Source organism: Actinomadura scrupuli (assembly GCF_050971785.1).
In the GTDB taxonomy this organism is placed as follows: domain Bacteria; phylum Actinomycetota; class Actinomycetes; order Streptosporangiales; family Streptosporangiaceae; genus Actinomadura_E; species Actinomadura_E scrupuli.
This window is the reverse complement of the sequence record NZ_JBPCCU010000006.1, coordinates 1-457,308: the sequence shown is the minus strand read 5'-3', so window position 1 is coordinate 457,308 and position 457,308 is coordinate 1. Positions and strand designations below refer to the sequence as shown.

At 68.6% G+C, this 457,308-nt stretch carries 435 protein-coding genes, 6 tRNA genes, 8 pseudogenes and 2 riboswitches (1 of these 451 only partly in view); of the genes and pseudogenes, 189 read left to right on the top strand and 260 right to left on the bottom strand.

Going from position 1 to position 457,308, the window contains the following annotated elements; genetic code table 11:
• From ACRYCC_RS27695 to ACRYCC_RS27680, 4 genes are all read left to right on the top strand, one after another.
• On the top strand, positions 1-400 hold the final stretch of the coding sequence (locus ACRYCC_RS27695; RefSeq protein WP_433816624.1) for a DUF4407 domain-containing protein. Its footprint begins 2,258 nt before the window's first position; the window shows 400 of its 2,658 coding nt (coding positions 2,259-2,658); the start codon falls outside the window, past its left edge; its stop codon occupies positions 398-400.
• Between the two features lie 9 nt (positions 401-409).
• Positions 410-1,195, top strand: coding sequence for a PP2C family protein-serine/threonine phosphatase (locus ACRYCC_RS27690; protein WP_433816623.1), 786 nt, complete (start codon positions 410-412; stop codon positions 1,193-1,195).
• A gap of 38 nt (positions 1,196-1,233) precedes the next feature.
• Entirely contained in the window at positions 1,234-3,528 is a 2,295-nt protein-coding gene (locus ACRYCC_RS27685) for a hypothetical protein (RefSeq protein WP_433816622.1), read from the top strand.
• A 183-nt stretch (positions 3,529-3,711) separates the two neighbouring features.
• Positions 3,712-4,650: a hypothetical protein gene (locus ACRYCC_RS27680; RefSeq protein ID WP_433816621.1), complete on the top strand. Its 939-nt coding sequence runs from the start codon at positions 3,712-3,714 to the stop codon at positions 4,648-4,650.
• A 97-nt stretch (positions 4,651-4,747) separates the two neighbouring features.
• On the opposite strand, the gene ACRYCC_RS27675 is transcribed toward ACRYCC_RS27680, so the two are convergent.
• Positions 4,748-5,248, bottom strand: a complete 501-nt coding sequence (locus ACRYCC_RS27675; RefSeq protein WP_433816620.1) for a MarR family winged helix-turn-helix transcriptional regulator — start codon at positions 5,246-5,248, stop codon at positions 4,748-4,750.
• Positions 5,249-5,354: 106 nt separating this feature from the next.
• Between ACRYCC_RS27675 and ACRYCC_RS27670 the strand changes: the two genes are divergently transcribed.
• Complete coding sequence (locus ACRYCC_RS27670) at positions 5,355-6,317, top strand: EamA family transporter (protein ID WP_433816619.1); 963 nt, start codon at positions 5,355-5,357, stop codon at positions 6,315-6,317.
• Between the two features lie 73 nt (positions 6,318-6,390).
• On the opposite strand, the gene ACRYCC_RS27665 is transcribed toward ACRYCC_RS27670, so the two are convergent.
• The 4 genes from ACRYCC_RS27665 to ACRYCC_RS27650 all read right to left on the bottom strand — a co-directional run bounded on the left by ACRYCC_RS27665 (position 6,391) and on the right by ACRYCC_RS27650 (position 12,413).
• Positions 6,391-6,894, bottom strand: coding sequence for a hypothetical protein (locus ACRYCC_RS27665; protein WP_433816618.1), 504 nt, complete (start codon positions 6,892-6,894; stop codon positions 6,391-6,393).
• Positions 6,891-10,442, bottom strand: coding sequence for a hypothetical protein (locus ACRYCC_RS27660; RefSeq protein WP_433816617.1), 3,552 nt, complete (start codon positions 10,440-10,442; stop codon positions 6,891-6,893). Before ACRYCC_RS27660 ends, ACRYCC_RS27665 begins: the two co-directional genes overlap by 4 nt.
• Before the next feature lie 239 nt (positions 10,443-10,681).
• Positions 10,682-11,443, bottom strand: a complete 762-nt coding sequence (locus ACRYCC_RS27655; RefSeq protein WP_433816616.1) for an SDR family NAD(P)-dependent oxidoreductase — start codon at positions 11,441-11,443, stop codon at positions 10,682-10,684.
• Between the two features lie 319 nt (positions 11,444-11,762).
• Positions 11,763-12,413: a GNAT family N-acetyltransferase gene (locus tag ACRYCC_RS27650; RefSeq protein ID WP_433816615.1), complete on the bottom strand. Its 651-nt coding sequence runs from the start codon at positions 12,411-12,413 to the stop codon at positions 11,763-11,765.
• 396 nt (positions 12,414-12,809) lie between these two features.
• On the opposite strand from ACRYCC_RS27650, the gene ACRYCC_RS27645 reads away from it, so the two are divergent.
• Entirely contained in the window at positions 12,810-14,384 is a 1,575-nt protein-coding gene (locus ACRYCC_RS27645; protein ID WP_433816614.1) for a hypothetical protein, read from the top strand.
• 326 nt (positions 14,385-14,710) lie between these two features.
• Complete coding sequence (locus ACRYCC_RS27640; RefSeq protein ID WP_433816613.1) at positions 14,711-15,133, top strand: DoxX family protein; 423 nt, start codon at positions 14,711-14,713, stop codon at positions 15,131-15,133.
• 92 nt (positions 15,134-15,225) lie between these two features.
• Here the strand turns inward: ACRYCC_RS27640 and ACRYCC_RS27635 are convergent, their stop codons facing one another.
• Positions 15,226-15,855, bottom strand: coding sequence for a class I SAM-dependent methyltransferase (locus ACRYCC_RS27635; RefSeq protein ID WP_433816612.1), 630 nt, complete (start codon positions 15,853-15,855; stop codon positions 15,226-15,228).
• A gap of 54 nt (positions 15,856-15,909) precedes the next feature.
• The gene (locus ACRYCC_RS27630; protein WP_433816611.1) at positions 15,910-16,461 is read right to left on the bottom strand and encodes a helix-turn-helix domain-containing protein; all 552 of its coding nucleotides are present in this window, start codon (positions 16,459-16,461) and stop codon (positions 15,910-15,912) included.
• 69 nt (positions 16,462-16,530) lie between these two features.
• Here ACRYCC_RS27630 and ACRYCC_RS27625 point away from each other — a divergent pair, with 69 nt between their 5' ends.
• From ACRYCC_RS27625 to ACRYCC_RS27615, 3 genes are all read left to right on the top strand, one after another.
• Complete coding sequence (locus ACRYCC_RS27625) at positions 16,531-17,376, top strand: alpha/beta fold hydrolase (protein WP_433816610.1); 846 nt, start codon at positions 16,531-16,533, stop codon at positions 17,374-17,376.
• Positions 17,377-17,632: 256 nt separating this feature from the next.
• Positions 17,633-18,067: a VOC family protein gene (locus ACRYCC_RS27620; RefSeq protein WP_433816609.1), complete on the top strand. Its 435-nt coding sequence runs from the start codon at positions 17,633-17,635 to the stop codon at positions 18,065-18,067.
• A 208-nt stretch (positions 18,068-18,275) separates the two neighbouring features.
• Positions 18,276-18,686 carry a nitroreductase/quinone reductase family protein gene (locus ACRYCC_RS27615; RefSeq protein WP_433816608.1) on the top strand — a complete coding sequence of 137 codons (411 nt, stop codon included), beginning with the start codon at positions 18,276-18,278 and terminating at the stop codon, positions 18,684-18,686.
• A gap of 23 nt (positions 18,687-18,709) precedes the next feature.
• On the opposite strand, the gene ACRYCC_RS27610 is transcribed toward ACRYCC_RS27615, so the two are convergent.
• The 5 genes and pseudogenes from ACRYCC_RS27610 to ACRYCC_RS27595 form a co-directional block, all read right to left on the bottom strand.
• Positions 18,710-18,958 carry a hypothetical protein gene (locus ACRYCC_RS27610; protein WP_433816607.1) on the bottom strand — a complete coding sequence of 83 codons (249 nt, stop codon included), beginning with the start codon at positions 18,956-18,958 and terminating at the stop codon, positions 18,710-18,712.
• A gap of 131 nt (positions 18,959-19,089) precedes the next feature.
• Positions 19,090-19,641, bottom strand: coding sequence for an SMI1/KNR4 family protein (locus tag ACRYCC_RS27605; RefSeq protein ID WP_433816606.1), 552 nt, complete (start codon positions 19,639-19,641; stop codon positions 19,090-19,092).
• A 24-nt stretch (positions 19,642-19,665) separates the two neighbouring features.
• A complete protein-coding gene (locus ACRYCC_RS27600) occupies positions 19,666-20,625 on the bottom strand; it encodes a phosphorothioated DNA-binding restriction endonuclease family protein (RefSeq protein WP_433816605.1) in 960 nt (319 codons plus the stop codon).
• 19 nt (positions 20,626-20,644) lie between these two features.
• Positions 20,645-20,899 (bottom strand): annotated as a pseudogene (locus ACRYCC_RS44000) (ScoMcrA-related endonuclease); the annotation flags it as partial.
• A 737-nt stretch (positions 20,900-21,636) separates the two neighbouring features.
• The gene (locus ACRYCC_RS27595) at positions 21,637-22,161 is read right to left on the bottom strand and encodes a hypothetical protein (protein ID WP_433816604.1); all 525 of its coding nucleotides are present in this window, start codon (positions 22,159-22,161) and stop codon (positions 21,637-21,639) included.
• 321 nt (positions 22,162-22,482) lie between these two features.
• On the opposite strand from ACRYCC_RS27595, the gene ACRYCC_RS27590 reads away from it, so the two are divergent.
• Together ACRYCC_RS27590 and ACRYCC_RS27585 are read left to right on the top strand one after the other, a co-directional pair.
• A complete protein-coding gene (locus ACRYCC_RS27590; protein ID WP_433816603.1) occupies positions 22,483-23,661 on the top strand; it encodes a Clp protease N-terminal domain-containing protein in 1,179 nt (392 codons plus the stop codon).
• Positions 23,662-23,773: 112 nt separating this feature from the next.
• Entirely contained in the window at positions 23,774-25,153 is a 1,380-nt protein-coding gene (locus ACRYCC_RS27585; protein ID WP_433816602.1) for a hypothetical protein, read from the top strand.
• Between the two features lie 106 nt (positions 25,154-25,259).
• On the opposite strand, the gene ACRYCC_RS27580 is transcribed toward ACRYCC_RS27585, so the two are convergent.
• Positions 25,260-25,754, bottom strand: a complete 495-nt coding sequence (locus ACRYCC_RS27580) for a DUF1877 family protein (protein WP_433816760.1) — start codon at positions 25,752-25,754, stop codon at positions 25,260-25,262.
• A gap of 376 nt (positions 25,755-26,130) precedes the next feature.
• The gene (locus ACRYCC_RS27575; protein WP_433816601.1) at positions 26,131-26,940 is read right to left on the bottom strand and encodes a nuclear transport factor 2 family protein; all 810 of its coding nucleotides are present in this window, start codon (positions 26,938-26,940) and stop codon (positions 26,131-26,133) included.
• Between the two features lie 103 nt (positions 26,941-27,043).
• On the opposite strand from ACRYCC_RS27575, the gene ACRYCC_RS27570 reads away from it, so the two are divergent.
• On the top strand, positions 27,044-27,655 hold the full coding sequence (locus ACRYCC_RS27570; RefSeq protein WP_433816600.1) for a TetR/AcrR family transcriptional regulator: 612 nt from the start codon (positions 27,044-27,046) through the stop codon (positions 27,653-27,655).
• A gap of 186 nt (positions 27,656-27,841) precedes the next feature.
• On the opposite strand, the gene ACRYCC_RS27565 is transcribed toward ACRYCC_RS27570, so the two are convergent.
• A complete protein-coding gene (locus tag ACRYCC_RS27565) occupies positions 27,842-28,630 on the bottom strand; it encodes a hypothetical protein (protein ID WP_433816599.1) in 789 nt (262 codons plus the stop codon).
• 436 nt (positions 28,631-29,066) lie between these two features.
• Between ACRYCC_RS27565 and ACRYCC_RS27560 the strand changes: the two genes are divergently transcribed.
• On the top strand, positions 29,067-29,726 hold the full coding sequence (locus ACRYCC_RS27560) for a hypothetical protein (protein ID WP_433816598.1): 660 nt from the start codon (positions 29,067-29,069) through the stop codon (positions 29,724-29,726).
• A gap of 415 nt (positions 29,727-30,141) precedes the next feature.
• On the opposite strand, the gene ACRYCC_RS27555 is transcribed toward ACRYCC_RS27560, so the two are convergent.
• Complete coding sequence (locus ACRYCC_RS27555) at positions 30,142-30,519, bottom strand: hypothetical protein (protein WP_433816597.1); 378 nt, start codon at positions 30,517-30,519, stop codon at positions 30,142-30,144.
• Between the two features lie 251 nt (positions 30,520-30,770).
• Here ACRYCC_RS27555 and ACRYCC_RS27550 point away from each other — a divergent pair, with 251 nt between their 5' ends.
• On the top strand, positions 30,771-31,058 hold the full coding sequence (locus ACRYCC_RS27550) for a hypothetical protein (RefSeq protein WP_433816596.1): 288 nt from the start codon (positions 30,771-30,773) through the stop codon (positions 31,056-31,058).
• Positions 31,059-31,864: 806 nt separating this feature from the next.
• Here ACRYCC_RS27550 and ACRYCC_RS27545 read toward each other — a convergent pair.
• Together ACRYCC_RS27545 and ACRYCC_RS27540 are read right to left on the bottom strand one after the other, a co-directional pair.
• Positions 31,865-32,584, bottom strand: coding sequence for a class I SAM-dependent methyltransferase (locus ACRYCC_RS27545; protein WP_433816595.1), 720 nt, complete (start codon positions 32,582-32,584; stop codon positions 31,865-31,867).
• 414 nt (positions 32,585-32,998) lie between these two features.
• Complete coding sequence (locus ACRYCC_RS27540; RefSeq protein ID WP_433816594.1) at positions 32,999-33,502, bottom strand: GNAT family N-acetyltransferase; 504 nt, start codon at positions 33,500-33,502, stop codon at positions 32,999-33,001.
• A gap of 68 nt (positions 33,503-33,570) precedes the next feature.
• Between ACRYCC_RS27540 and ACRYCC_RS27535 the strand changes: the two genes are divergently transcribed.
• A complete protein-coding gene (locus ACRYCC_RS27535; protein ID WP_433816593.1) occupies positions 33,571-33,918 on the top strand; it encodes a GNAT family N-acetyltransferase in 348 nt (115 codons plus the stop codon).
• A 93-nt stretch (positions 33,919-34,011) separates the two neighbouring features.
• Here the strand turns inward: ACRYCC_RS27535 and ACRYCC_RS27530 are convergent, their stop codons facing one another.
• Complete coding sequence (locus tag ACRYCC_RS27530; RefSeq protein WP_433816592.1) at positions 34,012-34,914, bottom strand: LysR family transcriptional regulator; 903 nt, start codon at positions 34,912-34,914, stop codon at positions 34,012-34,014.
• Between the two features lie 115 nt (positions 34,915-35,029).
• Here ACRYCC_RS27530 and ACRYCC_RS27525 point away from each other — a divergent pair, with 115 nt between their 5' ends.
• Positions 35,030-35,857 carry an oxidoreductase gene (locus ACRYCC_RS27525; protein WP_433816591.1) on the top strand — a complete coding sequence of 276 codons (828 nt, stop codon included), beginning with the start codon at positions 35,030-35,032 and terminating at the stop codon, positions 35,855-35,857.
• Between the two features lie 212 nt (positions 35,858-36,069).
• Here ACRYCC_RS27525 and ACRYCC_RS27520 read toward each other — a convergent pair whose 3' ends face one another.
• Positions 36,070-36,597 carry a hypothetical protein gene (locus tag ACRYCC_RS27520; RefSeq protein ID WP_433816590.1) on the bottom strand — a complete coding sequence of 176 codons (528 nt, stop codon included), beginning with the start codon at positions 36,595-36,597 and terminating at the stop codon, positions 36,070-36,072.
• 276 nt (positions 36,598-36,873) lie between these two features.
• Here ACRYCC_RS27520 and ACRYCC_RS27515 point away from each other — a divergent pair, with 276 nt between their 5' ends.
• Complete coding sequence (locus ACRYCC_RS27515; protein WP_433816589.1) at positions 36,874-37,014, top strand: helix-turn-helix domain-containing protein; 141 nt, start codon at positions 36,874-36,876, stop codon at positions 37,012-37,014.
• Between the two features lie 57 nt (positions 37,015-37,071).
• On the opposite strand, the gene ACRYCC_RS27510 is transcribed toward ACRYCC_RS27515, so the two are convergent.
• Positions 37,072-37,512, bottom strand: coding sequence for a DUF4259 domain-containing protein (locus ACRYCC_RS27510; protein WP_433816588.1), 441 nt, complete (start codon positions 37,510-37,512; stop codon positions 37,072-37,074).
• Positions 37,513-37,629: 117 nt separating this feature from the next.
• Here ACRYCC_RS27510 and ACRYCC_RS27505 point away from each other — a divergent pair, with 117 nt between their 5' ends.
• The 6 genes from ACRYCC_RS27505 to ACRYCC_RS27480 all read left to right on the top strand — a co-directional run bounded on the left by ACRYCC_RS27505 (position 37,630) and on the right by ACRYCC_RS27480 (position 44,537).
• Positions 37,630-38,253, top strand: a complete 624-nt coding sequence (locus ACRYCC_RS27505; protein ID WP_433816587.1) for an aminoglycoside phosphotransferase family protein — start codon at positions 37,630-37,632, stop codon at positions 38,251-38,253.
• 131 nt (positions 38,254-38,384) lie between these two features.
• Positions 38,385-38,690, top strand: coding sequence for a trypco2 family protein (locus ACRYCC_RS27500; protein WP_433816586.1), 306 nt, complete (start codon positions 38,385-38,387; stop codon positions 38,688-38,690).
• Positions 38,691-38,703: 13 nt separating this feature from the next.
• Positions 38,704-40,311, top strand: a complete 1,608-nt coding sequence (locus tag ACRYCC_RS27495) for a trypsin-like peptidase domain-containing protein (RefSeq protein WP_433816585.1) — start codon at positions 38,704-38,706, stop codon at positions 40,309-40,311.
• Entirely contained in the window at positions 40,304-41,785 is a 1,482-nt protein-coding gene (locus tag ACRYCC_RS27490; protein ID WP_433816584.1) for a tetratricopeptide repeat protein, read from the top strand. The genes ACRYCC_RS27495 and ACRYCC_RS27490 overlap by 8 nt, the downstream gene beginning before the upstream one ends.
• Positions 41,782-42,762 carry a HesA/MoeB/ThiF family protein gene (locus tag ACRYCC_RS27485; RefSeq protein ID WP_433816583.1) on the top strand — a complete coding sequence of 327 codons (981 nt, stop codon included), beginning with the start codon at positions 41,782-41,784 and terminating at the stop codon, positions 42,760-42,762. The genes ACRYCC_RS27490 and ACRYCC_RS27485 overlap by 4 nt, the downstream gene beginning before the upstream one ends.
• A complete protein-coding gene (locus ACRYCC_RS27480) occupies positions 42,759-44,537 on the top strand; it encodes a Mov34/MPN/PAD-1 family protein (RefSeq protein WP_433816582.1) in 1,779 nt (592 codons plus the stop codon). The genes ACRYCC_RS27485 and ACRYCC_RS27480 overlap by 4 nt, the downstream gene beginning before the upstream one ends.
• 119 nt (positions 44,538-44,656) lie before the next feature.
• On the opposite strand, the pseudogene hemE reads toward ACRYCC_RS27480, so the two are convergent.
• The 5 genes and pseudogenes from hemE to ACRYCC_RS27455 all read right to left on the bottom strand — a co-directional run bounded on the left by hemE (position 44,657) and on the right by ACRYCC_RS27455 (position 52,078).
• A pseudogene (gene hemE / locus ACRYCC_RS27475) lies at positions 44,657-45,759 on the bottom strand (uroporphyrinogen decarboxylase).
• 168 nt (positions 45,760-45,927) lie between these two features.
• Complete coding sequence (locus ACRYCC_RS27470) at positions 45,928-47,100, bottom strand: HEAT repeat domain-containing protein (RefSeq protein WP_433816581.1); 1,173 nt, start codon at positions 47,098-47,100, stop codon at positions 45,928-45,930.
• 255 nt (positions 47,101-47,355) lie between these two features.
• Entirely contained in the window at positions 47,356-50,250 is a 2,895-nt protein-coding gene (locus ACRYCC_RS27465) for a DUF6493 family protein (protein ID WP_433816580.1), read from the bottom strand.
• On the bottom strand, positions 50,250-51,596 hold the full coding sequence (locus tag ACRYCC_RS27460) for an SWIM zinc finger family protein (protein WP_433816579.1): 1,347 nt from the start codon (positions 51,594-51,596) through the stop codon (positions 50,250-50,252). Before ACRYCC_RS27460 ends, ACRYCC_RS27465 begins: the two co-directional genes overlap by 1 nt.
• Positions 51,597-51,910: 314 nt before the next feature.
• Positions 51,911-52,078, bottom strand: coding sequence for a hypothetical protein (locus ACRYCC_RS27455; protein WP_433816578.1), 168 nt, complete (start codon positions 52,076-52,078; stop codon positions 51,911-51,913).
• A 9-nt stretch (positions 52,079-52,087) separates the two neighbouring features.
• On the opposite strand from ACRYCC_RS27455, the gene ACRYCC_RS27450 reads away from it, so the two are divergent.
• Positions 52,088-52,483, top strand: coding sequence for a pyridoxamine 5'-phosphate oxidase family protein (locus ACRYCC_RS27450; RefSeq protein WP_433816577.1), 396 nt, complete (start codon positions 52,088-52,090; stop codon positions 52,481-52,483).
• Positions 52,484-52,791: 308 nt separating this feature from the next.
• Here ACRYCC_RS27450 and ACRYCC_RS27445 read toward each other — a convergent pair.
• A pseudogene (locus ACRYCC_RS27445) lies at positions 52,792-52,971 on the bottom strand (GNAT family N-acetyltransferase); the annotation flags it as partial.
• Between the two features lie 421 nt (positions 52,972-53,392).
• Here ACRYCC_RS27445 and ACRYCC_RS27440 point away from each other — a divergent pair.
• The 5 genes from ACRYCC_RS27440 to ACRYCC_RS27420 all read left to right on the top strand — a co-directional run bounded on the left by ACRYCC_RS27440 (position 53,393) and on the right by ACRYCC_RS27420 (position 56,804).
• Positions 53,393-53,878, top strand: a complete 486-nt coding sequence (locus ACRYCC_RS27440) for a macro domain-containing protein (RefSeq protein WP_433816576.1) — start codon at positions 53,393-53,395, stop codon at positions 53,876-53,878.
• A 245-nt stretch (positions 53,879-54,123) separates the two neighbouring features.
• Positions 54,124-54,429 (top strand): hypothetical protein, encoded by a 306-nt coding sequence (locus ACRYCC_RS27435; protein ID WP_433816575.1) that lies wholly within the window; start codon positions 54,124-54,126, stop codon positions 54,427-54,429.
• A gap of 410 nt (positions 54,430-54,839) precedes the next feature.
• Positions 54,840-55,118, top strand: a complete 279-nt coding sequence (locus ACRYCC_RS27430; RefSeq protein WP_433816574.1) for a hypothetical protein — start codon at positions 54,840-54,842, stop codon at positions 55,116-55,118.
• A gap of 40 nt (positions 55,119-55,158) precedes the next feature.
• A complete protein-coding gene (locus ACRYCC_RS27425; protein ID WP_433816573.1) occupies positions 55,159-55,701 on the top strand; it encodes an RNA polymerase sigma factor in 543 nt (180 codons plus the stop codon).
• Positions 55,698-56,804: a Sco1979 family transcriptional regulator gene (locus ACRYCC_RS27420; RefSeq protein WP_433816572.1), complete on the top strand. Its 1,107-nt coding sequence runs from the start codon at positions 55,698-55,700 to the stop codon at positions 56,802-56,804. The genes ACRYCC_RS27425 and ACRYCC_RS27420 overlap by 4 nt, the downstream gene beginning before the upstream one ends.
• 85 nt (positions 56,805-56,889) lie before the next feature.
• On the opposite strand, the gene ACRYCC_RS27415 is transcribed toward ACRYCC_RS27420, so the two are convergent.
• The gene (locus ACRYCC_RS27415; protein ID WP_433816571.1) at positions 56,890-57,846 is read right to left on the bottom strand and encodes a phosphorothioated DNA-binding restriction endonuclease family protein; all 957 of its coding nucleotides are present in this window, start codon (positions 57,844-57,846) and stop codon (positions 56,890-56,892) included.
• Positions 57,847-57,865: 19 nt separating this feature from the next.
• Positions 57,866-58,120: pseudogene (locus ACRYCC_RS43995) on the bottom strand (ScoMcrA-related endonuclease); the annotation flags it as partial.
• A 255-nt stretch (positions 58,121-58,375) separates the two neighbouring features.
• Here ACRYCC_RS43995 and ACRYCC_RS27410 point away from each other — a divergent pair.
• From ACRYCC_RS27410 to ACRYCC_RS27395, 4 genes are all read left to right on the top strand, one after another.
• Positions 58,376-59,371 (top strand): hypothetical protein, encoded by a 996-nt coding sequence (locus ACRYCC_RS27410; RefSeq protein WP_433816570.1) that lies wholly within the window; start codon positions 58,376-58,378, stop codon positions 59,369-59,371.
• Between the two features lie 633 nt (positions 59,372-60,004).
• A complete protein-coding gene (locus ACRYCC_RS27405; protein ID WP_433816569.1) occupies positions 60,005-60,301 on the top strand; it encodes a hypothetical protein in 297 nt (98 codons plus the stop codon).
• Positions 60,302-60,403: 102 nt separating this feature from the next.
• Positions 60,404-62,905, top strand: coding sequence for an McrB family protein (locus tag ACRYCC_RS27400; RefSeq protein ID WP_433816568.1), 2,502 nt, complete (start codon positions 60,404-60,406; stop codon positions 62,903-62,905).
• A complete protein-coding gene (locus tag ACRYCC_RS27395) occupies positions 62,902-64,233 on the top strand; it encodes an McrC family protein (RefSeq protein WP_433816567.1) in 1,332 nt (443 codons plus the stop codon). The genes ACRYCC_RS27400 and ACRYCC_RS27395 overlap by 4 nt, the downstream gene beginning before the upstream one ends.
• A gap of 312 nt (positions 64,234-64,545) precedes the next feature.
• Here ACRYCC_RS27395 and ACRYCC_RS27390 read toward each other — a convergent pair whose 3' ends face one another.
• From ACRYCC_RS27390 to ACRYCC_RS27365, 6 genes and pseudogenes are all read right to left on the bottom strand, one after another.
• Positions 64,546-70,725, bottom strand: a complete 6,180-nt coding sequence (locus ACRYCC_RS27390) for a hypothetical protein (RefSeq protein WP_433816566.1) — start codon at positions 70,723-70,725, stop codon at positions 64,546-64,548.
• A gap of 63 nt (positions 70,726-70,788) precedes the next feature.
• Positions 70,789-73,185 carry a hypothetical protein gene (locus ACRYCC_RS27385; protein WP_433816565.1) on the bottom strand — a complete coding sequence of 799 codons (2,397 nt, stop codon included), beginning with the start codon at positions 73,183-73,185 and terminating at the stop codon, positions 70,789-70,791.
• Complete coding sequence (locus ACRYCC_RS27380; RefSeq protein WP_433816564.1) at positions 73,182-79,478, bottom strand: DEAD/DEAH box helicase; 6,297 nt, start codon at positions 79,476-79,478, stop codon at positions 73,182-73,184. Before ACRYCC_RS27380 ends, ACRYCC_RS27385 begins: the two co-directional genes overlap by 4 nt.
• Positions 79,479-79,812: 334 nt before the next feature.
• Positions 79,813-80,004 (bottom strand): hypothetical protein, encoded by a 192-nt coding sequence (locus tag ACRYCC_RS27375; RefSeq protein WP_433816563.1) that lies wholly within the window; start codon positions 80,002-80,004, stop codon positions 79,813-79,815.
• A gap of 139 nt (positions 80,005-80,143) precedes the next feature.
• A pseudogene (locus tag ACRYCC_RS27370) lies at positions 80,144-80,227 on the bottom strand (IS5/IS1182 family transposase); the annotation flags it as partial.
• Between the two features lie 190 nt (positions 80,228-80,417).
• A complete protein-coding gene (locus ACRYCC_RS27365) occupies positions 80,418-81,206 on the bottom strand; it encodes a hypothetical protein (RefSeq protein ID WP_433816562.1) in 789 nt (262 codons plus the stop codon).
• A gap of 173 nt (positions 81,207-81,379) precedes the next feature.
• Between ACRYCC_RS27365 and ACRYCC_RS27360 the strand changes: the two genes are divergently transcribed.
• The 3 genes from ACRYCC_RS27360 (at position 81,380) to ACRYCC_RS27350 (ending at position 84,108) form a co-directional block, all read left to right on the top strand.
• Positions 81,380-81,739 carry a hypothetical protein gene (locus ACRYCC_RS27360; RefSeq protein ID WP_433816561.1) on the top strand — a complete coding sequence of 120 codons (360 nt, stop codon included), beginning with the start codon at positions 81,380-81,382 and terminating at the stop codon, positions 81,737-81,739.
• 5 nt (positions 81,740-81,744) lie between these two features.
• Positions 81,745-82,170, top strand: a complete 426-nt coding sequence (locus ACRYCC_RS27355) for a hypothetical protein (protein WP_433816560.1) — start codon at positions 81,745-81,747, stop codon at positions 82,168-82,170.
• A gap of 165 nt (positions 82,171-82,335) precedes the next feature.
• The gene (locus tag ACRYCC_RS27350) at positions 82,336-84,108 is read left to right on the top strand and encodes a serine/threonine protein kinase (RefSeq protein ID WP_433816559.1); all 1,773 of its coding nucleotides are present in this window, start codon (positions 82,336-82,338) and stop codon (positions 84,106-84,108) included.
• A gap of 318 nt (positions 84,109-84,426) precedes the next feature.
• Here the strand turns inward: ACRYCC_RS27350 and ACRYCC_RS27345 are convergent, their stop codons facing one another.
• From ACRYCC_RS27345 to drmA, 11 genes are all read right to left on the bottom strand, one after another.
• A complete protein-coding gene (locus tag ACRYCC_RS27345; protein WP_433816558.1) occupies positions 84,427-85,431 on the bottom strand; it encodes a tetratricopeptide repeat protein in 1,005 nt (334 codons plus the stop codon).
• A gap of 70 nt (positions 85,432-85,501) precedes the next feature.
• Positions 85,502-86,848 (bottom strand): hypothetical protein, encoded by a 1,347-nt coding sequence (locus tag ACRYCC_RS27340; RefSeq protein WP_433816557.1) that lies wholly within the window; start codon positions 86,846-86,848, stop codon positions 85,502-85,504.
• Between the two features lie 19 nt (positions 86,849-86,867).
• Entirely contained in the window at positions 86,868-87,074 is a 207-nt protein-coding gene (locus ACRYCC_RS27335) for a hypothetical protein (RefSeq protein ID WP_433816556.1), read from the bottom strand.
• Positions 87,075-87,190: 116 nt separating this feature from the next.
• Complete coding sequence (locus ACRYCC_RS27330; RefSeq protein WP_433816555.1) at positions 87,191-89,929, bottom strand: AAA domain-containing protein; 2,739 nt, start codon at positions 89,927-89,929, stop codon at positions 87,191-87,193.
• A 563-nt stretch (positions 89,930-90,492) separates the two neighbouring features.
• Complete coding sequence (locus ACRYCC_RS27325) at positions 90,493-92,313, bottom strand: DUF262 domain-containing protein (RefSeq protein ID WP_433816554.1); 1,821 nt, start codon at positions 92,311-92,313, stop codon at positions 90,493-90,495.
• A gap of 156 nt (positions 92,314-92,469) precedes the next feature.
• A complete protein-coding gene (locus ACRYCC_RS27320) occupies positions 92,470-94,554 on the bottom strand; it encodes a UvrD-helicase domain-containing protein (protein ID WP_433816553.1) in 2,085 nt (694 codons plus the stop codon).
• Positions 94,555-94,556: 2 nt separating this feature from the next.
• Complete coding sequence (locus ACRYCC_RS27315) at positions 94,557-96,119, bottom strand: serine/threonine protein kinase (protein WP_433816552.1); 1,563 nt, start codon at positions 96,117-96,119, stop codon at positions 94,557-94,559.
• A gap of 38 nt (positions 96,120-96,157) precedes the next feature.
• A complete protein-coding gene (locus ACRYCC_RS27310; RefSeq protein WP_433816551.1) occupies positions 96,158-98,014 on the bottom strand; it encodes an N-6 DNA methylase in 1,857 nt (618 codons plus the stop codon).
• The gene (gene drmC, locus ACRYCC_RS27305) at positions 98,011-98,790 is read right to left on the bottom strand and encodes a DISARM system phospholipase D-like protein DrmC (protein WP_433816550.1); all 780 of its coding nucleotides are present in this window, start codon (positions 98,788-98,790) and stop codon (positions 98,011-98,013) included. Before drmC ends, ACRYCC_RS27310 begins: the two co-directional genes overlap by 4 nt.
• A gap of 36 nt (positions 98,791-98,826) precedes the next feature.
• Positions 98,827-100,725, bottom strand: a complete 1,899-nt coding sequence (drmB, locus tag ACRYCC_RS27300; RefSeq protein ID WP_433816549.1) for a DrmB family protein — start codon at positions 100,723-100,725, stop codon at positions 98,827-98,829.
• Positions 100,725-104,546 carry a DISARM system helicase DrmA gene (gene drmA, locus ACRYCC_RS27295; protein WP_433816759.1) on the bottom strand — a complete coding sequence of 1,274 codons (3,822 nt, stop codon included), beginning with the start codon at positions 104,544-104,546 and terminating at the stop codon, positions 100,725-100,727. Before drmA ends, drmB begins: the two co-directional genes overlap by 1 nt.
• Positions 104,547-104,696: 150 nt before the next feature.
• On the opposite strand from drmA, the gene ACRYCC_RS27290 reads away from it, so the two are divergent.
• The 3 genes from ACRYCC_RS27290 (at position 104,697) to ACRYCC_RS27280 (ending at position 106,219) form a co-directional block, all read left to right on the top strand.
• Positions 104,697-104,966, top strand: coding sequence for a hypothetical protein (locus ACRYCC_RS27290; protein WP_433816758.1), 270 nt, complete (start codon positions 104,697-104,699; stop codon positions 104,964-104,966).
• A complete protein-coding gene (locus ACRYCC_RS27285) occupies positions 104,959-105,564 on the top strand; it encodes a DUF6879 family protein (RefSeq protein ID WP_433816548.1) in 606 nt (201 codons plus the stop codon). The genes ACRYCC_RS27290 and ACRYCC_RS27285 overlap by 8 nt, the downstream gene beginning before the upstream one ends.
• A gap of 88 nt (positions 105,565-105,652) precedes the next feature.
• Positions 105,653-106,219 (top strand): DUF6082 family protein, encoded by a 567-nt coding sequence (locus ACRYCC_RS27280; protein ID WP_433816547.1) that lies wholly within the window; start codon positions 105,653-105,655, stop codon positions 106,217-106,219.
• A 179-nt stretch (positions 106,220-106,398) separates the two neighbouring features.
• Here ACRYCC_RS27280 and ACRYCC_RS27275 read toward each other — a convergent pair whose 3' ends face one another.
• The 3 genes from ACRYCC_RS27275 to ACRYCC_RS27265 all read right to left on the bottom strand — a co-directional run bounded on the left by ACRYCC_RS27275 (position 106,399) and on the right by ACRYCC_RS27265 (position 108,273).
• Positions 106,399-107,061, bottom strand: coding sequence for a DUF3800 domain-containing protein (locus ACRYCC_RS27275; protein ID WP_433816546.1), 663 nt, complete (start codon positions 107,059-107,061; stop codon positions 106,399-106,401).
• A 193-nt stretch (positions 107,062-107,254) separates the two neighbouring features.
• Positions 107,255-107,458, bottom strand: a complete 204-nt coding sequence (locus ACRYCC_RS27270; protein ID WP_433816545.1) for a DUF397 domain-containing protein — start codon at positions 107,456-107,458, stop codon at positions 107,255-107,257.
• The gene (locus ACRYCC_RS27265) at positions 107,455-108,273 is read right to left on the bottom strand and encodes a helix-turn-helix domain-containing protein (RefSeq protein ID WP_433816544.1); all 819 of its coding nucleotides are present in this window, start codon (positions 108,271-108,273) and stop codon (positions 107,455-107,457) included. The genes ACRYCC_RS27270 and ACRYCC_RS27265 overlap by 4 nt, the downstream gene beginning before the upstream one ends.
• Positions 108,274-108,351: 78 nt before the next feature.
• Between ACRYCC_RS27265 and ACRYCC_RS27260 the strand changes: the two genes are divergently transcribed.
• A complete protein-coding gene (locus tag ACRYCC_RS27260; RefSeq protein ID WP_433816543.1) occupies positions 108,352-108,822 on the top strand; it encodes an ATP-binding protein in 471 nt (156 codons plus the stop codon).
• Positions 108,823-108,902: 80 nt separating this feature from the next.
• Here ACRYCC_RS27260 and ACRYCC_RS27255 read toward each other — a convergent pair whose 3' ends face one another.
• The gene (locus tag ACRYCC_RS27255) at positions 108,903-113,036 is read right to left on the bottom strand and encodes an Eco57I restriction-modification methylase domain-containing protein (RefSeq protein WP_433816542.1); all 4,134 of its coding nucleotides are present in this window, start codon (positions 113,034-113,036) and stop codon (positions 108,903-108,905) included.
• Positions 113,036-116,158, bottom strand: coding sequence for a DISARM system SNF2-like helicase DrmD (drmD, locus tag ACRYCC_RS27250; RefSeq protein ID WP_433816541.1), 3,123 nt, complete (start codon positions 116,156-116,158; stop codon positions 113,036-113,038). The genes ACRYCC_RS27255 and drmD overlap by 1 nt, the downstream gene beginning before the upstream one ends.
• 271 nt (positions 116,159-116,429) lie before the next feature.
• Between drmD and ACRYCC_RS27245 the strand changes: the two genes are divergently transcribed.
• The 4 genes from ACRYCC_RS27245 (at position 116,430) to ACRYCC_RS27230 (ending at position 121,645) form a co-directional block, all read left to right on the top strand.
• Positions 116,430-117,089 carry a DUF4352 domain-containing protein gene (locus ACRYCC_RS27245; RefSeq protein ID WP_433816540.1) on the top strand — a complete coding sequence of 220 codons (660 nt, stop codon included), beginning with the start codon at positions 116,430-116,432 and terminating at the stop codon, positions 117,087-117,089.
• Positions 117,090-117,257: 168 nt separating this feature from the next.
• Positions 117,258-117,641, top strand: a complete 384-nt coding sequence (locus ACRYCC_RS27240; protein ID WP_433816539.1) for a hypothetical protein — start codon at positions 117,258-117,260, stop codon at positions 117,639-117,641.
• A gap of 161 nt (positions 117,642-117,802) precedes the next feature.
• Positions 117,803-119,857, top strand: a complete 2,055-nt coding sequence (locus tag ACRYCC_RS27235; RefSeq protein ID WP_433816538.1) for a hypothetical protein — start codon at positions 117,803-117,805, stop codon at positions 119,855-119,857.
• Between the two features lie 138 nt (positions 119,858-119,995).
• Entirely contained in the window at positions 119,996-121,645 is a 1,650-nt protein-coding gene (locus ACRYCC_RS27230; protein ID WP_433816537.1) for an Hsp70 family protein, read from the top strand.
• On the opposite strand, the gene ACRYCC_RS27225 is transcribed toward ACRYCC_RS27230, so the two are convergent.
• Entirely contained in the window at positions 121,599-124,925 is a 3,327-nt protein-coding gene (locus ACRYCC_RS27225) for a helicase-related protein (RefSeq protein WP_433816536.1), read from the bottom strand. The two genes, ACRYCC_RS27230 and ACRYCC_RS27225, sit on opposite strands and share 47 nt — an antisense overlap.
• A gap of 312 nt (positions 124,926-125,237) precedes the next feature.
• On the opposite strand from ACRYCC_RS27225, the gene ACRYCC_RS27220 reads away from it, so the two are divergent.
• On the top strand, positions 125,238-126,689 hold the full coding sequence (locus tag ACRYCC_RS27220) for a hypothetical protein (protein ID WP_433816535.1): 1,452 nt from the start codon (positions 125,238-125,240) through the stop codon (positions 126,687-126,689).
• Between the two features lie 181 nt (positions 126,690-126,870).
• Here the strand turns inward: ACRYCC_RS27220 and ACRYCC_RS27215 are convergent, their stop codons facing one another.
• From ACRYCC_RS27215 to ACRYCC_RS27205, 3 genes are all read right to left on the bottom strand, one after another.
• A complete protein-coding gene (locus tag ACRYCC_RS27215) occupies positions 126,871-127,107 on the bottom strand; it encodes a helix-turn-helix domain-containing protein (protein ID WP_433816534.1) in 237 nt (78 codons plus the stop codon).
• 24 nt (positions 127,108-127,131) lie between these two features.
• Positions 127,132-128,112: a C40 family peptidase gene (locus tag ACRYCC_RS27210; RefSeq protein ID WP_433816533.1), complete on the bottom strand. Its 981-nt coding sequence runs from the start codon at positions 128,110-128,112 to the stop codon at positions 127,132-127,134.
• Positions 128,113-128,214: 102 nt separating this feature from the next.
• Entirely contained in the window at positions 128,215-128,526 is a 312-nt protein-coding gene (locus tag ACRYCC_RS27205; protein WP_433816532.1) for a helix-turn-helix domain-containing protein, read from the bottom strand.
• A 249-nt stretch (positions 128,527-128,775) separates the two neighbouring features.
• Here ACRYCC_RS27205 and ACRYCC_RS27200 point away from each other — a divergent pair, with 249 nt between their 5' ends.
• From ACRYCC_RS27200 to ACRYCC_RS27175, 6 genes are all read left to right on the top strand, one after another.
• Entirely contained in the window at positions 128,776-129,264 is a 489-nt protein-coding gene (locus tag ACRYCC_RS27200) for a hypothetical protein (protein WP_433816531.1), read from the top strand.
• On the top strand, positions 129,252-129,611 hold the full coding sequence (locus ACRYCC_RS27195) for a hypothetical protein (protein ID WP_433816530.1): 360 nt from the start codon (positions 129,252-129,254) through the stop codon (positions 129,609-129,611). The genes ACRYCC_RS27200 and ACRYCC_RS27195 overlap by 13 nt, the downstream gene beginning before the upstream one ends.
• The gene (locus ACRYCC_RS27190; RefSeq protein WP_433816529.1) at positions 129,608-130,357 is read left to right on the top strand and encodes a DUF8175 domain-containg protein; all 750 of its coding nucleotides are present in this window, start codon (positions 129,608-129,610) and stop codon (positions 130,355-130,357) included. Before ACRYCC_RS27195 ends, ACRYCC_RS27190 begins: the two co-directional genes overlap by 4 nt.
• An 8-nt stretch (positions 130,358-130,365) precedes the next feature.
• On the top strand, positions 130,366-131,811 hold the full coding sequence (locus ACRYCC_RS27185) for an ICP22 family protein (RefSeq protein ID WP_433816528.1): 1,446 nt from the start codon (positions 130,366-130,368) through the stop codon (positions 131,809-131,811).
• Complete coding sequence (locus ACRYCC_RS27180) at positions 131,804-133,276, top strand: SCO6880 family protein (protein WP_433816527.1); 1,473 nt, start codon at positions 131,804-131,806, stop codon at positions 133,274-133,276. The genes ACRYCC_RS27185 and ACRYCC_RS27180 overlap by 8 nt, the downstream gene beginning before the upstream one ends.
• A gap of 143 nt (positions 133,277-133,419) precedes the next feature.
• Positions 133,420-134,955, top strand: coding sequence for a hypothetical protein (locus ACRYCC_RS27175; protein WP_433816526.1), 1,536 nt, complete (start codon positions 133,420-133,422; stop codon positions 134,953-134,955).
• Between the two features lie 98 nt (positions 134,956-135,053).
• Here ACRYCC_RS27175 and ACRYCC_RS27170 read toward each other — a convergent pair whose 3' ends face one another.
• Entirely contained in the window at positions 135,054-135,686 is a 633-nt protein-coding gene (locus ACRYCC_RS27170; RefSeq protein ID WP_433816525.1) for an AAA family ATPase, read from the bottom strand.
• 245 nt (positions 135,687-135,931) lie between these two features.
• Here ACRYCC_RS27170 and ACRYCC_RS27165 point away from each other — a divergent pair, with 245 nt between their 5' ends.
• From ACRYCC_RS27165 to ACRYCC_RS27135, 7 genes are all read left to right on the top strand, one after another.
• Positions 135,932-137,743, top strand: a complete 1,812-nt coding sequence (locus tag ACRYCC_RS27165; protein ID WP_433816524.1) for a type IV secretory system conjugative DNA transfer family protein — start codon at positions 135,932-135,934, stop codon at positions 137,741-137,743.
• Between the two features lie 231 nt (positions 137,744-137,974).
• A complete protein-coding gene (locus ACRYCC_RS27160) occupies positions 137,975-138,397 on the top strand; it encodes a DUF4913 domain-containing protein (RefSeq protein WP_433816523.1) in 423 nt (140 codons plus the stop codon).
• The gene (locus ACRYCC_RS27155; RefSeq protein WP_433816522.1) at positions 138,394-139,281 is read left to right on the top strand and encodes a hypothetical protein; all 888 of its coding nucleotides are present in this window, start codon (positions 138,394-138,396) and stop codon (positions 139,279-139,281) included. The genes ACRYCC_RS27160 and ACRYCC_RS27155 overlap by 4 nt, the downstream gene beginning before the upstream one ends.
• Positions 139,282-139,624: 343 nt before the next feature.
• Entirely contained in the window at positions 139,625-140,041 is a 417-nt protein-coding gene (locus ACRYCC_RS27150; protein WP_433816521.1) for a hypothetical protein, read from the top strand.
• Between the two features lie 145 nt (positions 140,042-140,186).
• Entirely contained in the window at positions 140,187-140,591 is a 405-nt protein-coding gene (locus ACRYCC_RS27145) for a hypothetical protein (RefSeq protein ID WP_433816520.1), read from the top strand.
• 6 nt (positions 140,592-140,597) lie between these two features.
• Entirely contained in the window at positions 140,598-142,160 is a 1,563-nt protein-coding gene (locus ACRYCC_RS27140) for a hypothetical protein (protein WP_433816519.1), read from the top strand.
• Between the two features lie 198 nt (positions 142,161-142,358).
• On the top strand, positions 142,359-142,697 hold the full coding sequence (locus tag ACRYCC_RS27135) for a hypothetical protein (protein WP_433816518.1): 339 nt from the start codon (positions 142,359-142,361) through the stop codon (positions 142,695-142,697).
• A 231-nt stretch (positions 142,698-142,928) separates the two neighbouring features.
• Here ACRYCC_RS27135 and ACRYCC_RS27130 read toward each other — a convergent pair whose 3' ends face one another.
• Positions 142,929-143,171: a DUF2283 domain-containing protein gene (locus ACRYCC_RS27130; protein WP_433816517.1), complete on the bottom strand. Its 243-nt coding sequence runs from the start codon at positions 143,169-143,171 to the stop codon at positions 142,929-142,931.
• Positions 143,162-152,038 carry a LamG-like jellyroll fold domain-containing protein gene (locus ACRYCC_RS27125; protein ID WP_433816516.1) on the bottom strand — a complete coding sequence of 2,959 codons (8,877 nt, stop codon included), beginning with the start codon at positions 152,036-152,038 and terminating at the stop codon, positions 143,162-143,164. Before ACRYCC_RS27125 ends, ACRYCC_RS27130 begins: the two co-directional genes overlap by 10 nt.
• A 677-nt stretch (positions 152,039-152,715) precedes the next feature.
• Here ACRYCC_RS27125 and ACRYCC_RS27120 point away from each other — a divergent pair.
• The 4 genes from ACRYCC_RS27120 to ACRYCC_RS27105 all read left to right on the top strand — a co-directional run bounded on the left by ACRYCC_RS27120 (position 152,716) and on the right by ACRYCC_RS27105 (position 156,502).
• Entirely contained in the window at positions 152,716-153,666 is a 951-nt protein-coding gene (locus tag ACRYCC_RS27120) for a hypothetical protein (protein WP_433816515.1), read from the top strand.
• Between the two features lie 252 nt (positions 153,667-153,918).
• Positions 153,919-154,734, top strand: coding sequence for a UvrB/UvrC motif-containing protein (locus ACRYCC_RS27115; RefSeq protein ID WP_433816514.1), 816 nt, complete (start codon positions 153,919-153,921; stop codon positions 154,732-154,734).
• A 155-nt stretch (positions 154,735-154,889) separates the two neighbouring features.
• The gene (locus ACRYCC_RS27110) at positions 154,890-156,089 is read left to right on the top strand and encodes a Clp protease N-terminal domain-containing protein (protein WP_433816513.1); all 1,200 of its coding nucleotides are present in this window, start codon (positions 154,890-154,892) and stop codon (positions 156,087-156,089) included.
• A gap of 77 nt (positions 156,090-156,166) precedes the next feature.
• Positions 156,167-156,502: a hypothetical protein gene (locus ACRYCC_RS27105; RefSeq protein WP_433816512.1), complete on the top strand. Its 336-nt coding sequence runs from the start codon at positions 156,167-156,169 to the stop codon at positions 156,500-156,502.
• Between the two features lie 76 nt (positions 156,503-156,578).
• On the opposite strand, the gene ACRYCC_RS27100 is transcribed toward ACRYCC_RS27105, so the two are convergent.
• Entirely contained in the window at positions 156,579-157,040 is a 462-nt protein-coding gene (locus ACRYCC_RS27100) for a hypothetical protein (RefSeq protein WP_433816511.1), read from the bottom strand.
• 141 nt (positions 157,041-157,181) lie between these two features.
• Here ACRYCC_RS27100 and ACRYCC_RS27095 point away from each other — a divergent pair, with 141 nt between their 5' ends.
• The 5 genes from ACRYCC_RS27095 to ACRYCC_RS27075 all read left to right on the top strand — a co-directional run bounded on the left by ACRYCC_RS27095 (position 157,182) and on the right by ACRYCC_RS27075 (position 161,476).
• On the top strand, positions 157,182-157,505 hold the full coding sequence (locus tag ACRYCC_RS27095; RefSeq protein ID WP_433816510.1) for a hypothetical protein: 324 nt from the start codon (positions 157,182-157,184) through the stop codon (positions 157,503-157,505).
• A gap of 59 nt (positions 157,506-157,564) precedes the next feature.
• The gene (locus ACRYCC_RS27090) at positions 157,565-158,446 is read left to right on the top strand and encodes a DUF2637 domain-containing protein (protein ID WP_433816509.1); all 882 of its coding nucleotides are present in this window, start codon (positions 157,565-157,567) and stop codon (positions 158,444-158,446) included.
• A gap of 65 nt (positions 158,447-158,511) precedes the next feature.
• Complete coding sequence (locus ACRYCC_RS27085; RefSeq protein ID WP_433816508.1) at positions 158,512-158,973, top strand: ArdC-like ssDNA-binding domain-containing protein; 462 nt, start codon at positions 158,512-158,514, stop codon at positions 158,971-158,973.
• A 192-nt stretch (positions 158,974-159,165) separates the two neighbouring features.
• Positions 159,166-160,569, top strand: a complete 1,404-nt coding sequence (locus ACRYCC_RS27080) for a toprim domain-containing protein (protein WP_433816507.1) — start codon at positions 159,166-159,168, stop codon at positions 160,567-160,569.
• 28 nt (positions 160,570-160,597) lie between these two features.
• Complete coding sequence (locus ACRYCC_RS27075; protein ID WP_433816506.1) at positions 160,598-161,476, top strand: hypothetical protein; 879 nt, start codon at positions 160,598-160,600, stop codon at positions 161,474-161,476.
• A gap of 391 nt (positions 161,477-161,867) precedes the next feature.
• Here the strand turns inward: ACRYCC_RS27075 and ACRYCC_RS27070 are convergent, their stop codons facing one another.
• Entirely contained in the window at positions 161,868-162,347 is a 480-nt protein-coding gene (locus tag ACRYCC_RS27070) for a MarR family winged helix-turn-helix transcriptional regulator (RefSeq protein WP_433816505.1), read from the bottom strand.
• A 98-nt stretch (positions 162,348-162,445) separates the two neighbouring features.
• On the opposite strand from ACRYCC_RS27070, the gene ACRYCC_RS27065 reads away from it, so the two are divergent.
• Positions 162,446-162,925 carry a nuclear transport factor 2 family protein gene (locus tag ACRYCC_RS27065; RefSeq protein ID WP_433816504.1) on the top strand — a complete coding sequence of 160 codons (480 nt, stop codon included), beginning with the start codon at positions 162,446-162,448 and terminating at the stop codon, positions 162,923-162,925.
• A 473-nt stretch (positions 162,926-163,398) separates the two neighbouring features.
• Here the strand turns inward: ACRYCC_RS27065 and ACRYCC_RS27060 are convergent, their stop codons facing one another.
• Positions 163,399-165,285 carry an alpha/beta hydrolase family protein gene (locus ACRYCC_RS27060; protein ID WP_433816503.1) on the bottom strand — a complete coding sequence of 629 codons (1,887 nt, stop codon included), beginning with the start codon at positions 165,283-165,285 and terminating at the stop codon, positions 163,399-163,401.
• Positions 165,286-165,406: 121 nt separating this feature from the next.
• On the bottom strand, positions 165,407-166,408 hold the full coding sequence (locus tag ACRYCC_RS27055; protein WP_433816502.1) for a helix-turn-helix transcriptional regulator: 1,002 nt from the start codon (positions 166,406-166,408) through the stop codon (positions 165,407-165,409).
• Positions 166,409-166,749: 341 nt separating this feature from the next.
• On the opposite strand from ACRYCC_RS27055, the gene ACRYCC_RS27050 reads away from it, so the two are divergent.
• The 4 genes from ACRYCC_RS27050 (at position 166,750) to ACRYCC_RS27035 (ending at position 173,215) form a co-directional block, all read left to right on the top strand.
• Positions 166,750-167,535, top strand: coding sequence for a hypothetical protein (locus tag ACRYCC_RS27050; RefSeq protein ID WP_433816501.1), 786 nt, complete (start codon positions 166,750-166,752; stop codon positions 167,533-167,535).
• A 917-nt stretch (positions 167,536-168,452) separates the two neighbouring features.
• The gene (locus ACRYCC_RS27045) at positions 168,453-168,932 is read left to right on the top strand and encodes a hypothetical protein (protein ID WP_433816500.1); all 480 of its coding nucleotides are present in this window, start codon (positions 168,453-168,455) and stop codon (positions 168,930-168,932) included.
• A gap of 407 nt (positions 168,933-169,339) precedes the next feature.
• Positions 169,340-172,066: a tetratricopeptide repeat protein gene (locus ACRYCC_RS27040; RefSeq protein WP_433816499.1), complete on the top strand. Its 2,727-nt coding sequence runs from the start codon at positions 169,340-169,342 to the stop codon at positions 172,064-172,066.
• Between the two features lie 45 nt (positions 172,067-172,111).
• Complete coding sequence (locus ACRYCC_RS27035; RefSeq protein WP_433816498.1) at positions 172,112-173,215, top strand: phosphotransferase enzyme family protein; 1,104 nt, start codon at positions 172,112-172,114, stop codon at positions 173,213-173,215.
• Positions 173,216-173,230: 15 nt separating this feature from the next.
• On the opposite strand, the gene ACRYCC_RS27030 is transcribed toward ACRYCC_RS27035, so the two are convergent.
• The gene (locus ACRYCC_RS27030) at positions 173,231-174,643 is read right to left on the bottom strand and encodes a cyclic nucleotide-binding domain-containing protein (RefSeq protein WP_433816497.1); all 1,413 of its coding nucleotides are present in this window, start codon (positions 174,641-174,643) and stop codon (positions 173,231-173,233) included.
• 247 nt (positions 174,644-174,890) lie between these two features.
• Between ACRYCC_RS27030 and ACRYCC_RS27025 the strand changes: the two genes are divergently transcribed.
• The gene (locus tag ACRYCC_RS27025; protein ID WP_433816496.1) at positions 174,891-175,436 is read left to right on the top strand and encodes an alpha/beta fold hydrolase; all 546 of its coding nucleotides are present in this window, start codon (positions 174,891-174,893) and stop codon (positions 175,434-175,436) included.
• Between the two features lie 371 nt (positions 175,437-175,807).
• Here the strand turns inward: ACRYCC_RS27025 and ACRYCC_RS27020 are convergent, their stop codons facing one another.
• Positions 175,808-176,029 carry a DUF397 domain-containing protein gene (locus ACRYCC_RS27020; RefSeq protein ID WP_433816495.1) on the bottom strand — a complete coding sequence of 74 codons (222 nt, stop codon included), beginning with the start codon at positions 176,027-176,029 and terminating at the stop codon, positions 175,808-175,810.
• 20 nt (positions 176,030-176,049) lie between these two features.
• On the bottom strand, positions 176,050-176,895 hold the full coding sequence (locus ACRYCC_RS27015) for a helix-turn-helix domain-containing protein (protein WP_433816494.1): 846 nt from the start codon (positions 176,893-176,895) through the stop codon (positions 176,050-176,052).
• A 325-nt stretch (positions 176,896-177,220) separates the two neighbouring features.
• Here ACRYCC_RS27015 and ACRYCC_RS27010 point away from each other — a divergent pair, with 325 nt between their 5' ends.
• Together ACRYCC_RS27010 and ACRYCC_RS27005 are read left to right on the top strand one after the other, a co-directional pair.
• Entirely contained in the window at positions 177,221-177,976 is a 756-nt protein-coding gene (locus ACRYCC_RS27010) for an ATP-binding protein (protein ID WP_433816493.1), read from the top strand.
• A gap of 221 nt (positions 177,977-178,197) precedes the next feature.
• Positions 178,198-178,416, top strand: a complete 219-nt coding sequence (locus ACRYCC_RS27005) for a helix-turn-helix domain-containing protein (RefSeq protein ID WP_433816492.1) — start codon at positions 178,198-178,200, stop codon at positions 178,414-178,416.
• 126 nt (positions 178,417-178,542) lie between these two features.
• Here the strand turns inward: ACRYCC_RS27005 and ACRYCC_RS27000 are convergent.
• From ACRYCC_RS27000 to ACRYCC_RS26990, 3 genes and pseudogenes are all read right to left on the bottom strand, one after another.
• Positions 178,543-178,728 (bottom strand): annotated as a pseudogene (locus ACRYCC_RS27000) (DUF4259 domain-containing protein); the annotation flags it as partial.
• Positions 178,729-178,911: 183 nt separating this feature from the next.
• Positions 178,912-180,981 (bottom strand): HEAT repeat domain-containing protein, encoded by a 2,070-nt coding sequence (locus ACRYCC_RS26995; protein ID WP_433816491.1) that lies wholly within the window; start codon positions 180,979-180,981, stop codon positions 178,912-178,914.
• A 282-nt stretch (positions 180,982-181,263) separates the two neighbouring features.
• Positions 181,264-181,581, bottom strand: a complete 318-nt coding sequence (locus tag ACRYCC_RS26990) for an ankyrin repeat domain-containing protein (RefSeq protein WP_433816490.1) — start codon at positions 181,579-181,581, stop codon at positions 181,264-181,266.
• A 260-nt stretch (positions 181,582-181,841) separates the two neighbouring features.
• Here ACRYCC_RS26990 and ACRYCC_RS26985 point away from each other — a divergent pair, with 260 nt between their 5' ends.
• Genes ACRYCC_RS26985 through ACRYCC_RS26975 form a run of 3 tightly spaced genes read left to right on the top strand, consistent with a single transcriptional unit; the run spans position 181,842 to position 186,372 of the window.
• Positions 181,842-184,325, top strand: coding sequence for an ATP-binding protein (locus ACRYCC_RS26985; protein WP_433816489.1), 2,484 nt, complete (start codon positions 181,842-181,844; stop codon positions 184,323-184,325).
• A complete protein-coding gene (locus ACRYCC_RS26980; protein ID WP_433816488.1) occupies positions 184,322-185,449 on the top strand; it encodes an aminotransferase class V-fold PLP-dependent enzyme in 1,128 nt (375 codons plus the stop codon). Before ACRYCC_RS26985 ends, ACRYCC_RS26980 begins: the two co-directional genes overlap by 4 nt.
• Positions 185,446-186,372 (top strand): aminoglycoside phosphotransferase family protein, encoded by a 927-nt coding sequence (locus ACRYCC_RS26975; protein WP_433816487.1) that lies wholly within the window; start codon positions 185,446-185,448, stop codon positions 186,370-186,372. The genes ACRYCC_RS26980 and ACRYCC_RS26975 overlap by 4 nt, the downstream gene beginning before the upstream one ends.
• Positions 186,373-186,602: 230 nt before the next feature.
• On the opposite strand, the gene ACRYCC_RS26970 is transcribed toward ACRYCC_RS26975, so the two are convergent.
• Together ACRYCC_RS26970 and ACRYCC_RS26965 are read right to left on the bottom strand one after the other, a co-directional pair.
• A complete protein-coding gene (locus ACRYCC_RS26970; RefSeq protein ID WP_433816486.1) occupies positions 186,603-186,812 on the bottom strand; it encodes a hypothetical protein in 210 nt (69 codons plus the stop codon).
• Positions 186,793-187,134 carry a hypothetical protein gene (locus ACRYCC_RS26965; protein ID WP_433816485.1) on the bottom strand — a complete coding sequence of 114 codons (342 nt, stop codon included), beginning with the start codon at positions 187,132-187,134 and terminating at the stop codon, positions 186,793-186,795. Before ACRYCC_RS26965 ends, ACRYCC_RS26970 begins: the two co-directional genes overlap by 20 nt.
• A 400-nt stretch (positions 187,135-187,534) precedes the next feature.
• Here ACRYCC_RS26965 and ACRYCC_RS26960 point away from each other — a divergent pair, with 400 nt between their 5' ends.
• Positions 187,535-187,687, top strand: coding sequence for a hypothetical protein (locus tag ACRYCC_RS26960; protein WP_433816484.1), 153 nt, complete (start codon positions 187,535-187,537; stop codon positions 187,685-187,687).
• Between the two features lie 67 nt (positions 187,688-187,754).
• On the opposite strand, the gene ACRYCC_RS26955 is transcribed toward ACRYCC_RS26960, so the two are convergent.
• The 8 genes and pseudogenes from ACRYCC_RS26955 to ACRYCC_RS26920 all read right to left on the bottom strand — a co-directional run bounded on the left by ACRYCC_RS26955 (position 187,755) and on the right by ACRYCC_RS26920 (position 196,860).
• Positions 187,755-189,563 (bottom strand): relaxase/mobilization nuclease domain-containing protein, encoded by a 1,809-nt coding sequence (locus ACRYCC_RS26955; RefSeq protein WP_433816483.1) that lies wholly within the window; start codon positions 189,561-189,563, stop codon positions 187,755-187,757.
• 157 nt (positions 189,564-189,720) lie between these two features.
• Positions 189,721-190,146 (bottom strand): plasmid mobilization protein, encoded by a 426-nt coding sequence (locus ACRYCC_RS26950; RefSeq protein WP_433816482.1) that lies wholly within the window; start codon positions 190,144-190,146, stop codon positions 189,721-189,723.
• Between the two features lie 280 nt (positions 190,147-190,426).
• Positions 190,427-191,190: pseudogene (gene istB / locus ACRYCC_RS26945) on the bottom strand (IS21-like element helper ATPase IstB).
• A 92-nt stretch (positions 191,191-191,282) separates the two neighbouring features.
• A pseudogene (locus ACRYCC_RS26940) lies at positions 191,283-191,567 on the bottom strand (IS21 family transposase); the annotation flags it as partial.
• Positions 191,568-191,603: 36 nt separating this feature from the next.
• Positions 191,604-192,065, bottom strand: coding sequence for a DUF8821 family protein (locus ACRYCC_RS26935; protein ID WP_490885255.1), 462 nt, complete (start codon positions 192,063-192,065; stop codon positions 191,604-191,606).
• A gap of 137 nt (positions 192,066-192,202) precedes the next feature.
• Positions 192,203-192,829: a glyoxalase gene (locus ACRYCC_RS26930; RefSeq protein ID WP_433816480.1), complete on the bottom strand. Its 627-nt coding sequence runs from the start codon at positions 192,827-192,829 to the stop codon at positions 192,203-192,205.
• A gap of 376 nt (positions 192,830-193,205) precedes the next feature.
• The gene (locus ACRYCC_RS26925) at positions 193,206-195,218 is read right to left on the bottom strand and encodes a dynamin family protein (RefSeq protein WP_433816479.1); all 2,013 of its coding nucleotides are present in this window, start codon (positions 195,216-195,218) and stop codon (positions 193,206-193,208) included.
• 43 nt (positions 195,219-195,261) lie between these two features.
• Positions 195,262-196,860, bottom strand: coding sequence for a GTPase domain-containing protein (locus ACRYCC_RS26920; RefSeq protein WP_433816478.1), 1,599 nt, complete (start codon positions 196,858-196,860; stop codon positions 195,262-195,264).
• Positions 196,861-197,497: 637 nt separating this feature from the next.
• Here ACRYCC_RS26920 and ACRYCC_RS26915 point away from each other — a divergent pair.
• Positions 197,498-198,982 (top strand): site-specific integrase, encoded by a 1,485-nt coding sequence (locus ACRYCC_RS26915; protein ID WP_433816477.1) that lies wholly within the window; start codon positions 197,498-197,500, stop codon positions 198,980-198,982.
• 56 nt (positions 198,983-199,038) lie between these two features.
• Here ACRYCC_RS26915 and ACRYCC_RS26910 read toward each other — a convergent pair.
• The 5 genes from ACRYCC_RS26910 to ACRYCC_RS26890 form a co-directional block, all read right to left on the bottom strand.
• Positions 199,039-199,127: transfer RNA gene (locus tag ACRYCC_RS26910), tRNA-Ser, on the bottom strand.
• Between the two features lie 74 nt (positions 199,128-199,201).
• Positions 199,202-199,396 (bottom strand): 4-oxalocrotonate tautomerase, encoded by a 195-nt coding sequence (locus tag ACRYCC_RS26905; protein ID WP_433816476.1) that lies wholly within the window; start codon positions 199,394-199,396, stop codon positions 199,202-199,204.
• 76 nt (positions 199,397-199,472) lie between these two features.
• On the bottom strand, positions 199,473-199,841 hold the full coding sequence (locus ACRYCC_RS26900; RefSeq protein WP_433816475.1) for a hypothetical protein: 369 nt from the start codon (positions 199,839-199,841) through the stop codon (positions 199,473-199,475).
• A gap of 91 nt (positions 199,842-199,932) precedes the next feature.
• The gene (locus ACRYCC_RS26895; RefSeq protein ID WP_433816474.1) at positions 199,933-201,558 is read right to left on the bottom strand and encodes a long-chain fatty acid--CoA ligase; all 1,626 of its coding nucleotides are present in this window, start codon (positions 201,556-201,558) and stop codon (positions 199,933-199,935) included.
• A 90-nt stretch (positions 201,559-201,648) separates the two neighbouring features.
• Entirely contained in the window at positions 201,649-202,212 is a 564-nt protein-coding gene (locus tag ACRYCC_RS26890) for a SigE family RNA polymerase sigma factor (protein WP_433816473.1), read from the bottom strand.
• A gap of 249 nt (positions 202,213-202,461) precedes the next feature.
• Between ACRYCC_RS26890 and ACRYCC_RS26885 the strand changes: the two genes are divergently transcribed.
• Positions 202,462-203,388, top strand: a complete 927-nt coding sequence (locus tag ACRYCC_RS26885; protein ID WP_433816472.1) for a hypothetical protein — start codon at positions 202,462-202,464, stop codon at positions 203,386-203,388.
• Positions 203,389-203,390: 2 nt separating this feature from the next.
• Positions 203,391-204,209 carry a MauE/DoxX family redox-associated membrane protein gene (locus tag ACRYCC_RS26880; protein ID WP_433816757.1) on the top strand — a complete coding sequence of 273 codons (819 nt, stop codon included), beginning with the start codon at positions 203,391-203,393 and terminating at the stop codon, positions 204,207-204,209.
• 262 nt (positions 204,210-204,471) lie between these two features.
• Here the strand turns inward: ACRYCC_RS26880 and ACRYCC_RS26875 are convergent, their stop codons facing one another.
• Positions 204,472-205,662: an ATP-binding protein gene (locus tag ACRYCC_RS26875; RefSeq protein WP_433816471.1), complete on the bottom strand. Its 1,191-nt coding sequence runs from the start codon at positions 205,660-205,662 to the stop codon at positions 204,472-204,474.
• Positions 205,663-206,077: 415 nt separating this feature from the next.
• Between ACRYCC_RS26875 and ACRYCC_RS26870 the strand changes: the two genes are divergently transcribed.
• Entirely contained in the window at positions 206,078-206,539 is a 462-nt protein-coding gene (locus ACRYCC_RS26870; RefSeq protein ID WP_433816470.1) for a MarR family winged helix-turn-helix transcriptional regulator, read from the top strand.
• Here the strand turns inward: ACRYCC_RS26870 and ACRYCC_RS26865 are convergent.
• Positions 206,536-206,904, bottom strand: coding sequence for a hypothetical protein (locus ACRYCC_RS26865; protein ID WP_433816469.1), 369 nt, complete (start codon positions 206,902-206,904; stop codon positions 206,536-206,538). The two genes, ACRYCC_RS26870 and ACRYCC_RS26865, sit on opposite strands and share 4 nt — an antisense overlap.
• A gap of 101 nt (positions 206,905-207,005) precedes the next feature.
• Between ACRYCC_RS26865 and ACRYCC_RS26860 the strand changes: the two genes are divergently transcribed.
• Positions 207,006-207,767, top strand: coding sequence for a M15 family metallopeptidase (locus ACRYCC_RS26860; RefSeq protein ID WP_433816468.1), 762 nt, complete (start codon positions 207,006-207,008; stop codon positions 207,765-207,767).
• 37 nt (positions 207,768-207,804) lie between these two features.
• Here ACRYCC_RS26860 and ACRYCC_RS26855 read toward each other — a convergent pair whose 3' ends face one another.
• From ACRYCC_RS26855 to ACRYCC_RS26845, 3 genes are all read right to left on the bottom strand, one after another.
• A complete protein-coding gene (locus tag ACRYCC_RS26855) occupies positions 207,805-208,257 on the bottom strand; it encodes a MarR family winged helix-turn-helix transcriptional regulator (protein ID WP_433816467.1) in 453 nt (150 codons plus the stop codon).
• A 252-nt stretch (positions 208,258-208,509) separates the two neighbouring features.
• Positions 208,510-208,683 (bottom strand): hypothetical protein, encoded by a 174-nt coding sequence (locus ACRYCC_RS26850; RefSeq protein WP_433816466.1) that lies wholly within the window; start codon positions 208,681-208,683, stop codon positions 208,510-208,512.
• A 219-nt stretch (positions 208,684-208,902) separates the two neighbouring features.
• The gene (locus tag ACRYCC_RS26845; RefSeq protein ID WP_433816465.1) at positions 208,903-209,544 is read right to left on the bottom strand and encodes a LysE family translocator; all 642 of its coding nucleotides are present in this window, start codon (positions 209,542-209,544) and stop codon (positions 208,903-208,905) included.
• Positions 209,545-209,866: 322 nt separating this feature from the next.
• Between ACRYCC_RS26845 and ACRYCC_RS26840 the strand changes: the two genes are divergently transcribed.
• From ACRYCC_RS26840 to ACRYCC_RS26810, 7 genes are all read left to right on the top strand, one after another.
• Complete coding sequence (locus ACRYCC_RS26840; RefSeq protein ID WP_433816464.1) at positions 209,867-210,715, top strand: DUF4397 domain-containing protein; 849 nt, start codon at positions 209,867-209,869, stop codon at positions 210,713-210,715.
• On the top strand, positions 210,708-211,325 hold the full coding sequence (locus tag ACRYCC_RS26835; RefSeq protein WP_433816463.1) for a class F sortase: 618 nt from the start codon (positions 210,708-210,710) through the stop codon (positions 211,323-211,325). Before ACRYCC_RS26840 ends, ACRYCC_RS26835 begins: the two co-directional genes overlap by 8 nt.
• A gap of 25 nt (positions 211,326-211,350) precedes the next feature.
• On the top strand, positions 211,351-213,300 hold the full coding sequence (locus ACRYCC_RS26830) for a WD40 repeat domain-containing serine/threonine protein kinase (protein WP_433816462.1): 1,950 nt from the start codon (positions 211,351-211,353) through the stop codon (positions 213,298-213,300).
• A gap of 88 nt (positions 213,301-213,388) precedes the next feature.
• Entirely contained in the window at positions 213,389-213,562 is a 174-nt protein-coding gene (locus ACRYCC_RS26825; RefSeq protein WP_433816461.1) for a hydrophobic protein, read from the top strand.
• A 195-nt stretch (positions 213,563-213,757) separates the two neighbouring features.
• A tRNA-Ser gene (locus ACRYCC_RS26820) sits at positions 213,758-213,846 on the top strand.
• Positions 213,847-213,913: 67 nt separating this feature from the next.
• Positions 213,914-214,879, top strand: coding sequence for an NAD(P)H-quinone oxidoreductase (locus tag ACRYCC_RS26815; protein ID WP_433816460.1), 966 nt, complete (start codon positions 213,914-213,916; stop codon positions 214,877-214,879).
• On the top strand, positions 214,876-215,406 hold the full coding sequence (locus ACRYCC_RS26810) for a bacterial proteasome activator family protein (protein WP_433816459.1): 531 nt from the start codon (positions 214,876-214,878) through the stop codon (positions 215,404-215,406). The genes ACRYCC_RS26815 and ACRYCC_RS26810 overlap by 4 nt, the downstream gene beginning before the upstream one ends.
• A 132-nt stretch (positions 215,407-215,538) precedes the next feature.
• On the opposite strand, the gene ACRYCC_RS26805 is transcribed toward ACRYCC_RS26810, so the two are convergent.
• From ACRYCC_RS26805 to ACRYCC_RS26780, 6 genes are all read right to left on the bottom strand, one after another.
• Complete coding sequence (locus ACRYCC_RS26805) at positions 215,539-216,354, bottom strand: Cof-type HAD-IIB family hydrolase (RefSeq protein ID WP_433816458.1); 816 nt, start codon at positions 216,352-216,354, stop codon at positions 215,539-215,541.
• Between the two features lie 56 nt (positions 216,355-216,410).
• The gene (serS, locus tag ACRYCC_RS26800) at positions 216,411-217,673 is read right to left on the bottom strand and encodes a serine--tRNA ligase (RefSeq protein WP_433816457.1); all 1,263 of its coding nucleotides are present in this window, start codon (positions 217,671-217,673) and stop codon (positions 216,411-216,413) included.
• A 95-nt stretch (positions 217,674-217,768) separates the two neighbouring features.
• Positions 217,769-219,457, bottom strand: a complete 1,689-nt coding sequence (locus ACRYCC_RS26795) for a hypothetical protein (protein ID WP_433816456.1) — start codon at positions 219,455-219,457, stop codon at positions 217,769-217,771.
• Positions 219,458-219,560: 103 nt separating this feature from the next.
• Positions 219,561-220,484, bottom strand: a complete 924-nt coding sequence (pheA, locus tag ACRYCC_RS26790) for a prephenate dehydratase (RefSeq protein WP_433816455.1) — start codon at positions 220,482-220,484, stop codon at positions 219,561-219,563.
• A 27-nt stretch (positions 220,485-220,511) separates the two neighbouring features.
• Entirely contained in the window at positions 220,512-220,994 is a 483-nt protein-coding gene (locus ACRYCC_RS26785; protein WP_433816454.1) for a DUF4446 family protein, read from the bottom strand.
• The gene (locus ACRYCC_RS26780) at positions 220,991-222,289 is read right to left on the bottom strand and encodes a glycosyltransferase 87 family protein (protein ID WP_433816453.1); all 1,299 of its coding nucleotides are present in this window, start codon (positions 222,287-222,289) and stop codon (positions 220,991-220,993) included. Before ACRYCC_RS26780 ends, ACRYCC_RS26785 begins: the two co-directional genes overlap by 4 nt.
• Positions 222,290-222,349: 60 nt before the next feature.
• Here ACRYCC_RS26780 and ACRYCC_RS26775 point away from each other — a divergent pair, with 60 nt between their 5' ends.
• A complete protein-coding gene (locus tag ACRYCC_RS26775; protein WP_433816452.1) occupies positions 222,350-224,557 on the top strand; it encodes a hypothetical protein in 2,208 nt (735 codons plus the stop codon).
• On the opposite strand, the gene mptB is transcribed toward ACRYCC_RS26775, so the two are convergent.
• From mptB to ACRYCC_RS26760, 3 genes are read right to left on the bottom strand one after another with little or no spacing between them, the layout of a single operon-like run.
• Complete coding sequence (gene mptB / locus ACRYCC_RS26770) at positions 224,439-226,022, bottom strand: polyprenol phosphomannose-dependent alpha 1,6 mannosyltransferase MptB (RefSeq protein WP_433816451.1); 1,584 nt, start codon at positions 226,020-226,022, stop codon at positions 224,439-224,441. The genes ACRYCC_RS26775 and mptB overlap by 119 nt on opposite strands.
• Positions 226,019-226,768 (bottom strand): glycosyltransferase family 2 protein, encoded by a 750-nt coding sequence (locus ACRYCC_RS26765; RefSeq protein WP_433816450.1) that lies wholly within the window; start codon positions 226,766-226,768, stop codon positions 226,019-226,021. The genes mptB and ACRYCC_RS26765 overlap by 4 nt, the downstream gene beginning before the upstream one ends.
• A gap of 40 nt (positions 226,769-226,808) precedes the next feature.
• Positions 226,809-227,144 (bottom strand): STAS domain-containing protein, encoded by a 336-nt coding sequence (locus tag ACRYCC_RS26760; RefSeq protein ID WP_433816449.1) that lies wholly within the window; start codon positions 227,142-227,144, stop codon positions 226,809-226,811.
• A gap of 264 nt (positions 227,145-227,408) precedes the next feature.
• Between ACRYCC_RS26760 and ACRYCC_RS26755 the strand changes: the two genes are divergently transcribed.
• Positions 227,409-227,789: a hypothetical protein gene (locus ACRYCC_RS26755; protein WP_433816448.1), complete on the top strand. Its 381-nt coding sequence runs from the start codon at positions 227,409-227,411 to the stop codon at positions 227,787-227,789.
• Between the two features lie 81 nt (positions 227,790-227,870).
• Here ACRYCC_RS26755 and ACRYCC_RS26750 read toward each other — a convergent pair whose 3' ends face one another.
• Positions 227,871-228,998: a sensor histidine kinase gene (locus tag ACRYCC_RS26750; protein WP_433816447.1), complete on the bottom strand. Its 1,128-nt coding sequence runs from the start codon at positions 228,996-228,998 to the stop codon at positions 227,871-227,873.
• Entirely contained in the window at positions 228,995-229,750 is a 756-nt protein-coding gene (locus tag ACRYCC_RS26745; protein ID WP_433816446.1) for a response regulator, read from the bottom strand. Before ACRYCC_RS26745 ends, ACRYCC_RS26750 begins: the two co-directional genes overlap by 4 nt.
• 179 nt (positions 229,751-229,929) lie before the next feature.
• Between ACRYCC_RS26745 and ACRYCC_RS26740 the strand changes: the two genes are divergently transcribed.
• Complete coding sequence (locus ACRYCC_RS26740) at positions 229,930-230,394, top strand: hypothetical protein (protein WP_433816445.1); 465 nt, start codon at positions 229,930-229,932, stop codon at positions 230,392-230,394.
• A gap of 3 nt (positions 230,395-230,397) precedes the next feature.
• On the opposite strand, the gene ACRYCC_RS26735 is transcribed toward ACRYCC_RS26740, so the two are convergent.
• Positions 230,398-231,678, bottom strand: a complete 1,281-nt coding sequence (locus ACRYCC_RS26735; RefSeq protein WP_433816444.1) for an MFS transporter — start codon at positions 231,676-231,678, stop codon at positions 230,398-230,400.
• A gap of 92 nt (positions 231,679-231,770) precedes the next feature.
• A complete protein-coding gene (locus tag ACRYCC_RS26730; RefSeq protein WP_433816443.1) occupies positions 231,771-232,787 on the bottom strand; it encodes a C40 family peptidase in 1,017 nt (338 codons plus the stop codon).
• Positions 232,788-232,801: 14 nt separating this feature from the next.
• Positions 232,802-232,949: riboswitch (cyclic di-AMP (ydaO/yuaA leader) on the bottom strand.
• Between the two features lie 147 nt (positions 232,950-233,096).
• Between ACRYCC_RS26730 and ACRYCC_RS26725 the strand changes: the two genes are divergently transcribed.
• Positions 233,097-234,293 (top strand): arginine deiminase, encoded by a 1,197-nt coding sequence (locus tag ACRYCC_RS26725; RefSeq protein ID WP_433816442.1) that lies wholly within the window; start codon positions 233,097-233,099, stop codon positions 234,291-234,293.
• A gap of 65 nt (positions 234,294-234,358) precedes the next feature.
• Here the strand turns inward: ACRYCC_RS26725 and ACRYCC_RS26720 are convergent, their stop codons facing one another.
• The 4 genes from ACRYCC_RS26720 to ACRYCC_RS26705 all read right to left on the bottom strand — a co-directional run bounded on the left by ACRYCC_RS26720 (position 234,359) and on the right by ACRYCC_RS26705 (position 239,126).
• Positions 234,359-234,856: an ATP-binding protein gene (locus ACRYCC_RS26720; protein WP_433816441.1), complete on the bottom strand. Its 498-nt coding sequence runs from the start codon at positions 234,854-234,856 to the stop codon at positions 234,359-234,361.
• A gap of 303 nt (positions 234,857-235,159) precedes the next feature.
• A complete protein-coding gene (locus ACRYCC_RS26715) occupies positions 235,160-237,034 on the bottom strand; it encodes a PAS domain-containing sensor histidine kinase (RefSeq protein ID WP_433816440.1) in 1,875 nt (624 codons plus the stop codon).
• Positions 237,035-237,225: 191 nt separating this feature from the next.
• A complete protein-coding gene (locus tag ACRYCC_RS26710) occupies positions 237,226-238,581 on the bottom strand; it encodes a purine-cytosine permease family protein (protein ID WP_433816439.1) in 1,356 nt (451 codons plus the stop codon).
• An 8-nt stretch (positions 238,582-238,589) separates the two neighbouring features.
• Positions 238,590-238,705: riboswitch (TPP riboswitch) on the bottom strand.
• A gap of 85 nt (positions 238,706-238,790) precedes the next feature.
• A complete protein-coding gene (locus tag ACRYCC_RS26705; RefSeq protein ID WP_433816756.1) occupies positions 238,791-239,126 on the bottom strand; it encodes a rhodanese-like domain-containing protein in 336 nt (111 codons plus the stop codon).
• 70 nt (positions 239,127-239,196) lie between these two features.
• On the opposite strand from ACRYCC_RS26705, the gene ACRYCC_RS26700 reads away from it, so the two are divergent.
• The gene (locus ACRYCC_RS26700) at positions 239,197-239,667 is read left to right on the top strand and encodes an SSI family serine proteinase inhibitor (RefSeq protein WP_433816438.1); all 471 of its coding nucleotides are present in this window, start codon (positions 239,197-239,199) and stop codon (positions 239,665-239,667) included.
• A 20-nt stretch (positions 239,668-239,687) separates the two neighbouring features.
• Here the strand turns inward: ACRYCC_RS26700 and ACRYCC_RS26695 are convergent, their stop codons facing one another.
• Both ACRYCC_RS26695 and ACRYCC_RS26690 read right to left on the bottom strand, forming a co-directional pair.
• On the bottom strand, positions 239,688-240,548 hold the full coding sequence (locus tag ACRYCC_RS26695; protein ID WP_433816437.1) for an Fpg/Nei family DNA glycosylase: 861 nt from the start codon (positions 240,546-240,548) through the stop codon (positions 239,688-239,690).
• Positions 240,549-240,795: 247 nt separating this feature from the next.
• Entirely contained in the window at positions 240,796-241,404 is a 609-nt protein-coding gene (locus ACRYCC_RS26690; RefSeq protein WP_433816436.1) for a TenA family protein, read from the bottom strand.
• A 425-nt stretch (positions 241,405-241,829) separates the two neighbouring features.
• Here ACRYCC_RS26690 and ACRYCC_RS26685 point away from each other — a divergent pair, with 425 nt between their 5' ends.
• Positions 241,830-242,324, top strand: a complete 495-nt coding sequence (locus tag ACRYCC_RS26685; RefSeq protein WP_433816435.1) for a hypothetical protein — start codon at positions 241,830-241,832, stop codon at positions 242,322-242,324.
• 277 nt (positions 242,325-242,601) lie between these two features.
• Here the strand turns inward: ACRYCC_RS26685 and ACRYCC_RS26680 are convergent.
• Positions 242,602-242,684: transfer RNA gene (locus tag ACRYCC_RS26680), tRNA-Leu, on the bottom strand.
• A 111-nt stretch (positions 242,685-242,795) separates the two neighbouring features.
• Here ACRYCC_RS26680 and ACRYCC_RS26675 point away from each other — a divergent pair.
• The 7 genes from ACRYCC_RS26675 to pknB all read left to right on the top strand — a co-directional run bounded on the left by ACRYCC_RS26675 (position 242,796) and on the right by pknB (position 251,965).
• A complete protein-coding gene (locus ACRYCC_RS26675; RefSeq protein WP_433816434.1) occupies positions 242,796-243,557 on the top strand; it encodes an FHA domain-containing protein in 762 nt (253 codons plus the stop codon).
• 9 nt (positions 243,558-243,566) lie between these two features.
• Positions 243,567-244,073 (top strand): FHA domain-containing protein FhaB/FipA, encoded by a 507-nt coding sequence (locus ACRYCC_RS26670; protein WP_433816433.1) that lies wholly within the window; start codon positions 243,567-243,569, stop codon positions 244,071-244,073.
• On the top strand, positions 244,070-245,716 hold the full coding sequence (locus ACRYCC_RS26665) for a Stp1/IreP family PP2C-type Ser/Thr phosphatase (RefSeq protein ID WP_433816432.1): 1,647 nt from the start codon (positions 244,070-244,072) through the stop codon (positions 245,714-245,716). The genes ACRYCC_RS26670 and ACRYCC_RS26665 overlap by 4 nt, the downstream gene beginning before the upstream one ends.
• Positions 245,713-247,245 carry an FtsW/RodA/SpoVE family cell cycle protein gene (locus tag ACRYCC_RS26660; protein WP_433816431.1) on the top strand — a complete coding sequence of 511 codons (1,533 nt, stop codon included), beginning with the start codon at positions 245,713-245,715 and terminating at the stop codon, positions 247,243-247,245. The genes ACRYCC_RS26665 and ACRYCC_RS26660 overlap by 4 nt, the downstream gene beginning before the upstream one ends.
• Positions 247,246-247,363: 118 nt before the next feature.
• Positions 247,364-248,833: a peptidoglycan D,D-transpeptidase FtsI family protein gene (locus tag ACRYCC_RS26655; RefSeq protein ID WP_433816430.1), complete on the top strand. Its 1,470-nt coding sequence runs from the start codon at positions 247,364-247,366 to the stop codon at positions 248,831-248,833.
• Positions 248,830-250,152, top strand: coding sequence for a serine/threonine-protein kinase (locus ACRYCC_RS26650; protein WP_433816429.1), 1,323 nt, complete (start codon positions 248,830-248,832; stop codon positions 250,150-250,152). Before ACRYCC_RS26655 ends, ACRYCC_RS26650 begins: the two co-directional genes overlap by 4 nt.
• A gap of 25 nt (positions 250,153-250,177) precedes the next feature.
• Complete coding sequence (gene pknB, locus ACRYCC_RS26645; protein WP_433816428.1) at positions 250,178-251,965, top strand: Stk1 family PASTA domain-containing Ser/Thr kinase; 1,788 nt, start codon at positions 250,178-250,180, stop codon at positions 251,963-251,965.
• Positions 251,966-252,184: 219 nt separating this feature from the next.
• On the opposite strand, the gene ACRYCC_RS26640 is transcribed toward pknB, so the two are convergent.
• From ACRYCC_RS26640 to ACRYCC_RS26625, 4 genes are read right to left on the bottom strand one after another with little or no spacing between them, the layout of a single operon-like run.
• Entirely contained in the window at positions 252,185-252,781 is a 597-nt protein-coding gene (locus ACRYCC_RS26640) for an anthranilate synthase component II (protein ID WP_433816427.1), read from the bottom strand.
• The gene (locus ACRYCC_RS26635) at positions 252,778-252,960 is read right to left on the bottom strand and encodes a hypothetical protein (RefSeq protein ID WP_433816426.1); all 183 of its coding nucleotides are present in this window, start codon (positions 252,958-252,960) and stop codon (positions 252,778-252,780) included. Before ACRYCC_RS26635 ends, ACRYCC_RS26640 begins: the two co-directional genes overlap by 4 nt.
• The gene (locus ACRYCC_RS26630; RefSeq protein WP_433816425.1) at positions 252,960-253,598 is read right to left on the bottom strand and encodes a class E sortase; all 639 of its coding nucleotides are present in this window, start codon (positions 253,596-253,598) and stop codon (positions 252,960-252,962) included. Before ACRYCC_RS26630 ends, ACRYCC_RS26635 begins: the two co-directional genes overlap by 1 nt.
• A complete protein-coding gene (locus tag ACRYCC_RS26625) occupies positions 253,579-254,316 on the bottom strand; it encodes a DUF881 domain-containing protein (RefSeq protein ID WP_433816424.1) in 738 nt (245 codons plus the stop codon). Before ACRYCC_RS26625 ends, ACRYCC_RS26630 begins: the two co-directional genes overlap by 20 nt.
• 154 nt (positions 254,317-254,470) lie before the next feature.
• On the opposite strand from ACRYCC_RS26625, the gene ACRYCC_RS26620 reads away from it, so the two are divergent.
• Positions 254,471-254,728 carry a cell division protein CrgA gene (locus ACRYCC_RS26620; protein WP_433816423.1) on the top strand — a complete coding sequence of 86 codons (258 nt, stop codon included), beginning with the start codon at positions 254,471-254,473 and terminating at the stop codon, positions 254,726-254,728.
• A gap of 127 nt (positions 254,729-254,855) precedes the next feature.
• On the opposite strand, the gene ACRYCC_RS26615 is transcribed toward ACRYCC_RS26620, so the two are convergent.
• Together ACRYCC_RS26615 and ACRYCC_RS26610 are read right to left on the bottom strand one after the other, a co-directional pair.
• The gene (locus ACRYCC_RS26615) at positions 254,856-255,752 is read right to left on the bottom strand and encodes a rhomboid family intramembrane serine protease (RefSeq protein WP_433816422.1); all 897 of its coding nucleotides are present in this window, start codon (positions 255,750-255,752) and stop codon (positions 254,856-254,858) included.
• A 7-nt stretch (positions 255,753-255,759) separates the two neighbouring features.
• On the bottom strand, positions 255,760-256,284 hold the full coding sequence (locus ACRYCC_RS26610) for a peptidylprolyl isomerase (RefSeq protein ID WP_433816421.1): 525 nt from the start codon (positions 256,282-256,284) through the stop codon (positions 255,760-255,762).
• 134 nt (positions 256,285-256,418) lie between these two features.
• Between ACRYCC_RS26610 and ACRYCC_RS26605 the strand changes: the two genes are divergently transcribed.
• Together ACRYCC_RS26605 and ACRYCC_RS26600 are read left to right on the top strand one after the other, a co-directional pair.
• Positions 256,419-256,874 (top strand): hypothetical protein, encoded by a 456-nt coding sequence (locus tag ACRYCC_RS26605; RefSeq protein ID WP_433816420.1) that lies wholly within the window; start codon positions 256,419-256,421, stop codon positions 256,872-256,874.
• Between the two features lie 98 nt (positions 256,875-256,972).
• Entirely contained in the window at positions 256,973-257,737 is a 765-nt protein-coding gene (locus tag ACRYCC_RS26600) for an acyltransferase (protein ID WP_433816419.1), read from the top strand.
• 65 nt (positions 257,738-257,802) lie between these two features.
• Here ACRYCC_RS26600 and ACRYCC_RS26595 read toward each other — a convergent pair whose 3' ends face one another.
• Positions 257,803-259,362, bottom strand: coding sequence for a DEAD/DEAH box helicase (locus ACRYCC_RS26595; RefSeq protein WP_433816418.1), 1,560 nt, complete (start codon positions 259,360-259,362; stop codon positions 257,803-257,805).
• Between the two features lie 373 nt (positions 259,363-259,735).
• Positions 259,736-260,221 (bottom strand): rhodanese-like domain-containing protein, encoded by a 486-nt coding sequence (locus ACRYCC_RS26590; RefSeq protein WP_433816417.1) that lies wholly within the window; start codon positions 260,219-260,221, stop codon positions 259,736-259,738.
• 187 nt (positions 260,222-260,408) lie between these two features.
• Between ACRYCC_RS26590 and ACRYCC_RS26585 the strand changes: the two genes are divergently transcribed.
• The 3 genes from ACRYCC_RS26585 to ACRYCC_RS26575 all read left to right on the top strand — a co-directional run bounded on the left by ACRYCC_RS26585 (position 260,409) and on the right by ACRYCC_RS26575 (position 263,352).
• Positions 260,409-261,425 carry a helix-turn-helix domain-containing protein gene (locus ACRYCC_RS26585; RefSeq protein WP_433816416.1) on the top strand — a complete coding sequence of 339 codons (1,017 nt, stop codon included), beginning with the start codon at positions 260,409-260,411 and terminating at the stop codon, positions 261,423-261,425.
• 167 nt (positions 261,426-261,592) lie between these two features.
• On the top strand, positions 261,593-262,561 hold the full coding sequence (locus ACRYCC_RS26580; RefSeq protein ID WP_433816415.1) for an ATP-binding cassette domain-containing protein: 969 nt from the start codon (positions 261,593-261,595) through the stop codon (positions 262,559-262,561).
• A complete protein-coding gene (locus ACRYCC_RS26575; protein ID WP_433816414.1) occupies positions 262,558-263,352 on the top strand; it encodes an ABC transporter permease in 795 nt (264 codons plus the stop codon). The genes ACRYCC_RS26580 and ACRYCC_RS26575 overlap by 4 nt, the downstream gene beginning before the upstream one ends.
• Before the next feature lie 51 nt (positions 263,353-263,403).
• Here ACRYCC_RS26575 and ACRYCC_RS26570 read toward each other — a convergent pair whose 3' ends face one another.
• Positions 263,404-264,312 (bottom strand): LysR family transcriptional regulator, encoded by a 909-nt coding sequence (locus ACRYCC_RS26570; protein ID WP_433816413.1) that lies wholly within the window; start codon positions 264,310-264,312, stop codon positions 263,404-263,406.
• A 107-nt stretch (positions 264,313-264,419) separates the two neighbouring features.
• On the opposite strand from ACRYCC_RS26570, the gene ACRYCC_RS26565 reads away from it, so the two are divergent.
• On the top strand, positions 264,420-264,929 hold the full coding sequence (locus tag ACRYCC_RS26565; RefSeq protein WP_433816412.1) for a nuclear transport factor 2 family protein: 510 nt from the start codon (positions 264,420-264,422) through the stop codon (positions 264,927-264,929).
• Between the two features lie 157 nt (positions 264,930-265,086).
• Here the strand turns inward: ACRYCC_RS26565 and ACRYCC_RS26560 are convergent, their stop codons facing one another.
• Both ACRYCC_RS26560 and ACRYCC_RS26555 read right to left on the bottom strand, forming a co-directional pair.
• Positions 265,087-268,401, bottom strand: coding sequence for an AfsR/SARP family transcriptional regulator (locus ACRYCC_RS26560; protein ID WP_433816411.1), 3,315 nt, complete (start codon positions 268,399-268,401; stop codon positions 265,087-265,089).
• 1,073 nt (positions 268,402-269,474) lie between these two features.
• Positions 269,475-269,912 carry an ATP-binding protein gene (locus ACRYCC_RS26555; RefSeq protein ID WP_433816410.1) on the bottom strand — a complete coding sequence of 146 codons (438 nt, stop codon included), beginning with the start codon at positions 269,910-269,912 and terminating at the stop codon, positions 269,475-269,477.
• A gap of 136 nt (positions 269,913-270,048) precedes the next feature.
• On the opposite strand from ACRYCC_RS26555, the gene ACRYCC_RS26550 reads away from it, so the two are divergent.
• Positions 270,049-270,900 (top strand): helix-turn-helix domain-containing protein, encoded by an 852-nt coding sequence (locus ACRYCC_RS26550; protein ID WP_433816409.1) that lies wholly within the window; start codon positions 270,049-270,051, stop codon positions 270,898-270,900.
• 15 nt (positions 270,901-270,915) lie between these two features.
• Positions 270,916-271,119 (top strand): DUF397 domain-containing protein, encoded by a 204-nt coding sequence (locus ACRYCC_RS26545; RefSeq protein ID WP_433816408.1) that lies wholly within the window; start codon positions 270,916-270,918, stop codon positions 271,117-271,119.
• A 278-nt stretch (positions 271,120-271,397) separates the two neighbouring features.
• Here ACRYCC_RS26545 and ACRYCC_RS26540 read toward each other — a convergent pair whose 3' ends face one another.
• The gene (locus ACRYCC_RS26540; RefSeq protein WP_433816407.1) at positions 271,398-271,622 is read right to left on the bottom strand and encodes a hypothetical protein; all 225 of its coding nucleotides are present in this window, start codon (positions 271,620-271,622) and stop codon (positions 271,398-271,400) included.
• 11 nt (positions 271,623-271,633) lie between these two features.
• Complete coding sequence (locus ACRYCC_RS26535) at positions 271,634-272,581, bottom strand: sulfotransferase domain-containing protein (protein WP_433816406.1); 948 nt, start codon at positions 272,579-272,581, stop codon at positions 271,634-271,636.
• Between the two features lie 1,137 nt (positions 272,582-273,718).
• Here ACRYCC_RS26535 and ACRYCC_RS26530 point away from each other — a divergent pair.
• From ACRYCC_RS26530 to ACRYCC_RS26520, 3 genes are all read left to right on the top strand, one after another.
• Positions 273,719-274,597, top strand: a complete 879-nt coding sequence (locus tag ACRYCC_RS26530; protein ID WP_433816405.1) for a hypothetical protein — start codon at positions 273,719-273,721, stop codon at positions 274,595-274,597.
• A 362-nt stretch (positions 274,598-274,959) separates the two neighbouring features.
• Positions 274,960-275,325, top strand: coding sequence for a hypothetical protein (locus ACRYCC_RS26525; RefSeq protein ID WP_433816404.1), 366 nt, complete (start codon positions 274,960-274,962; stop codon positions 275,323-275,325).
• On the top strand, positions 275,322-275,813 hold the full coding sequence (locus tag ACRYCC_RS26520; protein WP_433816403.1) for a hypothetical protein: 492 nt from the start codon (positions 275,322-275,324) through the stop codon (positions 275,811-275,813). Before ACRYCC_RS26525 ends, ACRYCC_RS26520 begins: the two co-directional genes overlap by 4 nt.
• A gap of 16 nt (positions 275,814-275,829) precedes the next feature.
• Here ACRYCC_RS26520 and ACRYCC_RS26515 read toward each other — a convergent pair whose 3' ends face one another.
• Together ACRYCC_RS26515 and ACRYCC_RS26510 are read right to left on the bottom strand one after the other, a co-directional pair.
• Entirely contained in the window at positions 275,830-276,729 is a 900-nt protein-coding gene (locus tag ACRYCC_RS26515; RefSeq protein ID WP_433816402.1) for a hypothetical protein, read from the bottom strand.
• A gap of 80 nt (positions 276,730-276,809) precedes the next feature.
• Positions 276,810-277,025, bottom strand: a complete 216-nt coding sequence (locus tag ACRYCC_RS26510) for a hypothetical protein (RefSeq protein WP_433816401.1) — start codon at positions 277,023-277,025, stop codon at positions 276,810-276,812.
• A 136-nt stretch (positions 277,026-277,161) separates the two neighbouring features.
• On the opposite strand from ACRYCC_RS26510, the gene ACRYCC_RS26505 reads away from it, so the two are divergent.
• The 6 genes from ACRYCC_RS26505 (at position 277,162) to ACRYCC_RS26480 (ending at position 282,893) form a co-directional block, all read left to right on the top strand.
• Positions 277,162-278,280: a DUF2637 domain-containing protein gene (locus ACRYCC_RS26505; RefSeq protein WP_433816400.1), complete on the top strand. Its 1,119-nt coding sequence runs from the start codon at positions 277,162-277,164 to the stop codon at positions 278,278-278,280.
• 82 nt (positions 278,281-278,362) lie between these two features.
• Complete coding sequence (locus ACRYCC_RS26500; protein WP_433816399.1) at positions 278,363-278,578, top strand: hypothetical protein; 216 nt, start codon at positions 278,363-278,365, stop codon at positions 278,576-278,578.
• Positions 278,575-278,814 carry a hypothetical protein gene (locus tag ACRYCC_RS26495; RefSeq protein ID WP_433816398.1) on the top strand — a complete coding sequence of 80 codons (240 nt, stop codon included), beginning with the start codon at positions 278,575-278,577 and terminating at the stop codon, positions 278,812-278,814. Before ACRYCC_RS26500 ends, ACRYCC_RS26495 begins: the two co-directional genes overlap by 4 nt.
• A complete protein-coding gene (locus ACRYCC_RS26490) occupies positions 278,811-279,173 on the top strand; it encodes a hypothetical protein (RefSeq protein WP_433816397.1) in 363 nt (120 codons plus the stop codon). The genes ACRYCC_RS26495 and ACRYCC_RS26490 overlap by 4 nt, the downstream gene beginning before the upstream one ends.
• Before the next feature lie 33 nt (positions 279,174-279,206).
• Entirely contained in the window at positions 279,207-281,390 is a 2,184-nt protein-coding gene (locus ACRYCC_RS26485) for a DNA translocase FtsK (protein WP_433816396.1), read from the top strand.
• Positions 281,391-281,894: 504 nt separating this feature from the next.
• Positions 281,895-282,893 carry a tyrosine-type recombinase/integrase gene (locus ACRYCC_RS26480; protein WP_433816395.1) on the top strand — a complete coding sequence of 333 codons (999 nt, stop codon included), beginning with the start codon at positions 281,895-281,897 and terminating at the stop codon, positions 282,891-282,893.
• Positions 282,894-282,919: 26 nt separating this feature from the next.
• Here ACRYCC_RS26480 and ACRYCC_RS26475 read toward each other — a convergent pair whose 3' ends face one another.
• The 3 genes from ACRYCC_RS26475 to dprA form a co-directional block, all read right to left on the bottom strand.
• Positions 282,920-283,414, bottom strand: a complete 495-nt coding sequence (locus tag ACRYCC_RS26475; protein ID WP_433816394.1) for a hypothetical protein — start codon at positions 283,412-283,414, stop codon at positions 282,920-282,922.
• A 136-nt stretch (positions 283,415-283,550) separates the two neighbouring features.
• A complete protein-coding gene (locus ACRYCC_RS26470; RefSeq protein WP_433816393.1) occupies positions 283,551-284,084 on the bottom strand; it encodes a ComF family protein in 534 nt (177 codons plus the stop codon).
• A 260-nt stretch (positions 284,085-284,344) separates the two neighbouring features.
• Positions 284,345-285,298 carry a DNA-processing protein DprA gene (gene dprA, locus ACRYCC_RS26465; protein ID WP_433816391.1) on the bottom strand — a complete coding sequence of 318 codons (954 nt, stop codon included), beginning with the start codon at positions 285,296-285,298 and terminating at the stop codon, positions 284,345-284,347.
• A gap of 419 nt (positions 285,299-285,717) precedes the next feature.
• Here dprA and ACRYCC_RS26460 point away from each other — a divergent pair, with 419 nt between their 5' ends.
• From ACRYCC_RS26460 to ACRYCC_RS26450, 3 genes are all read left to right on the top strand, one after another.
• Positions 285,718-286,086, top strand: a complete 369-nt coding sequence (locus ACRYCC_RS26460) for a hypothetical protein (RefSeq protein WP_433816389.1) — start codon at positions 285,718-285,720, stop codon at positions 286,084-286,086.
• Between the two features lie 106 nt (positions 286,087-286,192).
• Positions 286,193-286,588 carry a hypothetical protein gene (locus tag ACRYCC_RS26455; RefSeq protein WP_433816387.1) on the top strand — a complete coding sequence of 132 codons (396 nt, stop codon included), beginning with the start codon at positions 286,193-286,195 and terminating at the stop codon, positions 286,586-286,588.
• A gap of 51 nt (positions 286,589-286,639) precedes the next feature.
• The gene (locus ACRYCC_RS26450; RefSeq protein ID WP_433816385.1) at positions 286,640-286,879 is read left to right on the top strand and encodes a DUF8825 domain-containing protein; all 240 of its coding nucleotides are present in this window, start codon (positions 286,640-286,642) and stop codon (positions 286,877-286,879) included.
• Positions 286,880-286,893: 14 nt separating this feature from the next.
• Here the strand turns inward: ACRYCC_RS26450 and ACRYCC_RS26445 are convergent, their stop codons facing one another.
• Positions 286,894-287,148: a hypothetical protein gene (locus ACRYCC_RS26445; protein WP_433816383.1), complete on the bottom strand. Its 255-nt coding sequence runs from the start codon at positions 287,146-287,148 to the stop codon at positions 286,894-286,896.
• A gap of 158 nt (positions 287,149-287,306) precedes the next feature.
• Here ACRYCC_RS26445 and ACRYCC_RS26440 point away from each other — a divergent pair, with 158 nt between their 5' ends.
• Complete coding sequence (locus ACRYCC_RS26440) at positions 287,307-288,089, top strand: SAM-dependent methyltransferase (RefSeq protein WP_433816381.1); 783 nt, start codon at positions 287,307-287,309, stop codon at positions 288,087-288,089.
• Between the two features lie 10 nt (positions 288,090-288,099).
• On the opposite strand, the gene ACRYCC_RS26435 is transcribed toward ACRYCC_RS26440, so the two are convergent.
• The 5 genes from ACRYCC_RS26435 to ACRYCC_RS26415 form a co-directional block, all read right to left on the bottom strand.
• Positions 288,100-288,297, bottom strand: coding sequence for a DUF397 domain-containing protein (locus ACRYCC_RS26435; protein ID WP_433816379.1), 198 nt, complete (start codon positions 288,295-288,297; stop codon positions 288,100-288,102).
• Positions 288,294-289,181, bottom strand: a complete 888-nt coding sequence (locus ACRYCC_RS26430) for a helix-turn-helix domain-containing protein (RefSeq protein ID WP_433816378.1) — start codon at positions 289,179-289,181, stop codon at positions 288,294-288,296. Before ACRYCC_RS26430 ends, ACRYCC_RS26435 begins: the two co-directional genes overlap by 4 nt.
• A 297-nt stretch (positions 289,182-289,478) precedes the next feature.
• Positions 289,479-289,913, bottom strand: coding sequence for a GntR family transcriptional regulator (locus ACRYCC_RS26425; RefSeq protein WP_433816376.1), 435 nt, complete (start codon positions 289,911-289,913; stop codon positions 289,479-289,481).
• A gap of 194 nt (positions 289,914-290,107) precedes the next feature.
• Positions 290,108-290,299, bottom strand: a complete 192-nt coding sequence (locus ACRYCC_RS26420) for a DUF397 domain-containing protein (RefSeq protein ID WP_433816375.1) — start codon at positions 290,297-290,299, stop codon at positions 290,108-290,110.
• Positions 290,283-291,167 (bottom strand): helix-turn-helix domain-containing protein, encoded by an 885-nt coding sequence (locus ACRYCC_RS26415; protein WP_433816374.1) that lies wholly within the window; start codon positions 291,165-291,167, stop codon positions 290,283-290,285. The genes ACRYCC_RS26420 and ACRYCC_RS26415 overlap by 17 nt, the downstream gene beginning before the upstream one ends.
• 96 nt (positions 291,168-291,263) lie before the next feature.
• Here ACRYCC_RS26415 and ACRYCC_RS26410 point away from each other — a divergent pair, with 96 nt between their 5' ends.
• The 3 genes from ACRYCC_RS26410 to ACRYCC_RS26400 all read left to right on the top strand — a co-directional run bounded on the left by ACRYCC_RS26410 (position 291,264) and on the right by ACRYCC_RS26400 (position 293,132).
• Positions 291,264-291,713, top strand: a complete 450-nt coding sequence (locus tag ACRYCC_RS26410) for an ATP-binding protein (RefSeq protein ID WP_433816755.1) — start codon at positions 291,264-291,266, stop codon at positions 291,711-291,713.
• On the top strand, positions 291,710-292,366 hold the full coding sequence (locus tag ACRYCC_RS26405; protein ID WP_433816372.1) for a hypothetical protein: 657 nt from the start codon (positions 291,710-291,712) through the stop codon (positions 292,364-292,366). The genes ACRYCC_RS26410 and ACRYCC_RS26405 overlap by 4 nt, the downstream gene beginning before the upstream one ends.
• A 580-nt stretch (positions 292,367-292,946) precedes the next feature.
• Positions 292,947-293,132, top strand: a complete 186-nt coding sequence (locus tag ACRYCC_RS26400; RefSeq protein ID WP_433816371.1) for a hypothetical protein — start codon at positions 292,947-292,949, stop codon at positions 293,130-293,132.
• A gap of 73 nt (positions 293,133-293,205) precedes the next feature.
• On the opposite strand, the gene ACRYCC_RS26395 is transcribed toward ACRYCC_RS26400, so the two are convergent.
• Positions 293,206-293,478 (bottom strand): DUF6290 family protein, encoded by a 273-nt coding sequence (locus ACRYCC_RS26395; RefSeq protein ID WP_433816369.1) that lies wholly within the window; start codon positions 293,476-293,478, stop codon positions 293,206-293,208.
• Positions 293,479-293,618: 140 nt separating this feature from the next.
• Between ACRYCC_RS26395 and ACRYCC_RS26390 the strand changes: the two genes are divergently transcribed.
• Positions 293,619-294,122 carry a DUF6941 family protein gene (locus ACRYCC_RS26390; RefSeq protein WP_433816367.1) on the top strand — a complete coding sequence of 168 codons (504 nt, stop codon included), beginning with the start codon at positions 293,619-293,621 and terminating at the stop codon, positions 294,120-294,122.
• A 93-nt stretch (positions 294,123-294,215) separates the two neighbouring features.
• Here the strand turns inward: ACRYCC_RS26390 and ACRYCC_RS26385 are convergent, their stop codons facing one another.
• From ACRYCC_RS26385 to ACRYCC_RS26375, 3 genes are all read right to left on the bottom strand, one after another.
• Positions 294,216-294,524 carry a hypothetical protein gene (locus tag ACRYCC_RS26385; protein WP_433816366.1) on the bottom strand — a complete coding sequence of 103 codons (309 nt, stop codon included), beginning with the start codon at positions 294,522-294,524 and terminating at the stop codon, positions 294,216-294,218.
• A gap of 2 nt (positions 294,525-294,526) precedes the next feature.
• Positions 294,527-294,832 (bottom strand): hypothetical protein, encoded by a 306-nt coding sequence (locus ACRYCC_RS26380; RefSeq protein WP_433816364.1) that lies wholly within the window; start codon positions 294,830-294,832, stop codon positions 294,527-294,529.
• Positions 294,833-294,963: 131 nt separating this feature from the next.
• Positions 294,964-295,833: a hypothetical protein gene (locus tag ACRYCC_RS26375; protein ID WP_433816362.1), complete on the bottom strand. Its 870-nt coding sequence runs from the start codon at positions 295,831-295,833 to the stop codon at positions 294,964-294,966.
• Positions 295,834-295,962: 129 nt separating this feature from the next.
• Here ACRYCC_RS26375 and ACRYCC_RS26370 point away from each other — a divergent pair, with 129 nt between their 5' ends.
• From ACRYCC_RS26370 to ACRYCC_RS26335, 8 genes are read left to right on the top strand one after another with little or no spacing between them, the layout of a single operon-like run.
• Complete coding sequence (locus ACRYCC_RS26370) at positions 295,963-296,484, top strand: sigma factor (RefSeq protein WP_433816360.1); 522 nt, start codon at positions 295,963-295,965, stop codon at positions 296,482-296,484.
• 20 nt (positions 296,485-296,504) lie between these two features.
• The gene (locus ACRYCC_RS26365; RefSeq protein WP_433816358.1) at positions 296,505-297,491 is read left to right on the top strand and encodes an NAD-dependent epimerase/dehydratase family protein; all 987 of its coding nucleotides are present in this window, start codon (positions 296,505-296,507) and stop codon (positions 297,489-297,491) included.
• Positions 297,488-298,489, top strand: coding sequence for a glycosyltransferase (locus tag ACRYCC_RS26360; RefSeq protein ID WP_433816356.1), 1,002 nt, complete (start codon positions 297,488-297,490; stop codon positions 298,487-298,489). Before ACRYCC_RS26365 ends, ACRYCC_RS26360 begins: the two co-directional genes overlap by 4 nt.
• Positions 298,486-299,508: a hypothetical protein gene (locus tag ACRYCC_RS26355; protein WP_433816355.1), complete on the top strand. Its 1,023-nt coding sequence runs from the start codon at positions 298,486-298,488 to the stop codon at positions 299,506-299,508. The genes ACRYCC_RS26360 and ACRYCC_RS26355 overlap by 4 nt, the downstream gene beginning before the upstream one ends.
• On the top strand, positions 299,505-299,879 hold the full coding sequence (locus ACRYCC_RS26350) for a hypothetical protein (RefSeq protein WP_433816354.1): 375 nt from the start codon (positions 299,505-299,507) through the stop codon (positions 299,877-299,879). The genes ACRYCC_RS26355 and ACRYCC_RS26350 overlap by 4 nt, the downstream gene beginning before the upstream one ends.
• A complete protein-coding gene (locus ACRYCC_RS26345) occupies positions 299,876-300,739 on the top strand; it encodes a hypothetical protein (RefSeq protein WP_433816352.1) in 864 nt (287 codons plus the stop codon). The genes ACRYCC_RS26350 and ACRYCC_RS26345 overlap by 4 nt, the downstream gene beginning before the upstream one ends.
• A 4-nt stretch (positions 300,740-300,743) precedes the next feature.
• Positions 300,744-300,986 carry a hypothetical protein gene (locus ACRYCC_RS26340; RefSeq protein WP_433816351.1) on the top strand — a complete coding sequence of 81 codons (243 nt, stop codon included), beginning with the start codon at positions 300,744-300,746 and terminating at the stop codon, positions 300,984-300,986.
• Entirely contained in the window at positions 300,983-301,342 is a 360-nt protein-coding gene (locus ACRYCC_RS26335; protein WP_433816349.1) for a hypothetical protein, read from the top strand. The genes ACRYCC_RS26340 and ACRYCC_RS26335 overlap by 4 nt, the downstream gene beginning before the upstream one ends.
• Before the next feature lie 53 nt (positions 301,343-301,395).
• Here ACRYCC_RS26335 and ACRYCC_RS26330 read toward each other — a convergent pair whose 3' ends face one another.
• The 31 genes from ACRYCC_RS26330 to ACRYCC_RS26180 form a co-directional block, all read right to left on the bottom strand.
• On the bottom strand, positions 301,396-302,367 hold the full coding sequence (locus tag ACRYCC_RS26330) for a hypothetical protein (RefSeq protein WP_433816347.1): 972 nt from the start codon (positions 302,365-302,367) through the stop codon (positions 301,396-301,398).
• Positions 302,364-303,008: a hypothetical protein gene (locus tag ACRYCC_RS26325; protein ID WP_433816346.1), complete on the bottom strand. Its 645-nt coding sequence runs from the start codon at positions 303,006-303,008 to the stop codon at positions 302,364-302,366. Before ACRYCC_RS26325 ends, ACRYCC_RS26330 begins: the two co-directional genes overlap by 4 nt.
• A gap of 6 nt (positions 303,009-303,014) precedes the next feature.
• Positions 303,015-305,486 carry a phage tail protein gene (locus tag ACRYCC_RS26320; RefSeq protein ID WP_433816344.1) on the bottom strand — a complete coding sequence of 824 codons (2,472 nt, stop codon included), beginning with the start codon at positions 305,484-305,486 and terminating at the stop codon, positions 303,015-303,017.
• A 304-nt stretch (positions 305,487-305,790) separates the two neighbouring features.
• Positions 305,791-306,804 carry a hypothetical protein gene (locus ACRYCC_RS26315; RefSeq protein WP_433816342.1) on the bottom strand — a complete coding sequence of 338 codons (1,014 nt, stop codon included), beginning with the start codon at positions 306,802-306,804 and terminating at the stop codon, positions 305,791-305,793.
• Between the two features lie 173 nt (positions 306,805-306,977).
• Positions 306,978-310,493 carry a hypothetical protein gene (locus ACRYCC_RS26310; protein ID WP_433816340.1) on the bottom strand — a complete coding sequence of 1,172 codons (3,516 nt, stop codon included), beginning with the start codon at positions 310,491-310,493 and terminating at the stop codon, positions 306,978-306,980.
• Positions 310,494-310,512: 19 nt separating this feature from the next.
• On the bottom strand, positions 310,513-310,788 hold the full coding sequence (locus ACRYCC_RS26305) for a hypothetical protein (protein ID WP_433816338.1): 276 nt from the start codon (positions 310,786-310,788) through the stop codon (positions 310,513-310,515).
• A complete protein-coding gene (locus ACRYCC_RS26300) occupies positions 310,785-311,279 on the bottom strand; it encodes a hypothetical protein (protein ID WP_433816337.1) in 495 nt (164 codons plus the stop codon). The genes ACRYCC_RS26305 and ACRYCC_RS26300 overlap by 4 nt, the downstream gene beginning before the upstream one ends.
• Before the next feature lie 8 nt (positions 311,280-311,287).
• Complete coding sequence (locus ACRYCC_RS26295) at positions 311,288-311,860, bottom strand: hypothetical protein (RefSeq protein ID WP_433816335.1); 573 nt, start codon at positions 311,858-311,860, stop codon at positions 311,288-311,290.
• A gap of 3 nt (positions 311,861-311,863) precedes the next feature.
• Entirely contained in the window at positions 311,864-312,067 is a 204-nt protein-coding gene (locus ACRYCC_RS26290) for a hypothetical protein (RefSeq protein WP_433816333.1), read from the bottom strand.
• The gene (locus ACRYCC_RS26285) at positions 312,064-312,291 is read right to left on the bottom strand and encodes a hypothetical protein (protein WP_433816332.1); all 228 of its coding nucleotides are present in this window, start codon (positions 312,289-312,291) and stop codon (positions 312,064-312,066) included. Before ACRYCC_RS26285 ends, ACRYCC_RS26290 begins: the two co-directional genes overlap by 4 nt.
• Positions 312,288-312,749 carry a hypothetical protein gene (locus tag ACRYCC_RS26280; RefSeq protein WP_433816331.1) on the bottom strand — a complete coding sequence of 154 codons (462 nt, stop codon included), beginning with the start codon at positions 312,747-312,749 and terminating at the stop codon, positions 312,288-312,290. Before ACRYCC_RS26280 ends, ACRYCC_RS26285 begins: the two co-directional genes overlap by 4 nt.
• The gene (locus ACRYCC_RS26275; protein WP_433816329.1) at positions 312,746-313,117 is read right to left on the bottom strand and encodes a hypothetical protein; all 372 of its coding nucleotides are present in this window, start codon (positions 313,115-313,117) and stop codon (positions 312,746-312,748) included. Before ACRYCC_RS26275 ends, ACRYCC_RS26280 begins: the two co-directional genes overlap by 4 nt.
• Before the next feature lie 64 nt (positions 313,118-313,181).
• The gene (locus ACRYCC_RS26270; protein ID WP_433816327.1) at positions 313,182-313,511 is read right to left on the bottom strand and encodes a hypothetical protein; all 330 of its coding nucleotides are present in this window, start codon (positions 313,509-313,511) and stop codon (positions 313,182-313,184) included.
• Positions 313,508-313,978 carry a hypothetical protein gene (locus ACRYCC_RS26265; RefSeq protein WP_433816326.1) on the bottom strand — a complete coding sequence of 157 codons (471 nt, stop codon included), beginning with the start codon at positions 313,976-313,978 and terminating at the stop codon, positions 313,508-313,510. The genes ACRYCC_RS26270 and ACRYCC_RS26265 overlap by 4 nt, the downstream gene beginning before the upstream one ends.
• On the bottom strand, positions 313,975-315,609 hold the full coding sequence (locus ACRYCC_RS26260; RefSeq protein WP_433816324.1) for a hypothetical protein: 1,635 nt from the start codon (positions 315,607-315,609) through the stop codon (positions 313,975-313,977). Before ACRYCC_RS26260 ends, ACRYCC_RS26265 begins: the two co-directional genes overlap by 4 nt.
• Before the next feature lie 6 nt (positions 315,610-315,615).
• Positions 315,616-316,212, bottom strand: coding sequence for a hypothetical protein (locus ACRYCC_RS26255; RefSeq protein WP_433816322.1), 597 nt, complete (start codon positions 316,210-316,212; stop codon positions 315,616-315,618).
• Positions 316,212-316,529: a hypothetical protein gene (locus ACRYCC_RS26250; RefSeq protein WP_433816321.1), complete on the bottom strand. Its 318-nt coding sequence runs from the start codon at positions 316,527-316,529 to the stop codon at positions 316,212-316,214. The genes ACRYCC_RS26255 and ACRYCC_RS26250 overlap by 1 nt, the downstream gene beginning before the upstream one ends.
• Positions 316,530-316,548: 19 nt before the next feature.
• Positions 316,549-317,061, bottom strand: a complete 513-nt coding sequence (locus tag ACRYCC_RS26245) for a hypothetical protein (protein WP_433816319.1) — start codon at positions 317,059-317,061, stop codon at positions 316,549-316,551.
• Between the two features lie 76 nt (positions 317,062-317,137).
• Positions 317,138-318,187, bottom strand: coding sequence for a phage major capsid protein (locus ACRYCC_RS26240; protein ID WP_433816318.1), 1,050 nt, complete (start codon positions 318,185-318,187; stop codon positions 317,138-317,140).
• Positions 318,188-318,303: 116 nt separating this feature from the next.
• Positions 318,304-319,062 (bottom strand): phage scaffolding protein, encoded by a 759-nt coding sequence (locus ACRYCC_RS26235; RefSeq protein ID WP_433816317.1) that lies wholly within the window; start codon positions 319,060-319,062, stop codon positions 318,304-318,306.
• 13 nt (positions 319,063-319,075) lie between these two features.
• Entirely contained in the window at positions 319,076-319,990 is a 915-nt protein-coding gene (locus ACRYCC_RS26230; RefSeq protein ID WP_433816316.1) for a putative phage head morphogenesis protein, read from the bottom strand.
• Positions 319,990-321,444, bottom strand: coding sequence for a phage portal protein (locus ACRYCC_RS26225; protein WP_433816314.1), 1,455 nt, complete (start codon positions 321,442-321,444; stop codon positions 319,990-319,992). The genes ACRYCC_RS26230 and ACRYCC_RS26225 overlap by 1 nt, the downstream gene beginning before the upstream one ends.
• Complete coding sequence (locus tag ACRYCC_RS26220; RefSeq protein ID WP_433816313.1) at positions 321,441-322,070, bottom strand: hypothetical protein; 630 nt, start codon at positions 322,068-322,070, stop codon at positions 321,441-321,443. The genes ACRYCC_RS26225 and ACRYCC_RS26220 overlap by 4 nt, the downstream gene beginning before the upstream one ends.
• Entirely contained in the window at positions 322,063-322,620 is a 558-nt protein-coding gene (locus ACRYCC_RS26215) for a 3'-5' exoribonuclease domain-containing protein (protein WP_433816311.1), read from the bottom strand. Before ACRYCC_RS26215 ends, ACRYCC_RS26220 begins: the two co-directional genes overlap by 8 nt.
• A complete protein-coding gene (locus tag ACRYCC_RS26210) occupies positions 322,617-324,176 on the bottom strand; it encodes a hypothetical protein (protein WP_433816309.1) in 1,560 nt (519 codons plus the stop codon). The genes ACRYCC_RS26215 and ACRYCC_RS26210 overlap by 4 nt, the downstream gene beginning before the upstream one ends.
• The gene (locus tag ACRYCC_RS26205; RefSeq protein ID WP_433816307.1) at positions 324,173-324,352 is read right to left on the bottom strand and encodes a hypothetical protein; all 180 of its coding nucleotides are present in this window, start codon (positions 324,350-324,352) and stop codon (positions 324,173-324,175) included. Before ACRYCC_RS26205 ends, ACRYCC_RS26210 begins: the two co-directional genes overlap by 4 nt.
• Complete coding sequence (locus tag ACRYCC_RS26200; RefSeq protein ID WP_433816306.1) at positions 324,352-324,573, bottom strand: hypothetical protein; 222 nt, start codon at positions 324,571-324,573, stop codon at positions 324,352-324,354. Before ACRYCC_RS26200 ends, ACRYCC_RS26205 begins: the two co-directional genes overlap by 1 nt.
• The gene (locus ACRYCC_RS26195) at positions 324,566-325,048 is read right to left on the bottom strand and encodes a hypothetical protein (protein WP_433816304.1); all 483 of its coding nucleotides are present in this window, start codon (positions 325,046-325,048) and stop codon (positions 324,566-324,568) included. Before ACRYCC_RS26195 ends, ACRYCC_RS26200 begins: the two co-directional genes overlap by 8 nt.
• 16 nt (positions 325,049-325,064) lie before the next feature.
• Positions 325,065-325,442 (bottom strand): hypothetical protein, encoded by a 378-nt coding sequence (locus ACRYCC_RS26190; protein WP_433816302.1) that lies wholly within the window; start codon positions 325,440-325,442, stop codon positions 325,065-325,067.
• Positions 325,442-325,648, bottom strand: a complete 207-nt coding sequence (locus ACRYCC_RS26185) for a hypothetical protein (RefSeq protein ID WP_433816301.1) — start codon at positions 325,646-325,648, stop codon at positions 325,442-325,444. The genes ACRYCC_RS26190 and ACRYCC_RS26185 overlap by 1 nt, the downstream gene beginning before the upstream one ends.
• Positions 325,645-326,262, bottom strand: coding sequence for a hypothetical protein (locus tag ACRYCC_RS26180; RefSeq protein WP_433816300.1), 618 nt, complete (start codon positions 326,260-326,262; stop codon positions 325,645-325,647). The genes ACRYCC_RS26185 and ACRYCC_RS26180 overlap by 4 nt, the downstream gene beginning before the upstream one ends.
• Before the next feature lie 189 nt (positions 326,263-326,451).
• Between ACRYCC_RS26180 and ACRYCC_RS26175 the strand changes: the two genes are divergently transcribed.
• Positions 326,452-326,892, top strand: coding sequence for a hypothetical protein (locus ACRYCC_RS26175; protein WP_433816298.1), 441 nt, complete (start codon positions 326,452-326,454; stop codon positions 326,890-326,892).
• Between the two features lie 118 nt (positions 326,893-327,010).
• On the opposite strand, the gene ACRYCC_RS26170 is transcribed toward ACRYCC_RS26175, so the two are convergent.
• From ACRYCC_RS26170 to ACRYCC_RS25975, 40 genes are all read right to left on the bottom strand, one after another.
• The gene (locus tag ACRYCC_RS26170) at positions 327,011-327,556 is read right to left on the bottom strand and encodes a hypothetical protein (RefSeq protein WP_433816296.1); all 546 of its coding nucleotides are present in this window, start codon (positions 327,554-327,556) and stop codon (positions 327,011-327,013) included.
• Positions 327,553-327,951, bottom strand: coding sequence for a PadR family transcriptional regulator (locus ACRYCC_RS26165; protein WP_433816294.1), 399 nt, complete (start codon positions 327,949-327,951; stop codon positions 327,553-327,555). The genes ACRYCC_RS26170 and ACRYCC_RS26165 overlap by 4 nt, the downstream gene beginning before the upstream one ends.
• Positions 327,952-328,414: 463 nt before the next feature.
• Positions 328,415-328,852: a hypothetical protein gene (locus ACRYCC_RS26160; protein WP_433816293.1), complete on the bottom strand. Its 438-nt coding sequence runs from the start codon at positions 328,850-328,852 to the stop codon at positions 328,415-328,417.
• Positions 328,853-328,928: 76 nt separating this feature from the next.
• Positions 328,929-329,456 carry a hypothetical protein gene (locus tag ACRYCC_RS26155; protein ID WP_433816291.1) on the bottom strand — a complete coding sequence of 176 codons (528 nt, stop codon included), beginning with the start codon at positions 329,454-329,456 and terminating at the stop codon, positions 328,929-328,931.
• Positions 329,453-330,217: a PHD finger domain-containing protein gene (locus tag ACRYCC_RS26150; protein ID WP_433816290.1), complete on the bottom strand. Its 765-nt coding sequence runs from the start codon at positions 330,215-330,217 to the stop codon at positions 329,453-329,455. Before ACRYCC_RS26150 ends, ACRYCC_RS26155 begins: the two co-directional genes overlap by 4 nt.
• Positions 330,217-330,528, bottom strand: coding sequence for a hypothetical protein (locus ACRYCC_RS26145; protein ID WP_433816289.1), 312 nt, complete (start codon positions 330,526-330,528; stop codon positions 330,217-330,219). Before ACRYCC_RS26145 ends, ACRYCC_RS26150 begins: the two co-directional genes overlap by 1 nt.
• Before the next feature lie 1,003 nt (positions 330,529-331,531).
• Positions 331,532-332,914, bottom strand: coding sequence for an AAA family ATPase (locus ACRYCC_RS26140; RefSeq protein WP_433816288.1), 1,383 nt, complete (start codon positions 332,912-332,914; stop codon positions 331,532-331,534).
• Positions 332,915-333,131: 217 nt separating this feature from the next.
• Positions 333,132-333,761: a hypothetical protein gene (locus tag ACRYCC_RS26135; RefSeq protein ID WP_433816286.1), complete on the bottom strand. Its 630-nt coding sequence runs from the start codon at positions 333,759-333,761 to the stop codon at positions 333,132-333,134.
• Positions 333,758-334,258 (bottom strand): hypothetical protein, encoded by a 501-nt coding sequence (locus ACRYCC_RS26130; protein ID WP_433816284.1) that lies wholly within the window; start codon positions 334,256-334,258, stop codon positions 333,758-333,760. The genes ACRYCC_RS26135 and ACRYCC_RS26130 overlap by 4 nt, the downstream gene beginning before the upstream one ends.
• Entirely contained in the window at positions 334,255-334,503 is a 249-nt protein-coding gene (locus ACRYCC_RS26125) for a hypothetical protein (RefSeq protein ID WP_433816283.1), read from the bottom strand. Before ACRYCC_RS26125 ends, ACRYCC_RS26130 begins: the two co-directional genes overlap by 4 nt.
• A 131-nt stretch (positions 334,504-334,634) precedes the next feature.
• Positions 334,635-334,796 carry a hypothetical protein gene (locus tag ACRYCC_RS26120; protein ID WP_433816281.1) on the bottom strand — a complete coding sequence of 54 codons (162 nt, stop codon included), beginning with the start codon at positions 334,794-334,796 and terminating at the stop codon, positions 334,635-334,637.
• The gene (locus tag ACRYCC_RS26115; RefSeq protein ID WP_433816280.1) at positions 334,789-335,070 is read right to left on the bottom strand and encodes a helix-turn-helix domain-containing protein; all 282 of its coding nucleotides are present in this window, start codon (positions 335,068-335,070) and stop codon (positions 334,789-334,791) included. The genes ACRYCC_RS26120 and ACRYCC_RS26115 overlap by 8 nt, the downstream gene beginning before the upstream one ends.
• Positions 335,067-335,369 carry a hypothetical protein gene (locus ACRYCC_RS26110; protein ID WP_433816278.1) on the bottom strand — a complete coding sequence of 101 codons (303 nt, stop codon included), beginning with the start codon at positions 335,367-335,369 and terminating at the stop codon, positions 335,067-335,069. The genes ACRYCC_RS26115 and ACRYCC_RS26110 overlap by 4 nt, the downstream gene beginning before the upstream one ends.
• Complete coding sequence (locus tag ACRYCC_RS26105; protein ID WP_433816276.1) at positions 335,369-336,229, bottom strand: DUF2303 family protein; 861 nt, start codon at positions 336,227-336,229, stop codon at positions 335,369-335,371. Before ACRYCC_RS26105 ends, ACRYCC_RS26110 begins: the two co-directional genes overlap by 1 nt.
• On the bottom strand, positions 336,226-336,603 hold the full coding sequence (locus tag ACRYCC_RS26100) for a YfdP family phage-associated protein (RefSeq protein WP_433816274.1): 378 nt from the start codon (positions 336,601-336,603) through the stop codon (positions 336,226-336,228). Before ACRYCC_RS26100 ends, ACRYCC_RS26105 begins: the two co-directional genes overlap by 4 nt.
• Complete coding sequence (locus ACRYCC_RS26095; protein ID WP_433816272.1) at positions 336,600-336,833, bottom strand: helix-turn-helix domain-containing protein; 234 nt, start codon at positions 336,831-336,833, stop codon at positions 336,600-336,602. Before ACRYCC_RS26095 ends, ACRYCC_RS26100 begins: the two co-directional genes overlap by 4 nt.
• Positions 336,833-338,671 (bottom strand): DNA cytosine methyltransferase, encoded by a 1,839-nt coding sequence (locus ACRYCC_RS26090; protein ID WP_433816271.1) that lies wholly within the window; start codon positions 338,669-338,671, stop codon positions 336,833-336,835. The genes ACRYCC_RS26095 and ACRYCC_RS26090 overlap by 1 nt, the downstream gene beginning before the upstream one ends.
• Positions 338,665-339,462, bottom strand: a complete 798-nt coding sequence (locus ACRYCC_RS26085; protein ID WP_433816270.1) for a hypothetical protein — start codon at positions 339,460-339,462, stop codon at positions 338,665-338,667. The genes ACRYCC_RS26090 and ACRYCC_RS26085 overlap by 7 nt, the downstream gene beginning before the upstream one ends.
• A complete protein-coding gene (locus ACRYCC_RS26080) occupies positions 339,459-339,692 on the bottom strand; it encodes a hypothetical protein (RefSeq protein WP_433816268.1) in 234 nt (77 codons plus the stop codon). The genes ACRYCC_RS26085 and ACRYCC_RS26080 overlap by 4 nt, the downstream gene beginning before the upstream one ends.
• A complete protein-coding gene (locus tag ACRYCC_RS26075) occupies positions 339,689-340,156 on the bottom strand; it encodes an ASCH domain-containing protein (RefSeq protein ID WP_433816266.1) in 468 nt (155 codons plus the stop codon). The genes ACRYCC_RS26080 and ACRYCC_RS26075 overlap by 4 nt, the downstream gene beginning before the upstream one ends.
• Positions 340,153-340,788: a hypothetical protein gene (locus ACRYCC_RS26070; RefSeq protein ID WP_433816265.1), complete on the bottom strand. Its 636-nt coding sequence runs from the start codon at positions 340,786-340,788 to the stop codon at positions 340,153-340,155. The genes ACRYCC_RS26075 and ACRYCC_RS26070 overlap by 4 nt, the downstream gene beginning before the upstream one ends.
• Positions 340,781-341,065, bottom strand: coding sequence for a hypothetical protein (locus ACRYCC_RS26065; protein WP_433816263.1), 285 nt, complete (start codon positions 341,063-341,065; stop codon positions 340,781-340,783). The genes ACRYCC_RS26070 and ACRYCC_RS26065 overlap by 8 nt, the downstream gene beginning before the upstream one ends.
• Positions 341,062-341,268 (bottom strand): hypothetical protein, encoded by a 207-nt coding sequence (locus tag ACRYCC_RS26060; protein ID WP_433816261.1) that lies wholly within the window; start codon positions 341,266-341,268, stop codon positions 341,062-341,064. Before ACRYCC_RS26060 ends, ACRYCC_RS26065 begins: the two co-directional genes overlap by 4 nt.
• Before the next feature lie 88 nt (positions 341,269-341,356).
• Entirely contained in the window at positions 341,357-341,668 is a 312-nt protein-coding gene (locus ACRYCC_RS26055) for a hypothetical protein (protein ID WP_433816259.1), read from the bottom strand.
• Complete coding sequence (locus ACRYCC_RS26050; RefSeq protein WP_433816257.1) at positions 341,662-342,522, bottom strand: hypothetical protein; 861 nt, start codon at positions 342,520-342,522, stop codon at positions 341,662-341,664. The genes ACRYCC_RS26055 and ACRYCC_RS26050 overlap by 7 nt, the downstream gene beginning before the upstream one ends.
• Entirely contained in the window at positions 342,519-342,887 is a 369-nt protein-coding gene (locus ACRYCC_RS26045; protein WP_433816256.1) for a hypothetical protein, read from the bottom strand. Before ACRYCC_RS26045 ends, ACRYCC_RS26050 begins: the two co-directional genes overlap by 4 nt.
• A complete protein-coding gene (locus ACRYCC_RS26040; protein ID WP_433816254.1) occupies positions 342,884-343,471 on the bottom strand; it encodes a hypothetical protein in 588 nt (195 codons plus the stop codon). The genes ACRYCC_RS26045 and ACRYCC_RS26040 overlap by 4 nt, the downstream gene beginning before the upstream one ends.
• Entirely contained in the window at positions 343,468-343,722 is a 255-nt protein-coding gene (locus ACRYCC_RS26035) for a hypothetical protein (RefSeq protein ID WP_433816253.1), read from the bottom strand. The genes ACRYCC_RS26040 and ACRYCC_RS26035 overlap by 4 nt, the downstream gene beginning before the upstream one ends.
• Complete coding sequence (locus ACRYCC_RS26030; protein ID WP_433816251.1) at positions 343,719-343,991, bottom strand: hypothetical protein; 273 nt, start codon at positions 343,989-343,991, stop codon at positions 343,719-343,721. Before ACRYCC_RS26030 ends, ACRYCC_RS26035 begins: the two co-directional genes overlap by 4 nt.
• A complete protein-coding gene (locus ACRYCC_RS26025) occupies positions 343,991-344,452 on the bottom strand; it encodes an ATP synthase subunit B family protein (RefSeq protein WP_433816249.1) in 462 nt (153 codons plus the stop codon). Before ACRYCC_RS26025 ends, ACRYCC_RS26030 begins: the two co-directional genes overlap by 1 nt.
• Before the next feature lies 1 nt (position 344,453).
• The gene (locus ACRYCC_RS26020) at positions 344,454-344,849 is read right to left on the bottom strand and encodes a hypothetical protein (protein WP_433816247.1); all 396 of its coding nucleotides are present in this window, start codon (positions 344,847-344,849) and stop codon (positions 344,454-344,456) included.
• Positions 344,850-344,861: 12 nt separating this feature from the next.
• Positions 344,862-345,248, bottom strand: coding sequence for a hypothetical protein (locus tag ACRYCC_RS26015; protein ID WP_433816245.1), 387 nt, complete (start codon positions 345,246-345,248; stop codon positions 344,862-344,864).
• Between the two features lie 8 nt (positions 345,249-345,256).
• Positions 345,257-346,060: an exonuclease domain-containing protein gene (locus tag ACRYCC_RS26010; protein ID WP_433816244.1), complete on the bottom strand. Its 804-nt coding sequence runs from the start codon at positions 346,058-346,060 to the stop codon at positions 345,257-345,259.
• Positions 346,057-346,680, bottom strand: a complete 624-nt coding sequence (locus ACRYCC_RS26005; protein WP_433816243.1) for a hypothetical protein — start codon at positions 346,678-346,680, stop codon at positions 346,057-346,059. The genes ACRYCC_RS26010 and ACRYCC_RS26005 overlap by 4 nt, the downstream gene beginning before the upstream one ends.
• Positions 346,680-347,906: a recombination directionality factor gene (locus ACRYCC_RS26000; protein ID WP_433816242.1), complete on the bottom strand. Its 1,227-nt coding sequence runs from the start codon at positions 347,904-347,906 to the stop codon at positions 346,680-346,682. Before ACRYCC_RS26000 ends, ACRYCC_RS26005 begins: the two co-directional genes overlap by 1 nt.
• 1 nt (position 347,907) lies before the next feature.
• Positions 347,908-348,909, bottom strand: a complete 1,002-nt coding sequence (locus ACRYCC_RS25995) for a hypothetical protein (protein WP_433816240.1) — start codon at positions 348,907-348,909, stop codon at positions 347,908-347,910.
• Positions 348,906-349,124, bottom strand: coding sequence for a hypothetical protein (locus ACRYCC_RS25990; RefSeq protein WP_433816239.1), 219 nt, complete (start codon positions 349,122-349,124; stop codon positions 348,906-348,908). The genes ACRYCC_RS25995 and ACRYCC_RS25990 overlap by 4 nt, the downstream gene beginning before the upstream one ends.
• Positions 349,121-349,792, bottom strand: a complete 672-nt coding sequence (locus ACRYCC_RS25985) for a hypothetical protein (RefSeq protein ID WP_433816238.1) — start codon at positions 349,790-349,792, stop codon at positions 349,121-349,123. The genes ACRYCC_RS25990 and ACRYCC_RS25985 overlap by 4 nt, the downstream gene beginning before the upstream one ends.
• Entirely contained in the window at positions 349,789-350,268 is a 480-nt protein-coding gene (locus tag ACRYCC_RS25980; RefSeq protein WP_433816236.1) for a hypothetical protein, read from the bottom strand. Before ACRYCC_RS25980 ends, ACRYCC_RS25985 begins: the two co-directional genes overlap by 4 nt.
• Before the next feature lie 89 nt (positions 350,269-350,357).
• On the bottom strand, positions 350,358-350,612 hold the full coding sequence (locus tag ACRYCC_RS25975; protein WP_433816234.1) for a hypothetical protein: 255 nt from the start codon (positions 350,610-350,612) through the stop codon (positions 350,358-350,360).
• Between the two features lie 206 nt (positions 350,613-350,818).
• On the opposite strand from ACRYCC_RS25975, the gene ACRYCC_RS25970 reads away from it, so the two are divergent.
• The 3 genes from ACRYCC_RS25970 to ACRYCC_RS25960 all read left to right on the top strand — a co-directional run bounded on the left by ACRYCC_RS25970 (position 350,819) and on the right by ACRYCC_RS25960 (position 354,352).
• Positions 350,819-351,337 carry a hypothetical protein gene (locus ACRYCC_RS25970; protein WP_433816233.1) on the top strand — a complete coding sequence of 173 codons (519 nt, stop codon included), beginning with the start codon at positions 350,819-350,821 and terminating at the stop codon, positions 351,335-351,337.
• Between the two features lie 135 nt (positions 351,338-351,472).
• The gene (locus ACRYCC_RS25965; RefSeq protein ID WP_433816231.1) at positions 351,473-352,789 is read left to right on the top strand and encodes a hypothetical protein; all 1,317 of its coding nucleotides are present in this window, start codon (positions 351,473-351,475) and stop codon (positions 352,787-352,789) included.
• A gap of 60 nt (positions 352,790-352,849) precedes the next feature.
• Positions 352,850-354,352: a tyrosine-type recombinase/integrase gene (locus tag ACRYCC_RS25960; protein WP_433816229.1), complete on the top strand. Its 1,503-nt coding sequence runs from the start codon at positions 352,850-352,852 to the stop codon at positions 354,350-354,352.
• Positions 354,353-354,366: 14 nt separating this feature from the next.
• Here ACRYCC_RS25960 and ACRYCC_RS25955 read toward each other — a convergent pair.
• From ACRYCC_RS25955 to ACRYCC_RS25945, 3 genes are all read right to left on the bottom strand, one after another.
• Positions 354,367-354,439: transfer RNA gene (locus ACRYCC_RS25955), tRNA-Ala, on the bottom strand.
• A 13-nt stretch (positions 354,440-354,452) separates the two neighbouring features.
• A complete protein-coding gene (locus tag ACRYCC_RS25950) occupies positions 354,453-355,190 on the bottom strand; it encodes an HAD family hydrolase (RefSeq protein ID WP_433816228.1) in 738 nt (245 codons plus the stop codon).
• 73 nt (positions 355,191-355,263) lie between these two features.
• Positions 355,264-355,383: a DLW-39 family protein gene (locus tag ACRYCC_RS25945; protein ID WP_433816226.1), complete on the bottom strand. Its 120-nt coding sequence runs from the start codon at positions 355,381-355,383 to the stop codon at positions 355,264-355,266.
• Between the two features lie 241 nt (positions 355,384-355,624).
• On the opposite strand from ACRYCC_RS25945, the gene ACRYCC_RS25940 reads away from it, so the two are divergent.
• From ACRYCC_RS25940 to ACRYCC_RS25925, 4 genes are read left to right on the top strand one after another with little or no spacing between them, the layout of a single operon-like run.
• On the top strand, positions 355,625-355,831 hold the full coding sequence (locus tag ACRYCC_RS25940) for a hypothetical protein (RefSeq protein WP_433816224.1): 207 nt from the start codon (positions 355,625-355,627) through the stop codon (positions 355,829-355,831).
• Between the two features lie 11 nt (positions 355,832-355,842).
• Positions 355,843-356,634, top strand: coding sequence for an SDR family NAD(P)-dependent oxidoreductase (locus ACRYCC_RS25935; protein WP_433816222.1), 792 nt, complete (start codon positions 355,843-355,845; stop codon positions 356,632-356,634).
• Positions 356,635-356,649: 15 nt separating this feature from the next.
• Positions 356,650-357,147: a GNAT family N-acetyltransferase gene (locus tag ACRYCC_RS25930; protein ID WP_433816221.1), complete on the top strand. Its 498-nt coding sequence runs from the start codon at positions 356,650-356,652 to the stop codon at positions 357,145-357,147.
• 51 nt (positions 357,148-357,198) lie between these two features.
• The gene (locus ACRYCC_RS25925) at positions 357,199-357,441 is read left to right on the top strand and encodes a DUF6504 family protein (RefSeq protein ID WP_433816219.1); all 243 of its coding nucleotides are present in this window, start codon (positions 357,199-357,201) and stop codon (positions 357,439-357,441) included.
• Positions 357,442-357,589: 148 nt separating this feature from the next.
• On the opposite strand, the gene trxC is transcribed toward ACRYCC_RS25925, so the two are convergent.
• From trxC to dnaK, 6 genes are read right to left on the bottom strand one after another with little or no spacing between them, the layout of a single operon-like run.
• Complete coding sequence (gene trxC, locus ACRYCC_RS25920) at positions 357,590-358,027, bottom strand: thioredoxin TrxC (protein WP_433816217.1); 438 nt, start codon at positions 358,025-358,027, stop codon at positions 357,590-357,592.
• The gene (gene clpB, locus ACRYCC_RS25915; RefSeq protein WP_433816215.1) at positions 358,027-360,645 is read right to left on the bottom strand and encodes an ATP-dependent chaperone ClpB; all 2,619 of its coding nucleotides are present in this window, start codon (positions 360,643-360,645) and stop codon (positions 358,027-358,029) included. Before clpB ends, trxC begins: the two co-directional genes overlap by 1 nt.
• Entirely contained in the window at positions 360,642-360,956 is a 315-nt protein-coding gene (locus ACRYCC_RS25910; protein ID WP_433816214.1) for a chaperone modulator CbpM, read from the bottom strand. The genes clpB and ACRYCC_RS25910 overlap by 4 nt, the downstream gene beginning before the upstream one ends.
• Positions 360,953-361,978: a DnaJ C-terminal domain-containing protein gene (locus ACRYCC_RS25905; RefSeq protein WP_433816212.1), complete on the bottom strand. Its 1,026-nt coding sequence runs from the start codon at positions 361,976-361,978 to the stop codon at positions 360,953-360,955. Before ACRYCC_RS25905 ends, ACRYCC_RS25910 begins: the two co-directional genes overlap by 4 nt.
• Positions 361,978-362,514, bottom strand: a complete 537-nt coding sequence (locus ACRYCC_RS25900; RefSeq protein WP_433816210.1) for a nucleotide exchange factor GrpE — start codon at positions 362,512-362,514, stop codon at positions 361,978-361,980. Before ACRYCC_RS25900 ends, ACRYCC_RS25905 begins: the two co-directional genes overlap by 1 nt.
• Positions 362,515-362,536: 22 nt before the next feature.
• On the bottom strand, positions 362,537-364,471 hold the full coding sequence (gene dnaK, locus ACRYCC_RS25895; RefSeq protein WP_433816208.1) for a molecular chaperone DnaK: 1,935 nt from the start codon (positions 364,469-364,471) through the stop codon (positions 362,537-362,539).
• A gap of 377 nt (positions 364,472-364,848) precedes the next feature.
• Here dnaK and ACRYCC_RS25890 point away from each other — a divergent pair, with 377 nt between their 5' ends.
• Positions 364,849-367,593: a helix-turn-helix transcriptional regulator gene (locus ACRYCC_RS25890; RefSeq protein WP_433816207.1), complete on the top strand. Its 2,745-nt coding sequence runs from the start codon at positions 364,849-364,851 to the stop codon at positions 367,591-367,593.
• 12 nt (positions 367,594-367,605) lie between these two features.
• On the opposite strand, the gene ACRYCC_RS25885 is transcribed toward ACRYCC_RS25890, so the two are convergent.
• The 11 genes from ACRYCC_RS25885 to dnaA form a co-directional block, all read right to left on the bottom strand.
• Complete coding sequence (locus ACRYCC_RS25885; protein ID WP_433816206.1) at positions 367,606-368,538, bottom strand: PrsW family intramembrane metalloprotease; 933 nt, start codon at positions 368,536-368,538, stop codon at positions 367,606-367,608.
• A gap of 116 nt (positions 368,539-368,654) precedes the next feature.
• Positions 368,655-369,737 (bottom strand): ADP-ribosylglycohydrolase family protein, encoded by a 1,083-nt coding sequence (locus ACRYCC_RS25880; protein WP_433816205.1) that lies wholly within the window; start codon positions 369,735-369,737, stop codon positions 368,655-368,657.
• Positions 369,738-369,820: 83 nt separating this feature from the next.
• Positions 369,821-369,894: transfer RNA gene (locus ACRYCC_RS25875), tRNA-Ile, on the bottom strand.
• A gap of 111 nt (positions 369,895-370,005) precedes the next feature.
• Positions 370,006-370,674 carry a DUF3566 domain-containing protein gene (locus ACRYCC_RS25870; RefSeq protein ID WP_433816754.1) on the bottom strand — a complete coding sequence of 223 codons (669 nt, stop codon included), beginning with the start codon at positions 370,672-370,674 and terminating at the stop codon, positions 370,006-370,008.
• A 317-nt stretch (positions 370,675-370,991) separates the two neighbouring features.
• The gene (gyrA, locus tag ACRYCC_RS25865; protein ID WP_433816203.1) at positions 370,992-373,556 is read right to left on the bottom strand and encodes a DNA gyrase subunit A; all 2,565 of its coding nucleotides are present in this window, start codon (positions 373,554-373,556) and stop codon (positions 370,992-370,994) included.
• 91 nt (positions 373,557-373,647) lie between these two features.
• Complete coding sequence (gene gyrB, locus ACRYCC_RS25860; RefSeq protein WP_433816753.1) at positions 373,648-375,615, bottom strand: DNA topoisomerase (ATP-hydrolyzing) subunit B; 1,968 nt, start codon at positions 375,613-375,615, stop codon at positions 373,648-373,650.
• A 284-nt stretch (positions 375,616-375,899) separates the two neighbouring features.
• Entirely contained in the window at positions 375,900-376,517 is a 618-nt protein-coding gene (locus tag ACRYCC_RS25855) for a DciA family protein (RefSeq protein WP_433816201.1), read from the bottom strand.
• Positions 376,510-377,661: a DNA replication/repair protein RecF gene (gene recF / locus ACRYCC_RS25850; RefSeq protein WP_433816199.1), complete on the bottom strand. Its 1,152-nt coding sequence runs from the start codon at positions 377,659-377,661 to the stop codon at positions 376,510-376,512. Before recF ends, ACRYCC_RS25855 begins: the two co-directional genes overlap by 8 nt.
• A gap of 195 nt (positions 377,662-377,856) precedes the next feature.
• Complete coding sequence (gene gnd / locus ACRYCC_RS25845; protein WP_433816197.1) at positions 377,857-378,777, bottom strand: phosphogluconate dehydrogenase (NAD(+)-dependent, decarboxylating); 921 nt, start codon at positions 378,775-378,777, stop codon at positions 377,857-377,859.
• Between the two features lie 168 nt (positions 378,778-378,945).
• Positions 378,946-380,073 carry a DNA polymerase III subunit beta gene (dnaN, locus tag ACRYCC_RS25840; RefSeq protein WP_433816196.1) on the bottom strand — a complete coding sequence of 376 codons (1,128 nt, stop codon included), beginning with the start codon at positions 380,071-380,073 and terminating at the stop codon, positions 378,946-378,948.
• Positions 380,074-380,622: 549 nt separating this feature from the next.
• Positions 380,623-382,722, bottom strand: a complete 2,100-nt coding sequence (gene dnaA, locus ACRYCC_RS25835) for a chromosomal replication initiator protein DnaA (RefSeq protein WP_433816194.1) — start codon at positions 382,720-382,722, stop codon at positions 380,623-380,625.
• Between the two features lie 443 nt (positions 382,723-383,165).
• On the opposite strand from dnaA, the gene rpmH reads away from it, so the two are divergent.
• The 5 genes from rpmH to ACRYCC_RS25810 all read left to right on the top strand — a co-directional run bounded on the left by rpmH (position 383,166) and on the right by ACRYCC_RS25810 (position 385,557).
• Positions 383,166-383,303: a 50S ribosomal protein L34 gene (gene rpmH / locus ACRYCC_RS25830; RefSeq protein WP_433816192.1), complete on the top strand. Its 138-nt coding sequence runs from the start codon at positions 383,166-383,168 to the stop codon at positions 383,301-383,303.
• 43 nt (positions 383,304-383,346) lie between these two features.
• Complete coding sequence (gene rnpA, locus ACRYCC_RS25825) at positions 383,347-383,715, top strand: ribonuclease P protein component (protein ID WP_433816190.1); 369 nt, start codon at positions 383,347-383,349, stop codon at positions 383,713-383,715.
• Complete coding sequence (gene yidD / locus ACRYCC_RS25820) at positions 383,712-384,035, top strand: membrane protein insertion efficiency factor YidD (protein WP_433816188.1); 324 nt, start codon at positions 383,712-383,714, stop codon at positions 384,033-384,035. Before rnpA ends, yidD begins: the two co-directional genes overlap by 4 nt.
• Before the next feature lie 3 nt (positions 384,036-384,038).
• Positions 384,039-385,010, top strand: a complete 972-nt coding sequence (gene yidC, locus ACRYCC_RS25815) for a membrane protein insertase YidC (RefSeq protein WP_433816186.1) — start codon at positions 384,039-384,041, stop codon at positions 385,008-385,010.
• A 64-nt stretch (positions 385,011-385,074) separates the two neighbouring features.
• Entirely contained in the window at positions 385,075-385,557 is a 483-nt protein-coding gene (locus ACRYCC_RS25810; protein WP_433816752.1) for a Jag family protein, read from the top strand.
• A 57-nt stretch (positions 385,558-385,614) separates the two neighbouring features.
• Here the strand turns inward: ACRYCC_RS25810 and ACRYCC_RS25805 are convergent, their stop codons facing one another.
• The gene (locus ACRYCC_RS25805) at positions 385,615-386,028 is read right to left on the bottom strand and encodes a DUF6458 family protein (RefSeq protein WP_433816184.1); all 414 of its coding nucleotides are present in this window, start codon (positions 386,026-386,028) and stop codon (positions 385,615-385,617) included.
• A gap of 161 nt (positions 386,029-386,189) precedes the next feature.
• On the opposite strand from ACRYCC_RS25805, the gene rsmG reads away from it, so the two are divergent.
• From rsmG to ACRYCC_RS25790, 3 genes are all read left to right on the top strand, one after another.
• Positions 386,190-386,840 (top strand): 16S rRNA (guanine(527)-N(7))-methyltransferase RsmG, encoded by a 651-nt coding sequence (gene rsmG / locus ACRYCC_RS25800; RefSeq protein ID WP_433816182.1) that lies wholly within the window; start codon positions 386,190-386,192, stop codon positions 386,838-386,840.
• 419 nt (positions 386,841-387,259) lie between these two features.
• Positions 387,260-388,033, top strand: coding sequence for a ParA family protein (locus tag ACRYCC_RS25795; RefSeq protein ID WP_433816751.1), 774 nt, complete (start codon positions 387,260-387,262; stop codon positions 388,031-388,033).
• A complete protein-coding gene (locus tag ACRYCC_RS25790) occupies positions 388,030-388,992 on the top strand; it encodes a ParB/RepB/Spo0J family partition protein (protein ID WP_433816180.1) in 963 nt (320 codons plus the stop codon). The genes ACRYCC_RS25795 and ACRYCC_RS25790 overlap by 4 nt, the downstream gene beginning before the upstream one ends.
• Before the next feature lie 182 nt (positions 388,993-389,174).
• Here the strand turns inward: ACRYCC_RS25790 and ACRYCC_RS25785 are convergent, their stop codons facing one another.
• Together ACRYCC_RS25785 and ACRYCC_RS25780 are read right to left on the bottom strand one after the other, a co-directional pair.
• Positions 389,175-390,248: a D-alanine--D-alanine ligase family protein gene (locus ACRYCC_RS25785; RefSeq protein ID WP_433816178.1), complete on the bottom strand. Its 1,074-nt coding sequence runs from the start codon at positions 390,246-390,248 to the stop codon at positions 389,175-389,177.
• A complete protein-coding gene (locus ACRYCC_RS25780) occupies positions 390,223-391,410 on the bottom strand; it encodes an aminotransferase-like domain-containing protein (protein WP_433816750.1) in 1,188 nt (395 codons plus the stop codon). The genes ACRYCC_RS25785 and ACRYCC_RS25780 overlap by 26 nt, the downstream gene beginning before the upstream one ends.
• A gap of 248 nt (positions 391,411-391,658) precedes the next feature.
• Here ACRYCC_RS25780 and ACRYCC_RS25775 point away from each other — a divergent pair, with 248 nt between their 5' ends.
• Positions 391,659-392,276, top strand: coding sequence for a GNAT family N-acetyltransferase (locus tag ACRYCC_RS25775; protein ID WP_433816176.1), 618 nt, complete (start codon positions 391,659-391,661; stop codon positions 392,274-392,276).
• A 120-nt stretch (positions 392,277-392,396) separates the two neighbouring features.
• Here the strand turns inward: ACRYCC_RS25775 and trxA are convergent, their stop codons facing one another.
• From trxA to ACRYCC_RS25735, 8 genes are all read right to left on the bottom strand, one after another.
• Positions 392,397-392,720 (bottom strand): thioredoxin, encoded by a 324-nt coding sequence (gene trxA / locus ACRYCC_RS25770; protein ID WP_433816175.1) that lies wholly within the window; start codon positions 392,718-392,720, stop codon positions 392,397-392,399.
• Positions 392,721-392,746: 26 nt separating this feature from the next.
• Positions 392,747-393,706, bottom strand: coding sequence for a thioredoxin-disulfide reductase (gene trxB, locus ACRYCC_RS25765; RefSeq protein WP_433816173.1), 960 nt, complete (start codon positions 393,704-393,706; stop codon positions 392,747-392,749).
• 174 nt (positions 393,707-393,880) lie between these two features.
• Complete coding sequence (locus ACRYCC_RS25760) at positions 393,881-394,687, bottom strand: anti-sigma factor family protein (RefSeq protein WP_433816171.1); 807 nt, start codon at positions 394,685-394,687, stop codon at positions 393,881-393,883.
• A complete protein-coding gene (sigM, locus tag ACRYCC_RS25755) occupies positions 394,684-395,310 on the bottom strand; it encodes an RNA polymerase sigma factor SigM (protein ID WP_433816749.1) in 627 nt (208 codons plus the stop codon). Before sigM ends, ACRYCC_RS25760 begins: the two co-directional genes overlap by 4 nt.
• 96 nt (positions 395,311-395,406) lie before the next feature.
• Positions 395,407-396,978: a protein kinase family protein gene (locus tag ACRYCC_RS25750; protein WP_433816169.1), complete on the bottom strand. Its 1,572-nt coding sequence runs from the start codon at positions 396,976-396,978 to the stop codon at positions 395,407-395,409.
• 256 nt (positions 396,979-397,234) lie between these two features.
• Positions 397,235-398,914, bottom strand: coding sequence for a murein biosynthesis integral membrane protein MurJ (gene murJ, locus ACRYCC_RS25745; RefSeq protein WP_433816168.1), 1,680 nt, complete (start codon positions 398,912-398,914; stop codon positions 397,235-397,237).
• Positions 398,868-401,042 (bottom strand): DUF6049 family protein, encoded by a 2,175-nt coding sequence (locus ACRYCC_RS25740; RefSeq protein ID WP_433816167.1) that lies wholly within the window; start codon positions 401,040-401,042, stop codon positions 398,868-398,870. The genes murJ and ACRYCC_RS25740 overlap by 47 nt, the downstream gene beginning before the upstream one ends.
• A 46-nt stretch (positions 401,043-401,088) precedes the next feature.
• A complete protein-coding gene (locus tag ACRYCC_RS25735) occupies positions 401,089-401,634 on the bottom strand; it encodes an aminoacyl-tRNA deacylase (protein WP_433816165.1) in 546 nt (181 codons plus the stop codon).
• A 124-nt stretch (positions 401,635-401,758) separates the two neighbouring features.
• Between ACRYCC_RS25735 and ACRYCC_RS25730 the strand changes: the two genes are divergently transcribed.
• On the top strand, positions 401,759-403,204 hold the full coding sequence (locus ACRYCC_RS25730; protein WP_433816163.1) for a CCA tRNA nucleotidyltransferase: 1,446 nt from the start codon (positions 401,759-401,761) through the stop codon (positions 403,202-403,204).
• 82 nt (positions 403,205-403,286) lie between these two features.
• The gene (locus tag ACRYCC_RS25725; RefSeq protein ID WP_433816161.1) at positions 403,287-404,582 is read left to right on the top strand and encodes an adenosylmethionine--8-amino-7-oxononanoate transaminase; all 1,296 of its coding nucleotides are present in this window, start codon (positions 403,287-403,289) and stop codon (positions 404,580-404,582) included.
• A 39-nt stretch (positions 404,583-404,621) separates the two neighbouring features.
• Here the strand turns inward: ACRYCC_RS25725 and ACRYCC_RS25720 are convergent, their stop codons facing one another.
• The 4 genes from ACRYCC_RS25720 to ACRYCC_RS25705 all read right to left on the bottom strand — a co-directional run bounded on the left by ACRYCC_RS25720 (position 404,622) and on the right by ACRYCC_RS25705 (position 408,361).
• Positions 404,622-404,984 (bottom strand): hypothetical protein, encoded by a 363-nt coding sequence (locus tag ACRYCC_RS25720; RefSeq protein ID WP_433816159.1) that lies wholly within the window; start codon positions 404,982-404,984, stop codon positions 404,622-404,624.
• A gap of 122 nt (positions 404,985-405,106) precedes the next feature.
• The gene (locus ACRYCC_RS25715) at positions 405,107-406,447 is read right to left on the bottom strand and encodes an MFS transporter (protein ID WP_433816157.1); all 1,341 of its coding nucleotides are present in this window, start codon (positions 406,445-406,447) and stop codon (positions 405,107-405,109) included.
• 192 nt (positions 406,448-406,639) lie between these two features.
• Positions 406,640-407,719: an inositol-3-phosphate synthase gene (locus ACRYCC_RS25710; protein ID WP_433816155.1), complete on the bottom strand. Its 1,080-nt coding sequence runs from the start codon at positions 407,717-407,719 to the stop codon at positions 406,640-406,642.
• Positions 407,720-407,773: 54 nt separating this feature from the next.
• Complete coding sequence (locus ACRYCC_RS25705; RefSeq protein ID WP_433816153.1) at positions 407,774-408,361, bottom strand: PadR family transcriptional regulator; 588 nt, start codon at positions 408,359-408,361, stop codon at positions 407,774-407,776.
• A gap of 815 nt (positions 408,362-409,176) precedes the next feature.
• Between ACRYCC_RS25705 and ACRYCC_RS25700 the strand changes: the two genes are divergently transcribed.
• From ACRYCC_RS25700 to ACRYCC_RS25665, 8 genes are all read left to right on the top strand, one after another.
• Positions 409,177-411,423, top strand: coding sequence for a transglycosylase domain-containing protein (locus tag ACRYCC_RS25700; protein WP_433816151.1), 2,247 nt, complete (start codon positions 409,177-409,179; stop codon positions 411,421-411,423).
• A gap of 145 nt (positions 411,424-411,568) precedes the next feature.
• On the top strand, positions 411,569-413,044 hold the full coding sequence (locus ACRYCC_RS25695) for a glycosyltransferase family 87 protein (protein WP_433816150.1): 1,476 nt from the start codon (positions 411,569-411,571) through the stop codon (positions 413,042-413,044).
• A gap of 90 nt (positions 413,045-413,134) precedes the next feature.
• Positions 413,135-414,067: a D-alanyl-D-alanine carboxypeptidase family protein gene (locus ACRYCC_RS25690; RefSeq protein WP_433816148.1), complete on the top strand. Its 933-nt coding sequence runs from the start codon at positions 413,135-413,137 to the stop codon at positions 414,065-414,067.
• A gap of 118 nt (positions 414,068-414,185) precedes the next feature.
• Positions 414,186-415,166: a D-alanyl-D-alanine carboxypeptidase family protein gene (locus ACRYCC_RS25685; protein WP_433816146.1), complete on the top strand. Its 981-nt coding sequence runs from the start codon at positions 414,186-414,188 to the stop codon at positions 415,164-415,166.
• A 315-nt stretch (positions 415,167-415,481) separates the two neighbouring features.
• The gene (locus ACRYCC_RS25680) at positions 415,482-417,764 is read left to right on the top strand and encodes a transglycosylase domain-containing protein (protein WP_433816145.1); all 2,283 of its coding nucleotides are present in this window, start codon (positions 415,482-415,484) and stop codon (positions 417,762-417,764) included.
• 110 nt (positions 417,765-417,874) lie between these two features.
• Positions 417,875-418,978, top strand: a complete 1,104-nt coding sequence (locus tag ACRYCC_RS25675; protein ID WP_433816143.1) for a mannosyltransferase family protein — start codon at positions 417,875-417,877, stop codon at positions 418,976-418,978.
• Positions 418,979-419,052: 74 nt separating this feature from the next.
• Positions 419,053-419,505, top strand: a complete 453-nt coding sequence (locus tag ACRYCC_RS25670; RefSeq protein ID WP_433816748.1) for a guanyl-specific ribonuclease — start codon at positions 419,053-419,055, stop codon at positions 419,503-419,505.
• Positions 419,502-419,966, top strand: coding sequence for a barstar family protein (locus ACRYCC_RS25665; RefSeq protein WP_433816141.1), 465 nt, complete (start codon positions 419,502-419,504; stop codon positions 419,964-419,966). Before ACRYCC_RS25670 ends, ACRYCC_RS25665 begins: the two co-directional genes overlap by 4 nt.
• Positions 419,967-420,041: 75 nt before the next feature.
• Here the strand turns inward: ACRYCC_RS25665 and ACRYCC_RS25660 are convergent, their stop codons facing one another.
• Positions 420,042-420,809 carry a deoxyribonuclease IV gene (locus ACRYCC_RS25660; RefSeq protein ID WP_433816139.1) on the bottom strand — a complete coding sequence of 256 codons (768 nt, stop codon included), beginning with the start codon at positions 420,807-420,809 and terminating at the stop codon, positions 420,042-420,044.
• A gap of 69 nt (positions 420,810-420,878) precedes the next feature.
• A complete protein-coding gene (locus ACRYCC_RS25655; RefSeq protein ID WP_433816137.1) occupies positions 420,879-421,175 on the bottom strand; it encodes a hypothetical protein in 297 nt (98 codons plus the stop codon).
• 187 nt (positions 421,176-421,362) lie between these two features.
• On the opposite strand from ACRYCC_RS25655, the gene ACRYCC_RS25650 reads away from it, so the two are divergent.
• The 6 genes from ACRYCC_RS25650 to ACRYCC_RS25625 all read left to right on the top strand — a co-directional run bounded on the left by ACRYCC_RS25650 (position 421,363) and on the right by ACRYCC_RS25625 (position 424,356).
• The gene (locus ACRYCC_RS25650; protein WP_433816136.1) at positions 421,363-421,575 is read left to right on the top strand and encodes a hypothetical protein; all 213 of its coding nucleotides are present in this window, start codon (positions 421,363-421,365) and stop codon (positions 421,573-421,575) included.
• A gap of 155 nt (positions 421,576-421,730) precedes the next feature.
• Complete coding sequence (rpsF, locus tag ACRYCC_RS25645; protein WP_433816134.1) at positions 421,731-422,021, top strand: 30S ribosomal protein S6; 291 nt, start codon at positions 421,731-421,733, stop codon at positions 422,019-422,021.
• Between the two features lie 27 nt (positions 422,022-422,048).
• Positions 422,049-422,606 carry a single-stranded DNA-binding protein gene (locus tag ACRYCC_RS25640; protein WP_433816132.1) on the top strand — a complete coding sequence of 186 codons (558 nt, stop codon included), beginning with the start codon at positions 422,049-422,051 and terminating at the stop codon, positions 422,604-422,606.
• A 57-nt stretch (positions 422,607-422,663) separates the two neighbouring features.
• Positions 422,664-422,900, top strand: coding sequence for a 30S ribosomal protein S18 (gene rpsR, locus ACRYCC_RS25635; protein ID WP_433816130.1), 237 nt, complete (start codon positions 422,664-422,666; stop codon positions 422,898-422,900).
• A gap of 12 nt (positions 422,901-422,912) precedes the next feature.
• Positions 422,913-423,359, top strand: a complete 447-nt coding sequence (gene rplI / locus ACRYCC_RS25630) for a 50S ribosomal protein L9 (protein WP_433816128.1) — start codon at positions 422,913-422,915, stop codon at positions 423,357-423,359.
• A 253-nt stretch (positions 423,360-423,612) separates the two neighbouring features.
• A complete protein-coding gene (locus ACRYCC_RS25625) occupies positions 423,613-424,356 on the top strand; it encodes a peptidoglycan recognition protein family protein (RefSeq protein ID WP_433816126.1) in 744 nt (247 codons plus the stop codon).
• Positions 424,357-424,365: 9 nt separating this feature from the next.
• Here the strand turns inward: ACRYCC_RS25625 and ACRYCC_RS25620 are convergent, their stop codons facing one another.
• Both ACRYCC_RS25620 and ACRYCC_RS25615 read right to left on the bottom strand, forming a co-directional pair.
• Entirely contained in the window at positions 424,366-424,554 is a 189-nt protein-coding gene (locus tag ACRYCC_RS25620; protein ID WP_433816124.1) for a hypothetical protein, read from the bottom strand.
• Between the two features lie 70 nt (positions 424,555-424,624).
• Positions 424,625-425,944 (bottom strand): MATE family efflux transporter, encoded by a 1,320-nt coding sequence (locus ACRYCC_RS25615; RefSeq protein WP_433816122.1) that lies wholly within the window; start codon positions 425,942-425,944, stop codon positions 424,625-424,627.
• A 345-nt stretch (positions 425,945-426,289) separates the two neighbouring features.
• Between ACRYCC_RS25615 and dnaB the strand changes: the two genes are divergently transcribed.
• Positions 426,290-428,791: a replicative DNA helicase gene (gene dnaB / locus ACRYCC_RS25610; RefSeq protein ID WP_433816120.1), complete on the top strand. Its 2,502-nt coding sequence runs from the start codon at positions 426,290-426,292 to the stop codon at positions 428,789-428,791.
• A gap of 108 nt (positions 428,792-428,899) precedes the next feature.
• Here dnaB and rox read toward each other — a convergent pair whose 3' ends face one another.
• Complete coding sequence (gene rox, locus ACRYCC_RS25605) at positions 428,900-430,324, bottom strand: rifampin monooxygenase (RefSeq protein WP_433816118.1); 1,425 nt, start codon at positions 430,322-430,324, stop codon at positions 428,900-428,902.
• A 474-nt stretch (positions 430,325-430,798) separates the two neighbouring features.
• Between rox and ACRYCC_RS25600 the strand changes: the two genes are divergently transcribed.
• Positions 430,799-431,596 carry a hypothetical protein gene (locus ACRYCC_RS25600; protein ID WP_433816116.1) on the top strand — a complete coding sequence of 266 codons (798 nt, stop codon included), beginning with the start codon at positions 430,799-430,801 and terminating at the stop codon, positions 431,594-431,596.
• 133 nt (positions 431,597-431,729) lie between these two features.
• On the opposite strand, the gene ACRYCC_RS25595 is transcribed toward ACRYCC_RS25600, so the two are convergent.
• The 3 genes from ACRYCC_RS25595 to ACRYCC_RS25585 all read right to left on the bottom strand — a co-directional run bounded on the left by ACRYCC_RS25595 (position 431,730) and on the right by ACRYCC_RS25585 (position 436,492).
• Positions 431,730-432,554 (bottom strand): SWIM zinc finger family protein, encoded by an 825-nt coding sequence (locus ACRYCC_RS25595; RefSeq protein WP_433816114.1) that lies wholly within the window; start codon positions 432,552-432,554, stop codon positions 431,730-431,732.
• 7 nt (positions 432,555-432,561) lie between these two features.
• Positions 432,562-435,720, bottom strand: a complete 3,159-nt coding sequence (locus ACRYCC_RS25590; RefSeq protein WP_433816112.1) for a DEAD/DEAH box helicase — start codon at positions 435,718-435,720, stop codon at positions 432,562-432,564.
• Between the two features lie 136 nt (positions 435,721-435,856).
• The gene (locus ACRYCC_RS25585; RefSeq protein WP_433816111.1) at positions 435,857-436,492 is read right to left on the bottom strand and encodes a TetR/AcrR family transcriptional regulator; all 636 of its coding nucleotides are present in this window, start codon (positions 436,490-436,492) and stop codon (positions 435,857-435,859) included.
• Between the two features lie 198 nt (positions 436,493-436,690).
• On the opposite strand from ACRYCC_RS25585, the gene dnaN (ACRYCC_RS25580) reads away from it, so the two are divergent.
• Complete coding sequence (dnaN, locus tag ACRYCC_RS25580; RefSeq protein ID WP_433816109.1) at positions 436,691-437,797, top strand: DNA polymerase III subunit beta; 1,107 nt, start codon at positions 436,691-436,693, stop codon at positions 437,795-437,797.
• A 39-nt stretch (positions 437,798-437,836) separates the two neighbouring features.
• Here the strand turns inward: dnaN (ACRYCC_RS25580) and ACRYCC_RS25575 are convergent, their stop codons facing one another.
• Positions 437,837-438,814 carry a sialidase family protein gene (locus ACRYCC_RS25575; protein WP_433816108.1) on the bottom strand — a complete coding sequence of 326 codons (978 nt, stop codon included), beginning with the start codon at positions 438,812-438,814 and terminating at the stop codon, positions 437,837-437,839.
• A gap of 133 nt (positions 438,815-438,947) precedes the next feature.
• A complete protein-coding gene (locus ACRYCC_RS25570; protein WP_433816107.1) occupies positions 438,948-439,541 on the bottom strand; it encodes a helix-turn-helix domain-containing protein in 594 nt (197 codons plus the stop codon).
• A 78-nt stretch (positions 439,542-439,619) separates the two neighbouring features.
• Here ACRYCC_RS25570 and ACRYCC_RS25565 point away from each other — a divergent pair, with 78 nt between their 5' ends.
• Entirely contained in the window at positions 439,620-440,291 is a 672-nt protein-coding gene (locus ACRYCC_RS25565) for a B3/B4 domain-containing protein (RefSeq protein ID WP_433816105.1), read from the top strand.
• Entirely contained in the window at positions 440,291-441,169 is an 879-nt protein-coding gene (locus ACRYCC_RS25560; RefSeq protein ID WP_433816103.1) for an EamA family transporter, read from the top strand. The genes ACRYCC_RS25565 and ACRYCC_RS25560 overlap by 1 nt, the downstream gene beginning before the upstream one ends.
• A gap of 80 nt (positions 441,170-441,249) precedes the next feature.
• On the opposite strand, the gene ACRYCC_RS25555 is transcribed toward ACRYCC_RS25560, so the two are convergent.
• From ACRYCC_RS25555 to upp, 7 genes are all read right to left on the bottom strand, one after another.
• Positions 441,250-442,635, bottom strand: coding sequence for a CynX/NimT family MFS transporter (locus tag ACRYCC_RS25555; RefSeq protein WP_433816101.1), 1,386 nt, complete (start codon positions 442,633-442,635; stop codon positions 441,250-441,252).
• Between the two features lie 62 nt (positions 442,636-442,697).
• Positions 442,698-443,381 carry a FadR/GntR family transcriptional regulator gene (locus tag ACRYCC_RS25550; protein WP_433816099.1) on the bottom strand — a complete coding sequence of 228 codons (684 nt, stop codon included), beginning with the start codon at positions 443,379-443,381 and terminating at the stop codon, positions 442,698-442,700.
• A 125-nt stretch (positions 443,382-443,506) separates the two neighbouring features.
• Positions 443,507-444,856: a helix-turn-helix domain-containing protein gene (locus tag ACRYCC_RS25545; RefSeq protein ID WP_433816097.1), complete on the bottom strand. Its 1,350-nt coding sequence runs from the start codon at positions 444,854-444,856 to the stop codon at positions 443,507-443,509.
• 166 nt (positions 444,857-445,022) lie between these two features.
• Positions 445,023-445,553: a PH domain-containing protein gene (locus tag ACRYCC_RS25540; protein WP_433816095.1), complete on the bottom strand. Its 531-nt coding sequence runs from the start codon at positions 445,551-445,553 to the stop codon at positions 445,023-445,025.
• Positions 445,550-445,690: a hypothetical protein gene (locus ACRYCC_RS25535; protein WP_433816093.1), complete on the bottom strand. Its 141-nt coding sequence runs from the start codon at positions 445,688-445,690 to the stop codon at positions 445,550-445,552. Before ACRYCC_RS25535 ends, ACRYCC_RS25540 begins: the two co-directional genes overlap by 4 nt.
• A gap of 97 nt (positions 445,691-445,787) precedes the next feature.
• A complete protein-coding gene (locus ACRYCC_RS25530) occupies positions 445,788-446,045 on the bottom strand; it encodes a hypothetical protein (protein ID WP_433816092.1) in 258 nt (85 codons plus the stop codon).
• A 125-nt stretch (positions 446,046-446,170) separates the two neighbouring features.
• On the bottom strand, positions 446,171-446,809 hold the full coding sequence (gene upp, locus ACRYCC_RS25525) for a uracil phosphoribosyltransferase (RefSeq protein ID WP_433816090.1): 639 nt from the start codon (positions 446,807-446,809) through the stop codon (positions 446,171-446,173).
• 59 nt (positions 446,810-446,868) lie between these two features.
• On the opposite strand from upp, the gene ACRYCC_RS25520 reads away from it, so the two are divergent.
• The 10 genes from ACRYCC_RS25520 to ACRYCC_RS25475 all read left to right on the top strand — a co-directional run bounded on the left by ACRYCC_RS25520 (position 446,869) and on the right by ACRYCC_RS25475 (position 453,406).
• Positions 446,869-447,051 (top strand): hypothetical protein, encoded by a 183-nt coding sequence (locus ACRYCC_RS25520; protein WP_433816088.1) that lies wholly within the window; start codon positions 446,869-446,871, stop codon positions 447,049-447,051.
• A gap of 103 nt (positions 447,052-447,154) precedes the next feature.
• Positions 447,155-447,625, top strand: coding sequence for a tRNA adenosine deaminase-associated protein (locus ACRYCC_RS25515; RefSeq protein ID WP_433816086.1), 471 nt, complete (start codon positions 447,155-447,157; stop codon positions 447,623-447,625).
• A 41-nt stretch (positions 447,626-447,666) separates the two neighbouring features.
• Positions 447,667-448,134 (top strand): tRNA adenosine deaminase-associated protein, encoded by a 468-nt coding sequence (locus tag ACRYCC_RS25510; RefSeq protein ID WP_433816085.1) that lies wholly within the window; start codon positions 447,667-447,669, stop codon positions 448,132-448,134.
• A complete protein-coding gene (tadA, locus tag ACRYCC_RS25505; protein WP_433816083.1) occupies positions 448,127-448,603 on the top strand; it encodes a tRNA adenosine(34) deaminase TadA in 477 nt (158 codons plus the stop codon). The genes ACRYCC_RS25510 and tadA overlap by 8 nt, the downstream gene beginning before the upstream one ends.
• 10 nt (positions 448,604-448,613) lie before the next feature.
• Positions 448,614-448,700: transfer RNA gene (locus ACRYCC_RS25500), tRNA-Ser, on the top strand.
• Between the two features lie 114 nt (positions 448,701-448,814).
• A complete protein-coding gene (locus tag ACRYCC_RS25495; protein WP_433816081.1) occupies positions 448,815-449,846 on the top strand; it encodes an ABC transporter substrate-binding protein in 1,032 nt (343 codons plus the stop codon).
• A 78-nt stretch (positions 449,847-449,924) separates the two neighbouring features.
• Positions 449,925-450,779 (top strand): KPN_02809 family neutral zinc metallopeptidase, encoded by an 855-nt coding sequence (gene ypfJ, locus ACRYCC_RS25490; RefSeq protein WP_433816079.1) that lies wholly within the window; start codon positions 449,925-449,927, stop codon positions 450,777-450,779.
• A gap of 101 nt (positions 450,780-450,880) precedes the next feature.
• Positions 450,881-451,180 carry a type II toxin-antitoxin system VapB family antitoxin gene (locus tag ACRYCC_RS25485; RefSeq protein WP_433816078.1) on the top strand — a complete coding sequence of 100 codons (300 nt, stop codon included), beginning with the start codon at positions 450,881-450,883 and terminating at the stop codon, positions 451,178-451,180.
• Entirely contained in the window at positions 451,177-452,277 is a 1,101-nt protein-coding gene (locus ACRYCC_RS25480) for a winged helix DNA-binding domain-containing protein (RefSeq protein WP_433816076.1), read from the top strand. The genes ACRYCC_RS25485 and ACRYCC_RS25480 overlap by 4 nt, the downstream gene beginning before the upstream one ends.
• 349 nt (positions 452,278-452,626) lie before the next feature.
• Positions 452,627-453,406, top strand: a complete 780-nt coding sequence (locus ACRYCC_RS25475; RefSeq protein ID WP_433816074.1) for an MHYT domain-containing protein — start codon at positions 452,627-452,629, stop codon at positions 453,404-453,406.
• 88 nt (positions 453,407-453,494) lie between these two features.
• Here ACRYCC_RS25475 and ACRYCC_RS25470 read toward each other — a convergent pair whose 3' ends face one another.
• Positions 453,495-455,081 carry a polysaccharide deacetylase family protein gene (locus ACRYCC_RS25470; RefSeq protein ID WP_433816072.1) on the bottom strand — a complete coding sequence of 529 codons (1,587 nt, stop codon included), beginning with the start codon at positions 455,079-455,081 and terminating at the stop codon, positions 453,495-453,497.
• Positions 455,082-455,665: 584 nt separating this feature from the next.
• On the opposite strand from ACRYCC_RS25470, the gene ACRYCC_RS25465 reads away from it, so the two are divergent.
• The gene (locus ACRYCC_RS25465) at positions 455,666-457,222 is read left to right on the top strand and encodes a trypsin-like serine protease (protein ID WP_433816070.1); all 1,557 of its coding nucleotides are present in this window, start codon (positions 455,666-455,668) and stop codon (positions 457,220-457,222) included.
• Positions 457,223-457,308: the final 86 nt, after the last annotated feature.

Sequence of the window (457,308 nt, the reverse complement as noted above, 5' to 3'; positions counted from 1 at the left end):
GCGCGGCACCCTGTTCTACGCCAGCCCTGAGCAGATCGTACGGGCGCAACCGGGCTGGGACACCCCGTTGGCCGACCTGTACGGCGTGGGGGCCGTCTTCTACTGGCTCGTCACGGGTGAGGCTCCGATGGAGCGCAAGCTCGGCGAGCGCGCGGACTACTACGGCCTGCAGCAGCTCATGCATGCCAATGTACGACCGCCGCGGGTGGACGCTCTGGTCTCCAAGGTTCCCGCGGAGATCGGCGCCCTGGTCGACCGGTGGCTCAGCTACGTTCCCGATCACCGCATCCCCGTGGGCACGCCCGTCGTCCAGTCCCTGGTACAAGCGCGGGACGAGCTCTACACGTTGCTGCCGAGAATCCCCGCCATCGACGTCGGCACCGCCGACGACCGGCACTAGGAGGGGGCGATGAACCTGCACACCCGCGAAGAAGAGAACCCGGTCCCAGAGCCCGGCGTACCCGAGACTCCCAGGTCGGCGCGAACTCCCCTGCGGACGGAGACCCTGCGGCTGCGTGCCGTCGCACGGACCAATCCCGGCACCCGCCGGCCCAGCGGCGACGGGTACCTGATCACCGAGGGACTGGTCGCGGTCGCGGACGGGGTGGGTGCGTCCCCGCCGGCCGCGAGCGCGTCCGCCGTCGCGCTGGGCGCGGTAATGGCCGCACGCGGTCATCCCGCCGAGGACGCCCGCGAAACCCTCATCCGGTGTGTGGCGAGCGCGAACGGCATGGTCCGCAGGGCCTCCCAGCGGGACCCGAGGCTGGCGGGCATGGCCACGACACTGGACGTGGTACTGCTCGACACCGACGGCAGGGAACCCCTGCTGCGGTTCGCTCATGTCGGCAACGGCGCCCTCTGGCACTGGGCGGACGGCGTCGCGCCCCGGCTGCTCACCACCCCGCACAGCGCGGGCGACACCCTGCTGCGCGGCATCGGCCTGGTCGCGGACGTGCCTCCCGGCCTGGACCAGGCCCAGGTGAAGCCGGGCGATCGATTCCTGCTCTGCACCGACGGCGTCACCCGTGAACTCGGCGACACAGGCCTGGCGGCCCTCCTCACCGAACAGACCGGACGGACCGCCGAGGAGTGCGCCCAGCACGTTCTCGACGCCGCGTTCATGGCCGGCACCAGGGACGACGCGACGGTCGTCGTCCTCGAAATCGTCCAGAGCACCGTGTATCCGCCCGCCTGAGCCGAAGGGCCCGGCACAGCGACGGGAGAGGCCGTCAGATGAAGCGACTATCGAACCTTGCGTGGTCGGTGTGCGCACTGATCCTCGTCTGTCTCCTCGGCGCGGCCCCGGCCTCGGCCTCCGGTGCGCGGGAGACCTGTGACCAGGGCCTTGCCGCCCTGCAGAGAGGCGACGCGCTCGGCGCCCAGAAGATCTATGCGGCCGTACGTCCACCGAAGTCGAAGTGTGCGATCCGAGGACTCGACGCCTCCACCGCGCTGATACGGGCCGAGAAGATGGTCGCGCTCGGCATGCGGAGCGACGCCGAAGCCGAGATCGAGCAGGCGCTCAAGGCCGAACCGACACTCCGCGTCCCCGATGCCCTGCTCCCGCAGACGATCGGCCGGCCAGGCGTACGGCTGGCCAAGGCGCTGGAGCGCGCGGGCTACCACAAGGCGGCGGTCGAGGTCCTGCGCAAGGTCATAGAACATGACCCCGGGATCACCTTGGACGCCAAGGCCAAGGAGATCCTTCACCCGCCCTTCCACCGTAGCCTTCTGCACGCCGCCACCCGGCCCGTGGCACTCACGGTGGAGTCGGCCCTCGCGCTGTTGGTCATCAGCCTTCTCCTGCGCATGAAGAAGCGCCTTCACATCCAGCCGTTCCTCGCCGGTTTCCAGAGCGACCCGGATGACCCCGGTGCGATAGCGGGCGCGGCGACCGCCCTGCGGGCGCTCATCCGGGCAGAACTGCACCGGCTGGCCGACCAGTCCGCGAGGATGTCCGACGGAAGGCGGCTCCGGCTCGACCAGGCCGGGCCGTACGAGGACCGGTTCAAGCTCGGCACCATCACCGACTCGCTCCCCCACGGCAAGCTCGCCGGCGGCCTGATCAACCTCCTGACGGGGCTCATGGGTTCCCGGGCCCGGCTGGTCAACGGCACACTGCTGCCCGACACCGCCGTCGTGCTGACCCTCGACACGGTGAACGGCCGCCTGCGCGAGAGCTCCGGGATGATCAAGGCCGAGGACATCCAGTTTCCGCCGTCCGCCCCCGAGAGCTACCTGCCACTCGCCCTGCCCGCTGCGGCGTGGATCATCCTGACGTACTACCCGGCCGACGTCACCCTGGGCGGCACCCGCGACTGGAACAGCTACATCGCGTTCGCCGCCGGATACGCCTGGCAGGAGCGAGGCAACCTCGATCGCGCCAGGGCCCTGTACGCCAAGGCGGCCGGCGATCCGCGCAACCATGCGGCCACGGTGAACCTGGCCGCGCTCGAACAGCTCCAGGAACGCGAGTGGCGCCGGGACGACCCGAGGGTCCGTCCGTCCGCGCGCAGGCTTCAGCACATCGTCGACGGCCCGCCGGACGACCTCCACTGGTACAGGGCCCAGTACCTGCTGTCGCTGATGTTCCGGGACGCGGCCGAGGACGAGCCCCGGCGTCCGCCCCGCGACGGTGCCGCACCGGCGTCCGCCGCGGGCACGACGCGCCTTACGGACGCCCAAGTCCCCTGGTCGGCACCGCCCGAACCCCTCATGGATCCGATGCTCGATGAGGCCCTGCGCCGGGAGGCCAGGCTGCACGCCATGAACCTGGCCGTCGCGATGGAGGAACAGCGGGACGGCCGGGACAAGATGCGGGAGGAGTTCTTCGAACGGAGCAGGGCCGCCGCGCTCACCCTGCTCGCCCGCCAGATGTTCCCCGAGACCTCCGACCCGTTCAGCGCGTTGGATACGCGGCCCGCGGACGAGAAGAAGCTCGACGTCGAGGCACTCGCGGCCCGGCTCAAGGCGCTGCGCGATGGTGGTGGCCGGCTCACAGAGGACGGAATGGCCGAGGCGATCGTGGAGTACGTGCGCACCCACTGCACGCTGGACGACCAGGCGCGTTACAACCTGATGTTCTACCATCGCACCCGAGCACGCTCTCTCGAAGCCGCGATCACGGCATGGCAGACCCGGCTGGAGGAGACCCGTGGTCTCCCAGGCGTGACCCCCGGTGAGACCGCGAAATGGCGTCGGGAGGTGCGGGCCTGGCAGTCCGCCCTGGAGGTCGAACTCCAGGAGGAGCTGGACCAGTTCGAGGCCCACCGGAGCCAGATCATGGACTCGGGCAGCCCCGACATGCGCACACGCACCACCGGGGTCGTCCTCGACGGCCCGGATCGCGACCGTGAGACGCGAAGCTACGCGACCATCGTTCCGCGTGTCCGCCCGGGCGGGCCACCACCCGACCGCCCGAACCGCGAGGGCAACGGGCCCTCGGTGGTTCCGGCCGAGCGGTCGGGGGACGACTCCGACCGCCCCCGGCCCGACGAGGATGACTTCTTCCTGGAACTCGACGACTAGTGCGCCTCGCCGCGCGGCACTCGCCATGGGCACCCGCGACGAACGCGGGAGTCGTGCTTTCTGTCGGCGGGCACTGCGATACTCCGGCGGCATGGACGTGGATGGGTTCTGGGAGTGGATCGAGCGAGCGCACCTTCCGGGTGAGGACTTCTGCGCGAGGTTCGGCTTCGAGAGCGAGTGTCGATGACCGGCCAGGGGCACCGGGCAGCCGACGCCGATCCGCTCGCCGGGCTCGACCACGTCGACTGGGCGCGTCTCCACCACGCCTACGGCCCGGCAGACGACGTACCCGCCCAGCTCAGAGCACTGCTGTCCGACCATGCTGAGGACCGCGCCGGCGCTCTCAATGAACTGACCGGGAACATCTATCACCAGGGGACCCGCTGGCAGGCCAGCAGCCATGCCCTACCGTTCCTGGCCGCGCTCGTCGATCACCGCAGGACTCCGGACAGGCCCGCGGTGCTGTCGGTGTTGCGCGCCGTCGGACTCGGAGACCGTGACGACACGGCGCTGCCTTTCGATGCGCAGCGACAGTTCGCCGAAGCCGAGGCGGTCACCGGCCGGGACGTCACCGCGATGCTCGACTGGCTGTACGGGGGAGGTGCCGAAGACGGGGAGGAAGGGGAGGAGATCTTCGACGCGGTCGCGGTCGCCTGGGAACGGGACGCCTATCTCGCCACGGCGGCCCTCGCCGACCGGTTCGTGGATTGGACCGCCGATCCTGATCCGGTGGTCGCGGCGCAGGCAGCGGAATTGCTGGCCTGGTTCCCAGAGACCGATGCGGCGGTCGCGGCCCTGGTCGCGATCCCGGAGACCGGGGACCGGGCGGCGGCCCGTGCGAGCGCCAATCTGACCTTGGCCTACCTGGCCGCCGCGGCACCGGAGACCGACCGACGATTGGCCGGCCTGCTGACGGCCGACTCTGTCGTCGTCAGGCTGACGGCCGCCGTCGCCTTGGCACTGCGCCTCGGCGATCGAATGCCCGACCTCGCGCTGGGAGTGCTGCTCGAAGCACGCGACCACGCCGCCGACCTCACCTCGGAAGCGGTTCGGCTGCCCTGGGACCGGTCACTGATCGGTTTCGCCTCACTCGCCCTCTATCGGGTGGGACTCACCCCGTAACCGCCTGCCATCGGGATGGCACGGGTGCGGGGAAATCCGCCGTACGGTACCCAGTGAACGCATTGGTACCCGTGCACTGAGCCGACGGGGAACCGTCCTACTCCGGCGATGAGTCGCCCAGCGACTCCAGCAGCGCGCGCAGCGTACCCGCCAGTCGATCCCGCTCATCCGGGCCGAGCGTCGCCAGCAGGCGCACCTCGTTCGCGACGTGCAGCCCGACCAGTTCATCGACCGTCGCCAGTCCCCGCTCGGTCAGCCGGACCCGCACCGACCGCCGGTCCTCGTGGCCCGGTACCCGCTCGACCAGCCCCTTGGCCGCCATCCGGTCGATCCGGTTGGTGATCGCCCCGGACGTCACCATCGCCGCCTTGTTCAGAGCGCCGGCGGTGAGTTCGTACGGCGGCCCGGACCGGCGCAGCGTGGCCAGCACGTCGAACTCCCAGTTCTCCAAGCCGTGCCCGGCGAAGAACTCCTTCAGCTCCCGGTCCAGCAGCCGCGACAGCCTGGAGATCCGCCCGACGATTCCCATCGGCCACGCGTCCAGGTCCGGCCGCTCCCGCCGCCACTGGGCCAGCACCAGGTCCACCGCGTCACTCATCGACAATCCTCTCAGCACAAAGAAGATGAACGTTAAGATACTTGACGTTAAGGTTCACGCCGTGTTGTTATCTCAACGTTGAGATTATCAATGAGGAGAGATCGACATGGTCCTCATCACCGCACCCCGTACCGCGTCACTGGCGAACGCCCGCGACCTGGCCCTCACCGGGCTCACCCCGCTCGTCTGGGGCTCGACCTACGCGGTCACCACCCAGTTCCTGCCACCCGACCGTCCGCTGTTCACCGCGCTGATGAGAGCACTACCGGCCGGGCTGGCGCTGCTGGCGATCACCCGGGTACTGCCGCATGGTGCGTGGATCTGGCGGGCGGCGGTGCTCGGCGCGCTGAACATCGGCGCGTTCTTCCCCCTGCTGTTCCTGGCCGCCTACCGGCTGCCCGGCGGGATCGCCGCCGTACTCGGCGCGGTGGGACCACTGTTCGCGCTCACCTTCGCCGCCCTGCTTCTCGCCGAACGGCCCACGGCACGCAAACTGATCGCAGGCCTCACCGGACTGCTCGGCGTGAACCTGATCGTCCTGCGCGCCGACGCGCACCTCGACACCACCGGCATCCTCGCCGGACTCGGCGGGGCCGCCTCCATGGCCGCCGGCACCGTGCTCACCAAACGCTGGGGCCGCCCGGAAGGCATCGGCGCGCTGACCCTCACCGGCTGGCAGCTCACCGCCGGCGGCCTGCTGCTCGCCCCCCTCGCCCTGCTCATCGAGGGTGCGCCTCCAACCCTGGACGGCCGGGCCGTCGGCGGCTACCTCTACCTCGGCGTCATCGGCACCGCCGCCGCGTACTGGCTCTGGTTCCGCGGGATCTCCCGCCTCCCCGCGACCTCGGTCGCCTTCCTCGGCCTGCTCAGCCCGCTGTCCGCCGCAGTCCTCGGCTGGGCGGCCCTCGGCCAGGCCCTCATGCCGCTCCAACTGCTGGGCATCGCCACGGCCCTCGGCGGCACGCTACTCGGCCAGACCCACCCCCGACCCCACCCCGACCACCGCACCGACAAGACCTCCGGCATGCGGGTCCGGGAACGGCTGGAACCGGCAGACCTGGCCGCATAAGGGCGTACCTGGAGATCTCCGGTACGACCACCTCCAGGACCCCTGGTGCCGACCCGCTACGTGTCAGGGGTGCTCATGGCGCCTGGTCGTTGGTCCGCCGGAGTACCTCGAGGATGGCGCCGATGAGGTTGCCGGGCTCGCTGTATTCGACCGTGGTCCGTTCCTCGAACGAACCGTCGGGCTTCCTGACCACCGACTTCTCGCTCTTGCGGACTCCCCCGGTGGCCACGAGATACATGCCGTACAGGCAGACCAACGCGATCAGACCGGCCTCGACGACCGGAAGTTTTGTTTTGGCCTGGTCGATCGCCGCCGCCACGACTTCCCGCTCGCCCGGCTCGGCGTAGGAGGAGGTGAGGAACAGCAGCGACGCCTGGTCCAGCAGTGACTCGCTGTCGGTGAGCTGCCGGAGCAGGGCGTCGACGGCCTCGTCGCCCACCGCGCCGTCCAGCTCGGATCTCATCTCGTCCGGGGGCAGGTCGTCGAGCCGCTCGCCGAGGTAGTAGCGCACCGCCTGGTGGACGCTGTCCCGGTCGACGTCGGCGGTGTTGAGCAGGTCCGCCAGGGTCTGGCTCATCGCCAATCTCCGTTCAGTATCAAGGATCTAGCCGACCATTCGGGTGTGCCGGCGGCCATCGCCTCGTCGGCCGCGGTCGCCAGGCACACCGCCAGACCGGTGTCTCCGGCCATGAACAGGTTGGTCGCTCGCGAGGCGACGCGCAGCACATCGGCGGCGACGACGTCCCACTGGGGCGCGACGAACGCCCGCAGGCCGATCGATCGCATCGCGTTGTAGAAGCCGACGTGTTCACCGGCTCCGACGACGTGCGTGGTCGCGGAGCTGCACGCGACGCTGAAGAGCACTTTCGGCGTGCGGGCGAGCGCTCCGCTCTCCCGCCACCCGAAGCGGTGCCTGCGGCCGGCGGTACTGTTCGCGGCCACCGCGTGGGCCAGCGGCAGCGCACCGTCCGCTGCGATCATGAGTGCGATCGCCTCGTCGTCGGAACTCGTGAAGCCGTGGCACAGCACCGATGCCACCTCGACGGACTCCAGCATCCGGCTCAGCGCGGCGCGATCGCAGTCCACGCCGAGGCAGGTGACGGCGCTGTCGGCCCGCGGGCTCATGTCGTCGAGAAACCGTTGCATCGCCTCGGTCACCGCCGGTGGATCCGCCACCCGCGGTACGACCGCGACTCCCTCGCGCCAGTGGTGCGGACGCAGCGGCGGGTCGGCGATGCTGCTGAGCACGGCGGCCCAGCTCGGCTCGTAGGACGCCGTCGGACCGGCACGGGCGATGAGGACGTGCCACGGCAACTGCGGGAACAGCCGATGCGGTATGACGACGAGGTGGTCGCCCGAGCCGACATGCCGCTCGATGAGGTGGTGGGCCCAGTCGCCGAGGGTCTCCCAACCCGGTGCGCCGAACGGATCCCCTCGTCGTCCGGCGTGCCAGTTGGCCAGGCGGTAACGCAACCGATTCGCCAGCGCCCGCAGGTCGAGGTCCGGCATAGGTACGAGCTCGCCGCTGACCTTGCCCCGATGGTCCACGGTGGTGATGAGTGCCGAAACGTCATCAGTACCGGCGACCCATTCGAGGACGCCCAGCCGTCCGGTGCGCGGTGCCAGACGTGCCGCGACCGCGTCGTCGAGTCCCCGACGTGCCAAGAGGTCCTTGAGGTCACTCTGTCCGTGTGCGGTCAGCCGGCGAGCGGTGGCGCCGCGGCCCACCTCGGCGATCAGGCGCAGATCAGCCAGGCTCAGCCGGCTGCCGCGACGCCACCGGCGACGATCCGGACGGTGCCGCAGGGCCGCGTCGGTGAGTGCCTGCACCGCCGGGACCAGATCGCCGCCCGCGTACGCCCCGACATCGAATCTCTCGACGTCACCGACGAGCATCAGCATGTTCTTCAACGAAGCCTTCAACAGCGGCCGAATCCGGGACGGCCGCTGTTCGAGGATGGCGTACCGGGCGAGACGAAGGGCCACCTCGGGCGAGGTCTTCCCGTACCGGGCCAGATGTCCGGCGACTCGCCACCACGCCTCGGCGGCACGATCGGTGAAGTACACGTCGCAGAGCCGGGCGTCGAACAGCAGCGCCAGGAACACCACCGACATCTCCTCGGCGTTCTCGGCGACGACCAGATCGACGTACTCGCCGACCTCGAACAGGAACTCGTGTGCGGGCCAGTCCAGATCCGCGAGCCCGCCCGCCAGCGCCGCGAGTGCCGCCAGGAGCACGGTCTGCGGATCCGCCCGCAGATCGACCCGCTGCGCCACACGCAGCAGATCCAGCGACGGTGTGGCACCGGCCGCGGCCTCTACCACCATGACCTGCGCGGCGTACCGCGCGAAGTTCCATCGGGTGGGTTCGGTCATGGCGGTCCGGTACGACTCGCGGCCGTACCTGACCGCTTCGGCGTGCAGTCCCAGCCGGCTGCACGTCATCGACAGGGACTCGAGCAACGGAGGCGTCGGAGCACGGCTCTCCCGATAGGCCTCCTCCAGAACAAGCAGCGCGCGCATCGGAGAGCCGGTCTCCCGCACCAATCGAGCCCGCAACGCGATCAGGCTTTCCGCCGTGTTCCGGTCGGTGACCGGCTGGCCTTCGGCTCTGTCGAGCAGCCGCAGCGCCTCCGCTCGCCGGTCGAGCTGACGCAGCGCCCTGACCACCAGCATCAGGGGCTCCCCGTCACCGGCGTTGTCGCCCGGCAGGATCGCGTCACCGAACGCGTCGTGCAGGATCGCGAGGACCCGCTCCGAGTCGGCCATCTCCGACACCCGGACCGCATGCCAGAGTCTGATCTCGCGGACCGCGTCATCTGGCGCTCCGGCGAGCAGTCCCTCGACCACCCGGTCCAGGTCGTCACCACGGCGGGCATCGACGAGTGGCTGGACCATCGACGTCCATGGATGAGGGTCGTGGCCCGAGCCCTTCGCGATCACACGCAACAGGGCATCGGCGAGTTCGTCCAGCGGAACCTTCAACTGGAGAAAGGCCATTGGCGAGGCGAGTGAGTCGGGGTACCCGAACGCGGCAAGAACCTCTTGCACCACCGCAACGGCCTTCTTCGTCTCTTCGGTGAGTTTTCCCCCTTCGAAGGTCTCGTGGTAGACCACCGCGACGGCTCCCTGCAGCGCGGCCGGGTGGGTAAGCCGCCGGACGCGGTCCACGCCCAGCAATACCCGGGGCAGGAGTGAATCGGCGTCTGCCACCTCGTACGACCGCATCTGGACTTCGAGCAGAAGAAAGGCGCACGCCCAGTCCGATGCCACGGAATCGGTGGGGTTCGACCGGACGCACAGGCTGGCCCGGACCGCCTCCGCCTGGTACCGCAGGATCAGGTCGGTGAAGTCCTCCGGAAGTTCCTGTCCCTCAAGCTGTTCCTCCAGTAACGCCACAGACCGGCCGAGCAGCGGCACACTGTCGACGTAGGCGCGCAGGTCGTCCTCGAACGTACGGTTCGGTGGTGCGTCGTGCCTGGCCCACGCTTCCAGCATCGAAATCCAGACCATCGACTGCAGAAGCGCGAACCGGTTGAGCCGTTCCTCCGGCGTCCCTTGCTCCGCCCGGCCGGCGGCACCGCCCTCGCCACCATGCTCGACCGCTGCCGAAGGCACGACGTCCATCACCGCGAGCGCGGCCCAGACCGGAGCGGTGAACACGCGCCAATGCTTCAGCAGGTACTCCAGATCCGCGGCGCTGTACCCACCGAAAAAGCGTTCGGAGCCCGGCGATCGGTGTTCGGTACCGAAGTCGAGGGCGGGGGCGATCTCAGCGATGCGCGCGCGGATCGTGTCCGCCACCCGCGCCTTGAGCACGTCGACGCCATCGACCTGATCCACGGTCGCCGTCGGCGCGCCGAGCGCCGCCCGAACCGTCTCAGGAAGCCGTTCGGCACCAGCGAGATCACCGGCCGAGACGACCGCGAGGTCAGCGGCACCGTGCTGGAACACCACCGTCGGACGGATCCCGAGTTCGCAACCGGCGTCACAACGAGCGTGGTCGAACCGGCCGGTGAAAAGCGCCTCGAGCGCCTCCACGTCGTCGTCGCGGACCACCTCGACCGCACCGAAGCCGACCGCCGCGGAGATGGAGGCGCCACAGGAGCATGCGTCCACGTTCATCGACCTCCGTCGATCAACTTGTGCACGCCGCCCACCACGACGGCGCTTCCTCGCACAGCATCCCGGCCACACGGTCCACACCGCAACGCCGATCTCACCACCGGCGGTCGGGTGTGGGACTTCTCTATGCGCGCCGAGTCGGCTCTGGCAACACGGCGCGTAGCGGGACGTCGGCCAGACGCAGTGTCTCGGCGTCCGTGGTCGGTTCGAGGTCTGCATCGCCGGTGGTCGCCGGCGGGTCAGCGCAGGACGATGCCACCGTCGACGTTGACGACCTGTCCGTTGATCCAGGCCCCTTCATCGGACAGCAGGTGGGCGACCATGCTGGAGACGTCGCCGGCCTTGCCGAGACGGTTACTGCGAGTCCCGGCGAGCATGGCTTCGAGCATTTTCGGCGGTGCGGCCGCCTGCATCTCGTCGGTCAGGATCGGGCCGGGGGTGACCGCGTTGGCCCGGATGCCTTTCTTGCCCCATCGGGAGGCGACATGGCGGGCGATGGCGTTGATGCCCGCCTTGGTCGCGGCGTAGGCGGGGCGTTCGCGCTCTCCTGCGAAGGTGGCGATGGAGGAGGTGTAGACGATCGCGCCGCCGCCGCGGGCCAGCAGTTCGGGAACGGTGTGGCGGGTGACGAGCATGTGGCCGCGCAGGTTGACGGCGACGGTGCGGTCCCATACCGCCAGATCGATGTCCACCACGTTGGAGTCCTGGGAGACCGAGCGCATGTCGGCGGCGTTGATGTGGACGGCGTCCAGGCCACCGTAGGACTTCACGGTGGACGAGACCAGTTCCTGGACAGAGGCGTCGTCGGAGATGTCGAACTGCGCGGCGATGGCCTGGCCACCGAGGTCGGTGATGGCAGCGGCGGTCTGTTCGGCCCCGGCCAGATTCAGACTACCGACCACTACCTTGGCGCCTTCTTGAGCGAGCCGCTGCGCGGAGGCGGCGCCCAGCCCGGTGGAGGCGCCGGCGACCAGGACGACCTTGTCTTTCAACCCTCGCACGTCGTTGTCCTCTGTCCTTCGATCGCCTCGTGCACTCATGCCCGAGCGCACCGGACCGGCTCACCGTAGCCCGGTGCCGCACTGGCTTTGTAGGTGAGAAGCGGCGCCGTTCGCCGTCGGTTCTGACCGCGGGCGTTGGCTCGCCGTACCCGTACCGTGGATCTGGGCACGGACTCGTCCCATGCCGGAACGTGGTGAGCGTCATCGGCGCCATCTCCCGGACTACCTCTTCCGTCCATGCTGAGCACCGGCAGCATGTTGGTGAAGGGGAGCGGGTCTGTCACCGATAGAAGGCCTCGACATCGGTTACGGCTGCGCGTCACTCAGAGGAGATGCCCAGCAGGGGCAGGCATGGTGGGAGTCCCTCGATGGTGACGGGAGTGGTGCGGTGCCGGTCCCAGTCGGCACGGCTCAGGCGTAGCCGGCCATCGACGACCATGGCTCCGCGAATCACCCGACGCTCCAGGCCATCGAACCGGTAGCCGAGCTTGCGCGAGACGGCTTGGGAGGCATGGTTGTCCGCGAAGGCGGAAGAGGTGGCCTCTTCGGCGTCCAGGCCGGCGAAGGCCAGGTGCAGCACCGCGGCCCGCATCTCGGTCCCGATCCCCTGCCCCTGGTGACGCCGTCCGAGCCAGGAGCCGGTGCTCACCTCCCGGGTGATCGCCAGATCACGCGCGCTGATGCTCTGCACCCCGACAACGACACCGGCGTGAAAGACCGTGAGGTTAAGCGACCACTCCCGGGGCTCCCAGCCACCCAGGTTCAGCCAATGGTGCTGGATGACACCCCGCGCGACCTCCGCCGGCGGCCGATCGGTCCACGGGACCAGGAACGGCATCACCTCGGGGTCGTGGACACCTTCGGCCGCCAGCTCGGCCAGGGCGGCCAGTTCCTGCGGCGACGGCAACCGCAACTCCAGCCGCGGCGTGCTCAGCCGCAACCCCAGCAGCGGGAAATGATCGACAAGCATCTCCCCATCATGGTCACACCGCCACTCCCGGTCACCTCGTTTTCAGGGTCGGATCCCCGATCCGCGCAGGTCAAGTACGGCTCCCTAAGGGGGACTTCGCAATCGTCGCCGCTGACGACCTACCGGCGCTTCAGCCCGGCCACCGTACAGAAGCTGCCGGATGAGCACCCAGCCAAGGACGGGGCTTAAGGCGAGTAGCGATGTTTGGGCCGAGCGGTACATGGTGACCCCGCACAGCTGAAAGTCGGTGGGCTGAGCGCGAGGAAATGCGCTGTTCACCGAGCCGTTCGGCTCACCGGAGGCGGTATGATCATGTGATTTTTCGTGATCATGTGATTCTTCACCTCATTCCTACCTCGTCAGGGTGAACTGGTGCGCCGTATCGTTTTGGGCCTTTTGAGTGCGCTCGTCTTGGTATTCGGCCAGTTCGCGGGTGCGGTCCCCGCGGGCGCCGAGGTCGGCGCCATCGTCGACGACATGAATGTGGACGGCACGTGGCATCTGCACATCGCCATGCGCCCGAATGTTCAGGACCCGATCACCAAGATCACCGCGCAGGTCACCGCCGTCAAGGGCGGGGCGCCGGTGCCCGACGTCACCGGTTTCACCCAGAAGTCCACTCTGGAATGGGTCACGATCGACCCGCTCCCGCTCACCGCGTACGGTTCGTACCGGGTGACGATCCTGGTCACCAACAGCGCGGGGACCGTCCCGGCGGCCGGCGGCGTTGGCCAGGCCATCTACCAGATCAGACCTGCCATCACCTTCGCGAACGACCGCGACTCCTACGACTTCGACCACAAGGTCGCCACCGTGACCGCCACGGTGACCGGAACCTGGCCGGACACCGGAGAGACTCGCGTGGTGCCGAACTACCCGGTGGACGTGCACATCGGCAGCCCGGCCTCGGACCTGCACCTGACGACGGACTCGGCGGGCCACGTCAGCTTCAGCGTTCCCCTGTTCGAGGCGCCGAGGGTGTATCTGGACAGCCCCGGTACGGATGACGCCATGAGGCTCGGGGATGAGCAGTACACACGCCCTGCCATCGTCCCTGCCGACACCCGTATCAGCGCGACCATCACCCCCGACCACGCACTGTCGGGCGGCATCGTGACGTTGACCGGGAAGCTGGAGTATCTGTCCACCTCCGGCTGGCGGCCGCTGGCCGGTGGTGAGGTCATCGAGACCGGCAGCAAATTCAACGGACTGACCACCGACGCCGACGGCGCTTTCAGCACCCCGCTCACGCTGGACGGTGCCGCAGGACAACGTGACTGGACGCTGGATTTCAACCGCTGGCAGCCCGGTGACAAGCTCTTCTTCAACGCCGCGGCCCAGACCACGGTCCATGCCTGGGTGACGGCTCCCACGGCAACCGCAATCAACAACTTCAAGGCCTCACTCGACACCCACTCCCGGCTGGCGGTCTCCGGCGATCTCGCCGGGCCGACCTCTCCGGCCCCCAGGCCCATCGTCATCGAGCGGTCCAACGACGGCCGAACCGGCTGGACGACCGTCAAGACGCTGCAGACCGGGTCGGCCGGGCACTTCGCGGCCGTCTTCCCCGCGGCTTCGGCCGGCTACTGGAGAGCTCGCTTCGCCGGTGACCCGGCGCTGGCGCCCTCGGTCAGCGCCACCGTGTACGCCAAGCGGATCGCCACCAGGATCATCACGTTCAAGGCCTCGCCGACGACCCTCCGTAAGGGCCGTTACTTCACACTGACCGGGGTGCTGCAGCACAAGACCTCGTCCTGGACGGCGTACGGCAAGCAGAACGTCACCATCGGCTACCGGTTCAAGGGCAGCGGGACTTGGCATTGGATCAAAACGGCCAAGACCGACACACACGGCCGGTTCACCATCCGGATCAAAGCCTCCAAGAGCGCATACTGGGCACCCGCGTTCGGCGGAGCCACCGGCGCCCTGGCGGCACCCGCGGTGACCGCCAAGTACATATCGGTGCGCTGAACCTTTGGGCTCCGCCTTACCCGCAACGCTCCGTACGATCTGCACGCCCGCAGCCCCGCCGAACACCAGCACCTGCCGCGGAGCGTGCGCGGCGACCTGTCGGCGCCACGGCAGGTGACCGAGACATGTGCCGCACTCGTACGGGCGGTGGCGCTCAGCCGCAACGGGCCAGCAGCCTCACGCCTCCGCAGACATGCTGCTGAGCTGCGCGAACAGAGGCGCCGAAGATTCCTTGGAGAAAGTTCGTGGCGGATGTCGATCCGGGCGGTGGCCGGGCGACGCGTTGACAGAAGCAGGCCACAGACCGTCTCGGAAGGACCACCGGCATGACCACCCAGTCCCTGTCCACCGCCCCCGCCACCCCGACGACCCGTACCGCGCTGCGCCGGACGCTGTGGGTGCTGCAGATCCTCATCGCCGCCTTCCTCCTGGTGGCCTCGGCCATGCCGAAGTTCGTCGGGCAGAAGGACGCGGTCGAGAGCTTCGCCAAGATCGGCTGGGGTCAGTGGTTCCGGTACGTGACCGGCGCCGTCGAGGCAGCGGGCGCGATCGGCCTGGTCATACCCCGGCTGGCCGGCCTGGCCGCGACCGGACTCATCGGCCTGATGATCGGCGCGATCCTCACGCAGATCCTCGTACTGGTTCCCGCGTTCGCGCTACTGCCCGCCGGCTTCGCCGTCGTGTTCGCACTGATCGCCTACGACCGCCGTGCGGAGACCCGGCAACTACTGCACTCCCTACGGCGCTGACCGCACCGCTCCGGATCCAATCGACAAAGCCGGCTGGCTCCGAACGTGCCGATAAGGGCCTGTACGTCCGACGTACAGGCCCTTTTCACGTACTAGGGGAGGCGGGCCAGCAGGTGGGCGTCGAGGAAGCCCCGCTCGGAGGCCGGATCGTGCAGGAGCCGGGCGAAAGTGACGAGCCCGGCCCCGGCCAGCAGTTCGGCGAACCGGTCCACTGGCCAGCTGTAGGCGGGCGTCACCTTGTGGTCGAAGCGGACCGGCTCCGGTCCGTCGGTCGCGAAGAGCGAGACCAGGAGCAGGCCCCCTGGTGCCAGGACGCGCACCTGTTCGGCGAGCAGCGCGGGAAGTTCCCCGGGCGGGGTGTGGATCATCGAGTAGTGGGCCAGCACGCCGCCGAGCACGCCGTCCTCGACCGGCAGGGCCTCCATCCGCGCCTCGGCGAACCGCAGCGCCGGATGGGCCCGCCGGGCGTGGTCGACCATGCCCGGGGAAAGGTCGAGACCGAAGGCGTCCAGCCCCAGGTCGTGCAGCAGGGCCGTCAGATGTCCGGGCCCGCACCCGACGTCGGCCACCCGCCGATTCCCCATCTCACACACCAGCTCGGCGAAGCTGCCGACCATGGCCCGCGCGAAGGGCCGCGTCTCCAGCCGGTCGGCGAACATCGACGCGTACAGCTCGACAACCCCGTCATAGGCCGCCCTGGTCTCGTACTGATGCTCCACCACGGGCAAAGAAGCTAACACCTGTGCACGTAGTCGCGTAGCCGTGGGGAGAGGGGTTCAGTGGCTCGTTCCGCGTGGGGGCGGTTGTTGGGTGGGGAACAAGATTGCGCTGAGCAGGTAGGGGGAGCGATCTGGGGCGGGGGGGTTGGCGGCCCGGTCTCGTAGTACCGCGAGCAGGTCGGTGGTCAGTTCGGTGAGTTCGTCCGGGCTGAGCCACAGCGTGCCCTGCCGGTAGGACACCGAGTCGGCGACCGGGTCGGCGCCGTCGTGGTCCAGGTAGGCGTTGAACTCTGCGATCAAGGCGGCCATGGCCGCGGCGAATCCCCGGCGGTGGTCGTCGATCGACATCGCGGCGGCGGCGTCTGCGCCGATCGCGGGCCGGTCTGGGCGGAGCCGGTAGCGGCGCTCGACGGCACCGCGTACCCGCTGCTCGCCGTCCACTTCGAGGAATCCGCCCTCGGCCAGTAGAGCAATCTGCCGGTAGACGGTCACCTTTCCGACCTCGGGCATGCGTGCGCACAGCTGAGCGGTCGTCAGCACCTGTCCTGCCGACAGGGCGTGGACGATGCGCAGCCGCACCGGATGCAACAACAGCTCGACAGCGTCCATGGATTCAACGATTTCATATGCGATACCATTATCCAAAATGAAAACGTACGCGGTGGGGAGGGGATGGGCATGCGGGAAACGCCGGGGCGGAGGGTGCCGGTGAACGGCCGGCACGTCTATGTCGAGGAGTCAGGCCACGGACCGGACCGGGTGGTCTTCGAGGCGGGCGCGGGCTGCGGCCGCACCTGCTGGGATCCGGTGCTCCCACTGCTGGCCGACCGGGCGCAGCTGGTCGCCTACGACCGTGCCGGGTTCGGCCGCAGCGGCAGGACCACCGGGCCGTTGAGCATCGATGACATGGCCGCGGACTTCGTCGCGATGGTCGAGGCCGTGGTCCCTGGCCGGTTCGTGCTCGTCGCGCACAGCATGGGCGCACTGGTCGCACGGCGCGCGGCCGAGAGCCTGGCCCCCAGACTGCGGGGATTGCTGCTGGTCGACCCCACCCCCGAAACCGCCCCGGTCTATGACACATGGGACCAGACGGTCACGAAGGTCGACCGCGCGCTGGCCATGGCGCAACCGTTCATCGGCTTCCGCCCGCTGGCACGGCTGTTCACCCGCGACATCCGGCACCTGTTCCCCGACGACACCTACCGGACCATGCTCGCCGAGGACTTCACCCCTGCCGGCATCGCCCAGACCCGCAAGGAAATGAAGGCCGTGGCCGCCGCGATACCGGCCTTCCGCCACCGGCCGCCCCAGACCCCGAAATGCCCCACGATCGTGCTGTCGGCAACCCGGCCTCCCAAAAGACGCGAACGCCAGCACGCCGGTATCGTCGAGCACCAGAGCCGCCTCGCCGCCGGCCTGCCCGACGGGCGGTTCGAAGAAGCCGACTCGGCACACCTCATCCAGGCGGAGCGACCCCAGCTCATCGCGGACCGGACACGACAGCTTCTCGACCAGAACTCCTGATCACCAATCCCACCGCTTGTCATCCCGCCGAGCCGTTCCTCCGTAGCGGTATGCGCCTCCTGGCCTGCGGCGCCACGGAACGACGTCAAACCGGGGCCATCGGGCGCTGGGCTGCTTCGTCCAGGCGTTGCTGGTCGCGGACCTTCCCGTGGACGGCCGACGAGTGGTTGTATCGGTGCCGCAGGTCAGGAGTGATTGCCACGAGCGAATGCCCGGCTGATGCCCATTTCTGCGATCGCTCGCCTAGTGTGCTGCCATGGACATGGTGCGCCAGGTGATCGTGTTCGATGCGGCCGACATTGATGCCGAGAGTGCATTCTGGGCAGGCGTTCTCGGCGGGTACGTCGTCAAGGACGACGATTGGCACAGCGTCATCGATGCCGCTGGAGAGTGGCGGATCGGCGTGCAACTGGCGCCGAACCATGTTCCGCCCGACTGGCCGGACGGAGCTCCCCAACAAGTGCATCTCGACCTTCACACCGACGACCCGCGAGCCGCGCACGAAGAGGCAACGGCCCTCGGTGCCCGAGTGCTCCAACCGGCTCCTGATTTGGGTGCCGCCGAGGGCCACCAGGTGTATGCGGACCCGGCTGGGCATCCGTTCTGCATCGGCTGGGGGCACCCGTCCCGAGAGGCGCTTGCGACGCTTGCCGACCGCTTGGGGGGAGGCGTTTCGAGCCTAGGCACGTAGGCCCAGTCTCTGCTGGGTCGAACTGCTCACCGGTGGCAGCTTCAGCGTCGTGATCAGTCGTACTGAACTCGACCGGCTCTTGGCCCACAGTGTGGATCACGTATTTGACGGGCGGATCGAGATCGAAGGCCGGTGTGCCATCGCGTCACCCGGTTCTGGTTCGTCTCTCGTGCCCTGCGTCTCCTCCAGCTGCGGTAGAACCAGGGTTATGCGCTCACGGAAGTACAAGCTGGTCACCAAGATGGAGCGGCTCAACAACCGGCTGGTGCGCTCGGCGCTGCGCAGGGGCATAGCGCCCAGAGCCTTCGCACTGCTGGAGACCACCGGCCGGCGCTCGGGTCTGCCGCGCCACACCCCGGTCGGGAACGGCCTGGTCGACGACACGTTCTGGCTGATCGCCGCGCACGGCACCCAGTCCGACTATGTCCGCAACCTGCAAGCCGACAACCGCGTACGGGTGAAGATCGGCCGCCGCTGGCGTAGCGGGACCGCGGAACTGCTCCCTGAGGACGACCCGGCCGCACGCTCACGCACGCTCGCGTACCAGTGGGACGCGGCGATCGGGCGGGCGATGGCCTCCGCGCCACTGACCATCCGCATCGACCTCGATCCGACCTGACCTGCCCACCTTCAGCCTGCCTGCTACGAATGCACGACCACGGTGGGGCCGACCAAGCGCTGGGTGACCTGCGGGAGACCGAGGCGGCGGATGTCGGGGAGCAGCAGGACGGCCAGGCAGAAGATCGCGAGCACCGCGGCGGCGTCGTACAGGGCCGATGCCGATGGCGACGGCGAGGGGGCCGCCAGCGCCACGCCGAGCGGGTTGCGGCCCAGGGAGAGCAGCCAGTTGTAGGCGATGACCCGTGAAAGCGCCTCCGCGAGATGTCCCACTGCACTGTGGTCTCCCACAGTGGCGACATGAACGCCAGACAGCCCGTGCCCAGGCCCCAGGCGTCCGCGATCAGCAGCAGTAGCGCATACGCGGAGCAGCGGGAAGGGCAGTCGATATGAGGGCCTCGAAGTCAGAAGAAGGTGGGTGGCCGGTCTTCCCGGACCCAGAGATCCAGCTGAGTGCTGACCAGGCGCAGAAACCCGTGGAAGTCTTCCGCGATCACCCTGAATCCGTGGGAGTCATCCGGGCTGTGCAGCCGGTCGGTCTCGTACGCGCCGTCACGCACCTCGGCTGTCGGCATCGAGTAGACCGGTCGTCCCTCCGGGGCTTTCAGCCCGAACATGTTCCCGCCGCCATCGGTGGCGAAGACCAGGACCTCCGTGTCGAGCGCCCCGGTGATCCGGCGGACCCCGTCGGTCCCGTGAAAGCCGGCGACCCACTCCGGCGGCATGATCCACAAACCGTTCCAGAAGTCCGCCAGCTCGGCATCGCCGATGCGCTCATAGAAGCGCCGCAATTGGTCGGGCACTCTGGCGCCAAGCGTCGCCTCCAGCCGGGCAAGCTGGTGCAGGGACGCCGGACCGCTCAACTGGTTCTCCCCCGGCGGGTAGCCCATGCGCTCGGTGAAGCCCTCGCACAGCAGTGCTATCGAGGTCTCTACCGACTCACGCCACTGGTCCACGTGCGAATCTCCCACGTGCGCAGGCTATTCCGGGGATTGGTCGTCAGGGGCTTCGGAGATCCATGTCAGGTGGCGTTGGTGGGCTACGGCGAGGAGGCGGGGCCGTAGCTGATGGCGGCTGCGGCCCCTCGTCTTGACGGCGTGGCAGTCGGGGCACAGCGCGATCATCTGTTCCGGGAAGTCACGGCCACCGGCGGTGATCTCGGCGATGTGATCGACCTCGAGGATCGGGTCCCCTTGGTCGGTGAGGTCGGGTGCCTCCCGGTCGCAGGCGGGATTCTCGCAGCGGCCCTCGCTGCGCAGCAGTACCGCACGCCGGGCCGCCGCTAGCCTGACCGGATCCCGCCGCACGGTCCGGCGGCGTTTGCCGTACGTCTGGTCCTCGCGCTGTACGACCAGGTCACACCAGCGCCGGTAGGCAGCCTTGGGATCTCCGGCGGTGGTATCGGTACCGGGCTCGTCGTCGGCGAGATCCTCGTCATCGAGCCCGACAGCGGCCATCAGAGCGCTGTAGTCCCAATCCTCGAAGAACCGATCGACGATGGCATCGACCACCCGGATCCGAGCCTCCCCCGACCCGTGCACCAAATCGTGCAGCGGCACTGGCAGACCGCTGGACGGCCGGTGCTCATCGAACCATCCCTTCAGGGCCGTGTCACCGTGGGCAGCGGGAACCGCCCCTTGATGGCCCTGCAGATCCCACAGCCCCGCTCTGTACAGCGCCGCCACCGGGTAGTCCGGGCGTCCCTGGTCGCGCTCGCCTTCCCGGCGGTGCGCCTCCAGCAGCGGAACGAGCGCTTCGCAGGTGGCGGTCCATGGCATGAGCCGTTCCCCGTCACCGCGCGCCCGGCCGATTCCCCACAGCAGGACGACCGCCTGCTTGAGCATCGGCAGCCCCGAGGCCTGGGCCGGAGGCGGCTTGAGACCACCGATCGCGGTGAGGATCTCCGTGAGTGCCGCTTCCTCTGGGACCAGACAGACCATCGTCGATGACCTCGAACCCGAGCCGACGCAGGACCGCGACCGCGTGATCGAGGCCGCCGGAGAACTCGGACGCCTTCAGCGGCGAGCGCTCCGGCAACCGCCCATGGGCCACCCCGACGATCGCCTTGGAGTCGTACCGTCCGCCGTCGTGAAGCAGCAGATAGCGCCTTGACCTGCCGAACCCGTACGCGTCCAGAAACGCCTCACGACCGAGCCCGTCGAACTCCTCGATCGCAGCAAGCACCGCCGGGACCGTAATGTCATCAAACGCCACCTTAAGGACGATATGCCATAAGACGGCCTCTATAGGGCGAGAAGACAGGTAGTTCGGCGGGCACGACGGTCACCGCACCTGCGGCCGGATCGAGGCGGGCCGACCCCGACCGGTACTGGCTCTCTGCCGCTTCTCCGCACCGACGACGGGCGGCCGTGGACATCTTTTCTTGGCTGCGATCGGACACGCCGACCAGCCCTTCGAGCACGCCGCCCAGCCACGTTGACGAACACACGTAGATCCACCGACCCGGAGAACTAACGCGTAGCTCAAATCATGGAGGAGCCTGCAGAAGCTGCGCGGCAGGCCCAGCACGACGGGCCACTTCGTCAAGGCCGGCAACCCTTCCGGATGATCAACGAGAATCCGGGCGCCTGCACACCAACACAATATGGGCGAATCAGGAAGGTGAGAATGCTTCGCAGAGGGCGCCAACTAGTGCAGTCGAAGACTTCATCCTTTACATGAAGATCCTCGTAAAAGGGTCCGCCATCCGTAAATCTATAGCGCGAAGCAATATAGGTGTCTTCATTTGGCGCGTGAAGGGCAAACCTTCATATACACGAACCCGGCTTGGCTGCGATTGTCCAGTCGAGACGTGAACTTATCGCTGATAATCGCTCGCATTTCAACGGCCAGACGCCGTCGCCCAGCAAGATGGGCACGTTGTTAAGGATCGCCGCCACATCCCGGTTGCCGGGATTAAGCATCCAGCCGGAGGTGTGGCCGGCTGTGAGCTATTTAATTTCGTCGCTAATGGCAAGCCACCGGTCGACTTCTATTTTATCCTCGGCCGGAATAAGGTGGGCGATACCTGACAGAAGGGCCAGCAGGCCCCTGATTCCATACAAGGCGCCTACCGTCTCAGGTGGAGTCCGATCAGGGCCGGTAGGGATCAGCTTTTTCACCGCCTCGTAGTCCAACTTCAGGCTTCCCAAGAAAATCTTTGCCACATTTCGAGCTTCCGCCTCTATCCACTTCATATCCTTCTCGAACCTTAGGATGTAGGATACGCGAATATTTATATCCTCATAATCCAATTGGGATTTTGAAATTGCGGAACAAGAACGTGCTCCGTCAATCGCCTCAAGAGCGGCGGATCTATAAACTTCCCTATCGATCGGCGAATCTGCTCTCCGTGTGCGAGTCGAGGCCGCGAGAATAAGGGATGACCACCTGGGGTCGTGATAGCCGAGCTCGCTTCGGGCACGATGCATGGCGTAGTCAAGCATCGCATGTGGGCTCAGGGAATAGAATGACATATCCGTCACCCTGCTACCTTCTCTACCAGCCTGGAGGTGCTGGCCAAACTCAAATCTTACACCATACCTACGGAACTTGATCCCAGCCTTACCGAACTTCTCAAGGCTGTAGAGAAGCGATCGAGGGGTGGGATGATAGCGACCGCTATAGTTACTTATGCTAATTCCTCGGTGACCATTACCTATTCGGCAACTCCGGTGGCACCCTGACCACCGCCTATGCCTGCGGCTCCGGCGGCGATCTGTTGTCGGCCCGCGTCAGCGGCACCTCCATTCGAAGGACGATCACTATGGATCGAGTACCAGGGCCGGTGATGCGGCGTGAGTGAGGTGTCCGCTCACCCGCGGCCGTTGTTCGGTGCGAGTGTCTGTCTGAGGGCGGCGCTTCGGCTGGCGCGGCGTACGCGAAGCGATGCGGCGGGCACGCATCATCTGCTGCTCGCACTGCTGGTGCTGGGTGATCCGGTTTCGACTCGTACCCTGCTCGATCTGGGCATCGGCTACCGGGACCTGTGCGCTGCCGTGACCGGCAGGCGTGAGTGGAACAGCGCCGATGGGGGACGGCTGGAGCGTCTCGGCGACAACGCGGGCGACACCCTGCTGCGGGAGGCCTCCGAGCGCCGGCACCTGTTCTCCCGGCGCACGGTGAAACCACGATGGTGGACGCAGACCCTGCGCGATGTCGTGGATCAGGCCACCCGCACCGCCACCGAAGCCGGCCGGGCACGGCCCTATCGCGCCGAACTGCTGATGAGCCTGCTCTCCCACCCCGAATGCAGAGCCGCCGAGGCGCTGACCACCATCGGTACCGGCGCCGAACACGCGCTCACGCAGCTTCGCCTACGCCACGGTCATAAGACGGAGGCGGCCGGGACGTACGACTCGGTGTGGCGCCCCGCCGGCTGGGTCCTGCGATCCTTCCTCGAACGGGCCGACTGCTCCGGACACCCACCAGGCCACAGCAAGACGACCGACCGGGCCTGGCGGCTGGGCCTGTCCCTCGCCACCCAGGATCAAGCCAAGCACATCGCCCAGGAAGCGGGACTCGACACTCCACGACCCGAGCACATCCTGCTCGGCCTGCTCGGTGTCCATCGCGAACTGTCCCAGGACCAGCGGCACTTCGGCCCCGAATGGCAGGAGCACTTCCCGGCCGCCACCCTCCTCACCGACCACGGCATCGACTACGACCGTGCGATCACGCTGCTCGATCCCCCCGACGACCACCAGGCTGACTCGGCCCCGCTACCGACCACCCGCCTCGCCGGCTACCTCGCCGTACTCAGAGCCGCCTTCGCCCCGGACTGGATCCTCGACGTCGGCAAGCGGGGATCCCTCGAATCACAACGCCTGTTCGACCACACGCCGCGGCATTCTCTGGACATCGACGTGCTGCTGCTGGGAGTGCTGTGGGAGGGCAACGAGAACGTCCTCCGGATGCTCGACACGCTGGGCGCCGACCCGCAGCACCTCCGCCAAGCCCTCCACGACAGCCTTTGAAGGAGGACCTCAGCCTGCATCGTGGCGGTCGAGGGGCGCTCAGACACCGCCGCCGGAGGTTGGGGTAAATCCTGTGGCGCCCGCTCCCTCGGGAGCGGGATTCTGGCGGGTAATGGACGATTTCGCCTACGCCGACTTCGCCACGTTGCAAGGGCAGTTGCAGCGTGGGCGGGGCATCGGTGCGCGCCGGGCACCGACCATCGCTGGTGCGGCCGAGATGGTGTACGAGTGCGTGATCGCCGACAGCCGCTGGGACCGGCAGACCGAGCAACGTGACGCCTATCTGGCCCGGCTGATCCACCGCCTTGACCTGCCGTTGGCACCGATCGAGCACCACCTGTCCAGCGAGAACGACGCCGACGCGATCGAGACTGCCCTGCGGGTACTCGCCCTGCTGCCGCTGGTCGGTCGGGCCGATGCCGCGGGCGTCATACGACGGTACGCGGTCGAAGGCCGGCACTGGTCCGCGGCGGTGGAGGCGATCGACTTGACCGGGTCACCGGCGTTCCCGCAGGTCTGGGCGGGGCTCGACCAGGACGTCGTCGACGCTCACGACGATGCCGAACTGGCCGCCCACGCAGGCGTGTGGGAGCCGTGGACCACCTGGGGGCGCACCCAGCCGCGCCTTCGCCGTCTCCTCGACGAAATCCGTGTCCCTGGTCGATCGGCTCGGCCGCCCCTTCCCGACTACACCGGGGCCGGCACCGCACAACTGGCCGGGTACGTCACCACCACGACCGGACGAGAGCGGCGCCTGGTGCTGGAGGAGTTGGGCCGGCGAGGCGAGGTGATCCTCCTCGATCTCGCCGAGGATCCAAGCCTGCGCAACCCGGCTGGGTGGACGCCGGGTATGGCGCGGGCGTTGCACCAGTTCGGCGCCGCCGCCGTCACCCGGGCACGTACCTGGGTCGGTAGCGGCGATGACGCCTTGCAGGACCTGGCCGTCGGAGTGCTGTCGCGGTTCGGAGATCGCGGCGACGCACCGTACCTGCTGACCACGCTCACCACCCTGCTCGACGCGGGCGCATGGTGTGCGGCCGAGACACCCGCCAGAGGGTTGGGACGGCTCCACATCCCCAGCGCCACCGCCCCCCTCATCCACGCCTGGCAGACCACTCCTCATTCCATGGCCCGCGAAGCCTTCCTCGCCGGGATACAGGGCTGCGCACCCGACGCGGCACCGCAGTACGCCGAGGAAGGACTCGACGACTGCGAACCTTCGGTCCAGCAAACCGCCTGCACCACCGTCCCCGACACCACCTACGTCCACGCCCGCCTGGCCGAACTCAGCCAGGACCCGCTCACCCCGGACAGCCATGAGGCCGCGCACTATGGCCTGACCCGGCTCAGCCAGGGATCTCGGCCAGTTGTCGCCGCCCTCCGCGATTTCGGTGTGCGTGATCAGGTCGTGGACCTCAACATCTTCCAGTCCCTCGACGTTGTCGGCGGCCGGACTTGGCCGTCAAGGGCACTGACCTGCTCTTCGACGTGACCGTGAGTGCCTCTGATGCCTTCTGTTCACCCTGGCTGCTGATTGCGCACCCGAGTCCAGGTCTGCGGTTGCCCCGCCGACAGACCAAGCGCCGGAGGGGCCGGAGTTAGCCGAGGTAGAGGATCATCGCATCGCCTGCGGCCGTCGAGAACTTGAAGTGCTCAACGAGCGCGTCATAGCTCTCTCGCAGGCTGGCCACGGCATCGCGTGACCACGGTCCCAGGTATGCCTCTGCAAGGCACTGCTCATCGTAGGCATCCTCGAGCATGTCGAACGACACCGCGCTCAGCTGCCCGGCCAGCACGCCGACCTGTTCGGCCGTGAGCGCCCGTGGCCGGTCGTAGCTCCAGACCTCACCGAAGGCCTCACCGCCCAGGAACGGACACGGATCGATCGGAGCAATCCGATGGAGCAAGATCCGCAGCGCATCCCATGCCTTGCCGACGTCACAACCACGGCGCTCGGCGACCGGCAACTCTCCATCTTCTTCGGCCTCGGCTTCCGCGTCGAGGACGTCATCGGTGAACTCCTCAGCCCAGTCCGGATCGCGTAGCGCCCGGGCCAGTTCCTGTGGCGTCACCCTCACGTACTCAGCAACCATCCCCACGCCGCGGACGATACAGCCTCAAGCTGCATCTCGTTTCGGTGGCTTCGGGCATCACTGAGCTGTCATTTCTGGGTCTTCACGGTGAGAGCGGGCGACGGGGAATCGATCCCGCGCCGTCAGATCGGCAGGGTGACGTTCTTGATGCGGCGGTCGCTCGGTTGTCCGGGTTAGGGCGGTCGGGCGACGCTGAGCAGGGTGTGGCCGCGGCCGTAGAGGTGGGGCCGTGTAGATGGCAGAGCGCATCGTGTGCTGGAGTTCGGTGCCGACGGGGTCGAGTGCGGCCAGGTTGTCCGAGTCGACCGGTATGCCATCCCGGGTCAGCGGATTGCCCGGCCACGTTCGTGGCGTGCCCGGTGGTGCGGTGATGCGTTTACAGGTCGCGTCCCATGGCGGCTGCGGCTGCCAAAACGTTGACGTAGTCGCGCAGGCGTACGATCTGCCCGTTGCGCACGGTGAGCACCACGATGTTGGGAAGTGCGAACTCGCCGGTGGATGAGCTGGTCCCGAGGGCTTCCTGCTCGACGATGATCGTTTCTGGATCGTCGGTGTCGTGGACGGCGAGAGTACGGTAACGCTCGTACTTCAGCGGGCCGGCCTTCCAGCCTGCGGCTATCCAGTTCACGATCTCGTCCCGGCCCTCAAGACGAGACGGTACGCCTGGGGCGGTGAACGGGAATTCATGGACCGCGTCGCCTGCGTACAGACGGCTCATGTCATCGGCGGACTGGCTGATGGCGGCGCGGCGGAGACGCTCCAGGACCTCACGCGCACCGGCTTCTTGCTTGCCGAGTGCCGCTCGCCTGGCAGTCACCTTGCGGTAGCTGATCTTCCAGCCGTCGGGTCGGCGCATGAGGACATCGTCGTAGACGACACTGCCGGCCGTTCCGTCGACCTTGATGCCGATTCCTTTGGATCGGACTTGCGCGGAGTGGTCGTCGATCCCTGTGATCACGATGTTGGTGACGTGATGGCCGACCGGGTTGGCGTCGCCCAAGGCGAGCGCCGCCTCACGAATGCTCTCGATCCCGTGCAGCGAGCCGAGGCCGAAGTCGTCCAGGTCATAGGTGACATCTGGGGTGAACAACTCACCCGCTCGGTCCAGCTCTCCGGCGTCGGTGAGGTGGCCGTGGAGATTGATCAGGTCGTTGATGTCGATCCGGTCTTGTTCCGACAGCGCCATGGGGCGGCCTTCCATGCTGTGGGTGGGCCATGCCACTAAGGTGAGACACAGTCCGGTTCGGTGGGCACGGTAGCGGACTGTGTCCCCGGTTAGCAAGGGTGGGGTGATCGCACTGGCAGGCCACGATCCCCGGTCGCGTGCCGGGGCTCCGAGGCGTGCAGACGCCCGACGCAACCACGGGCGGTTGGTCGAGGAGGCGAAAATGGCGTTCGCCGAGTTCGGCGTGGACGCCTCCTTGGACGAGATCGCTCGACGGGCAGGTGTGGCCAGCGGGACGCTGTACCGGCATTTCCCCACCCGGCTGGATCTCATCGAGACGGTGCTCGCCGAGCAGATAGCCGAGTTGGTCGACCTTGGCCGCGGGCTGCTGACGGCCGAGGACGAATTCGACGCGTTGTCCACGTGGTTGCGTGCCGCGATCGTGCATGCCTTGACCTATCGAGGCCTGGCGGCCGCGGTGATGAACTCGGCGCTCGACCGCGACAACGGCCTGGTATCGACCTGGCATGCGGAGATGTTCGAGGTGGGGGCCGCGTTGCTGGCGCGGGCGAGGCGATCAGGAGCAGTGGTCGCCGATGCGGACGATGCGGACGTACTGAAGATGGTCGGCGCCATCGCCTGGGCTGCTCAGGACACCCCGGACAGCTCAGCTCAAGCCGACCGCCTACTCGCCCTCCTCATGAACGGACTACGTCACAGCGGCGTCCGACGATGACCAGGCTGTACGTCGATCATCCAGTCAGATGCGTCAAGAGTGAGACACCGCCCACATGGTCGTCGACCTTAGCGACGCCGTAGGGGCGCCAGGGCAGGGGCGCCGTGCGGACCTGCATTGGTCCTCGCTGGTCGAAGAAGCGGTGCAGCTGGGGCGTCTGCCGGTCGGTCAGCTCATGGTGGTCCATCAACCACTCGAGCAAGTGGGAGTGGAGTCGAGGGAACGGGCGATCTCGGAGAGCCGATCCGCGCGGTCCATAGCCTCGTTGACCGCAGACAGGACGGACGAGAAATCATGGCCGCGAGTAGTCGCCACGAGAGCTCGCAACGTAGCCTGATCGAGGCCAACGGGCCTCGTGGCCCACTCGCTTCGCAACTCGCGGATGGCGGCGAGGGCCGAACTGATTTCCTCTCGTAGTACGAGGTCCGCGGACTGCCACATCGCGGCCTCCGCAGCCAGAGGCAGCGCCGAATGAGCGGGTCCGTCGAGTGGGCTGGTGAGCTCCGAGAGCCGGTTGCTGATCAGGACTAGCTCTTCGTTGCGCCGCTCCATCACAAGCAGAGAGGCCGCGACCTGCGAGGGATCGGGCCAACGCGCCGTCCAGCCATGCAGAAAGCCTGTCAGCGCCTCGGATGCAGCGGACAACCGATCGTCGGCGTCCGGGGCGATTGCCGTCCTGAGCGCCGAGACCGTACGCCGTGTCGCCTCTGCCCGGCGGCGAAGATCGTCTGGCTCGGGCTGAACGAGTCGAGTCGCCTCACTCAGGATTGATTCCGTCGTCGCGGCGGCTCGCTCCAGCAGTGCACGCACGGCGCGTCGTTCTTCCTGGCTGGCATTCACCTCGCTCAGCACGAGCACTGCGAGCGGCACCGCAAAGAAGAATCCCGTCAAAGAAGACAGGACGTTCGTCAGGAACCCGCGTTCAGCAAGCCAGCCTGTCGCCTCGTCCACGACGATGCCCATCGCGAGCAGCACAACCCCGAGCGTCAGGCTCAACCGGATGCCTGACTGGACTTGGGGTGAAGCGCTACGCCAGGACTTGCCGACAGATCTCCGCAAAGTGCCTGCCGGAGAGGCGCGGCGCCATAGACGCATACCGAACGATCATACGGATCCCCGATAACCATCGGATCTCGGCGGCCAACCGGTGAGCACTCCAAGATCGGAGTGCCTACCGAAACGCGGAAGTGCCGAGCGAGTGCTCGTAATCGCGGCCCTGATCTCCACGTGGACCTATGACTGTGCTGCACCGGCTCAGCCGACCTGCTGGTTCGATCGGAATTGATCTTTACAGGATGTGTCGCGACCACTAGATTCGCCCTGCTTTGGTGATCTTTCGGGGGAGGGCGCAGTGCGCCGGTTCTTGACGTTCGTTGCCGCAGCCGTGCTCGCGGGCGTTTCCATGGCGCCAGTGGTGCCCGCTTCCGCCGCCTCGATCTCGATCGGCAATGCGCGTATCTCGCCGTCCTCGGTCGTGATCCACCCGACGGGTTTCTCGCCGGCGGAGTTCTCCGGTCGCGTGGACGGCGACGTACGAAAGCTGTCGGCCGTCCTGATCGAGCCGGGCGGTATCAAGGAGAGCCTCACCCTCAGCACGGAGTCATGGGGCGGGTGGGTCACCTGGAAGGCATGGAACGTAGAGCAATGGCCCGGGGGCCGCCTTGGGCGCTGGCAGATCCAGCTCACCGCGTACGGACCCGGCAGCACCAAGGTCACCAAGACGGTCGGCGCCTACTACGTGCGCCTGCAGACCCGCGTCCGCGGATTCAACGCCGCTCCCGAACCGGTGCGCAGGGGCGCGTACCTGACGGTGTCGGGCACACTGCAGAAGCTGCGCGCCTACGGTGCCCGAGCGGTGTACGAGGCGGCACCCGGCCGGCGAGTGGCGATCTACTTCAAGCCCAAAGGCGCCACGGCCTACAAGTACGTAACCGCAACGACCAGCGGCCGTAGCGGCGCGTTCAGCAAGCGGATCAAGGCCAGCAAGGACGGCACCTGGCAGGCCCGTTTCACCAACACCTCCACCCTCGCCTCCGTCGTGTCCGCCGCCGACTACCTGGACGTCCGATAGCCGCCTGCCATCGAGAGGGCACGAGGGCCGCGCACCAAGCGAACAGGACGGCAGGGCAGCACATGGCCGTCACATCAGGTGGGCCCCCGAGCCCTTCGCTTTGACCATGGACGGCACTGGCCGCGTGCCCACCTCAGCGACGTCGCCACCGAGCTCCGCGAACAACTTCAAGCAGCCATCCGAGACGAACTCCAGGGCCTCGCACCGCAGCATGACCTCAGCCGGAACCAACGCTAGCCCGATCCGTGGCTCCCGGGTCAGCGCAAATCCGGACTCCTCCTGGCCCAACCCGTCTGCCGCAGATCCTGGATCATGAACCCGCTGCTCCGGCCGGTCGAGATGGGTGGACGGCTCAACGACACCCGAGACCGAGCCGGCCAGATCACGCCGGGAGATGTGTGCAGCCGATCTCTGGTCAGGCGTAATAGGAGTCGAGCGTGCCTGAGCCGACGAGCTGGTCGTCCCATCCGCATGCGGGGGCGTTGACGTCCACGGTGCCGTAGTAGATGCCCTTGGCGTCACCTCGGTGGAAGGCGATCCGTACCTGCAGGGCACGCACCGAGTGGGCCGTCAGGGTGCCGATCGCTCCTCTGTTGGTCTCCCAGTACGGCTGCAAGTTGGAGTTCTTCGGTACGGAATGCCACGTGAGGTAGAACTTGTGCCAAGACCCGCTGCCCACACGCCAGCTCATGGTCGGAGCAGGCCCTCTGTGCTTCTTCCCCGGCACCACGCGCTGACTGATCGAGGCCCCGGTCAGCTTGGTTCCACTGGTGTTGCGGATCGTGGTCTTCATCACGACGACTTGACCAGGCCGGGTCGCAACCGGCGCAGAGTGGATGTTGCTCGGCACCTTGACCATGCCGTAGCCACATGAAACGGATGCCCTGCTACTGGCAGAGGCGGAGACGGGCGCCGCGAGAGTCAGCGAGCCGATGAACACGACGGCTGCGGTTGCGGCGGATCGTAGACGCACAGGTCTCCCCTGGTAGGCGTAGCTCGGTGATCTTAGCTGCTCAAAGATCCCGTATAGAGGGAACTGCGACGATGGCGGACATGGACCATGCGGCAACGTTCCGAGCAGTCCGGACACTGATCAATCAGCATGACCCCGAGGGGCTGCTGCAGGTGAGCGCTCCCGAGGACGAGTACGACCCTGAGGTCGAGGATCTTGTCGCTCTAGTTCAGGGCGACGTGGAGATCACAAGTACTTCAGTCTCGGAGATCTTCAATCGATGGTTCGGGAGTTCGCATTGGATCGCTAACGAACAGGACGACATCACCGAGGTGGCCGCACGGCTCGAGGAGATGCGCCGCCTGAGCACGCCGCGATGAAACGAGTCTGGCCCGGGCTCGCAGGTCACCACGCCGCAGAGGCCTGTGGATTCGGTGTTCAGGCGGATGGCAGCGCGACAAGATTCTTCGTGGCCATGGTCGGTCCAGCGAAGTCGCTTCGTTAGCGGCTTCGGTGAAGTCTGCCCACCAGTGCAGCAGCAGTCCGTAGCCGTCCTCGATGGCCTGTTCCGTCCAGTTGAGGATGTCGGTGAGGCTCTGGCCGTTCAGCGCTGTTTCGACGGAAAGGAATCCCGCAGGGCCGAACCACCTGGCGGAGGAGTCCGAGCTCAGCCGACCTGCCGGAACGACCGCCACAGCAACGCCAAGAGAGGCGTGTTCTTGATGACGAGTTCGACGAGATCACCAGAGGACGCGTCTCACGAAGCTCGCTCGACGCTGCCAACTGCAACCTAAAGATCAAACAGGGCCTCCCCGTAACGATCACGGCAGTAAACAGTCCGTATCAGCCAGCAAGGAGTGGTAGCCGTGCCCATGGCGCGCTGCCACCGGTATCGGAGGACGCGACCGGTCGCCCACGCCTTTGGTCATCAAGCGGAATCATCGGATTGGTCCCTCCTGGCGTGATGGTCGTTTAGACGCCCTAGCAGCCGGATCAGGTCGTCGCGCTCGGCGGCCGACAACGGCGCGAGCAGGTCGTCATGGCCTGCGGCGAGCAGTACGTCGAGCTGGTGCGGTGTCGTCGCCCTTGGGGGTGATGGTGATGACGTTGCGGCGGCGGTCTGCCGGATCCGCGGCGCGTTCGACGAACCTGCGGTCGGTGAGTTCGTTGATCGTGGCGGGCGTCGCTATCGGGTTGCGGTGACTGCGCTGGTGCGTCCCCACGGCCCGCCGTACCAAAAGCGCCAGCCCAGGTCGCGTATCGTCACGTCGACCAATCCGAGACTGATTAGCTGGTCGGCGTATGCCCGCGCGTGGCGGAAATCAGCGATTACCAATCGGCCACCCGGGCGCACGCGGGCGGCCTCGGCAACGGCCCTCATCCGGCCCGGTTCGCCCCGGATGTTGTGCATCGCGAGGCTGCTCACCACCAGGTCAACCGACCCGGTGGCCAGCGGCAACGCCCGCATGTCCGCAGTCAGCAGAGTGACCGTGACCGCCTCAGCCGTAGCATTACGCAGCGTATTCGCCGGGTCGTTGTTCGACTGGTCGACTGAGCGCCACAGGTCCACGCCGATTGCGCGGCCTGCGGGCACCAGCCGGGCCAGCATGCTCAGCACCGCCCCGCGACCGCAGCCGAGATCGACCACCCGCTCCCGGCCGGTCAGCCGCAGGTCCGATAGCAGTCCGGCCCACACGACGAACTTGCCTCGGCGGGTCGTGTACAGGAAGCTGGCGCAGCTGAGGCCGAAGAACAGGCCGTAGACCAGCGGGATCAGCCACCACCAGCCGGCGACAACCACGGCGACGACCACGGTCAGGCCGAGCGACACGACCGCCGCCGCCCCGAGCCCGACCGGGACCGTCGGCGCGTCAAAGCCGTAGTCCGCGCGCGACCGTTCGTCCACGCCGAGACCTTACCGGTCCGCGAGCCTGACAAGGCGGGGTGGCTGCACCAGCTGCGCCTCTCGGCACTGCAGCACTGGCTCTCTGCCCTGGACAGGCCAACCAGTACCACACCGCCGTACGGGCGAACCTGATCGTCACCTTCGGGCCCACCTACGTCATCGACGCCGCTGGGACACTCAACGACGTACACGGTGGCCGAAGGACCCACACCATGCCGGATGCCACAACCGTACGCGGCAGCGCCTCTGCGATGTACGGCGTCACCACGATACTCACCTCGGCCCAGGCCCTGGCCGGCTGCACGCGTACGCGCTTCACCACGTCACCTGCGGCACCTGACGTTATCGCCGGGTGCGCTGGGGCGCCCGTGTCACCAGTGCTCGAAGGAAGGTACGCAGTGGTTACGTACACGCTCAGCGCAGCTCGCCTTCCAGCAGGCCCATCACGATCAGGTCGTGCCATCGTCCGTCACGCCGGAACGCGTCCCGCATACGCCCCTCCTCGAGGAAGCCGACCTTCTCATACACCCGGCGGGCGGCTGCGTTCTCCGCGACGACAGTGAGCCAGATCCGGTGCAGCCGCATCTTCTCGAACCCGTACCGGCAGATCACCCGCATCGCGTCGGTGGCATACCCCTGACCCCAGGTGTCCTTCTCACCGAGGTAGATGTCGAGTTCGGCAGCACCGGTCTCGGGCTCGGTATCGCGCAACACGACGATCCCGATCGGCCTCCCCTCGGCCGTCTCGACGAACAGCATCACCCGCTCGAACGAGTCCGGCGTACGCTCCGCCAGCCGTTTGGTCAGGTGAGCCAGCGACGGCGGATAACCATCGTTCATCCATCGCATCACCTCCGGGTCGCTGTGCCAGCGCCACAACGTCTCGGCATCCGACGGTTCCACGGCGCGCAACCGCACAGGATCTCCGACAAGCACCCCTGATTCCTACCAGAGAGCACGACAAACGAAAGACCGGCGGACCCGGCTTGGTACGCCCGGTCGTCGCCATCGACGAGGCGGGCAGGGTCCTGGGAACGGCCAAGATGAACAACAACCAAGCGGGCAACGGGTCACATGTCGCGAGCGCCAGCTACATGGTCGACCCGGCCAACTCCGGGCGCGGCGTGGGCCGGGCGCTGTGCGAGTACACGCTGGAGTGGGCGCGCGCGGCGGGCTTCCGCGCGATGCAGTTCAACGCGGTCGTGGAGACCAACGTACGCGCCGTGTCGCTGTACGAGTCGCTGGGCTTCGAGGTGGTCGGAACGGTCCCGGTGGGCTTCCGGCATCCGACCAAGGGATATGTCGGCCTGCACGTCATGCGCCGGGCCGTGTGAAGAACGGGTGACGGCCGCGAAGTTCCGCCTGCTGACGCCGAAACACTCGCGCTCCCCCCGGTCCGCGATCCTTGTCGTCACCGTGCTGTGGGTTCAGCCGGCCTTGGTGAGGTCGGTGGTGGCGGCCAGGTGGGTTACCACGTCCAGCAGGTTCCGGACTGTTGGTTTGTCGTGCCGTGGATGCCATGCCATGACGGTCTCGGCCTTGTCGCCGACGAGGGGGACGAACACGACGCCGGTGCGGCGGATGCTGTGCGCTGACTGAGCGAGGCGGGTGATTCCGACGCCGGCGGCGACCAGGCCGAGGAGGTTGGCCACGCCGGAGGCGCGTTGGACGATCTTCGGCTCGAAGTCGGCGTCGCCATAGTCGTGGTCGTACTTGCGGTGCCACGGGATCCAGGAGCTGCGTGGAGTGAGCACCCACGGCTCGTCGGCGAGATCACTCAGGTGGAGTTCGGTTCGTCCGGCGAGGGGGTGGCCGATCGGCAGGACCGCGCAGACCGGTTCGGTGACCAGTGTGAGGGTGGCCAGGTCGTCGACGAGTGGTGGCCGGGTGAACGCCGCGTCGTAGCGTTCGTCGCGCAGGCCTGACACGAGGGTGGCGATGTCGACGTCGTCGGTGGTGAGCTCGACGTCGGGAAACCGCTGCCGGAACGCCCGTACGACCGGCGGCAGCATGTAGTTCGCGGTGGAAGTGAGAAAGGCCAGGCGAAGGTCGCCGATCTCCCCGAACTCGGCGCGGCGGGCGGTGGCGACGGCGACGTCCGCTCGGGCGAGGACGGCTCGCGCCTCGGGCAGGAACAGGCGACCGGTCTCGGTCAGCCGGGTGCCGCGGGTGTCCCGCTCCAGCAGCCGCGCGCCGACGGTGCGTTCGAGCACGGTGATCTGCTGGGACAGGGACTGCTGCGCGATGTGCAGATCGTGAGCGGCGCGAGTGAAGCTCAGCTGCTCGGCCACCGCTACGAAATAACGCAGGTGACGTAGTTCCAGGGTCACAGGTTCTGACTGTAACCGCTGAAAGCAACATGTGTTGGCCAGGCCGGGTCCCGGCGACCGACAGTGGTGGCCAGCCTCATGACCGTAAGAGCGAAAGCTGACCGAGGAGCTATTCATGGCAGAACGCGTATGGCTGATCACCGGATGTTCGGCGGGATTCGGCCGTCATCTCGCCCTGGCCGCGCTGGCCGCCGGGGACCGGGTCGTGGCGACGGCGCGACGGACCGAGCAACTCACCGACATCGTGGACGCGGGGGGAGAACGAGTGCGCACCGCGAGACTCGACGTCACCGAAGCCGCGACGATCGATGCCGCGGTAACCACCGCCCTTTCGGCATTCGGCCGGATCGACGTGATCGTCAACAACGCAGGGCACGGGTCGGTCGGCTCCGTCGAGGAACTGACGATGACCGACCTGCGGGCACTGATGGACGTCATGTTCTTCAGCGCGGTGGCCGTGACCAAGGCGGTCCTGCCTCATCTACGCCGGCAACGCGCCGGCACGATCGTGCAGATGAGTTCCATGGGCGGCCAACTGACCATGCCCGGCTTCGGTGCTTACTGCGCGGCGAAATTCGCCCTCGAAGGACTATCGGAGGCACTGGCCGCAGAGGTCGCACCCTTCGGTGTCCGGGTGCTCATCGTCGAACCCGGGGCGTTTCGTACCGAGTTCGGCGGGCACCGCATGCACCGCTCACAGACGATCGACGCCTACGAGGTGTCCACGGCTCAGACCAGAGCCGCTGTGGACCAGATGGACGGCACGCAACCCGGTGATCCGGCCAAGGCCGCCCAGGCGATCCTGCGGGTGATCGACGACGCCGATCCGCCGCTGCGACTCGCACTGGGCAACGACGCGGTCGACAACATCCGAACCCACCACGAGCAACTGCGTACCGACCTGGACAGGTGGGAGAAGCTCAGCAGGTCAACGGACCTGTGAGCGGGAGCCACGTCCCACTAGCGGCGACTCGTACCCCAGCCACATGGCGTTCGCGCCATAGCCCGGTATGGCCTTTACCTGGGCGGTCTGCGGGTAGCAGTGACGGTGCTTGATGGTGTCCGGCTGGGCTCCGGACTCGGGGTGGTGATAAGCCCGGACCTCGCCTGTCCTGCCGTGCTGTTCAACGACTCGATGATTCGGCCAACACCGGTTTACCAGTGCAGCAGCAGCCCGTAGCCGTCTTCGATGGCGTGCTCGATCCAGTTGAGGATGTCGGTGAGGCCCTGGTCGCTCAGCGCTGTCTCCAGGAACTGGCCAAAGGCGGGCGGCTGCCCTATTCGTACCTTCTGGCCGGTGGGGACGTGAGTGTTCCACGCCTTGGCCGGCCCCGTCCACACGTCGAGGTCGTCGGGTGGTGTCGCCGCTGGAAGGTCTGCACCCCAGTGCGGGGCGGGCGGTACGTTCGGGGCCGGCAGCGTCAGGATCTGTTCGCGGATCTCGACCAGTGCGGGGCGGACGGCCCAGTTGTTGGTACGGGAGCGGGCTGCGGCGGCGCGCTCACGCAGGGCTTGCCACTGGTGCGCGAGGTGCCAGGAGGTGCTGTAGCGGTACCAGGCGTACAGGTAGTCGCGGTGCTCGCCGTGGCGTACTCGGTCAAGGTGGCCCGCCGCCTCGCATAGCCGCTCCAGCTCAGAGGCGAGCCGACGTTGCCGGATGGTCGGGCTTGAACGTAGTGCCACTGCTCAGATGACTCCTCAGCAGAAACAGCCTGGTGCGGACGCCCAGCCAGCACGATCACCCATGACCGACCTTGCCGGCTGAACTCGGCTCCGGACGCGGCGCGAAGAGGGCGAGGGACGCGGCGTACAAACCCCTCGGGCCGCGCCCCCGCCTTCTTCCATGAACCAGAAGAACGACCACGCCGTGTCACCAATGTCCGCCAGTTCTTGATCCGTACCGCCAGGGCTGAGGTCATCGACGCCGCCACTGCCACACTCGCCGACGGGTGAAATCCCATGGACCACGCGAGCGAACACCTAGATCTCCCGGACTACCTCACCACGACGGAACTGGCAGCCCTGCTGCGAGTCAGCCGCGCCACCGTACAGAGACTCCTCGAAGAGCACCGGGCGAACAGCCAGGCCGGAAACCTGTAACGGTGCCTCGGCCAGGCGAGCACCTGAGTCTCGGGCAGGAGCGGTTTCTCGGGCTGCTTACCGGGAGTTCGCGGCCGCCCGGAACGGCGCCAATGCCGCTTCGTTCTCGGTGGGATGTCCGGTGGACTCGGCCCATAGCTCGTACCACTCATTGTTCTCGGGCTGGAAGGCCCGAGTGAATACTCCTGCAGCCAAGGTGCGGAGTTCGTCATCAGGCTGGAACGGCATCTGATCCAGGTAGTGCCTGCCGTTGGCATCGAGCTGCAGGCTCGGATCGATACGCGCGGCCACCAGGCACGCTGCGGCGATGGCCGCGTCCATTTCGGGGCATTCGACGTAGTCGCTGGTGTCGAGGACCTGGGTCATGGCGGCACGAATACCCGCCCGCAGCTGCTCGACCGGTTCGTCGGTCAAATCGCCGACGAAATCCAGAGCATCGTCATTCTCGAACGGGCCGGCACCCCAAGCACCCACGCGTACCTCCTTGATCGACTTCAACGATCAAGGACCCTAGCCAACGGGTCGGACTTCCCGACCGCTATGCCAGGTGGCGGATCCAAGCGCGCATGATCTCCGCAGCCAGCCAGTGACCGCCGATCTCGGCGGCCTCCAGCGGTGGGACGGCTCCGGGGCCACCCCGAGGATCTGGAGCAGGCGAACGGCTCCGGAGTGTTCCTGATGACAAGGATCCTGCCGGGCACCACCGCCTGGGCCACCGACGGTCCCGACAACAGCCGGAAGTTCGGCGACCTGCTGCGCCGCCTGCACCATCCCGGGCTCCCGGCCGGCCCGCGGCTGAAGGACATGGCCGAGATCGCGGAGATGAGGCTGGACTGGGCTCGGGAACGCTTCGCCGACCCCCGCTACGCCAACGACATCGCCTCCATCAAAGACGCTGAACGCGTCCTCGACGCACTGCTGCGCACCACGACCACCCGTCATGTGCTGCACGCCGATCTGCAGGCCAAGAACATCCTGCGCGGACCCGACGACTGGTTCGCTATCGACCCACTCGGCGCGACCGGCGACCTCAACGCCGAAGCGGCCCTGTGGATGGCAATTCAAGACGGCCCCGCCACCACCGAAGACCGCCTCAACGAACTCCGCGACCCACGAATCCCTGGACACCGACCGCCTCCGGGCCTGGACCTACGTCCTGTCCGTCGCCGAATACCGCCCCTACCTACCTCCTTCGGCACACCGCATCGAACAGTTTCTCGCCTCGACCGACCCAGATGACTTGATCAACCTCGTATCGGCCTGATGCCTGACGTGAACCTCGGCATGCTGGAAGAACGCCATACGCTATTTATCGCCCCTGCCGTACGATCGATGCCGATACCGAGATCGAGCGCGATGCGTGGTGATGAGTGGCGGAAATCGGGTTGGTCGAGGCGATCGCCCAAGTGCGCGAGGAATTGGCCCGAGCGGTGACAGCCGGCGCACAGGCGGATATCCAGTTCCCGGTCGGTCAGGTCACCTTGGAGTTCAAGGTCGGTATGACCAAGACCGGCGAAGGGGCCGGCAAGGTCAAGCTCTGGGTTCTCGAACTCGGAGCGACCGGCAAGTACGCACAGGAGTCGGTGCAGACGGTCTCCGTGGTGCTGGAGCCCCCGGTCGACTCCGAAGGCCGGCCGATCAAGGTTTCGGCGGGCTCCCAGGAAATGCCAGGCTAGGCCGCTCACGACCATGGCCATTCGCGACCGCTTTGTAGAGGTGCTCGCCGACCGTGGTCCCGAAGCGACACCTCGATGGACAGTGGGCTCGGGTTTTCTGGTCGGTGGCCGCTATGTGCTGACCTCCGGTCATGTCGCCGCCGAGGGCTCCCTGCTCGTACGGCGAATCGGCTCCGGGAATCGCTCGGCGAAGACCGAATGGCCCGCCAGGCTCCGGCTCATCGGGGACCTGGATTCCGCCGACCTGGCCTTGGTGGAGCTGGAGGACGGCCCGGGTCCCCTTCCCCATGTCGGCTTCACACGGATCGACCGGCATACGCGTGAAACCACGATGGTCGAACACTGCTCGGCGGTCGGGTTCCCGGAATTCAAGAAGCAGGGCACTGGTACGACCGCGCGACGCGAGACCGCCCAGGTGGACGGATCCATCCCGACCTCCGAGGACCTGGATTCCGGCCTGCTCACCTTGCGGGTCTCCAGCTCACCCCGGCCGCTTCCCCCCACGCAGGAGGCACTCGGCCTCTCCCCATGGTCGGGAATGTCGGGCGCGGCCGCTCTGGTGGGCGGCCGCGTCGTCGGAGTGGTGTCGGAGCACCAACCACGCGCGGGCCAGTCGGCACTGACCCTGGTGCCCATCACGTTCATCGACCTACTGCCGGACGCCGGCGACTGGTGGGAAGCACTGGGCGTCGACAGAGCGCGGATACCGATCCTGCCGAAACCCGATCCCCTCTGCGTGGGCGAACTCCCCAAGGGCGTCGACCACTATCAGCGCCGGCAGTACAACACGGACCTCGAGTCCGCGATGGCCTCTGATCGGCTCGTTGTCCTGAGCCCGGAACGGGCGGGGCTCGGAGGGGTCGGCAAGACCCAGCTCGCCGGAGCTTACGCGCGGAACCTGTGGGAGCGTGAGGAGGTCGACCTGCTCGTGTGGGTCAGGGCCGACGAGCGGGACAAGGTGGTGAAGAGCTACCAGGAAGCCGCCACCGCGGTTGAAACCGACTCCCTCCTGCCATGGCTTGCCACCACCGACCGGAGGTGGCTGATCGTCCTCGACGACCTCACCGACCTGCGCCACATGGAAGGACTCTGGCCCCCCGACCACCCCAGCGGTCGCGTCCTGGTCACCACCCGCGACTGGCACATCCTCTCCGACCGCAGGCACGCTCGCTGCATCGAGATGGGCCCCTTCACCCCCGCAGAGGCGACCTCCTACATCATGGCGTGCCTGGACTGCGGACCTGACGAGGCGGCCAAGCTCGCTCACGCCCTGCGGTTCCAGCCGGTGGCCCTCTCCGAAGCCGTGTCCTACATCCGCCGCCACGACCTGGACTGCCTCCAGTACTGCCGCAGATTCGGTGACCGCCACCGGCTGCTGCCCCGCCTCCTGCTCGGCAACCAGGCGACAGCCGATGTGCAGAGATCTGTCATCGCCGTGGCCTGGTCCCTCGGCGTCGAAGCGCGCGGCGCGCAGAAGCCGGAAACCGGGCTCTCGCCCGCGCGGTATGAGATGACCACGAACCAAGACGGAACGCAGACGGTGAAGGTCGAGCTCGACGGGAGCTTCGGAGACCGAATTCTCGACAGGCTCCTACCGCCCGGTTGGGATACAGATGGTTGAGAACCTCTCCGCCGCCCTCGACCGGGCGCGCCAGGCAGCCATCGCAGATCCCCAGAGCCACGGCGGCGAGTTCGCTCTGCTGCTGGCCGACCAGGGCTTCGAGCTGATGCGGTCGGGGCAGTGGGAGGCCTCACTGCCACTGCTCGACGAGGCCGGGCTCTTCATCGGTCTTGCCAGCGGCCAGAAAGCCCCCAAGCGTAAATTCAAACAGATCGAATCCTCGACAGGAGCCGGGACCGTACCTGCCTTCAGGTCCCCACTCGTGCTGCCGCGGCCGTCATTGTTCCCTGGCGCGTTGTACGAGAAGCGTTCGGCCTCGGAGGCCGCCGTCGTGGTCCTCAAGGACGCGGTACGAGTGCTCCCGTCCGATCACGCGCTGAGCCCCATCGCCAAGTCCAGGCTCGGGCACCGTCTGCTCCAGGTACACCGCCGTACTCCCAGGACCGGACCACTTCACAAGACGACACTCGACGAGGCCATCAGATTCTGCCGGGAGGCCGTCAGCGACGCGTCTGACCTCGACACCGAGCTTCTCGCGAATCTGGGCGACGCGCTGCGTGCCCGCTTCGACCTGACCAGCGATGTCCCCGACCTCGACGAGGCCGTCTCCTGCCTGAGACGTGCCGTCCAGCTCACCGCGACCGGGCACTCGGGTCTCCATGCGCTGCTGTCCGTCCTGGGCGACGCGCTGCGTGCCCGCTTCGACCTGACCAATGACCCCGCCGACCTCGACGAGGCCGTCTCCTGCCTGGCACGAGCCGTCGAACTCACGCCGGCCGAGAACCATGACCGGCCTGCGGTCCTGTCCAACTTCGGGGCTGCGTTGCGCCGCCGGTTCGACCACACCGCAGACCCCGCCGATCTGGACGAGGCCATCTCCCACCTCCGCGCCGCATGGCAGTTCGAGGGCCACCAGCAAGAATTGGTGCGCTCGAACCTCGGCGCCGCCCTGCTCCTGCGGTACGAGCGCACTGTGGATGCCGCCGACCAGGCCGAAGCCCTCGAACACCTGAACGCGGCCGCCGCGGCGACATCACCGGACACCCCCGAACGGCCCGCGATCCTGTCAACGCTGGCGGAAGCGCTGTGCGCCGGCGGCAAGCTGTCGGCGGCTCGCGATCTGCTCTCCGAGGCGTTGCGTGGCCGTGAAGCGACGCTCGGCCCCGAACACCCGAGCACGCTGGCGAGCCGCCACAACCTGGCCACCGTCATGGCCATGCTGGGGCACTGTTCGACCGCGGTAGAGGAGTTCCGCGAAGTGCTGCGCGCACGCCGGCGTGTACTGGGGGACGACCACCCGGACACCTTGGCCAGCCTGCACAACCTCGCCACCGCTCTGGCGGACCTCGGCAGGGTGGACGAGGCCGAGGCGGGATTCGCCGCGGTAGTACGGGCGCGGAACGCAGTGCTCGGGCCGGATCATCCCGACACCCGGGCGAGCGCTGCGGCCCTGGAACGGATCCAGCGCCGATGACGGACCGTTACGCCCGGCACGACCTGATTCCCGGCTGGCGGCAGGACCGGCTGTCGAAATCGACCGCTGTAATCGCAGGGGTGGGAGCGCTCGGTAACGAGGTCGCGCGGCTGCTCGCCATGGCGGGAATCGGGGGGCTCCTGCTCTGCGACCCGGACGTGGTGTCCGAATCCAACCTCAGCCGTACGGTCCTCTTCCGCGGCACCGACATGGGTCGTCCCAAGGTGGAAGCCGCCGCCGACGCGCTACGGGAGCTCTCGCCCGGGATCGAGGTGGAGCCCATCGCCGCCACGCACGTCAGCGGCGTCGGGCTCGCCCGGCTGCGGGACGCCGACCTGGTCGTCAGCTGTCTCGACAGCATGGCCGCCCGCATCTCGCTCGCCAGCCGATGCAACGCGGTAGACGCGGGTCTGCTCGACGCGGGCACCGATCCCTGGGGCGGGCAGGTCTGCTATTACCGGCCCGGTGGAGCCTGTCTCGGCTGTGGGCTGAGTGCACGGCAACGCGCCCTCCGCGACGACCCGTGGAGCTGCGCCGGGCCGGTGGCCGACCCGGTGGCTGGGGCATCCGCGCCGGTCTCCGCTTTGCTGGGCGCGTGGGAGGCGACGATGGCGCTGCGCGTCCTGTTCGATCTGCCGGTCTCGGAGTCAGCGCTGATCGTGGATTCGATCGGCGAGGTCGACCGGTCCGAACGGGCGCGGAACCCGACGTGCCCGCTGCACGAGCCACTGGACCCGTCCCTGGTCGAACCGGTGGGGACCGTCACGACGGTGGCCGAGCTCGTGGGTCTTCTGGCGCCCGGCGAAGAGGCGTTCTCCTGGGTGGCCTTGCCCGGCGGCACATCACTGCTGCGCAGCGCCCCGCCCGATAAGCCGTTGACCGAGGTGGGTGTGGCACGTGAGGAGATCCTTCCGGTCGCGCGGAGGAGCGACGGCGCAGTGATCAGGTATCTCGAACTGGGGAAGCGGAGACCATGAACGACGACCTGTGGCAGCACTTCGCGCTGCTCTTCCCGACGCGCACAGCAACCCAGGAACTCCTCGAAGATGTCCTGTCACCGGCGCCCGAGATTCCGGCAGATTTCACTGCCACCGACTTCTGGCGGCGGCTGGGTGAAGGAATGAGCGATGAGGAGACCGCACGCTTGGTTGCCGCGGCCCGGCAGCAGTACCCCGCCAGCGCAGTCCTCGAAGAGTTCCAGGAGTCCGGAGAGACCTGGGTCGTCCTCGTCTTCATCGGCGACGGCGATCACGAAGGACACCTGAGCCGCACCCGCCGCCTGCTCGATCCCGATGCGGAGGTCCTCTACACCTCGTCCTCGGATCGGGTGACGACGATCCGCGTCGCAGATCGGCCGGACTCGGAGCTCGCCGAGGCGGTCGAACAGCTGACCCAGCCTGGAGTGACGGTCACCTTCGGCCGCGCCGGCCACCGGCCGTACCTGGTGCAGGAACTGACCGTCCAGGGGCCTGATCAGCAGATCTTCCGGGTGGAAGACGTTCCCTCGACGACGACCGTCGGCGAGCTGGCCGCGGGGATCGTGAGCCAGTACACGGAGGGCCGGCCCGGCTCGCAACGCCCGACCGTGATCGACCGTGTTCTGCCAGACGGGAGCGGAAGACGCACCCTGAATCCGGACGCGTCCCTGCACGATGCAGGGGTCGGCGAGGACGATCAGTTGAGGGTCGGTTTCCAGGCCACCGCGGGCGCGGGCCTGTTCCAGGCACGGGTGAACGCCCGCTCGCGGGCCCGCGACCAGCTCATCGCGTTCGCCGAACGTACTCCCGGCTTTGCGCTCGACGCCGTGGACGACCCGGACTTCCCCGCCAGGTTCGTCGTCACCTTCCACGCCCGGAGCTTCGGCCCGCCCCGCGACATGCTCACCCGCCCGCTTCACCCCACCGTGCAAGACCGGCACATGGTCCAGATCACGCTGCCCCCGGACTTCCCGGTCGCCCTGCCCACCGTCACCTGGGTCTCGCCGATCTTCCACCCGAACGTGGTGGAGGGCGCGGTCTGCCTGCCCCTCGACGGACCCGACCTGGAGACGACCTGCCAGGCCGTACTCGACCTGGCCGCCTACCGGAACTACGAGGTACGCCCCGAGGACTTCGGAGGTGGCGGCTTCCTCGATCTGACCGCCGCAGCATGGACTCTCTCCAGAGAAGGCCAGGAGAGGATCATCGCCAGGGGCGGCACCCCCCGGGCTGCTCTGGCACGACCACGCGTACCGCTGCGCATCAAGCTGATCAGTGAGCCGCACCGTCCACCACCGGACCTGTTCCCGCCGGTGCGGGCCGTGCAGGACCCGGAACGATGCAGGATCACAGTCCGCTTCGACGAGGGGGTCGCCTTCGACCAGTACCGCTCCGAGGAGATCGAAGAAGGGGGCTTCCTGCTCGGCCGGGTGCACGAGTACGGAGAGCAATGCCAGGTCGAAGTCACCGAGGCGGTCAGTGCCACCGGGACCCGTGCGACCCGCACCAGCTGGACCATGACCGACGAATCTTTTACAGCCCTCCGGGATACGATCGGCGACCGGCTCCTGGTCGGCTGGTTCCACACCCATCCCCGAGACGCGCCCGCTCACCCGTCGGCCGAGGACGTCGCGCTGCACCGCGATCTGTTCCCGCACCCCTGGCAGATCGCCGTGCTCCTCAACCACGACACCGTCACCTGCTACCAGCGCGACGGCCAAAGGCTCCACCTCATCGAGCGCATCCTGAGGGACCGCCGTCCACACTCAGGATGAACCGAGAGCCTCGCTGCGAGCACAAGTGTTCCGCTCCCGCACCAACGAGGAACGCCAGGTTCACCTCCTGCCGATGCCTGGAGCAGATCGCAACAGCGACCCGCGCCCTTTCAGGCTCTCTACCGCGTCAAAGCTGCGGACCAGGACCGTACCTGCTGGGCGAGAGCGGCCACATGCTCGGGGGGTGTGGTCTTGACGATTCCGTGTCCGAGATTGAACACGAACGGGCCACCACTGAGCGCGTTCAGGATGCGGTCTGTTTCCGCGTGGAGTGCAGGCCCGCCCGCGACCAGGAGCTGGGGGTCGAGGTTGCCCTGCACGCACCGGCCGAGCTCGTGCTGCACCTTCTGCGCGGCCCACTCCACAGGTACTGTCGAGTCGAGCCCGACGCAGTCCACGCCGGTCGCCTCGGCGAAGCCGTTGTAGGCAAGCCCCGCGCCGCGCGGAAAGGCGATGATGGGAACACTCGGATGCTTCGCCTTCAGCGCCGCGACGATGGCGGCAACCGGCGTGACGCACCAACGCTGGAATAGCGGGTCGGGGAGTATTCCGGCCCAGCTCTCGAAGAGTTGGATCGCTTCGGCACCCGCCTCAATCTGACGGTCAAGAACTCGATGACGGCCGCCGTGAGCAGGTCGATAAGGGGTTGGAACCCCTCCGGATCGCTCAGCGCCCACTGCTTGACGATGGAGTGCTCTGAGCCGCCGCCGCGCCCTTCGACCATGTAGGTCGCGACCGTCCACGGCGCACCGGCATAGCCGATCAACGTGACCTCGTCAGGCAATGCGCGAGTGAGTCGTCTGACGGTCTCATAGATCGGGGCCAGTTCCTCGTGCAAGCGGGACGCGCTCAAGAACTCGGTGATGTCCGAAGCCGAACGGATCGGGGGCGTGAGGACGGGGCCGTCACCGACCCGGTACTCCAAGGTCTGCCCCAACGCCGCCGCGATCTGGGGAAGATCCGCGAACAGGATCGCGGCGTCGAGGGTGAAGCGGCGCAGCGGTTGCAAGGTGACCTCGACCGCATGCTCGGGCGAATTGCACAGCCCCACCATCCCGCCCGCAGCCTCGCGGACGTCGTGGTACTCCGGCAGATAGCGTCCGGCCTGCCGCATGAGCCAGATCGGTGGTCGCTCGGTGCGCTCGCCCGCAAGCGCACGCAACAGCAGCTTCTTCGGCCGCGCCTCACCCGCCACGTGATCGACGTCCGGCCCTGCCCCCATATCGACGCCCACGCTCTTCCGTCCTGCCCAGATACGCGAGCTCCACCCAGCCCGATCAGCACACGCACCCCTGCAAGTGAAGGTGCGCTACCAGACTACCTACGCCCACCACCTCGAGAACGGGCAGAGCACCGGTGCGCAAACCTCCCCACATGCGATGCGGGTAGCTCAGGCGAGCCGCGCGATGATGAGACGGCTGACCCGCTGCAGCTCTTCGTCGTTGTCGATACTCGCGAACCGGCCGCCCCGCCGGGGAAGGGCCAGCTGCGAACGGAGCTGCGGCAGGGCCGGCTCTGCGGCGAGGCCCATCCGGTCCAGGCATGCCACCACATGATTGGTCGTCGCAGGGTTCTGCGCCCATATCTGGAGAAGTGCGTCCAGAACGGTCGACGCCTCAGCCTCGCCGCCGATCTCCCAGAGGGCGGCAGCGCAGTGGACACGAACCCATTCATAGTCATGAGCCAGCAACTCCCGTAGGCGCGGCAGTGCGGCCACGGCGGGATGGCCGATCTCGCCGAGCACGTCGGCCGCCTCCCAGATCCGGAAGGTGATGCGGTCTTCGAGGAGGTCATGCAACAGCGGCATGACCTCCTCTCGGTCACCATCGATCGCCCACAGCGCGGCGACGGCGGCGGGCCGCACATGAGCGTCGGAGGCCGCGGTCAGTGGCCGGATCGCATCGAGGGCGGCCACTGCTGCGCCGCCGAACACCCCCAGCGCCTCCAGCGCCGAGCACGTGATACCCCACTGCTGGTGACGCACCGCGGCTGCGAGGGTGTCGATGATCAAGGGCAGCGCCGCCTGATCGCCGAGCGCGGCCAGGGCGGACAGCATCGAGCGCGCGCTCATCTCGCACCCCTGCTGGGCAAGGTCGACGCGACGCAGGTGGACGCACAGTCGCGGCACAATCTGGTCTGCGGCCTCTGGCAGAGTTCCGGCGACCTGTACCGCGCGCCAGTCGTCGATTCCGCTGTCCAGCGCCGTCAGCAGACTCGGTACGGCTCGCGCGTCACCGAGCCGGGCCAGCCCTCGGACCGCCTCCTGGTGGGCCCTGCGGAGGTGCGGCTGCGGTGCGGCCCAGACATCCGGTCCGTACGCTGCGCGCTGGGCGGCGACGTGCGCGGCCAGAGCCTCCCGGGCCGGCTCGGCGATCGGGTGGCAGGCCTCGAGGACGGCCGCCGCCTCGGCGGCGACTTCTTGGTCGGTCGCTTCGAGCTGTTCGGTGACGAGCATGATGAGCGACGTATGGTCACCACGCCAGGACTTCATGAGCTGCGCACTCATCCGTACCGCGTCCAGGCGGGAACCGGGATCGGGACTGCGCAACTGCTCTGCCAGCAATGCCGTGCGCTGGGGTATCCGTGCGGCCAGTGCCCGATGGAAGGTGTGCATCAGATCCGTGGTGGGTGCGTGAACACGCCCTTGCCTGTCGAGGTCCGCAAAAGCGGCGCAAGCGCAATCCGCGATGAGCGATATCGCTGTCGCACCTCATTTTTCGACGGAGCCGATATCCACGTTTAGCCGGCGTTGTAGCGCATCGTGGTGGTCGCCGACTACCGATAGTGCGATGTGCAGCTGGTGCGATTCGCCGGCTGGTCAGTGTTCGGCGCGTTCGATTCGTGCAGTGAGTGCGGCGGCGAGCGCGTCGGCGGGCCACGCGCTGGCGTCGGAGCGGATGTGATCGGCCGCCGGGCCGCGGTCGAGGAGGCGACGGGTGATGGTCGCGCTCTTTGACCTGCCGCTGGTGAGCGTTTCCAGCAGAGCGCGGGTCTTCGGGTGCGTGATGGGTGTGCCGTCGATGGCGCACACCTCGTCGAGCAGGGCGAGCGGCCCGTACCTCTGCTGGTCGGCAAGTCGGCCGAGCCATGTCGGGAGCATGTCGATGAGGGCGGCACGCACCGCGGCGCGGTGCAGCACCGAAGCGGCGGCGGTCTCCCGAAGGAGCGTGACGAGGCGCGCGCTGGTGACCGTGGTGGTGCTTTCAATGGTGGTGTGCAGCGCGTGGGCGAGTTCGGTGCTGGTCACCCTGGCGTCGCCGATCGTCTGGACGATGATGTCGGCCGCGAGCGTGCGTTCTTCCGGTTTCTCGCGGCCGACCCACCGAATCGCGGCGACGAGCGCCTCCGGGGGTACGGGCTCGTGCGGGTCGAGTAGCAGTCGCAGTGCCGCTGCGGTGGTGGCGTTGTTACGCCACAGCCATCGGTGGTCGCCGGGCCACAGTGTGGCAGCCCAGTCGGGGGCGTAGCGTTGCACGTGTTCGTACGCGTACGCCGCCCGCATTTCCTGATATGCGGGCAGGTCACTGAAGTCCATGGTGAGCACTCCGTCGGCGTCCGCGACGGGCGGCATACCCATCAATTGTTCGTTGACCTCGATGGCCAGCTCCTGCGACGTCTTGTAGGGTGCCTCGTCTCGTTCGGCCGCCCCGAGCAGGTACGGGAGACCCTCGTGCGCGTCACCGCGTAGCCATCCGATCACGCCGGCGACCACGTCGGGGAGCGCAGACCGGTCGTCGTCACCGCCGAGGGCGGCCCGTATCGCCCGGCCCAGCGCACCGGGCAGGTCGGCGGCCTGGTGGAGCGCGGTGGCCCGCCCGGATGGTGTCAGCCGTGCCAGCGCTACGGCGGTGTCGATGGGCCGTTTGATCGTGCCGCCGGCGGCGCTGGCCCGCTTCACGAGGACAGTTGCGTCGATCCAGCCGCGTTGGTCTGTCGGTAGGGCGAGCAGCGGTTGGGGATCCGGGTCGCCGAGGCCGAGCGCGACCTCCCGGATCCGTCCGGTCAGCCAGGTGCCCGGCTTCGTGAGCGGGTGGGCGGGTCCGGCGCCTCGCTCGGGTTGGATCCAACTCGCCACCAGTAGGCACATGTCGCCACTGGGCCACTCACCCCAGTCGGGGGCGTCACGCTCGAAATGCTGGTTGACGCGTGCCACCAGCGGCCCGACCCGCCGACCGAAGTCGTTCGGCCAACGGGGACCGATGCTCGCCAACCCGTCGAGGGCGCGCTCGAGGTCGACGATGCCCCCTCGACCGTCGACCACGCGCAGGAGTACGCCGATGAGCTCATCCACGCCGGACACCGGCCGTACCGCGGCAGCGCTAGCGGCAGCCCGTGGCCGTACCTGCACGGCCGGCGGCTCGCCACCCTGGCGGACCGCCTCAACCGCCGCGTCCAAGCCGCAGGCGTGGGCGACCTCGGGCGGGAACGTTTCAGCCTGGCGGATGAGGTCGTCGAGGTCGGCGGCTGGTGCTGGTGGTTCAGCGGTCGGCTGATGCGGCAACGCGGCGCGCAGACGTTGCCCAGCGGTGGTGGACAGCTCGGGAAGTAGCTCATTGAGGTGCGCCGCGATGTCGGGATGCGCCACCAATTGTGGCGTCACCGCTTCGATCGCGGCCAGTTGCACCTCGGAGTTCGGGTGGGCAACGGCAGTTGCGAACCGCTCCAGCGCGCGCCGCTGCACCCGGGGATCGTGGCGCAGCGCCGAGGCCACGATGGCGAGTGCGGTCGTGGCAGTCGATTTGGCCGACGCCAGAAGTGCAGGCTCCACGGCGTCGATCAGCTCGGCCGGCGGGATGAGGTTGGCGCGGCCGAGTCGAGCCAGGACCCGGATGGAGTAGCTGACCACCCCTGGTACCCGGTGGGCGACCAACGCGAACAGTGCCCGCCGCCGCGCCGACAGCTCGTCGGCCGTCGGAGCCAGCTTGTCGAGGAATTTGTGCAGCCTGGCGGCGTCCCGTCCGCTCAGGTCGCCGGTCAGCAGGTCCAGCAACTGGTCGAGGATCCGGTCGCGGATCGAATGCCCCGGCGGGAAGTGCGCATTGAGGACGGGCAACCACGTGTGACGCCCGGATGAGGTGCCGACGACCATGTCGCGCCGGACGATCCGTGGCACGCCGTCGGGCAGGTCCAGCAGCGCCGGCAGGTCGACCGTCAACAGCGCCGGGTCGCGCAGCACCATGTCGGGAAGACTGGGCCGAGGGCCCCACGCCGCGTGGTCGGCCATACCGAGCAGATAGGCCTCGCAGGTCGGCCGGGGCAGGGCACCGTCGAGGACCAGTTGCCAGGCCTCGTCCCAGTGGTAGTCGGTGACGAACAGCGCGGCAAGCTCCGTCAGCCAGGGCGGCTGGCGGTCGAGCAGGATGCGGTGCAGCTCTTCGGTGTTGAAGGCACGCTCGAAATCGAAGCGTTCGTACCACTTCGAATGGCCGTACTCGCGCGGCGGCGGGAACTCGGCGATGTCACCCGTGCCGAGCCAGGCCAGCGCCGCCGTGATCATCCGATCGAACCACGTACCGGCTTCGGCCAAATCGCTCGAGTCGGGCACGTGGCCGTACAACAGTTCGTCGTGCCGGCGTTTTGCGTCCACGAACGCGCTGCCGGCGATCGGCGCCAGGCCGGCGCGGGTCTCCTCGTCGAGCGGAGCGAGGAGCTCGACGAGGGCGTGTCGGTCTGCCTGTTCGATCACCTCGCGCAACCGGTCCGCGGCGGTCATCACGACGCCTCACTGATGTGGGCGCGGGCGGCAAGCACGTGCCGGCACGGTCCCCGCGAACCCGCGTGCCGCGTGTGCCACCGGCAGGTACAGCTCACCGAGTCGCCGTCGAGAACCACGCGCTGTTCGATGTCGCCGCTTCGCACGAACACCTCATGGCCACCGGTGGGCAATTCGCGGATCTCGACATCGGCCCGGGAGATGTTGGCCGCGCTGCCCACCCGCGGCGCCAGCTTGGGTATCAGCTCCTCGGCGAACGGTAGGTCCCGGCGAAACCAAGCATCGGCAGCCAGGTCGCGACCGACGAGCCCTTGGCTGCCCAACGTCGCAAGCAGCGCCTGGATACGCGCCGGCGACGTGTCGGCAAACCCGGCGAGCTCCTCTTCATCGAGCCGCGCCCGCCACCCGAGATGCGCGCGTAGCTCCACCGCGTCCGCCACGGTGGACGCATCGGCGAGCAGATCCAGCGTCGCGCCTTCACCGGAGAAGCCGCGCGTCACATCCGGACTGAGTACGAACCACACCCGGGCGCCCGGCACGGTCAGCTCGAAGGCGCAGCTGCGCGCACCATCGCCGGGCCGGGCCCAGATCTGCAGCCCCGTCGCGAAGCGAGCCAGTGGCCGCAACTCACGCAGCCGGTACGGCCCGGCGACGCACACGGCGCCGGATGTGGGCGCCTGCGAAAAGCGAAACCCCGACTGTGTGGGCACCACTGCATAGGGCGGAGCGGACGCCGAGCCCGCTGGCGGCAGAGCGTCCAGCAACCGGCGGGCCCCAATCGCCCCGAGCTGCGCCATCGGCCGCATACCGACCTGCGCCAGCGCTGCCTCACCGAGGCCCTTGACCCATCGCACCGGCAACTTGACCTTACGCTCCACGGCCGATCCGACCCTCGTCGCCACACGCAGCCCCGCGCTGCCCACCGACAGTCGCATCTCCGTCGTATCGTCCACCCGAGCCAGCGCATCGCGGATCTTCCGGCCCAGATCGACATTCGTCGTGCCAGCGCCGATCGAAGCCTCGCCCAGATGGTCACCCAGCAGATCGACCCGCGTGTACACACCGCAGCACGACGAGAACGCCTCGATCCGCAGCACCTCGTCACCGCTGGTCAGGACCGGATCGAGTAAACGAGCCGACGCCGGCATGAAGTATCGAGCACGCGCCACCGCACCAACACTGAGCAGCAACGCCGCGACCAGCCGCGGCCGGCCGACCCACCCGTCAAAGAACACCGGCAGGCCACCTATCGTCGGCGACAGAGTGGCCAGAGCGACGGTCAAGCGACCAGCATCATCAGAAACCACCTGTGACGGCTGGTCATAGACCATCGACAGATCAACCATCACGCACCATCCGAATGCCACAACCACGCCCAGCCTTGCAACCTGCCCGAGGCTAGCGGCACCCACCGACATGCACTCTTATCCGCAGAGACGCACGACCTGCGGCATGAGATGGCGTTTCCCGCAATCGGCGAAGTGCTTCTGCGCTCACTGCACGAGCATTCGGACGGGCGGCCGGGGTTCGGAACGGCGGTGGTGTAGTAGCGGGAGATAACGTCACGTCCGGCAGGTGAGGTGGTGAGGTCGCCGCGCGGTCGGCTGCTCGCTCAACTCCCGCCTGGGACGGTTTCTGACCTGCATATAGGCGCATGGAACTATTTCTTGATCGTCGAGAAGGAAAAGAGGGTGATCATGGCAGAACCTGATGGCTTCACCTGCGGATCAGCCATCGACCGGTCGAAGGTCGCCTGGTGGTGCCGTCCGGGGAGTGTGCCGCGGTGAGCACACTGGAGGATTTCGCCCGGCTCGTCCCGGGCGATCATGGCTTGTGTGTGGTGTCGACCCTGCGGCCGGACGGGACGATCCAGTCGTCGGTGGTGAACGCGGGGGTCCTGGCGCACCCGGTCACCGGCGTGCAGGTGGTCGGGCTGGTCGCCGCGGGCGGCACCCGCAAGTTGGCTCATCTTCGGGCGCGGCCGCGCGCGAACGTGCTGGTGCGAGCAGGCTGGGAATGGGCCGCGGTCGAAGGCCCGGTCGATCTCGCCGGGCCCGATGATCTGCTGCCCGGGGTGGACGGTGAGCGGCTGCGGTTGCTGCTGCGCGAGATCTTCACCGCTGCCGGCGGCACTCACGACGACTGGCCGACCTACGATCAGGTGATGGCCGACGAGCGCCGCACCGCGGTGCTGCTCAGGCCGGAGCGGGTCTCGGCGAATCCCCGCAGCTAGCAGGCAATGCGATGGGCGAGCAGCGCGGCGCGGAAATCGTTTCGCCCGCATCGGCACGCCGGCCGGCCCATCGCCGGCCGACCGATCACCGTTTGGCGGCCGCCGTACTCCGCCCGCTGGACCCGGCCCGCCCGGATGCGCCATGGGGCGATGATTGCTCGTGAGACGGGCTTACCGTTGCCGGCCGACGGAGCAGGGAAGGGAGCGTGTGAGGGTGGTCGGCTCAAGGCGTGAGGAGGCGATGGCGCTATGCAGCGCCAAGCCGGGATCGGTGGAGGACTACCCGTTCGGCGACGAGGTGGCGGTGTTCAAGGTCGCCGGTCGGATGTTCGCGCTGGTGTCCCTGGGCCCGGCGCCGGCCCGGAACGCACGAACACACCGAAGCGCTGTTCAGCGCGGTCGATCGGGGCACGGGCGATGCCCCGGCGGCGATGATGAGGGTGCACGGCCAGCCGGTGAAGGTGCGTTCGCCAGCCCATCCCAGCCCGCGATGAGCATCCCGACCATCCCCATCGAGTTCGTCATCGCCTGCGCGACGGGTAGGAGGTAGTGGTCTTCGAGGTCGGCTGGTCGGGGTGCAGGCCGAGGCGGCGCAGCGTCCGGGCTTGTATCAGGACACTGGCGGTGCACCCGATCGTGCCATCGGGCAAGAGCGTACGGGCCACGTTCAAGCACACCTCGTCCTCGCCGAACGCGGGACGGTAGTCGACACCTCGATCACACAGTCAAACAAGCAGGGCCCGCCCGGGGTCCGGGGCGCCTGCGGAGTTGCGGTAGCACAGGATCCGCACCCATCCCCCGTCAAGATCGTCCATGCATCACAGGATAGACGACACCTGCGCCTGACCCCAGGTAGGCGACCGATATCAGTAGCGGCCGATGTCAGTGGCGGTCGCTACGGTGCGGTTCATGGTCGGGATCGTGTACATCCGGGGTGATGCGACCTCGCCGCAGGCCAAGGGCGTGAAGGTCGTCGCGCATGTCTGCAACGACCGAGGCGGTTGGGGGAAGGGCTTCGTGCTCGCGGTCTCCCGGCGGTGGAGCGAGCCGGAGGCGGCCTACCGCTCCTGGTACCGAGGGCGTGCCCGCAACGACTTCGGCCTCGGGGCGATCCAGCTCGTCCAGGTCGAGCCGTACATCTGGGTGGCCAACATGATCGGCCAGCACGGCACCAAGACCAGCCGCAGCAACGGCGCACCGATCCGCTACGACGCCGTCGACCAATGCCTCCAGGCGCTGGCCGGCAGGGTCGTCGAACTCGGGGCGTCGGTGCACATGCCCCGCATCGGATGCGGCCTGTCCGGCGGCACATGGGACCGCATCGAACCGCTCATCTCCCACCGGCTCGGCGAACGCGACATCCCGGTCACCGTCTACGACCACGGTCCGGTCTGACGATCGGGGCACGGGAAGGGACCCCATGAGCCGGGCGAATCGCCGATTGCGTCAGCCGTCCAGTACCCCGGGCCAGGCCCGCAGTGACACCAGGTCAGTCCGCCATGGACAGCCGGTTGACGCCCTCACCTATGGGCGTGATATGCCCACACCGCTGATATCACGGTCAAGTTGATGATCCATGTGGCGATCGCGCCCGGCCGACCGGGCACCGCCGTCTGGCCGGGCTCGGCACAGTGGTGCTCGTGACCGGTGTCGGACTGCCGTGGACCGACGTCGAACTGGAGAGCGGTGTCGCCAGGATCCGGGAGACCAGGCCGGACGGCGACCTGGACCCCGACGATCCCAAGTCCGAGTACGGCGACCGCTCCGTCACCCTCGATGCGATCACCATCCTCGCCCTGCTCGCCTGGCGGGACAAGCAGGAGGAAGATCGCCCATCCCCGCACTGGCCAAGGCCGCCGCCGACGCGACCGCCGCGGTGGTCCCTCGCCGGTCTGGACCCACATTGGACCCCACAAAGCAGAACAGCGGCTCCTTCGATGATCTAGCCATCGAAGAAGCCGCTGGTAGCTGGCGGAGGATGGGAGATTTGAACTCCCGATGGGCGTAAACCCAAACCGCATTAGCAGTCTGCTTTTTGCGGTGTTTTGGGGTCCCGCTCGATGATCTACGATCTAGTTTTTGCAGGTCAGAGCACATTCCAGTGATGGAGGGTCCGGGCTGGTCAAGGTCAGTCCGGACCCCTTCCGGCCCCCTATCGGACCCGCTTTCGGCCGATGCGATTAGGGGACGAGCAGCTCCGCAAGGCTCTGTTCGGGACTCAGCGGTTCGGCATCTGATGCGGACGGTCGTAGCGGCCCTGTGCTCGAGGGGGTCAGGATGCTGGAGTTCCGGAAGACCCGCGAAGTTGCCCCTGATCCCCGTTCAACGTTCTGGTGGTCCCATCCGATGTCCCGGCATGATGCTTTTGCGGACACCGCAGGGGAGCGTGTGGGCGATGCTCACCGCTACGGCGAACACGATCTCCTGGCAGGCCGCCACGCTCACGTTGGCGGCTCTGGCCGTCCCCGGGGTCCTGCGGCTGTGCACCGAGTGGCAGCGACGCCGGACCTTCTTGGCGTTGGTCGCCGACGCGCCGGAGGGCACGGTTGTGGTGCAGCAAGAAGATCCAGGAGGACAGACGATGAAGGTGACGTTGGGCCGCGCATCGGCGCGGCGCACCGCCCCCGGAGCGTGAGGTGGATGGCCCATCCCCTGGCGTCAGCAGGGAGATCGACATGCTCTTCCGTGCTGAATCAGGCAGGCTCTTCCGCTACGCCTGCACCCTTCCCGGAGTGGACCGCGCGAAGGCCGAAGATCTCGTCCAATCGACTTTCGTCGCCGCTATCGACGGTTGGGCCCGTCTCCATCGGCTTGATCCCGGAGATCGACGGCGGTGGCTCCACGTCATCCTCAAGCGCCAGGCGATCGACCAGTGGCGGAAGGTGAGGTTCCTCCGGCTCACGGGTGAGTTCGAGGGCGTCGAAGAGCGACAATCACCCCCGGAGACATTGCACCAAGTGCTGTGCGCTGCCGCGTTGGACCGGGTCTGGGATGTGATCTCCACGATGCCCGGGCAGAGACAGAAGGTGGCGTTCCTTTATTGGAATGAGCAGTGGTCGACCAGTGAGATCGCCGAATTTCTCGGAATTGCTCAGAGCACCGTGAGAGTGCATCTGAAGCTGGCGCGGGACGAGCTGATTGAGGCTGCGGGACCGATCGTCCCGTTCATGGAAGATCATGGGCTGGGCGAGCCCGACGGAAGGAGGGCGGGGTCATGACGACCGCAGGGCGGGCCGAAGTAGCCGCGGTCGGCGCCTCTGCCCAACCGGGCAGTGGACCGACCGTCACTCGCATTCTGCTGGGCGCGCAGCTACGCAAGCTGCGTGAGACGGCTGGCCTCGCCCAAGAGCAGGCGGGCCACGCCATCCGTGCGTCCACCTCGAAGATCAGTCGCCTGGAGCTGGGCCAGGTCGCCTTCAAAGAGCACGACGTCTCCGACCTCCTCGCCCTCTACGGAGTGCGCGACGAGATGATCCGGCACAGGCTGCTCGAACTGGCCGAGCGGGCCAACAGGCCGAACTGGTGGCACAGCTACGCCGACGTCATGCCGACCTGGAGCGAGACCTACGTCAGTTTGGAGCGGGTGGCCTCGCAGATCCGCTCCTACGAGGTGCAGTTCGTGCCCGATCTGCTGCAGACCGAGGGCTACGCCCGGGCGGTCACCCAACTCCGCCACGCCGCCGCACCGGCCGACGAGCTCGACCGGCGGGTCGCACTACTCATGGAACGGCAGAGGCTGCTGACCCGGGGCGAAGCACCGCGTCTGTGGGCGGTAATCGACGAGGCAGCGCTCCGCCGACCCGTCGGCGGCCGCGCCGTGCTGCGCGAGCAGATCTCGGCTCTCATCGAAGCCTGTGACCTGCGCAACGTAACCGTTCAGGTGGTCCCGTTCGAGCAGGGCGGCCATGCCGCGGCCGGCGGGGCGTTCAGCATCCTGCGCTTCGCCGAGCCGGACCTGCCCGACGTGGTCTATCTGGAGCAGCTCCAGAGCGCGATCTACCTCAAAAAACGCGAGGACGTCGACTTCTATCTCGCGGTGATGAACCGACTCAGCGTTCAGGCCAAGCCTGCGGGCGAAACCCAGGATGTCCTTGCCCAGCTCCTCCGCGAGCTCCCCGGCAGGCTCGCCGGGAGACCCGGACCAGCAATGGACATCCGCGCTCCAACGGCCGATGACCCCCGGCATCACGACATCACCGTGGCGAATGTCTACCGCCAGGCCCGCGACCGGGCGGCTCAGAGCCCGGCACCGACCTACGATGTGGAACGGGGGCTGCGACGGCTTCACCAGCGCATTCAAGACATGGACCACCCCGAATGAGCCCCGTGATGCCCTTCCCAGCAGTGCCGTCGAGGTCTCCGCCGACGCGCGCCACTGGTCCACGCCCCAACCGCCCACGCGCAGGCTACGGGGATCCGTCGCCATCGGCCTCGGAGATCCATGTCAGGTGGCGTTGCCGGGCTACGGCGAGGAGGCTGGGGCGTAGCTGATGGCGGCTGCGGCCCCTCGTCTTGACGGCGTGGCAGTCGGGGCACAGCGCGATCATCTGTTCCGGGAAGTCACGGCCACCGGCGGTGATCTCGGCGATGTGATCGACCTCGAGGATCGGGTCCCCTTGGTCGGTGAGGTCGGGTGCTTCCCGGTCGCAGGCGGGATTCTCGCAGCGGCCCTCGCTGCGCAGCAGTACCGCACGCCGGGCCGCCGCTAGCCTGATCGGATCCCGCCGCACGGTCCGGCGGCGTTTGCCGTACGTCTGGTCCTCGCGCTGTACGACCAGGTCACACCAGCGCCGGTAGGCAGCCTTGGGATCTCCGGCGGTGGTATCGGTACCGGGCTCGTCGTCGGCGAGATCCTCGTCATCGAGCCCGACAGCGGCCATCAGAGCGCTGTAGTCCCAATCCTCGAAGAACCGATCGACGATGGCATCGACCACCCGGATCCGAGCCTCCCCCGACCCGTGCACCAAATCGTGCAGCGGCACTGGCAGACCGCTGGACGGCCGGTGCTCATCGAACCATCCCTTCAGGGCCGTGTCACCGTGGGCAGGGGGAACCGCCCCTTGATGGCCCTGCAGATCCCACAGCCCCGCTCTGTACAGCGCCGCCACCGGGTAGTCCGGGCGTCCCTGGTCGCGCTCGCCTTCCCGGCGGTGCGCCTCCAGCAGCGGAACGAGCGCTTCGCAGGTGGCGGTCCATGGCATGAGCCGTTCCCCGTCACCGCGCGCCCGGCCGATTCCCCACAGCAGGACGACCGCCTGCTTGAGCATCGGCAGCCCCGAGGCCTGGGCCGGAGGCGGCTTGAGACCACCGATCGCGGTGAGGATCTCCGTGAGTGCCGCTTCCTCTGGGACCAGACAGACCATCGTCGATGACCTCGAACCCGAGCCGACGCAGGACCGCGACCGCGTGATCGAGGCCGCCGGAGAACTCGGACGCCTTCAGCGGCGAGCGCTCCGGCAATCGCCCATGGGCCACCCCGACGATCGCCTTGGAGTCGTACCGTCCGCCGTCGTGAAGCAGCAGATAGCGCCTTGACCTGCCGAACCCGTACGCGTCCAGAAACGCCTCACGACCGAGCCCGTCGAACTCCTCGATCGCAGCAAGCACCGCCGGGACCGTAATGTCATCAAGCGCCACCTTGAGGACGATATGCCATAAGACCGGCCTCTATAGGGCGGAAGACAGGTAGTTCGGTGGACACGGTGGCCATAGCACCTGTGGCCTGATCGGGACGGGCCTGGTCGTGACCGGTAGTGGCTGCTCTGCTGCTTCTACACACCGACGGATGGGATGGGTCCATTCCACCTGAAGGCGGTACCTTCTGACCGGAAAACCGAAGCCACTTGATTCGAGTGGCAGGAGTCGGTTCAGGGTCTGACAGAGGGACGCTTGATGGACAGCGGCAAAGAGTGCGCCAACTGCCGGGCTCCAATGCCGTCAATTGCCGGGACGGGCGATCGTAGCCAGGACGTCGTGTGGATGGTGCACTGCAAAGCGTGCGCGGCCCTGGCCGAGGAGCAGATGGCACTCATCGCGTCGCGGCCCACCGGAGCGAAGATCGAGATCTTCCAGTGTCGCATGTGCGGGACACCACGATCCTGCCGCACCGGATGGCGCACCCGGTGCATGGTCTGTCTCGACGACCGGACCCGCCTGCCCGATAACGCCGCGGAGCTGGCGAGGAAAGCCCTCGATGCCCTGGCGCGACGACATCCGTCAGACGCGGGTCTTGCCCACGTCCAGGGGGACGACCCACGTGAGGTCTGGCAACAGTGCGCCCTCATGGTCATCGCAGACAAGGTCGCGGCACTGTCATGGCCCGGCTGGACGATCCTGGCGACCGACATCTGGGGCCTGCCCTGGGACGCGACCACCTTGCTCCTCGAGCCGGCACGCCCGGAGTCACATGGCACCTGGGCCCGGCATGACGCCTGCGGCACCGTCCAGAAAGTCACACCGGCCCGCCCCGAGTGCGGACAGTGCCCACCGGAGGAGACGTCCCGCACCCACCGGGCCAAGGCCGACCGCCCCCACCACCTCTACCTGGTCCACTACCGCAGAGTCTGCAAGTTCGGGCACGGCACCGCCGCCCGGGTCCGTGAGCATCTACGAGCCGGAGCCGATGCCATCTGCGTGTTGCGGGCGCCTCACAAGCAGGTCGTTGACGCAGAGACAGCGATCAAACGTGCCTACGCCCAGACGATTCTCGGTACGCGGCGCCGCCAGCCGGGGAGCTTCGGCGCCGGCACCGAAGTCCTGCCCGCCAACACCGCCCTCGACATCCGCAAGCACCTCAACGGCGCACACGTCGAGGACGTCACCCACCGCTTCGCACCGGCCACAGCCTCGACAGCACGAGCACGCCGATGGTGGCCCTTGCGCCCATGACGATGCGCGTTAATCCTGTCAGCCCGATCCCCACGAACGATGACGTGTGCCCCAGCCGCAGAGATGCGCCCCATAGCTCGCGGAGGTCATCGAAGCGGCCGTTGACCATCCCCGGGACAGATCACTTCATGTCGGCCCGCGGGCGGGTTGTTGGAATCCAACGATCGTGCGAACGTGACGGTGACAGCTCGACGAGATCAAACTGTTGGCCGAGGAAGGCTTCGACCTGCGGGTACTAAAGGTGTCCGAGATCCGGGAATTTGAAGCCATGACCAACATCTGAGATCGTCTTAGTCGGCGATCAGGTCCTTTACGAGGCCCGCTACAACGCCGAGTGGGCACCCCTCGGAGCGCGGCGGATCAGCGACACCAATGCCATCAAGCAAGCCGGTCTGGAGATCGCGAATCTACACGAGTGACCCACCCCGGGTTGGTCAGTGGTCATCGACGCCTCATGACCCTACGGATGCTCACCATGCGATCTCGCTTCCGCAGGAGCGGAGAGTGAATGCTCGGACGTTGCGGTCTGCCCGTAAATCAGAAGGTCCAACTTTGTTGGCGAAGCAGTCCCTAATGATCCTTGTCCCAAGCGATGCTTGGAGCGAATGATGGTGTGACGCCGGGAGGCCGACGTTGGATGAGCTCGAACGGCAGTTCAATCGAGCCATGACGGCGATCTACGAGACCGCCAAGCGAGAACTCGGCTACAACGCCACGCGCTTCCTGCAGATGCTCAGTGAACGTGGAGGCGTGGCGACGGCCAGGCAGCTCTTGTGGTCGGACACCCCGTCTGATGGTTTCACGACCCTCTGGACCCACGGGCGTCTTGACCTCACAGTCGAAGCTCATGTTCTGCTGGCTGAGTACGAGAGCCTTTTCAGCGAGGAAGACCGTCAGAAGGCAAGAGAACGGCTGGAGCGCTACCGCTGAGCCCAACACGGGTGCACCAATTCAACAGCAACGGTGGTGGTCAGGCCCGATGCACTCAGCCGCTGCCTCTAACCGCGCATCGCTCTCCGCAGGAGTCCGGCCATGAACCCAAAGGTCTCGATCTCAGAAGCCGCCGACGGCAGCCAGGTCGTTCACTACGACGGCCAGAGTTTCGAGCTCACCCCTTCCTCTGACCGCGTCATCTGCCCGGGGGGCACCGGTACTGCGATCCATCACCGCGCTGACTGCATGCATATCGTTGGGAAGCACGACACGTGGAAGACCTATCCCGATCCTGACGGCAATCTGTGGCGGCGCTTGATCGAGTCCGCTTACGCCAACGACCAGGAAGGACGTCAAGCCTTCGCCGAACGTGAAGGACTGCGCAACGGCAGAGGCGGCCTTGTCCGCGATATCTGCGAGACCTGCACGTTGACCCCCGTCGCAGTCGGCGCGATGCGCTCTCCGCAGAGACCGTTGTCCGCCGCTCTCGCTGACTTCGACCGGGGATCCTGCGCAAAGCGGATTCTCGAAGCAAGGCAAGAGCTCGCGCAAGTGCTGCAGGACTTCCCGCTGGATTCGTGGGCGGACATGCCGCTAGAGCGGTACGCCCTCGGTACACCCGAGTACACCAATAGCTTCTGTCATCGTATGGAGTTCGGCACCCCTGCGTTGTGCAGCATGAAGGGCGGCAGCGCCAACAAGCACCTCATCTACCGGCGAAAGAGCGACAACAGCTGGTACTTCGACCCCGCCTACACCAACGAGCAGGAAGCCTGGTCGGCTGTACGAGCCGGATTCATCGACGCGTACCACGCCGCTCGCGAGGGCCGCCTGACTGATATCGACACCATCGATGCCCTACGGTCCGGCCCGGCCTTGACCGCCAAGGCGATTTCCTGCTACTTCCCTGATCTGATCACCCCCATCACCAGTCGGGACCACGTCAGGCGCTTCATCTTCCATCTCTGCGGTGACGCCGGGGCCGGGCTCGACCCGTTCGCCGCGCACGAACGGCTCAAGAAGCTCATCGACGCCGACGAACGATTCACCGGCTGGCACCCCTACGAGATCGGTGAGTTTCTGTACTGGTGGGCGGACCCACGCCCGAACACCACCGTCGTCAAGATCGCGCCGGGCTCTCGGGGCATGTACTGGGACGAATGCCTAGCCGGCGGCTACATCTGCGTCGGCTGGGACGAGGTCGGCGACCTGACCGCGTTCACCTCCGAGGACGACTTCCGGGAGGCGTTCCGCACCGCGTACACCGCGGAGTACAACGGCAACCAGAGCAAGCTGACCGCCAAGAGCAACGAACTGTGGCGGCTGGTCCAGCTCCAGCCAGGTGACCTCGTCGTGGCCAACCGGGGCACCAAAGAAATCCTGGGCGTAGGCAAGGTGACCGAGGCCAGCTACGTCTGGCGACCCGATCGTACGGAGTACCGGCACACCGTCTCCGTCGACTGGGACACCTCCTACGCGCAGACCCTGGCGAAACCCCAAAATTCATGGGGCACTGTCACCGTCGCAAAGGTCTCGGCCAGTCTCTGGAGGACGGTGAAGACCGGTGCAGCCACGTCGGGCGGTGACGACTCCCCAACAGTGTCCATCCGGGAAGCCGCCACGGTCGATCCGCTGTTCACCGAGCTCGCCGCCCATCTGAGCCGCAAGGGCCAGGCTGTGCTCTATGGCCCGCCTGGGACCGGCAAGACCTACACCAGCCTGAGGTTCGCCCTGTGGTGGCTGACCACGCAACTGCCCGAGCTGAATCTCGACGCGACCGCCGACTACGGGAAGGCGCCGTTCTTGAAGTCTCTGACCGACCTGTCGGCGAGCGCCGATGGCGAGAGGGCGGGCCACCTGACCCTGGTCACGTTCCACCCCGCATACGGCTACGAGGACTTCATCGAGGGATTCCGGCCGGTCCAGAGCGAAGATGGCGGGCTCAGGCTCGATCTCGTTGATGGGACGTTCAAGAAGGTTTGCACGGCAGCGGCCAATGATCCTGACAAGCCGTACCTGATACTGGTCGACGAGATCAACCGCGGTGACATCCCCAAGATCCTAGGCGAGCTGATCACCCTCCTCGAGCGAGACAAACGCGGAATGCAGGTCGTGCTACCGCAGAGCCGCAAGAAGTTCTCCGTCCCACCTAACGTCTATCTCCTCGGCACGATGAACACCGCTGACCGCAGCATCCGACTCCTGGACTCCGCGCTACGCCGCCGCTTCGCGTTCCATGAGCTGCTGCCCGACGCCGAAGTCCTCGACGGATCCCTCGTCAGCAAACTCGACCTGGGGATACTGCTGCGCGAGGTCAACCGGCGGGTCGTCAAGGAACTCGGCCGCGAACGTCAGATCGGCCACTCGTTCTTCCTGTCTGGCGACAACCCCGTGGACAACGAAGCCGACTTGGCCGCAGTGATCCGTAACGAGGTCCTTCCGCTGCTCCAGGAGTACGCCTACGACGACTACTCAATGCTCGCCCGCTTTCTCGGTCCGACGATCGTGGATGTCACCGGACACTGCATGGCCGACCTCGACGACGAGAAGCTGGTCGCAGCCCTCTACGCCGAACTCATGGTGGACGCGGGCGAACAGTGACCACCGTCGACGCGGCCGACGGCCTGGTCATCTTGAACGAGTACGAGTCCGTCAAGGTCACCGGGCTTCATCCAAGCTCAGCCGACATAGACGCTGCCGAGTCCGAGGCGCTCGCCAAACGAATCACGCTCCGGTGGCTCAGAGGCGACACACTCGAGATCACCGCGAACTCCCACGTCGGGGTGGTCAATCTCAACTGCGTCGCCATCCACGTCCGACCGAAACTCGCCGGCCGCGAGCTCTCTGTGCTGCAGATGCTCGACTACGCCAGCGGTCTACCGGCCCTGCGCAACCTCGACCAGCTACAGCGACTCGGCCAAGGGCTCCACCTAAGGGACCTGGTGTGCCTCCTGCTCGCCCGAGAGACCGACAAACTGCTCCGCCACGGGCTGCGTCGCGACTACCTCCGCCGCGAGGAGAGTCTGCCCGCCGTTCGCGGACGACTGCTCATCGACCGGCAGATCCTGCGCCGCTATGGTCAGCTGGATCGCCTGGAATGCCGCTACGACGAGCTCAGCAGCGACATCCCCGACAACCAGCTATGTGGCGCGGCTCTGCAAGTTGCCGCTCGGAGTACTGGAGACCCGACCGTACGAGCAAGCGCCCGCCGGCTTGCGGCGGACTTCGCGGATGTATGCGTGCCTGACAGGCTCAATATCCGCGCGACCGAGGAACGTCTCACCTACCACCGCGGAAACGAGCACTACCGCAATGCCCACCGCTGGGCGCTCCTGCTCCTGCGAGGCGCCGCCTTCTCTGACCTCTACTCGGCTACCGGACCGTCGTCACAGGCCTTCATGATCGACATGAACGTGCTGTTCGAGAAGTTCGTCACCCAACTCCTACGGGACGCCACACGAGGCAGCGGAATTGCCGTACGGGACCAGGACTCCCTCGACAAAGCCATCTGCCATCAGGACGGTCACAGCTACACCACCATCACCCCCGACATCCAGCTCGTCCATGGCCACGGCCCCGGAGCATGGCGTTGTTCCATCGATGCCAAGTACAAGCTGTACACCGACAACAAGGTCAAACCTGGCGACCTCTACCAGAGCTTCACCTACGCCCAAGCCCTCAGCAACCAGAACAGCCCAAGGCCACCCACCGCCTACATCCTCTACGCGAGCGAACAAGACGTGTCACCCCGGACCGTCATCCTTCACCGCCGCAACCGCGAACCAGCCGCACGGATCACATTGATCGCGATCAACGTCCCACACGCCCTCGAAACACTAGCGAGTCAAAATCGCCAACCGATGCTCGACAACCTCAGCAGCCAGATCCTGAGTTCTCGGCTCACGACCTCCAAGAGCGCAGTCGGGTGAAGACCAAGGCAGAGGATCTTGCCATTGGCTGCCAGGCACTGCGGCCGATGACGCGGCATGAGCAGGGCCGCACAGCCGAGGCGGCTTGAAACGTCGATGGCTCGGCCAACAGCCGCAGACTAGTGTCCTGCGCCTGAAATTCGTTGAAGATATCCGCTGAGGGAACATCACCAACTCCGGAACCGACCACGCAGACCCCACCACCGTCAGCGAGTGGGGGCAGCGCTTCTATTGCCAGCTCGCCGACCAGTGCGGCGGGCCCCGGCAGGGCGCCGGCCGCTGCACTTCGTGTAGCGGCCGCCCGGATGACCGTCAGGCGCGGTACGGCCAGGACCGGACCAGCAGCGGCTCGGGCCGGTACATCCCGTCGGCGTCGACGTCGAACACGCCCAGCGCCTGCAGGCAGGCAACCGCGGTGTCGGGGTCATCGACTGCCAGCGCTGCGGCCGCGACCAGGTCCGCGATCGTGACGCCGCCGCTATCGACGAGGGTTAGCACGGCACTGAACGCCTTGACGAGCTCCTCGTCGGCGGTGACACTGACCGCATTGACGAACGCAGCCGCGCCGGCTGGCGACGCGAGTTCCTCTGCGACCGCGGCCAGCGCCTGACCCTCCTCCATACCGGACGCTACGAGCTGGCCGGCCTGCTCGACGAGCAGCGGCCAGCCGCCGGTGACCTCGATCAGCCGCTCGAGCCGCTCCGGCACGCTGAACTTCTCGCTCGCCAACGCCCACACGCGCAGCGTCTGACGGGCGTAGCGGCGCAGCGTGACCGTGCCGAGCGCCGGGGTGTGTCCCGCGTCGCCGAGCACCGCCCGCCACAGGCACATCTGCTGCGGCCCGGCGACGATGACGGCCGAGCGTGTCACGCCGGGCTGCTGCGGACGCTGCTCGACTGCCGCGGTCAGCGCAGCGGTGCACGCCTCGTCGCGCGGCGCGAGCGCGACGAGGTCGGTGAGCACTACGCGCCGCTCGCCAGGTCGGCCGGCAACCAGCTCCTCCTCGAACTGCCGCCGGCTGGCGATCGGCGGCACAGTGAACCGGTCACCGACGTCGGCTGCAAGCCGCACGGCCTGCGCGACATCGCCGATGCCGGTCGCAGGCGAGCCGAGCACCACGCGGACCTGGTTGGCGTGGTCGCCGAGCACGTCGTCGCTCTGCCCAGCGGTCAGCGGCGAGCGGCGCCCGTCGGGCAGCTCTGCTCGCGTCTCCAGTGCGATGAACTCGTCGGGCACCGACAGCGTCGCCGCGCCGACGAGCTGCGTGATGACATCGTCCGTCGACCCGATCATGTGCAGCACGTTCGGGCTGCGCAGGTGCCAGCCCCGGCCGTCGTTGTTCGGCGCGAGTACGCCTAGGCCGACCATCTCCTGCAGGTACGCGCGGAACCCTTCCACGTCCAGCGCCGAGAAGCCGGCGTGCCACCAGTCCAGGCATTCCTCCCGCAGTTCCACGTCGGACAGCCGCGCGTCGAGGCCGGACTCGTGCGCGTGGTGTGCGAGCACGTTGGCGATGACGTTGTATCTCGGGTCGAGGTGCAGCGTGTCGTGGAACGCTGCGCTGATGTCGGCTTTGAGGTCGACGTGGCTCTCGACCGCGACGACGTCGGCGCGTGTGATGACGTACGGCGGCGCGGTGTCGGCGACGCCGCGGCTGGCGTGCAGGGTGGCGAGGAGGCGAGAGCCGAACATCTGCAGCAGGAACGGCTGGTACGAGCAGTACCCGAGGACCCGGTTGACCAGGTCGTCGTAGGCGAAGCCGTACCCGAGCGCCTGCAGTGGGCGGGTAAGCAGGTTCGTCGCGAACTGCGGCCGCAGCGGTCCGATGACGGTTGGGCGCTGCGCGAGGTGGCTGAACGGGCCGTTGCGGGCGCTCTTGGCGTAGCGCTGCACCGAGTGCAGACCGGCGAACACGACCTTGATGCGGCCGTCGGTGGTCAGGCCGAGTTCCTTGAGCCGGTTCGTCTCGAAGAACTCCGGCGCGTCGGACTCGAAGAACCGGTCGGACTCGTCGAGCAGAATGAGCAGCCGTCGGCGCGGGTCGGCGTTGAGCCATGCGAGCACGCCCGCGCGGACCTGCTCATGAGGGCTCTTGTGGCTCGTCTGGCGGCGCGGCGGCGTGATGACGCCGTGGTCGGTGAGGTCGCGTAGCAGCGCGTTCCAGATCGCGTCCGGTCCGATCGCCGCGCCTGCCCGGATGCCTACGGTGTCGAGGCTGAGGTACAGGCTGACCCGCTCGCCGGGCGAACCCTGCAATTCGAACATCTGGCCGGCGCTGCGCAGCAGCGCGGACTTGCCCAGGCCGCGTCCGCCGTAGAGCAGCTGCGTGCCGTCGGGGTCGAGCACGTTCTTGCGCTCGGCGTCGCGGCCGTAGAACATCTCCTCGGCCACAAGGCCGCGCTTCTTACTGACGTACGGGTTGGTGTTGCTGAACGGCAGCAGCACGCTCATGGTGGCATCCATCTGCCGGTTGCCGTGCGCGACCAGGTACGCTAGCGCGGCGTCGTCGAGTACCACGACCGGCGCGGTGCGGTTGCCCGCGACGGCGTACTGGGCAAGCTCGCGGCGGGTCTGCGCGCTCATCGTGCCGAAGTACGTGACAAGCAGGCTGTCGCCGGAGTTGTCCTGGTCGGCATGGCTGAGCAGCAGCTGCGCGCTCGGCTGACCCCAGGTGAGCAAGACGCGCAGCCGCCCGCCAAGCTTGCTGCCGAACGCCGGCACGAGCGCCTTGCCGTTGATCGTCACGTCGACCACGTCGATAAAGCGCCGGTCGCGACCGCGCTGCAGGTCGTCGAGGCGGCGGATGCGCTTGCCTTCGATGCCGATGACGCGCAGCGCGGGCAGTAGCAGGTCGCGTTCGGTGATCTTCTGCCGACCTTCAGGCGGGGTCGTGGCGAGCTGCCGCCAGCTGTCGAGCGCGACTGCGGCGAGCTCAGCGAGTTCGGGGCTGAGTCGGCTGAAGTCGAGCACGTCGCAGTCGGGTACCCGGCCGCGGCTGCGCACGGTCGCGATGACGTCGGGTGTCAGGCCGGTCGGCAGCGCGTCGGGGACGGCCGGGAAGAACCGCTGCAGGTGCCGCCACTCGGAAACCTGCGGTACCGGCTCGCCGATCTCGAGGAAGTAAATGAGCTCCGCGGCGGTCGACAGCTCGCCGGTGCCAATGAGCCGCTCGACGCGCTCGATGGTGCCCTCATCGACCTCAGGCAGCGCCACTAGCCGGTCCGACAGCCGCCGGGCCGCCTCGGCACGGTAGCGCGGCAGCAGCTCGGCGACGCGGACAAGCCGGGCGCGGACCGCCGCGAGGTTGCGCGTGGCGGCCATGTCGGCGTCCCGCAGCAGGCCGGTCAGCTCGCCGGCCTGTTCCTCGGAGACCTCGTTGTTGGTCTGCGCCCGGCGGAGTTCGGCCAACAGCTGTTCGTGCAGCTCCTCCAGCTCGGCCTGCACCGCGCTCTGCGCGGCTGTGACCGCAGCGGCGGTGTCCGCGCCGATTCCGTGCTCGGATGCGCCGGGCAGCAGGTTGGACTCAGCGGCGGTGAGGAGGAAGTACACGGCGTCGAAGTTCTCGGCCTCGACCTGCATGGCGACCGCGTCGGTCCAGGTGCGCTGCGCGGCGGCCAGCAGCTGCTCGACGGTCGTGCCGACTGGCACGGTGACGCGGCCGAGAACGGCGTCGACGACCGCACCGGGCACCTTCAGCAGCTCAGCGGTGAGCGCGAACGCTGGCGCGGGCTCACCGGCCGGAAGCGCGGCCTCGCCGTCGAGCACGGCGAACGTAAGCGTCAGCGACGTGACTGCCACTCGCGACGCGGCCGCCAGCAGCGGATCGGTGTGCTCGGACTGCGCCGCCAGGGCGGCGAGCACCGACTGACGCCGATCCAGCACCGCGGTGCGCATGTCGGCGACCTCGCCGGTGCTCCAGTGCTGCGCGGTACCGGACCGCCGGAGTGACAGGACTGCCTCGGTCCACTTGGCGAGGGTCTGGATGGCTTCATGGATGATGTTGACGAGGTCCTGTCGGCCGGCGCCTTCGATCGGCTTGCCAGACATTCCCTTGAATTTGCGGTCGAGCATGTCGATCTCGCGGGCGACGTGCGCAGCGTCACCAAGCCCCAGGATGGCGCTGGCGGCCTCGTCCACTGCGGACCGGTCGTCGTTGGCGGCGATGGTCAGCGGCCGGCCGAGCAGTCCGCCAGCGGACATCCACGCCTTCGCGATGTCCGTCGCGCGCTTGAACCGCAGCGTGCGGGGGCGCAGCATATTGCGGGCATCGTCGCTGACGGCGCGCAGCGACCGCTCGACCTCGCTGACGTCGGCGAGCACGGTCAGCGGCGGGGCACCGACGAGGATGCTCTGCAGCGCGCGCCGGCCGACCTGCTCGGCGACGGCCGCCAGATTCGGCTCAACCCGCGAAGCCAGCTCGGTGAGCACTGCCCCGGTCGTCGGTTCTCCGGTGACGAGGGCGGCGCGCAGCAGCGAGGCGACAATGAGTAGCGCGCTGGGCGAATCTTCGGCAGCGGCGGTCGTGTCGAGTTCGGTGAGCTCGCCGCGCAGCGCGGCGTTGACCGCGCCGGTCTCGCTGCGCACGGCGTCGGACAGCGCGGCGATCCGCAACGTGGCCTGCTGGCTGGATGACCACTGCCCCGCCTGCGCGACAGCGGCGGCCAGCCCGAAGCGTTGGGAGCCGATGAGGTCGGCGACGCCTTCGACGAGGCGGGCGTGCGCGACGACCTCGTCGCTGACGGTCACGGCGGCCTGAGCAGCGGCACCGCTGGCGGTCGTACCAGGCACCGGGACCTGGGCTGGGATTGCGATCTCGGGCAGCGTCGTGGTGTTGGCCTCGCCGTCGACGTCTGCGGGAGGCTCGTCGGCCTGCAGGGCCGCAGTGCCTCCGCTCGCCACCTCCAGGGCGGTCTCATCGCTGGTCGTCGCACCCGCCTGGTCTCCGGCGTTAGTGTCGGTCGTCGTCGCCGGGGCGGTGCCAGCGATCGTGTCGGCGGCCGCGTCCGTTGCTCCGGCGGTGCTGCGCGCGGCCAAGGCTTCTGCGGGGGAAGCGGACGTGCGGGTCAGCTGGGCCGCGGTGACGGCGAGCAGCGCCAAGTTTGGGTGGGCTTGGACGAAATCCTGCTGCAGCGCCACCACGTGCGGCAACGCGGTGGCCGGGTTTGCGAGCTCATTGAGCGTGGCCAGTGTGACCGCGAGGACCCGCTCAGCGGCGGTCCACGCCGGAGATGCGGCGAGGGTGTCTGCGCGCTGCTGCGCCTCGGCCAGCGCGGCAGCGAGCATCGGATTGTCGGCGGGCGCGACGAGGGTCTGCAGCTGCGCGAGCTCGGCGCGCACCGGCGGGTCGTCGGCGGCCTTGATGAGATCGTCGAGCGCGGCGCACACCGCCGCACCGGTGTCGGTGTCGGTGTCAATGGTGGCGCCTGCTGCCCGCAGCCTCGCGACCGCGTCATCGAACGAGGTGCGCGCAGCGGTAATCATGTTTAGGTCGTCGGCAGCCGGGGGCCGGTCGGCGGTAACGCGGTCGAGGATCCGCTGGGCGGCCGGCACCGCGGCCAGCAGCGCCTGCCGCAGGTCCTCACTGGCCTGCCGCAGCTTGGCGACGGTCGGCTCACCGACGCTGCCAGTGCTGCTGTCCTCGGTCGTCACCGTCATGCGGCGGTCCTCCTCGTCGTTCGCAGCGGCTAGCTGCTTGGCAGTGGTGTGCGTCGCGGCCGCAGCGTCGTCGTCACTGATCGGTGCCGGGGCCGAGATGTCCGGGTCGGTGCTCGACTCGTTCACCGTCACGCTCTCGGTTGGGTCGTCGTCGAGGTCATTGTGGCCGGACGGGGTTTCGCCGCTGTCGTCGAGGAACCGGAACTCGGGCGAGGCTGCGATGACCTTCTTGGCGGCCGTGACGATCGTGACAATGTGCTCGTCGGTGACGGAATCTGGTCGGAACCATGGCTGCTCGCTCGCCCACAGCCACAGCCGCGCGTCGCGCACGGAGGCGAGCCCGTTGGCCCACACAGCGACCCGCGCGAGCGCGGGCGACCAGTGCGCGGCCGGGTCGCGCACGACCGACAGCGAGAAGCGCTCGGGGAACTCTTCGGCGAAGGCATTCATCCGCAGGTCGCTGAGCACCGCCTTGGTCAGGGCCGCTGCCGAGTGCCGCGCGTGATGATCACCGGTGCGCGTCATCCGCGTGACTACGTCGCGGCACAGGTGCTGGCCGATGGTGCGGGGTGTAATCATGAGTCCGAGGGGTCGCAGCACCGACGGCCGGCGCGACAGCGGTGTCGCCGACAGGCCTCTGCTGACGTCCTGCGGCGTCAGCTGCGCCAGCGCTGAGGCCAGCGGCGCAGGGCACGCCATGAGCGCCGCGGACAGCTCGGTCAGCGCGGCGTCGCGGTCCGCGTCTTCGCCGAGGGGCCAGCCCGGGTCAGGCCAGACCGGGTAGGACGTGGACCCGTCACCATGTGGGCAGTTGCTACGACTGTGACGGGCTGCCATGAAGCCTCCGGGAGGGCGCCGGCTGGGGGGCCGGAACGTAGGTGACTGTAAGTATCGTGGTGATCACGAGCTGCCGCGGGAGTGTGGCCGTATGTAGGTGTAGCCCTTAGGCAGCTCGGCGGGGCCGAGGAGACGGAACCGGGCGCGGTCCTCGCGATAGGCATGCCGGGCTTCCTCGCTGGCCGTCCGGCCGGCGTCACCTAGCCAACGCAGATGGCCGGCTACCGCATGCATCCGCACGAACCGCGCCTCGAGTGCGCCAACGGACCGGCGCGATGCGATGGCGTGTGGGGGGCCTTCGACCGGACAGGGCTCGTAGACGACCAGCGGCACGGTCGGCGCGCCGGGTTCGGGAGGGAAGCGCAGCCTCCAGCTCGCGTCGACGCTGCCGATATCGCTGCGCAACTCCCCGGTGGCGAGCAGCTCGTCGACTACGACGTCGAGTTCGGTGGCTGCAGTGGCGTCGGCGGTGCCGTACACGGCGGCCGACAGGTGCGCGCGGGCGAGCACTGCGCGTCCGTCCGGGTGGAGTAGACCGAGGCGGCGCACCGCGCGCAACACGCGCTGCGGCAACGACAGCGGTCCGGTGTCGGGGCGCCAACCGGGCCGCCCGCCGCGGCATGGCTGCCCGGGGGCGGCGTCGCGGGTGAGGATTCGCGGGTCGTAGCGGTGCTCGATCTCCATACCGTCGACGGTGACCGGGCAGTCGAGCAGTGTCGTCGTCGCGCGGACCACGCCGGCCCCGCGTCCCCAGGTGCAGGTGAGTACGATGCTGGCGAAGAACTCCAGCGGCCACTCGACACCGGACATCTGCGAGCGCCCGAACAGCTCCGCGTCGACGGTCTGGGTAGCCTCGGCCGGGTCTAGGTCGTACCCGTCGTGGGTCAGCATCAGCCGCAGCCGCACGCCGGTAAGCCCGGCGTCGCGCATTTGCGTGCAGATGACGTCGGGCAGCGGCAGTCGGCCTTCGAGCAGGTGGGTCAGCCGCAGCGCCTGCGTCCACGACACCTGGCTGTCGATGACGGTGATCTCGTCCAGACCGCCGTCGTCGTCCGGCTCGGGTTGCGGGGTCTCCGGTACTGGCTCGGGCTCGGAAGCGGGGATGGGATCGGTGTCGGCCGCGTAACCCTTGGGGACAGCGAGCGGCTCGTCCGGCAGCACGGTCGGCAGCGTCGACAGCCACCCCAGGCCCAGAGGCTCGGTCACTTCGACGTGGACGTATGTGCTATCGGGGTGCTCGGAGCGCCACACGCCGCCGCCCTGCCAGGGGTCGTCGAGGCGCAGGTGCACGTCCCCGGGCAGCAACCCGGTCGTCTCGTCCACCTCGCGGCGGGCATAGTCGCTAATGACGGCGTTGGCGTGGCAGACCGCGAGCGCGTACCCAACGTCGAGCAGCTGTGTGCCGCTGTCGCGTATGACGCGCAGCCGCGGCCCGACCGCGGTGTACGTTACCGTCCGGCTGGGCGCCCACCTTCTTCGGCGCAGCGGCACGGCGCTTCGCGCCAGCTGCGCGGCGAGGCTGCCGAGGTCGCCGCTGCCGAGCGGTCCGGGGTTGCCGAGCCGGGCGGCCAGCGACGCGCGCGTGAACGTGTACCCGCGCCACATCCGCAGCTCCGGCATGCTCGCCAGCGCGTCAGCGACGGTGGCGAGTATCCCGGTCAACGCGGCAGCAAGCTGTTCCTCGCTGGCGTCGTCGGACAGCACGGTCGTCAGCGGCAGCGGCGCGGTGGCGCTGAGCAGCTGGTCGCGTCCTCGGGTGAGCAGGTACTGCGCGTAGAACGCGGTCTCGTCGAGGTCGGCGTCGCGTCGCGTCGCGTACTGCGCATCGAGCAGCACGTGCCCGTCCGCGTCCAGCCACCGGCCGCGCTGGCGGAGCCGGTCGAGCTGGGTCCGCGTCGTCGAGAGGCCCTGCCCGAACGCGTCGATGTCGACGACGAGACGCTCACGCAGCACCGACCCGCCAGGCGGCGCGTCGGCGACGCCTGGCCCGGTCGCGCCGGCGGGCGCGCCACTGAGCCACCCCGGCAACGCACCGTCGGCCTCCAGCGCGGGATGCGCGCCCTCCTTGTACACGACCTCGGCGAACAGCGGCTGCTCTCCGGCGGCGATGTTGACCATCGCGCCGACGGGCAGCGCCTCGGTCATCTCCCCGAACCGCACCTGCGGGAACGTGAACAGGTCCAACGGCCCGCCGACGTATCCACCGGTGGTCAGGTCGTAGCCGAAGTACGCCGCGTTGAACGCCACGTTGACGTGGACCGGCGCGCGGCGGGCGGCGACGAGCGCGGACAGATACCGGGCCAGCCGCTCACGGTCTTGGGGCGCCGTGGCGTCCCAGCCGAGCGCCATCGCTGGCGTCAGGACCGGCCCCTCGGCGAACGGGCGCCACAGCGGCGCGACCGCGGCTGTTTGCGGGGCGGTCGCTGAGCCCTCGGCGGGGCGGTCGCTGAGGTCGGTCACGGCGCACCTCCGGTTCCCGCCGCCACAGGACCGGCCGCTGCCGCGGCGCCGGCAGAGGCGACGCGGGCGTGTTGTCGGGCCTCGCGGCGCATGTGGCCGACCTCGCGCCATCGGGGGCCAGCCGGCACGACCCGTCCTGCTGCCTGCAGCCGGGCCAGGGAGTCCTCCACGTCGGCCAGCCGCACGGCCGGGTTCGCGCCGAAGTACCGGCTGTTGACTAGTCCGGTCCGCAGCCGCACGCGGCGCCGGGTGCGTGGCGAGAAGTACGTGTCCTCACCCCGCAGCGCCCGCAGCACGTCGCGGGCGTGGACGCCGGGAAAGACGTCCCATACCAGGCGGAAGACCTGCTCGTCGAGCCGCTGCTGCCGGTGTGCGGCGTCGATGCGCGCACCGGCCGGCCGCGGCCGAGGCGTCTCGAGCGCGACCGCGACGGCCGGCTTGCTCTCCCCGGCCGGCCACGTCGGCGTGTCCCAGCACGCCGAGCAACGGTTCGCCGCCGTCGAGCAGCAGCCAGCGGGCAGGTCGGCGACGCCGAAGTAGTCGGCGAACTTGCGGTTGGCGCACGTCGTCGAGTCGGTGAAGAAGTCGCGCAGCAGCCGAATCTCCTCGGCCGCCCGGGCGACCTTGCTGGACACGGCCGGCAGGAACTGCTGCGGCAGCGTGGTCGTGTGCACGGCGATGCCGGTGACCAGACGCCGGCTCGGCGCGGCCGACACGTCGAGCAGCCCGCGGTCGTGCAGATCGGCCAGCAGTTGCCAGGTACCAGCCGCGTCGTCGGCGACGGTGCGGTATTGCGACAACGTCGCGGCCAGGTATTCATCCAGCCGCGCGACGTCGAGGTTGTTCCGGCACAGCACGCCCGCCACGCTCGAGCGGACCGGCAGCGCGAGCACCGCCGTGACAACACGGTCCTCCACGTCGCAGTCGGCGTCACCACCGCTTCGGCCGGCGGCGGCTCGGGATGGTGCCGCGCCGAGGAGTTCGCCGGGCTTGACGGCACAGTACGGCGGGAAGTCGCCGAGGTCGGCGACCATGCCGAGCCCGGCGAGCCCGGTGAAGGCGCGCACCACTCCTGCCGTGTAGCTGTCGGCCGTGCGCGGCTTGCGCGCCTCGTCCGGGGTGAGCCGCCCGGCGGCAAGGTCCTCGCCGATCAACGCGTCGGCGACGCTGGTCGGATCCAGCACCGTCCGGCACGCCAGGACGGCCCGGCCCATCCGCTCGAGCAGCGCGGGCGGCAGGTCGCTGCCAGTCATGAACGCGACGGTGCGCAGGCCGCGGCCGGTCAGCAGCGCCAGCCCGACGTTCGCCGGCTGCGGCGCAGCGCCGCCCGGTCCGCCGCCGACGGTGTCGCCGGTCTGCGTTCCGGTCACCGCGTCTCCGTCGGCCTCCGGCGTGCCGACCGGGAGCTTCACCGTTCCCGCCGCATAGGGCATCTCGGCGCCGGTGACGGTCTTACCGGCCATGTCCCGGCCCGCCCGGCCGATCTGCTGGTACAGCGCCGCGAGGTCGGTCGGCGCGCTGGCGCAGAACACTGTCCGCACGTCGGGACGATTGATGCCGAGTCCGAACGCCGACGTGGCGACGATGACCAGCGGAGCGAACCCCTCCTCGCCCTTGCGCGGCGCCTCCCGGAACTCCGTCATGACCGCCGACTTCTCCGCCTCGGTGAGCCGGCCGTGGAACCTTCGCACCCGCACGCCGCCCTCTCCGAGGTAGTCACGCAGGTGCGCGTGCAGCGCGACGACTTCCTTTACTGTCAGGCAATAGAAGATCGCGTGGTCGTGGACGGCGTCGAGGACCTCCTCCGCAAGGCCGGCGCTGATGGACAGGCCGGCCGCGTTGATCGTGCGTCGGAAGATCGCCAGCTCGGGCCGGATCGGGCTCTCCCGTACGGTCAGCAGCGTCCCGTCAGCGGCCTCGGCGGCTTCGCCAGCCGGACCGTCGGACGCCTCGGCCGGCAGGCCGAACACTCCTTCGCGCAGTCCGGCGTACACCGTGCGGTTCGCCGTCGCGGTCAGCGCGGTCACCGGCAGGTCGTGGTCGCGCCGGAGTTCGGCGAGGAACTGCTCCACCCGGCTCATGGACGGCCGGAAGTCGTCCCACTGCACGAACGTGTGTGCCTCATCGAGCGCGATGCGGGTGACGATTCCGGCCTCGACCGCAGCGCGGACGACCTCCCGGAACCGGCGCTGGCACAGTCGTTCGGGCGAGACGTACACAATGCGGATGCCGTAGTCAGCGCGGCCGAGGAGCTGATCGGCAACCTCGGTCTTACCGGCCCGGCTGCTCGACTCGCGCAGCGGCGCGACGAGCGCGCGAACCGCGCCACCGATGCTTCGGTTGAGCTCGAGTGCCTGGTCGTGCATGAGCGCGACCAGCGGCGAGACGACAAGCGTCACGCCGGGCAGCACGAGCGCCGGCAGCTGGAAGCAGAAGCTCTTGCCGAACCCGGTGGGCAGGAGCCCGAGGACGTTTACTCCGTCGGCGACCGCGCGGATGACGGCCTGCTGCGACGGCTTGAGCGTGGTCGGCTCGTCGGACAGGTGCAGCAGCCCGCCGATGGTGGCGGCCCGGGCGAGCACCTCAACGCCGAGGGTTCCGTCGACGCGATGCCGCGCGACCTGCTCGGCGGTGAGCGCGAGCTGCCGGATGCGCCGGGTCTGCGGCAGCAGCGTGTGCTTCTCAAGCGCCTCCGGCGTCGTCAGCTGCGCGGCACGTTCGGCGGTGAGCAAGCCGTGCGTGGCGGAGAAATTCCAGATTCGCGCCCACCCTTCGTTCATCGGCACGACGTTGCCGCCGCCGCGCTCGCCGGTGACCGAGTCATCACGCAGCAGCCCCTCGTCGAGCGAGCCGATGAACGTCTGCCGATACGCGCGGCGCAGCGCAGTGTGCCCGGCGAGCTTGCGGTCGCTGATAATGACGACGCCCCGGTGCCGCTCGGACCGGATAAGCCGCCCGACGGCCTGCCGCAGCTGCAGCGCCGCCAGCGGCAGGTAGTAGTGCTCGGTGGCGACCGCCTCCGGGTCGTCGGCGTGCGCGGCCTCGGCCCGCATGGTGATCGCGGCGCGGCGAGCCTCGATAACCGGCGCGGCAAACGGCGCGAACGGCAGCTTGTTGATCCATACCAGCCGAAGCCGCTGCTCGTCGGAGACGTCGACGCCCTGCCACAGGCCCTTCGTTCCGACGAGGATGCCACCGCCGTGCTCAGTGTCGGTGAACTGCCGTACGCTGCGGGGGTTGCCGAGCACGAGTGCGGACAGCACGGGGGTCTCGTCGCCGCGGGCGCGCAGCTCGGTGGCGAGGTAGTCGGCGATGCCGCCGGCGGTCGAGCGTGCGGTGGTGAGCACCAGCGCGCCCCCGTCGTGCCCGCCGCGAGCGCCGGGCGGCGCGTCGTCGGGCACGTCGACTGGCGTGACGATCTCCTGGGCGTAGCCAGCGAGCTGGTGCGCGACGGTCCGCATCGCACCCTCGGCTTGCTCAGCCCAGGACGGGAAGTCGGAGAAGCACACGAGCTCGGCCTGCCGCCCGTAGTCGAACGGCGTCGGCAGGTGCAGCGTCGCGATGCTGGTCGGTAGGCCGAGGCGGTCGCGGATGAACTGCCACCGCCCCGACACCCGCAGCGTCGCGGACACGTAGTAGGTGCGCGCGAACGTGGCAAGGAACTGCTGCCAGACCCCGTCGGCGGCCAGCTCCACCGGACTGGTCGCCACGCGGAACCGGTAGGAGCGCAGGCCAGCGCGCAGCGCGTCGAGCTCCTCGGCGTACACAACCCGGTTCGACGTGCCCGGCGGCAGCGGCCCGAGCGGCACCCCCGCAGAGCTCGCGCCGTTAGCCGTCCGGTCGCCTGTGCCGTCGGCGGCGGCCGAATCATCGCCACCCGTGTCCTCGCCTGCCTCATCCTCGGCCGCGTCGTCCGCAGCCTCGTCGTCGCTTCCGGCGGTGGGACCATTCCCGTCGCCGTCGGCACCACCGAGCCCGTTACCGGTGCCGGTGGTACTACCGCCGTCGGCACTGGCCGCCGGCGGCAGGCCGAGGATGCCATCGACATCGGCGACGATCCTCCGGCCGGCCTCCTTGACCTGCGCGCACCGGGTCAGCAGGGCCCGGATGCGCTCGACCTCGAAGAAGTCCAGGCCCGGACCGAGCACGTCCAGATACGCCGACAGCATCCCGACGAGAGCCTCGCACTGCCCGGTCAGGCGCAGCAGCAGTGCGATCAGCGTGCGAACCTGCCCCACGCCGGCGCCGCCGGCATACGCGCTGGCCAACGTGACAGTGCGCGACCCGACAACGACGCCGGCGCCTGTGCCGCGCGCATCGAACGCCTGCCCGGCCACTCGCGGCAGCTGCTCGTGGTCGAGCAGTAGCCCGAGGTTGTCGACGGCCTCCCGCACCGCGTTACGTTCGGCGCTTCGGCGGGCGGTGTCCGTCCAGGCAGTCAGCTCGCTGAACAGATCCTCGACGGTGCGGTAGTCCACCGTCGTCGTCAGCGCCGACGTCGCCGCGTCCTCGAGCTGGTGCGCCTCATCGACGATGAGCAGCGTGTCGGTGCCGAGCTTGCCGAGGTCGTCGAGGTGGGCGAGCAGCAGCGCGTGGTTGGCCAGCAGCAGCCGGTGCGCCGCGAGCGCTTCCCGAACCGCGTCAGTGTGCGCGGCGACCGGCGTACCCGCCTCCGCGGGGTACTCCCCGTTGCTGGCCTGGCTCAGCGACTCCAGCCACACCGGCAGCGCCGGACCGGCGTACCCGGCGAAGAACGCGGGCACGTCGACCGAGTCAACCGAGTGCGCCGCCCACGAGCTGAGCACGTCCGTCGACGCGAGCAGGCGCAACGTCAAGTAGACGACGAACTCCCGGAACGTCGGCCGCGCCAGGAACCGGTTGCGTGACCCCGGCCGCGCCGAGCGACTGGCATCGAGCGTCGTCGCGTCTGACAGCACCACGTTCAGCGCCCGCAGCGACAGCCGGTTACTCTGCCCCTTGACCATGTCACTGGCCTCAAGCAGGCCTGGAACGACCTTGTCGAGCCGTGCCACGTCCTCGGCCAGCTGCGCCTGCAGCTGCTTTGTGAACGTCGTGACGATCACCGTGCGCTGCGGCGCGCCAGCCAGCCAGTCCAGCGCCGCGGCCAGGATGGCAAAGCTCTTGCCGGTGCCGGTCGGCGCCTCCAACAGCCCCGGCACCCCTGCGTCGGCCCAGCCGTGCAGCGCCGTCGTCATCTGCTCCTGCGCAGGTCGGCGCTTGGCAGCCGCGCCGTGCGACACGGACGCCAGCAGCACCGGGTCGACGCGGCCGTCGGCGCCGCGCAGCGACGCACCGACGGTGAGCGAGCCACGACCCGCTGCGGCGGCCGGTGGCGTGCCCGCTAGCGCGCGACGTGGCCTGTGCCCGCCCAGCAGTGCACCGAGGATCGCGGCCACGTCACCGACACCGTGCGCACGGGCCTCGCCGAGCAGCTGTCCAGGCGCGGCACCTCGCGTCGCCGCGGCGAGGTGCCGCACCAGCACCCACGCTGACGAGTCGGCGCACACCGACGCGACCACGTCGGCGAGGTCAGCGGGCCACGCGGCGACCTGTTCGCCAGCCCGCGTCAGCAGCCGCGCCAGCAGCTCGGCGTCGTCGCCGGCGTCGTGCCAGCCCAGTTCGGAACGGTCGACACCGAGGGCGTCGGCAAGCTCGGCAAGGCGGTGACTGTCTGCCGTCGGCCACAGGGCGAGCGTCAGGTAGTACGCGTCGACCGAGGTCGGCGCCAGCGTCGGCAGGCCTTCCCTCTCGTACGCCGCCGCGAGCAGCGGGAAGTCGGCCTCGGTGCCGTTATAGGTGACGACCATATCGGCGTCGGCGGTGAACGCGTGCAGCTCTAGCAGCGCCCTCGCCGGTGCGATAGCCGAGGCCGTGTGGCGTTCACGCAGCGACGCCGAACGGATCTCCCACGTCTCGTCGGGCAGCTTGACGAACCAGTCGCGCCTCCGTTCCGCGGCGATCCACGCGGCGTCGGTGCCGAACCGCACTACTCCGATCTGGAAGATTCGCTTGTCGAGGAACGGCTCGCTGGCCGTCGTTCGGACGACCGCTTCCAGGTCGAGGGCGACCGCGCGCAGGGGCCGGCCGGATGCTGGCCCGGCCGCCCGGGTCGGTTCGGGCTCCTGCTCGCCGGTGCCGGGAACCCGCAGCCGGCCAGCGGCCTCGAACAGGACTCCGGCCACGACGGCACGCGAGATGAGGTCGGCGACGCGTCGCGGGTGCAGCCCGGTGAATCGTCCCTCCGCGGCCACTGTCAGCTCGGTCAGCGTCACTCCGTCGGGATACTCTGAGACGAGGTCGACGAGCCGCCGTGCCGCTGCGGGCAGTGCTATATCTGCTTCCCCGCTAGCGTTTGCCACCCGCGTTGCCCCGTTCGTTCGTATTTCGAACTACGATAATGAGGGGCGGGGACATTTCGCGGCAATCTACAGGAAGGTGATCGCACCAGTCACGCGCGGGGCAACCTTCCACACTACTCACACAATCCACCGACCGGTGTTTCTCCGCGGTCCGCAGCATCCTCGGCCCAAGTCCTGGCTCCACACCGGTCGGCCGCATCGGGCGGATCTACGATGATCACTCGGCCCGGGGCGGTCGAGATTGCCCTCACGGTTGGATCTTCCCGCCGCCTCCAACAGGAGTCAGCAGCGGCCAGACCCGGTAGACCACGGGGAAATCGACATCCACGCCGGCTTCGATGAGCTGCGTGGAGACCAGCAGCACCGGTTCTCCCGCCAGCCTGCCATGTACGATCGCGAGCACCCGCCGCTTGTGCGCCCCGCACATACGCGTGGACAAATGCCACGGCACTCCGTCCCCGACCTCGCACCGCCATGCGTCATAGGCGCTGGACACCGACCGTGTGGGCGCCCTTCTTCACATCGCCGGTCTCGTCGACCACCAGCACCGCTTGGTCGTCGTGCGGATGCTCGACCCCGTCACCCTCACGGGTGACAACGAGCATCGTGACCCACTCCACCAGCCCATGAGGGAGGCCGAGTGCGGCAGGATAGGTAATCAACAGGGCTCCTGCGCCGGTGGGTTGAGACTTCGAACACCTCCCTGAACGGCACGGGAGTCCTGTCTGTTGCGGACCCCGCCCTCATCGCGCCTCCGTCACCCGATCAGTGGCCCCGCTGAAAAGGTTCAGTAGTCACGGAATGCGCATCGGCCCGCCGACTCCGTCGGCAGCCCGTCGAGAAAGATCGGGTTTAGTAAGACGCATCGCCTCTTTGATCTATCCGCTTCTCAATGGAATGCAGCCCGCCATCGGCTTGAATTCTCGCGAAAATCTTCCCGAGTTCAGCCAAGGACTCTTCGGTGAGCAGCGAAGGATTCGTCTCGAGTATCAACCTAATATTGTCCCCGATTTGCTGAGGCGTGAGTTTTTCAAAGGTGCTCAACTCCAAAGAGTCATTCTCGTTCTCGATCCGAGCATTACGCAGAATTCTCAACTGCTCATCGCTGAATAGCCTAGCCATCAGGGCTGCGGCAAAGCGTGCTGATGCTTCTTCGCTGCTCATGCTTACTCGATCTTCTTCAAGTTCAGCAATCGCTTCTTGCGAGGGCTCTGAAGGTACAGATTCAATCAAGGTGGCCGACTCGCTAGGTGTGTCTGGGCTGTTATCCTGGCGAGTCCGGGCAAGTCTGTTGCGCGTCGACTTCACGAACGGGAGGGCCTGATCGTTCCACCATCTCTTGAGGTGTGGTGCAGCCCTCTCCGAAGCTTTGATGAGAATAACCAGGATCTCGATTATCTCCTCGGGTTCCAAGCGCTCCCGCGCTCGGGAATCCGACTCACACTCACACTCGTTCGTATCGGAAAAGAGCGACGGTGATTCCGTTGGTGAATCTTCCTCGTTCTCGTCGTCAGGAATGAACCTGCCATGGCTGACGAGGCGCCCTTGACTATCGTACAGATTATGGTGGAGGCCACCATCTTTTGACTGACCAGGAGTCAGTTTATCGGGATACTCAAAACGGCCACTAACGCTAGCCATTTGCCACTCTCCCTAAAGGCATGCACGGCAGATGCGCCCCCGACCACAGTTGGCCTTCCGACTCGTCCAGGGCATGCACACGCTGCCATCCGGCGAACGCGGCGAGCTCCCCCAGAGCCATGCTCCAACTGTACTTGCGACCGCTGACCCTTCCGCGTGGTTTGTGTGCGTACGTGAAGCTGATCGTGGTCGATGGGAAGGGCGGTAAGGACTGGCAGGCGTTCGCGCAGGTCGCGCACTGGTGCGGGTCCGGCGTCCGACTGGTCGTCGTCGAGGCCCTTGTCCAGGTGCTCACCGAGGCTGTGCAGGACATGAATCGGCGCTACGAGGTGTTGTCGAAGCTGTCCGACCGGGAATGCCCCGAGGGCAAGCTGACCCCGGGCCTGTCGCGTAGCAAGCGGCACAACATGCCGCTCGTCCTCATCGCGATCGGACCGGCCGCCGGCTACACGCTGGTTTTGGCCACGCAGAAGCCGGACGCGAGACGATCCCGCCGAAGCTGCGCGACAACACCGGCACGAGGTTCGCGCTGAAGGTCATGAACTACCAGTTCAGTGACGCCGTGCTCGGTGCCGGTGCGTACTCCGATGGGCTGGACGCCTCCAAGCTGCAGCGTCGTCACAAGGGGGTTGGGATTCTGCTCGGCGCTGATGACGGGGAACTGGCCGAAGAGGGCGGCCAGGTCGAACGGACCTACCTGATGGACGGTCCGGCGCTCACCGGCATCGTCGAGCGGGCCCGGGAACTGCGCATCGCCGCGGGCACCCTGACCGGGACGGCGGCCGGTGAGGAGGTCATCACCGAGAAGCCGGTCACCAACCTCCTCATTCGATCGCAGCCCGCTCCTCCTCCGCCCGGAACGCGGCCAAGTTCGCCGAAACACGGGCCGCCAAATTCGCGCCAAGCCCCAGAAGTCGCGACGAGTCTGGCGTCCTACACGTACACCGATCTGGGCACCACATGATTCTCGGCGTCGAGGATGCTCGTTTGACCACTCTGGGCGGGTGATATGCGATAAACTGCCCCGCCGTTCCGATCAGGAATTGTACATACGTTGAGGTTGATCACAGTTCATGGTGGTGAGCCCTGGGTCGGCCCGTTGTCCGTATAGCCGAAAGTTCTGCCCTCGATGTTCAAGCTCCGCTCCACCGATCCCCGTCAGATAGGCACGTGGGAGGTGATCGGCCGTCTGGGTGAGGGTGGCCAGGGCGTCGTCTATCTCGCTGCCAAAGGCGAGGAGAGGGCGGCGATCAAGGTCTTCAAGGAGACCGGTTCCAAGTTCTCGGTCAAGGAACTCGACGCGGCCCGGCGGGTCTCCGGCAGTCTGTCCACAGCCAAGATTCTTGAGACCGGCCGATTCGAGGATCTGACCTACGTCGCGACCGAGTACGTCGACGGCCCGGACCTGTACGGGCTGGTGGCCAAGAACGGCCCGGTCACGGACAAAGATCTGAGCCGGCTAGTGATCGGGACGATCACGGCACTGGCCGCGATCCACAAGGCTGGGGTGGTACATCGGGATTTCAAGCCCTCCAACGTGCTCATCGGACCCGATGGCCCGGTCGTGATCGACTTCGGTGTCGCGCACATCATGCAGTCCGGCGGAACGACCTCGAACGTCGTCGGCACCCCTTCCTACGCCGCGCCAGAGCAACTCGCCGGGGAGAAGGCGGCCGCCCCTGCCGACGTCTTCGCCTGGGCATCGACGATCTGCTACGCAGCCACCGGCCGCCCTGCATTCGGCGCGGACTCTATTCCCGCGGTCATGCACCGCATCCTGTCCGCCCCACCCAACCTCGACGGGATCCCAGCAAGCCTTCGTCCGACCCTGGAGGTCTGCCTGAACAAGAACCCGGCCCAGCGGCCTTCTGCGCATGATCTGGTCGGCTATCTGATGACCTTGGGCGAGGGCGCCACGACGGTACTGCCCGCCGCCGACAAAGCGCTGGCCGCCGCTCAGACCTTGATCCACACCAGAGTCCAGCCGTTCGAACAGCCCCGGCCCTGGTGGGAGCACAAGCGCTATCTCGCCATTGCCGCGGGCCTGGCCGCTATCAGTCTGGCCGCTGCGCTGGCCTGGCCCACCGCGGTCGGGTCACACGCCCAGCGGGATATGGCTTCCGCTGGCGCGCCTTCCCTGGTCTCAGCGCGCACCGGCGTTCCTTCGCCGACGGCAGCGGCCGGCCACGTAGCGCCTAAGCCGCAGACTGCAGCCGACTACTCTGCCGCGATCATGGCGGCCATCAGCCGGCAGAAGAGCGCAAACTTCACCCACGAGCTCGTCATTCCGCAAGGAGATGGCATCTCCCAATCCAGCGGCCGGCTGCTCTACTCACGCGCTAGATCCACCAACTACGACATGACCGTGACCTTCTACAACAGCGCTACAACCCAGAGCGACCAAGCGCACGCTCTGGTGATCGGCAACAAGGCCTACGTCGCCGGCCCCGCCAACATCCCCTACGAAGAGACCGACATCAGCCCCGGCGCCGGCCTCACCAATAGTGATGGCACGTGGGTGGCCCGAGATGCCCGATGGGTCACCTCGCCCTACAACTTCCAGGAGCTGCTGGACAACGCCACCGCCTTCACCGTCAATGAGGCATCCACAGGACTGACCATCCTGAAAGGACACGAGCCGACCCGCGGCCTGATTAACGGCCCGACCGGCGGCCTGTTCAAGGAGATGGAAGCCGCGCCGACCACCAACTTTACAATCTCCCTGAACAGCCAGTACCTCCCGACCCGCCTGGAGATGACGTTCTACGTTACGAGCCTCGGGGACAGCGCGAAGGCGATCGCGAACTACAGCACGTGGGGAGATGACCAATCTCCGATCAAGGGACCCGCCTGCGGAACCTACGGAAGCGCGGTGAACCCCATACGGATGTACTGCCACTGAATAGCAGCGAGGTGGATCACGCTACGGCTCGAGATCATCATGGGTCGGCAACATCGACCGGTAGCGCTTGGCGGGCGTCTGATGCGTTTCTGTTCTCGGGACGGATCGGGCGACGCAGTCGGTATGCCGTCCAGCGCTCCGAAGATGAGAGTGCGCATGGCGCCTACAAAGAAGACCAGGACCGCTCGCGAGGCAATGACGGCGCCTCTCGGCTCGCTGACGCGGCCCGCCCCAACGAGGGACGCGATCGACGTCGGCGCCGCCCAGACCGCGATGACGAGGTAAGGCACACCGACAACCCCGCAACAGGCACTGCGGTCATCGTGATCGACACGACAGCAAGAGCCACAGGTGCGCCGCCTTCCCTGAGTCGCCGTAGCGGTTCCCGCCATCGCTGCTGGGTGGCATCTGACGCGTCCAGCCAGCCAATGTCCCCGAAGTCAACCAGATCCCCAAGCCTGCCAGCAACGTGGTGACCGGTACCCATATCGGCAGGCACTCGGGGCGTCCCGCCGCCGCGGCCTGCGCCAACCGCTCGGCGATGCTCACCGCCTTGTCTCGGTCACCGGTCGCGGTGGCTTGCAGTACTTCGATGACCTCGATCGGGAGTAGTTCCCGGGTGGCGCCAAGCTCGGTGAAACGCCGGCGCGCGGCATCCAGCAGCTCGGCCGCCTGCGGGTGTTCGCCGCGTAGCGCGTGGGAGAGGGAGGCGGCCATGTCGCATTGCGCGACGCCGACGAGTTCCCCAACCGAGGCGTTCAGGTCACGGGCGTAGGGGATGAGCTGCAGGGTGCGGTCCGGGTCGTACCACATCAGTGCCAGCGCCAGGTGCCGGATCGCCCGCGCCTCCCACAGCGGCGCGTTCGCGGCGCGCGCCTGGTCCAGGGTGGACTCGAACAGTGCAGCGGCCTCGGCGAAGCGGGCGTTGTGCAGGTAGGAGTGGCCGAGCATGTCCGCGACCCGCACCTGGTCGAGGCTCGCAGTGGAGGCCTGCCCCATGAGTTCGGCGACGTGGCGGTAGTCGCTGCGGCGCAGCGCGTTGTCTGCCATCCCGAACAACGCCCCGGCCCCGATCAGCGTCGTGGGGTCGATGACCGACAAGTAGGAGATGGCCTCGTCCAGCCGGCCGATGATGTGAGCGCGAGTACCGAGCTCGTACCGGTAGTAGTCGGCGAACGGTCCGGCCGGGACGCTTCCGGTGATCTGCCGCATGGCGTGGTAGCGGTCGTGGGCGTTCAGGTCTCCCCGGGCGGTCAGCCGTCCGACCGCCGTTAAGGTGACCAGTTCCGCGGAGCCGGGCAGGTCGGGCAGTGAGGCCAGCACCTGGGAGTGGCCGAGCAGGCTGAGGGTGTAGGCGATATCGGCCAGTACTCGCGGGAGGACCTGGTGCTCCTCAGCGGCGTGCAGCGCGAGCAGGAACGCCGCTACGCTGCGCTGGCTGCGTACGGTCCAGTGGGATGGGATGGTCGGGGCGCTCGTCCCACACCGCCGCCGCTACCCGACCCAGGTGCTCGATCGCCTGCACCACGTGCTCGCGGCGCTCGGAGGTGGTCCAGCCGTCGCTGGTATGGGCGTCCCCGCTGGTGATGCTTTTGCGTAGGTTGGCGTGCAGCCGGTACGGCGGCCACACCGTCGGGTCGTGGCGGATGAATGCCCGGGTCAGGAAAGCCTCCACCGTGCGCCGCCTGATCTGCGGGAGGACTGCCAGCAGGAGGTCGGCATCGAACGCTTCCAGCAGGGCGGCCGCCCGCAGCAGCTCACGGTCCTGCTCTGACAGATCCCGCATCACCCGAAGCACCAGCTCGGGGAACACCAGTCCGAACGCCTGTACGGGCGGGGTTTCATGGCGGCCCAGGTACTGCTCGTAGAGGCCGGCCGACAAGTCCAGATACAACGGAGAACCAGCCGACCCCGCGATGATCCGCTCCCGTATCGGCGTCTCGATCGCGGGCCGCTCATCAATGGTCAACCGGGCCCTCAAATACGCTTCCGCCGCCGCGTGATTGAGTCCGCCCAGTCCCAGCTGATCGGGTCCGGCAAGGCCCGGCCACCGCCGTGCGCCGCCGTAGGTCAACCCTGTCCCGCGTACCGGGTCGTGCCACTGCAGCGGCCGTCTGCTGGCCGCGACGAACACCACGTTCGGCATCAGGTACACCAGCCGGGACACCAGATCCTCCAAGCCGCCCCGTTCAGAGGAAAGGGCCTGGATGTTCTCCACCGTGTCCAGCACGCACAGCGCCAGCGCCGGCCTCTTGGCCCGGGCCCGTTCCAGATCCGCGGCCAACAGCACCGGCATGTACCCCAGCATCCGATCCGGGTCCTGCTCCTCCAGGATCGGATCCAGGGCGGGAAGCTCTGAGCGCAACCGCTTCAACTTGACGTTCTGTGTCGCGGCCTGACCGAGCCCCTTCAGCACCCGGTAGGCCACCGAGATCGCCCCGAACCCGCCGAGTAGCTGGTCGACCGTCGAGCTGATCTGCTCCGACATCTGCTCCGACTCAGAAGGCGAGGTCTTGCTCAGAAACGCCGTCAGCGACTGGCCGGGGTGCTTGCGCTCCCAGTACACCGCCAACGCCACATCGAACGCCGGCCACGACTTGGCCAACCGGCCCAGCGACGCCCGTACCCGCAGCAGCACCGCCTCGAAGCTCGAACTCGACGGATCCGCGAAGTCCACCACCGCGTACGCCCGGTTGCCCGGCAGGCTGTGCAGCTTCCCTTCCACTGCCAGCTCGGCCACATGCCGGGCCAGGGTCGACTTACCGATCCCGCCGTCCCCCCGCCACCGCGATCACGTTGGAGGCGGCTCTCTGGAAGTCCAGCAGCTCAGGTACCGGCCAGGATCGTTGCCCGTGCTCCACGAACCGGTCATGCAACGCCTGGATCTGCACCTCACGGTTGGTGAACACCCGGTTCGCCCGGAACGGAACCTCAGGCCCGAACGAGAAGAACTGGTCGATCCCCATCCCCACAGCCGACCACACCACCCCGGCACCGACAACAAACTCCGGTAAGAAACTCACGCCTGTGATGGCGACAACGACGCTTCTTGTGGTTCCGAACCAGTGTTGGAGCGCCACCGTTAGGGGAGCCAGCGGCGTACCTTGTCGCGGGCAACGCTGTCGGGGACGTACCAGAGTCTGAGTTGCTTGTCCCAGCGTGCACCGGCCTCGCGCTTCGCCTGGTCTTTCTCGTCGTAGGGGACTGCGAGGTAGAGCCGCCCGTTCGAGACCGCCCCTGGTGAGACTCCCTGGGTAACTTGGTCGGAGATCGTGTCGGAGACCCTGCTGGGGACGGGCGGGGTGCGTACGGGTGGCCGAGTGCGGGCGCGGTCGACGATACGGCGAACCCGTGAGCAGGCGTCCGGATCGGTGAGCCGCATCATCAGGTCGGTCGGCCCACGGCCCGCGAGCAGGTTCAAGGATCCGTGCCACAGCACGGTGTCATCGATGATCAGCACCTTCTCGTGCATGCGATCTCGTACGTTCACCTGGCAACCCGCCTGCTGGAGGATCGCGACCAACCGGGCCCCCTTCGATCCGGCCTCGTGCGCGCGGGTGTGGACGACCACCTGCACTCCTGCCCTGATACGCGGAGTCAAGTGCCCGAGCCAGGTACGGACCGGAGAGTCGTCGAGGAACGCACAGTGAATGTCGATGATCTTTCGTGCCTGCCCGATGTCCCACGCGACGGCGCGGGCGACCTCGTCCGCCGGGAAGAACGCGGGCCTGGCGAGCTCCTCCGAGTCAAGACCGGCCAGGTCGGAGGCCGCACGGAACGGCACGAGATCGTCGATCGGCAGCCGTCGGGCGTGCCTCCGCAAGTGGTCGAGCATCCGCGCGGCTTCACTGCCCACCGGAAGATTGCGGTCAAGGAAATCGACGTCGGCGACGACGACCAGGTGGTCCTGGGCTCTGCTGAGGGCCACGTTCAGCAGCCGGCACGTCGTCGACGACAGCCCGATCCCCTCGTAGAAGCGGCCCGCTTTGGTCCCGGCGCCGGCCACGGTGTCGAGGACGATGAGCGGCCGCTGGCTGCCCTGGAAGCGGTGCACGGTGTCCACGAGCCCGTCGTAGGCCTCACCGAAACGGTAGTTCAGGCTCGCCTGGAGCGCCTTGACCTGGTCTCGATACGGCGTGATCACTCCCATCCGGTCGGTGGGGCGCCCGCCGCTCAGCCGCCCGGGCAGCACCGTGTCGTACTGCAGGCCGCGGATCAGTTCGTGGATGACCGCTTCGTGGACGGGGTTGGACCTGTGGCCGCCATATCTCGGGCTCGGGATCCGCCGGGGCGCCGAATCGATCAGGACCAGCGGGCTCTCGAGCAACGGCGAGGCCGGCAACCCGCTGTGGTCGTCACGGCCGGTGTTCAAAGGCGAATCGGGGTAGGCGACCTCGTTGACGACGGCGCAGATGGCCGGGCGCATCCGAAACTGAGTGGTCAGCGACACCAGCCGGGGATCTCTGCGGACACCTCCGTGCACCTCGACCAGGCCGGCGGCATGGAAGGCGTCCCGATCCATCCACAACCGGGAGTGCTCTCTGTCCGGCTCGGTCGCGAGTCTGCTGCCCGAGCCCTGCGTCACCGCTGGGAGTTGACGGAAGTCGCCTGCCGCCACGACCCGCTTGCCCGCCAGCCCCGCCGCGCACCAAGCCGACGGCAGGTCGACCATCCCGGCCTCGTCGATGACGACCACATCGACCGTGTCCAGCAGCTTCCTGGACTGCACGGCCTTCGAAACGGTCGTACCGAGCAGGCGGCACCGGGACCGGACCGCAGCCGCGATCTTCTGCCGTTCCTTCTCGCAGCGCTCCAGCTCCTCCTGCCGTTCCTTCTCGACCTGGCGAAGCCTCTCGACGGGTGGCACACCTTCCAGCCGCCGCACGGCGGTCGCCAAGGCGATCTCCGCGGCCTCGATGGCTTGGAGGCAACGGCTGCGCTGGGAAACAGCCTCTCGTAGCCGCTGCCCGGCGTGCGCCGCCTGCGCCTCCCATCCGGCAAGATCACGCCGATGCTGGTCGAGCTGCGCCTGCTTGCGCTGGGCGAACATCCCGGAAGGCACCCCGATCTGCTCGATCCTGCTCCGGGCGGCGACGATCTGGGGCTCCAACTCGGTGCTCTCCCGCTGCGCGGCGGCGGCCTGCGCTGCGGCCTCGTCCGCATGCGACCGGAGGGCGCCCAGTTCCGCCGATGCCTGCTGGGCTTGCTCGTGTACGGCGATCGCCGCGCGTACGGGCTTCAACTCCTCGATGAGCCCGGCTATCCGAGTGGTCAGCTCCGCGGTCAGCCGGGCCGCGACCTGGGCCGGGTCGATGGCGGCTCCGTAGTCGCGCGCGAGAGATGCCACCGTGATGTCACCGAGCCGCTGGACGAGACCCTCGTCGAAGCCGGGTTCGTCGCGGAACAGTTCACACATGCGTTCAAGTGCCTGGTCGACGGCGACGTTCGTGGGCGCGAGGAAGAGGACCCGTAGACCCTGGCGGTAGCAGCCTTCGACGATCCGGCGTACGACCTCGGTCTTACCGGTGCCCGGAGGACCCCAGATGAAGGTGACCTCGCTGCCCATGGCCTGCTCGACCGCATAGCGTTGCGACGGGTTGAGCTTCAGCTGCCGGTACCCCCGGACGTACCGCTCGGGGTCCGCGACGCGGTTCAGGCTCGGGCGGCCCTGCCCGACCATCCACCCGGCGGCCTTGAGATTGACGGGCCCGGCCTCCTCCCCGGCCCGTTCGAGCTTCTCCGCGAGAGCCTTCAACCCCGCAGTGTCGTCTTCGCAGAGCTCCGCGCTGACCGGCTGCCCGCCCAGATCGGCCGTGGTCACCACCCGCACCTTGCCATCGGGCAACCAGGACGCCTCTGCCGGCTCCCACGCCCTCTGCGAGGAAGCAGGGCGGATCAACAGCTTCGTCCCGGCGAACGGGGCCTTGGCGACCCTGCAGGAGAAGAGGTAATCGGTACCGACCCTGCGACCTGCCGAAAGCTGGACCTTCAGCGCCCCGCCATTACCGACGAGGACCGCTTTGATCTCGGCACGAACCGCGCGAAGGAGATCGTCGACAGGGAAAGGGCTCTTGTCGGCAGCCGTCACGAGCGATCCCCTCAGGTAGCCCTGGATGGCAATAACCTACCGATAAGACTCCATAACGTCATTAGTTCACCTCGCCGGGCGTCAAATGACCAGCAGACGCACCGGATCGATCCTCAGGCTTCGACTTTAGAAGGTCCGCCTTCCGCTTCTGGGCTTCAGTAGGTCGACCCTGGCGTCCTACACGCTGAGGATTGAGGCGTCGCTATAGCTGGTGCGGAGCCTGACGACTGCTCAGTGGGAACCGGCACCTCGCACCGCCGTGTAACCGACCGAGCCTGAGCGATTGGCCTCACGTGCTACTGAGGGCGTGACCAAATGCGCACGAGACGGGCCGCGAGAGCAAGCGAACGTGCCTTGACGTCCTCTTCGGTCCAAGCTTCGATATGGGATCCGACTATCTCGGCGTTCAACTTGAGCACGCTGTGCTGAGCAAGGAGGGTTCGCTTTCCGTAGCCGCTGAGCCCGCGGGCTTGGGCTTCGCCGTCGGTCCAGGGCCGGTTGGAGAGAGCAGGGTTGAGTTTCCCATTGGCGAGGGTCAGGTTGCCGATGGACTGTACGAGTCCGTCACGGCGCAGCGCTTCGGTGTCCGCAATGTCACCGCCCCAGTGCTCGCGCCAGCCCTGCGGCATGATGTGCTCGATCGTGAGCTTGCCTCGTGGACAGTGCTCATATTCACTCCAGGCACCTCGAAGGTCATCCTCCAATGCCTCAAGGATGATCCTCAGCCGTCCGCGAGTGAGCTCCTTGTAGATCTTGGCGGTCGTCACGGCTCGAACGACGTCCTCGTCCGAGGGCCAGTAGTTGGCATTGGCGGTATTGGTGGCCAGGAACGCTTCCGTCGCCGAGCCGGCCGCAGCGGGACCGACTCGGTCGAGCTCTTTGAGTAGTTCGACGACGATTCGGTTGTAGTTCTTGGTCGGTAGTCGGCATATCATCCGCCTGACCAGCCAGCTTTCCACGCTGGCCAGTGCGCGGCGACGCTCCTCGGCCGGCATCCGTTCCTCCGGCCAACGCAGGATCCACAGCAGGACGGGGCCTACGACCGCAGCCTCCAGCACGCTGATCACCCGGTAGTAGAAGGTGCCTTCAGGCGAGTCCCAGGGAAGCTTTTCCAGCCCGGCATAGACCTTGGCATCTTGGGCCAGATCTCGCATGACCTCCCACGCCGCAAGCTCCGACGTGCGCACCAGATCCCGGAAATCGGTGAAGATCCGGTCGGAGGCCACCTCGTGCAGGCGCCGCATCGTGAGCCAGTAGTTGAGGAAGACATCCACGTACGGGCGGTGGAGGCGTCCTTGGCGGATGTCACGCCGCCAGTGGTCGGAGTCGAAGGACTTCCAGTACTGCTCGTAGAGGTCCGTGAGGTTCTCGTTCTGGCCAGAGGCCAGCTGGAACAGCAAGTTCTTGATGAGATCCGCCGCCAGCAGGGGCGTACCACGGTGGTTGAGCGTCTCGAAGATGACCTGGGCGTTGTCGCCGGTCTCCAGATCGATGACGACCAACTTGAGGTACTTGCTCAACGCGTGCGTCAGGGTCGTCAGCCGCCGCTTGCACTTGTCCGGATCACCGGTGGGCTCCGCCCATTCGGTGATCTGAGTGGTGAAGTACTCGTGGGCTTTCGCGACATTGCTCGACGTCAGTTCCGGGGGGACGGTCGTCTCGTTGTCCATCGCGGCACGGAACGCATCCTGGTCTCGGTTCGTCGGCCAGACCTTGAAGACCTCGTCCGGATCTTGGGTCAGTTCCCTCGGGTTCACCACCAGCGCCTGCAGCGCGTGGGCATCCACGGCATTGCCGTGCTGCTCGGCGACGAGCTGAGCCGCGTCCAGAAGGATCTGCAGGGTCGTCAGCCGCTGCTGGCCGTCGATGACGTGGCGGATGGGCAGGTAGGCCGTTGCGGACCATTGCTGTTCCAGCACTATCGCGCCAAGGAAGTGGGGCGCGACCTCGGGGTTGTTCGTGGCTTCGAGGAGTTGCTCGGCAACTGTCCGGATGTCACCCCAGAGCGGTTCCCACTGCTCCTGCTTGTTCCAGACGTATGGGCGCTGGAAGAGCGGCACGAGATACCGAACAGGAGCACCGAAGATCTCGGCAGGGGTGTGCGTGTCCGCTTTCATGGCTCCCCGGAAAGGATGAAATGCCCGCTGCTGTCAATGTTGTGCTACGCATTATTGCAGCTTCTGGAAGAATTCCTACCCTTTCCCGATATTAGTCGCTCTCGTTCAACTCGTCGTCAAGTCCGCAGAGCAGCGTGACGCGATCATGCAAACACCTCAGAGCAGCGGGGTAAGAAACGGACTTGGGTGACCATGCCAGGAGACGTAGAGATCTTCTCTGGCTCGGGTACAGGCGACGAAGATCAGGCAGCGCTCCCGCTGCAGGTCGGCGTCATGCATCGCCTTGTCCTCCGCTGCGGGCGTGATCGCACTGGCCATGGGAACTTGGTGCTCGCTGGCACCGAGGACGGCCACGCACCGAAATTCCAGGCCCTTCATGCGGTGCATCGTGCCGACCCGCACGAAATCATCAGCCAGTGCCTTTGCCAGGGAGCCTGCGGCCACACCTGCTCTTTTGAGGGCTGCTACCGCCTCGTCGACGAGCGCGTTGGAGCGAGCGGCGACTCCGATTTCAGCGGGTGCGACACTCGAGTCGAGCCAGGTACGGACCCGCCCCACCAATTCGTCCATCTCACGGGGCTTCGTCGCGAACCCTGTCATCGTCGGCGGCGATCCGTGCACGTCGGAGCGGCAGCCGCTCAGTGTCTCCAGGCCTTCGTCCATGTCGTCGATCCGTTGGCCGGCGAGCAGTCCAAGGCTCCAACCGAGGATCTCCGCGGTCGTCCGGTAGTTGATCGTGAGCCGGGATGACCGGCCGGTGACCTGAATGCCCAGGCTGCGCAGCGACACCGTGGCGCCGTATATCCGCTGGTGGGTGTCACCAGCGATGAACAGATCGTTCGGTCCATCGGGGACGGCCGCGCGCAGTAGTCGCCATCGGACCGGGTGCAGGTCCTGCGCCTCGTCGACCACTACATGGTCGTACGGTTTGGACGCCGACGCCGCGAGGATTCTGGTCGCCTCCACACAGATCGAGTCATAGGTCCACAGCTGACTTGAAGCGAGTTCAGAGGTGAACTTGTCGATCGCCTGCCAGATCTGGGTCTTCTGGAGGGGGCCAAGACCCCGCCCTCTCCCGGATCGATCGACCGCCAGGTAGCCGTCAAGGTCGGTCACCAGTCTGCCGAGAACGACGTCCCGCCACTCAGAGGCCAGAAAGGTCTCGGTGAACGGCAGTTGCAGTTCGCTGATGATCTGCTTCCAGATCGGTTTCTCCTCCGTCGGCCGCAGAATCGCCAGCCGGCCGTGTTCCTGTGCAACCACCTGGTAGGCGATCTGGTCGACGTGCCGAACGTCGACGCGTTCCAGCACCCCCTCGTCGGAGGTGAGGAACTTGAGGTTCTCTTCGAGAGAGGAGGAAAGCGTCGAGGTGAACGTGGTCAGCAGCACCCGCCCGCCGGCCGAGGCGAGATGCGCGGCGCGGTGAATCGCCACGACCGTCTTGCCGGTGCCCGGAGCTCCAGCTACCCGGGCACTGCCGCGGAAGGATCCATATGCTACTCGCCGCTGCTCGGGATGAAGGTAGATGCGCCAAAGTGCGAACGGGTCGGCGAAGACCCGCATCAGTTCGTCGGGGCCCTCGACGAGGACAACCCGCTCGGGCGAGCGCGAGACCGCGGCCATGATGTCCTCGGTGTCGTAGGAAGCCTGGTCGGCACCGGCACCGACCTGGCTCCAGACGTCTTCGGGACTCATGCCGAGCGCCAGGCCGATCAGTACGTCGAACTGGTGCTGAGGAAGGAAGGTCTGGGAAACCTCGAGCTGAATCAGGTCCGTGAGTGCCCGTGCGAACGCCAGAGTCTCGGTGTCGACGCCCAGTCTGACGAGGTCGGCATCGCTCACATGCGAGAAGAGCCGCTGCCCGACGCGGTCGGCCATTTTGTTCAGTTCGGGCAGGGTTTCCTGGATGGCGGTGACGTCACGCAGTTCGATTCGTCCCGTGGCCGTATTGACCGACACCCGGCGGCGCTGGATCCAGGTGTAGGCGTCATCGTGGGGCAGTACCTTGAGCAGTGTGTAGCCGTCGCCGCTCTCCGGAGCGAGGACGACGCCGCGCCAGAACTGGTCGATCCGGATGGTCTGCAGCCTGGGATCACGGGCGTTGTTCACCTTTTCCAGGTGCACACCGGCATGGGTGGCCGCGGAGAACTTGCCGAACACCTCCTGCACCCGCTTCTGCACTGGGGGCTCCAGCGCCGCGAAGTCCCGGAGGAAGTCTTTGTCTATGCCGAGTGTCGCCACGATCAGTTCTCCCTCATACGGGCGATCTCGTTACGGAGGTCGTAGGACGCGGGGTGCTCGGGTCCATTGCCGGCGCCGAGATCCGCCGCTAGCTCTTCCAAGACCTGCAAGGCTTCGGTGGTGCGGCCGACTCCGGCCAGGAGCAGTCCGATCTGCCGACGCAACTCCAGCACCCGGCTGTCGTCCTCGCCATGGACGCGACGTTCGTCGCCGAGAAGTTTCTCCATGCGTTCCAGCGCAAGATCGCCATTGCCGAGGACCGCCTGGCAACTGGCCTCCTGGAAACGCAGCCGCAGCACCAGGTCGGCGTCGGGTCCGTCCCGGCGGGCCAAGTCCCGCGCCAGTGCCTCGAAGGCGACCGCGGCCTCTGCATAGTCACCGCCGGTGAACAGCACGTTCGCCAGGTCCATCCGCAGCCCGATCACATCCGAGTGATCGGCGCCCAGGACCGTACGGGCCTTGTCTGCGGTGCCGGTGAGCAACCGAGCCGCCTGGCCGTAGCGGGATTCTCGCACCAGCCGATCGGCCTGCCGCCTGGCGCGGGCGATGTCCCCGAGACTGATCGGCCCGGAATCCGGGGCCGGCAGGGGCTTCGCCGCGAGCGGCGGTGCCATGTCAGGTGGATCCACAGGCGGCAGGGACGACCCGCTGAACCGGCTGAGGACGCCAACGTACCGGCGGAGCGAACCCAGCCCGGGATCCACGAATCCGGGCAGCTCACCGATGGTGGCGGAGTACGGCATGAGCAGGTCATAGACCTCCTCGGCCGAGGCTGGCCGTTCCCCGGGCATCTTGGCCAGCAGTCTCAGGACGAGCGCCTCCAGTCCTAGGGGCACGTCCTGGCGCAGCGAACGCGCTGGAGCAGGGTCTTCGTAGATCTGAGCATGCATGATCGAGGCTTCGGTGGGACCGTCGAACGGGAGCTTCCTGGTGAGCATCAGGTGCAGTACGCAGCCCAGCGCATAAAGATCGCTGAGCGCGCTGGGCTCTCCCCGGAACTGCTCCGGCGACATGTACGCCAACGTGCCGAGCATCTGGTTCGTATGGGTGATCCTCGACTGGTCCGTGGCGTTGAGCGCGACCGCCAGGCCGAAGTCCAGCACCTTGACGGTGCCATCGCGAGACAGCATCAGATTGCTGGGCTTGAGGTCGCGGTGGATCACCTGGCGTTCATGGGCGTACTGCAGGACCGCGCAGGTCTGGGCGGCGATGGCGGCGGCCCAGTCGATCGGCAGCGGATCCTGCTCGGCGACCAGGTCGTCGAGGTTGACTCCGTCCACGAGCTGCATCACCAAGTAGAGGCGCCCTTCGAACGGGCCCTCGGTCACCTTCGCCGCGTCGTAGAGGACGGGCACGCCCGGATGCTCCAGCTGGGCGGTGAGCTTGGACTCCCGGACGAATCTGCGGGTCAGCTCGGGATCGGGTCGCCCATCGGGGAAGCTGATGAACTTCACCGCGACCCGGCGGCCTAACCGGGTGTCGGTGGCGCCCCAGACCTCCCCCATTCCACCCTTGCCGATGTGCACGGGGTCCAATCGGTACCGGTCGGCGATGGTCGTGACCAATGCCCGTCCTCCCGTCAGCGCGTCTCGAACCTACACACTCAGCCCTGTGGGCGCAGGCTCCCGTCACCGAGACCTGCGAGGCCCAGCTCGACCAGGACCTCTCCTGCCTCGTTGAGTGCACGCAGTGCGTCGTTCAGTGCCTGGAGCCGCTGGAACGCCACCCCGTAAGGTCGCTGGTCCTCAAGCGGTAGTCGCGGAATGGCCACGCGCCGTACATCCGTTCGCGAAGCCGTGGAGCCCGCCGGGGCCAGGCCTGCGGCGCGCAGGAAGCAAGCCAGGAAGTACGGGTCGCAGCGCTGCGGGTCGGGACGGAAGACCTGAAGTTGCGGGCCGGCTGCGACGCCTTGGGTGTCGACCACCCTGGCCTCGATCTGCCGGGCGATCTGTGGCACCACCACGTCCCCGGGCTGCAGCATGACGATGCCGGGAACATCCGAGGCACGGCCGGATGCCAGCCGGCCGAGCATCACGTCCTTGGCCGTCAGCAGCGGCAGGTCCCCGGCATCGGTCTCCATCTTGATCGGAGACTGATGCTGCGTGACCGCGCCGCTGTGCAGTAGTTCGCTGACGGTCGTCATGGGCAGGTCCGTGGTCTGCTCCCGGAGGGACACCAGAGAGGCTGCGTCCCCCAGGGCGGCCCAGAGTTGCTCGAATCCCGCATGTGCCACCGCGAAGTCAGGCCCGCCGGTGACCGATCGGGGCACATGCCGGGTGGCCGTCAGATCCACCACCTCGTCGAGCAGGTCCACGAGCGGAACGGCCCGGCTCAGCCCCGACTCACCGGCCTCGTCGGGCCGGCGATTGAAGGCCTTCCAGCGCGCTACCACGCTGGAACGTACGTCGGTCGCCTCTAGGACGGCGGCGTTCATCATCAGAACATGGCTGGGCAGCGGATCATCGGCGGAGGGCCGTCTCAACAGCCACAGGTGTGGTGGCGCGGCGGAAGCGGACGCGTATCCGCTAGGCAACTCGACCACTGCCCGCAGGGCTCCGGCCCGCACGAGCTGAGAGCGGATCCGGCGGCCGGACCGCCGGTCGGCGGCGGCGGCAGGCATCAGGACGACTGCCCGGCCGCCCGGCTTGAGATGCCACATTGCATGCTGCACCCACGCCAGCTCGGGCTCACCACGCGGTGGCAGACCGTAGGTCCAGCGGGGATCGCTGGTCAGTTCGTCATAACCCCAGGCGCGATCACCGAAGGGCGGCTCGCACAGGACGACGTCGACTCGCTCGCCGGGGAACCCGTCTTCCCGCAGCGAATCACCGCTCCTGATCTCGACGGCGGTCTCCAGCAATCGGGCCCGTGCTCCCGCGATGGTCGCCATGGCCGGCTCCAGGTCCTGGGCGAGCACCCGCTCTGGCCGGTGCGGCACCGCCGCGACCAGCAGCGACCCGATGCCGCAGGCTGGATCGAGGACGGACCCTCCGTCGATGCCGGCCAGCTCGGCCATGAGCACGGCGGTGTCCCGTGGTGTGGTGACGACACGCCGGGAGTGCGCCTCCGCATAGCGATCGACCAGGAACTCGAAGGTGTTCGCGGCGCCGCGCACCGCCGCCAGCGACGCGGCCAGCCGATACAGCGGATCCTGTAGGGCGCTGGGATTCTCGGTGAATAGATCGCCCAGCTTCGCTACGAGGTCCCCGAGCCGCCGGTCATCGGCGGAGGTACGGACCTGCTGCCAGAGGCGTTCTTCCTCGGAGACCTCGACCTGCTTGCCCTGGGCGGCCAGCCAGCCCTCTACGGCCGACAGCGCGAACAGCGGGCTGCTGGCCGTGCCGCCCACAGGGTGAGGAAAGTCGTCGTAGCGGCGCCGCCAGTTACTGACCGCCGCGCGCCCGTAGCCCGTCAGCCGGGCGATGTCGGCGGCCGTGACCAATGCCTCTTCTTTCGTCACAACCGCTCCAGCATCCCGGCGGACCGCAGCGCGGTGATGTGCTCGGCGGCCCGCTGCGGGGCGGTGCCGCCACGGACCAGCAGACCGGCCTCGATGTTCCTGCCGACCCCCGACTGGGTGAGGTTGGCGCTCGACACCAGCAGCTCCCGGCGGTCCGCGACCGCGATCTTGGCGTGCATCTTGGCGCCCTGCTCGGCCCGTCGTGCGGCGGGCCAGTGCCACAGCTCGACCCCCAGGCCGTGGAACGCCAGCGCGGGTTCCTGCCCCGAGATGGCGCTGCCCGCCCCTTGCAGGGTCTCCACGACCGCCATCACCGCGACGCCTCGGCGAACCGCTGCGCCGAGGGCTTCGCGCAGCGGCTCATGCGGCTTGGCCGAGTAGGTCATCAGCATCAGCTCCGACGTGGCCTGCCCGATCAGGCCGATCAATACCTGCGCGGTCGCCCGGACGGGCACCCCGTGCACGCTCGGCCCGCTCCACACCGAATCCACCCCCACCACGGTCTCCTGGTGGGCGAGTCCGGCAGCCACTCCGCGCAGGTAGGCGCCCGCCGTGTCGACCGAAAGATCCTCCTCGTCCCAGACGGCGTCATAGATCGCCGCCGCTTCCGAAGCCGCTCCGGGGACGGCCCCCAGGACAACGCTACGCGGCGCGTTCGACTCGATCCGCTCGGCCAGGGCCCGCAGCCGCGATGGCCCGAGGCCCGTCGCCAAGGCGGCCACCGCCGACTCGAAGCGCTCCACCGGCACGTCGAAGCCCTCCATCGGTTCTGTCATGACAGTTCCAGAGAGATCATGACAGTCCCGGACAGGTCATGGCAGCTCTGGATACAACGCCAGATCGGTGTCGTCGATGGGGACGAGGAACCGGCGGTCCAGGAACCTGTTTCCGCGCTCGCAGGTGGTCTCCGACACGAACAGGCACACGTGGCAGGCCGCGCCGTGCAGGAAGTCGGCGGGGTGGTGCGGCAGCCGTTCCGCGCAGAGCGGGTCGGAGGAGCAGTGCCGGGCGTCGGCCAGCGCCCGACGGGTGAGCCGCAGCAGCTGGTCAGGCTCGGCCAGCGACACCAGCCCGCCGAGGGTGCCCTCCGCGTCCGGAACGGCGGTGTAGATCAGGATGCCGCCGCGGTGCGGGTTGTCCTCGGTTCCCGAGTAGATGCGTTCGGACAGGCTGGCGGAGCTGTAGCCGCACTCCAGCGAGATCGTACGGATCAGCAGATGGGACAGGGTGTGCAGGGCGATGAACCGGGCTCCAGGCCAGTGCGCCATCGGGTCGAAGTCCGTCATGATCCGGTCGGAGTACCGGTTGCGCCGGTACCGGCCGTAGGCCTCACGGTGGGCGCGGATGGCTTCGGACTTCTCGGCGCGCAGTTCCCATGCCTGGAGGAGGTCTTCGGGCAGCCGTAGGAAGATGCCCTCACCGCGTACCTCGCTGGCCGGCACCCAGCCGGGTTTGGAGCGGGCCAGCCGGACCCGGGTCACCAGACCTGGATCTTCGGGGTCGGGGGCGTCCAGCCGGGTGAAGCCGATCAATGCCCGGACCTCGCGGAGCCGCTCGGCCTGGATCACGTCCGCGTAGATGCCGGTGAGCGCGGCGGGCACCCCGTCCAGATCCCGGCGCAGGGTGAAGTCGTTGTTCTCCTCGGGAAGGCTGGTGGCGGAGAACACCTCCCATTCGGGAGTGCGCAGGTCCGGATACGCGTCGGGGGCCGGCTCGTCCTGTCCGCCGTCGAGCCTGGCCCGGTGGCGGGCCACCGCCTCGGCGATCTCCTCATCGCTCCACTGGGCGAGGTCCCGGAAGGCCGGGACGTTGCCCCGGGCGTAGGCGTACATCATGGTCGGCAACGGCTCGATGGCGGTCCAGTGCCGCTCCACAGTGGCGTCCAGGGCGCTGGCGCCCGACTGCGGGACGGCCAGCGCCGACATCGTCTGTGCGAACCACTGGTTGGAGGCGCCCACCACCAGCACCTTCGGGTCTTTGTCGCAACCCTGGGGATCGAAGATCGACAGGTGCGGGTGGCGGCCCCGGCAGCGCGGCAGGTTCTCCTCGCCGCGTTTGCCCATGGCCTCCCGGATGTTGCGGCGCTCCCCGCAGTTGACGCACGCGATCTCGACGTTGGCGCCGAGGTTGCCGCCCCGGTCGTCCATCCGCAGCCGGGGGTGGGTGGCCTTGGCGCAGTCGCTGCCCCGGTGCACGAAGAGCCGGTAGGGGAACTCGTCGAGGTGCCCGGCCGTGCACGACAGTACGAACCGGGCCGCCACCGCGAGCGGCTTCTTGCGTTTGCACTTGTCGTGGAAGAAGCGCGCCTCGTGTGGTTTGCGGGGCTTGGTGTTCTCGAACTCGAAGATTCCGGAGTCGAGGGCGCCGAGTTCGTTGCAGGCGGTACAGCGCAGCCAGCTCGGGAACGGCGCCACCGGGACCCCGACCCGGGAGGCGGGCCCGTTCGGGTTCTTGTCCAGCCCTTCCATCCACGGAGCCGGCCTCAGCTCGGTCACGCTCTTGCCGACGACGGCCTGCACGGCCGCCAGCAGTCTCGGCTCCGCGATCGGCGACCAATCCGACATCTGGTAGTTCCAGTCGTCCAGCCCTTTGATCAGGACGGAGAAGTTCGGCAGGTCCACCAGGGAGCCGACCCCGCTGGTGAACATCAGATGGCTGGGCCGGACATTGCCGACCCGGCGCTTGAAGGGGGAAGTCTCGGTCTCGGTCATCAGACGTCACTCTCCCCGAGTTCGTCGCCGTCCGGGAGGTCGGAGTCCTCGCCTGGTGGCCCGAACGACCAGCCCGGATCACCGTAAAGGGGCGCGTAGATGGCCGCGCCGCCGGGGAAGAGCAGGTTGATCTCGTTCTCGGTCTCCCGCATGGACATCCCGGCCGTCAGAGTGCCCCACTTGCCGTTGCCCGCGGGCTGCAGCAGCCCACGGACCTGCTGCTTGTTCCAGGTCCCGTCGCGGTAGCCGAGCCGGACCGTGCCGCTGTCCCGCTCCCGCACCCAGGTGTCCTTGATCACGTCGAGTACCTCCTGGAGGTAGCCCCGGCCGCGCTCCCGCGCGACCGCCTCGGCCCGGTCGAGCAGCCTCTGCGTGATCTCCTCCACGAGCGGGCCGTCCAGGTCCACGTCGAAGGCGTCATGGTTGCGGGAGTTGTCCTCGGCGGCGTTGCGGACCGCGGCGACGAAGGTGGCGGCAGCTCCCCGATCGATGGACCGGCGGGTGTACGGGGTGACCGACAGGGCTTCGACCTGCCGGTAGAAGGTCGCGTGATAGTGCTCGAAGTCCTCGTAGTGCGCCAGGTCACGCGGCCGCGACCAGTTGTAGAGCGTCACCACCAGCCCCGGCCGGGCGGCGTCCCGGCCGACCCGAGACGACGCCTGAATGTACTCGGCGGTGTTCTTCGGCTGGCCGACCACCACCATCAGCCCGAACCGTGACACGTCCACGCCCACCTGGAGCATCGAGGTCGCCAGCACCGCGTCCACGGGCTGCAGCTCGGCGCGCTGCCGGTCGTTGAACCGCTGCGCGAACGGGTGCGGCGGGGTGACCTTCTCCCTGGATGTGGCCTCCTTCTTGGCCTTCATGAAGCGCGCCATCTCCGCCGGGCAGTCGTAACGGCGCCGGGAGGTGTCCAGGTCGGCGTCGAAGCCGTGCTCCAGCCGTTTGAGCACGTCGGTGATGTCGCCCGAGGAGATCCGGGAGGTGAGCTCCTGGATCGTCAGCATCCCGGCCCGGGTGACGATCCGGTCCGACAGGCCCTTGGCCTTGCCGTGCCGGCGGACCCGGGTGGTGACGTCGTCGTCGAGGTAGCGGCGCATCCCGGCCAGTTCCCGGGTGGCGTTGAAGTAGCCGACCATCGTCATGTACGGGTCGGCGGCCTCGCCGTACCTGTCGAACAGCGTCTGACCGGCCAGCAGCAGGATTTCCGCCAGCCGGATCTCTGCCGACTTGATCCGCACCCCGTGCGCGCAGAGCCCCAGGTAGCGGCGGCCGGGAGTCTGCGGGGTGATGGGCACCTGGCGGGAGAAGAACGTGTCCGCCACGTCGATGACCTGCGGCGGGAACACCGCCAGATCCCGCCCGAACACCCCGAGCACCTGCTCGCGGGCCCGTTTAGTCGTGGCGGTGGAGGCGATGATCTTCGGGCCGGTCAGCCTGCCGTCGTACGGCCGGCTGGTCAGCTCGGCGATGGCCGCCTCGAACAGTCCGACGGTGGTGCCCAGCGCCCCGGAGATCAGGTGCAGCTCGTCCTGAATGATCAGATCGGGCGGGCGGAGCCGTACGACCGGCTGAGAGGAGACGGCCGGCAGCGCGTCCTTCTTCTGGTGCCTGCTGGCACAGCCGGTCTTCTCGTCCAGATCGTCGTGCCGGTATCCGTGCCGGGGGCACCGCTGGCGGACCCGGCCGAACAGCATCCCGGCATAGCCCTTCCAGGGCAGCTGGGCGAGCTTGTCCACGGTCGCGATGACCAGGCTCGGCGCGTACCGGTAGATCTCCTCGTCCACGGTGAGGATCGGCAGGCCCTCCCCGTCGGCCATCCGCCGGGAGAACGGGCAGGCCTCCGCGCCCTCACCCCGGTGGCAGTAGAGCAGGATCCGGCGCTGGGCCTCGTCGATGTGCAGGTCGCGTTCGGCACGCAACCGCTCCCCGCACCACGGGCAGGCCAGGGTCTGGAACACGTTGGCGCGCTTGCCGTCACCGGAGGTCCGGGCGTCGAAGACCTGGTCCTTGGCGTCATCGAACCAGTTGGGCGACACCCCCGCCCCCACCCACAGGCCGATCCGGAACGGCTCGTCCCCCCAGGTGCCGGGGTCGGCGCGGCGCAGCACCTCAGCCGCGCAGATCAGCGCCGCTGCCCGCTGGAACTGCTGGGCGGTGAGCAGCCGAAGGGTGTAGCGCATGAACACGGCCACCCCCGCCTCGCCGCTGCGCGCGTCCTCGCCGGTGCCCTGCAGGCCCTGCAGCCTGCGGATCGCGAAGGTGTAGGCGGTCAGGCCGAGGTAGGCCTCGGTCTTGCCGCCGCCGGTGGGGAAGAACAGCAGGTCCACCAGCGCGGTGTGATCGGCGGCGCGTTCAGGATGAGCGGGGTCGGTGAGGGAGGGCAGGTTGAGCAGCACGAAAGCGAGCTGGAACGGCCGCCAGCTCGCGGCCTTCTCCCCCTGCTGCCCGATCACCTCTTCGGCCTGCTGGAAGGTCATGCCCTCCTCGCGGAGCGGAGCGAGCGCGGTGTGCCGCCGCTGGAGCGCCATCGTCTCGTTGGCGAAGTGGAAGGCCCGCAGGGCGTCGGAGTGGTACGGAGCGGACGGGTCGGTCAGCAGGCTTACCCCGGCGGCGATCCGCTTCGCCGCCTGGCGCGCGTCATAGGTGGCCTTGGTGGCCGCGGGCCGTAGCGGCTCCGGCAATCCGGGGATCTGCGCCTCACGGTGGTCCAGCCAGTCCTGATAGCCATCGATCAGCGGCTGGAGGCCGCGCTTCAGCTCCTCGGGGCCGGCTGTGGCGAGGACGTCCATGGACAGCTCGACGTGCTCCAGCGGGGTGCCCTCGCCGACCGGGGCGATGGTGGCGGGCACGTTGTAGGACGGCAGCCAGGTGGTCCGCAGCACGCAGGCTCTGCGCTCGCCCTCGTCGACCTCCGCGTGTACGGCCACGTTTCGGCCGGCGGCGTACCTGCGCTCGTTGCGGTAGAGCAGCCGCAGATGCAGTTCCTCACCGTCCGAACCCACCGCGGCCAGGTCGTCGAGCGGATCGTCCACCGGCAGGAAGATCGGCTTGGCGCCGTCCAGCGCGGTCACGGTGAGCTGTGCCTGGAACAGCCAGGTGGTGTCGGCGGTGCTCCCGGTCTGCTCCCGCTGCCCGTTGATCAGCGTGATCTCGACGACCCGCTTGCCGTCCCGGGGCCGTACGTTCACCGCAAGCAGGACACCGGGCTCGTCCTCGTGCGCCCCGGTCAGCGGGATCTTGTACGAGGGCTCCGCGTCGAGCCGTACCTCCGCGAGGCCGTCCCTGCCCAGTTCCCGGACGTACGGCTCGCGGGACCAGGCCCGGACCTTCTTGCCCTCGTCGGTCTCGTGCTCGGTCTCGTCGTAGCGGCCCCATTCAGCCGTGACGCTGACCACGTCCACATTGGCGGGCACGCAGAACGACAGGCCCATCGAGGACGCCCAGATCTTGCCCAGTGCCTGCGGGCTGAGGATCTCCGGTAGCTCCACCTCGGACGCGTCGCCGCCCACCCCGGACTCGGTGTCGGGCACCTCACCGGCGTCGTCCACCGTGGACTTCGCGGCCTGCTTGGGGCCGAGCATCCCCAGCAGATAGCGCTCTCGCGGCCCCATCCGCTTGGGCGGGAACTGCTCCAGCGGTCCGTCCCACGGCCCGAGCAGGTCCCGCCGGATGTAGTCCTCCAGCTCGTCCCGCACCTGGAAGGAGCTCGCCGACTCAAACGCCTGCGGCACGTCCAGCGGCTGGATCACGGCCTGCTGCTCCGCCTTGGTCTCGGCCTCGCCACCGCCGCTCAGCTCCAGGCCCTGCTGCTTGGGCATTCCGGAATCGAAGAGTTCGCCCTGTTCATCCGGGGTCACGCCACACCTCTTTCAACCATGTCAGGTATCTGCGTCCATGAGCTTGACAAAATGGCGACCACGCCGTGCGATGTTCGGGAGAGGCGCCGTAGACGATTCGAGGAGATCAGATTGAATCGACCTTGGGAGGCCGATCCGTCAGCCGACTTCAAGCGACGGCTGGGGAAGTCGGCGCTCGAACTCGGTGACACCAATGCCACACCTGCCTGCCCGGATATCTGGGAATTGGACAATGGCGACATCGCGGTGATCGGCCGCGACCTGACCGAGCAGTACGCGGGCCGGCTGCCGACCGGCGTCAGCATCGTCGCCGACGAACGTTTGGTCATCATTCCCCGGAATATGGTCATCGCGGCCAAGCCCGACATTCCCGATGCTTGAGCGGGTCGCAGGGCTTCCCGGCAAGGAGTTGAAGCTCGACGACTACTTCGAGGACTTCGAGGCCCGCTTCTGGCGGGTGGAGTCCTCGTGGAAGCTGGAGCGCCGACAGACCTTCCGGGAACCCGACGTGCCGAGCTGGGCGGCAATGGACGAAGGCGACTGGCCTCGCGCTCACCTGCTCGCGGACGAGATGCGCGCCGGCATCGCCGAGCATCAGCGAAGGCTCGACGCCAAGGGCATCGTCCAGCGTCGGGTGCGGGTCGTCGAGCTGCCGCTGTCGGACTACCTGCGGTGGGAGCTGTACGTCCTGCGCATCCGCGCAGACCTCGGGGAGCGCATCAGAGTGCTGGACCCGTCGATCGCCAGGCCTTGGGAGACTGCCGATCCGTTGCCTGAGATCATCGTGCTCGGTGCCGACACCGTCTACCAGGTGCGGTACGACGGCGACGGCATCGTCACAGGAGCGAAGCTGCAGTCCGACCCTGGGATCGCGGCAGGATGCCGCACGGAACTGGAGTCGTTGTGGCGGCAGGGCGAGGACCTGGACGGCTTTCTGGCCCGGACCGGAGTGCTGACGGGCTCGCCCGAGCCCTCCTAGACGACCGGTGAGGTAGTCGATGGCAGGCCGATCACGCCGAACCACATTCACGGGACCGCTGTCCGCGAGACTGCTCGTCATCTCCCTCGTGTCCATCTCAGTCATCCTGGTCGCCGTTTCGCCACTGGCACTCGATCTCTTCGACGGCAGTAGCGGGTCCTGGACCCGGCGCGGCGACATCGGGCAGACCTACGGTGCGGCCGCTGCCCTGCTGTCGGTGTTCGCGCTGGCCGGGGTGGCGGCCTCGCTGGTTCTGCAGGCCCGTGAGTCGAAGGCCAACCGAGAACAGTCGTCCCGGCTGATCCATACCGACCTGCTGAAGATGGCGATGGACGACCCGGCCTACCTGGAGTGCTGGGGTCCGTACTCCTCCGCCACCGACCCCGTGGGACAGAGGCAGGCCATGTACGTCAACCTGATCCTGTCGTACTGGGAGAGCAGGTACGAACTCGGCCAGCTCACCGAGCTCCATCTCCGTGAGGCGGCTGCACACATGTTCCAGGCGCCGCCGGGGCGGCAGTTCTGGACCGACACCCGCACCCTGCGCACCGACACCTCCGAGAGCCGCAAAGCCCGCCGGTTTCACCAGATCCTCGACGAGGAGTACCTGAAAGCCATCGCACCCGGCCCCTCGCCCGCGCCACGCACGCGGTAGCGGAAGTGCCGGGCACGCTCTCGCGTGGCTGTTCAGCAGCCGTCCTGCACTCTCAGCGCCACCCTGGCCTCTTACTTCAAGGGACTTGACGTGGGACGGCCCATGACATGTACTGAGGTTGGCCGGTGACAAGGGGTCCAGGGGACCTCTTCTCGGGAGACCGAGATAGCCGGCCCTTACTATGCCTGCTCCCAGCGCCCCCACGGAAGGAACGTGGTCGCCAGCGTGGGCAGCACACAGTCCTGGTACCACTTGCAGGGGCGGCCTTCGAGAGTCCGCTGCACCGCCCACAATCCGTAGTCGGCGACCTGGATGCCCCACGCGCTCGGCGCGTCCCATACGCAAAGCACGATCTCCCGGCCATAGGCGCTCTGCGCGCACACGTCGGCGAGCGCGGCTCGAGCGTTCATCGTCTTGCGGTTGGTCGAAAGCGAGGCCGCTATGACGTAGAGGGTGTCGCCTGGACGACTCACGCGCTGCGCAATCTCCTTGAAGTGGAGGTACCAGGCAAGTTTGTAGAGCCTCGGCTGGCCCGCTTCCCTGACTTGACGAAACGCGTTGGCCTTGTAGAGGAAGGTCGTATCGAGCCGAGGGCCTTGGCGTCGCAGCAGGTCGAACACCTCGTCGCGAGTGGTGTGGGAGTCCTCCTTCGCGTGCAGACCGCGCGGAACGTTCACCCCCTTCCGCTCCAGTTCGGCGCGGAGCCGCAGTCCCTCCCAGAGCTCCTTGCCATGATCCCCATTGAACACGGCCGTTCCGAAGCCGAAGTAGCGGCTCGTTCCAGGCGAGCCAGTCATGTCCATATCGCCCGTCTCGTCCGCATACATGTAGATCTCCGCCACGCCACACCTTTCCCAATAGGCCGTGTTCGGAAATCTTTACTACCACAGTCACCTTCTTGTAGTTCAGCGGAAATCTCCGTGAGCGATAGGCCCCCACTACCACTGACCTCTCCGAGGAACGCCCAGTGGGCGCTCGCCCTCCGTGATCATGCGGAGGTGCTCCAAGACCCACATGATCGCGGAGGGCTGAGAATCAGCGGTCGAAGGTGCCCTGCTTGGCTTGGGCGAGGAGGCCGGCGAACACGGTGGGGGTCAGGGCGAGGTGGCCGGCGGCAGGGTGCTTGGAGTCGCGGACTCCGATGCCGGAGCCCAGCCGCGCCACCTCGACACAGGCATCGTCCTCGACGCCGCCGCTGCGGGAGCTCTTACGCCAGTGGATGTCGTCGCGTGGGGTCATGTGTACCTCTCCAGATACTGCTCGATAAGGGCCCGGGAGACGTCCTCGGAAGCGGCTTTTGCTCCGATATGGTCGAATTTTACGGCGAGTTCTTTGACCTCGCCGGTCCCTTCGATCAGCCGTCCGCCGTTCTGGGCGCCGGAATAGGCCACATCCCGGTTCTCCATGCTGATGACTTGGAACGGGCCGTCGATACCGAGATGAGCACCGGACGACGTGGGAATGATCCGTACGCTCACGTGCGGAAGATCGGCCATGGCGCGGAGGTGCTGGAGCTGTGCCTTCATGACCTCCGGGCCACCCACTGGCCAGGCAAGCACGTGCTCGTCCATCAGCACCCACAGGAACGGTGGATCTTCGCGGTCCAGGATTGCTCGTTTGCGAGCGACGCGCTCGGTCAGCGCCGTCTCGACATCCCGGAACCGCCTCGCCTGGAGCAGCGCTCTGGTGTAGTCGTCAGTCTGGAGCGGGCCGGGGATGGCCTGACCGTGGTAGATCTTGATGGCGGTGGCCGTCGCCTCGTACTGGCTGTACTGGCGGAACCAGTCGGGGTTGTGCGCGATCTGGGCGTACCAGAGCAGCAGCTCGAAGAGCCGGCCGGTATCCGATTTCCTGTCGATGCTGATGGCCTGCTGTTCGTCGATCTTCAGCCGACCCGCCTCCACGTTGGAAACAGTCGAGCGGGCCGCGTTGATGATCTTTCCCCATTGCGTGAGCGAGAGGCCTTGCTTCTCTCGTTCGAACCTGAGTTGCACGGCCAGGAAGTGCCAGAGGGAGATCTTGGGGTCGAGAGGCTCTCGGACGTTGATCGGCATTTCTCCTCCGATGTTTCGGGTCTTTGGAGACACAGCAGATCCTAGACCGTAAGAGCCATTCTGAGAACAGAATTTCGAATGCTTCTCAAGGATGGTTCGGGAATGACTGCCATAACAGACGAAATGCGCATGCCCATGCTCGCGTCCCCGGCGTCGGCGGGCCTTGCGCGTACGCTCACCGGCCAGCGGTTGGGCAAATGGGGCTGTTCGCATATTTCCGAAGACACCCTTATCGTGGTGGCAGAACTCATCGGGAATGCCACCAAAGAGACGCCAAACCGGGAAATACGGTTCGCGCTGCGCCGGGAGCCGACCGGGGTGCTGGTCGCTGTCTGGGACTGCAGCCCGCGCCCGCCCCGGCCGGCTCCGGTAGTCGAACTGACCCTGGAGAGCCTCGACCTGTCCGAGCACAACTTCGACGCCAACGGCGGCCGGGGCCTGCACCTCGTCGCGGCGTTGTCCACCGAGTGGGGTCACCACCCCGACCCCATCGACCCCCGGACCGGCCGCTCCCCCGGCAAATGGGTCTGGGCCAGACTCCACACCTGACCCACACCCCCCAGCCCCTCTGTGATCACACAATCGTTCCTCGATTGATTGCATGATCACGCAGAGAGTGGGGGTGGGCATCAGAAGTCCAGGGCGCCCTGGTCGGGGTCGACATCAGGCTTGCGAGAAGTGGGCCTGGGGGTCGTCGCACCGCGGGCGGGCTTCCTGGTCTTCTTGTCGTGCAGGCCGGCGGCGACCTCGGCGGCATAGCGCTCGTGGTTGAGTTCGAGCAGCCGGTCCACCAGCTCCCGCTGCACGGCCGGGCCGACGGTGAACCGGGTGTCCCGGCCGACCGGGTGAATGCCATGGTCGAGCTGCGGGATCAGGTCATCCCAGCCATACGCCCGGCACACCGCCTCATCGATCGCCTGATGGATCACCCGCAACTCCACGATGTCCGCGTCGTTGCACTCTTTGCTGTTCACGAGGTTGTACGTCGTCGTCAGCCCCGACTGCCGAGCCAACATGAGCTCTCGGCGGAACGTGTCGAGCCGATGCCCCCGCTCCCGCATCGCTTGCGTTGGCTCAGGCAATGGCAGGGTTTCGAAGACATCTGATGGTGTGTAGCTCAGATCAGTCTTCAGAGTTGAACTTCGTGCCCTCGCCCACCAGTAATGATGAGCGCTACTCAATAGGGCAAGGAGTGCGTGGTCCTTTGATGCGAAAACAACGATCTTTTGATCGAGGATGCAGTGGTTCTCAATAAGTGCGGGCGCAACAGTGCTACTCGATTGAGCGAGGGCAATGACCTGCTCCAAATCTTTTATCGCCTCACGTAGGGCTGGGCGCCTTCGCGCATATTGCCAATAAGGGGCCGAACCGCTCCCGCTTCGAGTCGGCTTGACCCTCTCTTCGACAATCCGAAAGATAGTCGAATATACCCTGGCCTGATCTTCTGAAGAATCATTGAAGTCAATCACCCACCTACCGCCCGTGAGGTCTGGTCGAGAATTTAGATCCTTTCCATTCATGTATGGGCGAAGAACATCAGAATTCCGACTATCGCTCTCAATCATCTGCGCTGCATCGTCAGGACTCAGCGTGAACCCAAGTCCGCCAATATCGCAACCTTTGAAAGCTAGGCCGCCGCTGGCATCCAGAACGAAAGGGTTTCCTGAGATTCTCGACCTGCCCACAAGGGAAGAGGTAATTCCGGCGACGGTTATCCCATCAGCAACAGTCGCGGCGCGCGGTCCCAGAGGTACAAGAGTGCTCCAAATCGCACAGTACTCAAGTGCTGCGCTTCTTGAAGGCCAAGGCCTACTCTTAATCGACATACGTATGGTGGTGCCGTCTTCAATCAGCCGGTCAAGACCGACTTCGCGCGTATCACCTTGCGCCAGTGTATTTGTGGCAATCAATCCCGCCTGGCCATCGTTGCCTAGTAGTTCGTGCGAACGAAGAACAAAGTACGCTACTAGATCTGCTCGGCCTCGCGCGCCCCCACCAACAGCCTGAACAAGGTACTCCCGGTAGAGACCTCCCGAAAATGAACCAATCTTGTGTCCACCCAGGAAGGGTGGGTTTCCAATGATTGCATCGAAGCCGGTGCCGTTTGGGCGGGTAGGGCCGAACACCTCGGGGAACGCCAAGGGCCAATGCACGGGCTCACGTTCGAAGCCGCCGAATGGCAGGTCCGCCCTCAGCCACATCTGGGACTGATCCTGAACGGCAAGCTCCCGCTCCTCCGCCACTTCATCGCTATCTTCCTGCCGCAGATCCTTGGCAATGAGCTTCGTGGCGGCTCGAATCGCCTGGTGGGAGGAGGTGTCGAGACCGTTACCACCACTGCGAGCGTACGCCAGTGCCGCGCCCACGGCGAGGTCGGCGATGAGGCGGGCGCGGGCGGACTTGGCCTCGGTCTCGGCGAGTACCTGACGTTTCTCGGCCAGCGCCTCCAGCGTCGTACCGTCGATCTCGACCAGGCGTTGCCGGTCGGCGGCGATCTCTCCGACCATCTCTCGTAGGCCCGTGGTCAGGTTAAACAGGGCGCTGTCGTCCTCGTGTAGTTCCCGGCCGCGGCGGGCGTCCATGTGCAGGACTTCGAGCTGGTCGAGTGAGGTGATGCCGAGCAGGGAGTCGCCGGCGATGAGGCGGTCGTCGAGGAAGGTGAAGGGACGCTTCGGGTCCATGGAGATGAGCCAGAGGGACAGTTTGGCCATCTCGACGGCCATCGGGTTGATGTCGACGCCGTACAGGCAGTGCTCGATGATCTGCCGCCGGGCTTTGATGATCAGCGGGTCGGCGTCCGCGTCGGCCGCGACCTCGGAGCGGGGTGCGGCGAGGTAGGTGGCGGCCTCCGCCGAGCCCTCGCGGGACCAGGCCTCGACCAGGTGACCGGCCAGGTAGCGGCAGGCGGCGACCAGGAAGGCGGCCGAGCCCATGGCGATGTCGGCGACCTTCAGCGACAGGAGCTCCTGCGAGGAGCGCGGCTGCCACTCGTCGCGGTCGGCGGTCTGCAACGGCCCGGGGGAATAGACCAGGGGCTCCAGGGCACCCTCGACGACCTGCTCGGCGAGGAACTTCGGGGTGTAGTGGGTGCCGGTGTTCTTGCGCAACGACGACTCGGTGACGAACAGCGCGTCGGTGAGGATGACGACGGGCAGGTCGCGCAGGTCGGTGCGGATGATGCCGTAGAACGGCAGGAGCTGCTGGGCGAGCTGGTAGTCGCCCGCGGTGACCGCGAGGAGCTTGCGTTCGGCCTCTTGGCGGTCCGCTCCGGCGAGCGGAGCGAGCTTCTTGGTCAGCGCCGCCGCAGAGCCGATCTTGGAGTCCTTGTACTCGGCGGCGAGCCGGGCGGCCAGCTCCTCCACCGTGGCGCACGCGGCGGCGTGGTCGGCGAGCACCCGGAGCGGGACCTCCTCCTCGTACCCCTCCTTGCCGATCAGCCCGACCACGGGCTCCTCGGCGTAGAAGCCCTCGAAGGACAGCAGGCCCTCGTAGACGTACCCGATCTGTTCGACGTCCAGGGCACGGAACGACAGCCTGCGGCGCTCGCGGTTGCGACCCGTACCGATCTGCACGTACTGCACGGCGCGCAGCATGTGCAGCACGGTGCGGTCATCGATGGTCAGCGGCAGCCAGTCATAACGGTAGGGGTCGAAGATGGAGCCGTCGTGGGCGTGCATGGTCAGGTCGGGGTGCGAGACCCCGAAGTAGACGGCGTTGAAGACCGCGAGCAGCCGGTGCCAGGCGGCGTTGCTGTGCTCAAGGTCCTGCTCGGAGCCCGCGAGGACGTGGTCCTCCAGCTCGGCGCAGAGCAGGCCGACCGAGTACGCCTGCCGGTAGAGCTCCTTGTCGGCGGGCAACAGGCCGCGTTCCTCGGCGAACAGCAGGAACACGATGCGCATCATCACCGAGACCGAGCCCCGGTAGACCTCATGCGCGGACACGTCGCCGATCCCGGCTCCGTCGTTCTTGACGTCCAGGGTGTGCGCGCGGCCGATCGCGGCGACCAGCAGCTCGACGGCCTGGCGGACCTGGACACCGAGGGCCTCGGTGATGTCCTCCTGGTTGTCCAGGCTGGCCTTCAGCAGCATGGGCAGCGTCTCGGCGTCGGGCACGGCGAAGAACCGGGACCGGCTCAGGATCGAGACGAAGGCGCGTACGACGTCGCGTTCGGCGGCGGTCGCCCAGTCGACGGTGTCGAAGACGGCGGTGGTGGTGACCCCGCCGCGCGGTGCCCAGACCAGCGCGAACCACCGGCCGTCGGTGGCCAGGCCGAGCGGTACGTCGTGGTGCCGGCAGAGCTGGGCGAGCCGGTCCACCGGGGTCGCGGCCCAGTCCTCCCCCGCGACCCGCTGGGTGGGTGAACCGTCGCAGACCAGGCCGAGCAACCGCAGCGCCTCGGGCTTGGGGTCCTCGCCCGGCTCGGCCAGCGCGAACGACGGGGTGAGGGTGGAGTCGTGCTCGGCCACCTCCAGGGCGAGCTCGCCGAGACCGGAAGTGTGCAGGGCGTCGCCCCAGCCGAGCAGGTCGGCCAGCACGAAGTCGATCCACTCCCGCCGGTCGGCGGCCGTACCAGAACCGAGGCCGGTGCCCTGGGCGAGGCGGAGACGTTCGCGGGTCTGCTTGTCGACCGCGTCGAGCGTCGGCCACGCCCTGCGCAGCACTGGGATCGACAGGAACGGTCCGGAGACCTCGATCAGGTCGAGCCAGCCCGAGTGGTCGAAGGTATCGGAGTGCCGGGGGAAGCGGCTGCTGCCGGGGGCCATCACTGCATCTCCTGCTTCGGTACGACGAAGATCACGGCGACGGGGAAGGTGTGCGAGCGGGGGTCGGCGTACCGGGCGGCGATCTGCGCCAGCTCCAAGTCGCGCTCGCCCTCCAACCGCCGCAGGCGTTCCTCCCAGGATCTGCGGTCCCGGTGGTATTGGGCGATCTCGTCCCTGCTCTGCGTCTCCAGGGTGGAGAACAGCGCGTCCTGCTCGTCGCCCTTGGCGAGTTGGGCCTGGAGGCTGGCCTTGAACTGGGCCAGGTTGGCGGTGATCCGGTGCTGCTCGGCGTCCTGACGTTGCGCGAGCGTACGCTCCAGCGACTCGCGGCGCGTGGTCGTACGCCAGTCGATGGCGGACCGCAGGCCGTCCAGGACGCGGGCGCTCTCCCACCGCTCGGCCAGCCGGGCCTGCTGGCGCGGGGTCGCGGGCCGGCCGGTGCCGAGCGATCGGTCCAGCAGGTCGCCGAGCCGTTTCAGGCTCTCCCACCTTCGGAACCGGCCGGTCTCCGGGGCCCAGCCGCCGGTGTGCAGCACTTCCTCGTGCAGCCGTACGCCGTCGACGCCGACCAGCACGAACCGGGAGTACACGCCGACCAGCACGGTCTCCAGCTCGGGGTCGTCGCTCACCACGGCGGCCACCCGGTGCAGGCCGATCTCATCATTGGAGACGGCGGCCCGTAGCAGCCGGGTGGACATCGCGACCAGCGGGTGGCCGAGGTGGGCGAGCACCACGTCCTCGCGGTCCTTGGCGGCCCTCTGGTCGAAGGTGACCGGCCGCTGCCTGGGCTCCTCACCAGGGGCCGCGAGCTTCTCCAGCAGCCCGGCGGAGGCGCGTTCCCAGGAGCCGGTCAGGGTCGGCACGTCGTACAGCTCGTCGGGGTCGATGGCCCTGGCCAGTGGCTGCTGGCGGGCCAGGTCCAGCGCGACCTCCACCACGCGCTGCACTCCGGCGGGGCTGATGTGCAACTCCTCGATGGTCTTGTCCAGCTCGGCGCGCAGTTTGCGCACCTGCTCACCGACGTTGGTCTCGGCGGCCACGTTGCCGGTCCTGGCTCCCGCCTTCTTCCTGGTGCCGGCCCGCTCGATGTCGAAGTCGCTGATCTCACCGGTCAGCCTGCGCTGCACGGCGTCGGCGAGGACCGCGTTGACCGAGCCGAGGTCCTCCTCCATCTGGGCGACCTTCTTGGCCACCCGGGACAGGAACTCCAGGTCCGCCTCGTAGGAGTCGACGGCCTTGTCCCAGCCGGTGCCCACGAAATGCCGGATCTCCGGGACCTCCCGCTGACCGTACCGGTCGATGCGGCCGATGCGCTGCTCCAGCTTGTTGGGGTTGAACGGGATGTCGTAGTTGACCAGCCGATGGCAGTGGTTCTGCAGGTCGATGCCCTCGCTGGCGGCGTCGGTCGCGAGCAGGATGCGCACCGGGTTGTCGGCCGGGTCCTTCTGAAAGGCGAGCCGCAACTGCTCACGGGCCTGCGCGGTCATGCTGCCGTCCAGCTCCGCCACCCGGCCCGCACCCATGCCCTGGGCGCGGAGCAGGTCGCGGAGCCAGTTCTTGGTGTCGCGATATTCGGTGAAGACGATGACCCGCTCGTTGGTCCAGTTCTTCCCGTCGGGGACGCAGACCGCCTTCAGATAACCGATGAGTTCGGCGGCTTTGGCGTCCGGCTCGGCGTCGTGCGCATCGGCCCAGTCCTTCATCTGCTGGAGCAGCGCGAGCTCGTCGTGCTTCTCCTGGATGAGCGGCTTGGTGCGGGCCAGCGCGTCGTGCTCGGCCTCCTCCAGCGCCTCGTCATCCAGCGTCGAGGTCTCCTCGAAGAACTCCTCAAGCCACTCTTCCTCGTCCGGCACCACCACGGTCCTGGCCTTGGAGCGCAGCGTGTCGGCGTAGACGCCGATGGTCTGCCCGAAGGCGTACGGGCTGGAGAACAGGCGCTTCTTCAGCAGCAGGGTCACCAGGTCGGCGGCCTTGCGGCCCCGGCTCTGGTTGAGGCGCTTGCGCCGGGCCGCGGTGAACTGCTTGAGCAGCCCGTGGATCTTCCGCTCGTCCTCGGGGTAGGCGACCGGGATCTCCCGGGCGTCACGCTGCCGGAACTTGGGCTTGCCGTCGGCGTCGACGATGTCGCGTTTCAGGCGCCGTACGACCGTGTCCTTGACCGCGGCGGGGTCGGGATCGACACCGCGGGCGAACCGCTGGTCGTCGAGGATCTCCAGTAGTGCGGTGAAGGACGCCTGGTAGCCGTTGTGCGGGGTGGCCGACAGGAACAGCCGGTGGGTGAAGTGCGGGGCCAGCCGTCGGATCAGCTTGGTCTGCTGGGAGTCGACGGCGTACACCTGCTTGGGCGCGGCCGGTGCCACATGGTGCGCCTCGTCCAGGATCAGCAGGTCGAAGGTGCGCGGATAGGTGGGGCCGTCCGGTGGGAGCACCTCGTCCAGCAGACGCTGTGCCTTGGGAGTGCGCAGCCACGGCAGCGACACGATGGCGAGGGGGTAGACCTCGAACGGGTTGGCGGCGCTACCATGCGTGCGGCGTACGCTCGCGCAGCGCTCCGAGTCGATGACCGTGAAGTCCAGGCCGAACTTTTCGGCCATCTCGTCGGCCCACTTCACTGTCAGGCCTGCCGGACACACGACCAGGATCTTGCGGCCGCGATGGCGCAGCAGCAGCTCCTGGGCGACCAGGCCAGCCTCGATGGTCTTGCCGAGCCCGACGTCGTCGGCGAGCAGCAGGTTCACCCGGGGCGCGTCCAATGCCCGAGCGACCGGCTCCAACTGGTAGTCCTCGATGGCGACCCCCGACCGGAACGGCGCCTGGAGGGTCTTCACGTCGGCGGAGGTGACGGCAGACCAGCGGATGGCGTCCAGGAAGGCCGCCAGCCGCCGGGGTGAGTCGAAGCCGTCTTTGGTTATCTCCGGTAGGGAGCCGCTGGGCAGCGTCCGCCGGCCGGGTTCGATTTCCCAGATGACCGACAAGGTCTCGCCGTACCGGCCGTCCTCGACGCTCTGCAGCGTGACCAGGGTGCTGGCGGCCTGGGCGTCGAAATCGCTGACCACCCAGCGCTGGCCCCTGACCTGGACCAAGGCCCCGATAGCGGGCTGTTCGGCCGTCGTCGTCGACATGTCTCTCCTCAACCCGTCCTCAGCCCGTCTTCAACTCAAGGTCACAAGGCGCGGACACTTCGTAGCACAGGGATCATCCCACCCGGAAGGCCCCGGCCGCTGCCGGTCGCCGTGACGGGCTCCCCGCCACCGTAGAGAACAAATCATGCAATGTCTACGAATGTCTCGCATGTGAGTGAAGTACACATAAAAAATCCGTGTAGTAAGTTCACAAAGCCGCTAGGATCTGGCCTCGACCGATCGCCTGTCCCCCCACGTCGAGGAGCCCCCCATGACCCCCACCCCCGGCCCGTACGGGCCTGCCGCCCCTTACGGCCCGCCCCCGCAGCGCCGTGGATCGGGAGCGGGCAAGGGCTGCCTGATCGCGATCGGAGTCCTGGTCGGATTGTTCGTGGTGGCAGGCGGCTGTGCGGCGATCATCGGCACGGCGTCCAAGACCCCAGCCTCGCCGTCCACGCCCACGGAGGCCGGTGGCGACGGAGCTGGCACGCACTCGCCGGGCACGGCGGCCACTGCAGCCAAGAAGGTCATGAACGGCATCGGCAGGGAGTACCGCGACGGCAAGTTCGCCTTCACCGTCACCAAGGTGAAGAAGGGAGTCCGGCGCGTCGGTGACCAGTACTTCGGCCGGACCGCGCAAGGCCAGTACGTGCTGGTCTACGTCACCGTGCGCAACATCGGGAAGGAGGCCCGGACCTTCGACAACTCCAACCAGAAACTGGCGGACGTCCAAGGCCGTGACTTCGACTCCGACACCGAGGCCACCATCGCCATGGGCGACGAGTCCAACGCCTTCCTCAAGGACATCAACCCCGGCAACGGTGTCAAAGGCGTGCTCATCTTCGACGTCCCCAAGGGTGTGCAGCTCAAGTCACTCAAGCTGCACGACTCGATGTTCTCCGGAGGCGTTACCATCCCCCTGCCCGGCTGATCCGTAAGCCGTACGTGTTTCGGAGCGAAGATGACGCGTAGACGTGTAGTGCTCACGGGGAACGCCGGCTGGACGACACGGGCCGCGACGAACAGTTCGCGTTACGTTTGGGGTGGTGGTGCCCCAGATCCAAGTGATCCCAGCAGGCGCAATGATCCGAAGACGCCCGTGGTCAATGCCCTCAACCAGAAGCAACTGGAAAAGAAGCGGGTGCGGCTCCTCTTTCTGCTGGCCAGTATGAGAGCCGCCCGGGAGAGCAATGATCATGCGGCGATATCGCCGCTCTGGGGCCAGGCGAAGAAAGCCCTCAAGGAGCTCTACGGCACGAAGGCCAATCAGTTGGGCATCTACAAGGACATGGAGTCTCACTACACCTGGGCTCGAAGCCTACTGAACGCGAAGGAGAGAGCCCGCAAGGACAGCGTATCCTTCGGCACAGCCGGTCCGAGTACGGTGCGTGCGCTGCCGGGCCTCGCCACGGTGCGGACCCAACTTTGTATCCACCATGGAGCGATCGACCGGTGCGTTCGCTGTCTCCCGCCGGTCACCTGAGCTTCCTCGTCCATCAATATCCGGACTGAGCACACTGCCATCACAGCGGCCGTCTGACCATCGGTCAGCGACTGCCGAGTGATCCGTCCGAGCAGGGCGTTCGAGCGTACTGATGGTCGCTTCGGGTACCGGCTATTCGGTCTCCGTCTACAGTGGCAGCCGTGGATCAGGTCAAAGTCGTCGTGAGAAAGCTGCCGGACTCGGGTGGACGGGTGCGCACCGGAATACTCCTGGCGAAACAGGGGTCAGCGATGACGGTCCGCTGGGACGATGACGGGACCGAAGAAGAGGTCGTCTTCAGTGCTACGACGAGGTTCGCACCACAAGGGAGCCTGCTCCATCAGGCTCTGGTGGACATAGCCGCTTTCACCGCCCGGCTCGAGGCTGATCCGGTCACTGTCGTCGCATCGCTGCTGTCCGAACACAAGTCGGCTCTGACCACCACCGAGATCAAGCAGAAGTTCATGGACCTCGGGGTGGCACGAGAGGTCGTAGACAGGGTTTGGAAGCAGGCGCAGAAGAAGCTGGTCGAGCACGACGGCATTCGCTCTACCGGCAGGATGACCTACAAGTGGACCAGAGCCAAAGCCGAGACCCCTACCCAGGCCGAAGGCCCGGGCGACTCGGACACCGAGGTTGCGAGTGAACCCGCCCCGGTCAAGGACTTGAGTGCCAGGCCCGTGCCGGGCGCCGCTCCGGCTGAGGTCGTCGATGTCGCCGGGGAGGCGGTCGGCGTCGCCGGCGCACCCGACGGGACTGCTGAGCCCGTCGACGCGTCCGGCGAATCGGCTGAGGCGCAGACCACGCCCGGCGCGGTGTCGTTGGCCGAGGCGTTCGCTGCGGCGCTCACCGATGAGCCGGTGCCGACCGCCTTGCACTACGGGCAGCAACCATTGGCCACCGCGGCTCGGTTGGGCAGTCGATTGGATGATGCCGGGGTCGATCGTCTGCTGACCTCGGTCTGCGATGAGGAGCGAGCACAAGCTCACGCTCTGCTACTCGCATTGCCGCGACCCGCCGAGCCGATCGACGCCGCTCAACAGCAGTCCGCGGTCGACCTCACATCGATCCAAGCCGTCCTGGCGGCGGCCGCCGCGGAACTCCGTGGGCGTTCGCCATCCGGTCCTGGGCTGAAGTCCGCCGCCAGTGGGCTGCTCCGGCGAGTCGTCGACTGGCCCCTGGAAGCGCAGGCCCTACCGGCGCTCATCGAATTGACCGCCACCGCCACCGCCACCGCCACTGAGCCGGGCAAGGACGAGCTCGAGATTCTCGAAAGCGTCACACAGATCCTCCACCGGCGGTTGCCGGTGATGAAGCCGGACGAGCGCAAAGCAGTCGCCCCTGAGCTGGTCGCTCGTATCGCAGCAAAGCTCCCGTTGACCCGGCGGGGTGGCAGAGCAGCGTTGCTGTCGGCGGTCAGTGGTGTCTGGCCCGAGCGTATCGCCGATGAGATTTGGTGGCGTGAGGTGAGCCTGACGGAGCTGACCGACTGCGCGTCCGGGGTCCTTGGTCGCGTCACCGCACGGCAGGAGGTGGCCGAACGTGTCATCGCCCCGCTCATGGCCCGGGAGTTGTCCAAGGTGACCAGTCGTACACGGCTGTCCGGCCTGCTCGCCCTGCCGCAGGAGTTCGTGGAGTACCTACCGGCGCAGGGGATCGCCAACGCATTCCAGCGGGTGGCCGGCAACGACCCGGTCGTCGACTCATGGGTCCGGGCGCTGGCGAGAGAGGGCCGAATGGCCCGGTTGGAAGCCGACGTGGAGCAGGCTCAGGCCGAGAGGCGTCAGGCGGACGAGCGGGCCGAGCGTGCAGAAGCCAGAAGCCGCGAGCTTACCGCCCGGTCCGAGCGCCTCGAGAATCTCTTGCAACAGCAGCATGAGCGGTCCGTCGGAGTGCGCGCCTCCCAGGAACGCCAGCTCCAAATCGACGTCCTCCGCAGCATGGCCGATCTTGCAGCAGAGGTGGAGGAACTCACCGCCAGCAAAGTCACCCCGGAAGTTTTGATTGAGCGCGTTCATGCAATGTTGTCCGATCAGGGCCTCGAGGTGGTCGGCGAAGTCGGTGCGGAAGCGCCTTTTGATCCTGGGTCTCACGAGCCTCTGATCGGGGCGCCAACGGCGGGCGAGCCCATAACCGTCTTGCGCCCCGGATGCCTCTGGCGGTCAGGGAGCGAAGATGTCCTGCTCTCCCGGGCGCTGGTGAGCCCACCCCAATAATGATCAACGAGTCTCCAATGCACTTTCGATCGTAATTCCTTGATGCCAGAAATTGTCCGACCTCTGCTCTACCCTCGGCTCTACTGGTCCCCCCGGCTTCGGGCTGTGAGCCCGTTGGTCGGTGTTAGAGGAGGTCGGATGGCTGGCGTGGTCGAGCGAGCGGTCGGAATCGATTTCGGTACGTCCACTTCACTGCTCGCAGAACGCAGCGGCCTACTACCAGTGGATATCGCCCCACTGGGCAGCAGTACACGTTGGTTTCCGTCACTAGCCGGATACCAGGACGGCCAGTTGCTGGTCGGTGAGGAAGCAGAGCGGCTACCAGTGGCCCAGATCATCCGTTCGATCAAACGTGCGATAACTACCGATTCCGACTTCGTGGAAACCACCGACATCCATGGGGTGCACCGAGTCGATGCCGATCAGGTAATCGTGACGCTGCTCAAGGAAATCGTCCGACGGGCCGAGGCGCAAGGTCGGCCCTTGAACATGCAGGAGGAGGTGCGTCTTGGCTGTCCCGCGATGTGGGAAGGCAAGCAAAGGCGTCGGCTGCTCAGGCTCGCCGAACAGGCAGGTCTGCCGGTAGCCCACTCCATGCTGATCGACGAGCCCATCGCGGCCGGGGTCGCTTGGGTGACGCACCGGTTCCTTGCCCACCGTGAAGCGCCAGATGGACGTTTGCTGGTCTTCGACATGGGCGGCGGCACCCTGGACATCGCCGTTCTCGATGTCCTCGGAGGGCCACAGCCCGAAATCTCCGTGCTGTCGGCGCTCGGCAGGCGGCTGGCCGGTGACGAACTGGACGCCGCGATCGCCCGGGAAATCATCGATGAACTGGCCGGACAGGGCTTCGATCTTGCAGGACTTCCCGAAGCCAAGACCGCTGAGGCGGTGGTACTTCGAGAGGCCCGCGAGGCCAAGATCCGGCTGTCCACGCAGATGCAACATCGGATCGTCTTCCGTGGGCTAGGCAGAGCCCAACTGCCTACCCTCACCTACACCAGAGAGCGACTGGAGGAGTGTTTCCGGCCGCAGATGGATCTGGCCACCGAACTCGTCTGGGCAGCGGTACGGGCCGCCAAACTTACCGAAACAGGCAGTTATGCCCCCGATGTTCTTCGTGCCATGGATCCTGGCAGGCTCAGTAAGGACATCAAGTACGTCTTTCTGGCAGGTGGGATGAGCCGCATCCCCTATGTGGAACGGCGTATCGGGGAGCTGTTCCCCCGTGCGTTGATCTACGACAATGCCGGCGTGGCCTCGGATGAAGCCATCGTCGCCGGGCTGGCCGACACGGCCGGGTATGACAAGGTCAACCTGCACCGCCCCGGGTTCGACTTCGTCCTGGAGTACACCGACCACGGACAGCGGCACAGCCACACGATCTATCCCGCCTACACCCCGCTCTATACTCCGGCAGAGGCTTACACCAGGTCAGCGCTTGGTTTCGAATGGCGGGGCAGGGACTTCCCCGGCCCGCGTCAGGGGGAAGGCGTACTGCGGGTCCGTGCGGTATCCGGGGAGTATCTCCGTCTGAGGTACGACGGTGAGGTCAATGACGGGATCAAGCTACGGCTGGGTCACAACCTGCTGTTCAAGATCAGCTGCGATGGTCGCATCGTCATCAGTGATGCGACGCACCAGCCTAAGATCATGCGAGTAGAGCAGTGGCCGGTGATCCGCGGGCACGGCCATGCCGAGCTGGTGCTCAAGAGAGTCGCCAATACGGCGCGCCTACCGGCTACCTCCTGGTACCTGGAGAAGGAGTACGCCCCTCCGGGGATATGAGGATGATGGCGACAGCGGAGAGCGCGATTCCGAGTCGCCGACGCGAGGCCAGTTCTTCCCGGAGCTGTCTGCGGTCCTCGCGAAGATTGCGGATGCGCCCCTCATGCAGGCGGATGATGCTGCCATCCTTACCCTCCGACTGGAGTCGTTCGATCAACTCCTGGGTCTTGCGGAGCTGGATGTCGAGCGAGCTCTCGCGAGCACGGATACGTCCCTCGACCAGCGCCTCGTTCTCCTGAGCCCGGGATCGCTCGGTCAGTACCCGGCGGGCGGACACTTGCTCCTGTGCACTCCGCCAGGTCCGTTCGAGCTCCGCCGGGCTCTCCGAGGGGCCGTCACCCAGGGTGCCCTCGGCCAGTGCGGTCAGGAGAAGGTCGCCCACCTCCGCATCCTCCTCCTGCGTACTGAGGTCGATGGCGGTCGCCCACAGCTCGACCAGCGGACGCAGACCCGAGGTCTCCGCAAGGTCGATCCGCACCAGGTAGCAGTGCCCATCAGGTATGCCGGGAACGGTGACCGAACCGAAGCGCGGGAGTGCCAGGTCCTCCTCGGCCAGAACCTCCAGGGCCAGCTTGACCAGCGGATGCCGAGCGGAGAGCAGTTCCATGGGCTCCCTACTCGCCTGCTCTGGCCGGAAGGTGCACGGTATGGGAGCGCCGTCGTACAGCTGGCTGACCAGCTTGGAGATGGTGTATCGGCTGCCGTCTCCGCCGAGCTGGCTGTGGCGTAGCCGTGTCGCGAGGTCTTTCGCCCCTACGAGTTCGAAGACTCCGGCGCGTTTGGGCCGCAAACGTCCGCCGTGGCGTTGGAAGAGCTCATCCAACATGCGCCGTATCTCGGCCTGGCCGATGAAGCGACCGCCAGCCGGGCCCTCCTCGCTGAGCCCTTCGATCAGCAGGCTGTCGATGCCGGACAGATATGCCTGGGTGGCACGCAACTCTTCGGTGTCGTGAGCACGCTGCTCCAGCGCGACCGCGATCCGTTCGACCTCTCGATCCCGCCCAGCGGCATCGAGCCGGGGATCGAGAATCTGCTTGGGGATGTTCTCCAGTTCGCCGCGCAGGATCGGTTCGAGCTCACCGACCGAACCCTGGAACACGCCGATGCGGTCGTAGAGCCGCTGGAAGATGTCGGTCTCAATCGTGCCGGGGACGTGCATGTTGTAGATGAAGATCTTTTCGTGTTGCTGGCCGAACCGGTCAAGCCGGCCTATCCGCTGCTCCACCCGCATCGGGTTCCACGGCAGGTCATAGTTGACAAGGACATTGCAGAACTCGAAATCCAGACCCTCAGAACCGACTTCGCTCAGCAGCAGCAGTTCGAAGCTCCCGGCACGAAAGTCCTGCATGATCTCTTGGCGTTCGGGCGGTGGCACCGATCCGTCCATCACCCGTACGCTGAAGTGCTCACGCAGCCGACCCGCCAGGTAGGCGAGCGTGCCGCGGAAGAAAGAGAAGATCATCACCTGTCGCAGCCCCGCATCCCTAACGTCGCGCAGCTCGGCTAGCAGCCGGTCGTACTTCGTGTCGACCGTCACCGGACTGATCAGTGCCCGCAGCCTCTGAAGGTCGTCCGGGATCCCTTCTCCCCTGTCGTCGAAATCATCGACTTCTGCCCGGAAGAGACCCGGCTCCTTTGTTCGCAGCGCAGCTTGGGAAGCGGGTATACAACTTGCCGCGAGCCTCAACGGCATCTGCATCGCGAATCCCGGCGGAGTCCCCATCTCCCGGGCACGGCGCATGTACCAGTTGAAGAGACCGTCGTAGTAGGACCGCTCCTCGGGCGTCCAGGCGACATCGATGGCGTGCGGCTCACGGACCGCCTTCTGATCCGGCACCTCCGCCTTGCGGGTCCGGGTCAGTACTCCGCTCAACACGTTCAGATCCGTAAGCCACCGTCTGGCACGGGCTACCTCATCGTGCTGCAGCGGACGGTCCGCGTTCAGCAGTTCCCGCAACAGCCCGAAATCCGGACGATCTACGACCGTGGCACCGAACCGGCTGTCGGCCAGTCCGTCGAGTTTGGTCAGAAGTTTTCGTGGCTCAAGGCGCCCAGCCCCCGCGAGCGAGCGCGCGACCTCGTTGAGAACGCGATTGGGTTCGAGCTGCTGCTCGAAGACGACTCGGTCGCTGAAGCTCTCCTCGTCCAGCAAGCTCATGAGATTGAACAGATCGTCATTGCCCAGGTTGAGCGGGGTCGCCGAGAGCAGCAGAAGGTAGTCGGCCAGGTCCGCCAGCAGGCGGCCGAGGGCATGCGACTTACTCTCCCTGTTTCGCATGCTGTGCGCTTCGTCGACGATGACCAGGTCGAACCGGGGGCGGAGGTCCAACAGCCGTTCCAGGACACCATCGGCGATCCTCAACGACTCCAGGGAGATGATGCCGGTGAACTTCGTTTCGTCTCCCCGCTCTAGGCCTTCGGCGAGGTTGTCCAGATCGACCGGCCGCACCACCGTCGCGTCGCGGTCGAAGCGAATAGCCATCTCGGCCTTCCACTTCAGCGTCAGTGCTGCCGGTGCGACGATGAGAACCCGCTGAAGGCGGAGCCGCTGCTCGAGTTCGCTCCAAATGAGGCCAGCTTCGATCGTCTTTCCCAGACCGACCTCGTCGGCGATCAGCAACCGTCCGGATGAGCCGTTGAGCAGCTTGAGGACAGGCTTGAACTGATAGGCGCGGAAGAGCGTCTTGCTGGAGGCGAAGGAGTACAGCGTGTCGGTCAGCGGATGCTGCAACTTCGTCCAGGTGAGGGTGAGAGCAGTCCCCGGCGCGCCGGCCGGCGGTTGCATCATCCAGAACGCCGGGTCACCCGGGTTCCCGTCCACCCGGGTGAGATTCTGCTCGCTGATCTGCTTGACGACCCCACGCAGTTCGACTTCGTACTGATAACTCCCAAGTACGGTGGAGACGCTCTTCACCTGGCCGACGATGCCAGAGTCTTGGGCACGCACCATGTCACCAGGACTGAATCGAGAGCTGCCAAGAAAGGGGTCTGCCTTTTCCCGCTGCTCCAGGTAAATCGCTTCTGCATGCACCATGTGGTTGTCGTCATCGGTCGACCGCCTGCGCCCCGTCTCCGCAACGATCGGCTCGCGTCCGCCGATCAAGATCAGGACATGCCAGCTTTCATCGATCCAGAATGCATAGCCGCCACTTCGAAGGATTTTGGCCAGACCGCTGGGCGGCTTCTCACGCACATCGGTGGCGATCGCTCTGACACGGTCACGCTCGCTGTCGGGAAGCTTGCCGATGACCAGGCACGTGCTCGGATGCAGATCTGTCATCCATGCGTAGGACTGCCCGGGTGGTTCGTAGCGTAGATCGTAAGCGCGCATCAGAGCCCTCTCGATGGGCATCCCAGGGTCACATGGTCCGCCATATGTCGACATCCTGACACTCGGCAGCCAGGTGCGCGCGTCGATCACCCCGGCCAATGTGGGGGACCGAGTGGGCAAGATGGAGCCGACAACTGCGAGAGCTCATTCATGGCAATCCTCAGTGCCACGAGATACGAGTCTCAGAGTCTGGGTCCGGCGCTCGGTTCGAGTCGTGTGCCCTGCGTGCACGAGTCACGCCTCTCGGTCATCCTGGCGAGCGTGAGTCGCTACTCCCTCAAGCCCCACCAGGTCGATCTCCTGAAGCGGATCGTCGATGGCACTGATCCCGTGACCTCGAAAGAGCCGAGGCTCGCCAACTCGGTCTATGCGTTGCGTGGGCGTGGATACGTCACCACGCCGCGCAAGGACGGCGTCTGGACGGCCGTGATCACCGATGTCGGTCACTACTACCTGGAACATGGCCGTCATCCAAAGGACAGAGTCCCGCGGCAGCCCTCCCCGAAGGAGCGGCCCTCCCGAAAAGAGAAGCCAGCGAAGCTCGTGATCACCGTAGAGGAACTGGTGGTCCAGGTGGAGATGGCCGGAGGGACGTTGAAGCTGACCGATCCGGACAAGCCGACCCGGAGGGCTCTACGAAAAGCGGTCTCCGTGGCTCTGACGAACCCGGAAAAGCTTCCCGAAGGACATCGGCTCGATGCCTACATCCCGTACACCGGCGACGTGTGGGTCTCGCTGCGAGATTCGGCTGCTGTGGAAGGTGTTCCAACAACCGGACCGGAAAGGCCTGTGGAGCTGCCGCTGGTCCCGGTACCTACGCGTTTGACCAATCCCCACCCTCTCGTCGCGGCAACTCGAGACAGGTTCTCCAGAGCAATCCGACGCCATGACAAACGCGACTCCCGAATGGACAATCGCAACCAAACCGGTGTCGTGCATATGAAGGTGTCCAAGGAGGCTCTTCCCCGAGCATTGCGGCTGGCCCAGGCGCTGTTCACTGAGGCAGAACGACGGGGGTACCGGGTAGCCCAGGGTAGCGACTCGCGTCACCGCTACAGCGGGGGTGCATGCATCGTGATCCAAGGACATGCGTACGAGTTGTCGTTCTGGGAAGAGACCGATTCTGTACCGCACCGTGCGACCGCGGCTGAGCTGAAGAAGGCCGAACGAGGGGCCTGGTACCAGGTGCCCCGAAGCGACAGTGTTGCTTCGGGGCGCCTACAGATCCGCCACGGCGACCCGTGCGACACCAGGTACTTATTCGCCGACCGCAGGCGGTGGAAGCTGGAGGACGAGCTCGCGGATGTTCTCGCTCAATTCGAGCAGAAGGCCGAGGAGGCTGAGCAGCACCGCTTGGAGCGGGCGCGGAAGGGGGAGGAGCAGCGCCAGCGGTGGGAGGGGGCGATGAGGGGGGCCAAAGAGCAGTTCGGCCACGCCCATCTCGTGAAGGTACTGAGCGGGCAGATCAAGCGGATGGGGTTGGCCGACGACATCAGGCGCTACGTGGCCAGGATCAGGGACCATGCGTCGGAGACTCGGACGCAGCTCTCGGAGGAGAGCGAAAGGTGGCTCACTTGGGCGGAGACCTATGCGACCGCGGTAGATCCGACCCGTACCTTGCCTCGATTCCCGGAGGTCCCTGAACCCAAGGCCGATGACCTGAGACCGTACCTGGGTGGGTGGAGCCCTCACGGTCCTCCTGCCTATTGGTGAACCGCCGGGCCTGCGCGCACGAGGCGGTTAATCGCAATGTTTACGCTGCCAAAGTTGATCTTTATCCATAGAGCGCTGCGGAGTAGCCAGGAGTCAGGTTCTTCGTCGTCCAGGCGATCAACATTGATCTACGCAGACCGGTGTGGCGGGAGGCCAGGCCGCCCGGCCTCCCGCCGTTCGGTTAGCTTCCCGCCTCCAGTCGTTCCTGGGCCTCCGGCTGGCCGGCGCCCAGTAGCTGCAGCAGGTCTGCGGTCGGTACTCGGTAGAGGTGACCGATGCGGACGACGCGGCAGGGGAACACGTCACGTTTCGCCAGGTCGTAGGCGTGCGAGCGGGACAGCCCCAGAGCGCGGGCTGCCGTGACGATGTCGACGACGGAGGGCAGGTGGGTCAGGTCGCTGAACTTGAGGGTTTCCATGGGCTGCCTCCAGGCAGTGGTGGGTCAACGGTCTGGGTTGGCGCCGGGCCGGGTGGCACCGGCGTATTCGGCCTCTCTGGTGGGGTCTCCGGTGAATGGGGATATGCGGACGTGGTCGCCGGTGTGGGGGGCGTGGATCATCCGGCCGTCGCCGAAGTAGAGGGCGACGTGGTGGATGGTGGCGGGCTTGCTGGGGTTGGTGGCGAAGAACAGCAGGTCGCCGGGCCGCAGTTGGTCGCGCGGGACGTGGGGGCCGTTGTTGTACTGGGCGGCGGCGATGCGGTCGAGGTGGATGCCGGCTTGGGCCCAGGCGTATTGGGCGAGGCCGGAGCAGTCGAAGCCTTTGGTGCCAGCTCCCCTGCCGCTTCCGTAGGTGGGTCCGTTGGGTCCGCCGCCGCCCCAGGAGTAGGGGGTACCGAGCCAGCGGAGTGCCGCTTGTACGGCGACGCCGCCTTGCCCGGAGGCGACGCGGACGGCGTAGTGCGTGGCGTGCTTCAACACCAAGTCGACGTACCAGCCAGCGTGGTTGTAGGCGAACAGCGCCCGGCGGATACCGGCGTCGGTGCCGTCGTGGGCGCCTGAATGGCACAGGTAGTTCGCTGCCCCGTAGATGGCGTCGGCCGGGTCGTAGGCGTTCTTGCTGCCATCGCCGTCAGCATCGACGCCGTACTGGGCCCAGGTGGGGGCGAGGAACTGCATCGGCCCCTGGGCCCCAGCGGAGTTGGTGCCGGACTGAACGCCTGGCGCGTGGCTGCGGCCGTGGTCGGATTCGGTTTTGCCGATGCCGGCCAGGATCGCCCAGGGCAGGCCGGGGCAGGTGCGTGCGGCGGCGGTGTACCAGCGTAGGTAGTCGGTGGGGATGTCCTTGCCTGCGTAGGCGGTGGGTGCGCCGTCGAGACCGGTGCCGGTGGCTGAGGTGTCGCCGGGGTGGATGACGACGAGGACGGCGAGCAGCAGTGGTAACCCGAACACCAGGGCGCCGGCACCAACGGCGGCCTTCAGCACGTTGCCGCGCCCGTTCCGACACGCCCGTGCCGTTCATGACATCGACTCGTTTCAGAGCCGTGCCGAGGCGGTGCTGGCGGTGGGACTCGCCACCCGTGGGGCTCAGTCGGTGGAACCCGCCTGTTGGTGGGCTTGGCGTTGGGCACGGAAGCCCGCGCCCTTGCGGCCCTGATCGGTGTCGTGGTGGTCGTGGTCATTGGCTCGGCCCCCGGGTTCGTGGTGGGGCTGCCGCAGTACCTCCTTGACGGCGGTCCAGGAGTACCGGAAGTCCTTGCCGGTCTTGAGCGCCGGGAGCTGTCCCGCGTTGGCCATCCGGCGGATGGTCTGCGGGGACAGCCCGAGCTTGGTCGCGAGTTCGGCGGTGGTGAGTACGTCGGGATCGCGGCCGGGCGGCGGCTGGTTCGGCTCGTTCATGGGTCGGCTCCTTCGTGTTGGGGACGGCGGTCAGTCTTCCGGTTCATGTCTGCGGCAGCACGCTCTGTTGATACCTAGCGTTCCGAGAAACGCTTTGGTGATGCTTGCGCTCCATCACTATGCCACTTACGGTGATGACCTCGCCACTCGGGGCAGTGATTCGGGGGTTACAGGGTGCGTCTACGACAACTACGACCAGATCAGGCACCGGCCACAGCAGAAGGTCCGGCGGATAGAGAGTTACGCGAGGTGGTGGTCGCCGGCGCGCATGGTGGCGCGGGGACCACGACGCTCTCCGCGCTGCTGGGTGCGGCCTGGGACATGGGGTCGGTACTGGATCCGGATCCGGCGTATGCGCCGGTGCGGGCGCACGGTCGGCCGCTGATCGTGGTATGCCGCAACTCGGTGCCTGCGGCGCGGCACGCCACCCGTGCGGTCACCGCTCTGCATGCCTGCGGGGAGCGGATCAGCGCGCTGGCCATCGTCAGTGACGGCGCCGGAGGCGAGCCGGCTGATGCGAGTACTCGGTTCGCGCTGCTGGAGGGCCGGGTGGGCGGCACGGTACGGATCCCGTTCGTACCCGCACTGCGCCTGGTCGATGACCCGAACGGTGTGGCGCTGCCCGGCAGGGCCCGACGAGCCCTGGCCAACCTCACGGACCTCATCACCAACCAACCGCAGGCACCGAAAGGGCCGCTGTCCATCACTACTACGCAGGAGGCTCCGTGCCCATTCTGACCAGCATCACCGACCACGCCGTCCACCTGCTTCCCGCTTGGTTCGACGCCCATGGAGGACATCCGCAGGCAGCGCCCAGTGCCACTCCGGCGGTCAACATTTTGAATCCGCCGCCACAGGCGCCTCCGGAGTTGGAGGGGAAGATGAACACGCTGCTGGGGTGGGGCAAGTGGGGCGTGATGGTGTGCGGTATCGCCGGGCTGTTCATCTGCGCCGGGCAGATGGCCATCGGCCGTAAGAACCGCTCGACCTTCGCCGCCGACGGAGCCACCGGGGTGCCCTGGGTGCTCGGCGGGCTGAGCCTGGTCGCGACCGCTTCGGCGATCGTGGGGGTGTTCTTCAAATGAGCATCACCCGTACAACCGCACGGACAACCAACGGGCGCAGGCGCCGCAACGTCACCCACGTCGCCATCGCGACCATCGTCACCGGCACCCTGCTGTATGCCTCCCTGCATCACGACCTCACAGACAGACCCCCCAAAGAGCCGGTGCCGGCGGCGTTAGCCACGCCGGTGACCGCGACGGATCCGGCCCCGGACATAGACCTCGCCGCCGTGACGTGGGCCGACTACTCAGGCCTGGTACGTCTTCCGACGTCGGCGACCGATGGTCCCCGCGATCCGAGCAACGGGCTGGCGCGTGGTTTTGCCCGTACGCCGCTGGGTGCGTTGCTGGCAGCGATGAACATCGCCGAGCGCGCCAACGCGGTGTGGGGGCCGGCGGTGTTCGAGGCGACCATCAAGCACCAGGTGATCGGTGGTGACGCCGACGCCATGCTGGCCGGGACGCGGGAGCAGTACGAGGACCTGCGCCAGGAAGCGGCCGTCGATGAAGGGGCGCCGCTGGGGCGGCCGGTGGCGCAGATCGAGGCGTACCGGTGGCAGGGGTACACGCCCGCCGAGGCGACGGTGGACATGGTCACCGCCCGGCGCGGCGACGACGACCTGACCTACCGGATGGCCACCCGAATCCAGGTGCGCTGGGAGGACAACGACTGGCGAGTGCTCGCTCCGCCCGGCGGAGCCTGGGCATCATCGGCCACCCGGGTCGACCCGACCGACGGCTACACCATCTTTCCGGGCCGGAGGTGAAGGGGCGGATGCTCACGATGCTGATGCTGGCGCCGCTGGCCAGGCCCAAGTGCGATCCGGTCACCGACCCCGCAGGCTGCCCTGCGGACAGGGACACCGGTGGGGCGTTCGCCCCACCGGACGTGGTGGGAAGCCTCACCGGAGACGCTCTCAAGTCCGTAGCCGACTCGATCCAGCATGCGGTCAGCTGGGTGGTGTCCCGGACCGTCGCCTGGTGGGTGACCGGGTCCTCACCGGACCTGACCCGGGAGCCGGTCATCGGGTTCATCCAGACATGGACCATGCCGATCAGCGTCACCGTGGCCATCGCCGCGATCCTGGTCTCGGCAGGAAAGATAATGCTGACCCGCAAAGCCGACCCGCTGATCAACGTCGGTACCGGCTTGGTAGCCATCGCCGCCACCGTCGGCGGCAGCGCGGCGTTCGGGACCGTACTGGCGAACCTGCTGCTGCAGTGGGGCGACGCCTGGTGCAACTGGGTGCTGCCCCTGTCGACCGGCAACGACTTCGCCCACCGCATGATCCTGACCTTCGGGCTGCCCGGTGTCCCCTCGGGCGTCGGCCTGATCCTGGGGATCATCGCGTTGCTCATCGCGATGATCCAGGCGGTGCTGCTGCTGTTCCGCCAGGCCGCCCTGCTCATCCTCGCCGGGCTGCTGCCGCTGGCGGCGGCCGGGGCGTTGATGGCGGGGACGCGGTTGTGGTTCAAGAAGGTCAGTGGCTGGATGCTCGCGCTGATCTTCTACAAGCCGTGCGCGGCGATGGTGTACGCGACCGCGTTCACGCTGATCGGCACCGGCCGGGACCTACGGGCGATCCTGATGGGGTTCGCGATGATGGTCATCAGCCTCATCGCCTTCCCCGCACTGATGAAGTTCTTCACCTGGACCACCGGCGGCACCGACTCCAGCCCCGGCGGCGGGTTCCTCGGCGCGATCATCGGCGGCGCCACCGCGATCGGCGCCCTGCGCTCCTACGGCACCGGAAGCGGCAGTCCCGGCGGCTCCTTGGCGAGCGAACACGCCAGCTACCTCAACCAGCAACTCGGCCACCAAGACCCCAGCAGCGGAGAACCGCAAGGCCACAGCCAACAGCCGCCAACGGGAGGGAACGGCGATCCGGGAGGCCAGTCCGTATCCGGAGGCGCCCAGGCCGACCCGCCGGACGAGCCGGGTTCCGGGGTTACTGGGCAGCAGCAGGCAGGCGATCCAGGGGTCCCGTCCGGCGGACAACCCACCGGGCAGTTCCCGGGTGCCCGGTTCGGCGGCAACCCCCAGCCGCCCCAGGGGCCGGGCGACGAGCCTGTCGGTCCGTCGACCGTGCAGGCCGCCCACCACGAGAGCAAGCGCGGCCCCGAGACGGTGCGTTGGCTGAACAACCCCAGCGGCTCCGCAGACGGCGGCGGGGATGGCCTTCCCAGTGGAAGCGGCGGAGGGGGTGGTGGCGGTGCCTGAGGTACGCACCTACGGGGGCTGGCGCAGAAGGCGCGCGATCGGCCTACTCGGCATGGGCACCACCACAACATTCACCGCACTCGGCATCGTACTGACGGTGATCGTGCTCGCCGCCGTACGGCCAGGAGCGCTGATCTACCTGCTCCCTCCAGCGCTGGTCACCGCGGCGCTCGCGCTGATCCGGGTCGGCGGGAGGCCGCTGGCGCAGATCCTGGTCGGCCGGTGGCGCTGGTGGTGGGGATCGTGGCACGGCCACACCCGGTACCGGGCCGGAATCGTCATCGACCACCCGCGGGCGTTCCAGCTGCCCGGTGTACTGGCTCCGCTCACCCTGCTGTCGGCCGAGGACGGGTACGGGAGCCGGTACGGGATCGTCTGGGACCGGCGCACCGGCCTGCTCACCGCGACGCTACGAGTCGTACCCGCCTCGACATGGCTGGCCGACCTCGACGACGCCGACGGATGGGTCGCCTCGTGGGGCGGATGGCTGGCGGCGCTCGGGCACATGCCTGTCGTGCGGTGGGTAAGCGTCACGGTCGACACCGCACCGGAACCCGGCTCCACCCTCGCCGACGCGGTCGCCACTGCCATCGACCCCAACGCCCCGGAGACGGCCAGGCAGATCATCGGTGAAGTGGTGGCGACCGCACCGGCCGCAGCCGCAGACGTCGACACCCAGGTCAGCGTCACCTTCGACCCGAAAGCCTCAGCGACCGCACCGAAAGATCTGGCTGAAGCCGTCGGAGAACTCGGCCGGACCATGGACACCCTGGCATCGGCGCTGGGCGGATGCGGGGTCACCGTGGTCGGCCGCGCCACCGCTGCCGAGATCGCCGGTACGGTCCGGACCTGCTACGACCCGGCCTCGCGCGGAGAGGTCAACCGGCTGCTCAACCGGCCCGGATCCGCCGAGATCCTCGGTTGGTGCGACGCCGGACCGGTAGGCGCCACTGAACACCCCGACCGCTACGAGCATGATGGCGGGATCTCGGTGTCGTGGGGGTGGCACGAACCGCCGAGACAGAACGTCCGCTCCGACGTCCTGGCCTGCCTTGTCGCGCCGGGCCCGTACCCGAAGCGGGTCACCCTGCAGTACCGGGCGCTTCCCGCTGCGGCGGCGAGCAGGACGTTGCAGCAGGAGGTCAACGCCGCGGCCTTCCGCGCCCAGTTCCGGCGCCGTACCGGCCGAGACGAAACCGCCCGCGACGCCTACGACACCGCCCGCGCCCGCCAAGCCGCAGGCGAGGAAGCGATGGGCGCCGGGGTGTGCCTGGTCTCGATGTACGCCACCGTCACCGTCACCCACCCGAACCACCTCGCCCACGCCGTCGCCCATACGGAGGCAGCGGCCGGCACGGCGAAGATCCGGCTGCGTCGTCTGTGGGGCAGCCAGGCCGCCGGTTTCGCCACCACCCTGCCGTGTGGGATCTGCCCAGCCGAACTCGCCCGCCGACTCACCCACTGACTACCGCGAACCATCCGTCCGTCCGCATGCCAAGTGCCTGGCCGCCCCTGCTCATCCCATCCAGAAGACGACCAGCCCGCCGTCGTGAGTTTGCCGTCGCTTCTTCCGCCTACCCGCTCCACCTTGGAGGTCCGTTCACCTTGATGCTCACCCGCAACGCCCAGCACCCGATCCGTGCCGAACAGCCCGCCCAACCTGACGCCAACGCCGAGGCGGCAGCCATGGCCGAAGCACTGGCTCCCGCGTGGGGGTGGCGCCACCCGTACGGCGGCCGTGCCGTGCATGTGGAGGCGGCGCCGGAGTTGCAGGCGACCACGATGCAGGTGTGCGGGCTCTACCCGTTCACCGCAGGATCCGGGACCCCCACCGTGGGCACGCCGGTCGGCCGCCACCAGCTATGGGGTGAGGTCGTCTGCCTCGACCCGCTCGCCTGGATGCGCGCCGGGCTGGTCACCAACCCCGGCATGTTCGTCCTCGGCCAGCCCGGCACCGGCAAATCCACCCTGGTCAAACGCCTCATTACCGGAGCCGTCGCCACCGGGCAGACCGCGATCATCCTGGGCGACACCAAACCCGACTACACCATGCTGGTCGAGCACCTGGGGGGGCAGGTGATCCGCGTCGGCCGCGGCGCGGACCGCATCAACCCCCTCGATGCAGGGCCCCTCGGAGCCGTTCTGCGCACTCTGTCCGCCGCCCAGGCCGAGACGCTGCGGTGGGAGGTACGGGGCCGGCGGTTGTCCCTGCTGATGGGGCTGGCCACCCTGGTGCGGGAGGCGCGGATCTCCAACGCCGAAGAGGTCGTGCTCGGCCGCGCCATCGACCTCCTCGACGATCGGTCAGCCGGCGAGCCGACCGTGCCCGACGTCCTGGCCGTCCTCGAGCAAGGCCCCCAAGAGCTGCGGTCGGCCGCTCGTACCGACTCCGTCACCGGGTATCGGCAGCAGGTCAGCGACCTGGTCTTCACCCTCGACCTGCTGTGCAACGGATCCCTCGCAGGAGTCTTCGACGGCCCCACCACCCACCCCCTCGATTTGGACGCACCTGCCATCTCTGTCGACATCTCCCGGGTCCGGGCGGCCGGGGACAAGCTGCTGACCGCCGCGATGCTGTGCACCTGGGCGTACGCGTTCGGCACCGTCGACGCCTGCGCCGCACTCACCGACCTCGGTACGGGCCCGCGCCGCTCCTTCCTCGGCGTCATGGACGAACTCTGGCGGGCCCTGCGCGGCGCCCCCGGCCTGGTAGAACACGCCGACGCCCTCACCCGGCTCAACCGCGCCAAGGGCATGGCCTCCATCATGATCACCCACTCGCTCGCTGACCTCGACGCGCTTGCTACCGAAGAAGACCGAGCGAAGGCGCGTGGGTTCGCCGACCGGTCCGCCATCACCATCCTGGCCGGACTCCCACCCCGCGAGCTCGCCCGGGTCAACGAGATCACCCCGCTGACCGGCCCCGAACAACACCTGGTGACCTCGTGGTCGGCACCGGACTCCTGGCAGGCCGGAGCCCGCCACCCCGGCCGCGGCAAGTACCTGATCAAAACCGGCGAACGCCTCGGCATCCCCGTCGAGTTGTCGCTGGTGGGAGCCGAGAAGCAGCTGTACGACACAGATCAGAGGATCCGGCCAGAATCTGGATGGTCTCAGCGGCACTCCGGGACTGGTGCCCAGTGAGGAGCGGGCCAAGGGGTGGAGTAGCCGGTTGCCTGCGTCCAGCTGAAGGTCCGGAGAGGCAGTGGCCCAGGCCGGAGCCTGAGGGCCCGGCCTATCGCTCAGTCGAATCGGATGTGCTGGATCCCGGTCCAGGCCCGGCGCAGGCGCCCGCGCAGGACGCTGTCGGTATTGGGTCGCAGCACCAGGCCGGCCGAGTCGGCGATGTGCCCGGCGACCTGCGGCACGGTGAGCCGGTCGGTCCGCACGTGGACGGCGAACTCGGGCCGGTTCAAGCTCTCCAGGCAGACCTCGAGCTTCGAGACGGCGAAGGTCTCCCGGCGCAACGGCGCGTTCTTCCCGGCGACGAACTGCAGGGCGTGGCCGAAGCCGCGCTCGCGCAACCGTCTCAGCACCGTCTCACGGTCGGCGAGCAGCGCGAAGTGCCGCACGTGGTGGCCCTGATCGCGCAGCCTGCCGATGATCTCCTGGAAGTAGCTCGGCTCCACGATCGTCATCGGGGCGATCACCATGCCTTTGTGCCTGGTGAGGGTCAGGTCCAGCACTTCGTAGACACCCTGCCGCCAGGCGGGAAGATCCTGGAAGTCTCCGCGCAGGGGCGCAGGAGTCATCCGGTGCAGGCCGAACCCCACCTGCTCAGGGTCGCAGACGACGCTGCCGGGAAGGCGGCGATGGATCTCATGGGCGGTTTGGGTCTTCCCGACGCCGAAGGGACCGTTGATCCACACGAGCATGTGCAGACACTACGGGAGAGCCGTAGGCCGGCGGCTTCGCGCTTTCACGTGCCGCTGCACCTGCGCATTCCGGTTCAACTCAGCCGGATCGGGCGAGCCACGCGTACCTCACGGCCGCACGAAGTCGGGCGAGGTCGGAATCTGCTTTGGGGGTGCCGGGCCACGGCTGCGGAACGCGGCGTTGCCGAAGGCGATCGTCCGGGCCTCGATCGCGCCTTTCAGGCCGTCCGTACCCGGAGCCTCGTATGAGCGGGGCACTGGGGCCGCGGGCGTCGATCTGGCACACCGGCGCGGCCGGCGGGTGGATGATCCTTTTCGGGTGCTGGGCACCGATCATGGGTCTGGGCGTCGTCTGGGTGTCGGCGAAGCTCGCCGCCGCCCTGACCGGCGGGCAGGTCCGCGAGTTCGGGCTCGACTTCGCACTGGCTATCGCCCGCAACCGCACCGACCTCGCCTGGCGTGGGACGCCCACACCTCTGGTACTGGTCATCCTGATGGCGCTCATCAGCGCCGCCGGGGCAGCGGTATGGGTGATCTGGCACAGGGTCGCGGCGGGTTATCCACAGCCTGGGGATCCAGTGCCGGCGCTCGCCGACAACCCCGGACTGGAGCCGTTGAAGCCTGCGCGAGCTGCGGCGAAGGCGGTGGAGCTGCGCCGGTCCCTTACCGGGACCGACCCCACGCGGCTGGCGCCCGGGCAGGTCGGATTGTTGCTGGGTGAGATGCAGCGACGTGGTGGTCGGCCGGGGCCTGCGTTGTACGCGTCGTGGGAGGACACGCTCATCGCGTTCATGGCGCCGAGGTCCGGGAAGACGACCGCGCTGTCGATCCCGTACGTGCTGTCGGCGCCGGGCGCGGTCATCGCGACCTCCAACAAGGCGGACCTGTGGGCTGCCACCGCCGCGCTGCGCGAGAAGGCGGGTAGCCGGGTGTGGTTGTTCGACCCGCAGCTCATCACCTACCAGGAGCAGGGGTGGTGGTGGAACCCACTGCAGAACCTGTCGACGGTCGAGGACGCGCACCGGTTGGCCGGGCATTTCGTGCTCACGGTCGATGATCCGAACAAGAAGGATCTGTGGGGGCCTGCTGCCCAGGATCTGCTGTGCGCGCTGTTCCTGGCTGCCGCAGCCTCCGGCCGTTCGCTGCATCATGTGGCGGGCTGGCTGGACGAGCCCGCCGTGCCGACCCCGATCGAGTTGCTGCACGCAGCGGGGTTCACGTTGATGGCGTCGTCGTTGAAGGGAACGCAGAACGGAGCGACCGAGACCCGCGACGGCATCTACCAGACCGCCCGTACCGCCGCGAAATGCCTGCGCGATGAGCAGATCCTGCGCTGGGTCACCCCACAGGACTGTTTGCCCGCCTTCGACCCCGACACCTTCGCCTCCGGCAGCAAGGGGGCCGGTGACACCCTCTACCTGCTGTCGAAGTCCAGGTCGGCCGCAGCCCCGCTGATCGCTGCGCTGACCGACACGGTGATGCGCGCCGCCGAGCACCAGGCCGAGCGGTCCGGGGGACGGTTGGATCCGCCGCTGGTGGTGTGCCTGGACGAGGCCGCCAACATCTGCCGGATCGCCGACCTCCCCGAGCTCTACTCCCACCTCGGCTCCCGCGGCATCATCCCCGTCACCATCCTGCAGTCCTACGAACAAGGCGTCACCGTGTGGGGCGAACCCGGGATGGCAGCCCTGTGGGGAGCCGCCACCCGCAAACTCATCGGCGCCGGCGTCGACTCACCCCGCCTCGTACGCGACCTCGCCACCCTCGTCGGCCAGCACGACGTGCCCATACGGTCCCTGACCTACGGCGACGGCCGTACCTCCGAGCAGATCTCGCTACGCCGCCAGGACATCCTCGAACCCGCCGCCATCCGGGCACTGCCGCCCGGCAGCGCGTTGCTGCTGGCCACCGGGAGCAAGCCCGCGCTGCTGCACCTCAAGCCCTGGTATCGGGGAGCTGACGCCGCCCGGATCACCGACCGCATGGCCAAAGCCGACGCCGCCATCACCGAACGAGCCCGTAACCATCGCCCCGGAAGCCATTCGCCTGACCCGTGACCAGGGGGCACCCAACCGGGCTCCCGAGCCCGACCAGCCGGACGACGGGAACTCCTCCGGCCCGACCGGCCCCGATGAAGCTCGCGGTGATGCCCGCCGCCCCGTACCTCAACCGCAGAACTCGTACTCCAGCCCGGGACTCCACCCGAGCCTCACATCCGGAACCACAACACCCAACCCCAGAAAGGACTGGCCCCTTGACGACTTCACCGACATGCCCCTGGAGGGCCCATGACCAGCAACACCACCACCGACGCCACCGACGCCGCTGCTGAGCCGGCGAAACTGCCCGACCCGCTGTACCCGACCGTCACCGACTGGGTGAACGACCACTTCGTGCTGATGTACAAACGCACCCTCGGCGGAGAGTTCCGCTGGTGCGCACAGTGGTGGCAGCACGCCGAGGCCATCTCCCGATTCACCGCCCTGTGGTACGCCTGGGAAGCCCTGCGACTACAAGGATCCACCGGGGTCGGGATCTGGTACCGCGACCACCTCGACCACCAGCTGCCCATCCTGCTCGGCCCACGCGGCCCGTTCTACCAGTGCACCGAGACCGAACACCTCGACCCGCACCAGGCCACCGTCACCCCACCACCACCGGACTGGTGGGACGACACCGACCACACCACGGGCGGGGAGGTGCAGGCATGACCGAGGACCCCACCGCCGGCATCGCCGAACAGGTCGAGAACGCCGCCCACGCCCTGGACGCCTACGAGCAGCGCGCCTTCCCCGGCCAGCCGATCACCCACCGCCACGGGTACGAGGACTCCGATGTGATGCTGCGGTCGCTGCTCAACGACCTGCAGCACTACGCCGACTACCAGGGCGTCGACTTCGAGCGGGCGCTGATGGCCGCCCGCGAGCTCCACGCCGACGAGCTCACCGAACTACGAGCCACCCCGCTCACCAGGAGCCTGCACACTCACTTCCCCAACGGCGCCCTGGTGCAGCCGAGCGCCGACAGCGTCCTGGACGAAGGGCGCCTGGGCGTGCCAATGCGCGGCATCGTCGTCTCCTCCCGCCCGTCGGAGTGGGGCAGCGATCTGTGCACCGTCCGCTTCCCCGGCATGGCAGGTACTCAAGAGATCGCCGCAACCCAGCTGGAGCCCGCCGACACGTTCCATTCCGTCCGCCTCGTCGACACCACACTCGTCACCGGAGTACGGGAGGTCGAGGACCGACTGGTGGCCACCGCTGCCCGTATGCACACTGACCGCCAGTACGGCCTGCAACCGAACAGCGCTGACGTCATAGACCGGGCCCGACTCGCCGATGCCCTGGGCTCATGGGCCGGTACTGGAGTCGACCGGGTCATGGCCAGCCTGCGACCCGCCATCGCCGACGCCGTACGCCGACAGGTACTCGACCCCGAAGCAGCCTCACCGGAGGCCATCCACCCTGCCCGGCTGGCCGCCCAGGGCTTCCCCCGGCCGCTGTCCGCCGGGGTACCGGCAGCCGACCTCACCACCGGCAACAGTGACCGACCGCACGTGAGAAAGCCCGATTCACGGGGACATACAGCCAGTTCTTGATCTTGCCCCCGCCCATGTTCCGAACGCACGCCACCCTCGGCCGCACACCACTCTCCGGAGGACGACCATGTCCGAGCCCAGCACCACCGAGCCCACCGCGCATACGCCGATCCACCACCCACGTTCGCACGGCCGTGCCCGCAGCCGCCGTACCAACGACGTACCTGCCGAGCCGGCCGTCGGCTCACTCACCGGTCCGGGTCGCCACACCGACGCCCGCTATATCGGTACCGATGCCGCCAGTCCTTCACCTGGGCCCTACGGCCATGACCAGTCCCGACCTCGGGATCCAGAATGGTTCAGGCAGCCCCCAATCCCCGCGCTCCGGGAGGCCGCGGCGCACTTGCCTCACTGGAAGCCGTTCCCGGGCCAGTTGTCCATGGCCTACGAGGGCCTGGGGGTCGTGGACGGCGCCTTGCGAGGCCTGATCAGGTCGGCCGCACCCAACCGGCTACCGCACCTGACCCGCGCCCTGTCGCACGCCGGTACGGCTCGCGCCGCTCTTTCCCGGGCGCCGTCGGTGTTCTGGCTGTTCGGCTCACCGCGCCCAGCAGGGGCGGCGGAGGCCGAGGAGCACACGGTGCTGGCCGAGTTGCTCAACCTCACCGAGGTGCTGGTGCTGGTACTGGTCGAATCCGCCGACCAGGCCGACGACCCCCGCGACGAAGCCGCCTGCATCCGGGCATCCGTCCAGACCTGCCTGCTCACCAAGGCCCTGAACCTTGCCTTGGAGGTCCGCGCCATCCAGAACGCCGTCTGACACCAAGCGTCCCGTCCACGAAACTGCAGCCGCATCCGGCTCGCCGACTCCAACCCTCGACGCTCCCGCTGTGCCGCAGTGCAGCACCGAACTCACGACACCACGTCCGACCAGGACCAACTATCACGATCCACACGGAGGAACCATGAACGACCCGTTCACCCACGTCACCGAAAAGATCCGGACCGCCGACCAGCTACCCGTACTGCTCGACGCGGCGTTCGTCGGGCTGGAACTCGCCGGCCTGACCACCCAGGCACTCACCGAACAGGACCACGGCGACGCACTCCCCGCGTACGTGACCGCACAGTTCGAAGCCGTCGAAGCCCGCGACGCCCTGACCCGCGCCCCCTCCCTCACCCGGCCACCAGCACCCATACCACCGGGACAAGCCACTCACCAGGACATCGCCGGCTCCGTAGCGGCCCTCGCCCAGGTCCTCACGCGAGCCCTCATCGCCGCAGCCGAACAGACCACCATCACCGCCGACAAGATCGCCTGCCTCGACGCGGCGATCCACGTCGGCCGCCTGCACGAAGCGCTGAGGTGAGCGCCAATGACCACGTTCGGGCAGATCACTTCCGTCGCCGACGCCCACTTCACCGATGCCCTGACCCTGCTACGCCGCCCAGCGACCGCCGCGGAACTGAAGGACCCGGGCACCATCGCCGCGTTCACCCAGCTGACCGCCGTCCTGACCCGCTACGCCGACCGCACCGCCACCGGCTTCACCACGCAACCCGGCCACAGCCTGGCTCGCAGACCTACGGCGGAACGTACCGCTGAACTTCTCCGAGCCGCGCACACCGCCGCCCGCCCCGCAGCCGCTATCGAACCTGGCAACGGCCACCTCGCGTTGGCTGAGCCCGGAAATGGCGACCTAGCCTTACGGTTACGCGCCACCGCCGACGCCCTCGGCTGCGGCCTGGACCTGCTCACCACCCACTTCTCCACCACCCACGGCCGAGGGGACAGCCCCACCGCCACCGTGATCGCCAACGTCGACACCGGCCGGCACCTGCTCAGCCTCGTCGGCAAATACGCCGCAGGCCTCGCCCACATCACCGACCAGGCCGGTTCTGACCACAGCCCGGCCCTGAAACAGGCCGGGGCGCTGCTCGCCGAGGCTGCCCGCCACACCCCGAAGACAATTAGCCCCGCGTCAGTACCGGTGGCCGCGGTCGCGATACGAGCCCTACCCGTCCGCCTACCACCCGCCGCCGCTGAAGACCGCGCGCGCACGATCCGCGGCATCACCACCAGCGCGCAACGCCTCATCGAATCCCCACCGGAAGAATCGATCACCACCTGGCGGGCCACCGCCGCCCGCGCGGTCATCACCCACCACCTGGCCGCGCGGCTCCTGCAACAGCTCACCCGACGGCTGACCGATCTCGGTCACCACCAAGGAGCCGCCCTGACCTCCACCAGTGCCCACCAACTGCAAGACGCGGCCCGCAGATGGGGGCTGCTCAACACCCAGTTGACCAACTTGACCACCCAAACTCGGTCCCTGTTCAGCGAACCGGCCATCGACGCCAACGACCTGGTTCTCCGCCTCGGCCGCCTGCTGCACATCGACCCGAACTGGACCCCGGGCCGACGCACCGCAACCACCCTGACCCCGACCAGACAGCTGGCACCCGACATCACCATCGCGTCCGTGCTCGTCCTGACGCTCCTGCGTGCTATCGATGCCTTCCGGATCGTCGCCGACCACCACCACACCGGCATCGACACCGCCCACCAGGCTGGACGACTATGGGCGTTGCTACCGACACCTGGCCAGGGGCCGGAGGTGTACGGACCCGTGAAGCCAAAGGACGCCCAAGCTCTGCTGCGCAACTACCAGCGAGCCCAAGTCCACGGCAACCGGGCCACCATCACCCTCCGCTACGCGGTACTCAACCTGAGCCGAGGCCGACCCCAGGCCGCACTGAGCAACCAGGTCACCCTGCTGATACGCCGCGCCCAAGCCCGCACCAAGCCCACCCCGGCAGCCCTCGCCACGGCCGCCTTCCCAGTCCCCGTCGCCAAGGCGATCAACACACCGGTTCACACAGTGTCCTCATCACCGCCTGCACCAACCCCTGTGCCCGCGCGCGGCCGAAGCACCTGACACCTCTCGGAACAGGTGACGACCAGCGGCACACCCGACGCCGGCCCGGCAACCGCCAGACGGAGCGCCGTACGGACGCGATATCCACAATCAGCGGCGCCACCAAGCCCCGGCCGGTCACACGGACCGGCAACACCGGCCCACTGAACGACCATCCCGACCGACCCGAAACCAACCGAAGAAGTCACGGAGGAACCCATGACCAACCGCACCACCATCGCGATGCCCGACGGCCTGGACAGCGCCCTCGACCACCTCAACGAGATCCACAAACAGATGCGCTGGCTCGAACTCGCCCACACCCTCAACCCCAGCGACCAGGACCCTGCCGACTATCAAACGCTCATCGACGAACTCACCGGCATCATCAGCGAATTCACCAACGTGACCGACTCTGACCCGGGCAACCCAGCGGCGCTGGCCGCCACCGCCTTTCCACTGACCATCAGCGCGGCCATGAACACCCCGCCAGGGCAAGCGCCGCGACGAATCCGAGAAGCGCCGCCGGGCAGCCGGAACCTGCGGCCTGAACCGTAACCGGAGAGGCATGCGGGCCTGCGTAGTCATGATCAGCCAGCACAGGGCTGTGAACGCTGGTGGTCCGTCGTCCGACGGACCACCAGCAGGTGGGCAGCTCTGGCCTCCGGCATCGCCCCGCAATGGACTATCGAGGGACGTGCTGCATCCCGACGCTGCTATATATCTGAAGCCAAGTGCCGGGTTGCCGAATATCGATGGCAAGCTCGGAAGCAACAGGGACGAGATTTATCACTTCACAGATCCGGGCCTAAGCAAATCTTTTACGCCAAGGATCTCAATTCCAAGGAGTCGGCCTCCGGCGTCGAAATCGAAGACGACCTCAGATCGGCGAGTATTCAGGGCGAACGATTCGTTGGAAACCGCCTCGCCCTCGCCGACCCCCTCGGCGACCTCAATGTAAAGAGCATCCGCCTCCACATCGACCGTAATATTAGACTGAATATGCCAGACCGGACCGCTCATCAGTTCCATCCAACCGATACAACCTTGCCATCCTGATTCAATACAACCCACATCTTTCTGGATTTGTACTTCCTCGTTCCAGGAGAGTTTCCCTTCATCTTTTTTCCGTTTGCCACCGTCTGCTCAACCATGTCTTCAGAAATCCCTCGCTCCGCCATACGTTTCTTCGAATGACCCGCGTATCCTTTGACCTCACGACCATCGTTTGCATGCGTTATGGGATCCTTGACTGGATTTTCGCCCCAGATGTGCTTCCAGATACTTTCGATGCCGACGATGATTATCGTGATGATTACTGCAGCCAGGGCTCTACTCGGGAATGTTAGCCAATCGAGCAAGTTACCTATTGCGCGGCCAGCGTCCTCAAGGACTGAGCGTAGCGGGGAGAGGTCCGGGAAGGTCGGAAAGCCGGGAAAGCCACGATCGCCCGGTGCGCAGATGCCGACTGCACAGGTATCACCCAGATCGGGTTGACTGAGTCCGGGATGGGCTGGGGGGGTGTTCGTCGACCCCACGGACTGGACGCCGGCTTCTTTGGCGTCTCGTTGTTTGTTGATCTGTTTTTGGGTGATGGGGTTCTTCGTGGCTGGTCGAGGGCGCGGGTGGTTGAGCGCTTGTTCCACCTGCTGGTGTTGGATCTGTGCAGGTGAGGGCTTGGGCGGTGGGCTGTGGTGGCCTCCGCCACCGCCGTTGCTGCTGCCGCTCCCATGGCTCCCGCTCCCATGGCTGCCGCTGCTGCTGCCTCCGCCGTTGTGGGCGTCGCCGCCGCCTCCGCCGGGGACGCAGCCTCGGTCAGCACCTGTTTGGCTGCGGAGGTTGCACGGAATGTCGGGAGGTGTTTGCCCGCAGGGGACGATGGAGCCATTGACGTTGCACCAGTAGCCGCCCTCGCAGTCGCCGGCGCTGCGGCCTAGTGAACCACTTCCACCTCCACTTCCTCCAGGGTGCGTGGTGCAGGGGGCGTGGCCTGTCGGGTCGGTGTTGCCGAGCGGGTCGGCGTTTGCGTACGTGTAGTGGTTGGTTTGGACCGAGGGATCGGGGTGGAGGGTCCAGTCGTCTCGGCTGGTGAAGTTGCCGGTTCCGGGGGTGTACCAGCGGGCGTGCATGTCGACGCGACCGGTGGTGGGGTCGGTGTATTCGCCCTGGTAGCCCAGGCCTGGCGCGGTGCCGGTGGTACTGGTGGGTCCGCCGAAGGGATCGTATGCGGTGGAACCGGTGAGAGTGTCGCCTGTCTGGCTGACGGTTGCGGTGAGGTCTTGGTGCTGGTCGGAGAGCACCAGGCTGGGACTGCTGCCAACGCGAGTTGACAGCAGATCGCCATGAGGATCGCGGCCGTAGGCGGTGGTCACGGTGCCGCTTGCGGTGGCGAGTGCCGTCGGGTCGTTCTGGTCGGTGGCGTAGTTGAACTTGGTGGTGGTGCCGCCCTGGGTGCGGGTGGTGAGGCGGTCGAGGGCGTCGTAGGTGTTGGTGACACCGTTGTCGGTGATGAGCCGGTCGTAGGCGTCGAAGGTGAGGGTGTTGGTGGTGGTGCCGGCGCTTGTGGTCTTGAGGTCGCCGCGTCCGGTGTAGGTGTATGTGGTGCCTGTGCTGTCGGAGGTCAGGCGGTTGCGCTGGTCGTAGATGTAGGTGGTGGATCCGGCCTTGGTGCGGTTGCCGGCGGCGTCCCAGGTGTACTCGGTGGGGCTGCCTGAGGGATTGGTCCATTGGGTGAGGCGTCCGGCGTCGTCGTAGGTGTAGCTGTTGGTGCCCGCCCCGGTGGTGCCGGTGGTTGTCTTGCCGGTGACGTGGTCGTCCTTGTCGTAGGTGTAGGCGACCGAGGCAAGGGTCGTGCTGGTGGGCGAGGTGAAGGTGTCGGTCTTGACACGGTCGAGGCCGTCATAGGTATAGGTGCGTTGTGCTCCGCCGGTGCCGTACTGGACGCCGGTCAGCCGACCGGCGTCGTCGTAGGATCGGGTGGCCGTACCGCCGGTGATGCCGTCTGTCGTAGTGGCGAGCTCGTCGTTGCCGTTCCAGGTGAAGGCGGCGGTTCCGGCGGCGTCGGTGCGGCTGGCCAAGCGCCCGTTGGTGTCATAGCCGAAGGTGGCACCCGCACCGTTGGGGCTGGAGGTGGTCAGGGGCAGACCACGGTCGTTGTAGGTGGTGAGAATGTCGGAGCCGGGCGCGGAGACGCGAAGCCGATTACCAGCCAGGTCGTAGCCGAAGGTCTTCTGAGCGGTCGAGGCAGCCGCTCCGGTTCCGTTCTGCTGGGTGAGGCGGCCTAGCTCATCGAAGACCCGAGTGACGGTGACACCGCTGGGTTTGGCCTCGGAGATCGGGTTGCCCGAGGCATCGTAGGTGGTGGTCCAGGTGCGGCTGGCCAGGTCGAGGTGCGCAGGGGTGGAGGGTTCGATGACCGACTCGCGGAGCCCGAGTGCGTTGTAGGTGGTGATCGTGGCGTTGCCGCGGCCGTCGGTCAGGCGGGTGCGTTCCCCGTCGGCGTCGTAACCGAAGGTCGTGGTGATGAAGTTGCCCGCCGAGACGGGCTCAACGAGTTGGGTCAGGTTGCCGGCAGCATCGTAGGTGAGTTGGCTGGTCTTGCCTTCGGGTGTGGTCTTACTGGTGAGGTTCCCAGTGGGGTCGTAGCCGAAGGTATGGGTCCGCAAGGTCGACCCGTCGGTATCGAGATCTTTGGACGCCGTCATACGACCTGCGGTGTCGTACTCCTGAGCAACGCTCCTGCCGCGGGGGTCGGTGGTCTTGATGACCCTGCCCGCCAGGTCGTGGTCGACGGTGGAGACCTTGCCGAGTGGATCTGTCTGCTCGGTGATTTCTCCGGCGCCGTTGATGGTGAACGCCGTTGTGTCTCCAGCGGGTCGGGTGGCCTGGGTGAGGTTGCCGGCGTCGTCGTAGGTGAGGAGGGTGGTGTAGGCGGCCGCTGAGGGGTGGCGTTCGACGGCGGTCTGGGTGATCTGGCGGCCCAGGTCGTCGTAGGTCGCCTCGGTGCGGGCGCCCATCGGGTCGGTCTCCGACAGCTGCTCCCCGGCCACGTCGTGGTCGTAACTCCATCTTCCGGGGCTGTTCTCGGTGCTGAGCTGTGGTTCGTCGACGTGGGCGAGGTTGCCGAGCGCATCGTAGGCGTACGTGGTCGCTTTACCACGCGGGTCGGTCTTCTGCAGGATCTGCCCGCCGGCGTCGTAACTGACCGTGGTCGTCGGGACGATCGCTGATCCGCCTGGCGGAGTGTAGGACGGCAATGCCAGGGAGGTGACCCGGCCTGCCTTGTCGTAACCGATGGTCTTGAGGCGGCCTTCGGGATCGGCCATCTGGGTGCGTTCGCCGGCAGTGTTGTAACCGATCTTCAGCGTCGGATTCGACTGCGTCGCTGCTGCTCCGCCTCGTTCCACCTGGACCGGCGGTTCGGTCACCTGAACGAGCTGTCCTGCCAGGTCATAACGCAACGTCGTGGTGTAGTCCGCGGCGGTGGCGCCGACGGCGTTGCCACGCGGATCGACCGTGGAGGTGATGTCGCCGAGCTGGTTTCGCGTCAAGGTGGTGGTGAGGTCTTCGTCGCCGTTCTCCACCGTGCGGGAGAGCATCCGTTGTAGTTGGTCGAAGGTGTAGGAGGTGACTTCCTGCCGTTCCGTCGCGCTGTCCGTGAGGGTTGTCTTGACGATGTTGTTGTCGGCGTCGAGTTTGTAGTCGGTGCGACGGGCGAGCTCACCGGGATCGATGATCTGGGCGGTGCGGTTGCCGATCTCGTCGTAGACGTAGTCGATACGGTTCTTGCCGCCGCCGGTGACCTGGGAGGTGAGGTGCCCGGCGCCGTCGTAGCTGCGGGAGTCGACCACGACGTCGCGGGTGGTGGTCGAGCCGTTGAGTTTCACACCTGTGGCGGTGGTCTGGGCGAGGAGGTCGTCGCCGTAGTAGGTGTAGGTGAGGGTGCGGCCCATGGAGTCGGTGTGGGAGGCGAGGCGGCCACCGTCGTCGTAGGCGTAGGAGTCGACGACCAGGTCCTGGGCGGAGGTGGGGTGATCGGGGTGACCGGTCCAGTTCTTCAGGGTACGAGTGGCCAGTTGCCCGCGCGTGGTGTAAGCGAGGGCGTAGGTGTGGCCGAGCGGGTCGATCTCCTTGGTGCGGGCTCCCGTGACGTCATAGGTGTCCGATTGGATGCCGCCCTCAGGGTCGGTGATGGTGTCGGGGCGCCCATGGGAGTCGTAGGTGTAGGTGGTGACCCGGTCCGGATCGCTGCCGGTGGTGTCGTCGAGGGTCTGGGTGAGGACATTGCTGTCGACGTCGTAGGTGTAGCGGATCTGCGCGGTGTGAGTCACTCCCGTGATCTCGTTGGTCACCCCGGGCCCGGTCTGCGTGACGGTCCTGTCCAGCCCGTCGTAAGTGGCGGTCACGGTCACCCCGCTGGGGTGAGCGTCCGAGGTGTCGGTCTTGGTCAACACTCGGCCGAGCGCGTCGTAGGTATAGGTGATGAGCTTGCCGGCGGCGTCGGTGTCGGTGGCCAGGTCGCCGGCCGAGGTGTACGTGTAGCTGTGGGTGGTCTGCCCACCCCCGTTCCATTGCCGTTTCAGCAGGCCGGCGGGCGTGGTGCCACCGCCTGAGGCGGGTTCGGTGCCGGCGGTGTACTCGTAGCCGATCCCGTGAGTGCCGGGGAATTCGTCGGTCTGTGGCCACAGTTCGGTGGTCTGCTGTCCGTAGGTGTCGTACTGCCAGGTGGTGGTGTACGGGCTGGCGAAGGCGTTGAGGGTGCGGCCGTCCTCGTAGGAGGTCAGCTGGTCGTTGCGGGGATCCAGTGGGTCGCTGGTGTTGAGGTAGTAGCCCCAGAACTCGGCGTTGCAGGTGTCGGTGTCGCGGCAGCGTTGCTGGTACCGCTTGTTGCCGCGTTCGTCGTACCACAGCGCGGTCTGGTTACCGTTGGGGTCGGTGATCGTGCCGAGATGGCCGCCGGTGTCGTACCCGTAGCTGGTGGTCTTGCCGAGCTGGTCGGTCTCGGACATCAGCCGGTTCCCACGCAGTAGGTCGTACTTGTAGGTCATCGTGGGGCTGCCTGTGCTCGCCGGGGTGCCCAAGGTGACGGTCTTGATCGGGGTATCGGCGGTGCCCGAATAGGCGGGGGCGCTGAGCGTCCACAGGCCGCCGTTGCGGTCGGTATGGGTGGCCAGCCGGTCGGTGCCCGCATCGTAGGTGTTGACCGCGTGCACCCGGTTGCTCGGCAACGTCACCTGGGTGAGCTGCTGAGCGGCCAGGCGCGCGGCGTAGTGCTGCCGGACCGCGGCCAGCCCTAGGGGCTTGTCATAGATCGCCACGTCGTCGATGGACCCGGTGAAGTAGTAGTTGCCCGGGCTCGAAACGGTCTGGGGCCACGCCGATGAAGCCCACCCGTACCCGACGTACACATACGGTTGGTTCAGGTGGTCGATCGTGGCGGAGACCGAGCCGACCGACGACCCGTCCAGGTACAGGGTCTGGGTGCCGCCTTGCCCGGACAGCACGACGTGGTGCCATTGGTTGTTGTTGACCGTGCCGGAAGTGGTGATCGGTGCCGCGGTCCCGTTCCAGAACTGGGCGCGGAGTTTCCCGTCGTTACCGACGTACACTGCCGGGGTGTACTGGGTGGGCGTCGAGCCGGCGGCCGCGTTCTGGTAGGCCAGGATCGTGCCGTGGCCGGAGGTCTTGAACCACGCCTCCACCGCCAGCAAGCCGCTCTGCTTGCTGATGGTGCGGTCCGGCAGGCGCACCCGGCTCGAGGTCCCGTTGAAGACCCCGGCGGTGTCGGTGGTGCCGGCCAGCGCCCCGGTCCCATAGGTGAGGCTGGTCGGCGTAGCGGCGTCAGCGCCCAGGTTCTCGCTGACCGCACTGGTGCCGTTGCCGTTCAGCCGCCAGTACCCCACCGGGTTGTCGTCCAAAGCAGTGCTGCGGTAGTGCGACCCCGCCCCATAGGAATAGGTGGTGCACGCCGTGGCCGAGGTGGGCGGGCACACTTTCGTCAGGGTGTCGCCGGTGTACGTGTAGGTCCACGTCAACGGTGACCCGCCGACCGCGTCGGTGCTGACGGTGAGCACATGGGTGGGATTGAAGAAATCCCATGTGAAATTCAGCGACCGGCCGTTGGAGGAGGTGACCTTGTCGGGGTGACCGGTGAACCCGTAGGTCAAGGTCTCGGTTCTGCCCCGGTTGTCGGTGATGGAGGTGAGCCTGCCACCCGAGTCGAAGGTGTAAAGGGTGGCGGACTTGTCGCGCAGTTTGTATCCACCCGCGCCGAAGAGCACGTCACTGAAAGTCGCGAACGTGCCGGTCGGCGCGGCGAAGTTACCGGTGGAGGGGTCCTTGGCGAACCGGATCTCCTGCCCGGAAGGGTAAGTGACGACTACGTTCCCGCTGCCGTCGTTGTCGGGAACGACCTTCATGTCGTACCGGGTGGACCAGCCCGCACCGAACAACCCAGTGGTGCGCGGATCGAGACTGTTGTAGGTGCGCGTGATGTCCAACGCGGGTCCCACCGTCGCGACCTTGGCGTCAGTCGCCGTGGTGATGTAGTTACCGGCCTGGTGGCCGAACTCCTGGCCGGCGGAGGCGCTGTCGGCCAGATGAGAGGTGATCTCCGGCTGCTGCACCTCGGTGACGAACTTGTACCACGGGCCGTTCGTGGTCGCTCCGCCGCTGTCGTTGACCGATACGGTCCACCAGTACTCCTTGCCCCATGCCAGTTTCTTGATGGGGTCGGTGTTGGGGACCGTCCACTTCGGGGTCTGCTGCCACGGCGAGTTGACGCACCATTCCCAGGTGATCCACGGCGGCGCGCACACCGTGAACTGGTAGGTGACGTTCGCCGACGGCCACGCGTCCACGCTCTGTGCGTCCGCGAACAACTGCGGGGTCAGCGATCCGACCTGGAAGTTGTTGTGCGGGGACATCTCGTTCAGCTGGGTGGGCACGTCCGGGACCGTGACCTTCACCTGCGCGGTGCGCGCCACACCCCAGTCGGAGAAGTACTTGCCGTTGTCGACCATGTCGAACTTGATCGTCCAGGTCCCCGGCGGCAACGGGTTGACCTTCGCGTTCACCGTCTCCATGTCCCCGTAGGCCACATCGTGTGGCATCGCCGTCTGTGCCGGCACGTGGTAGACCTGGTTTCCGGAGGTGTCGAACACCCCGTAGGCCAGCTTGTACCCGTTGGTCGGCGTCCAGGTGGTGTGGCCTTTGTTAGTGACGTTCACTTTCACGTAACCGGCCTGGTTGTTCAGCACCGCAGGGCTGAAGGTAGGCGGGTTGGACGTGAAGGCGTACGAGGCGTTGTAGGGGCTGTAGACGATGCTCATGTACGGGCCGTTCGGGGTCTCCCGGCTGGCGAACTTCTTCCACCCTGAACTGCTCGTCGTCGACGCCCGGACCGTCAACCCGTAGTTCGCCTTCGTGCCGTCGACCCAGCCCTGCACCAGCGAGTTACCGCCCGAGCCCAGATCGATGCCCTCCCACTTCGCCGGGCACGGGCTGGAAGCACCGCTGCCGCTGGTCCATCCGTCGGCGAAACTCCGCGACGCCAGCGCCGCCCCGTACGACGGGCCTGGATATCCGGCGATCGATACGTGACTCCAGTTCTGGGTGATCGGATGCACGCTGACCGGCGCGTCCTTACACGAGAACGACCACGCGTTCATCAGGAACAGATCGACGTCGTAGATCTTGGAGTGGCTCAGGTTGTTGTCGACCTGTGAGAACCCCAGATACGTGGCCGCCTTGGTACTACCACCGTCGAAGGTGCCGACTCTCAACTCATCTTCGGTGGACGCGCTCGACCCACGCCCGGTCTGCACATAGGTGTCAGAGGTGTCATTGAAGTTCGTAACCGAGGTGGGGTCGACAATGACCGGGAAAACCCGTGCCGGGTCGGCCAGCCACTGCTTGTCCGCGGTCACTTTCAGCACCCACTGACCGCCACGTTGCTCCAACGCGTAGGTCACCGCCTCGGAGCGAGCACCGTCCCCAGACCGAGGGTCGATCTTGGAGTCGACCATGAACCCATGCGGGATGTGCACTACTACCTTGCCGGCGGCATCGACCACCTCAACGCTTCCGTCAGTAGTCATCCGCGGCGTCAGCCCGTCAGTGCGCAGGGGAAACTCCCACGACGACGCACCATCGGCTGAGCGCAGGACGAGCTTTTCCTTGATGCTGCCGCCGTTCAGCGACTGCAACACCAGATCGGTGTCCGGCCTGACAGCGGGGTAGGTGACCGTGTCCCCCTGTGCCCTTCCCTGCGCCGCGGTGGCACCAGCGAGCCCGAACCCGAACCGTTTGCCCCCACCCAGGTCCATCGTCGCCAGATCCTGGGCGGAAGCCCTCCCGGTGAACTGCAGCACGCTGCCATCGGCCTTGTTCCGCCAATGACCCTTGCCATCATCGACCAGCCCTGCGTCGATCGGCTGGAACGCGCCGTTCGCACCGCGGAAGTTCACCGGCCTGGTGTAGACCCGGGCCGTCCATGTCCCGTCCGGGTTGCGGTATCGGTAGGTGAACCGGTCACGCTGCCCCGGATCCTCTACGCTCTTCTGCGGGTCGAACCCGGTCACCTTCGCAGGCTCGCGCTCTGGCATCACCTTCACCCGGTTCGGCGGGGCAGGCCGCTTCGCACTGGTCTTGGCGACCACCTGCGGCTTGTACGGCTGCTCCAACGGCGGCGCGTTCTTGGGCCGCTTCGGCAGCCGCTTCTTCCCATCACCCTTGGCGGTCGTCTGCTTCGACGACACCAGATGCGGCCGTCCCTTGGCTGTGCCTGACCGCTGTTTCGGCGTCACGACCTTGGCTCGGCTCATCAACGACGGCGGGACCGGCACCCCACCGCCCAGCAACGCGCCCGCCACCAACGCCAACCCGACCAGCAACGCCACCGGCCGCAACCACGCAGAACCCGTGATCTGGACAACGAACCGCGAGCGACCCACAACGCCTCCGAGCAAACCCCGAACAGCACGCCGCCCACGCCCGCAAGCACACCACCCACTAGTCCCAGAACAGGGCAGGAGCGGCATACACCTCAAACGTTGCGATGATCAACCGCAGCCTAAGATCACGATCACCGGACGTAAAGGGGATATAAGTTACGAACGTCCGGCCGGGGGATGTCTCACCTAAAGGCCATCAAAGTAAGACATTGACGCCGCGTGGCACTCCAGCTATCGGCGGGGCCCCGGGGGAGCCAGTGACCTGCACGGTTTCTCTCCCGCAAAGCTCTCACCACGGTAGATGACCAAACATTACGCCCAACTCCCGGCACTGAGCGCCGACCGTGGGCTTCTCCGCGATAGCTCGCCATCCTGATACCAGCCAAAATCTCGTCACCGTACGCCACCGGCTCGTATTGGTACGGCCGCAGTCGGAGGGACGCAGAGGCTTAGGCGACTCCGCCCTGGTGACCGGTTGCGGACATGATCACGCGCCTACTCGAAGCTCTGAGGCCCGAAAGAAACTTCTCACCCGGTGGGCATGCCGTGGTGTCGAGTCGTCGTGAAGGCTCGGAGTCCACATCGAAGTCGAGCAGGAAGGGCGGAGCGGCGTGGCGCCGAGAGTGGGGATCACCGATACCGCGGCCGCACAAGCGGCGCGAGCCCTTGGCTTCACCCCGGCCCGGGCACGCGCCTTCCTGGAGCAGCAGGTGTCACGCGGAAGGGTGGTCACCTCGAGTGAGCTACCACATCCTTACGCTGGCAAGCGCAGTAAGACCGGCCAGTTCCTGCTGATCGACCACGTACTGGCGCTGCCACTCGCAACAGACAGCCGTGATCCCAGAGGCTTCACCGCCACCGGCTGCCTGCTCTTCGAGGAGTACCTGCGCACCAAGGGACGGACACGACCGACCGTCGACCCGTACACGCTTCGCGGCGCCGAGTTGATGGCACAGGTGAAGCTGTCCGAGCACGCGGTCCAGCGCTACCACGAACGGGCCGGCGGGCATCACGACCTCAAGGCGGCTCGAGATCAGATGCGCCAGGAGCTCTCCCGCGATGCCAGAGCGGTGCGGCAACGACCCCGGTGGACCAACTCCCGCAACACCGCAGACCTCTTCCTGCTGGCCGGGGGCGCCGACGGCCAGGAGGAGTTCTGCCTGCCGATGTCCCGACACGGTGGTGGCGGCAAGCCGTTGGAAGCGCTGACCTGCCTGCACCGCAGTATGCCGCTGTTCGAACTGACCTCATCCGACCTCGCGAAACAGGTCGCCTTCACCGAAGACGTCCTAACCGCTTTCGATCGCCTGTACTCCGGCGAACAGAGCCCAGCGGTCCGGTTCAAGAGTGCGATCGCAGCGTCCGGCACGTTGTCCTGGCATCCCCCAGCGGGACACCCGCATCATCCCAGAGCCCGCTTCTACCTGATCGTGGGCTCGGTGTTCGTGCCGGTGGCCTGGGACAAAACCGCCCGCGTCCCACTCATCGCCCTGGACGTCCACCAGGCCCAGCTGCCGATCCTCAAGCGCGCGACTGCCTGGCTACGCCGCCGCTTCTCCCCGCGCCTCACCTAAGCCGACTCCTGCGTGGTGACCGTGCGCAATTCCTCAGCGCCGCAAGTCGCGGGGGGTCCTCTGTCTGCAACGGTATGCGGATGCGCCGAGGTCGCCCTCCTCACCCTCGCTCCTCGGAGAGCAGACCTACTTGCGGGAAAATCCCGATGGATCACAATGGGTGATGACGGGCAGCGGACATCCTGCCAATGTCGAAAACCACTGCGACGCAGTGAGCCGAACGTATTTCGGGCCGCCGCGAGGGATGTGCGAATGACTCCGAACTCCTACGGCATTGATCTCGGCCCCTATACGGCTCGTGCCCGCGCCGCTGTCAAATCCGCGCAGGTCAAGGCACGTGCCATGGATCATGGTGAGGTCACAACCGGCCATGTGCTGCTCAGCCTGGTCACTGGCTTCGGAGTGGCCAGTTCGATCATCGCGGAACTTGACGTCTCACCGGATGCGCTTCAGCGTGCCGTCGAGGAGCAGATGGGTCTGGGTGAGCGACCCGCCCCAGAGCACATCCCGTTCTCCGAGGGAACACGTAGGGCCTTGACCCTGGCCTCACTGGAGAATCCGGGGACGGATCCGAACCGGATTGGAACCGATCATCTGTTGATCGGCCTACTGCGTGAGGGCGGGTCCGCGGCCCAGATACTGGCCGGGCTCGGCATCACCACGGCCAAGGTCGCCAGCGCACGCGGGCGAGTCCGCCAGACCATGTGTTACGGATGCGCCGAGCACGGCAGGGAGGCAGAACCACTCATCGGCCCTGAACCGATACTGCCCGCCGGGGTGCCCGCCCTCAACGAGCAACTCAAACAGGTACGCCACCGCAAGGAAGCGGCCATCGACGCCCGAGACTATGAACTCGCGGCCTCGATCCGCGACGAGGAGAAGGACATCCTGCGACGCAGGCTGATATTGCTCGACAGCAGGACCAGCGAGTTCGACCTGGCGAGCGCGATCGACGAGATCGCTCGGCTACGAGAGGCCGTCGACCATCTACGCGGAATGTTGCACCGTGGGCACCGCGGAGTCCACGACCAGGATGGTGGCGGGGCGCTCGCGTCCAAGGCGCCGTGACCGATCCTCACCATCTGAAGATCGGGGTGAATATCTCTTCTCCCTGCGTCCGCGGTCCAGATGAGGTGAAGTGATCGGGGCATGCCGATTCACCGAAATCCGCTCCGTCCGAAGGACGATGGCCATGGATCGAGCACGAGGGCCGGTGACGCGGCGTGAGTGAGGTGTCCGCTCATCCGCGGCCGTTGTTCGGTGCGAGCGTCTGTCTGACGGCGGCGCTTCGGCTGGCGCGGCGTACGCGAAGCGAGGCCGCGGGCACGCATCACCTGCTGCTCGCCCTGCTGGTGCTGGGTGATCCGATCTCGACCCGTACCCTGCTCGACCTGGGCATCGGTTATCGGGACCTGTGTGCCATCGTGACCGGCAGGCGTGAGTGGGACAGCGCCGATGGGGGACGGCTGGCGCGTCTCGACGACAACGCGGGCGACACTCTGCTGCGGGAGGCCTCTGAGCGCCGGCACCTGTTCTCCCGGCGCACGGTGAAACCACGATGGTGGACGCGGACCCTGCGTGATGTCGTGGATCAGGCCACCCGCACCGCCACTGCGGCCGGGCGGGCACGGCCCTACCGCGCCGAACTGCTGATGAGCCTGCTCTCCCACCCCGAGTGCAGGGCCGCCGAGGCGCTGACCACCATCGGTACCGGCGCCGAGCACGCGCTCGCGCAGCTTCGCCGACGCCACGGTCATAAGACGGAGGCGGCCGGGACGTACGACTCGGTGTGGCGCCCGGCCGGCTGGGTCCTGCGATCCTTCCTCGAACGGGCCGACTGCTCCGGGCACCCGCCAGGCCACAGCAAGACGACCGACCGGGCCTGGCGGCTGGGCCTGTCCCTCGCCACCCGGGATCAAGCCCAGCAGATCGCCCAGGAGACGGGACTCGACACTCCACGACCTGAGCACATCCTGCTCGGCCTGCTCCGTGTCCACCGCGAACTGTCCCAGGACCAGCGGCACTTCGGCCCCGAATGGCAGGAGCACTTCCCGGCCGCCACCCTCCTCACCGACCACGGCATCGACTACGACCATGCGATCACGCTGCTCGATCCCCCCGACGACCACCCCGTCGACCCGGCCCCGGTACCCACCACCTACCTCGGTGCATACATCGCCGTATTCAAAGCCGCCTTCGCCCCGGACTGGATCCTGGACGTCGGCAAGCGGGGATCCCTCGAATCACAACGCCTGTTCGGCGACACAGCGCGGCACTTCCTGGACACCGAAGTGCTGCTGCTGGGCGTGCTGTGGGAAGGCAACGAGAATGTCATCCGGATGCTCGACGCGCTGGGCACCGACCCGCAGCACCTACGCCAAGCCCTTAAAGACAGCCTTCGAAGAAGGCATCAGTCTGCGTGATCACCTGGGACTCCACCATAGATCCACCACCGATCCCCAGGATCAGCAGCTCACCGCAATCTCGGTAGTCTCCTCGCATGTCAGGCGATACCGGATTCACCTGCTCCTGCTGCGGCCGGCACCACAGCGAGCTGCCACTGTCCTTCGCAGCACCGGCCCCGGACTACTACTGGACACCCGCACTCGCCGACACCCCCGACAGCCACCTCACCGCGCAGGTCTGGGACAACGGCGCAGTCGTCCTCGGCCCGCTCCACCTGGGCGAGAACCAGCCGTTCCCCATCACAGGCACCCCCATCTCCCAAGCACTCCGCCGACTCGGAGTGACCAAGGGCAACCACCACGACGAGTTCGACGCAGTCGGACTCGGCCGATACCGCCGCACCGAAGCCTGGCTCAAACCCACAAAATGATCAAAGGATCGTCCAGCAGCAAGCAACCGCCCAGTTCATCCGTGCCAGAGCCCGGAGGCGCGGCCTCCCGGCCGCCTTACTGCTGGTGGCGTTGCCGATCGGCGGTGGCGACGGCAAGGATCATTTCGTCGACGGCCCAACGGCCCTCGGGTGAGAGGTCGACGAAGGCGCGGAGCACATCGCGGCTGATGCTCTGGTCGCTCAGCCGGCGCAGTAGGGCCTTGATGGTGAGGTCGTCGTCGATGGGAGCGGTTTCGGTGGCGAAGCCGAAGTAGCCCAGTGGTACCCCGAAGAACGTGGCCAGCGCGGTCAGCGTACGCAGCTGGGGGTTGTCCTGGCGGCCTGTGCGCAGCTTCCACACGGTGGTGGAGGAGATCTCCTCCCCCGTGGCAGCGGTGATGGCGGCTGCGGCCTCGACGTTGTTGCGGGGCGGCGGCGCCTCGGACGGCCACATGGTGCGGATCAGCCACTCGACCTTGTCGGCCAGCGACGCCGACGGTGACGGTGACTCTCGCTCGGCTAGCTCCGGTTCTGCCACTACCCCTCCGACTGTGAACTAAAGACCATGATTCCGCGACACGCGGTTCTTCATTGACAGTGATTGCGAGGTGATGCATCGTTCGGTCAACGACTTTAGTTGACAGGCGAGGGTCTGTCAGCTTTCACCACGGGGGTGGCGATGACAACGTTGGTCACGGCCGAGCAGCCGAACGAGCGATCAGCCGAAGCGGCCGAGCTGCGTGAACGTCAGGTACGCCTGTTGCGGCTGCATCACGACCTCATCCGTACGGGCGTGCTGGTGAGGGTCCGTAAGCCGCGCAACGGCCGGTGGAAACTCACGCTCCGTTCGCGTGAAGCACGGTGGACCGAGACGGTGCTGTGCGCCGGGGCCGAGGGCACCTACGCCTACGTCACCGGGCACGGCCGCCTGCTGGGCAGCGCTGACAATCCGCGCGGTGTGGTCCAGACGCTGACATGGATGATCGAGGGCCAGCACCGATGACCGCCTGCGACGTGACACGCCTGGGAGGGCACCGCGGTACCACCACGCACCGCCGAGCCGTGAAAGCCGTCGCGGTGATCGTCGCGCCGATGGCGGTGGGACTGGCGGCGCTCGGCGGGCTCGGTTCCTTCGCGACCGTACGGGAAGCGGTGCGCCCGTACTTCGGTGAGCTGGCGTGGATCGTGCCGATCGGTATGGACGTTGGGATCTTGATCCTGCTGGCCTGGGACCTGCTGATGGAACACCTCGACCTGGCGTGGCCGGTGTTGCGGTGGGTCGCCTGGGGCTACATCGCCGCGACCGTCGCGGTCAATGTCGCCGCGGCGCACGGCGACCTGGCGGGCAGCGTGATGCATGCTGCGATGCCGGTGTTGTTCGTCGTCGTGGTCGAGGGCGTACGACATCTCATCCGGCGGTCGGTGGGGTTGGCGTCCGGTACCCGCCGGGAACGCATCCCGATGGCCCGGTGGCTACTGGCACCAGTGTCCAGCGGGCTCCTGCTTCGGCGGATGGTGCTGTGGAACGTCCTGGTCTACGGCCGTGGCCTGGTCCTGGAGTACGAGCATCTGCTCGCCGTCTCCCGGCTTCAGCAGACGTATGGGTACTGGTTGTGGCGGTGGAAGGCCCCGCTGTCGGAACGCCTCGCCCTGCGACTTGAGCCTGCCGGGGCGGCGCTCGGTCACCCCGACTCGCGGATCCGCGGCGGTCACGACTCCGTACGCGAGAGGGACGAGGCGGGACCGGCGGAGGAGGCCTGGGCCGACGACGCCCTGCTTACGGCGGTCCGCAGCATTCTGGCCGACGCCGACCGCCGTGGAGAAGCGGTCAGCAACGCCGCTCTCGGCCGCCGAGTGCGCGAGCAGGGCTTCGCGATCGCGAACGGGCGGATCGCCGAGCTCGCCGCCTTTGCCCGCAATGACGCCGCCCGCGGGAGGGTATGAGATGGGTGCGACCTTCGGGCCGCTGGAGCTTCCCCGCTCGCGTCACCGCAACGAGGAGGCTCCCGATGGCCCCTGACTCTCCAGCCCGCGATCAGCAGGAACAGCGCAGGCAAGCCGGTGTCCTGACGGCCATCGCCGACCACGAGACCGCCACGCTGCACGACGGGAGACGCCCCTGGGCCTGGTGGCTGGAACGCGCCGCCGCCTACGGGCAGTACGGATTCACCAACACCCTGCTGATCGCCACCCAGGCTCGCTTCGCCACCCAGGTCCGTACCTACGACCAGTGGAAAGCCCAGGGACGGCACGTCCTCAAGGGCGAGCAAGGCATCCGGATCCTGTCGCGTACCGGCAATCCTCGCAGCGTCTTCGACCTTGCCCAGACCGAAGGAGCCGACCCACCCGAACAGCCCGCGAGTACGCCTGCGCAGGCGTGGGCCGAGCTGTGCCGGCTCGCGATGACCCGCACCTTTCACGTCCAGCGGGAGGACGACTACTGGCACACCGCAGGCCCGGTGATCGTCTGATCCGAGTCGATCCCGACCTCGCAGACGGCGACGCGGTCCGGGTCCTGGCGCACCAACTCGGCCACGCCGTCCTGCACGGCGACCGGATCGACGTCGCCGGCACCGCGGGCTGTCACGGGGTGCGGCGCGTCCAAGCCGACTCGATCGCCTACCTGATCCCTGGCCCAACTCGGCATCGACTCGTGCGGCTGGGTGTTCCCACCGCTAAAGAGCTGGGCGGGCACTGATCCGCGGGCCCGCCCGCTGGAAACCATCGCGATGGTCGGCGACCGCATCCTGCGCACGGCAACGCGCATCCGCACACAGCTGGCCGCCCTCCCACCACCACAGACCCCTACCAACACGCCGCCGCACCGGCTCCCCGGAGCCGTACGCCCGCCCGAGGTCCGTACTCCGGACGACGATTCATCCGTGGCGGTGGGCACCGGGGCCAGTCCGCCGGGACCGCAGAGTGGCGGTCGGTCGGCAGAGCCTTCCCGGGATGACCTGATCGCCATGCACGCCGCCGCCCACCGGTTCTTTCTGGGCCAGTTGGCCGGAAGCTGGGTCCCCGGATACCTGACCGGCCGGGGCTTCGACACCGAGGTGCAGCGGGAATGGCACATCGGCTACGCACCAAAAGCCTGGCGAATGCTCACCGAGCATCTGCGCACCCTCGGCTACAGCAACGATGCGATCGTCGCTTCCGGACTGGGCAGACGGGGCCGCAGTGGCCGACCGTACGACACCTTCCGCGACCGGCTCATGCTCCCGATCCGCGATGCCGAGGGGATGGCCGTCGGCTTCATCGGCCGGCGAGCTGACGGTGCGGCAGGCCCGAAGTACCTCAACAGCCCACAGACACCGATCTTCCACAAGAGCCGGCTGCTGTTCGGCCTCGCCGAGACCCACCACGCCCTGCACACCGGCGCACGACCGGTCATCGTCGAGGGCCCACTGGACGCCATCGCGATCAACACTGCCAGCCCGCACCACCATGCCGCCGTCGCCCCCTGCGGCACCGCTCTGACCACAGCACACCTCGACGCGATCACGGAGCACGCCGACCTCCACACTGTCGGCGTACTCCTCGCCCTGGACGGCGACCACGCCGGACGGGCCGCAGCCGTACGGGACTGGGACATCCTCGCCAAGGTCAACGGCCCACTCGGCGCCGTGCTCCTGCCCGAGGGCCTCGACCCCGCAGACCTGCTGCGCCACCACGGATGTGCGGCCGTAGCAGAGGCGCTGCGGTCCGAGGCGCCGCTCGCGGATCTGGTCATCGACAACAGCATGCGGCGAGCCGGTGGTCCGCTGGAGTTCACCGAACAGCGATGGGCCGCACTCCGAGCCGCCGCCAACCTCATCGCACACCTGCCACCACAGCAGATAGGACACCAGGTCACCCGCGTCGCCACAGCCCTCAACCTGCAGCCGGGCCTGGTCACCCATGCCGTCATAGCCGCTGTCAGCCCGGACCCACCCAACCCCGCCGAACTCGCTGCACGCGACTTCCCCGCACCGCCGCTGAACTCTTCAAAGGACGGTTATCCACAGGCTGGCCCAAGCCTTGCGACGCAGCCTCACAGCCGTTCACATAAGAGCAGGTCGGCATGACCAGCACGCATCTAACCAGGAGACACCAGTGACAGCCGACAACCATCCCGAACCGTTCGCCGAAGGCCTCGGACATGGGGCACAGCGCACCGCGCAGTTAATCGCCCTCGCCACCATGACCGCCAACGGCGTACGCCAGTTCGCCAAGCAACGCCACGACATGCGCGCGGCCCGCGACGGGCGTGCGCGGGAGACGGCCGAGCAGGAACTCAAGACCGCCCTTGACCAAGCACGCTCCCGTTGGGCTCCAGCCCACGACCGGAACTGGCTTCGACGGGCCACCCTGCTCGAAACCGCACGGGCCTGGGGCGCAGCGGTGCCGTACGCCGAGCACGACACGGCCGCCCGCTCTGCCATGCGCAAATGCGAGCAACGGCTACGGGATCTGCACCCCCACGGGATGGGGCATTACGACCGGTTACGGGCCTCCGGCCATGTGCCGCAAGAAGCCATGCGAGAAGCAGCACCTTTCTTTTCCCGGGACCCCAACGTACGGACCGGGGAGCCCTCCGCCCGGGACGCACTACGGAAGGGCACCGGCACCGAATGGGCGGCCACCGAGCACGGGCCCGGCCGTACGGAATGGGAAGAGCATCGACAGGAACGGCGCGCCCGGCAGATCCTCGGCGAGGTGACCGAGAAACTCCAGGCCGGGAGCCTGCACGACGTACGGCCCGACGAGCTGCGCACCGTACTGGCGATGACCACCAACCTGCCCGAACACATCATCGACAAGGCCACCCGACCACGAACAGGACCGAAGAGCCCGTGGGAAGTGGCGCAGGAGAGCTTCCCGCTCACCATCGGTGAGGCCATGCACCTGACCGCCCAACGACCGCGTGAACAAGCCTCACCGAGAACGCCGCTCAACCCGACAATGGAAAGGAGCCGGCGGCCGGGCCGCTGACCGTCCATGCACACACACATGATCAACGGGGGCAGTCCCCTGCTGTGGGTGGCGGTCTTCGGTTTCCTCATCTTCGTCGGAACGCTGCCGATCCTAGTCGCCCTGCTCAGGGGTGCGGAGCAGATCTGGCTCGTCATCGTGCTCACCGTCATCGGCGGCACCACCTGCGTCGGCTGGCCGGCGGCGATTCTGGCCGCCTGCATGCTCCCGAAAAGAGAACCCGCGATCAGGTACGTGCCGTACCCACCATCCGATCGAGAGCCGGACAGCTGTACGGCGACGATCACGGTGGTCAACAGGCCGTATCAGCCCGCAGGGAGTAGTAGCCGTGCCAGGGCGCGCACTGCCACCGGAATGGGAGGACGCGACCGGTCGCCCATGCCCTTGGCTATCAAGCGGAATCCTCGCCGGAGGGGTCTCTCCTGGCGTGATGGTCGTTGAGACGCCCTAGCAGCCGCATCAGGTCGTCGCGCTCGGCTGCCGACAACGGCGCGAGCAGGTCGTCTTGGACCGCGGCGAGCAGTACGTCGAGCTGATGCAGGTGGCGGCGCCCTTGGGGGGTGATGGTGATGACGTTGCGGCGGCGGTCTGCCGGATCCGCGGCGCGTTCGACGAACCTGCGGTCGGTGAGTTCGTTGATCGTGGCGACCAGATCGCTGCGGTAGATACCGGTGCGGCCGCTCAGCGCCGCCTGGCTGCCCGGGCCGAACTCCTCCAGCGCTGCGAGCAGGGCGTAGTGGTACTTACGGGCCTCCGCGCCGGTGAGCCCTTCGCTTACCAGTCGCTGGGCGTGCGCTGCAGCCATGGACAGCGTCCGGCTCGGCATGGCGCGCAGTCGGGTGGGTGTCTCCTCACCGGCTCGGGGTTCCATGCCGACGATCCTACCCGGTTGCGTTAGTCACACTAACGATATACATTCGTTAGTGTGACAAACGTTAGTCTGACTAACAGATTGGCCAGGGAATCGAAATGACCACGACCACAGCCGCAGACACCGCCCGGCTCCAGGAACTCAGCGACCGTGCCGACCTCAACGACCTGCTCGCCCGCCAGGGCCTCTGGCTGGACGAACGACGCTTCGACGAGACCGCCTCCATCTTCACCGAAGATGCCACGGTCGAGACCCCGGGCGGACGAGCCAAGGGGCTCCAAGCCCTCGCCGAACAGGCACACCGCAACCACAGCCGCTACGCGGCCACCCAGCACGTCACCACGAACGTCCTCATCGACCTGGACGGCGACCGGGCCACCGTACGGGCGAACCTGATCGTCACCTTCGTCCGCGACGCCGCCACACCCGAGCCGACGCTCACGATGGGCGAGCGCTACCGCTTCGAGGCGGCCCGCACTCGTCACGGCTGGCGGTTCTCCCGCGTCAAGGCAACCCCCGTGTGGAGGGCCGGCGAACTCCCCCAGAAGAACAAAGCCCACGCGCCCTCCACCAGCTGAGCAAAATGGCCGAGCGGGGCGACCGGTTTCGTGCCGGTACCGCCCCGCTACCCGGTTCGAGGGAACTATTGAGTTGCCCGACCCGCGCGACCTGCTCGACGGCGATGGAGCAGTGCGCATGGCACAGCGATGACCACGGCCGTGAGCAGCAGGCTTACGGACACCGAGAGCGTCGGGTGAGGCAACTGGGTTACCCGGGTCCATATGACGTTGGGGTTGTCTCCGCTGGGCGCCAGAGCGGCGGGGGCCAGCGGCAGCCCGCCCGCGAACAGACCGAGACGAGCCCCTTGCGGCGGCAATCCGGATGAGCCTGGCCGCCGGGGAAGGAACCGGCTGATGACGCGCGCCCTATGCCGCCTGATAACCGCGACCCTCATAAAACCCCCCGTATTGGCGTGGTCACTTCATGCCTATTGAAGGTCTGCGGCAATGGCTCCAGCAAGGACCGATCGCGACACGGCGTGTCGGTGGGTTCACTGTGTGGGTGAGGTAGGCGCTGGCACCGTTCGGCGGTTTTGCAAGTGGTGGGTGAGGAAGTCGCCGATCTGAGTGTAGGAGTCGATCTCGTTGTCGCGTTTGGTGAAGCCGTGGCCTTCGTCGTCGTAGAGGTCGTAGCGGACATCGACGCCGCGGGCGCGGAGCCGTTCGACGATCTGGTCGGCTTCCGCTTGGGGCACGCGCGGGTCCTGGGCACCCTGGATGACGAACAGCGGTGCGTTGATGTTCTCCACGTAGTTGACGGGTGAGCGGGAGCTGAGCAGGTCGGCGTCCTTATCGGGGTCACCGAGGGCGGCGTTGACGAAATGCCGCCAGGTGGGCGGGCATGCCCGGGACAGGGTGACGAGGTTGGAGGGCCCGCAGATGGAGACGCCCGCCGCCCAGGGATAGGCGATGCGCGACAGACAGGACAGGGTGGCGAATCCGCCGTAGGAGCCGCCCATCACCGCGACCCGTGCGGGGTCAATCCAGTCCAACGCGGCCAGGTGGGCAACGGAGTCCTCGAATTCGCGTAGGTCGGCACCTCCCCAGTCTCGGTAGATCGCGGTCTGGAAGGCGAGGCCGTACCCTCGGGAGCCGACCACGTTGGGGGCGAAGACGGCGATGCCGTGGGCGAGGAGGTACTGGTAGAGGCCGGCGCGCAGATACTCGGGGCGCTCTTGCATTTCGGGGCCGCCGTGGATGGACATCACCGCGGGGAACGGGCCATCGCCGTGCGGCCGGTACAGGAACGCTTGCACGGTCCGGCCGTCGCGGGCGACGAACTCGGTGGTGTCGGGCTCCACGGGCCGGATCGTGCGCAGTGCGGGTGGCCGGGTGTCGGTGAGGTACCGGAAGGTTCCGGCTTCCAGGTCCATCACGCCGATCTCCGCGGGGCGGGTCGCGGCGTCCACCTGGAGCACGGCCACAGACCCGTCCGCGGCCAGGTCCATGGCTGTGATCACCGAACGTGGCAGGTGCGGGAGCTGGAGCTCCCGTCCGCCGCGTGCTGCCTGGGGCAGAGAAGTTCCGGCCTCGTTCACCGACCACAGCACCGTGTCACCCGAAGTGCTGATCTGCTCGACGTCCCAGTCCGGTGTGGCGATGGCATGGATGGTCGCATCACTGAGGCGGAAGTAGGCGGCGGCGATGAACTCTCCCCAGTGGCTGGTGGTCAGGTAGAACCCAGCCGAGTCAGCCGCCCAGCAGGTCGGCCAGAAATATCCGCCCGCCAGGGCGTCGGTGACCGGGGTCGGGACCGCACCAGGAGTGGTGAGGTCCAGGAGGCGGCAGTCGACATCGGTGTTGGAGCGCACCCCGGCCACGAACAACCACCGGCCATCCGGGGAGATCCCGGCCCGCATGAACGCCACCCCATCGGGTGGGGTGTGCCGTTGCCGCTCCCCGGTGACCAGGTCATGGACGATCAGGTCCTGGACGGTCGGGTCACGGTCGTTGGCGGTGTAGGCCATGCGCCGCCCCTGCCCGTCGAAGGGGGAGCCCCGGAACTCGTGCTGACCGGGCGCATCGGTGATCGGCTCGGACGGTCCGCCTCCGGCCGGGACCCGGTAGATCTGATACTGCTCGTCGCCGGCGGTGTCAGCGGTGAACACCAGGCCGGCACCATCGGGCGTCCAGGCGATCTGCCGTACGGCCTGGCCGGTGTGCTGGGTCAGCCGACGCGGCGAACCACCGGTCAGGGGATGAACCCACAGGTCGAACTGCCCGCTTGCGTTGCTGGAGTATGCGACCTGAGTGCCGTCGGGGGACAGCGCCAGACTGGGCTGGAACCGCTGGCCGGGGACGAAGTCGCGGTAGTGCGGTGGCAGGTCCGCCCGAGGGGCGGGTGGTGTCGGCTGAGTCGCTTCACGGTTCACGGTCACTGCGGCTGCTCCCAGTGGACGGCCGCGCCCAGAGGGGCCCGGCGGGGTTCGGCGATGAAGTCATCATGGGGCGGCGGTGCACAGCCGTACCGTTCGCGCCGTTTTACGGATGGATGGTGGGTCATTGGACCCAGCCGCGGCGGACGGCGGCCGCCCCTGTGGCCATGCGGGATTCCGTGCCGAGGAGGTCTTTGATGGCGGTGTAGTGCCGCCGTACGGTGGTCGCGCTGATTCGGGTGCGGCCGGCGACGGCTTCGTCGTCGAGGCCCTGGCACAGCAAGCGAAGTACCTGATGCTGGATGTCGGTCAGCGGCGAACGGTTGGGTGCCTGATCAGAGCCGAGAGGTATCGCGTCTTTCCAGAGCATCTCGAAGTGCTTGCGGAGTTCTCCGACGATCGGCGGGGCGTGGAGGATCAGCGCGCCGCCCATGCCGGTCGGGGTCAGCGGGAGCATCACCGTCGTGTCGTCGACGAGTTTCATCTTCATCCCGACCTCCGGAAGCACCCGGGCCTCCTCACCGGCCTGCACGGACCTCTCGACCGCCCGCGCGACCACCGGGTTGTCCAAGCAGTTGGCCTGGTAGATCGACCGATAGCGCACGGTCCCCTTGAACCGCGGCAACGGCGGAATGACGCTGGTGTCCTGAATCGGGGTTTCCTGCAGGCAGTTGTCCAGCGTCATCATGTCCCGGCGAACGGAACCGATCAGCGAGGCGGACAGCTGACTGATCTCGCCCCGGTCGGTGATAACCCGGACCGCAGGATGCTCACCGCCGCCCGGCCGCGGGAGATCGTGGTGGAGATCCCGCAGCCGTTGGTGGCCGTTCATCATCCGCTGGTGGTGATCGCGCCATCCCCCGTACAGCTCACCCATGGCGGCCTGCAACGCCAGATGCGGGGGCGCGGGCATGAGCCGAGGTGGGTTCGTAGTATCGGCCGGGTTCAGGTGCGCCATCCCCCACCCGATGAGAGTACGAACCAGTGCCGTACCACCGAGGAAGTCCTCGGCCTCCTCACCTGGGCACCCACCGGCTTCCACCAGTTTGAGGTAGGCGGCCAGCACCTCCCCCTCGACCACCCCGTCGAGAAGCTTCACCGCCAGTCCCGTGTCCTGCTCGCCCACACCCGCCCCCATGGGTGACTCACCCTACGATTTGCGATCGCCCATCGTAGTCACAGCATCACTATGAGCATGGATACTTGGAGTGCTCTTCAGCCGTTGGCGGCGACACGGCTGGCCGGTTTTAGTCATTGAGCGGAACTGGTCACCCCCTTGAAGTCCCCACAATCTGGGATTTGGTCCCCACCTGGGTGGCCGGAAGCGCTCAATGAGCGGAACTGTTCGTTTCCCCACTGCCGATTACCCGCTGTGATGATCCCCGGCTTCACACACCGGGGGTAACGATGAAGGCAACGTCACACGGGTCGCGCCGCGACCAGAGATCCGAGCAGGTGCGACGGGAGGTGACCTCGACGCTCGTACCTGCCTGGGCGACGGCAGGCGTCGTGGTGCTGATCACCTGGCTCCTCCGCGAGATCGCCCTTCGGCTCACTCCACACCTGCCGCACATCGTCGCGCCCGCTCCGCGCATCAAAGGTACGAGCGCGGGCGCGAAACCGTACGGCATCGCCTCGTCCTTGAAGCCCTTGCACGCACCGGCGGGGATCGGGGTCGTCGGCCCGGGCGCGAACGCGTACGTGCGCTCTCTGCTGGTCGAGGTGCTCACCACCACCGGTACCAGCACGGTCGTGATCAGCCGCAACGAGCTCAACCGGCTCTTCGAAGGCGCCTTCGACCAGAGGCTGGAACGTGCTCTCGGCCCCCGGTTGCACGTCAGCGAGTTGCTCGAGGACGCCATCGAGCAACTCGAACTCCAACTGCTCGTGGGCGAGGCCGCCCAAGCCAACCCCGACGTCGGATCACCGGCTGGTGGCGAGCAACCGGTGACGTACTGGATCGCCACTCCCGGACATGACGACGATGTCGTCCTACCTCTGCTGCGCCGGGTGCCTGGGCTGGTGGGTGTGATGTTCGGCGAATGGCGGCAGGGGCCCACCTACGTCATCGACGCCACCGGAACGCTCAACGGCATACACGGTGACCGAAGAGCTCACACCATCTCGGATGCCACAGAAGATCGCGGACCCGGCAGCACCTCTGCGATGTACGGCGTCACCGCGGCGCTCACCTCGGCCCAAGCGCTGGCCCGGCTGCACGCGCACGCCTCCACGGCCAGGGCGAGCCGATGATCGATCGGCTCTCCGTCCGCACCGGTTCCGGGCTGGCAGCTGCGATCATCGCATTGGCCGCGATCCCTTCGCACGAGGTCGCCGCCCAGGTCAGAGACGGGCTCGTCGCTGGCAGACCCAGACCGAAACCCGGGCCGACAGGTGGGCAGTACTTCGACCCCGGGCAGATGCAGCGCGAGATCAGCAACGAAGTGGCCCGCAGTATCCAGACCGGTAAGCCCTTCGACTGGGCAAAGGTGTGGCACCAGGCCTTGCAGCAACCCGCGCGGTCAGCGTGGGTACGTAGACCCAGACAGCATCGGCCAAGATCGCGCCCGGCCCAGGTCAGACACCATACGGCGGGTCATCACCACCGGCCGGAACTCCACCATGGTCATCCACCCGGCAGCGGAGCCCGGCACACCGCTTCCGCATCGGCTGCAGTCTCACCGGCCACGAAGAACCCGCGGCCTTCGACGGCGCCCTCCATCACCGGCTCCGCGCAACCGTCCTTCACTCCGCGGCCCGTTGCTTCGCGATCCTTTCCTCTGCGGCCAGTCGACCAGACGTCCTCGGCTACTGCCGACCGGCATCGGCCGAGCGGTCTCGTCCGGTTCAGCCGGCCATCACGATGGGTACGCCGAAGTGCGCTCCCATTGATCCTCCTGGCCACGTCTGTCGTGGCCGCCGCCGCGGGCCGACGCCGCCTCGCGTCTCTGTTCGCAACGATCCGGTCGATCGCCCTCCTCCGCGCAGTACGAGTCGTACGCCCAGCCCCGGCCCCAACTGCGGTCCCGCGCGCTGCGACGGTGCCGCAGGGCCTGGACCCGTTCGCCGTGGGCGGCCTCGCTCTCAGTGGAGCGGGCGCCGCGTCGGCTGCCCGGGGCCTCGTCATAACCATGCTCACCCACCGGCGGCCGAACTCCGCTCAGGTGGTGATGTCTCGCCTCGATGCCTGGCACCTGCTCGGCATCGACACCGGCGACCTCGTAGAAGAACGGATCCCCGGCCTCGTACTCACCGAGGACCTCCTCCAGGCCAAGGCGTACCTGCAGACCACCGGACCACGCCGGTTGCTCATCAAATTCTCCGACGATCGCGACGTGCTCCATGACCTCCCCACCCGCCACCGCGGACGGATCGCGGTCGTCACTTTCTCCACCCGGCCGCAGGACACGATCGAGGTCAGCGCCGACGGCCGGATCCAGCTCACGCCGGACTCGGCGAACGCGGTGACGGGACTGCCGCCCACCCTCACCCGATCCGAGGCGTACAACCAGCTCATGAACCTGCCGACCGTACGGGAACCCCTACCGCTGGGCTGTTGGCGTCACTCCCGTCGAACGCGGGACGCCATTCCCTGTGAACATAGGCATCTGAAAGGAGCGCGCAGAGACCCGCCGCCGCGCTCACCATGACGCGGTGCTGTTAACCGTGACGGGGCTCGCCTGCCGGACGCTGACCTGTGACAGAACGTCACAGCGCCACGAGACCGCCGTGCCGTGCCTTCCCGTATCAGCGGGCGGTGGAACCGGGGACCCGTCGCAAGGCCGGGAGGCACACCCTCTTGCCGATGACCGGACATCGGTACTGAGGCAAACAATCACGGTGTCGTTACTGTTCGCGCCCTGCTGCCAGTACAGGTGCCTGCTCCTCCTGCAGACTCAGCTGTGTTACCTGACATCTATACAATCGAAGAAGATTGCGTTGGCATGCCAAGATTACATCCCTGTCCGAAATATGGCCTCTGTGTCGTATTGCACGTTCACCACGCGGGCGACCTATTAACCTTATGTGAGGGAGAATCTGAACAAGAGGGACTGATGTGACGGCCTTTCCGGGCGAGGCGAGAGTCGGGGGCGACGCCGTCGCCGGCGACAAGATCGTCCACAACCGTCTCGCCAACGAACAGCTCCCCGAGCCACCTCGTCAACTCCCTCTCGACATTCACGGCTTCACTGGGCGTGCTGATGTTCTGGCTAGGCTCGATGCACTGACCAAGGAAAACGAACGTGAGCTTTCTCCTCTGATCATCGCGATCACAGGCATGCCGGGGATCGGGAAAACAGCCTTGGCCGTTCACTGGGCTCATCTGGTCTCGACAGAGTTTCCGGATGGCCATATCTTCATCGATCTTCGAGGCTTCTCTGACAAGGCCGCACTATCGCCGCGTGAGGCATTGAGTCAGGCCCTTCGTTCACTGGGCGTGCCCGCCGGTCGGATTCCAGCAGACGAGGACGAACTAGCCGCTCTCTATCGGTCACAATTGGCCAGAAAGAGGCTGCTGATCGTGCTCGACAACGCCGTGGGTGCACAGCAGGTGCATCCCCTCTTACCTGGCAGTCCCACATGTGTGGTCATCGTCACGGCGCGCAACGATCTGGCCGGGCTCGTGGCTCGCGATCGTGCTCGCACCTTAGCGCTGGACCTGTTGCCCACATCGGAGGCGTTGGATCTCGTGCGGGCCGTGGCAGGCATCGAACGGACTGAGGCTGAGCCTGAGGCGGCGGCAGAACTAGTGAATATGTGCGCCCGGCTACCACTGGCTCTTAGCGTGGCGGCAGCAAACCTCGCAACCCGGCCTCAACAGACCGTGGCCGACGCGGTGCGCGTACTTGACGGGGGAGACCGCCTATCTAACCTGGCCCTTGGGCCGGAGCTAGACGAGGCGGTCGGAGCTGCCTTTAGCCTTTCCTACCGGGGGCTCAATAGTGAACTCCAGCTAGCGTTCAGATTGTTCGGGCTCATTGAGGGGCCTAGTTTTACTCCTCAGGCCACCGGGGCATTGCTCGCCGTCACTCCTGAGGCCGCGCGACGCATCCTAAGCCGGCTGGAAGCGGCAAATCTCGTCCAGGCTATCTCGCACGATCGTTACCAGCTTCACGAGCTGCTCCGAGAGTACGCGCGCGGCAGGGCGGAGGCCGAAGATGACCAACTGGTTCGGGAGTCTGCAGTGCAGCGCCTCGCAACCTGGTATCTCACGAGGGCCCAGCAAGCCGGACGGTTCCTGGATCGCTATCGACGTACAATCGGCCAGGAGCTGACGGTTCCTCCTGTGCACGTCGCACCGCCGGAACGGCATCGCCACATGGACTGGTTCGCGCAGGAGTACCTCAACTTGGTGGAGGTCATCGGCCAGATTTCGCATCTGCAGTGGGATCAACTGACGTGGGAGCTGGCGGACGCGGTATACGACTTCTTCGAATTGCGCCGATATTGTCATGAGAATGTTGCCGTACACCGGTTGGGTCTCGAAGCAGCCAAACGAAGATATCATCTGCCTGCGCAGTTCTTCATGCGACACCATATGGCGGTAGTATACCGGGAGCTCGGGGAGTTTAATAAAGCCTTCTCAGAGGATCAAAGAGCGTACGAACTGAGCCAGCAGGTCGGAGATCGCTACGGCACCGCAGCGACACTCGACAATATGGCCCGCATCCACTTGTCGCTCAGTAACTACAAGGAAGCACTGTCCTTCGCCGGCCAGGCGCTCGCGATCCTGCGGGGTATCGGGGAACAGCATGGCGAGGCAACCGCCTTGGACACGATGGCCCGCGGACATCAGGGACTGAGTCAATATCGGGAAGCGTTCGAACGCGCCGAGGGGGCCCTTGTCATCCGCCAAGACATCGGCGATCAGCGTGGTGAAGCAGAGACGCTCGACAACATCGCACGTATCTATCATGGATGGGGGCAAGCCCGAAAGGCACTCGACTACGCCAAGCGCGCGCTCAAGATCAGGGAGGACCTCGGAGACCGTCATGGAGAGGGCGAGACCCTTGCCTATCTTGGCTTTCTTCACATGAGGACTGGACAGCATCTAAAAGCTCGCGAATATGTTCAATATGCCCTTACTATAAGACGGTCCATTGCGGACCGTCACGGCGAGGGCCATGCACTTATCTATCTATCGATTATTCTGCGTCGACTCGGCCGATACGACGAGGCGGTACGGGTTGGGCTTGAGTCATTGGACGTCCTCCAGGAGCTCGGAGATCGGCACGGCGAGGCGGAGGCGCTGGAGAGCTTGTCGCGGAGTTATCGCCGAAAAGAGGCCTACCATCAGGCACAAAAAGATGCCGAACGTTCTCTGGAAATCAGCCGCTCCATCGGGAACCGGCATGGTGAGGCCACCGCGATCAACGCGCTTGGCCTGATTTCCCGTAAGCTCGGAAAATTGTCGATGGCGCGAGAGCAGGGCGTCCAATCGTTGCGAATTCGTTTGCAGATCGGCGATCGGCATGGCGAGGCCAGCTCGCTCGACCTGCTCTGTAAGGTCTACCACGACAAAGGGCAACTGGATAAGGCGTACCGGACGGCCCAGCGAGCCCTAGCCATCGCCCACGACGTGGGGGACAGCTACGGGTTGGCAGTGACACTGCGCGCGATGGGGGAGATTGCAGCGGACGTGGGGCTTCTGAAGGAGTCTTTGGAGCACCTCGAGCAAGCCTTGGCCTTGCAGCAGGAGAGCGGGAACCGAGAGGGTGAGGCCGAGACGCGCAGGCTGTTGTCGACTTTGCATGATCATCGACCTGCGCCCGGATCTTCTTGAGCTCGTGTTACCCAGAGTTGGCATGGCGGCGTACGAGCCTGTGGTGTGATTGACCCACGGGCCACTCTGCATACCACGCGTCACATCTTTCGCAGAGGGCTCATCGATACGCTCTCGACGTTCTCGGCTCTGCCCAGATCGGAAGGAGGTGTCGTCAGTTGCCGTCACCCACCTCGTCATCAAGGACGTCGATTGGCTCAGTCTCGTGCTCGCTCGGTAGCGTGGCGTTGGATTGCGACACGACACTATGGGCATCGTATCCCGCAACTACAGACAAAACCCCGACAGTGCTATAGCCTCCATATTACCTACAACTATGGTGGGCAAAAGTACGTTATGTCGCGGGTGCGAAAGGAAACTGGCCGGGTTCCCTTCCAGCATCAGTTCAATATCACCCAGCGTCTGCACAATGCAGGCCTGAAGGTCGTCCACCCTGCTGTCGCGCCAACTAGCCAGGCCCAAGATGCTCCATGGGTCGAATGGCGGACGCATTATTGGTTCGTCCGGAAGTTCATTGAACATGTTCCAATTCCCGACTGGTCGTCGCAGGATTTGATCGACGATGTGGCTGTCTGGCTCGCAAAGATACATCGTGCGACTACACTCTTCGAAGGTGGGCTGGAGTCGTCGCCCGAGGTTGTTACATCCTACGACTGGCCCCTTTTGACTGTCCTGGACCGATCAGCGGAACTTCTCAGGGGCATGGAAGAACGGCACCTCAGTGGCACCTATATCGCGATGGTTCGGCGCGGATTGCAGCGGCTTGAGCGAGAGCGTCTGGACCTTAATCTCGGCCCAGTAGGTCTAATCCATCAGGACGTGCGTCCCGAAAATGTTCTGGTGCAGAACGGAAAAGTCGCGGCGGTCATCGACTGGGACCGTGCGCGCTGGGATTACCACCTCTACGATGCCGTCGTGGGGGCTCTAAACCTCGCGCACCGTCAGGCACCTGGGCGCTGGATTGAAGTGGCCAGTCGCTTCCTCTGCGCCTACCGTGACGAATCTGATGCCGAGTTCGACGAAAATTCGGTCGCCTGGATGATCCGCTTCGCAGCAACGCGGAACTTGGCTGTGAGCAGGTCTCCAGATAAGTGGGCCGCTCTCCTCCAAAACGTCACCAACACGCCAAACTCCGTCACGGTGCGCTGATCTGGAGGCCGCCTACTAGTTTCGATATTCGATCTTGTTTCCCATGACCAGATCACCCTGGACGTTCACATCGCCGCCGAAGGATGTACGACTCTGCGCAGCATCTCCACGACGATTGGCCGTGAACTCTCTTGGAGAGATTGCTCCACGGATGGCGCCGAAAAGCGATAGCCAAGCCCTGAGCTTGGCCTCTTTCACCTGTACCATGACCCACTGAAAATCCTTGGGATCGACCTGGCCCGGGCTATGCTTGACCACCGTGTCATAGACGAACTGGGAGGCGATAAAGCCGAGATCGGCGTCGGAGCTGACGAGCCGATCCTTGAGAGCCGGCGCGTCCAGAAGCCTGGCCGTGTGAATGATTGCTTCACCGGAGACCCCCTCGGGATCGGACACGACCGGGCCAACGTGGAGCGCGATTCGCAGCTGAATGCGGACCGCGGCGCTTGCCTGCCGGTTGTGACGCCGGAGCTTCGCAGCTAGCCGGGTGAGTAACGGATCGACTAGACGGAAGGTTGGCACCTGGGGAGGAACAACAGCGAGCACACCGTCCCCGCGGTCCTCCCAGTATATTTGAGACCAGGACACTTCAGACTCTTCGAAAGCCTCCTTTACCAGGTCGTACATCACCCGACGCACGAGTCGCCTGTCCTCGTCGTCGCGTTGCCCCCCGCTGAAGGAGGCGATGTCGGTGTAGAATATCGAGCAATTCTGGCCGTTCCATGGGCCGGTTGAATTAGCCTTTGCTACCTGATCGCCCCGATGGGTCCGGTCACGAATCATCTCTAGTTCGGCGAAGTTAGTGACCGTTATGAGGTTCGACGGAGTTTCGTTAATGATTACGTTGTTTTCTCTCCAGGAGCCAAGTATCTCTGAGGTGGTGGAATAGGGAGCATCCACCCAGTCGGCGACCTCTCGGTTTGTAATGGGCAACGAAAGCGTCGCTTGCCTTTCAGGGATTCCCTGTGCCTCTGCGAGCTCAATTATCATCATGGCCAGCTGCCGTTCCACGGAACCCGTGCCGTCGTTGGGCCGTCGCCGCTGGCCTTCGGTCAGACGACCATAGATCTGCCGCTCCAGCACTACTGGGACACGACTATACGCGTTGAGAAATCTCTCGAAGGCTGCGGCCTCCAGTCGTAGGATCGATACGGTGTCGAGCGCGACGACGGTTGCTGATCGTGAACGGACGAGCAGGACCGCGCGTTCGCCGATGAGGTCACCGGGTCCGCGGATCGCCAAGATCCGCTCCCGTCCCGTCATTTCGACACAGACCTTCGCCCATCCAGACCGGATGATGATGACCTGACTTGCGGGCGTACCTTGCAAGCACAGAATTGCCCCCGCGCTAAGTGCGTCGAGTTCGGCCAAGTCGGCCAACTGCCACTGTTCCTCAATGGTCAAAGACTGCCAGAAGTTCACGGCCATTACAGATCCCGTCATCTTCCTCGTCTGTCCCCTAGCCTTCGTAGCATGGAGCTAGGCAAACGTCTGTGTCATACGCCCCAAATGATGTCCGTGAGTTGGGTTCCAAGCAGACAGATGGTTGCAAGGTTACGCGCGCCGCCCCAGAGGGGTTTGCTGAAGTGGCAAAGCGGTTAGCGGTTGTTCCGGTGCGCGCTGGATGATCGGCGCAAGAGTCGTTGTGTACAGCATCGAACACTTGGGGGGTTTGATGTCTCAGGCTGCTGCGGCCGGGAAGGTCACGCATCGTCTGGTCTCGTCGTCCGCTGGCCGGATCCACGTGGTGGAACAGGGCTCCGGCCCGCTGGTGCTGCTGGTGCACGGCTTCCCTGAGTGCTGGTACTCCTGGCGCCGTCAGCTGCCGGTACTGGCCATGGCGGGCTACCGGGCCGTCGCGGTCGACGTTCGCGGTTATGGTCACTCCTCCAAGCCGGAGCGCGTGGCCGCGTACCGAATGCTGGAGTTGGTCGAGGACAACGTCGCCGTGGTGCACGCCTTGGGCGAGCGGACGGCAGTGGTCGTCGGCCACGATTGGGGTGCGACCATCGCCGCGAACTCCGCCCTCGTCCGGCCTGAGATCTTCCGCGCGGTCGGATTGCTGAGCGTGCCGTACGCGCCCCACGTGGAGAGCCGCGGCCCAGCGAGGTCTTCGCGCGGATGGGCGGTGCGCAGGAGTTCTACGTCAGCTACTTCCAAGATCCCGGCCGGGCCGACACGGAGATCGAACCTGGACGTCCGCCGCTGGCTCGCCGGCTGATGTCGCTCCGGACGCCGATGCGGACCCCGAACGGCCACAGCAAACTGGAACTGACCAAATACCACACCCCCGCGCCGTCCGGTGCCGGGCCGGAGGACCCTCCGCCCAACACGCTGGGCCTGCATCGTGTCATGTTCACCGTCGACGACATCGACGCCCGCCTGCGTGCCACGGCGCCGAACTCCTCGGCGAGGTGGCGCAGTAAGTTCAGCTCAGCCGACCGTCTCTGTAACGACCGGGAGCACGCTGGTCGGGGTCGCGGCCGACCTGGCCACGCTGGCGGTGCTCACCGCCTACCGGGGCCTGCCTCCACCATGGCGACCACGACCTGGTGCGCACCCCAGTGCCACGGTGGCCGATGTCCCGGTGACTCAGTCGGTGGACAGGCCGAACGCGCCGCTCTTCACGCCCTGAAGGAACGCGTCCCACTCGGAGCCGGTAAAGGCCAGTACGGGGCCGTCTCGATGCTTGGAGTCACGGACCGCGTAGACGCCACCCACTCGGGCGAGTTCTACACAGTTGTTGCCCTGCGCCGAGCTGCGTTTGCTTCTCACCCAGAGGGCACCGGACAGGTTGACGTCATGGCCGGGCATGTCCGACCTCCTCTTACCTGTCACACGAACTGTTTCTTGATCTTGTGTAGATAGTTGACCGATTCATCGGGCCCGAGCGCTATGGCCCGTAGATGGTCGAATATCAGCGTATACCTTGCGACCTCCTCTGGCTCTTCCAGATACAGGCCGTCGGTCGCGGTCTCGAGGTGCACCACGGGCGCGAAGAAATCCGAGTCCGGGAAGTCCAGCATGACGAACGTCCCGTCCATTCCGGGGTGCGCGCCGAGAGAGATCGGGAGCACCTGAAGCGTGATGTTCTCCCGCTCCCGGATCTCGATGAGCCGGTCGAGCTGCTCACCCATGACCGCCGGGCCACCGACCGGGCGGATCAAGGCCGCCTCATCGATCACCGCCCAAAGGTGCGGAGCGTCGTCTCGATCAAGGACTTCCTGGCGGGCCATCCGAGCTTCGATCCGCCGCTCGATGTCCCGTACGACCAGGCTCGCGCGCAGTAGTGCCCGTGAGTACCCCGCGGTCTGCAGCAGGCCGGGGACGAAGATCGGTTCGAAGGTACGGATCGTGGAGGCTTCGGCTTCGAGTTCGACGTAGGAGCCTTGGAACACGTCCTGGTACTTCGTCCACCAGCCCTTCTGCTTGGCATGACGCGCGAGCTTGAGCAGCGCGTCCCGTTGCCGCCCGTCCGTCACGCCGTAGAGATCGAGCAGATGACGCATGTCAGCCGGAGTGATCCCCGATCGCGCGTTTTCGATGCGGTACAGCTTGGTCGGGTGCCAGTCGAGCCGTTCCGCTACACCCTCGCGGGTCGGGCCCGCCGCCTCGCGTAGCCGCTCCAGCTCAGAGGCGAGCCGACGTTGCCTGATGGTCGGGCTTGAACGTAGCGCCACTGCTCACTCTTTTCTCTCCAGCGGCCTCACCCCAGGTCTCCGACCGGGCGAACCACCATCCAAGATCACTTAACCATACCGAGAGTGCAGTCCATGCACTTTTCTTAGTGCACATCTTGCACTGTGCTCATTGGGCATGCATCCTTGAACACAGAGTGACATCAACTCGCGTCGGAGGGTCATCGAACAGCATCACGTCGGCGTAACAGGGGTGACCGACTCGACGACCATCCGGATCCGCGATCGAAGCCACGAAGATTGAGAGACTCAGATGACTCCTCAGCAGAGACAGCCTGGTGCGGACTCCCCATCAACACGACCACCCATGACCGACCTCGCCGGCGAGAGGGGCGCCCTCTCCGATCTCACCGCCGGGGGTGTCCACACCTGGCAGCTTCCCCGTGACGCGTCCGGTCCACCGCTCGCCAGATCCCTGCTCGCCAGGACCATGACCCTGCTCGGCCTGTCCCGGGGCCTGATCGACGACAGCGTGTTAGCCGTCTCCGAAAGCGCGACCAACGCCTTCCAGCATGCCGATTCCACCGGGCCATACGGTCCCCTCGCCCCACCTGAGCTGTGGGTATGGGCTCGTACCCGGCCGATGCCGGAGTTGGTGGTGAGCGTCTTCGATGCCGACCGCTCCCACCTCCCGCAGCGTGCCCACGCCCAGCCGCTCGACGAGCACGGCCGTGGCATCTGCATCCTCAACGCCGTGACCGCCGCTTGGGGCTGCCGTCCGAGTAGGTCCCGGCTCACCACACCCGCCGCAAGAGGAAAAGCCATCTGGTTCTGCGTACCGCTGCCGCACACGTGGGCGGCCCAGAACCACACCATCTCACCCGACTACGCCGCCGGAGAGTTGCTGCTCGCCGTCGCCGCCCGGGGTATCGAGGGCATCCGCCGCAACGACGGCAACGGCGTCACCCTCATCGAGTACACCGGCCTCAACGTCTGGGTCGAACCGAGATCGTTCAGCTGGCTCGACCACTCCGGTACCCGGGTCTGCCATCCACTGATCGATCTGCACGAGGCCACCGACTCACTCATCCACCACCTGGAGACCCGGCCACAGCTGATGTGACCGGCCCAACGGCCACGTCCTGCCGGCTGGCCCCGGCTTCGGACGTGGCCCAAGAGGGCGAGGGACGCGGCATACAACCCCTCGGGCCGCGCCCCTCGCCCCTCCTATAGAAGAGGGTCCACAACCGTGTCACCGATGCCCGCCAACGCTTGATCCGCGTCACCAGGGCTCGAGTTCACCGACAGCCCTGCCATCGCCACACTCGCCGACGGGTGAAATGCATGTACCACGCGAGCGAACTCCCAGATCTCCCGGACTACCTCACCACGACGGAACTGGCGGCCCTGCTGCGCGTCAGCCGCGGCACCGTGTCCGGCTGGGCCCGCCGCGGGCTCATTCCCTACGTCGTCACCCCCACCGGCTATCGGAGATTCAGCCGCGCCACTGTACAGAGACTGCTCGAAGAGCACCGGACGAAGAGCGAGGACGGAGACCTGTAGCGGCGCTTCGGCCAAGCGAGCATCTGAGTCTCGAGTGGATGCGGTTTTTCTGGCCGCTCCCCGGGAGTTCGCGGCCGTCCGGAACGGCATCTGATCCAGGTATCGCCTGTCGTCGGCATCGATCTCCAGGCTCCGACCGATACGCGCGGCCACCAGGCACGCCGGGGCGATCGCCGCGTCCATTTCGGGACACCCGACGTAGTCATTGCTGTCGAGAACCTGGGTCATGGCGGCACGCAGACCCTCCCGCAACCGCTCGACCGGCTCGCCCGTCAAACCACCGACGAAATCCAGAGCCGCATCATTCTCGAACGGGCTGGCACCTCAAGAACCATCACGTATCGCCACAGGCAACTCGTGTCTCCAACTCTCCGATATGAGTACCGGCCGGATGCCTTGAACCTCGCCCACGCGCGCGGAGAGAACGTCGGCCCGAAGAGGGTTCAGCGCGTCGCCGATCACAAAGTCCTCCCCACGCCGAGCGATGTGGGTAGCTCAGGTGAGCCGCGCGATGATGAGACGGCTGACACGCTGGAGCTCTTCGTCGTTGTCGATACTGGCGAACCGGCCGCCACGCTGGGGAAGGGCCAGCTGCGAGCGAAGCTGTGGCAGGGCCGACTCTGCGGCGAGGCCCATCCGGTCCAGGCATGCCACGACATGGTTGGCGGTCGCAGGGTTCTGTGCCCATACCTGGAGAAGTGTGTCCAGAACGGTCGACGCTTCGGCCTCGCCGCCCATCTCCCAGAGGGCGGCCGCGCAGGCGACGCGTACCCATTCGTAGTCATGAGCCAGCAACTCCCGTAGGCGCGGCAGTGCGGCCACGGCGGGACGGCCGATCGCGCCGAGCACATCTGCCGCCTCCGAGATCTGGAAGGGGATGCGGTCTTCGAGGAGGTCGTGCAACAGCGGCATGACCTCCTCTTGGTCCCCACCGATGGCCCACAACGCGGAGACGGCGGCAGGCCGCACGTGAGCGTCGGAGGATGCGGTCAGTGGTCGGATCGCCCCGAGGGCGGGCGCTGCTGCGCTGCCAAAAACCTTCAGCGCCTCCAGAGCCGAGCACGTGATATCCCACTGCTGGTGACGCACCGCGGCTGCGAGGGTGTCGGCGATCAAGGGCAGCGCCGCCTGATCGCCGAGCGCGGCCAGGGCGGACAGCATCGAGCGCGCGCTCATCTCGAATCGCTGCTGGGCAAGGTCGACGCGGCGCAGGTGGTCGCACAGTCGCGGCACAAGCCGGTCCGCGGCCTCCGGCAGCGTTCCGGCGACCTGTACCGCGCGCCAGTCGTCGACTCCGCTGTCCAGCGCCGTCAGCAGACTCGGTACGGCTCGCGCGTCACCGAGACGGGCCAGCCCGCGAACCGCCTTCTGGTGGGCCCTGCGCAGGTGCGGCTGCGGTGCGGCCCAGACGTCTGGTCCGTACGCTGCGCGCTGCGCGAGGACGTGCGCGGCCAGGGCCTCCCGGGCCGGCTCGGCTATCGGGTGGCAGGCCTCGAGGACGGCCGCCGCCTCGGCGGCGACTTCCTGGTCGGTCGCGTCGAGGTGTTCGGCGACGAGCATGATGAGCGAGGTGTGGTCACCGCGCCAGGACTTCATGAGCTCCGCGCTCATCCGTATCGCGTCCAGGCGGGAACCGGGATCGGGGCTGCGCAACTGCTCTGCCAGCAATGCCGTGCGCTGGGGTATCCGCGCCGCCAGTGCCCGATGGAAGGTGCGCATCAGATCGGTGGTGGATGCGTGAACCCGCCCTTGCCGGTCAAGGTCCTCGAAAGCGGCGACAATCTGCGGTGGCACTCCGCCCGCCGGAGCCGCCCGGCGAGGTGAGTCCCGCCATTCTCCGGGCGGCGCCGTGGCGTGCGCCACCTCCCGCAGCAGGCCGATCGCGGCCGGGACGATGTCCTGACTGATCTGCGCCGGGGCACAGCGGGCCCGCTGGACCACCGCCGCGAGCCTGGTCTCAGTGCCTGCCGCCGAATCGGCGGCCAGCCCGGCGAGCCATGCCATCGCCTCGTCCGACCATGTCGGCAGGCGAAGAGCCAGCGTCGCCATCGTTTCCACGACCAGCAGCCGTTCGACGATCCCGGGCTCGGCCGACAGCCGGCCGCGCAGCACCGCCCCGGCCCGGTTCGCGTCGTCGAGGAACAGCCCCAGGCCAGGAATCGCGGCCCGGCGCACGCGGGGGTCGGTATCCGAGGCGAACCCGACGAACGCCTCCGCGCGCTCACGCATCACCGCCGCGGCCCCGACGTGGTCCATCGGGCCGCCGTAGTCGTCCTCGCAGCGTTCAACGGCCTCGCTCCCGATGCTGACCAGCAGCGCAACGATCGCGGCACGGCCGGGCACGGCGGCATCACCCGCCAGCTCGAACAGGAACGGCAGACTCGCCGTCGTACACAGGTACACATCACCCTGATGGTGGACCGCACCGTAAAACCTGCTGAGGGCCTTGTTCCGTTCCTCCGCGTCCGTCGAGCACAACGCCGACAGCAGCGAGGGAATCTCCTCGGCCGAGCCGTACGCATGCTCCATCGACGACCAGTCGATGTCGTGCAATCCGTTGAACATACGAGGCACTATGCCCGACCGCACTGACGCCGAGGCCGCATGCGCAGCAGCCCGAGGCGCGGCTCACTTCACGAGAGTTTCCCGCGGACACACGTGTCGGCTCGTCGAAGCGGCAGGCGCGATCGGCCTGGTCACACCGCGGCTCGCCCGCCTGGCCGCTACCAGGCTCATCGACCTGATGATCGGCGCGCGTACTGCATCGCAGCCGAGTACAGGTCCGGAAAGTCGGCGACGACCCTCGACCGGATGTCACTCACCTCAGCGCTGAAGGCCTCAACGCTATTACGCCTGGTGGCGGATCCAAGCGCGCATGACCTCTGCAGCCAGCCAGTGACCGCCGATCTCGGCGACCTCGACAACGGGTATACCGTTACAGCGGCGTAGTGGGTCGGCGCCACGTACGAGGAGGAACGCGGTGAGGTCGACGCGCAACGGATCACCCGTCTGGGTGTGACCATCGAGTTCGACGTCGATGGCGTGGCGCAGCAGCGTCCGCCCATGGCCGTCGTCGTCTTCCACGTCGTGGCCGCCGTCGAGCAGATCGCGCAGCCTGGGTAGGTCTTCTTGCTCGACTGCGAGATGGGCCGGCGACCACGACAAGACAACCTCCACTCCACCAGGTCAGGGGTGCACCACCGTATCCGAAGGGGACATCGCAGAAGCTTCCGAAAAGCACGAATTATGTCGGCAATGAAGAGTTCGGGCGGACGGTTCCAGCCACACCAATTCAGGCAATACGGTCATCGCATCATCCGCGTGCGATCTGTTTGAATGACGCCGTAGTGTGCAGCGAAAGCATGATCTAGGGCGATCGGTTAATCTGCCGCTGAAACGTCATCGGCGTTCGGTGCGTCGAAGGGATGAGTTCTTCGACGGGTCCCCTGGCCGCCGAGGACGGTAGGCGTTTGGAGGTGAGCCGTCCGGTGTCGCGCCCGGCTGTGACGGCTCGGCTGGTGGGCCGTGATCGTGAACTCGCGACCCTCCTCGACCAGTTGGATCGGACTGTGCGACTCGGCACCAGTGGCGTTGCCGTTCTGCGCGGTGAGGCAGGTGTCGGTAAGAGCAGCTTGCTGACTGCGTTCGCCGAGGCCGCGACCATCCGGTATACCGAGGCCGGGCTGCTGACCGGGTACGGGCAGGCGATGTTGAACTCGCTGGCCTCGGACTCGTTCCAGGCCGTACGTGAATGTCTGCGTTCACTGGCGCTCTCCGCCGACCGTTCCGGATCGCGGGATTTGCTGAACCGGGTGGCCGACTCGTTCCGGCTGCACGCGCCGGACTGGATCGAGTCCGTACCTCTCGTCGGCGGCCTCCTGGCCGCCGGCGTCCGGACCGGCCGGACCGTGGTCGAGTCCGGGCGGGTATCGGCTGACATGGACAGCCGGCTGGACCAGCTGATCCGGTTCGTCGAAGAGCTGCTGGCCCAGGGACCACTGCTGCTCGTGCTGGACGACCTCCATTGGGCGGACACGGCCACGATCGACCTGCTGGTGACGGTGGCGTTGCGGGTCGAGGGGCCGCTCATGCTGGTCCTGGCCTACCGGCCGGACAACCTGCAGACCAGCGACGGCGCCGAGGCTCACCCGTTGAAGCGGGCGGTGTTCCGGCTTCGCCGCTACCGCGCCGACTGCCTCGAGGTCGACCTGGAGGGACTGTCCGGCAGCGACACCGAACTGCTCGTACGGCGCGCGGCAGGGGAGGCAGTGTCTGCGCGATCGGTGGCCCAGATCGTTGAACTGAGCGCGGGCAATCCGCTGTTCGCCGAGTCGCTGGTCCGGCTGGGAGAACACGCGGTCGCCGCGCACGCCGATACTCCCGCGCAGATCACGGCCATCCTGGACGAGCGACTGTCGTTCCTGAGCCCTCCAGACCAGCGGTTACTTGAGACCGCCGCGCTGATCGGCTACAGCTTCGAGGTGGACTACCTGGCTGTACTCGCCCGGCTGGACATCGACGATGTCTACGAGCGCCTGGACGTGCTGCTGAACGAGCACGGCCTCGTACGGCCCGACGAACCGCGCGGGGACCTCGACCGGTACACCGTCCATCACCCGCTGCTGGCAGAGGTGCTCCGCCGTCGCGGGGCGGCGAACGGGCCGCGGTGGCGGCGCCAGCATCACAAGCTGCTGGAGATCCTCCAAGCCGAGCAGCCCTGGGACGACGAACTGCAGGTACGGGCGGTCGCGATCGCTGTGGCAGCTGGAAACCGTGCCAAGACCTGCGAGTTCGCGATGACCGCCTGCCGGTGCCAGTTCGCTTTGGGCGCGGTGTCCAAGGCCACGGAACTCGCTCAGATCGCGGCCGAGACGGCCGAAACGTTGGAGACTTTCGAGCTGCTGGCCGAATGCCTGTCCGCCGAAGGCGACCATGTCGGCGCGGCGGCGGCGTGCGCCTCCGCTCTCGCCTGGGCGCGTACGAATCCGGTGGAGCCCGCTCAGAAGGCGGCGGTCCGGTTGCTGTGGGCGCGCAACCTGAGGATGACCAACAGCTGGGAAGAGTGCCAGGCGCTCCTCGATGAACTCACGGCCACGAACCCTGAGCCGAGCGAGATCCTTGCCGATGCGCTGATGCTGCACGCGGAGATCGCCTTGTGCGGGCCCGTCCAGGACATCGTGCGCTGCGTTGAGCTGTGCGAAGTCGTCGCCGGGATGAGTATGAATCCCGAGCTGCAGTCCCGGGCGTTCGGGCACTGCGGGCTCGCGCACCTGGCCGGCTACGACGCCGCCTCGGCCGAGCGGTGGCTGATGCGGGCGATCGAGGTGGCGAGGGAGAAGGAACACCCCTACGCCGAGTACGAGGCGGTGCACTGGCTGAGCAAGAAGGCGATGGCCTGCCTGGAACTCGACCGAGCCTGGCAACTGCTGGAGGAACTCGCCGACAACTCCCGCACCTCGGGGGTGGCGAGCGAGAGCCCATGGCATCTACGTGACTCCAGCCGGGTGCTGGGGTTGCGGGGCAAAGTGAGCGAGGCAGCTGTGGTGTTCGCCCGCTACTTCGACTCCGGCTACACCCACGCCTCCAGCCGCGCCGTCACCACACTGGCGTGCCAGGTCCGCGAGCTCGAAGACCTCTACGGACCCGGCGCCGGCGATGCACTGCTCGCCGAACTCTCCATCGCCTGCGCCCGCGACATGATCGACCCAGATCGGCGTACGCGGCTCGCCGGGCATCTGGAAGCGTTCGTCCGCCGTCACCCGGGTTGGGAACCGGTGTCGTTCGCGGTCGAACATCTGGGCGCCGACCGTGACGTCGCGGAAGCCGCAGACGCGATCTTCCGGTTCGACGTCGGTGACCTGGCGTTGTTGCGTTCCCGGCGCAATGACGCGGATGGCATCCGACCGTGAAGGACGCTGCGCAGGACGATTTTCTGCTGGCTCCTGGTCTCGTGCTGCTCAACCACGCCTCGTACGGCATCGCCTCCCGCCGCGTTCTCATCGCTGCCGAGCAGATCCGGCGGGAGATCGAGTCCGACCCCACCTGGTTCCTCGGCGCACAGCTCACCGAACGGCTCCGCGAACAGACAGCGGCACTCGCCGGCGTCCTGGACTTGAATCCGGCGGCGATGACCTTGTGCGCCAACGCCACCTCGGGCGCCGCCGCGATCATCGACTCGGTACCCCTGCCGGCGGGCTCGACGGTGGTCGTGTTCGAGACCGAGTACTCCTCGATCCTGCGGGCGTGGGACCGCGCCTGTGAGCGTGTCGGGGCGAACATCATCCGGGTTCCGGTGCAGTTGCCGTTCGACGGCCCGGATCAGCTGATCGCGCAGCTTGAGGCGATGGTGCCGGGTGAGGTGGCGTACATGCAGACGAGTCTGGTCTCGTCCTCGTCCTCCGTGCATTTCCCGCTCTCGGAACTGGCTGCGTGGACGCACGGGCGTGGGGGCCGGTTGGTCGTGGACGCCGCCCACGGGCCAGGGCATGTACCGGTTGATCCTGACGGGTGGGGTGCGGACGCTGTGTTCGGCACCGTCCACAAGTGGTTGCCCGTCCCCCGATCGGTCGGCTTTCTCTGGCTCGCGGCCGATCTCGTCGATCTCGTACGGCCTGCTGAGGTGTCGCTGACCTGGGACTCCATGGACCTGGTCGAACGATTCTCCTGGCCGGGAACCTTCGATCCCGTACCCCGGCTGTCCATGCCCGTCGCCATCGACCAGTGGGCGACCTGGGATCAGCAAGGGGCTTGGCAGGAATGCCGGCACCTGGCCGATGCGGCGACGGAGCTGATGACCGAAGCGGGGGCGCGGCCGACCGCCGCGCCGCGCTACGCGCCACCGAGGATGCGGGGGTTCATCCTGGCCGGTGCGACCGTCGCCCAGGTCAAAGAAACACTGGGCCTGGCCGGCATCCGCGCGTGGGTCGGGCCCGGGGCCGATGGGGAATGCATCCTGCGGATCGCGACCCACGTCTACAACGACATGACCGATATCGAGGCTATTGCTGCGCAGCTCAGGGGGGTTCTCAGGTGACGAACGTTCCCGAGATCCCCGAGAGCCTGGTCAAGGCCATCATCTTCCTGCGCGGTGAGGACGACGGACGCGCGTGGCTGGCCGCGCTACCGCAGCGGATCCGGTTGTACGCCGGCCGGTGGGGCCTGGAGGTGGAGAACATCGCTGAAGGCGGAGCCATGTCCTGCTGTGTCTTCTGCACCACCTCCGACGGCGTACCGGCCGTACTCAAGATCCCGGTGGATGAGCCTTCAGGGCTCTCCGAGCTGCGCCAGCTCCAGCGATGGGACGGCTCCGGAGCCACTCCGAGAATTCTGGAGCAAGCGAACGGCTCCGGGGTGTTCCTGATGACCAGGATCCTGCCGGGCACCACCGCTTGGGCCACCAACGGACCCGACGACAGCCGGAAATTCGGCGACCTCCTGCACCGGCTGCACCACCCCGGGCTCCCGGCCGGCCCCCGGTTGAAGGACATGGCCGAGATCGCGGAGATGAGGCTGGAATGGGCTCGGGAACGCTTCGCCGACCCCCGCTACGCCAATGACATCGCCTCCATCAAAGACGCCGAACGCGTCCTCGACGCCCTGCTGCGCACCACGACCACGCGACACGTCCTGCACGCCGACCTGCAAGCCAAGAACATCCTGCGCGGACCCGACGACTGGTTCGCCATCGACCCCCTCGGCGCGACCGGCGACCTCAACGCCGAAGCCGCCCTCTGGGTGGCCATTCAAGACGGCCCCGCCACCACCGAAGACCGCCTCGGTGAACTGCAAGGCCACGAATTCTTGAACGCCGATCGCCTTAAGGCCTGGACCTTCATGCTGTCCGTCGCCGAATACCGCCCCTACCTACCACCATCTGCCCACCGCATCGAACAGTTTCTCGTGTCGGCCGACTCAGACGAGCTGCTCAACGCCGTGCTGGGTAGCCCCAGACAGTGAAGTCTGAGCGGGAAGCCCCGTGACCGGCAGGAAGTGATCCTAAAGTCAGCATCCAGATCCCGACCTCTATCGGCGGTACGGGTTCAGGTGAAGCAATCCAAACTTGAGGGTTGGATCTACCTGGCGCCCGGTGCCAAGTAACCGTCCCGCCCACGGCCCGCGATACAAGCGCATCGGGGCTGGGGCCGAGTTGCGGATACGGCGCCTCCCTGACGGGCCCGGCAGATACTTCATTCAACATCGTGCCAGCGTGGGGCGTCGATCTCCGGTGAAACAGGGCTTGCGAAGTGGAACGGCAGCCCGAAATGCTGCGCCAGTGCGGTGCCGGTCGCCATGGCCTCTTGTGCTTCCGGCCAGAGCGGCACCTGGCCGTTGAACAGGCGCAGGTCGTCGCCGCGCCGGATGATGGCCAGGGTCGTTTCAGCCGGTGGGTCGGTCATGACGGCGAGAAGGACGACGCACCAGCCGCGGGAGTCGCCGTCCCACAGCGCCTCGATCGCGGCCGGGGCGCCGAGGAAGCGCGTTCACCTGGGAAATCAGCGTCGCTAGATCCCGAGCAGGTTCCGGTGCGCGCTCAACACGATCGCCCAGTTCGCGGTACCGGTAGGCGATCAGCCCCTTGCAGTCGTTTAGACCGGGCCGTGGCTCCACTCCGGACATCCACAGCACCTTGACGGCTTCGAACCAGCGATCGGCTATCACCAGTTCGTCGATGCGGGTCCGCAGCGGACCGGGCAGCGATGCCCAGAGTTCGCTGTCCATGCCATTCATCCTCCTTCCTTCCGTACGGGAGGGGATGATGCCCTCGCCAGTGATCGAATCCTCCGCGGAAGGTCTCGCGGTCTAAAAGGCTGTGGCGAACACGCAGCGACGGTAGCCGCCCGACATCAGGGAAGCGATCGATTTCCTCAGCGCCCGTAGCCCTCGGTGGCGGAGCTGCCGTCCGCCGGGCAAACGCACGATCTTCTAACATTCAGGTATGGGCCAGCCGTTCGGAAGTACATTTACGCAGGGCAGGGCAGAGGCAACGGATCGGTGAGCCACTCAGCCCGGATGACTTTGTACGTCAGTGGACTCGGCAAGCCAGCGGGCCGGACGGTCCCTGTGGGGGCGCCGATCCTTTGCGGATGTCGCGGCCTGCCTGCTGGCCTACCGGGATCACATGGACGGCTACGGTATCGAGCCGGCGCCAGCCGAGGCCGTACAGAGGCTGGCCGATCGTCTGCAGTCCCTCGATCCGCAGGTATGGGGCCGAAACGATCTGTGGGTCGCCGCGGTGGCCGGGCTCATGAAGCACGCCCTCCTTGCCGACTGATCAGCAACCGGTAACCGTGGGTCATCCAGCGCGTTCGCGAATATCGTTTCCTGCCCCCGGAGCGCCCTCAGCGAGCTGGCCGGGTCCGGGAAGGACCGGCTCCGGGGCGGGGTCGATACGGACTATCCCCCGGTACGGCTCCCGGCCCGCTCGGCATCGTTGGCGCCCAGGGGGTGGGGAAGTTTGCCATGGCCAGCTCGTAGGGGGTGGGTTCCCGGCGGGTCTCGGGAAGCCGGTGTGGTGCCTGCTCCCGTTGTGGCCGGGCGTTCCGGAGGTGGTCTGCGGCGGTCCGGGCTGCGGTGGCCTGGGCGGCGCGTTGCTGGGTTTGGCGGAGTTGGGCGATGGTGTCGATGAGGGTGATGAGGTTGGTGACCAGCATCAGGATCGCGACGGTGTTCTGGTCGCCGATGAGTCCGGCCATGGCCATGAGGCGGGCGGCGGTGCGTAGCCCGTTCCCGGCAGGGGTCGGTTTCGGGATCCGTCCGTAGGGTGCGCGGGCGGCCCGGTCGTAGGCGTCCGCTGCTTTGCGCAGGTGCGGGTTGCGGAGTGCTCTGGCGGCGACGTGCAGGGTGTCAGAGGCGGCCCAGCAGGCGTCCTGGGCGGCGTGCGGGTTGAACGCGAGGTAGCGGCGTAGCTGGGCGGTGGCGTAGGCGGCGGCGCCGGCCGCGTCGTTGTAGAACGCCTGGCGTTCCTCGTGGGTGAAGTCCGGCTGCGTGGGTTCGTACCGCCTACCCTCGCCGGTGGCAGTGTTCCAGCGGTGGTGCAGGTGAGGCCAGGACAGCTCCTCCGCCAGGCTCCCGCCCTTGTACCACCGCGGCTGGCCATCAGCCCCGGTATGGCCGGGCAGGGTGACGGCGTACCCGGTGACCTGGTCGGGGGTGTGCTCGCTGAACCGCCGGCGGACCAGGAGCCCGGCGCGGTCGAGGTGGTCGAAGAACTCCTCCGCGCTCCGGGACCGATCCGCGACCTGGCGGATGGTTCTCCGCAGGACAGCTCGTGCGGTCGATGCGGACAGATGCCGCCCGGATACCGGAGAGTAATCCGCCGAGCCCGGACCAGAACCCGGAGCGGGTGTCCACCGGCGCCGTAATTTGGGCAGGGTCAGGTCCGCGGCAAGTTGGTATCCGCCGAACCAGACCGGCTCCCCGGCCTTGTTGAGGTCACCGGGCACCGCGACCGCGTACCCAGTGACCTCACCCGCCTCTCCGATTCGTTTGCGGACCAGTACGTGATCGGTCGCCAGACGTTCGAAGAACTCCGCCTCGTTGCGGGCGCCCCCGGCAGCGGTGAGGACTTGGCGGCGCAACACGATCCGGGACTCCTGCGCCCGCCCCTGCCGCCTGGCCTTCTCGCTCTCCCCGCGGTGCGGACGGCGGGCGGCGGTCCGATCCGCCGGAGCCGTCCGCCGCAACCCCAACCGGTCCTCCATGGCGCGGCAGGCCTCCCGGATCGGATAAGCATCACGCCATACGTCCGGGAGGTCCCCGTCGGTGCGGGCGAGGGTGGCGACGATGTGGATGTGGTCCTGCGCGTGTCGTACTGCGATCCACCGGACGCCGCCGTCATCGCCGGGTGGGGCCAGCCCGGTCCTGGCCATGATCTCTTCAGCGACCTGCGCCCACTGTTCATCGGTCAGCACCGGGTCCTCCGGGGCGGTTCTGAGGGGCAGATGCCACACGGGCTTGCGGTAGTTCCGCTCACCGAGCAGCGCCAGCGGCTGGGTCAGCAGGGAATCGAGATACCGGAAGTCGCGGGTACCGTCACCGCGCAAGGGTGGCTCCAGTTCGGCGGGATCCCAGAACCCCGCCACGATGTGCGGATTCCTGTGCTCCTGGTATCTGCCCGGTCCGAACAGGTAACGGATCAGCCCCTGCACTCTGGTTCCCCGTTTGGCCTTCCCGATCACCAGGCGCCCCCGCAGTCCATTGCGGGCCGTGACGAGAACGGCACTGCGGAGCCATTATCGGATATCAGCCGGTCGTCGTGGATACCAGGTAATGACATGTGGTCCATGCGGAGTGAGGATCCGTGGCTCAGGGAAGTAGCCTTCGAATATCATCGGCGATATCGTCCATCCTGCGGATGGTGCGATGGGCGGCCTCGGCATAAAACCCCAGCACCGCCGACAGTTCACCGGTCGAATGCGTGGCCGCCACCGCCTGGTTGAGGTTGACGCCGATACGCCGGACCTGACCGGCCGCGGACATCAGTGCCGCCAGGACCTCGCGTAACACCGCGTGCTGCGGGGCGTTGATGTGACGGGCGGCAGCGAGCACCATCTGCGCAGCGTAGGCACCGTTCGCCAGCCCCTCACGCTGCGCGGCGGCCGACAGCAACCTGTACTCCTGCTCCGACAACCGCACCTTCAGCAGGCGGTCACGCGGCGACGGCAGATGCGACCGCCGCCGCCGCTTCCCTGCCCTCGCCGACGGGTTCTCGCTGCCCGGTGGTGTACCCATCTCGAAGACCTCCCCACGGACCGCGCCCGGTCCAAACTGTCCGTCGACACCGCCACCAACCCGAACCGGGTGGCGGTGTAGACGGACAGTTTGCATTCTGGACCGCGCCCGGTCCAGAACATCAAGGGTCCCCTTTTACATATCTTGCTCCGCGACAGCGGGGGCTCGTTCAACTCGCCGACCGGCGATGTGCGCGTCTGCGTCATAAGCGATTCCCGTGGACATCAGCTCATGCTTTCCGATGCCGCAGCGTACTTTGAGTTCCGGTTTCTAGAGCGAATCAACGGAGGTTCGCTAAGTGTCTGGAATAGCCTGCTCGGCACGAGGTTTCATTGGGATCGGCGTGTCGCGACTTCCATCGGCGGGGCTGTCTCCGTACCTGGCGAGTCGGCGCGCGAGCTTGGCGCATGCGGAAGGACTCGCCTTCGGTGACCACGACGAGGCTGTGGTGCAGGAGCCGGTCGAGGAGGCTGACGGCGGTGGTGTGTTCGGGTAGGAACCGGCCCCATTGGTCGAAGGGCCAGTGTGAGCCGATGCCGAGGGCCCGGTTCTCATAGGCGGCGGCGACGAGCCGGAACAGCAGTTGGGCGCCGGTGTCGTCCAGGGGCGCGAACCCTACTTCGTCGACGACGACGAGGTCGGCGCGCAGGATGGTCTCGGTGACGCGGCCGACGGAGTTGTCGGCCAGGCCCCGGTAGAGGGTCTCGATGAGGTCGGCGGCGGTGAAGTAGCGGACTCGGTAGCCCTGCTGGACGGCGGCGACGCCGAACGCGACCAGGCTGTGGGATTTCCCGGTCCCGGCTGGGCCGACCGCGCAGTAGTTCTCGCATCCCGGATCCACTCCAGCGAGGCGAGGTAGTCGAACGTTGCTTTGGGGATCGAGGACGCGCTCACGTCGAACTCCTCGATCGTTTTGATGACGGGCAACGCGGCGGCTTTCATCCGGGTGCGGGTGTTCGATTCGTCCCGTGAGGCGAGTTCGGCGTCGAGCAGGGTCCGCAGGAACTCCTCGGGCGACCACCGCTGGGTCTTCGCGGTGACCATCAGCTCGGGTGCCAGACGCCGCATGGTGCCGAGTTTGAGGCGGCGGAGCCCGCTGTCCAGGTCAGCGGCCAGCGCGGGCGCGGTCTTCGCGGTCATGACACATCTCCGATCTTGTAGGCCGACAGCGGGCGGGTGGGGATGTGTGGCAGTTCCAGAACGAGCGCGTCCCCGGCGGGACGGACCTGCTGGGTGTCTGCTCCGGCCGCGAGGATGGACCGGACGTCCTCGGCCCGCCACCGGCGGAACGCCACCGCCCGTTCCAACGCCCCGACCAGGACGTCATCGCCGTGAGCGGCGCGCAATGCGGCCAGTTCGACCAGGTCTGCGGCCAGGCGGGTGTTGCCCGAGGCCGCTGACCCGGTGAGGAACGTCGATGAGTGCGTTGGTGGCCTCCGGTAAGGCTGGCCCCGGGGTCAGTACTCGTTCTTGATGACGAAGTAGGAGCCGCGGATGGTGCCGGCCAGCTTCGACTTCTGCCGGGCGAACTTGAACGAGGCGAGTTCCGCGGGGACTTCCATCCCGTCGGAGAGCTTGAACCCGACCGCCCGCTTGCCGGCGCTGTCGACGGTGTACATCACGTTGATCGACAGACCGTTCTCGTAGAAGACGTAGGCGAACCGAATGTTCTCGACCCGGAACGCGGTCGCCTCGAGCGGGCGGGAGGAGATGAGGATGCCGCGCTCTTCCTGGAGGATCCGGCTCACCCAGTCGACGGTGGGCACGGCCTCGCCCGCAGGCTCGACCGTGAAGACGTGGCTGTACTTGTTCTTGAAGTAGCGGGCCTCGTTCGCCCGCAGGCCGGCGAGAGCGTACGCGACCGGTGACGATTCCAAACCGATAGTCGATACGGTTGCGAAGTCCACGGCATAAGGCATGGCGAGTTTCCTCCGTCTCTGTCTGGTCAGTGGGGTCCGACAGCTTCCGCCGAGGCTGAGATCCTGCGTATGCCCCGGTAGCGAGGCAGACGCGAGAGCTCAAGGTCCGAGACCCGGCCTGCGGCGTGAGCGGGTGTTCAGGTCGTGGGTGCGGGTGAGGCGTTCTCCCAGGCGAATCCGTCCGGGTCGGTGAACGTCCCGGTGGTGGCGCCGATCGCGATGCGGTGAGAGCCGGTGCCCTCGGGGGCGACACCGGCGTCCTTGGCGAGGGCCTTGCGCTTGTAGAGGCCCAGGGTGATGGCGCCCTGCCCGGCGGCGAACTGGACGTACTTGCTGCCGAAGCTCTTGTCCACGGAGAACCCCTGGTCGACGTGGTACCGCTTCGTCGCGGCGACATCGGCGACGCCGAGCAGGAGCACCAGGGAGTCGAACTCCTTGGTGGCCGGGCCGGTGTCCTTCTTGGCGGACGTCGCGATCTTCCAGATCGTCCCATCCGGAGCCCGGAGGGTGCCACCGACCCCCCAGAGCGACCTGGCGACCGGCTTGATCACCGTGGCGCCGGCCGCGACGGCGGCGTCGGTGAGGGCTTGGACGTTGCCCGGCTGGGAGACGGTGAGGGAGAGGGTGAATCCGCGGAAGCCACTGGTCGGCGCCCCGGAGGCCCGTGTACGTACCTGCTTGTCCAGACCGAAGGCGGTGGCGTGGAAGTGGGCGGCGGCCTCGGCGTCCGCGGCCTCGATGGTGACGTATTCGATGGAAGCCATGACCACCACGCTAAAAGCCGCCCTGCGGCCGGTGCTTCTCGAAACCTGACCAGTTGAACCACCCGAGCCGGACAGACGCCCAACAGCAGCCCCCGAACCCACACGTCAACCGCGATCGTCGCCTCGATGGCGTCTCCAAGAACATCCACGGCAGAGCCGACCGACCGCGTCACGGAAGCCGGCGGCACTCGGCCTGCGGCATGAGCGGATGTTCCGCTGTGGTCGTTCAGGTGCTCGAAGCTAGGACCAAACCGTCGGACATGTGTGGCGGAGTGCGACCAGGAAGGCTCAGGGGGGCATAGAGCCGTCCGGCATGGCCTGCTGCAGGCGTTCTTGCCACTCGCCGCTGACGCCCGGCATCTCCGTATCGATGGATTCAGCGCATCTCCTGTAGAACGCTCTCGACGAGCTCTGACACGGTGCTTTCGATCTCATTGAGCGATTCATCCCAGCTCGCGAGGGAGCGGCGCTCCTCTTCGCTCTTGGTCCGATTGGACCGCAGTCCGGCGATCAGTGCCTCGGCCTCCGCGATCGTTTCGACCAGTGAGCCGCTCAGCTCCTGGCTGAGGTCCTCGGTCTGTTCACGGAGGGCGTCCCCGTACTCCTTGGCGTATTGGCCTGCGATCTCCGAAGCCGTCGCCATCAACGCTTGCTGGTACTCCTTGACGGCGTTGTTACGCAGCTGCCGCCGGGTCAGCGCCTTGGCCACGAACGGTGCACCGATGGCGGCCAGGCCAAGAGCGAGCGGCGTGGCGATCACTGCCGTCGCCAGGCCCGCCCACACCAGGCCGGCGGCGACACCCCCGGTCGTGAGCAGCATCGATCCCGTACCCGCCATGTTGCCCATGGACAGCCCGGGCGAGGTGGTGGCAAGGATGCGGTTGACGAGCTGCACGTTCATGGCACTGAGCCGGTCCTGCACCATGGCGGAGCGTACGGCATCGCGGGAGCCGGTCAGTGCGGCACGCAACTCCTCCATCCCGACCTGGTAGTCGTGAAGCAGTGGCAGCAGGGTCGATTCCAGCATCACCTGACGGTCGCGCAGGAAGCCGACCAGTCCCTCCTCGGAGGCACCGAACAGGTGCAGCTCCCGCTGGAGCCTCTGGTCGAGGGCGTCGTCGATCTGCTGGATGCCCTCGGCCCACCGTTCCATCCGGTCCCTCCGGAGCGGATGCACCTTGATCTTCTTCGGTAGTTCGGCCGTCCAGGAGTCCTCGACGGCCGGCACGAGCCGCCGGATGTGGCTCTCGACCGCGTTCGCCACGTACCGTTCGGTCTCCCCGACCCAGGTGCTCAGCGCCGTCTCGATGCGCGCGACCGTCAACTCCAGGCTCTGCCGGGTCTCCAGCTGTTGATCGAGTGACAGCTGCAGCTCATCCGCGCTGCGGCTGAGCATCTCGCGACGTTGAGCGCTCCTGTTACGCAGCTCCAGCACCTCGCGCCGGAGCACCTCGGCCGGCCTGAGCAACTTGATGCGCGCCCGATCGTGCAGGCAGAAATGGGTCAGGGCGTCCATGAGGTCGGGCACACCGGAATTCTGGAAGGCCGCCTCGTCCGGTTCAGTGCCGCCGAGCGCCTCGAGTGCGTCCAGCGCGCTGGCAAAGAAGATCCGGTCCACGCGCGAGGAGTACCTGCGCACGATGTTGCGGCACCGTTGCCGGACGTCGGCCCGGTCGCTGTCCCTGCGGAGCAGGTCGAACTGATTGACAACGAAGAAGATGTCCTCGTGTCCCAGCTTCTTCAGCATGTCCAGGTAGTAATCCTGGTCGTGCTTCTTGAAGGCGCCCTTGGCCGTGGTGACAAAGACGATCGCGTCCACCTGAGGCAGGAAGGTCAGCGTGACCGCCTCCCGGGCGGCACTTTCGTTGGTGCCAGCGGAGTCGATGAGCTCGACCCCGGACTCCAGCAGCCGGAACGGCCAGTAGACGACTCCCCAGGAATAGGGACTCTGCGTCGGCACCTGCTCGTGATCCACCTTCAGTTCCACACTGTCGGCGAACTCTTCGATGGTCACAGGCTCCGCCTGGCCGTCCAGTTCCCGGTACAGCTCGGCGCGTGGCCGCTCGTCCCAGCGCATGACGGTCGTGAACGCGGTGGTCGGATTCTCCTTCGTCGGAAGCAGGTCCTCACCCAGCAACGCGTTGATCAATGTGCTCTTGCCACTGCTGAAATCACCGAAGACCATGACCCGGAAGGATTCGCGCGCCAGCGACTGCGACGCCTGCGTGAGCCGGTCCGAGCGGGTGCTCCGACCGTCCACCCCGAACACCTTCTCCAGGTCCAGCGCGATGCCGCGGGTCTCGTAGAACAGGTCCGTGAGCCGGGAGCGCCGATCGGTCCAGGTGCTGAACCCCCCGCCGGGATGCGGGGGCGTGCTGTGCTCGGTCATGTCGCCGTGAGTCCCCAATTGGATAGGCGGGTGGTCTTGGTCATCAGCTCGTCTCGGCTGCGGTGGCGATCTCCGCACGGAGATACCGGGCCTCCGCCCGCAACCGTTCCCAGCCCTGGTCCTGGCCCTGTGGGTGGTCCCACAACGCCAGCCGGGAGTCCCACCAGGCAGCGTGCCGTTCCCCGCCTGCCTTGATCAGGCGTCCGTACAGCGCAGCGATGCGCGCCCTGCCGAGCTCCGTCAGGTCCAGGCAGAAATCGTCCACGATCCGGCGAACCGAGTCCCGTACGCTCTCGCGCTGACGTTCGATCAGACGCTCGCGTACTCCCCGCTGGGCCGCCTCCTGGAGAACGGCGGAGATCTGCCGCATGAACTCCGCCGACGCGTAGGAGCTGATCACCAGTTCGGCCAGGGCACCTCCGCCCTCGGTGACGATCGTGCTCAACGTCTCGATGACCCCCGCCGACAGGATCGGCGGACGGACCTGCGGATCTTCCGGAATATCGGCTCCGGCGCCAGCCCCGGAGCCTCGCAGGTCCTCCGCGCGGGGCCCTACGACGGCGTCCAGTTCCTTGTCGAGCCAGACCGCGTCCCGGGCGAACGCCTCGGCGATGACATCGGCCACGTCGGCGGCGTGTGCGCGCAGCTCCGTACGGATCCAGCCCGACAGTTCGTCGAGCCACAGCGCTCGCGGGTCGGTGTGGTCGCCGACCCGCTTCTCCACCTCCTCGATCAGCCGGTCCCGCAGCAGTCCGCCACCGGCTTCAAGGTCCACTCCCAGAGCGGTGCCGTGGTTCTCCAGCTCCAGCCGGGCGGCCGTCCAGCGGGCGACGCTCGCCTGGTACTGAAGGTCGATCGCGCGACGAGTAGCCGTCCTGCCGGCTTCGCTCGCGCCCAGCGCGACCAGGGCCTCTGCCGCCAGCGCCTCCAGTTCGTCGCAGAAACCGATCAGCACAGCCGCGATCTGCCGGATACGAGCCTGACCGTTCTGGGCCATGCCCGCGAGCTCGGTCAGGCGATCGCGCAGCGCCGACAGATCATCGGGTGAATGCGGTCGGATCGAATCGCCACCCGGCCCCGGAAAGACCTCGATCCTCGGACTGATCTTCCGAGCAAGTGCCCGGTGCCGTTTCAGGACCTCCGAGCGGTCTCCCCGCACGTCATCGAGCATCGTGACCACAAGCATCACAGCGGTTTCCGGCAGTGCGTAGACGATCTCCCGGAGCAACTCCCGCTCCTGAAGGTTCGACCCGCCCACAGCTCTGACCAGCAGGACCACCGCGTCACTGCTCTGGGTCAGCCTTCTGACCGTCTGGGTCCGATCCACCTCCCCACGGTCCTCGCCCCACAGACCCGGGGTATCCAGCAACTCCAAATCGGCGCCACGTAGCCACGGACTCTCCACCCGGACCAGACGGTCGGTGGCCCCATCGGCAAGGCCATCATCGCGATGGTCCCCCGCATCCGACGCGCGGATCACGCTTGTCCACGGCGCCGTGGGGATCTCGTGCTCGGCGAGCACATGTGCGCCCAGCAGTTGGTTGATCAGATGTGACTTGCCGACGGAGAACCCGCCGACGAAGCACACCCGGAAACCGGGGCGGGAGTTGTGCTTCCGCAGCACGCCCAGACCGACTGCCAACTTACCCAGACCGTGATCGGCGGCCAACGCCGACAGCTGAGTGATCCGGCGATCCCATTCATCTGCCTGTACGGAGAGCACCTCCGCGTCGCCCAAAACCCGCCCCCTGATCGCACACCGTCACAAGAGCGTTACACTACCGATCTTTGGCTGGCAGGGGCGGACATACCCGTCACATTCGACCGCATCCGGTCACGATCAGGAGCCTGACACGGCCCATCCATTGCTCAAGTCGGTGGCTGCGGGCCGACCCCTCTGCGATCGCGTCGCCCATGAGGGACTCGTTCGCTGCGTAAGGATGATGTCGGTCTGTTTGTGGGTGCCTCGCCAAGGACGACACCGCCCTGCTTCTAGAGCAACGTCTGGTCCTGCGCTCTGGACGGGTGAGGCGGCGGGCTCATCGGACCACATCCGCGGCTCATGACCGACGGACGCTCGCTGGACCCAGGCTGTCGTTGACGGATATCGGTTGCGGCGCGCCTCCGTCACATCGGCCATGAACAAGCATAAATAGACCAAAAGTGACATTGCGCGAGTCTGCAAACTTCAGTTGACAATAACTTCGCGGATCGTGCATCTTTGATCGAACACCAGTGCGATTACCCCGAGGTCGCGCTCAACCGAGGAGATGGTGCCCATGAAAGGGTCCACGTTCAAGCGATGCCGCTGCCTGCATCCCGAGACCGGCAAGCAGTACGACACCGACTGCCCCAAGATCAAGAAGAATGGCCACGGCTCATGGTGGTTCCGTTACGAGGCTCCCCCCTCAGCTGACGGCAAGCGCCGGCGACCTCGGGTCGGGCCGTTCAAGACCAAGGAAGAGGCCGAGGCCGAGCTGGTCAAGGAGTTAGCCAAGCTCGGCGCTGATGGTCATGCCTCCGATCGGCAGATCACCGTCGGGCAGTGGCTGGACCGGTGGATCGCCAACAAGCTCAGCCTCAAGGACTCGACCCGAGGCAGCTACAGCGAGACGATCGAGCTGTACCTGAAGCCGGGTCTGGGGCACCTGCGCCTGGTGGACCTGCGCGACCACCACGCCGAGGAGTTCTACAACGCGCTGCTCCAGCTGAATCGCCCGTTACCCGCCGGACGAAAGCAGAGCGAGATGCTCCGGCGGCTCATCGCGGTCCGCGCCGACTCCGTGAAGAAGAACATCCCCGAAGGGGAGAAGCGCCCCAAGAAGTCCCGCAAGCCGCTGTCTCCGGCAAGGGTCAAGCGGGTGCACGCCGTGTTCAGCTCAGCACTGGGGACCGCGGTCAAGAAGAAGTACCTGACGCACAACCCGATCCAGCATGTCGAGCTCCCCCGGGTGCCACACCGTAAGCCACTGGTGTGGACTCCCGAACGGGTCGCCCGCTGGCGGACCACCGGCAAGGTGCCGGCGCCGGTCATGGTGTGGACACCTCAGCAGACCGGCGCGTTCCTCGACTACGCCGCGACGGAACGGCTGTACGCGTTGTTCCATCTGGTCGCGTTCCGGGGGCTGCGCCGGGCCGAGGTGGCCGGGCTGCCGTGGACCGACGTCGACCTGAAGGCCGGCACGATCCGGATCCGCGAGACCCGGACGGACGCCGACTTCGATCCGGACGATCCCAAGTCCGACTACGGCGACCGCACCGTCACCCTCGACGCGATGACCGTCGTGGCGCTGGACGCCTGGCGCACCGCGCAGGACAAGGAGAGGCAGGAGGCCGACGCGGTCTGGGTCGACTCGGGGCTCGTCTTCACCCGGCAGGACGGGGCGCCGCTGAATCCCGCGTGGATCTCCCTGCGCTTCGACATCCTGCTCGCGCAGTACGCGGAGATCCGGCACAAGCACGCCGAAGGCTGGAGCGTGGAGCACATCGCCCGCAAACACCGCACCGACCAGGTCAGGGTCGAGGACGTACTGAACGGTGTTCCGCTCCCGCCGATCCGGTTCCACGACCTGCGCCACGGGGCGGCGACGCTCGCGCTCGCGGCCCGGGTCGACATGAAGGTGATCAGCGAGACGCTCGGGCACGCGCGCTCGGCGTTCACCGCCGACACCTACACCTCGATCCTCCCCGAGCTGGCCAAACAGGCGGCCGAGGCCACCGCCGCGGTGGTCCCGCGGCGTCCCGGCCCCCTATCGGCCCCCTAAACGCGACCAGCGGCTCCCCCGATGATCAAGCTCTCGGAGAAACCGCTGGTCAGAGGCGGAGGATGGGAGATTTGAACTCCCGATGGGCGTAAACCCAAACCGCATTAGCAGTGCGGCGCCATAGACCGGACTAGGCGAATCCTCCTGGAGGCCCGCAGGCCACGCACAGGTTACCGCTCCAGGGCCCGGGCGGCAAAGCGCTTTGCCCGAACCTCCTGGTCAGGCTCCGTCACGGTCCGAGTAGAGCTGGCCGCCGACGGCCCAGTTCTCCTTGGGGACGTCCCGGAGCACCACCTGGACGGCGCCCGGTGAGCCGCCCGCCGCCCGTACGTAGGCGTCGGTGAGCTCCTTGACCAGGAGGCGCTTCTGCTCGACGGTGCGGCCTGCCCAGAGGTCCACGGTGATGATCGGCATGGGGTCAACGTACTGACGCCCCGCCCTGGAGAGCGAGGGCGGGGTCGGACGGGGTCGTGGCATCAGCATGGGGCGGTCAGGCGCAGGCCTTCTGCAGTTCCGCGAAGGAGCTCTGCAGTTCCTGGGTGTTGGGGATCTTCACGTTGCCGGCGGCGAGGCTGCGCATGTCGGCCGAGAGCCCGTCCAGCGCGGTGGAGGCCTTGGCCGCGGCGGACTCGACCTTGTCGTCGCCGGCGTTCTTCGACTCGGCGCGGAACTTCTTGGCCAGATCCGCGTAGGCCTGGGCCACCTGCCGGGGGTCGCTGCTCTGCTTCGTGCCGAAGGCGCTGATCTCCTGCTTCATGTTCTTGCAGGCGGTGGCCTTGTCTCCGCCGCCGGAGCACCCGGCGACGGAGACGAGGCCAAGGACGAGCGCGCCGATGACCCGGACGGCGTTTCCGCGCATGAAGTCACTCCTCGTTGCATGGGGGGCAGGAGCATGATTAGACCGCACCGCGGTCCTTCACGTCCCGTGAGCGACCAATATCGGTGGGTGTTCAGTCCAGGCGGGTGACGTCGAGCGCGCCGTCGGCGTACCGCTTGCGGAGCACTTTCTTGTCGAACTTGCCGACCGAGGTCTTGGGCACCTCGGCGATGACGGCCCAGCGCTCGGGGATCTGCCATTTGGCCACCCGGCCGGCGATGAAGTTCTGCAGGTCCCGTACGCCGGTGACGGCCCCTTCGCGCAGGACCACCGAGGCCAGCGGCCGCTCGTCCCAGCGGTCGTCCGGTACGCCGACGACCGCCGCCTCGATGACGTCGGGATGGGCCATCAGATGGTTCTCCAGCTCGACGGAGGAGATCCACTCGCCGCCGGACTTGATGACGTCCTTGGCCCGGTCGGTGAGCACGAGAAAGCCGTCCGGTGAGAGCGTGCCGACGTCGCCGGTACGGAGCCAGCCGTCGTGGAACTTCGCCGGATCCTCGTCCTTGTAGTAGCTGCCGGTGATCCAGGAGCCGCGGATCTCCACTTCGCCGACCGCGGAGCCGTCGGCGGGCATGAGGGTGTCGCCGTCACCGACGATGCGCACCTCCAGGCCGCACAGCACCCGGCCCTGCGTGGCCCGGTAGCGCCAGGCCTCCTCGCCGGTCGCGCCCACCGGGGGATGGGCGATGGTCGCCAGCGGCGAGGTCTCGGTCATCCCCCACGCCTGGACGATCCGTACGCCCAGCTCGTCGAAGCTGCGCATGAGCACCTCGGGGACCGCCGAGCCGCCGCACGGCACCATGCGCAGCGAGGTCAGGTCCGAACCGTGTTCGCGGGCGTGCCGCAGGACGTCGTTCCAAATGGTCGGTACGGCTCCGGCGACGGTGGGCCGCTCGGTCTCCATAATCCGGACGAGCGGCGCGGACTGCAGGAAGCGATCCGGCATGAGCAGCGCCGCGCCGGCCATCAGCGCCGCGTAGGGCAGGCCCCAGGCGTTGGCGTGGAACATCGGGACCACGGGCAGCACCTTGTCCGCGCTGCTGAGCCCCATCCCGTTGCCGGTGCAGACCGCCATCGAGTGGAGGTACATCGTGCGATGCGAGTACACGACGCCCTTGGGATTTCCGGTGGTGCCGCTGGTGTAGCACATGGCGGCGGCGGAGCGTTCGTCGATGTCCTGCGGCCAGTCGAAGGTCTCCGGCGCGGCGGCGAGCAGGTCCTCGTAGGAGTGCAGTTGCTTGCCCGCGTCGGCGAGCGCCGCCAGGTCGGCCGGGCCCACGACGATCACGTGGCGTACGGTCTTGAACTCGCGCAGCACCTTGGCGAGCAGGGGGACGAGGGAGCCGTCCACGATGACGATGTCGTCCTCGGCGTGCTCGGCGATGTAGACGAGCTGCTCGGGGAAGAGCCGGATGTTGAGCGTGTGCAGGACCGCGCCCATCGACGGCACCGCGAGGTAGGCCTCGAGGTGCTCGGCGTTGTTCCACATGAAGGTGGCGACCCGCTGGTCGGCATCGACGCCGAGGGCGCGCAGGGCCCCGGCGAGCCGCGCGGCCCGCCTGCCCAGGTCGGCGTACGTCGTCCGGCGGATGCCGTCGCCGGTGAAGGTGTCGACGTGACTGGAGCCGAAGACGGTGGTGCCGTAGCGCATGATCGAACCAACGGTCAGCGGGTAGTCCTGCATGGTGCTCCACATGGCACGCCTCCGACTCGCAGCGGTGTTACAGAATCGGATTCTTGCCGTTGTGGCGCGCCTTGTCAGTACCCAGCGGGCCCGAGCGGGAAATCAGCCACCGGTGGGACGTTCCAGCCGCTCCGGAATGCGCAACACCTTCGGTTCGGACAGGGTTCCGGTGAAGTCGTTCTCGAGCTCGGCGTCGAGCCGTAGCTTGGCCATCGCCCGGGAGACCGTGCTCTTGACCGTGCCCACGCTGATCCCGAGGATCTGGGCGACCTCGGTCTCGGACATGTCCTCGTAGTAACGGAGCATGACCGCGGCGCGCTGCCGCTCGGGCAGCCTGCCGAGGGCGCGCCCGAGCAGGTCGTGCAGTTCGCTGCGCAGGGTGTGGTCGTCGACGGGCTGGTCGGGCAGCTCGTCGGTGGGGTAGACGTCCAGCTTGCGCCGCCGCCACCAGGAGATCTGCGTGTTGATCATGGCGCGGCGGACGTACCCGTCGAGCGCCGCGCGATCGTTGATGCGGTCCCAGGCGAGGTACGTCTTCGCCAGAGCGGCCTGAAGCAGGTCCTCGGCCTCGGTACGGTCCGTGGTGAGGAGCATGGCGGTACGCAGCAGCGCGGGCCCACGAGCCGCGACATATTCGCGGAACTCTTCGTGCTGCGTCGTGCTCACGTCACCCCCGACCCCGGGACTCAGCTCTGACGATCGCACGATGATCGTAATTCTGGTTCCACCAAAAAGCCATATTCGGGTCAACCTGGTAATGAAGTGCTCTACCAAGTGCATAAATCCTCATCCCGATAGCCGACGAATTGCGACATAAACGTCGACAGTGGCAGCCGCCAGGGTCAGTCTTGACACGCGGTCTAACCAGCCGCATCGGTCCTGTAGGAGAGCTTGCAGCAGAGCTTTGGAGCGTCCGTGCCAGCAGCCGACCACGAGGTGTCGCGCCGCCGTACCCTCCGGGAGGCAGTGCTGCCCGCGCCCGCGCTGCAGCGGCCGGGCAGGCCCGCGCTGCGTGCCGTGGGCGGCCGGATCCTCGATGCCAGCCCGCACCTGCTGGTGCTGCGCACCGATGACGGCGGCGAGCTCAGACTGCCCATGTCGGAGTCCACCACGGTGTGGCACGGCGGCCGGTCGGGACTGCAGGCCTTCCGCCCGGGGCGGGAGGCGATCGTACGTCCCTCGGCACGGGGGCACGAGGTCGAGCGGGTCTGGGTGGACATCGTCCGGGTGACGGGCACCATCGTCTCCCGCGGCCGCGGGACCGTCGAGGTGGACCAGGGGCCGCATCGGCCCCCGGCGACGGTCGTGATCCCGCCCGAGACCCTGGGCCGGGTGCTGGTGCGCCATCCCCGGTTCGAGCCGGGCTTTCTCATCGATGTGATCGCGACGCGTTCCGCCGACGGCCCGCGGGCCGTACGGCCGGGCACGTCACAGCCCGGCTACCGGGCCGACGACGTCGCGCGGCCGGAACCGGCGGGGCCCGTGCCGCGCGTCCTGAGCGGCACCGCGACCTGGTGCGGGGGCACAGGTCGCGGTGCCGCTTATCCTGCTCTCGACCGGGAGGGGCACGCCGGTGGCTGCCCGGACGCCCCGGTCGGTTGCGCGGCCCTTCCGTACCTCTCGCTCGGCAGCGAGTTGCTCATCCGCAACGAGTGCACCGGCCGGGCCTCCTCGGTGCCGGTGACCGACTGCGGCTGCACGGCGGCCCGGTTCTGCGATCGCTGCGTGGAGTGCGGTACGTCGCCGCGCGGGCGCCTGGTCGAGCTCACCGCGCTGAGCTTCGTCGACCTCGGCGGTGAGCTGGACACCGGTTGTTTCAACGTGACGCTGATGGTGGGGTGACCATGCTCGAAGTGCTCCAGGAGACCCAGGTCCCGTTCCTGGCGAGTGTGCTGCTCGCCGCCGCCCTGTCCAAGGCGCTGCTGCGGGGCCCGGATCCGCCCGCGGACGCGCAGACGCTCGACCTCCTGCGGCACCATCGCGGGATGACGATCATGGTGGCGCTGACCGAGGGGGGCCTCGGGCTCGCGTTGCTGGTGACACCACACCCTTCGGTACGGGTCGCGACGTCGATCTGGTTCGGTGCCGTCACCTGGATCGCGGGGGAGCTGCGGACCCGGCGGCCGGAGGCCGGATGCGGCTGCTTCGGGGGGCTGAGCACGTCCCGGGTGGGGATCCGTACGGTCGTGCGGGCGCTGCTGCTCACCGGCGCGGCGGTCGCGACGATGGGGGTGGCGGCGCCCGGTACCGAGGTGCTGCGGTGGAGCCTGGGCTGGCACGGCGCCGTCCTGGTCCTGGAGGTGGCCGGCCTCCTCGCGCTCTCCCCGGAGGTCGGGGTCCTGCTGGCCCGGCACCGCCTGCACGTGCCCTGTGAACGGCGGTCCGTCCCGCTGCGCGAGACGTACGCGACCCTGCACGCGAGCGGCGCCTGGAAGGAGTACCTGCCGGTCATCGCCGGTCCGGAGCCGGTCGAGGTGTGGCGTGAGCTGTGCTGGCGGTTCCTGGTCTACGCCGGGTACTCCGACGGGCGCGAGGTGGAGGTCGTGTTCGCCGTGTCCCTGGAGAGCACCCGCCACCCGGTCGTCCGGGCGGTGATCGTCGGAGCCGACGAGCAGGACACCGAGGACAGCGGCCCCAACCCGTTCCTGGTGGTCTCGGTCTGACGGCCCGGCTCCGTCCACAGCCTGTGGACAGCGTTGCGGACCTCGCCCCTGAGCCGGTGTCTGCCGTCGTCTAGCGCTCTCTTGCCTCTGGGGTAGAACGCGCTAGAAAAGGCGATCGAGCAGCATCGCGGAATCTACGGCTCTCTAACAGATGGAGTAGAGAGCCGTAGATTCTTGTGACAAGCGTCTTCCATCGACTTCTCTAGCGCTGTCTATGAACTGGCCTAGACAGTGGTAGATCGCCGTAGCGGGCGGGACCGGCTCAGGCTGGCTGGGCGCGGAGGAACTTGCCGAAGTGCGGGACCGTGAAGGCCACCAGCCCGCGTTCGGCGCTGTAGATGAGGCCTTTCTTGATCAGACCGTCCCGCGCCGGGGACAGGCTGGAGGGCTTGCGGCCGAGTTCGTCGGCGACGGACGAGGTGGGGACCGGCTCGTCGCCGAGCCCGGCCATCGCGCGCATGTAGTCCCGCTCGGCCGGGGTGGCGCGCTCGTAGCGGCTGCCGAAGAAGCCGACGGCGAGCTCGCTCTCGGCCTCCGGGGCCGCGACCTTGATGTCGTCGGCGGTGATCGGGGTCTCCGGAGCGATGTCCCAGGCGACCTTGGCGTACGCCTGGACGAAGTAGGGGTAGCCGTCCGCGGCGTCGTAGAGCAGGTCCAGGGCGTCCGGGGTGAAGGTGACCTCTTCGCGCTGCGCCGGGGCGAGCAGGGCGAGGTCGGCGGAGTCGCGGTCGAGCCGGTCGATCCGGCAGTACCGGAAGAGCCGCTCGGAGTAGGACTTGCTGGCCGACAGCACGGCGGGCAGATGCGGCAGCCCGGCGCCCACCACGATCAGCGGCCCGCCGGACTGCGACAGCTCGTGGCAGGCGGCGCACATGGCCGAGACGTCGTCGGCCGGGATGTCCTGCATCTCGTCCACGAACAGGCCGATGCCGACTCCCAGGTCGGTGGCGACCGAGGCGGCGTCGACGAACAGCTCGGTGAGGTCGATCTCCAGGTCGCCGGAGTCGGCGCGGCCCCGGCTGGCCGGCACGTCGATGCCCGGCTGCCAGCGGTGCACCGAGCTCTTCTTGCCGCTCCGGTCCGGCTCGGCCTGGGCGAAGGCCTTGAGCACGCCGAGGAACTCCTCGATGCGGTCCGGCGCCCGGTGCCGCGGCGCGAGCTCCCGGATCGCCATGTGCAGCGCCGCGGCGACCGGCCTGCGGATCGACTGGTCCGGCCGGGCCTCGATCTTGCCGGTGCCCCACAGCCGCTGCATCGCCATCGAGCGGAAGGTGTTGAGCAGCACGGTCTTACCGACCCCGCGCAGCCCAGTGATGATCATGCTTCGCTCCGGGCGGCCACGGGCCACCCGCTCCAGCACGACCTCGAACTGCTGCAGCTCTCGGTCCCGGCCGGCCAGCTCGGGGGGGCGCTGCCCGGCACCGGGGGCGTAGGGATTCCGTACAGGGTCCACGCTCTCGGACTGTATTAGCTCATATAGCTGGGGCCGTAGATTTGGATAGACAGTCGTACGGCGTGTCGCGCGGCCACGTCTCCGTGCCGGACACCGCGCCGCCCCCGGCGCCGTGAAAGTCGCCATCATCGCCCGCCTCCCCGGGCGTGGCCGCACCAGCCCCGGGTCCGCTCCGCCCGAACGAACAGGTCGAACCCCTGTTCGATGAATTCGAACACAGTAGCGCACGCGGGGAAGCGGCGTCACGCGAGTGGCGGTAACCGATTCGAAAATCTCTTCGGGTCCGATCCGGGCCAGAAGATGGCCGGCAGGACGGGCCGGAGTGACCGCGCCGCGGGCTCCCGGGCGGGCCGTGAAACCCGATCAGGCCGCGGGTCACTTAGTTTAATGTTCAATTAGTGGATACACTACCGGCATGTCAGAAACCCGCTGGCTCAACGACGCCCAGCAACGCGACTGGCGCGCCTACATAGAGGGCAGTATCAGGCTTCACGACCTCCTCGATCAATCCCTCAAGTCCACTCACGGCCTGTCCACCGCCGAGTACGAGATCCTGGTCCAGCTGTCGGAGGCCGAGGGGCGGCGGCTGCGGATGGCCGAGCTCGCGGAATCCGCCAGCCAGTCGCGCAGCCGGCTCTCGCACACGTGCGGACGGCTCGAACGCAAGGGCCTGGTGCGCCGGGAGACCTGCCCGGACGACAAGCGCGGCGTGTTCTGCCGGCTCACCGACACCGGCTTCGCCACGCTGGAGAAGGCCGCCCGCGACCATGTGGAAACCGTCCGCGAGTTCTTCGTCGACGTGGTGGAACCCGCGGACCTCGAGGCCATCGGCCGCGCCTTCACCGCCGTGTCCCAGCAGGTCAAGGCGGTGCGTTAAGGGCTGATCCCGGTCAGGTAGCCCGCCGAGAGCAGCGTCAGGACCAGCCATCCGGCCATCATCCCGAACCCGTACGGCCGCCACTTGCCGCCGACCCGCCAGGCCAGCAGGCCGCCCAGCCCGAAGGCGAGCAGCAGCAGGATCAGGGCCTGCGGGACCGGGCTGCTGGAGGCGGTCGTGGTCAGCGGGGCCCACATCATGATGCCGTCGACGAACGCGAAGGTGACGACACCGGCGGACGCCAAGGCCAGGTCACGGCAGCCGGGAAGCTCTCTCGGCTGCCAGACGATCCGGGGTCCCCGCTCGTCGCGCGCGGGCTCCATGCCGAAGAGATCGTCTTCGAGGGTCTTCTCTGGATCCGTCATTACGGGTTTCCTGCCGTGGCTTTACCTTCACGCTAACGAAGACCGCCCGTTTCGTCCCCCCAACGCACCGACGAACCGACGGAACGTGCAACCCTGGAGAGATGCATCGAGTCCTCACCGCCGCGATCGCCGCCGTCACGGTCGCGGCCCCGCTGGCCGGATGCGGCCACGGCGCGAAGGCCACCAGTGCACCTCCGCCCACGGTCACCGCCTCGGTGCCCCCCGGGACCACCGCGTCGCCGTCGCCCGCTCTCACGTCCGCGACGCCGTCCCCGAAGCCCACCGCGACGGCGCCGGCCCCCTTCACCGCGGAGATCTCCAAGGTCTCCCGCGGCACCCTGAAGTACTCCTGGCATCCGGGCTGCCCGGTGCCGGTCTCGGGGCTACGGCTGATCAAGATGACCTACTGGGGCATGGACCACCGGTCGCACACCGGCCAGCTGGTCGTGAACGCTTCGGTGGCCGACGAGGTGGTCTCGGTGTTCAAGAAACTCTACGCCGGGCGCTACCCCATCCGGCGGATGGAGCTCGTCGACGTCTACAAGGGCAGCGACTTCGACTCGATCGAGGCCGGCAACACCTCGGCGTTCAACTGCCGTAACGCCACCGGCTCCAGCTCGTGGTCGCAGCACGCGTACGGGCTGGCCGTCGATCTCAACACGTGCGAGAACCCCTACGTCACCGCGAGCGGGCAGGTGGCGCACAAGCACTGCGTGAAGTTCAAGGACCGCTCCCGGCGGGACCCCGGCGTCATCCACAACGGTGACCTGGTCGTCCGGTCCTTCAAGGCCATCGGCTGGGGCTGGGGCGGGCTGTGGAGCGGCGCGAGGGACTACCAGCACTTCTCCAGCAACGGCCGCTGACCGGGCCGATCCGTCCACAGGCTGTGGAAAACGCGGATCACACCTCGTCGGTGTGGTCGACCGGCTCCGCCCCGAGGGCTTCCAGGGCCCGCACCATCTTGGCGAGCGCCGTCTCGACGTGACGCCGCTCCTCGGGCGTCAGATCCGCGGTCGCGCGCCGGTCGAGGTGCTCCATCTCGGCCATGACGGGCTCGCGCAGCGAGCGTCCTAGGTCGGTCAGGTAGAGCCTGACGAGCCGGTTGTCCGCGTCGTCCCGGCGGCGGGTCAGGAACCCGGCCGCGGTCATCCGGGTCGCCATCTTGACCACCGTGGGAGTGGTCACGTGCAGCAGTTGCGCGATCTCGCCCGGCGTCCGGCCGTCGCGCTCCCAGAGCACCTCGAGCACGAGGTTCTGGCCCAGGTGCAGACCGTGCCTGCGCATGGCCGTCTCACCGGCCGCCCGCATCGACTTGGACGCCCGCAGGAACAGCACACCGAACTCGCTTCGCATGGACCGTCACACTAGCTTCCGGCCCGCTCCGGCCGACGGCCAGTGATCAGCCGACCGGTGATCAGCCGACCGGTGCTCTGGCGTGCGGAAACGCCGGCCCGCGCTCGCACCCACAGGGGCACGGCGCGGCCGGCCCCCGGCGCGCAGGACCGGTCTCCAGGACACGGTCGGGCCGGCCGGTGGCCGTGCGCAGGCGAACCTCGACGCGGGCCGAGGATCGTCACGGGGTGGCCCGGGAGGCGGGCCTCCTGGTCACTCCAGGAAACAGACGACCGCCACGATGACCACCACCACGATGAAGGCCACCGCGCCGATGATCCATTTGGTATTGCCGCCCTGCGGCGTCGCGGACCCGCTCTCGCCCTTCTGGACGAACGCCCGGAACTGCTGTGTGTTCCCGGCCGGGTCAACCTCGTTGTCAGGCATGCGGATGAGAGTAACGGAAGAATTCTCCGTATATCGCCCATTTTACGATGCACAGTCCATGATCAGAGTGACCCAGTGTGGCCAGCCCCGTCCCGCCCCCACCTGGCACTACGCTCCGTAGACCGATGATTCTGCAGCGTAATACCGGGGTCGGTCCGGTTCTTTGGTGAATGGCAGGCTGAGGCGCTTATACGCAGAGTCATTTACCCGCCCGGCGAACTAGGAATGGTTCTGCCGGACCGGAGTGAAGGCCGCCATGACCCCGAGCCCGATGAACGTGCCGCCGACGACGTACCGCTCCCCGCGCAGAAAACGGGTGCTTCCCCGCAACCAGGGCCCGACCGTGCCCGCGAGCAGTGCGAAGGAGCCATCCGTGCACAGGCCGAGCAGCACGAAGACCATCCCGAGCACGGCCACCTGGCCCGCGACCGCGCCGCGCGCCGGGTCCACGAACTGGGGCAGGAAGGCGAGGAAGAACAGCGCCAGCTTGGGGTTGAGGATGTTCACCAGGATGCCCTCACCGAACATCCGGGCCGCGCTCCGCGCCGCCCCCACCTCGGCCATCGCGAGGTCGGACCGGCTCAGCAGCCGGCGAACCCCGAGGTAGACCAGGTAGGCGGCGCCCGCGTACTTCACCACGGCGAAGGCCAGGGAGGACGACACCAGCAGCCAGGACAGCCCGGCGACACAGGCCGCCACCTGGACCAACGTGCCCGTGTGGATGCCCAGCACGACCGGCACCGCCGCCCGCCTGCCGTGGCGGACGCCCTGGGACACGATGTAGAGCACCGCCGGGCCGGGCACCAGCAAGATCAGTACGGCGGTGCCCGCGTACAACACGAGAGTGGACAGACTAGGCATGATTCCCTCCGGCTAAGCCCTGAAACCGTCAGTCCACTAAATGCCAGACAAACTACGCTACGTCAACCAAATAATCCCCTCAGCCCAGAAACAAGTGCATAGAGTGCACGGGCTACTTTGCGGCTTTGTAACAAATCGTTTCCGGCCGTATTCGGCCTGTTCGCCAACCGGCTCCGGCATTACCCTTTTAAAAGACCACCGGCCACGGTCGCCCATCTGATCCATACTGCGGATCCCGTCACCCCGACCGGTTCTTTCGCGCCCCGGCTCGGTCGGCTCCCCAGCCCTGTGGCGGGCGCACAGACCCCCCTGGAGTGATCCCATGAATTCCCTTCTTCGCACCGGCGCCGTACTCGTGCTGGGAGCGGGGCTGGTCACGGCGAGCGCGGCCCCCGCGGCGCTGGCCGCTCCGGCGGACGGATACGTGCGGCTCGCGCACCTGTCCCCCGACACTCCGGCAGTGGACGTCTACCTCTACTCCAAGGGCAAGAAGACCCCCCGTCTGGTGCTCAGGCACGTCGGGTACGGCGCGCTCTCCCCCTACCAGCGGCTGGGCACGGGCGCGTACACGGTGGCCATGCGGCCGGCCGACGCGGCGGCCAGCAGCGCCCCGGTGCTGTCGACGAACGTCCGGGTCGCGGGCGGTGAGGCCTACACCGTCGCGGGCGTGGGCCCGTACAAGGGCATCAAACTCCAGGTGCTGGAGGACTCGGCCAGCATCCCGGCCGGCCGGGCCGGGCTCCGCGTCATCGAGGCCTCGCTGAAGGAGCCCACGGTCGACGTCACCGCCGGCGGCCGCGACGTCGCCAAGAACCTGCGCTTCGCGGCGGTCACGCCGTACCGCTCGATGCCGCCCAAGCCGGCCACGATCAAGGTGACCGGCGGATCCGGCTCCCCCGTCGAGACGAAGGTGCCGCTCATGGCCGGTTCGATCCACACCGTCGTGGTGCTCGACGGGGCGTCCGGCCTGAAGCTGCTCAACCTCGTCGACACCGCCAAGGGCAAGGCGACACCGCGCGGTGGTGTCGACACCGGGCTGGGCGGACTCGCCACGTCGCCGTCCGCCCACCGGGGCACCACCGGACCATGGGGCCGCACCGCCGCGCTGGGCGGTCTGGCCGCACTGGGCGCGCTGGCGCTCGGCCTGGTACGGCTCCGCCGCCGTGCGTGAACCGGTCTCGGTACGGATCGCGGCGGTCGCGGTGGTCGCCCTGCTGACGGTGCCGGGCCTGACGGGCTGCGGGGGGTCGTCCCGGGCCACGGCCGCCGCGACCGCGCACTGGTCGGCGGTGCCCGGCCAGGTCGCCGTGGAGCCGACCATCGCCCCCCGCCCGGGCCACCAGGTGCCGGTGGAGGTGAACATCCCGTCTATCGGCGCGCGGAGCCGGCTGGATCCGCTGACAATGGACGCGCACGGCGTGCTCACCCCGCCCGCGGAGCCGGGCCGCGCGGGCTGGTTCTCCAACGGCGTCCGGCCCGGCGATCCCGGGCCCGCGGTGATCGCGGGGCATGTGGACTCCCGGACCGGCACGGCCGTCTTCACCAGGCTGGCCACGGTCCGCCCCGGCGCGGCCGTGCTGGTCACCGACGCCGCGGGCAGGACGGTCACCTTCAAGGTCGATCTCGTACGGGCCTATCCCAAGTCGGGCTTCCCGACCGGCGACGTCTACGGAGCCACCCCCGACCCCCAGCTGCGGCTCATCACCTGCGGAGGTGGTTTCGACCAGTCCCGTGGCCACTACGAGGACAACGTGGTGGTCTTCGCCAGCGTGACCGACTGATGGAACGGCGGATATCGTCCTCATTATGGCCGAGGTGCCCGGGCAACTGATCGCGGAACGCTACCGGCTTGTCGAGGAGATCGGCCGGGGCGGGTTCGGCGCCGTGTGGCGTGCCCGCGACGAGCACCTGCACCGGGACGTGGCCGCCAAACTGATCTTCCTGCCGTCCTACCTCAGCACCGACCAGCGCCAGGAGCAGAGCGCCAGGAGCATGCGGGAGGCGCGGTCCGCGGCCCGGCTCGACCACCGCGGCGTGGTGGCCGTCCACGAGGTCGTCGAGGACGGCGGCTCCCCGTGGATCATCATGGAGCTCATCCGGGGCCGCTCCCTGGACGACATCGTCAAGTCCGAGGGGCCGTTGCCTCCCAAGCGCGTCGCCGCGATCGGCCTGGAGGTCCTGCAGGCCCTCCGGGCCGCCCACACGGCAGGGGTCATCCACCGGGACGTCAAGCCCGCCAACGTGCTGCTCAGCGAGCATCGCGTGGTGCTCACCGACTTCGGCATCGCCACCATCGAGGGTGACGACTCCATCACCCAGTCCGGCCTGGTCATGGGCGCCCCGGCCTACACCGCTCCGGAGCGGGCCCGCGGCGAGCACGCGGTGGCCGCCTCCGACCTGTGGTCGCTCGGCGCCACCCTCTACTTCGCGGTCGAGGGCCGCCGCCCGTACCCGGGGAGCAACGCCAACGCGGTGTTCCACTCGATCCTGACCGGGCCGCCCGCACGGACCATCCGAGCCGGGCCGCTGGCACCGGTCCTGGACGGGCTGCTGTGCAAGGATCCGGCGGAGCGCCTCACCATCGAGGCCGCCTCCCGGATGCTGGCCGAGATCCTCGGCGTCCGGGCACCGGACCCCCAGGGCGCCGCCGAGGACACCGCGCCGGGTTACTGGCCTCCGGACGCCCCCACCGACCCGCACCGCGGGCCACGCCGGTCACTGCGCCGCTCGTTCCGCCGGTCCCGCCACCGCGCGGTCGCCTTCGCGGCCTTCCCTTTGCTAGGACTGGTGCTGCTCGCCGGGGTCGTGTGGGCCAACGTCAGCGGCCGGACCGGCGCGGCCCGCGAGCCCATGCTCGGGGCCGCCTCGCCCACGGCCCGTTTCGTGGGAACGCTGACCGGCCTCACCGGCGATGTGAACACCGTGTCCTTCAGCCCGGACGGCAGGACCCTGGCGGCCGCCGGTGAGGACCAGACCGTACGGCTGTGGAACGTCGCGGCCCGGACGCCCGCGGGCAGCCTCACGGGCCACGGCGACACGCTGTTCACCACCGCCTTCAGCCCCGACGGCAAGCTGCTCGCCGCGGCCGGCTACAACAACCGGGTCGACCTGTGGCGCACGGCGGACCACGGCCGCACCCTCACCCTCCGCACCCCGGGCAACGGCGTCGGCAGCCTGGCGTTCAGCCCGGACGGCAAGGCCCTGGCCGGCGCCAGCGACGACGCCGTACGCGTGTGGAACCTCGCCAGCGGGAAGGCCACCACGCTGCCCTCCGGCACCGACAACGTGTTCACCACCGCCTTCAGCAAGCACGGCACCCTGGCCATCGCCGGCACCCAGACCGTACGGTTCTGGAAGGCGGGCAGGGCCCAGGCGATCACCCTCACCAAGGTCAAGTCGACGGTGAACGTCATGGCCTTCAGCACCGACGGAGTCACCCTGGCCTGCGGCGGCGCGGACGGCCGGGTACGGCTGTGGAGCACCGCCACCGGCAAGCTCCTCGGCGTCGTCAGCGGCCAGGGCAAGAGCATCAAGGCCGTCGCCTTCAGCGCGGACGGCTCCCTGCTGGCCACCGCGGACGGCGACACCGTCCTGCTGTGGAACACCGCCACCCGCGCCCGGCTGGGCGCCCTCACCCGGCACACCGGCCCGATCAACGCCGTGGCGTTCAGCCCGCAGGGCAGGCTCCTGGCGGCGGCCGGCACCGGCGTCGACCTGTGGGAGACCAGCGGTTTCGCCGTCGGCACGCCTAATTGATCTTGGGTGGTTTAGAAGTCCCCTGAGAGGTGACAAACCGGCTGCATACGAACGGGGCCTCCACGAGCGCCCCGGAAAGGAGTCGGTCATGTGGCTCATCATCGCCGTCCTGCTGCTCGCCCTACTGCTCGGCGGGCTGGGATTCGCTTCACACGTTCTCTGGTGGATCGCCATCATCGTGCTGGTGGTCTGGGTGCTGGGCTTCGTGCTCCGCTCCGCTGAGAGCGGCGGACGCCCCCGGGGCCGCTGGTACCGCTGGTGACCAGCCCCCCACTCCGTCCGATATGACGGCCGGCCAGGGGGCACCGGACCTACCGGTGCCCCAGCCGGCCCCCTCCACCCCGAAACCCGAAACCGAAACCCGAGGCCGGACGCCCCGGCCCGCGCCCTCCCCAGGCCTTCGCCACGTGCAGAGCAGGGGGTTCGGGCGCCCGCTATTGTGGTCCTCGTTCCACTCGGAGGATTCGCATAGTGGACTAGTGCAGGCGCCTTGAAAGCGCCCAGGGCTGGTGACAGTCCTCGTGGGTTCGAATCCCACATCCTCCGCAGCCATCCACAGCCCCGTCCGGGACGGGTTTTTCGCGCGTGCCTGAGGCGCAGTAACGTGATCTGCATGTACGCGATCGTGATACGCGAGCCGGGCGGCCCCGAAGTGCTCGAGTGGACGGAGGTCCCCGATCCCGTGCCGGGCCCCGGCGAGGTGGTCCTCGACATCGCGGCCGCCGGGATCAACCGCGCGGATCTGCTGCAACGCCAGGGGCTCTACCCGCCGCCGAAGGGCGCTCCGCCGTACCCCGGCTTGGAGGCCTCAGGCCGGATCTCCGCGCTGGGCGAGGGGGTCACCGGCCGGCAGGTCGGGGACGAGGTGTGCGCGCTCCTGGCCGGGGGCGGTTACGCGGAGAAGGTCGCGGTGCCCGTGACGCAGGTGCTGCCCGCCCCGAAGGGCCTGGGCCTGGTGCAGGCCGCGGCGCTGCAGGAGGCCGCCTGCACGGTCTGGTCGAGCGTCTTCACGGCGGGCCGTCTCGCGGAAGGCGAGACGTTCCTCGTCCACGGCGGGGGCAGCGGCATCGGCACCCTGGCGATCCAGCTGGCCAAGGCCCGGGGCGCCCGGGTGGTGTGCACGGTGGGCAGCCCGGAGAAGGCCGCCCGCTGCCGGGAGCTCGGCGCCGACGTCACCATCAACTACCGCGAAGAGGACTTCGCCGAGGCCGGCCCCTACGACGTGATCCTGGACATCATCGGGGCCAGGTACCTGGAGCGGAACGTCCGGTCACTCGCCGTCCACGGACGGCTGGTGGTGATCGGACTGCAGGGCGGGACGAAGGGCGAGCTCGACCTCGGTGCGCTGCTGACCAAACGGGCCACCGTCCTTGCAACCTCGCTCCGCAGCCGTCCGTTGGAGGAGAAGGCCGCGATCGTCGCCTCGGTCCGGGAGAATGTTTGGCCGCTGGTCGAGTCAGGAACCGTACGACCGGTCATCGACCGGACACTTCCGATGCCCAACGCCGCGGAGGCCCATCGGATCCTGGAGAGCAGCAGCCATGTCGGCAAGATCCTTTTGGAGACAGAGAGACCATGAACCAGCCCACGAACGACGAGTCCGAGCAGAACCCCCGGGTCGTCGTGGTCGGACCGGACGGTATCGGGACCGGAGGCGGAGGCGGTGACGACGAGCGTCCGATCACCGAGCTCATCGAGCAGCCGGCCAAGGTCATGCGGATCGGCGGCATGATCAGGCAGCTGCTGGACGAGGTCAAGGCGGCTCCGCTGGACGAGGCGAGCCGGGCGCGGCTGGCCGACATCCACGCGTCTTCGATCAAGGAACTCGAGGACGGCCTCGCTCCCGAGCTGATCGAGGAGCTGGAGCGCCTTTCGCTGCCGTTCGCCGAGGAGGCGGTGCCCAGCGAGGCGGAGCTGCGGATCGCCCAGGCCCAGCTGGTCGGCTGGCTGGAGGGCCTGTTCCACGGCATCCAGACCACGTTGTTCGCCCAGCAGATGGCGGCCCGGGCGCAGCTGGAGCAGATGCGCCGCGCGCTGCCCGCCGGTCTGCTGCCCGCCAGCCCCGAGGAGCAGGCCCCTCCGGCGTCCTCCGGTCCCTACCTCTAGACCGGCAATCGATCCTCGGCGTCGTGGGGCGGACCCGTACGGTTCGCCCCGCCGGCGGCCGGACGCCCCCGGCAGGTTCCATGGTGGGCGGACAGGCGCGGCGCCCGCCGTCCCACGGCTCCGGCGCCTCGATCAGTCCTCGGGGAGCGGGAACAGGCACTCCAGGATCTGGGCGACCCCGTCGTCGTCGTTGGTGCCCGTCAGCCCACCGACCATGGCCAGGACGTCACGGTGCGCGTTCGCCACCGCGTAGGAGCTGCCGGCCCAGGTGAGCATCGGCAGGTCGTTGGGCATGTCTCCGAAGGCGATCACGTCGGCGGCCGGGATCCCCAGGTCCGCGCACAGCTGGGCCAGGGCGGTCGACTTGTCGATCCCCTGAGCGCTCATCTCCAGTAGCCCGCGCCCCGACGAGTGCGTCACCGTGACCAGGTCGCCCACGGCCTTGGCGGCCTGCTCCATGAGCGAGTCCGGGTCGGCGCTGGGGTGGAAGGCCAGCAGCTTGGTGCCGGGCCGGCTCACCAGCGTCTCCCCGTCGACCGGCCGGCCGCCGAGCGCCTCGGTGTCCCAGCGGCCCAGGTTGTAGCGGGCCTCGAAGACGAAACCGGTCCCGTACTCCACCGCGAAGGTGAACTCCGGGACCACCGCGCGCAGCCGCTCCACGGCCTCCGCGATCACCTCGGGCTCGATCAGATGGGTCCGTACCACCGTCTCGGTGTGCAGGTCGTAGACCAGCGCGCCGTTGGCGCAGATGGCCAGGCCACGGTGGGCAACGGCGTCGGCGATCTCCCGCATCCAGCGCGGCGGCCGGCCGGTCACGAGCACGAGCGTCGCGCCCGCCCGCTCGACCCGTTCGAGCGCCGCGACGGTACGAGCGGAGATCGTGCCATCCGAGCGCACGATGGTGCCGTCGAGGTCGGTGGCGACGAGGCGCGGTGTGAGATCAGACATATCGGTTCTAGTGTGCCGTGACATGGCCGGTAGCCGTAAGAGGGATCTCCGCTCCCTCAGCGCTTGATCGGCTCCAGTACCTCGCGTCCCAGGTACTTCTGCAGCGCCTTGGGCACCCGCACCGAGCCGTCCGCCTGCTGGTGGTTCTCCAGGATCGCCACGATCCACCGGGTGGTGGCCAGCGTGCCGTTGAGGGTGGCGACCGGCTGGTTGCGCCCGTCCTCCTCGTTGCGCGCCCGGATCGACAGCCGGCGGGCCTGGAAGTCGGTGCAGTTGGAGGTCGACGTCACCTCACGGTAGGCGCTCTGGGTGGGCACCCACGCCTCGCAGTCGTACTTGCGGGCTGCGCTGGAGCCGAGATCGCCGGCCGCCACGTCGATCACCCGGTAGGGCAGCTCGACCTTGGCGAGCATCTGCTTCTCCCAGTCCAGCAGTCTCAGATGCTCCTCATGGGCCTGGGCCGGATCGCAGTAGGAGAACATCTCCACCTTGTCGAACTGGTGCACCCGGATGATGCCGCGGGTGTCCTTGCCGTACGAGCCCGCCTCCCGGCGGAAGCAGGACGACCAGGCGACATAGCGCCTCGGCAGGTCGGAGATGATCTCGTCCATGTGGTACGCCGCCAGCGGCACCTCGGAGGTGCCGACCAGGTAGAGCTGGTCGGCGGGCAGCTGGTAGACCTCGTCGGCGTGGGCGCCGAGGAAGCCGGTGCCCTCCATCGCCTCGGGCTTGACCAGCACCGGGGGGTACATCGCGGTGAAACCGGCCTCGATGGCCTGCTCCATGGCCAGGTTGAGCAGCGCCAGCTGGAGCTGGGCGCCCACCCCGGTCAGGTAGAAGAACCGGGCTCCGGAGACCTTGGCGCCGCGCTCCATGTCGATCGCGCCGAGCTTCTCGCCGAGCTCCAGGTGGTCCTTGGGCTCGAAGTCGAACACCGGCGGCTCACCGATGTGCTCGAGCACCACGAAGTCCTGCTCGCCACCGGCCGGGGCGCCGTCCTCGATCAGGTTGGGGATGTTCCACAGGACCGCGTTGAGCTCCTCCTCGAGCCGCCCGGCCTCGGACTCGGCCTCCTTGACCTGCTGGGACAGCTCCTTGGCCCGGTCGAGCAGCTGCTGCCGCTCGTCCCCGCTCGCTCTGGAGACCGACTTGCCGATGCTCTTCTGCTCCGCACGCAACTGCTCGAAGGCCGTGAGCGAGCCGCGGCGGCGCTCCTCCAGCTCCAGCAGGGTGTCGACGACGGCATCGTCCTCGCCGCGGGCACGCTGGGACGCGCGCAGGCGGTCGGGATCCTCTCGAAGGGCTCGCAGGTCAATCACGCCTCTGAGGCTACCGCTCCGGCCCCCCTGCCCGCCGCCGAGTAATCCTTTACCGAGGTCGCGTCGCTCTCCGTGGGGACGCGGCCTCAGGACCGTCAGTTGACGTCGACGTAGTCTCCGCCGCTCGTCACGCCCAGGTACTGGGAGGTCGCCTTGAACGCGACCCGCCAGGTGCCGTCCTTGGCGGCCGTGAACCCCTTGCGGAAGGTGCCCGTCCCGCTGGTGGTCGTCACGCCGACGTAGCCGAACGTCGTCGATCCCTTGGGCTGGAAGTAGACGTAGATCTTCTGCCCGCCGAAGGCGCCCCACGAGCTGACGTACCGGCTGAGCTTCCCGCTGACCGTCAGCGTCCGCCCCTTGCGCACCGGCTCCGGGGAGGCGTTGAACGACGAGATCGCCGTCCGATACCGCACATCGACGTACTGGGCCGGGCTCACGGCGGGCAGTTCCTCGGCACCGGCCGTCACCACGCGCCAGTAACCGTCGCGTACCGCCGTCTCGTAGAACCGGAAGTTGCCCGCGTCGTCATCGACGTTCACGGTCCCGTACGCGTGCCAGGTCTTACCGTCCGTGGAGAACTCCGGCCGCACGAACGCGTCGCGGCTGGACACCACGGTGCCGTCGGGCAGCGTGTTCACGACCCGGCCCTGGAGCGCCAACCAGGTGCTCCCCTTGGCTATCGGGCTGGGACCGGCCTTGAACCCGACGACCTTGGAGATGTAGCGCGCGTTCACGTAGAGATCCGTCGCGGCATACGACGACTGGTAGGCACCGAGCCCCCAGGAGTTCAGCGGCCCCTGGTCGTAGCTGCGGGAGAACGACACGCTCCACTGCCCGGTGCCCGGTACGACCACGGGAACCGCATAGGAACCGTCGTCCTTCGTGGTGCCCTGACCGACCGAGACCTGTGTCTGGCGTGGCGGATCATAGAAGGAGATCTTCACTGGCTGGCCTGGCGCGGCCGCCCATTCGCCGGAGGAGGTGTGGCGCTCCAGCCGCCCGGTGATCGTGGCGTTCCCGCCCACGATCAGCTGGGCCGGGTTGGTTTTGATCGTCAGCCGCGTCTCCTGCGGAATGACATGGACGTAGATCCTGCTGGAGCCCGGAGCCGGAGCGTAGACGGAACTCGCACCATTGAAGATCGCCTGTGCGTACCCCTCGACCAGGGTCGGATAGGCACCCACCGAGGTCAGCCGAACGGTCCCGGAGAATCGGCCGTCGGCGTCCAGCGTGGGGCTGGGGACGGCGATGGACGCGGTGTTGAGCGTCATGTAGACGGTGCCCTGGGGAACCGGCCGCTCCGTCCCGCCGAAGTCCGTGTAGACCACCCGCCCCGAATACGTGAGCACGTCGTGGTCGACGTCCATGCGCACAGGGCTGACGGAGAACTCACTGAAGCGGGTGGGGGCTCGGTTGTCCACGACCCCGGCACCGACTGTCGTGGTCACATCGTCCGCATCGGTGACGGCGACGCGGACGTTCATCGCCCCCATCGGCAGAGCCACCGGAGTGTCGGTCCGCCAGACCCCGTCCCGGGGGCCGCCGCTGACCCGGTGGAGGCCATCGGCGACGATCTCTGGGGCGCCGTTGAAACGCGGCACCAGCGTCAGCGTCACCTTGGTGACGTCGACGCTCGACGTCACCGTGATCTCGAGCGTCGACGAGGCGCTCGGCGTCGTCGCCCGCACCGTGGAGACGGTGATCGTCGCTGCGGAGGCCGAGAGCACGGGCAGCAGTCCGGTCAGCAGCAGGAACATGCCGACGACGGCGAGAACTCTGCGCACAACGCCTCCGCGGGGAGAAACCCGCGAGGATGATCCACACGGTGATCAGATTCTTATACCGAACCAAGATCACTTTTGCGCATCGGGCCCCCGGCGGAGGGGGTCAGACGTGGCCGGCCCGGAGTGCCCGGAGCCAGGCGGCGGCCTCGGTGAAGTCGCTGTCGTGGGTGCCCCGGCGGATCTGCGGGGCGATCCCGTCGGCCCGCGGATAGGAGCCCAGGAAGCGCAGATCCGCGCAGACCCGGTGCAGCCCCATCAGCGCCTCGCCGGTGCGGGGGTCGGAGACGTGGCCCTCGAAGTCCATCCAGAAGAGGTACGACCCGAGGCCGGCGCCGGTGGGCCGGGACTGGATGAGGGTCAGGTTGATGCCCCGGACGGCGAACTCGGTGAGGATCTCCAGCAGCGCACCCGGGTGGTCCTCGCCCAGGAAGGCGACCACGGTCGTACGGTCCTTGCCCGTCGGCTCCGGGGCCGCGCAGGGCCGCCGCAGCACGACGAAGCGGGTGACGGCGTCGGCGACGTCGTGGATCTCGGTGGCGAGCACCGACAGGCCGTAGCGGGCGGCGGCGAACTCACCGGCCAGCGCGGCGTCGTACAGGCCGTCGGCCACGTGCTGGGCGGCCTCGGCGTTGGAGGTGGCGGCCCGCCACTCGGCGTGCGGCACGTTGGCGGTCAGCCAGCGGCGGCACTGCGGCTGCGCGTGCGGATGCGAGGCGACCGTCTTGACGTCGGCGAACGAGGTGCCCGGCCGGACCAGCAGGGCGAACGACACCGGGAGGTGGATCTCGCCCACGATCTGCAGGGGCTCACCGGTGGCCAGCTCGTCCAGCGTGGTGGGCACCGAGCCCTCGACGGAGTTCTCCAGGGCCACCACCGCGGTGTCGACCTCGGACCGCCGGAGCGCGTCGAGGGCGGCGGGCACCGTGGAGAAGGACAGGTGCTCGGCGCCGGCGGCTTCCGGCAGCGTGAGCAGGGCGGCTTCGGTGAAGGTGCCCTGCGGCCCGAGGTAGGCGAAACGTCGAGTCATGATAAGAGCAGCGTACGTGGTCGTTGATCAGGCCCGGGCCGGGGAGGCCGGTGAGGAGTACGAGCCCGGCGGGTCCGAGCGCCCGAAGTCGGGCAGCGGGTCGCCCATCTGCACCACCGGGCCCTTGCCTAGCCGGGCCGCTCGCAGGACCTGGTCCTCCTCGGGCGACAGGGCGTCCACGCCGTAGCCGTTGCGGACCACCTTGGCGTAGGTGCGGGTCTCGGTGCGGCCGTTGATCGAGCTGAGCACGATGCCGTCGCCCACGGAGTTGATCAGGGCGAGGGAGAAGGACCGCTGGCCCGACATCTCCTTCAGCGCGTCGTAGTGCACGATGGCGAGATCACGCAGCGACTGGTTGTCGACCGCGCCGCTGGCCACCTGCAGCTGGCGGCGCAGCACGTCGGCGCACTCCTCGACGACCTGGTTGACGCGGTTGTGCGCGACCAGGGCGACCGACAGGCCGGCGATGCCGGCTACCGCACCGACGATCGCCACAGTGACAACAATCACGAGCTGAGCGTACCCACCTTCGACGGGGAGCGAGAGGCATCTTCATGATCGTCCTGTGAAATTTCGCACAAACCTTTGGCCATCCAGCCCCCCAACACGAAGACCAATATCACCGTTCCCAGGCCATAGCCATCTTGCACGATACGGCCTACGAAACGCGTTATAGCGGCATGTTGAGGGCCTATCAGATGTGTTCCCCACCAGGGAATCGACAGCACATAGAAGAGCCAGACGATACCCGCGACGACACAGCGGCGCAGGTCCCTGCCGCTCCCCACCAGGGCCCCGAGCACCAGCACCAGCCACGACAAATGGTGGATCCAGGCGACCGGCGAGATCAGCACGGCGAGCAGTCCCGTGATGGCGACTCCGGTCAGTTCCGCGGTGTAGGCGGCGGAGGCGTCCGGGCCCGCCGAGACCCGGATCGACTCGCCCAGTGACGAGAGCCTGCGCGCGAACCGGAAACCGTAAAAGGCGATCAAGGCGGCCAGCGTGAGCCAGAGCAAAGAGGTGACCGCATCAGGCCAGTAGAGCCGTAGCAGCATTCCCTTGATCGCCTGATTGGTGGTGGCGTTGTTGGCCCCCACTCTGTCGTTGTCGAACAGCGCTCCGAACCAGAAGTCGATCGAGTCGCCCGGGAGGAGCGCGAAGGTCCCCAGGGTGACCGCGGCGGCGGTCAGCAGGGCGTTGCCCGCGGCCTGGCGGCGGCCGCTGATGAGCAGATAGATCAGGAAGACCCCGGGCACGAGCTTGATCGCGGTGGCCAGCCCGATGAGCACCCCGCGCGGCCAGCGCGGTGAGGGGGTGAGGCAGTCGGCCGCGCACAGCGCCACCAGGAACAGATCGACCTGCCCGAACCGGATCTGGTCACTGACCGGCATCAGGTGGGCGGTGACTCCGACCAGGGCCCCCGTGGTGATCGGCGCCCAGCGGCCGGTCCGCCGGATCAGCTCCCGGAAGGCGTACAGCACGGTGATCGTCAGAGCGGCGTAGACCAGGATCACCCACAGCCACTGGGCCATCGGCCAGGAGAGCAGGGCCAGCGGGACGGCCAGCAGCGCGGCGAACGGCGGGTAGGTGAAGGGCAGCAGCTGCGGGGGCTGGGTCAGGAAGTCATAGACGGGAGAGCCGCGCAGCACCATCCATCCGCTGCTCCGGTAGACGTCGAGATCGACCATCCGCTGGTCGGGCGGGTTGGTCAGCCCGTGCGTCACGATCGGCGCGATCGCCGCTGCCGCGATGGCGATCCCGGCCACCAGGATCACGGCATCATTGATCGTCCTGCGTTCTCCCATGCGGCAATTCTCCCGCAGCGACCCGACTAACCTGGGACGCACCGATGACGGAGGTGCAGTGTGGCGCGACGAGTGGCGAAGATCGCCGCCGTGCTGGTTGCGCTGTTCGCGCTGCTCAGCGCCGTTCCAGCGGCCTTCTCCCCGGCCGCGCTGGCGGAGCCGCAAGGGGGTACGGATCGTACCGCCGCGGCCGGTGGCGCGCGCGTCGTCCTGATCGGGATGCCCGGGCTGATCTGGAGCGACATCACCCAGACCGGCACTCCGGCGCTGTGGCGGCTGACCGCGCAGGGCTCGGCCGCCGCGCTCAGCGTCCGTACCACCACCGTCACCACCTGCTCCGTCGAAGGCTGGCTGACGGTCTCGGCCGGGCAGCGGGCCCGGCTGGCGCACGGCAACTGCGCGCTGCCGCCCGCCCCCGCCACCGTCGCGGGTGACCCGGGGGCGACCGCACCGGGGTGGGCGGCGATCCGGGAGGACAACGCGAAGACGTCCTACGAGGCCGCGGTCGGCCTGCTGGGCGACGCCGTGCACCGGGCGAAGGGCTGCACGATGGCGGTCGGCCCCGGCGGGGTCTTCGGCGCCGCCGACCGCAACGGCCGGGTCGACGTGTACGCCCCGTCGATCGACCGGGTGCCGGCCGCCGACTGGTCCCGCTGTTCCTTCACCGCCGTGGACATCGACGACGTCTTCCGCACCTTCGTCACCGCCGGGACCAATGCCAAGGGCGCCCAGGTGCCGGTGACCCTCGCGCAGCGCGCCACCGCGGTGGCCGCGGCCGACCGCCGGGTCGCCCAGGTGCTCGCCGCGACCCCCGCCGGCACGACGGTGCTGGTCGCCGGCCTCTCCGACTCCACCTCGACCCCCCACCTGCACGTGGCCCTGCGCAACGGCGGTCCCGGCTACCTGACCGCCAACTCCACCCGGCGCCCCGGTCTGGTCACCCTCACCGACGTGACCTCGACCGCCCTGCGTGGCCTGGGGCTGGCGCAGCCGCCGAAGGCGATCGGCTCGGCCTGGCGCATCCACGCCTCGGGCGCCTCGCCCGGCGCGAAGGTCCGTTCCCTCGATGACGAGGACGTCGCCGCCCAGGCGGTGAGCCGCATGGGCGGGGTGTTCTTCGTCGTGCTGTTCGGCGGGCAACTGCTGCTGTACGGGATCGCCGCGGTGGCGCTGCGCCGCCGGTGGGGCGGCGGGGAGAACCGCCGCCGCATCCTCGCCGGCACCCACGTGGTCGCGCTGATGGGCGCGGCGGCTCCGGTGGCCACCTTCCTGGCCAACCTGATCCCCTGGTGGCGCTCGGCGCACCCGGCGCCCTCCCTGCTCGGCTGCGTGCTGCTCGCCATGGTCGCGGTCACCGTGCTGGCCCTGGCCGGGCCGTGGCGCCGCTCGCTCACCGGGTCCGGGCTGGTGCTCGCCGGGCTGACCGCGGCGGTGATCGGCCTGGACGCGATGACGGGCTCCAACCTCCAGCTCAACGCCTTCATGGGCTACAGCCCGCTGGTCGCGGGCCGCTTCTACGGGTTCGGCAACATGGCGTTCGCGGTCTTCGCGGCGGCGGCGATCCTGTCCGCCGCCTGGCTGGCCGAACGCCCGCTCCGCGCGGGGCGGCGAAGGCTCGCGGTCACGGTGGCCGTCACCACCGGGCTGGCCGCCGCCGCCATCGACGGCTGGCCGGGCTGGGGAGCCGACTTCGGCGGGGTGCTGGCCCTCATCCCCGCCACCGCGGTGCTCGGGATGCTGATCGCGGGCAAGCGCCTGTCGCTGACGCGGCTCGGGCTGTTCTGCCTGTCCGCGGTGGCGGTGGTGCTGGCGCTGTCCTTCACCGACTCGCTGCGGCCCGCCGGCCAGGAGACGCATCTGGGCCGGTTCTGGGACCAGCTGGGCAACGGCGAGGCCTTCGGGGTCATCGCCCGCAAGGCCGGGGCCATGGTGCACAGCCTGGGCTACTGGCCGTTCACCGTGATCGCGGTCGCCTCGCTCTGCTTCCTGTACTTCGTCCTCAGCCGCCCGCTGGACTGGCGGGCCGCCCTGCTGAACCGGGCGTACTCCTACTCCAGCACCCTGCGGCCCGCGCTGCTGTCCGCCCTGACCCTCGCCATCATCGGCATGGTCATGAACGACTCCGGAGTGGTGATCCCGGCGCTGGTGTTCAGCGTCGCGGTTCCGCTGGCGCTGGCGGCCTCGGTCCGGGCGCTCGAGCAGGACGAGGACGTCGCAGACACCCCCACACCAGTGCCAGCAGAACCGCGGTCAGCACCCACGGGATGACCGTGGGCCGCACGGTGGTGAGCAGCCAGTCCAGGCTGCCGGGCAGCCGCGCGAACTCCGGCCCCCGAGCCGGCAGGTAGGCCAGGCTCAGCGCGGTGGTGTGCGCCAGCACCGCCCATTCGAAGCGCGACCAGGCCCGCAGGGCCGCCAGCGCCAGCACCGCCCAGCCCAGCCCGTCGTACCACGGCAGGATGTACGGGGCCGCGAACAGCCAGGCCAGCACCAGGGCCAGCGCGATCAGCCGGCTCTCCGTCACCGGGCCGGGAGCGGAGCCGCCGGCCGCGGTGCCGTCCCGGTCGAGATCATGAGGCACGGTACGGACGAGCAGCCAGACCAGCGCCACGACCAGCAGCAGCGAGCCGAGCCGGATGATCCAGCGCTGCCGGTTCACGCCCAGCGCGACGTCGGGCAGATGCCAGGGCGAGGCCAGGGACACCGAGTTGGAGGCCTTGCTGACCTGGTCGAACGCGTGCGAGCCGGCCAGCGTGTACGCCACCAGGACCACCAGCCCCGCCCCCGCGAACAGCGCCGCCGCGCGCAGCAGGGCGGCGCGCTCCCGGCTGCGCCACCAGTCGCGGATCAGCACCCAGGCGGGCCCGCCACCGACCACGCCCGCGGGCAGCTTGATCGCGATACCCGCGCCGACGAGGGCTCCGGAGAGCAGCGTGCGGCCGGCCGAGGGGACCCGGTCGCCCGGCCCGGTACGGCCGCGTACCGCCCGCGGCACCCGGGGGGCGAAGACGGCCAGGGCTCCGACGGCGGCGGCGATCCCCAGGGTGTCGTTGTGGGCACCGCAGACCAGGTGGAAGAGCATCAGCGGGTTGAGCGTCCACAGCAGGACGGCCCGCAGCCGTCGCGGGCCGCCCCGCCCGGCACACCGGTAGAGGATGAGGCCGACCAGGGCGAAGGCCAGGGCGTTGGTGACCGACAGGACGAAGACGGTGAGCCGGACGGAGGTCCCGCCGATCCAGGAGGCGAAGGCCTCCTGCGCCGTCACGATCGGGCCGTACACCGAGGGGGCCCGCTGCCAGTCCTGCACGGCCCCGAGGACCGGGTCGTGCGGCAGGTCCTGGGCCCTGGTGGTGTACGGGTCGTGGCCGGTGACCACCATCCGCCCGTATCCCGCGTAGTTCAGGTGGTCGGACGAGCCGACCGGGGGCATCAGGGCGAACGCCGCGGTGGCGACCAGCCCGGCGATCAGCAGCGGCCGTGCGGCGCACCGCCAGCCGGACCGGACGGCGTACAGGCACAGCCCCAGCCCGAGGGCGCTCAGCACGACACCGGCCGCCATCAGGCCGACGACCAGGTAGGGCGAGGGGTGGACGGTCAGCGAGAACGGCGGCCCGGAGCCGGGCAGACCCGGCTGGACGGCCGACGGGCCGAGCAGTGCCGTCAGCAGGAAGCAGGCCAGGCCGAGGCCCAGGCCCGCCAGACCGGCCCTGCCGGGCGTCCGGCCACCGATCACCGAGGCGTGCGGCGCAGCCGGGCCAGCCGGGTGGTCACAGCGGGGTCCCGTACGGCCAGGGCCCGGGCGACGTCCCGGAACTGCCGGGCGCGATGCACCTGGGCCGCCCAGTCGGTGCCGGTGGCACGGTGGGCCAGCGGCACCTCGACCTCGGTGACGCGCAGGCCCTTGCGCAGCAGATCGATGGTGAGGGCGGTCTCGACGCCGAAGCCGGGCGCCAAGGGCAGCGCGGCCTCGAAGGCGGCACGGGTCAGGCACCGCTGCCCGTTGAGCGGCTGGGTGGCGGTCCAGCCGGTGGCGCGCCTGATGCCGTCGCGGGAGAGCCGCACCACGAAGCCGTGCCCGCCGAGCTTGACCGTCGAGGAGAACACCGCGATCGTCATGTCGGCCGCACCGGAGCGGACCGGCTCGATGAGCGGCGCGGCGTCCCCGGCGGTGCCGGCCAGATCCGCGTCCAGGAACAGCAGATGGCGCGGGGCACCAGCATCGAGCAGCCGGGCCGCTTCGGCTCCGCTCTCCATGGCGGCGCCCTTGCCCCGGTTGCGGGCATGCCGGATCACCCTGGCACCCGCCTCTTCGGCCGACCGCGCCGTGGCATCGGATGAGCCGTCGTCGACGACGATCACCAGGTCGGCACCGGGCAGTTGACAGGCGGCCTTCACGGTCGCGGCGATGCGGTCCTGCTCATCCTTGGCCGGGATGATGACCGCGACGCCGGCGCCCGCCGAGTCTTCAATCGGCTGCATAGACGCGATCGTAGTGCCGCGCGACCTCGCGGGCGGCCGGTTAGGTCACGTCCAGAGCCGGCATGGCGTCGTGCACGTCGAAAACCGTGTCGAGGCCGGTGACCTGCAGGATTCTTTTGACTGCCGGCCGCGGTGCGGCGAGCTCAAGGGTGCCACCCTGCTCTTTGAGCCGCTTCATCGCGGCGAGCAGCACGTTCATGCCGGTCGAGTCGCAGAACTCGACCCCGCTGAGGTCGACCACCACCCGATCGACGTTCTCGCGCAGCAGCCCGGCAAGCACGGTCTGCAAACGGGGTGCTGTGTACAGGTCGAGTTCGCCGCTCGCGGTGACAACGGCGTGACCTCCCTGAGATGCAGTCGAGACATTTAGCTCCACGAGCCGCACACTATCGGCCCAGCGGCCAGGGAGCTAGAGAGTTCGGCGAGTCGGGCCAGGGGCGGGGGTGGCTTTGCCATGAAACGCCCACAGATGATCCTCATCCTGCCTGGCGAAGTCGCGTATTCGTCTCGCGGCAGGCACCAGAGTGCGGGAGGCTGGCGCCGTGCAACAGCGGCTTGGCAACTCGGGGGGAGTCGCGCAGATCTCCGGTCGGCGACCGGAGCTCCCAGCGACACAATCACGTTCCGGACTTATGGCGGGATGTCCGTCATGATCGGCGACCGGCCGGGGGACATCCAGCGAAGCCGGCTCCGGGACCGGCTGGAGTCGATCCGGGTCCGCTCGGAGAAGTCGACCTCCTGGCGCTCGGCGGCGCAGTACCTCGGCCGCCTGATCAACCGTGAGGGCTTCGTCCCGATCCGGACCAGGATCCCCCAGGAGGATCTGGCCTTCCTGTCCACCGCCCGGGAGGACATGATCGCGTTCGCCGAGCTGGGCCTGCGGCTGTTCGAGCTGCACCAGCCGCAGGACAGCGGCGGGATCTCCAGCGATCCGGACAACCCGATCCGGCGCTGCCGGGCCTGCATGTGGCGCTGGCCCTGCCCCACCTTCCGCGCCATCGACGACGCCGTGGACCGCTGATCGGCCCTGCCGAGCGAGGCCGAGCGAGTCCCGGGCGGGCCTGGCCCGGCGTGGCGCGCCGGGTCACCGTACGGAGAACCGTCAGCGGCCGATCGGCAGCCGGACGAAGAACCTGCAGCCTGCGCCCTCGTTGGTGACGCCGATCTCCCCGGAGTGCGCTTCGACGATGCCCCGGGCGATCGCCAGGCCCAGCCCGGCACCGCCGCCCGGGGTACGCGCCGCCTCGCCCCGGAAGGCCACGTCGAAGACCCGGGGCAGGTCCTGTTCGGGGATGCCGCCACAGGCGTCGGAGACGGTCACGCAGGCCATGTCGCCGTCCGGCCCGTCGTGGATCTCACCGCGGATCTCGATGGCGCCGTCGTGCGGGGTGTGCCGGATCGCGTTGACGACCAGGTTGCGCACGGCCCGGCCGACCTCGATGGCGTCCACCTCCACCGGCAGGCCCGACCGGGCGTCGCCGTGGATCCGTACCCCCTTGGCCCGCGCCAGCGGCTCGGCGCCGGCCACCGCCTCGGCCACCAGGTCGTCCAGGCCGACCCGCTGCCGGGACAGCCGCAGCGCACCGGCGTGGATCCGGGCGAGCTCGAACAGGTCGTCGACCATCTCGGCCAGCCGGTCCACCTCGATGCGGATGCGGCCGTGATAGCGGCGCACGGTCTCGGCGTCGACCACCACCTCGTCCTCGAGCGCCTCCGCCATGGCCCGCAGGCCCGCGAGCGGGGTGCGCAGGTCGTGGCTCACCCAGGCGACCAGCTCCCGGCGGCTGGTCTCCAGCGCCTTCTCGCGCTCGTGGGAGGCCGACAGCCGCTGGTAGGCCAGCTCCAGCTCCCGCGACAGCTCCGCCAGCTCGGCGGGGAGCACCTTCGCCGGAGGGCGGTACGGGTCGGACCGTACGGCCTCGACCAGCGCCCGGTTGGCGGCGATCAGCCGGCGGCCCAGCAGGAAGGAGACCCCGGTGCCGACCAGCCCCGCCACGACCACCACGGTGAGCGCCACCGCGCGGTCGTGCTCGGAGATCATCATCAGCAGGGTGATCACGATGATGCCCGCCATCGTGGCCAGCATGGTGGCGATGGTGACCACGGCCAGCTGGACGGCCAGCGACCGGCCGCGCAGCACCTGCAGCAGCACCAGTCCCGCGGCGGCGGCCGGCAGCGCGGCCCCGGCGGCGTACCCGGCGACCTCGACGAACGCCTCGAACGGGATCACGCGGCGCCCGAATTCGCCGGCTCGTAGCGGTAGCCCACGCCCCACACGGTGACGATCCGCAGCGGGGCGGTCGGATCTGCCTCGATCTTCTCCCGGAGCCTGCGTACGTGCACCGTCACGGTCGAGGAGTCGCCGAAGGACCATCCCCAGACCTGATCGAGCAACTGCTCGCGGGTGAAGGCCTGCCGGGGGTGCCGCAGCAGGAAGGCCAGCAGGTCGAACTCCCGCGCGGTCAGGGCCAGCGCGGCACCGCCGAGGAGGACCTCGTGCGCGCCCACGTCCACGCGCAGATCGTCGTCGGTGAGCATTCCGGCCCCGGCGGGGGTCAGCGAGCCGCCCGCCCGGCGCAGCACCGACCGCACCCGCAGCGCCAGCTCCCGGGGGCTGAACGGCTTGGTCACGTAGTCGTCCGCGCCCGTCTCCAGGCCGACCAGCCGGTCGGTCTCCTGGCCCAGCGCGGTGAGCATCACGATCGGCACCGGTGAGGTCTCCCGCAGCCGGCGGCAGACCTCCAGCCCGCCCATGCCGGGGAGCATAAGGTCCAGCACGACCAGGTCAGGCGGATCGGCCAGCGCCCGGTCCAGCGCCTGCCGCCCGTCGGCCACGCACTCCACCTCGTGCCCGTCCCGCAGGAGGTAACGGGCGACCACCTCGGCAACGGTGGGGTCGTCGTCGACCACGAGTATGCGGCCGGCGACGGGGCCGCCCGTCGCCGGCGCGGAGGTGTTCCCCTGGGCCGGCTCCTCGATCACGTCTCCACGGTAGGCCCCGATGCCCGGAAAAGAGGATCCCTCACCCCAACGTCACGACCTCGTAAGCACCTCCCTGCCAGGCCCTCATCGCGACGAACCCCCACCCCCTTCGTGATCATGATCACGAGGGGTGGTGATTTTGGCTGCGTGGGACCTGGCAATCCGGTAGAAAAGCCCCGATGGCTGAGGACGACCAGGTGACCGGTACCAGGGCGGCGCTGGCCACGGTGCTGGCCGGTGCGATCATCGCCACCGTCGTCGGCATCGGGCAGGACTACCTGTTCGCCCACCACCTGCCGCACGGCTGGCCCGGCACCGCGCTCGCCTGCCTGATGATCGGCTTCATCACCGGGCTGCCCGTGCTGCTGACCCGGCCGGCGGGTGCCGTCGTCCCGGTGGCCGCCGCCGTGCTGGCGGCGGTGAGCCTGCTCGCCGGGGACATCGCCTACGACCTGCTGTCGGCGCTGGGCGGTGACCGGGCGCCGGACCCGCTGGGCATCGCCCGGGGGTACGCCCACCAGGACCTGTTCTACCTGGCGCTGGATCTGCTCGCCCCGCTGAGCGCCGCCCTGGTGGTGGCGGCCCGGGTCAGGCGGGTACGGGCCGACGGCCGCACCCGTCCGGGCGCGGAGGGGCCGTCGTGACCGTCAGCTCGTCGGACCGGCTTCCGGGCCTGTCCGCGGCCGGGAGCGGAGAGAGAGCAGGAACGCCATGCTGACGGCACCGGCGAGCTGCAGGGCCGCCATCGTGACCAGCAGGCCGACGGCGCCGGCCCGGTCGGCCAGCGCACCGGTCAGCGCCGCGCCGAGCGCCGCCGCGCCCAGCTTCATGCTGCCGCCGGTCGTGTTGACCTGGCCCAGCCGGGCCGCCGGGGCCTCCCGCTGCCGCAGCGTCAGCGTCGCCGCGAACGCCGGCCCGTCGCAGGCCCCGGCGAGCGCGAAACAGAGGGTGCACCACGCCAGGGTGGTCGCGGTCGCGGCGGCGGCCAGCGTGATCCCGAAGGCGATCAGTCCGGTGACCACCACCCACTCGGCACGCCGCGCGGACAGCCAGCGGGCCGCGGCGAGCGAACCGCCCAGTGCCCCCAGCGCGAAGGCGGCCAGCAGCTGACCGCCCGCTGTGGCGCTCGCTCCGACGTGCCCGGCCAGCAGCACCGCGACGATGGGGACGCCGCCCATGCCGAGAAAGGCCACCGAGCTCCCGACGGTGAGGGCCCGCAGGGTGGGGTTGCGGAACAGCACCACGATCCCGCCAGTGATCATGTTCAGCCCGGCCGCCGGCGCGTCCCCGGCCCGCGCCGCCTGCGCATCCTTGTACTGCGCCGCCGGCGGGTCGTACCCGGTCTCCGCGGCGGGCGCGGGCGGTTCGACGGGGGACGGCGGCTCCGCGACGGAGGGGGACACCGACAGGAAGGACATGGTCAGGGTGCCGAGAACCGCGGCGCCGACGACCAGGACGGCGGCGGTCTGCGGTCCGGCCCAGGCGGCGGTACCCGCGACGAGCCCCGGCCCGGCGATGCCCGCCAGGTTGTAGCTCGCCGACTCCAGCCCGTACGCCCTGGTCAGCCCGGGCCGGGAGACGATGCGCGGGAGCAGGCTGGTCAGCGCGACCACGATGGGTTCGGTGCATCCCACGGCGGCCGCGGCGAGCACGGCCAGCGGCAGCGGGACGCCCCCGGCGACGACCAGCAGCAGCGCCACCGCGCAGGCGTAACCCCCGGCCAGCAGGGTCGCGAAGAGCCGCGTGCGGCCGACCCGGTCCAGGGCGTTGCCGAGTATCGGACCGGACACCACGTAGGGCAGCAGCACCGCGGCCAGCAGGAAGCCGCTCGACGCGGCGCGACCGGTCCGGTCCTGTACCAGCAGGACCAGCGCCGTTCCGGTTCCCTCGGCCGAGACGCGCAGCAGGGTGGCGGCGGTGAAATGCACCGCATGCGGAAATCTGTCGATTCACGCATGGTACGGGGCGGTCTTCCGGATGGTCCCCGGCTTCCGAGGGCGATCACGGCCGGCCGCATCCGTCAGGTGAGCCGTCCCCCGCCCTTGAAGTTCTGCCGGTAGGAGCCCTTGGTGATGTCGGAGATCTTGACCACGTCACCGGTCTGCGGGGCCTGGATCATCAACCCGTTGCCGACGTACATCCCGACGTGGTGGATGCTCGGGTAGAAGAAGACCAGGTCGCCGGGCTGCAGGTTGTCGAAGGAGATCCGGCTGTTCGCGGTGAAGGAGTACTGCGCCTGGCTGGTGCGCGGGATCGACACCCCGGCGGCCTGCCACGACCGCAGGGTGAGGCCGGAGCAGTCGAACGTGGTCGGCCCGGTGGCCCCGTAGACGTACCGGTTTCCGAGCTTGGAGAAGGCGTACTGCAGGGCCTTGAGCGCCTTGCCGGTGGCGGGGCCTATGTAGGGCCGCGGCGTGCTGTCGCCGTTCTTCGGGATCCCGCCGGCGGCCGCGACCGCCTTCATCTGCTGGGCGATGTCCTTGTCGAGCTGGGCCTTCTGGGTCCGCAGCGTGGCCAGCGTCCGGTTGACGTCGGCCAGGGCCTGCTGTGCCTGGCCGTGCGCGAACGTCAGTCGCTGGGCCGAGGAGACGAACTGGCTGAGCCGCGAGCTCCGGTCCGTCGAGAGCTTGGTGAAGATCGACACCTGGTCCAGCACGGTGGACGGATCATCCGCGGCCAGCAGCGTCTCCACCGACGTCGGGTCGCTGGCCTTGTAGGCCGAGGCCGCCATCTGGGCGACCGACCCGTGCAGCCGCTTGTACGTCGCCTGCTCGGCCGCCACCGACTTCTGCATCGCCGCGAGCTTGTGCTTGGCCTGGGCCAGCGTCGCCTGGGCCTGGTCGTACTTCTGGACGAGGATGCCGACCTTGGTGTTCAGCTGGTCGAGCTTGCGCTTGGCGACCGTCAGCGACGGCTTGGGCTCGGCCGGCGCCGCGGTGGCGGGTACTGCGATGGCCGGCACCGCCAGCAGGGTGGCGAGGGTGAGGCCCACGGTCGTCAAGGTCCGGCGTTTGAACGCCCTGTCTGCGGTGGCCACGTTCGTGGCACGCCCCTCTCTTCCACGGCCGCCTACCGGGTTAGCTGACGGATTCGGGCGAGGAAGTCGCGCCCTACGGCGCTCCGGAACGGCCGGAGGCGCCGATTCACCCCAGGGAAGAGTGGTTCCCCGGCTTCCTCGTCCGCGCGGCGCACGCTGGGGGCGGCGACCCGTGGAGTCGGAACTCGGCGGGAGCCCGATCACCGCCACCGATGGGGGGCTGGGGAGCGATCGTGCTCAGCGCATGACGTTAGCTCCCAAAGCACCCGTGTCACAACCGTTACATCAGGATCTCGTAAATTGTCATATGTGACGCATCAGCACGACGTACGCAGCGAAGTTGGACGACTACGGACCGTGCTACTGCACAGGCCGGGGGCGGAGCTGAAGCGGCTCACCCCCCGCAACAACGACAAACTGCTCTTCGACGGCATCCCGTGGGTCGGCCGGGCCCGGGACGAGCACGACGCCTTCGCGCAGGCGCTGCGGGACCGCGACGTCGAGGTGCTGTACGTGGCCGAACTCCTGCAGGACGTGCTGGAGTACGAGTCCGCGCGGGAGAAGGCGCTCGCCGGGGTGCTGGACGACCACCGGCTGGGCGACCAGCTCCGCCACGCCGTGGCGGGTCACCTGGGCGGCCTGCATCCCGAGGACCTCGCCCACGTCCTCATCGGCGGCCTGGCGCACGAGGAGCTCAAACCCGGCCACGGCCTGGTGTACGAGCTGATGGACCGGCACGACTTCATCGTGGATCCGCTGCCGAACCTGCTGTTCACCCGGGACTCCAGCGCCTGGATCGGGGACCGGGTCGCGGTGACCAGCCTGGCCATGCCGGCCCGCCGCCGGGAGACGGCGCTCACCGAGCTGATCTACGCCCATCATCCGCGGTTCGCCGGGGTCCAGACCGTCTACGACCGGACGCTGGAGCATGTCGAGGGCGGTGACCTGCTACTGCTCGCGCCCGGAGTAGTGGCGGCGGGGACCGGGGAGCGTACGACTCCGGCGGGCGTCGAGCGGCTGGCCCGGCGGGTGTTCGAGGCCAGCCTCGCGCACACCGTGCTGGCGGTGCCGATCGCCCAGGACCGCGCGACGATGCACCTCGACACCGTCTGCACCATGGTCGACGTCGACAAGGTCGTGATGTATCCGGCGGTGGCGGACTCGCTCATCGCCTATGCGGTGACCTCGGACGACGGCGGGGAACTGCGGATCGCCCCGGCCCGGCCGTTCCTGGAGGCCGCCGCGACGGCGATGGGCATCGAGCGGCTGAAGGTGATCGACACCGGCCTGGACCCGGTGACCGCCGAACGCGAGCAGTGGGACGACGGCAACAACACGCTGGCCGTGGGGCCGCGGCTGGCGGTGGCCTACGAACGGAACGTCGAGACCAACATCCGGCTGGAGGCGGAGGGCATCGAGGTGATCCAGATCAGCGGAAGCGAACTCGGCAGCGGCCGTGGCGGCCCACGCTGCATGTCCTGCCCGATCTTGCGAGACCCCTTGTAACACGGGGACTTTGGACGCTCAGGCGCTGCCGACGGGGGCACGGCAGCGCCCGAGCTGTGCCGACCTTAGCGGGTGTGGTTGAGCAGGTTCACGGTGGGGGTGGCGGATACGTCGGGAATGACGGAGACCACCGCCGGCGGGGCACCCGTACCGCTCAGCGAAGGCGGCTGGGCCCGGTGCGGAACCCGCAGAATGGCCCAGACCGTCGTGCCGCCGCCGTTCTCGTGCCGGACGCCCCAGCACTCGGCCAGGGTCTCGACGATGGCCAGGCCCCGGCCGCCCAGCGACGACAGCGTCGGACGGCTGCGGCGCGGCTCGGTGGCGGCCCCGCCGTCACTGACCGCGACCTCGATGGAGTCACCGTGCCGGGACCAGGCCACCCGGATCTGGCCGGTCTCCAGCGGGCGGGCGTGGCGCAGCGCGTTGCTCAGCAGCTCACTGATGATCACCGTCGCGTCATCGACGACGGACTCGAGGGTCCCGGATGAGAGCAGGTCCGCACTGAGGTGCCTGCGGGCGACGGCGACACTGGACATCGCGTGTGGCAGTAGTACCACGCTCACCCTCCACCTCCCTGCCGGTTCTCGAGCTTGCTCACGTGCCTGTGACTTCCTGTACGACCTTGACTTCCCGTACGACCGAAATGCCCACATACTTCAGGCCGGAAACCCGGACGAATCCTCCAGCCATCTACACAACGAGTGACTGACCAAGTGGTCACGGCCAACCACCCCCTGAAAGTAGCGCGAAGCGGACGGTTAAGATCTATCCACTGTGCGTCGGAGTACTCCTTGGACGCGCGTTCCGTCTGTCACATCCACGCCAGTAGGCGCTTTGACCAGGCCATACCTCGACCATGAGGCGGCTCAATCCGAGCCCTCCACGGCGGCTCTGGGAAGCGTCAAGCGCATGGCTGTCCCGCCCTCAGGACGAGAATGGGCCGAAATATCGCCATTTTGGGCGACGGCTAGCTTTTTCACGATGTAGAGGCCGAGCCCCACCCCGCCGAAACGACGGCGGTCCCCCGCCTCGCCCTGCACGAACCGTTCGAAGATCCGCTCATGGTCGCCGGGCGCGATGCCGACGCCCTCGTCCTCCACGGTCACCGTGATCTCGCGTTCCCCGGCCCAGGCCCGCACCGACACCGTGCCGCCGTCGGGCGAGTACTTGAAGGCGTTCTCCAGCAGCTGCCCCAGGATGATGTCGGTGGCCATCGAGTCCCCGCTCACCATCGGCAGCCGCGGTTGGACCGACAACCGCACGCAGTGCCTGTCCGACAGCGACCGGAAGGCGCTCACCGCCCCCTCCAGCAGCCGGCCCAGCTCGAACTCCTCGATCGTGACGGTGAGCTCCTCGGCCCCGGCCCGGGAGCCCAGCAGCAGATGCTCCACCAGCCGCCCCAGCGACCGGGCCCGCTCCGCGATGGTCGCCACGGCACTGCGCCGATCCTGGTCGCTCAGCTCGTCCCAGCGGTTGACCAGGGTGCTGGCGAAGCCCTGCACGACGGTGATCGGGGTCCGCAGCTCGTGGCTGGTGGTGGCCAGGAAGAGGTTCTTGGCCTCCTCCAGCGCCTTGGCCTCGCTGACGTCCCGGAAGTCGATGACCAGCTCGTCGGTCTCCTCGATCTCCGCGCACAGCACGTTGAGCCAGATCCCCGATTCGAGGGCGATCGTGAGCATCTCCCCGGGCTGCGGCTGCTGGAACGGCAGGGCATGTCCGATCGCCTTCTCAGCCGACACCCCGGTGAGCGCGTGCGCCGCCGGGTTCCAGCGCTGGACGAGGCCCGCCCGGTCCAGTACGGCGATGCCGTCGGCGCTGGCGTCGATGACCGCTCGTTCGTGCGCCCGCTGCCGTACCGCCTCGCTGTACTGCACGGCGTTGCTGACCGCGACCCCGGCATGGCCGGCGAACAGCTCCAGCAGTTCGAGCTCGACGTGGGTGACCTTGCGGCCGGCGAACAGGGCGTACAGCGCCCCGTAGGGACGGTTCTGCACGTAGGACAGGCCCAGCGCGATGGTGTGCAGCCCGTCCAGCTCGGCCCAGATGAGATCGTCGAGCCGGCGCTTGCCGGTGGCCAGCATCACGGTCTTGCCGGAGCGCAGGATCTCCCCGACCAGGCTGGGCCGTAGCTCCGCGACGGCGTCGCGCATGTGCTCCGGCAGCCCGCGCATGCTGACCAGCCGCAAGGTGTTCTTCTCCGCGTCGATCCGGACGAAGCCGCCGGCGTCCGCGCCGGTCAGCTCGGTGAGCGCCCCGGTGATGCGGTCCAGCACGGTGCCCAGATCCAGCTCGGCGTTCAGGTCGGCGACGATGTCGTTGAGCCTGCGGACCAGCCGGGCCTTCTCGTTCATGTGGTGCTGGACGACCTCGTCCTCCCGCACCGGATGGAAGACGCTCACCCAGCCGAGCAGCCGGCCCTGCGGGTCCTGCAGCACGCTGGTGTCGATCCGTACGTCCACCAGCCGGCCGTCCCGGTGGAACCGCCGGGTCGCGATCGAGATCTGGCCGCCCTCCCGGATCCGCTCCTGGACGGCGTTGTACTCCGCCTTGAGCTCGTCCGGCACGATCGGCGGGACCTTCCCCAGCACCTCCTCCGCGGACCAGCCGAACATCCGCTCGGCCGCCGGGTTCCATACGGTCACCGCAAGCTGGTCATCGACGGCCACGATCGCGTCCGCGGCGCATTCGATCACCGCGCGGACGATGGGGTCGTGGACGTCTCGTTGTTGCACGTCTGTCATCGTGCCACCGGATCCTGTGCACCGAGGCCGCAAGCGCCATGGAATGTTCTCCGCGCCGCCCCCACGGCCTCCGCAAAGATCATCCCCCTCCGTGATCATGCAATCGTTCGACGATTGATTGCGTGATCACGGAGGGAGGGGGGCCACGACGCGGGGTGGGAGGGGTTGCAGGGTGGGGAGAGGGGACGGGGCTACTTGGAGGTGGGGGTGCGGCGGGCGAGGACGCCGATCAGGTAGGCGGCCAGCACCGCGGCGGCGAAGGACAGCAGCGAGGCGCTCATCCAGTCGGCCGGGGTGAAGTGCAGCCGGTCCTGAACGCCGGTCCAGCCCTTGCTCCACCAGCCGATGTCGCTCGGGTGGATCAGCTGGTAGACGGCGAAGCCGATCAGCCAGGCGACGATCATCCCCCAGCGCGACGGGGCGGCGCGGTCCAGGTTCCAGGCGCGGCCCCGGCCGAGCAGGAAGAAGTCGGCCACCAGGACGCCGAGCATCGGCACGAACACCGAGCCGATCAGGCCGAGGAAGCCGAAGTAGCTGTTCATGTCCTTGAGCAGCAGGGCCGCACCAGTGATCAGGGAGCCCAGGACGACGGTCAGGATCCGCCGGTCCCAGCGGGGGAAGAGGTTCTGGATCGACACCGCGGTGGAGTAGACGTTCGCGAACGACTGGTCCACCTCCCGGAGCACGAAGACGCCGAGGAACACCGCGCCCAGGGCCACGTGCAGGAAAGGGGTGTAGAGGTTGTCGGTGGTGGCCAGCGCGAGCGCGAACAGCCCCAGGACATAGGCCACGATCTGGGTGACCGAGTAGGCCACGCTGGCCGCCCCGAACGCCGCCTTGGCCGACCGGGAGTGCCGCGTGTAGTCCGCCGCGACGGGTACCCAGGAGATCGACACGGCCAGCGCCGCGTCGGCGCCGACCCAGAACCGGCTCCAGGAACCCTCGCCCAGGTCGGGCACGCCCTGACGGAGGAACTGGACGTAGAAGTAGCCCAGCGAGATCACGACCGCGACGGTGACGAACCGGCGCAGCAGCCGCACCGAGCCGAGCGGCCAGATCGTCAGCAGGGTGGTGAGCAGGCCCGCGGCGATCACGAACAGCCAGCGCGGGGCGTGCAGCCACGCGGGCCCCTCCGCGAACACCTCCTTGGCCGCCGCGGCGATGGTGATCAGCTCGAAGGTGCCCCAGCCGACCAGCTGGGCGATGTTGAGCACGGTGGGGAGATAGGACAGCCGGGTGCCGAACAGCCCGCGCAGCAGGACCATCGCGGGCGCGCCGGTGCGGGCGCCCGGTACGGCGGCCAGGCCGAGCATCAGCCCGCCGATCACCGTTCCGACGATCATCGCGGTGATGCCCGCCTCGATCGACAGGCCCGGCTTGCCGTCGGCACCGGGGGCCAGCACGGTGTACGCGCCGGTGAAGGCGAGCAGGCTGACCCCGAGGTTGGCCCAGAAGGCGCTCTGGTCCCAGAAGCTGAGCACTCTGGGCGGGGCCTCGTCGAGGGTGTACGGAACCTCGTTGGCCGACCGGCCTTGCACGATGCTCACGGATTCAGGCGCCACAGGGGCCACACTCCCTACGCCGGCATTACCCGGACAGGTTCGTGCGGTCGGCGGCGCCGTGAAGCCGCCCTCTCAGCCCGGCTAGGCCCGAGCTCCCGCGGTGATTCAGTTAGTAGACGGACGAATCGTACATGTATCGCCCGCCTTCCGGCATTCCGGTCAGGTCACACATCAGGCAACGCCTCAAGCCACGGTCAGGCCACGAAGGGCGTGGCGCCGGAGTCGGTGACCATCTGGCGGCCCGCCTCGGCCCAGCGCTTCATGCCGCCTTCCACGTTGCGGGCCTGCCAGCCGGCGTTGTTGAGCGCCACGGTCACCTGTGCGGACCGGGCGCCCGATCGGCAAATGACATAGACGTCCCGTTCGCGCGGGACCTCGGCCGCCCGGTCGCTCAGCTCGCCCATGGGAATGTGCACGGCGCCCGGGACGTGACCGGCGTCCCATTCCTCGGGTTGCCGCACGTCGAGCAGGTAGGCCTCGTCCGGCACCTCGGCCGCGTCGATAGCCGGAACGTCTTCCCCGAAAATCATCACGATCCCATGGAACCGCGCGGAACCCCGCCGCGTCGAATCCCCTATGAGGTATCGGACGCTCTTTTTCGTGCTGCCTGGTCTGATCATGGGCATCGCACTCACCGGTTGTGGATCGGAGAAGGCCGACGACCCGTCGGCCGGAGTCTCTTCGGGGGGTCCCGGCTGGGGCAACGGCGAGGTGACGCCCGGGCAGACCGCGCAGAGCCCGACCACGCTGAGCGTGGCGTACAAGCAGTCGGCGAAGGCGGCGGTGAAGACCTGGACGCTCACCTGTGACCCGGTGGGCGGGGACCATCCCAACGCCAAGCTCGCGTGTGCCGAGCTGGACAAGGCCGCGGCGGCCGGAAAGGACCCGTTCGCCCCCACGCCCAAGGGCCAGTCCTGCACGATGATCTACGGAGGCCCCGACACCTCCACGGTCACCGGTACCTGGCAGGGCAAGAAGATCGACGCGCGGTTCAGCCGCAAGGACGGCTGCCAGGTGACCCGCTGGACCGCCCTCGCGCCGCTGCTGGGCGAGCTGCCCCGCCCGCGCTGACCCCTTGTTCGACCAGCCGGTTATTTGAGCAGCCGGGACATCCGTCGGTCGGCCAGGGGTTTGCCACCGGTCTGGCAGGTGGGGCAGTACTGCAACGCCGAGTCGGCGAACGACACCTCCCGGACGGTGTCGCCACAGACCGGGCACTTCTGGCCGGCCTTTCCGTGCACCCGGAGGCCGGTCTTCTTCTCCGCCTTGAGCTCGCCGGCGGCCAGCCCCCGGGAGCGCTCGATCGCGTCCCGCAGCATCGTCACGATGGCCTCGTGCAGGGTCGCGACGTCATCGTCGGTCAGGGTGGCGGCGATCTTGAACGGGGACATCTTTGCCGCGTGCAAGACCTCGTCCGAGTAGGCGTTGCCGATCCCGGCGATCACCCGCTGGTCCCGCAGCAGTCCCTTGATCTGGGTACGGCGCCCGTCGACGATCTCGGCGAGCGCCTCAACCGTGAAGGCGTCCGCCAGCGGGTCCGGGCCCAGCGAGGCCACTCCCGGCACCTCCGCCGGATCCCGGACGACGTAGACCGCCAGCCCCTTCTTGGTGCCGGCCTCGGTCAGGTCGAAGCCGGCGCCGTTGTCCAGGTGGAGCCGCATGGCGATCGGGCCCTTGCCGCGTCTCAGCGGAGTGGTGGGCAGTTCGTCCTTCCAGCGCAACCAGCCGGCCCGGGCCAGGTGGGTCACCAGGTGCAGCCCGTCGAGGTCCAGATCGAGGAACTTGCCGTGCCGGCCGACCCCGGTGACGGTCAGGCCGCCCAGCGCGGTGATCGGCGGGTCATAGGTCTTGAGCGCGGAGATGGCGACGACGTCGATCTTCGCCACCGCGTGACCGACCGCGCGCTCCCGGAGATAACCGGCGAGCGCCTCGACCTCGGGGAGCTCAGGCATGTCTCCAGTATGCGGTCCCGGTTCGACCGAATCAGGTGATCCCGGGGGCCGCCCGCACCGGTCACAGCCTGTGATCCATCATCCACATGCCTGTGGACAGCTGTGGAAAACTCTGTGGAGAAGCCCCGGTGAGAGGGGATTTTCTCGTGATCCAGGGCTCATACCTGGACGTTTCTGGACACATCGAAGAGCGAAGAGTCCCACAGGCCTCACTCAAGGTGTGGATAACTTTCCGGTAGCGACTCGGTCAACGAGGTACGTCCCAGAAGGCGAGCTCGTGCCGCATACCTGTCCGGAACAGCTCCTCGGCGCGCTCGTCCCCGGGGCCGGCCTCGTCGAGCATCTGGGCACAGCGCCGGGTCAGCTCCGCGAACGCCGGGTCCGCGTAGGTCTCGACCCAGCGCCGGTAGCGGGGCTCCGCCGGAGGGCTTGCGGCCAGCTCGGCGCCCAGCGTGGAATAGCCCCACATACACGGATAGAGCGCCGCCAGGCCGTCCCCGTACGAGCTCGCCGCGTCCAGCAGGAAGCCCGTGTACGCCGCGCAGGCCGGCCCCTTGACCGCCCCCTCCAGATCGGCGCCGAAGCCGGCGGCGAGCTCCCGGTGCAGGGACAGCTCCTCGTGGAAGGTCGAATGCGCCAGGTCGACGAGATCGCCCAGGTGCGCCGCCGGGGCCTGCCAGGCCAGCCGGGCGAACACCCGCACGTAGTCCAGCAGGAACAGGTGATCCTGCTCCAGCCAGGACCGGAACACCCGCTCGTCCAGGTCCCCTCGCGCGATCCCCGTCACGGTCGGGTGCGCCAGCTGCTCCGCGACCAGCGGCCGCCCGATCTCCTCCAGCCGCCCGGAAAGACTCATGCGGGAGAGTCTGTCAGTCCCACCGCCGCGCACCGCCATCTGCCGCCATCCGCCGCCGCCCCGGCCTGCCGGAGGGCCGCTGAACGTCCTCTTCTGCCACTCCGGGGGCTGACCGGCGGAGCCTGCCGCATACGGGAAGGGCCTGGCTGGCCGGGCCGGATCCGAGCGCTCGGACAAAAGGTACGAACCCCACCTTCCCCGTTCCTCCTTCTCCACCGGCGGCTCCTCCTCGTCACCTTCCCCGGGCCGGAAGACGCGAGGAAGGCCAAGGGAAGGTCCCCTTCCTAGCCTCCTCACATCGTCCCGCACGGCCGCACCGTCCGCGGCACCGCCGCGGCCAGGGCGGGCGGCAGCGGAAGCCCACCTTGCCCGGCCGTCCGCCGAGCGATGGTGCCGACGTCCCGGAAGCCAAGGAGTGATGCCTCATGTCCAGTGCGATCCTGACGAAGATTCGCGGGCGATACCCGGTCCTGCTCGTGGCGGGGGCCGCGCTCGCCGGCATCGGCCTGGCGGCGGTCCCGGCGCGCGCGGAGCCGCCCGAGGTGATCGTCGCCAGCACGCTCATCTGGCGGACGATGACGATCGACAACCCGGTCATCTACCGGGTCGACCTTCCCGCCGGCCATTGGACGGTCGCCGCGACGGCCACCGGCCAGAACAACAAAGCCGAAGCCAATTCGTTCGGCTGCTGGCTGTCCCTCACCGGTAACTTCCCCTACCCCAGCCTCGAGGTCAGGACCACGATCGGCCCAAAGCCCGCATTCGAGACCGCGTCGGCGGTCACCGCGGGCACCGTGACGACCAAGGGGTCGGCCAACTGGGGGTGCTCGGCCTACAACTCCACCACCAGCATGTCGGTGTTCAACGTGTCCATCGTGGCCACCCGCGTCAACTCCATGACCCAGGTCGATCTCGGCTGAGTCCGCCGGAGCGCGACACAGGACGCCCCAAACCACTGGGGACCTGGACGCCCACAGGACACATCGACCCACCGGCGGCCTGAACCACGCCCCACCGCAAGGTCAACAGAACCCCACAAAACGGACCGCAGGGCCGGGTAGCACCATCCGCTACCTGGCCCTTCGTCGTCCACAGCCACAAGCGGCTGGCCCCTCCATAACGAAAGACCCCCTAGGCTTGAGGCCTGGGGGTCTGTTCCGTCACTCTATGGCTACCGGTTTCGTCGGTAGCCCCGAGTGGGCGAGGAGGGATTTGAACCCTCACGTCCTTTCGGACACACGGACCTGAACCGTGCGCGTCTGCCGTTCCGCCACCCGCCCCGGGTGCTCGAAAAGGCTAGCACGGGTGATGGGGGTGGTCGGAACGCGCGATTGCTCTCCGCGAACCTTCACCCGGATACGATCGTCTAGAGGTGGGGAAGGGAGGTGCCCGTGGGTGTCCTACAGCGCTTCGAGCGTCGGCTCGAGGGCATGGTTGAGGGTGCCTTCGCTCGGGCCTTCAAGTCGGAGCTGCAGCCGGTCGAGGTTGCCAGCGCCGTACAGCGGGAGATGGACGAGCGAGCGGCGATCGTGGCACAGGGCCGCACGTTGGTCCCGAACGACTTCGTCGTCGAGATCTCCCAGGCGGACGGCCAGCGACTGCAGGTGTACGCGGACAGCCTGAGCCAGGAGCTGGCCAACCTCGCCCGGGAGTACGCCAAGGAGCAGGGATATTCCTTCGTCGGCCCGGTGCGGGTGCGGTTCGAGAACACCGGCGATCTGGGTCAGGGGATGTTCCGGATCCGTTCCGGCGTCATCCGCGGTTCCACGGTCGAGGGTGGGGAGATCAGGCAGCCGCACAGCGACTACGCGCCGCCGGCCGCCCGGCAGCAGGGGGCCTTCGGGGGGAGGCCGCGGCTGCTGGTGACGACCGCGGTGGACGGTGGCGAGAACGTGCAGCGGTCCTACGACATCACCACCCCGGTGACGCTGCTGGGCAGGGGCACGGACTGTGATCTGCGCCTGGTGGACGCCGGGGTCTCCCGGCACCACGCCGAGATCCGGATAGAGGGTCCCGAAATCGTTCTCGTGGATCTAGGGTCTACCAACGGCTCTTTCGTGAACGGACAGCCGATTCGACGCGTCACACTTGTCGACGGCTCCCAGGTAACAATGGGCCGTACAACTCTGGTGTTCCGCCGCGACAGGGAGTAACCCCCCTCCATGAGCCCGATAACCCTGACGCTGGTCAAGGTCGCGTTTCTCGCGGTCCTGTGGCTGTTCGTCATCGCCGCCGTAGGCGTGATGCGCGCCGACCTGTTCGGGTCCAAGGCGGCGACCAAGGCCGCTCGCCCCCGAACGGCCAAACCCGCGAAGCAGCCCAAGCCGAGACCTCAGGCGGCCTCGTCGGCCCAGCCGGCCGCCCGCGCCGGACGCGGCGGGCCCGGCCGGCTCGTCGTGACGGAGGGCCCCAGAGCAGGCGTGACCATCGACCTCGGTCAAGTCCCCATTACCATTGGCCGCGCCAATGACGCCACCCTGGTGGTGATCGACGACTACGCTTCGAGCCGGCACGCCCGAATCTTCGAGCAGGGCGGTCAGTGGATCGTGGAAGATCTCGGCTCAACGAACGGCACCTACCTCGGACGCACGAAGGTGACTCAGCCCATGCCGATCCAACCCGGTGTCCCCATCCGTATCGGCAAAACCGTCATTGAGCTGCGCAAATGACTATAGGAATCCGCTACGCCGCGCGCTCCGACGTCGGCATGCTGCGCGAGGGCAACGAGGACTCGGCCTATGCGGGCGCGCGTCTGCTGGTGGTGGCCGACGGCATGGGAGGGCACGTAGGCGGCGAGATCGCCAGTGCCGCCGCCGTCGAGACCCTGCGCAAGCTGGACACCGAGGTGCCCGCGCAGGAGCTGCTGGCCGCCCTGGAGCGCGCCGTCAAAGAGGCCAACGACAAGCTGCACAACATCGTCGAGGGCGAACCCTCCCTGCAGGGCATGGGGACGACGCTCACCGCGATGCTGTGGTCGGGCTCCCATGTCGCCCTGGTGCACATCGGCGACTCGCGTGCCTATCTCCTGCGCAACGGCGAGCTCTTCCAGATCACCCACGACCACACCCTGGTGCAGTCGCTGGTGGACGAGGGCCGGATCACCCTGGACGAGGCCGCCTCCCATCCGCAGCGCTCGCTGCTGCTGCGCGCCCTCGACGGGCGCGGCGAGGTCGATCCCGACCTGGCGCTGCGCGAGGCCCACGTGGGCGACCGTTATCTGCTCTGTTCCGACGGCCTGTCGGGGGTGGTGAGCGCGGAGACCATCCACCAGGTGCTCTCCACGCAGTCCGAGCCCATCGGGGCCATCAAGCAGCTGATCGATCTGGCCAACCGGGGCGGCGGTCCCGACAACATCACCTGTGTCGTCGCCGATGTGATCGACCTCAACCAGCAGCAGCCCCCGGCGGCACGGCCGATGCTGGCGGGCGCCGCGGCGAACGCGGCCGGGCCCGGATCCGCCCCGGTGCGGGCCGGCAACACGCCCGCCCAGCGCGCCGCGGAGCTGCACGACACCCTGCCGCAGCCCGCCGTCGGCATCGACGGCATGCCGCCCCCCGCCCCCGGACCCGGCGCGGCACCGATGCACGCCGCCGGCTCGCCGCTGTCGGCCCCCATGCCCAGCGTGCCGCCCGCCGGACCTCCACCGGCACAGGCGATGTCCGGCCCGCCCTCCGGCGGTCAGGCCGAACGCGGCCGTGGCCGGGGCCTGACCTGGCTGATCGCCGTGGTCGGGGTGTTCATCCTGCTGATCGGCGTCGGCGCGTTCTTCGGCAACCAGTACCTCAGCAGCGGCTACTACGTCGGCGTGGGCAACTCCGCCGCCACGGGCAAGAACGTCATCGTGGTCGTCTACACCGGCAAGCCCGATGTCGACGTGTTCGGCAAGAAGTTCACCGCGAAGGCACCGCAGAGCAAGCAGACCAAGACGCCGATCCTGGTGGACGACCTGGACTTCCCGCAGCAGATGGCAGTCAAGGGCAACCTCGTCGTCAACGGCCGCCTGGAGACCACGCTCCAGAAGGTGGAGGCCTCGGTCTGCTGGTACCTCATCCACCCGGGCGGAAAGAACAACTCCGAGGTGGTGATCACCAAGGACCCCACCCAGACCGAGCACAACCTGAAGTGCCCGAACATCGCCAACGCCGCTCCGCCCAAGTTCGACCGGCTGCCGGAGCCCGAGAAGGCCGAGGTCGGCAAGGGCATCCGGAAGGCCAAGACCGACGCCACCAGCAAGATCGCCAGCCTGATCGCCGCGGCCAACAAGAACTGCGCCGAGAACCGTGACATCCCCGCCTGCAAGGGAGGGACATGAGTGCTCTGAGCAACCCGCTGCCGGCCGGTCCGCGACGGGGTGCCTCGCTGGCGCTGCTCGTCTTCTCGCTGATCGTCACCATCTCGGCCTTCGCCCAGGTCGGGCTGAGCCGTGACGGCACCCTGCCCAGGGGCATGTTCGGGTACGGCATCGCGATCGTCGTGCTGGCCGGGGCCGCCTTCTACGTGGTGGCCCGCTGGGCGCCGTACTCCGACCCGCTGCTGCTGCCGCTGGCGATGTTCCTCAACGGCATCGGCCTGGCGATGATCTATCGCATCGACCAGAAGACCGCCCCCGACTACAAGGCGGTCGAGGCCGCCTACAAGGCCTCCCACCCCGGCCAGCGGTACGTCCCGTTCGGCGCCGGGTCCAGCGCCAACACCCAGCTGCTGTGGACCGTGCTGGGGATCGCACTGTTCATCGGGGCGGTGCTGCTGCTCCGCGAGATCAAGATCCTGCAGCGCTACCACTACACGCTCGGCGCGCTGGGCCTGATCTTCCTGGTCGCCCCGCTGTTCTTCCCCGCCATCAACGGTTCGAAGGTCTGGATCACGGTCGGGTCCTTCCAGATCCAGCCGGCCGAGTTCTCCAAGTTCGCACTGGTGGCCTTCTTCGCTGGCTATCTCGTCAAGAAACGGCAGGCGCTGTCCCTGGTGGGACGCAAGGTCGGCTTCCTGGAGCTGCCCCGGGCGCGTGACCTGTTCCCCATCCTGATCTTCTGGGTGATCAGCCTGGCCATCCTGGGCATCCAGAACGACTTCGGCACCGCGCTGCTGTTCTTCGGGCTGTTCGTCAGCATGCTCTACCTCGCCACCGGCCGCGCCTCCTGGGTGATCATCGGCCTCTCGCTCTTCATGGGCGGTGCGCTGCTGCTGTTCCTGGCGGCGGAGGCCATCGGGGGACCCCTGTCGCACGTCACCCAGCGAGTCGACATCTGGCTCAACCCCGAGCCGTTCTTCAACGGCGGCTGCGCCCTGCCCAACGGCACGATCAAGAGCATGGACGGGGTGAGCAACGCCTTCGGTGCCTGTCTGAAGCTGGGTGGCGACTACTCCGACAGCGCCCAGCTCATGCAGGGCCTGTTCGCGATGGGCCAGGGCGGGGTGCTCGGCACCGGGCTCGGCCAGGGCCAGCCGTACATCACGCCGCTGGCGTTCAGCGACGAGATCTTCACCTCGCTGGGCGAGGAGCTGGGGCTGGCCGGGCTGATGGCCATCCTGCTGGTCTACGCACTCATCGTGCAGCGCGGCATGAAGACCGCGATCGCCGCCCGCGACCCGTTCGCCAAGCTGTTCGCCGGCGGAGTCTCCTTCGTCTTCGCCCTCCAGGTCTTCGCCATCGTCGGCGGAGTCACCCGGCTCATCCCGTTCACGGGTCTGACGACCCCGTTCATGGCGCAGGGCGGTTCCTCCCTGCTCGCCAACTGGATCCTCATCGCGATGTTGATCCGGCTCAGTGACCAGGCTCGGCGCCCCGCCCCGCAGTCGATCCAGGATGAAGGACTGACCCAGGTGGTGAGCACCCGATGAACAGTGAGCAGCCGCGCGGCGGCTGGACTGAGGAGCGCGCGCAGCGAGGTACGAGCGAGCACGCGACGAGGGAAGCCGCCGCGTCAAGGCGGCTGCGAACCACGAGCGGAGCGAGCCGATGAACATGGACAGGGCTCTCAAGCGCGTGACGCTGGTGGGGATGCTGCTGATCTTCGCTCTGATGATCAACATCAACTACATCCAGGGCAGCCAGGCCGACAACCTGAAGAAGAACAAGAAGAACGCCCGCCAGTACGCCGACATCTTCACCCGGGACCGCGGCGCGATCCTGGCCGACGGCACCAAGCTGGCCGAGTCGTTCAAGATCGGTGGCGACAGGGGGAAGAAGTACGCCCGCAAGTACAACGGCGGCGCGGCCTTCTCCCCGGTCACCGGATACTTCATGCCGAGCGGCGCCAAGGGCGGCCTGGAGCTGGCCTATGACAGCCTGCTCGACGGTATCGACAAGCGGATCTCGGTGCGGAGCTGGTTCGACGCCTTCGTCGGCACCAAGGCCAAGGGCGCCAACGTCTACACCACCATCGACTCCAAGGCGCAGCGGGCGGCCTACTCCATCCTCAAGGGTGGCACCGAGCGGCGGGCCGGCGCGGCCGTGATCGACGTGAAGACCGGCGCGATCGTAGTGCTGGCCAGCACCCCCTCGTTCGACTTCAACACCATCGCCGGTCAGCAGGACGGCGCCAAGGCCAACGAGAAGTTCGTGCAGGAGCAGAAGCAGCGGTTCAACCCGACGGTCGACAAGGTCATGAGCGACCGGTTCCCGCCCGGCTCCACCTTCAAGATCCTCGTGGCGGCGGCCGAGCTCGACTCGGGCCGGCTGAACACGGGGAGCACGGTCGAGACCAGCGAGCTCATCCTGCCGGAGTCGCGCAAGCCGCTGCCCAACGACCCGGGTGCCGCCTGCGCCGGTCAGCCGACGCCGCTCATCGAGGCCTTCGCCAACTCCTGCAACTCGACCTTCGGCCGGTTCGCCCTGCAGATGGGCGCCCCCGAGCTGAACAAGCTGGTGACCAGGTTCGGTTTCAACAGCGCGACCGAGATCGAGAGCGACCTGAAGACCGCGACGAGCAGCCTCACCGTCCCGGGCAAGGACCCGACGAAGATCTCCGGTGACGCGCTGGGCCGTACCGGCATCGGCCAGGAGAACGTCGGCGCCTCCCCGCTGCAGATGGCCATGGTCGCCTCGGCGGTCGCCAACAACGGCAAGCTCATGAAGCCGTACCTGGTCGACAAGGTCGTCACCCCGGACAACCAGGAGCTCTACAACGCCAACCCGAGCGAGCTGGGCCAGCCCATCAAGAGCAGCACCGCACAGCAGCTGCAGGACATGATGCGGGCGGTCGTCGAGCGGGGCACGGCCAAGAACCTGCAGGGCAAGAACGTCGCGGGCAAGACCGGCACCGCGGAGCTGGGCCTGGGAACGGTCAACGACCGGTGGTTCGTCGGCTTCAGCCCGGCGCAGAGCCCCCGGTACGCGTTCGCCGTGATGACCGAGGGGCCTGGATTCGGTGCGACCGCCGCGGGTGAGCAGGCTGCCCGGATCATGGCGGCGGTGCTCCAGAAATGAGCGATGACCTCGTCCTCAACCACCGGTACCGGCTGATCGAACGGCTGGCCACCGGTGGGATGGGCGAGGTCTGGCAGGCCACGGACGAGGTCCTCGAACGCCCGGTGGCGGTGAAGCTGCTACGCCCGGAGTTCGTCTCCGACGAGATGGCGCGCACCCGGTTCCGGGCCGAGGCGCGGTTCGCGGCGGGCCTGCAGCACAGCGGCATCGCGCAGGTGTACGACTACGGCGAGCACGACGACCAGGCCTACCTGGTCATGGAGCTGGTGCCGGGTGAGCCGCTGTCGAAGATCCTTCGCCGGACGGGGAGCCTGACCCCGGAGTCGACCCTCGACATCATCGGGCAGGCCGCCCGGGCCCTCCAGGTCGCGCACACCTCCGGGATCATCCATCGCGACGTCAAACCCGCGAACCTGATGATCACCGGGGACGGCACCGTAAAGATCACTGACTTCGGCATCGCCCGCGGCAGTCGGCAGAGCAACCAGACCCTGACCGGCATGGTGATGGGCACCGCCCAGTACGTCGCGCCGGAGCAGGCCTCCGGGCAGGTGGTCACTCCGGCCGCCGATCTGTACTCGCTGGGGATCGTGGCCTACCAGTGCCTGCACGGGGAGCCGCCGTTCGACGCCGACTCCCCGGTGGCGATCGCGCTCAAGCACGTGCGGGAGGAACCGCCGGAACTGCCGCTCGACGTACCCGCGCCGGTGCGCGAGCTCGTACGGCAGCTGCTCGCCAAGGACCCGGCCGAGCGGCCGGCCAGCGCCCAGGCCCTCGCCGACCGCGCCTACGTGATCAAGGACTCGCTGGCCCTCGGCCTCGAGCCGGCCGAGCCCTCCTCCGCGCCGCCGGTCACCGCCGACACCTCTGAGCTGCCCTGGAGCGAGAAGGCCGGCAATTCCTCCGGCGCCCGCTCGGCACTGTTCGTTACCTCCATGGCCGTCGGGATTCTGCTTCTGGGAATGATCGTGGTGGGTTCTCTCTGGCGTTTGCCCCGTCACGCTAACCTGAACGGGAATTCGACGAAGGTTCAGTCCGTCCCGGGTGATGTGCTCCAGGGCAAGCCTGCCGAACCGGGCCGGAAAACTCCGACTCCTGGCTATTCCTGGGTCAGGCCGAATCCCGTGAACGGTGTGTCAACCTCTCCGACGCCCAAGGCGTCCACAACGGGGAAAGCCAGTGCGACCCCGACCAAGACAACTCCAACCACCCCGCACCCCACACCGACCCCGGTAGTGAGCACCACGCCGCCGCCGACTCCGACATCAGATCCCTCAAGCACTCCGCCGGCGGGGCTAAGTTCGGATACCAGGGTGTAGACGAGTAGGGAAAGTGCAGCGAGACATGACTCAACCTCGGCTACTCGGTGGCCGTTACGAGCTGGACGGCGTGATCGGGCGCGGCGGCATGGCCGAGGTGTACCGCGCCCGGGACCAGAGGCTGGATCGGATCGTGGCGATCAAAACGCTGCGATCGGACCTGGCCCGTGATCCCACGTTCCAGGCACGGTTCCGCCGCGAGGCCCAGTCGGCCGCGTCCCTCAACCACCCCTCCGTCGTCGCCGTGTACGACACCGGCGAGGACACGATGGGCGACACGCTGATCCCGTACATCGTGATGGAGTTCGTCGAGGGCAGCACGCTCCGCGACCTGCTCCGGGAGAACCGGCGGCTGCTGCCCGAGCGCGCGCTCGAGATCGTCGACGGCATTCTGCGGGCACTCGACTACAGCCACCGCGGCGGCATCATCCACCGCGACATCAAGCCCGCCAACGTCATGCTCACCCGCGGGCACGAGGTCAAGGTCATGGACTTCGGCATCGCCCGGGCCATGGCCGACTCGGCCGCCACGATGACGCAGACCGCCCAGGTCATCGGGACGGCCCAGTACCTCTCCCCCGAGCAGGCACGGGGCGAGCGGGTGGACGCCCGCAGCGACCTCTACTCGACCGGCTGCGTGCTGTACGAGCTGCTCACCGGACGGCCGCCCTTCACCGGCGACTCCCCGGTGGCGATCGCCTACCAGCACGTCCGGGAGGAGCCCATCCCGCCGTCGCAGGTGGACCACGACATCCCGCAGTGGTGCGACGCCATCGTGCTCAAGGCGATGGCCAAGGACCCGGGCGCCCGTTACCAGAGCGCCACCGAGTTCCGGGCCGACCTCCAGCGGGCCATGCAGGGCATGCCCGTCGCCGCGTCGGCCGCCTCGACCATGATGATGGGCCGCACGTCCGTCATGCCGCCGGCGGCGGCCGGCCCGCCCACCCGGGCGCAGCGCCCGATGGACACCGGCTACGGCCTGCCACCGGTGCGGTACGACCAGGACGACGACGACCGGGGCGGGGGGAGCGGCAAGAAGGCGGCCCTCTGGGTCGGTCTCGCCATCCTGTTCATCGGTGGCGCCGCGCTGATCGGCGTGCTGCTCACCGGCGGGTCGGGCTCCGGCAACGGCACGCCCAGCGCGTCCTCCAGTGCCAGCGCCGCCGCGATCCAGGTGCCGCAGCTGGTGGGTCTCAAGGAGGACGCCGCCAAGAAGGCGATCACCGACGCGGGCCTCGAGGTCGGGGATGTCTCCGAGGAGAACAGCGACTCCGTCCCCAAGGGCTCGGTCATCAGCTCCGATCCCGGCGAGGGTGAGGACATCGCCAAGGGCGAGAAGGTCGACCTGGTGATCTCCAAGGGCAAGGCCGTGAAGAAGGTCGATGTGCCCGATGTCACCGGCCAGCCCTACTCCGCGGCGCAGCAGCAGCTGCAGTCGGCGAAGTTCCGGGTGGTCCGCAAGACCCAGTCCTCGGAGACCGTCCCCAAGGACACCGTGATCAGGACCGATCCGTCGGCCGGCACCAGTGTCTCCGAGGGCTCGAAGATCACCGTGGTGGTGTCCTCGGGTACCTCGAACGTGACGGTACCGGAGCTGAGAGGCTCCAGCCCGCGGGCCGCCTGCAACCAGATCAAGTCCATGGGGCTGCGGTGCAACGTGCAGGAGACGCCTCCGGACGGGCAGACGCCGCCAGGCCTGGTGTACCGGTCCGACCCGCCGGCGGGGGCGACGCTGTCCGCCGGTGACACCGTGACGGTGTTCGTCGGCAAGGCCCAGAACCCGTTCCCGTCGAACACCCCCGGCATTCCCTGAGCCGGCACGACGCGAAGACCCCGGCACTCCGATGGGAGTGCCGGGGTCTTTGCTGTACGCGGGGCCCGCGAGCGGGGCCGGACATGACGAGAGGGTCTCCGCCACTCGGGGGCAATGGCGGAGACCCTCGGTCTGTTCTTCGTTCCGGGAAGTAAGGACGTTACAGATCTCTGCCAAGTTTTCTTCACCTGGCTGATAAAGACCCTGCGTTTCGCCCGTTCAGACGGTGGCCGCACAGCTGGCGAGCCAGTTGCCGAGGAGCCGGTGTCCGTGCTCGCTGAGCACCGCTTCGGGGTGGAACTGGACGCCCTCGATGGGGGCGGTCCGGTGGCGCAGCCCCATGATGACGCCGGGCTCGTCCTCGGTGGGCGGGGTACGCGCGGTCACCTCCAGCTCGGGCGGCACGGTCAGCGGGTCCACGGCCAGGGAGTGGTAGCGGGTGGCCCGGAAGGGCGACGGCAGGCCGTGCAGCACCCCGGCGCCCCCGTGGTAGATCTCGCTGGTGTAGCCGTGGACCACGGACGGAGCGTGCGAGACCACCCCTCCGTACGCCTGGGCGATCACCTGGTGCCCGAGGCAGACCCCGAGCAGCGGCAGTCCGCGGCGTTCGGCCTCGTACACCAGGTCGAGGCAGACCCGGGCATCGGAGGGATGGCCGGGACCGGGGCTGAGCAGCACTCCGTCGGCGTCGGCGGCGTCGGCGAAGCCGACGTCCGAGCGGTCCTTCACCTCGCAGTCGGCACCGAGCTCCAGCAGGTACTGCACGATGTTGAACACGAAGCTGTCGTGGTTGTCCACGACGAGGATGCGGGTCACGGCTTGGCCGGAGAGGAGATTCCGCCTTCGACGGTGCCGTGGTCGAAGTGCAGCTTGGGCTCGGCCCACGGGAAGACGACGAACCAGAGCAGCAACGCCAGGACCAGGACCAGTCCCGCGGCCACCAGTGCCTTGGTGCCGGGCCGGCCGGGCAGCGAACGCCAGATCCATGCGTACATCAGGAGACCACTGTATTCACGCGCGGAATCTCCTGCACCAGCTCTCCGAAGACGACGAGCCGATGCGACGCCGAGTACTTGGGATGGCAGGTGGTGAGGGTGATGAGGCGCTTGGTCGGCTTCGCCCCGGCGTGGAAGGGCACCGGCTCGGTGACATCGACCGCGGTGGGCTTCACGACCTTTTCATCCGTCACCCGGTAGACGTACTGCTTGTCGCGGGTATCGATGAGGATCTTGTCGCCGTCGCGCAGCTCGTTGACCCGGTTGAAGGGCGCGGCGTAGGTCGTGCGGTGCCCGGAGACGACGAAGTTGCCGACGCCGCCGGGCATCGCCGTGCCCGGGTAATGGCCCGGCCCCTTGCGCAGATCGGCCACGGTGACACCTTCGATCACGACGTAGTGATAGCTCTTGCCGAGCCGGGGAATGCGGATCAACGCCAGTCCCTGGCCCAGATGGACCTTCTCGCTGGTGGTGATGGTGCGCTTGGCGTTCCACTGCTTGTTGAGCTGCTTGCCGAGCTGGTCCTGCTGGTTGGAGGTGTACGCACCCGTACCCCACAGCTCGTAGGCGACGAAGAGCAGCATGACGAGCCCTGCGGTGATGCAGAGCTCGCCGAGGCTACGGATGAGAGTCCGCACCGGGTGGCACCGTCGCGTAGTTCATCGTCACGTTTCCCGTGTATGGGGGCAGGGTGACCTGGCCGAGAGTCTTCACGTCATAGCCGAGTCCGTACTCGGCGACGTATTCCTTGTAGTTGGTGATGTCCGGAGCCGCGTCGAGCGCCGCCCTCAGCCGGGCCGGATCGCCGACAGCGATGATCCGGAACGGCGGTGAGTAGACGACGCCCTGCAGGATCAGGGTATTGCCCACGCACCGTACGGCGCTGGTGGAGATGAGGCGTTGGTCCATTATTTGCAAACCGATGGCACCCCCTGACCAGAGCGCGTTGACGACCGCCTGTACATCCTGCTGATGCACCACCAAATCGTCGGCGGCCGGTGCGCCGGGGTACCGCCGGCCCCGGGGCGCGTCGTCGAGGACGACCCGGAGCCCCCTGCCCGTGAGGGGGGTGAAACCGGACCTGCCGGCCAGCGCGTCCGCCCGGGCCTGTGCCTGCTTGACCCGGGCGTCGCCCCGGCCCGCCTGCCGGGAGATCCCGTCGACGGTACGGCGGAGCCGCTGGTAGGAACCGAGCTCCTGCAGGTTGCGGCGCTGCTCGGCGGTGATCAGCTCGGTGAGTTTGGTACGGCTGCCGTCGCGCAGGTCGGTGCCGCGGGCCGTGCTCGCGCTCGCCGCGAACAGGGTGCCCGCCCCGAGCGTGAGCACGGGAATGAGGTGTGACCACCGAGTTTTCACCGGCGTTAACGCTACCAGCGGGTAGATGAGGGCCGGAGGATGTGTCGTGTCGTCCCGGGAAGCCCTACGCTTGCTCACCAGCGACTACGCTTGATGGCAAACCACCCATGCGCGGACCGGCACCCGGCCGCGTTCGCGCCCGAGGAGATCCACGGTGCCCAAGTCCAAGGTTCGTAAGAAGGGCGTGTACACGCCGCCGCAGAAGTCCCAGGCGGCCCAGGTCAGTCCGCGCTGGCTGGTGCCCACCATGGTGGGCAGTTGGCTGGCCGGCCTCGCGTGGATCTCCACGTACTACATCCTGGCGAGCACCAACACCCAGCTCGCGCCGTTCCACACGCTCGGCAACTGGAACCTCGGCATCGGGTTCAGCCTGATCATCGCCGGGGTCATCCTCTCGACCAAGTGGCGTTGACCGCCGGTACCCACCTTTTCCACCGCTCAATCCACTGAAGTTATCCACAGCCTGTGGATGGGGCCGGGACAATCCCCAACCGCTGTGATCATGTGGCGCCACGGCAGGAAGCGCATGGTCACAGCGGTCAGGACGTGAGCTGGACCGTCTTGACGGCGACGAGGGCGAGCAGCAGTACCAGCACCGCCACCGAGGACCCGATGTGGACGGCCTGCCGGTGCCTGGCGGGTGCGTAGGCGTACGCCAGGGCGACGACCGCGCCGGTGACGAGCCCGCCGATATGCGCCTGCCAGGAGATTCCCGGCACCCAGAAGGTGATCACCAGGTTGATCGCCAGCAGGATCACGATGCCCTTGGGGTCGGCGCGCAGCCGCTTGAGCACGACGAAGAAGGCACCGAAGAGGCCGTAGATCGCTCCGGACGCGCCCACCCCGAGGACGTCGGGCGCCAGCAGGTAGCACAGCACGTTGCCGCCGAGCGCCGCCAGCAGATACAGCACCGCGAAGCGGGTCCGCCCCAGCAGGTGCTCCAGCTGGGGACCGACCGCCCACAGCGCCCACATGTTGAACAGGATGTGGCTTATCCCCAGGCTCCCGCCGTTGGGCGGTGAGTGCAGGAACGCACCGGTGATCAGCCGGTACCACTCACCGTCCGCCACCCCCAGGCCCGGGATCAGCTGGCCGAAGCGGTTGTAGCCCTCACCCAGCATCCCGAACCGGGTGACCACCCCTTCGTCGGCCAGCTCGGCGAGATAGCCCAGCAGGTTGAGGGCGATGAGGGTGTAGGTGACGACCGGCGTCACCGTGAGCCGGCCGCCGAAGACCGTCCGGGGCTGCCGGACGGTCTTGTTGGCCGCCCGGACGCACTCGACGCACTGGTGGCCTACGGCCGCGTCACGCATGCACTCCGGGCAGATGTAGCGGTCACAGCGGGTGCACCGGACATACGTCTCCCGGCCGGGATGCCGATAGCAGCTCGGCACCCCGGCCGGGGCGTCCGGCTCGGGCTGCGAATCGGTGCTCATACCTGTATTACGACTGACGCCGGTCGATCGTCACAGACTCGATGGCGATATCGGTCTGCGGCCGGTCCCGCGCGTCGGTCGGGGACTTGGCGATCGCGTCGACGACCTCGCTGCCCTGGACGACCTCACCGAAGATGGTGTGGCGGTTGGTCAGATGCGGGGTCGGGCCGACGGTGATGAAGAACTGCGACCCGTTGGTGCTCGGGCCGGAGTTCGCCATGGCCAGCAGGTACGGCCGGTCGAACCGGAGACTCGGGTGGAACTCGTCGGCGAACTTGTAACCCGGGCCGCCGGTGCCGTTGCCGAGCGGGTCGCCGCCCTGGATCATGAAACCGTCGATGACCCGGTGGAAGATCGTGCCGTTGTACAGCGGGTTGTTGGACTTCTGCCCGCTCTCCGGGTCGGTCCACGTTCTGGTGCCCTCGGCGAGACCGGTGAAATTGGCCACGGTCTGCGGAGCCTGCTCGGGGAACAGCCGGATGACGATGGGCCCGAGCGTGGTGTTCAGCGTAGCGATGAGCTCTTCGGCCATGAGTGTTCCTCCTGATCAATTCGGACATGGTTACGTGCGCGTGAGCGCGTGACCGCATACTCCCACGGACGGTGGTTTACATCGTGTCCGGTGGGAAGGCTGCAAGACAGGACCTCGCAAACAGGGAGGTTAGCGTGTCCACGAATGTTCACATCCGCCGAAAGCCGCAGTTCGAGGTCGGACGGGAGCGGCTGCACCGCATGCAGGAGCAGGCTCAGCAGGGTGTCTCGTACGCGGCGGACAGGCTCGGCCCGGCCTCTCAGCACGCCCGGGAGGTCGCCTCGGAACGCCTTTACGAGGCCCGGGAATGGTCCGCACCGCAACTGGAACGTGCGGCCGAGTACGTAGAGACCGAGCTCGGCCCGCGGGTCGGGGCATTGCTGTCCACGACCGCGCACAAGGTCCGGCCGGCACGGCCGAGCCGCCGGAGCCGCAACGTCGCACTGATGATGCTGGCCCTGGTGAGCCTGGCAGGAGTGGCGGGCGTCATGGCGACCCGCCGCAACGGGCTGCTCACCATGCAGTCCGAGGAAACGGCAGAGCCGATGGAGAGGGAGCGGGCCGCCAACGGGCAGGTCCGTATGCCCTGACCTGAGCAGGGAAGGGCCCGGCTGAGACATCGGCCGGGCCTTTTCGCTGGGCGCGTCCCCCTCCCAGGTCACTTCTGTCCTGCATGTACCGTTGCGCCATGTCTTTCGCCGCCTCGATCAAGGACGTGCTGGCGTCCCGGGCTCGCCGAACGATCGCCACCACCGTGCATCGCGGCTGGGGGTGGATCCAGCGCCACGGGGAGATCACCCCGAGCACTCCAGCCGGACACCGGTTCGCCTATCTGGGTGACGGCGCCTGCATCGCCTTCCCGCCCGGCGCGCTGTACGGCGAGCCGTGGATCTCCATCGGAGACCACACTCTGATCGGCACCCATGTGACCATCTCCGCCGGCTTCGTGCCGGGACTCGATCTCGGCTCCGAGCTGATCGTACGGATCGGTGCCAGCTGCTCCATCGGGCGCGGCAGCCATGTCGTCGGCCACCAGTCCATCGAGATCGGCGATGACGTCTTCACCGGCCCGCACGTCTACATCACCGACCAGAACCACTCCTATGGCGATCTGGACCTGCCCATCGGGCGTCAGTGGCCGGAGAACAACCCGGTGGTGATCGGCGACGGCTGCTGGATCGGCACCGGCGCGATCATCCTGCCCGGCACACGGCTCGGCCGGAACGTCGCGGTGGCGGGCGGAGCGGTGGTCCGTGGCGAGTTCCCCGACCACTGCGTGATCGCCGGGGTGCCCGCGAAGATCGTGCGACGGCACGACCCCGAGGACGGCTGGCTGCCTCCGATGAAGGGACGGCCGCCGCTGATCTCGATGGACGAGCTGGCCAAGCTGTCCCCCGAAGGCCTGGAAGGCCTGCAGCTGCTCCAGGACCGGCTGCGCGAAGAAGCCGGCTGACCTGCCGTGACCCTGTGGCCGGCAACGGTACGCGACCGCGGACCACAGGGTCAGGGCGGATCAGATCAGCTCTGGTAGGACGGGCGGGTGCTCTGGTGCGAGGCCGGACGGCTGCTGCGCGGCTTGAACGGCCGCCGCTCGCCACCGCCGGTGTTGTCGCCGGTGCGGGAGCCACCGCGGCTGTCGTAGGACTGGCCGCCGCCCGAGGTGCCACGGTCTCCGTAGGTGCCGCGCTCGCCGCCACGGCCACCACCGCGGCCACCGTCGCCCCGGCCGCCGTAGCCGCCGCCACTGCCACCGGACCGGCCGCCGTAACCGCCGCCCCCGTAGCCGCCGCCACCGGACCTGCCACCGCCGCCGTAACCGCCGCCGGAGCGCCGGCCGCCGCCGCCCGAACGGGTCGGCCGCACGGAGATGATGGGCTCGGGGATCGGCTCGCCGCTCGGCGGGCGCGCCCCGGTCAGCCTGGCGAGCTCCTGGTCACCGGCGAAGACCTTGGTGCGGGGGGCTTCGATGCCGGCCCGCCGGGTCATCGCGGAGGTGGAGCGCACCTGGTGCGGGAGGACGAGGGTGACGACCGTGCCGCTCTCGCCGGCCCGCGCCGTACGGCCCGCCCGGTGCATGTAGTCCTTGTGGTCGGCCGGCGGGTCGATGTGCACGACCATGGTGACGTCGTCCACGTGGATGCCCCGGGCCGCGACGTCGGTCGCGACGAGCACCCGGATGGTGCCCTCACGGAACTCCGCCAGGGTGCGGGTCCGGAGGTTCTGGCTCTTGCCACCGTGCAGCCCGGCGGCCCGTACGCCCACCTGGGCGAGCTGCTTGGCCAGCCGGTCGACGCCGTGCTTGGTGCGGGCGAACAGGATCGTCCGGCCGTCACGGTTGGCGATCTCCGCGGTGACGGCGTTCTTGTCCTTGGGGGCCACCAGCAGAAGGTGGTGGTCCATGGTCGAGACCGACTCGTCGACCGGCCCGATCGCGTGGGTGACCGGGTTGTCGAGGTAGCGCCGGACAAGGACGTCGACGTCCTTGTCCAGGGTGGCGGAGAACAGCAGCCGCTGTCCGTCGTGGCGCACCTCGTCGAGGATGTCGGTCACGTCGGGCAGGAAGCCCATGTCGGCCATGTGGTCGGCCTCGTCCAGGACGGTGATCTCGATGTCGCGCAGATCACAGGCGCCCTGGCGCATCAGGTCCTTGAGCCGGCCGGGAGTGGCGACGAGCACCTCGACGCCGCGGCGCAACGCGTCGATCTGGCGGGGCATCGAGGTCTGCCCGATGACGGTCTTGAAGCGGAGGCCGAGGCTGCGGCCGAGCGGCTCCAGCACTTCCTGGACCTGCATCGCGAGCTCGCGGGTGGGCACCAGGATCAGGGCGAGAGGCCGCTTCGGCGCGGCCTTGCGGCCACCGAGCAGGGTCAGCAGGGGGAGCCCGAAGGCGAGGGTCTTGCCTGAGCCGGTCTTGCCTCGGCCCAGCACGTCCCGGCCCTCGAGAACGTCCGGGATCGCGGCCGCCTGAATCGGGAACGGCGCCTCGATGCCCTGGCGGGCGAGAGAGGCGACCAGGGGTGCAGGCAGGCCGAGCTCAGCGAACGTGGGGGTGGATATGGACGTGGGCGTGTCAGACACGTAATACCTTCCGAGAGGGGGCACGTCTCGGGAGGCACCACAGCAGAAAGTGGGCTACAAGGACGAGCCATAGCGCGCGGATACGCGCCGTAAGGGTGATTGCAACTCAGTCTAACGTTGCCGGTGAGCGCATTTATGCCCTGAGTGGCAATGAGCACATCGGTAGAGGGGAGATCGTGACGTCGGGAGTGACCATCGCGAACCACTGAGTCGATGCGGCGGTGCGGGGCGTACCTTCCCAGGGGCAGTGAACGTTCCCCCCATCCTGCTCAACGCCGTCATCACCGCCATCCTACTAGGTGATCAGCCACCTCGGGCCTGTGGGGAGCGCCACACGCCACTCTGAACAGCGGTGCACCGGAAATCTCAATGATCAGCAGTCACAGCCGATGGCGCCGACGGGAGCGGTCAGCGGGTCGGCCGCCCGGCGGCTGACGGTGCCCGTCCCCTCCATACCGGTGACGACCGGAAGACCTTCACGGGCCCAGTATTCGAAGCCGCCGAGCATCTCCTTGACCGGAAGGCCGAGCCTGGCGAACTCCAGTGCCGCCTTGGTGGCGCCGTTGCAGCCGGGCCCCCAGCAGTGCACGACCACGGTCACGTCCCGGCCGATCAGGGCCGGTGCCCGCGCGGCGATCTCGGCGGTGGGCAGATGGATCGCGCCCTCGATGTGGCCCTGAGCCCAGCTCTCGGCACTGCGCACGTCGACCACCACGATGCCCGCCGCCCCGGCGGCCAGGTCTGCGGCGACGTCGGACACATCCGTCTCGTGCGCCAGCCGGGCCGCGAAGTGCAGCAGCGCCTCGGTGTTGCCGGCGGCGGGCACCGCGGTGACGGCGCTCTGGGTGCGGACGGACATGGTGCTCCTCCAGGGGAAAGGGAATCTCGGGGACCGCTCCCGATGCTGGCAGGAGAGGCAGCGCCACGGACAGTGGCACGAATGCCGGATATCGCTAAGATCCCGCCATCCGGCCCGCCGCCGGAGAGGCCTCCGGTGCCTTGATGCTGTCCACGGGCCCCGGGAGTGGCGTGGTTAGGATCACGCCATGCCCGTCCTCGATCCCGTGGCCGTTTCCCGGCGGAAGGCCGTCGCGCCACCCGCGCGGCGGCGGACGCTCTCGGTGCTGGTGTTCGACGGCATGGCGCCGTTCGAGCTGGGCGTGGTGGTGGAGATCTTCGGTCTGCCCCGCCCGGAGCTGACGGTGCCCTGGTACGACCTGCGGGTCTGCGCGGAGGAGCCTGGACGGCCGCTGCGGGCGGTGGGCGGCTTCTCGATGACGGCCGAGCACGGGCTGGACGCCTTCGCCGAAGCCGACACGGTGATGGTCGTCGCCGTCCCGGACGTGCACACGGAGGTCTCGGCGGCGGTGGTCGAGGCGCTACGGAAGGCGCACGAGCGCGGTGCCCGGATCGTCGCGATCTGCTCGGGAGCCTTCGCGCTGGCCGCCGCGGGGCTGCTGGACGGCCGGGAGGCCACCACGCACTGGCGGTACGCCGACCTCTTCCAGCGACGTTATCCACAGGTTCGGCTCGACCCGGACGTGCTCTATGTGGACGGCGGGGACGTACTGACCAGCGCGGGCAGTGCCGCCGGGCTCGACCTGTGCCTGCACCTCGTCCGCCAGGACCATGGAGCCCGGGTCGCCAACGCGGTGGCCAGGCGGCTGGTCATCCCGCCGCACCGGGAGGGCGGCCAGGCGCAGTTCGTGGAGGCCGCCGTCGCCCCGGTGACCGAGGACGACGGCGTCGGCCGCGCGATGGCGTGGGCGCTCGGCCATCTCGCGGAGCCGATCACCGTGGCCGAACTCGCCAGGCAGGCCCACCTGGCGCCCCGTACCTTCATCCGGCACTTCAACCGGCACACGGGGACCAGCCCGCTGCGCTGGGTGATCGGGCAGCGGGTCATGGCCAGCCTGCCGCTGCTGGAGGGCACGACGACTTCCGTGGAGGAGATCGGGGCCGCCGTCGGCTTCGACAGCCCGGCCACCTTCCGGCACCACTTCGCCCGCGCCATGCACACCTCGCCCTCGGCCTACCGCCGCACCTTCCGAATGACGGGCTGAGACCGGTCCCCACGGGCCGGCCGAGGCGGGGAATCGGCGTTCGTCGTCCACAGGTTGTGGAGAACTCCGGGCTGTCAGCCTCCTGTCAGCGTTCGAAGGGCGATGACGGGGGCCTGTCAGCGCCTTCCCTGAGAGTCGTCCCAGGACGAACTGAATCAGGGGTGGACATGACGTATGTGATCCAGGCCGAGGGCCTGAAGAAGCGCTTCGGCGAGACCCGGGCGCTGACCGGGGTGGATCTGTCGGCGCGCAAGGGCACGGTGCTCGGCGTGCTGGGGCCCAACGGCGCGGGCAAGACCACGGCGGTGCGGGTGCTGGCCACCCTGCTCAAGCCGGACGAGGGGCGGGCCGAGGTCTGCGGGTACGACGTGGTCAAGGACGCCGTGCAGGTGCGCCAGCTGATCGGGCTGACCGGGCAGTACGCCTCGGTGGACGAGGAGCTAACCGGCCTCGAGAACCTCGTGATGATCGGCCGGCTGCTTGACCTCAGCCGGCCGGAGTCCAAGCGCCGGGCCCGGGAACTGCTGGAGCGGTTCAGCCTGACCGAGGCCGGGGGCCGGTCTGCCAAGACCTACTCCGGTGGCATGCGCCGCCGGCTCGATCTGGCCGCCAGCCTGGTCAGCGAGCCCGCGGTCATCTTCCTCGACGAGCCGACGACCGGGCTCGATCCACGAGCACGCAACCAGGTGTGGGACACCGTGCGCAGGATGGTCGCGGAGGGCACGACGGTGCTGCTCACCACGCAGCATCTCGAGGAGGCCGACGCGCTGGCGGACCAGATCGCGGTCTTCGACCACGGCCGGGTGGTGGCCGCGGGCACCTCCGACGAGCTCAAGGCGCAGATCGGCAGCCAGACCCTCGTGGTCCGGGCCGCCGATCGCGCCCGCACCCCGCACCTGGCCGCGATCGTCGCCGACCTGACCGGGATCCGTACGGAGATCGACCTGGAGAGCGGGCTGGTCACCGTACCGATCGCGGACCCCGCCCTGCTCTCGGCCCTGGTCAGGCACCTCGACGACGCCGGTATCGCACTGGCCGAGCTGGCGTTGCGGATGCCCAGCCTGGACGAGGTGTTCCTCACCCTGACCGGCCGCCCCGCCGAGGACGGCCTCATCACCGAAGGAAGCGTGGCATGACCGCGATCACCGTCCGCCGCCGGATCGGCGCCGGCCAGGCTCTGCGCAACGGGCTGACGCTCGCCTGGCGCAGCGTCGTCCAGCTCAAGCACTCCCCGGAGAAGCTGCTGGACGTCACGCTGATGCCGATCGTCTTCCTGATCCTGTTCCTGTACGTCTTCGGCGGCGCGATCGCCGGGAACACCCACGCCTACCTCCAGGTCCTGCTGCCCGGCCTGGTCGCCCAGATGGCGATGTTCGGCACGATGGGGCTGGGAGTCTCGCTGAACGAGGACATCCACAAGGGCGTCTTCGACCGGTTCCGCAGTCTGCCGATCGCCCGATCGGCGCCGCTCGTCGGAGCGGTCCTCGGCGAGACCATCCGGTTCTGCGTCACCATGGTGGTCCTGGTGGGGTTCGGGTCGCTCCTCGGCTTCCGCTTCCACACCGATCCGGGGTCGGTGCTGGCCGCGTTCCTGCTGGCGTACGTCTTCTACCTGGGCATCTGCTGGATCTCGGTGCTCGTCGGGCTGGTGGCCCCGTCGCCGGAGACCGTCCAGGGGCTGGCCTTCATCTGGACGATGCCGCTGACCTTCGGCAGCAGCGTCTTCATCGCCGACACCCACACCATGCCGGGCTGGTTGCAGGCCTGGGTGAAGATCAATCCGGTGACGCACCTCGCCGACTCCGTACGGGCGCTGACGGTCGGCGGGCCGGTCGGCGACCACGTCCTCTACTCGCTGCTGTGGGCGGGCGGGATCGTCGTGGTGACCTTCCCCCTGGCGCTGCGGATGTACGGACGCCGGGTCTAGGGCACTACCGTCCAAGCCCCAGCGGCAGGCACAAACGCCTTCTTTAGCCCTTTAGACGTCGCGTACGAGGTCGTGGGCGGCCTGGCTGAAGGCGTGGACACGGGCGGTGGCGCCGTCGGCACGCCAGAGGAGGCCCCACTCCAGCGGCGGGGCGTCGTTGAAGGGGACGTAGGCGACATCGGGGCGCGGGTAGTAGCGTCTGGCGTGCGCGCCGACGGGGAAGACTCCCCGCCCGGCGCCGACGAACGTCAGCATCTCGTGGAAGGTCGCGGCCGACGGGCCGGGCTCGATCGGCTTTCCGGTGGGCGTCTGACGGGGCGTGCGGTCAGCGCGCCGGGAGTCCGGGAGCGTGTCAGGCAACCGCAGCACCGGGACCCGGGACAGATCCTCGACGGAGACGGACTCCCGGCGGGCGAAGGGATGTCCGTGCGCCACGGCGAGCAGGAGTGCCTCGGCCACCAGCATCGGACCCATGATGATGTCGGGTTCGTGCACGGGGAAGGTGGCCAGCACGATGTCCACCTCGCCGTCGCGAAGCCACGGCCTGGTGTCCGCTAGCTGGGCTTCGCGGAGCTGGACGTCGCAGTCGGGGTACCGGTCCCGGAACAGCTCGGTTGCCCTGACCAGCAGTTGACCTCCTGCTGCGTCTGTGAAGGCGACCCGCAGTGTGCCGGTCAGGCCCTTCCCGGCGTCGATCGCCCGCTCTAGCGCGGTACCGATCTGTGTCCAGGCGGGCCGGATGTCCTCGTACAGCTGGCGCCCTACCGCGGAAAGCTCCACCCGGCGGCTGGTGCGATTGAACAACGGGACGCCGACGCGTCGCTCCAGTTTGGCGATCGTCTGGCTGACCCGGGCGGTGGACACGTGCAGCCGTTCGGCGGTGCGGCCGAAATGCAACTCCTCGGCGAGCGTCACAAACGCCTCCAGCTCGTGCCGCTCCAGCATGACCCCATCTTCCATCGTTAATCGAGGCTTCACGATCCTTGCACAGGCCCGCATTGATCAGGAACCTGGCCCGCCCGAGAGTGGAGGGACTCCAACAACACCCGACCCGCACAGGAGCCCCCATGTATGTCACCGACGACCACGCCCTGTCCGCCCCGGCTACAGACACCCAGGCAGCCGTCCGGGAGTTGCGGGACCGCGCGGAGATCATCGACGCGCTGTACCGCTTCGGCCTCGGCCAGGACCTGAAGGACAGCAACCTGTTCGCCTCCTCCTTCGCCACCGACGCCGAACTGGACTTCCGCCCGGCAGCCGCCAAGTGGGGCTCGAAGCCGCCGCTGATGTCCGGGCGGGACACCATCGTCACCTCCATCCTGGGCATGTTCACCGGCCGGGTCGACACCACCCATCAGGTCACCAACCCCCGCATCACCATTGACGGCGACACCGCCCGCCTCACCGCGCTGGTGGAGGCACAGCACCTGCTCACAGCCGACCACAGCACCAACGCCCTGCTGAAGAACCCCTACGACGTCGGCCTCGTCCGCGACGGCCACCGCTGGACCATGCGCCGCATCCGCATCGACAACGCCTGGTACACCGGCAACCCCACCGCCATCTTCGGAGGATGAGGCCTCCACCGGACCGCGCATCACAAGGCGATGGTGCGTGGGCCACAGTCACGATCAAGAGCACGGTCCAGTCGGGCGGTGGTCCCAGGAGATCGTCCCGGCGGTCCGCGAAGCCGTCGCCAAGGAGGCGTGACCGGCGGCGCCCCCGCGGAGACCCTCAGCCCGGCTCGGCGGCGCGACCGTCGACGGTCAGGGCGAGGGCCTGGTCGCGGGTGACCGCGCGACCGCGTGCGTAGGCGGTCTCGAAGGTCTCCGGCCCGAGGGCCCTGGTCACGGCCTCCGTGGTCCGCCCGATCTCCAGGCTCCAGGGGTCGCGGTAGCCGCGCAGCATGTGCGTGGTACCGAGCAGCTCGGCGGCACGCTCCGGCTCCCCCTTGGCGACCGCGAACGCGGCCAGGCCCTCGACCACGGTGGCGAGGGTGGGCGTCACCGGCAGCGGAGCACTGTCGGCCACCGCCCGCATCGCCCGCTCGTGCCACTGCGCGGCGGCCACCAGGTCACCCTCCTGCTCGCACAGGCAGCCGAGTTTGCTGAAGGTCGTCGCGGCCGCCTGGCTCAGGTCGATCCGCCGCGCCCTGGGCTCGATGATGGCCAGTGCGCGCTGCAGTAGCGGCCGGGCCCGCCCCAGGTCACCGGCGCGGCGTGCGAGGTCGCTCAGCCAGACCAGACCGTAGGCGGCGTCGGAGTGCTCACCGATCCGCTCCGCCGTCCGGGCTCCCAGCTCCAGGTCCGCCCGGGCGCCCTCGGTGTCACCGGCCACCGCACGCGCCCGGCCGAGCAGGATCAGCAGCGCGCCCCCCTGGTCGGGGCTGACGCCCTCGGTGGCGTAGCCGTACGCCTCCTGGCAGGCGCGCATCGCCTCGGCGGCGTCGCCCCGCGCGAGCGCGGCCTCGGCCAGCCCGGACAGGCTCAACACCATGCCCCAGCGGTCGCCCAGCGCACGGAAACCGGCGTGCCCCTGGGTTATCTCGGTCCGGGCCGTGGCGAGGTCCCCCTCCGCCATCCACAGATAGGCGGCGAAGGTGTGCATCGCCGCCCGCGCCCACTGATCAGGATGGTCCGCGGCGGCCAGCAGCTCCCGCTGAGCACCCTGGACGTCCCCGCCGAACAGAGCCGCGAGCGGTCTGAACAGCACCAGCACCGGATGGGTCGCGGTGTCGCTCAGGTGGGACACCGCCAGTTCGACGGCGGCCTGCAGCGCCTCAGGACGCGGCCCGTCGTCACTGGCCATCGCGGTCACCAGGGCCGCCAGGAAACCGCAGATGACGAACGCGTCCTCGGCGCCCGCGGGCGGCTTCTGCCCGGCGAGGGCCCAGACGGCGATGGCCCACTGTCCCGCCTCGGCCTCGTAGTCGCGCATGATCCAGAACCAGGCGAGCGCGCCGACGAGCCGTACCCCGGTGGGCACGTCACGGACCTCGATCGCCCCGCGCAGCGCGGCGATGCAGTTGTCGTGCTCGGCGACGAGCCGGTCGGTCCAGCGGACCTGCTCCCGGCCGCGGAGCTCGGGCTCGGCGCGCTCGGCGAAGCCCAGGAAGTAGGCGGCGTGCGCGGCCCGCACCCGCTCCTGCTCACCGGACTCGGCCAGCCGCTGCAGCGCGTACGCGCGTACGGTCTCCAGCAGCCGGTAGCGCACCTCGACCTGCCCGGTGGCGACGACCAGCGACTTGTCGACCAGCGCGGCGATCAGGTCGATCACCTCGTGGGAGTCCCCGTCCAGGGCGCACACCCGCTCGGCGGCGTCCGGGGCGGCGCCGCCACTGAAGATCGACAGGCGGCGCAGCACCGTTCGTTCGGCGTCGTCGAGCAGGTCCCAGCTCCAGTCGACGATGGCGCGCAGCGTCTGGTGCCGGGGCAGCGCGGTACGGCTGCCGCTGGTCAGCAACCGGAACCGGTCGTCGAGGCGGCCGGCGACCTGGGCGGGAGTGAGGGCGCGGAGCCTTGCGGCGGCCAGCTCGATGGCGAGTGGGATGCCGTCCAGCGCCCGGCAGATGCCGACCACCGCCGCGACGTTGTCCGCGTCGACCACGAAGCCCGGACGTACGGCCTCGGCCCGGTCGGCGAACAGCCGCACCGAGGCGTGGTCCATCGACCGCTCCGCGTCCGCGTCCTCGGGGGGCAGCGGCAGCGACGGCACCGGGCACAGCGTCTCGCCGGTGATGCTCAGCGGCTCCCGGCTGGTGGCGAGGATCCGTACCTCCGGCGCCGCGGCGAGCAGCCGATCGGCCAGCGCGGCCACGGCACCGACGAGGTGCTCGCAGTTGTCCAGCACCAGGGTGAGCCGCTGGTTCTCCAGGACGTCGACCAGCCGGTCCAGCGGCCGGGTGATCTCGATGGTCTCGGCCACCCGGATCGCGTCGGGAATGCCGAGTGCCGACAGCACCGCCTGGGGGACGTCGAGGGCGTCGCGCACGGGCGCCAGCGGGACGAACCACACCCCGTCGGGCATCGCGGGGACCAGGCGGGTCGCCGCCTCGCAGGCCAGCCGGGTCTTGCCCGCGCCGCCGGGCCCGGTCAAGGTGACCAGCCTGGCTCGGCCGAGCAGCTCGCCCAGCCTGTCGATCTCCGCTTCGCGGCCGACGAAGCTGGTGAACTGGGCGGGCAGGTTGGTGCGATGCCCGGCCCTGGTCCTCGGCGAGAGCGTACGGACCGGCGCTCTTCCGGACGGCTCGTGATGGAGCGGCTCCCGGTGGATCAAGGCCGCACGGATCGGCGACGGCCTGGCCGGGGCATCGAGCTCGGGTGACCGGCGCAGGATGGCCAGGTGCGTGTCCGACAGCTCGGGCCCGGGGTCGATCCCGAACGTCTCGCCCAGGGTCTTCCTGGCCGCTTCGTACGCCTCCAGGGCCTCAGCCTGCCGTCCGGCCGCGTACAGGGCGCGCATGAGCTGACCGCGGAGCCGTTCCCGCAGGGGGTGAGCGGCGACGAGTTCCTCCAGCTCGGGCACCAGCCGCGCCGCCCGGCCGAGCGCGAATTCCGCCTCGACGCGGTCCTCGGTCGCGTCCAGGCGCAGCTTCTCCAGCCGCGCGATCGAGGCGATGGCGAAGCCGGCGTCGGCGACCTCGGCCAGGGCCGGGCCGCGCCAGAGCCGGAGCGCCTGCCGCAGGAGGGCGTCGGCCCGCTGGGCGTCGCCCTCGGCCAGTGCCGTACGGCCGGTGGTGACCAGGCGCCCGAACTCGGCGGCGTCGATATCGGCTGGATCGACCGCCAGCCGGTAACCCCCCGGACCGGACTCGATCATTTCGCGCCCGCCCACTCCGCGCAGCCTGGACACCAGTGCCTGGAGGGCGTTGACCCCGCCGACGGGGGGCGTCTCCGCCCAGAGATCGTCGATGAGCCGCTCGGACGGGACGGAACGGCCCGAGTCGACGGCCAGCCGGATCAGCAGCGTACGCAGGCGACGGCCACGGACCTCGATGGGCCGGGCCGCCTCGTCCCGCACTTCGAGCGTGCCCAGGATGCCGATGCGCACGTATCACCCCTCCGGCTGCCATTGTGCCCAACTCCGCGACAGCCGGGGCATCCCGGTAAAGCTCCGAGCTAGGAGAGTGACCTTGAGGCCGAGTGGCGGGCGGAACGCCGCGCGCTCATCCGGTCACCGCCTTGGCGCACTCCGGGCAGCAACGAGCCGGCGCTCCGCCAGGGAAGGTCCCGACCCGCACCCGCGGGCGGGGCCACCGCTTCCCGCAGGACGCGCACGCCCGGCCGGCCAGCTGGGGACGGGACATGCCGGTGGGGTCGATCGCCGGGCTCGGGCTCTCCGTCACGGTGGTCTCTCGCTTCCCGGCTCCGGTCGTGATGTCGCTGGGTATGACGGTCGTGACTGTCCGTTGGTTGGGTGAGCCGACGGTCGGCCACGGTTGTGTCCCTGTCAGGCAAGGCCGCGGCGCCGAGCCGCCACCGGAAGGACAAGTCGGCCGAGCCGGGCGTACTGAGAGAAGATGATGCGCCAGCGCCCGGATCGAGACCAGGTGCGGCAGATGAGAGATATGGGCGTCGCCTTATGACGCGCTATGACCTGCTTTGGTTCACCGTACGTCCGGGTTCGGTCACAGCTGATACTTAAAGGCTGGTTTGACTGATGTAGATCTTTGAACCGTCAACCGTGTGCGTATGACGCCTCGACGATCGCTCCTCACCGCCGCATGCTCCGCGCTTCTCCTGCTGCCGGGGTGCGGTGGATCAGCCGCCCCGGCCTCGTCGGCGGCCACCCAGCCCGCCGCGGCGGACACCCGGGTTTCCACCCCGTGGCCGACGCCGGCCGAAGGCCCGAACGCGTTCCCGACCGTCACACCCACACCCACGGTGAGCCGCAAGCCGAAGGCCAAGCCGAGGCGCGTACCGACCCATCGCCCGGCCACGCGCAAGCCGACACCACGTACGACCACCCACGCACCAGCGCAGGCAAGGGGCGTGCACCCAGGAGCGTTCTGCTCACCGGCGGGTGCCTACGGCCGCACCTCGAAAGGCACCCTCATGCAGTGCAAGGGACCCGGCCAGGTCCGCTGGCGTGCCGCGTAGAAGCTCAGCGCACCGGCTTGGGGCCTATCGGTCTCCAGACGCGCACTGAGGTAAGCGGGTGGCGGTCAGTTCCGCCCAGACCACTTTTCCACTGCCCGCCTGGTAGTAATCCCAGCGAGAGGCGTACGCCTCGACCAGGAGCAGCCCACGCCCGTTCTCGTCGGCCACTCCGGCGTGCTTCAGCTCAGGTGGCTCGGGATCGGCGTCCCACACCTCGATGTAGCCGGATCGGTCGAGCCAGCGGATGCGCATGCGGATCGTCTCTCCCCTGGCCTTGATGGCGTTCGTGACCAGTTCGGAGACGACAAGCTCACCGCTCTGGATCGCCTGGCCCGGCGCGTCCCAATGCCGGAACCATTCGGTCACCAGACGGCGGGACAGCCGTGCCGCCGTGGGGAGGCTGAAGAGCTGCACCTCGACGGATTGGGCGGCCGGGTACGGAACGAAGACGGAGCCGTTCATGGAGGGACCTCCGGTATCCGCCTGCCTACGGTGCGTGAGTTCTGGCAGGCTGTGCGCACAAGCATGAACCTGCGCAACCGTTGAATGCAAGGTCTATGCAAATGCTGTACCTTGCATCCTGATACGAGAGGTTCTCATGCCCACACGCACCCAACCGACGGTCCGACTGCGCCGATTGGCCGCGAGGCTTCGCCGGCTACGGACCAGTGCCGGTTTGAGCAGAGAAGACGTCGCGGAGCACACGGGCATCAACCCGGCGACGCTCTACCGGATCGAGACGGCCCGAGGTCGACCACAGTCACGGACGCTGATCGCACTCCTCAACCTGTACGGCGTCGAAGGCGACGACCGTACGAGCCTGGTGCAGTTGCTCAAAGACTCGGCTCGGAAAGGCTGGCTCCAGGCGTATCAGGACGAGCTGCCGGAGGAGTACGGCGCGTACATCGAGTTCGAGGGCGAGGCCCGCTCGGTCTGGAACTACGAGTCACTGTTCGTTCCCGGCTTGCTGCAGACCGAGGACTACGCACGAGCTGTCATACAAGGCGGCTTCCCTGCTCTGGGCCGGGAGGAGGTGGCGCGTCGGGTGAGCGTGCGCATGGAACGTCAAGCGGTTCTCACGCGAGACCGCCCGTTGCAACTCTGGGCAATCTGCGATGAAGCCACGTTCCACAGGGTCGTCGGCGGCGGCGAGGTGATGCGCACACAGGTCTTGCGCCTGGTCGAGTTGGCCGATGAGCCGCACGTGACGCTTCAGGTCATCCCGTTCGGCGTTGGCGCGCACCCTGGGATGCCGGGAAGCTTCGTGGTGATGGACTTCGAGACCGATCCCAACGTGGTGTACGTGGACAGCATGGCGGGAGATCTTTTCCTCGAGGAAGAGGCAGAGGTACGCCGGTACAGTGGCATTTACGAGCACCTTCGCGCCGTCGCTCTGAGTCCTGCGGCTTCAGTCGAGCTGATGAGGCGCAGGGCTGAGAGCTTGAAGTGAGAGGAGGTGCGGGAGATGACCAACCCCCACCTGTCCCGCGCCCGGTGGCGTAAGAGCAGCCGGTCGAGTGCGAACGGCCAATGCGTCGAGCTGGCCCCTGCTCCGCCCGGGGTCGCGCTACGCGATTCCAAAGACCCCCAAGGACCTGTGATCACATTCACGGCCGGCGACTGGCGCGGCTTGGTCCGGGGCGTCAAGCAAGGTGAGTACGACCTCTAGCGGTCGATGCCCCGCTCAGGGGTCGCGGCCACAGGAGATGGGCCAGCCCCTGAGGGCCTGACCTGGGGTGGCGGTGCTGAGGGCTTACTCCAACCAATCTGGGGCCCCGCCTTCGCGGTTTCAGGTGTCGTAGGGCCAGCGGCCGTCGGCGACCGGGGAGTCGGGGTCGAATCGCAGGCGGGCCTCGTCGGGGCTGGTGGCCAGGGCCTGGGCGATGTCGTGCCAGGTGTGTCCGTTGAAGCGGCGCTGGTCACGAGTTCGGGCAGGAAGCGCTCGGCCTAGTCGATGAGGCTGGCGGTCAGGGTGATGGCGGTCAGCTTCGCCGGCGGTGAGCTACTGTCAACGGCGGCCAGCCATATCGCGCACATTCGACGCTCTGTCTTGCGGCCGGCCAGAGCGACGACGTAGGCAACCCAGCGCCCGTCGGGCGAGATCACCGGCTGCGACGGCACGACGCCGTCCACCACTAGTTCCGTGGTCAGCTCCGGCGCGTCTCCACTCATGCACCGCGCCCTTAGAGGTTGCCTGCCGTCGGCAGCGCGGGCCGATGGATCCAGGCGGCAAGGTCCGCCGGCGCGCATTCGGCGACTCGGGCGGCGTACCGGGGAAGCTCCTCCTCGCTGAGGACCTGCCGCCACTGGCCTGTTGATCCGCTGTGGAAGAACTGGCTGCGGTCGTGATAGAAGCCGTCGTGGCTGGCTTCGGGCGCGAGCTCGCCGGCCCGGCCCTTCATGACCGCGAACGTGGCGGCCTGGACCAGGTCCGGCCAGGCTGTCTCGGTGATGGCGATCCCGAGCCGGGCGGCTATGTAGCGCATTTGCCCTTCGAGGTCATCAAGGAGGTCCTCGTAGCGCAGCAGCACGATGTTCGGCTGGTCACGCACCTGCCAGAACGTGTCCAGATGGTGAAGCATGATCTCCAGGTCGGACACGGCCTTTCCGGGCGCGGCCGGATTGACCCAGGACCAGAAGCGCTCGCGCGCGGTCCCGCTCGGCAGGGACGGAGCGGCGGCCAGCAGCTCGTCAAGGACCACGGCGCCCACGGCATCCTCCCGCAATGCGAGAGACACGGCCCGGTCGGTGTTGCTGGTATGGCTGTCCAAGGACACGGCCACATCCCGGGGGTCCCGGCTTGCGCAGAGGTAGGTGACCCGGTCGTCGAAGGGCAATCCGTCGAGGGGCGTATGGGTCTTGATGAATCGCCGGTGCGCCTGTGCCTCGAGGTCGGCCAGCACTCTGGTGAGCGGGCGCAGCAGGACGTCCAGCCACGGCGAGATCTGGTCGAGCGGCCGGTCGAATGTCGCGCTTTTGAAGATCTCCAGGGCGCAGATCATCTGCAGCCAGGTCGTGCCGCACTTCGCCGGGGTGCTGATCACGATGTCGCCGGGACGGAACACGAACCCATCCCAGCGGGCCGAGTCCGTAAAGGAGGTCTGGTAGCGAACGCGTTCCCCCAAGCCCATGCGGGGAGACTGACAGCAACCAGATCGGGCCGTCAACCGTGCCGTGAATGACCGGGACACCCCGCTAGCGCAATGACCGGAACGCGCGCGGACCTCGGTGGTAAACAGCGTTCGAGCTGTTCGCCTCCGGGCGGTACACCGTCAAGACCCTGCGGGAACGGCTGACCGACCTCGGGCTACGGATGCCCGCGACCGCCACCCACCGACAACGGCCAAGATCTGTGACCAGCCTTACATCCCCGTAGAGGTCATGGAGCAGGCCGTCATCGACTTCTACCAACACGCGGTAGCGCTCCCCGACCTCTGCCCCGACATCGCCCTGTCCGCCGATGCCCGCGTCGCGCTAGAGAAGGAACTGGCCAAACTCGACCAGCGCGAAGACTACTTCCTGGACCTGGCCGCTGATCAACAGTGGCCTAAAGCCAAGCTAGCCACCAAGCTCGCCACCATCCACGCCGAACAGCGGCGTATCCGCGCCACCTCGACCAGGCCAACAACAACTCGCGACCGGACAAGCCATCATCGAACACGCCCTAACCCTGCTAGAGCGGCCCGTGCAGCTCTACCAACACCTTGGGGAATCTGTTCGGTCCGTACTCAACAAGGCGCTCTTCACCAAGCTCTACGTCGACGCAAACAAGATCACCGGACACGAACACGCCGAACCGTTCGCCACCCTCCACAACCCCCGAACACACGTCAGGGCCGGTGCCCCAACGGACACCGGCCCTGAACAAAACTCCTCGCTGACGCCGATCCCCAGGCCGTTCACTCCGCGCCCTTGCTCGAGAGGCCCATGCCGTCGGCGAACTTTCTCGTGGTCGGCTCGCTTCAATGCACCATGAACTAGATGCGGTCTGACCGGCGGGATCGTTGCTGCACGCTGTGGCTCTGAGCCTCAGGGTCCCCGGCTCACCTTCACGACCGGCACCGATGAGACCGGCCGCGCGCCCTCGACGGCCGCCGGCGCCACCGGACCGGGTCCCGCCGAGAACTTTCGCTGCCGGTCACGTCCGCGACCTCCGTCACACGTGTCGTCTTCGGCGCGCTCGGCACGGTCACCATTGCTCGGTCCTCGGGACCGAGCCGTTCGGACGCAGCGTCCGCGCGAGACAATCGAGAAGGGAATCTGGCGCTATGCGAAAGATCCTCCAGAGGGCAAGGCGGTCCTTCCGCTTCGGCCTCATGCTCCTCACCTTCGCCATCGTCCTCTGCGCGCTCATCGGTACGCAGGGCGTCGCGGCGATCACAGACGGGCTGTTCGGGCCGGCACCGCTGATGGTGTTGGTGCTGCAGACCTACGGCGGCGCCGGACTCTTACTCACCTGGGAGTCGGGGCCGTCGGCGGACACTGACGCCACCTCGGCGCGGAGGAAGACCATCCTCCGCATCTGCGTCGTGGCGTCCGTGGCCATCGCATTCGTGGCCGGCCTGCGGCTGCCGTCCGGCTACGGCGTCGCGTCGGCGCTGGTCGTCGGCACGATGTTCTGGTCCATCCGTGTCCTGTCCCGGCGCCTGAACGTCATGGTGGCCGGAGTCGGCTTGCTCCTGTTCAGCGGCGCGTGGCGGTCCGCTCTCCACCTCGAGGAGGTGGCGAGCGCGCTCGTGTGCGCTCTGTGCCTCGGGTGCTACGTCTACATCTCGGAGCGCAGGGCCCGGGCCGGGCGCGACCTAGTCCTGCCGGCCGTCTACTGGATGTCCTTTACGGTCCTGGCGGTACCTTTCTTCACCGCATCCGACCCGGCCGGGACGACCCAGTCGCTGGCCAAGTTCGCCTTCGTCTCCGGCGTGCTGTGGACGCTCCTGATCGTGCTCCTGGCTCGCCTGCGCAAGGCCACTTCAACGCCGACCAGCTCGGCGATCGTGCGCTACGCACCGTTGTACGCACCGGTGCTGGCCACCGTGTTGGGACTGTTCGGCACCATCCGATGGGTGAACCCGCCGACCCTGTCCGGATTCATGGCGGTCTGCCTGCTGGCCTCCGTCGGCTGGACCGCCCATCTCACGCGGCGCTGACCAGCGCCACGAACACCCACGGCGGGGAGGAGCGATCCTCCCCGCCGTTTTCGTATGCCCGGGTACGTGATGGTCCAACTGCTGGTCATGTAGGAGCCGATGCGGCTCAGGTCGGTTTCTGCCACGATTTCCCCACTTCGGGGGTCGGACCGTGGGTGTCGGGTGGTCGTTAAGCGTGTGACCTGCGGTGGAGACTAGGGGATTCGAACCCCTGACCCTCGCCTTGCAAAATCCGGGTCGGTGCCGCTGCTACCTGGGCCGTTAGAGATCACGCCTGGTCGTTGGCATACGTACGCCCATTTAGACGTACGCATAGAGACGTTGCCGGACTTGGTTGACGCCACTTTTTCGCCACTCTGATCATGGAACCGGACATCACAGCCCTCACCGCGGCCCCCGACGCCCGCACGCCGCTCGAAGCCTTCAGCGTCGACCTCGCCCGGGCCATCGCCGCCTGCCGGGCCGCCGACCTCATGACCCAGCTCGCCGCCCGGCCCGGCCCTCGCCTCGACTGGACGGTCGACGGGATCGTGCTCGTCGGCCGACCGGTGCCCGAGGCAACCCCGGCGGAGGGCTGCGCCGCGGTGGCCAGTTGGGCGGCCCGGCTCTGCCTGGCGCTGACCGAGGGGTCCGCGCTGGGGGACGTCGAGGGCGTAGCCGTACGACTGCACACCGATCCCCCAACACCACCACACGGGCCAGAAACTGCGGCAAGCTCAAGCCCATGACAGCGTGGGCATCAATGCTGGTCCCGGCCGGCAGCGTGGTGGTAGGAGCAGTCATCGCGGGAGGTGCCGCGGTCGGCGGCCAGGTCCTCACGCACCGCGGCAACTTCCAACGGGAACGCGCGGCAAGGCGAGAGGCATTCAAAATCACCCGGTTCGAGACCGAACGAGAAACGTTGCTCAGTCTGCAAGCGGCGCTCCTCGAACATCTCGAGCTCGTGCTCAAAGTCCAGAACGCGGCCGAGGTGCAGCAATGGGAGAGGGTGGAGAACAGGGTAGATGAGGTAGTTCGAAGTGATCTCAAAATTTTGACGCTTACCAGCCGCTGCCTCGCCCGAGAAGCGGTGGAAGCTGTAGATAGGTTCCGCCGTCGATCCCACTCGGCTACGACGAATCTCGGTGAGCCGGTCAGCATCGCAGTGGAGTTCAAAAAGGCTCAGGATCTCCTCGGCCTAGCCCTGCGACAGGACCCATTTGAGGGAGACCACTGACGGCACGGGGTGTAGTTCATCCCACCTCGTCATACAGAGCGCGCAGATCCGGCGGCAGCCCCGCCGCCTCCCGGATCGCCTGGCACTCCGGGCAGTACAGCGGATCCACCTCGCACAACCGGACGTGCGCCCGGCAGAGCGGGCACACCGGCAGTTGGGTGTGCGGGTGCAGGGTGGCCCCACCGAGCTCGCCGTGCGGGCACTCGACCCCGGCCCGGACCACCAGCGGCCGCTCGGGCTCGGGCCGCTCGGCGCGGAGGGTGGCCAGCCACGCGGCAAGGTGCCCGGCCGCGGCCATGCGACGGACATAAGCGGCCGGCGAAGCCGGGTCGTGCTTGGCGATGATGCGGCGAAGGATCTCTCTCGTCTCGTCCTCGGTCGCGCCGGTGCTCTCCTGAATGGTCCGCTCGGCGCTCGCGTGGAGAGATCCTTCTTCAAGATCTTCTTCAAGTCCTTCTTTGGGGGCCCTGGAAGGCCCCCCGCTCTGCCCTGCAAGGCCCCCCGCTTGGCCCTCCAGGGCCCCCCGCGAGGGGCCCTGTGAGGCCCCCCGGTGAACGGGGGTCCCTGCAAGGCCCCCCGCCGGAGGCACGTACGGCTTCCGCCGCTTTTCGATCGCGAGGTCGTACACGGTCGGCCGCTTGTCCGCCGGGAGGTGCGCCACCAGGCGCTGGTCCCCCAGCCGGATCAGCCCGAGATCACGCAACTGTTTGAGGTCCCGTTTGACCTGCTGTTCGGTCTTCCGCGCGTTCCACCCGAGCCTGTGCTTGGACAGCCAGCAGCCCCGCCCGTCCGCATCAGCGTGGCGGGCGAGGCTCACCAGGGTCGGCAGAAGGTTGGCCGGGACGTCGGGCGCTTCATCGAGCACCCAGGCCACGGCGCGGACGCTCACCCAGGGTGCGGGCGAGTCTTCGGACATGCGGAGATCCCCCAAGAGGACATGCGAAGGAGAGCCGCAGAAGAGCGGCGGGGGGTCGTGGGAAGGCTTATGCGGGCCGGTCAGCTCTGCGGCTGAGACTCGGTCTGCCCTTCGGGCTCGTTCGGCAGGTGGCCGCGATGGGCCTTGACCTTGCTCTCCATGTGCTCACGGATGGCCTTGGCGCGGCTGGTGCCTTCGGCAGCACAGACCTCGCCGTATGCATCCCATAGCGCCCTTTCGACGCGAATGGTCTGTTTCGGCGTTCCGGAGCTCGGCACGACGATCAGCGTAGTCACCTCCTGGTCAGGGCGTCCATGACGCCAGAGACTTGCTAGGTGGGTACCCACCCGAGGCTGAGCCTAGTACGATCAGCCCAAGGGTGGGTACCCACCCTGCTCAATCTTCTGATCTGGCCCCGGAGGCCCGACCACCATGAAGCACCTCAAAGGCGTGGTGACACCCCGCAACGCCGCATACAGCCTGGCCCTGGCCCTCGGCCTCGCGGTCGCGGTCATGGGCTACATCAGCAGCTTCGACAACCTCAGCCGGTACGCCGCCGCGCACGGCTTTCCGTTCGGCGCGGTCCTCCCCCTCGGCCTGGACCTCGGCGCCCCAGCCCTGCTCATCCTCGACTGGCTCCGACCGAACGCCTTCCTGCGCAGCACGGCCTGGAGCCTCGTGGGCTTCACCGTCTTCGCCAACGGCGCCGTCGCCGGCGGCGGCCTCCGCGAGCAGCTGCTCCACGCGATGCTGCCTGCGGTCGCCAGCCTCATCGTGGAGGCCGCCCGCCACCTGAAGGACGACGCGGCGCGGATGGACCGGGTCCGGCTGTCGCGGTGGCTGCTCTCGCCGATCCGTACAGCCCGGCTCCAGCGGCGCATGGTGCTGTGGGAGATCACCTCCTACAGCGAGGCGCTGACCCGGGAGTCCGCGATCCTCCACGCCAGGACCGTGCTCGTGTCCGCCTACGGGAAGAGGTCCTGGCTCGGGACCCGGCGGCACGTTCCGCGCACTCTTGTCCACCAGCTCGCGACCGGGCAGCTGCCCTCCGCGGTGCTGTACGGACCCGACCTCCAGATCGCGGTCCGCGACTGGGTCCGGCAAACCCTCGAGGAGCTGGCGCTCCAGCCGTCCATGGTCCCGGCCAGCGCGGCCGGGTCCCGGGAGGACCAGGCCGAGGTCCCGGAGGCCGGTGAGCTGGACCCGTGGGACCTCATCTGGGACCTGCGGGACTCCCTGTGCCCGGCTGGGGTCCAGGCCGGGACCTTCGCTCAGGCGATCGGCCTGGCCCGCAACCACTTTGAGCAGGTCGGCACGCACATCCGGAACCAGGACCTGCAGGACCAGCTGAAGATTCAGAAGGCTCGGGCCAACTCCATCGGGCAGGTGCTCCGGACCTCGTACGAGACCGGCCCAGACCTGGCGGTCCCAACCCAGGACCCGGCCCCCCAGCCGGCACCCGCCGCGGCCGGGGCCTCCGAGACCTCACCGGACCCGGCCCGGACCGCGGGTCTCAACGGAGGTCCGTACACACCCGCCGATGCCAGCTGATCGGCCAGCGCGAGACCGCGCCGGGATCGGACCGGTCCGCGCACCTTGAAGCCAGGACCCCACACCCGACAGGGAGACCCTCATGAGACGCAGCCGCGGCCGGCTGACGCTGCTCGACCACCTGCTCGTCGCGGGCAGCATCGCTGGCGGGACCTATCTGATCCTCGGCAGGACCGGGATGCAGCACAACGCCACGATCCTGCTCGGCGTGCTCGCCGGAGGCATGTACTTCGGCCGGTGCCTCCGCCTCCCGCACCTCCGGACGCCGATCACCTGGCGGAGAGGACGGGGCCGATGAGCCTCAATCGCTACGACAGGCGGGAGGCCCGGGGCAACACCGCCCGGGCGGTCGCCCGCGGGCTCCTCGCCGTCCTGCTGCTAGTCCTCACCGGCGTGGACGCGCTGGCCACGGCGCTGGTCGGTCTGCCGCCGCTCGCCTGGATCGGCCGGAAGCTCGGCCGTGAGCTCGCTGACGAGTACCGCCGTGGCTACCACGGCGCACTGGACGCAGAAGTCATTGAAGGAGACGAGTGAGCACCCGCAAGCGCATCCCGGAACTGGCGGCCATCCCGTTCACCGGGGCGAAGTCCATCACCCAGTACTCCAAGGAGGGCCGCAACATCTGCCGTGAGCTGGCCTGGGAGTTCGAGATGGCCGCCGAGGAGGTCTACGGCGCCCTAGTGGCCAGCCAGAAGGGGCACCCGTTGCTGCTCGGGGTCGACGTCAAATGGCGGGCGCGGCGGGTGCGGAGTCGGCTGCTGCGGGCCGCTGAGCAGGCGCAGGGGGCCGGCGTCGAGCTCGTGAAGTTCCACGCCCAGTTCCGGCGGGAGTTCGCCGACATCCTCAACCCGCCCAGCAAGAAGAAGCCCGCCTTCGACTTCAACGACGACTGACCAGTCCACGCAGGTCAGGAAGGGAAATAGCAGATGACTGGTCGGCAGATGGTGCCCGCGGAGGTCGTAGAGACCTCGTGGGATCGGGTGTGGGCGTCCCAGACGTCCAAGGTGCTCGTCGTCGTCCCGCCGTACGTCGTCGGTGTCCTGCTGTTCGGGCTGGCCGCCGCGTTCCACGCGCTATGGGGCAGCGGCCAGGGCGCCGCGTGGGCGTCGATCGGGGAAACCCTCGGCACGATGGTCATCACTGGTGTGACCTGGGGTGTCTCCCACCACCGCGGCGACTGGGGGCGGATCCATACCACCGCGACCGCGTTCCTGACCGGCATGTGGATCACCGTCGCCACCGTCGCAGGTGTCACCCATCCCGTGGTGTTCTACTTCTGGGTGGTGGGCGGCCTGGTCATCGCTGCGAGCTGGAACATCCGCACCATCATCCGGAACAAGGGCTACGAGTCCGGGGTCACCGATCCGCTGGCGTTCCTGTTCGACCGCAACAAGGACAAGGCCAAGCTCAGCGGGGCAGCGATGAAGACCATCGACGCCAGCGAGCAGAAGATCGAAGCGTCGATGGCTCTTCCCGCAGGTGAGAAGACCGTCGAGGACATCCAGAAGCGCACCGAGTACATCGAGGGCGCGATGGGATTCCCGCCCGGGACGATGACCATCACCGCCGACATGGACCACGCGGCCCGCGCGAAGGTCACGTTCTCGGACCCGCGGATCATCCGGAACCCGATCCCCTGGCCCGGCCCCTCCCGCCCCGGTGCGTCGATCGCGGCGCCGATCCGGCCGGGCGTGTGGCAGGACCTGTCCGAGGTCGAGTACGTCATCGTCGGCCACCACACCCAGGTCGTCGGCATGACCGGCTCCGGGAAGTCGATCGGCTGCGCGTGGAACACCATCGGCGAGATCATCACCCGCTACGACGCGATGGTCTTGGCCTGTGACCTGGTGAAAGGGTTGCAGACGCTCGGCCCCATGGCTGAAGGACTGCACCGCCTGGAGGTCACCGAGGCCGGTGCCCACGCCATGCTCCGCGAGCTGCAGGAGAAGCTGAGGGAACGCACCGACTACCTCGCCGAGAAGGGGCTGGTGAAGTGGAAGGAGGGGTGCGGGCTCACCTACATCGTGTTCTGGATCGAGGAGGCCTGGAAGTTCTTCGAGGTCGTGGACATGGACCAGTTCGAAGAGCTGATGAAGGCGCTGCGGTCCGCCGGCGGGTCGGTGTTCTTCTCGCTCCAGCGCAACGACCACACCCAGGTCCCCACCCTGATCCGCGGCCAAGGCGCGAACTGGTGCTTCGGAGTCGCGAACTCCCACGACGCCGCGTTCGGTCTAAGCGAGGCCCAAGACGACGCCGGAGCGCGCCCTGACCTGTGGAACAACGAACAGCCCGGCATGTCCTACCTGCACGCCCCGGGGATCCCGAAGAACCGGATCGCGATGCCGCTGCGCACCTACAACTGGGCGGAGGACACCGCCGCGATCCGGGCCCACTGCGCGCTGTACCCCGCCGCGGCCAAGGAAATCGACCCGATCAGCGCCTCCCTCGTCCGACTCCCGGCTGCCAACGCCGCGGCCCCGGCTGACGACGAGACCACCGCGATCACCGACGAGGACCTCGAGCTGCTGATCCTGGCGGCCGAGCTGGTCATCACCACCCAGTTCGGGTCCACCTCGATGCTGCAGCGCAAGCTCCGCCTGCCGTTCGAGAAGGTCACGCTGCTGATGGAGATGCTGGAGACCGCCCGGATCGTCGGGCCGGCCAACGGCTCGAAGGCCCGCTCGGTACTGGCCAGGCCGGACCAGCTCGAAGAGGTCGTCGCGTGGCTCAAGACCGGCGGGTCCTCGGGCAACGAGGAAGAGCTCAGCGAGTACCTCAAGACCGAGGACCCTGACCCGACCCTGCAGGCCGGCCTGGACGACGACATCGAGGACGACCCCGAGGACGAGCCGTTCGAGTTCGCCCGGCCGGAGCCTGGCGGGAAGATGTCGCCGGAGCAGGCACGGGCGGTGTTGTTGGCGCAGTTGGAGGAGTGGCGGGCGGCGGGCCGTACACGGTTCGCGACGCGGGACATGAAGCCGGTGTGGCAGCAGACGGGGCTGTCGCGGGCGTGGGCGCAGAAGCAGCTGGCCAAGCTGATCGAGGACCGGGCGCTCGGCTACGACGACAAGGCGCAGGAGTTCGTGATCCGTGAGCTGGTGTCGCCATGATCGCGTGGCGCCTGCGTGGCGCCCGGGAGGGGGTTGGGGGAGAGAGTTACAGGTCAGCGTGGGTGCCACGGTCTGTGGCACCCGGGCGTGGCACCCCCGTGGCACCTGTCGTGGCGGGGGCGTGGCACCCGACCGTGGCACGTCCGTGGCGCCCTCGCGCGCACGCGCATGGCGGGTGCGCGTGCACGCCCGCCCACAAGATCATTAAGCGTTTTTCGTTCCTCCCACGCGCAGCCGTGCATACGCGCACGCGCGCGACCCACCCGCCCGCCGGCGCGCCCAGGAGCGTGCGCCCGTACGAGGGGCGACAACCATGCCGAAGCCGGGGCATCGAAGCGTCGGCGCAGCCGGTGAGTGAGTCGAACGGCGTTCTGGTCGGTGTCTCGGCTGGCGCACGGGAACGAGGATTCCCAGGAACTGATCACCGGCGGGATCCGGCGCTCGGAGGCTGCCCGGATGAGTGATCATCTGGGACCCCCCATAACTCCAGTTATGGGGGAAGTCGTGATCTTGGAGCCGGTCGCGGCACCGAGCGGCGTTCGGTTCAACGGAACGGCCCCTTCCGTTGGATCGGACGCCTCTCCTACCAATCTGTGTTGGACCGGCGGCCGGGACGAGGCCATACGGATCTGGCTCAACGCGTACAACTCCCCCCACACCCGCGACGCCTACGCTCGCGACATCGCCAAGTGGCTCGACTGGCTCGATCTCTACAGCGTCTCCCTCGAGGCTGCCCGCCGCGGCGATGTCGATGCGTTCCGCTCGGAGATGGACGAGGCCGACCCGGCACCCGCCACCGCCACCATCCGCCGGCGCCTGGCCGCCGTCTCCTCGTTCTACCGATACTGGTGCGAGGAGGAAGTCCTCAGCCGGAACCCGGCCGCGCACGTACGCCGGCCGAAAGCCAGCACCGAGCCGGGCAGCATCGCGCTCACCCGCGGCCAAGCCCGCCAGCTCCTGGACTACGTCGGCCAGCTGCCCGACGGCCGGCCCGGCCTCGTCGTCCGTCTCCTGCTCGAAACAGGGATGCGTGTCTCCGAGCTCTGCGCCGCGCGGGTGGAGGACCTCGGCGTCTCCTCCGGCCACCGCACCCTCACCATCGTCCGCAAGGGCAACGTCACGGCCACCACCGTGCTGCTCCCGGCGACCGCCCACCGCCTCGAGGTCTACCTCCGCGGCCGCGCCACCGGGCCGCTGCTCGCCACGAACGGCTGCAAGAGGGACGGCCAGCCCGGGCCGCTCGACCGCGGGTACGTACGGGACCTCGTGCGCCGCCTCTCCGTCGAGGCCGGGCTACCGCCGGAGGTGTTCGAGCGGATGCACCCGCACGTGCTACGGCACACGGCGGCCACCCTGCTGGACGAGGCAGGTGTGCCGATGCAGCGGATCCAGCGGCAGCTGGGCCATGCGGACATTCGGCAGACCGAGCTGTACGCCGGGCACCGGCAGGAGCTGGAGGCATCGCCGGTGTACGTGATGGGCCAGATGCTGGCCGCCGCGTAGGTCCGGCGGCCAGGGTGTGAGGTCGTTCAGCGCGGAAGCGGTACCGAAACGTAGTCCGCTGCACCGTCCCAGGTCAGCCACACTTCACCGGGCACCGGGCTTTCCCCCGACCCATCCGCACTGAACCGATGGGAACCACCCGCCGGGATGGTCACGTCCTTGGGCAGATCACGTTGAAAGTAGGCGGTCATTCGCGACTCGTCCATGGTGACCCCCGTGGCCGCCTCTGTACCGTGATTTCGCAGCACGAAGGCTTGCTTGCCACTGCGCACGATCGACCAGAGGATCTTGGGGGGCGCGGTCGCCGCGGCCTGTTCCTCCGAGAACGCGAGGGCTCGCTCTGCTACCTGAGCGGATCGCACGGCTGCCTGCGCGCTGACATCGCCAGCGTCCGCCGACCGGACTGCAGCCTTCCGCGCCCGCCGGGACTCAACGTAGGCCAGGACCGCGACGGCCAGCGAGAGGACACCGAGTCCGATCGCCGTCCAGGCAGATGCGTCGCCCCACTCGATTTTCCCCATGCCGCTGACCGTACTGCCCGCGAGTGACGAAATTGCCGGGCGCCGGCCCGGACCCGGCAGGCCGCGGTGAATCAACTCCGGGTTCCCAGCATCGAGGAGGTCTACGTGCTCGGCCAGATCCTCGCCTGAGTCCGGCTCATCTCTTCCAGCGCTCCCGCCACTGCTGACGGCCGAGGACCAGACCCCAGACCTCCGCGGCGCCAGCGCCCTTGAGCCGCTTGGCGACAGCGTTCAGCGTATTGCCGCCGGTGAACACGTCGTCGTAGACCATGATGTTTTTGTCTTTGACCAGCTCAGGGGCAGGTACGTTCAGGCGCTTGTACAGGTGGCCTGCAACCCGGCTCCGCTCCCACCCTGAGCCGGTCTCCCTCATTTTCTTTGTCCCTCGGATCTTCTCAATTAACGGCGGATCGAGCACAAAAGGCAGATTACGGTCGTCCTCCTCGATCGCCCGCTCGATCACGTAACCGGTGTGATCATTACCCTGCCTAGGTTGCTTCTTAGGTTGGAACGAAGGCATGGGTATGATCGCGTGGATGTTCTCGGTGAGCTCAGGGTTGGCGTATAGGTGGCCGAGGACGATTCGGGCGAAGACCATGCCCCAGCCGTAGTTGCCTTCCTTCAGCCTCTCTATGCCGGTTTCAAGGGGTCCCTCTTTGACCCCGATCACGGCGGTACCGTCGAACGCTCTCGCCGGGTCGTTGCACAGCTTGTTCGAGCAATCCGAGTCTGCTGCAGGTAGGGCCTGGTGGCAGATTGGGCAGTTCGCGTCCTGTGGACTGCGAAGGCTCCCCAGCGCGCAGCCGTAGCAGACGTAGACAGGCCCGGGGCGGACATAGGGGCAGCGTGCACACTGTCCAAACCCCGGGGTGGGTGGCGGGTCCTGGGGTTTTTGATTCGGCGACTCCTGGGGGGAGGGATCGCCGACCATCAGTCGTCGCGCTCTGGTAGCCCGAAGTCGAGTGCCAGTTGGGCTCGGCGCGCATCTACCGCTTGGATCCGATCCGGTGTCGCCAAGGCGGCCACGACGTCATCGACGTCTTCCACCATGACCGCGCCCCTTTCCTTGACGTATGTCTCTGCCCAAGGCTGATCTTGGGTAAGGCTTCGGAGGAGGAACACCTTCTTGCCATGTTCGAGGGCTAGGCGCGCCTGCATCTTCGCTCCGGAGGTCTTGGACGCTTCGATGACCACTGTCCCTTGTGCGATCCCTGACATGGTTACGTTACGGCGGGGGAAAGTGTAGGTGGCTCCGGGCGCATCTGGCCAGAATTGAGAGACGATGGCACCGCGTGTCGCGATCTGGTCGGCAAGATCACGATTTTCCGCCGGGTAGCAGCGGAGGATGCCTGTACCGATCACGGCAATCGTGCGGCCGCCGGCATCGAGTGCGGCGGTATGTGCCGCAGTATCGATACCACGGGCGAGCCCGGAGACGACCGTTACGCCGTTTTCGACGAGTAGCCGTGACATCCGCGTTGACCGCTTCAGCCCTGTCTCCGTGGCCTGCCGAGTACCAACGACAGCGACGCTTCGCAGGTCACTTTCCTGCAGTTCACCTTTGACGAAAAGGAAAGGTGGCAGGTTGAAGATCAGTCTGAGCGTCGTGGGGTAGGCATCGTCGAGCACTGTGACGAGATGAGCGCCGGCGTCGAACGCGCGTTCCGCTTCCCGCTCGACCTGTTCAGCCATGCGGTCCAGGTCACCGGCATGTTGGGTGATGAGCTCGGCGGCCTTGCTCGCCTCTGGGGAGAGCTCCGTCACCTTGCCTTGCCATAGAGGATCGATCCCGAGTCGCTGTGCCTCGCGCGCCAGAAAGTACCAACTGGCGCCGCTGATCTTGCAGAGTGTGAGCAGCTTGATCTGCTCCGAGGTGATGCGCATCCTACTCTCCTGAAAATATGTTCGAATGCGTCTTAGTTGTATACACCACACGTTGATGAACCGACAGGCCCAGGGTGCCCCAAGCGGCGTTCTGATGCCCCCTGACATCTCCGGTTTACTCTTAATTTTGCGCTCGTACCTGTCTGTATTCGCTGCCCATCGGTTGCCATGGCCGAGTGCGGCCACCGCGCGTCCGCAGTGGATCGAGGCCGAACCCTTCCGCTAACCCCGACTAAGACCCTCCCTCGTTACGTGACTGTCCACCGAGATCGTTCAGTGTCAGGTTGCGCGCCAGTGCTCCGCGCGGCTGCGAGCGGGCGGTCACGAACCTGCAGAAGTCCGACACGTACCGCCCCTACTATCCTTACTCTTCGAACGGGCGTTTGACTACGGGTCTCTGACCTCGGTAGAAAGCCCGAGTGCCGCACGTCCCGCCCGTCGTCCACGCCGACACCATCAACGGGCTCGCCTACCTGCTCGGCTGGGAACGCATGCCCGTCGCCAACGGCGGAGGGTGGGCCGCCCGCATCGGCTGGGTCGAGGCCGACGACACCGGCGCCTGGAAGCTCCGCGGAGGCTCGGTCCCCGCTGGCGCGGTGCGGAGGATGCCGGGGCAGGACTACGGCCGGGTGCCGCGCGACCCGCGGCCACGGGACCCCTCCGACACCCGCACCCAGAACCGGAAGGATCGGCCGGCTGACCGTGCGTACTTCGACGAGATGCTGCGCCGGCAACCGCTGAACGCCGAGCAGCAGCGGCGGATGCAGGACATGGACGGCGACTTCTAACCATCGCGGCCCACGTCAGGAGCTATTTGCCGCAGCTCCCGATCCGTTGACGAATGCGCACAATACGTGAAAGGACGGTTACACCCCTCGATCACCGGAGGTCAGCGTGGACCGACCAAACCTTGCCGCCGCCCTCGACTTCGTCTTCCAACTGACCCCACGCCGACTCGTCTACCTAGCGGCGCTCGCGACGCCCCTCCTGATCTGTATGGCCGTAGGCGACTCCGCCCTGCAGCAGAAGGCGACCGCGCTCTTCGTGGTCTGGGTGTTCGGCGCCCTGGTGTGGATGGTCGAGTGCTGTCGGCGGGCCGAGGTCAGGGCTGCTGCTCTGCGGCGGCTGCAGATGCGGATCGATGAGGCCGTCCATGAAGACGACCTGCGCCGCATCCGTGAACGGTTTGGTCCAGTCCACGGTCAGGCGAACGGGGCCCTCCGCGATGTGAAGGTGGCCCCGATCGGCGACGATGCCGAAGAACGCCGGCGCAGGGCTTCACTGAAGTGACGGGCTACCCGGATGCCAGGCCTCTCTGTAGTCAGTGCCTATGATCGGCGCGTGACCGCTGAAGAGTTCCCTGCCGACCTCGTTGACCTGCAATGTTCGTTCCTTGCAGCCGAGGCCCGGTGCGCTGAGCTCAGCAACGATCAGCGTGCCGAGTTCGAAGCGACGATGGAGGAGATGCGCCAGCTCGCGGAGCGGCTCAACGACTACTGGGCCACGGTCGCTCCGGGGACCCGGTCAGACGCCAGAGCTGCGCTACGGAAGGCGGCCCGGGCCAAGCTGGCCGGCGGCTGACCGGCGCACGATCACTAACGCTCTCCGCGGGGAAGGCCCAGCCACTGGTTGAGCTTGTACTTGGGCACCGACCCGTAGTTCTCGCCCTCAACCTGCTCGATCGCTTCCGCCACGACCTTCGCACGCCGACCGCGCCAGTCGCGGCCGTCCCATTCCATCCACGCGATCTCCGCGCCCCACTGGCCCGGCTCCAACTCGTACCAGGCCAGCAGGTAGGCCGCACCGCCGCCGGCGCGACCGGAGCGGACGATGGGCGGCACGATCGGCATGCCCCTTTTGTACCCCTCCTTCCGCCCGGCGCGTCGCGGCGCCGCAAGGGATGGGGCTGCGCACCGACCGATGGCGCTGAGACCTGCTCAGTGTTACAGCCTGTCCGATACTGGTCACAGTTTCGGGAAGGCAGCACGGCAGGTGCAACCATGCGCGGATGAGTGATCCGCATGAACCCACAGGACAGGACGGTCAGATCTCCAAGGCAAGGGCGTACAACGCCCTAACCGGAGGAGATGACAACACCTCTGCGGAACGCCGCAGGATCGCAGCGTTCATGAAGAAGTGGCCGAGCGTGCCGAGGCTCGGTGCCGTCCAGCGGGCGTACGTGCTGCGCGCGGTCCGCTACCTGGCCGAGGAACACGGCATGGACCAGTTCCTCGAGCTCGGCTGCGCGCTCCCGAGCTCGCCCAACATCCACGACGTCGCCCAGTCGATCCACCCGAACGCCGCGGTGGTCTACGTCGACAACGACCCCAGCGTCCTGGCACACGCCGAGGCCAGCTACGCGGCCGGCCCGCGCACCACCTACATCGAGGCCGACGTCAGCAAGCCGGACTACATCCTGACTCATCCCAGCACCCGCCAGCTGATCGATTTCTCCCGGCCGGTGGCGGTGCTGATGTTCACCGTCTGGCATTACGTGCCGGACACCGCCGACCCCGCCGCGAAGATCGCCCAGTACCGCGAGGCGGTCCCGAAGGGCAGCATCATCGCGATGTCCCACGAGATCACCGACGGGGCTCCCCAGGAGCTGGTCGACGACACCCGGGCGGTGTTCCCCGGCGGTCAGTTCCCCCGGCCCCTCAGCGAGGTCGAGCAGATGCTGGCCGGACTCACGATCATTGAGCCGTGGACGGATCTTCAGCTCTGGCGGGCTCCGGAGCCCGAGGAGCTCGCGCAGATCCGGCTCGTCGGCGCCATCGCCCGCAAGGACTGAGACCGGCCGACTACAGCTCGCCGCGACGGATCCGGTCGACCAGCCGCTGCCATTGATCCGCGGTGAGTGTGAGGACGGGGCCGCCCGGGGTCTTGGAGTCCCGTGCGTGAACCAGGCCAAGCCCGGCGGCGACCTCAAGGCATTGTCCGTGGGGCTCACTGCGGCTGCTCTTGCGCCAGGTCAGGGCCTGGTCAGTCGCGTTAGTCACGCCGGGTCTCCGTCCGTTGCAGCTTGCTGTCCGAGGGCTGCGAGCATGGCCAGGGTCTGCTCGTACTTGGTGCCGAGCTGGATGAGCTGCTCGTGGCGGCGGAGGTAGGCGGCGACCTGCCGCTCCTCGGTCACGTACGAGTCGCCTGCCTGGGTTTCGAGGTAGACGGTTTCGGGGTCGAGATCGCGGTCCCGGAAGGTGAGAATGCTGAACGGTCCGGCGGCCGGCAGCGCTCCGGCCGTGAACGGCGCGATCTGTACGGTGACATTCGGCGTCTGAGCGGCCTTGCGCAGATGCTCCAGCTGATCGGCCATCACCTCGGCGCCGCCGACCAGCCGACGCAGGGCCCCTTCAGCGATGATCGCCCACAGCCGAACCGGATCCGCGGAGGTCAGGAGCTGCTGGCGCCGCAGGCGCACCGCGACGAGCTGGTCGATGACCTCTGGTGGTGTCTCAGGTGCTCGCGCCGCCATGAGCGCGCGGAAGTAGGGCTCGGTCTGGAGCAAGCCGGGGATCACTTCGCTTTCGAAGCTGAGGATCTTGCTGGTCTCTGCTTCGAGCCCCACGTAGGTGGCGTACGGCTCGGACATCACGCCTTGGTAGTCGCGCCACCAGCCGCGTCCGCGGGCCTGCCTGGTCAGGTCGAGGATCTCGTCTCGCTCTGGATCGGCTTCGTCGATGCCGTACAGGTCGAGGAGGACGGTGACGTTGGCGACCTGCGGGAGCGTGCCGATGGCGCGTTCGATCCGGTTGAGTTTCGATTCTGACCAGCCGGCGTGTTTCGCGGCTGCGGCGATTTCGGTGTAGCCGGCAGCCAGGCGGAGATCTCGTAGCCGTTGGCCGAGGCGTCGGTGGCGAACAGTGGGACTGCGCCGAGGTGTCACGGGCGTCGCCTTCCACTTCCGCCTGGTGATCCAGAGATCCTAAACCGGTGTACGGAGCCGGTCGCCTAGGTTGCCCAGTGCTGCGCGCCGGGTCGACTTAGACAATAACTTACTTGTATTTGACGGTTGCAAATCCTGGCGCATGGGTGCAATGTGAGTCACGCGTCACTTACTGAACGTGAGTTACGTGAGGGCATAAGCCCGAACTCCGGCGCAAGCCTCCCCGGCCCGCCTGGAACTGTGCTTTGAGAACTCCACAGCGGGAGGGACGGCATCCACGGGGGTGGTGGCCGTCCCTCAAGAAGCCTCCTGGTCGTCCACCTCGGCCACAGTCTCATCGCCCCGATACACGCGCTCACGCTCGCCCTTGCGGGTCACCACCAGCACCGGCGTGCCCTCCGCGATACCCCACTGCTCCTCGTCATCACGGGTCGCCAGGCGGACACCAACGCGGTCTCCTGCGCGAATTGCGACCACGTTCGGTTCCTCCCTTCGCTCCCGGACTCGATTGCCGACCCCTCGCTCCGTGACCACCAGCCCTTCGACCCGGAGGATGGCGACCGCCTTGCGGACGGTCAGCCGGCCGAGGTCGTACTCCTGGCCCAGCCGGGGCTCGGACGGCAGGAGCGAGCCGGGTTCGTAGTCGCCGGCCTTGATCCGGTCCCGAAGGATCTGGGCGAGCTGGACATAGGCCGGGGCGTAGGCGGCTCGGCGGATGGTGCGGGGTGGCATGCAGGGGACCGTACGGATACCGGTCTACCCCGATGCACGGGCATCGGTCTACCCGGGTACCCGGGTAGATGTGTCACCCTGACCTGGGATTTTAGGAGCACCAAGGAGCCGGGCGTATCCTGTAGTCGCCACCAGATCGGGACGGAGCCACCGGCCAGCTCGGCCGGTGGCTCCGTTATTTCGCGAGCGCTTTACTATGCGCGCACCTCGTTGAAGAAGGCCCGCCACGCCGCGGCTGTGAAGACCAGCGCAGGGCCAGCCGGGTCCTTGGAATCCCGCACAGCGACGGCCGAGCCGAGGTCAGCTACCTCGACGCAGTCTTCGCCTTGAAGGGAGCGACGGGACTTGCGCCAGTTGGCGCGCGAGAGCTCATGTGCCTGTGCCACCAGACCACTCCTTGATCAGTTCGGCGAGAAAGGCCGCCGTGTCCTTAGGGCTGAGAGCCAGCTGGGTGAGCGCCCTCCAGTCGATGTTAAATCCAGACTCAATGACCTTTCCGGTTGGATAAAGGTCGCCGGCCCTGGTCTCGACGTAGATGACCTGCGGGTACTGAGCGTCCTCGAAGTCCATGAGCACGAATGACCCGGCCATCCCGACGTGCGCGCCGACCGTGAACGGCACGACCTGCACCGTGATGTGCGGGAGCTGGGCCATCTTCGCTACGTAGCCGACCTGATTGAGCATGACCTCCGGGCCGCCAACGGCGCGGCGCAGCACCGCCTCGTCCAGGATGACGTGCAGCTCCTGTGCCCGGCGATTGAACCGGGTGCGTCGCTCGCTTCGGAGTTCGAGGATCCGTGCGTTGTCGGGTCGGTCGCCGAGCACCGCGCTGACTGCGGCCGCGGCGTACTCCTCGGTTTGGAGCAGAGCCGGTACGGCCGTTCCTTGGTAGCTGCGGACCTTGCGCGCGTTCTCTTCGAGCTCGACGTAGATGCCGGTTCTGACGTCGTCGTAGTCGACCCACCAGCCGCCGATCTTCGCTTCGCGGCGGAGCTCCAGGAGGGCGCCGGTCTTGGTGGAGTCGGCGTTGTAGACGGCCAGCATGCGGCGCAGCAGTGCTTCTCGGGGGACGGTCTGGGCGCCTTCGATGCGCTGGATGGTGCGTTCGGTGACGTCGATGCGGGTGGCGGCCTCGCGCATGGACAGCGTGGCCGCTTCTCGGAGGTCGCGTAGCTCGCTGGCGAGTCGGAGTCCGCGGATTGTTGCTGGCACGGCGTTCAGTGTCCCATCAAGCAGAGTGTTGACCTTGGCCACATACGGTCACATCTAATGTCGTCCCGACATTGCATAATGTCGCCCCGACATTCCATGCTCGTTCCAGGACACGGTCCCACACCGGGAGTGAGCGTGATGGTCGCAGCAGGCGAAATCGCATCAAAAGGCATGGCCGCCTCGGTGCGCAAGACGTTCACCGTCGCCCCCGAGGTCGCCGGCGATGCACGGGGACTCGTCGGCGACCTGCTCATCGCGATCGGCGTTCCCGGCGAGACCCGCGGCGACGTCCTGCTGATGCTTACCGAGCTGATCACCAACGCCATGGTCCACGGCGCGGCGGGGCAACCAGGCCTGGCCATAGAGCTGCTGCTCTACACCGACGACAAGGTGATCCACGTCGCGGTCACCGATCCCGGGCTCGGCGGTACACCCGAACTGCGCGAGGACCTCCTCGCGGACGGCGGCCGCGGCCTGCGCCTGGTCGATGCGCTCTCCGACCGGTGGGGCCACGAAGCAGCGGAGCCAGCCGGCTGCTCGGTGTGGTTCGAGGTCGACCACCAGTACCCCAGGAAGGTGACCCCATGATTTGGCGCGGCGGACCGTCCATCCTCGTCCCCGCGAAGGCCCGCGACGCCGCGCCGATTTACCACACGCGGGTGCGCATGTCCCACGTCATGCGCGCCCGCATCCACACGGGCACCACAGCCGGTACTGTCCTGCCGCACGGCGCCCGGGGAGGGGGCAGGCTGCGGGGCCGGGAGCATTCCACAGCCCTGGTCTCGCAGCCGCCCTCCCGCCTTGGACTGGGCGGCGTGTACGCCCTCCTCCACAGCGGCCACGCCATCGGCGACTACTGGGTGCAGACCAGGACTTGTGCCGCGGCGAAGAGCCGCGACGGGTGGACTGGGCAGCGCGCCTGCGCCATCCACGTCGTCACGCTCACAGCCACCCAGGGCGTCTTCCTCGCCGCTGGCGCACTTGCGGTAGGGACGCGTCTCAACTCTCGCCGCGTCGTTGCAGGGCTCGCGGTGAACGCCGTCTCGCATTACTGGGCGGACCGGCGCACCCCGCTGCGCCGGCTGGCCGAACGGCTCGGCGAAGGCAAGTTCTACGGGCTCGGGCAGCCCAGGCCCGGCCACGACGACAACCCATGTCTTGGCACCGGGGCCTACGCGCTCGACCAGGCGTGGCACATCGGCTGGCTGGCCGTCGCCGCAGCGATCATCGCGGGGGACTGACCAGCCATGACGACTCCGCAGGTTGTGTTCGTGGGCGTGCTGTTCCTGGCTGGCGGCTGGTTCGGCGGCCTGGCTGGCTACGTCCTCCTCTCGGACCGGCGCCGCCAGCGCCCAGCCCCCCAGGCCCGGCACCGTGCGGAGGTGCGGCGTGGCAAGCCGTGATCCGCGAGTCGGGCAGATCGTGAACCTGTACAACCTAATCCTCGGCAGCGCGCCCACGGAGTTGGAGCGCACGCGGGAAGGGGCTCCTCTCGCTGAGTCCGAGATTCCCGCGGCCGCTGCGTTCATGGACCAGCTCGTGGCCGAGGTAGCGGCCGAGCGTGAGGCGAATCCGCCGGCCGATTGAGCCGGGTGTGGCGGCGGGGCCAAACCACTCCCACGGCCCGCCCCGCCGCCGCACCCTAAGGCCCGTGCCCCTTCGATGAGGGGGTGCGGGCCTTTCCATTGTGCGCGGTAACGAAGCCAGCCAGGCGGAGAGGCGGGCTCTGGCTGCGGTGGGCAAGGTGCTCATGTGCCGACGGTAAGCAGCCACCGGGGGCGTGCGGGAGACCTGACGCGGGCTGTGGATAACGTCGGAGGCATGGGCCAACGGTGGACGGCGCCGGGTGGCTGGGACGTGGAGGCCATCGTTTTGAACGGCCGGCCGTGCCTGCGGGTGCGTCTGCACCGGTCGCTGGTGGGGTACGCGTACAGCATGGCTGAGCTGGAGCGGATGCTGGTGGTGTTCGGGATCTCTGTCTCAGACCTGGTCGAAGTCGAGGATTAGCCGACTCTGATGCATCCAAAGCAACGGTCCGCAGCCTGTGGCTGCGGACCGTCGGGCGGGAGCGGATTAGGGGTCAGTACGAGATGGTGATCGTGTTGCCGGTGACGACTGAGCCCTTTGGCGCGTCCCAGAAAACCCCTGTTCCGAGTTGACCGGAGGAGTCGGCCGCCGATGAGGATGTCTCTGTCTCGACAATGGGCAACGGCTCGCTGAACTCACGCCGGACAACTCCCCGGATGACTTCGGACACGGACGTGCCGCGCGTTTCGGCGATCTCCCGGAGACGTTCCTGCTCGTCCTCCGATAGCCGCAGGGAGACAACCGCGCCCTTCGGTTCCCTTGCCATGCTTTGCACTCCTCTTGCTGGGGGTCTCCGTGTCATACAACACGCCCGCAGACGTTTACGCCAGAATCAAGTTCAAGGTGCGGTCTGTATACGATCTAGTGTAGCGTCGTAAACACCAGGTCAACCACAGGAGGTCCCCCTTGACCACAAGCCCGATCGACTTCACCGTCGATGTGATCCTCTGCGACTCTGCGGCAACCGCCGACGGCAAGCTCTTCCTCCAGGGCGGCGGGTGGAACTCGATCAGCGCGCCGACATTCCCGTTCGTTCAGTCGCGGATCGGTCTCGGCATCATCGTGGGCATCCCGTACACCGCAACCAACGAGAACCACTCGTTCGAGCTGCGGCTCCTCCATGAGGACGGCGAGCCCCTGTCCCTGGCACCTGCGGGTGCTCCCGAGGCGCTCAAGGAGCAGATGACCCAGCTCACCGGCAAGTTCAACATGGGTCGGCCGCCGACCCTCCAGCCTGGCGACGCGCAGCCCATGCCGCTGGCCATGAACTTCGATCAGGTCCTTTTCCCCGCGCCGGGCAAGTACACGTTCGAGCTGTCCATCGACGGCAGCGAGCGGGGTAATTACGCCTTCCGTGTCCTGAGTCACTTCGCCACCACCCTGCGGCCGACGGGCCCCGGCGGAGCCTGACCCTCCCGAAACGACGAACGCCCCGCCCTCCCAATCGGAGTGCGGGGCGTCGTCATGCAATGCGTGATGGACCGCGACCCGGCCACGGCCCAGCTACGCCCGGTACGGCCGGTACGTCCCGTCGCTGGACGGGGACACCGCCGGCGGATACGTGGGCTTCCGCGCCGTCAGCCCCAGCGCCAGCAGCCACCGGCCGATCGCCGGGTACTTGTGCTCCAGGGCGAAGAACAGCGCGTAGTAGAGGCTGATGACGATCGTGCCCACCGCAAAGGTCAGGCCCGCGCTGGTGTTGTCGTCGATCACGATGCCAGCGATGCGCATCACCCAGGTAAGGGCCGCACCGATCGCGACGGGCACCCAGGTCCGGATGAGCCCGGTGGCGTAGGCGTGGATGTCGAGCATGGTCACTCCTTCGGGGAGGTGGCCTCGACCGGCGTGAAGTCGAGGTAGTACTGCTGGCCGGGCACGAACACCACGGCCGGGTTGTCGACCTGGATGCGCAATTCACCCGACGGCGTGTACCTCGCGTACCGCTGGTCCTCCGGGACGCTCTGGTCGTACTCGGCCTGGAATCGGTACGTGCGCGGCCAGGTGAACTCGCCTGACGGCACGTTCTTCCGGGTGTCGGGGTCGAACTTCAGGCCCTCTACTGGGGCGTCGGTGGTCTGCTCGACGGTGCTGCAGCGGAACTTCGCTCGTACGGTGGTCAACGGCTTCTCCTTCGGTTGCGCCGGGCGGCGCGCCTCGACGCGGCGATCCTCCGGCGGTCCCGGTGTGGGCGGCCGGGGCCAGGGGCATGGGGCGGCAGGTGCACCACCCAGGTCCACATGCACGGCATCGGTCACGAAACTTCGAAGGCGACGTGCACGTCCCCGGCGTCCTCACGGCGCACCGAGATGCCGGAGGTGTCGGCCGGGTCGGTGAACGTCACGACCGTCTGCCCCTTGGTCGAGTCGACCATCACGTGGTCGACCTTCCAGGCGCCGCCGCCGTGGTATACCGCCACCCGCAGCGCGGCCGGCGGCAGGCTCTGCAGCCCGTTGTCGGCGGTGAAGCCGATGGTCTTGAAACGGCCCTTGGGGAGCGCGATCGGCGTGATCGCCCCGGGCCCATCGGCGAGCTGTCCGTACGGCATGTCTGGGTCCTCCTGCGACTGGGGCTTGGGCGCCGGCGCCGGCTTGGCGAGGCGTCGGGCGATCTCCGGGACGATCTCCGTCTTGTACTGGCGCAGCCTCACCGCACCCGGGCAGTCGTGCCCGTTCTTGTTCCAGCTGGGGAACTGCGCGTGCCACCCGAAACCGGCCTGGCTGGGGCTGGAGACGATCCGCGCGGGGTGGCCCGTCTGCTGGCACCACCACACGCCCAGCCGCACGATGGCCTCGGCCTGCTTGGGTGACCAACGGACCCCGTTCCGGGCACCGTCGCTCGTCTCAACGCTGGTGGCGTACGCGTTGCCCGAGAACTGCGCATCCGCCGAGTGAGTCAGGTCCTGCCACTGCCAGATCGCGCCGTCCAGGCCGGCCGGGTCGTACTGCCCGCCCACCCCGAAGTGGCTCTCGGTGCCGCCGTATCCGCTCTGGCGGAACATCGAGTCGGTTCCGCGCAGGTAGCCGCTCATGGTGTGAATTACGAAGATCCGCGGTTTGCCGATTGACGGTTCGGACTGCGCGCCGAGCGGCCGCTTCTCGGCGAACGGACACCAGAGCTGCATCGAGCCTCCTCGTCGAGCGGGCCTCTATACGGGGATCGACACACGGCGGACGAAACGCTCACCCGGCTATGGAATTTCGCTATACGAAAACTACACTCCGTATTACGAAACCAGGAGAGGCGGGGATCAATGACACCACCCACCACCTCATGTCCCTGCCACCCCTCAATCGACGACGCCATCGCCGCCCACCAAGGCGTCGTCGAACAGCAGGCCCGATCGCTGGTCCACCCCGACGACGTCGGCCACGCAGACGTCATCAGCGACGGCATGGAAGCGCTCTGGCGGGCCCTGGCCGCCTACGACCAGGCCCGCGGCGACCTCGAACCGTTCCTGAAGGTCAGAGTCCGCTTCCGCATGATCGACGGCATCCGCCGGAGGAGCGGCCGCGGCGCCGGCCCCCGCCCCACCACCACCGGACTCCACGAAGACGTCCCGGAAGTCGCCATCCGACTCCGCTTCGAGGACGAAACCACGCAGGTCGGCGCGCTTGATGCGTGGCTCACCTCGGCTGCAGACCACGACGAACGACTCCCCGCCGCCCTCAAGTTGCTGGCCGAGGGCTGGAACAGGACGCAGGCGGCGTGCGCGTCCGGCCTGTCCCGCACCGCCCTCTGGCGGCTGTTGCGCGACCTGCGCAGCACCGCATGACCCCCAGGAGAGAAGGACCCTTGAAGATCGGACTCACCGGCGGCGCCGGATTCATCGGCGGCCACCTCATCGAGGAGCTCGTCGGCCGCGGCCACCAGGTCATCGTGTTCGACCACCGCGGCCGCGTGGACGCCCAGATCCTGCTCAACATGCCGGAGTACGACCGCGAGGCGGTCACCGTGATGCTCGGCGATGTCCGGGACGCCACGGCGGTCACCGAGCTGGCCGCGCACGTGGACGGCATCATCCATCTGGCCGCCGTGCTCGGCACCCAGGAAACCATCCAGAATCCGCGGCCGTCGGCTGAGATCAACATCCTCGGCAGCCTCAACGTGTTCGAGGCGGCCGCCCAGTACGGGCTGCCCGTCGTCTACGCCGGCGTGGGGAACCACTGGATGCGCGACCACGGAGCCGGCTCATACACGATCTCCAAGAGCGCGGCCGAGGACTTCACCCGGATGTTCAACCAGTTCCGGGACGGCCGGATCGCGGTGGTCCGGCCGGTCAACGCCTACGGGCCGCGCCAGTCCATCGCCGCCCCGTACGGCACCAGCAAGGTCCGCAAGATCCTCCCCGCCCTCACCTGCCGGGCCCTGACCGGTGCGCCGATCGAGGTCTACGGCGATGGCACCCAGGTCTCGGACTGCGTGTGGGTCAAGGACGTCGCCGCTGCGTTCGTCAGCGCCCTGGAGTTCACCGCGGCGGGTGGTGCGCCGCCAGCGATGCCGGTCGAGGTCGGCCCTGCCGGCTCCCGGACGGTGAATGACATCGCCCGCCTGGTGGCCGCCGAGGCAGCCCAGATCGTGGGCGGTGACCCCGTGCAGATCGTGCACCTGCCGATGCGGCCGGGCGAGGTCCCGAACGCCGTCGTCTCCGCCGAGGTGGCCACCCTGAAGCAGATCGGGTTGGACGCCGACGACTTCCTTCCCCTCAAGGAGGGGATCCGGGCGACGGTCCGGCATTACGCCGAGAGTTGGCTGCCCGGATACCTCGAGGCCTCGAGGTGAAGGTGTTCGGTTGGGCGGCCGACGAGGTGAGCGGCTGCCGGTGGTACCGGTTGCAGGTCCCGCTGGCCGAGCTCGCCCGGCGTGGCCACGTCACCGGCCATGCCGAGCGGTACACGCCGGGGTGGGACGACGCGGACGTGGTCATCGGCGCCCGGACCTGTAACCCGGGGCCGAGCGTCAACTGGCAGCGGTGGGCCGAGCGCGGCCGGCGGCTGGTGCTGGACATCGACGACGACTACTTCCGGATCGACCGGTCGAACCGGGAGGCGTGGGAGTTCTTCGCCCGCGGGGATGTGCAGCGGCGGCTGCAGGCGAACGCGGAGATGGCCAGCGCGGTGACGGTGTGCTCGCCGCGGTTGGCCGAGGTGATGCGCCCGTACAACGCGAACACGATCTTCGTGCCGAACGGGCTGCCGGCCGAGATGCTCACCTGGGCGCGGCCGCCGTCGCGTGAGGGCTTCGTCGTGGTCGGCTGGGCCGGGACGGGCGGGACGGTGCATGACCTGCCGCTGATCGCTGGGCGGCTGCGCCGGTTCCTCGACCGGCACCCGAACGTCGTCGTCCACACGGTCGGTGTCCCCGGGGATGCCATCGTCCGGGCCGGGCTGCGGCATGAGCGGGTCAGGGTGACGCCATGGGTGCCGGGCACCGAGGCGTACCTGCGGGCCGTGGCCGCCTCGTTCGACGTCTGGTGCGCGCCGTACCGGCCGACGCAGTTCAACCAGGCCAAGGCACCGACCAAGGCACTGGAGGCCGGAGCGCTCGGTATCCCCCTGGTGGCCTCGGACATCGTCCCGTACCGGGCGCACGTTCGGCACGGGGAGACGGGCTACCTGATCAGCCGCGACCACGAATGGGACGCCGCGCTGCACGAGCTGGTGAACGACGCGGACCTGCGGGCCCGGATCGGCGCGGCGGCCCGGGCGCAAGCGGCCGAGCACACCATCGAGACGATCGCGCCCCTCTGGGAGCGCGCCCTATCCGGGAGCAGTACATGAGCCTTATCGAGCACGCCCGCCGCGAACTGGAGCTCTGCGGGCAGGCCGTTGAAGACCCCGAATACGCAGAGGCGATCGTGAACGCGGTCGCCGCATTCGCCTCGTACGGGCACTCCGGCGGATCGGCGATGGTGGCCCGCGAGCAGCTGCACAGCCTCCTCGGTTTCGAGCCGTTGTCGCCACTGACCAGCGACCCCGCCGAGTGGATCGACCGATCCGACATCAGCGGGACCCCGATGTGGCAATCCGCGCGGGACCCCAAGGCCTTCTCGACGGACGGCGGCAAGACCTGGTACCTGCTGGGCGAGGAAGCGCCTTCGGGCGGGGTCGAGGTGCAGCAGAAGCCAGCCAAGGCCCACGCCATCCAGTGGACCGGCAAGAACATCGAGGACATGGAGGAGTTGCTCGGCGAGCTCTTCGACTACGACCCGGAGAGCACCAGCGACCCCGACGAGGCCGGCGTAATGGACTGCCGGCGAGGCCAGTCCTGGCAGGCGATCTACCCCACCGACTGGGCGGTCCTGCTCGGCCCGGGCCGGGCCACGGTGATGAACGCGGAGACGTACGCCGAGATCTACGAGGCGCCCGTGACGCTGTACGGGATATGGCGGGTGCACGAGGAGCCCGCCAAGACCGGGTGGCTGAGCACCGGGGGCGGCCACGTCATCGTGGCCGAGGATCCCCTCGAGCTGACGAGGCTGGCGGGCACCGAGATCCGTGAGTTCCCAGGGACCTTCCCGCACTCCGAGTGGGCGCAGGGCGAACTACCGCCCGCGCTGGAAATCGTCCCCGCGGTCCGGACCGGCCCGGAGCACTACCGCGAGGGCGTACGCCTCCTCACCAACGCCGCAGCCCGCGACGCCGAGGGCGCCAGGTACGGCCAGAAGCGCCGCAACGATCCGGGCACCGCGCTGCTCACCGGCCGGGCCCGCGCGCACTTCGCCGCCGCCCAAGTCGCCGCCACAGCGGCCGCCGTCCACCCCGGCAGCGTGTCCTGGCAGGAGGCGATCGGCACATGATCCAGGTCAACGTCCGCGAGGACGACCTCCGCGACCAGGTCCTCATCTACATCATCGACAAGGACACCTCCGACACCATCCCCAGCTACGGCCGGCCCCGCCGCATCCTGCGGTACTCCACCGACGAGCCACCGTCGTGGGAGGAGGTGACCCCGGGCCTTGAGACCGAGCCGTCGCTCCGGCTCGGCCTGGAGGTCGCCAGGCCGCTGCTGGACGCGCTCCACGCGCTGTTCGCTGGCCCGAGCGACACGCGGACCTCGCGTGCGGATCTGCTGCATGAGCGGGGCCGGGTGGACAAGCTCATCGACGCCCTGATCGCCCCCGTCCAGACAGCCGTCATCGAACAGACCCAGAGAGGAAGCTTCTCGTGATCGACAACCATCCGGTGATCGCGTGGACGCCGTACGGCCGGGAACGGACGGTGTCCATCCTGGTCAAGTACCTGGAACGCGACCACAAGGCCGGGATCATCGACGAGTACTGGCTGTACCTCAACACCGACCCGAACCAGGAATCGGACCTGCGGTACGCCTACCAGCTCGCCCGCGACCACGACTGGATCAAGCTGAAGGAGCGTCCGGCCGGCTCCCCGCGCCTGCACCCGAAGCAGAGGAACACGGGCTGGTTCTACCAGCACTGCACCGACCCCGACGCCGTCTACGTGCGGATGGACGACGACCTGGTGTACGTCCACGAGGACGCCGTCCAGCATCTGGTGAAGGCCCGTCTCGACTGGGAGGGCAGCGTGCTGTGCGCGTTCCCGATCATCATCAACAACGCGGTGGTCAGCTGGCACCTGCAGCAGCAGGGACGCATCCCGGGACCAGGCGAGGGCTGGCAGAAGGTCACCCTGCCGTACTGCATGGACCCCGTGGGTTGGGGCGACGGGGCGTTCGCCGTCGGCCTCCACGAACTGCTGCTCAGCCACATCGAGGCGGGGACCGTCGAGCAGCTGTTCATGCACCACCCGGTGGTGCTCGCCCCACGCCAGCAGTTCAGCGTCTCGTGCTTCGCGACGATGGGCTCCGACTACACCGACTTCACCCCGGTCGGGAACATCGGCAAGGAAGAGGAGTTCTGGCACTCCGTCCACCGCCCGGCCGAAATCGGGAAGGCGAACGTCATCATCGAGAACTCCCTGTTCAGCCACTGGTCGTTCTACGGCCAGCACCGCGAGCTGAACGCCACGGACCTGCTGGAGCGGTACCGCAAGCTCGCAGAGGAGCTCTGACCGCGTGGACACCTACCTCATCCCAGGTCACGGCTACCTCGCCGAAACCCTGGCCTGGCTCGAGGAGCACGGCCACCCCGGCGCGGCCTGCCATTCCGAGACTTCAGGACACCCCTACGGGCTGCTGTTCCGGTCGGCTGCCAGCCCCAACGAGCCGCCCAAGCTCGCCTTCCCAGGCGACACCCTCATCGCCGACGGCCCGACCGTGACCATCGCGGACCCCACCCTGAAAGGAACCCCATCGTGACCATGGCCCTGCCCGAGCCCGGGATCGCCGTCGACCCCAACCGGGTCCTCTCTCACCTCCGCCAGGCGCACGCCCAGCGCCTGGACGCCGCCGACTTCCAGGTCGCGCAGTTGACCGCCGCGCTGGAGGACGCCCAGGCCACCATCGGCGAGCTGCGGATCCGCGCGGAGGAGCTCGGTAACGCGAACGTCGCGCTCCAGGCCCGGGTCAACGAACTGGGGGGCCAGAAGGCAGAGCTGGAGCAGCAACTCGCGGAGGCGAAGCTGCCGGCCGAGGCCCCCGCCGCCGCCCCCGCCGCCGCCCCGGCCGTCCCTGGCCCGCCCGCGAAGGGGGCCGCGAGAAGCGGGCGTACCTGAGCCGACCCACGGAGAAGCCCCGGGACCCGCGCCGGTCCCGGGGCTTCACGCTGTCAAGCCACCCGCTTAACCTCGACCCCTTGGCACGTCAACGTGTTCGCCGCGTTCGACGCCGACCACTGAGCCGTGATCACCAAATCCTGCGCCGCCGTCGTGTCCTTCGTCTGCGCCGCGGTCCCGTCCTGGATCACCGCAGCAACCCACGGGGCAGCACCGGCCACAGACAAGGACTCCGTCGTCACCTGCTGCCCGAACCACGTCCCCGACACGCCCGTGCTCAGACACACCACCTTCGTCGACACCCGCCACGAGTGGTTGGTTACCCCGCTGCTAGCCGTACGGGCGCCGCTGCTGGCCAACGCCGCACCTGCGACCCCGCCGATACGAGACCGCCACGTCATCGTCGGGGTGGTCGCGGCCAGCACGCTGGCGATCCCCCAAGCCGTGACCGTGTACACCGCACCCACCACCGGATCGCTCGCGGGGATGGTCATGGTCGCGATCACGGTCTCGGTTGTCGAGGTGGCGACCGTGACGGGGGACGACAGTTTGCTGCGGTAGATGGTCGTGCCGCCGGTGAGCTTCAGGTCCCCGGTGACGGTGAGCGCCCCGCCGATAGACGCGGACCCGGCGACCGTGAGGTTCAGCGAGACCACGAAGGAGTCATCGGTCCGCAGGACGTCGGCCGCGTTGCGGTAAAGGTTGACGTCCGAGCCGATGACGAGCTTCTGGCCACTGGCCAGCTTGATGTCCGAGCCGAACGTCCCGGAACTGTTGAGCAGCTCCACCCACCCCGCGCTGGCCGGTGACGTGCCGTTGTGGAAGTACGACCGGAACACCGGGCCCGCCGCGGACACCGCCACAGTCTTACCCGAAGCGGGGTTGGACGGCAGCGCGGTCGTGATGGGGACGCCGAGCTCAGCGTCGATGGTCGTGAGCGGCCCGATCAGGTCCGTGGAGACACTGACCAGGTCCGAACCGTCGGCCGCCGGCAGGTGCAGCCCGTACCGGGTGGTGGTGGTCATGGTCGTCTCCCTGCTCGGTCTTTCGCCCAGGCCCCGGACGGCTGGGCCTGGGGTGCCCGTGCGGCCGCCTTCGTCTGCTCGCGGGTGGCCCTGATGTGGTCGCGCATGCGCTCGTGCACGGCGGCGACCGCGGGCACCTGGTCGATAAGCGTGATCACCTCGCGGTGCTCGTTCCTGATGGCATCCAGGGGGTCAGCGCCTTTCCCTGAGTGCCGGCTGTAGGCCGCCTTGGTGCTCTTGGCGTGTTCGACGCGGATGAGGTGCGCGGCCCGGGCCGCGTCGACGTCCGGCGCGTTGTAGAGCCATACCGGCACCCGCGCGGCCGGCCGGGCCATGACACCGAAGATCTCATCCACGGCCCCCGGCTCGACCACCGTGTAGCCGCGCTGCGCCGCGGGATCGGTGCCGTGGTTGGCCGGCTCGGTCGGGTCCGCGATGAGGGGCTCATGCAGGATGACGTCCAGCAGGGTGTCGACATCGTTGATGTCGATGCCGTACTCGAGCGCCCGCCACAGCAGGGTGTCCTTGGGGAAGAGGTGGCCGCCAAGGGTGCCGTCCGGGCGGCGGTATTCCACGGTCCAGGTTTTCGTCGCTCCGACCATTCCGCTGGTGACGGAAATGATTTCTCTGCTCTCTGCCATTGCCCCTCACACCCTGAAGGCCCAGAAGAAAACCGACCACCCGGCGTTCGCCGCGGCGCTCAGGTCGATCGTGAAACCCGACGTCGAGGACGCCGACACCTGGAACGCGTGGACGGCCGAGGTCCCGGCGGCACCGTTGTCGAAAACCGTGCAGATCGGGGTCCGCTTCGACGCCGCCGTCGTCCCGTACGAGATCGCGAACGTGCTGGCGCTCGCGGTCGCCGGGACATCCCCGGTGAACAAAGCGTTCGTCGCGCCCAAGTCGACAAAGTTGGCCCAGGTCCCATACATCTGGATCGAGCTGTCGGCGTTCACCATGATGGAAGCGTTGCCCACCGGGTCACCGGGCGCACCGGCTGAGTCACAAGAGAGGTACGCGAGACTCTGCAATAGCTCCAGGTGGCCACCGACGTTGTTCCGGAAGCGCATCTTGATGTCCGTGGAGAACAGCATGATCTCGCCCCTGGTGGAGTCCAGGCCCGCATAGAACAGCAGCGCGGGGTCCGTGGTCGTCACCGACTCGATCGAGGCGTAGTCCGAGGTCCCGGACGGGTAGAACCGGATGCTGCCGCCGTTGGAGCCGCCGGTTGGGGAAATGACAACACGATCCCCGCTGAACGCGGTCGAGACCTGGCCGACGAACACCGCGGACCCGTCACCAGCGGACACGGACACGGTCTGGTTACCGGCGGCGTTGTAGGCCTGCAGCCCCAAGTTGGACAGCTCGACCCGGGCGCCGGAGTCGGCGGTCTTGATGCGGGCGCCGACGATCCAGTCCGCCGCAATGGTGCCCGCGGTCACCTTGGACACGGTGAGGTCGCTGATATGTGCGTCGTCGATGAGCAGGGCGGTCGCGGCCGCTGCCTCGGAGGCGTTGCTGGCGTTGCCGGCGATGTCGACGGCGATGACCTTGACCCACCGCTCGGTCGTGTCCTCAACAGAGAAGGTTCCGACGGCGGGGATCTGGGCGGCGATCATGCCCGCATTGGCGCGGAGCCGGCCGACCCGGGTGGTCTCGTCGGGAGTGTAAGTCGGCTCGCTGCTGACATGGACGTCGAAGTGGTCGAGGTCCGATTCGAGGTTGTAGGTGCCGCCGCTGGCCCGGCCCAGATCGTGGATGACCTGCACCGCGATACGGGACGCGGCCACGGTGGGGGCGGCCGGCGTGCTGGGCGGGATGTTGTCGGCCTCGGCAACCGCGGTGACGGTGCCGGACCACGCCGAGGTGTTCCCGCTGCGGTCGACGGCGCGGATCTGGATGTCGTACCCGACCCCGGGCGACAGGTCCTGCAGGAGCACGCTGGTGTCGCCCCACGGGGCATACTGCGTCTGCCACTGCCCAGTCGGATGCGCGAAAGGTTGCCCCCAGGTCTGCATGTCCGACCAGCGGATCTGGGAGACCTGGGTCCAGGTGGCGGGGTAGATGATGTCGGTGTCGACCGCGTAGCGGATCTCGTAGTGGTCGCCATCGAGGATCGTGGAGCCGTCCACGTTCAATGGGGCGGACCAGCCGACGATCATCTTGGACCGGGTGAAGCCGCGGTTGTCCAAGTAAGCCGAGGTCACGAACGGTGTGACCAACGCAGGCGCGGCCGGGATCGATGTGTCCACGGCCGGCCGGAACGAGACAGCTTCGAAACTCGTCGCGGCGAGCGTGCGGGCTGCGGCGCCGACTTTGATCTGGGTATCTCCGGTCTCCCAGACGACATAGTCGGTGAGGTCGTACCAAGTGCCCGCGCCCGATCGGTAGGCGACGGTCATTCCTTCGGTGACCGGCCAGGACACCTCTGTGGTTCGCAGCGCCACGGGGTTAATCCTCTGTCCCCGGAAGGTGATCTCGTTCGCGGTGTCGGTGAGCCCGGAATCGGGGTCCCAGACGTAGACCATGTCCCCCGGGTTGAAGCTGCCCGTGACGTCGTATTCATTTGTGCTGAGGGTCAGATCGTCGTTCGAGGCGTTGAACCCAGCGAGCTGCAGCGCGGCCCGGCTGGCCGCCGAGCTGGCAGGAGTGTCGGATTCCGAGATGATGCGCGTGCTCTTTACGGGGTTGCCATGCAGGTCAAAGTACGGGTTGACGCTGATATCGGCCGAGCCCGTCACGATCGTCAGCCCGCTACCCTCGCCGAGGAGGACCACGCGGGTGGTGAAGTCCTCGACGTCCCTCTTGACGGAGAACTTCCCTCGCAGGCCACGCATCGCCCGGTCGAACCCGGCATCTTTCGGAGTGATCAGACAGTCCGGGTCCATGTCGTAAAGGTCGGAGACGAAGCCGGCGTCCAGCGTGGCGTTCCCGTTGACTCGGTACTCCACGGCGGACGCGCCGATGCCCCCGTTCCCGAAGGAGTCGCACACGTAGCTGATGGACTTCTTCGGGGTCTCCCACTGGTGGCGATGGGTGTAGCTGCCCGGCACCGAGTGCAGCGTGCCCTCCGTGATCGCATCAGGGAGCAGTGCCCGAACCGCGCTGGGGAAGGTCACGGCTTCCAGGTTGATCGCGGTCTCGGCGATGTCGCCCTTGTCGTCCTCGTCGCCGAGCCAGGAGTCCATGCCGGGACCGGACAGGTTGACGGAGTCGTCATCGGTGGTGCGTCCGCGCAGGACCCCGACGTAGCGGGCTGCGGTCAGGAGGCCGTCGCCGTATTGGCGCGGGTCCATGCGGCTGGGCAGGATCGCAACGTGGCCGTAGTACTCAAGGGCGTCGAGGATGTCCCGGGGGAGTTCGTTGCGCAGGGAGATGTTCCAGGTGCCGGCAATCTGGATGCCTTGGTTGACGGTCATCTGGTCACCGCCCCACGCCGTAGACGCGCTCCGGCAATGTGGCTATGTACTGATCGCGAAGGTTCGTGGCCGCGTCCCCGGAGACCGCAGAGGACCCACCAACAACCGCACCGAGGTAGAAGTCCAGGGCGACCGAAGATGCCTTGGAGACGCCACCTGAGGCGTGGGCGGTGAAGTTGTGGGCGCTGCCCGCGGTGTACGTATTGCCCGCCCCATCGTTGCTCGTGGCCACCACATAGCCCGCGCTCGCGAACGAGGTGGTGTTCTCCAGAGTGGCCAGGCTGGCGGCGAGGGTACCGCTCGTGTCGGCCTGCAGGTAACCCTCGACGAAGCGGGCGCCGCGGCGGAGGGTCAGGTCCAGGGTGGCCCGGCCTGGGCTGCGGGACTGGGTGAGTCGTACGGCAGCGGCCTCGAAGTCGTTGCGCAGCACGGTGACCGCTGTCCAGCTGGCTACTGCGCTGCCGGCCACGGTGATGTTCCAGTTCTTGCTCTCCCACTGTGTGCCGTCGTAGGCCGCGACCTCGAGGTGCGACCCGCTCGGCCGGACACGGACGAGAGCGTTGGAGAGTTCCCAGTCGTCGGCCGAGGCCGCGGTGTTGACGCCCGTCCGCTCGATGCCCTCCGAGAGGATCCGGACTCGGGCGTTGCCGTAGTCGGCCGGCGCGCACCCCCATCGCGGTGAGACCCCGGCCGGGATGGATCGGTAGACGGTGAGCGCCCCGTCTTCGCTGGTGCGGGTCATGGTGGAGGGCTGGGTCGTGCCGGTGTAATAGGCGTAGTGGCCGATCGGCGGAGCATGCCACCGCTCGCCGGACAGCGCGAAGTCATTCGCCCGCGCGGCCCCGGAGAGTCGAGACTGCAGGTCAGTCTCGTTGTCCAGCCCGATTCGGGTGAGGTCGAGTTTCCAGCTCGAGGTGACGACCTCACCCTGCCAATCGGTCAGCTCAGCAGACACGCTGGTGGCCATGTAGTAGCCATCGCGTTCCGGCTTGTCTGTCCACGCGACAGGGAGAACCACGTCGGACTGGATCCCGAGGACGTTGTCGTGTAGCGCAACCACCGAGGTTCGAGGAAGAGGCGGCGTGGATTCCTGGCCAGCCACCGACAGCCGACGGTCGTCGCCACCTGTCTCCGAGACGGTGACGGTCTCGCGGAGACTGATGCGTCCGATGGTGATCGTGCCCCAGGTCGTCATCGCCGGTGGGCCCTGTCCCAGAGCCGGAGCTCTTCCTTGATCTCCACGACCATGCTCTTGGCGATCCTTTCTCGCTGCCGCCGGTCAGTGAAGTCGAGGGTGCCGGTGACGTGAACGTGGATGCCGCCTTGGATGGTGACGCCGCCACCGCCGGCCAGCGCTGCGGTCTCCTGCGCGGTGAAGACCCGGCTCGTGGAGCCGACCCGGACGAGCTCTGGCCCCTCCTCGCCCATCAGCGCGAGCTCGCCTGCCTGAGCGATGCCGCCGGCCGCGTGCTTCTTGGGGACCGACGCCTTCCCCCAGCTCGACGACTTGACCCCGAAGCTCTTCTTCAGCCCGGCTGCCATCTGCGCACCGAGCTTCTGCATCAGCGCGTTCAGCTCAACCTGCTGCCCGTACAACCCGGACAAGAACCCCTTGCTCGCGTTCTTCCCCGAGTCGTACATGGCGTCGGCGGCGTTGTTGCCGATCGTCCCCGCGATGCTGTCCAGCTGGGACTGGGTGGCGTTGACGTCCTTGATCGCCGTGGTGTCCTTGAGCAGCATGTCCGCGATGGCCGTGCCCTGCTCCGGGCCGAGATCGATGACCTGCTGCAGCATCGTCTTGTTCAGCCCGGCCTTGACCAGCGCGGACAGTTTCGAGGAGAACGCCCTCAGGCTGTTGAGGCGGTAGTTCAGCCCGGACTTGATGTCGGAGGCGTTGGCCACGGTGCCGACGTTCGCCAGCGTCGCGGTGCCCAGCATGCTGGTCTTGGTCGTGGCCGAGTAGTCCTTCGCTTCCTTGATCTTGTCGGCCAAGGCGGCGGCGGACTTGGACGCCGTCGCCATCTTCGACTCGATGCCCTTGGCCCAGGCCAGCAGCTTCGTCTCGGTCTTCCCGGAGAAGGTGGCCTTGATCTGGTTGTTGACCTTGGTCGCGTAGCTGTTGATGCTGTCCAGCGATGACAGCATCGACGAGGTGATCCCAGCGATCAGGGACGCACCAGCAGCGGACTTCTTGGCCTTGGCCTTTGCTGCGGCAACCGCCTTGGCGTGCACGTTGATCGAGCTCTTGTGGAACCCGCCGTTGGCGTAGGCCTCGACTTCGTCGGTCCAGTCGCCGAGGATCCCGCCGTCGGCCATCCGCTTGGAGAGCACCAGCCCGAACATGGCTGCGACCTCGGCCAGCAGGCCCGTCGACCGCTGCCTCTTGCTGGCGCCGAGCGGGATGAACGCCTCGCCGCCTGTCTCCGGTTCGCCGTACAGCACGGTGGGGGTGTCGGTGATGTGCGGCGGCAGGTCATGCCGGACCCCGCCGGCGGCGTACCGGTGGAAGTCGATACCGCCGTCGGCCCGGCCGGGCCCGCCGCCGCGGCCGCCGATGTAGGCGCCGGACGACGACCACACCTGGTTCATGTTGATCGTGACGGTCTTGCCCTGGATCCCAGCCAGGCGCGCCTTCGCAGCCGCGACCTTGCGCTCCAGGTCGGCGATGGTCGCTTTGATCGCCGACTGCTTCGACGGCGGCACGGTCTTCAGCTTCGCCTTGGCCGCCTCGATCTTGTGCTGCAGATCGGAGATCTCGCCCTTGACCTTGGTGGTGACGCTCTTCGGGACGAGGCCCACCGCCTGCGCCAAGTTGTCGACCTGCTTCGTGGCGTTCTTGTTGCCGGCTGCCAGCCGATACAGGGCCTCGATCATCGGGGCGACCGCGGCGCGCGCCTTGCCCATGGAGTGAGTTGAGTTAAGCGTCGACTGCGCCAGCTGTGACGTGACCTGCAGCTGGGACGCGAACGCGTCCCGTGCCGCGCGGGATTTCTCCGTCGCCAGCCCGAGATTCCCGTGGCTGGCCTTGAGCGCTTTGACCAGGTCAAGGAACCCCTGCTTCATGCGGGTGGTGTCCTGGTAGACCGCCAGCTGCGGGTTGAACAAGCGGTTCAATGCGGCCGTCAGAGCGTTCACCTGGGCCTCAACACCCTGCGAGGCGTCACCGGCCTTCTTCAGGTCGGCGGCGATTTGCGACGCGGCCGAGGCAGCGGACGGTGCCTTCGCCGCGAACTGACCGGCGGCGTCAGCCAGATCCTTCCACTCGCCCGAGATCTCCCCACCGCCCGATGCCCTGTCCCACAGATCCGCCACAGTGTTGAACAGGCCGACGGCAACGTTCAGCGGGGGAATCGCATCCTTGATGAACGCCCAGGGCGAGTCGGGGAAGGATGCGAACTTCGACACCCAGTCGTAGGCCTTGGACAGCGCCCCGACCGCCTGCCCTCCGTACAGCACGATCTTCGACAGGTTCGTTGCGAACGATGCGAAGTCGGCCTCGTGGCCATCCGCGGCGCCGACCGCGGCCTCGATCCCAGATGCGATGTTGTTCAAAATCACCGGCATCTCGTCGCCGAGTTCGCGGATCAGCGGGTCGAACTCGTCGCCGATCTTGTCGAACATCGGGCCGAAGCGCTCCAGCCCGTCCGCGGTCTCATCCACGAAATGGCCCACCGCCGGGGCGATCTTCTCGAACACCGAGTCCAGGTGCGGCGCCCACGAATCGAACACCCGCTCGCCAGCCTGGGCCATGCGCTCAAGTTCAGGTACGAACGGCTCGGAGATGGTCCTCATCTCCTTGCCGACGTGGTCCTTCAGGTGGGTGAAGCTGGCCTCGACCTCCTTGTTCTTGGACGCCGCCATGATGGCCGCCGCGGCCAGCCCGCCACCCAGGCCGAGGGTGATGGCGCCACCGACGCCGACAGCCAGTGCGGGCAGGGCAGCGATCGCGACGGCTATCCCGGCGACCGACATCGGTCCCATCTCGCCGAGCTTCGTCAGCCCCTGGCCGACCGCGTTGGTCGCGGACGTACCGGAGCGCTGGAAGAGGCCGAAAGCTCGCTGGCCCAGGTTCTCGATCTCGCGGAACGAGCCGGCCGCGGTGCCCTCGAGGGACCCGAACCGGCGGCGGGTGTCGTTCAGCAGGTTGTTGTAGATCCGCCGGTTCCCGGCCGCCCGCTGCATGGACAGCATGTCCGCGACGCGGGCCAGCTCGGTGTCACGAGCGAGCTGGCGCTGCTGCGCGGCCAGATGGTCCGCAGCGGCTGCGGCGGCCCGGGCCGCGGCCGCCTGCGCGATCTCGGCGCGTTCCAGCCCGCGGGCCGCCTGGGTGGTCAGGCGTGCCGCCTCGGCCTCGGAGAGCTCTTCACGGGCCAGCCGCTCGGCGACCTCGCGGGAGACACGCTGCGCCGCGGTGAGCTTGTCCGTCGCCTCCGCCGCGGCCAGCGCGGTACGGCGGGCGGCGAGCATCGACGCCTCGAGCTGGCCGGTGTTCGCCCGGAAGTCCACGTTCTGCCCGTGCGTCCGCGACCACGTGCGCATCCGGGCGTCCAGCTCGCGCAGGCCCCGGCCGGTCTGGTCGTTGATGCTGACCGGGAGAGTCGCCCCGCCGCTGGCCCGCAGCCGGGCCATGAGCGCCTGGAGCTCGGTGTCGGTGTGGTCCTTGAGGTGGACATCGACGTACCCCTCGGCGATCTGGAATTCCGGCATACGTCCCTCCTCTCAGATTTCAGACCTGCGCGATGGACACGAGCTCGCCGAGCGGTGATGCTGCGATCTCGGCGGCCGTCGAGATCTCCTGGGCCTTCTCCTGGTTCTGCAGGTGGCGCATGGCCAGGCGGTTGGCCACGGCCCCGTCGTAGGCGCCGATCCGCGCCGCCAGCCTGAAGAAGCGCGGGCCGGGCATCGCGTACATGTCATCGATCCGATGGATGGCAGACATGTCGCTCTCGAGGTCACCGAGGTAGTCGAGTACCCAAGCGACCTGCGCGGCCCGCGCGATCATTCCCCCTGCGCCTCCTCAGACCGGCCCCACACATGCTTGGTCACCTTGGTGATCACGGCGAAGAGGTGCTCGTCCTCGATCTCTGGGGCGGTCAGCAGCACCTGCAGGGCTTCCGGGCCGAGGAGCCGCTCGACGATCTGCAGGCCGCCCGTGAGGGTGCCGTGCGTCTTCATCACCCACGTGGCGTGCATGGCCTGTTGGGCGGTCACCTCCACGGGCATGGTGTAGGTCTTCTCGCCGTAGGTGAAGACCTTGATGACCGGTACGGGCTTGGGCTCCTCCGGTTCCTTCGTGGCCTTGCCTGCGGGGATGACGATCACGTCGCCGTCGCCGCCGTCCAGGTCGAGCTCGGGCGGCGGCTGGGGCTCGGTGTCCTCGGCCGGCGGCGGGGGGTCGGTGTGCTCGGGCTCCGCAGGGGCCGCCGCGGGCTTCTGCGCGGCGGTCCTGCGGGCCGTTGCGGGCTTCTTCGTTGTGGTGGTCGCCGGTGCCATGTCGCTCCTCAGCTCGTCTGGTCCACGATGTGCAGCGACTTGACCGATGAGGACACGAAGTGCCCCTCGAGCTTGGCCGGGATCAGCGTCTGGCCGTCCTTCTTGAACTCGTTCTCCGGGTTCGAGGTGGACAGCCCCTTCCGCAGGATCAGGCGGCGACGGAAGGAGCCGGGCGCGTAGCCGTCCAGGATGAAGGCCCGGTACGTCAGCTGGGTCGCCGAGTCCGCCGCGTCCAAGTCGAGGGACTTGTAACCGGCCCCCGAGGCGGGGGCGCTGGTGTTGTTGGTCGTGAGGACCAGGTTCTCCAGCGTGGGCTCGGCCAGGTTCGTCTCGATCATGTACTCGCGCTTGGTCAGGCGGCGGGCCGGGACTTCGACGATCTGGTCGACCTCCAGCTCGGAGAAGGTCTGGGTGAGGGTGAACTTCGCTCCGCCCTGGGTGCCGCCGCAGTCGGTCCACGCGGAGGTGGCCGGCGTGGTGTTGACGGCGGTGTCGGTGGGCTCGGTGGCGCCGTAGTTGCCGGAGTAGAGGGTGCCGGGGCCCTGGATGAGGTTGGCGGTGGTCACCGACGAGGCTGCCATCGGTCAGCCCTCCTTCTGCTTGTTGGTGGTCGGCTTGGCGGGGGGCGGCGTGGTGGTCGCCGCGACCTGCTCGGCGATCTGGACCTGCTCCTCGAGGAGGCCCTCATTCAGCAGGTGCTGGCGCTCGGTCTCGGTGACGCGTAGCGGTGCCCAGGGGCGCATGGTGGTGCGTACCTCGACCAGGCCGTCGTCGGTGGGCTCGCTCATCGGCGGAAGTCCTCTCTGTTCAGCGGCCACCGGACGGAGGCCATGTTCGGGTGATCGCGGATCATCAGGACCTCGTCGGCCGGGATGCCGTTGAGGGGGCGCACGGTCGGCCCGGGGACGAGGAATTCGAGCTCCTCGCGGCTGGTGTGCGCGATGACCCGGCCCTGGTGGGTCAGCCAGGACTGGGCGTGCTCGCCCCACAGGGCGTAGAGGGTGGGGGTCATGGTGCGGCCACCCAGTGCATCTGCAGGTCTCCGGAGTACATGGCGTACCGGGCATCGTCCGCCCTTGGGATCCGGCGTGGCTCGGTGACGAAGTACGCCGCGGTGACCCGGGCCTGCTGGTAGCCGGGCACGTGCATGGTCACCACGCGTTGAGACGGGACGGCGTCGTCGACCCGGCCGTAGCAGGCGGCGGCGATGATTTCGGCCAGCTGGTTGGCTTTCCCCCAGGGCGGCCGGCCGCTGTTCGCGTTGGCCGCCCAGCACTGGATGCCGAGCACCGGCCGGCGCACGGGGGTGTCGCGGTCCGGGCTGCCCCCGACCACACCGACCTCGATGAAGCCGGTGTCGGCCCACGAGTCGAGCGCTGGCAGCGTGGTGCCGATCGCGTTGGTGGGCAGGTCGGTGATGCCCTTGAGCCAGGCGATGGCGACGAGCTCGGAGGTCGGCAGCAGGCTCACAGCGCACGCACCTGGAACAGGGCCGGTCGCATGAACGGCTGTTCAGCGGTGCCGGGGTGCCACACTCGCTTGGCCGCGAACCTGGCTCCGGAGGCGGGGTCGGTCCAGACCAGGAGTCCGCCCGGCCGGGCCTTGATCTCGTGGGCGCGGGTGGGGAACTCGACGTAGATCGTGTATGGGGCGTGGGAGTGGACGCGCCACAGGGTGTCGTCGATGCGGCTGGCGTCGATCCCGGCCTCGAGGCGGCCGGTGTCGTACGGGGCGTACCGCGCGGCGTCGTCGGCGATGTCGTCGGTCAGGCGGTCCATGCGCGGGAGGAGCTCGGCGTTGAGCTGGTCGTGCCAGCCCGGTGTGATCTCGACGTGCACGCGCTTCACCTCCCGCCTTCTCTACGTCGGCGCCATCGCGGGTTGACCGGCCCGTTTACGGGGCCTACTGGTCGATCCGCCGGAGGTCGAGCCGCTTGTCCGCCGGCCCGACTGGGCTGGCTGGAGCGGACACTCCCTCTACCAGGTAGATCGACACACCAGCGCGCAGACGGTCACCCTCACGGACGTCCACGTCGGGGCGGGCCCGGCCGGTGAACATCCGGACCGTGGTCAGCCGGTTCTCTGCAGGGAGGTACACCCGCTTGGCCTGCTCGATGATGCTGACCGGCACGCCCGTGGCGACGGCGGTGTCGGTGTCGGCCGGGTCCCCGTACCCGTCGGTGGTCTCTCCGCGGAGGATGTCGACGACCTCGGTGGGCAGCCAGGCCGTCATCCTCCGTCGCCCATCGGCTCCCAGTCCTGGTAGTCGTCCAGGAACTCCTCCGCTCCGGTGAGCGCCGTCTCAGGGGTCAAGAACCCCCTCAGCCGGAGTGCCTGCGCCGGGGTCAGCGGCAGCAGCGTGCGGGACCGCATCCAGGACAGCCTGTGGATGCACCGCTTGGCCAGCGGGGCGAGGATGAGCGAGTCGGGGCCGTCCTTGGTGAACGAGATTCCGTCCTGGGAGAGCTGGTCGACGTCCACCTCGGAGCCGAAGTCCACCCGGGTCGCCTGCCAGCGCGCCTGGTAGGCCTCGGCGTACCGCAGCATCCGCAGGTCCCGCGGCTTCAGGCTTCCGGACGCCGCGGTGGTCACGTTGCTGAAGATCTCGATGATCGGGTGGGCAGCCGCCACCTGCTCATCCGTCACCGCCACGTTCGTGATGTTGGTGGCTTCCGCGCCGGTCACCCATGTGTCGGTCATGCGACCCTCCGCAGCGTTGCGAACGCGCCAGCCTTGATCGTCGCGGTGGACGCTGAGCCAGCGCCGATCGCCCACTGGGGTACGAGCGTCCCGGCCGAGGTGGCGATGATCAGCCCGTAGATCCGGCCCTGGTAGCGGGTGGAGGTGGACGTCGCCGTCGTCGTGTCGACCGCGGAGTCGAGGGCATCCTGGTAGAACGTCGTGATCGTGGTGTTCGACGACTGCACCGAGATCCAGTAGGACAGGAAGCTGGTGGTCGGGGCGCCGGACGACTTCAGCCGCAGGTTCAGGCCGTTGGTGGCGCTCGACGAGGTGAACGGCAGCCACGCCTCGTACCAGTACACCCCGGCGCCCGGGACGGACAGCGACATGCTGCCCACGTCCTGAGGCGTCGTCGTGGCCTGCCCCTCGTCGCTGCCCTTGGTCGTGTACGTCGACCACAGCGGCGAGGTGACGCCGTTCGGATCGCGAGCGGTGAGGACGCCCAGCGAGGAGGCGTAGAGGACCACGCCGCCGGACGGGTTCGCGCTCGGGGCGGGCGTGGCGTTGAGCAGGCTGATGACGCCGAGGCCGCCGCCGAACGAGCCGGCGCCGCCGACCGCGAGGTTCGCCGACGCGCCGATGCTGAGGTTCCCGGTGAGGGATCCGCCGGTGAGGCTGAGCTTGAGATCGACCGAGCTCTTCGTGGCCGCGTCGGTCGCGCTCACCGCCGTGCTCAGGTTCGTGATGCGCTGGCTGCCGAGGCTCACGGCCGAGGTGGGCGCGGCCATCTGATCGAGCCGCGACGTCCTCACCTGGGTGTCGAAGTCGCTGATCGTAGACGCGAGCTGGGTGCCGTTGTGGTTGGCCCGCGCGGTGGGGTCGACGGCCAGCTTGGACATGGCGATGGCCGCGCTGCTGGACACCGAGGCGTTGACGACGCTGCCCGCGGTCGGCGTACGGGTGTCGGACAGGCGGCTGTCGTTGCCGGCCGCCACGGTGCCGGCCCCGGTACCAACGTTGAGGACCGCGGCCCCACCGAGGCCCAGCGCGGTGCGTGCGGACCCGGCGCTCGCCAGGTCGGAGAGGTTGGAGGCCTGGTCAAGGTAGACGCTGGTGAGGCTGACCGCGCCGGTCTGGCCGTCCACACTGGTGACCGCGGCGGATCCGCCCGGTGAGGCGTTGTCGACGTACTGCTTGGTCGCCGCCCCCAGCGCAGTGACCGGATCCCCGGCCAGCACGAGCGCACCCGTCAGCGTCCCGCCGGTGAGCGGCAGATACCCGGTGATCGGCGAGGCGCCGCCGGGCGGGGTGGTGCGGATGTCCCCGACCCAGTACGGGCCGCCGGACGCCGGCACGGTGACGTAGGTCTTGAAGGGCTCCCGGTAGTCCGGGTCGTACCCGGAGGTGATCCGGTAGAGGGTGTCACCCCAGTCGGTGTCGACGCTGCCGTTGCCGGGCAGCGTGACCGACCAGTCACCGGAGGCGTCGGCTGTGACCTCGGTGGTCGAGACGATCTCATGGTCATCGGTGGTGAAGCCGACGCGTGCCCGGCCGTTCAGGTCGACGAGAGCGATGGTCACGCGCCGGTCGGCCGGGGACGCGGGAGCCTCGCCGCCCGGCCCGGTGATCGTGCCGGTCAGTTCAGGCATCGGCGCTCACCTCCCTCTCGCGAGCTGCGGGTTGGCCGGCTGGCATTCGTAGGTCGTCGAGCCGGGAGCGGTTTGCGTGCAGGTGTAGGTGACGCCGAGGTAGGTCCAGGTCCAGCTCGATGGCGGGGAGCCGTCCTTACCGTCGGTGCCGTCCGCCCCGTCCTTGCCGTCGGCTCCGTCTTTCCCTGCCGGGCCAGCTGGTCCGGGCGGGCCCGTCACGGACTGGCCGGGTACACCCGCCGGGCCCTGACCGCCGGACGGGCCGACCGGCCCGGGGCTTCCGGCAGCGCCCGGAGATCCTGCAGCGCCCGGACGGCCAGCAGCCCCAGACGCTCCCGGTTGGCCGGCCACGCCGGGGCTGCCGGCCGGGCCCGAAGGAGGCGACACCACCGGCGTCCCACCGAGGCGCCGTACCTGCGCGGCCAACGCACGGATCTGCTGATCCCGCAACGACGCCTGCTGAGCGAGCGTCACCCGGTCGTGCTCGGCCGTACGTCTCTGGTTGCCGAGCTCCGCGCTGACCCACCAGGCCAGCGCCAGGAACAGCGCGACCAGGACAGCGGCCGGGACGTAGCGGCGCACGGACCGCGCGTGCTCAGCCATCACTTACCGCCGCGCGACTGCGAGATCGTGATGAGGATCCCGACCAGGAACAAGATCGCCGGGATGATCCCGGAGTAGATGGCCTGGCGGACGTTGGTGCCGTTCGTCCGTTCCCGCTCATCCAGGCGTTTGCCGATGTCCCGGATGTCCTCGGCGTGGGTCCGGCGGAGCTCGGCAAGGTCGGCGTCGACCTCGGCCAGGCGGTGCTCGAGGTGCCGCTGGTACTCGGTGTACTCGGGGCGTGAGACCAGCCCCTGGAGGAGCCGTACGATCTCGTCGAGCCGACGTGCGAGTTCGCCAGGAGACGGCTCATTCACCTAGCCCCCTCACGACTGATCAGGCCTGCACGGGCACCAGGTAGGTGAGCTGGACCGTGCCCTCGTCTTCGCCGCCGCCGATGCCGCCGTCCCAGCGGGCCTCGCCGGTCACGGTGTGGCCGGCCTCCTCGGCCTTGATGGCGGCCATGAGGGCGTTCTGCTCGTGCCACTCGGCGTCGGTGAGGTACAGGGCGGGGTGCTGGACGGTCATGGTCCACCGCCAGATGCCGGGGTCGTGCCCGGCCGGGGCCAGCGTGGGGCGGGCCGACGGCTCGGCCGGCGCGTCCTCGTCGGGCTGGCTGTCGCCATCGGCGGCGGGGCCGGTGTTGGTCTCCCGCACCTCGTCGTCGTCCCACTCGTCCGCCACAGGTGTCTCACCGGAGGGGTCGACGCTCTCCCGCTGCTGGCACGTCTCGCCATCGGTGCCCGGGTGCTTGCGGAGGGTGCCGTCCCGGTTGACCTTCTGGGGCGTGCCGCATTCCGGGCATGTCTTCTGCCCCGGCTGGTCCTGGTCCTGCTCGACGCTGCTCACCGTGTACTCCTCACACCGGTCGCCGTGGATCCCGCCCGGCCCCGGCGAAAGACCGGGCGGGACCGTACAAAGGGGGTTACGCGTCCTCAAGGACGGCGAAGGCCTTCGGGTGCGCGACCGCGAACCCGCGACGGGCCCGCATCTTCAGCAGCGCCTGGTCGGTCAGGAACGCCGGACCACTGTCGGCACCGGCCACCGCCGACTCCGGCCCCGACCGGACGCCCCGGAAGAGCATCTGCCGGTTGCCCACGATCAGCAGCGGGTTCCCCGTCGGCGTCGAGGTGTTCGTGGCGTGCGTCTTCGCGCCCAGCGACCAACGGATCGGGTGCCCGAACAGCGTGTCCGGCGTCCCCGAGTCGCCTCCCTGGCCCTGCACGAACACCGGCAGACCACCGGTGTCACCGGAGTACTGCGGGATCCGGATGTTCCGCACCTTGGCCTTGAAGGACGGGTGCGCGATCACCAGCGCCTCGCCGTCGTCCCAGTAGTCCCCGACTTCCGCCAGGCTCAGGACCGTGGACAGGTTGTCGTAGCTCACCGCGGACCCGGAGGCGCTCACGACGTAGTTGTCGTCGGCGGTGTAGCCGAGGCCGGACTGGGTGGTGCGGAGGCTCTTGTACACCGAGGTGAACAGGACCGTGGTGCCGTTCTCCGCCGCGGTGCAGCCGAGGCATGCCTGGTCGTAGAACTTCGCGAAGCTGGTGGCCCAGTCCATCTTCTTGGTGGCGATGATGTCGACGAGGGTGTTGTCCTTCATGTCCTCGTCGTTCAGGCGCAGCGCCTGGCCCATTTTCCTCGCGGTGAGCAGGACCTCGTCGTTGGTTGAGGTGTCCTCGGCGTAGGTGCCGCCGGCCGCGACTCCGGCGACGTCCATGCCCGCGGAGCGGGGGACGTGGCGGAGCGTGTTGGCCATCGGCCAGGGGCGGGCGTACGCCTCGATCGCCGACTTCTGCAGGACCTTCTGGACGACGTCGCCCGAGAATTCTTCGGGCGTCCAGGTGGTGACGTCGTTGACGGCGCCACCGCCGACGGAGCGGATGGGTAGGCCGTTCTTGCGGTAGCCGATGATGTCGCCCGGGTCCGGCATGTGACCGATCGGGGCGAGCCAGCCATTCTTGCGGGCCACGGGATGTTTCCTTCGCGGTAGACGGGTCGATTCGCTCGGCCCGTCCGGGCCCGTTCTCTGGCTCGCCCCCGTCCGAGGGCGTCTACCTACTGATCGTCACTGCATGCGCATGGTGTTCAGCGGATCGGCTTCCCGAGCAGCGCGGCCGCCTGACGCTCGGTGGTGGTCGGTGGCTTCTTCTTCTCGGGCTTCTTGTCGGCGCCGTCCGCCGCGCGGCTCCCACGGCGCTCCGTCTTCGCCTCGGATTCGGCGGAGGGGAACAACTCCGGCCAGTCCTCACGCAGCCCGTCGAGCTGCATGTCGAGACCGGTCACATCACCGTTGTCGTCGATATCGATCTCACCCATGTCCAGGAGCTTGAGAGCACCCGGCACCTTCTTGACCAGGACACCTGCCTCCAGCAGGGCGGCACGCAGCGCGACGGGCTTGTACTTGGCCTCGGCAGCCTGCTCAGCCGCCTCGCGCGCCTTTCGAGCGGCCGTCGCTTCGGCCCCTTCGTTGGCCGCCTTGAGGTCGGCGAGTTCCTTCTCGCGGGCGCGGAGCTCGGCCTTGGCCTTCTGCCGCTCGGCGACCGCCTTGCGGAGCTCAGACCGGGAGACCAGGTCTTCCTTGGGCTTCGGCTTCTCGGTCTCCTCGGTCTTCTTCTCGTCCTCGCCGTCGCCGTCCTGCTCTTCCTCCGTGTCGGCGTCCTCCTCGCCGCTGTTCCCCTCGCCGTCGCCTGCGTCGTCGTCATCCGCCCCGCCGGCGGCCAGCCGGATCGGCCAGCCGCTCCGGGTGATGCCGATGACCGCGCCCGGGGTGGTCGACGGCCAGTACCCGCCGCCGTCCGGCTCGTACGCCGGGCTCTGCATGCCGATGATCGTCTTCGCGTCCATCCGGACCCTTTCCCTATCTGGTGATGCGCCGTCCGGCGCGTCTGGTTGGTGGGAGCTCCGTGGCCTTCGGGAACTCGCCCTGGGACACCGCCCGCCGGCTCAACGCCACGGCGGTCTTCGGCAGCCGGCGGGCCCGGCCGCTCCGGAGCAGCCGGTCCGCCGCGGCGAGCCGTACGGTCTTCGACTCCGAAGGCAGCGAGAAGCCGCGCAGCACCGACCGCATGGCCTCCCGCTTCAGCGCCGCCGACTGGGCCTCGCCGGAGCCGAACACCGGAGCCGTACGGCACCGGCAGTGCGGGTGCCGAGGTGGCAGCCCGTCGTAGTGCCGCCAGGTGAGGGGCTTCGCTCCGAAGGTCATGTCGGCGGGGAAGCCTTCGCCGAGGGGAACGATGTGCCCGGACAGGCCGAGGCAGTGGACGCACCCGTCGCGCTCGGCCTTCCAGATCAGCCCGTCCGCGCTCAGACGGCGGGCCTCGTCCTCGACCCCGGCCGACGCCGCCTCGTTCACAGTGTCGGTTGCCACCGTGCGGAGTCGGCCCTTGATCCGTTCCAGCTCCGCCGCCGGGTCCTCGGCGTCCTCCAGGTCGGCATCGGCCAGGACCGAGTCCACCCGGTCACCGATCGTCGGGCCCTGCAGGAGGTGGCGAGCCGCCGGCGACACCACCGTCCCGGACGGCCGTCCGCGCCGACGGCGGCGCCTCGAACGCACCACGCCCGCCGCGACCGCAGCGGCCCCGGCCATGACGGCGCCGATCTGCACCGCCTGGGCGACGGCCGCCGTGATCGCGGCCGTCACCGCGCCAGCAGCAGCGGCCAGCGCGGCCGCGGTCAGCCCGTACTCACCGACGGCCCGGTCGAACGCAGCGTCGGATGCCGCGGCGGCCTGCTGCTCGGTCTGCAGCAGCTGCTCCTCGCCGGGGGCAGCCATCAGCCAGCCCCGGCCTGGGCCCGGGGCGGCTCGGCCATCTGCTCCCAGTCGGCGCCTTCGCCATCAGGCTGCTCGGCGGTGTAGCCCCACTCGTCGCACTGGGCCTCCGTGTAACCCGCCTCGATCAGCGCCTGCCGGACGGGGACTCCCGCCTGCTGCTTGGCGATGATCGCCTGCCAGCCGGTCATGTCGTTGATCGTCTGCGCTGAGGCCCACCGCACGGTGATGGTGCCCTCGATGCCCAAGATCCTTAGCGCGAACTCACCGACCTCGCGGTGAGTTGCGGCGAACGACCGGCCGAACATCGCGATCCGCTTGATCAATGGCGCCTCGTCCGCACGGATGGACTCACCTGAGGGGACACCGCCCATCGGGTCGAACCAGCGCAGCGGCGTGGACGTGACGGCCGCCATGAACCGCACGAACACAGCGATCGGCTTCAGGAAGGCGTCGACGTCTCCGGCCGCGAACTCCTTGACGTCCTTGTAGCCGCGCAACTGCCACATGCTGCCCGGCCGAGCGACCATGCTGGACGGCTTGTCCTCGGGGTCGGCCGTCTCGTCGAAGCCCCAGTCGGTGTCATCGTCGGTGGTCGCCCCGGCCTCGAGGAGCCCGACCCGCTGTGGCAGGGCTGTGAAGTCCGCGTGGACCATCTGGCCGCGGATCAGCTTCGTGATCGCGTCCTGGGGGCCGTAGGCGTTGCGGTGCACCGGCACCCCGTACGGGGCCTCGGTCCTGAAGTGGAAGAACGGGATGGTGTCGTAGGGGTTGGGGACCTGCCCGAACTCGTCAGTGTGGTCATCGACGTAGACCTCGAAGTCGGCGTCCTTCTCTGCCTTCGTGCCGGCCTTCGAGACCCACTTCTCGATCCGGTCCCGGTAGTACAGGTTGACCCGGGTCAGTTCCTTGCCGTTGTCGTCGGTGATGCACCACGACTTGATGGCCAGCCGCTTCCGACGGGGGTTCTCGACGTCGTAGAGGATCCTGGCCACGAGCGGCGAGTTGTAGAACATGTCGACGCCTGTGGCCGGGGCGGTGACGGGCTCGGTTTCGCCGCCGGGCTCTTCGGCCTCCTGGTCGCTGCCCTCGTCTTCGGCCGGCGGCTCGGCGTCCCAGACGAACAGGTAGGCGTCGCCGAACATGAGGCCCGCGCGGTGAATCGTCGGCGCCTCGAGGTCCATCTGATTCGGCGCCCAGACGAGGTCGTTGTAGGCCTTGGTGACAGCTTCGGTGTCGCCGGTGATGGAGGCGATTTCCAGGCGGTCGAGGATGGCGTCGACGGGGCGGCAGGCGAGGTTGACCTTGAAGTTGTTGTCGTCCTCGCCGGAGATGAGCTGCTCGATGGTGGGGGCGGTGAACCTCTCGCCGGCCTCGCCTTCGTAGTAGTCGCGGGCGCGTTCGTATTCGTCGCGGGCGTCGCGGAGCTCGGTGAGGGCTTCGATGAGGTCGCTCATCGGCCGTCCTTCCGTGCTCCCGCGGGGATCGCCTTGAGCTCGCGCGCCCGGGCGAGGTGCTCACTGGTCATGCCGTGCGGCCGGTATCCCTCGCAGCGGGCGCACCGGCCGTAGCTGTCGTGCTCCAGCACCGGGTGCTCGCACACGCAGGTGGAGTGGGCGCTGTCGATCGCGGAGCAGTCGTGGTGGTAGAGGCCGGGTTCGCCTTGCCACCACCGGCCGCGTGGGCCGTCCCACTGGTGGGAGACGTTCACCGCATCGCCCTTGGTGGAGCGGCCACCGCACCACGCGCACCGGGTCAGCAGTCGCCGTCGGAGTCTCTGGAGCGGCGAGATCTGGATCTTCCAGTGGTGGACGTGGAACCGCCACCCGTGGTGGAACTTCCACTGCCATTTGCCGTCGGCGTCCTGGTAGCGGCTGTGGTGCTTGCAGACCTCGCCGGAGTCTCGGCCGCCCGGTTCGCGGTGCCAGACGGTGATCAGCGACGGGAAGTAGAAGCTCCGGCCCGCGAGCGTCCAGAACGCCGACTTGCCGATGCGCCACCGCTCGGGCCGGCCGTCGCGGTCACGGCTGCGCTGCGGCCACGGGCGGCGGATCTCGAATGCGACGACCAAGGGGTCATGCATCGCGCACCGCCGGGCGGGAGGCCAGGAACGCGGCGACCACCTGGTTGTGCCGGGCGTCGGCCAGCGCGTTGTGATACCCCTCCGCCTGGACCGGCAGATCGGCGTCGGCCAGGCCCAGTCGCCTGGCCTCCTGCTGTAGGTCGCTCGTCCACATCGGCACCCCGGACGGCAGGTCGATCATCCGGCCCCACAGCTGGCACAGCACCACGTGGTCGTACGCCCCGAAGTCCGCCCACAGCTCTGGGTCCGGGGTGGCCAGGATGAAGTCGCGTGCCTCGTCCGCGATCTGGCCGCGGCGCTTCATGTCCGGGTGGTGCCAGTCCAGAGCCAGCGGGTTCCCTCGGCTGGCGTGCATCCGGGCGTCGCCGTGCAGACGCGGCAGGGTCGGCCAGACGTTGGCCATCAGCCAGTCGTTCTTGGCGATCTCCTTGGCGGGCATGCCGCGGTTGACCGCGTAGTACTCGCGGCCGTCCTCGGCGACCATCCCGATGCTGATCAGCGCGATGGTGACGCCGTCCTCGAGGAACTCGGTGTCATAGAAGATCTTCAACGGGCGTACTCCACGGTCTTGGCGGTCGCTTGGACAGGCTTGCGGTCGAGGAAGTACGAGACCCCGGCGCCGACGGCGTCGATGAGGTCGTCGTTCAGCACGTCGGGATAGCTCGTCATCTGCTCCTCGACCTCCGGCAGCTTCCGGGCGTGCAGCACGCGGCCGCGCTGGTAGTGGTTGAGGGTGTTCGTCGCCCGCACCGGCTTCGGCACGGACTCGTGGACCACCAGCAGCCGGACGGGCAGGTCGTGGAGGATCGCTTTCCAGGTGTCGCCGCCCTGGTTGACCTCGATCCGTACTGCTCCGATCTCCGGGAACAGTTCGAGGATCTCCAGCACCTTCGTGCGCAGCTTGGCTGGCGGCATCTTGTAGGCCCGGCCGTACCGGACCGCGCATCGGGCCGGAGTCCGGCCCTTCTCCTCGCGGCGGGCCGGCTGGTGGGCGATGACCGCGAGCCCGTAGAAGTCGGAGGTCTTCTTGTCGCTCACCGCCGGGTCTATCTCCAACAGCGTCCGCACGGCGTCCACATCGCCGTAGACGAAGTCGTCGGGCACCCAGTAGTCGCCGTCCATCCGGACGGGCAGGTTGAGGAAGTTCTTCTTGTAGGACCGGGTGTGGGCGATCGACATCAGGTAGGCGAGCGGCCATTTCCCCGGCCAGATCGACCGCTCGCGCCCGTCCTCGGTTTTCACGATCGGCGCGAAGTAGTGCACGACGAACCGCTCATCAGTGATCCAGTCCGGCACCTCCTCCGTGGTCGTGATGGTCTTCACCAGTTGGTGGACGATCGAGCCGGGCATCGTCACTGTGCCGACCAGGGCGACGTGGGCCCGTTCGTTCATGGCCAGCACGGTGTCGGTGATGGTCATCAGGCGCTTCTTCGCCTGGTAGGCCGAGTAGTTCGACTCGTCGGGCTCGACGTCGTCCAGCACGATGAGGTCGGGCCGCCGGTTGCGGGGGTCGACCAGGCCGAGGACCTCGCTGTCGAGCCCGCGTGCGGCGAAGGAGAACCCGGACCGGGTGTGGAGCATCTGCTGGGAGTCGGCCACGTTTCCGCCGCCCGGCCGGCGCGCGGGCTGGCACAGGTCAGGGAAGTCGAGCCTCAGCAACGCGTTGGTGTCGAGCTCGCGTTTGAACCCGGACAGGTGCGTCTCTGCCTGCGTCGCCGAGCTGGAGAACGCGGCGATGAAGTTGAGGTGCCCGTGCGCTGCCGCCCAGAGCGGCAGCACCTTGAACAGGATCGTCGACTTGCCGGATTCCCGGGGTGCCACGAAGGCGTGCCGTTCCTCCCGCGGGCTCGGCCGGCGCAGCCACCGGCGGCCGTGCCTGAACAACGCCAGGTGGAGATCCGCGAAGCTGATGACGCCGTCGTCGTCGCGGAGGAGGTGCGGGACGTAGAGGAGGGCGAAGAGGGCGGGGTCGAGGCGGGTAAGGGTGCGTCGGCCTTCGCTGGTGTCGAAGAGCCGCTCATCGACGGTGTGCAGGACGTAGGTCTGGAGGTCGAAGGTCTCCGCGTCCTGGCCGTCGAGGTAGGTGTCGAGGACGGCCGTGGTCATCGGCGCCGCCGGCGTGCGGTCTTGCGGGCGGGGAGTCGCCGGTACCGCGCCTTGGGCCCGCCGGGGGTGAGGTGGGCCCAGCGGTGGGCGAAGGACTTCTTCGAGGCGAACGCCCATTTCCACTGGGCCTTGCTGCGGAAGGGGGCCTTGCCGCCCTTGTGCTTCCGGCGGGCCATCAGTCGCTCCCGTTGCTGCCGTGCAGGGCGTCGAACAGCAACCCCTTGGAACGCCAGCTGGGCGACTGCGCGTCGGCGAGTTGGGTCTGCCAGAAGTGCCCTTCGGCGTCGACCCACTCGGCGATGACGATCCAGCCGTTGAGCATGGCCCCAGGTGCGTCCTCGGGTGGTTCGGCGGCGAGCGCGTCGGCGATGCGTGCCTGCTTGGACTGTTCAGCCATCGTCGTCTCCGATGTTCCGGATCTGGACGCCTGCGCCCGTGTGACGGTCGCCGATGTGGATTGCGCCCTGCGGCACTCCTGGGTGGACCACGAGGTCGATCGGGCCGAACGCGGTCTGCATGGCCGACCGCTCGAAGGCGCATCGCGGGCACGACGGCTCGGACAGCAACATGGGATCGTTCGCGCAGGGCTCCGGCTGGGCGCCGATCTTCGCGGCGGCCGCCGCCCAATCGACCGGACCCACCGAGCCGGCCCTGACGTGGCGTAGCGCTCCAGTGAAGATCTCGGCGATATCTCGGCGCTGCTGCTCCGGGTCCGGCAGGCCGGGGCGCATGCCAATGGGGCCGCGGATGCTTATGTCGACCCAGACCATGTCGCCGTACTCCGCGCGGACAGCATCGGGCGTGTTCCCGGTCAGAGCTGCGGCGATCTCGGGTGAGCAGGGGATCGCCTGGGTGAACAGGCTCGCCGTCAACGTTCCGCTCTCGTGCTCAGCCACGGCGGTACCGCCTCCACCCAGACCGCACCAGCCGCACGCCGAACGCCACGACCAGCACCGGCACCAGTACGGCCACCGCCATCTGCAGCAGATCCACCACCGCCGGAGGCGCGAGCACGGCCACCAGGAGCAGCACGTAGGCGGCGAGTTCCGGCGGATGGACACGCCACCGGCGCATCCAGCGGCGCACCCGGCCGGTGTCTTCGGCTTCGAGGAGGTCCGCCAGGTGCCGCAGCGCTGCGATGCCGACGACCTTGCCCCGGGCCTGGTCGAGGGGGCCTTGTTCGACGCGGAGGTTGATCCAGCCGACCTCGCGTTCCGTCGACTGGCCGATGCGCATGTAGACGGGCAGCCGCCCCATGACCACCATCACCCACCACCCGCCCGGCCGGCTGCCGGGTTGTCAATCCAGGTGATGTTCCAGCCGGGGCGCTCAGTCATGAGCTCTACGACGCTGATCCACATCTCGGGACGGGGATCATCTCCGTCCCAGACGATGAGCACGAAGCCCCTGGTGAACTGCGCGCCCTCGGCGGTACGCCCGTCGTCGGTGGTGATGGTGAGTCGACAGATCATGCCGTCTCACCGCCCGCGGGCGTCTCGCCCTTGAGCAGCTGCTCCTCGGCTGCCTGCCGCACCTTCGCCTCGCGGAGGATCTCCGCCAGCTCGAGGTCCCGCGGATCGACCTGGTCCACGGTGACGTGCGCCTTGACCGGCACGTCCAGGCCGAGGAGCCGGGCCCGCCGCTCCTGGATGCGCAGCAGCCGGTCAATGGCGTTGAGGACGGGGCCGTCGTCGAGGATGTCCTCGTAGACCGGGATCGGTTTTCCATCGGGCCCGAGCTTCTCGATCCCGTCGGGATGCCGCTCGATGCCCGTCATCCGCTGCACGACCTTGCCGTGCTGCACGGTGAGGTGGGGGCGTTCGAGGACCTCCCACGCCTTGCACCACAGTGTGTCGAGGCGTTCCAGCTCGAGCTGCCGCACCTCCGCGGGGGCCTCGCCGAGCGTGTCCTTGAGCGCTCGGGAGACGGCCCGGTAGGCGGTGCTCTTGGCCTCCCAGCCCATGGCATCGGCGATGGCCTGGTACGACTTGCCCTCCGCGCGCAGCTGTGCGGCCTTGGCGTCCAGGGCCACCTGGTCGGGGTGGCGGTTGCCGCCGTCGGTCTGGCCGGTCTTGCCGTTGCCCACGTGCCTCTCCCAAGGTCCGTCCGGATCTACGGGTCAGGAGCCGGCCCGGGCCGTCCGGCTGGGTGGGGCTCCTACCAAGGGATCGACATCTGTGGGGCGGAACGGTCAGGCGTCCGTGTCCGGCCAGACTGTTTCTCCCGGTTCGCCCGGCGCGCGGGCGTCTGGGCGGTCACACTTCGTCCCGTCTACGTGACGAAGGGGATGTTTGTGAGACACGCGACGCAGGAACCGCACCCGGACGCACCCAAGGACCGAAGCAACCTGCTGATCTGGGTCGCTCTCGGCGCAGCCGCGATCTGCGCCAGCGTGCTGGTGTTCATCGCTGTCACCAGCGGCGGAGGATCCGGGTCTTCGCCGGACGCCGCCGGCGCGACCTCGGCCGGCCCGTCATCGACGACTGTGCTGGACAGTCACGCGAAGATCGCGTGCCAGAAGCTCGCCCGGGCGGAGCAGCGGCGGAAGGGCGGCGACCCTTTCGCCAAGACGCAGGCCGGCGTCGATGAGTTCTCTGCGCAGACGGAGGCGGCCGGTTCGACGATCACGGCGCTGGCGGAGATCGCAAAGCGAGAGGACGGGAGCCCGGAAGTGATCGCGGAGCTGCGCATGTGGTGCGCGGCCAACGGGGGCTGACGTGGATTCCGCGGTCAAACTCATCGAGGCGCTGGCGAAGCTCTTCGGATCCGTGGCCTGGCCCGTGACCGTGGCCATCGTTGTGCTGGTCGGGCCATTTGCGCAACGGACTTCTCGATCACTCAGATCTGCCATCTCCTCTATGACGCCAGATCCTTCGGAGCACGCCAACACCGACGATCGCGCCGACGGCGACGAAAATGAACGCGTAACCTTTGCCCAGCCCGAAGGCCTTCGAGACCATGAGCGTGGCGATAATCAGCGTCCCTGAAAGCACGGTAAGAGCGGCCACCATGTCGACCGACACGGAGGACCAGAGAGCGCTGCTCGCCGTGATGAGAGGCTGCATAACCTTGCGTACGCGTCCGACCAGGTACCTGGTCTGACGCGCGGCGTACACGACGTGGCGGGCCCTGCGGTTGGTGATGGCGCCAGTAGCGGCGGCTGCGAAGCCCAGGGCGGTTGCGAGCTTCAGCAGCCGGGTGGGTCGGTCGGCGATCACCGCCTGGTGTTCCTCGGCGCGGATCGCGGCGCGCTCGGGGTCGGTGTAGCGGTGCCGGGCCGCCCAGCGCACCAAGCGGACCGCGAGCCACGGGGCCAGATCGGTGCGTTCGGTCGCCACCACGCCGGCCATTACGCCCAGGAGGAACCCGATGGGGCTCATACGGTGCCCCCCTGCTCACCGTGCCGTGGTGCCGACCACCGGGGGAGCCAGCCGAACGCGGGTCCCGGAGCTGGACGGCCGAGCGGCCGAGCGGTCGGGTTGAGCGCGGCCGGGCGGCGCTCCGCCAGGATCGTGCGGGCCTGGGCCAGTCCGATTGGGGTAAGGCTGTAGAACCGCCTGCGCGGTCTACTGGAGTCGGGGTTGCTGTCTTCCCAGTAGGCGGTGACCCACTCGGCGTCCTCAAGTCTGTCCAGCACTCGGTAGATGGTCGGGCCGGGCTTCTTCGTAGTTCGCATCAGGTGCCAGCCGTGCAGTTCGACGTTCTGCTGGTGGGCCTGTAGCAGGGCTTCCAGTACGTCGAGCAGCGGGCCGGTGATGCGTTCGACACCACTCATGGTTCTTATTGTACCTAGGTACGGGAAGCGCTAACGTCAACTGACCGAGAAGTTCTAGCTTCATCCGGTACCTCTTCCGATGCTGCCGAACGTCCGCGCACAACCGAGGATGGTCACAGAAGCAAGACGGCGGCTCTCCTGCTCAAACAGGAGAGCCGCCAGCAGGAACTCGAACCCGTCCAGTCCAATGAATGAGAACGGAGAACCTCCCATGAGGCTACCCAAACGTCGACGGCCCGTCCTTCGGTGGGCACTGATCGGCGCCGGCACGGTCGGCTCCTTGGCCCTGGCTATCGCCTCACAACCGTTGGGCGCCGCGGTGGCCGTCGGCACCGGGGTCATGGTGGCCCTGTACCAGATCACCACCAAGCGGGACGGCTGACACCCGTAAGGCCCCTCACCCGGGCGTGGGTGAGGGGCCGTACGGCGTACAGGTTGTACGGGTTTGGCGCGATCACTTCGGTCATCGTTGGGTTCCGTCGTCGTCGGTCTGGTGGCTGGGCCGTGGCTGGTGGTGCTGGCAGGCGTCGCAGCAGTGCCCGCCGCCCTCCCGGCATCCAGCAAGCGAGCAGGCGCACCCGGAGCAGGCGCCCTCCCCTTCCCGCTCCCGGAGCAGCCGCAGGGCGTACTTCCGTTGTGCCGTCTCCGCGACAAGGACGCATCGCCCGGGGTTGAGCCTGAGGTCTTTGATGGCCCGGCTGGTGGTGAGCAGCAGGTTCCCGAGTTCGCGCATGAGGTCGTCGGGGTTGATGCCGCTGGGGTTTTCGGCGTTGTCGCGTGCGAGTCCTGCGATGTCGCCGGCGACCTTGCTGAGCACGAGTGCGGTGTGGTTGAGCGTGAGCCGTTCGGGCCAGATCTCGCGCCCGGAGGCGGCGAGTTGGCTGAGGGTGGGGTCGTTCACGTCTGTCCTTCCTGGTCGAGGTGGACGTGATCGAAGCGGCGTTCGCAGATCGGGCAGGTGAGGGCGTGGTTGTCCATCAGGTCCCCTCGGTCTGGTCGAGGGCTGCGCGTAGGTCGGTGAGGGCGGCCCAGGCGGGTGTGTCGGGCCAGATGCTGTTCGCGAGCCGGTTGGCGTGGATGGCGGCGCCGGTGAGCCGCGCTCGGAGCCGGTCGCGCTCGGCCTCGTACTCATTGGCCTCGGCGCGCAGGTCCGAGATGCCGCTCCATCCGGCGCGCTGTTTCTTGAACCGCTCGACCCTGGCCTCTAGCTGGGCGCCCCGGTCGATCTGTGCGGCGAGTGCGGTTTCGGCTGCTTCGGCGCGCTGCTCGGCGTCCTCGACGCGCTGGCGGTACCGGTCGGCGGGGGCGATCTGGCGGCGCAGTTCGGTGACGAGGTCCGTCTGGCGCGTCACCTCGGCCTCCGCCTCCCGGACCCGCTCGGCCGCTGCGGCATTCGCCTTGTCGATCAGCGGCTGGGCGAGCTCGGCCGCGCGACGCTCCAGGTAGCCGTCGAGGTCCTTGGTGATCTGGCTGAGGGTGTCGAGCTGTTCGCGCAGGTCGCTCATGTCGGCTCTCCCGCGGGCTTCGGCCCCCACCGCTTGGCGACCTCGTCTTCGGTGATCGGGACCTCCCGGTACGGCTTGGTTGGCATCGCCTGCTCCGTGCGCATGGCCCACCAGCCCGCGCACACCATCAGGCCGAGCGGCAGCCCCCTGAAGGTCGCGACCGGTTCGTACCGGCCGGACGCGCTGACGTACACGCCCTGGTGGCAGAAGAACGGCTCCTCGTACGGCAGCACGACGCCGGCGTTCTCCAGCTCGGGTGAGCCGGGCCGCAGGGCGCAGTCGGCGCAGGCCGTCCGCATCACGCCGGGCGGCCGCGGTGCGAGCTCGGCCGGCCCGCAGGGGTCGTTCGTGAGGCCGCTCCCGGCGCAGTGCAGGCACCTCTCGACCGCCTCCCCGTCCGGGCCGAGCACGAGGCCGCCGACGCACATCGGGCAGCGCCAGGGGAAGATGTGCAGGTCGGCCTCGGCTGCGGCCGGGTCACATCCGGCGTGCGGGAAGGCCGGCCAAAACGGGCGCCCACACCTGTCGCAGGACGGCTCCTCCTCGGCACGGCGAAGGCAAACGGTGCAGTAGCGCGTCACCCACCGGCGGGTGATGCCTGCTTCGCCGGTCTCGGTGATCGTCTCGTGGACTACGCCGCGGCGGGAGCACGCCGAGCAGCGCTCGCGCTCCGGGATGGTGGCGATCTGCCAGGCTCGGCGAAGCCAGTCGATGAAGCGCCCGGCGTAGGTGGCGACGCGGTCGGGCAGGGGCTCAGGCATCAGAACGGCCCATCTTCAGCGTCGAGCTCGACGCGCACCGGCGGCTCCAGCTCCCACCGCCGCACCGGCGCCGGCTCACTCCGCGCCGCGACCTTCCGCGCGATGTCCTCGCTCGTCGGGTGGATCGCGTACACCGAGGTCGGGGCGTAGTACTGGGTCGCCAGCGGGGTCGTGGTGTTCGTGGGATCGCCGTCGGGGATGTCCAGGCGCAGGTAGGAGTGCCCGGCGATCGTGGCCTCGGTGAGGTACCCGGCCAGGCGCCGGTGTCCGAGGAGTTCCAAGATCACCCATTCGGTGAAGGGCTCAGCCATGATCGTCCTTTCGTGTGGTGGTGGCGCCGCAGTCGCATCCCTCGACGCAGCACCTCGGGCGTGTGTCGTCGAGGTCCTCGATGTCGTGGACGACACCGGAATGCGGGCAGGGCGGCAGGTTCGGGCAGAGCCACCAGCCCGTTGCGGCGGCTATGCGTTCTGTGCCGGCCGGGGTCATGCGATTTCCAGGACGTAGGGCTGGCCGCAGCCGGAGCGGCGGTAGGGGCTGGCTTCGGGGTGGGCGGTGTGGATGTGGGCTGCCAGGCAGTGGGGGCATTCGCGGACGATGAGTTTGCGGTAGCCGTCTCGGCCGATGACGAGTTCGGCTTGGGCTCGTGTGCGGACGAGGCAGACGTCTGCGGTGCGTCGGGTGCGTGCTCGGCGGCCGTTGCTCTTGGGGGGCTTCTCCTTGATGGAGCAGGCGCAGATGGTGGCGCAGCGTGGGGTGCAGGTGCCGCGGCCTTCGGGTTGGTGGCAGGTGAGGCAGCGTGGTTTGCAGGTGGTGAGGATGGTTTTGATCTTGGGGTGGACTTTTTCCCAGTGGGTGTCGTCGGCTGTGGTGTCCGGGACAGGTGCTGTCCGGACTGTCCCCGTCCCTATTTCATAGGGACGGGGGGACGGGGACAGCCCGGGGTGGAGCGGCACGGGGGCGGCCTGTCCGGGCTGTCCGGGGTCTGTCCGGGACAGGTCTGAGCTGGGGTTTTGTTGTTGATCTTGGTGGGCTTCCGGACAGGTTGTGGATCTTGCGATACCCCCGGGGAGTTTCCAATCCTCGAAGAGCGTTGACCAGGGGTCTTCTGCGGTGGTCATGTGATCTCCCGCCTGTCCGCGATTTTCAGGACAGGTGTGACGTGCGGATACGTGTGGGGTGGGGGGTATTTCAGGGGTGTGCGGCGGGGACCTGTCCGGGACAGGTCCGACGCGCTGACCTGCGGTTTCTTGCGGCACTCTCGGATGTCTGCGGACAGGTCGCTTGTGCTTCTTTGTCCGGTTCGGTGCGTGGTCACCAGCCACGCTCCTTCCGGATCCGGATGGCGTGGGAGATGTCGTTGTTGGAGGCCCGGACCCCGGCTTCGGCGAGCTCGATGCGGACGACGTCCCGGCCGGCGTCGGTGGGCACGTCCAGCTCGTCCATGTACTCGATCAACTGGGCGATCTTCGGGGGCAGCCCGGACCCGGCGGCGACCATCTCGTGGCGCAGCGGGTCGGCGTGGCGGCGCAACTCGATGAGCGGCACCCCGTGGTTGGTGCGGGTCATCTCGCGGCGCAGGTAGAACGCGGTCTCGGTCTGCTTGACCAGTAGCCAGACGGCGTCGACGTCGGCGTTCTTCGCCGAGCTGCCACGTTGGCCTTTCTCCAGGTTCTTGCCGGAGTGGTCGAGGCGGATGACGGCGATCCCGAGGCCTTTGAGCGGTGCGAGGGCGTGCCGGTAGAGCTGGGCGAAGGTGTCGGCGTCGTTCTCGGACCCTTCGATGACCCGGGAGACGGTGTCGATGACGACGAGGTCGGGCTGGTGGTGCTTGGCCAGGGCGATCAGGTGCTGGCCGCCGGTGGCGGAGTCGAGTGCTGGGAGGTTCGGGAAGGAGTAGTAGTGCAGGTTGTCGAGATCAGCGGGCCCGTAGCCGAGGCTGGTGAGTCGTTCGCCGATGTCGGCGGAGGAGTTCTCGATGTCGACGTACAGCACTGATGCGGGGTCGGTGGATGGGTTGCCGAGGACGGGTTGGCCGGTGGCGACGGCGGCGGCGAATTCGAGGGTGAGCAGGCTCTTGCCGGCCTTGGGTGGGGAGTAGATGGCGACGGAGCGGCCGCGTTCGATGAAGGGCTCGATGAGCCAGTCGGCGCCTTCGGGGTTGGCGGCGAAGACCTCTTTCCAGTCGAGCGGTTGGTAGAGGGCGAGGATCGGGTCGGGGAGGTCTGCGCCGGCGGGGCCGGTGGCGGGGGTGGCGTGGTCGAGTGCGGTGCGGGCTTGGTCGAGGGCGTCGTTGAACTGGTCGGGTTCGGCGGCGTGGTCGAGGGCTTGGCGGGCGCGTTCGAACGCTGCGAGGAGGGTGCGGTGTTGGTGGTGGCGGGTGATGATCGCGGCGTGCCAGGCGGGGTTGTGGCTGGCTGCTTGGTAGAGCTCGAAGAGGTAGGGAGCGCCTCCGCAGCGGACGAGTTGGCCGGAGCGTTCGAGGGCGTCTTTGACGGTGATGGGGTCGGTGGGTGCGCCGTGGTCTGCGAGGTAGCAGATGGCGGCGTAGATGGTTTGGTGTGCTGGGCGGAAGAAGGCGTCGGGGTCTGGGAGGGACTGTCGGACGCGGGTGAGTTCGGTGCCTTCCATGAGGGCACCGAGGACGGTCTGTTCTGCCGCGATGTCGTGGGGCGGCAGGCCGGTGGTGGTGGTCAACCCGTGTCCCTTGGTGCTGGTGTGGTTCAGAAGAGGGTGTGGGTCTCCTGTGGGTGGCTGGTGGGGGTCTGGTGTACGGGTCCTGCTCGTGCTGCCCATGAGCGGGCTGTTCGGAGGTCGTCGGGGCAGGTGTGGGCGGCGCGGTGTTCGCCGCTGCGGCGGGCGACCAGGAGGGTGGTGGCGGTGGGCTGGTAGCACCAGCCGCAGCGGGGGCCGTTCATCGGAGGCCCGCTTCGTCGAGCAGCTCGTGGGCGGCGGAGAGCCGCGCCCAGTCCTCGGGGTCGCCGCCGGCGTCCGGGTGGTAGCGGCGGGCGAGGGTCCGGTAGAGCTTCGCGGGGTCGGTGTCGGCGGGGAGGTGGGCTTTCTCCTTCATCCAGCGCAGAGCTTCGTCGGCGTTGGTGAAGGCGGGGGCCGGGCCGGCGGGGAGTGCGGCCCAGCCGCGGTATTGCTCGCCTCTGCGGGTGACGCCGTACCGGTCGACGGCGCGCAGCGCCTCGAGGGCCAGGGCGATGGCGCGGACGTTGGCCTGCCAGCCGGTCAGGGAGGTGCTCCAGTAGGCGTCCTCGTAGGCATCGGTGGCGTACCGGAGCGGCCCGTGGGCGGACTGGAAGGAGACGACGACGCCGGGGTGGCCGACTCGGGCGCGGGCGCGGAGCATGCCGTCGCGGCGGATGTCGGTGGCGTCCGCGTCGACCTGGATGACGACCGTGGTGGCGCCGAGGTGCTCGGTCTCGCGCTCGAGGAGCTTGAGGGTGTCGGGCCAGCTGGCACGGAAGGCGGTGGCGCCACGGCGGGGGTCGGTGACGGGGTCGGTCCAGTGGCCGAGGGGGCGGATCTCGTATCTCATCGGACCCTCCGTACGGGGATGCCGGCGGCGCGGGCGAGGCGCATGCAGTTGTGGGTGCCGTACGACGCGCCGAGGGGGAAGCCGATGCAGCGGTGCGCGCCGATCAGCAGTTGGGCGTTGCGGCGGGGGCCTGCCTTGGGGCAGTAGGTGTCGAGCTCGCCGGGGTGGTGGACGTCGCCGGGCTTCTTGTGGCGGCGGTGCGGGCCGGGCGGGCAGTCGGGTCCGCAGTTGTCCCAGTCGGCGGGCATGGGCTCGACGATGAGGAGGCGGCCCGCGCGCTCGAACCATTCGGCTTGGTCCTCGCACCATTCAGCGGTGATCTGGTCGGCGCCGGGCGGGCCGCCGGGGGTGGCCGGGCAGTCGCCGTGCCGGATAACGATCTCGGTGGCGGTGGTCTGCTCGGTGGCGAGGTTGAGCTCGGTGCCGATGAGGTTGTGATCGCGGTGGTTCCGGCTGCCGGTCACCACGATGATGTGCTGTTCAGTGGTCGCGATCATGGCGTCGCCGTGGTGAGGCGGTCGAAGAGTTCGGTGGCGGCGTCCCGGACGGTGCGGATCCGGATCTGGGGCAGGATCCGGCGGGCTGCGTCGGTTGTCGTGGTCGACTGCAGGCAGACGGCGACGCACAGCGCGGCCTTACGGGGCAGGGAGTCGCCGGGGTGCTCGTCGGCGAGCTGGCGGGCGTGGGCGGCCAGCTCTGCGTTCGTAGCCGTGGCCGCGTTGGGCGCCTGGTCAGTACCCATAGCCGGTCTCCTGGTAGTAGGCGGCGGCGCGAGTGATGTGCGAAAGGTCGCGGCCGGCGAGCGGGTCGCGCTTGGACCGGGCGGCGGCGAGCTCGACCATCAGGTCGTCGAGACGCAGCTGCCGGGCTGCTTCAGCTGACGGCCAGGACGATGGGCACGACGAGGTACTCGGCCTGCTGGCCGGGGCGCCACCGGGAGCTGTCGAGTCCGCGGAGACCGGCCTTCAGGAGAGGGACGAGAGCGCGGGCGTCCTCGGGGGCGAGGTGGATCGGAGCCTGGCTGCGCTTAACCACGGGCGCCACCGCCGTCCGCTGGCTGGCCGTCACGGATCTCATCAAGCGGGCCGCCCGGCCCGTCGCCCAGGAAGTCGAACAGGGACCAGCCAAGCGCCTCGGCCAGGGCGGCGGCCTTGCCCATGCTGATGCTGTGCTGGCCGCGTTCGACGGTGGCGATGGCGTTGTGGCTGACCCCGGACTGCTGCGCGAGGGCGCGGAGGGAGATCCTGCGTACGGCTCGGATCGCGGCCAGGCGGCGTCCGAAGGCGAGCTCGAGGGGATGCATGCTCATCGGCGCCGCCGCGGTGGCCCGCTCGTGCCGACGGCCGCCACCGCGGCGTCGAGGGCCGCGAGGTAGGCGGGGCTGGCGGTGGCCGCGGTCTGGCCGCGCCGGTAGTGGCGGTAGACCTCGGACTGGATGCCGGTAGGCACCCGCTTCCAGTGTGTGCGGCACATGAGGATGCGGGCGGGGAGGCGGGTGCGGCAGCCGGATGCGGCGCAGTCATGCTGCCCGTCATCGGCATCGGCGGGGGCCCGGGCGGCCGTGCTGGCCGCCCGGGGTGCGTCGTCGTTGCGCTGCTGCTGGGTCATCAGGCGGGCGCACCGCGCATGATGACCGCCTCGGTCGCCTCCGCGACCTGGTCCACGATCTGCTGCACCGCCGCACGGAACACGTCGTCCGGCCGGTCCAGGAAGAACCCGAGCTTCAGGCCGCTGCTCTCGATCCGGTACCTGAGGCGGGCCTCCATCCGGTACAGGTCCACGTCGTCGAACGGAGCCAGGAGCACTGCGAACTTGTCCGGGACGGGGATCGTCTGCTTCCCGCTGCCGCTGGAGGCGGTCGTGTCCTCCTCGAAGATCAGGCTGCGCGCACCGCTCGACGGGTTGATCTTCGAGGTGTAGCTGCCCTTGGTGTTGGCCTGGAACGTCGTGGCCACCTGCAGCATCTCGGCGGCCGGGACCGGCACCTTGTCGATGTCCACGAGGTTCTCGTCGATGAAGTCGGCGAACGTGACCTGCGGGAGCATGTTGCGGTCCTTCTCGATCCACCGCCTCCACGGCAGGGTCGGGGTGAGCTGGAGGCGCAGCCGGTGGTCTTCCCAGCGGGGCGCGTCGCCGTTCGGCTGGTGGGCGTTGAGGACGGCGAGCACGGTGCCGGCGTCGAGGTCGGCGTAGACCTCGGTGTCCTCGTCGGAGTGCTTGCCGAAGTACTCGGCGAAGGAGGCGACGTTGCGGACGACGACCGTGCCCGTCTTACGGCGGGGCCTCTCTCGGCGGTTGGCGTACACCTCGGTGTCGAGGTCGATCACCTCGACACGACCCGGCAGCTTGTACCCGTAGATCTCGCCGTCGGTCAGGGTGTGCGGTTCGACCTGGGCGATGGCCGCCTCGATGACGGCGTCGTTCTCGGTGCGGGTGCCGGCGAGTTCGGCGGTGAGTGGGGTGCTCATACCTGGCGGACTTCCTTGGTCTGGTGGGGGCTGGGGACTTCGCGGATGTTCGGGATCTCGGGCTGGCTGGGGTCGTCGCGGGTGAGGACACCGCCGCGGCCGGCGAAGAACACGTCCTCGGCCGGTTCGGGCTTGGGCAGGGTGGTGACCACGGACGCGGCGATGTTGAGGGCGTTCTCGGAGCCCTTGCGGGGGGACAGCTCGAGGGTGATGACGACCTTGCCTTTGCGGCGCAGGTCGGCCACGGAGGCGGCGAGTTCCTGGAGTCCGCGGCTGGCTTCGGCGGCGACGCGGCCGCCGTTGATCTCGGTGAAGACGGCGGCGAACGGGCGTACCTGCTGCCCGGCGTCGGTGTCCTCGGGGGTATCGGTCATGGTGCGTTGTGCTCCTTCTCTGTTGCTGGGGTCTTGGGGCGGAGGGCGAGTTCGTAGCCGAGGGAGTCGGCGTAGGCGGTGAGGCTGTCCAACTGGGGGATCCGTTGGCCGTTCTCCCAGCGGAAAACGGTCTCCTTGCTGAGGCCGGCCAGGCCGCCGGCGGCCCGCATGCTTGAGCCTTGGCGGTGCCGGATGCGCGAGAGCTCCGCAACGATCGGGTGCAGCTGCATCAGGAGGCCACCTCGAGCGGCTCACCCGTGATGCACTCCACGAGCGCGGACACGATGAGCTCGGCCACCGGCGGGGTCACCGCGTTGCCCAGCTGCCGGACCCGATCCCGCTTCGCGCTGCCGCAGATGACGTAGTCGTCGGGGAACGCCATGGCGCGCTGGATCTCGTGCGGCTCCAACATCCGGAACCGCACCTCGTCCAGGTCGATGTCGCCGCTCGAGGCCAGTGCGCTGCCGCTGGACAGCAACGCGTACCGGTCCTTGGTCGACAAGGTGCCGACCGGCTCGGTGGCCGGCCGGGTGGTGCCGTTGGTGTAGTACGGCACCAGCAGATCGGCCCAGCTGACCAGCGACTGGTGTCCCTTGCTGGTCAGCGTCCGGAGCGGCTCCCAGATCGGGCTGGACATCTCACCGCCGTCGCCTCGGCTGGAGTTGTGGCGGACGATCATCGCGGCGTCGATAAGCGGCTCGGGGAGCGCGAGCCCGTGGTGGTTGCCGCCGGCCGTGACGGTGTGGAGGGGCTGGACGACGTCGCGGGCCTTCTCCTTGTCGCCGCCGCCGCGCATCGGCACGACGAACGGCAGGTACGCCATGCCGGTCTCGTTGCGGGCGGTCTGGGTCCGCATCGGGTCGGTCGCCGCGGTGGCCGTCTTCCCGGGGCGGCCCTCGACGGGCACCATCAGCGGCGGTACGGCCAGGGCCTTGGTCGCCGTTGTGGTCTGGGTCGTGACCGGGTCGGTGATCGACCTCGTGCGCACCCCGGGCCGCCGCTCGAAGGTGTGCCCGGCGGCTTCGACGGTGATGGGGATGGGCACCATGGGGACGGCCACGCCGTCGTTCTCGCGGGTGGTCCTGGTGGGCATCGGCTCATCCACCGGCGTCGCGGACTCACGCCAGGTGCCGCCGGCAGGGGCGAGCACGGGGATGGCGTACTTCTTCAGGCCGGCCCGCACCCGGTCGAGGGTGTTGGGAGCGAGCGGCTCCAAGCCGTGCTGCTCACGCTCCCCGATCGGGGTGCCGGGGAGGCTCCAGTCGATGGCCATCAGCGCCGGGATGGTCCCCGGTTCGACGATGCGGCCGCGGCAGGAGTGGTGGGGGCATTTGTAGACGTACTGGCCGTGCTTGCCGTACCGGCCCATGTCGACTCCGGCGCGCTTGAACACCTGGATCGCGTTGATCACCTGGTCGCAGCTCGGGCAGTACGCGGCCGGGCGCAGCCACTTATCGAAGTCGGGGCGGCGGCCGAGCTTGGTCAGCCAGTAGGCGACGTAAAGGCGGTCGCGACTCTGAGGGGCCCGCGGGGAGTTCGGGGGCCGGGCGTGCATGGAGTTGAAGGCGATGACGCGGGTCTCGTATCCGAGGGCGCGGATCTCGCCGAGCCAGCGGTGCCACTCGGCCCACTTGCGGCACTGGATGACGTTTTCCACGACGCCGGCCAGGATGGGCTTGCCGCGCAGAGCCCAGTGCCCCAGGTAGCGGGGGATCTCCTCCATGAGCTTGCGGGCGCGCATGGTCTGCTCGTCGGGTGTGGCGCCGTCGTCAGGCATTCCGTCGAGGGCCTGGTAGGTGGACTTGTCGAAGTCGCGTTTCTTCCCGCGGGCGTCGGTCCATGGGGGGCATGCCGGGGACGCCCAGAAGATGTCGGCGCGGGCGAAGCGGGTGATGCGCATCTCGAGGACGTCGCCGAGGATGTGGTCGACGCCTGGGTGGTTGCGGCCGTGGGTTTCGAGGGCGAGCTTGTTGTGGTTGGCGGCCTGGATGGGCTGGACGCCGGGGACGCTGGAGGCTCCTTCGGTGCTGCCGCCGGCTCCGGCGAACTCGTCGTAGAGGGTCAGCACGACGTCTCCTGTGTGGTGGTGACGTCAGCGGGCCAGTTGCCCTTCTTCGCGGCGCGGAGCATCGCTTCCCGCTGTGCTTTCGGGAGCACCACCGGGGCGGCGCCGAGCCAGTCGAGGCCCATGCAGCGAAGCCAGTACGCGTCGACCCGGTTGTCGTCGCGCTCGTCGATCCCCGTCCGCTGGTAGAGGGCCATGCGCATGTCGGCCTTGGTGGCGTGCCCGTTGCCGGTGGCGTACAGCTTCAGCGTCGCCGGGACGACCAGGACGTACGGGATGCCGGCTTCCAGGAGGATCCGGCGGGCGATCCCGTGGACCATGCCGGTGACGCCGGCCGCGTTGGCGTTCCTCGGCAGGTCCTCGAGCACGGCCAGGTCGGCTGCGTTGCGGCCGAGGGGGACGGCGGAGTCGATGAGGTACTGCTCGATGGTGAGGAGTCGCCGGTCGCCGTCTTCGGTCTTGGTGGGGATGGTGTGGAGGTCGCCGGCGGGGCTGGCGGTGCCGGTGGCGGCGATGGAGAGGTCCCAGCCGATCACCCGGGGGCCGTCGGTGGTGACCAGCTCGGGGGCGGGCTTCCCCTCCCGCTCCCCGAGCCGGTCGGCCGGTTCCGTCCCCACCCCTGGAGCGGTTCCGGCCGACGCACCGTCCGCGAGGCCGGTGCGCGTGCGGGGCCCGCCCTCACCCGGGGGGGTGGGTGAGGGCGGGGTGGCCGACCCCGGGGGCAGGTCGGCCAGGCGCGCTGCGGTGGCGACGGGGGTCCGCTCACCGGCAGCGCGGGCATGGGTGTGGGTCACACGACACCTCGGAGTTGGACGATGACCGTCGCGACCGTGGTGACGACGGCGTACTTGGTGACGAGGGAGAGAGCGGCTACGGTGCGCTGCGCCCAGACCTGGCGGCGGGCCGGGGCCGGGGCCGGGTCGCGGGGGTCGTAGTGCAGGTAGTGCGGGTCGTAGGCCGGGTCGTAGTGCGGGTCGACGAACATGGACGCGCCGGGCGTCCGCACGTAGGTGTCGGGCATCATCGGGCGGCCCCCGTCCGGAGCTGGGCGAGCACGGCCGCCTCCACCTCGTCCGGCAGGTCCCAGAGCCCGAGCGCACCTCGCGCCGGGACAGGCTCAACCAGCGGCCGGACATCCGCGAGCCGGAAATGGCGCTGGCCCGCGACCGCCCACGGCCCGCACGGGCACCGCAGCGGGAAGCCGGCCTCAACCGGCAGGGACGCGGAGCAGACGGTGGTGAGGCGGGCCACAGCAACGATCGCGCTGCGGACCTGCGCGGCTTCCCGGATCACGGCGTCGGGCAGGCCGGACAGGTCAGCGACTCGTTCGAAGATGTGGTCGCTGCGTTCGCGGCCGCCGTCGAGCATGGCGCTGGCGTGGATCGCAAGGGGTCCGCGGTGGCGGGTGTACCAGGTGCGGTTCTCCACCGTCTTGCCGAAGTGGGCGATGGCGGCCGACCAGGGCGGGCGTACCGACAGTGCCCTCATCGGGTCACCGCCGGGTTGTCGCACGTCCCGTAGAAGCAGGTCGTGGTGGAGCCGCATTCAGGGCACGGCGCGCACTTTGCGCAGCACTCCATCCCGATGAACACACCCGGCCAGTGGCGTTGGCGGAACAGGCAGTTCCACTTCCACCGCTCCCAGCCGAGGATGTAAGGGCGCCGGCCACGCCAGTGGAAGCCGTGGACGCAGCCGTGGTGGGCGTAGGGTCCGCCGCCGAACGAGGTGCCGTAGCCGGTGACGACGCCGAGCCCGTAGGCGCGGCTGGCCACACGGCCGAAGAGGCGTGAGCGCCGCCATCCCCAGTGGCGGCACCGGGTCAGCTCGTCTATACGGCCCTGCTGCAGCTCGTAGGCGCAATACATGCAGGGCGGGTCGTACGCCTCCGAGGCCACCATCCACACGTGGGGGTGGCGGGGCTGGGCGTCGCACTCGACGAGTTGCAGGCCGGGGACGTTCAGCGGTGCGTGGTCGGGGCACGGCCCGTCGTCCAGTCGGCGTTCGCAGATGTTGCAGGCGAAGTAGCAGTCGGGGTTGCCGTCGGGCCGGTCGTCCATGACGAAGACTTCGAGGTACGCCGGGCTCTGGCCGGGGTCGAGATCAAAGAGGGCGTCAGCCACGGCGGGTCACCGCCCGACCGGTGATGTGGCCGTGCGCGATGTGCGCGTGGCGGAGGTAGTGGCGGCTGCTGGCCGGCGGCGGAGTACCAGCCCGTTCGTCCCAGGCGGCCACGTCGGCCGCGTGCATCTCCTGCGCGAGCTCGGTGACGGTGGGCACCGGCAGCGGCTCGGGGGTCCGGCGGTCGGGGTTGAGCCACCAGCTGGCGGTCACCACGAGCCCGATGCCACTGAGGATCAGCCCGACGGCCAGCGCGCCGTAGATGAGAAGGTCGTTCACGGCGTGTGTCCTTTGCTGTCGAGGTGGGTCCACCGGACGGGCGTGCCGTCGTCGTGCTGGCCGGTGTCTTCGTGCTGGCCGGTGGACTCCCAGCACGTGGCGCGGTCGATCGCCGGGCCGAGGAGGTACCGGTCGATCAGCCACGCGGCCAGGACGATGACGGCGCTCAGCGCGGCGCCGATGAGGACGAGCCGTACGGTCATCGCTCGGCGTCCCTTCGTGTGCCGGTGTGGACGGTGCCGAGCTGGCAGATGCCGGTGATGGCGACGGCCATGACGATGGCGAGGGCGATCACTGGAACCACCCCGTGCGCTCACACAGGTCGGCGATGCCTTCGTCGAGGAGCCGCTCGGTGACGTCGCCGAAGATCTCGTCCTCGACGGGGTCTGCCAGGAACTGGATGCGTTCGGGGTGGCCGGGCATCTCCTCGAGGGATGCCGGGGCTCCGCGGTACCGGCGTGTCTGCCGGAGTCGGATGAGGACCCAGACGGTGAGGAGTGCGACGGTGACGGCCAGGAGTGCGGCGATGAGGGACCAGGCGGCGACGCCGACGACCATGCCGGCTTCGGTGAGCGCGTCTTTGACCAGGTCTTCTCTCAGCACGGCTTCTCACCGCCGTCCACACGGGGCAGACACTCATGCCGATTGGCGAGGCCATCGAGCTCGGCGAGCGAGACGATCACGTTGCCGCCGCGGGTTCCGATCGCTCCGCACCGGGTGCACTGGTATTCCTCGGCGCTGTTCCATCCGCCGTTCGGCAGGCTGATGACGGCGCGGAAGTCTTCACGCTTCTTCTGCTCGTCGCGCAGCCGCTGGACTTCAGCCTCGGCGCGCTGGAGACGCACCTCCAGGTCGTGTTCGGCGCACGGCTCGGACTCGACCGGCATCCCGCATCGACCGCCGGGCTTGTCCGGCACCGGGGCGGCGCACACCCTGCCGCCAGGCGGCACGCTGGCGTCCCAGACCGTCGGCGCGAGCCGGTCGGCGAGCGCGTCCCGTTCGGCCTTCATCTGGAGGGTCAGCGCGCGGTGCCGCTGCACGGTTGCGTGGCAGTCGAGTCGCCAGAGGCGAAGGCCTTCGTCGCTGCCGGCCAGCGCCGCATTCGCGTGCTCCAGCTCGACGGCCTGCATCTGTGCCCAGGCGAGGATGGTGGCCTCGGGGTCGGTGCCGTCGCCGCGCTCGTCAGCGGGGATGGTCTCCATCCACGCGGCGAGGAACTCGTCGTGCGCTCTGCGCCACTGGTCTCGTTCCTCTTCGGCCTGGCCGCGTGCCGCCTCGTGGTTGCATTCGATCGGGTCTCCGTCGCAGGAGCATGGCCGGGTCCGGCGCAACCACTTGATCTCCTCCACCAGTCGGGGGACTTCGGCGAGCGCCTGCCGCTTGGCCCACCGCGACTGCCAGCGGACCTTCCCGGCGCGGACGACGTACAGCATCTGGAGGAAGTCCAAGCGGGTCATCGCCGGCCTCCCTCGTGACAGATGCAATGCCGGTCCGGGCACGCCTGCGTGGCCGGAGGAAGACCGTCCAAGGCGTGCTTGATCGCGGCGGTCCGCTGCGCCCGCTCGGCCTTCAGCTGTGCGACCTCGCCCTCGGCGGCCGTGCGCCGGGCCTTGTGGTGCTCTACGATGGGCTCGATGCGTTCGATGACCGCCATGTACCTGTCCTTGCAAGACAGGCAGGTGTCGGGGTCGTGGCACAGATCGCGGAGCGCGTTGGCGAGCTCAGCTCGCCAGTCGACGATGTCGAGGTCGATGGGGGTGGTGGGTTCCCGCGCGGAGGTCGTCACAGCGCCCGCGCGGTCGGTCGCGCTCAGCGCGCTCATGGCATGTCCTCCGAGGTGGTGTCTTGCTGGTCGCCGTCGCCACCGGGCCAGAGCTCGAACGCGGAGAACAGCGCATCTTCGATGTGCTCGGCGGCCATCTCGTACGCCTTTGCGTACTCCGGCGCCCCGCGGCGCTTGACCATCGCGGCGGACAGGCGCATGGAGTCGCGTTTGCCGAGCACCTCGGCGAGGAACCGAAGCAGCCCCTCGTGGTCGGTCTTGGCCCGTTCACAGATCGCGGCGACGGTCTGCTTGGTGGCCAGGGCGTCCTTCCACGTGGCCGGGGAGCAGGACGGACATTCGTCGGATGCGTCCGGCAGCCAGCGTCCGGCCACCGCGGCGTCGAGCTCGGCCGGTGTGGCGTCCCCGAGGGAGGTGCCGCAGCCGTTGCAGGTGCGCTGGACGGTGATGGTCATGCCGCCGCTGGGGTTCTCGCGGGGCGGCGTGGAAGGCCGGCCAACCGGCGGCTGGTGGCAGTCGTGCTCGCACAGACCGCCGATGCAGGAGCCGCACTTTCCGTCCCGGCAGTCCGGGTCGATCAGCAGGTCCTCCCCACTGGCCGGAGCTTTCAGGTCGTCGCTCATGTGGCGCTCACCTGCTGGAACGCCTGCGTGTCGCCGGCGTCCTCGTACGTCTTCAGCCACCGCTCGGTGTGATGACCGCGCGGCCTGGCGAACGCCACCGCGACGCGCTTGCCCACGGCCACGGCGATGACCACCGTGCGGTGCGCGACGTCGTAGACGACCGCGGCCACGACCCGGCCGCGCCAGGCGCCGACGATGCCGATGACCAGGCCGACGACGGTGCCGTTGACCAGGTACCAGAAGATGGTCATGACCGCGCTCCTTCCCGAGCACGCTGACGGGGGGTGAACGTGGCCGTGGTCTCGGCCTCCCACGGGCTGGCCGTCGGGCCGTGCTCGAACCGGCCCTCGTACTCGCGGCCGCTGGTGTCGGCGATGACAATGCGGTGCTGGGCCGCCGATCGGGTCTCGCCGATGCGCTCGACTAGGACGACGGTCCACCCGCCGACCTCTCGCCCCTGCCCGTGGTAGGCGAGGCCGCGGGCGAGGATCGCGTCGAGGGTGATCGCCCCGGCGGCCATCAGGAACCGCCCTGGGTGGGGTCGTCCTGGCCGGGCAGCGAGGGGATGGGGTGGCTGCCGGCCTGCTGGGCCGCCGCCGAGGAGCAGGTGGGGCACTCGGCGCGGGTGTCAGGCAACGGCGCGCCGGCGGCCGCGGCCTCGGACTCCTCGTGGGTGAGATCCCGCTGGAGGGACTGCCCGCACCCGTTGCAGTAGCGGAGCCTGGTGACGACACGGGATCCGGCGTTCTGCCTCTCGCGGGCGGCCAGGTCACGCCAGTACTCGGCCTCCTCCTGCTTGCCTCGGGCCTGGTCGCGCACGCCGTCGGCTCTGGTTTTGGCCTCCGCGATGATGTTCTCGGCGGCGACCTTCGCGGCGGCGACGAGGTTGTCCGCGTCCTTGAAGAGCCCGGATGCTTCGTTGTCGACGGCGGCGGCTCGGCCTTCGAGGAGCTGGGCGGCCTGCTCGATGTCGACGGCCATGTCAGGCACCCACCTTCACGGCTTCGGCGGGGGTCGGCCGGAACCGCTCCGGGATGACCGTTTCGGTGACCGGCACCTCTCGGCCGTCCACGACTCGGAGCCCGGTGACGACCTGCTTGCAGACACTGGCCGGGGCGGCTGCCATCACGGTCACCCCGGCGATCTGCCAGGTCAGCCAGAGCCACAGCTCGCTGGGCTTGGCGCTCGTGGGACGGCCAAGCAAGTCGACGAACAGGCCGGGGTCGGCCTTGACGAAGTGGAGGCTGTCGCCCGAGTGCCCGGAGGTCGGCAGGCCGAGAGCGGGGTTCTGGTCGATCAGGTCGGCCAGGGCCCGGAGTCCCTCGGTGTAGCCGCTCCGCTTCTCGGCGGCACCGGTAGGCTGGTGGTTGTTGGACACGATGTGCTCCCTTCAGAGCGTTGAGGCGTTGTCGGTGGCTCCCGCGGTCGCACCCGCGGGAGCCTTCGTGCTGTCAGGGGTCTTCTGATCGAGGCGGGGCCAGTCCGATACCGCCTCAGGCAGCACCTCGCAGGTCATCACCACGCAGGTCCACAGCCCGGCCTGGCCAGGGCGAGCGAACCGCCACGGCGTCCGACCGCCGTCCGCGGACCGCACGAACCGCTGCGACCCCGAGCGCTCCCAGCGGACCCCGCGGGGCGGGACGATGTTCCACTCGGCCAGCCAGTCGTCGACTGCGTCCCAGGCCGCGATCGGGCGGACCCAGCGGGACAGCCTGAGGTCCTCGCTGAACGGGCCGGGGTTGTCGTCCCGGCAGATGCGCGCTTCCCAAGCGGTCACTAGGCCGCTCATGACATCGCCTGCTGCCCGGTGAACGGGATCATCGGCCAGTGGCCGTCCAGCCCCGTGAACGCCTGGCCCTTGCTGCGGAAGTACTCCGCCAGCCCGGCGTCCTGAACCTTCTTCGCCCTCACCTGGGCTGTGTGCAGGTCCGCCAGCGGCAGCGCCGCCAGCCGCCGGTACGCGGCCGGCACGCTGGCCATGTCGCGCTGCGAGATCCCCGGGTGCTGGGCGAAATGCGAGTCGGGCAGGCCACCCCACTGGACCATCCGCCACGCGATCCGGCACGCCGCCAGCGCGTCGGCACCGGCATCGTGGGCGCCGTCGATCCGTACGCCGTAGTGGTCGCACAGGTCGGTGAGCTTCCGGCCGCCCTTGCGGAAGCGGTGGCAGATCTTGTCGATCACCATCACGTCCACGACAGGGGCGATCGGGACCCTGAGGCGCTGCTCCAGCGTGGCCAGCCCATGGCGGCGCAGCTCTCGGTCCATCAGGGTCAGGTCGTAGACGAGGTTCGCGCCGACGATCGGCCACCCGGCGGTGAGCCCGGCAACGAGGTCCGCGGCGAGGTCCTCCAGCGCTTCGGCCGGCTTCGCGCCGTCGGCCTCCGCGCGGGCGGTGGTGATGCCGTGGACCTCGGTGGCGGCTTCGGGGATCTCGATGCCGGGGTTGATGAGCCGGACGTCCTGCTCGACCCGGCGCTCGGCAGCGTGGACGATGACGAGGGCGGACTGGACGATGCGGTCTGCCTCGGTATCCACGCCCGAGCTCTCGAAGTCCAGGCCCATCATGGGGCCGTTGTGCCAGCTCACTGTGGAACCCCCTGGGTCTGAACGGGATCACCGAGCTGGACGGAGCCGGAGCCGGAGCCGGGCAGGTAGTGGCAGCCGCAGTCGCAACCGCGGCAGGTGTGGTGGGTGTCGCCGACATGGCCGCTGGCCCGGCACTCGGAGCTGTAGTGCGGGGCGGGCATGGCGCACGCGGTGCGGCCCGGGTCGTTCGGGTCGAACAGGTCACACTCGCGCTTCCCCGTCGCCTGGTGGTGCCACGGGTCGGTGGCCCCGTCGCGGGAGATCTGAGTGCCGCAGTGCAGGCATGCGGCCCCGACCGCGACGCGGCCGGGCCGGTCGGCGGGCTGAGCAGGCGGTGCGGCGCGGAGGTGGCCGCCCCACTCTTCGTCGCTGATGACGCCAAGGGCGTGCCAGGCGCGCAGGACGGCGAGGCGGTCGACGAGGGCCGACCGGTTCCAGTCGTCGATCACCTTGAGGACGGCGTCCCGCTCGGCCTGGAGCTGCCGGTAGCCGTGCAGGATCGTGGCCAGCTGCAGCGTGGGGATCGTGACGGCCGGGCCGGCGGCGGCGCTGATGGCTTCGCAGGCGGTCCACCAGTCGGAGGCGGTCCGGTCGTAGTGGCGTCGGGTGTCGTCGCTCATCAGAACGGCACCTCGGACTCGGTGCCGGACGGGGTCGGGGCGGCGGCGGGGATGGGCTTGACGTCCCCGGCTTGCAAGCTCGCCAGGAACCCCTCCAGCTGCGACAGCTCCGCCGTGCCGGGGGTGGCCCCCTGGTAGAGCGCCGCGAACGCCTCCTCCAACTCGGAGGTGCGATCGAACGGGGAGAGCGCCATGGCCTGGGTCCACAGCGCGGCCCGGGACCGCTCGCTGGCCGGAGCAGCGGGAGCGGGGGCGGCAGGGGCCGGAGCCGCTGCCGGGGCGGAACCTGAGCCCGTGAGCCGGGCTCTGGCCGTCACGAACGCCCGCGCCACCGAATCGCTCTCGTCATGCACGTTCTTGGCGAATCCCGCACCCTGCGCCTGGGCGAGCAGTCCCGTGAGGTCCTGGATCGACTGGCAGCCCTGCGCGCCCGCGATCCAGGTAGACGCCCGTGCGGGGTCGCCAGCAAGCGCCGCAGGCTTCTCGACCGCCCCCGCGATGGCCGGTTGAGCGGCCGCGCCGACGGCCGGCGCGTCAGCACCAGCCACCGCGGCCTGGCCCTGCCCTGCCGTCACCGCCTGCCGGGCCTCACCGGAGATGAGCTGGCCGGGGGTCACGCCCTCGACCTCGATGGCCGGGACCATGAACCGCTTCGGCTTCTCACCTTCCTTCTTCACGATCCGCTCCTCGAGGACCAGCCAGGCGGAGACGTAGGTGCCGGCCTGCTCCAGGAAGGCGGCCACGTTGGGCAGCTCGGTCGCGGCGTAGTAGCCGTGGGACTCCAGCCGGAACACCCCGATGCCCTCGACGTCCTTGAGCACCACGTTGAGGCGGGTGGTCGGCTTGCAGATCCGCTCGTCGGCCTGGGCGCAGATGCATGCGGACTCGGAGATGATTTCCCGCTGTCCGTCGCATCGGCGCTTGCAGCCGCCGCCGGACCACAGCTCGTACCACTGGGAGACGGGCTGCGGCGGGACGAGGATCGGCAGGCGGTCGGCTTGGGTGAAGACCTCCCACGCGGACGGTCCGCCGTTCGCTGGCGTCCACACTTCGACGGTTCCTCCGTAGAGGGCTGCGACCTTCTCCAGCAGGGGCTTGGAGGCGGAGGTGAGCCGAAACTTGTCGATCTTCGCCGGGCGTGTCCCGCCCTTCTCCGTGGGCTGGACCTGGCCGAGGCGGATCCGGCCGAGTTCGCGGGCCCGCTTCTGGATGTCGAGGATGGGCACGTCAGGCGACCTTTCGAATCTTCGGTGGGGTGAGGGCCTTGCCGACAACGTTCTTGGCCAGGCCGGTCTGGAAGTCAGCGACCTTGCGGATGTTGAGGAAGGCGGCGTAGACGTCGTCGCCACACCGGACGGGGTAGAGGCGGTAACCCTCAGGGCGCAGGTGGAGGACCACCCCGGTGTCGTGGCAGAGGGGGCGGGGTACTCGGGTTCCATCGCGCAGCCACCCGTACGGCGCCCGCCTGTATGCCGACATCTGCACGCCGGCCTCGGGGTAGACCCCCTTGATGCCGCCGTCGTAGGTCAGTTCGTCGAGCTCGCCGCCGGTCTTGGTGTCGCCCATGACGTCGGTGTCGGGCGGGCAGCCGAGTGCTTCGGCGAAGAGGGGGGAGTCGAGTGTGAAGTCCAGCGTCCCGGCGTACTCGTCGTCGTAGTTGGCGACGACCATCTCCGAGGCCTTGAAGGTGACCTGCCACTCCCGGACGAAGGCCTCGAAATGCTCGATGTAGGGGGCCATCTCGGGGTCTTCGATGATCTCGGCCGGGATGGGCTGGTCGAGGATCTTGGACTCGATGATGAGGTGCACCGCGGAGCCGAGGTCGCCGCGCTCGTCGCGCTTGCGGGTGTGGGCCCGTCGGAGCCAGTCGTAGACCTCTTTCCGGGTGGCCGGGTGGAGGGAGGCGCGGACGAGGCGGGGCAGGTAGGCCATGGCCGTCTCGGCGACCAGGTTCCCGGCCCAGTGGATGAGCGATTCCTTGGGTGATCCGAGGTTCAGGACCGTGGTGACGGAGCGGAGCATGGCGCCGGTGGTGTGGCATTTGTAGAAGCCGGCCTTGGAGCGGCGGGGGATGCGTGCGGGGCCGACGGGCTGGCCGGAGCCGGTGCACGGCAGGACTCCGCCGGGCTCCTTGTGCTTGCGGAGCCCGCCGTCCTGCTTGACGCCCTGCTCGGTCTGGCAGACGGGGCAGGTGGCCTTGGTCGGCTTGTCCGTGTTCTCGGTGGTCACCGGCTGGCCTCCTTGGGGGCGCAGCTCAGGCACACGTACCGGGCCGGGCCGGTGCGCTTGAGGACCTGCGTGTCGTGGCGGCAGCTGGCGCACGGCATCGGGTAAGGCATCCACCCGGCGCCGCCGGTGGCGAGGCCGACGACGAGGTCCATGAGGAGTTCGCCGAAGGGCATGCGGCGAGTGAGGGCGGCGGGGATGCGGGTGGTGGGCATCATGTGGACACACCCCCGACGGTCCGCTCGCGCCCTGGGAGCAGGAGCTTCACCGAGGTCGCCGATTGGCGGAGCCCTTCGGCGTCCCATGACTTGCCGGTGGGGGTGAGGAGCCGGGGCTCGGAGGGGCGCCCGCATGCCCAGTACTGCTCGCGGTCGATCTCCCACACGTCACCGATGCGGGGCGGCCACCCGGCCGGGCCGGACGCTGCATCAGCGGCGGGCGGGGCGGGAACGACCGAGGTGACCTGCTCCAGGTCGACGGGGAAGACAGCCGTCCCCACGACCACCGTTAGCTGTGAAGAGGTCATCTCCGCCAGGTGGCCGGTGATGTTGTGGAGACCTGCGTCGTCGTAGGTGACGGTGACCCGCTGGCCGATCCGATCCGCCCAGGGCGTCTCGTCCTCCTCGGGAGCAGGGGCCGAACGGCCCGGACCTGTCGGCTCATCACGGTGGACCCCGGCGACCCTGGTCCAGCTGTCGCAGTCGGGGATGGGCATGTCGCCGGTCGTGGCCAGGGCGGTTGCGGCGGCGAGCGCGAGCGTGGCGTGCACCTGCGCCTCGGCCGCCAGGGCGGCCCCTGTGACCGGGTCGCTGCCGTCGCCGTAGATGTAGTGGTTCGCTTGGTCGGCGAGGCGCTCGGCCGTCAGGTAGTGCTCCGGGCCGTTCATCGGCCACCGCCCGACACCAGCTGCTCGATGAGCTCGTCGACCTCGCCGCGCATCTTGTCCGCGTACAGCTGGGGGTCGCGGAGCTCGGGCTCCACGAGGTCCCAGTTGATGTCGACGTCGGGGTTCTCGGCGTCCTGCCACCGCTGGTGCGCGGCGGACAGGTCCTGCCACAGCGCCCACCGGTCCCACGAGGGGAGGTCCGGGCGCCAGTCGACCAGGTGGAGCATCACCCACCCGTCGTCGACCTCACCGTTCTGGTGCAGGACGACCAGTGACTCCAGGCTGCTGCGGATCTCCTCGGCCAGGACCTGCTCGGCGGTCGCGGTGAGCAGCGCGGCCAGCTCGGGCGCCTCGCCCGCGACCAGCCCGGCGCCGCCGGCCAGGACGTCGGCGATGACCCTGGGCTCACGGTCGGGGGTGGCTTCTATCAGGTGCTGGGCGAGCCCGGCGACCGTGTCGGTCTGGGCAGTGGTCACGGTGTCCTCCCGTAGAGTGCAGGTCAGTGGTGCGAGACGTCCTCCCGCACCCGCCCCGGCCTGTGACAGCAGGTCGGGGCATTCGTCGTTCAGGCCCGTGCGGACTTCGGCTGGATCTCGGAGATCGGCCGCTCGGCGGAGGACTCCTGGATCTCCAGGCAGTTCTGCTTGCTGAAGCGGACGAACCTGCGACCGCCGACGCGGTGGCAAGGGATGGCACCGGCGTAGGCCTGCTTCAGGAGCCAGCTCGCGGGCATCCCCGCGTACGGGGCCGCCTCCTCGGCGGTCATGAGGGGCTCCAGCTCCGCGGCCACGCTGCTGTGAGGGGGCTTGGATCTCTGCATGTGGGAGACCGTACGCCTATTTAGACCTAAGCACAACCACGTACGTACGCAAACGGGCGTCAACAGGCGTCAGTAGACGTATTAGCAGCATGTATGTGTCACAAGAGGTGTCTACGTATCTCAAAAGGCGTCAACAGGCGTAGACGTACGCCCAAACGTCAGTCATCATCGGGAGCGTCAACCGACCCCGCCAGGCAGGCAGACCGATGAACACGATCGCCGGCAAACCCGAGGGCTGGAAGCGCGTCGGAAGGGCCGTACGTGCCAGACGACTCGCCATCGGCCTGAAAACCCAGGTCGACCTCTACACGGCCGGCGGCCCCGGCGTCGCCACCATCAGCAAGATCGAGACAGGACGCAGCCCCAGCTACGAAGACCAGGTGATCTACCGCCTGGAGGACGCGCTCCGGTGGAAACGCGGGAGCGTCCAGGGGATGCTCGACGGCGCAGAAGACGGCATACCTCTTCCGTCAGAGGCTGAGACGCCCGCCCCTGGTTCCCGGTTCCAGCCGGAGAGAGATTCTCCGACCCGGGAGTACCCGCCGCTCGTCGGAACGGACCCGGCCTTCCGCGCGCTCTACGACCTCCTCGAGGGGTTACTGACCCACGAGGAACGACTGTGGGCAGTCCGGGGAGTGGTGATGTACCGCTCCTCCGAAGCCGAACGGGCTGCGGCGCGGAACCAGGATGCCTCTGGCGAGCAGAACGTTGGCCGAGGCGAGTGACCGCCGATGATCTGACCGCTTGTCACGAATGCGTTACACGTTTACGAATACGAGAACGTAGTTGAAGCCTTGAGCGTCAGCTAACAGTGCCAGGTACGCGGGCCGTGGGGACGAGAACCGCACCAGGGGCGCACAGTGGTCCACACGCAAGGAGACGACAGCGGAGCATTCCCCGAGGTAAAACCCGGGGATCTCCAACGGAAACTGGAAGACCTCGCGGCAGACCGAGACACGCAGAGGGAGCTCGTTGACCGGCTGACCGCACAGCTCGCCGAGCTGGACAAGGAGCTGGTCGACGCCCGCACCGAGCTCCGGATGCGAGCGGCACTCGCACAAGAGGCAGCCGACGAGCTCAACGCACCCGTCCCACCGACCGTGCTGCTCCATGCCCTGCACGCACCCGGGCAGAGTGGCGTGTGGGTGGACGACCTGCTCGTCCTCGTGGTGGGCAGCGTCGACAGCGATGAGCGCGACGAGCGTGCGCTGTATCGGTACCTACGGGGCGACGGGGAGGTCGCCCCGCAGGTCCCGTTGTGCGGGTTCTGGGTACAGCACATGCCGGCCAGGATGCTGGGCTACGTCCGGGACGGCCGGATCGTGGTGAACCGGGCGCTGTCCCGGCAAGAGCGCGGCCGGGTGCGCCGGGAGCTGGCTGCCAAGGTGCGAGCCCACCGTCAGTCCAGGCGGACCGGGTGGCGGCTGACCGTGCTGGCCCCAGTGGCGCTCGTGGTCGCGACGCTGCGGTCTCTGCTGTACGGCGTGCGGGACGTGGCGGCCAACGCGGCCAGCGCGGTGGGCCCGTCCTTGGTGACCGCTACCGCCGGGGCCACGATCGTGGTGACGGCGGTGAGCAGTACCCACCTGCCGGCCACGTTCTCGCCTCACGGTGATGGATCGCGTGGGGTCCAGCGGCGTGGGCCGGTGACGGTGGCGCAGACCGGGCCCCTGGCGTCGGCGCCCGCGAAGGTGAGCCCGACGCCGCGGCCGTCGTCGGCCAAGGCTGCGGACGAGGAGGAGTCAGCAGCTCCGGTCGATGAGGATCCGACGATGCCAGCCCCGGCTACGCCTTCGGTCCCTGCGGAGCAGCCGACGACGGCCGAGGTTCCGCCGCCATCGGGTCAGCCTGCTGCCGATCCGGGCCCGCCGGTCGAGATGGTTCCGGAGCCGACGCCGGTCGTGACCACCCCAACCGAACCGGTGCCGTCGGAGTCGGCCAGCCAGCTGGCCGAAGTACCCAGCGAGCCGCCGGCGGACCCGGCCCCGGCCACCGATCCGCCTGCGGACCCGGAAGTCCCGGCCGTCCCTGAGGTCGAGCCCCAGCCTGAGCCGGAGCCCGCCGCGCCGGCGGCCGAGCCCAGCACGGATCCCACCGGGGAATCCGGCCTTGAGCCCGACGCACTCCCAGCGCATTGCCCTCTCGGTGTCCTCGCCGATGGCTGCACCCAGTCCTGACCCTTCCTCAGCTCCGCCCCTGCCGATCCCCCGGGCGGACCCCTGCACCCTGGAGACCCCATGGGATACGGCCAGCAGTACGGACGCAATGGCCTGTGGCGAGCCCGCTACAAGCGGCCCGACGGTACCTACGGAAGCCAGCCCGGATTCAAGACCGAAGAGAAGGCCAAGAAGTGGGCTGACCTGCAAGAGTCGAAGATCGAGGAGGGGACCTGGAAGGACCCCAAGTCGGGGACGATCAGGTTCGGCGTCTGGGTCGCGAAGTGGCGGGAGGCGCAGGACCTGGCCGAGTCGACCATGGCGAAGTACAACTACGACCTCGACACCCTCATCCTTCCCTTCTGGGAGAGGTGGGAGATCGGCAACATCTCTCCTATCGAGGTTGCCAGGTGGGAGAAGAAGCTCCGTAAGCGCTACAAGCCGTCGGTCGTCGCCGGCGCCCACGCCCGGCTCCACACGCTCCTCGAGGACGCGGTGGATGAGAAGCTCATCGACACCAACCCGGCGAAGCGACGCCGCAGGCGTGGCCAGCAGCACGCCGAGGCGCAGGCCACGGAAGAGTCTTTGTGGGCGACCGCGATGCAGGTGCTGTTGATCGCCGAGCGGTGTGCGGTGATCTCCGGGCGGGCGCAGGACTTTGTCCTGGTCGTCATGGCCGCGTGGTCAGGGTTGCGCTGGTCGGAGGCAAGCGGGCTGGAGAAGCCGTACTGCCGGACGAAGCTGCACCAGATGGTCCGGGTGGAGTGGCACACGGCGCAGGTCGACAAGTTCTACCGGCGGCCGCCGAAGAAGATCAGCCGCCGGGACGTCCAGGAGCCGCCGTTCCTGTGTGCACTGCTGGACGAGCAGCTCGCTTCCACGAAGCAGAACCGGTGCGAGTGCACCCACCAGCTGCATCCGAACGAGTACGTGTTCTTGGGCCCGGACAAGGGCCATCTGTGGCGGGGGAACTGGTCGGAGCGGGTGTTCCGGCCGGCGTGTGACGGGTTCTATCCCGCGCAGGGCAAGGCGCGGCCGGCCCGGCCCGTCATGGTGGATCTTGAGGCTGGGTTCCCAGGGTGCAGAGTGGACGCATGGCCGTACGCGTCCGGGTCTGGGTGGGCACCGCCGGCCGGGCCTGGGCGCCGCCGCCTGGCCGCTCCGGACGGCGCTCCGCTCGAGGGGATGCCGCTCGCGACGTGGTTGCCGATCGTCGAGGGGCTGACGTTCCATGACCTGCGCCATAGCCACAAGACGTGGTTGATCGAGGCGGGGATTCCTGAGGTCGCCCAGGCCGAGCGGCTCGGGCACCGGATCGCTGGAGTGCAGGGGATCTACAGCCACGTGACCGACGCGATGCGCCTGCAGATCCTGGAGGCCCTGCAGCAGTTGTGGGAGGACGTGCTGCGGGCCCGGTTCGAGCTGTGCCCGCGGTCGGCGGCGCCGGTGCTGGACCGGCTGCTGAAGCCGTACCGGAAGGGTGCGGTGGAGTCGGCTGTCGCCACTATTGGCGGCGACAAAACGATCATCGCCAATATTTCGCCACTCCGTGGTGGGAGCCGTAGGGTTAGGTCTGCCCGATAGGGCCTGACCTGGGGTGGAGACTAGGGGATTCGAACCCCTGACCCTCGCCTTGCAAAAGCGATGCTCTACCAACTGAGCTAAGTCCCCGGGAACAGCGCTCTCAGTGTACCGGCGGCCGGCCATCCCGGTCACCGCCGCCACCGAGCACCAGGTCGGGCAGGTCTGCAACGCTGTCGATGACGTGGGTGGCGCCCGCGCCGAGCAGTTGCGCGCGGTCGTGCGCGCCGGTCAGCACCCCGGCGACGATGGAGGCGCCGGCACGCCGCCCGCTGAGCATGTCGCTCGCCGTGTCGCCGCAGACCGCCACGTGCCGTACGTCCTCGACCTGGAGGCGCAGCGCGGCGGTCAGCACCAGGTCGGGCCAGGGCCGTCCGCGGCCACCGACGTCTTCCGGGCAGATCACCAGATCCACCCGCTTCCACCAGTCGAGCGTGTCCAGCACCCGGCCCAGGGTGGCGCGGCTGAAACCGGTCATCAGGCAGAGCCGGACACCGGCCCCGGCGAGCTTGTCGAGAGCCGCCTCGGCGCCGGGAACGGGAGCGAGGCCGACCCGGTCGAGGACCGCGTCATAGGAGCGCTCGAACGACAGATTGGCCGTCTGCGCGCGAGCATCACCACCGGCGCCGTCCGCGGGGAACAACTGCCGGAAGATCTCAACTTTCGGCCGGCCGCGGGACTCCCGGACACGGACCATCGCCTCGTCGAAGGCGGCCGTGCCGGCCACAATGCCCAGGGTCGCGAGTGCCTCGGCGAAGGCCATCTCGACCAGCCCGTGATCACCGATCGTCGTCCCGGCGAGGTCCAGGCACGTGAGCGTGATCTTCGGTGCTTCGCTCACCCCACGCTCCTCGCCGGTGCCGGAGGCACCCGGGTCACGTCCCTCGCGCGGCCGGGGGACGGGCGTCAGTCCGTCAGGCGTCGACGGACGTGGCCTCGGTCCACAGGTCCAGCTCGGCGCGGTCCTGCTGCAGCCGACGCCAGACAGCGAAACCGCCGACTGCCACCAGTGCCAGAACGAGCAGCTTCTTCATAGTGGGACCCCTTTACAGCTCGGCTCAGAAACCCGTACCGGAGACACGCTGGTCAACCCTGACCCGTCTCCAGATTCACCGAAGCCTAGCAAGCGTGCGGTGTACGTCCGCACTCGTCACCTGTTTTTCAGCCGGTCATCCCGGCGAGGAGCGGACATACCTGATATCGAGCGTCCGCAAGGGATGTAGCCGAACCGAGATATCCGTATTGTCGGGTTATGGAGTGATCCAGGGAGTGCCGATGAGCACACGGGACGATTTCGGCCTGTGGGAGTTCGAGCTGCGGGAACAGCCGGTGGAGCCGGCCGCTGACAGGGGTATGGCGGTCACCGCGCTGCTGCTGATCCTGGCCGGCTTCGGTCTGATCATCATCGGCGGCGCTCCCCTCGGCGTGGCCGAATTGGTGATCTCCGTCCTGATCCTGTTCCTCTGGCGCATGGGAATGTAATCATCTCCCCCATGGAACTCAGCGGCGCACATGTTCTCATCACCGGTGCCACCGGCGGGATCGGCCAGGCCATCGCCGTCGCCGTCGCCGCGCGGGGTGGCGAGGTGATCCTCACGGGCCGGCGGACGGACGTCCTCGAGCCGCTGGCCACCAGGCTCGGCGGCCGCGCGATCGCCGCGGACCTCGCCGACCGCGCCGGCGTCACGGAGCTGCTCGACGCGGCCGGCGACCTGGACGTCATCGTGGCCAACGCGGCACTGCCCGGCTCCGGGCTGCTGACCGACTACAGCGTCGAGGAGATCGACCGGGCGCTGGAGGTCAATCTGCGGGCGCCGATCGTGCTGGCCCGGCTGGCCGCCGCCCGGCTGAGCGCCCGCGGCCGCGGGCACCTGGTCTTCATCAACTCGCTGTCGGGCAAGACGGCCTCCGGCGGGGCCGCGATGTACAACGCCACGAAGTTCGGGCTGCGCGGCTTCGCGCTGGCCCTGCGCGAGGATCTGCGGCCACACGGCGTCGGCGTGTCGACGGTCTTCCCCGGCTTCATCCGGGACGCGGGGATGTTCGCCGACTCCGGGGTGACCCTGCCGCGGGGCGTCGGCACCCGTACGCCCGCGGACGTGGCCCGCGCGGTCGTCCGCGCGGTCGAGAAGAACGTGGCCGAGATCGACGTGGCGCCCGTGCCGCTGCGGCTGGCCACCTTCTTCGGCGGCGTGGCGCCCGGGCTCGCCGCATCGGTCCAGCGCAGGGTCGGCGGTGACAAGATCACCGAGCAGATGGCCGCGGGGCAGCGGGAGAAGCGCTGATCGTACGATGCAGCCGTGAACATCGTCATCCGCAAGGCCGGGGCGGAGAGCCTCGACCGGCTCGAACCGCTCTGGCTCGCACTGCACGATCATCACCGCTCGGTGATGCCGGGTTACACCTACCATCCGGACGAGCGATCCTGGGCGATCCGGCGGGTCCTCTACGGCGAGTGGATCAAATCCGAGGGCTCGTTCGTGCTGCTCGCCGAGCGCGCGGAGGAACTGCTGGGGTACGCCTTCGTGCACGTCAGGGACGGCGTGGACGACACCTGGGTGACCGGGGAGCGGACGGCCGAGGTGCAGACGCTGTCGGTGGCGCCCGGGGAACGCGGCAACGGCATCGGCACCCGGCTGCTGGACGCGGTGGACGCCGAACTGGAGAACCTCGGCATCGGCGACCTGTTCATCGGCACGCTGGCCGCCAACAGCGGCGCCCAGCAGCTGTACGAGCGGCGTGGCCTGCGGCCCGTCTGGGTCTACCTGGGCCGGGTGGCCGCCTCACCGCCTTCGTGACCGGCTCCGTACGGCGCGGCGACGCGGCCACACCGCGGTTTCATCGATAGGATGTTCGATGTGCCTCAGCTGTACAACGAACCCATCAGGACAGAGATCACCTCGGCCGGGACACCGGCCGCCTTCCACTGGCGGGGCGGCAGGATGCATGTCCGGTCCGTGCTCGCCGTCTGGCAGGCCCCTGGCGAGGGCCGGCTCTACCGGGTCGGCGTGACCACCGCCGGCGGCGAACCCGGCGTCGCCGAGATCGCCGGTGGCACCGACGGATGGCGCCTGCGCCACCTGTGGACGTGAGGGCGCTCAGCGACCCGTCCGAGAAGGCGAGCCCGGCGACCAGAGCGCAGAGAGTTTCACGGGAAACAGCGGCCGGTGGCCCGATGACCCGGGCCGGGGCCGCGTCGCTCGGGTCGCGGAGCCCGTTCGTGCCGCGTCGAGACCCATGTCAGCCGCCGTTCTTCCGCGCGGTGGCCAGCCCCTCGTCCACCCACGCGCGCAGTTGCGCCTTGGGCAGCGCGCCCTGCTGAACGGCGACCGTCTCCCCGTGGCTCGTCAGCATCAGCGTGGGGATGGCCCGGATCGAGAAGCGTTCAGACAGCTGGGGCGCCTCATCCACGTTGATCTTGACGAGCTTCACCTGGCCCGCCAGGTCGCGGGCCAGTTCCTCCAGCGCCGGGCTGACCATGCGGCAGGGCCCGCACCACGGTGCCCAGAAGTCGACGATGACCGGGATGACCGACTGCTGCACGACCTCGGGGAAGTCGCCGTCCCCGGCGTCGGCGACCCAGGGCAGCGCCTCACGGCACTTGCCGCAGCGGGGCACGCCCGGCGCGGCGGCGGGCACCCGGTTCTTCGTCCCGCAGTTCGGGCATGGCACGACCATCAGGTTCCCCCGGGCTGCTCGTAGGTCACCGTGAGCTCCTTCTCACCGACGAGGTCCACCTGGATGGTGCCACCCTCGCCGACGTCCCCGCTGAGCAGCGCACGCCCGACCCGGGTCTCGACCTCGTGCGCGATGAAGCGGCGCAGCGGCCGCGCGCCGTAGACCGGGTCGTATCCCTGCTCGGCGATGAACCGCCGCGCCTCGTGGGTCACCTCCAGGGTGATCCCGCGCTCGGCCAGCCGGTCGCGCAGGTCCTCGAACATCAGCCCGACGATCTCCTCGATCTCCGTCAGGGTCAGCGGCTTGAACAGGACGGTGTCGTCCACCCGGTTGAGGAACTCCGGGCGGAACTGCAGCCGCAGCTGCGCGAACACGTGCTCGCGGATCTCCGGCTTGATCTGGCCGTCGGGCCCGATCCCGTCGAGCAGGTAGTCCGAGCCGATGTTGGAGGTCATGATGATGATGGTGTTGCGGAAGTCCACCGTCCGGCCCTGGGCGTCGGTGAGCCGGCCGTCGTCGAGCACCTGGAGCAGGGTGTTGAAGACGTCGGCGTGCGCCTTCTCGATCTCGTCGAAGAGCACCACGGAGTACGGCTTGCGCCGTACCGCCTCGGTGAGCTGGCCGCCCTCCTCGTACCCGATGTATCCGGGCGGGGCCCCCACCAGCCGGCTGACGGTGTGCCGTTCCTGGTACTCGCTCATGTCGATGCGGATCATGTTGTTCTCGGTGTCGAAGAGGGCCGCCGCGAGCGCGCGGGCCAGCTCCGTCTTGCCCACACCGGTGGGTCCGAGGAAGATGAACGACCCGATGGGCCGGCGCGGGTCCTTGATGCCGGAGCGGGCCCGGATGATCGCGTCCGCCACCAGCCGTACGGCCTCGTCCTGGCCGACCACCCGCTCGTGCAGCAGCTCGTCGAGCCGCAGCAGCTTGTCGCGTTCCCCCTCCTGCAGCCGGGAGACCGGGATGCCCGTCCACCGGGAGACGATCGACGCGATCTCCTCCTCGGTGACCACCTCGCGCAGCAGGCGCCGCTCACCCTGCTTGGCCGCGAGCCGCTCCTCCTCGGACTGCAGTTTCCGCTCCAGCTCGGGCAGCAGGCCGTGCCGCAGCTCGGCGGCCCGGTTCAGGTCGTAGTCACGCTCGGCCCGGTCGGCGTCCTCCCGGACCCGCTCGATCTCGGCACGCAGTTCCTGGACCTTGCGCAGCGCGTTCCGCTCGGCCTCCCACTGGGCGCGCATCGCGTCCGCCTCGGCGCGTACGTCGGCCAGCTCGCGCCGCAGGTCCTCCAGCCGCCTGGCGGAGCCGGGATCGTCCTCCTTGGCGAGCGCGGCCTCCTCGATCTCCAGGCGCATCATCCGGCGGGTCAGCTCGTCCAGCTCCGCGGGCATCGAGTCGATCTCGGTGCGCAACATCGCACAGGCCTCGTCGACGAGGTCGATGGCCTTGTCGGGCAGGAACCGGTCGGAGATGTAGCGATGGCTGAGCGTCACGGCGGCGATGAGGGCGGTGTCCTGGATCTTCACCCCGTGGAACACCTCGAACCGCTCCCGCAGCCCGCGCAGGATGGAGATGGCGTCCTCCACACCGGGTTCGTCGACGAACACCGGCTGGAAGCGGCGTTCGAGGGCCGCGTCCTTCTCGATGTGCTTGCGGTACTCCACGAGCGTGGTGGCACCGATCAGGTGCAGCTCACCGCGGGCCAGCATCGGCTTCAGCATGTTGCCCGCGTCCATCGCACCCTCGGTGGCGCCCGCCCCGACGACCGTGTGGAGCTCGTCGATGAACAGCAGGATGTGCCCCTCCGCCGCCTTCACCTCGGACAGCACGGCCTTGAGCCGCTCCTCGAACTCACCCCGGTACTTCGCGCCGGCCACCAGCGAGCCCATGTCGAGGGCGAAGATCGTCTTGTCGCGCAGCCCCTCGGGTACGTCCCCGCGGGTGATGCGCTGGGCGAGTCCCTCGACGATGGCGGTCTTGCCCACGCCCGGATCGCCGATGAGGACCGGGTTGTTCTTGGTCTTGCGGGACAGGATCTGGATCACCCGGCGGATCTCGGCGTCCCGGCCGATGACCGGGTCCAGCTTGCCGGTGGAGGCGTCCGTGACCAGGTCCCGGCCGTACTTCTCGAGAGCCTCGTAGGCGACCTCCGGCATCGCGGAGGTGACCCGCTGATTCCCCCTGATCTTCGTGAGCGCCGTCAGGAATCCGTCCCGGGTCAGCCCCTGCTCGTGCAGCAGCCGACCGGCGGGCGTCTCGTTGCCCTCCTCGATCAGGGCGATGATCAGGTGCTCGACCGAGACGTACTCGTCCTTGAGCCGTTTGGCCTCCTGCTCCGCGGTGTCGAGCAGCCGCGAGAGCCGCTGGGTGACGTAGACCTGGCCGGGCGCCGCGCCGGGCCCGCTGACCCGGGGACGGCGGCCCAGCTCGGTCTCGAGTGCGGTCCGCGACCGGCCCGGGTCGACCCCGGCCTGCTCCAGCAGCCGGGGTACGAGGCCTTCGGGCTGGTCGAGCAGCGCCAGCAGCAGGTGTTCGCCGTCGATCTCGGTGTGCCCGAAGCGCAGCGCCTTGGTCTGGGCGTCGTGCAGCGCCTCCTGGGACTTCTGCGTGAGCTTGTTCATGTCCACGGTCGTCGGCCTCCGGTACGTCGAGGGCTGGTGCGGAGTTCGGTCTCCAGCGCGGTGATGCGGTCGAGAAGGTCGATCACGAGGCCGAGAGCGGCGTAGTTCAGGGCGAACCCCGTGCGCAGGCGCTGGATCCGGGCCATGGCCGCGAGCTGTCCCAGGGAGAACCACAGATTCCCGGTGAGGTCCTGGTCGGCGTCGAGGATGCCGAGGTCGACCAGCCGGCGTACGAACTCCGGATGGGTGCCCGTGGCGTGCGCGAACGATTCGAGGTCCAGGCGTGCCGGCCGTACGAGTGCGTAGTTCACCGTCGCCTCCCGGAGGTGGATTCGCTGGAGCGTCGCGGGCCGGCACTTCTGGGGTCGAAGCCGGACACCGCGGCGAGCTCCTCGAACAGCCGTCGTTCCTCGGCGGACAGGTGTGCGGGCACCATGATCCGGATCTCGGCGTACAGATCACCGGGCTCTCCCCGGGGGTTGGGCAGGCCCCGGCCGCGCAGGCGCAGGCGCCGTCCGCTCGAGGAGCCGGCGGGCACGACCACCTTGGCCTCGCCTCCCGGGGTGTCCACCGGCGCGGTGGTGCCGAGCGCCGCCTCCCAGGGGGCGAGCGGCAGGTCGACGGTGAGGTCGCGGCCGCTGACGCGGTAGCGCGGGTGCGGGGCGAGCCGGACGATCAGGTAGAGGTCTCCGGCGGGTGCCCCCTCCATGCCGTGCCCGCCCTGGCCCGCCAGCCGGATGCGCTGCCCGTCGGTGACCCCCGGCGGGATGGTGACCTCCAGGGTCCGTGGCCCGCCGAGACCGCTGATGGTGAGGGAGCGGCGGCCGCCGCGGTAGGCCTCCTCGACGCTCACCTCCAGCTCGGCCTCCTGGTCGGCGCCGGCGATCGGCCCACGCGCCCGGCCGCCCCGGGCTCTGGCGCGCCCCCCGAAGAGGTCACCGAACAGGTCCTCGATGTCGACGCCCTCGGCTCCGGCCCAGCCACCGACGCCGGGGCCGGCACCGGCACCGGTCCAAGCGGGACCGGCTCCGGGCCGGCCGGCACCGGCCCGGGCCCGGCCTCCACCGGCCCGCGCCCTGGCCCAGTCCTCCGGGCTCACCTCCGGCGGCACCTGCCGGAAGTCGGCGCCGAACGCGTCATAGCGGCGCCTGGTCTCCGGGTCGGAGAGCACGTCGTAGGCCTCGGAGACCTCCTTGAACCGCTCCTCCGCCTCGGGATCCTTGTTGACGTCGGGATGGTAGGACCGGGCGAGCTTGCGGTAGGCCCGCTGGATCTCGTCCTGGGAGGCGCTCCTGGGCACCCCCAGCGCCTGGTAGAAATCGCGGGCCGCCATCAGTCCGCCTTCTGGGCCACCACGACCAGTGCGGGACGCAACTGGTGCTCGTCGTCGCCGTAACCGGGCTGGAGCACCTCGACGATCGTGCCCGGTGGCGCGTCGGCGTCCTCCCTGGTGGCGACGGCGGAGTGCCGGGCCGGGTCGAAGCTCTGGCCCATATCGTCGCGTCTGGGGAATCCGAGCCGGGCGAGGACGTCGATCGCCTGGTCACGGATCGCCTGGACCCCGTTGAGCATGGCCTTGGGGTCGGCGTCCGCGTGCTCCAGGGCACGCTCCAGGTTGTCCACGATCGTGAGCCACTGGGCGGACACCCGCTCGCGCTCGCGTTCGAGACCCTGCTGGAGGTCCCGGGTGAACCGCTTGCGCTGGTTGTCGGCGTCGGCGACCGCCCTGCGCCACAGGTCGTCGAGCTCCTCGACGCGCCGACGCAGCTCCGGGATCTGGGCGTCCTCCTGGCGTGCGGGCTCCTCCCGTCCCTCGTCCCCGCCCGGCGGCGGTTCGGAAGCGGGATGGCCCTCTGGTGGGCCGTTCATCGGCCGATGTTGCGCGGACATGTCACTCCGGAGCGGTGAACTCGGCGTCGATGACATCGTCATCGGCGGCTCCTGGGCCTCCGGGCGCTCCGCCGGGCCCGCCAGGGCCACCAGGCCCGCCAGGCTCGCCGGGTCCGCTCGGGCCGGCGCCCTGCGGCTGCCGGGCCGTACTGCCCAGGCCGTGGTAGACCTGCTGCAGTTCGGCGGTCAGGGAGCGCAGCCGCTCCACCGGTGCCTGCTCGTCCTTCATGAGGTTGCGGGCGTCGCCGACGAGCATCTCCGCCCGCGCCTTCTCGTGCACGGGTACAGAGTCGCCGAGCTCCTGCAACCGGCGTTCCACCTGGTAGGCGGCGCTGTCCAGCTCGTTACGGGCGTCGATCGCGGTACGCAGCCGGAGGTCCTCGCCGCGGTTGCGCTCGGCATCGGCGACCATCCGCTCGACCTCTGACTTGTCCAGGTTGGAGCTCTCGCTGATGGTGATCCGCTGCTCGGCGTTGGTGTCCTTGTCGCGCGCGGAGACGTTCAGGATGCCGTTGGCGTCGACGTCGAAGGTGACCTCGACCTGCGGCTCGCCGCGCGGCGCGGGCCGGATGTTCTCCAGCCGGAACCGGCCGAGGACCCGGTTGTCGGCGGCCCGCTCCCGCTCGCCCTGCAGGACCACCACGTCCACGGCGTTCTGGTTGTCCTCGGCCGTGCTGAAGGTCTCGGTCCGGCGGGCGGGGATGGTGGTGTTGCGTTCGATGACCTTGGTCATGACCCCGCCCAGCGTCTCCAGGCCGAGCGACAGCGGCGTCACGTCGAGCAGCAGGACGTCCTTGACCTCGCCCTTGAGGACACCGGCCTGGATGGCCGCGCCCAGCGCGACGACCTCGTCGGGGTTGACCGTCATGTTGGGGTCCTTGCCGCCGGTCAGCCGGCGCACGAGGCTCTGCACAGCGGGAATGCGGGTCGAGCCGCCGACCAGGATCACCTCGTCGATGTCGTTGGGGGTGAGCTTGGCGTCCGCCATGGCCTGCTCGACCGGCCCCCTGGTGCGCTCGATGAGGTCGGCGGTGATCTGCTCGAAGGTCGAGCGCATGAGAGTGGTGTTCAGGTGCTTGGGGCCGTTGGCGTCCGCGGTGACGAAGGGCAGGCTGATCTGCGTCTGGGTGACCGAGGACAGCTCGATCTTCGCCTTCTCCGCGGCCTCGAAGAGCCGCTGCAGCGCCTGCGGGTCCTGCCGCAGGTCGATGCCCTCCTGGCGCTGGAAGTCGTCGGCCAGGTAGTCGACGACACGGCGGTCGAAGTCGTCGCCGCCGAGATGGGTGTCGCCGGACGTCGACCGGACCTCGACCACTCCCTCCCCGATGCTGAGGATGCTGACGTCGAACGTCCCGCCGCCGAGGTCGAAGACCAGTACGGTCTCGTTCTCCTTCTTGTCCAGCCCGTAGGCCAGGGCGGCCGCGGTCGGCTCGTTGATGATCCGGAGCACTTCGAGCCCCGCGATCTTCCCGGCGTCCTTGGTCGCGTGGCGTTGGGCGTCGTTGAAGTACGCCGGCACGGTGATGACGGCCTCGGTGACCTTCTCGCCCAGGAACTTGGCGGCGTCCTCCGTCAGCTTGCGCAGGACGAGAGCGGAGATCTCCTCGGGCGCGTACGGCTTGTCGCGGACCTTGAAGCGGACCGAGCCGTCCGGTCCCTCGGTCACGTCGAACGACACCGCGTTCATCTCACTGGTGACCTCTTCGTAGCGCCGCCCGATGAACCGCTTGGCCGAATAGATCGTCCCCTTGGGGTTCAGGATCGCCTGCCGCCGGGCCAGCTGCCCGACCAGCCGCTCGCCGGACTCGGTGAAGGCGACCACCGAGGGCGTCGTCCGCGAGCCCTCGGCGTTCGGGATCACGGTCGGCGCGCCGCCCTCCATGGCCGCGATCACCGAGTTGGTCGTGCCCAGGTCGATTCCGACCGCTCTCGCCATCATCAGCTCCTTCCAAGCCCGTCCAAGACCAGCTCGTCCACAACCAGGCCGCCCGGGACCGCGTCATCGCACGCACCCGGTCCGGCGCGTGCGATCCACCGGCGCCACCGCCCTCCTCGCTCCTCGGGAGGAGAGCGGCTGCATCTTCTGACGCTTGTTCCTCCGCCGGGATCCCGCATCCTCCGACCGGGTAGTTCTGGGCGCCCGACCTGCAGCGATTCGGCGGAAGGTTCGGGGGTATGACCTGTTTTCCAAGGTCAGCGCAGCCGGACCGGCACAGAGTGATCACATGGCCGGTGGCTACAGGCGCGGTAACGCCTGGAAGATGAAGCCGGCTGCCCGCGGAGCATCGTTCAGGACTGCACTCGGGAGGCCCCATGCAGGGCCGGGAGCATGGCCGGCAGGTGGTCCTCGGCCTCCTGAGGAGCGCCGAGGCGCACGGCCGTGGCGGCGTCCTCCTCGTCGAGGGCGAACCCGGGATGGGCAAGACCTCGCTGCTGACCGAGGCGAACGAGCTGGCGGCCGGGATGGGCTTCTCGCTGGCCACCGGCGTTGCCGAGGAGCTCGGGCAGATCGTTCCCATGGCTCCGCTGCTGACGGCTCTCGACGAGGTCCCGGAGCCCGGCCTCGACGTGCCCGATCAGCACATCCGGTCGGCCCAGCGGCTCTGGTCCCGGCTCGAACGGCGCGCCACCGCGGGCCCGGCCCTCCTGACCCTGGACGATCTGCATTGGGCCGATCCCACCACCCTGCTCCTGCTCCGGACCTTGCCACGGCAACTGAGCTCCCGGCCCCTGGTCTGGATCCTGGCGCGGTCCGCGGGCGATCACGGGAACGACGCCGGCCGGCTTTTCGCGCTCCTCGAGTCCGAGGGGGCCATCCGCCTCGAGCTCGTCCCGCTCGACCAGGACGCCGTCACAGAGCTCATCACGGAGCTGCTCGGCACGGCGCCGGCCCCGGAGTTGCTGGCGCTCGCCGCCGGCGCCGGCGGCAATCCCTTCCTGCTGGTCCAGCTCGTGACCGGGCTCCGCGACGAGGGGGCCCTCGACCTCTCGCCGTCCGGCGCCCGGCCGGCCGGCGACCGGCTGCCGCGCCGGTTACAAGCCGTCGTCAGGCGCAGGCTTGAGGCACTGAGCCCCGAGGTCCGGCACTTCCTCGAGATCGCCGCCGTGCTCGGCCGGTCCTTCGTGCCCGGAGACGCCGCCGAGATGCTCGCAGAGCGCCCGGCCATGATCTGGCCATGCGTGGAGGAGGCGCTCTCCACCGACCTCCTGACGGCGACCAACGATGAGATCGTCTTCCGCCATGAGCTGGTGTGGCGGTGCATCCTGGACGGGCTTCCCGGCCCGATGCGACAGGCGCTGCATCGCCAGGCGGGGGAGATGCTCCTCGACCGCGGCGGTTGTGTGGTGCCCGCGGCGGCCCACCTGATCAAGGGTGCCCGGCGCGGTGACTCACGCGCCCTGGCCGGGCTGGACGAAGCCGTCGCCGAGGTCTTTCCCTCCTCCCCCCAGACCGCCGCCGATGTGGCCGTACGGGCGTTGGAGCTGACCGACCAGGCCGACCCCGGCCGCTTCGCCCGGACGGTCGTCGCCACCGAGGCCTGCGCGGCGGCCGGCCGGCTCGACACGGCCACCGAGCTCGTACGGTCGGCGCTCACCCACCGGCTGCCCGTGCCGGCGACGGCCCAGCTGCACTCCGCCCTCTCCACGATCTTGTATCTGAGCGGCCGGGCCGCCGAGGCGAGGGACGAGGCTGCGGCGGCCCTGAGCGAGCCGCTGCCACCGGGCGGGCTGCGCGACGACGCGGAGCTGGCCATGCTGCACGCCCTCGCGGGACTGCGCGACAACGTGCGGGCCGGGGAGCTGGCCACCGCGGTCCTGGAGGACCGCAAGCTGCGTGGCGACGCGCTGATCGTCGGCGCCATGGTCGTCCTCTCGGTGATCAAATGGGACGAGGCCAGGCTCGCCGAGGCGCTCGGACTGTGCCGCGAGGCCGTCCGCCGGGCCGGCCTCGGATCCGCCGAGGCACGGCGCATCCATCCCGGCCTGACCCTGGCCGGCATGCTCGCCGACGTCCGCCTCATCGAGGAGGCCGGCACCGCCGCACGGGCGGCGGCCGAAGAGGTCCAATCGCTGGGACATGTCGCCTGGGCCGGCGGGCCCGCCATCCTCGGCTCCCGGCTCGACCTCGCGACCGGCAGGCTCGACGACGCCGTCGCCGCGGCCACCGCCGGACTGGAGATCACCGAATCCCTCGGGACCCATCTGTTCACCGCTGTCGCGAAGTCCGTCCTCGGCACCGTCGCACTCCGCCGTGGCGATCTGCGTACGGCGGAGGGCCTGGCCGTGCAGGACCAGGGGCACCTGGCGCACTACGGCATGACCTTCGCGCAGCCGCGATGCGGCATCCTGCAGGCTCAGGCCGCCGAGGCCAGGGGCGACCCCACGGCGGCCCTGGAGCTGCTCGCCGGGATCGTCGACGAGCTGCCCGCCCACCCGGGAGTGCTCGTCGCGGATCCCGCGACGGCGTCCTGGCTGGTCCGCGTGGCGCTCGCCGCGGACGACCCCCGCCGGGCCGGCACCGTGGTCGAGGCGGCCGAGAGCATCGCCCTGGCCAACCCCGGTTTCCCCGCCGTGAACGCCGCCGCCGCCCACGCCCGCGGCCTGCTGGACGGCGAGCCCGATGCCCTGGAACGCGCGGTGAAGGAACACGTCGATCCGTGGGCGCGTGCCTCGGCGACGGAGGACCTCGGGGAGGTCCTCGCGGCCGACGGTGATCGCCGCCAGGCCGTGCACAGCCTGGAACGCGCAATCGCCCACTACGAGGAGTCCGGCGCCCGGCGGGACGCCGCCCGCGTCCGCCGGCGCCTGCGCCGCCTGGGCGTACGGCATCGGCACTGGGCGTCGGCGGAACGGCCGGTCACCGGGTGGGCCAGCCTGACCGACACCGAACGCTCGGTCTCCGAGTTGGTCGCGCAGGGGCTGACCAACCAGCAGACCGCCGACCAGATGTTCCTGAGCGTGCACACCGTGGCGTTCCATCTGCGGCAGGTCTTCCGCAAACTGGGGATCAGCTCCCGGGTCGACCTGACCCGGATCGCCCTGCGACAGGAGCGGTGAGCCGATCTGCCGTCACTCCCGGTCGCCGCGCCAGGTCAGGACAAGGGTCGCGATACCGAGGGCGCTCACCAGGGACAGCCCGCTGATCGACAGCACCGTGAACAGATGGACCTGTTCCTCGGTGGGTTTCGGCATGTAGCCGTACTCGAGGAGCCGGTACTGCCAGGCGGAGCCGGTGAGCAGGAAGGTCAGCGCCACGGCGATGCCATTCATCGAGTCCCAGAGCGCGTGCAGCACCGAGACCCACAGATAGGCCAGCAGCAGTCCGGTGCTGTAGTGGAAGGCCCCGCCCCGGCTCGCCCGGAAGAGGAAGCCACCCAGGATCGCGGTCCACAGCCCGTGCCCCACCGGTGCGAGCAGCCCTCTGATGATCTCCGTCTCGACCAGCGCGTGCAACGACAGGCCGCGTACGGTCAGCAGCGCGTTGAACGCGTACCCGGCGCTCTCGAAGGCGGCGAACCCGAAGCCGACCGCGGCGCCGAGCACGACCCCGTCCCTGACGTGGCGGCGCGGCAGCCGTCGGGTGATGTAGATCAAGGCCGCCAGCTTGACCGCCTCCTCGATCAGGCCCACGCCCAGGAAGAGCAGCGGCGAGGGGGACAGCAGATAGCTCTCCAGCAGGGAGGCGCCGAGCACCCCTAGCACCCCTCCCGCGACGAAGGCACGGACCACCAGCTCGGTGGTGACGTGCTCGTCACGCCAGTGCTCGAAAGACCACGCGACGAACGTGACCGGGACCAGGAAGCTGCCCAGCAGTATCAGGGTCGGCACCAGGTTGGTGTTGGCGGTCAGCAGGGTGACCAGGAGGCTGGCCAGCCAGAGCACCAGGCCGGCGAAGAAGATCTTCAACCACGATCGTCCGCGCCCGGCACGCGCCGGTCGCACGGCGCCGGTCCCGTACGCCGGCACCCGGCCCGGAGGCGGTGAACCCTCGATCGGAGGCATGGAACCGAGCATTACGGGGGCCCCGCACCGCCGTATCCCCCGATCTTGTAATCGTGCACCGGCGGCATCGTGCACCGGCGGAAAGCCCGGCTCATCCGCCTGCCCCGCGGGGTCCGTCAGGTGGACTGCGGGGGGTAGCGCTCCAGCCAGGCCGGGTCCTCCGGGTGGCCATCGGTCACGGCGCGCACGAAGTCGTCGGCGAGGCCCAGCATGGTCTCGCGGCCCTCCAGCGCGAGCGCCCACGCCTCGGGGATGCCCGCTTCGCCGTGCCGGACGCCGAGCAGGTTGCCGGTGATGGCCCCGGTGGAGTCGCTGTCGCCGGAGTGGTTGACGGCCAGCAGCAACGCCGCCCGGATGTCGCCGGGGTGGACGAGCGCGCAGTACACGGACATGGCCAGCGCCTCTTCGGCGACCCAGCCCGCGCCGAGTTCCTCCAGCCGCTCCGCGGACGGCGTGCCCTCCTCGGCGGCCTGGAGGGCGGTGCGCAGCGCGTCGTGGGTCTCGCGGCCGCCGTCGCGGGAGCCGAGGTGGTCCAGCACCCGGCGGACGGCCTCCTCCAGGTCCAGGTCGTCGAGGAGATGGCGGGTGATGGCGGCGAAGGCACCCGCCGCCAGATGGCCCGAGGGATGCCCATGGGTCTGCACCCCGCAGACGGCGGCCAGGTCGAAGGCCCGCTCGGGGCTCCAGGCCGGGTTCAGGCCGAACGGCGCGGACCGCATGACCGCCCCGCAGCCCTTCGAGTCGGGGTTGGCCGGGTGGTCCGGGGTGTGCATCCTCCCGAACCGCAGCCCGGACAGGCAGGCGTTGCCCGGCGCCCGCCGCGCGTACAGCCAGCGCCGGCCGGCGAGCGCACCGTCCATGATCACGACGTCCCCGGTGGCGAGCCGCTGCGGGCCGCCGCCCTCGGGCGGACCGGACAGCATCTGGGTGCCGTACCAGCGGCGATGGGCGGCGTGCACCGCGGCCGGCACCTCACGCCCACGGGAGCGGATGAGGCCCTCGATGGTGAACAACGTCATCTGGGTGTCGTCGGTGATCGCGCCGAGCCGGCCGGACTCGTGCCAGACCAGATCCGCCACGCCGTCCGGGCCGTAGGTCTGCCGGAGCCGCTCCAACGACTGGAATTCGATCGGAGCACCGAGCACGTCACCGATCGCGCCCCACAGCACACACCCACGTACCCGATCAACGAGATTCATGACGGAAAGAGTAGTTCCGTCCCCGGCCGCCATTTCGCCGCGCACGCAAAAACCCCCGCCTGACGACGGGGGTTTTCGACCGGTGGGCGTACCAGGACTTGAACCTGGGGCCTCGTCCTTATCAGGGACGCGCTCTAACCGACTGAGCTATACGCCCGAGTGCACCCTTGCGGGGCAACGAGAAGTGAGATTACCCCATCGTGAGGGGCAACGGAAATCAGGTTTCGCGCTGCTCAGCAGGGACACCGGCCAGGGATCGCCGGGCCGGTTACTCGGCCTCCTTGAGAGTGACCTCGATGCCGCCCACGAAGTCGGCGGCGATGTTGTAGATGACCGACCAGACGGTGGCCAGGGCCGTGATGAGCAGGACGTTCAGCGCCCCGACCAGGGCGGTGTAGCCGAAGATCCGGGTGAACGAGAACCAGCTCGCCGCGTCGAAGGTGCTGGTCTTGGCCGCGTTCTTGTCCTGGGTCAGCTCGTTGATCGTCTGCACGATCTGGTCGAAGACCCCGAGCCCGGAAAGGATCATGTAGATCACGGCCACCGCGACCAGCAGGACGATGAAGCACACCAGCGACATGACGAAGCTGAACTTCATCACCGACCACGGCTCCAGGCGTGACACCTGGAGATGCGCCTTGCGTGGCGACTTGCCGCCGGCCGTCGCCTTACCGGGCCGCATGACGTCGTTGACGCGCTCCTTGAGGGCGTTGCCCAGCGAGGCGTTCCGGTTGGGCTGCGGGGGCGCCTGGCCCGGCGCCGACATACCCGGCCCGGACGGTGCGGGCCCCGGGGCGGCGGCGGGCGCCGCCTCCCGGGCGGCGAAGGGCGCGGGCTGGACCGGTCCGGCCGCCACCGGGCCGGCGGGCTCGCCGCCCGCGCTCCACGGCGGGCTGGAGTCGTTGGCCTGGCCGTCCTTGACCGCCGGCGTGCCCAGCGGCGGAGTGCCCGGCTTGCCGGGAGTCGTCTCCGTCTTGGCACCGGAACCACCCTGCGCGCCACCCGAGGACGCCGAGGACACCACGGAGGACCCCAGCGAGGTGCCGGCTTCGTCCTTCGCACCCTCCACGGCCGCCGGGGACTCCACCTTCGCCTCGTCCGGCTCGGTGGCCGGATTCACCGTGGAGTTCGCTCCCGACGAGGACGACGGCTTGCCGCCGTTGCCGCGGCTCAGGCCGGTCCCGTTGGACGGTGAGGAGCCGGATCCGGCCGAGCGACCGGGCCGGTCCTTTCCCGTACTGCTAGGGGTGGCGCTCACATGTCCTCCTCGCCTGACGGCTCGGAGACATGGTCAGAGGACTGCGCTGGTGACTCAAGGTCGCCACCTTCCCCCGCCTCCGAGTCCTCCATGGACTCTACGTTCCGCGCGACGGCGACGACGACATCGCCATCGGCAAGGTTCACCAAACGAACGCCCATGGTCTGACGCCCGGACCGCTTGATCTCCGCGGCGCTCGTACGGATGACGCCACCGCTCGACGTCATCGCGAACACCTCGTCCTCTTCCGGCCGAACCATGAGGGCACCTACCAGCCTGCCCCGAGTTTGCACGATCTTAGCGGTGAGTACCCCCTTACCCCCACGACCCTGAACAGGGTATTGGTCGATGGGAGTCCGCTTTGCGTATCCGCCCTCGGTCGCGACGAGGACGTCCGCACCCCCGCCGTCCCGTACGACGTGCATGTCGAGGACCTCGTGCCCCTCCTCGAACCGCATGCCGATGACCCCGCTGGTGGCGCGTCCCATGGGCCGCAACGACTCGTCGTCGGCGTGGAAGCGGATCGACTGGGCGCCCGTCGAGACCATGAGCAGGTCGTCCTCGGCGGCGACCAGGCGGGCCGCGATGAGCTCGTCGTCGTCCCGGAGGTTGATCGCGATGATGCCCCCCGAGCGCGGCGAGTCGAAGTCGGTCAGTGCCGTCTTCTTCACCATGCCCTGCTTGGTGCCCAGCACGAGGTACGGCGCCACCTCGTAGTTGCGCAGGTCCAGGACCTGGGCGATGTGCTCGTCGGGCTGGAAGGCGAGCAGGTTGGCGACGTGCTGGCCCCGCGCGTCGCGGGCGACGTCGGGCAGCTCGTAGGCCTTGGCGCGGTAGACCCGGCCCTTGTTGGTGAAGAACAGGATCCAGTTGTGCGTGGAGGTCACGAAGAACTGGTCGACGATGTCGTCCTGCTTGAGCTGCGCGCCCCGCACGCCCTTGCCGCCCCGCCGCTGGGCCCGGTACATGTCGGTCTTCGTGCGCTTGGCATAGCCGCCACGGGTGATCGTGACGACCACGTCCTCCTCGGCGACCAGGTCCTCGTAGGTGACGTTGCCGTCGAAGGGGATGATCTCGGTACGGCGCTCGTCGCCGTACTTCTCGGTGATCACGTTCAGCTCTTCGCTGATGATCTGCCGCTGCCGCTCCGGGGAGGACAGGATCACGTTGTACTCGGCGATCTCGGCCTCGAGCTTGGCGTGCTCTTCCATGATCTGCTGACGCTCGAGGGCGGCGAGCTTGCGCAGCTGCATGTCGAGGATGGCCTGGGCCTGGATCTCGTCGATGTCCAGCAGCCCCATCAGCCCCTGCTGGGCCGCCGCCGCCGACGCCGACGCCCGGATGAGGGCGATGACCTCGTCGATCGCGTCGAGGGCCTTGAGCAACGCGCGCAGGATGTGGGCGCGCTCCTCGGCCTTGCGGAGCAGGAAGCGGGTCCGCCGGACGATGACCTCGACCTGGTGCTCGACCCAGTAGCGGACGAACTGGTCCAGCCGGAGCGTGCGCGGGATGCCGTCGACCAGCGCGAGCATGTTCGCGCCGAAGGTCTCCTGGAGCTGGGTGTGCTTGTAGAGGTTGTTGAGCACGACCTTGGCGATCGCGTCGCGCTTGAGGACGATCACCAGGCGCTGGCCGGTACGGCCGGACGTCTCGTCCCGCACGTCGGCGATACCGGTGATCTTACCTTCCTTCACCTGCTCCGCGATCTTGAGAGCAAGGTTGTCCGGGTTGACCTGGTACGGCAGCTGGGTGACCACCAGGCAGGTACGGCCCTGGATCTCCTCGACCTCGATCACGGCCCGCATGGTGATCAGGCCGCGGCCGGTGCGGTAGGCGTCCTCGATGCCTCGCCGCCCGACGATCAGGCCGTGGGTCGGGAAGTCCGGGCCCTTGATCCGCTCGATCAGCGCGTCGAGCAGTTCCTCGTCGGAGGTCTCGTAGTTGTCGAGGTACCACTGGACGCCGGCGCCGACCTCGCGCAGGTTGTGCGGCGGGATGTTGGTGGCCATGCCCACCGCGATCCCGGCCGAGCCGTTGACCAGGAGGTTCGGGAACCGCGACGGCAGGACGTCCGGCTCCTGCTGGCGTCCGTCGTAGTTCGGCGAGAAGTCGACGGTCTCCTTGTCGATGTCCCGCAGCATCTCCATGGCCAGCGGCGCCATCCGGCACTCGGTGTACCGCATGGCGGCGGCCGGGTCGTTGCCCGGAGAGCCGAAGTTGCCGTTCCCGTCGATCAGGGGATACCGCAGCGCCCACGGCTGGGCCAGCCGGACCACCGTGTCGTAGATCGAGGCGTCGCCGTGCGGGTGGTACTGGCCCATGACGTCACCGACGATGCGGGCGCACTTGTTGTAGCCGCGCTCCGGCCGGAAACCGCCGTCGTACATCGCGTACAGCACCCGGCGGTGCACCGGCTTGAGGCCGTCCCGCACCTCCGGCAGCGCGCGGGCGACGATGACCGACATCGCGTAGTCCAGGTAGCTGCGCTGCATCTCCACCTGGATGTCGACCGGTTCGATCCGGTCGTGCGGCGGCACGGGCGGCGTGGTCAGTTCCGTCACCTAAAAGACCTCTTCTTCACTGCGTACGGATTCCTGCGACGGGCGAGTTCTCGTCAGGGGGGCCGCGTCCGGGGACGTGGACCCCGCGGCGTCAGATATCGAGGAAACGCACGTCCTTGGCATTGCGCTGGATGAACGACCTGCGGGCCTCGACGTCCTCGCCCATCAGGACGCTGAACAGCTCGTCGGCCTGCGCGGCGTCGTCGAGGGTCACCTGGAGCAGGACCCGGTGGGCCGGGTCCATCGTGGTGTCCCACAGCTCGGCGGCGTTCATCTCGCCGAGACCCTTGAACCGCTGGACGCCGTCGCGCGGGCGGGGGTCCCGCTTGCCGGCCGCGATCCCCGCCTCGACGACGGCGTCGCGCTCCCGGTCGGAGTAGGCGTAGTCGACGTCGTTGCCCCGCTGGTCCCACTTGATCTTGTACAGCGGCGGCTGGGCGAGGTAGACGTAGCCCACCTCGACCAGCGGCTTCATGAACCGGAACAGCAGGGTGAGCAGCAGGGTCCGGATGTGCTGCCCGTCGACGTCGGCGTCCGCCATGAGGATGATCTTGTGATAGCGGAGCTTCTCGATGTCGAACTCGTCGTGGATGCCGGTGCCCAGGGCGGTGATCATCGCCTGGACCTCGTTGTTCTTCAGAACCCGGTCGATACGGGCCTTCTCGACGTTGAGGATCTTGCCGCGGATCGGCAGGATCGCCTGGTACTGCGGATCACGCCCGCCCTTGGCGGAGCCGCCCGCGGAGTCACCCTCGACGACGTAGATCTCGCTCTTGCTCGGGTCGGTGGACTGGCAGTCCGACAGCTTGCCCGGCAGGCTGGTCGACTCCAGCAGGCTCTTGCGCCGGGTCAGATCCCGCGCCTGGCGGGCGGCGATCCGAGCCCGGGCCGCCTGCAGCGACTTGGTGACGATCTCCTTGGCCTCGCCCGGGTTCTCCTCGAACCAGTCCTTCAGGTGGTCATTGCACACCCGCTGGACGAACGACTTGGCCTCGGTGTTGCCGAGCTTGGTCTTGGTCTGGCCCTCGAACTGCGGCTCGGCCAGCTTGATCGAGATGATCGCGGTGAGGCCCTCGCGGACGTCCTCACCGGAGAGCCGGTCGTCCTTGCCCTCCTTGAGGAGCTTCTGGTTGAAGGCGTAGTTGTTGACGATGGTCGTCAGCGCCGACCGGAAGCCCTCCTCGTGGGTGCCGCCCTCGGCCGTGTTGATCGTGTTGGCGAAGGTGTGGACCGACTCGGAGTAGGAGTGGTTCCACTGCATCGCGATCTCGACCGACATGCCCTTGACCTCGTCGCCGAAGTCGATGACCGAGTTGTGGGCGGCCTCCTTGGAGGCGTTGATGTGCCGTACGAAGTCGGAGATGCCGCCCGCGTACTGGTACCGCACCGTACGCGGCTCGCCGTTGATGTGCTCCGGCCGCTCGTCGGAGATCGTGATCGACAGACCGCGGTTGAGGAAGGCCATCTCCTGCATCCGCCGGCTGAGCGTCTCGAAGCTCCACTCCAGCGTCTCGAAGATCGCGGCGTCCGGCCAGAAGGACACCTGGGTGCCGGTCTCCTGGGTGGGCTCGCCCTTGGCCAGCGGCGCCACCGGCACGCCGGTGTCATAGGACTGCCGCCAGAAGTGCCCGTCCACGCGAATCTCGACCTCGAGCTTCTTGGACAGCGCGTTGACCACGGAGACACCGACGCCGTGCAGACCGCCGGAGACGGCGTAGGACTTGCCGTCGAACTTGCCGCCCGCGTGCAGCATGGTCAGGACCATCTCGACCGCGGGCCGCTTCTCCACCGGGTGCAGGCCCACCGGGATGCCCCGGCCGTTGTCGAGTACCCGCACGCCTCCGTCGGCCAGCAGGGTGACCTCGATGGTGTCGGCATGGCCGGCGAGTGCCTCGTCGACGGCGTTGTCCACGACCTCATAGACAAGGTGGTGGAGACCGCGTTCCCCCGTCGAGCCGATGTACATGCCGGGGCGCTTGCGCACCGCTTCCAAACCCTCAAGAACAGTGATCGAGCTAGCGTCGTACGACTCGGTCGCCAAAGGAGATCCTCCTACCACGGACACCCGCGCCCCGTTTGAAAATGAACGTGCCCCGTAACAAGACTTAGGGCCGCCCGCATCTACGGGCTGCCCATGACGGCGCAGTGTCCTGAACCCGGTTCCATTCTACTGGGTCAGAGCGCGCAAAGTGCCACTGTCGCGGGCTGTAAACGAGCGTGGCGCCCGAAAGGGCTAAGACGCACATCCCCCTACGTATCCCCAGGGGCTCTCGGGCCTACGTGGCCCTCGCCGCGAGACTGGCCAGTAACCATGCGAACATCCGTACGAGACGTGAAAAATCTTCACCCACGGACCCGCCACTGCCCCGGACGGCGGGGCGCCGCCGCTGGTCCGACCACTTTGACCCGGCGTACCGTGCCGTCTCCGAGCTCTTCGTTCAGCCTGCGCACCAGGGTGCCGGCGAGCAGCCGCAGCTGGGTCGCCCAGGCCGTGGAGTCGGCGGCCACGACGAGCTCGCCCTCCTCGAACTTCTCCGGCCGGGTGTGCTCGGCGAGCTCCTTGCCGACGATCCCCGGCCAGTTGCCGAAGACGCCGCCGACCGCCGCCTTCTGCTCCCAGCCGCGCTCGGCCATCAGGTCGCGGATCGCCGAGCCGAACGGCTGTGGATCTCCGTTGCCCCGGCCCCGCTCCCGGCCCGGCCGGGGTGCCTTGCGCTTGGCCCGCCCGCCGGGCAGGGTGCCGCGCTTGAGCGCGTCGGCCTTCGCCTGGGCGAGCGCCTCGCGGGCCAGCTCGATGCCCGTCAGCCCTGCTGCTTGCCCGCTTCGCTCCGGCGCGCCCTGAGGCTCGGGCTCCCCTCGTCGCTCGGTCGCGCGTTCCTCGCTGCCGCGCCCCTCGGTCCAGCCCGCGCCGCGCGCCTTCGCTCCGCCCTGGTCGTCCACAGGCTGTGTGTCGTCAGGCACGGGTCACCTCGCCCTCCGCGACGTTGAACGCCGCACCGGTCAGCTCGCCGGGCACGTCCGCGGGCACCGCCGCGGTGATGAGGACCTGCTCGGCCGGCGCCACCATATCGGCGAGCCGCCGCCTGCGGCCGGTGTCCAGCTCCGCGAACACGTCGTCGAGGATCAGTACGGGATCGTCGCCGTCCGCGCGCAGCAGCTCATAGGCCGCCAGCCGCAGGCCCAGCGCGAACGACCAGGACTCGCCGTGGCTGGCGTAGCCGCGGGCGGGCAGGTCGCCGAGGCCCAGCAGCAGTTCGTCGCGGTGCGGCCCGACCAGGCTGACCCCGCGCTCCAGCTCCTGCCGCCGGGCCTGTCCCAGGGCCTCCTCGAGCAGGGCGGTGAGTTCTCCACGGTCTGTGGACAACTCCGCGCCCTCCTCACTGGTGCGCTCGGTGCGGCCGGCCAGCGAGCTTTTGTACGTGAGCTCCGCCACGCCGGCCGGTGCGAGCGCGGAGTACGCCTTGGCGACGATCGGGCGCAGCGCGGCGACCAGCTCCAGCCGGGCGGCGAGCAGCTCCGCCCCGGCCCGGGCGAGATGGGAGTCCCACACGTCCAGCGTGGCCAGCACCTCGGCGCCGGGGGCCCGGCGGTGCGAACCCGACACCGACTTCAGCAGGGCGTTGCGCTGTTTGAGGACCCGGTCGTAGTCGGACCGCACCCCGGCGAAACGCGGCGCCCGGGCGGTCAGCAGCTCGTCGAGGTACCTGCGCCGCTCGCCCGGATCGCCCTTCACCAGCGACAGGTCCTCGGGCGCGAACAACACCACGCGCAGCATCCCCAGCAGGTCCCGCGGCCTGGGGACGTTGCCGCGGTTCAGCCGGACCCGGTTGGCCCGCCCGGGGTTGATCTCGATCTCGATCAGTGCCTTGCGGTCGTCGCGGACCACTCCGGTCCGCACGATCGCCCGGGGCGCGCCCTGCCGGACCAGCGGGGCGTCGCCGGCCACCCGGTGGCTGCCGTGGGTCGCCACGTAGCCGATCGCCTCGACCAGATTGGTCTTGCCCTGCCCGTTGGGGCCCACGAAGGCGCTGACCCCGGGCTCGAGCGGCAGCTCCACGGATTCGTACGACCGGAAGTCGGCGAGGGAAAGGTGGGCGACGTGCACCCCACCGAGCCTAGGGGCTTCGGCCTGTGGGCGGACCGCACCCCGATGACCGGTCTCCCGATCCCCAGCCTGTGGACGGTTCCCCGCCGTCCTCCACAGCCCTGTGCGTCCTCCATCAGTGATCACGCGATCGTTCGACGAACGATCGCGTGATCACGGAGGTGGTGTGGACGGCGGTGTGCAAGGACGCGTGGATCAGACCTGGGGAGGTGCCACGTCGGCGCCGGGGGAGTCGGCGCCCTTGGCCGACTCGACCGCGTGCCCGCCGAACTGCTGGCGCAACGCCGCGATCATCTTCATCGCGGGGGAGTCGTCCTGCCGGGAGGCGAAGCGGGCGAACAGCGAGGCCGTGATCGCCGGCAACGGCACCCCGAGGTCGACCGCGGCCTGGACCGTCCACCGGCCCTCGCCGGAGTCCTGGGCGAAGCCCCGGAGCTTGCCCAGATGGGGGTCGGCGGCCAGCGAGTCGTTGAGCAGGTCCAGCAGCCACGACCGGATGACCGTGCCCTCCTGCCAGCTGCGGAAGGTGGCGGGCACGTCGGTGACGAGATCGCTGGCCTCCAGCAGCTCCCAGCCCTCGGCGAAGGCCTGCATCATGCCGTACTCGATGCCGTTGTGGACCATCTTGGCGAAGTGGCCGGCGCCGATCGGCCCCGCGTGCACGAAGCCGTACTCGCCCTCGGGCTTGAGCGTCTCGAAGATCGGCATCGCGCGCCGCACGTCGTCCTCGCCGCCACCGACCATGAGCGCGTAGCCGTTCTGCAGGCCCCAGACCCCGCCGCTGACCCCGGCGTCCACGAAACCGACGCCGTGGGCCTTCAGCTCCTCGCCGTGCCGCTGGTCGTCCACATAGTGCGAGTTGCCGCCGTCGATGACCAGGTCACCGGGGGAGAGCACCTCCCCCAGCCTGTGGATGATCTCGTCGGTGGGCCCGCCGGCCGGGACCATCACCCACACCGTGCGGGGGGCGCCGAGCCGCCCGGCCAGATCCTCCAGCGAGGACACGTCGCTGATCTTCGGGTCCCGGTCGTAGCCCACGACGGCGTGGCCGCCGCGCTTGAGCCGCTCGGCCATGTTGCCGCCCATGCGGCCAAGCCCGATCATCCCCAGTTCCATCAGTGCATCTCCTCGGTCGCGCCTCGGCTGTGTCCTGGCCGGTGTCGTGGCCATGGTGCCGTGAGTCTCCACACCTGTGACCTTTGCCCCGCCCGGTCCTCTTGATCAGGCTAGTTCCCATGAACAGCCTGGGGATGCCTTGTGGACAACCCCGGAAGGCGCGGACCGTCAGGAGGACAGGCGTACGGGCATGATCAGGTAGCGGTAGTTGGGGTTGGCGCCGTCCGCCGGCGGCTTGCCGGTGAGGACGGCCGGCTTGGTCGGGGTGGTGAACGACAGCCGCGCGATGTCGGAGCCGATCGCGGCCAGGCCGTCCAGCAGGAAGCCCGGGTTGAAGGCGATGTCGATGTCGTCGCCCTCCAGCGTGGCCTCCAGCGCCTCGACCGCCTGGGCCTCGTCGCCGGTGCCCGCCTCGAGCACGACCTCGCCCTGGCGGAACGAGAGCCGTACCGGGGTGTTGCGCTCGGCGACCAGCGAGACCCGCTTGACGGCCTCGATGAACCCGGAGGTCTGCACCTCGGCGTTGCCGGCGTACTCGCTCGGCAGCAGCGAGCGGTATTTCACGAAGTCGCCGTCGAGCAGCCGCGAGGTGGTCCGCCGGCCGCCGCCTTCGAACCCGATCATGCCCTCTCCGGCGCCCCCAGTCGCCCCGAGAGCGATGGAGACCTCCGCACCCGAGGTGAGCGACTTGGCGGTGTCCGCGAGCGTCTTAGCGGGCACCAGGGCCACGGCGGACAGATCCGGCCGCTCTGGTTTCCAGTGCAACTCCCGCACCGCCAGCCGGTACCGGTCGGTGGAGGCGAGCGTCACGGTCTCACCCTCGATCTCCACCCGGACGCCGGTGAGCATCGGGATCGTGTCGTCCCGGCCGGCCGCGATGGCCACCTGGCTGACCGCGGCGGCGAACTCGTCACTGCCCACCGAACCGGCGTCCGGCGGCATCGCCGGCAGCGAGGGGTAGTCCTCCACAGGCATCGTCAGCAGGGTGAACTTGGCGCTGCCGCAGGTGAGCATCACCTTGGCGCCATCGGTGGTCAGCTCGACCGGCTGCGGCGGCAGGCTGCGGCAGATCTCCGCGAGCAGGCGGCCGGAGACCAGGGCGGTCCCCGGCTCCTCCACGTCGATGTCGGTGATGACCTGAGCGGACACCTCGTAGTCGAACGCCGACAGCTTCAGCCGGTCGGCGGCGTCGATGTGCATGCCGGCGAGCACCGGGACGGGCGGGCGCACAGGGAGCGTGCGAGCCGTCCAGGCGACAGCGTCGGCCAGGGCATCTCTGTCGATGCGGAATTTCACGTGACCCGCCTCCTGCAGGTTTCGAACTCCGGGCGTCGTGGCAAATCTCAGTCGAGGCTCTCGGGACGCTTGGTCCCCAGGCCCTTAGATGGTTCTTGATTTTTCTTCATGAGAGATAAAGAACAGTCATCGTCTTAGGGACCGTGGATAAGTGGAAAACCCGAGTTTTCCCAGCTCAGAGCTCATTTTCCCGTCCACCGGCGGTGTGCACGGACCGTGGACGGAGCAGCCCCTCCTGAGGATGACGGATCCTCGCACACCGGTTGTCCCCGATGCGTCCCCTGGTTGTCCACCAGTTGTCCGCAGGTTGTCCCCGGCCCGGCGGACCGGTGCGGACGAAGGCGTGCCGGCGGCCGTGACCGTCCCCAGCCCATCCCCACGTCGTCCCCACCTCGTCCCCATCGTCTCCCCGATTCGTCCACTGCCCGTCCACCGATTGTCCTCAGGTTGTCCACGCGTTGTCCGCAACTTCTCCCCCGGCTTTCCCCCGCCGGTCCACAGAGTTTTCCCCAGGCTGTGAACAGTGATCGGCTATTCGGGTGATCCGCGTCAGTTCCGGCCGCGGCTCTGCTGCTTGATGCGGTTGGTGAGCTCGGTGACCTGGTTGTAGATCGACCTTCGCTCCGCCATCAGCCCGCGGATCTTCCGCTCGGCGTGCATCACGGTGGTGTGGTCGCGGCCGCCGAACTGCTGGCCGATCTTGGGAAGCGACATGTCGGTGAGCTCGCGGCACAGGTACATCGCGATCTGCCGGGCCGTCACCAGCACCCGCGAACGCGACGGACCGCACAGGTCGTCGATCGCGATCCCGAAGTACGTGGCCGTCTGGGCCATGATCGTGGCGGCGGTGATCTCCGGGCCGCTGGCGTCCGGGATCAGGTCCTTGAGCACGATCTCGGCGAGCTGGAGGTCCACCGACTGGCGGTTGAGGCTGGCGAACGCGGTCACCCGGATCAGCGCGCCCTCGAGCTCCCGGATGTTGGTCGAGATCTTGCTGGCGATGAACTCCAGCACCTCGCGCGGGGCGGCCAGCCCCTCCTGGGCGGCCTTCTTGCTCAGGATCGCGATACGGGTCTCCAGCTCCGGCGGCTGGACGTCGGTGATCAGTCCCCACTCGAACCGGTTACGGAGCCGGTCCTCCAATGTCACCAGTTGCTTGGGCGGCCGATCACTGGAGATCACGATCTGTTTGTTCGCGTTGTGCAGGGTGTTGAAGGTGTGGAAGAACTCCTCCTGCGTCTGCTCCTTGTTCTCCAGGAACTGGATGTCGTCGACCAGGAGGATGTCCACATCCCGGTACCGGCGGCGGAACCCGTCCGCCTTGCCGTCCCGGATGGCGTTGATGAAGTCGTTGGTGAACTCCTCGGAGCTCACGTAACGCACCCGGGCGCCGTTGAACAGGCTCCGGGCGTAGTGGCCCACCGCGTGCAGCAGATGGGTCTTGCCCAGCCCGGACTCCCCGTAGACGAACAACGGGTTGTAGGCCTTCGCCGGAGCCTCCGCGACCGCGACCGCGGCGGCGTGCGCGAACCGGTTGCTGGAGCCGATCACGAAGGTCTCGAAGGTGTACTTCGGGTTCAGCCGGGCGGGCTCGGCCGCGGGACGGCGGTCGGCCTGCCGGTGATCGGGCGCGGGCCGTGACGGCTGCCAGGGCGGCGGCGGTGGCGGGTCGGCGTCACCGGGATCGGCGGCCGGCGGCGCGAAGGGGTCGGGGCGTTCCTGTTCCCCCGGCCGGGACATGTCCCGGTGGCCCGGCGGGCCGCCGGGCCCGTTCTGCGAGCCGCCCAGCGTGTGGCCGGTGATGTGCGAGGGCGAATGACCGCCACCGCCCGGTGCCATGCCGCGCGGGGGGCCCTGCTGCTGCCGGCCCTGCGGCGGGCCCGCCGGCCGTCCCGGCTGCTGACCGGGCTGCTGGGGGTTGTATCCGTAGCCGGGACCCGAGCCCTGGCCGGGCTGGTCGCGCGGCTGCGGCTGCCGCTGCCCGCCGTACTGCTGGTCGTCGCCGTACCGGTCGCCGTACTGCTGCTGGTCGCCCTGCCCGCCGTACTGCTGCTGCTGTTGCTCGCCCTGGTAGCCGTCGCCGGGGTAGGGGCCCTCGGGATAGGTGCCTTCGGGGTACTGCTGGCCGGCATAGGGGGCGTTGCCGTACTGGTCTCCCCCGCCGTACTGGTCGCCGGCGTATTGATCGTTGCCGTACTGCTGGTCACCCGGATAGGAGTCCCGCTGGTCGCGGTGCCCGTAGGGCCGGTCGGCCGCTCCGTAACCACCTGGGGATGATCCTGGGGACTGCTGTGTGGGTTCGCTGTGGACGCCTGTGGAAGCGCCGGCGTCCGGGCGGCCCGGCGGCTGCTGCGTGGGCATCTGTGGATGCTGCGGTGGAGCGGGGTGCGCGAGGTCGGGCTGGACCGTCACCGCGACCCGGATGTCGCGGCCGAGCTCGCGGGAGAGTGCCTGGGTGATGAGCGTGCGGAGCCGTACCTCCAGCGCCTCCTTGGCGAACTCGTTCGGAGCCGCGAGCAGCGCCGTGTCCTCCACCAACGCCAGCGGGCGGGTCAACGGCAGCCACGCACGGTAGTTGGGCGGCAGCTCGCTGGTGGAGAGGGCCTCGAGGGTGCGGGCCCACGCAGTCGCGAGGTCCTGACCGTCCATGCGCAAGATTCCCTCCCCAAGTCGAACGGCTTACTCTCTCACGCGTCATCCACAGAGTTGTCCACACGTTGTGCACCGCCTCGGTGTGGCGGTGCAAAGAGCTTCTGGCTGTGCATACTCAGTCGCCGCCGGATGTGGACATCTGTCTGCCGGGGCGGGCCGTCCGGGGCCGGAACCCTCGAATCAGCCGATCGTCGACCTACTCGACTTCCGGTGCCCAAGGGTACGCCGAGGTGGTGGGGCTCCAGCCTCCGTTTGACCTAACGGGAAGATAGGTCGTAACGTTCTGAGGTCGAGTCGCATCGACGGCGGTGACGCGTGCCCGCCTGTTCGCCTCACGGCGAACCCTGTCGGGCCCCCGCTGCGGGGGACCGTACGCGCGCCCTCGATGCGGGATCAACGACCAGACAGTTTCCTGACCGCAGCCCGTATCGGAGCCTCGAGTGAGCAAGCGTACTTTCCAGCCGAACAACCGTCGCCGCCACAAGAAGCACGGCTTCCGGCTGCGCATGCGCACCCGGGCCGGCCGGGCCATCCTCGCGACGCGGCGCCGCAAGGGCCGCGAGCGCATCGCGGTCTGATCAACGTAGGCGCGGCACCGCCATGCTGCCCCCCGCTCATCGGATGCGGCGGCGTGACGACTTCACGTTGGCCGTCCGGCGCGGTCGCCGCGCCGGACGGCCTCGTCTCGTCGCCCACCTGCTGGAACGAGCCGGACCGGACCAGGCGGGCGACCTCGCCACCGGCGGGGATCCGCTGGTCGGGTTCATCGTCGCCCGCACCGTCGGCAACGCCGTCGTACGCAACAAGGTCCGCAGGCGGCTTCGCCATCTCCTCCGGGAGCACGTCGATCGACTGCCACCGGGTAGCCTGCTTGTGGTGCGGGCCAATCCGAAGGCGGCCACCGCGCACCACGACGAACTCGCCGCAGATCTCGGCTCAGCCCTCGACCGGCTGCTGCGGCAAGGGTCCAAGGGGCGGAACAAGACATGACGACGAACCGGCCGACACCCATGGCACGGGTGTTGTTGCTGTTCGTCACCGGCTATCGCCGATTCCTCAGCCCGCTGATCGGGCCTACCTGTCGCTTCTCACCGAGTTGCAGCACGTACGCTCTAAAAGCCTTGCAAAGCCATGGCGCACTGCGAGGCAGCTGGCTGACACTGCGCCGGCTCGCCCGCTGCCACCCGTTCAACCCCGGTGGGTACGACCCGGTTCCGCCGCCGTCCCACCACCGAGCAGAACACGGGGTGCACACCGCCCCGCCGAGCGCTGGGTCTCAAACCGCCCCGCCGAGCCCCAAGGAGAGCTGACCGGTGACTCTTGATCCGTTGTACCGGGCGGTCGCATGGTTGATCATTCAACTGCACGCCGGTCTGAGCCTGGTCTTCGACAAGGACAGCGGCTGGGCGTGGGGCGGCTCGATCATCCTGCTCACCGTCATCATGCGGATCTTGATCTTCCCGCTGTTCGTGAAGCAGATTCACGCCTCCCGGAAGATGCAGGAGCTCAACCCCCAGATCCAGGTGCTGCGCAAGAAGTACAAGAACGACAAGCAGCGGCTCAACCAGGAGATGATGAAGCTCTACCAGGAGAACGGCGCCAACCCGCTCTCCGGGTGCCTTCCGCTGGTGGTGCAGTTCCCCGTCTTCATCTCGCTGTTCCGGGTGCTCACCGGCCTCGCGGACGCCAAGCCGGGTAACGGCAGCCACGGCATCTCCCCGACCCTGGTGGCCAGCGCGCAGAAGGCCAACATCTTCGGCGCCCACATCTCCGACAGCTTCCTCAAGGCCTGGGGTGCGGACCCCAAGAGCATCAGCGCGCTCATCGTCTGCGGCTTCGCGGTCATCATCAGCTCGACCACCACGTTCTTCACCGTGCGATCCTCCATGGCCCGCCAGCCCGCCATGGAGGAGGGCAACCCGATGGCGTCGGCGCAGAAGATGATGGTCTTCCTGGCCCCGCTGTTCGGCCTGTTCGGCATCAACTTCCCGCTGGGCGTCCTGATGTACTGGGTGACCTCCAACAGCTGGACGCTGGCCCAGCAGCACTACATCTACAAGCGCTACCCCGCCCCCGACCCCAACGCCCCCGCCGGCGGCACCCCGGGCAAGGGCGCCACGACCGGCAAGGGCAAGGCGGATGCACAGGCAGGCGGGGGTCTGCTCAGTAAACTGAAGAAGGAACCCGAGCCCGCGGCGCCGCCGCCCGAGCCGGAGCCCAAGGTCGTGCGCCGGCAGCCGGTGAAGCAGTCGCGCAGCAAGCGCACGGGCACGCCCAAGCAGTAGGTTCGTTCCAGGTTTTCTCGTTCCAGTGGTCGCCAAAGGCAGTTGTGAGAAGGAGACCGGCGTGATGCAAGCCGAGACCACCGAGGTCGACGTCCAGGCGTTGGAGGAGGAGGGCGAGATCGCCGCCGACTACATCGAGGGGCTGCTCGACATCGGTGATTACGACGGGGACATCGACATGGACGTCGAGGGCGAACGCGCCATGGTCTCGGTCGTGGGCGGAGACCTCGACGACCTCGTCGGCAAGCGCGGCGAGGTGCTGGAGGCCATGCAGGAGCTGACCCGCCTCGCGGTGCATCGCAAGACCGGCAACCGCACCCGGCTGATGCTGGACATCGGCGGCTACCGGGAGCGGCGGCGCGCCGAGCTGACCAGGCTGGGCGAGGACGTCGCCGTCGAGGTCAAGCGCACCGGTGAGCCCAAGCCGCTGGCCCCGATGACTCCGTTCGAGCGCAAGATCGTGCACGACGCGATCGCCGGCGCCGGACTGCGCAGCGAGTCCGAGGGCGAGGAGCCCGGCCGCTACGTGGTGGTGCTCCCCGCCTGAGAAGGTGACACGGCCCTGTGGGCCCCCGCTCGATGCGAGCGGGGGCCCATCGTCATGTCAGGGCTGGAGGTCCTGGGGTCCCTGCCGCACATGGGGTGCGGGCTGCCCGGGCTGCACCGTCGCCCGGCCGGGCTGAACGGTCGCCTGGCCGGGCTGGACCGGCTGCACGGGCTGGACCGGCTGGACCGGCTGCACGGGCTGGACCGGCTGCACGGGCTGGTCGACATGGAGATGCGGCGGCACCGGATCGTCCGGGTGGACCTCGACCAAGGGCTCTTCACCGATCGGTTCGGCGACCAGCCCCCGGCGACGCGGTCTGACGTACATCAGGGTGAAGGCGATGCTGGCAAGACCGACGATCATCAGGATCCAGCCGATCGCCTGGACATCGATGCCATTGACGCTGAAGTGCGTGGCGAATGCCAGGATCGCACCGATGGCGATGAAGGCGAGGCCTGTTCCGAGTCCCATTTCAAGCCCTCCATACGGACAGGTGTGAGGACGTTGGTCGATGGGGGTCGTACCCGATGGCTGGAAAGTATGCGTGAGACCGGCCACTCACCGATCCACTGGCCGCGAAAGGTGCGCAAAGCAAACGCCTGTGGAAGCATCTGGGTGCTGTGGGGGGTTCCATGCCAGCTCCGGTCGGAGCGCACGCGATCTTCGGTGACGCACTGCCTGTGGCGGAGCGGTACGCCGCTCTGCTGGCGACCGCCGGAGTCGAGCGCGGCCTGATCGGCCCCCGGGAGACCGATCGGCTCTGGGAACGGCATCTGCTGAACTGCGCGGTGCTCTCCGAGGCCGTCCCCGACAAGGCCACCGTGGTGGACATCGGCTCCGGCGCGGGACTGCCCGGTATCGTGCTCGGCATCGTCCGGCCCGACCTGTCGGTCACGCTGCTCGAACCCCTGCTGCGCCGCACCACCTTCCTTGAGGAATGCGTGGAATCGCTGGAACTGGCCAACGTCACCGTGCGGCGCGGCCGGGCGGAGGAGGTCGTCGGGGAGTACGCCGCCGACGTCGTCACGGCCCGTGCGGTGGCACCCCTCGGGAGGCTGGCGGGCTGGGCGTTGCCGCTGCTGCGCCCGGGCGGCGAGCTGCTCGCGCTCAAGGGCGACCGGGCCGCGGAGGAGCTCGCCGAGGCCACGGACGTGTTGCGGCGCCTGGGAGTCCGGACGACCGAACTGCTGCAGGTCGGTCAGGATAAGGTCGATCCGCCGACAACGCTTGTACGTGTGGTCGCCGAGCGCTCTTCCCCCCGGCGAAAGAAGGGTCGCAGATGACTTCCTTCCCGAAGGACATGGCACCAGGCTTGGGCTGGCCGGGTGAGCCCCCTCAGAACGATGCGTCCGCGGTGTCGACTCCTGGACTGGGCTGGCCCGTGAACGGATCCGCAGACGACCCAGACGGCCAGGAGACGACAGCTGTGAGCGCGGAGACTCAGACCCCGGAAACCCCCCCTTCCGGGCATGCATCGTGGGGTAGTACGACATCGGGTACGGCGGAGACCGGCTACGTGCCCACGGGGGCCAAGGCGGCGACACCGCGTCATGGATCTGCTCAGGGGGAATCGCAACTCGTGCGCGAAGCACTGAAAGACGTCGATGTTCCACGGGAAACATCGGCGGTGAGCAAGACGATCGGCAAGATCAAGACCCGGCCGGGAAAGGGCGACTGGCCCAAACCGCCGGCCTGCCGGGTGATGGTCATCGCCAACCAGAAGGGCGGCGTGGGCAAGACCACCAGCTCGGTCAATCTGGCGGCATCCCTGGCGATGCACGGGCAGCAGGTGCTGGTGGTCGACCTGGACCCGCAGGGCAACGCCTCGACGGCGCTGGGGGTCGAGCACCACACGGACGTGCCGTCCATCTACGACGTGCTCATCGAGGACCTGCCGCTGGCCGACATCGTCGTCCCGGCACCGGAGATCCCCAACCTGCACTGCGCCCCGGCCACCCTGCACCTGGCGGGTGCCGAGATCGAGCTGGTCTCCAAGGTGGCCCGGGAGTCCCGGCTGAAGCGCGCGCTGGACTCCTACGACAAGACCCAGTTCGACTACGTCCTCATCGACTGCCCGCCCTCGCTGGGCCTGCTCACCGTGAACGCGCTCGTCGGCGCCGCGGAGGTGCTCATCCCGATCCAGTGCGAGTACTACGCGCTGGAGGGGCTGGGGCAGCTGATCCGGACGGTCGATCTGGTCAAGGCGCATCTGAACCCCGACCTGAAGGTTTCCACGATTCTCTTGACGATGTACGACGCCCGTACCCGGCTGGCCGCCCAGGTGGCCGACGACGTCCGCAGCCACTTCGGCGACGTCGTCCTCAGCACGGTGATCCCCCGTAGCGTCCGGGTGTCGGAGGCACCGAGCTACGGCCAGTCCGTCATGACCTACGACCCCGGATCGAGTGGCGCGCTCGCCTACGCGGAGGCTGCCTCGGAGATGGCTCAGCGCGGCGCCGCCGAAGGTGCCGCATGAGCCCGCCGCGCAGGGGACTGGGCCGGGGGCTGGGCGCGCTCATCCCGAACGCGCCCGAGCCGCTCGAGTCCGGTCAGCATGACCTCTCCGGCGCCGCCACCGCCGCCGCCCACTCCGAGCCGGAACTGGTCGCGGGGGCGCACTTCGCCGAGCTGCCGCTCTCGGCGATCACACCCAACCCTCGCCAGCCACGCCAGCACTTCGACGAGGAGGCCCTGGAGGAGCTGGCCGAGTCCATCAAGATCGTCGGCCTGCTCCAGCCGGTGGTGGTCCGGTCGGTCGGGCCGGGCCGGTACGAGCTCATCATGGGGGAGCGCCGCTGGCGGGCGTCCCAGCGGGCCGGCCAGGACGTCATCCCCGCCATCGTCCGCGACACCGGCGACAACGACCTGCTCCGTGACGCGCTCATGGAGAACCTGCACCGCCAGCAGCTCAACTCGCTGGAGGAGGCCGCGGCCTACCAGCAGCTGCTGGACGACTTCGGGGCCACCCACGAGGAACTGGCCCGCCGCGTGGGCCGGTCCCGGCCGCACATCACCAACACGCTGCGACTGCTGAACCTGCCCCCGGCGGTGCAGCGGCGGGTCGCCGCGGGTGTGCTCAGCGCCGGCCACGCCCGGGCCCTGCTCTCGCTCGACAGCACGGAAGCCCAGGAGCTCCTGGCGGGCCGGATCGTCGCCGAGGGGCTCTCGGTACGCGCGGTGGAGGAGATGATCGCGCTCCGGGAGGTTCCACAGAAGCCGGGCCAGGGCCGCCGGGCCAACGCCAGGAAGCCGGTGGCGCCGGGGCTGAAGCAGCTCGCGGACCGGCTCTCCGACCGGTACGAGACCAAGGTGCGGGTGGACCTAGGCCGCAGCAAGGGCAAGATCGTCGTTGAGTTCGCCTCGCTGGAGGACCTGGAGCGCATCATCAAGACCATGGCTCCCGAGGACCCTCCGGCGATGGGAGTGGACGACTGACCGGCCGGCGGCCGATGGGCGAACGGCTCACGGACCGGCCGGGCCGCAACGCCTGAACGGACACGCTCCAACCGACACGCCTCCGATGCTCACGGGCTTCGGAGGCGTTCGTCTGTCTGCCGCCCCCTGCGCGGGTGGCGTCGATGTTTCACGGGAAACGACGTTTCACAGGAAACATCGACTCACCGGAGGCATCGACGGAGGAGCGCCTTGCAGAGCAGGCCGAGGTCGAGACCGGCCGCCTGGGCCGCCAGGGGGAGCAGGCTGGTGGCCGTCATGCCGGGGGCGACGTTGACCTCCAGGAAATGGACCGCGCCGGACGGGTCGACGATCAGGTCGGTACGGGAGAGGTGGCGCAGCCCCAGGGACTGGTGCGCGGTGAGCGCCGCCTTGGCGGCGGCCTCCGCGGCGGCGGCCGGAACCCGGGCCGGGGTGAAGAACTCGGTGCCACCGGCGTCGTAGCGGGCGGTGTAGTCGTAGAGCTCGCCCTCGGGCACGATCTCGACGGCGGGCAGCGCCACCGGATGGGCTCCCCCCGGCCCGCCGATCTCGACGACGCTCACCGCGATCTCGGTGCCGGAGACGTACTGCTCGATCAGGGCCGTGTCGCCGTACGCGAAGCAGCCGACCATGGCCGGGGACAGCTCACGTGCCTCCCGGACGACCGCCGCGCCCAGGGCGGAACCGCCCCGGGCCGGTTTGACGAACAGCGGCAACCCCAGCTTCGCCAGCACCAGATCCAGCACGACGGAGGCGCCGAGGTCATGGAAGATCTCCTTCGGCAACGCCACCGACGCGGGGGTGGTCAATCCCGCGGCCCGGACGACCGCCTTGGCGGTGGGCTTGTCCCAGGCGACCCGGCAGGCGTCCGGACGGGCGCCCACGTACGGGATCCCCATGAGCTCCAGGACGTCGCGGATGGCGCCGTCCTCCCCCGCGGCCCCGTGCAGCACGGGGAAGACGGCGTCCGGGGGATCGCTCGCCAGCAGACCGAGCAGCGCGGCGTCGGCGTCCCGTGGGACCACCTCGACCCCGGCGCCGCGCAGCGCGTCGGTGACCCGGCGGCCCGAGCGCAGGGAGACCTCGCGCTCGTAGGAGAGCCCGCCGGACAGCACGACGACATGGTCGATGTCGCGCCCCACGCCCTCCGTGCCGTCCGGACGGCCCCACGGGCGGGCCTCCACCGCCGGGTGCTCGTCCGTCCGGCGGAAGGGTTCGCCCGGGTGTCCCTCAGGGCCGCTGGGCGAAGGTCTCATGAAGGTCGATCTCCTGCTCGATGACGGCGGCGAGCCGGCGGACGCCCTCCCGGATGCGCTGCGGCTCCGGGTAACAGTAGGACAGCCGCAGGTGCGCCTGACCGGAGCCGTCGGCGTGGAAACCGGTGCCGGGCACGTACGCGACCCGGTTGGCGATCGCCCGGGGTGCCATCGCCTTGGAGTCGAGCCCGGCGGGCAGGGTCAGCCAGACGAAGAATCCCCCGGCGGGCCGGGTCCACGTGGAACCCGCCGGCATCAGCTCCTCCAGGGACTCCAGCATCGCGTCCCGGCGCTCCCGGTAGAGCTCACGGAACTCCTTGATCTGCTGCCGCCACGGCTGGCTCGCCAGATACTCCCGGACCACGAGCTGGTTGAGCACCGAGTGGGAGAGGATGGCGGACTCGGCGGCGAGCACGAGCTTGGCGCGGATGGCGTGCGGGGCCAGCGCCCAGCCGACGCGCATGCCGGAGGCGATGGTCTTGGAGAACGAGCCGAGATAGATGACCCGCTCCGGGTCCTCGGCGCGCAGGGCGGGCAGCGGCTCGCCCTCGAAGCCGAGCAGCCCGTAGGGGTTGTCCTCCACGACGAGCAGATCGTAGGTGCGGCAGATCTCCAGGATCTCCCGGCGCCGGCCGGCGGCCAGTGTGACGCCCGCGGGGTTCTGGTAATTGGGCACGGAGTAGAGGAACTTGACGCGGCGGCCCTCGGCGCGCAGCCGGGCGAGGGTCTCCCGAAGCGCCTCGGGAACGAGGCCGGCGGCGTCCAGCGGCACCTGGACGACCTCGGCCTGGAAGGCGGCGAAGGTGCCCAGAGCCCCTACGTACGAGGGCGCCTCGGCGATGACGACGTCACCGGGATCCACGAAGATCCGGGTGATGAGGTCGAGCGCCTGTTGCGAGCCCACGGTCACCACGACGTCGTCGGCGGTGGCCTGGATGCCCTCCAGCGCCATCACCTCGCAGATCCGTTCGCGCAGGCCCGGATCGCCCTGCGCCGAGCCGTACTGCAGGGCCTCGGCGCCACGGGTCGAGATCAGCTCGGCGGTCAGCTCTCCGATGACGTCGAGGGGAAGCGCGGAGACGAACGGCATTCCCCCGGCGAGCGAGACCACCTCGGGCCGGGAGGCCACCGCGAACAGCGCACGGATCTCTGAGGCCACCATGCCCGCGGCGCGCGCGGCGTACCGGTCGGTGTAGGCGTCGGTGCGCTGGGCTTTCACGGGCGACCTCCCGAAGGGCGACGGATTTGCAGGGTACGACACGGTCCCTCGTGACAGACTGACCGGGCCGCCGCGGATGGGCGGAGGCTCGGCAGAGTGCGGGAACCCTGCCCGTTACGATGGTGCAAGTGCCCGGTCGGTTGCCGGGGATTTTCGAAATGGACGGTTCCTATCCAGAAGGGTGCCGCCTGGTGTCGCGTCGTCTCGTCAACGTCACGCTCGACAATCTCGACGACCTGCCTCGTCGATGCCGTCGCTGTGTCTTCTGGGAGCTCGACCCGGTGAACAGGGAGCGCGCCGAGGAGACCGGGGATCCCGCGCTCGAGAAGGAGGCGTGGATCTCCTCCGCGCTGCTGGAGTGGGGCAGCTGCGGCAAGATCGTGTACGTCGACGGGGTGCCCGCCGGTTTCGTGCTCTACGCTCCGCCGCTCTACGTACCGCGCTCGGTGGCCTTCCCGACCAGTCCGGTCAGCGCCGACGCCGTCCTGCTGATGACCGCCCACGTGATCCCCGAGTTCACCGGCGGTGGGCTCGCCCGGATGCTGGTCCAGGGCGTGGCCAAGGACCTCACCCGGCGGGGCGTCAAGGCGATCGAGGCCTTCGGTGACCTCAAGGGCGAAGAGGGCGCCTGCCTGGTGCCCGCCGACTACCTGCTCTCGGTCGGTTTCAAGACCGTACGGCCACATCACCGCTTCCCGCGGCTCCGGCTCGAGCTCAAGTCGGCGCTGTCCTGGCGTGAGGACGTCGAGGTGGCCCTGGAACGCCTCCTCGGCTCCATGTCCCCGGAAGGCGCCCTGCGCCCCGTCTGAGCCTCGCTCAGCGGCCGCATGACCACGTGCCCCGCCCCTGGCACCACGACGGCCCCGCACCCGAGGGGTGCGGGGCCGTACGATCAGCGCGGGAGACGCCGGCTCTGAAGGATGCTCTCGCTACAGGTAGTCGGAGAGCTCTCGCAGCATGGCGGCCTTGGGCTTGGCACCCATGATCTGCTTGACCACCTCACCGCCCTTGTAGATGTTCATCGTGGGAATCTGCATGATGCCGTAGTCGCGCGGGACGTTCGGGTTCTCGTCGATGTTCAGCTTGACGATCTCGATCTTGTCGCCGTGGTCGCGGGCGATCTCCTCGAGGATCGGGGCGACCATCCGGCAGGGTCCGCACCACTCGGCCCAGAAGTCGACGAGCACGGGCTTGTCGTTCTTCAGGACTTCGACCTCGAAGTCGGCGTCGGTGACGTTCTTGAGCGCTCCCAAGGGACTCTCCTTCGATGAGATGATGATCAGGCCTCGTGGTGGACGAGCTTCGCGGTGCCCGACTCCTGCAGCCAGCGCTCGGCGTCGAGGGCGGCCGAGCAGCCGGTTCCGGCGGCGGTCACGGCCTGACGGTAGATGTGGTCCACCACGTCCCCGGCGGCGAACACCCCGTCGATGTTGGTCTTGGTCGTCGGATGCTGGACGATGATGTAGCCGTTGTCGTCGATGTCGAGCTGGCCGCGGAACAGTTCGCTGCGCGGCTCGTGGCCGATGGCGACGAACAGTCCGGTGACCGGGTGGTCGCTCTCCTCGCCGGTCTGGGTGTCGCGCAGCCGTACCCCGCTCACCTTGTCGTCGCCGTGGATCTCGGAGACCTCGCTGTTCCAGGCGTACTTGATCTTGTCGTTCGCGAACGCCCGGTCCTGCATGATCTTCGTGGCGCGCAGCTTGTCGCGGCGGTGCGCGATGGTGACCGAGTTGGCGAACCGGCTGAGGAACATGGCCTCCTCCAGCGCGGTGTCGCCACCGCCGACCACGGCGATGTCCTGGTCGCGGAAGAAGAAGCCGTCACAGGTGGCGCACCAGGAGACGCCACGGCCGGAGAGCCGCTTCTCGTTCTCCAGGCCGAGCTCGCGGTACTTCGAACCGGTCGCGACGATGACCGTCTTGGTCCGGTAGACGTCCTCCCCGACCTTCACGATCTTGGGGTCGGCCCGGAGGTCGACCTCGGTCACGTCGTCGCTGACGAGCTCGGCGCCGAAGCGTTCCGCCTGCTTGCGCAGGTTGTCCATCAGCTCGGGACCCATGATCCCGTCCGGGAAGCCGGGGAAGTTCTCGACCTCGGTGGTGTTCATGAGCGCGCCGCCGGCAGTCACCGAGCCTTCGAACACCAGTGGTTTCAGGTCACCACGGGCCGCGTAGATCGCCGCGGTGTAGCCCGCGGGGCCGGACCCGATAATGATCACGTTCCGGACGTCGTCGCTCACTGTCTCTCCTGTTCACTACCTACGGTCCGCCTGGAGGCGCCGGTCTCCCGGGGGAAACCATCTCCGCAATCTGCGTCAACCGATCCTAGGGGCCGCAGATTCCCGGGCGGGCCACCGGAGTCCAGGACACGCGAACGGGGGGCGTCCCATCGGACGCCCCCCGTCTCATGGAGCTCAGTTGTCGGCGGCCCGGGTGCGCGTGATGACGTCGGGCACGGTCGCCGAGCACTTCGGCCCCACCACCCATACGTCCAGCTCGTGCGGATCGCTGCCGCGCAGCACGATCACCATGGCCTGCCGGCCGTTGTAGCGCGCGACGTCCACCAGGACCGGGTCCTCGCCCTTGGAGATCTGGCTGACGCACTCGGCCAGCCCGGTCGCCGAGGTGACGGTGCCGGTGTCCTTGGACCTGAGCGCGGTGCCGACCTGGCTGCCCAGCGTGGCGCCCTTGTAGTCGGTGCCGCTCGCGATGAGGCGGTAGGCGCCCGGGCCCGGGCGGGCGCCCGGCGCGAGCTTCGGTGAGGCCGCCGGGGCCGGTGCGCCGGGCGGCACCCCACCCGCGGATCCGACCGAGTTGTCGCCCGGATCCTGTGCGGCCTGGGACTTGGTGAAGTCGGGCGAGGCCGACGAACGCAGCAGCTCGTTGCCGACCAGGGCGCCGCCGCCGACAGCGACCACCGCGGCGGCGGCGGCCGACAACAGCCGGAGATGCCGCCGCCGGTGCGGCGGCGTACCGGCGGCGGCCGGCGACGTGGACGACTCGGCCGCGATGGCGTCATCGATCCGCTGCGCCAGCTCGACGGGCAGAGGTGGTACGGGTGCGTCGGCGAGCAACTGGGAGACGTCGGCAAGGTCGGCCGATCGGCTCAGGCATATATCGCAGTCAACCAGGTGGTCGTTGGCGGAGGCGGCCTGCTCATCGTCGAGCAGACCCTCGGCCAGATCCGCCAGGGTCTCGTAGTCAAGGTGTGCAGCGTTCACTGGGGAGTGCCACCTCCTTTCTCCGTAGTTCCGACGTTCTCACTGTCGCGTCGGTTCCGGAGATGGCCGAGAAGTGGCACAAGTCGCGCCCGGCCGCGTGCGCAGCGGCTCTTGATGGTGCCGGTGGGGACCTCGAGCACTGCCGCCGCGTCCTCCACGGAGTACCCCATCATGTCCACCAGGATAAGCGCCGCTCGCTGCTCATAGGGGATCTGCTGGAGCGCCGCGGTCACGTCGAGGGTGGTCTCGTGGCTGCTGGTGGGGTCGGAGCCCTTGGGCGCGATGGCGTCGAAGGTGGCGTCGTCGCCCATCGAGACGACCGGCCGGAGCGTGCGGCGGCGCAGCCGGTCCAGGCAGGCGTTGACGACGATGCGGTGCAGCCAGGTGGTGACGGCGGCGTCGCCGCGGAACCGGCCGGCCGCCCGGTAGGCGGACAGGAAGGCGTCCTGGAGCGCGTCCGCGGCCTCTTCCGGGTCTCCGAGGGTGCGCATGGCGACCGCCCACATCCGGTCACGGTGGCGCTGCACGAGCTCGCCGAAGGCGTGCTGGTCACCGGCGACATGCTGGGCCAGCAGCTCCTTGTCCGGAACCGCGTAGGTCTTCCGACCGCTCACGAACGCCACTTTCACCAGCTCACAGCGCTGTGGGGGATGCGCTCTGGGGGGACCGACTGGGGACATTGATGAACGGCACGATACCCGTTCATGGAACTGATCGTTTTAGCTCGGCTGGCCGTAGACCGTGACCTCGCTGATCTGCGCTTTGAAGCCCGCCGGGGTCGGAGTGGCGAACCATACAAGGACATAACGACCGGCCGTTCCCTTGGTGTTGCGCAGCTCGACCGTGCCGGAGGCGTCGCTCTCCTTGTCGGCCAGGCGCAGCGCTCCGGGCGTCTGGCCCTCGGCCTCGCCGACCCGCAGCTCCAGGGTCGCACCGCCCCGGCCGGCCAGCACCACCTTGACCCGCGTGACCTTGACGGACCGGCCCATGTCCAGCCGGACGCCCACGCCCTTGACGTATTTGCCGAAGTCCGCGCCGGTGTAGGTCTCCGAGGCCCAGACCGTCGACGGGCGTCCGTCGATGACCGCCCCGGTCGATCTCCCGACCGACGCGTCACCGTGACCGGGCTGCGCCGGGTTGGGCTCGTCGAGGCCGGTGACGCCCTGGACGGTGAGTTTGGCGTCGTTCTTCTTGGTCGTCGCCGGCGTCGCCGAGGCCGTCGGGCCGGTCTTGGCAGCGTCGCCGTCGCCGCCCGCGGCGAGCCGCCAGCCGACGACGCCGATCACCAGGGCGGCCACCGCCGCGCCCGCCACGATGAGCGGCCGCTTGCCGATCTTCTCCAGGGCGCCGCCGCCCACACCGGCCTGTCGGTGGGAGGCGTACGGCTGCGCGGGCCGCGGCGGGGCCGGAGGGGGCAGTGCGGACGGCGGAGGGGTGGGCATGGCCCGGGTGCGCTCCGGGCCGCCGGCCGCCGGGCGGGGCACCACGGAGGGCGGGGAGCTCTGGGGATACCCGGCGAACAGCGGCAGCGGGATGCGGGGCACGCCGGCCAGTGCCTCGGCCAGTTTCGCCGGGCTGGTGATCGGGGGTTCCTGGCCGGGCCGGCCGAGGGAACGGCAGACGATCTGGTCGAGCGTCTGCGAGACCGCGGGCCGCAGCCGGTGCGGTGGGCACGGCAGCCCGTCGTCGATCGGCGCCGCGGGCAGCTTGCAGGCCGCGCTGCCCGGCCAGTGCCCGGTCAGGGCGAGGTACAGCAGGTGGGCCAGGCCCTCGGTGTCGGCCGGGGCGGGGTTGGTCACCGCGGTGCCGCTCAACGCGGCGTCCACGCCGAGGCCGAGGATCTTGACGGTGTTGCCGGTGGTCCACAGCAGGTCGCGGGGGGTCAGCCGCAGGTGCGCCAGCCCGGCCGTGTGCGCGGCGGCGATCGCCTCGCACGCCTCCCCGAGCAGGGTCGCGGCCCGTCCCGACTCCATCGGGCCGCCGGTGGCGATCATGTCCTCGAGGGTCTGGCCGACCACCCACTCACTGACGACGTAGGCGAACTCACCGCTGTTGTCGGCGTCGAAGACCTGGGTGAGCCTGGGATCGGTCAGCCTGCTGGCGGAGCGGGCCGCCATGACGACCTCGATGATCAGCTCGAAGTCCGGGTCGAAGGTGCGGACGGCGACCGCGCGCGCGAGGATCTCGTCGGTGGCCCTCCACAGGGTGGAGCCGCCGGATCGGTGGACCCGCTCCTCGAGCCGGTAGCGTCCGGCGAGGCGGGTTCCGGGTTCAATGACAGACGTGCTCACGGCAATGTCCTACGCAGGTCGTCGAATCCCATTGTCAGTGGCGTGCAGCTGAGCCTGCGACCCTCCTCTGTGGGTGTTGCGCCTGCGACGCGGCCCCGCGGGGGGCGGTGCGCCTACGACAAGGGTTCCTCGTCTTTGCGGTTCCCCGGGTGTCGTCCGGCAAGCCGTGGCTTTGACCATGCTAGTGCCTTGTCCCTATATGTGGGTTCGGTTATCGCCCCGCGTGTTCCGGACGTCTCGAATGTGGTGAAGCGATCTACCCGCGTCCCGGAAGCAGCCGACGGGTCAGGGTGTTGATCATCGTCTCGACCTCACCGACCCGCAGCAGCTTGGCCGCGACCAGGTAAAGGACCCCGCCGACCACGCTGCCCAGCACCAGCGCGGTCAGGGCCGGCAGCGCGCCCGAGCCCATCCAGCGCTCGACGCCGAGGTGCACCGCGTAGGCGAACAGCGCGGTCGGCGTGGCGGCCAGCAGCAGTTTGAGGTTCGTGGTGATGATGCGCTTTCCGTCCAGGCCACCGAGCCGCAGCCGCAGGATCGTCCAGCAGAGCACGACGCCCACGGCCTGGGCGATGGCGAAACCGAAGGCCAGCCCGGTCACGATCCACTTGGTGTCGAGGACCTGGTACAGCGTGAAGCTGACCCCGACGTTCGCGCCGACCGTGGCGAACGCGACGAACGCGGTGGTCTTGGTGTCCCGGTAGGCGTAGAAGACCCGCAGCATCAGCTGGAAGGTGGAGAACGGCAGCAGCGCGATCGCGAACATCTGCATGACGTGCCCGATCACCCGCGCGCCGGCCAGGCTGGTGTGACCGTGCGCGAAGAGCACCGTGGCGATCTCCACCCCGAACACCACCATCAGCACCGCCGCGGGCACCATGATCACCGAGGACAGCCGGAGGCCGGAGGAGAAGTCGTCCTTGACCAGGTCCCCGCGCTCCTCGGCGGCGTGCTCGCTCATCCGGGGCAGCAGCGCGGTGATCACCGACACCGCCACGATCGCGTACGGCAGCTGGAACATCTGGTAGGCCGTGAAGTACGGGGTGAAGCCGTAGCCCCCGCTCAGGTGCTCGGCGGTCGCCTTGTCACCCGCGGCGTTGGCCAGCGCGGTCGTGACGGCGAAGCCGATCTGGGTGGCGACGACGTAGACCAGCGTCCAGCCGGCCATCCGGCCGATCCCGCTGAGCTCGCCCTTGCGGAAGTCGAACCGCGGCCGCCACCGGAATCCCACCGCCCGCAGCGACGGCCAGAGCGCCACCGTCTGCAGCACGATGCCGCCGGTGGTGCCGATCGCGAGCAGCAGTTTCTCCGCGGTGGTGATCGTGGCCGGGGTCGGGGTCCCGGTGCTGATGACCATGAAGACGCCGCCGATGACGATGACCACGAGGTTGTTGAGCACCGGCGCCCACATGGGGGCTCCGAAGCGGCCGCGGGTGTTGAGGATCGCGCCCGCGAAGGCACCGATGCCGTAGAAGAAGATCTGCGGCAGGAAGAACAGCGCGAACAGCACCGCCAGTTCGCGCTTGGGCCCTTCGAAGCTGTTGCCGTAGATGCTGATGAGCACGGGCGCCAGCGCGACGGCCGCGACCGTCAGCACCGCGAGGAAGACCACGGCGGCGCTGAAGAGCCGCTGCTCGTACTCCTCTCCGTACCGCCGGTCCCGCTCCCGGGCCCGCACGATCAGCGGCACGATCACGCTGGTGAGGATGCCGCCCAGCAGCAGGTCGTAGACGATGTTGGGCACCGTGTTGGCGGTGTTGTAGACGTCGCCTAGGCCCACGGTGCCGAGGGCCACCACCAGGATCAGGCTGCGCAGGAAGCCGGTGAGGCGGGAGGCGATCGTGCCCAGCGCCATGACGGCGCCGGATCGCAGCAGGCTGGATGACCCCTCAGCCGGTCCCGTCGACGGTTCCCGGGTTTCCGGCTGCTGCGTCATCAAGGTCCTCCGCTTGCTTCGCGCGTCGTCTCGCCCGCGTCGCTCGCACGCCGACGCCGACGAAGACTATGGCAAGTGCGCCCCCGGTGATGAGGAGCGCCGTTCCGACCAAGCCTGTCGCATGCACACGGATGGTGTGAACCTCCCCAATCGGTTTTCCCTGGGCGCCCGGCGTCAGCAGCTGGACCTCGACATCGGTGTCACCGTTGCCGTTCGCCTGCATCTGCACGAGGACGGGATGCTTCTGCCTGGGGGCCAGCGTCAGGGTCTCCTCGGTGGGTTTGATCAGGACCCGGGCGGACCTGGAGGTCACCCGCAACTTGACCGTGACCGTCTCACCGGGGAGGTCGTTGGCGACGGTGATCGGCACCGTGCCGGTACGGCCGGCCAGCGTACGGCTGGGTTTCTTGCCCAGCGCGACGTAGACCTGGTTGGTGGTGAGATCCGACACCTGCCGGGCCAGCGTTGCCCGGAACGTGTTGCGGGCCTTGCGTCCCCGCCAGGCCGACGAGGTCGCCCGCAGGATGCCGTTGCGGGCGATGTCGGTCTTGGGCGGCTGGAAGATCAGTCCGAAGTCGGTCGCGGAGGTCCGGATGTTCTTCACGCTCTTCAGATAGCCGGCGTCGAGCTCCTGCCGCTGGGCGGACTGCGGGTAGCCGCCGAGCGTCCGCGGTTTCGGCCGGGCGTTGACGAGGGCGCCGAGACCGGTGGGCTTGAGCCAGGGCATGGTGCCGGTGAACTTCAGCAGGTCGGCGGCGAGCCCGGGCCCCGGGTTCCAGCGCCGGTCCGGCGCGACGACCAGCGTGCGCGACTGCGTCCGCTCCATCGTCATCAGCGCGGTCTCGGCCAGGAACCGCTGCCCGGCGAGCAGCGCGCTGCCGGGGACGGTCCGGGTGTCCGCGCTGATGACATCGCTGATCGTGGCGTCGTAGGCCAGCGCAGTCCTGGCCTTGCGGGAGGTCGCCACGCTCGTGGTCGCGTCCGGGGTGTAGGTGAGCCCCGCCGGGGGCTGCAGCATCGTGCTGTCCATCAGCAGGACGTCGTCCTTGCCGGCGAGCCGGTTGATCGTGGGCTGGTCGGCGACTCCGCCGAACGGCCAGGCGATCGACTCGGTGGGCGCCCTGCCGAGCAGGTCCTCGGCCGTCGACCGGCGGCCGTAGGCGTCGTTGAACTGGGCGGTCATCTTCTTGTGGACCAGCGCGGCGGTGTCCGGGTCGGCGAAGGGCACGCTGAAATAGGAGGTCGCCCCGGTCTTCACCGCCTCCAGCCAGTTCTTCGCCGGCACGCTGGGCGGCAGCGCCTTCTTGACCTTGTCCACCCGGTAGGACTTCTGGGCCATGGTGGCGGCGTCCGAGAGCAACGACGGATCGACCGCCCAGGTGACGGGCACCTTCGGGGCCTTCGCCGGCGCCTCGGCGAGGGTGGCGAGCCGCCCGCCGGGGGCGAAGTCGGTGGCCAGCCGGTCGTCCAGGAACGGCGTGTCGGCGGCGCGGTGCGGCCGGTCGATCACCGGCCACACCCAGGCGATGGAGGTCTTCTGGAGCGACTGCCGGGCGTTCTTGGGCACGTAGACCACGCTGGTGCGCTGCTCGACGAGCGGCCGCCCCGCGGAGTCGTACACCCCGAGCGTGAGCGGGAAGACCCCGAGCGCCCCCAGCGGCGGCAGCGACCTGCCTGCGAGCTTGAGAGCGAACCTCTGCGGCTGCGCTCCGGAGGGGATCGGCCCGCCGAGCCGCCGCTGATCGGCCATCTGCGAGGTGGCCGGAGCCGACGTCGCCGCGAGCTGGCCCCGGCTGATCAGTGACCGTGGGGAGTAGTACAGCCGCACGGAGGCGCCGGTGAGGGACTGACCCGACAGGTTCTGGACCGTCCCGGTGATCGTCACGAACCTGTCCGGGGAGATCGTCTGGGGGCTGACCCGGGTGATCACGAGATGCACGCTCGGCTTGGCCTGCCGGCCGCGGGACACCCTGTCCTTGACCTGCCGGGGAGAGATGGTCGCCGAGGTCCGCGCGCCTGAGCGGCCCGGGGACGAGGGCGGCTCGGCGAACGCCGGTGCCGCCGCGAGGACCGGCGAGATCATGAGGACCACCGCCGTGGCCAGCCGGAACGCGTGCCGCACCCTCACGCCGGGTCCGCCCGAGAGTCCTCCACCCAGGCGATGGTCAGCCGCTTCACGGGCTCGATCGTAGTGCCGGTATGACCCCGGTCAGGCCCACCTCATCCACTTTCCCAAGATCCACGGGCTCGGCGCCGGAGAGGGTGAACAGGTCGAGGGCGCGGATGCCCAGCGCCGTGCACGGCTCGCCGGTCGCGGTGTAGGCGACGCCGTCTTCCGGCACGACGTCGACTATGCGCTGGTCGATGAGGATCTTGACCGACTCGGGCAGCAGCAGCGGCGCGACCAGATCGGCGGCGTACTCGGTCTCCCCGTTGACCAGATCGGCGGGGGCCGGCCGCACCGAATGGGCCCCGAGTGCCCGTTCCACCGACTCGTGGCAGGGGACGAAGCCCGCCTCGACCACGACGGCGACCAGAAACCGGTGGACACTGCTGGTAATACTGAAGGCGTACACACGGGTCGCCAGACAGCGCCCGGGGGGCAGGCCGAGGACCTCGGGGAGCTCGTCGGCGTGAGCGATGGCACGCGGAAGTCGTACGATCTCGTGCAGCGTTTCACGCTCGAGGAGCATGCGGTGAATGGCCAGCGCGTCCTTCATCGTGATCGGGTCTCCTCCGCCCCCCTGGGTAGCGTGTCCAGAACGTAACCCGGGGATCGCACCGTGTGAAGACCCGCTCGAACCGCCGATCCGTTCTGTTGCCGACCCCAAGGACCTACCCTCGATGGCCGAGTCGAACGACCTGACCCCGGACCAGCAGAAGGCGATCGCCGAGCTGCTGCGCCGCGACGCCCCCGTGGCCGGCGAGCTCGGCCAACGGTTCGCCGCCGCCGGCCAGGAGCTGGCGCTGGTGGGCGGGCCGGTGCGCGACGCGTTGCTGGGCCGGCCGGGCAACGACCTCGACTTCACCACCGACGCGTCGCCGGAACGCATCCTCGAGCTCGTCGACGGATGGGCCGACGCGGTGTGGACGATCGGCATCGAGTTCGGCACCGTCGGCGTGCGCAAGGGCGACTACCAGCTCGAGATCACCACGTACCGCTCCGAGTCCTACGACCCGAAGTCGCGGAAGCCGGTGGTGGCCTACGGCACCTCGCTCCGCGACGACCTGGTCCGCCGGGACTTCGCCGTGAACGCCATGGCCGCCCGGCTGCCGGGGCACGAGTTCGTCGACCTCTTCGGCGGGCTGGCGGATCTGCGGAACAAGATGCTGCGTACACCCGGCCGGCCGGAGGACTCCTTCGGCGACGATCCGCTGCGGATGATGCGGGCGGCCAGGTTCGTCTCCCAGCTCGGCTTCACGGTCGCGCCCGAGGTCGTCAAGGCCATGCACGACATGTCCGGGCGGATCGACATCGTGTCGGCGGAGCGGATCCGCGACGAGCTCAGCAAGCTGATCTGCGGTGCCCACCCGCGTGAGGGCCTGGCGCTGCTGGTCGAGACCGGCCTGGCCGCCCGGGTGCTGCCGGAACTCCCCAAGCTCCGGCTGGAGATCGACGAGCACCACCGGCACAAGGACGTCTACGAGCATTCGCTGATCGTGCTGGAACAGGCGATCGCGCAGGAGCAGAGCGGGCCCGACCTGGTGCTGCGGCTGGCCGCCCTGCTGCACGACATCGGCAAGCCCAAGACCAGGGCGTTCGAGCAGGGCGGCCGGGTGAGCTTCCACCATCACGAGGTGGTCGGCGCCAAGATGGCCAAGGCCCGGCTGACCGCGCTGCGCTACCCCAAGGACGTGGTCACCGACGTCTCCCGCCTGGTGGAGCTGCACCTGCGCTTCCACGGTTACGGCACGGGCGAGTGGACGGACTCGGCCGTGCGCCGTTACGTCCGCGACGGCGGCCACCTGCTCGACCGGCTGCACAAGCTGACCCGGGCGGACTGCACCACCCGCAACAAGCGCAAGGCCGCGGCGCTGTCGCGCACCTACGACGACCTGGAACAGCGGATCGCGCGCCTGTCGGCCGAGGAGGAGCTGGCCGCCATGCGGCCGGAGCTCGACGGCAACGAGATCCAGTCCGTGCTGGGCGTCCCCCCGGGCCCGGTCATCGGCAAGGCCTACAAGTTCCTGCTCGAACTGCGCCTCGACCAGGGCCTGATCGGCAAGGAGGCCGCCACGGCCGAGCTGCTCACCTGGGCCGGCGAGCAGGGCATCGAACGCGCCGGTTGAGGGTTCCTCCAAAGAAGCCGGGCCCAGATCTGGTCGCGGGCGCATCCGCCGCCCCGGTGGGCGCCGCATAGGCTCGGGCCTCATGGAGATGGCCGCGCAGGAGATCGAACGGCTGCTGGCGTTCGACCGGGAGCACGTCTGGCATCCGTACGCCCCCATGCCGGCGTCCGTGCCGGTGCATCCGGTGGTGTCCGCGTCGGGGGTACGGCTGACGCTCGCCGACGGCCGCTCGCTGATCGACGGGATGTCGTCGTGGTGGGCGGCGATCCACGGCTACGGCCACCCGGTGCTGGACGCGGCGCTCACCGACCAGCTCGGCCGGATGGCGCACGTGATGTTCGGGGGTCTCACCCACCCCCCGGCGGTACGGCTCGCCGAGCTCCTGGTCGACATCACCCCGGCACCGCTCACCAAGGTCTTCTTCGCCGACTCGGGCTCCGTCGCCGTCGAGGTCGCCATCAAGATGGCGCTGCAGTTCTGGCGGTCGCAGGGCCGGCCGGAGCGGCACCGGCTGCTGACCGTACGCGGCGGCTATCACGGCGACACCTTCGCCGACATGGCCGTCTGCGACCCGGTCGGCGGCATGCACCACCTGTTCACCGACGTGCTGACCGCGCACGTCTTCGCGCCCGCACCACCCGCCGGCTACGACGCGGCCCCGTCCGCGGGCTACCTGGCCGACCTGGAGAAGCTGGTGGCGGCACACGCCCACGAGCTGGCCGGGATCATCGTCGAGCCGGTCGTGCAGGGTGCCGGGGGGATGCGGTTCTACTCACCCGGCTATCTCGCGGCGCTGCGGGAGCTGGCCGACTCCTATGACCTGCTGCTGATCCTGGATGAGATCGCCACCGGCTTCGGCCGCTCGGGGATGCTCTGGGGCAGCTCCCACGCGGGGATCGCACCGGACATCATGTGCGTCGGCAAGGCGCTCACCGGCGGCTACCTCACCATGGCCGGCACGCTCTGCACCGACCGGGTGGCCCGCGGGATCAGTGACGGCGAGGCCGGGGTGCTCATGCACGGCCCGACCTTCATGGCCAACCCGCTGGCCGCCGCGGTGGCCCGGGCCTCCATCGAGCTGCTGCTGTCCCGGGACTGGGCCGCGGAGGTGGCGGCGATCTCGGCGGGGCTGTCGGCCGGGCTGGCCCCCGCCGCGGCCCTGCCGGGCGTGGCGGAGGTACGGGTGCTCGGTGCGATCGGAGTCATCGAGGCCGTCTCACCGGTCGACATCGCTCGCGTACAGAAGACCGTCATGGAGCACGGCGTCTGGCTGCGGCCCTTCCGCAACCTCATCTACGCGATGCCGCCCTACGTCACCTCGCCCGAGGACATCACCCGGATCAGCACGGCCATGCTGGCCGCTGCCCGGACCCTGTAACAGACGCCGGCCCGCCCGGCCTCCGCCGCACGACCCGGATCAGCGCGGCGGCAGCCGATCCAGGATCTCCTGCAGCATCTCGCCCTGCGCCGCCTGGACGGCCTTGATGGTCTCCAGCTCGGTGTGCGTCTCCGCGCGGAAGCCTGTCAGCTCGGTCTGCACCTGCTGGATCCGGAAGTCGAGGAGCCCCAGCGCGGCCGCCGGGGCCGCCACCTGAGCCTGCACCTGTTCGATCCGGAGCATCTGCGCGTACGCCGTCGAGTGCTGGAACTTCTCGACACGTTCCAGGCGGGCGGCGAGATCGTTGATGTCGGGGGTCTCCGCGGCCATGGCGCTCATCTCTCCTGCTCTCCTGCCCGTCCACTGCTCATCGTACGGCTCGGGGGGTGACGGCTCCAGCAAGGAAATCACTGTAGCCGAATGATGACGTTGAGTAACATACAGGATTCCAGGGCGTTCATGGTCGCTCTCGGTGCATCGCACCGTGCGGACTGTCGCCGGGCCGGTGCCGCGCGAGCGCCGGATCACATCGCGCGGTCGCTGGCGGTTGCGGGCACGGCGGGGCGGCTCCTGGTCGCCAGCCGGTAGCCGACGGCGGTCAGCGCCCAGCCGGCGAACAGGGCCGCCACCACGGCGTAGGACCGGCCGGTGCCGGGCAGCGTGATCGCGGCGACCGCGGCGGCGGCCACGAACATGCCGTTGAAGAGCATGTCGTAGACGGAGAAGACCCTGCCCCGGTAGGCGTCGAGCACCGACTCCTGGAGGATCACATCGACGCTGATCTTGACGCCCTGGGAGGCCAGGCCTAGCAGGAATGCGCCGATCGCCAGCGGGGCCTCCCGGAACGGCGCGCAGGCCGCCACCACGCTGACCGCGGCGAGGCCGAGCAGCGCCACGATCCAGGCCTGCTTCCCGACGCGCCGAACGACCACCGGGGTGATGACCGCGCCCGCGAAGAAGCCGGCTCCGCTGAGCCCCAGGAAGAGCACGAACTTGCGCAGCCCCTCGTCGGGGTCGGTGGTGAAGTAGTTGCGGTAGAGCAGGCCGGCCATGATCAGCACGATTCCGTACAGGAAGCGGTGCAGGGAGATGACGGTCAGCGCCAGGGCGGCCGGCCGGTGGCGCCGGATGTGGCGTGCCCCGTCGGCCAGCCCCCGCAGCACGTCTCCCAGCGCCCTGCGCAGCGGTGGCAGGTCCGGGCCGTGCCCGGCGCCCCCGGCGGCGTGGCCGGTGTCGCGCTCGGGGCCGCGGTCGGGGCCGAGCTGGTCGCGGCCGAGGGTCCGGGCCGCGCCCGCGGCCAGGACGTAGCCCAGCGCCGAGCAGACCAGGATCAGTGCCGTACCGCCGCGATCGGCGCCGAACACCAGGCGCAGCAGGTAGGCGACGCCCGCGCCGGCGAAGGCGATGATGGTGCCGGAGGTGACCGACAGCGAGTTCGCCAGGACCAGCTGCGGCCGGGTGACCACGTGCGGGAGGGCCGCCGACAGCGCGGCGAGAAAGAAGCGGTTGACCCCCAGCACGAGCAGGGCGGCCAGGTAGAAGGCCGGCCCGGTGGTCCACAGCAGCGCCGCGATCACGCACACCAGCACCGCTCGTACAAGCGGGGAGCAGAGCAGGATCTGCCGCCGGGACCAGCGGTCGATGAAGACCCCGGCGAACGGCCCGACGACCGAGTACGGGAGCAGCAGCACCGCGAACGCCGTCGCCGCCCTGGCCGGTGAGGTCTGCTGCTCGGGGGAGAAGAACACGAACCCGGCCAGCGCCACCTGGAAGACGCCGTCGGAGAGCTGGGAGATCAGCCGGGTGGCGTACAGCCGGCGGAAATCCCGGCCGCGCAGCACGGCCCGCAGCTCACCGGTCCTCATCGCCACTCCCATGGGCCCTCAGGGCCCTGTTCCCGGACACCAGAACGCCCCGGCAGCACCTCCCGTGCTGCCGGGGCGTCCCCCGCCGCCGCCCATCCCCTGCGTGATCATGCAATCAATCGACGATTGATTGCATGATCACGCAGGGAGGGATGAGGGCGAGGAGAGGTGTCGCCGTGCCCTGCGCTGCGCTCAGCGCTCGACCTCGCCGCGGATGAACTTCTCCACGGCGTCCCGAGCCTGGTCGTCGTTGTACTGCTCCGGCGGGGACTTCATGAAGTAGGAACTGGCCGACAGGATCGGGCCACCGATGCCGCGGTCCTTGGCGATCTTCGCGGCGCGAACCGCGTCGATGATGACGCCGGCCGAGTTCGGGGAGTCCCAGACCTCGAGCTTGTATTCCAGGTTGAGCGGGGTGTCGCCGAAGGACTTGCCCTCGAGACGGACGTAGGCCCACTTGCGGTCGTCGAGCCACGGCACGTGGTCCGACGGGCCGATGTGCACGTCGGCCTTGGCCATCTCGTGCGGGATCTGCGAGGTGACGGACTGGGTCTTGGAGATCTTCTTGGACTGGAGGCGCTTGCGCTCCAGCATGTTCATGAAGTCCATGTTCCCGCCGAAGTTGAGCTGGTAGGTACGCAGCAGCTCAACGCCTCGGTCCTCGAACAGCTTGGCCATCACCCGGTGGGTGATGGTGGCGCCGACCTGGGACTTGATGTCGTCCCCGACGATCGGGACGCCCGCGTCCTGGAACTTCTTGGCCCACGTCGGGTCGCTGGCGATGAACACCGGGAGGGCGTTCACGAAGGCGACCTTGGCGTCGATGCACGCCTGGGCGTAGAAGCGATCGGCCTCTTCCGAGCCGACCGGCAGGTACGAGACCAGAACGTCCACCTTGGCGTCCTTCAGGGCCTGCACGACGTCCACCGGCTGTTCATCGGACTCGTCGACGATCTCACGGTAGTACTCGCCCAGACCGTCGAAGGTGTGGCCTCGCTGGACGGTGACGCCGGTGGGCGGCACGTCACAGAATTTGATCGTGTTGTTCTCGCTTGCCCCGATGGCCTCGGACAGGTCCGTGCCGACCTTCTTGGCGTCCACGTCGAAGGCGGCGACGAACTCCACGTCACGGACGTGGTAGTCGCCGAACTGGACGTGCATGAGGCCTGGGACGCGCGTCTCGGGGTCGGCGTCCTTGTAGAACTCCACACCCTGGACGAGCGAAGCGGCGCAGTTGCCCACACCGACGATGGCTACGCGCACCGAACCCATGCGGCTGCTCCTTCTCTTTGTGACTTCTTAGCGAATGGGGACAGGCTCCGCAGGTCAGCGGGGATTGTCCGTTGCCTGTGCTTGTTCCGCCTGAGCGCGCTCGCGGCCGATGATCTCGTTGAGCCACCGCACCTCGCGTTCGACGGACTCGAGCCCGTGGTTCTGGAGCTCGAGGGTGTAACTGTCAACGCGTTCCCGGGTCCGTGCCAGAGCGGCCCGTACACTCTCCAGCCGCTCGTCCAGTCGGCTGCGCCGGCCTTCCAGGATGCGGAGTCGCACGTCGGCGCGGGTGTGGGCGAAGAAGGCGAAATGAACGCCGAACCCTTCGTCCTCCCATGCCGCCGGACCGGCCTCGGTGAGGAGCTTCTGCAGATGCTCCTTGCCCTCGGCCGTGAGTTTGTAGACGATCTTCGACCGTCTGTTCGCCACCGCACGGACGTCCTCATCCGGGCTGTCTTCAATGATCAGTCCGTCGGCGAGAAGCTGCTTCAGGCACGGGTACAACGACCCGTACGAGAACGTGCGCAGCATGCCGAGCAGGGCGTTGAGCCGCTTGCGCAACTCGTAGCCGTGCATGGGGGACTCATGGAGCAGGCCGAGCACGGCGAGCTCGAGCACACCGGCACCCTTCCTGGCGCTCATGTTCCCTCCAGCGGACGTTGTCTTTAGATATATCGCTTGAATGTATCGAGCCGATACATCGGAAAGATACGTCGTGTTACACAACTGCGCAACTCTGGACATGGGGCGAAGATCCTCGGTGCCGCCGGGCGCCGGCCCGGAGGGCGGTGTGCTTCGATCGCCGCTCCTGGCAGACGAGTACGATGGCGAGCCAGCCGTCAAGAGGCCGTTGTCCCTCGGGCCCGGAAGTTTGCGAAAATTCGGGGCCTATAGGGACGAAGTGTGCCAATGTTGGCAGTGGAACCACTTGACGGTGTTGTACGTCCTGGCCATAGGAGCTGCTCCGCCCCCAGCGGAGAGGCCGGCTCTGGACGTACGCCATAGACGCTGCAGGGCGGTCCCCGCTCACCTGCCTGCGCAGTACTGTCGGACGACGGATTTAACGCCGTACCCCAGCTGAACGAGGTCGCGTGAGTTACCGAAGCCAGTACGGGCCAGACCAAGGACCGAGTGCGCCCCAGGGCCCCGGCCCTGGTAGTCGCCCAAGTACCCCGGGTTATTCCCCACCACAGCGTCGTGCCACACCTGTGGACGACGACTTTTGGAATCCACCCGCTCCCGGCGGCCCAGGTGGACGTGGTGCAGGCGGCGCGGGCCGCTCCGGTGGCGGCGGCGGTCCTGGTGGTCCCGGTGGCCAGGGGCCCGGAGGGCGCGGCCCGGGTGGTCCGGGAGGCCCCGGAGGCCGCGGTCCGGGCGGGCCCAAGGGCCCCGGCGGTGCCGGTGGAGGCAGGCGTGCCAAGCCGAGCAAGCCCGGCAAGACCGGCTGGCGACGCTATGTGCCCAATTGGAAGATCGTCCTCGGTGTCTTCGTCCTCGGATTCGCCTCGATCGGGGTGATGATCGGGGTCGCGTACGCCAACACCCCGGTGCCCACCGACGCGCAGACCGAGGCCACCAAGCAGCAGTCCTCCATCTACTACGCCGACGGCAAGACGCCCATCGCGCGGATCGGTACCCCCCGGGTCAACGTGGAGTACGACGCCGTCCCCGCGCACGTGCGCAACGCCGTGCTGGCGATCGAGGACCACAACTTCGAGCACGAGGCCGGCATCTCGCCGACCGGTCTGGCCCGGGCGCTGTGGAGCACCGCCTCCGGCGCGCAGACCCAGGGCGGTTCCACCATCACCCAGCAGATGGCCCGGAACTACTACTCGGGTCTGAGCCAGGAGCGCAGCATCAACCGGAAGATGAAGGAGATTCTCATCTCCGTCCGGCTGGGCAATGACAAGGACAAGAAGTACATCCTCAAGACCTATCTGAACACCGTCTACCTCGGGCGCCAGGCCTACGGCATCGAGGCCGCCTCGCAGGCGTACTTCCGTAAGCACGTCGGGCAGCTCTCGGTGTCCGAGGGCGCGATGCTGGCCGCGATGATCCAGCGGCCGAACTACTTCCACACCACCGGCAACGACCAGAACTTCCAGGACCTGAAGACCCGCTGGACCATCACCCTGGACAACATGGTCAAGTACGGCTGGCTCTCGGAGGCCGACCGCGCGAAGATCACCACCTTCCCGAAGACGGCGAAGGAGTGGAGCGACGTCTCCGACAACGACCAGAGCGGTCAGAACGGCTACCTCAAGCAGCGGGTGCTGAAGGAGCTCACCAAGCTCGGCATCCGCGACGAGGAACTCGGGACGGGTGGCTACAAGATCGTCACCACCTTCAAGGCGCCGTTGCAGAAGTACAGCGCCGATCTGGTCAAGCAGATCAAGAAGGAGAGGCACCTCGGGAAGGACATCCACTTCGGCCTGGCCGCGGTGGATCCGGCGACCGGAGAGGTGTGGGCCGCCTACGGCGGGCCCGGTTACGAGCACCAGCAGTTCGACGACTCCTACCAGGCGCAGATCCAGCCCGGTTCGTCCTTCAAGCCGTACGTGCTCGCGACCGCCCTCGAGCAGGGGTACGGCCTCAAGAGCCTGGTGAACGGCAACAGCCCCCAGACCATCCAGGGCGTCAAGTTCACCAACGACAGCAACGGCGAGCAGGGCGTGTTCGACTTCGTCAAGATGACGGCACAGTCGATCAACACCGCCTACGTGTGGCTCGGTACCAAGGTCGGGCTCGACAACGTCATCAAGACGGCCGTGGCCTCGGGAATCCCCAAGGAGTCGGTCGGCATGAACACCACCGTGCTGAGCCTCCCGCTGGGCCCGAACCTCGTGCGCCCGATCGACCAGGCGGCCGGTTACGCGACCTTCGCCAACGACGGCACCCACATCGAGACGCACGTGGTCAAGTCGATCCTGGGTCCGGACAACGGGAAGCCGTTCGTCAAGGCGGTCAAGATCCGCAAGTGGAAGAAGACGGTGGCCTTCTCCCCGGATGTGGCCAGGGACGCCACCTACGCGATGCGGGCGGTCGTCACGAGCGGTACCGGTAAGCGCGCGGCCCTTCCCAGCGGGCGCCCGGTGGCCGGCAAGACCGGTACGACCAGCTTCAACAAGTCGGCCTGGTTCTCCGGTTACGCACCCCAGCTGTCCACCTCCGTCGCCATGTGGCGCCAGACCAAGAAGGGCCTGGGGTCACTGCAGGGCGTCGGTGGCTACAGCCAGATCTACGGTGGAACCATCCCGGCCGAGACGTTCAGCAGGTTCATGACGAAGGCGCTCGAGGGCAAGGAGATCAAGCAGTTCGAGCCCCCGGCCTACGGCGGCACCACCCAGAAGTGGGCCACGCCGAAGGCGACCCCCACGCCGACGCTGACCCCGACGCCCAACAACACGCCGACGTGCAACCCGGGCCAGGGCGGCTTCGGCGGCTTCGGCCAGAACGGCAGGCCGTGCGCCAGCAACTCGCCGAGCGTTCCGGCGAACGGTCAGCCCTGTAACCGGTTCAACCTGCCCGTGGGCTGCGATCCGAACAAGCCGCCGTCGACGCCGCCGCCGAACTGGTGGTGCGACGACTACAAGAACAGCCACGGCGGCCAGGTCTACCCCGGATGCCCGACAGGCGGTCCGGGCAGCGGACCTGGAAGCAACGGCCGCACCCAGACGGTCACGCTGGCCAGAATCGAGGACTAGCGACCTTCTGCGGCTCCAGCGGCCCCCGTCCGATCATGGCCGGGGGCCGCTGTCGTCACAGGAAGGCTCTGTCGTCACCGGAAGGCTTCTGTGGCGTCGGGCGAGCATGCACCGACCCCGCAGCACCAGGTAATAATCTGCCTCCATGTCGCAGTCTCCGTCCGACGCGGACGTACTCGCCGGTAGCCCCATCGATGACGATGGGGCCAAGCCTCGCGACCCGGCCGGATCCGCCTTCCGCCGCTTCGTCGACGGGGGACCGCTGCTGCTGGTGCTGAGCACGCTGTCCGTCTGCGCCTTGGGCTTCCTGCAGAAGGCCCCCTGCCAGTCACGGTCGTTCGACTTCGTGCCCACGGTCCGCAACGCCTGCTACACCGACATCTATCCGCTGTACTTCGGACGCGGGCTGGTCGACGGCAAGATCCCGTACTTCGACCAGATCAAGGAGCCGGTCGAGTATCCGGTGCTGACCGGCTGGTTCATGCAGGCCGTCAACACGGTGGTGGGCTGGTTCGTGCACCCGGCCGGCGACGCCGACGCGGTGCGCAGCGGCCAGGGCATGGCCTTCTACAACCTCACCGCGCTGGTGCTGGCCGTGCTGGCCGTCGCGACCGTCTTCGCCGTCTCCTACGCCGCCGGACGGCGATCCCGCAAGGCCGGCCTGATGGTGGCCCTCTCACCCGGGCTGCTGCTCGCGGCCTACATCAACTGGGATCTGCTCGCCGTGGCACTGGCCGCCCTCGCGGTCACCGCGTGGTCGCGCAAACGGCACGTGAGCGCCGGGGTCCTGCTCGGGCTCGCGATCTCCGCCAAGTTCTACCCCGTCATCTTCCTCTGGCCGTTCCTGCTGCTGTGCGCACGGGCCGGCAAGTGGCGCGAGCTCGGCCGGCTGTTCGGCGGGACGGCGATCTCCTGGCTGGTCGTCAACGTTCCGGTGATGCTCTTCGCCTGGGACGGCTGGGTGCGGTTCTACACCTTCAGCCAGGAGCGGGGCGTCGACTGGGGGTCGGTGTTCTTCTACCTCATGAACGGGCGGGGCTGGACGTTCGTCAGCGACGTCCCCACGCTCAACCATGTCGCCGAGGCCTCGTTCGCGGTGCTCTGCCTGGCCATCGGCGCGCTGGCGCTGCTGGCGCCGCGCAGGCCCCGGCTCCCTCAGCTGCTGTTCCTGGTGCTGGCCGCGTTCATGCTGACCAACAAGGTGTGGTCGCCGCAGTACATCCTGTGGCTGCTGCCGCTGATCGTGCTGGCCCGGCCGCGGCTGCCCGCCTACCTCCTCTGGCAGGCCGGCGAGTTCGTCTACTTCATCGGCATCTGGTGGTACCTCCTGGCGATCAGCACCCAGCAGCCGGGCGTGGGCGCGCACGGCCTGTGGGAGGACCTCTCCAGGTTCGACGCCCCGGCCACCGGCATCGACCAGAACCTCTACTTCGTCGCGCTCTTCGCGCGCTTCCTCACCGTGCTGATGCTGGTCGTCCTGGTGGTGGTGGACATCCTGCGCCCGGCCCGCGACGTCGTACGTCTCGACGGCGACGACGACCCGGCGGGTGGGGTTCTCGACGGAGCCGGGGACCGGCTCGTCCTGCGATGGCCGGGCAGAAGGTCCTACGCACCGGCGTGACCGGATCCGGTGTGACGGATGTGACCGGCGGGGAGATCTAGGGCAGTGCGTATGAACGATCTTTTAGCCGGCTTATCGGCGAAGCGTGTCGTGACGAGCCTCGTCGCGGTGGCCACCGCGGCGGTGACGACGCTGGGGCCGGCCGCCGCCCCCTTCGGCGGCGCGGCCGTCGCGGCCGTCGCGTCGGCCCGGGCGGGAGGGGCGCCGGCGGCGCGCGCCACCCAGGCGGTCCGGGCCACCACGGCGGTACGGAGCAAGGGGCCGGCGGGGATCCGGGCCAGGGCCGCGTACCTGTTCGACGCGAGCGCCGGGCGGACCATGTGGTCCCGGCACCCGGCCACCCGGCTGCCCATCGGCAGCACCACCAAGGTGATGACCGCGCTGGTGGTGATCCGGCGCGGCCACCTCGACCGGAAGATCACGATCAAGCGCCGCTACATCGACTACGCCATCGCCCATCACGGCAGCAGGGCGGGCCTGCGGGCCGGGGACCGGATCACGGCGCGCGAGTTGCTCTACGCGATGCTGCTGCCGTCCGGCTGTGAGGCCGCCGCGGCGCTGGCGGATGTGTACGGGCCCGGCCAGGCGGGCTTCGTACGGGCCATGAACCGGCTCGCGGCCAAGGTCGGCATGAGGCGCACGCACTACGCCAACTTCGACGGCACCCCCTGGCCGACCCCCACCTCGGGCTACTCCACCGCCCGCGACATGGTCGTCCTCGGCCGCTACGCGCTGCGGTACCCCCTGTTCCGCGAGATCGTCCATCACAGCAGGCACGTCCTGCCCGCCGGCGCCGGGCACCGCCGCTATGTCTGGCGGAGCACCAACATCCTGCTCCACTACGACCCCGGGGTGATCGGCATCAAGACCGGTTACACCAGTGCGGCCGGCTCCTGCTCGCTCTTCGCGGCGCGCAGTGGCGGCCGGGAGCTCATCGGCGTCGTCCTGAACAGCTCGCGGACCAACCGCAACGCCCGGGTGATCGACGCGATCAAGATGCTCAACTGGGGCTTCGCCCACTAGCCCGGTCACCGAACCGTGATCAGACCACTCCTGGCCAGCGCCGGGGGTCCCGTCGCCATGCCCTGCCCAATACGCTGCTCTGACCCAAAAGGGGTAATCGTGGCGAACGGGGTTTTTGGTGCTGGTGGGACGTGGGATCGTGCGGATGAGACGGCTGGGCATGGTCTCGGTGGCACTCGCGCTCGCGGTGGTGGCGCCGGCGACCGCGGCCGGCGCGGCGACGACGACCAGGACGCCGGCCGTACAGCCGGCCGCGCGACCGGCCGCCCAGCAGGTCGCGCTCGCGTCCGCGCCGGCCGGGATCGCCGCCAAGTCCGCGTTCGTCTTCGACTACACCGCGGGCAAGACCCTGTGGAGCCGCTCTCCGGACGCCAGGCTGCCGGTCGGCAGCATCACCAAGACGATGACCGCCCTGCTGGTGATCAAGGCCGGTCATCTGGACCGCAAGATCACGATCAGCAAGAAGTACGTCGACTACGTGAAGAAGCACGGCGCCAGCTCCGCCTACCTCGCGGTCGGTGACAAGGTCACCGTCGGCCAGCTCCTGTACGCGATGATGCTGCCGTCCGGCTGCGACGCCGCCTACGCGCTGGCCGACTCCTACGGGCCGGGCTGGTCGGGCTTCGTCAAGAAGATGAACGCCCAGGCCAAGACGCTCGGGATGAAGCACACCCACTACGCCAACTTCGACGGGCTGCCCTGGCCCAGCGCCACCGCGGGCTATTCGACGGCACGCGACCAGGTCACCCTGGCCCGGACCGCGATGAAGTACACGGCCTTCCGCACGGTGGTGGCGAAGGCCTCCTACACCGTGAAGAAGACGGCGGGCGGCCACTCCTACACCTGGAAGACGACGAACCGGCTGCTCGGCTCCTATCCCGGCATGCTGGGGATCAAGACCGGTCACACCTCCGCCGCCGGCTACTGCCTGCTGTTCGCCGCCCGGCGCAGCAGCCGCACGGTGATCGGTGTCGTGCTGAACAGTTCGAAGACCAGCGAGAAGGCCAGGTTCACCGACGCGGCCAAGGCGCTGGACTGGGTCTACCACACCCACACCCCGGTGCGGCTCCTGCCGCTCTCCCGGGTGGCCCTCGACTGAGCCGTACGGCACCGGACCACGGCCGCATAGCCAAATATCGATGAATACACCGACATAACGAAAAGGTCACCGAGCGGTGAGCCGCTTCGTTATGCTGTGGATCACGGTGGTGACATTGCCCCCGGGCGGGCTCAACGGCTCAGACCCGGGCGGAGACCACCGACCACATGGGTGGTCAGTACCGAGTAGCTGCGCATGAGACGCAGCGTCGTCCGGTTCACGCACGCCTTCCTCCCGACGGTCGCGGCTTCACCGACCCGGATCGCGCGTTCCCGGACGACATACCGACTCCGTGCTGCCATCCGATGAGGTCGTATGCGTCTCCCGAAAGCCCTCCGTCCCGTACGCCATCGCCGTACCCGGCACGCCGCCGCCACGCGCCACCCGCGGAGGTGGCCCTGGTGGCGGGCGCTGCGGGCGCTCAGACGGGCCAGGTTCGTGCCCACCTGGCGGGCCGTCCTCGGCCTCATCGCACTGGCGGTGCTGGCGCTCGGCACCCTCATCGGGGTCGGCTACGCGCGGACCCCGATGCCGACGGAGCCGCAGGACGGGGTCACCGACCAGGGGTCCCCGGTCTACTACGCGGACGGGACCCCCATCCTGCGGCTCGGCGCGCATCGTGAGCTGCTCGGGCACGCGCAGATCCCGGACCGGCTCAGGTGGGCGGTGCTGGCGGCCGAGGACCGCGGCTTCTACGGCGAGCCCGGGATATCCCCCCGCGGGCTGGCCCGGGCCCTGTGGAACAACGTGACCGGCGGGGACGTCCAGGGCGGCTCGACCGTCACCCAGCAACTGGCGCGCAACTACTACAAGGGCCTGAGCAAGGACCGCACGGCCGGCCGCAAGTTCAAGGAGGCCTTCATCGCGTTCAAGCTGAGCCGGCGCCAGACGAAGGACGAGATCCTCGACCTGTACCTCAACACCGTCTACTTCGGCCGGCAGTCCTCCGGGGTCCAGGCGGCGTCGCGGGCGTACTTCCACAAGGACGCCTGGAACCTGTCGGTCGCGGAGTGCGCGCTGCTCGCGGCCATGATCCAGCGGCCCGCCTACTTCAAGACCCAGGGCGACGACGAGGCCGCCCGCGCGCTGCGCGCCCGCTGGAGCTACGTGCTCGACGGCCTCGTCGGGATGGGGAGACTGAGCCGGGCAGAGGCGGCGCGGCAGCGCTTCCCGGCCACCCAGCGCCAGTGGGACGAGGTCGATGAGAGCGGGCAGCTGGGCCTCATGCGCGACCGCGTCCTGCAGGAGCTGCAGCAGCTCGACATCCCGTCCTCGGACGTCGTCAACGGCGGCCTGAAGATCTACACCGGGCTGGACAAGCGGTGGATGGCCTACGCGGGGCAGGCGATGGCCGAGGCCAAGGTGGCCCGCTGGCCGGTGAGCCTGCGTTCCGGTCTGATCGCCGTCGATCCGCGGGACGGCGCCGTGAGGGCGTTCTACGGCGGTGACCCCCGGCGGAGCCAGGTCGACACCGTCTTCACCCCCACCGCCCAGGCAGGCTCCACCTTCAAGCCGTACGTTCTCGCCGCCGCGCTGAAGCAGGGCTACTCCGTGCGGTCGGTGGTGGACGGCCGCTCCCCGCAGAAGTTCGACGCCGCCGGCAACAACACCCCGATGAACACGCCGGGCTACTCCGTGAGCAACGACGAGAAGATCGGATCGCTCGGCATCGTCGACCTGGTCGAGGCCACCGCGCAGTCGGTCAACACCGGTTACGTGAAGCTCGGTTTCCAGCTCGGCCTGGGCAGGGTGCTCGCGGTCGCCCAGGAGTTCGGTGTCCCGTCCTCGTACCTCACGCCCTTCCGCGGCCAGGGCGGACTGTCGCTGGGCATCGCCACCATCCCGGCGGTCCACCAGGCCGCCGGTTATGCCGCCTTCGCCAACGGTGGCACCCCGGTCACCCCGCACGTGATCACCAAGATCGTGGACGCCCACGGCAGATCGATCCCGTTGCCCTGGGACGAGCGGGCCGAACCGGTCCTCACCAGGGAGCAGGCGGCCCAGGCGACGTACGCGCTGCGGGCCGTGGTGACCGGCGGCACCGGGCGGCGGGCCGCGCTGCCGGACCGGCCGGTCGCCGGCAAGACCGGGACGACCGACGGGCACCGGGCGGCCTGGTTCGTCGGTTACGTGCCACAGCTCGCGACGGCGGTCCTGCTGGCCGACAACCGGAACAGGCCGATCAGCGGCATTCCCGGCCGGCACGAGGCCGTGGACGGCGGCTCGGTGCCCGCGGAGATCTGGAGGTCGTTCATGGCCAAGGTCACCCGGGACCTGCCCGTCCAGGACTTCCCAGCGCCCGCCTTCACCGGCGAGCTGAGGCGATGGCCGTCGACGCTGCCGGGCACCTCGTCACCGCCACCGCCACGGGCCGGGAGGAGCTCGCCCCGTCCGGCGGTCCCGTGCAAGCCCGGGCGGCCGGGCTGTCCCGGATCGGCACCGAGCCCCGGCCTGCCCTACTGCACCCCCGACTCCGCGCCCAAGTCGTGCGATCCGGACCGGCCCCCGCCCGCGGGGCCGGCGCTCAAGTGGTGGTGCGTACAGCCGGAGCACCAGCGGAATCCGGCCTGCGGGAGGGTTCAGGCGCGGTCGGGCTGAGGCATGCGCCATGATCTGTGCTCCGGGCCTGGCCGCCGCGGCCCGGATCACAGGCCCATCGTCGCCCGGCGACGGAGGAGCAGGGGCCGAACCTGGTACGAAAGAGAACCGTGAGACCCCATCTGACCTCCCGTGACCGTACGGCCCTGTACCTATGGCTGATCACCCGGCTCGGGATCGTGGCGATCGCGCTCGTCGCCTCCAGCCTGTACGTCCGCGGGAACCTCCAGGACCCGTTCCTCGAGCGGTTCACCCAGTGGGACGTCGACCACTTCATCGAGATCGCCCGGTACGGCTACAGCGGCAACCCGGCGAATCCCCCGGATGCCGGACTGCCCGGATTCTTCCCCGGCCTGCCGCTGCTGATCTGGGCCGTCCACCTGATCGTCCCGGACTGGCGGCTGTCGGCGCTGCTCATCAGCCTGGTCGCGGGCGCGGTGGCGATGGTCGCGCTCGCCCGTCTCGGTGACCAGGAGGGCGCCGAGGGCACCGGGCAGCGGGCGGTCGCCGCACTGCTGCTGTCGCCGTTCGCGGTGTTCCTGTTCGCCGGCTACTCGGAGGCGTTGTTCCTGGCCTTCGCGCTGCCCGCATGGATGCTCGCGCGCCGGCGCCGCTGGGAGCTCGCCGCGGTGTACGCGTTCTTCGGCGCCGGCATCCGCGTCACCGGGCTCTTCCTCGCCGTCGCGCTGATCGTGGAGTTCCTCGCCCACGACCGCCGATGGCGCAAGGCCCCCTGGCTGCTCGTGCCCTTCCTGGCGCCGCTGTCGTACTTCGCCTACCTGTGGTGGTGGTCCCGGGGCGACCTGAACGCCTGGCAGCACGCGCAGGAGCGCGGCTGGGGCCGCCGGACGGTCGATCCCTGGCAGGCGCTCGAGACCACCTGGAACGCGGCCTTCGGGGCCCCTAACCAGTTCACCGGCGCCTTCCGGGTGGAGCTGATCGCGGCGGCGCTCGGTGTGCTGCTGACCCTGTGGTTGCTGTGGCGGCGCCGCTGGGCCGAGTTCAGCTATGTCGGGTTGCAGATGGTGGCCCTGCTGACCTCGGCGTTCTACCTGTCGATCGGCCGCTCCAGCCTGATGTGGTGGCCGCTCTGGCTGATGATCGGCGGACTGGGCGTCCGGCGGCCATGGGTGTACCGGGCGCTGCTCGTCGGCATGATCCCTTTCCTGGCCGTCGAGACCATCAAGTTCACCGAGGGATCCTGGGCGGGCTGACGGCACCGCGTGCGGTCCGCGCGTCGCGGCGCCTGCGAGCACCGGCTGTGTGACGATGTGCCGTTGTGAAGGAGATGTTCCGGCCGCTGCGGGCCCTCGCGGCGGCCATGGTTCTGGGCGGGCTGCTGGCCCTGTGCGCCACGGGCTGCGCCGGCGGTACGGCGGGCGACGACGGGACGGCCGGTGCGGCGACGAGTTCCCCGGCGGTACGGGCCCCGGCCCGCCTCACGCCGGGTGCCGCGGGGTTGCGTACGATCTCTCCCGGGCGGCTGCCACCGGAGGCTCGGGAGACCCTCCGGCTGATCGCCGCCGGCGGACCGTACCCGTACCGCAAGGACGGCGTGGTCTTCCAGAACAGGGAGCGGCTGCTGCCGGGTGAGCCGAGCGGCTACTACCGTGAGTTCACCGTCCCGACGCCGGGGTCCGCGGACCGGGGCGCGCGGCGGATCATTGCGGGCAAGAACGGCGAGCGGTACTACACCGCGGACCACTACCGGACCTTCGTGGTCGTCGGAGGAGATCGATGAGCGAGCTCGGGGGCCTGGCGGGCGTGCTGGCGGGAAAGACGGAGCCGGGCGTCTACCTCTGGACGGTGCCCGGGTCGACGCGGCGGGCCGACGTGGTCGAGGCGGCGCAGGGCGCCGGGTGGCGGCCGTTCTGGCTGGCCGGGCAGACCGTCACCGACAAGGAGGAGTTCCTCGAGATGTCGGCCGAGGGACTGGAGTTCCCGGACTGGTTCGGGCACAACTGGGATGCCCTGGCCGACTGCCTGACCGACCTGACCTGGGCGACCTCCATGGCCGGTTACCTGATCGTCTACGCCGGATGGCAGGCCCTCGCCCAGGAGGAGCCGGAGAGTTTCAGCACCGCGATCGACATCCTCGCCGAGGCCGTGGACCTGTGGCGGGACACCGAGACCCCGATGACCGTGCTGCTGCCGGCGACGGGCGACGAGGACGTCGCCCCGGACCTCCCCCTGCTCCACTGACCCGGAGGCCGGTCGGTGCCCCGGGCGGCGCCGGTGGCGCCGGGGTCCGGGCAGGGCCTGGGCGGCCCCGGGCGGTCAGAGGTTGTCGCGCAACCAGGCGATGTCGTCGGCCTGGCCGTCCGCCGGGGTCTCGACGACCACGGGGGCGCCGGCGGCCCGGACGACGGTCAGGATCAGCTCGGGGTCGATCTGGCCGGCGCCCAGGTTGGCGTGCCGGTCGGCACCCGAGTCGAAGGCGTCGCGGCTGTCGTTGCAGTGCACCAGGTCGATGCGGCCGGTGATCGCTCTGATCCGCTCGACGGCGTCGATGAGCGTCTCACCCCCGGCATGGGCGTGGCAGGTGTCCAGGCAGAACCCGAGGTTCCGGTCGAGATCGGCGACGCCGTCGAGCACCTCCCACAGCCGGGCGATGCGATCGAACCTGCGCGCCATGGCGTTGTCGCCGCCCGCGGTGTTCTCGAGGTAGATCGGGATGGGGCACTCAAGCCGCTCGAAGACCTTGCGCCAGTTCTCGAAGCCGATCTCGGGATCGTCGTCCACGGCCAGGTGGCCGCCGTGCACGATCAGCGCCTTGGCGCCGATGGACGCGGCCGCCTCCAGATGCTGGGCCAGGAGCTTGCGGCTCGGTATCCGGATCTTGTTGTTGCGGGTGGCCACGTTGATCCGGTACGGAGCGTGGACGTAGACGTCCACGTCGGACTCCCGGATCGCCTCGATGCCCTCCGGGATCACCGGCTTGGCATAACTCTGCGGATCACCCAGAAAGAACTGCGCGACCTCCGCCTTGCGGGCGGTGGCCGAACCGAGCGGATCGTTCTGGTCGACATGGGCTCCGATGCGCATGCAGACGAGCCTAGCCCGGACGGCACGGCCCATGGGTCCGCGCGGCCGGTCCGGACGGGCCGCCCGGCGTCAGGCCGAGAAGCCGCCGTGCGCCAGCGCCAGGGCCAGCCCGACGGCCGAGCCGATCATGCCCACCACGTTGAGCCAGCGCTCCCCCGTCGTGGCGGAGACCATCTGCGAGTACAGGCCCAGCGGGAAGCCGATGACGCCGATGATCGCGGCGGGCAGGTGGGCGCTCACGATGAAGCCGAGTACGAAGGCCGTGATCCCGAACATCACCGCGGCGACCGCCAGGGAGTTCTCCCGTGGATGCCGCCGGCCATCGGTGTTCAGGGTGAGATGCTGGTTATGAAGCACCTGTGGCATCTGTCCACCCCCTCAGAGGTAGGAACTTCCTCTCCAGGTTGATGCCCACCGGCTACGGCGTCAACCGGTCGTCGCTCGGCGTCAGCGCCCCTGACCTGCTTTTTCGGACTTCCGGCCGGTGAATGCCGGGTTTTGTCACCGGATCGGGGTAACGTCGAACGCATCTTCGATGTTGGAGGTGGATGCGGTGCAGCGCCTATCAGGGGGGACGACCCCCGTGGCCGCCCGGGAGGCGGACCAGCCGACGCGTGAGCTGAGGACGGCCGGCGACGTCGAGCTCGTCGAGGAGCTGTCGCTCCTGACGACGCAGGCCGGGCGCATGCGGGCCCGGATGGCCGAGATCATGGCGGAGCTGGATCGGCGCCGCATGCCGGCCGGGTCCGGGTCTTGCCCGCGATGAGCTCGGGCGCCGTCAGTTGTTGGTAGCCTATGACGATCCCCACGGCCATCCCGGAGCCACCCGGCTTCGGACACCCACGGCCGTGGGTGACGCAAGAGCCCTCCTGTCACGGAGAGACCGTGACCGCATCAGTCCAGAGGAGGTAGGGACCTAGCATGCGTCGCTACGAACTCATGGTCATCCTCGACCCCGCAGTCGAGGAGCGCACCGTAGCCCCGTCGCTCGACCCGTTCCTTGGGGTCGTCAAGAACGACGGCGGCAGTGTCGAGAAGGTCGACGTCTGGGGCCGCAGGCGCCTGGCGTACGACATCCAGAAGAAGTCCGAAGGCATCTACGCGATCATCGACCTCACGGCCGAGCCTGCCACGGTCAAGGAGCTTGACCGCCAGCTCAACCTGAACGAGACGATCCTGCGTACGAAGGTCCTCCGTCCAGAGATTCACTAGACCCGTAGAGCAGCCGGAGCGAGCCCCATGGCAGCAGGCGACACTCAGATCACGATCGTCGGCAACCTCGTCGAGGATCCGAACCTCCGCTTCACCTCTAGTGGCCAGGCGGTCGCGACCTTCCGTATCGCGTCCACGCCTCGCTTCCTCGACAAGCAGACGAACGAATGGAAGGACGGCGAGAGCCTCTTCCTGACCTGCAACGTCTGGCGGCAGGCGGCGGAGAACTGCGCCGAAAGCCTCCAGCGCGGCATGCGGGTGATCGTGCAGGGCCGTCTCAAGCAGCGGTCGTACGAGACCCGCGAGGGTGAGAAGCGCACCGTCTACGAGATCGAGGCCGACGAGGTCGGCCCGTCCCTGAAGAACGCCACCGCCAAGGTCAACAAGACCCAGCGTCAGGGTGGCGGCGGCTTCGGCGGCGGCGGTGGGGGCGGCTACTCCGGTGGTGGCCAGTCCGGCGGGGGTGGCGGCTTCGGCGGCGGCCCCGGCGGCGGCGGTCCCAGCGGGGGCGGCGCGCCTGCCGACGACCCATGGGCGACCGGCGGCGGAGGCGGCGGAGGCTTCTCCGACGACCCGCCCTTCTAACCAACCATTCACTGACCATCCCCGTGTGAACGGGGCTCTCCGTAGAGGAGCACCACGATGGCCAAGCCTCCTATTCGCAAGCCGAAGAAGAAGGTCTGCCTGTTCTGCCAGGAGAAAATCTCCTACGTCGACTACAAGGACACCGCGCTGCTGCGCAAGTTCATCTCCGACCGGGGCAAGATCCGCGCCCGGCGGGTGACGGGCAACTGCACCCAGCACCAGCGTGACGTGGCCACGGCGATCAAGAATGCCCGTGAGATGGCTCTCCTGCCGTACACGAGCACTGCCCGTTAAGGAGGTCGGACGATGAAGCTCATCCTCACTCAGCAGGTCGCCGGCCTCGGATCGCCGGGCGAGGTCGTCGAGGTCAAGGACGGCTATGGCCGTAACTACCTCGAGCCGCGTGGGTTCGCCATGAAGTGGACCCGCGGTGCCGAGAAGCAGATCGACTCGATCAAGAAGGCTCGGTCGGCCCGCCAGATCGCGGACCTCGACCACGCCAAGGAGGTCGCCGGTCGCCTCGAGGCGCTCAAGGTCAAGCTGAGCACCCAGGCCGGTGCCAACGGCCGGCTGTTCGGCTCGGTCACCGCCTCCACCATCGCCGACGCGGTGAAGGACGCCGGTGGGCCGGACCTCGACAAGCGCCGGATCGAGGTGCGCAACCCGATCAAGACGCTCGGCGCGCACCAGGTCTCGGTGCGACTGCACCCCGAGGTCAGCGCCACGATCAACATCGACGTGGTCGACGCCTGATCCATCCCTCCACATCGAGGGCGGCAACACCCGAACGGCCCGGACCATCAGGTCCGGGCCGTTCCACGTGAAACCGCCCGGGCGGGCGTCCTTGGTGATCGCTCCCCCGACCGCTACCGTCCGTAACTGGACGTGTGTGAGGGGGAACATGTCGGAAGGCTGGATAATGGGGGCGGCGATGTGCCGCCCTCCGGCACGGATCACGGCACCGACCCGTCGCGGGCTCCTGGGCTCCGGGATCGGTGTCGGGGCGATGGCACTGCTGCTGCTGGCCGGCGACCCGGCCCAGGCGGCCGCGCGGACCAGGAGGGACGACGTGCCACTGATCCATACGCGCCGGCAGTGGAACGCCGAGTCGCCCAAGTGCAGGGCCGAGGTGCTCGACCGCCACCCCGACCACATCGTGGTGCACCACACCTCGACGCCGAACAGCACGGATCTCTCGCTGGCGCACGCCTACCAGTTGTCCCGGCAGATCCAGCGCTTCCACATGAACGTCCGGGGCTGGAACGACATCGGCGAGCAGCTCACGATCAGCCGCGGCGGCCATGTGATGGAGGGGCGGAACGGCAGCCTGAAGGCGATCCTGGCGCACCGGAACGTCATGGGAGCACAGACCCACAGCCACAACCACCACACGCTCGGCATCGAGAACGAGGGGAACTACATGAAGTCCCCGGTGCCGGAGCGGCTGTGGGACGCGCTGCGGGATGTCTGCGTGTGGCTGTGCCGGATCTACGACCTCGATCCCTACAAGGCCATCGTGGGTCATCGCGATTTCAACCGGACCGAGTGCCCGGGAGATGTGCTGTACGGCCGGCTGCCGGAACTGCGCCGTGGCGTCGCTGCCCGGCTGTCCGGACACGATCCGTCGGTCCTCGCCCAGGATCCCCTGACGCCGGGGGCGGCCGACCCCACCGGGAGCCCGGTCGCCATGCCGCCGCTTTCGCCGGAGCCGACGGGCGCCATGCCGCCGTCTCTCGGCAGCGGCCGGTAGCCCCGCCGCTCAGGACTCCGGCATCGAATAGCGGGTCCGGCGACGGGCGATCTCCGGATCCAGGCCCTCGACCAGCGACCAGATGCCGGCGACCCGCTCGGCCCATGCCTCCGGAGGCAGCCCGGAGAGCCCTTCGGAGGCCAGGTCGTCGATCGCGCGGGTGAGTCGAGCCAACCGCTCGCCATGGGTTGAACACATGTTCGAAGCCTAGCGGAGCGGGGTAGAGGTTCGAGCATGCTTTCGAATAATCGTCTCACGTGTCACACGACTATCCGCGGACAGCACCCGTGACCAGCCATGCGCCGCCGCGCGCCCGTACACCCAGGGTGATCAGCCGGGCCGCCATCCACAGGCCGATGGTGAGCCAGAGCCCGACCAGGCCGCCACCCAGGGCGTGCACCAGCCAGGCGGCCGGCAGGAAGACCGCCATGGTCGCGGTACCCGCGAGCGCGAGATAGCGCATGTCCCCGGCGCCGATCAGTACCCCGTCGAGGACGAAGACGACTCCGGCGATCGGCTGCATCACCGCGATGACGACCAGGCTGCTCAGCAGCAGGCTCCGTACCGCCGGGTCCTGGGTGAACAGCGCCGGCAGCCAGGGCCGGGCACTGAGGATGACCAGTGCGAACACCACGCCGCCGCCCACGCCCCACATGATCATCCGGCGGGTCGCTCCCCGGACGGCCTGGGTGTCCGAGGCCCCCAGGTAGCGTCCGGTGATCGCTTGGCCGGCGATGGCGATGGCGTCCAGCGCGAGCGCCAGGAAGAGCCAGATCCGCGAGCCGACACCGTACGCCGCCAGTTGTGACACGCCCTGGTGGGCCGCGACCGCCGTCGCGGCGACGAGCACCGCCTGGAGCGTCACGGTGCGGACTATCAGCGCGACCCCGGCCGTCGCCGCCGCCCGTACCCCCTGGGCGTCGGGCAGCAGCGGGGCGCCGTGCCGGCGCGCGCCGCGCAGCACCGTCGTGACGTAGACGGCGCCGCCGATGGTCTGCGCGATGACGGTGCCCCAGGCCGAGCCCGCGATGCCCCAGCCGAACCCCAGCACGAAGAGCCAGTTGAGCGCGAGGTTGAGGGTGAACGAGCCCACGGACACGTACAGCGGGGTCCGGGTGTCCTGCATGCCGCGCAGGACCCCGGTGCCGGCCAGCACGACGAGCATGCCGGGGATCCCGAACAGGCTGATGCGCAGATAGGTCTCGGCGGCGGGCGCCACCGCGGAGGTGGCGCCGAAGGCGTCCACGATCCACGGGACCAGCGGCAGGCCGACCAGGATGAGGCCGCCGGCGATCGCCAGGGCCAGCCAGATGCCGTCGATGCCCTGGCGGACCGCGTCCTTGAGCTGCCCCGCGCCGACCTGCCGGGCGACCGCGGCGGTCGTGCCGTAGGCGAGGAAGACGCAGACCCCGACGATCGTGGTGAGTGCCTGACCGGCGATGCCCAGCCCGGCCTGCGGGCCGGTGCCCAGCCGGCCGACGATGGCGGAGTCGGCGAGCAGGAACAGCGGTTCGGCGACGAGGGCGCCGAAGGCGGGGACGGCAAGGCGCAGGATCTCACGATCGTGCGGATGCTTCAGGATCGCCATGACGGTTGCTCAGGCTAGCACCTGTAATGAGCGCAACCGGCATTGGCCCATTACCGATCCCGGGAGTGCCAACTTTCTTCCCCCCACAGGGGGTGGATCGCGTTCTCCCAGCTCAGACGCTGGAGATGGGCCCTGTGGACGGCGTTGTCCCCAGAGTTGTCCACACCTCGTGCACAAAGCATGCGGCGTGTCTGCACAGCGGCTCCACAGTTCCGTCCACAGGCTCTTTTGCGGTCCCCTCCGTGGCACCAGAGAATGTCGGTTCCGCCTGCTAGACCTTGGGGGTGGCTGGGCTCCCGGTGACGGTGCTTCCAGTGGTGGGCGAGAGGTGGAGGGGGTGCAGAGGTGAGTCTGACCGAGCTACCGCGGCACGAGCAGGAGTTCGAGCGCACCCCTCCGCAGGATCTGGCGGCCGAGCAGTGCGTGCTCGGCGGGATGCTGCTTTCGCAGGACGCGATCGCCGACGTCGTGGAGACGCTCACCACCCAGGACTTCTACCGGCCCGCGCACCAGATCCTCTACGACGCGATCCTCGACCTCTACGGCCGGGGCGAGCCGGCCGACGCCGTCACCATCGCGGCCGAGCTCACCAAGCGAGGTGAGATCACCAGGGTCGGCGGCGCACCCTATCTGCACACCCTGATCTCCGCCGTGCCGACGGCCGCCAACGCCAACTACTACGCCAAGATCGTGCGAGAGCGGTCGATCCTGCGCCGCCTGGTCGAGGTCGGCACCCGGATCGCCCAACTCGGCTACGCCACTGACGGAGTCGACGCCGACGACCTGCTGGACCGCGCCCAGGCCGAGGTGTACGCCATCGCGGACAAGCGGACCGGCGAGGACTACATCCCGCTGAGCGAGATCATGCCCGGCGCCCTGGACGAGATCGAGGCCATCGGCAGCCGCGGCGGCCAGATGACCGGGGTCCCCACCGGCTTCACCGACCTCGACTCCCTCACCAACGGCCTCCATCCCGGACAAATGATCATCATTGCCGCCAGGCCGGCGATCGGGAAGGCGCTGGCGCTGGACACGCCGCTGCCCACCCCGAGCGGGTGGACGACCATGGGCGAGGTCGCCGTCGGAGACCACCTGCTCGGTGCCGACGGGAAGGCGACGCGAGTGGTGGCCGCCACCGAGGTGCTGCACGGGCGGCGCTGTTACGAGGTGGAGTTCTCCGATGGCGAGGTCGTCGTCGCCGACGCGGATCACCAGTGGCTGACCTGGAGCCGGGCGGCTCGCCGCGACGACGCGCAGAGGCGTGGCATAGGCCCTACCTCTGCGGAGGCGCCGATAGGTCCAAGTACTGTCACGACGGAGCAGATGGCGGCGACATTGGTCTGTCCGACCGCCGGCGGCCGGCCGAATCATGCGGTCGAGATGAGCTCCCCTCTCGAGCTTCCAGACGCCGATCTTCCGATTCCTCCTTACGCTCTCGGTGCCTGGCTCGGCGGTGGCAACAGCAGCGGGGCACGCATCAGCTCCGCCGACCCGGAGCTCATCGTCCATCTCGAGGCCAGTGGCATCGCGGTGACCGAGCACGCGACGGACCCCGACTATCGTCTGGGCTTTCCCGAGACGACCGGGAAGCTCACGGACCGCACCTGCGCGAGCTGCGGCAGGAGTTTCACACTGCAAACGGGTTCCGGCCTCTGCGAGTCCTGCTGGGGAAGCCACGGCACGTTCCAGGCCGTCCTGCGAACCATCGGTGTCCTTGGCGACAAGCACATCCCCATGTCGTATCTCCGAGCGTCCCGGCGACAGCGCCAGGAGTTGCTGGCCGGCGTTCTCGATACCGAGGGGACCGTCACCACCACCGGCTCGATTCGGTTCGCGGTGACGTCTCGCCGTCTCGCCCACGATGTGCGGGAGCTGGTGCTGAGCCTCGGCTATCGGTGTTCCATCTCCACCAAGCCCGTTCGTGGCCGTAACCCGGAGTCCCCGACGTGCTACATGGTCGATTTCACGACTCCCGACCAGGTTTTCCGCTTGTCGCACAAGCAGCTCGTGCACAAGGAACGGTCGCGCCATGACCCGCAACGCACCCGCTGGCGGTACGTCGTCGATGTGCGGCCGGTCGAGTCGAGACCTGTGAGATGCGTGCAGGTCGACAACGATGATCACCTTTATCTCGCGGGCCGGGGCATGGTCCCCACCCACAACTCCACGCTGGCTCTCGATTTCGCCCGGGCGGCGTCGATCAAGCATGGGCTGACCGCCGCGTTCTTCAGCCTGGAGATGGGGCGCAACGAGATCACCATGCGCCTGCTGTCCGCCGAGGCCCGGGTGGCGCTGCATGCCATGCGATCGGGCACCATGCAGGACGAGGACTGGACCCGGCTGGCCCGCCGGATGAGCGAGGTCGCCGAAGCGCCGCTGTTCATCGACGACTCGCCCAACATGTCGATGATGGAGATCCGGGCCAAGTGCCGCCGGCTCAAGCAACAGCACGACCTGCGGATCGTCATCATCGACTACCTGCAGCTGATGACCTCCGGCAAGCGGGTCGAGAGCCGCCAGGTCGAGGTATCGGAGTTCTCCCGCTCGCTCAAGCTGCTCGCCAAGGAGATCGGCGTCCCGGTCGTCGCGCTGTCGCAGCTCAACCGTGGTCCCGAGCAGCGCACCGACAAACGACCCATGGTGTCGGACCTTCGCGAATCCGGCTCGATCGAGCAGGATGCCGACATGGTCATCCTGCTCCACCGAGAGGACGCCTACGAGAAGGAGTCCCCCAGGGCGGGCGAGGCGGACCTGATCGTGGCCAAGCACCGTAACGGCCCGACGGCCACCGTGACCGTGGCCTTCCAGGGGCACTACAGCCGGTTCGTGGACATGGCCCCCGGCTGATCTCCGGCTGTAGGTCCCCGCCCGCATCGACGATCGCGAGCCAGTCCCCGCCATGATCTCGTCCCGAGACAGGCGTGTTCGCATTCACTTTCGGCTGCTCAGGCGAAATCAGTTGGCGGGCTTGCCGAACCAGCGGGAGAGGTGGCCGTCCAGGTCCTGCTGATCGTCGCCGATCCAGGCGACGTGGCCGTCGGGGCGCAGCAGGAGGCACGGAACATCCAATACCGCAGTGGGATCCGCGAGGTAATCGACCCGGTCCGACCAGGCCCCGACGGTCAGGCGTTCGGTGCGGTCCAGCAGCAGGCCGCGGCCGCGATGCAGCAGACCGTAGAGGTGGCCCTGTTTCACGTCGATGTCGCGCAGGCGGCGGCCGAGCAGGTCGGGGCCTTCGCCGAAGTCGTAGCGGATGCCGATCGCGGTGATCTTCTCGATCAGATGGCGGTTCACCTCGTCGAAGTCCATCAGTTCGGTGAGCAACCTGCGCACGGCCTGCGGACCCGGTTCGGTGGACAGCAGTTCCATCTGGGCGCGGGTGTTGTCCAGGACGTCCGCGGCGACCGGATGACGTTCGGCCTGATAGGTGTCCAGCAGTGTTTCCGGCGCCCAGCCGCGGATCTGTGCGGCCAGTTTCCAGCCGAGGTTAAATGCGTCCTGAACGCCCAGGTTGAGGCCCTGCCCGCCGATGGGCGGATGGATGTGCGCCGCATCGCCGGCCAGCAGCACCCGCCCGATGCGATAACGTTCGGCCAGCCGGGTGGCATCCCCGAAGCGGGACAACCAGCGCGGGGAGTGCACGCCGAAATCGGTTCCGGCGAAGGTGCGCAACTGTTGTTTGAAATCATCGAGGGTGGGCGGTTCCGCACGGTCGCTGACTCCCGCGGCGGGGACTACGACGCTGTAGACCCCTTCGCCGAAGGGCCTGAGCCAGAATCGCCTATGGGTCTCGCTGATCTCGGTCACCTTGGCGGCGATCTCCTCCTGCGGTGCACCCACTCTCATCTCGCCCATGAGCGTGTCGGTCCGTGAGGGCTCGCCGGGGAAGCCGACGCCGAGCAGTTTGCGCACCGTACTGCGCGCGCCGTCACAGCCGATGAGGTAGCGCGAACGCAGCTGTTCCCCGTCGGACAGCTCGACGGTCACGCCCTCGTCGTCCTGCTCGAAACCGGCGACCGCGCAACCGCGCCGGACCTGCGCGCCCAGTTCGATCGCATGTTCCTCGAGCAGATGCTCGATGACCGGCTGCGGGATGCCCAGCAGATAGGCGTGCGCGGAATCCAGGCCCTCGGGCGCGGGCTTGGGGATGGCGGCGAAGAAGCCGCCGGCCGGACGCTGTCTTCCGTGCTGGAGAACGCGATCCAGCAGTCCGCGCATCGCCATCAGCTCGAGACTACGAATATGCAGGCCGACTATGCGGACGAACGACGCGGGCTCGGTCTCCTTCTCCACAACGAGTACCCGCACGTCGTGCAGCCGCAGTTCGGCGGCCAGCATCGCACCGGTCGGCCCGCACCCGGCGATGATCACGTCGAACATGAGGGGCGTGCGATCGGCGCCGGAGGCCGGCGACCAGGGTTCGGGGACGTCGCCCATGGTGAAGTCGCGCTCGGCCGTACCGGTCGACGACGGCTCGGCGGTGAACTGCTGAGAGTGCACAGGTGTTGCCTTTCGGGAGTGCCTTGTTGTCGAGGCGCTCCCGGCGACACCTACGTCAATCGCCCGACCGTGACGGGAAGGGGGAGCACCCACATCGATACAGCGTTCATGGGTCTCACCTCCTCGGGCGGTGTCACGATCAACCGCAAGCTACAAGCCCGGACATCATCCCGTCCACCGCTTTTCCAGCCACGTGATCACGACTCCGAACGGGCGGCGTGAGGTGGCGGTGCCGCCGCACCCCCGGACGGTACTGGCCTAACCCGGCCATGAGACCGCTCGCCCGCCCGTGCGGGTGCGGTCCAATGGCAGGCTGTGCAGGTTGTTGATCTTCAAAGTCAGGTGGAGTCAGTAGTGGTGTTCCCCCGTCGCGCCCACATGCTCGGCCTCTCGGTGCTGCTCGCCGCCGGTGTCACCGGCTGCGGCGACGACCCGCCCCGCTCGCCCACGACCCCTGCCGCCAGCGCCGCGCCGTCCGCGCCGTCCGCGCCGGGCGCTCCGCCGGGAGAGAAGCTCAAGGTCACCTCGGCGGAGTGGATCGGTACCCGGCCGATCAACGTGAAGAGCGAGGCCGGTGGGTACACGCACTACGCGAACGGGATCATCGTCAAGGGGACGGTGGGGCCCGGCTGGGGAGAACGCACCTATGACGGCGGCCTCCTGCACGGCTGGTTCCTGGTTTTCAGGTCGGCCGCGGTCAAGTCCAAGGTCGTCTCCCCGCCGAGCTGTGCCGTGCCCATCGACGGCCACCCGGACTACTGCTTCGACTCGGGGGCCAGGTACGGCATCAGCTTCGGTGCGCCCGGGGCCGTCAACGCGATCTACCGGCCCGCTCGGATCTACCTCTACGACGCCGGCCGGACGACCGATATCACCAGCGAGGGCCGGCAGTTCCACGCGGGCGACGGATTCGAGATCGTCATGACCGGGCCGAGTGCCCCCGACCGTCTCGCCAAGGGCCTGAAGTCAGGGGATGTCGCCGTCATCTGGGTGGACCCCAAGCGGGCGGGCGAGGCCGGCTCGCTCGACATCGGCACCACCGGATCGATGCCGGCCGATCTCCTGCTGCCACTGAACCGCCTGCCCCACGACAAGGCGATCCCGCCCATTCAGACCGGCCTCGACCGCAACAGCAAGCCCTACGGCTCCTGAACCGGCATGGTCGCGGCGCCGCTCAGAGCCGGGTGCGAGCGGCGCCGAGACCAGGTGACCGCCCGGCACCAGGTCACTGAGCCGGCGGCCGGTCGTCGCGCGCGCCGCTGAGCGGCTCGCTGCGTTCGGCCGCTCACCGGGCCCGGAATGCCTGGTAGGCGGGCAGCAGCAGGACGGCCAGATCGCGGCCACGAATGACGAGGTCCGGTGGGCCCAGCCGGTCCAGGGCGTGTTCGGCAAGCCGGTGCCCGGACGCGTCCGGCCGGTGGACCTCCACGGCCCCCTCCTGCCAGAAGTCGTCCAGGCACTCGGCGAGCGGGCGCTCCGCCCCGGCCGGTACCGGCACGGGCATCGCTCGGGGCTCGGCCGGTGCCGGTTCGGGTACGGATCGCGACCCGGCGGGTGCGTGCCGCCGAGGCTCCTCCGGGGTGCTCGTCCGCAGCGCGTGCAGATGCTGCAACAGCCGGGCCCGGGTTCGGCCGCGCCAGGTCAGGATGCCGAACGGGTCGGTGCCGAAGGACTCCGCCAGCACGCGGAGGACCGCCGTGACGTGCGCGCAGGGCACCGCCCAGTCCGGACAGGAACAGTCCATCGCCAGGTCCCGCACCGCGGGGAGAAGCGACAGGCCGCATCGGGTGAACAGATCCTCCAGCCCGGGCGGCAGGTCCCCGTCGAGGATCCGGTCGTGGCAGTCCGTGTCGTCGGCGAGGGCCCGCTCGGCGACGGCCCACTCGGCCGGGGTGAACACCGGCAGATCGATCCATACGTCGTACGGCTCGTGCCGTGACCCGTGGACCTGAGCGGTGATCGACCCGGCGGCGATCGTCAGGCCGGAGACCTCACCAGGGTCCGAGCCGGGGTCCGTGGAGAGGGCCGCGCCGGGGTCCGCGGCGGCCGGGACGCCCAGGTCCGCGCAGGCCAGCCGGGCCGTGAACCGTTCGGACCACCAGGTCGTCATGGCGGCGCTACTCGCTGACCGCGTCGGCCGAGAGGGCGACCAGCTCGCGCAGGGCCGCGGTGGACAGCTCGGTGAGCCGGTCCTCTCCGGTCCCCACGGCCGACTCGGCGAGGTCCCGCTTGGAGTGGATCATCTGGTCGATGCGCTCCTCGACGGTCCCGACGCAGACGAACTTGCGGACCTGGACGTTCCTGCGCTGTCCGAGCCGGAAGGCCCGGTCGGTGGCCTGCTGCTCCACCGCCGGGTTCCACCAGCGGTCGACATGGATCACCTGGGTGGCCGCCGTCAGGTTGAGCCCGGTGCCACCGGCCTTGAGGGAGAGCAGGAACACCGACGGGCCCGAAGCGGCCTGGAAGCGGGCGATCATCTCCTCGCGCGCGTGCTTGGGTACGCCGCCGTACAGGAACAGGACCTCCCTGCCGAGCCGCTCGGTCAGATGGTCCCGCAGCAGCGCGCCGAACTCGGCGTACTGGGTGAAGCACAGCGTCTTGTCGCCCTCGGCGAGCGCCTCCTCCAGGATCTCCTCGAGCCGGGCCACCTTGCCCGAGCGCCCGGCGAGCGGCGAGCCGTCGCGGAGGAACTGCGCCGGGTGGTTGCAGATCTGCTTCAGCTTGCCGAGGGTGGACAGCACCAGGCCCTTGCGCTGGATGCCGCTGCTGTTCTCGACCTGGCTCACCATGTCGGTCACCACCGCCTGGTACAGGCCGGCCTGCTCGGCGGTGAGGTTGCACATCACCGTCATCTCCTGCTTCTCCGGCAGATCGCGTGCGATGGCCGGATCCGTCTTGAGCCGCCGCAGGATGAAGGGCCCGGTACGGCGCCGGAGCGCCGCGGCCGCGGCGGCGTCGCCGTGCTGCTCGATGGGCACCGCGTACCGTTCCCGGAACCCGGCGGCCGATCCGAACAGGCCGGGATTGGCGAAGTCGAGCACGGCGTGCAGGTCGGCCAGCCGGTTCTCCACCGGGGTGCCGGTCAGCGCGATCCGGTGCTCGGCGGGCAGCGAGCGGATGGCCGTGGCCTGCCGGGTGGCGCTGTTCTTGATGTGCTGTGCCTCGTCCAGGATGATCCTCCGCCAGCGGATGCTCCGGAGCGCCTCGTGATCCCGCTGAGCCGTCGCGTACGTGGTGATCACGAGGTCGGCGCCCTGGATCTCCCGCTCCAGGCCGGCACCGGACAGCCGCCGCGCGCCGTGATGGACGTGCGCGCGGAGCATCGGCGCGAACTTCGCGGTCTCCCGTTGCCAGTTGCCGACCAGCGACATCGGGCAGATCAGGAGTGTCGGGCCGGACGGGTGCTCCGCGGCGAGCAGCGCCAGGGTCTGGGGCGTCTTGCCCAGTCCCATGTCGTCCGCCAGGACCGCGCCCAGACCCAGCCGGGACAGGAACGCCAGCCAGGCCAGACCGCGCTCCTGGTAGGGACGCAGCGTCGCCCCGAACCCCGGCGGCACCGGCACCGGTTCGAGCCGGAGGTCCGCCTGGCCGGAGAGCAGGTCGCCGAGCCACCCGTCGGCGACGACCCTGGTCACCGGCAGGCCGCCCGCCGAGGCGTCGGGGTCGAGCGCGGTGCGCAGCACCCGCCCGGCGGGCATCGTGCCGCCGTTCTCCCGTTCGAGGAACGCCACCGCCTCGGCGATCCGCTCCAGGTCGACCTCGACCCACTGACCGCGGACGCGGAGCAACGACCGGCCGATGGCCGCCAGCTCGCGGAGCTCCTCCACGGTGAGCGTCTGGTCGCCGATCGCGGCCTGCCAGCCGAACGCCACGATGGCGTCCTGGCCGACCAGGTCGCCGACCGGCACCATGCCGGGTTGCGCGGTACGGGCGGTCAGTGCCAGTCCCACCGTCGCCGGGCGCTGCCACCAGGACGGCAGCAGCACCCCGAAGCCGGCGGCGGTCAGCAGGGGAGCCGCGTCCCGGAGGAAGCCGAGGGCCTCGGTGCGGTCGAGGTCGAGCGCCGCCGGACGGGCGTGCCGCAGGGCCGGGCGCAGCTCCGGGCAACACCGTACGGCCCGGCCCAACTCGGCCAGGAACACCTCCTGCGGCCGGTCCACCCTCTCCTCCAGAGCGGTCAGCGCCGGGCCGCCGGCCCACATGTCGGCGACGTCGACCAGCAGCGCGGGTTCGTCGGCCTGCAGCAGGAACTCCAGCCGCCAGTGGTCGTCGGACGTACGGCCCATCGGGTCGGCGGGGTCCGGTCCCAGCGGCTCCCGCAGCCGGAAGCAGAGGCGCAGCCGTGCGGTGGCAGGCTCCCCGGACCCGAGCCAGGCGGCCAGCCGGTCCTGGAGGCCGGTGAGCTCGGCCGGGTCCGCACCGTCGATCCGTCCGGTGCCGGAGGTCAGCGCGGCCAGCCAGCGTTCCGCGGCCGTGGCCGGTCGCCGCCCGGCTCGCAGCAGCGGGGGCCGGCTCTCGAGCACCGCACGCGCCTCGCTGTCGACGAGCGCGTCCAGCACGTCGCCCACGACCTCCGCCGCCGGGCGGCCGGGATGTTCCGCGCGGCAGACCGGCGGGGCGGCGGCGGTCAGCGCTCCGATCTCCCGCCATCCCGCGGCGTCGGGTACGGGGCGCCAGCGCGCACAGGGAGTCCCCTCCTCGGTGAGCACGGCGGGCAGCACCTGGCCCCGGCCGACCAGCCGCCAGGCGAGGTCATGGACCCGGGTCAGCCATCGCAGCGACGCGCCGTAGGGCACCTCGATGCCGCCGAGGCCGGCCGGCGCCGTCTCCAGCAGTGGCCTGCGCGGGTCGAACAGCTCACCGAGCAGTTGCGCCGCCTCACCGGGAGCGAAGAGCAGGGCGGGGACGTGCCAGGCCACGAGTTCGGGAGCACCCCGCGCCCCGCTCGCGCGCCCGCCGCCGAGCTCGGGGGAGGGCAGCGGCACGCCGCCGCCGGACGGCATCAGCAGCGTGCACCATCCCGCACCGGTCCTGGTCACCAGCCAGTCCAGCCGGGGTCCGGCACCGCTCACGAGGGTGGCGACCAGCTCGGCGGAGCAGGCGTACGGATGCGCACGCGCCACGCCGGGGCCGGGAGGCGTCCGGCTCCCATGGGCCGCACCGGGCGGGCGTGCGCCTCGCGCGGGCCGTGCGCCCGGGAGGGGCCGCTCCGCCGAGTCCTCGGCCCACAGCGCCAGCCGGTGGTCCGCCCTCCACAGCGCGTGCAGAGCGAACATGACCAGGCCCCCTGAGCTGCGTCGGACGACCTCAGGAGCCTACGTGCTCGGCACCACGGGCCGATCCCGTACCGGCCGGTGCCGTGTCCGGCGGCGGCCCCGCGGGCTCGCGGAGGCTCCGTACGCCGCCCCGGGCTCAGCCGTTGTAGCGGCCGCTGATCTCCTGCCAGGTGGGGGCCGGGCCGGGGAGGGGCGGCGCGGACGAGGTGTGCAGGGCCTCCAGCAGCAGGGTCAGGTAGCGCTCCTGGAGCCGGCGGGTACGCTCCGGGTCGTCCACCTTGACGGACTGGAGCTGCTCGAACAGCAGGGACAGATCACCGACCTCGATGTCGGGGCGTAGCGCACCGGCGGCCTTGGTGCGGTCGATGAGCTGCTGGGTGAGCTGAGCGGCCCGGTACCCTTCGCGATTCAGCTCCTCGCCGGCGGTGAAGCTGCCGGACAGGCGCTGGGACAGCGCGCTCGATCCGGCCGCCACGCAGCGGCTCATGTAACCCGCGAAGGCCTGCCATGGATCACCGTCGTCGGCGAGGGCGGCCTCAACCTCCGCGATGTAGCGTTGCAGCCCGTCTCCGGCGAGCCGCTGGAGCAGCACGTCCTTGCTCGCGTAGCGCCGGTAGAGCGCGCTGATGCCCACACCGGCCTTCTCGGCCACCGCCGCGATGGGGGCGCCGGGATCGGCGAGGAACACCTCACGAGCGGCTTCCAGGATCAGCCGGTCGTTACGGGCCGCCTGCGCGCGGCGGCCGCTCAGTGGCGTGGACGTGGTCTCCATGATGCTCAGCATACATGGGGGAACGAATCATTCCGTTCTGAGTAAGACGTGAGATTTTGGATTGTGTGCGTAGTGTGTCGGGTTCGGGTAGTGCCCCGATTATGCCGGTCATCGGCGTGGCGGCTCGACAACGGTCTATTCTGTCGGACTCGCTGGATAGCGTGCTGAGTGCGGCAACCTGAGGAAGGGGCAGCTCAGATGAGGTGCACGATCGACCGAGACGTCCTGGTGGACGCCGTCGCGTGGGCGGCGCGCACCCTGCCCGCCCGCCCGGCGATCCCCGTGCTGGCCGGGATGCTGATCGAGGCGGCGGACACGGGGGCGCTGACCCTCTCCAGCTTCGACTACGAGGCGTCCGGGGAGGTGACCGTCGAGGCCACCGTGACCGAGCCGGGCCGGGTGCTGGTGCCCGGGCGGTTGCTCACCGACATCGTGCGGAGTCTGCCGGCGCAGCCGGTCGACATCGTCACCGAGGGGTCCGAGACCGTGCTCACCTGCGGCAGCGCCGAGTTCGGGCTGATGACGATGCCCGTCGAGGACTACCCCGATCTGCCCAAGATGCCCGCCCCCGCGGGCACCGTCGAGAGCGATGTGCTGGCCGCCGCGGTCGCCCAGGTGGTGGTCGCCTCCAGCCGTGACGACACGCTGCCCATGCTGACCGGTGTCCGGCTCGACATCGAGGGCGCCATCATGCGGCTGGCGTGCACCGACCGCTATCGCATCGCGGCCCGCGACCTGCCGTGGACCCCCGCCCGGCCGGAGTTCGGCGTGGCTGCGGTGGTGCCCGCCCGGACCCTGGCCGACACCACCAGGCAACTGCGCTCCGGGACACCCACCGAGCTCGCGATGGCCGGTGTGGCCGACAGCCTCATCGGGCTGACCTGCGGTGGGCGCCGCATGACCACGCGGCTGCTCGACGACCAGTTCATCGACTACCGATCGCGGCTCACCGCGGACTGGACCGTCCGGGCGCAGGTGCCGGTCGCCCCGTTCGTCGAGGCGATCAAACGGGTGGCGCTGGTCGCCGAGCGGACCACCCCGCTGCGGCTCGCCTTCGCCCAGGGCGAGGTACGCATCCGGGCGGCGACCGGGGACTCCGCCAGGGCCAACGAGGTCCTGCCGGCCGAGCTCGCCGGCGACGACATCGACGTCGCCTTCAACCCGCAGTTCCTGCTCGACGGCCTCGCGGGCATCGGGTCCGACGTGGTGAACCTCGACTTCACCGCGCCGTCGCGGCCCGCGCTGCTCACCGGCGAGACCGACGACTTCCGCTATCTCCTCATGCCCATCCGCCTGTCCGGCTGACCGGCACTACCGGCTGACCGGCCGGGTGACCGGCGCTGCTCAGTCCTCCTGGGTGAGCGCGGTGACGGAGTGCAGGGTGGCCGATCCGCCGGATCCGCCGGTCCGCTGCGAGCCGACCATCCAGACCGTGTCCGGCGCCACCGAGGCGGCGCCGAGCCAGACCGCCGCGCCGTCCAGCGGCGCGGGGGAGTCGGCGCGATGCCACTTCTCTCCGTCGAAGCGGGCGAGTTCACCGCGTCCACCGGCCGCCCACACCTCGGTGGGCGACAGGGCGGCCAGCGTGTTGACCGAGCCGAGGCCGGGGTCGACCCGGCGCCAGCGGCGGCCGTTCCAGTGCAGCAGGCCGTCTCCGCCCGCGGCCCAGGCCGAGCCGTCCGGCAACGCCACCACGTCGGTGAGCGACGACCGGCCGCTGGGGCAGCGTTCCCGCCGCCAGGCCCGCCCGTCGAAGTGCATGATCAGCGCGCCGGATCCGGTGGTCCCCACCGCCCACACGTCGTCGGGGGCGATGCCGGCCACCGCGAGCAGCCTGCCCCGATCGGGCCCCGGCGCGGGGATCCGGATCCACTGCGCCCCGTCCCAGCGCAGCGCGATCGGCCCACCCGGCAGTGCGTGCCCGACGGCCCACGCCTCGTCGGCGGTGAACATCGCCACGGAGGTCAGCACATAACCGCTTCGCAGCCAGGGGCCCGGATCCTGCGCGGCCCAGTTCGTACCGTTCCATCGCTGGATCAGCGGCACCTCCTGGCCGGCCAGCCGGTCGTAGCCGCCGCCGACCGCGAGGGCGGCGCTCGGCGAGACCGCCGCCACCCCCAGCAGCCCGGCGCCGATGAGCGAGGCCGGCCGAGGCGGCGTCACGGCCGACCAGGTCGTGCCGTCCCAATGCTGGATCACCGGGTGATCCGAGGTCTGCCCGACCGCCCATGCCTCGTCGGGTGACAGCGCGACTATGTCGTTCAGGAGCGCGGGTGGACCGGAAGGTGATGCGACCCGCCACACCCCGGCGGATCGTCTCATCGCTGCCCCGCGTACAGCGGTGTTCCCCGTTACATCGCTCACATATCCGTCCTGGTCATGGATTACCACGCCAACGAATGTGAGTATCCCCTTGGTTCCGGACATCTCGTGCAAGCGTTACACCACTCCGGGGTCAGAGATCCATGACCGCCAGGACATAGCGACATGTCGATTCCTGGTCATTGCCGTAGCTGTGCGGGCGGTCACCTGCGAACACCCCTGTGGTACCTGCCGGCAGCCGGTGCCGGTGGCCGTCCACGGTGAGGTCGAGCGTGCCCTCCTCGACGTGGACGATCTCGCGGGTGCCCGGCGTGTGCGGCTCGCTGTCGCGCCGTTCGCCCGGGGCCAGCTCCCACTTCCACAACTCGAGCGACGGGCGGGGATCGCTGCCGCCCAGCAGAGTGCCCGTGCCGCCCGACGGGCCCTGCCACAGCACCACGTGCCGCTTCGGCGGGAAGAGCTGCACCAATGGCTCCTCCTCCACCTGGACCAGCCGGGTGAGCGCGACTCCGAGGGCCTCGGAGATCCTTATGAGGGTGCCGAGGTTGGGGTTGCCGCGGCCCTGCTCCAGGGCGACGAGCACCCCCTTGCTCACTCCGGAACGGGCGGCGAGCTGGTCCAGGCTCCAGCCGTGCGCGGACCGCATCGCCCGTACGGTGCGTCCCACGGCCTCGCCCACGCCGTCGCCGGTCGGGCCCTCGCCCGCGGCGGGCTCTGCGTCGTTCATCGCCTGATGCTTCCTCCCGGTCGGTTCAATGCACTATACGTTGCAATAGAATGACCGTCCCTGGAGGAGGCCCGCACCATGCTCGAGTACATCGCCGTCCACGAGTCGGTCCACCAACTGCGCCCCGACTTCGCCGTACTGGCCATGACCGCCGAAGGGCTCGGGAACGGTCCCAGCGACGACCGGTCCACCGGATGGCTGACGGTCGCCGGCGGCCGTGCGGTCCCGGAGGACCCCCACGTGGGGGCCTGGCGGGAGGCGTACGCCGCGTTCGGGGCCAAGCCGAAGCGCACCCGGCCCTCCGTGGACGCCCTGCTGCGCCGCGCGGACTCCCTTCCCGCCGTCAACAGGGTCGTGGACGCCTACAACGCGGTCAGCGTCGAGTACGCGCTGCCCATCGGCGGCGAGGACCTCGACGCCTACCGGGGACCGGCCCGGCTGGTGCGGGCCACCGGCACCGAGCCCTTCGACACCACGGCGGACGGGGTCCCCGCCGTCGACCACCCCGACGCGGGTGAGGTCGTCTGGAGGGACGACGACGGCGTGACCTGCCGCCGCTGGAACTGGCGTCAGTGCGTCCGCACCCGGATCACCGAGTCGACCAAGAACGGGCTGTTCCTGTTCGAGCGCCTCGAGCCGTACTCCCTCGACCGCCTGCACGCGGCCGCCGACGACCTGGCGGCGCGGTTGCGCGTGCTCGCGCCGGACGTACGGATCGAACGGCGGCTCATCGGCCCGGCGGGTCACTGATGGTCACCCTGCTCGGTCTGGGCTCCGCCCTGTTCTATGGCGCCGCCGACTTTCTCGGCGGCGCGGCCTCGCGCCGGGCCACCGTGCTCCCGGTGCTGATGGTGAGCGTGCCGGTGGGGCTGGCGATCCTCTGCCTGATCGCGATCGTCGCCGGAGACGCACCGGCCCCGGCCGGTCTGGCCTGGGGCTTCGGCTCGGGGCTGGCCGGTGGAGCGGGCCTGATCACCTTCTACCGGGCGCTCGCCAGCGGCCCGATGAGCGTGGTGGCCCCGGTGTCCGCGCTGGCGGCCGCCGTGCTCCCCGTGGTGGTGGGCACGCTCGGCGGCGAGCGGCTCGCGCCGCCGGTGCTCGTGGGCGTCCTGCTGTGCCTGGCGGCGATCGCGCTGGTCAGCATGGAGGAGAACGGGCCGGGGACCCGGCCCGCCGGGCGGCCCGTCCGCCGGTTCGCCGACAGCGGCCCGCTCATGGCCGCCTTGTCGGGCACCGGCTTCGGCGTCTTCTTCGTGCTGCTGCGGCAGGGCGGTGACGAGTCCGGGTTCTGGCCTCTGGTGGCGTCCCGGAGCGGCGGCCTGGCCGTCATCCTGGCCGCGGTGCTGGTGCTGCGGCTGCGCGGTGGGCCCCGGTCCGGCGGCACCGCGGTCGCCGGGACGACGCTGGTGCTCGCGGTGCTGTCCGGGCTGCTGGACGGCATCGCCAACCTGCTGTACTTCCTGGCGGCACAGGCCGGGATGCTCAGCATGGCCGCGGTGCTGACCTCGCTGTATCCGGCGGTCACTGTACTGCTGGCCCGCGTCGTCTACAGCGAACGGCTGCGAGTGATCCAGCGTCTCGGCCTGGCCGTGGCGGTCGCCGGCGTGGCCCTGGTCACCATCAACTGATCCACGCGGCAGGCCGCCCGCCTGGCCCAGGGCCGGTCGGCGGCGGCTCGTCGGCCGGCCGGCGGCGGGTCAGGGCCGGGTCAGGGGCGGCGGGTACGCACCGGGTGGGCGAAGTCCTTCGGCTCGGCGTGGACGTGGCCCGGCCCGGGGCCCGTACCGCGCACGGGCTCCGGCTCAGCGGCCCCGGCGCACGCCGGGTCCGCGGAGGAAGTGGCATGGGCCGGAGTGGGAGGCTCGGCGGGAAAGAGGGTGGGCGGCGTCGTGGTGATCTGGTCCGGCCGGGCGGCCTTCCAGGCGACCAGGGTCTCGGGGACCAGCCAGAGCAGCAGGAACGCCAGCGATAGCCGCCAGCCGCCGGTGACATCGTGCAGCGCCCCGAAGGCGATCGGCCCGAAACCGGCCAGCAGGTAGCCGGTGGTCTGCGCCATGCCCGACAACCGGGCCGCGCTCGCCGCGCTACCCGCGCGCAGCGTGATCAGCGTGTAGGCGAGCGGGAACGCGCTGCCGGTGCCGGTGCCCAGCACGATCACCCATGTCCAGCCGTACTGCGGGGCGGCGAGCAGGCCGCCGACGCCCAGCGCCATCAGGGCCATGACGATGACGACGAGCGGGCGCTGGTCCCGCAGCCGAGCCGCCAGCATGGGCGTGGCCAGGCCGGTCGGGATGCCGAGCAGCATCATGACCGAGAGCATCAGCCCGGCGGTCGCGGAGGCGTACTCCTGATCCCGCATGATCTCTGGCAGCCACGACATGAGCACGTAGAACGCGAGCGACTGCATGCCCATGAAACCGGTGACGTACCAGGCCAGCCGGTTGCGTAGCAGGGAGCCGCCGTCGGAGTCCGGCGTACGCCCGGCGGCGTGGACCGGCGCAGGACGAGCGGTGCCCGCCCGGGCCGGGCCGGCCCAGACCAGTGCGGCGACCAGCGCGGGCAACGCCCACACGGCCAGGGCCAGCCGCCAGCCGCCGGCGTCGTCGAGCGGCACCGCCAGCCCCGCCGCGACGGCCGCTCCACCCGACATCACCATCATCGCCAGCCCGGTGAGGCCGCCGATCCGGTGCGGGAAGACCCGCTTGATGACGTACGGCATGAGCACGTTGCCGATGGCGATCCCCGCCCCGGCCAGCGCGGTACCGGCGAACAGCGCCACCGGAGCGGGAATCAGCCGCACCAGGATGCCCGCCACGATCAGCAGCAGCGCGCCGGTCAGGCTGGCCGACGGCCCGAACCTGCGTGCCAGCGGAGCCCCCACTGCGGCGAAGGCACCCAGGGACAGCACCGGCAGGGTGGTGAGCACACCCATGGCCGCGCCGGACAGCCCGAACTGACGTTGCAGGTCGCCCAGCAGAGGTGACACCCCGCTGATCGCGGTCCGCAGGTTGAGCGCCAGCAGGACGAGACCGGCCAGGGTCCAGAGGGCGGCGGTTCGGGTGAGCTTCGGGCGGTCGGGGCCGTCGGGGGTCATGTCGCCTTCGTCGTCAGGGCATGGGGGCACGCGGGGTGCGGTGGAACGAGAGGGAAGAGGCGTCAGCGCGGTGTGGCCTTGACGATGCGGAAGATCTCTTCCATACAGGCCTGGCTGGCCCGCGCGGCGCCCTCGGCGTCCCCGTTGCGGATCGCCTCCGCGATGGGCGTGTGCGGGATCGTGGCGCTGCCGGCCAGGTCCGTGCTGGCCGAGGCGATGGTGGAGCGTACGGTCTCGGTGAAGTCGTTCCAGAGCTCGATCAGCACGCGGTTGTGCGTCGCCTCCACGATCGTCGTGTGGAAGTCGACGTCGGCGGCGACGAAGGCGGCGTGGTCGGACATCGCCAGCGCGGCGTCACGCCGGGCGCAGGCGGCCTCGATCGCCGCGATGTCGGCGTTGTCGCGGTAGGTGGCGGCCAGCCGGGCCGCCTCGACCTCCAGCGCCCGCCGCACTTCCAGGACCTCGATGACCTTGGCGGTGCGCAGCCGGCGCCGTACCGCGCCGGACATCTCGTTGGTGGCCCGCACGTAGGTGCCGTCGCCCTGCCTGCATTCCAGCAGCCCGGCATGGGTCAGGGCCTTGACGGCCTCCCGGATGGTGTTGCGTCCCACCCCCAGGCTGTCCGACAGGGCCGGCTCTGGGGGAATCTTGTCGCCGACGACCCACGCCCCCGTTGCGATTTCGCCCTTCAACTGGTCGATCACCTGATCCACCAAGGACGCGCGGTGGGCCGCTCGCAGAGTCAAGGTTCCCCCAAAGAGCCAGTCATCCCATGTGTCCATGTTAGGACTAGTTTGGAGTAGAACGTGGCATGCGCACGCGAAAGTCCGCGGTGAAGGCGGCGGGGAGGCCCAGAACTACCGGTCGGGGCTCAGAATTCGGCGAGGTCGGCCGGGGCGTTCTGCGGCAGCCGGGCCGAGGGACGCAGACCCGCGGACTCCAGGGCCCGGCGGTACGCCGCGGTCGCACCGGTGCTGTCACCCGCCGCGTCGAGCAGGTCACCGAGCTCCCGGGAGGCGCGCGCCGAGCTTCGGTCGGGTGGGAGACGCTTCAGCCTGGCGGCGCTGGAGTGAAGCTCGGAGAGGGCGGCGGCCGTGTCCGCCTGGGCCAGCCGCGCCCGGGCCAGGACGAGCCGGGCCTGGACGCTGCCCAGGGAGTGGTCGTCGTCCAGCTCGCCGAGGGCGCGTTCGGTGGTGTCGACCGCCTGGTCGAGCTTGCCCATCAGCACCAGCGCGCGGGCCGTCTCGACCGTGCACTCGGCGGCGTCCGGACCGGACAGCCGGGGCGCGGCGTCGCGCAGCAGTTCCAGCGCCTCCTGCGCGGAGGTCAGATCGGAGTCCTGCCCGGACGGCTCGGTGGCGTACGAGGCCACGCCGCGCAGCAGCGCGCGGGCGCCCGCCACCCCGAGACGGGCGCGCGACAGCGGCGCGGTGCTCTCGTCATGCGCGGCGATGGCCCGGTCGGCGAGATAGAGGGCGTCCCCGATCGCGCCGTGCTGCAGCGCGAGCCCGGTGGCGGCCCGGTAGGCGGAGGTCGCCGGAGTCTCGTCCGGGGCGAGCACCCGGCGGCCGAGATCACGGGCCCGTGCAAGATCGGAGCGGTCCACGTAGGCGAGCATCAGCAGCCGGCCGGCCTCGGCGTACTCCCGGCCGGCGGTCAGCCCGAGCTCGCGCAGCCGGGCGAGCGCGCGCTCGCCGAGGGCGATGGCCTGGCCGAGGTCCCCGACCGCGTGATAGCAGCGGGCCAGTGAGATCACCGACGGCAGCCAGCTCGACCGGCCGGGGTCGCGCTCGGCCTGCTCCCGCAGCTCCTCGAAGGCGCCGATGGCCGATTCGAGCTCACCGAGGTCCTCCAGCGCGCGGGCCCGTCCCCAGCGGGCGCGCAGCGTCAGCTCGGGATCGTCGCTGCGCAGGATGACCTCGTCGAAGATGGACAGCGCCATGCCGGGGTCGTCGGCGAGGCAGGCCAGCCGGGCCTGGCGCTCGCGGACCTCGAGGTAGGCGCGCTGCTCCGGCTCGACGCCGTCGGCGAGGTATTCGGGGGTACAGCCGAGACGTTCGGCGAGCAGGCGCAGCACCGCCGGGGTCGGCGTGCGCTTGCCCGACTCGATCAGCGAGATATAGCTGTCAGAAAGGTCATGAGCGGCGAGCTGCGCTTGCGACAGACGTCTCGTAAGCCGCAGGTTGCGTACACGTTCACCGACGTTGCCCGGACCCGGCATGTGGACTCACTTAGCGGAAGGAATCAGGCGGTTGGGGTGCCGACATGATTGCACGCCGGGGGTCGGCGCGCATTGAGAGTAACCCAAGCAACATGGACACCGCCCGGAACTTCACCGCACTCATCTGGCTGAATGCGGGGTTTGCCCCATTGGACACGAGCCGGGCTCAGTCGTCGGCGGAGGCGTTCTTGTTCGGGAAGATCATTTCGCAGACCTCGAGATAGAGCTGCTCGGGGTAGGGCAGATATCCGACGGTGCGCAGCGCCTGGTCCTGACCGGCCGACTCGAGCACGAACTCGCCGTATCCGAGCATCCGCCCGGCGATGGAACGCTGGAAGCTCATGTCGGTGACCTTGCCGAGCGGCATCATGGCCACCTTGCGGTTGATCAGGCCGGTGGTGAGGATCATGCGCTGGTTGGTGATGACGAAGTAGTCGACCGACCACTCGGCGACCTGCCACACGAACCAGGCGAGCAGGATCAGCCACGCCCACCAGATCCAGCTGACCACCGAGCCGGCCTGGCTGGCGACGGTGTTGCTGAGGAAGCCGGCGATGATGAGGCCGCCGAGCACCAGGGCCACCGGCTTCATCAGCACGGCAGGGTGATGGCGCACGGTGATGACCTGGCTCTCGTGCGGCAGGAGATACCGGTTGACCGAGGTGGGGGCGGAGTCGCCGGGGGTCACGAGTCTCATGCGGCCAGCTTGTTCACGAAGATCGACAGGGAGTCGGCGACGGAGGCGAGCCCGCTCGCCGCGTGCTGCACCGCGGACGCGGCGTCAGTGGGTGACTTCACCATGTACAGAACCGCGAAGGCCGCTACAGCCCACACGGTGTACTTCTTTGCGGGCAAGTCCGCCTCCCGGAGCGCGCTGACCCACTGACCCCTGCTCAGTTCTACACTAGCCGCTACCGAGGGTAAAGCGCGGTCAGGTGGCCGCGTTGCGCAAGGTGATTTGGTGCCTTCGCTCCGAGGCGACGACGGCGAGAACCTGCAGGTGTTTGCGCGCTATCCGTTCCACCAGGTCAAGCGGGGCGGAGCCGGTCACATCCTCCGCGCCATGCTGGGCGGCGTTCACGCAGCGTGACACTATCGCCGGTGAGTGGATCTCGGCGAACTCCGCACGGAGCCGCGCCGCGATGCCCTCATAGCGTCCGGACGGATCGGTCCCCCCTTGGTCGATCATGACGGCTCCCCCGAGCATCGCTCACGCCACTCCGCGGGTCCCCTTCCGGCGGGCGCGGACAGGAGCGCCTCGACGGCGTTCCCTCCCGTTGCCTACCCAGCCGGGCCGATCACTGAACCTGCAGGTCAGACGACTCCGTACAGCCGATCGCCGGCATCGCCGAGCCCGGGCACGATGTAGCCCACCTCATTGAGCTTCGGATCGATGGCGGCGGTGACGACCCGGATCGGGGCCGAGGTGCGCTCGAAGACCTCCTCCAGGTGCCGCAGGCCCTCGGGAGCGGCCAGCAGGCACAGCGCGGTCACGTCGATCGCGCCTCTGTCCAGCAGGAACTTGATCGCCGCGGCCAGCGTGCCACCGGTGGCGAGCATGGGATCGAGAACATAGCATTGGCGTCCGGACAGGTCGTCGGGCAGCCGGGTGGCGTAAGTCTCCGCCTGCAGGGTGGTCTCGTTCCGGACCATGCCGAGAAACCCGACCTCGGCGGTGGGCAGCAGCCGGGTCATACCCTCCAGCATGCCCAGCCCCGCCCGCAGGATCGGGACCACGAGAGGGGCCGGTCGTGCCAGCTGGACCCCGTCGGCGAGGGCGAGGGGGGTCTGCACGGTCGCGTCGACGACCCGGACGTCCCGGGTCGCCTCGTAGGCGAGCAGGGTGACCAGCTCGTCGGCCAGCCGGCGGAATGTCGGCGAGTCGGTGCGTACGTCGCGGAGGGTGGTGAGCTTGTGCGCGACCAGCGGATGATCGACGGCCAGGGTCTCCATGGGGATCACGCTAACCCACGCCGCGGAATGGAACTCGACGAGGTGGGAACGACTTCTCCATGAGCGGCGAGCGCGACGAAGGGCTGAGTGCCGAGTTCATCCGGGACCGGCTCCGCCGCCGCGCGGTCTTCCTGCGCGAGCTCGCCGAGGCGCGTGAGCTCCGCAAGCGGGTCACCCCCCGCCGGTCCCGCCAGGCCGAGATCCGGGCGACGTTGCGGATGCGCACGTTCCGCAACCACTGAGCACTCGAGTTTCCGGGTGGAGTGCGCGAGCACGTTCGGCATCTGCGACCATGCCCAGGGCAGTGACCGCGCCGGTGGGGTGGATGACTTGACGGATGTGAGCATGACGGATTTCGCCGTCGTGGTGTTTCGCGAGGACGAGCAGTGGGAGACCGAGCTGCTCCCGGTCGCGCTGACCGAGGATCTGGCGGGACTGATCCACGCGCTGCGGCAGCAGCCCAGCATCGCCGGCACGATCGGGCTGGTGGCGGTTGGCGACGACTTCTTCGTGGCGATCCGGGTGCTGGCCGACGAGGTGATGATCTTCCTGTCGGACGTGACCGCGTCCGTCGAATGGGCGCTGGCCGGGCAGGTGCTGGACTACCTCGACATTCCCATCCCCGAGGACGAGGAGCTCGACCAGGTCCTGCCGGTGGGGGACATGTCGATCTTCAGTGACCTCGGCTTGGACGAGATGGAGCTGGGCGCGATCTCCGGGGATCTGGATCTCTATCCGGACGAGATGCTCTCCAGCATCGCCGAGCGGATCGGATTCGCCCAGGCCTTCGAGCGGGCGATCGACACGCTCGGCTGACTGCCCTTCGCAGCCGTACCACCTTTTGCCACAATGAGCAGGTGCCGTATTTCGCCGCAGTCTTCGCCCAGACCGAGGCCGGGTGGGTAGGAACCGAGGCCGATCTCGCCGAGGCCAAGGTCATGGATGACGTCTCCGACCTGCTCCGAGAGTCCGCGCTCGAGACGGGCGGAGATCCCGTGCTGCTGCTCGTCGAGGAGGACGACGAGTGGTTCGCCGTGCTGCGCCTGGACGGCGAGGAGGACCCCCGGGTCTTCCTGTCCGACACCCGGGCCATCGTCTCCAGCGAGCTCGCCGGCCTGCTCTACCAGTTCATCGGGGCCGCCGAAGATGCGCCGGACGGCGGGGTGGACGGCACCCCGGACGGCGACCGTGACCTCCTGGAGGACTTCGGCGCCGACGCCCAGGAGCTCGACGACCTGAGCCAGCGGTCGCTGCCGACGGACGCCCTGCTGATCGTCGCCGAGCGGGCCGGCTTCGCCGACGAGTTCGATCGGCTCCATGAATGACCCGGTGAACGACACGGAGCGGGAGTTCGAATCGATCATGCGGCTCGCCCTGCGGCAGGCGGCCGGAGCGGGTGCGGACGTGCCCGTGGGCGCCGTCGTCCTGGACTCCGGTGGCCAGGTCATCGGGGCCGGCCGCAACGAGCGCGAGCTGACCGGCGATCCGACCGCACACGCCGAGGTGCTGGCCATCCGGGCCGCCGCCGCGACGCTCGGCCGCTGGCGGCTGACGGGCTGCACGCTCGCCGTGACGCTGGAGCCCTGCACGATGTGCGCCGGGGCCGCCGTCCTGGCCCGGCTGGACCGCATCGTGTACGGGGCCGTGGACCCGAAAGCGGGTGCGGTCGGGTCCCTGTGGGACGTCGTCAGGGACCGCCGCCTCAACCACCGGCCCGAAGTGATCGCCGGTGTGCTGGCCGAGGAATGCGGCGCCCTGCTGACCCGGTTCTTCGCCGGCCGCCGAGTCGGGTAGGCTTCGCGACGGTGGTGTCGCCTAGTGGCCGAGGGCGCACGCCTCGAAAGCGTGTGAAGGGGCAACTCTTCCGTGGGTTCAAATCCCACCACCACCGCCGCACACGAGGGCTGCCGACCCGCCTGGACGGGTCGGCGGCCCTTTTGCACTCGGTGGCCCGTACCCGGCTTCTCCCCCGGCGATCCGGCGCGACGGCAGAGGTGCGGTTGAGATGACGGCCACGGCACGCCCCGGGCGACTGCGGATGGGCGTCTGCCTGTCGCTGTCGGGGAAATATGCCCGGTTCGGCAGGCAGGCGGCCCTCGGGCTGGAGACCTGGCGGGTGCTGGACGGGGCCGCAGACCTCATCATCGAAGACGATCACAGCGACCCTCGCCTGCTGGCGACCGGTCTCCGCCGCCTCTCCGGACGGTGCGACGTGCTGCTGGGCCCGTACTCGACCCGGCTGGCCAGGACGGCGGGGGACGTCGCGGCGGAGCTGGGCCTGTTGATCTGGAACCACGGCGGAGCGGGTGACGACGTGCAGGCGGCCCACCCCGGTCACGTGGTGTCGGTCTCCACCCCGGCGAGCCGGTACGCCGAGCCCTTCCTGGCGTGGCTGGCGGGCGACCCGGCCCGTGCCCGGCTGTGGATCGTGCACGGCAAGGGCGCTTTCGCCCGCCAGGTGGCGGCCGGCGCGGAGGCGACGGCCCGCACCCTCGGCCTCGGCACCACCCGCCTCGGCCCCGGGGACGGCCCGCCGTCACCGGGTCCGCCCTGGGACCTGCTCTGCGCCGGCACGTTCGAGGAGGACGTCCACACGGTCGTCCGCGCGTCCCGCCTGCCGCATCCGCCGCGGACCGTCTGCGCCGTCGCGGCCGGCATCGGGGAGTTCGGTCGTGCCGTGCCCGACGCCGAGGGGATCTTCGGGGTCGGCCAGTGGTTCCCCTCCGGCGGGGGTCCGGCCGCGCTCGGCCCGGCCGAGGTGGAGTTCCTCGCCGCGTATCCGGACCCCGGGCCGCCCGACTACCCGGCCGTCCAGGCCGCGGCCGCCGCCGTGCTGGCCGCGCACTGCATGCGGCTGGCGGGCGGTACGGCCCGTGAACTCGTGTGGGCTGCGGCCGCCTCGCTGGACACCTCCACCCTCTTCGGCGACTTCGCGATCGACCCCGTGAACGGGCTTCAGCTGGGGCACCGGGCCGTGCTCCTGCGCTGGACCCGGCACGGGCCGGTGCCGGCCGGTCAGCGGCCGGAGGGGCTCTGAGCTGGCTCTCCCTCGCGGATGAGCCTCGCAGACCGGATTCCGGAGCATGAAAGCCGGTGAAAAGGGGATTGCGCCTGCATGGATTTCGATGACGACTCACAACTCGACGCCTCCCAGGTCGAGGATGCGCGCGGCGGCGGGGGCTTTCCCGGGGGCGGTCTCGCCATCGGCGGTGGCGCGGCGGGCATCGTCGCGCTGATCGTGGCGGTGTTGTTCGGGGTGAACGTCGGCGGAGGTGGTGGCGGCGGTGTGCCGGCCCCGGTGCAGCCCTCGGGCAACCTCTCCCAGTGCCGTACGGGCGCGGACGCCGACAAGTCGGAGGACTGCCGCATCGTCGGCACCGTGAACAGCGTCCAGCGGTACTGGAAGAAGGAGTTCGCCGACCAGGGCCGTTCGTACCAACCGGCCAAGACGCAGCTGTTCAGCCAGGCCACCGAGACCGGGTGCGGCCACGCCACCTCCGAGGTGGGGCCCTTCTACTGCCCGCCCGACACGAAGGTCTACCTCGATCTGACCTTCTTCAAGGAACTGCAGCAGAGGTTCGGCGCCGAGGGCGGTCCGTTCGCGCAGGCCTACGTCATCGGGCACGAGTACGGTCATCACATCCAGAACCTCCTCGGCACCTCCGACAAGGTGAAGCCCGGGCAGACCGGTGCCACCAGCGGCTCCGTACGGCTGGAACTGCAGGCCGACTGCTACTCGGGCGTCTGGGCCAAGAACGCCTCCGGCCTCAAGCTCACCGAGGCCGACATCCGGCAGGCGCTGAGCGCGGCCCAGGCCGTCGGCGACGACCGGATCCAGGAGCGGTCACAGGGCCGGGTGAATCCGGACGGCTTCACCCACGGCACCGCGGCGCAGCGGCAGAAGTGGTTCACCACCGGCTACCGGACCGGAGATCCGAACGGATGTGACACCTTCTCCGGTGGTATCTGACTCCGGCCCGGGGTATCCGGCTCCCGATCCGTAATGATGCATAGAGGCAGGGGGTCGCGGTGGGAATGACGCGGCACGGGCAGGCCCCGTAGACTCCTGAGGTGATCTTTAAGTCGGTTGGCGACGGGCGGCCCTATCCGGAGCACGGGCTCGCCGCCCGGGACTGGGCGAAGATTCCGCCACGTCAGCTCCGCCTCGACGAGTTGATCACCACCAAGCGCGAACTGGACCTGCATTCCCTGCTGGCCAAGGACTCCACCTTCTACGGGGATCTTTTCCCGCACGTCGTGCAATGGCAGGGCGCGCTCTATCTGGAGGACGGCCTGCACCGGGCGGTCCGCGCGGCCCTGCATCAGCGGCAGGTCCTACACGCCCGGGTGCTGGACCTCGACACCAGGTGACGCGGGTTCTGACGGATCGGGAGCTGACCGTCTCCCTGCTGGCCCGGCAACTGCTGCTGGAGCGGCGGCCGATGCCCGCCGTACAGGCCGTACGCCGGCTCGCGGCGCTGCAGGCGCAGTATTCCCCCTCGCCCTATGTGGCACTGCACAGCAGGCTCGAGGGGTTCCGCATCGAGGAGCTCGAGACGGCGTTGCGCGAGCGCACGCTGGTCAAGTCCACGCTGATGCGGGGCACGCTCCATCTGGTGGGTGCCGACGACTATCCCGCTTTCGCGGCCGCCTGCGGGCCCCAGCTCGCCGCCATGCTGCGGACCGCCAACCGGCCGGCGGCCCCGCTCGAACAGCAGATCGTCGCGGGGCTGGCGGAGTTCACCGCCGAGCCGCGCACCACCGACGAGATCCGGGATCGCGTCCGCGAGCTCAGCGGTGGCACGGTCAAGAAGGAGTCGCTGCTCGACTATGCCCGGACGATGCTGCCTCTGGTGCACGTCCCGCCGAGCGGCATGTGGCAGCGGCACGGCAAGTTCTCGCTGGTCGCCTGGGACGGGCCACTGGAGGCGGAAGCGGCGGCCACCACAGCGCTGGTGCGCGGGTATCTCGCCGCCTTCGGCCCGGCCACCCGGGAGGACATCGCCGCGTTCACCTGGCTGCGCTACCGGCAGATCGACCCGGCGCTGACGGCGCTGGAGCCCGTCCGCTACACCGACACCGCGGGCCGCGACCTGTACGACCTGCCCGGCGCCGCCCTGGCCGCCGAGGACGTGCCCGTGCCCGTCCGGCTGCTCGCCAGGCTGGACGCCGCGGTGATCTCCTACCGTGACCGCACCCGGATTCTGCCCGCCGAGCACCACGACGAGGTGATGAGGATGGTCCGGAGCAACGTGATGCCCTACCTTGTCGACGGCCTGGTCGCCGGGCAGTGGTCGTACGGGCTCCAGGGCGGGACGGCGGTGCTCACGCTGCGCCCGTTCGCCGCACGGAGCGGTCCGCTGCCCGCGGACCTGGAGCCGGAGGCCGAGCGCATGCTCGCCTTCGTGGCGCCGGACGCCGGGAAGCGCGTGGTCGAACTGGCCGCACCGGGCCCTTCCCATCCTTAGCGGGCTTCGTTCACCTCTCTGAACAATGGCCCTGCGTGTTCGCCGGATCACGCCGATTCTCGCCGGGCGCATGAACGGCCTGCTCATCCGCTCCTTTTCGCAAAGCGGTGCGGTATGAGTGGAGCGTGCCAAAATGATTGAATCTTCCATAATGGCGGAATGGTGAAGCCTGGTAACGGTTGGTCATCATGGCCGCCCCCGGCATTGGCGAACACCGCCATTCATTGCGAGCAGGACGACAGAGCGGATAACCGCTGGTCATCGCCCCTATCCTATGGCCGTGTGACTTTTGGGCCCTCCCCATTGAGGCCATCATCTGGCACCATTGCCCGGTCGATGGGAGTGGCCTATGCCGGAAGTTCACCATTTCACGTACGGAATATTGACACCTGGCTTTGCCTACTTAATGTCCTTTTTCGGGTCGCTGCTGGGTCTGTCATTCGCAGCCCGTGCCAGGGCAAGAGCAGGGCGTGAACGGGCCCGATGGCTGGTCGGCGCGGCGGTGGCCATCGGTGGCACCGGAATCTGGGTGATGCACTTCATCGCGATGCTCGGCTACACAGTTTCCGGGGTACAGATCCGCTATGACATCGCGCTGACCCTCATCAGCGCGGTTATCGCCGTCGTGGTGGTGGGCGTCGGCCTGTTCATCGTCGGATTCCTGGAGCCACAGGCCGGTCCGCTGCTGGTGGGCGGTCTGATCACCGGCTCCGGTGTCGCGATCATGCACTACACGGGCATGGCGGCGATGCGTGTCGGCGCGACGATCCACTACAACCCCAAACCGGTCGTGCTCTCCGTGGTGATCGCCGTTGTGGCGGCCACGGCCGCACTGTGGGCGGCGCTGTGGGTCCGCGGCCTGCCGGCCACCATCGGCGCGGCCCTGATCATGGCGTTCGCCGTGAGCGGCATGCACTACACGGGCATGGCGGCGATGGAGGTGCACACCCAGGCGCACCCGGCGATCCCCGCGGGCGCGGGCGCGATGGATCTGCTGCTTCCGCTCACGCTGGCCGTCAGCATGGTCACCGCGGCCTTGGTGCTGCTGCTCGGCGTCTCGCCCAACGAGAGCGAGCGCCAGAAGGAGGAGCAGCTCCTGCTGCGGATCGCGCAGCGCCGGGCACGGTGACGCGCCAGGCCGTCGGTGGCCGCATGGTCATGAGCGCCCGCACAGGGCCGGTCGACCGCGGTTCCAGGCCGTCCGCCAGGGCCGTACGTCAGGGCAGCAGCGCGTCGAGCGTGACGAAGGAGTACCCGCGATCGCGCAGGCCACTGATGATGCTGGGGAGCGCGGCGGCGTCGAGGGTGGTTCCGTCGTCGGGGTTGGCGCCCACGTGCATCAGCACGATCTCACCGGGCTGGGCGGCGGCGAGCACCCGGTCGACGACCTTCGTCACGGTCATTCCGCCTGACGTGCCCTGCCAGCCGAGCGAGTCGACGGTCCAGCCGACGGGGACGTATCCGAGCCCGTTGGCCAGCGTGACGTCCGAGGCGGTGTAAGCGCCGTAGGGGAACCGGAACAGCGCGCGCGGCTCGGCGCCGTTGGTGTAGAAGATCGCCGTCTGCGCGTTCCCGATCTCTGTTCGCGCGGTCGCGTCAGTGATCGTGGTGAAGTCCGGGTGGTTGTCGGAGTGATTTCCGATGCGGAAGCCGGAGGTCGCCAGCAGGTTGGCCTCCGCCGGGAACAGCCGGGTGAAGTCGCCGACGAGGAAGAAGCTGGCCATGGCGTTCTCGCGCTGCAGAGTGGCGCGGATCGACTCGGCGCCGGCCGCGCTCCATGCGGAGTCGAAGGTGAGCGCGACGACCTTGGAGGTGGTGGGGATCTTGGTGACGTTCTTGCCCAGCAGCGAGGACGGGATCGCGGGCTGGGAGCCCGGCACCCAGGCCCGTGCCCAGGCGGACCAGGTGGCCTCGTGCCCCGTTCGGCTCCAGAGGGCCCCGTCCCGGCCACGGGCGACGACGCTCACCGAGTCGCCGGCCACGGACGCTCCCGGACCATCGATCAGCAGGCCGCCGAGAGACTGCCAGCCGGACCACGAATCCGTATAGGTGTTCGTCTGCAGCGTGTTGCTCGCCGCGTCCCGCACGAACAGCGTCACCCTCCCGGCCGAGGGCACGACCGCGGCGGGTGCGCTGTGCGTGCTGCCGCCCAGGGACTGCCACGCCGACGATGAGCTGTCGGTCAGCGTCTTCGTCCACACGGCCGAATCCTTGCCGGTGACGAAGACCTGCAGCCCGCCGGAATCGGTCGCGACCACCGCCGGGGCGCTGTACAGGACACCGCCGAGTGAGGTCCACGTGCCCCAGCCCGAGCCAGGGCGGTACGTCCGCATGGCCAGGGCGTCGGCGGCGTCACGGACGAACACGTCGACACGGCCGTCGGAGCGGCCCACGGCCGCTGGGGCGGATGACATGACAAGGCCGCCCACCTTCGCCCACGAGCCCCAGACGCCGGCCGTGCGCACCCTCTGCCAGAGCTGGCCGTCCGTACCGCGGCCCAGTACCTGCAGCGTCGTATCGGCGTACGTGGTCGCGGGGCCGCCGATCAGTTTCCCGCCCAGGTCGGTCGGGGCCGACCAGACGCCCCCGGTGAACGTACGAAGAACGGTGTTGCCCTTCGACGCGCGATAGACGACGTCGACACCGGCGGCACCGGAACGTGCCGTGACCGAGGGAGCGTACGTGGGGATGTCGGCCACCGCGGCGTTCGTTGAGCCCTGCGCGCTCTCCGCCGCGGAGACGCCGGTCAACGCCATCGAGATCAAAATGATCCGGAGTGACACGGCCTTGGTGAACCGCCACATGATTTCCACCGTCCTTCGACCCGACCACCCTGAGCGTCCTCCTTCCGCGGCCTTGTGGCCATGGACGAAGGTCCTCCCCTTTGTTCGGGTCCCAGTGGCCGCCGAGCGCATGCGGCCGCGACGGTTCGTCTTCGATGGGCCGATCTCCACTGGGGAACCCAGGCCAGGCCGGTGGTCGCCCTGGCGGACTAGGCGGCCGGATAAATCCGAAGAGCTGCACTACGTCGGTTATGTCTGTAATAAGTCACAAACAGATCTCGTAGATCCTTTGCGTTGATACGTCACGCTAACATCGCCGCGTCAGATATGCGCCAGCACGTGCCCCCAGTGCGCGAAGCCCCTGACACCGCTTCAGGCGCTCTCGACAGCGCGCCTTCTTCTTGCAAGGGACCCCTTTGAATCCTGCTTTTCGCAGCGGGAGAAGGCCTGGCGTTCGCCGCGCCCTCTCCGCTAGCCTCCTCGCACTTGCGCTGGTCAGCGCTGGTGCCGCAAACACGTCCTCGGCGGTCGCAGCCCCCAGTGACGGAACAACCGCCGACAAGCTGCTCGAGCGGATCCGCGCCGCGGCGGAGAAGCAAGGCTACGTGCCGAAGTCGGTCGTCCGTAAGCCGTCGGCGCGGTCGACGTCCACCGTGACCCCGCAGATCATCGGCGGCTCGCAGACCACCATCGGGGCAGCGCCGTACATGCTCCAGCTGTGGTACTCCAACGCGGCTTCCGGCGAAGCCACCTTCTGTGCCGGCACCCTGGTCGCACCCAACAAGGTGATGACGGCTGCTCACTGCGTCTACGGCATGGACTGGTACAACAACGGTGTCGTCCTCGGCGGCACCGCCACCCTGTTGGACGACAACGCCAAGGTGGCCCTGGTCAAGCGGCAGTGGGTCAACCCCGGGTACAACCCTTCGTCCATCGACAACGACGTGGCCGTACTCACGCTGGACCGGACGCTTCCGCTCGCGACGGCCAAGATCGCCGCCAACACCGACAGTGCCCTGTACGCGGCCGGCACCAACGCCACGGTGTACGGCTGGGGCCTGACCAGCTCGGGTCCGGACGGCAACCTGTCGGATGTGCTGAAGCAGGCCACGCTGCCGATCGAGGCGGACGCCACCTGCGACGCCGCTCTCAGTGCGTCGCTGGGCCAGGACCTGTTCGTCAACGGGCACATGGTCTGCGCAGGCCCAGCCTCGACGGGTGACGACACCACGACCACCACCACCTGCGTGGGCGACTCCGGCGGTCCGCTGGTGGTCAACGGGCGTGTCGCGGGCATCGTCTCGTGGGGCGTGTCCGAAGTCGCCTCCGATGGCGGCGTCCTGAAGTACTGCGGAAGTAGCGGCACCTACCCGGTCTTCACCAAGGTGAGCGCGTACACCGGCGTCACGCTGGCACGGGTCAACGACGCCGACTGGAGCGGAGACGGCCGGGCCGATGTGTTCGCCCGGTACAAGACCGGCGGCACCGCACGGGTGTACAAGGGCGTCACACTCACCACGAGCTCCTCGGCCGGGAGCGGTTGGGGCAGCTTCAACAAGGTGCTGCAGACGGACCTCAACCGCGACGGCGTCGTGGACTACATCGTGCGCACGACTTCCGGGGCCCTCTACTGGCGTCACAAGTACGGAAGCACGATGTACAACACCAAGCTCTCTTCGTACTGGAGCACCGTCAAGCAGATCATCGCCCCCGGTGATGTGACCGGCGACGCCCTGCCTGACCTCCTGTCGGTCAATTCCAGCGGATACCTGTACGTCTACCCCGGAAAGGGCAACGGGACCTTCGGCAGTGCCAAGAAGCTCGGCACCGGCTGGCTCTCGTACGCACAGGTCGTCGGGCACGGCGACTACACCGGCGACGGCCGCCCCGACCTCATCGCCCGGACCTCCGGCGGCGCGGCCTACCTGTTCCCGAGCAGCACGACCGGAACGTTCGGCACCCGCAAGCTGTTGAGCAGTTCCGCGCTCAAGTCCGCCACCGGGATCGCAGCCACCGGCGACGTCAACGGCGACGGCAAGTCCGACCTGGTGACCCGGAGCAGCACCGGAACCCTGTGGCTCTACAAGGGCAGCGGCTACGGCACCTTCGCCTCACCGGTGAAGGCCGCCACCGGCGTCAACTCGTTCAACCTCTTCGGCTGACCCAGAGCAAGCGAGCGCGCCCGCCACGGAATTCCTCCCGTGGCGGGCGCGCTCCGGTGCGGCCGCTACGGCAGGCCGTACCACCG

Coding starts and splice junctions, on each gene's coding strand:
- ACRYCC_RS27690 (WP_433816623.1), top strand. CDS start 410: ATGAACCTGCACACCCGCGAAGAAGAGAACCCGGTCCCAGAGCCCGGC.
- ACRYCC_RS27685 (WP_433816622.1), top strand. CDS start 1,234: ATGAAGCGACTATCGAACCTTGCGTGGTCGGTGTGCGCACTGATCCTC.
- ACRYCC_RS27680 (WP_433816621.1), top strand. CDS start 3,712: ATGACCGGCCAGGGGCACCGGGCAGCCGACGCCGATCCGCTCGCCGGG.
- ACRYCC_RS27675 (WP_433816620.1), bottom strand. CDS start 5,248: ATGAGTGACGCGGTGGACCTGGTGCTGGCCCAGTGGCGGCGGGAGCGG.
- ACRYCC_RS27670 (WP_433816619.1), top strand. CDS start 5,355: ATGGTCCTCATCACCGCACCCCGTACCGCGTCACTGGCGAACGCCCGC.
- ACRYCC_RS27665 (WP_433816618.1), bottom strand. CDS start 6,894: ATGAGCCAGACCCTGGCGGACCTGCTCAACACCGCCGACGTCGACCGG.
- ACRYCC_RS27660 (WP_433816617.1), bottom strand. CDS start 10,442: ATGAACGTGGACGCATGCTCCTGTGGCGCCTCCATCTCCGCGGCGGTC.
- ACRYCC_RS27650 (WP_433816615.1), bottom strand. CDS start 12,413: ATGCTTGTCGATCATTTCCCGCTGCTGGGGTTGCGGCTGAGCACGCCG.
- ACRYCC_RS27640 (WP_433816613.1), top strand. CDS start 14,711: ATGACCACCCAGTCCCTGTCCACCGCCCCCGCCACCCCGACGACCCGT.
- ACRYCC_RS27630 (WP_433816611.1), bottom strand. CDS start 16,461: ATGGACGCTGTCGAGCTGTTGTTGCATCCGGTGCGGCTGCGCATCGTC.
- ACRYCC_RS27625 (WP_433816610.1), top strand. CDS start 16,531: ATGCGGGAAACGCCGGGGCGGAGGGTGCCGGTGAACGGCCGGCACGTC.
- ACRYCC_RS27620 (WP_433816609.1), top strand. CDS start 17,633: ATGGACATGGTGCGCCAGGTGATCGTGTTCGATGCGGCCGACATTGAT.
- ACRYCC_RS27615 (WP_433816608.1), top strand. CDS start 18,276: ATGCGCTCACGGAAGTACAAGCTGGTCACCAAGATGGAGCGGCTCAAC.
- ACRYCC_RS27600 (WP_433816605.1), bottom strand. CDS start 20,625: ATGGTCTGTCTGGTCCCAGAGGAAGCGGCACTCACGGAGATCCTCACC.
- ACRYCC_RS27595 (WP_433816604.1), bottom strand. CDS start 22,161: ATGTCATTCTATTCCCTGAGCCCACATGCGATGCTTGACTACGCCATG.
- ACRYCC_RS27585 (WP_433816602.1), top strand. CDS start 23,774: ATGGACGATTTCGCCTACGCCGACTTCGCCACGTTGCAAGGGCAGTTG.
- ACRYCC_RS27580 (WP_433816760.1), bottom strand. CDS start 25,754: ATGGTTGCTGAGTACGTGAGGGTGACGCCACAGGAACTGGCCCGGGCG.
- ACRYCC_RS27575 (WP_433816601.1), bottom strand. CDS start 26,940: ATGGCGCTGTCGGAACAAGACCGGATCGACATCAACGACCTGATCAAT.
- ACRYCC_RS27555 (WP_433816597.1), bottom strand. CDS start 30,519: ATGAAGACCACGATCCGCAACACCAGTGGAACCAAGCTGACCGGGGCC.
- ACRYCC_RS27550 (WP_433816596.1), top strand. CDS start 30,771: ATGGCGGACATGGACCATGCGGCAACGTTCCGAGCAGTCCGGACACTG.
- ACRYCC_RS27525 (WP_433816591.1), top strand. CDS start 35,030: ATGGCAGAACGCGTATGGCTGATCACCGGATGTTCGGCGGGATTCGGC.
- ACRYCC_RS27515 (WP_433816589.1), top strand. CDS start 36,874: ATGGACCACGCGAGCGAACACCTAGATCTCCCGGACTACCTCACCACG.
- ACRYCC_RS27495 (WP_433816585.1), top strand. CDS start 38,704: ATGGCCATTCGCGACCGCTTTGTAGAGGTGCTCGCCGACCGTGGTCCC.
- ACRYCC_RS27490 (WP_433816584.1), top strand. CDS start 40,304: ATGGTTGAGAACCTCTCCGCCGCCCTCGACCGGGCGCGCCAGGCAGCC.
- ACRYCC_RS27485 (WP_433816583.1), top strand. CDS start 41,782: ATGACGGACCGTTACGCCCGGCACGACCTGATTCCCGGCTGGCGGCAG.
- ACRYCC_RS27480 (WP_433816582.1), top strand. CDS start 42,759: ATGAACGACGACCTGTGGCAGCACTTCGCGCTGCTCTTCCCGACGCGC.
- ACRYCC_RS27465 (WP_433816580.1), bottom strand. CDS start 50,250: ATGACCGCCGCGGACCGGTTGCGCGAGGTGATCGAACAGGCAGACCGA.
- ACRYCC_RS27460 (WP_433816579.1), bottom strand. CDS start 51,596: ATGGTTGATCTGTCGATGGTCTATGACCAGCCGTCACAGGTGGTTTCT.
- ACRYCC_RS27455 (WP_433816578.1), bottom strand. CDS start 52,078: ATGATCGCCCGGGACGAGCCGGGCGAAATCCTCCAGTGTGCTCACCGC.
- ACRYCC_RS27440 (WP_433816576.1), top strand. CDS start 53,393: ATGGTCGGGATCGTGTACATCCGGGGTGATGCGACCTCGCCGCAGGCC.
- ACRYCC_RS27430 (WP_433816574.1), top strand. CDS start 54,840: ATGATGCTTTTGCGGACACCGCAGGGGAGCGTGTGGGCGATGCTCACC.
- ACRYCC_RS27425 (WP_433816573.1), top strand. CDS start 55,159: ATGCTCTTCCGTGCTGAATCAGGCAGGCTCTTCCGCTACGCCTGCACC.
- ACRYCC_RS27420 (WP_433816572.1), top strand. CDS start 55,698: ATGACGACCGCAGGGCGGGCCGAAGTAGCCGCGGTCGGCGCCTCTGCC.
- ACRYCC_RS27415 (WP_433816571.1), bottom strand. CDS start 57,846: ATGGTCTGTCTGGTCCCAGAGGAAGCGGCACTCACGGAGATCCTCACC.
- ACRYCC_RS27410 (WP_433816570.1), top strand. CDS start 58,376: ATGGACAGCGGCAAAGAGTGCGCCAACTGCCGGGCTCCAATGCCGTCA.
- ACRYCC_RS27400 (WP_433816568.1), top strand. CDS start 60,404: ATGAACCCAAAGGTCTCGATCTCAGAAGCCGCCGACGGCAGCCAGGTC.
- ACRYCC_RS27390 (WP_433816566.1), bottom strand. CDS start 70,725: ATGGCAGCCCGTCACAGTCGTAGCAACTGCCCACATGGTGACGGGTCC.
- ACRYCC_RS27365 (WP_433816562.1), bottom strand. CDS start 81,206: ATGGCTAGCGTTAGTGGCCGTTTTGAGTATCCCGATAAACTGACTCCT.
- ACRYCC_RS27355 (WP_433816560.1), top strand. CDS start 81,745: ATGAACTACCAGTTCAGTGACGCCGTGCTCGGTGCCGGTGCGTACTCC.
- ACRYCC_RS27350 (WP_433816559.1), top strand. CDS start 82,336: ATGTTCAAGCTCCGCTCCACCGATCCCCGTCAGATAGGCACGTGGGAG.
- ACRYCC_RS27335 (WP_433816556.1), bottom strand. CDS start 87,074: ATGGGGATCGACCAGTTCTTCTCGTTCGGGCCTGAGGTTCCGTTCCGG.
- ACRYCC_RS27325 (WP_433816554.1), bottom strand. CDS start 92,313: ATGAAAGCGGACACGCACACCCCTGCCGAGATCTTCGGTGCTCCTGTT.
- drmC (WP_433816550.1), bottom strand. CDS start 98,790: ATGACAGAACCGATGGAGGGCTTCGACGTGCCGGTGGAGCGCTTCGAG.
- drmB (WP_433816549.1), bottom strand. CDS start 100,725: ATGACCGAGACCGAGACTTCCCCCTTCAAGCGCCGGGTCGGCAATGTC.
- drmA (WP_433816759.1), bottom strand. CDS start 104,546: ATGCCCAAGCAGCAGGGCCTGGAGCTGAGCGGCGGTGGCGAGGCCGAG.
- ACRYCC_RS27285 (WP_433816548.1), top strand. CDS start 104,959: ATGCTTGAGCGGGTCGCAGGGCTTCCCGGCAAGGAGTTGAAGCTCGAC.
- ACRYCC_RS27270 (WP_433816545.1), bottom strand. CDS start 107,458: ATGACCCCACGCGACGACATCCACTGGCGTAAGAGCTCCCGCAGCGGC.
- ACRYCC_RS27265 (WP_433816544.1), bottom strand. CDS start 108,273: ATGCCGATCAACGTCCGAGAGCCTCTCGACCCCAAGATCTCCCTCTGG.
- ACRYCC_RS27260 (WP_433816543.1), top strand. CDS start 108,352: ATGCTTCTCAAGGATGGTTCGGGAATGACTGCCATAACAGACGAAATG.
- ACRYCC_RS27255 (WP_433816542.1), bottom strand. CDS start 113,036: ATGGCCCCCGGCAGCAGCCGCTTCCCCCGGCACTCCGATACCTTCGAC.
- drmD (WP_433816541.1), bottom strand. CDS start 116,158: ATGTCGACGACGACGGCCGAACAGCCCGCTATCGGGGCCTTGGTCCAG.
- ACRYCC_RS27245 (WP_433816540.1), top strand. CDS start 116,430: ATGACCCCCACCCCCGGCCCGTACGGGCCTGCCGCCCCTTACGGCCCG.
- ACRYCC_RS27230 (WP_433816537.1), top strand. CDS start 119,996: ATGGCTGGCGTGGTCGAGCGAGCGGTCGGAATCGATTTCGGTACGTCC.
- ACRYCC_RS27225 (WP_433816536.1), bottom strand. CDS start 124,925: ATGACAGATCTGCATCCGAGCACGTGCCTGGTCATCGGCAAGCTTCCC.
- ACRYCC_RS27215 (WP_433816534.1), bottom strand. CDS start 127,107: ATGGAAACCCTCAAGTTCAGCGACCTGACCCACCTGCCCTCCGTCGTC.
- ACRYCC_RS27205 (WP_433816532.1), bottom strand. CDS start 128,526: ATGAACGAGCCGAACCAGCCGCCGCCCGGCCGCGATCCCGACGTACTC.
- ACRYCC_RS27190 (WP_433816529.1), top strand. CDS start 129,608: ATGAGCATCACCCGTACAACCGCACGGACAACCAACGGGCGCAGGCGC.
- ACRYCC_RS27185 (WP_433816528.1), top strand. CDS start 130,366: ATGCTCACGATGCTGATGCTGGCGCCGCTGGCCAGGCCCAAGTGCGAT.
- ACRYCC_RS27175 (WP_433816526.1), top strand. CDS start 133,420: ATGCTCACCCGCAACGCCCAGCACCCGATCCGTGCCGAACAGCCCGCC.
- ACRYCC_RS27170 (WP_433816525.1), bottom strand. CDS start 135,686: ATGCTCGTGTGGATCAACGGTCCCTTCGGCGTCGGGAAGACCCAAACC.
- ACRYCC_RS27165 (WP_433816524.1), top strand. CDS start 135,932: ATGAGCGGGGCACTGGGGCCGCGGGCGTCGATCTGGCACACCGGCGCG.
- ACRYCC_RS27160 (WP_433816523.1), top strand. CDS start 137,975: ATGACCAGCAACACCACCACCGACGCCACCGACGCCGCTGCTGAGCCG.
- ACRYCC_RS27155 (WP_433816522.1), top strand. CDS start 138,394: ATGACCGAGGACCCCACCGCCGGCATCGCCGAACAGGTCGAGAACGCC.
- ACRYCC_RS27145 (WP_433816520.1), top strand. CDS start 140,187: ATGAACGACCCGTTCACCCACGTCACCGAAAAGATCCGGACCGCCGAC.
- ACRYCC_RS27140 (WP_433816519.1), top strand. CDS start 140,598: ATGACCACGTTCGGGCAGATCACTTCCGTCGCCGACGCCCACTTCACC.
- ACRYCC_RS27135 (WP_433816518.1), top strand. CDS start 142,359: ATGACCAACCGCACCACCATCGCGATGCCCGACGGCCTGGACAGCGCC.
- ACRYCC_RS27130 (WP_433816517.1), bottom strand. CDS start 143,171: ATGGAACTGATGAGCGGTCCGGTCTGGCATATTCAGTCTAATATTACG.
- ACRYCC_RS27115 (WP_433816514.1), top strand. CDS start 153,919: ATGACTCCGAACTCCTACGGCATTGATCTCGGCCCCTATACGGCTCGT.
- ACRYCC_RS27105 (WP_433816512.1), top strand. CDS start 156,167: ATGTCAGGCGATACCGGATTCACCTGCTCCTGCTGCGGCCGGCACCAC.
- ACRYCC_RS27095 (WP_433816510.1), top strand. CDS start 157,182: ATGACAACGTTGGTCACGGCCGAGCAGCCGAACGAGCGATCAGCCGAA.
- ACRYCC_RS27085 (WP_433816508.1), top strand. CDS start 158,512: ATGGCCCCTGACTCTCCAGCCCGCGATCAGCAGGAACAGCGCAGGCAA.
- ACRYCC_RS27070 (WP_433816505.1), bottom strand. CDS start 162,347: ATGGAACCCCGAGCCGGTGAGGAGACACCCACCCGACTGCGCGCCATG.
- ACRYCC_RS27065 (WP_433816504.1), top strand. CDS start 162,446: ATGACCACGACCACAGCCGCAGACACCGCCCGGCTCCAGGAACTCAGC.
- ACRYCC_RS27045 (WP_433816500.1), top strand. CDS start 168,453: ATGTCTCGCCTCGATGCCTGGCACCTGCTCGGCATCGACACCGGCGAC.
- ACRYCC_RS27030 (WP_433816497.1), bottom strand. CDS start 174,643: ATGGCCGTGAACTTCTGGCAGTCTTTGACCATTGAGGAACAGTGGCAG.
- ACRYCC_RS27025 (WP_433816496.1), top strand. CDS start 174,891: ATGTCTCAGGCTGCTGCGGCCGGGAAGGTCACGCATCGTCTGGTCTCG.
- ACRYCC_RS27020 (WP_433816495.1), bottom strand. CDS start 176,029: ATGCCCGGCCATGACGTCAACCTGTCCGGTGCCCTCTGGGTGAGAAGC.
- ACRYCC_RS27010 (WP_433816493.1), top strand. CDS start 177,221: ATGACCGACCTCGCCGGCGAGAGGGGCGCCCTCTCCGATCTCACCGCC.
- ACRYCC_RS27005 (WP_433816492.1), top strand. CDS start 178,198: ATGTACCACGCGAGCGAACTCCCAGATCTCCCGGACTACCTCACCACG.
- ACRYCC_RS26995 (WP_433816491.1), bottom strand. CDS start 180,981: ATGTTCAACGGATTGCACGACATCGACTGGTCGTCGATGGAGCATGCG.
- ACRYCC_RS26985 (WP_433816489.1), top strand. CDS start 181,842: ATGAGTTCTTCGACGGGTCCCCTGGCCGCCGAGGACGGTAGGCGTTTG.
- ACRYCC_RS26970 (WP_433816486.1), bottom strand. CDS start 186,812: ATGACCGACCCACCGGCTGAAACGACCCTGGCCATCATCCGGCGCGGC.
- ACRYCC_RS26965 (WP_433816485.1), bottom strand. CDS start 187,134: ATGGACAGCGAACTCTGGGCATCGCTGCCCGGTCCGCTGCGGACCCGC.
- ACRYCC_RS26960 (WP_433816484.1), top strand. CDS start 187,535: ATGGACGGCTACGGTATCGAGCCGGCGCCAGCCGAGGCCGTACAGAGG.
- ACRYCC_RS26950 (WP_433816482.1), bottom strand. CDS start 190,146: ATGGGTACACCACCGGGCAGCGAGAACCCGTCGGCGAGGGCAGGGAAG.
- ACRYCC_RS26935 (WP_490885255.1), bottom strand. CDS start 192,065: ATGCCTTATGCCGTGGACTTCGCAACCGTATCGACTATCGGTTTGGAA.
- ACRYCC_RS26930 (WP_433816480.1), bottom strand. CDS start 192,829: ATGGCTTCCATCGAATACGTCACCATCGAGGCCGCGGACGCCGAGGCC.
- ACRYCC_RS26925 (WP_433816479.1), bottom strand. CDS start 195,218: ATGACCGAGCACAGCACGCCCCCGCATCCCGGCGGGGGGTTCAGCACC.
- ACRYCC_RS26915 (WP_433816477.1), top strand. CDS start 197,498: ATGAAAGGGTCCACGTTCAAGCGATGCCGCTGCCTGCATCCCGAGACC.
- ACRYCC_RS26905 (WP_433816476.1), bottom strand. CDS start 199,396: ATGCCGATCATCACCGTGGACCTCTGGGCAGGCCGCACCGTCGAGCAG.
- ACRYCC_RS26900 (WP_433816475.1), bottom strand. CDS start 199,841: ATGCGCGGAAACGCCGTCCGGGTCATCGGCGCGCTCGTCCTTGGCCTC.
- ACRYCC_RS26895 (WP_433816474.1), bottom strand. CDS start 201,558: ATGTGGAGCACCATGCAGGACTACCCGCTGACCGTTGGTTCGATCATG.
- ACRYCC_RS26880 (WP_433816757.1), top strand. CDS start 203,391: ATGCTCGAAGTGCTCCAGGAGACCCAGGTCCCGTTCCTGGCGAGTGTG.
- ACRYCC_RS26870 (WP_433816470.1), top strand. CDS start 206,078: ATGTCAGAAACCCGCTGGCTCAACGACGCCCAGCAACGCGACTGGCGC.
- ACRYCC_RS26865 (WP_433816469.1), bottom strand. CDS start 206,904: ATGACGGATCCAGAGAAGACCCTCGAAGACGATCTCTTCGGCATGGAG.
- ACRYCC_RS26860 (WP_433816468.1), top strand. CDS start 207,006: ATGCATCGAGTCCTCACCGCCGCGATCGCCGCCGTCACGGTCGCGGCC.
- ACRYCC_RS26855 (WP_433816467.1), bottom strand. CDS start 208,257: ATGCGAAGCGAGTTCGGTGTGCTGTTCCTGCGGGCGTCCAAGTCGATG.
- ACRYCC_RS26850 (WP_433816466.1), bottom strand. CDS start 208,683: ATGCCTGACAACGAGGTTGACCCGGCCGGGAACACACAGCAGTTCCGG.
- ACRYCC_RS26845 (WP_433816465.1), bottom strand. CDS start 209,544: ATGCCTAGTCTGTCCACTCTCGTGTTGTACGCGGGCACCGCCGTACTG.
- ACRYCC_RS26840 (WP_433816464.1), top strand. CDS start 209,867: ATGAATTCCCTTCTTCGCACCGGCGCCGTACTCGTGCTGGGAGCGGGG.
- ACRYCC_RS26830 (WP_433816462.1), top strand. CDS start 211,351: ATGGCCGAGGTGCCCGGGCAACTGATCGCGGAACGCTACCGGCTTGTC.
- ACRYCC_RS26825 (WP_433816461.1), top strand. CDS start 213,389: ATGTGGCTCATCATCGCCGTCCTGCTGCTCGCCCTACTGCTCGGCGGG.
- ACRYCC_RS26815 (WP_433816460.1), top strand. CDS start 213,914: ATGTACGCGATCGTGATACGCGAGCCGGGCGGCCCCGAAGTGCTCGAG.
- ACRYCC_RS26810 (WP_433816459.1), top strand. CDS start 214,876: ATGAACCAGCCCACGAACGACGAGTCCGAGCAGAACCCCCGGGTCGTC.
- ACRYCC_RS26805 (WP_433816458.1), bottom strand. CDS start 216,354: ATGTCTGATCTCACACCGCGCCTCGTCGCCACCGACCTCGACGGCACC.
- pheA (WP_433816455.1), bottom strand. CDS start 220,484: ATGACTCGACGTTTCGCCTACCTCGGGCCGCAGGGCACCTTCACCGAA.
- ACRYCC_RS26780 (WP_433816453.1), bottom strand. CDS start 222,289: ATGGGAGAACGCAGGACGATCAATGATGCCGTGATCCTGGTGGCCGGG.
- ACRYCC_RS26765 (WP_433816450.1), bottom strand. CDS start 226,768: ATGCAGCCGATTGAAGACTCGGCGGGCGCCGGCGTCGCGGTCATCATC.
- ACRYCC_RS26755 (WP_433816448.1), top strand. CDS start 227,409: ATGTCCGTCATGATCGGCGACCGGCCGGGGGACATCCAGCGAAGCCGG.
- ACRYCC_RS26740 (WP_433816445.1), top strand. CDS start 229,930: ATGGCTGAGGACGACCAGGTGACCGGTACCAGGGCGGCGCTGGCCACG.
- ACRYCC_RS26715 (WP_433816440.1), bottom strand. CDS start 237,034: ATGACAGACGTGCAACAACGAGACGTCCACGACCCCATCGTCCGCGCG.
- ACRYCC_RS26705 (WP_433816756.1), bottom strand. CDS start 239,126: ATGATTTTCGGGGAAGACGTTCCGGCTATCGACGCGGCCGAGGTGCCG.
- ACRYCC_RS26695 (WP_433816437.1), bottom strand. CDS start 240,548: ATGCCTGAGCTCCCCGAGGTCGAGGCGCTCGCCGGTTATCTCCGGGAG.
- ACRYCC_RS26690 (WP_433816436.1), bottom strand. CDS start 241,404: ATGAGTCTTTCCGGGCGGCTGGAGGAGATCGGGCGGCCGCTGGTCGCG.
- ACRYCC_RS26685 (WP_433816435.1), top strand. CDS start 241,830: ATGTCCAGTGCGATCCTGACGAAGATTCGCGGGCGATACCCGGTCCTG.
- ACRYCC_RS26670 (WP_433816433.1), top strand. CDS start 243,567: ATGAGCCCGATAACCCTGACGCTGGTCAAGGTCGCGTTTCTCGCGGTC.
- ACRYCC_RS26665 (WP_433816432.1), top strand. CDS start 244,070: ATGACTATAGGAATCCGCTACGCCGCGCGCTCCGACGTCGGCATGCTG.
- ACRYCC_RS26660 (WP_433816431.1), top strand. CDS start 245,713: ATGAGTGCTCTGAGCAACCCGCTGCCGGCCGGTCCGCGACGGGGTGCC.
- ACRYCC_RS26655 (WP_433816430.1), top strand. CDS start 247,364: ATGAACATGGACAGGGCTCTCAAGCGCGTGACGCTGGTGGGGATGCTG.
- ACRYCC_RS26650 (WP_433816429.1), top strand. CDS start 248,830: ATGAGCGATGACCTCGTCCTCAACCACCGGTACCGGCTGATCGAACGG.
- pknB (WP_433816428.1), top strand. CDS start 250,178: ATGACTCAACCTCGGCTACTCGGTGGCCGTTACGAGCTGGACGGCGTG.
- ACRYCC_RS26635 (WP_433816426.1), bottom strand. CDS start 252,960: ATGTACGCATGGATCTGGCGTTCGCTGCCCGGCCGGCCCGGCACCAAG.
- ACRYCC_RS26615 (WP_433816422.1), bottom strand. CDS start 255,752: ATGAGCACCGATTCGCAGCCCGAGCCGGACGCCCCGGCCGGGGTGCCG.
- ACRYCC_RS26610 (WP_433816421.1), bottom strand. CDS start 256,284: ATGGCCGAAGAGCTCATCGCTACGCTGAACACCACGCTCGGGCCCATC.
- ACRYCC_RS26600 (WP_433816419.1), top strand. CDS start 256,973: ATGTCTTTCGCCGCCTCGATCAAGGACGTGCTGGCGTCCCGGGCTCGC.
- ACRYCC_RS26590 (WP_433816417.1), bottom strand. CDS start 260,221: ATGTCCGTCCGCACCCAGAGCGCCGTCACCGCGGTGCCCGCCGCCGGC.
- ACRYCC_RS26585 (WP_433816416.1), top strand. CDS start 260,409: ATGCCCGTCCTCGATCCCGTGGCCGTTTCCCGGCGGAAGGCCGTCGCG.
- ACRYCC_RS26580 (WP_433816415.1), top strand. CDS start 261,593: ATGACGTATGTGATCCAGGCCGAGGGCCTGAAGAAGCGCTTCGGCGAG.
- ACRYCC_RS26575 (WP_433816414.1), top strand. CDS start 262,558: ATGACCGCGATCACCGTCCGCCGCCGGATCGGCGCCGGCCAGGCTCTG.
- ACRYCC_RS26570 (WP_433816413.1), bottom strand. CDS start 264,312: ATGGAAGATGGGGTCATGCTGGAGCGGCACGAGCTGGAGGCGTTTGTG.
- ACRYCC_RS26565 (WP_433816412.1), top strand. CDS start 264,420: ATGTATGTCACCGACGACCACGCCCTGTCCGCCCCGGCTACAGACACC.
- ACRYCC_RS26555 (WP_433816410.1), bottom strand. CDS start 269,912: ATGAACGGCTCCGTCTTCGTTCCGTACCCGGCCGCCCAATCCGTCGAG.
- ACRYCC_RS26550 (WP_433816409.1), top strand. CDS start 270,049: ATGCCCACACGCACCCAACCGACGGTCCGACTGCGCCGATTGGCCGCG.
- ACRYCC_RS26545 (WP_433816408.1), top strand. CDS start 270,916: ATGACCAACCCCCACCTGTCCCGCGCCCGGTGGCGTAAGAGCAGCCGG.
- ACRYCC_RS26540 (WP_433816407.1), bottom strand. CDS start 271,622: ATGAGTGGAGACGCGCCGGAGCTGACCACGGAACTAGTGGTGGACGGC.
- ACRYCC_RS26535 (WP_433816406.1), bottom strand. CDS start 272,581: ATGGGCTTGGGGGAACGCGTTCGCTACCAGACCTCCTTTACGGACTCG.
- ACRYCC_RS26530 (WP_433816405.1), top strand. CDS start 273,719: ATGCGAAAGATCCTCCAGAGGGCAAGGCGGTCCTTCCGCTTCGGCCTC.
- ACRYCC_RS26525 (WP_433816404.1), top strand. CDS start 274,960: ATGGAACCGGACATCACAGCCCTCACCGCGGCCCCCGACGCCCGCACG.
- ACRYCC_RS26520 (WP_433816403.1), top strand. CDS start 275,322: ATGACAGCGTGGGCATCAATGCTGGTCCCGGCCGGCAGCGTGGTGGTA.
- ACRYCC_RS26515 (WP_433816402.1), bottom strand. CDS start 276,729: ATGTCCGAAGACTCGCCCGCACCCTGGGTGAGCGTCCGCGCCGTGGCC.
- ACRYCC_RS26505 (WP_433816400.1), top strand. CDS start 277,162: ATGAAGCACCTCAAAGGCGTGGTGACACCCCGCAACGCCGCATACAGC.
- ACRYCC_RS26500 (WP_433816399.1), top strand. CDS start 278,363: ATGAGACGCAGCCGCGGCCGGCTGACGCTGCTCGACCACCTGCTCGTC.
- ACRYCC_RS26495 (WP_433816398.1), top strand. CDS start 278,575: ATGAGCCTCAATCGCTACGACAGGCGGGAGGCCCGGGGCAACACCGCC.
- ACRYCC_RS26485 (WP_433816396.1), top strand. CDS start 279,207: ATGACTGGTCGGCAGATGGTGCCCGCGGAGGTCGTAGAGACCTCGTGG.
- ACRYCC_RS26475 (WP_433816394.1), bottom strand. CDS start 283,414: ATGGGGAAAATCGAGTGGGGCGACGCATCTGCCTGGACGGCGATCGGA.
- dprA (WP_433816391.1), bottom strand. CDS start 285,298: ATGCGCATCACCTCGGAGCAGATCAAGCTGCTCACACTCTGCAAGATC.
- ACRYCC_RS26445 (WP_433816383.1), bottom strand. CDS start 287,148: ATGCCGATCGTGCCGCCCATCGTCCGCTCCGGTCGCGCCGGCGGCGGT.
- ACRYCC_RS26440 (WP_433816381.1), top strand. CDS start 287,307: ATGAGTGATCCGCATGAACCCACAGGACAGGACGGTCAGATCTCCAAG.
- ACRYCC_RS26425 (WP_433816376.1), bottom strand. CDS start 289,913: ATGCCACCCCGCACCATCCGCCGAGCCGCCTACGCCCCGGCCTATGTC.
- ACRYCC_RS26410 (WP_433816755.1), top strand. CDS start 291,264: ATGGTCGCAGCAGGCGAAATCGCATCAAAAGGCATGGCCGCCTCGGTG.
- ACRYCC_RS26405 (WP_433816372.1), top strand. CDS start 291,710: ATGATTTGGCGCGGCGGACCGTCCATCCTCGTCCCCGCGAAGGCCCGC.
- ACRYCC_RS26400 (WP_433816371.1), top strand. CDS start 292,947: ATGGGCCAACGGTGGACGGCGCCGGGTGGCTGGGACGTGGAGGCCATC.
- ACRYCC_RS26395 (WP_433816369.1), bottom strand. CDS start 293,478: ATGGCAAGGGAACCGAAGGGCGCGGTTGTCTCCCTGCGGCTATCGGAG.
- ACRYCC_RS26385 (WP_433816366.1), bottom strand. CDS start 294,524: ATGCTCGACATCCACGCCTACGCCACCGGGCTCATCCGGACCTGGGTG.
- ACRYCC_RS26375 (WP_433816362.1), bottom strand. CDS start 295,833: ATGCAGCTCTGGTGTCCGTTCGCCGAGAAGCGGCCGCTCGGCGCGCAG.
- ACRYCC_RS26370 (WP_433816360.1), top strand. CDS start 295,963: ATGACACCACCCACCACCTCATGTCCCTGCCACCCCTCAATCGACGAC.
- ACRYCC_RS26355 (WP_433816355.1), top strand. CDS start 298,486: ATGAGCCTTATCGAGCACGCCCGCCGCGAACTGGAGCTCTGCGGGCAG.
- ACRYCC_RS26350 (WP_433816354.1), top strand. CDS start 299,505: ATGATCCAGGTCAACGTCCGCGAGGACGACCTCCGCGACCAGGTCCTC.
- ACRYCC_RS26330 (WP_433816347.1), bottom strand. CDS start 302,367: ATGACCACCACCACCCGGTACGGGCTGCACCTGCCGGCGGCCGACGGT.
- ACRYCC_RS26325 (WP_433816346.1), bottom strand. CDS start 303,008: ATGGCAGAGAGCAGAGAAATCATTTCCGTCACCAGCGGAATGGTCGGA.
- ACRYCC_RS26310 (WP_433816340.1), bottom strand. CDS start 310,493: ATGCCGGAATTCCAGATCGCCGAGGGGTACGTCGATGTCCACCTCAAG.
- ACRYCC_RS26305 (WP_433816338.1), bottom strand. CDS start 310,788: ATGATCGCGCGGGCCGCGCAGGTCGCTTGGGTACTCGACTACCTCGGT.
- ACRYCC_RS26300 (WP_433816337.1), bottom strand. CDS start 311,279: ATGGCACCGGCGACCACCACAACGAAGAAGCCCGCAACGGCCCGCAGG.
- ACRYCC_RS26295 (WP_433816335.1), bottom strand. CDS start 311,860: ATGGCAGCCTCGTCGGTGACCACCGCCAACCTCATCCAGGGCCCCGGC.
- ACRYCC_RS26290 (WP_433816333.1), bottom strand. CDS start 312,067: ATGAGCGAGCCCACCGACGACGGCCTGGTCGAGGTACGCACCACCATG.
- ACRYCC_RS26285 (WP_433816332.1), bottom strand. CDS start 312,291: ATGACCCCCACCCTCTACGCCCTGTGGGGCGAGCACGCCCAGTCCTGG.
- ACRYCC_RS26270 (WP_433816327.1), bottom strand. CDS start 313,511: ATGACGGCCTGGCTGCCCACCGAGGTCGTCGACATCCTCCGCGGAGAG.
- ACRYCC_RS26265 (WP_433816326.1), bottom strand. CDS start 313,978: ATGACCGACACATGGGTGACCGGCGCGGAAGCCACCAACATCACGAAC.
- ACRYCC_RS26260 (WP_433816324.1), bottom strand. CDS start 315,609: ATGCCTGAACTGACCGGCACGATCACCGGGCCGGGCGGCGAGGCTCCC.
- ACRYCC_RS26255 (WP_433816322.1), bottom strand. CDS start 316,212: ATGGCTGAGCACGCGCGGTCCGTGCGCCGCTACGTCCCGGCCGCTGTC.
- ACRYCC_RS26235 (WP_433816317.1), bottom strand. CDS start 319,062: ATGGACGCGAAGACGATCATCGGCATGCAGAGCCCGGCGTACGAGCCG.
- ACRYCC_RS26230 (WP_433816316.1), bottom strand. CDS start 319,990: ATGGCTGCCCCCGGCGAGGAGCAGCTGCTGCAGACCGAGCAGCAGGCC.
- ACRYCC_RS26225 (WP_433816314.1), bottom strand. CDS start 321,444: ATGAGCGACCTCATCGAAGCCCTCACCGAGCTCCGCGACGCCCGCGAC.
- ACRYCC_RS26220 (WP_433816313.1), bottom strand. CDS start 322,070: ATGCATGACCCCTTGGTCGTCGCATTCGAGATCCGCCGCCCGTGGCCG.
- ACRYCC_RS26210 (WP_433816309.1), bottom strand. CDS start 324,176: ATGACCACGGCCGTCCTCGACACCTACCTCGACGGCCAGGACGCGGAG.
- ACRYCC_RS26205 (WP_433816307.1), bottom strand. CDS start 324,352: ATGGCCCGCCGGAAGCACAAGGGCGGCAAGGCCCCCTTCCGCAGCAAG.
- ACRYCC_RS26200 (WP_433816306.1), bottom strand. CDS start 324,573: ATGGCTGAACAGTCCAAGCAGGCACGCATCGCCGACGCGCTCGCCGCC.
- ACRYCC_RS26190 (WP_433816302.1), bottom strand. CDS start 325,442: ATGGTGGTCATGGGGCGGCTGCCCGTCTACATGCGCATCGGCCAGTCG.
- ACRYCC_RS26185 (WP_433816301.1), bottom strand. CDS start 325,648: ATGATCTGTCGACTCACCATCACCACCGACGACGGGCGTACCGCCGAG.
- ACRYCC_RS26170 (WP_433816296.1), bottom strand. CDS start 327,556: ATGAGCCCCATCGGGTTCCTCCTGGGCGTAATGGCCGGCGTGGTGGCG.
- ACRYCC_RS26165 (WP_433816294.1), bottom strand. CDS start 327,951: ATGAGTGGTGTCGAACGCATCACCGGCCCGCTGCTCGACGTACTGGAA.
- ACRYCC_RS26155 (WP_433816291.1), bottom strand. CDS start 329,456: ATGAGCGACCTGCGCGAACAGCTCGACACCCTCAGCCAGATCACCAAG.
- ACRYCC_RS26150 (WP_433816290.1), bottom strand. CDS start 330,217: ATGCCTGAGCCCCTGCCCGACCGCGTCGCCACCTACGCCGGGCGCTTC.
- ACRYCC_RS26145 (WP_433816289.1), bottom strand. CDS start 330,528: ATGGCTGAGCCCTTCACCGAATGGGTGATCTTGGAACTCCTCGGACAC.
- ACRYCC_RS26135 (WP_433816286.1), bottom strand. CDS start 333,761: ATGAGATACGAGATCCGCCCCCTCGGCCACTGGACCGACCCCGTCACC.
- ACRYCC_RS26130 (WP_433816284.1), bottom strand. CDS start 334,258: ATGATCGCGACCACTGAACAGCACATCATCGTGGTGACCGGCAGCCGG.
- ACRYCC_RS26125 (WP_433816283.1), bottom strand. CDS start 334,503: ATGGGTACTGACCAGGCGCCCAACGCGGCCACGGCTACGAACGCAGAG.
- ACRYCC_RS26115 (WP_433816280.1), bottom strand. CDS start 335,070: ATGAGCATGCATCCCCTCGAGCTCGCCTTCGGACGCCGCCTGGCCGCG.
- ACRYCC_RS26110 (WP_433816278.1), bottom strand. CDS start 335,369: ATGACCCAGCAGCAGCGCAACGACGACGCACCCCGGGCGGCCAGCACG.
- ACRYCC_RS26105 (WP_433816276.1), bottom strand. CDS start 336,229: ATGAGCACCCCACTCACCGCCGAACTCGCCGGCACCCGCACCGAGAAC.
- ACRYCC_RS26100 (WP_433816274.1), bottom strand. CDS start 336,603: ATGACCGATACCCCCGAGGACACCGACGCCGGGCAGCAGGTACGCCCG.
- ACRYCC_RS26095 (WP_433816272.1), bottom strand. CDS start 336,833: ATGCAGCTGCACCCGATCGTTGCGGAGCTCTCGCGCATCCGGCACCGC.
- ACRYCC_RS26080 (WP_433816268.1), bottom strand. CDS start 339,692: ATGATGCCCGACACCTACGTGCGGACGCCCGGCGCGTCCATGTTCGTC.
- ACRYCC_RS26075 (WP_433816266.1), bottom strand. CDS start 340,156: ATGAGGGCACTGTCGGTACGCCCGCCCTGGTCGGCCGCCATCGCCCAC.
- ACRYCC_RS26060 (WP_433816261.1), bottom strand. CDS start 341,268: ATGACCGTACGGCTCGTCCTCATCGGCGCCGCGCTGAGCGCCGTCATC.
- ACRYCC_RS26050 (WP_433816257.1), bottom strand. CDS start 342,522: ATGACCCGCTTGGACTTCCTCCAGATGCTGTACGTCGTCCGCGCCGGG.
- ACRYCC_RS26045 (WP_433816256.1), bottom strand. CDS start 342,887: ATGAGCGCGCTGAGCGCGACCGACCGCGCGGGCGCTGTGACGACCTCC.
- ACRYCC_RS26040 (WP_433816254.1), bottom strand. CDS start 343,471: ATGAGCGACGACCTGAAAGCTCCGGCCAGTGGGGAGGACCTGCTGATC.
- ACRYCC_RS26035 (WP_433816253.1), bottom strand. CDS start 343,722: ATGACCATCTTCTGGTACCTGGTCAACGGCACCGTCGTCGGCCTGGTC.
- ACRYCC_RS26030 (WP_433816251.1), bottom strand. CDS start 343,991: ATGGCCGCCGGGGCGATCACCCTCGACGCGATCCTCGCCCGCGGCCTC.
- ACRYCC_RS26025 (WP_433816249.1), bottom strand. CDS start 344,452: ATGGCCGTCGACATCGAGCAGGCCGCCCAGCTCCTCGAAGGCCGAGCC.
- ACRYCC_RS26005 (WP_433816243.1), bottom strand. CDS start 346,680: ATGAGCGACGACACCCGACGCCACTACGACCGGACCGCCTCCGACTGG.
- ACRYCC_RS25990 (WP_433816239.1), bottom strand. CDS start 349,124: ATGATGCCCACCACCCGCATCCCCGCCGCCCTCACTCGCCGCATGCCC.
- ACRYCC_RS25985 (WP_433816238.1), bottom strand. CDS start 349,792: ATGAACGGCCCGGAGCACTACCTGACGGCCGAGCGCCTCGCCGACCAA.
- ACRYCC_RS25975 (WP_433816234.1), bottom strand. CDS start 350,612: ATGCAGAGATCCAAGCCCCCTCACAGCAGCGTGGCCGCGGAGCTGGAG.
- ACRYCC_RS25970 (WP_433816233.1), top strand. CDS start 350,819: ATGAACACGATCGCCGGCAAACCCGAGGGCTGGAAGCGCGTCGGAAGG.
- ACRYCC_RS25960 (WP_433816229.1), top strand. CDS start 352,850: ATGGGATACGGCCAGCAGTACGGACGCAATGGCCTGTGGCGAGCCCGC.
- ACRYCC_RS25945 (WP_433816226.1), bottom strand. CDS start 355,383: ATGAAGAAGCTGCTCGTTCTGGCACTGGTGGCAGTCGGCGGTTTCGCT.
- ACRYCC_RS25940 (WP_433816224.1), top strand. CDS start 355,625: ATGAGCACACGGGACGATTTCGGCCTGTGGGAGTTCGAGCTGCGGGAA.
- ACRYCC_RS25935 (WP_433816222.1), top strand. CDS start 355,843: ATGGAACTCAGCGGCGCACATGTTCTCATCACCGGTGCCACCGGCGGG.
- ACRYCC_RS25925 (WP_433816219.1), top strand. CDS start 357,199: ATGTTCGATGTGCCTCAGCTGTACAACGAACCCATCAGGACAGAGATC.
- trxC (WP_433816217.1), bottom strand. CDS start 358,027: ATGGTCGTGCCATGCCCGAACTGCGGGACGAAGAACCGGGTGCCCGCC.
- clpB (WP_433816215.1), bottom strand. CDS start 360,645: ATGAACAAGCTCACGCAGAAGTCCCAGGAGGCGCTGCACGACGCCCAG.
- ACRYCC_RS25905 (WP_433816212.1), bottom strand. CDS start 361,978: ATGGCGGCCCGCGATTTCTACCAGGCGCTGGGGGTGCCCAGGAGCGCC.
- ACRYCC_RS25900 (WP_433816210.1), bottom strand. CDS start 362,514: ATGAACGGCCCACCAGAGGGCCATCCCGCTTCCGAACCGCCGCCGGGC.
- dnaK (WP_433816208.1), bottom strand. CDS start 364,471: ATGGCGAGAGCGGTCGGAATCGACCTGGGCACGACCAACTCGGTGATC.
- ACRYCC_RS25890 (WP_433816207.1), top strand. CDS start 364,849: ATGCAGGGCCGGGAGCATGGCCGGCAGGTGGTCCTCGGCCTCCTGAGG.
- ACRYCC_RS25885 (WP_433816206.1), bottom strand. CDS start 368,538: ATGCCTCCGATCGAGGGTTCACCGCCTCCGGGCCGGGTGCCGGCGTAC.
- ACRYCC_RS25880 (WP_433816205.1), bottom strand. CDS start 369,737: ATGAATCTCGTTGATCGGGTACGTGGGTGTGTGCTGTGGGGCGCGATC.
- gnd (WP_433816197.1), bottom strand. CDS start 378,777: ATGGAACTGGGGATGATCGGGCTTGGCCGCATGGGCGGCAACATGGCC.
- dnaA (WP_433816194.1), bottom strand. CDS start 382,722: ATGGACGGTCAGGACCTCGCGACTGCGTGGGCCCGCACCCTCGAGGCC.
- rnpA (WP_433816190.1), top strand. CDS start 383,347: ATGCGGCGGCGTGACGACTTCACGTTGGCCGTCCGGCGCGGTCGCCGC.
- yidD (WP_433816188.1), top strand. CDS start 383,712: ATGACGACGAACCGGCCGACACCCATGGCACGGGTGTTGTTGCTGTTC.
- ACRYCC_RS25810 (WP_433816752.1), top strand. CDS start 385,075: ATGCAAGCCGAGACCACCGAGGTCGACGTCCAGGCGTTGGAGGAGGAG.
- ACRYCC_RS25805 (WP_433816184.1), bottom strand. CDS start 386,028: ATGGGACTCGGAACAGGCCTCGCCTTCATCGCCATCGGTGCGATCCTG.
- rsmG (WP_433816182.1), top strand. CDS start 386,190: ATGCCAGCTCCGGTCGGAGCGCACGCGATCTTCGGTGACGCACTGCCT.
- ACRYCC_RS25795 (WP_433816751.1), top strand. CDS start 387,260: ATGGTCATCGCCAACCAGAAGGGCGGCGTGGGCAAGACCACCAGCTCG.
- ACRYCC_RS25790 (WP_433816180.1), top strand. CDS start 388,030: ATGAGCCCGCCGCGCAGGGGACTGGGCCGGGGGCTGGGCGCGCTCATC.
- ACRYCC_RS25785 (WP_433816178.1), bottom strand. CDS start 390,248: ATGAGACCTTCGCCCAGCGGCCCTGAGGGACACCCGGGCGAACCCTTC.
- ACRYCC_RS25780 (WP_433816750.1), bottom strand. CDS start 391,410: ATGGTGGCCTCAGAGATCCGTGCGCTGTTCGCGGTGGCCTCCCGGCCC.
- murJ (WP_433816168.1), bottom strand. CDS start 398,914: ATGACGCAGCAGCCGGAAACCCGGGAACCGTCGACGGGACCGGCTGAG.
- ACRYCC_RS25735 (WP_433816165.1), bottom strand. CDS start 401,634: ATGAAGGACGCGCTGGCCATTCACCGCATGCTCCTCGAGCGTGAAACG.
- ACRYCC_RS25730 (WP_433816163.1), top strand. CDS start 401,759: ATGGCCGAGTCGAACGACCTGACCCCGGACCAGCAGAAGGCGATCGCC.
- ACRYCC_RS25725 (WP_433816161.1), top strand. CDS start 403,287: ATGGAGATGGCCGCGCAGGAGATCGAACGGCTGCTGGCGTTCGACCGG.
- ACRYCC_RS25715 (WP_433816157.1), bottom strand. CDS start 406,447: ATGAGGACCGGTGAGCTGCGGGCCGTGCTGCGCGGCCGGGATTTCCGC.
- ACRYCC_RS25710 (WP_433816155.1), bottom strand. CDS start 407,719: ATGGGTTCGGTGCGCGTAGCCATCGTCGGTGTGGGCAACTGCGCCGCT.
- ACRYCC_RS25705 (WP_433816153.1), bottom strand. CDS start 408,361: ATGAGCGCCAGGAAGGGTGCCGGTGTGCTCGAGCTCGCCGTGCTCGGC.
- ACRYCC_RS25695 (WP_433816150.1), top strand. CDS start 411,569: ATGTCGCAGTCTCCGTCCGACGCGGACGTACTCGCCGGTAGCCCCATC.
- ACRYCC_RS25680 (WP_433816145.1), top strand. CDS start 415,482: ATGCGTCTCCCGAAAGCCCTCCGTCCCGTACGCCATCGCCGTACCCGG.
- ACRYCC_RS25670 (WP_433816748.1), top strand. CDS start 419,053: ATGTTCCGGCCGCTGCGGGCCCTCGCGGCGGCCATGGTTCTGGGCGGG.
- ACRYCC_RS25665 (WP_433816141.1), top strand. CDS start 419,502: ATGAGCGAGCTCGGGGGCCTGGCGGGCGTGCTGGCGGGAAAGACGGAG.
- ACRYCC_RS25660 (WP_433816139.1), bottom strand. CDS start 420,809: ATGCGCATCGGAGCCCATGTCGACCAGAACGATCCGCTCGGTTCGGCC.
- ACRYCC_RS25655 (WP_433816137.1), bottom strand. CDS start 421,175: ATGCCACAGGTGCTTCATAACCAGCATCTCACCCTGAACACCGATGGC.
- rpsF (WP_433816134.1), top strand. CDS start 421,731: ATGCGTCGCTACGAACTCATGGTCATCCTCGACCCCGCAGTCGAGGAG.
- ACRYCC_RS25640 (WP_433816132.1), top strand. CDS start 422,049: ATGGCAGCAGGCGACACTCAGATCACGATCGTCGGCAACCTCGTCGAG.
- rpsR (WP_433816130.1), top strand. CDS start 422,664: ATGGCCAAGCCTCCTATTCGCAAGCCGAAGAAGAAGGTCTGCCTGTTC.
- rplI (WP_433816128.1), top strand. CDS start 422,913: ATGAAGCTCATCCTCACTCAGCAGGTCGCCGGCCTCGGATCGCCGGGC.
- ACRYCC_RS25625 (WP_433816126.1), top strand. CDS start 423,613: ATGGCACTGCTGCTGCTGGCCGGCGACCCGGCCCAGGCGGCCGCGCGG.
- ACRYCC_RS25620 (WP_433816124.1), bottom strand. CDS start 424,554: ATGTGTTCAACCCATGGCGAGCGGTTGGCTCGACTCACCCGCGCGATC.
- ACRYCC_RS25615 (WP_433816122.1), bottom strand. CDS start 425,944: ATGGCGATCCTGAAGCATCCGCACGATCGTGAGATCCTGCGCCTTGCC.
- rox (WP_433816118.1), bottom strand. CDS start 430,324: ATGTTCGACGTGATCATCGCCGGGTGCGGGCCGACCGGTGCGATGCTG.
- ACRYCC_RS25595 (WP_433816114.1), bottom strand. CDS start 432,554: ATGACGACCTGGTGGTCCGAACGGTTCACGGCCCGGCTGGCCTGCGCG.
- ACRYCC_RS25590 (WP_433816112.1), bottom strand. CDS start 435,720: ATGTTCGCTCTGCACGCGCTGTGGAGGGCGGACCACCGGCTGGCGCTG.
- ACRYCC_RS25585 (WP_433816111.1), bottom strand. CDS start 436,492: ATGGAGACCACGTCCACGCCACTGAGCGGCCGCCGCGCGCAGGCGGCC.
- dnaN (WP_433816109.1), top strand. CDS start 436,691: ATGAGGTGCACGATCGACCGAGACGTCCTGGTGGACGCCGTCGCGTGG.
- ACRYCC_RS25575 (WP_433816108.1), bottom strand. CDS start 438,814: ATGAGACGATCCGCCGGGGTGTGGCGGGTCGCATCACCTTCCGGTCCA.
- ACRYCC_RS25570 (WP_433816107.1), bottom strand. CDS start 439,541: ATGAACGACGCAGAGCCCGCCGCGGGCGAGGGCCCGACCGGCGACGGC.
- ACRYCC_RS25565 (WP_433816105.1), top strand. CDS start 439,620: ATGCTCGAGTACATCGCCGTCCACGAGTCGGTCCACCAACTGCGCCCC.
- ACRYCC_RS25560 (WP_433816103.1), top strand. CDS start 440,291: ATGGTCACCCTGCTCGGTCTGGGCTCCGCCCTGTTCTATGGCGCCGCC.
- ACRYCC_RS25555 (WP_433816101.1), bottom strand. CDS start 442,635: ATGACCCCCGACGGCCCCGACCGCCCGAAGCTCACCCGAACCGCCGCC.
- ACRYCC_RS25545 (WP_433816097.1), bottom strand. CDS start 444,856: ATGCCGGGTCCGGGCAACGTCGGTGAACGTGTACGCAACCTGCGGCTT.
- ACRYCC_RS25540 (WP_433816095.1), bottom strand. CDS start 445,553: ATGAGACTCGTGACCCCCGGCGACTCCGCCCCCACCTCGGTCAACCGG.
- ACRYCC_RS25530 (WP_433816092.1), bottom strand. CDS start 446,045: ATGATCGACCAAGGGGGGACCGATCCGTCCGGACGCTATGAGGGCATC.
- upp (WP_433816090.1), bottom strand. CDS start 446,809: ATGGAGACCCTGGCCGTCGATCATCCGCTGGTCGCGCACAAGCTCACC.
- ACRYCC_RS25520 (WP_433816088.1), top strand. CDS start 446,869: ATGAGCGGCGAGCGCGACGAAGGGCTGAGTGCCGAGTTCATCCGGGAC.
- ACRYCC_RS25515 (WP_433816086.1), top strand. CDS start 447,155: ATGACGGATTTCGCCGTCGTGGTGTTTCGCGAGGACGAGCAGTGGGAG.
- tadA (WP_433816083.1), top strand. CDS start 448,127: ATGAATGACCCGGTGAACGACACGGAGCGGGAGTTCGAATCGATCATG.
- ACRYCC_RS25495 (WP_433816081.1), top strand. CDS start 448,815: ATGACGGCCACGGCACGCCCCGGGCGACTGCGGATGGGCGTCTGCCTG.
- ypfJ (WP_433816079.1), top strand. CDS start 449,925: ATGGATTTCGATGACGACTCACAACTCGACGCCTCCCAGGTCGAGGAT.
- ACRYCC_RS25475 (WP_433816074.1), top strand. CDS start 452,627: ATGCCGGAAGTTCACCATTTCACGTACGGAATATTGACACCTGGCTTT.
- ACRYCC_RS25470 (WP_433816072.1), bottom strand. CDS start 455,081: ATGTGGCGGTTCACCAAGGCCGTGTCACTCCGGATCATTTTGATCTCG.